The sequence below is a fragment of the Frigoribacterium sp. Leaf172 genome, assembly GCF_001424285.1.
In the GTDB taxonomy this organism is placed as follows: Bacteria; Actinomycetota; Actinomycetes; order Actinomycetales; family Microbacteriaceae; genus Frigoribacterium.
The window spans coordinates 336,124-786,026 of sequence record NZ_LMPB01000001.1 but is presented as its reverse complement, the minus strand read 5'-3'; the positions used below and the strand labels follow the sequence as shown (position 1 = coordinate 786,026).

Sequence of the window (449,903 nt, the reverse complement as noted above, 5' to 3'; positions counted from 1 at the left end):
CATCTGGACCATGCAGCACCCCTACGCGACCGTGCTCATCGGCATCACCGTCATGCTCGTCGTGTTCGTGCCCCTCTGCATCCGCAAGTTCCAGCGGATCAGCGCGAAGTGACCGAGGAGGCGCGGGTCGGCTACGGCCGTCGCCGCGCCTCCTCGCGGACCGCCTCGTCGAGCTCGCTCGTCGGCACGGTCAGCACGCTGCCGATCACGAGCCGCATGAGCTCGGCGACGTTCACCGCGTCGCGTTCGTACAGCCACTGCAGCTGCAGGCCGTCCTGGACGGCGAGCACGACGCGCGCCGCGGCGGCGGCGGAGTACCCCGGCCGCAGCCAGCCCCGGTCCGCCGCGACCGAGAGGTACGCCGTCGTCGAGCGGACGATCCGGTCGTAGTAGTCGCGGTAGTACTCGTGCGCCGGGTGCTCGCTCGAGACGGCCTCGGCCGACGCCGTGATGAAGAGCGAGATGACGACGGGCACGTCGACGTTGTACTCGGCCAGTTCGACGAGCTCGTCGACGCGCATGCCGCCCTCGTCGTCGAAGTGCCGCCGCAGGCGCTCGTCGCGGCGGCGCAGAACGGCCATGAGCAGTTCGTCCTTCGTCGGGAAGTAGTGCATCAGCGACTGATGCGACACCCCGCACTGCCGAGCGATCTCGCGGAGCGACGCCCCGTGGAAGCCCACCTGTCCGAAGACCGGCAGCGCGGCGTCGAGGATCGCCTCGCGCTTGGCGATGCCCTTGCGATAGCGGCCCGGCTCGCGCAGGCTCCCGGCGGCGGCGTCCACGGCCGGGGCGGGTGCGGGGGCGGAGTCATCCATCGGGGTCAGCCTAGGTCGTGGTCACCCCCCATGACGGCGATCGGGTGGTGACGCCCGGTGCGGCATAGAGTCGAGCGATGCCCTGGTCGCTGCTGCGGATCCCCGCCTTCCGGGCCCTGTGGCTCGGGCGCCTGGTGTCGTGGATCGGCAGCGGGTTCGCCCCGATCGCGATCGTGTTCGCCGCGATCGACCTCGGCGCCGACGCCGTCGATCTCGGTCTCGTCGTCGTGGCCCGGTCGCTGCCGAACATCCTGCTGCTGATCTTCGGCGGGGTGCTCGCCGACCGCCATCCGCGACGCCTCGTGGCCGTCGTGTCGTCGTTCGTCTCGGCGGGCTCGCTGATCGTCGCCGCAGTGCTCATGCTGACCGAGACCGAGACGCTCGTCACCCTCGCGGTGATCAGCGCGGTCAACGGCGCCGCCGCCGCGTTCTTCGGGCCCGCCACGAACGCGCTCGTCCGCGACACGGTGAGCGACCGCTCGATCGGCGACGCCACGGTGCTCGTGCGGGTCGGGGCGAACGTCGGCCTGATCGTCGGCCTCGCCGCCGGCGGGGCGGTCGTCGGCACGGTCGGTTCGGGTCTCGCCCTGGCTCTCGGCGGAGCGGTGTTCGCGGTGGCGGCCGTCGTGTTCGTGGGCCTCCCCGGCGACGCGGCCCGCGCCTCCGGGGGGACGTCGCTGCTGGCCGACCTCGGCAGCGGTCTCGGCTTCGTCGTGCGGACCCCCTGGCTGACGGCCGCGGCCGCGCTGGCGTTCGTCTTCCAGTTCGCCTTCGCGGGCGGCGTCCACGTGCTCGGGCCCCTGATCGCCGACCAGACGTTCGGTCGCCTGCTCTGGGGCTACGCCGGCGCCGTGCAGACCCTCGGGCTGATCGTCGGCGCCTTCTGGGCCGGATCGCTGCGCGGGCGGGTGCGGCTGTGGGTCGCCTGCCTCGGCGCCGGGGCCCTGGCGGCACCCCTGCTCCTGCTGTCGTTCGCGCTCGAGACCGACCCCGTCGTGTTCGATCCGCTGCACTGGTTCTTCTGGATCAGCGTCGGCCTCTTCGTCGCCAGCGTCGGTCTCGAGGTCTTCACGGTGCCGCTCGACGTCGCCGTGCAGCAGCTCGTGCCCGGGGCGTACCGGGGCCGCGTGTTCTCGGTCCTGGCCGTGGGCTCGCTCGCGGGAATCCCCCTCGGCGAGGTACTGATCGGACCGCTCACCGAGCTCGTCGGCACGCCCGTCGCCCTGGTCGCCCTGGCCGGGCTCGTGCTCGTCGTCGCGACCGGTGTCGCCCTCAGCCCGCGCGTGCGCCGGGTGGACGCCCCGGAGGCGCGGGTCGGCTGACCCCGCACCCCCGGGAGGCGCCGGTCAGCTGTACTCGCCGCGCTCGATGGCCTCGGCGTACTTGCGGACGTCCGGGCCGGGCTCGTAGTCGATGAAGCGGTCCTTGACGGCGTCGTTGATCGCCTTGTAGGCCTCTTCCCACGACTCGCCGGAGTGGGCGGCGGCCGCATCGCGCACGGCCTCCTGCAGCACGCGGTCGGAGTCGGTCAGGATCTTGTCGCGCGCCTCGTCGTTCCAGCGCACATCGGTCAGGTCGGCCATGGTGTCTCCTCGGTTCGTGGTGTGGTGGGGCGGTGCGTGCGCGGCCGGACGGCCGTCACTCGCTCGTGCTCAGGGCGGATTCCTTGTGAGCCGCCGTCGAGCCGCTCTTGTCGCTCTCGACGATGAAGTAGGGCTCGTCGTGCGAGGCCTTGAACTTCTGGCCGTCGTGCTCGAACTCCGAGACGCGCTTCTCCTTGACGGTGCCGTGGGTCTCGCCCTGCGGGGTGTTCCAGGTGACGTGGTCTCCCTTGCTGAACGTCATCGCGCCTCCTTCGTCTGCGCCGACCGCCATCGGCCGGTCGTCGATGCGATCGTGGCGTGGACGGTACGCCCGCGAGCCGCCGGGCGACTCAGCCCCGAGGGGTAGGGGCGAGGGAGCCTCGGGTGTACCCCTCGACGTACCCCGCGGTCGCGCCGAGGCCTCGGGTCGAGCAGGTCGCCCGGGTCAGCGTCCGCGGCGGGGGCGGCTGCGGCCGGTGCCGCGCTGCGGGCCGCGGCCCTGCGGCGGCGTGCGCTTCGGCTTCGCACCGCGGGGGTCGGGGGCCGACCCCTTCTTCGCCGGGGCGGTCTGCTCGGGTTCGTCGCGCCTCCTGGTCCGACTGCTGCGGGCGGTGCGGCCCCGGACGACGCCGACGAAGTCGTCGGTGTCGTCGTCGGTGCGGTCGACCAGCCAGACGAGCGCGACGACGGTCGGCTCGAGATCGGACACGAAGCGGTAGGTGAGCCCGCTGCGCGAGTGGAGCCGGGCGATCGACTGCGGCACGACGGCGACGCCCGAGCCGGTGGCCGCGACGTCGACGGCCTGGGCGTCGGTCAGGGTCGGGTCGAGGTCGTGACGCGTCTGACCCTCGAGATCGGCGGCGGTCAGCTCGTGCTCGATGCCGAGCGCCGCGAGCGGGTGGTCCTTCGAGACGACGACGACGGCGCGCTCGTCATAGAGGCGGATGACCGAATGGTCATCGTCGGTCGCGAGCGGCAGACGGGCGAGCAGCATGTCGACGGGGTCGTCGCCGGTCAGGGAGTCCAGGGCGCGGGCGGGGTCCGCCTCGACGACGGTCAGGGGCAGATCGGTGCGGCGCTCCTGCCAGAGGCGCGACCACTTCGACAGCGTGACGCCGGGGACGAACCCGATGCGGAAGGAGGCGCGGGTCGGCTCGGTCGTCATCGCCCCAGGGTACCGGGGCCGGGCGCCCGGTCGGCCCCGGTCGCGTCGGTGCGCGGCGGCCTACCGGTACCCTTGCGGTCATGACCCAGAAGACCCCGCAGACGCTCAAGCCCTTCACTGCCGCGAAGAAGCTCGGGGTGCACCTGCCGGCGACGCCCGAGTCGTTCCAGAACACGCCCGTCACGCGCGAGGAGTTCGCCGAGCTCACGGCCAACCCGCCCGAGTGGCTCGCCGAGCTGCGCCGCACGGGGCCGCACCCCCGACCGGTCGTGGCGCAGAAGCTCGGCGTCACCATCTCGGGCCTCGCCCGGGCCGGCGTCGACGACGCCCTCACCACCGACGAGATCCACGACCTGCTGAAGGAGATGCCCGCCTGGCTGGTCACCGAGCGCGCGAACCTGGCCGAGGTCCGCGACGAGGAGCAGCGCGTGAAGGACCGCGACGCCGGTCGCGCCCTGCTCCGCGCCGAGCGCGAGCGCGCCGAGGGCGGCGACCCGGCCTGATCTCGACGGGCCGCGGCTCCCGCGACCCGCGTACCTTCTGACGCATGTCATTCAACGACGATGCGCGCATCGACAGCAGCAAGGTCCGACGGCGCGGCCGGGGTCGCACCACCGGCATCGCGGCCGGCGGGACGGGCATCGTGGCGATCATCGTCGTCGCCCTGGTCAACCAGTTCACCGGGGTCGACCTCAGCGGACTGGTCGGCGGGTCGACGGGCGGCAGCCCCGAGCAGATCGCCGCCGCCCCGCTCGAGGGCTGCACCACCGGCGCCGACGCGAACGCGAGCATCGACTGTCGCATGGCGGGGGCCGCCGACTCGCTCGACACCTACTGGACAGCCGAGGCCCCGACCCTCGGCCTCGGCGACTACGCCACCCCCGACTTCTTCCTCTTCACGTCGTCGGTCGACACCGGTTGCGGCGGCGCGACGAGCGCCACCGGGCCGTTCTACTGCCCGCCCGACCGGGCGCTCTACGTCGACACCGACTTCTTCGACCAGCTGCGCGAGCAGTACGGGGCCAGCGCCGGACCGCTCGCTCAGATGTACGTCGTCGGCCACGAGTGGGGCCACCACATCCAGCAGCTGACCGGCGCCTTCGACCGCGCCGACCGCACGGCCACCGGGCCGGGCTCCGACACGATCCGGCTCGAGGTCCAGGCCGACTGCTACGCGGGCGCCTGGGTCGGGGCCGCGTCGACGGTCGAGGACGACGCGGGGACGACGTTCCTCGAGCCGGTGACCGATGCGCAGATCGCCGACGCGCTCGACGCCGCCGCCGCCGTCGGCGACGACCGGATCCAGGAGGCGTCGGGTGGCCGGGTCGACTCCGACAGCTGGACCCACGGCTCGGCCGAGCAGCGTCAGCGGTGGTTCGACACCGGGCGCGCCGGTGGTCCCGCCGCCTGCGACACCTTCTCGGTGCCGACCGACCGGCTGTAGACCGCGAGCACCTGACGGCCGCTCTGCGCGTGTCGGGCCCCGCCTCTGGACGTCCGCGCCGCCGCGGGCGCAGAATCAGGCAACGCCACGAGGAGGTCGCACATGAGTCGCACCGGAAGAGCCGTCGAGTTCGATCGCTACGGAGACGTCGACGAGCTGCACTTCGTCACCCAGGAGCTGCCCGTCCCCGATGACGACGAGGTCGTCGTCGAGGTCGTCTGCGCGGGCCTGAACCACATCGAGAACTTCATCCGGAAGGGCGACTTCACCGACCGCCTGCCGCTGGAGTTCCCCGCACGTCAGGGGTCGTGCTTCGCCGGCATCATCAAGAAGCGCGGCTCGGCCGTGCGCGACTTCGCGGTCGGCGCCGAGGTGATCGGGCACGCGATCGGAGGCGGAGCGCATGCGACGTACGTCACCGTCCCCGCCTCGGCGATCGTGAAGAAGCCGTCGAACGTGCCGTGGGAGGTCGCCGGCGGGCTCTATCTCGCCGGGGCGACCGCCTACGACGTCGTCCGGTCGCTGCACCTCGGGCCGGGCGACATCGTCGTCATCACCGCGGCGGCCGGCGGCGTCGGTCACATCGAGTGCCAGCTCGCCCTCGCGGCCGGCGCCAAGGTCATCGGCACGTGCAGCCCGCCGAACCACGACTACCTGCGCTCGATCGGCATCACGCCGATCACGTACGGCGACGGCCTGCAGGAACGCATCGAGAAGGCCGCCGGCCGGCCGGTCACGGCGTTCATCGACAACTTCGGCGGCGACAACCCGGCGCTGGCCACGGCGCTGGGGGTGTCGGAGGCGCGGTTCAGCTCGAGCGAGCAGCGTCTCGACATCGAGATGCGCTACATCCGGCCCGAGCGCGACGACGCCGAGCCCGCCATGGTGCTGGCCGCCGTCGCCAAGCTGATCGCCGAGAACAAGGTGCGCGTGCTGATCTCGGGCTTCTACCCGTTCGACTACATCGCGCAGGCGTTCGACGACCTGGCCGAGCACCACTCGCGCGGCAAGGTCGTCGTCGGCATGCAGCCGGTCGAGACCGGTGCGCGCTCGCACTGGTACCTGTCGGGCAAGGCGCGCAGCACCCACGAGGCGACCGCCTGATCCCTGCGTGTCGCGCACCGCGCCTCCTCGGATCCGCTCCGAGGAGGCGCGGCACCGTTCAGAGCGTCGGCGAGCGCAGCAGCGCGCCCGGCGAGCGCACGGTCGCCGCGGCGACGTCCATCGCCCGACCCAGCGCGTCGGCCCAGTCGACCGAGCCGGGGTCGCGGCGGTCGGCGAGCAGCGACGAGACGATCGAGGCGAAGGTCGCGTCGCCGGCCCCCATGGTGTCCACGACGTCGCCCTCAGCGGCCGAGATGCCGCGTCGCAGCTCGTCGCGACCGGACAGCAGCAGACCGGCACCGTCGGAGCCGCGTGTGGCCAGCACTCCCCCGGCCCCGGCGGCGAGCAGCGCGTCCTGCCACTCCTCAAGCGACCGGCCCGTGACGAGGGCGGCGTCGTCGTCGCCGATCTTGACCAGGAGGCACGCGGCGGCCACGCGGGCGAACCCGGCTCCGAACGCGGTCACCTGGGCGTCGCCGCCCGGCAGGAACCCCGGGCGCGGGTTGGGGTCGACGACGAGTCGTCGCGGCTCGTCGCCGACGACGGCGAGCAGCCGGTCGGTCAGGGCGGCGTCGTCGAAGGGGTACGAGCTGACGGCGACGAGCGGCGCGGCCGCGAGCACGTCGAGCTGCTCGGGCGAGAAGTCGAGCCCGCGGTCGACGGCCGCGTCGGTGAACACGTACGAGGGCTCGCCGTCGACCCGCAGCGAGACGGCGCGGCCGGTGCCGAGCGGGTTGACGGTCGCCACGAGCTCGACCCCGTGCTCGTCGAGGAAGTCGCGGATCGAGCGGCCGTCGGCGTCGTCGCCGACGCTCGCCAGCAGCGTGGTCGGCACGCCCAGGCGGCTGAGCCCGACGGCGACGTTGAGCCCGGCGCCCCCGACGTGATCGCTCGAGCCCTCGTCGGTGCGCAGCTCGTCGATCAGCGCGTCGCCGATGACGACGACCCGCCCGTCGGCTCCGCCGTCGCTCCGGCCGTCGATGCTGCCCTCGGTGGTGGTCATGCGCGCCTCTCGTCGACGGGAGCCGCCCGGTCGGACACGCGAGGCGACACGTCACCCTAGACCGCGCCCGGTCGGCGTCGCACCCCGCCGCTACGCTGACGACGTGACCCACTACGCACTGGCCGTCGACGTCGGCGGAACCAAGGTCGAGGCCGCGCTCGTCGCCGCCGACGGCACCCTCCTGACCGGCAGCCGCGACCGCCGCCCCACGGGCGCGACGGCGACGTCCGACGAGCTGGCCGAGTCGGTGCGGGCCGTCGTCGTCCACGCGCTGGGCGCCCTGCCCGAGGGCGATGCGCTCGTGGGCGCGGGCATCGGCAGCGCCGGCCCCGTCGACCTCGTCGCGGGCACCGTGTCGCCGATCAACCTCCCGGCCTGGCGCGGGTACCCCCTGCGCGAGCTGGTGACCTCCCTCGCGGCCTCGACGCTGCCCGACGCGGCGCCCGTCACCCTCCGGCTCGACGGCGTGAGCCTCGCCCTCGCCGAGCACTGGGTCGGCGCCACCCAGGGCGTCGACGACGCCCTCGCGATCACCGTCTCGACCGGCGTGGGCGGCGGGCTGATCGTCAATGGGCGCCTGCTGTCGGGCGGCACGGGCAACGCCGGTCACATCGGCCAGATCCAGATCGCCGACCGCCCCGCGGGCGAGAGCGCCTGGGCCGCCACGCTCGAGGTCATCGCCTCGGGGCCGAACGTCGTCGCGTGGGCCAGGGCCCAGGGCTGGCAGGGCGAGCGCGGCGAGGACCTCGCCGCGGGATACCGCGACGGCGACCCGATCGCCGTCGCCGCGGTCCGCCGCTCGGCCACCGCCGTCGGCGAGGCCATCTCGTCGGTCACGACCCTGCTCGACCTCGACGTCGCCGCGATCGGCGGCGGCTTCTCGCGGGTCAGCGACGACTACCTCGATCTGGTCCGGCAGGCCGTCGACGAGGCGCCGGTCAACGACTACGCCCGCCGGGTGCGCGTCGTCCGCTCGGGCCTCAGCGACGAGAGCCCGCTCGTGGGGGCGGCCGCCCTCGTCTGGCAGGCCGATCTGCTCGGCTGAGCCGCACCTCCTCGGTGCTCGAGCTGAGAACGGTTCCCGTCACGAGCGAGGCCCAGCCGGGCGCGCCTAGGCTCATGGAGTCCCCCACAGCGTCGTCGGAGATCAGCGCGCCCACAGACGCGCGAGTCACTCGCAACCCCCGGAGGTAACCCCATGACAACCACCGTCCCCGTCCTGCTGACGCCGTCCGCCGGCGCCCCCTTCGAGCACTCCACCGTCGAGCTGCGCGACGTCGGTCCGAACGACGTCCGGATCGACATCGCCTTCGCCGGCATCTGCCACAGCGACATCCACCAGGCCCGTGAAGAGTGGGGCAAGGCGATCTTCCCGATGGTGCCCGGCCACGAGATCGCTGGCATCGTCACCGAGGTCGGCAGCGAAGTCACCAAGCACGAGGTCGGCGATCGCGTCGGCATCGGCTGCTTCGTCGACAGCTGCCGCGAGTGCGAGAACTGCCTCGCCGGCGAGCAGCAGTTCTGCGTCAAGGGCAACGTCGCGACCTACAACGGCCGCCAGTACTCGGGCGAGCCCACCTACGGCGGCTACGCCAAGCAGATCGTCGCCGACGAGAACTACGTGCTCTCGATCCCCGAGGGCATCGCGCTCGACGAGGCGGCCCCGCTGCTCTGCGCCGGGATCACCACCTATTCGCCGCTGAAGCACTGGGGCGCCGGCCCCGGCAAGAAGGTCGCCGTCGTCGGCATGGGCGGCCTCGGTCACATGGCCGTCAAGATCGCGCACGCCATGGGCGCCGAGGTCACCGTCATCAGCCAGACGCTGTCGAAGCAGGAGGACGGCCTGAAGCTCGGCGCCGACCACTACTACGCCTCGAGCGACCCGTCGACGTTCTCGGACCTGAAGAACTCGTTCGACCTGATCATCAACACGATCTCGGCCGACATGGACATCGACGCCTACGCGCGCACCCTGCGCCTCAACGGCACCATGGTGTTCGTCGGCCTGCCCGAGAACCCGCAGTCGTTCCGGGCCGGCTCGCTCATCGGCGGCCGTCGCAGCCTCGCCGGCTCGAACATCGGCGGCATCCCCGAGACCCAGGAGATGCTCGACTTCTGCGCCGAGCACCGCATCGGGGCCGAGATCGAGACGATCGGCGCCGACGAGGTCGACGAGGCCTACGAGCGCGTCGTCGCCAGCAAGGTCCGCTACCGCTTCGTGATCGACACCGCGACGATCTAGCGCCGCCTCCTCGCGAGAAAGGGACGTTCTGCCGCCGGACCACGGCGCAGAACGTCCCTCTCCGTGCAAGACGCGCGCCGGACGCTAGCGAGCGGCGGCCGCCGGAGGGGTGTTGAAGCGGCGGAGCCAGCCGGCGAACTCGGCGAGCTCGTCGTCCGTCCATCCCTCGACGTGGCTGCGGAACACGGCGCGGTTCTCGTGCCGCACCTCGAGCATCCTCGCGTCGGCCCGCTCGGTGCTGCGGAGCATCGACACGCGCCCATCGCTCGCATCCGCCACGACGTCGACGAACCCGGCCTCGCGCAGCAGCGTCACCTGACGGCTGACGGCGCTCTTGTCCATCGCCATCGCCTTGACGATGTCGCCCGCGGTGCACGGCTGGTGCTTCATCACGTACCGCAGCACGTAGAACGCGGTCGGCGGCACGTCGGGGTCGAACCGCGAGGCCGCGGCCGCGATGGTTCGCTTGGCCTCGACCATCATCGAGCCGATCTCGTCGACCACTCCGGCCATCAGGCCCTCGCGACCCCCGTCGTCCGGGCCCGGGAGGCGCGGTGCGCCTGGCACCGCGCCCGTCCGCGTCGCGTCATCGGTCCGCTGCGACATCCTTCTCCTCGACCAGGGACGAGAACACCGGGCTCTCGGCCAGCTCGTCGTCCGTCACCGGGTGACCCGCCACCTCGGCGGCACCCGTCGCGATGATCGTATCGATCGTCCCGGTGCGGGCGGCCGTGTGGGAGTGGTGGCGACGCTCGCCCGGGAGCGCGCCGGCGTCGGCATCGGAGCCGGAGGCAGAGCCGGAGCCGACGGTCGGCGACACCGGGGCGTCGCCGTCGCGGTCGCTCGGACCGTCGTCGGTCGTCACCGGGGCGCTCGAGACCGCGGGGGCCAGGGCGGCGGTGGCCGCGGCCCCCTTGGTCGCCGGCGACGCGACGTTCCCGTCGACCGGCGCCGCGCCTCCTGCGCTGCGGTCGTCGCCGTCGGTGGTCGGCGCGGCTGCGGCGGCACGCTGGATGCCGCTCTTCGTGCCGAGCTCGACGTTCGGGAGCAGGCAGACGAACACGATGGTGATGATCGCGAGCGGCGCGGCGATGAGGAACACGTCGGCGACGCCCTGGCCGTAGGCCGACTCGATGATCGTGCGGATCGGGGCGGGGACGGTGCTGAGGTCGGGGATGCTCGTGGTCGACTCGCCGCTGCCCAGGGCGCTGGGGTCGACCCCGGCGTCGGTCAGACCGTCGGTGATGTAGCCCGAGACCTTGGTGCCGAGCACGGCGCCCATGACCGAGACGCCGATGGTGCCGCCGAGGCTGCGGAAGAACGCGACGCTCGACGAGGCCGCCCCGACGACGCTCACGTCGACCGAGTTCTGGACGACGAGCACGAGGTTCTGCATGACCATGCCGATGCCGAGTCCCATCATCGCCATGTAGACGGAGACGATGACGAAGTTCGTGTCGTACTCGATGGTCGACATGAGGAACAGACCGGCCGCGAGCAGCACCGAGCCGACGATCATGTAGGGCTTCCACTTGCCGTACTTCGAGATGAGCGCACCGGCGACCATCGACGAGATGAGGAGGCCGAGCACCATCGGCAGGGTCAGGATGCCCGCCATGGTGGGCGACTGGCCGCGGGCCAGCTGCATGTACTGACCGAGGAACACGCTGGTGCCGAACATCGCGACGCCGACGCTGAGCGAGGCGACGACGGCGAAGGTGAAGGTGCGGTTGCGGAAGAGCGTCAGGGGGATGATCGGCTCCTCGGTGCGGAACTCGACGACCACGGCGAGCACGAGCAGCACGGCGGCGCCGACGCCCATCAGCCAGCTGGTGAGCGAGTTCCACTCGAACTGCTTGCCGCCGAGGGACACCCAGACGAGCAGCAGCGAGACGCCGCCGGCGATCAGGCCGGCGCCCCAGTAGTCGACGACGACCTTGCGCTTCGGCTTGGCGGGCAGGTGCAGCGTGCGCTGGATGACGATCAGGGCGGCGATGCCGACGGGCACGCCGACGAAGAAGTTCCAACGCCAGCCGATGGTGTCGGTGAGCACGCCGCCGAGCAGCGGGCCGCCGATGGTGCCGACGCTCATCACGGCGCCGAGGTAGCCCATGTAGCGGCCTCGCTCGCGCGGGCTGATGATGTCGCTCATGACGACCTGGACGAGGGCGGTCAGACCGCCGGCGCCGAGGCCCTGGAAGACGCGGAACGTGATGAGCGTCGCGGTGTTCTGCGAGAACCCGGCCGCGACCGAGGCCAGCACGAACAGCACGAGGGCCACCTGCAGCAGCACCTTGCGGTTCGTGAGGTCGGAGAACTTGCCCCAGAGCGGCGTGCTGACCGTGGTCGCGAGCAGCGTGGCGGTGATGACCCACGTGTACGAGGTCTGGCTGCCGTTCAGGTCGCTGACGATGCGCGGCAGCGAGGTCGACACGACGGTCGACGACAGGATCGCCACGAGCATGCCCATCAGCAGCCCCGACAGGGCGGTGAGGACTTCGCGGTGGCTCATGCCGGGCGCTTCGCCCGGTTCGTGCGGTGCGGCGGGCCTGGTGCCCGCGGCGGTCGTGGTCTGCGACAAGGTTCGCTCCGGTGATTCGAGATGGTGGGGACCCGACGCCGATGGCTGGTCCTGTGGTTGCAGAATGTCAACCATACTCGGTGGTTGACGATTCGCAACCATTTATCTGCAGAATCTGCACAATTCTTCGGAGGTGGGGCGGGGCGCACGAAGGAGGCGCGGTGCGAGTCGAACTCGCACCGCGCCTCCTCGGATGCAGGGCCCCTAGCGGACCTCTTCGCGTCTCTTCTGCCGGAACATCTCCGCGGGCTCGTGCTCGCCGTTCCAGACCTGGGTGATGCCCCAGGCGACGGCCATCACCGGCACCGCGATGACCGCGCCGACGACGCCGCCGAGGATCGTGCCGGCGGTCAGGGCGACCAGGATGACGAGGCCGTGCAGCTGCAGCGTGCGGCCCATCAGCACCGGCTGGAGGAAGTTGCCCTCGAGCTGGTTGACGACGACGACGACCACGACGACCCAGATCGCGGCCGGCACGCCGTTGGCCACCAGCGCGACGAGCGCGGCGAGGATGCCCGCCGCCGTCGCTCCGACGAGCGGGATGAACGCGGTGAGGAACACGACGACCGCGAGGGGCAGCGCCAGGGGCACCCCGATGATCCACAGGCCGACGCCGATGCCGATCGCGTCGACGGCCGCTACCGTCGCCGTGCCGCGGACGTACCCGCCGAGCGTCGCGACGGTCTTGTCGCCGATGCGACGGGCACGGGCGTACTGCTCGCCGCGGAACGGACGGAGCATGAACTCCCAGATGGCGGGGCCGTCCTTGAGGAAGAAGAACAGCACGACGATCATCAGCACGAGACCGGTCAGGAAGCTGCCGATGGCCGAGGCCCCGGCGAGGGCGCCCGAGCCGAACTGGGCGCTGGTGACGAAGTCGGTCACGGCGTCGATGCCGCCCTGGATCTGATCGTCGGTGATCGAGAAGGGCAGGGTCGTGACCCAGTTCTGCAGCTGCTCGATGCCCTGTGTCGCCGACTCGGCGAGCGAAGCGGCCTGGTTCTCGACGGCCCAGACGATCAGCCACGCGATGAGGCCGAGGATGATGACGACGGCGAAGAGGCAGATGAGGGTCGCCAGCACGGACGGCACCCGGTGCTTCCGCAGGAACGACACCACTGGCAGCATCGCCGACGCGAAGATGAGGGCGAGCAGCACCGGCAGGGTTACCAGGCTGAGGCTGAGGAACACGTAGATGAGGGCGGCGGCCACGATGACCACGGCGATGATCTGCACGGCGCGCGTCGCGAGCGCGCCGAAGGCGTCCGCCCAGAGCGAGTGACGCACGGCGGCGTCCTGCCGGGCCACCTCGGTGGCTTGGCTGCGGAAGAGTCCCACGGTGTCGTCCTCGTTTCTGGTCGTGCGATGCTGTCAGGCTGACGAGCCGACAGAGCAAGCCAACCCCGTTCCGACCATAACGGTCCGCATCGCTCCCGCGCGCCCCTAGCGTGGGGGGATGCCGACCTCCGTGCTCGTCGTGTCCGACACCCATGTGCCGCAGAAGGCCAAGGCCGTGCCGTCCGCCGTCTGGGCCGCCGTCGATCGCGCCGACGTGATCGTGCACGCCGGAGACTGGACGGGCCTGCCACTGCTCGACGAGTTCGAGACCCGCGCGCGCCTCCTGATCGGGGTCCGCGGCAACAACGACGGCCCCGAGTTCGACGATCGGCTGCCCGAGGTCGTCCGGACCACCGTCGACGGCGTCCGCCTCGCGGTCGTCCACGAGACCGGAGCCAAGGAGGCGCGTGAGACCCGCATGGACCGCCTCTTCCCCGAGACCGACCTGCTGCTGTTCGGCCACAGTCACATCCCCTGGGACACCACCACGCCCGCCGGGCTGCGCCTGCTCAACCCCGGCTCGCCGACGGACCGCCGCCGCCAGCCGCACGCGACGTATCTGACGCTGACGCTCGACGCGGGCGCGATCCGCGACGTCGCGCTGCACGAGCTGCCGGTCAAGGGGGCGGGGATCCTGCCCCACCCCCGCATGTCGACCTGAGGCGCGGACCGGAGGGCGGTGCGGGCCCGGCGACCCCCGGGGCCGGGCCTGCCCACCCCCGGGCCCGGGCCGCTCAGCTCGCGGGGGTCTCCGTCGGCGCCGGGGTGGTCGACTCGGCCGGCTCGGCGGGGGCGTCCGACTCGGCCGGAGCGGGAGTCGGCGTCGCGGTGCTGCTGTCGGCGTAGCTGTTGCCGGCCGCGGTCACGACGAAGTTGCGGAACTCCTCGTTGGTGAAGGGCAGGCTCGGGTCGTAGCGCTGACCGTTCACGAGCACGAGGGGCGTTCCGGCGAGGGTCTCGACCGTGCTGTTCGGGATGGGGCCGTCGATCGCCCGCTGCGTGGCGGCGGTGACCCACGAGCCGAACTCCTCGTCGTCGATGCAGGTCGCGATGCGCGCGGGGTCGACCACGCCGTCGATGCCGCTCGCGATGTCCGACAGGGCCGCGTCGTCGAGGCCGCGGGTGCCCTCTTCGGGCTGCTGCTCGAACAGGGCGGTGTTGAAGTCGAAGAACGAGTTCGGCGAGTAGTTCGCGACGCAGGCCGCGGCGTTGGCGGCCCGGTTCGAGTACCGGGTGCCGACGGACTGGTTCGTGAGGATGGCCACCGGGTGGTACTCGACCGTCGCCGCACCCGAGTCGACCAGACCGGCGATGTACTCGTTGTTGGCGGCCTCGAACTGGCCGCAGATGGGGCAGAGGTAGTCGAGGTAGACGACGATGTCGACGGTGTCGCTCGCGGCCGTGGTGGCGGAGGGCACCGGCTCGTCGTCGGCCGCCAGAGCCGGCGTCGTGTCGGCCACGAAGTCCTGACCGATGCGGATGCCGTCGCTGGCCATGTTCGCGGGGCCGGGGCCGGCCGGACGGATGCTGTTCGTGATCACGACGACGACGATCACGACGACCGCCACGAGGGCGAGGGCGATGCCTCCCTGCAGCAGGACGCGACCGGTCCGCTGGCGGCGCTTCTGCTTCTTGCGGGCCGCCTGCGCCTTCTGGCGGGCGGCGGCGCGACGCTGGTTCTTCGTGAGGGTCTTGTCGTCCGAGGCGTTGTCAGTCATGGAACGGGTCTCTCCGATGCGCCACGGCTCGTCGCCGTCGCGTCGTAAGGGGTGTGGGGAGGGGCTGCGGCTGCAGCGCCCGAGGGTCACGGGCCGGTCGGGGGGGGTGTCCGAGCCGCCGTGATGAAGACGATACCGTCCCCGACCCGGACGAGGGATGAGACCGTCTCGGTTCGGTGCCATACTGTCGGGTGGTGGTCATCGCGGACCTCTTGGTCTGATCACCATCCATTCACGAAGGATCGTCCGGCACGTACCTGCCGGTGAAGGAGAAACATCATGGCGTCAGTCACGTTCAGCAAGGCCACCCGCCTCTACCCCGGCTCGACCCGCGCAGCGGTCGACGCCATCGACCTCGAGGTCGCGGACGGCGAGTTCCTCGTCCTGGTCGGCCCCTCGGGTTGCGGCAAGTCGACGACCCTCCGCATGCTCGCCGGTCTCGAAGAGGTCAACAGCGGCGACATCTTCATCGGCGACCGCAACGTCACCGACGTCCCGCCGAAGGACCGCGACATCGCGATGGTGTTCCAGAACTACGCGCTCTACCCGCACATGACCGTGGCCGAGAACATGGGCTTCGCGCTCAAGATCGCCGGCGTCGGCAAGGAGGAGCGCGCGACCCGCGTCCTCGAGGCCGCCAAGCTGCTCGACCTCGAGCCCTACCTGGCCCGCAAGCCCAAGGCCCTCTCGGGTGGTCAGCGTCAGCGCGTCGCCATGGGCCGCGCGATCGTGCGTCAGCCCCAGGTGTTCCTGATGGACGAGCCCCTCTCGAACCTCGACGCCAAGCTCCGCGTCCAGACCCGCACCCAGATCGCCTCGCTGCAGCGCCGTCTCGGCGTCACCACGGTCTACGTCACCCACGACCAGACCGAGGCCCTGACCATGGGCGACCGCATCGCGGTCCTGAAGGACGGCATCCTGCAGCAGGTCGGCACCCCCCGCGACCTGTACGAGAAGCCGCAGAACGTCTTCGTCGCCGGCTTCATCGGCTCGCCCGCCATGAACCTGCTGCCCGCCGACGTCGTCGACGGCGGCATCCAGTTCGGCACCGCCGTCACCTCGGTCGACCGCGACACCGTCGGCCAGGCGACCGGCAAGAGCGTCACCGTGGGCGTCCGCCCCGAAGACGTCGTCGTCAACACGACCGGCGAGGGCCTCGCCGTCACGGTCGACGTCGTCGAGGAGCTCGGCGCCGACGGCTACCTCTACGGTCACACCGAGGTCAACGGTCAGCGCGTCGACATCGTCGTGCGCGTCGACGGCCGCAACCACCCCAAGCTGGGCGACACGATCCACATCACCCCGCAGGCGCACCACGTGCACGTCTTCGACACCGAGAGCGGCGAGCGCCTCGGCGACAAGGCCGTCATCAGCGCGTAGCAGCACACCTCATCGGCCCGACGGGTCATCTGGGCGGACCGCCCCGGTGACCCGTCGGGCCGATCCCGTACCGCCCCGAGAGACACGAGACGATGCCCGACTCCCTCAACATCACCTCCGCCACGGTCGACCCGGCCCTGCTCGACCTGCCGTGGGACCTCCCCCTCGACGTGTGGCCCGACGACGCCATCGCGACGCTGCCGAAGGGCATCTCGCGGCACCTGGTGCGATTCGCCCACCTCAGCGGCTACGTCATCGCCATCAAGGAGACCTCGGGCGAGATGGCCCGCGGCGAGTACGAGATGCTCCGCACGCTGCAGCGGATGGACATCCCCTGCGTCGACCCCCTGGCGGTCATCACCAACCGCCACGACGAGGACGGCTCGCCGCTCGACCCCGTGCTCGTCACCCGGCACCTGAAGTTCTCGCTGCCCTACCGCGCGCTGTACTCGCAGACCCTCCGCCCCGACACCGCCAAGCGGCTCGTCGACGCGCTCGCGCTGCTGCTCGTGCGCCTGCACATCATCGGCTTCTACTGGGGCGACGTGTCGCTCTCGAACACGCTCTTCCGGCGCGACGCGGGCGCCTTCGCCGCGTACCTCGTCGACGCCGAGACGGGCAAGCTCTACCCGGGCGGCCTCTCGAACGGGCAGCGCGAGAACGACCTCGAGGTCGCCCGGGTCAACATCGCCGGCGAGCTGCTCGACCTCGAGGCGGGCGGGCGACTCGACGACAACCTCGACGCCGTCGACGTGAGCAACGGCATCGTCGCCAAGTACCGCAGCCTCTGGACGGAGCTCACCGGCAGCGAGACCTTCTCGAGCTCGGAGCGCTGGCGCATCAACGACCGCGTCGAGCGCCTCAACGACCTCGGCTTCGACATCGAGGAGCTCGCGATCAAGACCGCCGAGGGCGGCACCCAGGTGAAGATCCAGCCCAAGGTCGTCGACGCCGGCCACCACTCGCGTCGCCTGCTGCGCCTCACCGGTCTCGACGTCGAAGAGAACCAGGCGCGTCGTCTGCTCAACGACCTCGACGCCTACCGCCTGCGCAGCGGCGGCAACGACAACGATGAGGAGATGGTGGCTCACGAGTGGGCGGCCCGGGTGTTCGAGCCCGTCGTCCGGTCCATCCCCCGTGAGCTGCGCGGTCGCCTCGAGCCGGCCGAGGTCTTCCATCAGCTGCTCGAGCACCGCTGGTACCGCTCGCAGCAGGAGAACCGCGACGTGCCCATCGCCGAGGCTCTCACCTCGTACATCAACGACGTGCTGCGGCACCGCCGAGACGAGCAGATGGTCATCGAGCCGCCGACCGGGTCGATCTCGCTGCCCGAGGCCGACCTCCTCGAGGCCGACGAGGACGACTGGCGCACGAAGGTCTGACGTCCGGTCCGTGACCGGGGGGGGACGCAGGAGGCGCGGGTCGGCGGCATGCCGACCCGCGCCTCCTGCGTCGGGGTTACTTCTTGCGCTCGGCGCGCAGCTTCGAGATCTCGTAGAGCGTGACGGACGCGGCGATGCCCGCGTTCAGCGACTCGACGGCACCCGTGATCGGCACGGAGACGATCGCGTCGCAGGTCTCGGCGACGATGCGCGAGAGGCCCTTGCCCTCACTGCCGACCACGACGACGATCGGGCGATCGGCCAGCTCGAGACCCGGCAGCATGACGTCGCCGCCGCCGTCGAGACCGACGACGAACACGCCCTGCTCTTTGAACGACTTGAGGGTCTGCGTCAGGTTCGACGCCATCGCGACGGGGATGCGCGCCGCGGCACCGGCGGAGGTCTTCCAGGCCGAGGCCGTCAGACCCACCGAGCGACGCTGCGGGATGATGACGCCCTGCCCGCCGAACGCGGCGACCGAACGGATGATCGCGCCGAGGTTGCGGGGGTCCGTGATGCCGTCGAGCGCGACGAAGAGCGGCTTCTGCTGGCGCTTGACCGACAGCTCGAGGAGGTCCATGGGGTGCGCGTACTCGTACGGCGGGACCTTGAGCGCGACGCCCTGGTGCACCGAGTCGGCGCCGGTCAGACGGTCGAGCTCGGGGCGCATGACCTCGAGCACCGGGAGCCCGCGGCGCGTGGCGAGCTGCAGGATCTCCTTCGTGCGGTCGTCCATCTCGATGCGCGCCGCGATGTAGAGCGTCGACGCGGGGATGCGCGTGCGGAGGGCCTCGAGCACCGAGTTGCGCCCGGTGACCATCTCGTGGTCGTCCGCCGACTTCGGCCGGCGGCGCTGCGCGTCGGCCGCTCCGCCGCGACCGGCGATGGGCGAGCCGGCGCGGGGGCCGTTGCTGCTGCGGCCGCGGGCGCTCTCGAGGCGCTCGCGCGCGATCTTGGCCTTGCCCGCGGGGTGGTACGGGCGGTCCTCCGCCGCGGGCGTGGGCTTCTTGCCCTCGAGAGCCTGACGCCCCTGCCCGCCGCTGCCGACCTGCTTGCCCTTGCTGCCCTGTCGCACGGCACTGTTGCCGGGACGGCCCTTGCGTGCTCCGCTGGTGTTCTTCACTGTTCGAGGCTCCAATGCGACCCGCTGGGGGTGTCTTCGATGGTGATCCCGGCACCCGAGAGGGTGCTGCGGATCTGGTCGGCCCGTGCGAAGTCGCGATCGGCCCGGGCGTGCTGGCGTTCGGCCAAGAGTACGTCGATCACGGCGCCGAGCGCGCGGTGCGCCGCGCCCTCGTCGTCGTCGCGCCACTCGGGGGCGAGCGGATCGATGCCGAGGACGGCGACCATGGCGGCCACGTGCTGCCATTCGCGGGCCGCCGTGTCGAGGTCGTCGTCGTCGAGGGCGCTGTTGCCCGCGCGGACCGCGTCGTGCAGCACGGCGATCGCCTGGGGGACGTTCAGGTCGTCGTCCATCGCGGTCGCGAAGTCGTCGGGCACCACGCGGGACCCGACCGCGGCGAACCGCGTGCCGACGAGTCGGCGCTCGGCGCGCGACAGGAAGGTCTCGACGCGCTCGAGGGCCGCGTCGGCCTCGACGAGGGCGCCGTCGTGGTAGTCGATCGTCGACCGGTAGTGGGCCGCGCTGAGGAAGTACCGGACGACGACCGGACGCGCCTTCTCGAGGAACTCCGCCGCGAAGATCGAGTTGCCGAGCGACTTCGACATCTTCTGCCCGTCGACGTTGACGAGGCCGTTGTGCAGCCAATGCCGGGCGAAGCCGTCGCCGGCGGCGGTCGACTGCGCGAGCTCGTTCTCGTGGTGGGGGAACCTGAGGTCGAGACCGCCGCCGTGGATGTCGAAGTCCGTGCCGAGGTAGCGCCGCGACATCGCGGAGCACTCGATGTGCCAGCCGGGTCGCCCCTCGCCCCACGGCGACGACCAGGCGGCCGAGGCGGGCTCGTCGGTCTTGGCGCCCTTCCAGAGGGCGAAGTCGCGCGGGTCGCGCTTGCCGCGCGGGTCGGCGTCGGCGGCGGGGGCCATGTCGGCGGCGTCCTGACGGGTGAGGACCCCGTAGGTCGGCCAGCTCGCCGTGTCGAAGTACACGTCGCCCGAGTCGTCGGCGGCGGCGTAGGCGTGCCCGCGCTCGATCAGCGTCTCGACCAGCTGCTGCATCTCGGTGATGCTCGCGGTCGCCCGGGGCTCGTACGTCGGGGCGAGGATGCCGAGCGCCTGGTACCCCGCGGTGAACTCGAGCTCGTAGCGGTAGGCCCGAGCCCACCACTGCTCGTCCGTGCCGGCGGCCAGCGCCAGGATCTTGTCGTCGATGTCGGTGACGTTGCGGACGAGCGTGACGTCGAGACCGCGGTAGGTGAACCAGCGGCGCCACAGGTCGTAGACGAGCGCCGACCGCAGGTGGCCGATGTGCGGCGACGACTGCACCGTGGGGCCGCAGACGTAGAGCCCGACGCGGCCGGGTACGAGCGGTTCGAAGTCGACGAGCGCCTGGGCGCGGGAGTCGTAGAGGCGGATCGTCACGGGATCAGCCTATTCAGTGGTTCCGACGACGGCCACCAGAGCGGTGGCGATCGCCGTGACGCCCTCGCCGCGCCCGGTGAACCCGAGCCCGTCGGTGGTGGTGGCCGAGACGCTGACGGGTGCTCCGACGACCTCGATCAGCCGCGCCTCCATCTCGAGGCGCCGACGGGCGAGCCGCGGTCGGTTGCCGACGACCTGCACCGCCGCCGAGACGACGTCGAACCCGGCCCCGGTGAGCCGCTCGAGGGTCGCGGTGAGGAAGACCTCTCCGCTCGCCCCGGCGAAGCGGGGGTCGTCGGTGCCGAACATCGAGCCGATGTCCCCGAGGCCAGCGGCCGACAGCAGCGCGTCGACCAGGGCGTGCGCGACGGCGTCGCCGTCGCTGTGCCCCGCGAGACCCGGCTCGCCCTCGAACGAGAGCAGACCCAGATGGAGGGGCTGCTCCGCGTCGAAGGCGTGGACGTCGATGCCGAGACCGCTCCGCAGCCGGTGCGCGGCGTCGCCGGGACCGCCGCCCGCTCGGAGCGACGACGACGACGCGCCCTCGCCGCGAGCGATCGTCTCGGCGCGACGGAGATCCCACGGGGTGGTGATCTTGAAGGCGACCGGGTCGCCCTCGACGACGACGACCCGATGACCGCTCGCGGCGAAGAGCGCGGCGTCGTCGGTGTGCTCGGCGCGGGCCGCGGCGTAGGCGGCGTCGAGAGCGGCGCGGGGGAACCCCTGCGGCGTCTGCATGGCGACCAGCTCGGCGCGGTCGACGGTCTCGACGACCTCGCCCGCCGCTCCCACGCGCTTGATCGTGTCGCTCACGGGCAGACCCGGCACGACCCCGTGGCCGGTGCTCTCGACGGTCGAGGCGACGAGGTCGAACTGGGCGGTCGGAGTGAACGGCCGGGCGCAGTCGTGCACCAGCACGGTCGCCACCGACGGCGCCACCGCGGCGAGGCCTGCGGCGACGGAGCCCTGACGGGTCGATCCGCCGACGACGACGGAGGCGTAGCCCGAGGCCGCCCCGGCCACCGACTCGACGAGCGCGCGCGACTCGGCCACCAGCGTGGACGGCACGACGACGACGACCTGGACGGGGTCGGCCGACGCGAAGAGGGACTCGAGCGAGCGCTCGAGGATGCTCCGGCCCGCGACCTCGACGAAGGCCTTGGGCGCCCCCTGGGCCAGGCGGGTGCCGCTGCCCGCGGCGACGACCACGACGGCCCGGACGACGTCGGCGAGGAGATCGTCGGGCTGGGTGTCCGCCACAGCCCTCCGATGCGGGTCGACAGGGGTCTCATCGGCCTCGAGATGCATGGATCGGGCTCCGTTCTGCGGCTCACAAGATAGCATGGGGGCCGCTCGGTAAGGGCTCCCTTACCCACCGGCCCGCCCTCGAATGGATAGGCTGTAGAGACCCTTTGCTCTGACTGGATCCTGGAGGACACCCGTGCGAGACGGATCTGTGCTGAACCTTCGATCGGCGCTCGCCCGTCGCACCGTGGCGGCCACCGCCGTCGGCGTGGGCGTCGTCCTCGTCGCCGCCGGCTGCAACTTCATCAGCCCCCAGGCGACCCTCAAGCAGTACGACGCCAGCGACGGCACGAGCGTCAACGTCGGCGACATCGCCGTGCGGAACGCCATCGCCCTGACGGAGGACGGCACCGAGGCCAGCCTCAGCATGGTCATCCTGAACACGGGCGGCGACTCGGTCGACGTCTCGTTCCAGTACCCGACCGAGGCCGGTCAGCAGACCGAGACCGTCACGGTCGAGGGCGACTCCGAGGTGCGTCGCGGCACGACCGAGGGCGACGACCAGCTCCTGATGTCCGACCTCGACGTCACCATCGGCCAGCTCCTGCCCGTCTACGTCCAGTACGGCGACGAGACCGGCAAGACGCTGCAGGTCCCCGTCCTGAACGGCGACCTGCCCGAGTACTCGACCCTGCTCCCCTCCCCCGCCACCAGCGACGAGCCGGGCGCCGACTCGACCCCGCTGCCGCAGTCGACCACCCTGCCCGAGGGGAACGATCGTCAGACCAACGAGGGCACGACGCAGGAGGGCGCCACGCCGGAGCCCTCGCCCGCCTCGTAAGACCGTCAGCACGAGAGGCCCGGCCCGCATCTGCGGTGCCGGGCCTCTCGTCGTCTCGCCGCGCCGCGCCTCCTCGGCACCGCGACCGCCGAAGCACCGCGTGCGCCGAAGCACCGCGTGCCCGAAGCACCGCGTGCCCGACGGCAGGAGGCGCGGGTCAGGCCTCGATGCGGTAGCCCAGTCCGCGGACGGTCACGAGCGCCTTCGGCTCGGACGGCACGGCCTCGATCTTCGAGCGGATCCGCTTGATGTGCACGTCGAGCGTCTTCGTGTCGCCGAAGTAGTCGGCGCCCCACACCCGGTCGATCAGCTGGCCTCGCGTCAGCACGCGCCCGGCGTTGCGCATCAGCAGCTCGAGCAGCTCGAACTCCTTCAGCGGCATCGCGATGTCCTCGCCGCGCACCGTCACGACGTGGCGCTCGACGTCCATCCGGATGTCTCCCGCCTCGAGCATCGAGTCCGACAGATCGTCGGTGTCGACGCGTCGACGGAGCACCGCGCGGATACGCGCCAGCAGCTCGCGGGTCGAGTACGGCTTCGTCACGTAGTCGTCGGCGCCGAGCTCGAGCCCGACGACGATGTCGACCTCGCTGTCCTTCGCGGTCAGCATGACGATGGGCACCTGCGACCTGCTGCGGATCACGCGGCAGACCTCGGTGCCCGGGATGCCCGGGAGCATGAGGTCGAGCAGCACCAGGTCGGCGCCGTTCTTCTCGAAGGCGGCGACGGCGGCGGGGCCGTCCTCCGCCACCGTCGTGCGGTAGCCCTCGCGCTCGAGGATGAACGCGAGCGGCTCGCTCAGCGACTCCTCGTCTTCGACGATCAGGATGTGGGTCGTCATCGTGCCTCGATGTCTTGTCGTGTGGTGCTGCCGTGTCGGGTCGTGACCGGCAGGGGGCCGGAACGGGTGTCGGGGGCGGTGCGCGCCTCCGGCAGTCGGAGGGTGAAGGTGCTGCCCTTGCCGACCTGCGACCAGACGCGCACGTCTCCGCCGTGATTCTGGATCACGTGCTTGACGATCGCGAGCCCCAGGCCGGTGCCGCCGGTGCGCCGCGAACGGGCGGGGTCGACGCGGTAGAAGCGCTCGAAGACGCGGTCGAGCTCGTCGTCGGGGATGCCGTAGCCCTGGTCGGTGACGGCGACCTCGACGGTGCCCGAGTCGTCGACGGTGGCGCCGATTCCGACGCGCGACCCGTCGGGCGAGTAGTTGATCGCGTTCGCGATGAGGTTGTCGACCGCCGTGACGAGCATCTGCTCGTCGCCCAGCACCATCGCGTGTCGACCGCCGCGGGCGACGAGCGTGATGCCCCGCGCGTCGGCGACGACCCGGTTGCGGTCGACCGCCGAGTCGACCACGTGACGCACGTCGATGGGCTCGCTCGACTCGAGGGCGTCGGTGGCCTGCAGACGCGAGAGCTCGATGATGTCCTGGGTGAGCCGCCCGAGACGGCCGGCCTCGCGGGTGAGGCTCTTGGCGAAGTGGCGCACCTGATCGGGGTCGGACGACGCCGACTCGAGGGCCTCGGCGAGCAGCCCGACCGCGCCGATCGGCGTCTTCAGCTCGTGGCTGATGTTGGCCACGAAGTCGCGGCGCATGTCGTCGAGGCGGCGCCCCTCGCTGCGGTCCTCCGCCAGGACGAGCATGAAGCGTCCGCCGAGGGGGGCCACCCGCACGCCGAGCACGAACGTGGCGTCGCTGCCGGGGAGGCGCGCGAGGGTGAGCTCGTCGGCCTGCGGTTCGCCCTCGCGGCGGGCCGTCGCGACGAGGTCCTCGATCTCGTGGTGCACGAGATGCTGCTGCGCCGAGACCAGTCCGAGCTGCAGAGCCCGGGGCGAGGCCTTCAGCACGTTGCCGGACGGGTCGACCACGACGCCGGCGGATTCGAGCGCGTCGAGCACCGCGTCGATGCCGTCGGGCAGCGACACCTCGACCAGCCGGGCCACCTTCACCGATCGCGCGTGCGCCGCCACGACGACGATGACGATCGCGGCACCCGCCACGGCCCCGAAGGCCAGCGACACGGGCACCAACCAGGCGGAGTCCATGCCATCACGATAGTGACCCGGGAGGGGCATGATGAACGGGAGGGGCTGCGACGGCCTGTACTTTGGTCACTGTTCAGGTCACCGGCACCGGTCGTTAACCTTCACCCATGAGGCTGGACTGGACTGTGCGGGCGACTGTGCCCCCGCTGCCGGGCGTCCACGCCCCCGCGAAGCTACGAGAGGGTCGACAACGACATGCGCGAGGTATTCCAGCAGGAGCTGCAAGAGGTCCAGGAGCGCCTGGTCGAGATCTCCGGCCTCGTCGCCGTCTCGATCAGGAACGCGACGACGGCCTTCAACGAGTCGAACGTCTCGCTGGCCGAGCAGGTCATCGCCGATGACGACGCCATCGACGAGCGCGCCATCGCCCTCGACGAGCTGGCCATCGACATCCTGGCCCGCCAGAACCCGGTCGCCCGCGACCTGCGCATCGTGGTGAGCGCCCTGCGCATCAGCGCGTCGCTCGAGCGCATGGGCGACATGGCCGAGCACATCGCTCAGCTGGCCCGCTACCGGTTCCCCGAGAAGGTCGTGCCGAAGTCGCTTCGCCCGACCTTCAAGGAGCTGGGCGAGCTCGACGTCGCCATCGCCGAGAAGCTCACCCAGCTGCTGACGACGGAGGACGTCCGCCTGGCGGAGGAGATCCGCAACGACGACGACCGCATCGACGAGCTGCACCTCAGCGTCTTCGACAAGGTGCTCGGCGAGACCTGGAAGGGCGCGGCCGTCGACACCGTCGACTCGACCCTCGCCTCGCGCTACCACGAGCGCTTCGCCGACCACGCCGTCTCGATCGCCAAGAAGGTCCAGTACCTGGCGACCGGCGACTGGGTCGCGTCCGAGGTCTGAGACCGGGCGACTCCGAAGGAGGCGCGGTTCCCGTCCGACGGGCACCGCGCCTCCGTCGTCTCCTCCGCGGTCGGCACGAGCGGGTCGCGGGTCCGTGAAGTGCGAGAGGATGGCGGGATGGCTTCAGTCGCGATCCTCGTCAACGGTCTGCCCGGGTCGGGCAAGACCACCCTCTCGGCCACGCTCGCGGGAGTGCTCGGCTGCCCGCTCCTCGCCCACGACCCCGTCACGGAGGCGCTGGTCGACCTCGCCGGCCCGATGGTCGCCCCCGAGGCGGTCGGCCGCATCGCCCACGAGACCGTCTGGTCGATGGCGGCCGAGGTCGAGGCGGGCGTCGTGGTCGACTCGTTCTGGGATCGCCCTCACGATCTGGAGGGAGCCCGAGCGGGGGTCGCCCGGGCCGGGTCCCCGCGCACCGTCGAGGTCTGGTGCGACGTCGACCCCGAGGTCGCGCTGCAGCGGAGCGTCGACCGGATCGCCGGCGGGGGTCGTCACCCCGCGCACGGCACCGTCGAGTCGACCCGCGCGTCGTGGAGCGCGTGGGCCGGGGCGGCCGAGCCCCTGGGGCTCTGGCCCGTGATCCGCGTCGACACGAGCACCCCGGTCGACATCGACGCGCTGGTGCTCGAGATCAGCGCGCAGTTCGTCTAGGGCCCGCTGACACCCCGGAGAACCGCCGAGACCCCCGTGCGCGCACGGGGGTCTCGGCGGTTCTCCGGGGTGCGGCCGCTACTTCTTGCCCTGGTTCGCGACCGCGGCGGCCCCGGCGGCGGCGGCCTCGGGGTCGAGGTACCGGCCCGGGCCGGTGGGGGCGAAGTCGTCGTCGAGCTCGTAGACGAGCGGGATGCCCGTGGGGATGTTCAGCTCGGAGATCTCGTCGTCGCCGATGCCGTCGAGGTGCTTCACCAGCGCCCGCAGCGAGTTGCCGTGCGCCACGACCAGGGTGACGTCGCCGGCCGCGAGGCTCTCGGTGATGTCGCTGTGCCAGTACGGCAGCATCCGCTCGATGACCAGCGCGAGCGACTCGGTGCGCGGGGCGTCGACGCCGAGCTCGGCGTAGCGCTTGTCGTGCGCCTGCGAGAACTCGCTGTCGTCGTCGAGCGGGGGCGGCGGCACGTCGAACGAGCGGCGCCAGGTCTGGAACTGCTCGGGGCCGTACTGCTCGAGGGTCTGGGCCTTGTCTTTGCCCTGGAGCGCACCGTAGTGACGCTCGTTGAGACGCCACGAGCGCTTCACGTCGATCCAGAGGCGGTCGGCCTCTTCGAGCGCGATGTCGGCGGTCTGGATGGCGCGCGTCAGGCGCGACGTGTAGAGGATGTCGGGCAGCAGGTCGTTCTCGCGCAGCAGCTCGCCGGCGCGCTTGGCCTCGGCGCGGCCCTGCTCGGTGAGCCGCACGTCGACCCATCCCGTGAACAGGTTCTTCGCGTTCCATTCGCTGTTGCCGTGACGCAGGAGGATGAGGGTCGAAGTCATGCGACCAGCGTATCGCGACGGCTTCCTGGCAGACTCGCCTCATGCCCATCGGCTCGATCACCCGCGGCACGACCGGCGCCAACCGGCTGCGTCGCGTCGACCGCTGGATCGCGGCGCACCCCGCGTTCCTCCGGGCCGACGACCCGCTCGTCGTCGATCTCGGGTACGGGGCCAGCGCGACCACTCCCCTGGAGCTGCATCAGCGCCTCCTGAAGGTCCGGGGCGACGTCGAGGTCGTGGGGATCGAGATCGACCCCGAGCGCGTGCGGCTCGCGTCGCGGTCGGCACGGCCCGGCGTCAGCTTCCGTCGCGGCGGATTCGAGGTGCCCCTCGACGCGGGCCGGAGGCCGGCCGTGATCAGGGCGTTCAACGTGCTGCGGCAGTACGACGAGTCGGCGGTGGCCGACGCCTGGGGCCTCATGACCGCCCGGCTGCAACCCGGCGGCGTCCTCGTCGAGGGCACGTGCAACGAGGTCGGACGGGTCGCCAGCTGGGTCGACGTCACCCCCGAGGGCCCGCAGGCGTTCACGATCTCGCTGCGTCTGGCCGACCTCGACGTCCCGTCGATCGTGGCCGAACGGCTGCCGAAGGCGCTGATCCACCGCAACGTCGCCGGCGAGCGGGTGCACGACCTGCTCGTCGATCTCGACCGGCAGTGGGCCGTCGCCGCGCCGCTCTCGGTCTACGGCCCGGTGCAGCGATGGCTCGCGACGGTGCGGGGACTCCGCGACACGGGCTGGCCCGTGCGGCACGGACCCTCGCGCTGGCGGCTCGGCGAGCTCTCGCTCCCCTGGGAGTCGGTCGCACCCCTCCCGTGACCTGCCGTCCGGCGGGAGAGGCCGGGCCCGTGATCACGTGACCGCGGGGAGGCGGTCAGACGGGGGCGAGCAGGGCGCGGGCCTCGTCGTGCTCGAGGCCCGTCGCCATCAGCAGGTCGACGAGCAGCGGCCGCATCATCAGCACGATCATCGCCTCGGTCACGGGCGCCCCGGGCAGCACCGCACCCGGGTCGAGCCGGCGGGCCACCGCCGCGAGCGCCTCGCGGGCGACCGGCCGGCTCTCGACGTCGTGCAGAGACTCGCCGAGCACGGCCACCGCCCGGGCGGTGCTCTCGAGCAGATCGCCCACGGCCCTCCGGTCGACGCCGTCGCCGATGGACGTGTCGAGCCGACGGGCGATCACCCGGAGGTTGCGCACCGCCAGATCGACGTACCGCCGGACGGTCGCCTGCTGTCGGAGATGCGGCAGACGCGAGCGGAGGAAGGGCGAGAGGCGCGCGATCGACTGCGCCGATTCGAGGGTCGACGACCAGTCGTCGAGCAGCGGCTGCGTCGACCGGAGTCGTCGGAGGGCGTCGTCGGCCCGGCGGACGTCGTCGGTGCGGACGGCCGCGATCAGCGACGCGAAGGCGTGCTCGACCTCGGCGAAGAGCAGACGGGCGTCGGCTCGGGCGAGGCCGATCGGATCGCGCGGGATGATCGCCGTGACGAGCAGCGCGACGACCCCGCCGATCGCCCCGTCGATGCTGCGGACGAACGGCCCGCCCTCGGGGTCGGGCAGCAGCATGACGAGCATCGACTGGGTGGCGGCCGCCGCGGCGAAGGCGCTGCTCGACGAGAAGAACCGCCCGACGAACAGGGCGACGGCGAGCACGAGCGCGATCTGCCAGAGCCCCTTGCCGACGATCAGCAACAGCACCTCGCTGAGCGCGATGCCGATGAGCACCCCGACCGCGTTCTCGAGCACGCGTCGCGGTCGGGCGTCGCGGGCCAGACCGAGCGACGAGATGGTGATCGTCACGGCCAGCAGCGGGATCGCATGACCGAGCAGGTAGTGCGTGATCGCGTACGACAGCGATACGGCGACGACGATCTGCACGACCGCGGGGCCGGACGCGATCGTGCGCGCGGTCGCGAGGCGGGGATCGAAACCGCCGGAGGCGCGGGTCAGCATCGATCGCGCCCGCCCGGTCGACGAGGCGCCCGCCCCCTCGATCCCGCTCACCGCCGGGTCAGCGTCGGACGGCGCCGAGACGGGGCAGGCGGGGGACCCCCGCTGCGGCGCCGGCGGACGAGGGGACGATGACCTCTTGCGAGGCGGCGACCACGATGTCGTCGGCGACGACGGCGAGCGCCGCGGTCTCGGGGGTGGTGCGCTTCACGAGCGCGAGGGCCACGGGACCCAGCTCGTGGTGCAGCGCGACGCTGGTGACGTGCCCCACGACGGTCGGCGTCGCCGACGGGGCGACGGCCTCGGGGCCGGACGGGGACTCGGCCGGTCGTCCGAACGCGTCGGCGGACGCCGCCGCGAGCACGACGTCGGCACCGCGCGCGGGCAGCACGCCGTCGCTGCCGTCGAGGTGCAGCATCACGAGTCGGCGGGGCGGGTGCCCGATGTTGTGGACCTTGGCCACCGTCTCCTGGCCGCGGTAGCAGCCCTTCGACAGGTGGACGGCGCTGCGCATCCAGTCGAGCTCGTGCGGGATGCTGCGCTCGTCGACCTCGGTCGTCAGCCGGGGGCGCCAGGCCTCGATGCGCAGGGCCTCGAGGGCGAGCGTGCCCGCCAGCTCGGGGACGGTGTCAGACGACCCGGCCAGGGCCGCGAGATCGTCGCGGGCGACGAGGGTCTCGCGGTACGACCACTCGCGACCGGGGTGGCTCTCGGAATCCGCGTAGCTGTGCCCCCCGGCGACGACGTCGTGCCAGGGGTCGACCCAGACGATCGCCACGCCGTTCGACGTCAGCGGGGTGATGCCGTCGGCGTCGGCGATCTCGTGCATCGACCCGAGGGTGGCGACGTCGCCGGAGCGGTCGGCGACCTCGACGCGCAGCATGAACCGCATGCGGTCGAGCCACGCCCGCAGGGGCTCGGTCTCGTCGCCGTCCACGAGCAGCCATGCGGTCTCGCCGTCGTCGACCAGGCGCACCGCGTGCTCGAGTCGGCCGTTGGCGTCGAGCAGCAGCGTCTCGGCCGAGGCGCCGGGGGCCAGCCCGACGAGACTCTGGCTCGTCAGCGAGTTGAGCCAGCTCAGCCGGTCGGGGCCGGTCACCGTCAGCACGCCGCGGCTCGAGAGATCGACGACGGCGCCGCCCTGCGACAGGCGGCGCTGTTCGCGGATCAGCTCGCCGTAGTGCGCGGCGACGCCGGAGCCGTCGTCCACGAAGCCGTCGCGCGTCGCGAAGGGCGATCGCGACGCCGCGTCGACCGGGGAGGCGGTGGTCTCGCCGCCGGCGGAGGCGTCAGTCAACGCGCGACAGCCGTCCGGAGGCGTGCGTGCGCAGCTCCTGGCCGAGGGCCGCGATGTCCCATGCCCAGAGGAGGTCGTTCTCGACGAGCCCGTACATGCGGGTCGAGGCGGTGTGCTCCTTCGCGTTGCTGGAACGCAGCACCGCGTCGGTGGCCAGGTCGATGCGCGGGCCCTTGACCCGGCCGAGGTAGAGCTCGTTGACACCCGTCGGGTGGACGATCTGCACCTCGAGGCCGAACCCGTCGTCGGGGGTGCGGAGGATCTCGACGGCACGGGCCGACGTGTACGGCTGGACGCCGACGCCGGGCAGCATGCCGGGGCCGCGGTCGCCCACCTCGGCCGGCCGCTCGAGCCGCCAGTAGCCCGTCTCGCTCGCCAGGGGCGTGCGCTCGTCGTCGAGCAGCCACGTGAACGAGCTGTAGTTGAGGAACGGCAGACCGTCGTGGCTGAAGCTGATGCGCTGCCCGAACTCGTGGATGCGGCGCTCGGCGGGCTCGGCGCCGTCGGCGGGGAGGTCGGGGTCGCCGTCGCCGATCTTGTAGTCGACGACGCCGGTGCCCTCCCACACGCCGATGAGCCAGGACAGGGGGACGAGCTCCGACGGCAGGTCGGTGGGGATGTCGATCAAGGTCAGCGCTGACCCTTGAAGAGCTTCACCAGCACGACGACCGACACGAACCCGATGCCGAGGGACGCCAGGGCGAGGAGGCCGACGAAGAACAACTCGAGAGCGAGCAAGGAATCCATGCGGTCAGCCTACCCGCCGACCACCGACAGCGGCAGGGGCGATCGGGACCGGCCGGTGGACGCTCAGCTCGTGAGGACGACGACGAGCGTCGCCGCGGCGAGCACGATGAGGCTGCCGCAGAGCGCGAGCATCGTGCGCGACACGAGGCCGTCCTTCTGGCTCGCCGCGAGCTGCAGCACGAACGAGAGCACGATGGCGCCGCCCAGCGAGAGCGAGAGCCAGGTGAAGGCCTCGTCACGCGGCACGACGGCGACGATCAGGACGGCGGCGACGACCGCGGCCAGCCAGACGGGCACGATCGTGAGGGGCTTGAGCCGCGCCGTGTCGACCGGGGCGGGGGTCAGGGGATCTGCCACTTCGTCGTTCTCCGTTCGAGACCTCCCCTAGCATCGGGTGGTCGGGATGGGCCGGGCTCATGTTTTAGACTGCTCGACAGTACATTCACTGGAGGTCGTGTGGCGCAGCTCTTGGTACTGACCTCCGCGGGCGGGCCCGACGTCCTGCCCGCGCTCGCGCTCCTCAGCCACCGTACCCGCCAGATCCCCGCCGAACCCGCGCAACTGGTGAACGCCCCGTCGAGCGACCTCATCTTCGTCGACGCCCGGGCCGATCTCGCCAGCGCGAAGTCGCTCTGCAAGATCCTCCGCACGACCGGGGTCACGGTGCCGATCGTCCTCGTGCTGACCGAGGGCGGTCTGACGGCCGTCAACGCCGAGTGGGGCGTCGACGACGTCATCCTCGAAGGCGCCGGCCCGGCCGAGGTCGACGCCCGCATCCGCCTCGTGACGGGTCGTCTCGCCCAGTCGCAGACGGGCTCGAAGATCCACGCCTCGGGCGTCGTGATCGACGAGGCCAGCTATTCGGCCAAGGTCCACGGGCGTCCGCTCGACCTCACCTTCAAGGAGTTCGAGCTCCTCCGCTTCTTCGCGACCCACCCCTCCCGCGTCTTCACCCGCGAGCAGCTGCTCAGCGAGGTCTGGGGCTACGACTACTTCGGCGGCACCCGCACGGTCGACGTCCACGTGCGACGCCTCCGCGCCAAGCTCGGCGACCTCGAGTCGCTGATCGGCACCGTCCGGAACGTCGGCTACCGCTTCAACGTGTACGACGACGACACCCCCGCACCCGGCGCCTGACGTGACCGGCCCCGACGACACGACCCGCGCCTCCTCGGCGGATCCGACCGACTCGACCCCGGCAGCCGGCGTCGACGACGTGCTGTCGCTCGCGGCGGCGGCCTCGGCGACCGACGGCAGCCCGCCGTTCAACGACCAGGCGCTCGTCGAGCTGCGCTCGGGCGAGGCCCGCGTGCTCGGCGACCGCCGGGCGGCGGCGCTCGTGCGCGACGGCGAGGCCGAGCTCGCCGTGCACCCCGATCACCGGGGGCGGGGGCTCGGTGCGCGACTCGTGCAGACGGTGCTCGACGCGACGACCGGTCCGATCGCTTTCTGGGCCCACGGAGACCTGCCCGGGGCGCGTGCCCTCGCCGCCCGCTTCGGCGCGGTCGAGACGCGGCGCCTGCTGCAGCAGCGGGCCCCCGTCGGACCCCGCTCGCCGCGGCTGATCGACGGCGACCGCCTGGCCGCCTTCCGCCCGGGAGTCGACGACGCGGCCTGGCTCGACCTCAACTCGCGGGCCTTCGCCGACCACCCCGAGCAGGGCTCGATCGATCAGAGCGACCTCGACGCCCGCCAGGGCGACGACTGGTTCGACGCCGACGACTTCGTGCTGCTCTGGCGCGGCGACGAAGTGATCGCCTTCTGCTGGCTCAAGGTCGAGACCGGGCAGCCGGGTGAGTTCTACGCCGTCGGAGTCCACCCCGGGCACCAGGGCGAGGGCCTCGGGGGCGCGGTGGTCGACGCCGGTCTGACGCGCCTCGCCGAGCGGGGGGTCGACACGGCCGCTCTCTACGTCGAAGGCGACAACACATCGGCGCTCCGCCTGTACGCGGCACGCGGCTTCACCGACCACGCCGTCGACGTGCAGTGGACGCTCACGCGCTGAGCACCACCGCGGCGGGCCTCCTTCACGAGGCCCGGTCGACGCCCGTCCACCCGGGGACGCGCTCCCACCCGTCGGCCCCACGGCGGACGGCTCCCCCGCGTTCGAACGCCTCGAGCCATCCGGTCATCGGCCACTCCCCCCAGATCCCGGCGAACAGCCGGCCGTTCCGCAGCACGTCGTCGAGGTGCTGCCAGGGCGGCGACGACGTCGGGTGGTGCTGGTGGTACGCGTCGGCCCCGCCGACCCAGACGAGCGGTCGACCGGCGCGACGGAACGCGAACGCGAAGTCGGTGTCCTCCCCGCCGTAGCCGACGAAGCGCTCGTCGAAGCGAGGGCCCGCACGCCACGCGCGCGCCGTCAGTGCGAACGACAGCGACCAGAAGAGCGTGTACTCGCTCGGGTCGGCGCGGGCGAGCTCTCCGGCGGGAGGCGCGGGTCGAGCCGCGTGCGGAGCCGTCAGTCGGGCGAGCACGGCCGGATCGTCGACGTCGACCCCGGGGGCGAGGTAGGTGACCGGTCCGCAGAGGACGGCGTCGGGCTCGGCGCGCGCGGCCGCGACGTACCGGCCGAGGAGTCCCGGGGAGGGCACGCAGTCGGCGTCGAGGAAGACGACGAGGTCGCCGCCCAGCGCGACCGCGGCGTCGGCGCCGGCGTTCCGGGCTGCGGCGAGCCGGAACCCCTCGGCGGCGGGCGGGACGGACACGACGACGTCGACGCCGAGGTCGTCGGGGGCCGGGTCGTCGTCGAGCCAGACGACCACGGTCGAGACACGGCGCGCGGCGGGGGCGTCCTCGTCGGAAGCAGGCGCGCCCGCCCCGGGTGCGCCCGCCCCGGGTGCGCCCGCCCCGGGTGCGCCCGCCCCGGGTGCGCCCGCCCCGGGGGCACCCGCGTCGCGGACGATGGCCAGGAGCTGGTGCCTCAGGTGATCGAGCCGGGCGGCGGAGCACAGGGTGACGACGACGACGTGCTCGCCGACGCGGAGGGTCTCCCCGCCGACGCGAGGGGCCGCCCCGGCCACGCGCTCGACCACGTCGGCGGCGCGGCGTGCGGCACCGACGGTGCGCCAGCGCGACCAGTCGGGGTCGAGGTCGAGCGCGCGGGCGATGACGCCGGGCCATCGCGCGGGGGTCGGCCAGACGGGCTCGACGACGGCCAGACCGGCCCGGTCGAGGGCCGAGGCGGTCGCGTCCTGCTCGTCGAAGGGTCGGGCCTGCGGCACGACGATCGCCCGGGCGCCCGCGGCGGCGACGTCGGCGATCGCGTTCTGCCCGGCCCAGGTGACGACCACGTCCGCGTCGTGCAGGGCGACCCACGGGTCGTCGACCACGACGGCGGGCTCTCCGTCGACGCCGTCGATGCCGAGCGCCGTCCAGTGCGTCCCCGGGGTCGCGAGCCGCGCCTCCTCGACGTCGCGGGCTGTGACGTCGTGTCCGCCGCCGCCGGCCAGGACGAGCACCCGGGTGACGTCGGCCGGTCGAGCGGGCCCCGGGGCGGTGGGCGCCGGGCGTCCGTCGTGTCGGCTGATGCCGCCGGTGTGCACGACGACGTCGCGACGTGCGGCGAGGTGCGCGGGCTCCATCAGGTCGCGGGGCCAGGGCGCGACGATCGCCGACGCCACCCGCTCGACGAGGGCGTGCGGGTCGTCGTCGCGGTCGCCGGGCTGGCTGAACAGCACCACCGGGACGCCGAGGAGGCGCGCCAGGAGTCCGACCTCGACCGACACGTCGACGACCATCGCGTCGATCCGCTCACGGGCGGCCGTCTCGGCGATCAGGGCCAGGCGATCGCGATGACCGCGGTGACCGAGGGGCGCCCAGTGCAGGGCCCCCGACGCGGTCGGGTCGGCCTCGGCGGGGTCGAGCGGTGCGCCGTCGTCGAGCGTCTCGAGCCCCGCGTCGGGCGGCAGGGTCGCCCAGCGCGTGCCCGCGGGAAGTTCGGCCGGGGCCGGACGCGAGCTGAAGACGATCACGTCGGCGTCGACGGACGGGCGTACGGCGCGGAACCGCGCCACGTGCCCGCCCCCGTGGTGGTGCAGGTACCAGCCGACGACGGGTCGGGTCACGCCGCCGCCTCGGGCTCGACGAGCACCGGGGAGGCGAGGCCACCGGCGGCGAGGGGACCGCCGGCGAGCACCTCGCTCGTCGGACCGGGCAGCCCCAGGGCGTCCCGGTGGACGGCCGCCCGCAGGAACTCCTCGAGGCGGTCCACCCGGGCCTCGAGCGAGAACCTCGCCACGGTGCTGGCGCGGATGTCCTCGCGACCGCCGGGCATGCGGGACGCCTCGATGAGATCGCGCGCGGCGACCGCGAGCGCGGCCGGGTCGCCGGGCGTGACCGTCGTGATGCCGGTCGAGCCGCGGGCGATCTCGGTGACCCCGCCGACGTCGTGGGCCGCGACCGGCGTGCCGGTCATGAGCGCCTCGGGCACGACGAGACCGAACGGCTCGGCCCAGACGGGCGTGGTGAGCGAGCAGGCGCTCCGGCCGACGAGCTCGGCCAGCTCGCTCTGCCCGAGCGGGCCGACGTACGTCACGCGGTCGCCGAGGGCCGGGGCGACGGCGCGGTCGAAGTAGGCCTGGTCGCCGATGCGGCCGACGATGGTCAGGGGCAGGTCGAGGAGGCGCGCCGCCTCGATCGCGAGATGGGTGCCCTTCTCGGGGACGAGACGTCCGAACCAGACCAGACCCGCGCCTCCGGGGCCGAGGGGCCACAGCGACTGATCGACGCCGTTCGGCAGGACGACCGAGTCGATGCCGGCGGCCGCCCATTCGTCGGCCGTGTGGCTGCTGACCGAGAGGTACGAGCTGCGACCGCCCACCGAGGCGCGGTCGGCGGCGAGCAGCTCGGGCAGCACCGGCGTGTGCAGCGTCGAGACGACGGGCACGCCGAGCCCGCCCGCGCGCTCGAGCGGCAGACCGTGCAGGCAGTGGTTGACGACCACGTCGTAGTCGTCGGCGTGACGCCGGATGCGATCCAGTGCGGCGTCGAGGCGGGGCAGCGCCACGTCGAGGTAACCGGCCGGGTAGGTGTCGTCGGCCGCGAGCTCGTCGTCGGACCACGCCACCGGGGGCAGGACGTACTCGGCGGGGCCGCCGGTCATGAAGTCCGAGCCGCCGGGCGCGACGAGATCGACGCGATGACCCCGACGGCGGAGGGTCGCGACCTCGTTCCACAGGGCCGACTCGACGCCGCCGGCGTGGGGCTGGCGGATGGGGAACCGGAGGGGCGCGATGGTGGCGATGCGCAGAGGTCGGGGTGTCGTCACGCGGTGGTCCTCTCGGCGGGTCGGGCGGGTGATGCGGCGGACTCGATCGGGTGTCCCGACGGGGTCGGCCGGATGCGCGGATGCGCCAGGACGGCGCGGTAGACGGCCACATGGGAACCGACGACGCCGGCGTCGACACGGGCCCGATCGGCCAGTCGTGCGGTGATGATGTCACGTCGATGCGTCGTGCCGGGGCGCGCTCCCTCGCGGAGCACCCGCTCGAGGGCCTCGGCGAGCGCCGCGCCGTCGTCGTCGAAGCGCGCCGAGGTCACGGTGGGGTCGTCGTGCTGGTCGGCGTAATGCCCGGTGTCGGGTGCGACGACGGGCACCCCGAGGTCCCAGCAGAGCTCGAGCCAGCCGGAGTGCGTGCCGTGCCGGTAGGGCAGCACGCAGGCGTCGAGACGGGCGAGACCGGCGGCGAGCGCCGTGTCGTCGAGGCGGTCGTGCTCGACGAGCGACACCGCCTCGGACGTCGCGCAGAGTCGGCGGACGTCGTCCCGGGCGGCGTCGTCTCGGACCGAGCGGTGCAGCCGGACCTCGGCGGCGACCGCGAGTCCGCCCGACCGCAGTCTCTCGACGGCGGCGATGAGGGCGGCCGTGGCCCCGGGGCCGTCGACCCCCGGGCGGAGGTCCTTCAGGTGCAGGCCGATCAGGCGCTGGTCGCCGGCGAGTCCGATCGGGGCCGTCGCCGCGGTGGTCCGCGGGTCGAGGAGGCGCGGGTGCGGCACGACGGTCGCCTCGACGCCCCAGCGGCGTGCGATCTCGGCGGCTGCTCCGGCGGTCAGGGTCAGCACCGCGTCGACCCGGGGCAGCAGGGCGTCGAGCTGCGCCCGGTACGGGGCCTGCTCGTCGTCGGCGAGCTGCGGGTGGTCGAGGTCGTGCACCGTCTGGACGACGGCCCAGCCCGCGTCGTGCGCCGCGTCGACGGCGGCGACGAGGTGCTCGACGTCGAACGACTCCGTGCCGAAGTGGACGTGCAGCAGATCGGCCTCGTCGGCGTGGGCGCGGATCCAGGCGGCGTCGAGGGCGACCGGTGGCCACCAGACGCCGGGGCCGGCGCCGTCGGGGCGCGGGTCGTGGCTCAGGGTGATCGCGTCGTCGGCGGTCACCCGACGCACGTACGGGTGCGAGGCGGGGACGGCGACGACGCGCAAGGGGCGCGTCATGCTTCCTCCGCTTCTCGGTGCCCGCCGCGTCGACGACGAGTCGGGCCATGTGTGGAACGTACTCCCAGGGAGCCGCTTCGGCCCGGGGGCCCCGCGTGTAACGTCCGTCGCGTGCCCACCCCTCTCTGCATCGTCGTCGGACCCCCGTCGCACGGCGTCACCGCGTACGCGTCCGACGTCGCGGACGCCCTGATCCGCCTCGACCCCGACGCCCCGAGGCTCGACGTGGCCACGGCGGGTCTCGCCGAGGCCGCGGTCGTCGAGGGCCGCCCCGAGCGGGTGCACCTGCACGTGACCGACAAGCTCCTCGGGTCGTCGCTCGAGTGCGCCGCCGAGCGCATCGAGCGGATCGCCGCGGCGACCTCGCTCACGATCACCCTGCACGACCTCCCCCAGCCCTCGGATGGGGAGACCGCCGTGCACCGGCGTGCCGCCGCCTACCGGCGGATGGCCCGGGCGGCGCACGGCGTCGTCGTCAGCAGCGAGCACGAGCGGTCGCTGCTGGCCGAGCACGTCGACGACGCCCTCGACCGGGTGCTCGTCGTGCCGCTCGGCACGAGGCCCGGCGCGCCCTTCGCGGCGGACGGGGCGACGGGCGCGGTGCCCCGACCCGCGCCTCCCGCGTCCTCCGCCCCCGACGGGGTCGGGCTGCGCGTCGTGATCGCCGGGTACGTCTACCCGGGCAAGGGGCACGACGACGCGATCGCCGCCTGCGCCGAGCTCGTGCGCCGGGGTGACGTCGGGGCCGCGACGGTGGTCGCCCTCGGCGGTCCGTCGACCGGGCACGAGCGCGACGTCGAGGTCCTGTCCGACTCCGCCTCGGCGCTCGGCGTCCGCTTCGAGGTGACCGGCCGACTCGACGACGACGCGTACGCGGCCGCGTTCCACGCCCCCGTCGTGCCGCTCGTCGCCCACCGTCACTGGTCGGCCTCGCGGTCGCTGCTCGACTGGGCCGAGCAGGGCCGACGCGCCGTCGTCGCCGACACCCGCTACACCCGCGAGATGGACGCCCTCCGACCCGGCAGCATCGCCCTCTACGACCCCGAAGCGCCCGGCGCCCTGGCCGCCGCCCTGCTCGCCGCGCACCGCGACCCCTCGTCGACCGCGCTGCCGACCGGCACCTCGCTCGCCCCCGACCTCGACGACGTCGCCGCCGCCCACCTCGCCTGGTGGCGCGAGGTCGCCCCGTGACCCGGTCGATCGACCTCGGGCCCATGCCACGACGGGGGCGTGGGCGGGCCCTGCCGGGGAACCGCTGGGACCTCCTCGACGGCGAGACGCCGCCCACGCCTCCCTCGGTCACCGTCGTCGTGGCGCACTACCGGCAGCAGGCGCAGCTCGACCGCACCCTGCTCGCCCTCTCGCGGCAGGACCACCCCGCGTCGCGCCTCGAGATCGTGGTCGTCGACGACGGGTCGCCCGAGAAGCCGCGCGTGCCCGACGGCGTGCGCCTCGTCGTGCAGGAGGACCGCGGCTTCCGACTCGCGGCCGCCCGCAACCTCGGCGCCTCCGTCGCCGACGGCGAGGTGCTGTGCTTCCTCGACGCCGACACCGCACCCGAACCCGGCTACGTGCGCGAGCTGACGAGGCTGCCGGCCCTCGCCTCCGACGTGGTCGCGGCGGGCCGTCGCCGTCACGCGGCCCTCGACCGGGCAGCCGAGGAGGCGCGGGTCGAGGAGGTCGCGCCGGGTCTCGAACTCGACGAGCCCGGCTGGCTGCGACGCGCCCACGCCGAGTCCCGCGATCTGCTCGACGCCGACGACCGCTCGTACCGCTTCGTGATCGGCGCGGTGACCGCGTGCTCGGCCGACCTGTTCGCCGACACCGGGGGCTACGACGAGGGCTTCACGCGGTACGGCGGCGAGGACTGGGAGTGGGCCTACCGCGCCTGGCTCGCCGGCGGCGTGCTCGCCCACGTGCCGTCCGCCGTGGCCTGGCACGACGGACCGGAGTGGTCGGGGCGCGACCTCGAAGACCGCCAGCGCGCCAAGAACGCCGAGACGCTGCTGCTGGCCGACCTCGTGCCCGTGCCCGGCTCGCGCGGCCGGGGGCTGCGCGGACGGCACGTCGACGTCGCCGTGCACGGACCGACGACGGGCGGCGACGCCGCGCGCTTCGTCTGCGTCGACTCGATCGCGGCGGAGCTGCCCGAGGCGTCGGTGGTCGCGGAGATCGGAGCGGCGGGCGTCGGGCGGGCCGACGCCGGGCAGGCTGTGGACGGGCGGTCGCTCGATCGGGTGCGGGTCGACGTCGTCGTCGAGGGCGACCCTGTTCGGGTGCGCGACGGCGAGCTCCGCCGGGCGGTCGACGAGCTCGACGGCCGCGGCCCGGGCTCGATCACCTACGTCGACGGATCGGGGGTCGCGCTGCTGACGGTCGCCTCGCGACGTGGGGCGAACCGGCGTCGACGCTGGCAGGCCGAGGGGCTCGCCGAGACCGTCGTGCGGCACAGCCCGTCGATCGCCCGGATCGACGACGAGCCCGACGTCGAGGGGTACGTCGGCGGCTGGCGATAGCTGCCGACGTGCGGTCGACCCTCGGCCAGGGGTACAGAACGGGGTACATCTCGCCTCGGCAGGCGCTACTCCCCCCGGGGTACGGGATCTGGCACCCCGCTCTCAGCACCGAGGAGTGGATTGGGTCTCGCACGGAACCGCATCGCATCGGACCTCGACCGCAGCATCAGGAGATCATCATGAACCCCGTCAAATTCATCTCGGACCTCGGCGTCCAGAGCAAGCACGCCTACTGGGGCGGCTTCGCCTCCATCGTCATCGCCCTCGTCGCCTGGGCGGCCTCGCAGGGCAAGGACTCGTCGGACAAGGCTCAGTCCGACCGCTGGGGCATCTTCATCGGCCACTGGGCCCCCACCTTCTTCGCCCTCGGCCTCGCGCTGAAGCAGGAGGAGAAGTAGGCCGCACCCTCCTCGTCCCATCGGACGACACCGCCTCGGCGATGTCCTCCGGTGGGACGTCGTCGTCCAGGAGGCGCGGTGCCGGAACACGCCCTCCCCACCTGAGCGTCGCACCGCGTCATCCACCGTTCACCTGGGCGGCGGCGGAAGGGGCCCGGGCGGTGGCACGATAGGACGATGGACAGCGAACCCCGAGTCGACGGCGCCGGCGTCACCCCCGACTTCCTCGACGACTTCGACGAGATCGTCAGCTTCGAAGACGGCACCCTCCCCGCCGAGCGGTACCTCGATCGGGAGCTGAGCTGGCTCGCCTTCAACCAGCGGGTGCTCGAGCTCGCCGAAGACCCGGCCACGCCGCTGCTCGAACGGGCGAACTTCCTGGCGATCTTCGCCAGCAACCTCGACGAGTTCTTCATGGTGCGCGTGGCCGGCCTGAAGCGCCGCATCGCGACGGGCCTGGCCGTGCCGACGAACGTCGGCCGCGGCCCCACCGAGGTCCTCGCCGACATCAACAAGAAGGCGCACGAGCTGCAGGAGCGCCACGCGCGCGCGTTCCTCGACATCGTCAAGCCCGACCTCGACGAGGCCGGCATCCACGTCGAGAAGTGGTCCGACCTCGAAGAGGCCGACCGGGTCCGCATGCGCGAGATCTTCACCGAGCAGATCTTCCCCGTGCTCATGCCGCTGGCCGTCGACCCGGCCCACCCGTTCCCCTACATCTCGGGGCTCTCGCTCAACCTCTCGGTGCGAGTGCGCAACCCCAAGACCATGCGACAGGAGTTCGCCCGTCTCAAGGTGCCGCAGATGCTGCCGCGCTTCGTGCAGCTGCCCGACGACGAGTCGGGGCGCGTGCGGTTCATCCCCCTGGAGGACCTCATCGCGAACCACCTCCAAGACCTCTTCCCGGGCATGGAGGTCGTCGAGCACCACGTCTTCCGCGTCACCCGCAACGAGGACGTCGAGGTCGACGAGGACGAATCCGAGAACCTCATCCAGGCCCTCGAGCGGGAGCTGCTGCGTCGCCGCTTCGGTCCGCCGATCCGTCTCGAGATCACCGACGACATGGATCCGGTCACCCTCGAGCTGCTGATCCGCGAACTCGACGTGACCGATCAGGAGGTCTACAAGCTGCCGGCCCCGCTCGACCTGACCGGCCTGTTCGAGATCACCAAGATGTCGCGCCCCGACCTCAAGTACCCGAAGCACCTGCCGACGACGGCCGTTCAGCTGCAGCCGACCGAGCCGAACATGAAGCCCGACATGTTCGCGAGCATCGCCCGTCAGGACGTCCTCGTGCACCACCCGTACGAATCGTTCGCGACCAGCGTGCAGGCGTTCCTCGAGCAGGCGGCGGCCGACCCGAACGTGCTCGCCATCAAGCAGACCCTCTACCGCACGAGCGGCGACTCGCCGATCATCGAGGCTCTCATCGACGCCGCCGAGTCGGGCAAGCAGGTGCTCGCGCTGGTCGAGGTCAAGGCCCGGTTCGACGAGCAGAACAACATCACCTGGGCCCGCAAGCTCGAGAAGGCCGGCGTGCACGTCGTCTACGGCCTCGTCGGTCTGAAGACCCACTGCAAGCTCGCCCTGGTCATCCGCCAGGAGAAGGGCACGCTGAAGCACTACACGCACATCGGCACGGGCAACTACAACCCGAAGACCAGCCGCATCTACGAGGACATGGGGCTGTTCACCTCCGACGACCAGGTCGGAAAGGATCTGACGCGGCTGTTCAACGAGCTCTCCGGCTACGCCATCGAGAAGAAGTTCAAGCGTCTGCTCGTCGCCCCGCGCTATCTGCGCCGCGGTCTGCTCAAGCAGATCCAGAACGAGATCGAGAACGCTCAGGCCGGTCGCCCCTCGGGCATCAAGATCAAGATCAACTCCATCGTCGACGAGCAGATCATCGACGCCCTCTACAAGGCCAGCCAGGCCGGGGTGCCCGTCGACGTCTGGGTGCGCGGCATCTGCACGATCAAGCCGGGTCAGCCCGGTCTCAGCGAGACCATCCGGGTGCGCTCCATCCTCGGGCGCTACCTCGAGCACTCGAGGCTCTTCTGGTTCGCGAACGACGGCGACCCGCAGCTCTTCATCGGCAGCGCCGACATGATGCACCGCAACCTCGACCGCCGCATCGAGGCGCTCGTCCGACTCACCCAGCAGAACCACCTCGACGAGGTCGCCTCGCTCTTCGAGAGCGCCATGAGCGACGAGACCGCCTCCTGGTGGCTCGAGGCCGACGGCACGTGGACGCGTCACTCGCGCGACGAGACGGGCAAGCCCCTGATCGACCTGCAGAACGCCCTCATGAAGCAGATCAACCAGCGGAAGCGGAGCAGCCGGTGACCATCACGCCGACGACCGTCGTCGCCGCCGGCGCCGTCCTGTTCCGGTTCGTCGACGGCAAGGCGCGCGTCCTGCTCATCCACCGCGACCACCACGGCGACGTCTCGCTGCCCAAGGGCAAGGTCGACCCCGGCGAATCGACGCCGCAGGCGGCCGTCCGCGAGATCCGCGAGGAGACCGGCTACCGGGTCGCGCTCGGGGCGCCGCTCGGACACGTCGAGTACGTCATGCCCGGGGGCCGCGACAAGATCGTGCACTACTGGGCCGCCGAGGTCACCGACGAGGCCTTCGTCGCCGCCGGCGACTTCACCCCGAACAGCGAGGTCGGCGCGATCGAGTGGGTCGGCCTCGACAAGGCCCGGGCCAAGCTGACCTACGAACGCGACGCCGACGTGCTCGCCCGCTTCGCGGATCGGGTCGCCACGAAGCGCGCCCGCACCTTCGCACTCGTCGCGCTGCGGCACGCCAAGACCACCGCCCCCGGCGACTGGAGCGGCTCGGACGCCACACGACCCCTGCTGCCCGCCGGTCGCCGACAGGCCAAGTCGATCGCGCCCGGCATCGCCGCCTGGGCGCCGCAGCGCATCGTCAGCAGCACGGCGGCCCGCTGCCTCGCCACGCTCGAGCCGCTGTCGGCCCTGACCAGGGTCGGGGTGAAGCAGACGGACGCCATCAGCCAGGACAGCTTCGAGCGCGGGTCGGACGACGTCCAGGGCGTGGTCGCGAAACGACTCAAGAAGCGGACGACCGCGGTGCTCTGCAGCCACGGTCCCGTGCTGCCCGAGCTGATCCGCCAGATCGCCCTCGCGACCAAGGGTGGCGACCGGCTCGACCTGCGCCGAGCCTCCTCGTTGTCGACCGGCGAGTACACGGTGCTGCACGTCTCGACCGACGACGCGTCGCTCGTGGCCGTCGAGACGCACGGCCCGGTGGCCTGACCCGGTCGCGCGCCGGGGTGGGCGGGGCCGCCGACAGGGTGCGCGGCATCGGTGCTGCACGGCTCGCGGAGGTGCCGGGCGGGCGCCGCTTCGAGGCCCCCTACCCGAGGTGCTCGCGACGGGCTGTCGGCGGTGCCGATGTTGGCCCGTCGTTCACCTGCCGTTCACCGAGACGGGCGACCGTGGTCAACCAGCCGACGTAACGTCGCGCCGGGGCCGGAAAGCGGCCCCTTGCAGTCACCACCACCCCGCAAAGGACCTCACACTTGAATCTCAAGCGCACCGGCAGCCTCGTCGCCATCGCAGCGGTCGGCACCATGCTCCTCGCCTCCTGCGCCACCAACGAAGGCGGTTCCGCCGGTGGCTCCGAGGGCGGCTCGGACCTCTCCGGCACGATCTCGGGCATCGGCGCGTCGTCGCAGCAGGCTGCTCAGGAGGCCTGGGTCGCCGGCTACCAGACGGCCAACGAGGGCGTCACGGTCAACTACGACCCCCAGGGCTCCGGCGGCGGCCGCGAGAGCTTCATCTCGGGCGCGGCGGCGTTCGCCGGTTCCGACCGCCCCTTCACCACCGACGAGATCTCGTCGAGCACCTTCGCGGGCTGCACGCCCGACACCGGCATCGTCGAGCTCCCCGCGTACGTCTCGCCCATCGCCGTCGTCTTCAACCTCGACGGCATCACCGAGCTGAACCTGTCGCCCGCCACGATCGCCGGCATCTTCAACCTGTCGATCACCAGCTGGGACGCCGACGAGATCGCCGCCGACAACCCCGGCGTCGACCTGCCCAGCACGCCCATCACGGCCGTGCACCGCGCCGACGACTCGGGCACCACCGAGAACTTCACGGACTACCTGAACAAGACCGCACCCGACGTGTGGACGACCGAGGCCGACGGCGTCTGGCCCACCACCGACGGCGAGGGCGCCACCGGCACCTCGGGCGTGATCGACGCGGTCGGCAACGGCACCGGCACCATCGGCTACGCCGACGCCTCCCGCGCCGGCGACCTGGGCGTCGTCAAGGTCAAGGTCGGCGACGAGTTCGTCTCGTTCTCCCCCGAGGCCGCCGCCGCGATCGTCGACGAGTCGCCGGAGGAGGAGGGCCGCACCGAGGGCGACATCGCCATCGCGATCGACCGCACCACCGACGCCGCCGGCGTCTACCCGATCGTGCTCGTCAGCTACCTGATCGCCTGCGAGTCCTACGAGGACGCCGAGCAGGGCGAGCTCGTGAAGTCGTACCTCAGCTACGTCACCAGCGACGAGGGCCAGAAGGTCGCCGCCGACGCGGCCGGCTCGGCCCCGATCTCGAGCACGCTGTCGACGCAGGTCGCCGGCGCCATCGAGCTCATCAAGTAGCACCCGCTGCACACGACTGGCCCGGGGACGCACCGAGTGCGTTCCCGGGCCGTCGGCCTGAACCGCCCCGCTCGACTCGAACACCGATCACCCGGAGGATCCGTCCGATGACCGCCCCCGCTACGACCTCGGCGCCTCCCCACGCGCCACGACCCCGGCGTCGTCCCGCCGATCGGATCTTCTCGGGCAGCACGATCGTCGCCGGCGGGCTGATCCTCGCGATCCTCGCCGCCGTCGCGCTGTTCCTCGTCGTGCAGAGCATCCCGGCTCTGACCGCGGACCCCGAGGACATCTCGCTGTCCGGGTTCCCCGACTCGTTCTGGCAGTACGTCGGCCCTCTGGCCTTCGGAACGGTCTACGCCGCGGCCCTCGCCCTGCTCATGGCGCTGCCCGTCGCCATCGGCATCGCGCTCTTCATCTCGCACTACGCGCCCCGTCGCCTCGCCCAGGGCCTCGGCTACATCATCGACCTGCTCGCCGCCGTGCCGTCGGTCGTCTTCGGACTGTGGGGCAGCATCGTGCTCGCCCCCGCGATCCAGCCGTTCTACACCTGGCTGGTCGACACCTTCGGCTGGTTCCCGCTGTTCGCCGGGCCGGTGTCGGGCACGGGACGGACGCTGCTCACCGCCTCCATCGTCCTGGCCGTCATGATCCTGCCGATCATCACCGCGCTCAGCCGCGAGGTGTTCCTCCAGACCCCCGTGCTGCACGAAGAGGCGGCGCTGGCCCTCGGCGCGACGCGCTTCGAGATGATCCAGATCGCCGTGCTGCCCTTCGGCCGCCCGGGCATCATCTCGGCCGCCATGCTCGGACTCGGTCGCGCGCTCGGCGAGACGATGGCCGTGGCCCTCGTGCTGTCGCCCGCGCTGGTGATCAACCCGGCCATCCTGACCTCGACGAACTCGTCGACCATCGCGGCCAACATCGCTCTGCGGTTCCCCGAGGCGCACGACATCGGCATCAACACCCTCATCGCGACCGGCCTCGTGCTGTTCGTCATCACCCTGATCGTCAACTCGATCGCGCGCTTCGTCATCAACCGCCGCAAGGCCTTCTCGGGAGCGAACTGATGGCCACGACCACCACCCCCACCGCGAGCGGCGTGCGTCGCGAGAGCCAGGCCGTCAACACGCTGACGACCGGTCGCCTGCCCAAGTTCGCCCCGCTGGTCATCCTGCTCGGCAGCTGGGTCATCATGGGCGTCGTCTTCGCCCTGCTGCAGGCCGCCGGCGTCACCGAGGGCTTCAACTGGGTGCCCGCGATCATCCTCGGGACGGTCCTCTACGCCGCCCTCGTCTTCGTCGTCGCCCTGCAGGTCGAAGGCGTCCGCCGCGCGAAGGACCGCGTCGTCACGACCCTCGTCGGCGCCGCCTTCATCATCGCGCTCGTGCCGCTCGTGTCGCTGCTCATCACGGTCGTCACCGCGGGGTCGGGCCGCTTCGACGCCGACTTCTTCAGCCAGTCGATGCGCAACGTGGTCGGCGCGGGCGGCGGCGGTCTGCACGCCATCACGGGCACCGTGCTCATCACCGCGTTCGCCGCCGTCATCTCGGTGCCGATCGGCCTGCTGACGGCCATCTACCTCGTCGAGTACGGCACGGGCCGTCTGGCCCGCGCGATCACGTTCTTCGTCGACGTCATGACCGGCATCCCGTCGATCGTGGCCGGCCTGTTCGCCTACGCCCTGTTCGTCATCTTCTTCGGCGAGGGCGTCCGGATGGGCGCCGCCGGCTCGGTGGCCCTGGCCGTGCTGATGATCCCCGTGGTCGTGCGCAGCACGGAGGAGATGCTGAAGCTCGTCCCGAACGAGCTGCGCGAAGCGGCGTACGCGCTCGGCGTGCCGAAGTGGCTGACGATCCTCAAGGTCGTCCTGCCCACCTCGATCGCCGGGATCACGACCGGCGTCATGCTCGCCATCGCGCGCATCATCGGCGAGACCGCCCCGCTGCTCATCACCGCGGGCTTCACGGCGAGCATGAACTACAACCTCTTCGACGGACGCATGCAGTCGCTGCCCGTCTTCGCCTACAGCTCGTATGTGAGCCAGGGCACCGACGCGGCCGCGTACATCGACCGTGCGTGGGCCTCGGCGCTCACCCTCATCCTGATCGTCATGGCGCTGAACCTGCTCGCCCGACTGATCGCCCGACTCTTCGCCCCCAAGCTCGGCCGCTAGGCCAGGAACCACCCGGAGGAACCATGTCCAAGCGCATCGAGGTCCGCGACCTCAACGTCTTCTACAGCAAGTTCAAGGCCGTCGAAGACGTCAACATCACCATCGAGCCCCGCACGGTCACGGCGTTCATCGGCCCGTCCGGCTGCGGCAAGTCGACCTTCCTCCGCACGCTGAACCGCATGCACGAGGTCATCCCCGGCGCGTACGTCGACGGCGAGGTGCTGATCGACGGCAACGACCTCTACAGCCCCGGCGTCGACCCCGTGCTCGTCCGCCGCCAGGTCGGCATGGTGTTCCAGCGCCCGAACCCGTTCCCCACGATGAGCATCCGCGACAACGTGCTGGCCGGCGTGCGGCTCAACAACCGCCGCATGTCCAAGGGCGACCAGGAATCCCTCGTCGAGAAGTCGCTGCAGGGGGCCAACCTGTGGAACGAGGTCAAGGACCGCCTCGACAAGCCCGGCTCGGGTCTCTCGGGCGGCCAGCAGCAGCGTCTCTGCATCGCGCGCGCCATCGCGGTCTCGCCCGACGTCGTCCTGATGGACGAGCCCTGCTCGGCCCTCGACCCGATCTCGACCCTCGCCATCGAGGACCTCATCGAGGAGCTCAAGCAGGAGTACACGATCGTCATCGTGACCCACAACATGCAGCAGGCCAGCCGCGTCAGCGACAAGACGGCCTTCTTCAACATCGCCGGCACGGGCAAGCCCGGCAAGCTCATCGAGTACGACGACACCGCGACGATGTTCTCGAAGCCCAGCGTCCAGGCGACCGAGGACTACGTCTCGGGTCGCTTCGGTTGATCCGAGCCCGCTGAGCCGAGGAGGCGCCCCACCGGCAGGTGGGGCGCCTCCCGTCGTCTCGGTGGTCGCGTCACGCAGAACCGCCCCGTCGCTCGCGCGACGGGGCGGTTCTGGCAGTGCTGGGTGGTTCAGGTGGTGCGGCCGATCGATCGTCTCGTCGTCACGCGCTCGGCAGGGCGACGATCGGATCGGTCGTCGGCTGGTCGGATCCGCCGACCGGCTCGACGGTGATGCCGACGACGTCGCCGGGCGACATCTCGCCCTTCAGCACCTGGGTGACGGCGGAGTCGGTCGTCGTGTCGAACGTGCCGGCCGGGACCGCGCCGTCGTCGCCGATGTACCAGAGCTCGTAGGTGCGGTCACCCGGCAGCGACGTCAGACCGTCGGCCACGATCGCGCTGCGCTGCAGCTCGTTCGACCAGACGAGGGTGGCGGTGCCGCCGGTGCTGACGTCGGCGACGGCGCGCTGGAAGTCGGGAGCCGCGTAGATCTCGTCGAGAGCCGACGCGGTGGCCTCCTGGGACTGACCCGGACCGCTGACGGCCGAGATGACGGCGCCACCGCCGAAGAACAGGGCCGCTGCCGCGGCTGCGGCACCGAGGATGGCGGCGGGACGGGTGAACCACCGACGCTCGGCGGCGCCGGTCGGACGCAGCACCCGCGCCTCGGTCTCGCTCGGCTCCATCTCGGGGACGGGACGACGCTGGGGGGCGACCCGCTCGTGGTCGTCACCCGCGCCTCCTGCGGTCTCGGGGGCGACGATCTGCTGCGGGGGCAGCTGCGCCGTACGGGCGATCTTCTCGAGGAGCGAGCTCCGCAGCTCGGCCGAAGGTGTCACCGGCGGTGCCGCGTGAGCGAGCAACAGTGCTGTCTCGCGCAATTCGGCCACTTCTCTCTGCATGTCTGTTGACCCCTCGAGGAACTCCTCGAAGGTGTGACGCTCGTCGTCGGTCAGAGCGTCGAGCACGTAGGCGCCGGAGAGGTTCTCGGGCGCGTCGCCGACACCATCGGTGCCGGTCGGTTCGTCGCGGTTCGTCATGAGGCAACCCCCATCTCGTCGCGAAGTCGGATCATTCCGTCGCGGAGTCGTGTCTTGACGGTGCCGATCGGCACCCCCAGCATGGTCGCCACCTCGCTGTGGCTGTAGCCGCCGTAGTAGGCGAGCTGCACGGCTTGTCGTTGGAGCTCGGTCAGTCGCGCCAGCGCCCGTTCGACCCGCTCGTGCTCGATGCGGATCTCGACCGACTCGGTGACCGAGTCGAATTCGGGCGACATGTCGCGGACGCCGATGCGCAGGTCGCGATCGCGGCCGGCCTGGGAGGCGCGGACGCGGTCGACGGCCCGTCGGTGGGCCATGGTGAGCATCCAGCTCGCAGCGCTGCCGCGCGTCGTGTCGAACCGTGCGGCGGTCTGCCAGATCTCGAGGAACACCTCTTGGGCGACCTCCTCGGACTGCGAGTGGTCTTTCAGGAGGCGCTTGATCAGACCCAGCACCCGGGGCGCCGTCTGGTCGTACAGTTCGGCGAAGGCGACCTGGTCTCCGCCGGCGACCCTGTGCAGCAGCTCATCAGGCGTCGACGGCGTCGCAGCCTCGGGCATCTCGGTGTCTCGGGTCACGAGCTTCAGCATGTCAGGGTTCACCTCCGTATTCGTCTCATCGGGTGGATCGCAACGTGATCGCGATCCGGATCCGAGTCGTGCGGGCCTGGTCGGCCCACGGTCTGCGCACTCACGCCGGGCAGCGTGGGAGGTGACCGTCCCCCCGCGGAGCGGACCGTCTGGGATGGTAAGAACGCCGGAGGCCCCGCGGAGGGAGCGGACCACCGACCGGGACTTAGGGAGAACCCGACCGGCGGGGGAAGCTCGTTCCCTCACGTCTATGGTTCGGCACGAGCTCGCACGCGGATTGGGCGGATCTGTGATCGACACCCGGTGAGCCACGGCGGCGGACGCGTGAGCGCGTCGTCTCGGAGCACATCATCCGTGGCGGAGACGGCGAGCCCTGACGGGACGGGGACGGCGAGCCCTGACGCGGCGGAGACGGCGAGCCCCGTCGGTCCTGAGACGAGGGTGCCGGGCCGCAGAAACGCCTCTCGGCGCGAGGCCGCTCGAAGCGGCTAAATTTGGAGCCCGGGGTTACTGCGGCCCGACGAGGATCGATGTTACCCGCTGGATCGCGTGCTCGCCTCGGCGTTCGCCGGGTGCGAAATCGGCGACAGGATCCGTCTGACGGCTTGCGTCGGGCGGGCAGCGCGAGGCAGGGGTCAGTCGAGGCTCTCGGAGCGCCAGAGGTGCGCGCAGGCGACGAGATCGACACCGAGCTCGGAGAGGCGGAGGGCCCGGCGGGTCAGGTCGGAGGCGTGATCCGAGCCGATGGAGTCGTGGTCGTCGGCGAGGCTCGTCGCCCCGGCCGAGGCCAGTCGGCAGAACGCGGCGCCGCGCTCGAGCGCGGTCGCGAAGTCGCCCACGAAGACCCCCCGCAGGATGAGGTCGGCGAGCTCGAGGATCTCTTCGGGGCTGGCCGGCGCCGGCGCCCCCGCCACGACCGGGTCGATCGTCGACGACGTCTCGACCCCGCGCTCGAACAGGAACGTGATGTCCGCCGGGTTCTGCCGGATGACCGCGCGCACGAGGTAGATGCGCCACAGGGCGCCCGGCAGCGTGTGGGCGCCGGCATGGGCCCACAGCTCGGCGACCGCGTCGATGCCGTGCAGATCGGTGTAGGTGACGAGGCGATCGAGGATCTCGGGCGACGGGTCGTTCTTGACGCGCGCGACGAGGGCCGCGGCCGACTCGTGGGCGACGCGGTTGATCGTCGCCGGGTCGTCTCCGCCCTGGAAGGCCTCGAACTCGGCGCCGGAGAACTGGGTGGGGCGGTGAAAGTCTCTGGACATCGCGTCAACGATAGGCGCGACCCCTGACACCCGGTCGAGATGCCGCTCGCCGGGCCCGCGGACCCGGAGGGCGACCAGGCGGCGACGGGGTGTGCGATCCCGTATTGTTGACGCCGAGGGCCTCTAGCTCAGTTGGTAGAGCATCGGACTTTTAATCCGCGGGTCATGGGTTCGAGCCCCATGGGGCCCACCATCCCGCCGTCGGATCGACATCGGTCGCCGTGCGCGCGTCGCCTCGCACGGCTCGACAGACCGCACCCCCGGTCCCAGCGCGAGCGTCGAGACCAGGGGCACGATGCACCAGGCGTGCGGGGTCGCCATTCGGATCAGGAAAAGAGCGACCACCAGCGATGCCGGGCGACTGTCGTCCGGTAACCAGCCGGACGCCAACACGCTATCGCGATTTCCGATGCAGAGGAATCCTTACGGCCAGACTGCGCATAAAGGACAGAATCGACTCGACCGGGGTCAGCCCCGGGTCCGCCGAATGCCCCACCGGGCCGACCAGGTGTCGCCCTCGTCGAGCCAGACGAGCCCCTCGCCGGTCGCCAGCGCGTTGGCCGGGGCCGTCATGGGCTCGGCCGCGACCGCCAGACCGGTGACGCCGCCGCGCGGGAAGCTGCGGGGCGTGAACACCTGGACGTACGGGAACGCAGCGTCCTGCCAGAGCTCGGTCGTGCAGCCGTCGGGTGCCGTGAGACGGGTCCGCCGGATGCCCTCGGCGTCGGGCGCGACGTCGCGGTAGCCGGCGTCGATGTCGAGGTCGCCGACGAGCGGCCCGCCCGAGAGGTCGTACGACGTTCCGGCCACCGGCGTCGTGCCCGTCGGGATGCTCCGCTCGTCCACCTCGTAACGGGTCGCCGCCTCGAGGGTGACCCGCAGCGTCGCGACGTCGTGGTCGCCCACCCGGAGGAAGGGATGCGCGCCCACGGCGAAGGGGGCGCGCCCGCGACCGACGTTGATCACCGTGTGCGTGACGACCATGCCGTCGCTCACCAGCTCGTGCCGCACGGTCGTGTCGAGCTGGAACGGGTAGCCGTGCTGCGGATGGACGGTCGCTCCGAGGGTGACCGCATGACGCTCGACCTCGACCGGCCGGTAGGCGGTGTACCTCAGGAGGCCGTGGCTGGCGTTGCCCTTCGCGACCTCGGTGATGTCGAGTCGCTGCTCGACCCCGTCGAGCAGCCACCGGCCGCCGTCGACCCGGTTCGGCCAGGGGAACAGCACGATGCCGCACGCCGACGGCGGGGTCTCGTGCTCGGCGAACGTCTCGGTCAGCGCATGCCCGTCGACCGACAGCGCGCGGATGCCCGCCGCCACCTCGGTCACGATCGCCGAGACCTCGTGCCCGGCCTCGTCGAGCGCCAGACGGTACTGCGCACCCGTCGGCGGATGGGGCCGGCCCGTCGTACGGCTCTCGGTCGATGCGTCGCTCATGTCGCGCCTCCTGTGTCGCCAGCTTGCTCGGTGTCGTCGTCGTGCGCCCGGCCGGGATCGGCACGATGCGGGCCCGCCCGCTCGGGTTCGAGTCGGTCGTCGTCTCGGTCGGCCTCGATCACCGTCAGACCCGAGGCCCGGAGTCCCGCCACGTGCTCGGGCTCCGCCGCCGCGGTCACCAGCGCCTCGAACGTGCCGAGCGGGGCGATGACGCCCAGATGCGCCTCGCCCAGCTTCGCGCCGTCCGCCACGAGGTACGACCGCCGGGCGGTCTGCGTCATCAGGCGCTTGAGGTCGGTCTCGGGGAGGTTCACGTTGGTGGCGCCGTGCGCGGTGTCGACGCCGGTGCAGCCGATGAAGGCGACGTCGGCGGTGATGTTCGCGAAGACGCTCGTCGCCAGCGGATTGACGAGCGAGTGCTGCAGGGGCCGCAGCGTGCCGCCCGACACGATGACGGTGAAGCGCGGCACCGCCTGCTCGAGCGCGAGCGCGATCGTCAGCCCGTTCGTGACGACGACGACGTCGTGCAGCTCGTCGCGCTCGAGCAGCGCCAGGGCGATCTGGGTCGTCGTCGTGCCGACGTCGATGACGACGCAGTCGCCCGATCGCACCAGGGAGGCGGCGGTCACCCCGATCGCCCGCTTGGCCTCGATGCCCACCGAGCTCTCTTCTTCGAACGGGCGCTCGACGACCGGCCGGTCGAGCGACAGCGCACCCCCGTGCACCCTCGACAGCAGACCGTCGGACGCGAGACTCTCGAGATCCGTGCGGATCGTGACCTCCGACAGCCGGAACTCGCGGGCGAGCTCGGCGGTGCGCACGAACCCGCGACGGCCGACGAGATCGGCGATGCGGTCGCGACGTCGCTCGCCCGGAAGCTGCTCGTCGTTCGGGTTGGCGTTCACCCCGTCATTTTCGTATGCTTTCAGGTGCTTTCGCAAATGCAAATCCCGCTGTGCGAAGCACGATCGAGGAGGCTCCCCCATGGCGTCGATCGCCACCCGCACCACGGTGCTCGCCGACGGGCGCGAGCTCATCTACTTCGACGACGCCGACACCGCCCTCGGGCCGGACCGCCGGGCCGACGCGCGCGTGCTCGACCCCCGCCCCGACACCGCGACGATGCGTCAGGACGTCCTCACCGGCGACTGGGTGTCGATTGCGGCCTCCCGCCAGAACCGGGTGTTCCTGCCCCCGGCCGAGCTCGACCCGCTCGCGCCGGCGACGGCCGCCAACCCCTCCGAGATCCCCGACATGTACGACGTCGCGGTGTTCGAGAACCGGTCGCCCTCGTTCGGGCCCCTCCTCACCGACGACGAGGCCCCCGAGGGCGTCGACGACCTCGCCCGTCTCGGCATGGGCCGCACCCGGCGCAGCGTCGGCCGCTGCGAGGTCGTCTGCTTCAGCCCCGAGCACGAGGGCTCGTTCGCCGACCTCAGCGAGTCGCGTGCCCGCACGGTCGTCGAGGCGTGGGCCCACCGCACCGAGGCCCTCTCGGCGCTGCCCGGCATCGAGCAGGTGTTCCCCTTCGAGAACCGCGGTCAGGCCATCGGCGTCACCCTGCACCACCCCCACGGCCAGATCTACGCGTACCCCTACGTCACCCCCCGGACGCTGAGCCTGCTCCGCAGCATCGACTCGTACGGGCCCAGCCTCTTCGCCGATCTGCTCGACAGCGAGCGGAACGGCCCGCGGGTCGTGCTCGCCGGCGAGCACTTCACGGCGTTCGTGCCGTTCGCGGCGCGCTGGCCCATCGAGATCCACCTGCTGCCGCACCGTCACGTGCCCGACTTCGCCGGGCTGACCTCGGACGAGCGCGACGAGCTCGCGATCATGTACCGGCGCCTCCTGAGGGGTGTCGACGCCCTGTACGACGACCCCACCCCCTACATCTCGGCCTGGCACCAGGCGCCCGTGACCGTGGGCCGCGACACCGTGCGACTGAATCTGCAGATCACGTCGCCTCGTCGGGCCGAGTCCCGGCTCAAATTCCTGGCCGGCTCGGAGGCAGCGATGGGAGCCTGGATCGGCGACCTCGTCCCCGAGGGCCAGGCCGAACTGATCAGAGAGGCGATCGAACGAGCATGACCGACACCACCGCACCCCGCCGGTTCTCCGACGTGTTCGACACCGAGATCGTCGGCCGCTGGTCGGCTCCCGGCCGGGTGAACCTCATCGGCGAGCACACCGACTACAACGACGGCTTCGTGCTGCCGTTCGCCATCGACCGGCGCACGACCGTCACCGTGGGGCGGCGCGACGACCGCCTGCTGCGGGTCTCGTCGTCGTTCGAGGCCGGCGTCCACGAGATCTCGCTCGACGCGCTCGACCCGGCCGGCATGTCGGGCTGGTCGAGCTACGTCTTCGGCATCGCCTGGGCGCTCTCGATCGCCCCGACCCGCGCCGACTCCCCCGCCTTCTCCGCCGCCGGCGGCGACGCCACGGGCATCGACCTGTCGACGGCGACCGGGCTCGACCTCTTCGTCGAGTCCGAGGTGCCCGTCGGCGCCGGCCTCTCGTCGTCGGCCGCCCTCGAATGCTCGGTCGCGCTCGCCTTCGCCGAGCTCTGGTCGATCGACGTCAACCGCTCGACGCTGGCCGCCGTCGGGCAGCTCGCCGAGAACGAGGCCGTCGGCGCCCCCACCGGCATCATGGACCAGTCGGCGTCGCTGCTCGGTCGGCTCGACTCGGGCGTCTTCCTCGACTGCCGCAGCCTCGACGCCGACGTCGTCGAACTGGGCTTCGCCGCCGCCGGCCTCGAGGTGCTCGTCGTCGACACGAGGGTCGAGCACGCGCACGCGACCGGCGGCTACGTCGACCGCCGCGCCTCCTGCGAGCGAGGCGCCGCCGCCCTCGGGGTGACGTCGCTGCGTGACCTCGACGTCGACGACCTCGCCCGCGCCGGGGAGGTGCTCGACGACGAGACCTTCCGCCGCGTCCGCCATGTCGTGACCGAGAACCAGCGCGTGCTCGACACGGTCCGCACGCTCCGCACGGACGGCGCACGAGCGATCGGGCACCTGCTCGACGCCTCGCACGTCTCGATGCGCGACGACTTCGAGATCTCCGTGCCCGAGCTCGACCTCGCGGTCGCGACGGCCCAGGCGAACGGTGCGCTCGGCGCGCGGATGACGGGCGGCGGCTTCGGCGGCTCGGCGATCGCCCTCGTGCCGAGCGAGTCGCGGGCCGCGATCGAGCAGGCCGTGGTCGAGGCGTTCGCCCAGGCGGGACACGCTGCACCGACCGTCTTCACGGTGACCGCCGCCGAGGGTGCCCGCCGCGACGCGTAGCCCCGCGCGCTGGGCGCTGGGCGCTGGGCGCTGAGCCCTGGGCGCTGAGCGCCATAGCTCCAGGTTGTGGACACGACGCCCGGTTTAAGCGTGGCGGCGTAGCCAGGGGCGGGCCGGCGCCGGGGCGGGTCAGCGCTCGGCGGCCTCGACGACGTTCTTCAGCAGCATGGCCCGCGTCATCGGCCCGACCCCGCCCGGGACGGGCGACTGGAACCCGGCGACCGACGCGACGGCCGGGTCGACGTCGCCGCGCAGTCGGTACCGGCCGGTCTCCTCGTTCAGCACCCGGGTGATGCCCACGTCGATCACGGCGGCGCCCGGCGCGATCCAGTCGGGCTGGACGAGCCCGGCGACGCCCGCGGCCGCCACGACGATGTCGGCCCGGCGCACCTCGGCCGCGACGTCGACCGTGCGCGAGTGCGTCAGGGTCGCCGTCGCCTCGAGACGGGTCAGCAGCAGACCCAGGGGCCGCCCGACCGTCAGACCCTGACCGATGATCGTCACATGCCGCCCGGCGATCGGGATGTCGTAGGCGGTGAGCATCTCGACGATGCCGCGCGGCGTGCACGGCAACGGGGTGTCGATCGAGCCCTTGCCCCCGGGCACCGCGAGCACGAGCTCGCCGAGGTTGACGGGGTGCAGGCCGTCGGCGTCCTTCGCCGGGTCCATCAGCTCGAGCATCGCCGTGGGGTCGATCCCGGCGGGCAGCGGCAGCTGGATGATGAAGGCCGTCACCGCGGGGTCGCCGTTCATCGTCTCGATGGCGCCGCGGATGTCGGCCTCCGACGCCGTCTCGGGCAGGTCGATGCGGATGGACTCGATGCCGACCTCGGCGCAGTCGCGGTGCTTGCCGGCGACGTAGGACAGCGATCCGGCGTTCTGGCCGACGAGGATCGTCCCCAGCCCCGGCGCGATGCCGCGCGCCTTGAGCGCATCGACCCGCACCCGCAGATCGTCCTTGACGGCGGCGGCCAGAGCAGTGCCGTCGATGCGGATCGCCGTCGACTCGTCGCCCGGCACGAACCGCTCCCGCGGCGGCCCGGTCACGGCGCCCGCAGCCGCATCGCCCGCGGACGCATCGCCGATCGCCGGGTCGCCGGCAGCCCCCGAGGAGGCGCGGGTCGACCCGGTCACGCCCGCCGTCACGCGTAGAGGGGGAACGCGTCGGTCAGCGCCTTCACCCGCGCCGCGAGCGCGGCGATGTCGGGCTCGGGCATCAGGGCGAGGGCGATGATGTCGGCGACCTCGGTGAACTCGACGTCGTCGAAGCCGCGGGTCGCGAGGGCCGACGTGCCGATGCGGACACCGGAGGTGGTCATCGGCGGGCGAGGATCCCACGGCACCGAGTTGCGGTTGACGGTGATGCCCACCTCGTGGAGGAGGTTCTCGGCCTGCTTGCCGTCGACCTCGGAGGCTCGCAGGTCGACGAGCACGAGGTGCACGTCGGTGCCGCCGGTGAGCACGTCGACCCCCGCGGCCTGGGCGTCGGCCTGCATGAGACGGGCCGCGAGCAGCTGGGCTCCGCGGATGGTGCGCTCCTGGCGGTCCTTGAACTCGGGCTCGGCGGCGAGCTTGAAGGCCGTGGCCTTGGCGGCGATGACGTGCATCAGGGGGCCGCCCTGCTGCCCGGGGAACACGGCCGAGTTGAGCTTCTTGAACAACGGCTCGTGGTTCGACAGGATGACGCCGGACCGCGGGCCGGCGAGCGTCTTGTGCACGGTCGACGAGACGACGTGCGCGTGCGGCACGGGCGACGGGTGGAGGCCCGCGGCGACGAGACCGGCGAAGTGGGCCATGTCGACCCAGAGGTATGCGCCGACCTCGTCCGCGATCGCTCGGAAGGCGGCGAAGTCGAGCTGACGCGGGTAGGCGGACCAGCCGGCGATGATGACCTTCGGCTTGTGCTCGATGGCCTGACGGCGGACGACGTCCATGTCGATCAGGTAGGTCTCGGGGTCGACCTCGTAGGCGACGGCCTTGTACATCTTGCCCGAGAAGTTCAGCTTCATGCCGTGGGTCAGGTGACCGCCGTGCGAGAGCTCGAGACCGAGGATCGTGTCGCCGATGTCGGCCAGCGCGGCGAGCACGGCGGCGTTGGCCTGGGCTCCCGAGTGGGGCTGCACGTTGGCGAAGTCGGCACCGAACAGCGACTTGGCGCGCTCGATCGCGAGGTTCTCGGCGACGTCGACGTACTCGCAGCCGCCGTAGTAGCGGCGACCCGGGTAGCCCTCGGCGTACTTGTTGGTGAGGACGGAGCCCTGCGACTCGAGCACCGCGCGGGGCACGAAGTTCTCGGAGGCGATCATCTCGAGGTAGTCGCGCTGGCGACCGAGCTCCTGCTCGAGCACGGCGGCGATCTCGGGGTCGACGACCGAGAGCGGCTCGTTGAAGGTAGACGGGAGTTTCTGGTTGACGGTCATGGGGCTGCTCCTCGGCACACGGGACGGACGGGATCTGGTGTCGTGGCCCAGGCGTACGGCCACCAACCGTGTGTCAGTCGCTCCCCGATGGTCGACCATCTGAACGCCAGTCGCGACAGTCCCCAGCATAACGCGGCCGCCTGACACCGGGTAGGCCCGGGCGACCGTCGGCCTGCGGGACCGCCGCCGTGACACCCTGGTGGCGTGGACACGCATCTCGACGAACGCACCGGCACCGAGGCCGAGAGCGACCTGCGCCTTCTCGAGGCCCCCGACACCCCCTGGGTGACCCTCGTCTGGGACGACCCGGTGAATCTGATGTCGTACGTCACGTACGTCTTCTCGACCTACTTCGGCTACCCCGTCGCCCAGTGCGAGCGGCTCATGATGCAGGTGCACACGACCGGCAGGGCGACCGTGGCGACGGGCCCGCGCGAGACGATGGAGCGGCACGTCGAGGCCCTGCACGACTTCGGCCTCTGGGCGACCGTCTCGAAGGCCGGCGAATGATCCCGTTCCGGCGCGATCGCGACGGCGACGACGTGCTGCTCACCCTGCCCGAGCACGAGCGCGCGCTGCTGATGGACCTCACGCGGCAGGTCGTGCAGATGCTCGAGCACGGCGACGCCGCGGATCCGGCCATGGTGCGCCTCCTGCCGTCGGCCTACCCGGACGACGACGAGGCGGCCGCCGAGTTCAGACGGTTCACGGCCGACGACCTGACCGGACGCAAGATCGCCAACGCGCAGGTGGTGCTCGCGACCCTCGCGGCCCCCTCCGCCGACGCGACCGAGGGCGCCACGAGCGACGACGCCACCACACCGAGGAGGCGCGGGTCGAGATCTAAGGGACCTCGCGCCGATGAGCGCCGGCTCGACACCGCCGCCCAGCAGGCCTGGTTGCGGAGTCTCACCGATCTGCGCCTGACCCTCGGCACCCGTCTCGGGATCACCGACGAAGGGCTGCCGAGCGGAGCCGAGTCGCACCTCCAGGCGATGCACGCGGTCTTCGACTGGCTCGGCTACCTGCAGGAGTCTCTGCTGCAGACGCTCACGCGCCGCTGAGCGCGCGTCGTCCTACCGCTCTTTGGGGAAGACGACCCACAGCACGATGTACACGAGCACCTGCGGCCCGGGCAGCACGATCGACAGCACGAAGAGCAGTCGCACCAGGAACGCGCTGATGCCGAATCGGTTGGCGAGAGCGGCGCAGACGCCGGCGATGACCTTGCCGCGACGGGGACGAGTGAGGGTAGCCATGACCCGAGCATGGCAGCGACCCCCGACAGCCGTCCACCGTGGCGCGGGCCACGCGCGATGCGACCCGGCCGACCGAGCCGTCACCCCTCCGACGAGGGGCGTCGATCGGCGTCGGACCGCCGATGCGGTCAGTACGATGAGAGATGGGACGACCTGGCGCGGGGTCCGCTCGTCCCCGAGGGGGAGTCAGTGGCGCAGTCGAGGTCAGGGGAGGCTCTCGGGGCGTCCTACCGACTCGTCGAGCTGATCGGCACGGGGGCCGTCGGCGAGGTCTGGCGCGTCTCGGTCGGAGGCGACTCCGGCGAGACGGGGGTCGCGGCGGCCAAGCTCCTCAAGCCGGAGCACGCCGACGACGCCGGGCTGGTCGAGAGGTTCGTCCGCGAGCGCTCGGTGCTGCTGTCGCTGCGCCACCCGAGCATCGTGCGCGTGCAGGACCTCGTGGTCGAGGGCGACCGTCTCGCGATCGTGATGGACCTCGTGCCCGGCGGGTCGGTGCGCGATCTGCTCGCCGAGACCGGCCCCCTGCCCGCTCACGACGCCCTCACGCTCGTCGCCGAGGTCTTCGACGCGCTGGCCGCCGCCCACGCCCGCCAGGTCACGCACCGCGACGTGAAGCCCGACAACGTGCTGCTGGCCGAACCGTGGAGCCCGGGGCTGACCGGCGCCGTGCGGGTGAGCGACTTCGGCATCGCCTCCGTCGTCGACGAGAAGATGCGGCAGACCACCGGGCTGCTCGGCACCCCGCAGTACATGTCGCCCGAGCTGATCAGCCAGGGCCGCTCGGGGGCGGCGGGCGACGTCTACGCCACGGGCGTCATGCTCTACGAGCTGCTCGCGGGGCGCACGCCGTTCGCCGGTCCGGGAACCGACTTCACCGTGGCCTACCGGCACGTGACGTCGACTCCCCCGCGACTCGATGTGCCCGCCGACCTCTGGGCCGCTCTCGAGACGGTGCTGTCGAAGGACCCGGCGGCGCGTCCGTCGGCCGCCGACGCCGCGAGCGCGATGCGGCGACTCGCGGCGACCCACGCCGACCTGCCGGCCCTCCGACCCGCCGTCGCGCCCGAGGGCTTCGCCGACGTCGAGCGACCCGCGACGATCGTCCGAGGCGCGGCGGCCGGTGCCGTCTCGCCCGCCACCATCCCCGGAGGCGCGGGTCGGGCCGACGGCGCCGCCTCCGATCGCGACGGGACCGGCTCCGACCCGGCCACCGCCGCCGCGGCCGGACCGCGACCCGAGCTGGGCGAGGGCGGCTCGGCGACGATCGTGCGGCCGATGCCCCGCCGCACCGCGCCTCCCACCCGGCCCGTCGAGGACGAGAGGCCGCGGAGCCGCCGCCCCGAGTGGCTGACGAACAAGGCGCTGGCCTTCGCCGGCCTCGGCGTCGTCCTGATCGCGGCGCTCGTGGTCGGACTCGTCGTGCTGCTGCCCGGAGGCTCGACGGAGGACGAGGCGCCGACGTCGCCCGACGCCGCGACGGCGAGCCAGCGCGACCCGGCCCTGCCGACCGGGCTGTCGATCGTCCGCGACGCGAGCTACGACCCCGACGCGGGCACCGTCTCGCTGACCATCGCGTACGCCGCGCAGAGCGCCCCGCTGACCGGCGCGCTGCTCGAGGTGCTGCCCGCGCCCGGCGACGCCGACGGCTGCCCTCCCGTCACCTGGACCGGCGCGACCGGCAGCCGCAACCAGCCGTCCGTGACCGGCGTCACCGCCGACTGCGGCTGGACCCTCACCGGCGTCGAGGTGCCCGCGGGCGGTCAGATCGAGGTCGGCGCGACGATGCCGGCCTCGTTCGCCGACGCGACGGCGCTGGACGCCTGGCTCGACGAGGCGGCGGCCGCGACGACCGAGGCGACCACGGACGAGACCGTGACCGGGTCCGCGTATCCGGCGCAGCGCCTCCTCGGGGTGCAGGTCGTGACCCCGTCGCGCACCGTCAGCCAGACGCCGCTCGCCGTCACGCTCGTGCCGGTCTGGGCCGACGGACCGGACGAGCTCAACCCGCTCTACTCGAGCCCGAGCACGGGGTCGCCGTCGCAGATGCTCGTCGACGTCGCGGGCGGCGAGGCGGGCGTCCGCTTCGCCGACGGCTGCGGCGGGGCGCTGGCCGTGTCGTCGGACGGGCTCGTCGTCACGGCGCTGTCGGTCGCTCCGACGTGCGTGCTGCGGGCCACCGTCGGGAACTTCACGAACCTCGAGAGCTCGCCCTTCAGCATCACGACGCGCGACTGACGGGGTCGGCCACGGACGGTGGGCGGAAAGCGCCCTCCGCGGGGCCCGGAAGGGCGTCTTCTGACCACCGTGCACGACGCGCGGCGCAGCCCGGCAGCGCGGGCGCGGGCACGAGCGCGGGCTCGGCACCGGGGAGGCGCGGGTCAGGCCGTGCGGGCCGGCTCCGCGACGCTCGGGCTCATGGCCTGCACGAGCCGCACCGCGCCTCCGGCACCGGCGTAGCCGCGTCCCTGGGTCAGCGCGACCGGCGAGCGGCGCGGGAGGGTCACGCCGAGCAGCTCGCCGTCGTAGTCGACGTCGGGCTGGAGCAGCACGCCGCACCGGGACTTGCGGACGGTCTTCGTCCAGTGGCCGTAGAGGCTCCGCAGGTCGACCGAGCGCCCTGCGGCGATGACGCAGAGCCCGGGCCGGTTCGACGCGAGCAGGTTCGCGATCGACTGGTCGGTGTCGTCGAAGCGCTCGGCGTCGTCGATCAGCAGCACGACCGGCCCGCGTTCGAGGCGGAGGGCCGCGAGCAGCGCCGGCACCTCGTCGGCTCCGACGGCGACGCGGTCGAGCGGCGCGTGCGCGAGCGGCGAGCGGCGGTCGCCGATGCCCCAGACGACGGGCCGCGTCGAGCCCGAGACCCCGCGGATCGACTCGGCGATCGCCAGCAGCAGGGTCGACTTGCCCGACCGCGCCGGCCCGGCGACGAGCACGTGCTCGCCCTCGTAGACCTCGAGCACGGCGGGGCTGAGGTCGTCTTCGCCGATGCCGACGGGCAGACGCCACGGCTCGCCGTCGAAGGTGGGGGCGAGTCCGAGCTCGTCGACGCGGACGTCGTCGGGCAGCTGACCGATCGCGTTGGCCTTCGGGGCGACGCCGTGCCAGATCGACGCGACGTGCGCGACGGCGCCGACGAGCGACCCGGCGGGGGTCGCGACGTGCATCTGCAGCCGGTTCGTCACGTCGACGAGACGGCCGGGGACGGGCGCGGGGATGCTCTTGCCCTTCACCCCGAGCGAGGCGTAGTCGTACGGGTCGGCGAGGCGGAAGAGCCACTTCTGCGTCGTGACCTCGTCCATCGCCGACGGAACGGCCTTGGCGCGGGTGGTGGACACGGCGAACGAGAGCCCAAGCGCCGGTCCGTCGGCGTAGACGCGGTAGAGGAGGTCGAGCAGCTGCTGCCCCTCGTAGTCCTGCAGCTCGTCGCGGAGGGCCGCGAGGCCGTCCAGCAGCACGACGGCGCGACGGCGGCCGACGGGATCGGCGCGGCGGGCCTCGAGCTCGGTGCGCAGGTGCCGCAGGAACCTCGCCTGCTGCTCCTTCGCCCCGGCGCCCGGTCCGACGTAGGCCACGGTGTGCGGCAGATCCGCCAGGGGCGCGAGGTCGCGGGAGCCGAGGTCGAGCACGTACAGGTCGAGGTCCGCGGGGGCGGTGTCGCGGGCCAGCGTGAGGGCGAGCGTCGCCAGGGTCGTGCTCGTACCGCTGCCGGGGATCCCCATGACGAGCAGGTTGCCCTGCGCCATGTCCCAGCCGGCGGGGCTCTGCCGCTGCAGATCCGGCTCGTCGGCCAACGCCACCACGACGCGGTCGCCCTGCACTCCGCCGACCTCCGGCGCGGTCGCGGTCGCCGCATCGCCGTCGCCGGCCGAGCCCGCCGAGCCGTCGCCGACGCTCGCCGTCGGGAACCCGGCCAGCGCGACCGACTCGCCCAGCGCCTCCGGCCAGACCTGCCGAGGAGGCGCGAAGCCGGCCTCCGCATCGGCCGCGACGATCGCGTCGATCAGCTCATCGAGGTCGGTGCTGTCCTTCGCCGAGGCGCGCGGCGGGGCCGGACGGGGCGCCGGGACGCCGAACTGCCCGATGTCGCGCACGCTGACGGCCTCGGCGGCCGCCTCGAGGGCCCGCCCGGTGACGAGCGCGGTCTGCACGGGGGTGATGTCGTCCTGACCGAGCTTCACGTACGCGCGGCCCGTCTGGGCGCGCGAGATGCCGGCGGCCGCGGGCACGCCGATCACGTTGCTTGAGTCCTCGCGGCTCTGCACGCGCAGCGCCACCCGCAGGTTCGTGTTGGCTAGGATGTCGTCGTTCACGACGCCGGCGGGACGCTGCGTCGCGAGGATCATGTGGACCCCCAGGGTCCGCCCCACGGCGGCGACGCTGACGAGCGAGCTGAGCACGTCGGGGAAGTCCTTCGCGAGCATCGCGAACTCGTCGACGACCAGCAGGAGGCGCGGCATCGGCTCCGCGGGGGAGGTCGCGAGATAGGCCTCGAGGTTGTCGATGTCGTCGCCCGCCTCGGCGAAGACGCGCTGCCGACGCTGCATCTCGGCCTCGAGCGAGCGGAGGGCGCGGTCGGCGAGCTGCTCGTCGAGGTTGCTGATCGTGCCGATGGTGTGCGGCAGTCGCTCACAGGCCGCGAAGGCCGCGCCGCCCTTGAAGTCGATCAGGATGAAGTTCAGGCGGGTCGGGTCGTTGCGGGCGGCGAGGCCGGCGACGAGCGAGCGGAGGAACTCGCTCTTGCCCGACCCGGTGGTGCCGCCCACGAGGCCGTGCGGGCCGTCGGCGACGAGGTCGAGGGTGAGCACGCCCGACTCCGACGAGCCGATGGGGGTCGAGACGCCCGTGCGCGCCCGCCACATCGACTGGACGGACTCGGCGTCGAGGCGCGGCACGCCGAAGAGCTCGGGCAGACGCACGAGCGAGGGCAGCGACGCCCCGGGCACGATCAGCTCGGGGTCGTCGAAGTGGGCGAGGTGCCGCGCGCACTCCTCGGCGGTGGCGACGTCGACGCCGGCGAGCACGACGTCGTCGACCCGGGTGCGGTCCTCCGGGCGGTGCACGGTCGCGGCGGCGTCCTCGCCGACCACGACGACGGTGGTGCACGAGGCGGGGAGCTGCTCCTCCGACGTCGCGATGACGATGCCGCTGACGCGGACGCTCCGCTCGTTCGGACGCAGCGTCACGCCGGGCACCGAGCGTCCATGGCCGAGGATCGCGCGGGCGGGCGCGTCACGGCCCTCGGTCAGCACCTCGGAGTCGAGCACGACGAGCAGGGCCGGGGTGGGCATCTCGTCCACCGTCTCGCGGAGGCCGCGCAGCATCGACACGCTCGCCTCGCGACGGGCCGACATCCAGCGGTCGCCGGTGCTGCTGCCGACCTGACGGGTGTGCGGCAGCCACGACGCCCACTCCCAGTCCGCGTCGCGACCCGGGTCGCAGAACGTGCCGATGGTCAGGTCGGCGGGGCCGCAGTGGACCGCCGCCTGGGCGAGCAGGCTGCGCGCGAGCGCGAGGGCGCCGGCGCGGTCTCCGACGATCCCGACGACGCCGGCGTCGGTCAGGTCGACCACGACGGGCGCCGAGGCGAGCCGCCCGGCGGCCAGCGCCTCCTTGACCCGGTCGTCGCGACGCGTCGAGCCGCGGTCGTCGAGCTCGGGGCGCCAGGGCACGTCGCCGATGCCGGCGTGCAGCGCCAGGAAGTCGTCGGCGCCGACCCGTCGCTGCCAGAGCAGAGTGGTCGGCAGCTCCGGACGACGCAGCACCGTCGCGGGGTCGGGGACGAGATCGAAGCGGCGCCGCGCCTCCTCGGCCGCCGCCTCGGCGATCTCGGCGGAGAAGTCGTCGACGGCCTTGTCGAAGCGCTCCTCCTCTTCGCGGAGGTTCTTCGTGCGACGGTGCTTCTGCTCGAGCCACATGCCGATCGCGGTGACGGGGCTGAGCAGCGCGAAGAGCGCGAACCGGGCGTCGCCGAGCAGCGCCACCATCGCGCCGGCCAGCAGCAGGGGCGCGAGCACGGTGATGTAGCTGAACTTCGAGGCCGGCGGCACCTCCTTGCGCTCGGGCGGCTGCACGGGCTCGCCGTCGTCGGTGCGGCCCGGCCGGGGCGGACGGTTGAAGGGAGCCGTGGAGGCGGGGGTCAGGTTGTGCAGCGACCCGGGCGCCGGCACGGTGACCTCGGCCAGGGCGGGGCGGACGAGCAGCACCGCACCGCCGACGATGGCGGTCGTCGCCTCGGTGATCTCGACGCCCTCGGCGTCGACCCGCTCGCCGCCGATCAGGGTGCCGTTGGTCGACCCGGCGTCGCGGATGCGCACGCCGTCGCCGTCGAGCTCGATCGTGCAGTGCTCCCACGAGGCGCTGGCGGTCGGCAGCACGAGATCGGCCTGCGGGGCGCGACCGACGACGAGCGGGCGGCTGCGCGGCACCTCGACGACCTGACCCGCGGCGAGACCGCCGGCGAGGGTGACGCTCCAGCCGGACAGCTGGCGACGACGCGTGCCCGGGGTGCGCGCGATGCGCGACCCCTCGAGCAGCACGAGGTCGTCGAGGGGCGTGTCGAGGGGCACGGCGGCCTCGTCGACGAAGAGGTCGGTGTCGGTGGCCCGCGGGTCTCCCCCGGCCGCCGCGACGAGCTCGCCGAGCGTGGCCGAGCCCTGCCAGCGGTCGACGTCGATGCTCCGTCGGTCGCCGTCGAGATCGATCAGGACGCGCATGGGGGCTCCTCGGTCGGAGGTGGGGTGGGTCGCGGTGGTGCCGTGTTGCGGGTGGTGCGGTGGTGCTGTGCTGCGGTGGTGCTGCCGTGCGGGCGGGCGGGGTGCGGGTCAGCCGGCGGCGGGGGTCGTGGCCGGGCCGGCGAACCAGATCAGGCTCGTCGAGCCGTCGTCGGCCGTCGGGCGCAGACCGAGGTCCTGCGACGACGCGTTGAGCACCGTCACCTCGCCGCCGAGGGCCTGGGCCGACGAGAAGTCGAGCTCGGGGCCGGCGATGCCGTCGGAGGCCCCGAGGGCGAGGTCGCCGAGGGCGTCGCCTACGGCGCCGGGCTCGATCGACCCGGAGGCCTCGACGGCTCGGACGAGCGCGACGACGGCGTCGTGGCTGCGGGCGTCGGCGGCTCCGGCGACCGCCGTGAAGGGCTGATCGTCGGTCAGGTTCACCGCGTCGGGGTCCTGGGCGAGGACACGGACCCCGCCGAGGAACGCCGACACCGAGCGCCCGGCGGCGTCGCCCCGGAGGGCGGTCGCGTCGCCGGTCTCGGGGCCGACCGTGACGAGCGAGCCCGACAGGCTCGCGCCGTCCGCCGTCAGACCCGACGAGAACGCCGGGCTCGTGGCGTCGGCGGTCAGCACGACGGGGACGGCCAGGTCAGCCGTCTGCAGGCGTGCGACGACGTCGGCCAGGCGGGCGGCGGAACCGCTCACGAGGACGGCGTCGGACGGGTCGGCGACCGGGTCCTCCTCCTGGGAGGCGGTGGCCGAGACGTCGTCGCCGGTCTCGGTCGCGGGCGGGGTCGAGCCGGTCAGGCGGGCGACCTCGCGGGCGAGGCCGTCGTCACCGGCCGCCGAGGTGGCGGCGAGGGTGCGACCGATCTCGACGCCGACGGGCGCTCCGCCTCCGGCGTCGACCAGGAGCGTCCGGGTGGCGCCGGCGAGGGCCTCGGTGAGCGCCGCGCCGGTCGAGGCGGTGTCGGGGGCGGTCGACCAGACGGAGCCCTCGGCGCCGTCGGGCACCGGGGCGTACGGCAGGACGACGGGGAGACCGGCGTCGGCCGCGGCGCTCAGGGCGCCGACGATGTGCGGGCCGGAGCTCGCGACGACGATGCCGGCGACGCCCCGCTCGACGAGGGCGGCGACGGCGTCGGCCGCACCCGCCTCGGTGCCGCCGTCGTTCTCGGTGGCGAGGGCGATGTCGGCCCCGCCGAGCTCGAGACGGCGCTCGGCGACGAGCGCGCCCTGGGCCGCGCCGTTCCAGTCGGCGCCCTCGGCTCCGGGGCCGAGGGTGACGATGACGCCGACCGTGGTGCCCTCAGGCAGATCGCCGGCGGGCAGGGCGACGGGGAGCGTCGCGGCGACCGGAGCTCCGGCCGGCTCATCGTCGGGCTGCACGACGATCACGGTGACGACGATGGCCGCGGCGACGACGAGCGCGCCCGCCACGATCGCGATGGTGCGACCGCGCCGGGGGCGTCGGGGTCGGGTCGCGGTCGCGTCGCCGGACTCGTCCGAGGGGCCGACGGCGCCGGGCGTCGTGGCTCCGGTCGATTCGGCCGGGGTCGCCTCGCTGTGTCGCGGGGTCGCGTCGCTCATCGCGTGCCGCCGATCGTGAAGGCGTACAGGGTGGTCGACGTCGCGCCGGACGGCACGTCGAGGTGGAACGCCGGCAGCGCCGTCGCCGCCTCGAGCGAGGCCGTGAACTGCGCCTGGCGCAGCATGATTCCGGCGATGTCCTCGGCCCGCACGTTGGCGTAGCCGGAGGCGTTCTGCGTCGCCAGCGCGAGCTGGAAGTCGGCGGTGTCGGCCTTGGCGGCGCTGGTGGCCATGGCACCGAGGATCCCCGAGCCCTCGACCTCGCGGTCGCCGAGGTCGAGCATCACCTTGGCGAGATCGCCGGCGAGCAGCGTCGAGGCGCCCTCGACGTCGCGCGTCGAGTTCGCCGTGCTCTGCGAGATGCGCTCGAGGGTCGACGCCGTCTGCTCGTCGATCGCTGCGGCCAGACCCGAGGTCTGCTCGTCGAGGTCGGCGCGCTGCCCCTCGATGGTCTCCTTCGCGTCGCCGACGACGACGTCGGACGTCGTCGAGAGACCGACGATCGAGCGGTCGAACGCGTCGATCACGGTCTGGCGGGTCGCGGCGCCCTGCTCGGCGACGACCCGCACCTGCGAGCCGATGAGCCCCTGGATCTCGGTCGACGCGTCGATCGACGCGTCGGCGAAGGCCTCCTCGACCTGGTCGGCCAGGGCGTCCTGCTGATCCTTCAGCGACGAGAGGCGCTCGGTGACCGTGGCGTTCTGCCCCTGCGCGACGGCGACGCGCTCCTGCAGAGCCGCGACGGCCGAGTCGATCCCGCCGTCGCCGGCCTGGATCGTCCGCTCGAGCCGGTCGATGGCCTCGTCGAGGTTGTCCGTCGTCGTCTGGAAGGTCGCGATGGTGTCGCCGACGCCGCCGGGCAGTCGATCACGGTCGACGTCCGTGGCGCTGATGAGCGCCTCCCACTCGGAGGCCTGGTTCGCGAGTCGCTCGCTCATCGGGAACTCGTAGGGGAACGGCGGGCGCAGGGCCTGCGCGCCCGCGTCGATGCGACTCGCGGCGCCGACCGAGGCCGGGGCCGTCGTCGGGTCGGTCGTCGGGTCGGAGGTCGGGTCGGTCGTCGGCTCCGGGGTCGGTCCGGCCGTGGGCGCAGTCGTCGGCGCAGTGGTGGGCTGGCTCGTCGGCGGCACGGTCGGCTCGGGGGTCGGCGTCGCGGTGGGGGTCGGCGTCGGCTGCTCGCCGTCGCCGTCGCCACCGCCGTCATCGCCGCCGTCGTCGTCGGGCACGTCGCAGGGCACGTCGGTGAGGAACGACCTCAGCCGTTCGACCTCGTCGCGCGAGAGCCCGTCGGTGAACCGGGTCTCGATCTTCTGGCACAGCTCGAAGGCCAGACGGGCGTTCTGCCCCTGCATCGTCTCCGAGAAGAACGGGTTCACGGACGAGGGCTCGGGCACGTTGCCGATGCGGTCGCGGGCACGCTGGGCCTGATCGTGCAGGCCGTCGACCTGGTCGCGGAGGGTGGGCACGCCGACCGACACCGACTCGGCCGTCGAGCGGAGCGACTCGAGGGCCTGAGCGACCTCGTCGGACGAGGCGTCCTCGGCGAGGGCGTCGACCTGCTCGTCGAGCTGAGCCAGCTCGGCGGTCAGCGAGTCGTTGCTCTCGATGGCCTGCTGCGCCAGCTCGGGCTGCAGCTCGTCGGCGAGGGCGGCACCGTCGGTGACGAGTCCGATCAGGGCTGCCGTGACGGTGAGCGACGAGGCGAACAGGGCGCAGGTCAGCGACGGGGCCGTGGCGCAGCTCTCGGCGTCGGGGGCCGTCGGGCCGACGGTGCGCTGCAGCTCGGCGGCGACCTGGTCGCGGCAGCCGGCGGTCGACTGGGCGTACCCGTCGAGCTGGGCGGAGACCTGCAGCAGGCTGCCGTAGACGCTGGTGGTCTGGCCGGGCTCGGCGACGATCGCGGCGCAGCCCTCGCCGTCGATGGTGACGGTGGGCTTGCCCGCGTCGGTGTCGCCGAGCAGCGAGTCGACGCTCGCGACTGTCTGCTGGAGCTGGCTCAGCACGGTCGACTCGGTACCGGTGACCGTCGCGGTGAGGTCCGAGTCGAGCGAGGTGAGCTGGCTGTTCAGGCCGGTCATGGTCGCGGCGAGCGACGAGCTGCTGTCTTTCAGCTGCTCGGCCGTGCGGACGCCGAGGGTCTCGGAGGTGCTCTCGAGGTTGGTGCGCACCTCGGTGATCGTCTCGCCGGCGCGGCTCAGCACGGTGTTGACGTCGCCGACGAGGTCGATGGTGCGCTGCTGCAGCGCCAGCTCGGAGGTCGTCGACGAGTCGAAGGCCGAGCCGAGCACGCCGTCGACGGTGAGGTCGGTCGAGATGCCGGGCTGCGCCGCCAGCTCGATCGTGGGGGTCGCGAAGTCGGTCACGTCGGCGACGAGGTGCAGGGTCGTGCTGGCGCCGGAGCGCGGCGGGGCGAGGAGGGCGGCCCACTGCACGACGGCGTCCCCGTCCTTCGTGGTGCTCACGATGCCGTCGGTGCCGGCGCTCGAGTCGCCGCCGGTGGAGTCGGCGATGATCTGGCTGGGCGAGACGCCGGTCAGCACGGTCGACGCGGCGAGGCTGATCGGGGCGCCGACGAGCGCGGCGTCGGTGCGTGAGGTGCCCGCGACGTCGTAGCTGAGGTCTCGAGGGGCGACGGTGAGGTTCTCGACGGTGAGCTCGATCTCGACCCGGCCGTCGTAGCCGTCGAGGTCGGCCAGGTCGGTGCCCGTGCCGTCCGCGGTGCGGTACTGCGTGCTGATGCGCAGCGGCAGGTCGCCTGCGACGTCGGCGGGCACGTGCTCGGCGGTGGCCGACGAGGAGGTGCGGGTCGTGTCGTCGACCGAGATGGCCGTGCTCGAGACGGCCGTGATCGACCCGTCGGAGGCCAGCGTGGTGTCGACGGTCTGCAGGACCTTCGAGGGGTTCTCGACCACGGTCGGCTCGGACGTGCAGGCCGTCGCGAGCAGCGCGACGACCCCCGCCATGGCGACGACACCGAGAGCGCGCCCCCCTCGTCGTGATCGCAAAGCTGTGCCGTGTGTCGTTTCGCCCCGGGTCATGAAGACCGTTCCCCCTAGAAAGTGCCGTACCTCCTCAGCATGATAGGGGCACACCGGACGGCGGCGATGACCCCCAACAGGGTCCCCGACGACCGGACGACAGACGGATCGGTGCTCCCCGGGGCCCACGGCCCCCGAATGGGGACCGACAGATCGGTGGAGACGGGTGCATCCTGGTCGCGACGGGATAGTCTCGTCATGTTCGAGCCCCGGGGGCGTCTCGCACGGGGGCTACATCCAGATGAAGGGGACATCACTCATGTCACGCGTACTTTCCACCGAGCAGGCCAAGACGGCCATCCGCCAGGTCCAGTCGATCGTCAACGGCGGTTTCACCGACCAGATCTCGCAGCTCGACGCTCAGGGCCGCATCCTGTCCGACCCCAACGTCTGGGACGGCCCTCTGGCCGCGACCTTCCGCGGGTCGACCTGGCCCGAGACCAAGGCCGCCCTCGACAAGGCCAAGACCGAGCTCGAGCAGCTCCGCACGCAGCTCGACAAGATCTCGCAGGACATCTTCTCCGCCGGCGGCGGCGCGTAGCAGCACCCGAACGCCCCCGCCTCCTCGATCACGGGGCGGCGGGGGCGTTCGCGTCGGGCGACGGTCACTCGTCGCCCGGGGGGCCGTCGTGCGGCTGAACCGCGCGGGGCGACGACAGCAGCATCACAAGAACTCCTGAGGGGGAGGAAGTCTCATGGCAGATCCTGGTGGAAACGAGCCCGTACCGTTCGACGACGGCACGGCCGATGCGCTCATCACCGCGTTCAACGACGCGGCGTCCGACATCGAGGGGCAGAGCGGGTCTCGCTCGTCGCTCGTCACGACCGCGTCTCAGGAGTTCCGCGGGCTCTTCTCCGAGCTCTTCACCGCGAACGCGGCGACGGCGGCGGCGGGCGCCAGCGCCCTCGCCACGAGCTTCCGGGCGATCGCCGACTTCGCGGGCGAGCTGAAGGAGGCGGCCGAGCAGGAGAACGACCGCCGCCGCAAGGCACGCGAGTGGAAGCAGCGTCAGGACGACCGCAACTGGCTCGAAGAGCGGCGCGACGACCTCTTCGGTGGCGAGGAGATGCCCCGCGAGCAGCCCGAACCGGCACCCCGGCTCGAGCCGCAGGACGCCAACGTCGGAACGCGCGAGACGCCCGCCCCCGGTTCGGGCGGCGGCGGTGGCGGGACCTCGTCGGCGAGGCCCGACGACCTGCGCTCTTTCGCGACGGGCAGCGCCGCCCTCGACGGCGAGCTGACCGGCCGCCCCTCCACGCTCTCGGGCAAGCTCGCCGACTTCGCGTCCGACTGCCAGTGGGGCGTGATCCAGGCCGACGGCGTCGTCGCGAGCTTCACGACCTGGCTGAACGCCAACGCCACCGACGTCGCGTGGGCGAACACGGTCGCCGCCGCCTTCGAGGCCGCCGGCGGCTCCGGGGTCGTCTCGACCGTCGCCGACTCCGCGCTCGCCTCCGCGCTCCAGGCCGCCGGGGTCCAGGGTCAGCGCGACGACCTCGTCGTCCCTCCGGCGCAGGGCTGGGGGTCGCCGCCCACGACCGGCTTCACGATGGACCCGGTCAACACCACCACCGGCAACTTCCTCGAGACCGAGGTCGATCTCGCCTTCGCGGGTGCCGCCTCCTCGTTGCGGGTCTCGCGCACCTACAACTCGCTCGACGACCACGTCGGCCCGTTCGGCCCGGGCTGGGGCTCCGTGCTCGAGCTCGGTCTCGCCCTCGACGACGAGGGCGCCGCCTTCACGATGGACGACGGCCGCGTCGTCACGTTCCCCCGGCTCGGCAGCTCGTGGGATCGCGCCGTCGGCGAGAACTTCTGGCTCGCGGCCGAGGTCGCCTCGACCCTGCCCGGCCTCGGAGACACGGGCGCCGAGACCCTCCTCGTGGTGCGCGACAACACCGGCGGCTGGTGGGCCTTCTCGCCCGCGGGCGTCTGGCTGGCCAGCGGAGCAGGCGCGGGCACGGTCGTCCGCGTCACCCGCGCCCCCGACGGACTCCCGTCGCGCCTGACCCACGCGCGCGGCCGCACGATCGACATCGACTACGTCGACGGTCGGGTCGCGACCCTCGCCGCCTCCGACGGTCGCCGGGTCGAGTACTCGTACGACTCGGCCGGCCGCCTGACCGGCGCCGCGAACGAGGTGGGCACGCGACGGTACGACTGGAACGACGCGGGTCTCGTCGAGAGGGTGACCAGCGCCTCCGGCGTGGTCGAGGCCCTCAACACGTACGACGAGCAGGGGCGTGTGACGCTGCAGGTGTCGCCGCACGGCCGCACGGTGCGTTTCGCGTATCTGCCGGGTCGGGTGACGGTCGTCTCCGACGTCGACGGCAGCCGCTCGAACACCTACATCGCCGACTCCCGGGGGCGGCTCGTCGGCGTCGTCGACTCCGACGACCGGCGCCAGTCGATGAGCTACGACCCCAGCGGGAACCTCGTCTCGGTCACCGAGCGCGATAGCTCCATCACGGTCAACGGCTTCGACGAGCGCGGGCGCAAGATCCGCACCGTGACCCCGTCGGGCGCCGATCTGACCTACGGCTACGACGCCCGCGACCGCGTCACCACCGTCGTGACCGAGTCGGGCGCCGTCGTCGAGTACGAGTACGCCGACGACGCCGAGCGCAACCCGTCGGCGCTGGTCGACCCCGAGGGCGGCCGCACGCTGATGCGCTGGCGTGACGGACTGCTCGAGAGCGTCGTCGATCCGACCGGCGTCGTCGTCCGCTGCCACTACGACGAGTTCGGCGACCTGGTCGCCACGGAGAACGCGGTCGGCGACGTCGCGCGCATCGAGCGCGACCACGCCGGTCGGCCGTCGGCGGCGGTCAGCCCGTCGGGAGCTCGCACGACCTACACCTACGACGCCGCGGGGCTGCTGGTCTCGCGTCGCGACGCCGACGGCGCCGTCTGGCGCTTCGAGCACGGCGCGGGTGCCCGGGTGACGGCGATCGTCGATCCGCTGGGCGCCCGCACCGAGTTCGGCTACGGCCCGCACGGCGACCTCGAGACCACGACCGATCCGCTCGGTCGCGTCGTGTCGCGTCGCTTCGACGACCAGGGCGACGTCTCGGCCCTCGAGCTGCCCGACGGCTCGTCGTGGGCGTTCGCGCACGACGGTCTCTCGCGCCTCCGGACCATCACCGACCCCGCGGGTCACGACTGGACCCGCGAGTACGACGTCACCGGTGCGCTCACCGCGACCGTCGACCCGACGGGTGTCCGGCAGGAGGCGCGGGTCGACCGCGCAGACGGCACCGGCACCCTGCGTGATGCGTTCGGCACCACGACCCTCCGTTTCGACGAGTTCGGCCGCCCGGTGGCGACCGAGGCCGCCGACGGCTCGGCGGAGCTGACGACGTACGACCGCTGCGGCCGGCCGGTCGAGCTGGTCGACGGCGAGGGCGGTCTGACGCGCCTCGAGCGCGACGCCGGCGGGCGCGTGATCGCGGTCGTCAGCCCCTCGGGAGCCCGGACGACCTACGAGTACGACTCGTGTGGCCGCGCCTCGGCGAGCATCGACCCCCTCGGCGCCCGCACCACTCTGACCTACGACGCCGACTCGCGGGTCGTCGCGCGCACGCTGCCGACCGGCGACGTCGAGCGCGTCCGGTACGACGCCGTGGGGCGTGTGGTCGGCAGGTCGACCCCGGGTCACGGACAGGCGCGGTTCGACTACGACGCAGCCGGGCGCCTCATCGGCACCCAGGACACCCGCTACGGTCGCCGTCGCTTCCGCTACGACGCGGCCGGTCAGCTGATCGAGGCGATCAACGGTCTCGGCGGCGTGACCCGCTTCGAGTACGACGTGCGCGGACGCGTCGTCTCCATCACCGACCCGCTCGGCCGCGAGACACGGCGCGAGTACGACGCCGCCGACCGCATCGTCGCCGTCACGGACCCCCTGGGCCGGGCGACGACCGCCGCGTACGACGCTGCGGGCCGCCAGGTCTCGCAGCAGGACCCCACCGGCACGACCACCACGTGGACCCACGACGCTGCAGGGAACCCCTCGGGCATGAGCGTCGACGGACGACTGCAGTCGTCGTTCAGCCGGGACGCGTTCTCGCGGACGATCGTGGTGACCGATCACACGCGCTCCGACGGGGTCGACGTCGAGCACGAGCTGACCTTCGACCGGCGGGGGCTCCTCATCCGCCGTGCCCGCGGCAGCGAGGCGGTCTCGTGGGAGTACGACGCCGACGGCCGACGCACCGCGCGCATCGATCCCGATGGCAGCCGTCTCGACTATCGGCGTGACGCCGCGGGTCGCGTGGTCTCCGTCGTCCGCGACGGACAGGACGGCGCGCACGTCTCGTACGACGCCGCTGGTCGGGTCGTCGAGGCCACGACCGATGGCGACCTCCAGACCTGGGACTACGCGGAGGGGCATCTCTCCCGACACACGAGCACGAATTCCGAGGGCTCGTCGACGACTCGGATCATCCGCGACGACGACGCCCGCATCGTCGCCCTCGACACCGTCGACGGACGGGTCGACTACGCCTACGACGCCGCCTGCCAGCTCATCGGACTCGAGCGTGACGGCCGCACCTCCACCTGGTCGTACGACGCCGCCGGCCGACTGACGCATGAGCTCGTCGACGGTCGAGTGCGCACCTTCCGGTACGACGCAGCGGGTCAGCTGGTCTCCGAGGAGGCGCGGGTCGGGTCGTCGACGGACGCCCTCGACACGGTCGTGGTCGCCTCCGTCGAGTACGTGCACGACGGCCTCGGTCGTCGGATCCGTCGGATCGACACCGACGGCTCGTTCACCGAGTACGCCTGGAGCGACCTCGGCTGGCCCACGGCGATCACCGTCCGGGACCGCGACGGGGGCGTCGTCTCGCAGACGAGCCTCTGGGTCGATGTGCTCGGCGAGCTCGCCACGATCGACGATGTCGACACCTGGTGGGACACCGCCAGCGCTGTGCCGTCGCTCGTCTCGATCGGTGGTGCACCGGTCGTGACGATGCCCGGTGGCGCGACGACCGTCAGCGGTTCGCCACTGGAGCCGACCTGGCGGGGTGCGCGGGCGACGGATGTCACTGATCCGTGGGAGGCGCTTCGCACCTCTTCGGGGATCCCCGGTCTCGAGCTGCCCGCCGGCGTGGAGCTGTCCGCGTCGGGTGGGCTCGCGGTCGCCGGTCTCGACTGGCTCGGGGCGCGGGTCTACGACCCGTCGACCCGAGGCTTCCTGTCGACCGATCCGCTGGCGCCCGTGCTGGGTGCGGGGTGGGCCGGGAACCCGTACTCGTATGCGGGCAACGACCCGCTGCACGCGCTCGACCCGCTCGGGCTGCGCCCGGCGACGGACGCGGACCTCGACGCCTACGCGAAGGCGAACCAGGGTGCTCTGGCGGATGCGGGCGACTGGTGGGGCGAGAACTGGGAGTACGTCGCCGCCGGTGCTGCGATCGCCGTCGGTGTGGGCCTCATGTTCACCGGTGTCGGTGGACCCGTCGGCATGGCCTTGATCGGCGCGGCATCCGGTGCTCTCATCGGCGGTGGCGTCTCGGTCGTCTCGCAGAAGGCTCAGACAGGAGAAGTCGACTGGGGCAAGGTCGCCACGGACGCGGCCATAGGAGGTGTGCTCGGGGGCGCGGGAGGCGCGGCGGGTGCCTTCGGCAAGGCAGCGATGGCATCTGCTCCCGCGGCTCAGGCCGGACGAGCCGTGGCAGTCAACGTCGCGGCCAACGGCGGCGTCGGCGCGGTCGGCGGTGGCGCCACCTATCTGGCCAGCCACGGCGGGCGGATCGAGAACGGTTGGGACTTCGCGGGTGCGATCGTCGGTGGAGGCGTGTCTGGCTCAGTCGGCGGACTGGCAGGACCGGCAGGTGGCACGATCGCTCGCAATCTGGGCCATACGGCAACCAGTGGTGTGGCGACGGCGAGCACGGTCGTTCTCACCGGCGTGGGGTCGTCTGCGGGTACAGCGGTGCAGAGCATCGTGGCAGGCGAGGACGTGAACCCTCTCGAGGTCGCCGTGAATGGAGTCGTGGGATCTGGGCTCTCAGCCCTGCCACTCGACCGTGTGATTCCCGGCCAACACGGGGTCAATACGCTTGCGCAGATGCCCTACTTCAGCCCGAGGTCGTTGACTGGAGCGCTCAACCTCGGGGCGCACAACACGGCCGGTCTCTTCGGATCCGCTGTCGGCGGTACGGTCGTGGGAGGCGGGGTGGATGTGTTCCGCGACAGTGTCGGCTTGACCGTCGACTAGAGAACGGTGATGACGATGGCGGCATCAAGACAGTCGAAGCGACCGATCAACGCGGTGGCGGCCGTGTTGGCCGTCGTAGGCCTTGTGCTCGGAGTGTGGGTCAGCACAGCGGTCGCGGGCGCAGGCGTGCTCGCAACCGTCATCACGTTGGTCGCCGGCCTCGTTTACGGCCTGCTCCTCTTCGGCTTCCCGCCCCGGAACAGAGCGATCGGCCTCGGTCTACTCGTACTCGTTCCGGTGGTTCTGATCGTCATCGTCGCGAACCAGGACATCATCGGATCCGTCCAGTACGCCTGGATCTTCGGCTTCATAGCCGGGGGCATCGTAGGCGGGTACGCATGGCCCTGGTCGCGAGCCAGCGTCGCGAAGAAAGTCGTTCGAGGCAAGAACTCGCCCCTCGATCCCCGATAAACGTCAGCCTCCGAGGGTCGTATTCGACCGGGGTCTTCGACCTATGGAGATTCTGAGCCGTGAAAAATGAGTGATGATCTCGGTCAGCAACAATCACGAGGCCGACTGACTTTTGCCTGCGCCATGTGTCTCGCTGGTATCGTGCTGGTCTTCATGGTCGGGGGTTTCAGGACTTTTTCTGTCTTAGCCATTGTCGTCGGGGCGCTATTCGCAGGAGTCGTCTTCAGCTCGCTCATTTTTACACTGCTGAAGATGAAATGGGCTTATCCCGTCATGTTACTCGGCCTACTCAGCATCTTGAGTCTTATGAATTGGCTCCCTGGACCCTGGGCAACCGGTCAGATAGCTTGGCTTTTCGGAACCCTGGCTGGCACTGTTTTCGGCTCGCACCTGAGATATCTAATCATGGTCGATAGGCGTCGATCCTCGTAGTCAGTGGTTCGTTATCCTGACGTAGCGGCAACTCTGTCGGTAGGCACCTTCGCCGTCGACGGCCTGTTGAACGAGACATGGTCTAGCGCATCGATTCGATCACGACGAATAGTCGCACGAGATGGCCATCACAAAAACTAAGCAACGCGCTCACACCGTACAAAGACGCAATAAGAGGATTGCTGTTGCGATCTCGTCGATCCTCGAGAACTCTGATGATTCGCATCCACTAGAGAAGTCCTGCGAAGTCAATTGAGCTATACCTGAGACTTCACCGACGTGTCTCGTACGGGAATCACTGATGTTCTCGTTCGGGAACAAGAGGCGCGCCCCTGGGATAATCTTGTACTCATTGCAGCCAAGCAAGGACAGTAACGCGCCCGACAAAATTCCCAAGATGAAAACAGGAGATCATTCCGTGGACGACGACTGCGCCCGTGACGACGGAGCAGCCTTCGAGGCGACGAAGCCGCTCGGCGGCAGGACCGCCGTCGTCCTGCGGCGTCTCCTCGCCGCAGGAGTACTGGTCGATCTGGTCGTCGCTGGCTTCGTCCTCACTCAGGTACCCCTCGACACGACGATCTCCTATACGCGGGTCTCCAACGAGTGGCAGATCCCGATCTTCGCGCTGTTCGCCGCCCCCGCTCTGCTCCTGACACTGTGGTGGCAGACCAGGAAGGCTGAGGATCAGCCGCTGCCCTCCGAGGAACGCGTCTTCCTCATCGCGATCTTCGTGCCGTTCCTGGCCTTCTTCGTGGGTGCCCAGTTCTTCATGGCTCGGGACTACCTCATCTCCGGGGGCGCTCTCGTATCGTGACCGACGGCCGCCGCCTCTCGGCCGTCTCCTGATGCGGTCGCCGACAGACCGGTTCGTGCCAGGATGTCCACCGAGCAGCCGATCGTCGGCACAGGGGGACTCCATGAGCACAGACCGCACCGCCGCACCCACCGAGACGAAGCCCCGCCGGCTGTCGTCGACCAGTGCGGTCGCGATGCCGTCCTCGACACGTCGCATCCTCGCGCCGGCGGCCTTCGTGCTGGGTCTCGCCGCTCCCCTGCTCGCGGGGGCGAACACGGGTCTCGCGATCAGCCTCAGCCTCGTGGTGATGGTCGCCTCGCTCCTCCTCGGCGCTCTTCGCGACCGCGTTCGCGCCACGATCATGCCGATCACGCTGACGGCCGTCGCCAGCGTCTCGATGATCTCGTCGGGCGCCCCGAACATCTGGATCGTCCTCGCCTTCGCCAGCGCGGCTTTCTTCGGCCACACCTTCGGCACCGCCATCAGAGCCCGTAAGGAGGCGCGCGAGGATGTCATCCTGCCCACCGACCCCGCGAGCGTGCCCGGTCGCACCGTGCTGCTGTGGCGCATGGGGCGTGAGCAGTTCGAAGTGCTCGACCCCTCCGAGAAGCGTCTCCGCACCGTCATCAAGGGGCCGAAGGGCAACATCCCCACCAGCATCGAGCTGCGCCGCGGCACCGCGGGTCTCGACATCCTCCGACCGGGCGACGTCCCCATCGCGGTGCTCCACGCCGGGGACGTCGGCACCGGCCCCTGGTACGAGATCGTCGACCCGATCGTCGCCCCCGGGCCCGGTCAGCCGATCCCGGCCAACCCCTCCACCGCCGTGCTGCTCGATCGCACCACCGAGGCCGCCGTCCACTTCAGCCGCACCGGCGAACCGTCTCCCTCGGCCCCCTGGGCTCCGAGCACCCGCCGCTGAGAGCGACGTACCCGGCGGTCACGACGGCAGTGCCGCGACCCACGCCCTGAACGACGCCAGCTCGGCGTCGCGCAGCACGACGGTGGGCGGCGCTTCGACGGCTGCGGCCAGGAAGGCCAGCCCACCCGGCGCCTCGCCCTCCAGCATGTCTCCCACAGCCGTCCCGGACTTCTTCGGCCACGCCTGCGTCCACACCGCGTAGATCGTCGGCCCGTGGGTCGTCTCGAGAACGACCGTCTCGTCGTCCAGGAAGCGATGCACCTCGTCGAGCCTCACCGCGGCGCGCCCCTCGGGCACCGTGAACACCACCCCCGGCACGCTCGGCCGCCGCTTCGACGGCATCGCCAGCGCGGCCGCCTCGACCGTCGCCCCGCCCCCCGCCCACGGGGCCACCGGAATGCGCGGCCACGGCTCGACGAGCACCGCTCGCTCGTCGTCGTCACGCTTGCGGAACAGTCCGAACACGTCATCCCCCTGACTCGAGGCGCCGCCACCCGGCTCTCGCGTGCCCCGACGCTACCAAGCCGAGGAGGCGCGGCCCACGTCCCCGCGCCTCCTGCGTCCAGGTGACGCGAACGGGTACCCGACCGGCCGGGACCGCCCGGGAAGCGTCACGTCGACGGCCCCACCCGCGCACCCCGGCCGGTACGCGAGAATGGCCCGATGAGCGCTTCACTCGTGGCCAAGGGCCTGGCCGGCGGCCACGGCCACCGCACCCTGTTCGACGACCTCGACCTCACGGTCGCACCGGGAGACGTCGTGGGCGTGGTGGGCGTGAACGGGGCCGGCAAGTCGACTCTGCTGCGCCTCCTCGCCGGCGTCGACGAGCCGCAGGGCGGCACCATCACCCTCAACCCGGGCGACGCCTTCGTCGGCTGGCTCCCGCAGGAGCATGAGCGCCTCCCCGGCGAGACCGTCGCGCAGTACATCGGGCGCCGCACCGGCAGCACGCAGGCCACCGCCGAGATGGACGCCGCGGCGGCCGCCCTCGGCGACCCCGACCCCGCCCCGCGCGCCGACGGCCTCGACCCGTCCGACGTCTACTCGACCGCGCTCGACCGCTGGCTCGCGAGCGGCGCCGCCGACCTCGACGAGCGCCTCCCCGCCGTGCTCGCCGACCTCGGTCTCGAGACCGCGAGCGCGACGTCGTCCGCCGACCCCGGCACGGCCACCGTCGGCCCCGACACCCTGATGACGGCCCTCAGCGGAGGCCAGGCCGCCCGCGTCGGTCTCGCCGCCCTGCTGCTCAGCCGCTTCGACATCGCCCTGCTCGACGAGCCCACGAACGACCTCGACCTCGACGGCCTCGAACGACTCGAGCGCTTCGTGCAGGGCCAGCGCGGCGGGGTCGTGCTCGTCAGCCACGACCGCGAGTTCCTCGCCCGCTGCGTCACGAAGGTGCTCGAGCTCGATCTCGCCCAGGCGTCGAACCGGGTCTTCGGCGGCGGCTACGACTCGTACCTCGACGAACGCGAGACCGCCCGGCGTCACGCCCGCGAGGCCTACGACGAGTTCGCCGACAAGAAGGCCGACCTCGTCGGCCGGGCCCGGGTGCAGCGCGAGTGGTCGAGCCAGGGCGTCCGCAACGCGATGAAGAAGTCGCCCGACAACGACAAGATCCGCCGCAAGGCCGCCACCGAGTCGAGCGAGAAGCAGGGCCAGAAGGTCCGCCAGATGGAGAGCCGCATCGCCCGCCTCGAGGAGGTCGACGAACCCCGCAAGGAGTGGCAGCTCGAGTTCACGATCGGCGAGGCACCGCGGTCGAGCGCCGTCGTCTCGACCCTCAGCGGCGCCGTGTTCCGCCAGGGCGACCCCGAAACGGGCGAGTTCGTGCTCGGACCGGTCTCGCTGCAGGTCGACGGCGGCGACCGCATCGGCATCACCGGCCCGAACGGCGCCGGCAAGTCGACGCTGCTGCGCGGTCTCCTCGGGCGACAGGAGCCGACCGAAGGAGGCGCGAGTCGCGGAGCCAGCATCGCCGTCGGCGAGATCGACCAGGCGCGGGCACTGCTCGCGGGCACCGTCCCGCTGTCGGAGGCCTTCGAGGGGCTCGTCCCCGACTGGCCCCAGTCGGAGGTCCGCACCCTGCTCGCGAAGTTCGGCCTCAAGGCCGACCACGTCTCGCGCCCCGTCGACGAGCTCTCGCCCGGCGAGCGCACTCGCGCCGGCCTCGCCCTGCTGCAGGCCCGCGGAGTCAATGTGCTCGTGCTCGACGAGCCCACGAACCACCTCGACCTCGCCGCCATCGAGCAGCTCGAGCAGGCGCTCGAGTCGTACGACGGCACCCTGCTGCTCGTCACCCACGACCGCCGCATGCTCGAGAGCGTGCGACTCGACCGGCACTGGCGCGTCGAGAACGGGACGGTGACGGAGCTGTGACCCGCGCCTCCTCGGCCGCATCGCCGACGACTCCCCCGGCGTCGCGACGGGCAGCATCCCGTCCGGCGTCGCGACCGGGCCGCCGCCGCGGCGTGCGCGCTCTCGCGGTCGTCGCCGTGGCCGCCGCGACCGCGCTCGTCGCCGGGTGCAGCGGCGAGCCGACGCCCGCGCCGACCCCGTCGGCCGACCCGTGGGCCGCATGGGACGCCGCCCTCGCCGAGACCGACACCGCCTCGGCCCGCTGGCTGGCCCTCGGCGATTCGCTGACCGAGGGCCAGGGCGCGTCGTCCGTCGAGAACCGCTGGATCGATCTCACCCGCGACGCCCTGCAGCAGCGCTACGCGGTCGACGGCGTCACCGGCGGCGTGGGGTACCGCCCGGGCGTCTACGCCGTCTACGGGCCGGACTCGACCTGGGCCGCCTGGCAGACCGATCAGACCGCCGTCACGCCCGACTACACGACGCCGAGCCTCGGCTACCGCAGCGTCGACCTCGAACCGGGCTCGAGCGTCACGTACCAGGTGACCGGCAGCGATCTCGACCTCTGGTGGTCGCCGGGCGGCGGGCCGTTCCGGTACCTGGTCGACGGGGTCGAGGGCGCACCGGTCGACACGAGCGCCGCGGGCGCGAGCGACGCCGAGGGAGGCGCGGGTCCGGTCGCGGGGGCCGGCGTCACCACCGTGAGCGGTCTCGAGAGCGCCGTGCACACCGTCACGGTCTTCGTCGATCCCGACGCGCCCGCGGGCTTCGTGCTCGAGGGCATCACGGCGTTCGACGGCGACCGCGACCGCGGCGTCACCCTGTTCGACTCGGCCCACACCGGCGCGACGGTCGCCGACTTCACGGCCGACCTCGACGGTTTCCTGTCGAAGGTCGCGGCCGCGCAGCCCGACCTCGTCACCATCACCCTCGGCGCCAACGACGCGGCGGACATCGGACCGGCCGAGCTCGAGACCGGCTACCGGGGTCTCGTCGACGGGATCAAGGCACTGGACGACCCGCCGACCGTCGTGCTCGTCGACGAGTTCAGCTCGGACCTCGGCGGGCTCTTCGCCCGACAGGGGGCGAGCGCCGACTACCAGGCGGCCGTCGCGTCGGTCGCCGAGCAGACCGGCTCGGTGCTGCTGCCGCTCGGTGACGCCCTGCTCGCCGACGCCGCGGTCGACGGCGAGCTCTCGTCGCTGCTGTCCGCCGACGGCGTCCACCCGAACGACGACGGGGCGCGGGTCGTCGCCGACCGGATGATCGAGCTGCTCGGCCGCTGAGGCTCTGCGGCCCGTCGGGCCCCTACTTCAGCAGCAGCAGGGTGGCGTCGAGCGCCTCCGTCGGAGAGAGCGGCGCCGCGTCGCCGGCACCGGTCGCCGAGAGGGCGAACAGGCCGGACGGCGTGATGACGGTCGCGCCCGAGAGGGTGACGCCCTCCTGAGCGGCCTCGAGCTCGAAGGCCCGCCCGCCGAAATCGCCGATGCGGGCGTCGTCGACCTCGGTGACGCCCTCCTGCCCGGCGATCTGGTCGCTCTGGGAGGTGATGGTCGCCTCGTCGAGCTCCTGCTTCTGGGCGACGGCGACGATGGCCTGCGCGTTCGGGTCGATCTCGCCCGTGGCGTTGGCCGCGCTGTTGGCCCAGGAGCACTGCAGCTGGCCTTCGGTCTCGGTGCTCTCGTCCTGCAGGTCGAGGCCCTCGATGATCGAGCCGAGCGCCTCACCCGCGTCGGCGCAGGTCGTCACGGCGAGCTCGCCCGTGAGGTCGGCGCTCTCGGGCGCGGCCGAGCTCTCGCTCGCCGAGCTGCTCGGGTCGCTCGACTCGGAGCTCGAGTCGTCGGAGCCGGTGCAGCCCGCGAGGAGCAGCGTGAGCGCGACGGCGCCCGAGGTCAGGACCGTCATCGCGGTCTTCGTGGTCGTGGTGGTGGTGCGCATCGAGGTCCCCCTGCAACGGCCGCCGACTCGCTGCGCGACGGACCCCGCCAGCCTAACCGCGCCTCCTACCAGTGCGTCCGCTCGCGCTCCTGCTGCACGACGGCCTCCCGGTCGGCGAGACCGGCCAGCCCCGACAGCGCCTGGCGCATGCGCGGGTTGCCCATCAGCACCGGCCCCGTACGGTCGAGGAACGCCCAGTACCCCGCCGTCACCGGGCAGGCGTCGGGCCCGAGTCGCTTCTTCGGGTCGAACCGGCAGCCGCCGCAGTGGTCGGTCATGCGGTTGATGTAGGCGCCGCCCGACGCGTACGGCTTGGTCGCCACGATGCCGCCGTCGGCGTGCTGCGACATGCCGACGACGTTCGCGGGCATCACCCAGGGCGTCCCGTCGACGTACATGTCGATGAACCACTGGCTGAGCGCCGACGGCTCGACGCCGCGCTGCAGCGCCCAGTTGCCGAGGATCATCAGCCGCTGGATGTGGTGGCTCCACCCGTGCCGGTGCAGGCCGTCGAGCGTCTCCGACAGGCAGTTCGCCTCGACGACCGCGTCACCGGCGGAATCGGTGGGCGAGCCGGTCGACGGGTCGCGCCCCAGGGTCGCGAAGACCCCGGGCAGCGGCTCGGTCGCCCCGAGCGCGTTGTTCGACGTCGCGTAGTCCTCGCCGAGCCGCCAGTAGAGATGCCACATGTAGTCGCGCCACCCCATGACCTGCCGCACGAACCCCTCCACGCTGCGGATCGGGGCGTCGCCGGCGGTGTACGCCGCCGCGACGGTGTCGATCACGTCGCGCGGGTCGAGCAGCCCGAGGTTCATCGGGGCGCTGATCAGCGAGTGCGCCATCGTCCAGTCGCCGCCGAGCGTGGCGTCCTCGAAGGGGCCGAAGTCGGGCAGGCGCACCTCGACGAACTCGGCGAGCGCCGCCTCGGCCTCGGCGGCGGTGGCGGCGAACCGGCGCGGACCGTCGTCGCCGACCAGGGTGACCACGCCGTCGCGCTCCCAGCGGGCGATGTCGCGCCGCACCTCCTCGTCGATGTCGTCCTCCACGGGCCAGAGAGGCGGGGGGAGACCGAGCGAGGCGGCGCCCTTCGGGGGCTTCTCGCGGTTGTCGTGATCGTGGTTCCAGCGGCCGCCGGCGGGCTCCTGCCCCTCCATCAGCACGCCGGTCCGCTGCCGGACGACCCGGTAGAAGTCCTCCATCAGCAGCCGCTTGCCGGCACGCGAGTCCGCCCAGGCCGCGAAGTCTCCCTCGCTCGTGACGAAGCCGCGGCTCGGCAGGATCTCGGCGCCGACCCGTCGCACGAGCCGCCGGGCCCGATACGAGGTGGGGTCGATCACCTGCAGGTCGTCACGCCCATCGACGACCTCGGAGTAGTGCTCGACCTGGCGGAAGTCGACCCGGTCACCCAGGTCACGAGCCCGGTGGCGGATCGCCGACAGCAGCAGCTGCAGCTTCGCCCGGTGCAGGGTGCGCCCCCGCCACGACGACCTCGACTCGACGAGCAGCAGGGGGCCGCCGTCGTCGAAGTGCGGGCCGAGTTGGTCGAGGAAGATCCAGCGGGTGCGGTCCATGAGGCGTCGAACGGTACTCGCCGGGGTGTCGCGGCGCGCACGCCGTGGCCGCGTTCGGCGACGCCGGGGCCGCACCCAGGCCGAGGAGGCACGGGCCGGGTACCGTCGACCGCCCCTGACCTCTGGAGATCACCATGGCATCCCTGCTTCGCCGATTCGCCCCCCTGATCATCACGTTCGTCGTGCGCAAGATCATGAACAAGCGCGGCGGCGGCGGCGGCACGACCGGCGGCGGATACTCGCGTCGCTGAGCCGCGGCTCCTCGGGTCGCTGAGCCGCGCCCCCTCGGGTCCGCGAGCCGCGCCTCCTCGGGTCCGCGACCCACGCCTCCTCGGTCCCGCGACCCGCTCACCGCAGACGAGAACCCCCGCGTGAGCGACGAACCCCCGGATGACGGGGTTCGATGCTCACGCGGGGGTTCTGTCGTCTCCGCAGGAGGAGCGGATCAGCTCTCGAACGTCGCGTCGAGCGTGATCTCGACACCGGTGAGGGCCTTGGAGACCGGGCAGGTCGCCTTGGCCTCGTCGGCGGCCTTGAGGAACGCGGCCTCGTCGATGCCGGACACCTCGCCGTTGACGGTGAGGTGGATGCCGGTCAGCTGGAATCCGCCGGCAGGGTCGGCGCCGAGCGAGACGTCGGCCTTGACGTCGAGGGCCTCGACGGTGCCGCCGGCCTGACCGAGCACGGCGCTGAACTGCATGGCGTAGCAGGCCGAGTGAGCGGCGGCGAGCAGCTCCTCCGGGCTGGTCGAGCCGTTGGCGTCCTCAGCGGAGCGCTTCGGGAACGAGACGCCGTAGGTGCCGACCTTCGAGCTGGTCATCTCGACCTGGCCCTCGCCGGTCTCGAGGCTTCCGTTCCAGGCGGTGCGTGCGGTGCGAGTGGGCATGATGCTCCTTCGATCGTTATCGGGTGGGTGTTCGCGGAACTGGTGCTGGTCTGGGGTGGTGCCTGTGGTGCGGCCGTGCGGCCCGCGTCAGGCGACGGCGCGGACGCTGTCGGCCACGTCGCCGAGCTGCGCGGTCAGGGCGCCGAGATCGGCCGCCGACAGGCCGGTGGCCTCGCAGACCCTCTCGGGGATGCTCGCCGCCTGCGCCCGCAGCGCGTCGCCGGCCGGCGTGAGATCGACCTGCACGGCCCGCTCGTCGACAGCGTCACGTCGCCGGGTGACGAGACCCAGGGTCTCGAGACGGCGGAGCAGGGGCGAGAGCGTGCCCGAGTCGAGATGCAGCCGCTCGCCGAGACCCGAGACGCGGGTCTCGCCGTCCTCCCACAGCACGAGCAGCACGAGGTACTGCGGGTACGTGATGCCGAGCGGCTCGAGCAGCTCGCGGTAGCGCGAGGTCAGCGCACGCGACGCGCTGTAGAGCGCGAAGCAGATCTGCTCGTCGAGCAGGGGCGTGCGTGCGGTGTCGGACATGACTCGACCGTAACACGTCGCGTCCAACCTTGTTGGGCGCAACCGAATTCGGCCAGAGGAGCCGAGGAGGCGCGGGCACCCTCCGAGAGCCGCGCACCTCCGCGGGCACCGTCGCGTAGCCTGCACGGCATGAGCACCGACGACCCCACCGGCATGACCGACGACGAGAAGCGCCACGACCAGCTCACCCGGGCCCCGAAGTCGGACGAGGGCGACGCCGCCCCGCGCATCACCACCGAAGACCGGGGTGACGGCGTGACCCGCATCGACGTCGCCGACACCGCCGCCGTCCGCCCCGGCAAGGGCGAGCCCCGCCCCGCCGACTGACCCGCTCTCGCCGCTCCTCTCCTGCGCTGCGCCCGCCGCGCGGACCGCCCCGCCCGCCCCACGCCGTCACGGTCCGTCACCGGCAGCGGCCGGGCCCCTGGCCCATCGGGCGACCCTCGGCTACCATGGGTCTCGGTCGCACGTCACGCGCGGCCCCGGGCGCGCACGACAGCGCGCAGTCGGGATCACCATCCTCCCCGTGTCACACGGGTAGCAGGAACGGCGCCCGCCGACGACCGAGACCTCACCATGACGATCGCCTCCGCGCGTCCTTCGACGCCCACCGCACCTCCTGCCAGATTCCCCCTCGCCGGTCTGCTCGCGCTGGCCGTCGCCACGTTCCTCTCCATCTCGGGCGAGATGCTGCCCACCGGGCTGCTGCCCGAGATGAGCGGCGAGCTCGGCGTCAGCGAGTCGAGCATCGGCCTGCTCGTCAGCGTCTTCGCGTTCACCGTGGTGCTGACCAGCACGACGCTGACGCATCTGACCCGGCGCCTCCCCCGCCATCTGCTGATCGTCGGCCTGATCGTGGTGCTCGCGATCAGCGCGGCGCTCACCGCGATCGCGCCCACCTACGAGCTGGTCGTCGCATCGCGCATCCTCGGCGGCCTGGCCCACGGCACGTTCTGGGCGATCGGCGGCGCCTACGCCGCGCACCTCGTGCCCCGCGAGCAGGTCGGGCGCGCCCTGGCCGTCGCGATGAGCGGCGGCACCCTCGCCTTCGTGCTCGGGGTGCCCCTCGGCACGGCGCTCGGCCAGGCCCTCGGCTGGCGCCCCGCGTTCGGCATCCTCGCCGCGGCGATGGCCCTCGGAGCGGTGCTCGTCTGGCGCCTGCTGCCGCCGGTGCCCGCCGCCGGCCGGACCGCCGAGGAGGCGCGCGCGGCCGACCGCGACGGCACCCGCCCCGCAGACGCCGACACCGGCGGCACCCCCGGCACCGGAACCCGGACCGACGACTCGGCGAGCCACGTCGAGGCCGCGACCACGATGGTCCCCGCGACGGGATCCGTGCCGATCGTGCCGACCCGCGCCTCCTCGGGCGCTCCGCGGCGGGGTGCGCTGCCGAAGCCGTCCGTGCTGGGCGTCGTCTTCAGCTGCGTCATCACCGCGGTGTTCATGGTCGGGCACTACTCGTTCTTCACCTTCATCGCGCCGTACCTCGTGCGCTCGACCGGCATCGCCGAGTCGTCGCTCAGCGCCGCGCTCTTCGCGTTCGGCATCGCCGGAGGCGTCGGTCTCCTGATGGTCGGGTGGTTCCTCGGCAAGCGCCCGCGCATCAGCATCCCGGTCGGCATCGCCGTGGTCGCCGTCTCGGTGTTCGCCATGATGGCGTTCGAGGGCGAGCCGACGCCCGCGCTCATCGCGTTCGTCGTGTGGGGCGTGACGTTCGGGGCGCTGCCGCCGCTGTTCCAGACGCGCATGCTGCAGGTCGCCCCCGCGACGATGCGCGACCTCGCCAGCGCGTTCTACACGACGGGCTTCAACGCCGGCATCGGCGGCGGAGCCCTGATCGGCGCCCTCGTGCTCGACGGCTCGGGTCTCGACGCCCTGCCGGTGCTGTACATCGTGGTCGCGGTCGTCGTGCTCGGGCTCGTGCTCGTCACCGACCGCGTGCTCGCGGTGCGCTCGGCCCGCGCGTAGGCGGCCGCACCGCGCGGGGTCGGCCGCGCCGCGCCGGCTGCCCCGAATGAGGCCGGCCGCACCGCGCGGGGCATCGCCCCCGAAATGGGGCGCGCCCCGAGCCGTCGTCGAGTCGGCGCAGAGCGAATACTGGACGGAGCACGGCACCGCCGACGCGTCCTGATCCACCGCCGCACCTCACCGCCGGAGCGGCCCGCAGGGCGGTTCGGCGCAGAGCGACAGGAGGCCGGCATGCCCACCTCGAGCCCCGTCGCCGTTCCCTCGACCCCGTGCCCCTCGTGCGGCGAGGACGCCCGCCTCGCCGCCAACCCGTACTACGGCACCGGGCTCTCGGTGCATCCGCACGTCGTCACCTGCACGCACTGCGGTCGGCTGGGGTTCGCGCCGCGAGCGGACTCCGGCCCGGCGGACGACGCCGAGGCGACGCCCGCCGTCCGCGGGCCGTGGAGGCGGCTGACCGCCTGGCTGGGAGCCGCGTGACCGGCCGGCTCCGCGCCTCCTGAGCCTCCGCTGGACGCTCGCCGACAATGGCGGGACGGGGAGGGCGTTGGCTGGGTGCATGACAACGATCGGAATCATCGGAGCAGGCAACATCGGCAGCCAGGTCGCACGCGCGGTCATCGAGCAGGGCTACGACGTCGTGATCAGCAACTCGCGCGGACCCGAGACGCTCGCCGACCTCGTCGCTGACCTCGGCCCCAAGGCGCGCGCGGCGACGGCCGAGGAGGCGGGCGAGGCAGGCGAGATCGTCGTCGTCACCGTGCCGCTGAAGAACGTGGAGCAGGTGCCCGTCGAGCCGCTCGCCGGCAAGATCGTCATCGACACGAACAACTACTACTTCGAGCGCGACGGGAACATCGCCGCCCTCGACAACGGAGTGGACACCGTCTCGCAGATGCTGCAGCGCCACCTGCCGACCAGCAAGGTCGCCAAGGGCTTCAACCACATCATGGCGAAGGACATCACGACCGACGGCGAGCCCGCCGGCACCGAGGGCCGTCGCGCCCTCGCCACCTCGAGCGACTTCGAGGAGGCCGCCGAGGCCGTGCAGCACCTCTACGACGAGCTCGGCTTCGACACGGTCAACGTCGGGCCGCTGAGCGACAGCTGGCGGGTCGAGCGCGACCAGCCCGCCTACGTCGTGTCGCAGACCCGCTCCGAGCTCGTCGAGAACCTCGCGAAGGCCACCCGCGCCACCGCGACGACCGAGCCCGCGCCGCACCCCGAGGCGTAGCGACCGAGGCGCGGCCAGCAGTCGAGACGGCTCGCCGCGCCCCACGTCAGTTCACGAGATACGCGTTTCGGGACGAGATGCCGCTGGCCCCAGCGGCGTCTCGTCCCTTTTCGCGTGGCTCTGCAGGGAGCGACCCGCTCGACCCGGCCCTAGGCTGACGCCCATGCTCATCGTCTCGCTCGTCGCCGCCTCCCTGGCCGCTCTGCTGCACGTCTACATCTTCGTGATGGAGTCCGTGCTCTGGTCGACCCCGCGCGTCCGCGCGACGTTCGGCATCGACGACGACCGGCAGCTCGAGCACACGAAGCCGATGGCCTTCAACCAGGGTTTCTACAACCTCTTCCTCGCGATCGTGACGGCCGTCGGCGTAGTTCTCCTCGCGACCAGCCGAGGAGGCGCGGGTCAGGTCGACGACGTCTCCGCCGCCGGTCTCGCCCTCCTGGTCGCGGGCACCGGCTCGATGCTCGCCGCGGCGCTCGTCCTGGCGCTGTCCGACCGCACGAAGCGGCGCGCCGCGGCGACTCAGGGGCTGTTCCCGCTCGTGACGCTCGTCGCCTTGCTCGTCTGGTCTCTCGCGCGCTGACGCGTGCGCTCCGGCGCCCGAGCTGGTGTCCGCGTTCTGCGGGCGAGCCCACCCTCTGGGCGCACATCATGGACACTCGCGCCGCACTAGCCTGGGCGGGTGACCGACGTGACCACCGCCTCCTCCCCCACCACGCACTGGACCCTGACGCTGGTCTGCCATGACCGGCCGGGCATCGTCCATGCGATCAGCGGCGCCGTGGTGCAGGCCGGCGGCAACATCACCGAGTCGGCCCAGTTCTCGAGTCACGACACGGGGACGTTCTTCATGCGGCTGCAGGTCGAGGCGCCCGGTGAACGCGCCGCGTTCGAGGCGGCGCTGGCGCCCGTGATCGCCCACTACGGCATGCAGGCGAAGCTCGACGTGGTGGGGCGTCCGATCCGCACGCTCGTGCTGGCGAGCAAGGCGGCGCACTGCGTGAACGACCTGCTGTTCCGGCAGCGCGCGGGGCAGCTGCCCGTCGAGATCCCGCTGATCCTCGCCAACCACGACGACCTCTCGGGCCTGGCCGAGTTCTACGGCAAGCGCTTCGAGCACCACCCCGTGACCGACCCCGGGTCGAAGGCCACCTTCGAGGCCCGCGTGTTGCAGGTCGTCGACCGGTACGACATCGAGCTGGTCGTGCTGGCCCGGTACATGCAGATCCTGAGCCCCGAGCTCTGCGCGGCGCTCGAGGGCCGGGCGATCAACATCCACCATTCGTTCCTGCCCGGGTTCAAGGGGGCCAACCCCTACCGCCAGGCGCACGCCCGCGGCGTGAAGCTGATCGGGGCGACGGCCCACTTCGTGACCAGCGACCTCGACGAGGGGCCGATCATCGAGCAGAACGTCGTGCGGGTCGACCACACGCGCAGCGCCCCCGAGCTGATGGCGATCGGACAGGACGAGGAGAGCCGCACGCTCACCCAGGCCGTCCGCTGGTTCGCCGAGGACCGCGTGCTGCTCGACGGGGCGCGCACCATCGTCTTCCGCTGAGGCTCGTCGCCGGCGAGGGGCCGGAAGTGCCCGCTCGGGCGACGGTGGCGAGTCGTACGCTGGGCGGATGACTCCGACCGACACCGCGCATCCCGGGCCATCGAACCGGGGACCCGCCGCGACGACGCTCGGCGTGGTGCGCTTCGCCACCGGACTCTTCGCCCTCTTCACGCTCGCGCTCTGGGGCTACCTCGCGTGGTTGTTCCCGTGGCCGGCGATCGCGTTCATGATCGGGGCTCCGTTGTTCGCGATCGTCGTGTGGGCGCTGTTCCGCGCGCCGCAGGCGATCATCGCGACCGACGCGGTGGGCAAGGCCATCGTCGAGATCGCGGTGATGGGCGCGGCGACGGCGGCGTGGTTCCAGCTCGGATACCCGATCGTCGGGGTCGTGTTCGCCCTGGTCGCGGCCGTCGTCGGCGTGCTGACGTTCCGCCGCGAGGCGCGGGCGGACTGAGCAGCAGCGCCTAGAGCGTCCGCCCGGCGTTGGCGTCGAGCCACGCCTTGGGGTCGACCTGCGTCGAACCGCCCATCAGCACCTCGAAGTGCAGGTGCTCGCCCGTGGCGACGCCGGTGCGTCCGACGAGGCCGACCAGCTCGCCGACGCCGACCTGCTGGCCGACGACCAGCGGGCTCGAGCCCGAGCGCATGTGGGCGTACATCGTGCTGACGAGTCCGCCGTCGATGACGTGGTCGATCACGACGTACGTGCCGAACTGAGCGTGGACGCCCGCGATGCGGACCGTGCCGGCGGCGACGGCACCGATCGGGGTGCCGCCTCCCGGGGTCATGTCGAGCCCCATGTGCATGCTCGAGCACGCCGCGCAGGGAGCGCTGCGGGGGCCGAAGCCCGAGCTGAGCACGACGCTGCCCGGGAACGGCCAGCGGATGTCGCCCGTGCCGCTGTTGACGATCGTGCCGCCGCCCGAGGCGACGCCGGCGGCCGCTCCGAGGGCGCCGGTCGGCGACACGGCACCGCCGGTGGTCGACTCGACGGCCTCTTCGGCGACCTCCACCACGGGCGGCGGCGGGGGCGGCGGAGGCGGCGGGTCGGTGACGCCGTACGAGTCGCGCTCGGCGACGGCCAGCACGACGAGCGACGCGGCGAGCGTCTGCCCCGTCATGGGCGCGGACGTCGACACCGGGATGCCCGAGCCGCCCAGGTCGGACGCCGACGCGGGCGTGACGTTCGACGAGAAGAACAGGGTCGCGGCGAGCAGCGCGAAGGCGGGCACGGCGGCCTCGCGGGCGCGGCGGGCCATGAAGCTCGGACGGCGGGCGGGCAGGAGGCGCGGCTCCGGTGCCGAGACCGTCCGCGTCGAGCGGACGGGGACGCGCGAGACGGCGGGCTGCTGCAGAGCGGCGGGGTGCCGTGCGGCCGAGGGCGTCGCGACGGGCGAGGGGGCCTCGGGCGGGGCGGGCGTCGCGTCGGAAGGCGTCTCGACGGCGGGCGTCGCGGGAGCCTCGACGAGCGGGGCGGGCGCGGTCGTCTCGACCCGCGCCTCCTGGGCTGCGGCGGCGCGTTCACGCGCGAGCGCCTCGCGACGGGTCAGAGGCGGAGCATCGAGCCGGGGGTCGCTCACGAGACGGACGTCGTCAGATCGGCGCAGCGGGTCACGGGTCTCCTCGGGGTGGATCGTCTGATCATAGGCAACATGCCGACGGACGGCCAGGGGCTCGGCGCATGTCGTCGACGAATCGTCAGGATCGTCCGAGCGCCACGCCGCGCCTCCTCGGACCCGCGCCTCCTCGGCCTCAGCCGCGCAGCCCGGGGAAGTCCGAGTCCCGCCACTCGCCGGCGATCCGCTCGCCCGAGACGGCGGCGTCCTCCTCGCGCTGCCGCAGCTCGACGCGGCGGATCTTGCCCGAGATGGTCTTCGGCAGCTCGTCGACGAACTCGATGCGTCGCACGCGCTCGTAGGCCGGCAGGCCCGTGCGGGCGTGCGCCAGGACGTCGCGCGCGGTGTCGGCCGACGCCTCGACCCCGGCGGCGAGGGTGACGTACGCCTTGACCACGGCCAGCCGGACGTCGTCGGGTGCGGGCACCACAGCGGACTCGGCGACGGCGGGGTGCTCGATCAGCACGCTCTCGACCTCGAACGGCGACACCTTGTAGTCGGACGACTTGAAGATGTCGTCGGTGCGACCGACGAAGGTGATCATGCCGTCGGCGTCGCGCTCGGCGACGTCGCCGGTGTGGAACAGCCCGTCGCGCATCGACGACTCGGTGCGCGCCGAGTCGCCCAGGTAGCCGGTCATCAGGTTCACGGGTCGCGTGGTCAGGTCGAGGCAGACCTCGCCCTCGTCGCCGACGACTCCCGTGACGGGGTCGACGAGCACGACGTCGACGCCGGGCAGCGCGCGCCCCATCGAGCCCGCCTTGATCGTGCCGCCCGGGGCGTTGGCGATGATGGCCGTCGTCTCGGTCTGGCCGTAGCCGTCGCGGATGTCGAGACCCCAGCCCTGCTGGACGCGGCCGATCACCTCGGGGTTGAGGGGTTCGCCCGCGGACAGCGCCTCGCGCAGGGCGCGGGGCCGTTCGCCGAGCGACGACTGGATCAGCATGCGCCACACGGTGGGAGGCGCGCAGAACGACGTGACGGCGGCGCGCTCGAGCTGATCGCGCAGCTCGGCGGGACGGAACCGCCCGTAGTTGTAGACGAAGACGGTGGCCTCGGCGGTCCACGGGGCGAAGAAGCAGCTCCAGGCGTGCTTGCCCCAACCGGGCGACGAGATGGTCATGTGCACGTCGCCGGGGCGGACGCCGAGCCAGTACGTCGTACTGAGGTGCCCCACCGGATACGAGGCGTGCGAGTGCACGACCATCTTCGGCTTGCTGGTCGTGCCCGAGGTGAAGTAGACGAGGCAGGGGTCGTCGGTCGCGGTGACGACGTCGGGTCGCACCGAGGAGGCGCGGTGCGAGTCCGCGAAGTCCGTCCAGCCCTCCGGGGCGGAGCCGCCCGACGGAACGACGGCGATGCGGGTGACGCCCTCGACGCCGTCGATCCCCTCGAAGGCGGCCGCGTCGGAGGCATTCGCGACGACGTGGCGAACGAGCCCGCGCTCGATGCGGTCGGCGAGATCGGCGGTGCCGAGCACGGTCGACGTCGGCAGGATGACGGCGCCGATCTTCATGACGGCGAGCATCGCCTCCCACAGCTCGACCTGGTTGCCGAGCATCAGCATGACGTGGTCGCCGCGCGCGACGCCGAGACCGTGCAGCCACGACGCGACCTGGTCGCTGCGACGGCGCATGGCGTCGAACGTGATGCGCTGCTCGGAGCCGTCCTCCTCGACGAGCCAGAGGGCGATGCTCTCGTTGTCGCGCGCCATCACGTCGAACCAGTCGACGGCCCAGTTGAACCGATCGCCGACGTCGGGCCACCGGAACTCGGAGCCCGCACGGTCGAGGTCGCGCCCGAGGTCGAGCAGGTGGTCGCGCGCCGCACGGAATGCCGTCGTCGCGGATGACTCGGCGGGCGGTTCGGTCGCCGGAGCGGCATCGGGTGCGGTGGCGGGTGCGGGTGCGGGTGCGGGTGCGGGTGCGCCGGAGGGTGCGGTGCGGGGTGCGTCGGAGGCTTCGGGTGTCTGCGCGGGCATCACGCCATCATGCTCCTCGACGCATTCTGGCCGCGGCATGAGTCTCGAGACGCGAGCGGCGCCGTGCCGCCGACCGGCAGGGTCAGCACGAAGACGGCGCCTCCGGGGAGCCCGGTGTCCGGTCCGGGCTCGACGCAGACGAGATCGCCGCCGTGCGCCCGCGCGAGACCCCGCGCGATCGGGAGTCCGAGACCCGCGCCTCCGTCGCCCGACCGCCGAGCGACGTCGAGACGGACGAGTCGCTCGAACACCCGCTCGCGGTCCGCGCCCGGCACGCCGGGCCCGTCGTCGCGGACGGTCACCGTGACCGTCCCGGTTCCGCTCTCGTTCCCGGACCCGGACCCGGTCCCGGTCCCGGCCTCACGTCGGGCCTCGCTCTCGCCCGACCGGCCCTCCCCGCCTCCGACCCCCTCGATCTCGACGGTGACGCGGCCCGTGCCGCCGGTCGCACGGGCGGCGTTGTCGAGCAGGTTGCCGACGATCTGCGAGATCCGCCCCGCATCCACGGCGGCGAGCACCGGTGCCGACCCGGACCCAGGCCCGGACCCCGACCCGGACCCCGATCCCGATCCGGCAGCGCCCGAGACCGTCCCGACCCCCGCCTCCGCGCGCACCACCCGCAGGTCGAGACCCGGCCGCCGCACGCGGAGCCGCTCGGCGTCGGCGCGGACGATCGCCTCGACGTCGACGACCTCGAGGTCGAGCTCGACGCCGCGGTCGACGCGCGCCATGAGCAGCATGTCGTCGATCAGGCGCGAGGCGCGCTCCGCCTCGCGCACCACGTGCACCGCCAGCCGCTCGCGGTCGGCGTCCGACGGGGGCGAGCGCACCAGGGTGTCGGCGGCGGCGCGCATGCCCGCCACCGGGGTCCGCAGCTCGTGCGCGGCGTCCGACACGAACGCCCGCACGCGACTCTCCGCCTCGAGGGCCGTCCGCTCGGCCCCCTCCACCCCGTCGAGCATCTCGTCGAAGGCCAGCGCGACCCGTCCGATCTCGGTGTCGCGTCGCGCCGGGCGCAGCCGTCGGCCGCGGTCGCCCGAGGCGATCGACCGGGCCACCGCCGTCATGCGGTCGAGCGGCCGCAGCGTCGCCCGGACGACGAGCGCGAGACCGGCCGCGGCCACGAGCAGGAACGCCGCCGACGCGCCGAGCATCACCCAGCGCAGCTGGGTCAGGGTCTCGCCCACCGACCGGGAGTCCGTCGACAGGGTGATGGTCGATCCGTCGCTCAGCCGCGAGACGAGGGTGGTGACCTCGTCGTCCGACGAGACCTCGGACGACGAGACGGCGACCGCCGAGGAGGAGCGGGTCGTGTCGTCCGCGCCGGCCGCGTCGTCGACGGGAGCGGTCGACGCGTCGGACCCCGCGCCTCCTCGGTCCGGTCCCTGGCCGGGCCCGCCGAGCGGTCCGTCGGAGCCGAGGGCGGGCGGCCCGGCGCGGAGCTGCTCGGGGCTGGGGCCGGCGACGATCTCGCCGCCGTCGGCGTCCTCGATGACCACCGAGAGGCCCTGCGCGGACAGGCGCTCGGCGAGCTCGTCGCCGTCCACCGTGCCGACGAGCGACGCGGCGGCCGCGGCCCGGTCGGTCAGCCGGTCGACGACCTGCGCCCGGAGACGCTGGCCGAGGGTCAGCTCGACGGTCACGGCGAGCGCACCGAGCAGCACGGTCAGGAGCAGGAGCACCGCGACGACGGTGCGGACGCGCAGCGACCCGGTGCGGAGCCCCGGCGACCCGGTCTCGACGACGGGCGCCGCGCCTCCGGACGCTCGTCGGGGGTGAGGGGCCCTCACGCGCTCATCCGGTACCCGAGCCCGCGGACCGTGTGGATGAGTCGCGGCCCGGAGCCCTCCATCTTGCGACGCAGCGCGCTGAGGTGCACCTCGACCAGATTGGGGTCGTAGTCGTCGTAGCCCCACACCTGCGTGAGGATCTGCGTCTTCGAGACGGTGCGCCCGCGGCTCTCGGCGAGGAACCCCAGCAGACGGAACTCGGTCGCCGTGAGATCGAGCGGGCGGCCCCCGCGGGTGCTGCGCGCCGCATCGGGGTCGACCACGAGATCGCCGATCTCGATCACCGACGGGATCCGGCCCCGACGGCGCAGAACGGCCGTGACGCGGGCGATCAGCTCGGCGACGGCGAACGGCTTGACGATGTAGTCGTCGACACCCTCGGCGAAGCCCCGCAGGCGGTCGTCGACCTCGTCGCGGGCGGTGAGCATGACGACCGCGGCATCCGAGGAGGTGCGGATCACCGCCGCGAGCCGGATCCCGGGTGCGCCGGGCAGCATCCAGTCGAGCACGACGAGATCGGGCACGAACGACCCGAGCACGTCGGCGAGAGCACCGCCGTCGGCGAGACCCCGCGTGGTGAAGCCCTCGGCGTCGAGCGCGGCGAGGACGGCGGTGCGGATGGTCTCGTCGTCGTCGACGACGAGGATGCGGGCGGGGCTGAGCATCCGGCGACGCTAAGCGGCCCGCGTATGAACCGGCTATGGGCGGGCTGGCAGTCCGGTGGGGCATCCGACCGGTCGACGGAGCTTAAGTCGTGCTTCAGAAACGGCTCCGAGAGTGGTGTCAGCCGGCGGGATCCCGTCGGCGACACGAGCAGGAGACATCATGACGAACGACCGCACACCCGACGACGACCGCTTCGACGCCCGCTTCGATCGCCCCGCCGGTTCTGGTGCCGGCGGTTCCGGTTCCGCCGGTTCCGGTGCCGGCGGTTCCGGTGCCGGTTCCGCCGCCGGCGCCGGCGGTTCCGCCGACCGGACTCCGGCCGACGACCAGGCGACCCGCGAGCTGCCGATGACCGCCGCGGGGGCCGGCGACGCCCGAGCCGCAGCCGCTGACGCTCCCTCCTCCGCATCCGCCGCGACGACCGCCCGTCGCCGGCCGACCAGGAGACTGCTGATGGGCGTCGGCATCGCCGCCGCCGGACTCGCCCTCGTCGGCACGAGCACCGCCGTCGCGGTCTCGAACGCCGACCGCCCGGCGAGCGCCTCGACCTCCGACTCGGCGGAGGGCGGCACCGGCGGAGCGACGGGGTCCGACGGGTCGAGCGGGTCGGACGGGTCGGAGCCGACGACGGGCGAGACCGGACCGGCCGACGGCGTGATGCCGACCGCCCCGGCGGCGCCCGGCTCCGAGTCCGGCGCACCCGAGGCCCCCGACGCCGACGGCACCGCTCCGACGCCCGGCGACTGCGGCCCGGCGGCCGACGGCGGTCCCGGCGCCGGAGGCCCGCTCGCCGAGGGCGGCCCGGCGAAGGGCGGCCCGGTGAAGAGCGGCCCGGCAGAAGGCGGCGCGACGGAAGGCGGCCCGACAGAGGGCGGCCCGGCAGCGGACGGCCCGGCAGCGGACGGCCCGGCGAAGGGCGGCCCGGCGGAGGCGCCGGCACCCCCTCGCGCCGAGGGCCCGGCCGAGGGCGACGACGACGCGACCCGCCCGGCTCCGCCCACGGGTGAGCCGACCGCACCGACCGAGACGCCCTCCGCCGACTCCGAGACCGGTTCGGGCTCCTGACCCTGGTGAGGGCCCGTCGCTCACCAGGCGGCGAGTCCGTCGCGCGCAGCGTCGGTCGGCCGCTCAGCCCCGGGCGCGCGGCGCATCCTCCGCGTCCGGGTCGGTGACGGGAGGCGCAGGTCAGCCCTGCGAGCCCGTCACGACCGCGGTTCGCCGCGACCAGGTGTCGTCGCCGAGCTGGGCCATCATGAAGCGCGCGACGTCGGCACGGGCGACCTTCGTCGAGGCGCCGGCGGGCAGCCGCTCGGCGACGACGAGGTCGCCGGTCGCGGGGCCGTCGGTGAGACGGGTGGGGTAGACGAGGGTCCAGTCGAGGTCGCTCGCGCGGACCTCGGCGTCGGCCACCTCCTTGGCGGCGTAGACGCGGCCGAGGACGCTGTGGAAGAACATCTTCTGCATGGCCCCGGCGTCCCGCTGGCTGTCGCCGACGCCGAAGGCCGAGCACACGATCAGCCGGCCGACCCCGGCCTCGGCGAGCGCGGGCAGCAGCACCCGACCGACCTCGAGCTCGACCGGCATCCGGAAGTTGCGCGAGCCCACCGCGTTGAGCACCACGTCGCGTCCTGCGACGGCCTCGGCCATGTGCGAGGGCGTCGTGGCGTCGCCGACCACCACGTCGACCTCGTCGCTCGTCTCGAGAGCGGTGGCGTCGCGCACGAGCACCCTCACGTCGTGACCTGCGGCGACGGAGGCGCGGAGGAGGTGGGAGCCGACGCCCCCGGTGGCGCCGAGCAGCAGGACCTTCACGAGGGCTCCTAGGGTCTGGAGGGGCGGTTCCGGTCGTCGAGACCAGAAGGACGATCCAACTCCCCCCGCCTGCCAGCTCCCCCCGGCCCCGCCGCCAACGGACAGCGGCGGGGCCGGCGACTAGGCCCGGGACACGCGCAGCGTGACGATCTCGAAGGGTCGCAGCGTCAGCTGGATCGGGGTCCCGGCGCCCCACCGGCCGGACTCGGCCGTGCCCTCGCCGAGAGCGCGTTCGATGAGGTCGGTCCGCCAGGCGTCGCCCAGCCCGCTGGCGGCGTCGAGCGTCACGGTGGTCGTCGCGCGACCACCGCGGGCCTCGTAGAGCCGCACGATCAGGTCGCCCGAGCGGTCCTCGGCGAGCTTGACCGCCTCGACCAGCACGGCGGGCGACGACGACGTGACGATCGGCGCCACGTGCGCCCCGGCGACCCCGGGCACCCGGCGCACGGGCAGGTTCAGCCGGTAGCCGGCCGTCGCGGCGTCGAGGACGTCGGGGGCGACGCGCACCGACGAGCGGAGCACGTGCCGCCCCTGGTCGGCGTGGGGGTCGGGGAACGTCGGCGCCCGCAGGAGCGACTGCCGCACGAGGGTGGTCGTGCCGCCGTCGCCGCCCTCGTCGGCCGTGCGCGTGGTGCGGGTGATGTCGTGCCCGTACGTGGCGTCGTTCGCGATGGCGACGCCGAAGCCGGGCTCGGCCACGTGCACCCAGCGGTGGGCGACCGTCTCGAAGCGCGCGAAGTCCCACGAGGTGTTGACGTGCGTCGGCCGCTGCACGTGACCGAACTGCACCTCGCTGGCCGCCCGGTCGGCGTGCACGTCGAGCGGGAACGCGAGCTTCAGCAGCTTCTGGCGCTCGTGCCAGTCGATGTCGCTCTCGACGTGCAGCTCGGCCTCGCCGTCGTCGAGCCACCAGCGCTGCTTGATCGTCGAGTCGCCGAACCGTCGGGTGACGACGAGGGCTCCCCCGTCGGCGACGACGGACTCCGCCTCGACGAGATCGGTGCGGACGTTGCGGTAGGCGGCGTCGACGTCCCAGGCGTCCCACTGGTTCGGGGTGTCGCGGAACAGCTGGAGCAGACCGAGACGCGAGCCGGGAGCGACCAGATCGCGACCGCTGGCGGCGTCGACCAGCGAGGCGACCAGCCCGTCGCGATCGAACTCCGCCCGCACGCGGCCGTTGTCGAGCACCCAGCCGTCGCCCGAGGCGACCGGGGCGATCGTCCCGACCCCCGCCTCCTGGGCCGCGCCCTCGGTCGTGCCCGCGAGCGCGGCCACCCCCGCCGCGGTGACCGGCCCGGCGTTGAAGGTCACCGTCGTCGACCCGTCCGCCTCGGCGGAGGCCCCACCGGCACCGGCACCCGCGAGCGCCCGCTGAGCCGCGCCGATGATCGCCTCGAGCTCGGCGGCCACGCGGGCGTACTGGCGCTCGGCCTCGTGATGCACCCAGGCGATCGACGAGCCCGGCAGGATGTCGTGGAACTGCTGCAGCAGGACGACGTGCCAGATCTGCTCGAGCGCGTCGTAGGGGTAGTCGACGAGCCCGCGGGCGGCGGCGGTGGCGCTCCACAGCTCGGCCTCGCGCAGCAGGTGCTCGCTGCGGCGGTTGCCCTGCTTCGTGCGAGCCTGCGATGTGTAGGTGCCGCGGTGGAATTCGAGGTACATCTCGCCCGACCAGACGGCGGGGTCGGTCAGCTCCGCACGGGCCTCGGCGAAGAACGAGGCCGGGGTCCCGACGCGGACGCGGGGCGAACCCTCGAGGTCCCGGGCCCGGTGGGCCGCCGCCATCATCTCGCGGGTCGGGCCGCCGCCGCCGTCGCCCCAGCCGAAGGGGACGATCGAGACGTTGGAGAAGCCCTTCTCGGCGTACCCGCGCTCGGCGTGGGCGAGCTCGGCCGGCGAGAGGTCGGAGTTGTAGGTGTCGACCGGGGGGAAGTGCGTGAAGACGCGGCTGCCGTCGATCCCCTCCCAGAGGAACGTGTGGTGCGGCATGCGGTTGGTCTCGTTCCAGGACTCCTTCTGCGTGAAGAACGAGCTGGCGCCGGCCGCTCGGGCGATCTGAGGCATCGCCCCGGTGTAGCCGAACGAGTCGGGCAGCCACACCTCGTCGTTGTCGATGCCGAACTCGCGGAGGAAGAACCCCTTGCCCGCGACGAACTGCCGGGCGAGGGCCTCGCCGCCGGGCATGTTCGTGTCGGACTCGACCCACATGCCGCCGACGGGCACGAACCGCCCCTCGGCGACCTTCTCGCGCACCCGAGCGTAGAGCTCGGGGTAGCGCTCCTTCAGCCAGGCGTACTGCTGCGCGCTCGACGCGGCGAAGACGAAGTCCGGGTCGTCGTCCATCAGGGCGACGACGTTCGAGAAGGTGCGGGCGACCTTCCGCTGGGTCTCGCGGACGGGCCACAGCCAGGCCGAGTCGATGTGGGCGTGTCCGGTGGCGACGACCCGGTGCGCGCTGGCAGCGGCGGGCGAGGCCAGCACCGCGGCGAGCGCCTCGCGCCCGGCGCCGGCCGACCCGGCGACGTCGTCGTGGTCGACGACGTCGCACAGGCGGTCGAGCGCGCGGAGGATCTCGTGGCGGCGGGGCGAGCCGAGGTCGAGGGTCCGCATGAGCCCGAGCAGGGTCCACACGTCGCGATCGAGTTCGGCGACGACGTCGTCGCGTTCGGTCAGATCGACCCGCCGCAGGGCGTAGATCGGCTGGTCGCCCGCCGTCGCCGGGTCGCCGAGGGGGGTCACGCCGTGGAAGTCGTCGCCGCCGATGTCGGGGTTCGACGCCGCCTCGATGTACAGATCGATGGGGCTGCCCGCGGTGATGCCCGAGCCGACCGAGGCGAGCGGCACGTAGCCGTTGTACGGCTCGATGGCCTTGACGATGGTGCCGTCGGGCCGCCAGACCAGCCCCTCGGCCTGGAACCCCGGCTGACGGATGCTGAACCCGAGGTCGACGACCAGCTCGATCGAGGTCGACGGGTCGTCGCCGAACCCCTCGGGCACGGTGCCCGTGACGTGGAACCAGGTCGTGCCCCAGGGGCGGCTCCACGCCTGACCGGCGGCGAACGGCGAGAAGGTCTGCCCCACGGCGTCGGCGAACGGGACCGGCTCGCCCGGGGCCTCCCACGCGGTGAGGGTCAGCGGCACCGCGCGGCGGTAGACCGCCGGGACGATGCGGTCGCGGACGAATCGGTCGATGCGTGCCTCGACGAGGGCGGTGTTGTCGTGCATGGGGATCAGTCTCCTGACGGGCGCGCCGCGGCGCGCGATGGGGCGGTCGTCCTGTGGATCGAGAGGAAGCGGGGCGGGGTGGGGAGGAGGCGCGTCATCCCTTGACGGCGCCGGCCAGGGCGTTCGAGCCGCCGAGCGTCCGCGAGACGAGCACGTAGAGCGCGATCACGGGCACCGAGTAGACGAGCGAGAAGGCGGCGAGCTGGCCGTAGGCGACCGACCCGTACTGGCCGAAGAAGTTGAAGATGCTCACGGCGGCGGGCTGCTTGTCGGGGCTGAGGAGGAGCACGAACGGCACGAAGAAGTTCCCCCAGGCCTGGATGAACACGAAGATGAACACCACCGCGATGCCGGGCCGCATGAGCGGCACGACGATGCGGGTGAGGGTCGAGAACATCGACGCGCCGTCGGTCCAGGCGGCCTCCTCGAGCGAGATCGGCACGCTGTCCATGAAGTTCTTCGCCATCCAGATCGCCATCGGCAGGCTCGTCGCGGCCAGGAAGAACACCGTGCCGCCGACCGAGTCGATCAGGTTGAGCGAGACGAACAGGCTGTAGACGGGCACCATCATCGCCGTGATGGGCAGCCCGGTGCCGAACAGGATGCCGTAGAGGAACGGCTTGTTGATCCGCATGCGGTACCGCGAGAGCGGATAGGCGGCGAGGATCGCGACGACGACCGTCACGAGCGCGCAACCGCCCGAGACGATGAGGCTGTTCATCAGGGGGATGAACGAGATCTCCGGGGTCAGCACCGCGGTGAAGTTGTCGAGCGTGAACTCCGTCGGCACCTTCGCCGACAGGGTCGCCGACGGGTCGAACGAGGCCAGCAGCAGCCAGACGAGGGGGACGGCGAAGCAGATCGCGATGACGATCAGCACGACGTTCGAGACGGCCTTCATGCTGCGGCCGCTGGGTGAGGTCATGGCCATGGTCAGTCGACCTCCGGTTTCAGGGCCCTGATGTAGATGATCGAGAAGACGGCGCCGACGAGCAGCATGATGGTCGCGATGGCGGTGCCGAAGCCGAGCTGCGAGAACTGGAAGGCCTCCTGGTACGCGAGGATCGGCAGCGTCGTGCTGTTGGTGCCGGGGCCGCCGCCCGTCATCACGTAGATGAGGGTGAAGACCGACAGGGTCTGCAGCGTCGTCAGCATGAGGTTCGTCGAGATGCTGCGGCGGATGACCGGCAGCGTGATGAAGACGAGCCGCTGCCAGCCGGTGGCCCCGTCGACCTCGGCGGACTCCGTGATCTCGGGCGGCACCTCCTGGACGGCCGCCGAGTAGACGAGCATCGAGAACGCGGCGCCGCGCCAGACGTTGGCGAGGATCACCGACAGCATCGGCAGCTCGTACAGCCAGTTCGCCCCGGTCACGCCGAACCACGACAGCACCGTGTTCAGGGTGCCCGAGTCGTTGAAGAACGCGTACGCGGCGAAGGCGGCGACGATCTCGGGCAGCACCCACGCGGCGATCACGAACGTGCCGACGACCGAGCGGACGACCCGGTGGCCGTTCCGCATGAGCAGGGCCAGGCCGAGCCCGACGAGGTTCTGCCCGATGACGGCCGAGAAGAAGACGAAGGCGAGTGTCAGCAGCACCGACTTCGGGAAGTCGGGGTCGACGAAGAGGTCGGTGTAGTTCTGGAACCCGACGAACTGCGCGCCGCCGGCGGCGTAGCCGGTGAGCGACGCGTCGGTGAACGAGCCGTAGAGGCTCGAGATGACGGGCCCGAGCAGGAAGAGCGCGAGCAGCACCATCGCCGGCACGAGCGGCAGGGTGCGGGCGCCGGTGCGGAGGGCGCGCGCCTTGGCGGCTCCGGCCCGACGACCGGGCTTCTCGCCCTTCGGTCCCGGCCCGGGGGCCCCCGGCCGGTCGCCTCCGCGACCGACCGGGGTGGGGGCGATGGTCGCCATGCGGCTAGTCCGTCGCCTTCTGCGTCTCGTCCTCGCCGACGATCCCGACCAGCTGCTCGTCGAACGCGGCCGCCGCCTCCTCGGGGCTCTGCTGTCCCGTCATGACGGCCTCCATGGCCACGGTGATCTCGTTCGAGATGCGGCTGTAGTCGGTCGTCGCGGGGCGGAAGTGCGTCACGGGCACGATCGACGAGAAGAACTCGAAGGTCGGGTTGCTGCTGACGTACTCGGGGTCCTCGGCGACGTCGCTCCGCACGGCGATCTGGCTGGCGGCGATGTCGTAGCTCTGCGAGCCCTCCTTGTCGAGGGCGTCGGCGATGAACTCGAACGCCTTGTCGGGGTTCTTCGTGTTGGCGCCGACCGCGAGGGTCCAGCCGCCCGACATGCTCGTCGCGCCGGGCTCGTCGCCGTCCTGGGTGGGCATGGGCGCCTGACCCATCACATCGTTCCACTCGGGCCACGGGTTGGTGCCCGTCTCGAGCCACGTGCCGCTCAACCACGATCCGTCGAGGTCGATGGCGAGCTTGCCCTGGGGCAGCCATTCGCCGGCGACGATGGTGCCGATGTTGGTGTCCAGCGCCTCCTCGGGCTTCGGGCCGACGCCGCCCTGGTAGACGTCCTCGATGAAGCCGAGCGAGTCGACGAAGCCCTGCGAGTCGGTCAGCCACTTGCCCGACTCGTCGTCGTAGAGGGTGCCGGTCGGCGTGCCGTAGAGCAGCATCTCGAAGCCCTGCATCGTGGCGCCCTCGCCCTGCGGCTTGCCCGAGTAGACGTTGATCGGCACGACGTCCGGCAGCTTCTCCTTGACGGTGTCGGCGGCGTCGAGGACGTCCTGCCAGGTCTTCGGCTCCCACGGCACGGGCAGCCCGGCCTGGGCGAAGAGGTCCTTGTTGTACCAGAGGGCCCGCGTGTCGGTGCCCATGGGGATCCCGTAGGTCTTGCCGTCCTCACCGACGCCGGCCTGCTTGGCGTTGTCGTAGAACATGTCCCAGTCGTCCCACGACTCGGTGTACTCGTCGAGGGGCAGCAGGTAGCCGGCGGCCGCGTCGCTCTTGACCTTGAAGGTGTCCTCGTACATGACGTCGGGGGCGGTGGCGGCCGACCGGTTCATCAGGGCGAGCTTCGTGAAGTAGTCGTCGTTCTGCGCCGCGATCGGCACGAACTCGACCTTCATGCCGGGGTTGGCCTCTTCGAAGGTCTTCGCCGTCTCCTTCATGTGGGCGTCCATCTGGGTGAACGTCCCGAACTTCTGGTACGCGACCTTGATGGTGTCGGAGTCGCCGCTGCCGGCTCCCCCTCCTGCGCAGCCCGAGGCCATCAGCGCTGTGGCGACCGCTGCTGCGGCGACGGCCAGTGCGCGACGGCGCCCTCTGGCCGAGGTGAACGTGCGTGACATGGTGCTCCTTTGCTCCATCCGCGACGACGCCGGGCAACTCCGTCCGGCCGCGATGCAATTACTACATCGTATGGAGTAACTCGTGTCAAGAGCGGATCAGGTGACGATTCCGTCACGGGCCAGACCGAGGAGGCGCGGGTCGGCACCCGAAGGAGGCGCGCCTCCCGCAGTCGCCGACCCGCACCTCCCGCCCCTCCTCCGACCGGATCAGGCTTTGATCAGGCCGTGATCAGGAGGGCCGCGGGCCGCGGAGAGAACGTCTGGTCGAGCACGAGGCAGGCCGCGCCGACGGCCGCCACGTCGACGCCGATCGACGACTCGACGAGGTTCACGGGGTGCTTGGCGATGAGGGCCGGGTCGTCGCGCAGCGCCGCCGGCAGCACATCGAGCACGTGCCGCGACAACGGCGCCCAGAACGGTCCGCCGAACACGATCTCGTCGAGGTCGAGCAGGTTGACCACCGTGACGAGCGCCCGGGCGAGGTGCCGACCGGCGCCGTGCAGCACGCCGAGCGCCCCCGGGTCGCCGGCGTCGGCCTTCGCGACGAGCGCGCGGAACGCCTCGTCGATGCGTCGCATGTCGACCGCGTCGCCGCTCGTCGCGGCCTCGACCAGCGCCTCCTCCGAGACGTCGCCCCGCGTCAGCACGCCGGAGGCCTCGGCCTCGCGCACGAGCCCGTGCGGGGTGATGAGCTCGCCGACGCAGCCGATCCGACCGCAGGTGCAGCGGTGACCCTGGTGGTCGACCATCACGTGGCCGGTGTCGCCCGCGTTGGCGCTCGCACCCCGCAGCACGTCGCGTCCGAGCACGAGCCCGGTGCCGTAGCCGGTGCCGTAGTACACGAAGGCGAAGTCGCTCCGCCCGCCGCTCGCCCCGTCGCTCAGCCACAGCTCGGCGACGGCGCAGGCGGTGACGTCCTTCTCGAGGAGCACGGGCAGGCCCGTCGCCTCGCTGAGAGCGCGGCGCAGCGGAACGTGCCGCCAGAGCGGCATCATCGGCGGATCGAGCACGAGACCGGGGCCGATGTCGACGGGGCCGGGCGACGCGATGCCCACCCCGAGCAGCAGCTCGCGGTCGACCCCGCTGTCAACGATGAGGCGGTCGATGGCGCGCGCCATCAGGGCCACCACCTCGTCGGGCTCGGACGCCGACGGGGTCAGCTCACGGGAGTCCACCACGATGGCGCCCTCGAGGTCGAGCAGCACGAAGGTCAGCACCGCCGGGTCGATGTGGACGCCGACGGCGAACCGGCCCCGCGCCTCCAGCTGCAGCATCGTCCGGGGCTTGCCGGGGCCGCTGATCACGGTGCCGCTCTCGCGGATCAGCCCGGCGTCGATCAGGCGACGCGACACCCCGGTCACGGCCTGCGGGCTGAGCCCCGTGCGTGCCGCGATCTCGGTGCGGCTCAGCCCCGCCGACTCGCGGCGGACCGCGTCGAGCACCACGGATCGGTTGAAGCCGCCGATCGCCGGAAGGTTCGTCCCTCGGTTCATTCTCGTCATCATCCACGACCGCGGGGTTCTCCGCCCGCCGGGGCCCGTGCGCGTCGGCCTCTGCACAAGCCCCCCGGCGATGCTGGTGCCGTGAGCGCCACCGCCATTAGCCTGAGGGCATGTCGGATCTGCGCCTCGAAGAACTGTCCGCCGCCACCGTGGTCGCGGCCAACAACCTGACGCTCAAGCCGGGCCAAGAGCAGTACGTCGCCCCGGTGTCGCACTCGATCGCCGAGGCGTACGTCAACCCGACGACCGCCTGGCCGCGGGTCGTGGTCGACGCCGAGGGCACCGTCGTCGGCTTCATCATGGGCAACTTCGACGCCTCCGCCGACGACGAGGCGCTGCGCAGCTGCATCTGGCGCATCAACGTCGAGGCCGACGCGCAGGGGCGCGGCGTCGGCCGGTTCGCCGTCCACTCGCTGGCCGAGGAGGCGCGCAGCCGGGGCTTCGATCGACTGACGGTCATGTACGAGCCCGGCGCCGACGGGCCAGCCGACTTCTTCGCCCACATCGGCTTCGAGGTCGTCGGCGAGACGCCGTACGGCGAGCACTTCGCGGCGCTGACCCTGATGCCCGGGACGGGGTCGGGGTCGGGGACGGGGTCCGGGTCGGGGTCGGGGTCCGGGTCCGGGACGGGGTCGGGGTCGGGGTCGGCGGCGGACGGGTCGTCCGATCACGTCGCCTGAGGCTTCGGTCGAGCCGGGCGAGCCGGGCGAGCCGGCCGAACCGGGCGAGCCGGCCGGACCGGGCGAGCCGGCCGAGCCGGCGCGCGACGGGTCCGACTTCGTCTCCCGGGTCGTCGAGGTCGTCGAGTCGATCCCCGCGGGGCGCGTCATGACCTACGGCTCGGTCGCGGCGACCCTCGGTTCGCGCGCGTCGAGGGCCGTCGGCCAGGTGATGGCGTACGCGGGCTCCGAGCTGCCGTGGTGGCGGGTGATCCGCGCCTCGGGGCACGCCCCGCGGGATCACGAGAGCCGGGCGCTCGAGAACTACCGGGCGGAGGGCACACCGCTGCTGTGGTCTCGGGCCGGCACGTTCCGCGTGGATCTCGAGCGCGCCTCCTGGGAGCCCTGACCCGCACGATCACCCTGACGGATGAGACGGTCTCCCCCGCAGGCTGATCCGCCCGGCGTCTCGAGGCGCTTGGCTCGGAGCATGCCCTCCCTCACCCGCCTCGTCGCCGCGGCCGCCCTCGTCGCGACGCTCTCGACCGGTCTCGCCGCCTGCTCGCTCGCCGACCTCGGGTCGCCGCAGAGGAGCTTCGAGTTCGACAGCTACGGCGAGGCCCCGAAGTCGGGCACGCGGTCGTTCGTCCTGGCGGGCTGGGTGCCGTCGGACGCCACCTCGATCCGCGCGGTCGCCCTGCGAGACGACCCCCAGGAGGCGGTGCTCGCCTTCCGCACGGCCGCTCCCCTCGCCGAGGCGGCCGGTTGCGCGCCTGCCGACCCGCTCGAGTCGGCACCGCCCATCGCCCCCGACTGGTGGCCGTCCGACCTGCCGACGGCCGGGGTCGTCTGCGGTGACTGGTCGGCCGTGACGACCGACGACGGCGAGGTGTACGCGTGGCGGGACGCCGCGCCGACGCGGACCGCCGGCGCGGAGTGAGGCTCCGCGGTCAGCGAGGTGAGCGCGGTCAGCGCGTCCAGTCGTAGGGGGTCGTCGTCGAGACCCGGACGAGCCCCGACCGCTCGAGGATGGGCCGCGAATCGTCGGTCGAGTCGCTGTGGACGAGCGTCTTGCCCTGGGCGAGCGCCGAGCGGGCGCGAGCGGCGGTCAGTGCGCGGTAGATGCCTCGGTGCCGGTGCGCCTCGAGGGTGGCGCCGCCCCAGATCCCGACGAAGTCCGTGCCGGGCACCGGCTCGAGACGCCCGCCGCTCACCATCTCGCCGTCGACCTCGGCGACCCAGAGCTCCATGCCGTCGGCCCGTGCGAGCCGTGAGACGAGGGCGTCGGCCTGTCGCGCGTCGACGGACTCGCCGAATGCCTCGTCGACCATCGCGCTCATCGCACGGACGTCGGGCTCGGTCTCGACCCGTCGCAGGGTGACGCCCTCGGGGGTGTCACCCGCCTCCGCCAGGGCGGAGAGCGGGCCGATCATGATCGACTCGGGCTCGCCCGCTTCGAAGCCGTTCGCGACGAGGGCCTCGTGCAGCCCCGGCGCGTGGTCGTGTCCGCGCGTCTTCCACTCGACGCGATCGATCGAGGCGTCGGCCGAGAAGTGCTCGATCGCGCTCGCCACCAGGCCTCGCACGGCGTCGCCGTCGGCGCCGCCGAGGTCCCGGTACGTGACGAAGCCGCGACCGCCGGCGAAGGTCACGAGACGCAGGGGGCCCTCGAGCATGACCGCGACGGCGCTCGGGGTCTCGGCGTCGGTCCGGAGCTGCTCGTCGTAGGCCTGCAGGTACCGCTGTGCGTCAGTCATCGGGGACACGCTAACGGAGTGGAGGCCCGCCGCGTCAGACGAGCGAGTCTCGCCAGGCCGCGTGCAGCTGCGCGAAGCGCCCCGTTCCCGAGATGAGGTCGGCGGGGCTGCCGTCTTCGACGACCCGTCCGTACTCCATCACCAGCACCCGGTCGGCGATCGCGACGGTCGACAGCCGGTGCGCGATGATCAGCGCCGTGCGGTCGGCGAGCAGGGTCTGCAGCGCCTCCTGCACCATGCGCTCCGACGGGATGTCGAGCGACGCGGTGGCCTCGTCGAGGATGAGCACGCTCGGGTCCGCGATGAACGCCCGGGCGAACGACAGCAGCTGCCGCTGACCGGCCGAGACCCGTCCGCCGCGCTTGTTCACGTCAGTGTCGTACCCGTCGGGCAGCGCCATGATGAACTCGTGCGCGCCGACCGCCCGGGCGGCGCGTTCGATGTCGTCGCGGGTGGCATCCGGCTTGCCGAGCGCGATGTTGTCCGCGACGGACCCCGAGAACAGGTAGGCCTCCTGGGTGACCATGACGATCGCGCGTCGGAGGTCCTTCGGGTGCAGATCGCGGAGGTCGACCCCGTCGAGCGTGATGCGGCCGCGCGTCGGGTCGTAGAAGCGCGAGATGAGCTTCGCGAGCGTCGACTTGCCGGCGCCGGTCGAGCCGACCAGGGCGATGGTCTGACCGGCGGGCACCGTCAGATCGAACTCGGGCAGCACGACGGTGTCGGCGTTGTAGGCGAACTCGACGTCGTCGAACTCCACCCGGCCGGTGGCGTGCCAGAGGTCGACCGGATGCGCCGGGTCGGGCACGCTCGGCTGCTCTTCGAGCACGCCCGAGATCTTCTCGAGCGCGGCCGACGCCGACTGGTAGCCGTTGTAGAACATGGCCATCTCCTCGGCGGGGTCGAAGAACCGCTTGGCGTACAGGGCGACCGCGAGCAGCGCCCCGATCGCCAGGGTGCCGTCGATGACCCGGAACCCGCCGAACAGGACGACCGCGGCGAGCGTCGCGTTGCCGATCAGCACGAGCCCGGGGTCGAAGGTGCCGAACAGGGTGAATACCTTCGAGTTGGCCTGGCGGTAGTCCTCGACGTAGCCGCCGTACTCCTTCTCGTTGCGCCCCTCCTTGCGGAACGCCTGAACGGCGCGCATGCCGGTCATGGTCTCGACGAAGTGCACGATCACCCGCGCGCTCGTGACGCGCGTCGCGCGGAAGAGCTTCTGCGAGCGCACCTGGAACCATCGGGTCAGAGCGACCAACGGCACGAGCGCGACGGCCAGCACGAGACCGCTCCGGGGGTCGAGGGCGACGAGCGCGATCGCCGTGAACAGCATGTAGAGCAGCCCCGACACGAGCTGGTTGATGCCCGAGTCGAGCAGTTCGCGGATGGAGTCGAGGTCGCTCGTCTGCCTCGAGATGATCCGACCCGACGTGTACGTCTCGTGGAATTCGAGGCTCAGCCGCTGCGTGTGGAGGAACAGCCGCTTGCGGAGATCGATCAGGATCGCCTGGCTGATCCGCGCCGAGAGCACCGTGTACTGCGCCATGAGCACGGCGCCGATGACCCCGGTCACGAGGTACACCACGACGACGAGGATCGCCGGCGCCCAGTCCTGCCGGTCCATCAGGGCGGGCAGAGCCCGGTCGATGCCGAACGCGATGAGTGCGGGGCCGGCGACCTGGGCGCCGACGCTGATGACGACGATGACGCCCATGAGCGCGAGTCGCCAGCGCAGCGGGTGCACCAGTGAGCCGAGGAGGCGCAGCGAGCGCCCCCGGAGCCGCCTGCTCTCGTCGCGGGTGAAGTCGTCGCGCTCCTCGCCGCGGACGCCCTCGGTGCTCGAGCCGCGCCCGACGCGCTTCTCGGCGGGGGTCCTGCCGTCGAGCGCCTCGCGCCCGGCGTCGTCGCGGTCACGGTCGCGGTCGTCGCGGTCGCGGTCGTCCGTCCTCTGGTCGCTCATGCGAGCACCTCGTCTCGGGTGGTGGTGTCGTCGTCGAGCGACGAGATGACGTAGCGGTAGTGCTCGTTGGCGGCGAGCAGATCGGAGTGCGTGCCGACGGCGGTGACGACCCCGTTCTCGAGCAGGGCGACCCGGTCGGCGAGCGTGACGGTCGACGGGCGGTGCGCCACGATCAGCGACGTCGTCGAGACGAGCACGCGGCGGAGCCCCGCCTCTACCCGGGCCTCGGTGTCGACGTCGAGGGCCGAGAGGGGGTCGTCGAGCACCAGCACGGCCGGCCGGGCCGCGATGGCTCTGGCCAGGGCGAGGCGCTGACGCTGACCGCCCGAGAGGCTGAGCCCCTCTTCGCCCACGCGGGTGTCGACGCCGTGCGGCAGCCTCTCGACGAAGTCGGACTGCGAGATCTCGAGCGCCTCGCGCAGCACGCGGTCGGCCTCCTCGGGGTCGTCGGCGAGGTCGGGGCGACCCAGCAGCACGTTGTCGCGCACGGTGGCGCTGAAGAGCGTGGCGTCCTCGAAGGCCATGCCGACGTGTCGCCGCAGCTCCTCGCGGGTGAGATCGCGCACGTCGACGCCGTCGAGCAGCACCTGCCCGTCGGTGACGTCGTAGAGCCGCGGCACGAGGGCGAGCAGCGTCGTCTTCCCCGAGCCGGTCAGACCGACCAGGGCCATGGTCTCACCGGGTTCGAGCACGAGGTCGACGCCGTCGACGAGGTCGGCGAACTGGGCGGGCGAGTCCTGGTACCTGAAGTGCGCGTTCCGGAACTCGAGTCGCCCGCGGGGCTCGGCGATCGTGCGCGGCTCGGCGGGGTCGGTGACCGTGTTCGTGCTGTCCATCACCTCGAAGAAGCGATCGGCGGCCGTCCGGGTGTCGAAGGTCATCGACAGCAGGAACCCGATCGACTCGACGGGCCACCGGAGCACGGTCGCCGTCGCGAAGAACGCGAAGAGCTGGCCGACGGTGAGCTGCCCGTCGGCGGCGAGCCAGATGCCGCCCAGCAGACAGAGGGCGAACGCCACGTCGGGCACGAGCAGCAGCCACAGCCACAGCTTCGAGACGGCCCGCGCCTTCTCGATCTCGGTGCCGCGCAGATCCTCCGCCTGCTTCTCGAACTCGCGCAGCGAGTGCTTGCCGCGGCCGAAGGCCTTGAGCACGCGGATGCCGTGCACGCTCTCCTCCACGCTCGTCGCGAGGTCGCCGACCTGATCCTGGCTGCGACGAGCGACGAGCGAGTACCGCTTCTCGAAGGCGAGGCTGACCACGAAGACGGGGATCGACGCGACCACGAAGAGCAGCCCGAGCACCCAGCTGTAGAAGAAGAGCACGACGAAGCCGACCACGATGGTCAGCAGGTTGACGACGAGCAGAACCAGCCCGAACGCCAGCCACCGGCGGATGAGACTCAGATCGCTCACCGAGCGACTGAGCAGCTGGCCGCTCTGCCACCGGTCGTGGAACGCCACCGGGAGGTCTTGCAGCTTGGCGTAGAGCGCGTTGCGCATGGACGCCTCGACGTGCGTGCTCGGCGTGAGCACCAGGCGCCGCCGGGCCGCGATCATGAACGCCTCGACGACGCCGAGGCCGAGCACGACCGCGAACGCCGGCCAGACCTGCGAGCGGTCGCCGCTCGACAGGGGCCCGTCGACGAGCAGCTGGAGCACGACGGGGATGAGCAGCGCCACGACCGCGGCGAGCAGGGCCGCGACCATGCCGAGCACGATGCGCGGAACGGCCGGGCGGGCGTAGGGGTAGAGGCGCATGAGCGCACGCAGCGTCGACGGCTTGCGGTCGCCGCCGGGCGATGACGGGGTGGAGGTGGACTGTGCTGGCATGACTGATCCAAGTGTCGTGATCTGGCAGGGGGCCGCGCGGGCGCGGTCGCTCCCCTGGGGAGTGTCTCGTGGTGCCGGCGGCCTGTGGAGGCCGCGTCCGGCGGGCGTCGTCAGGCGCCCGGTCGGCTTCGTCGTGCGCTGCGGTGCGTCAGGCCGCCGCAGCCGGTTCGGAGTCGACGACCGTCAGGGCCGAGGAGGCGCGGGCTGAGAGGACACGGTCGTCGCGTCCGACCGTCGTGGTCGCTGTCGTCGTCATGATGTCCCCCAGGAGGTCGGCGTCGACGGCCGTCTCCGACCGACTGCAAGCAGCCTTACAGGATAGGTGCGCGAACACCCCCACCGCAAGACCGATCAGTTCGGATCGCGGTGGGGGTGTCGAGGTCGGACCCGCCTCGGAGCGGGGCGGGCTCAGTGGAAGAAGTGACGCTCACCCGTGAAGTACATGGTCACGCCGGCGGCCGCTGCGGCCGCGATGACCTCGTCGTCGCGGATCGAGCCGCCGGGCTGCACGACGGCCGCGACGCCGGCGTCGAGCAGCACCTGCAGGCCGTCCGCGAAGGGGAAGAAGGCGTCCGAGGCGGCGACCGATCCGGCCGCACGCTCGCCGGCGCGGTCCACCGCGAGGTGGCACGAGTCGACGCGGTTGACCTGGCCCATGCCGACGCCGACCGACGCGCCTCCCGAGGCGAGGAGGATCGCGTTCGACTTGACGGCCCGCGAGGCCTTCCAGGCGAATTCGAGGTCGGCGCGGGTGGCGGCGTCGGCCTCGTCGCCGGCGACGAGGGTCCAGCCCTGCGACGAGAACCCGGTGAAGACGTCGGCGTCCTGCACGAGCAGACCACCCGAGATCTGCTTGACCTCGCGGCCGTCGCGCGCGTAGTCGGCGGGGAGCGTCAGCAGGCGGATGTTCTTCTTGGCGCTGAGGATCTCGACGGCCTCGGGGTCGAAGCCCGGAGCGATCACCACCTCGGTGAAGATGTCGCGCACCGTCTCGGCCATCGCGCGCGTGACCGGCCGGTTGGCGGCGATGACCCCGCCGAAGGCCGAGACGGGGTCGCACTCGTGGGCGCGACGGTGCGCGTCGGCGATGGGGTCGATCGCGTCGGCGGAGGCGACGGCGATGCCGCAGGGGTTGGCGTGCTTGATGATCGCGACGGCGGGCTCGTCGAAGTCGTAGGCGGCGCGCAGGGCGGCGTCGGCGTCGACGTAGTTGTTGTACGACATCTCCTTGCCGTGCAGCTGCTGAGCCTGGGCGATGCCGTGCGCACCCGGGGTCGCGTAGATCGCGGCGGCCTGGTGCGAGTTCTCGCCGTAGCGGAGGGTGTGCTGCAGCTCGGCCGAGACGGTGACCGCGGGGGCGAAGTCGACCCGCGCCTCCTCGTCCGGCGCTGCCGACCCGGTGCCGACGTTGGCGGCGAAGTACGCCGCGACCGCCGTGTCGTACGACGCGGTGTGGGCGAACGCCTCACCGGCGAGGCGCTGGCGCTGGGCGAGGGTCGTGCCGCCGGTGCCGAGCGCGTCGACGACCTGGGCGTAGTTCGACGGCGACACGACGATCGCCACGTTGGCGTGGTTCTTCGCCGCGGCACGCACCATGGCCGGGCCGCCGATGTCGACGTTCTCGATGACCGTCGGCGCGTCGGCGCCCGAGGCGACCGTCGCGACGAACGGGTAGAGGTTGACGACGACGAGCTCGAAGGCCGCGATGTCGAGTTCGGCGAGCTGCGCCTCGTGCGACTCGAGCCGCAGATCGGCGAGGATCCCCGCGTGCACGGCTGGGTGCAGCGTCTTCACGCGCCCGTCGAGCGACTCGGGGAACCCGGTCACCGCGCTGACGTCGGTGACCTCGTGACCGGCGTCGCGGATGGTCGACGCCGTCGACCCGGTGGAGACGATCTCGACCCCGGCCGCGGCGAGCGCCCCCGCCAGGTCGAGCAGCCCCGTCTTGTCGCTGACGCTGATCAGCGCCCGGCGGACGGGCACGGTGTCGCGGTCGCGGTAGAGGGTGGGGTCGATGGCGTGGCCGCTCATGCGGTGGACTCCTGTTCGAGGTCGATCGTTCCGTTGGCGATGTCGAGCACGGTCTGCACGAGCAGTTCGCGCTCGACGAGCTTGATGCGGTCGTGCAGCGACGACTCGTCGTCGCCGGGCAGCACGGGGATGCGGCGCTGGGCCAGGATCGGGCCGCTGTCGACGCCGTTGTCGACGACGATGACGCTGGCGCCGGTCTGCTCGACGCCGGCGGCGATGGCGTCGCGGACGCCGTGGGCCCCGGGGAACTCCGGCAGATAGGCGGGGTGGGTGTTGATCAGCTGGGGGGCGAGGGCCTCGACCACGCGCGGCGGCACGAGACGCATGAAGCCGCTGAGCACGACCAGATCGGGCTCCCACTGCCGCACCTGCGCCAGCAGCTCGTCACCCCAGGCCCCGCGGTCGGCGAAGCTCGAGAACGGCACCGAGAACGTGGGGACGCCGAAGTGCTCGGCGTGCTCGAACCCGTCGGCGTCGCGGTCGGCTCCGACGGCGACGACCCGCGCGGGGTACTCGGCGTCGTGTGCGGCTTCGAGCAGTGCCCGGAGGTTCGATCCGCCACCGGAGATGAGCACCACGAGCTTCAGCACGCGGCAAGCCTAGCGTGGCGCCTCGGGTCGCTCGCGGTGCCGCCGGGCGCCGTCACGTCAGCGGGTGAGTCCGTCGAGACGGTCCGTCACGTCGGGGTCGTCGTCGGGGTCGTCAGCGGGGTCTTCATCGGGGTCTCGGCCGTCGCCGCGGCCGTCGTCGCCATCTCGGCCGACGGCGGGCGGCGACGATTCTCGACCCGTCGCGCCGCCGCCTGCCGCTGCGCCGCCGGCCGCTGCGCCGCCCTCGCCGTCTCCGATGGAGGCGGTGGCGGCGGCGTCGGCGTCGGCGTCGGCGGGGCCACCGGCCCGTTCGCCGAGGCGCGCGGCGTCACGGTCGTCGTCGCCCTCGTCACCCCGGGTCGCGGTGACGGCTCCGGCCGACGCCCACGCGCCTCCGGCGTCGTCGACCGGCGGGGTGCCGAACTCGCGCGGCAGGCGGCTCGCCGTGGTCGACGCCGAGCGATCCGACCCGGGGCGGGTCGTGCCGTCGGTGGACACCGAGGAGGCGCGGGTCGGCAGCCCCACGCCGCCCACGAACCGCGGCGGGGTGACGATCATGGCGAGGACGGCGGGCACGGCGACCTCGAGCGCGGCGATCGCGCCGACGACCCACGGGTCCGGTCCGACGTCGACGAGACGCCCCGGCCCGGCCGAGCCGGCCGACGCCCACGAGGCCAGGCCGATCGCGACACCGGCCGTGAGGCCGACCGCCACGCCGACGAGCACGCGGCGGAGGACGTCGTCGACGCCTGCCGCGGCCAGAGCCGCCTGCAGCCGTGGTCGCAGGAGGGTCGTGATGACGTACGCGGCGACGACGGGCACGAGCAGCCCGACGAAGGCGAAGGGCAGGTCGGCCGTGGGCAGAGCGCCGAGGAACGGCACGGCCGGCAGCGGACCGACCGACGTGCCCAGGGGCGAGACAGCGGAGCCGGTGCCCAGAGCGAAACCCGGCCCGATCAGCCACGATGCGGCCCAGACGATGACGTTGGGCAGCAGCGCGAGCTGCCCGATCGTGAGGGCGAGGCCGCCGAGCAGACCCCCGTGCGCGCCTTCGTAGAGGGTGATGATCTGCGAGAAGTGCGTCAGCAGCAGCAGCGCCACGATGAGCGCCGCGACGGAGAGCACGACGGCCGCGGTCGCGAGGCCGGCCCGCAGACCGCCTGCCGCGACGACCCGGGCCGCGAGAGGCGCGCGGACGACGAGTCGGGTGACAAAAAGGGCCACGGGGCCGGGGTCCTCACCTCGTCGCCGCCGGGTGATCTCGGCCATGACGAGCACGGGCACGGCGTAGACGAGGGGCGGCAGCACGAGCGCCTGCCAGAGGGAGGGCGCGGCGAGAGCGTGCTGGGCGGTGGCGGCGAGACCGAGCGAGATGAGCGCGAACGTCACGATGGTCACGAGGAGGCCGGTCACCCGGTGCCGGGTCTCGGCGATGGCCCGACCGGCGCGGAGACCGAGCAGCACCGTCAGCGCCGAGAAGCCGAGGGCGGCGATGGTGATGCCGATGGGGGCGTCGGCCCCGGCGACGCCGGTCGCCTCGGCTGCCGGCCCGCTGAGCTGCAGCGTGAGATCGACGCCGTGCCCGACGAGCCAGGTGTCGACGGAGGCGCGCCAGAAGATGACCCAGTCGAGCTGGAGCCCGTATTGGAACGCCCAGAGCAGACTCATGACCGCGACCGGGAGCCCGACGCCGATGCCGACGACGAGCAGGGCTTCGAGGGCCGCGAAGGCGGCGGTGGCAGGGCGGTTCATCGTGGACGACCCTACCCGGCCCCTCGGACGCTCTCGGCGTGCCCCGCCCGTCGCCCGGACGCCGAGACGGGCGTGTCCGCCGATCGCGGGTGATGACGACTCACCCGGTCTCGACGCACACGCCCGTTCAGGAGGCGCGGGTCGGCTCTACAGGGCCGCGTACACCTCGCGCAGCAGGGCCGCGGTCTCGCTCGGCGTCTTGCCGACCTTGACTCCGGCGGCCTCGAGGGCCTCCTTCTTGGCCTGGGCCGTGCCGGCCGAGCCCGAGACGATGGCGCCGGCGTGGCCCATGGTCTTGCCCTCGGGTGCGGTGAAGCCGGCCACGTAGCCGACGACGGGCTTCGTGACGTGCGCCTTGATGTACTCGGCGGCACGCTCTTCGGCGTCGCCGCCGATCTCGCCGATCATGACGATGGCCTTGGTGTCGGGGTCGGCCTCGAACGCCTCGAGGGCGTCGATGTGCGTCGTGCCGATGACCGGGTCGCCGCCGATGCCGATGGCGGTCGAGAAGCCCAGGTCGCGCAGCTCGAACATCATCTGGTAGGTCAGGGTGCCCGACTTCGACACGAGGCCGATGGGGCCCGAGCCCGAGATCGACGCCGGCGTGATGCCGACGAGCGACTCGCCGGGCGTGATGATTCCGGGGCAGTTCGGCCCGATGATGCGCGTGACGCCGCCCTTCGACTTGGCGAGCGCCCAGAACTCGGCGGCGTCCTGCACGGGGATGCCCTCGGTGATGACGACGACGAGGGGGACGGCGGCCTCGATGGCCTCGACCACGGCGTCCTTCGCGAAGGCCGGGGGCACGAAGACGATCGAGACGTCGGCGCCGGTCTCGGCGACGGCCTCGGAGACGGTGCCGAACACGGGCAGTTCGACGTCGCCGTGGGTCACGGTGGTGCCGGCCTTGCGGGCGTTGACGCCGCCGACCACCTGGGTGCCGGCCTTCAGCATGAGCGCCGTGTGCTTGGTGCCCTCGCCGCCGGTGATGCCCTGGACGATGACCTTGCTGTCTTTGTTGAGGAAGATCGACATTGTTCTGTTCAGTCCTTACTTCGAAGCCAGCTCGGCGGCCTTGTCGGCGGCCTCGTCCATGGTCGCCACGACGGTGACGAGGGGGTGCGCCGCCTCCGCGAGGATGCGTCGGCCCTCGTCGACGTTGTTGCCGTCGAGTCGGACGACGAGGGGCTTGGTGGCGGTGTCGCCGAGGATGCCGAGCGCGGCGACGATGCCGTTCGCGACGGCGTCGCAGGCCGTGATGCCGCCGAAGACGTTGACGAAGACGCTCTTGACCTGGGCGTCGCCGAGGATGACGTCGAGTCCGGCGGCCATGACCTCGGCGCTCGCTCCGCCGCCGATGTCGAGGAAGTTCGCGGGCTTGACGCCGCCGTGCGCCTCGCCGGCGTACGCGACGACGTCGAGCGTCGACATGACGAGGCCCGCGCCGTTGCCGATGATCCCGACCTCGCCGTCGAGCTTGACGTAGTTGAGGCCGGCGGCCTTGGCCTTCGCCTCGAGGGGGTCGGCAGCGTCGGCGTCTTCGAGCTCGGCGTGACCGGGGTGACGGAAGTCGGCGTTCTCGTCGATCGAGACCTTGCCGTCGAGGGCGACGATGTCGCCCTGCTCGGTCAGGACGAGCGGGTTGACCTCGACGAGCGTGGCGTCCTCGCCCTCGTACACGGCGTAGAGCTTGACGAGCACGGGGGCGACCTTCTCGATCAGCTCGTCGGGGAACCCGCCGGCCTTCGCGATCTCGGTGGCCTTGGCCAGGTCGATGCCCGAGCGGGGGTCGACCTCGATGCGAGCGAGGGCGTCGGGCTTCTCGACGGCGAGCTGCTCGATCTCCATGCCGCCTTCGACGCTGCAGAGCGAGAGGTACGAGCGGTTGGCTCGGTCGAGCAGCACCGAGAAGTAGAACTCCTGGGCGATCTGCGCGCCGCCGGCGATCATGACGCGCTTGACGACGTGGCCCTTGATGTCGAGCCCGAGGATGTCGCGAGCGGCGGCCTCGGCGTCGTCGGGGGTCTTCGCGACCTTGACGCCGCCGGCCTTGCCACGCCCGCCGACCTTGACCTGAGCCTTGACGACGGTCACGCCACCCAGCTTCTCGGACGCGGCACGCGCCTCCTCGGGGGTGTCGGCCGTGATGCCCGGCAGCACGGGCACGCCGTACTGCTCGAACAGGTCTCTGGCCTGGTACTCGAAAAGATCCACGCTGTTCTTCCAATCCGCATCGCTGCGCCATTGCTCCGGTCGGTCGTGCCGACGTGTCGGCCGTGGCCGCGAGGCCAGGGCGCCGAACTCTCTCGACGTCGTGACGACGGGCCGCGGTCAGCCTAGCGCGGAGCCCTGCGGGGTACGTCAGCGGCCCGGCGACCTGAAAGAGTCCGGCGGAGGCGCCCGCTGGGGAGGAGTAGACGGGAGGTCATCGAGAGACGAAGAGCACCCCTGAGAGGACACCTCATGAGCGACACCAGCAGCACCCCCGCCGCCTCCGGCGATGAGCCCTACGACCAGGCCGACGCGTTCGCCGAGTCCGAGCAGATCGCGACCAACGACGCCGTCGCGGGTGAGACGGTCTTCCCCGGCGTCGGCGAGCACAACGACGGCCCGACCGGAGGCGCACCCCGCGAGGGCGCGCCCGATGCGGCCGAGAACGACCTCGTCGGCGAGGAGATCGACCTCGACGAGACCGACTGACTGCGCCTCCCGAACCACCGGACGCCCCCGTCGCCAGTGTGTGACGGGGGCGTCCCTCGTTCCACAGCCGGCGAGCGCGCTCCCTCCCCCGAGCGGCGCGTCCCACCGTGGTCCACAGGCCGAGGAGGCGCGCTCACGCCGCTCCCGCCCCTCCCGTCATCGTCGTCCCATGACATCGACGAACGCCCTCTCCCGGGCCCCACGACGGCGATTCCTGCCGCTCCTGCTCCTGCTCATCTGCACGCTCGCGGCCAGCCTGCTGACCGCCCTGCCTGCCTCGGCGATCACGCCGACGGGCCTGGGCACGGGCCACCTCTGGAACGGCGACCGGGCCTCCTGGCTCGGCACGTACCGGCTCCCCGACGGCCGTCAGGCCTTCTGCCTCGAGGCGGGCAAGTCGTCGCCGATCGGCAACGAGTACGTGACCGAGACCGGGTCGGACGTCTTCGGCGTATCGACCGCCGATCATGCGCGACTGGCCTACATCGCGCGGACCTGGGCCGGGACGACCGACCCGAACACGGCCGCCGCGGGGCAGCTCGCGGTCTGGACGATCACGGGGCTGAACGGTCACGATCAGCGCTACTACGCGGGTCGCGCCAACGACCAGTGGCCCGTCGTGCTCGAGCGCGCGAACGAGATGCTCGCCGAGGCGACGGCGGCCGCCTCCCGCTCGGTCAGCGGCTCGGTCGCCCTCCAGCTGCGCGACGACGGCACGGGCACCGTGCGCGCTGATCTCTCCGTCGACCGGGTCGCCGGCGGACCGACCCGACTCGGGCCGACCCACCGGGGCACCGTCACCCTCGAGGGCGCCGTCTTCGCCGACGGGCGGGCGACGGCGACTCCGCGCAACGGCGAGGCGCTGACGTTCCGCGCGACGGCGACGACGCCCGTCCTGACCGTGAAGGCGAAGGCGGAGTTCACCGGTCTGCCCTACGGGCGCATCATCACCGTCGGCAGCAGCGCCATCGGGTCGCAGATGATCCTGTTCTCGGGGGGCACCTCGGTGGCGGCATCCGGCAGCGACTCCACCGAGGCGAGATCGCCGCTGCCCTTCCAGCCACGGGTCTCGACCGTCACGAGCGACGCGGTGGCCGAGCCCGGCACCGTCCTGACGGACCAGCTGACGCTGACGGTCGCACCCGGCGAGGGTGTGCTTCCCGAGTGGGGTCGCTACGCCGACGGCGGCCGCTGGGCGCCCGTGCCCGTCACCGTGCGGAGCACGCTGCTCGGCCCGTTCGAGCAGCCGGTGGTCGAGACCGCCGGATGGCCGGACGAGGCACCGGTCGTCTGCCGGGTCGAGGTCGTCGTCACCGAGGGCCCCGGCACCTACGACACGCCAGGATGCGAGCTGCCGGGCGGCGGCTACTACACCTGGGTCGAGACCATCGACCCCGCCGACACCCCGGTCGAGGCCGGGCGCGACCGCGTCCGTCCATGGCGCTCGGTCTTCGGCTCGGCCACGGAGACCACGCTCGTCCCCTGGTCGCCGTCGATCGCGACCGAGGTCGTCGGTCCGCAGCAGGTGCTCACCGGCACCTGCGTCAGCGACGCCCTCGACGTCTCCGGGATGAACGCGTCCGTGGACTCCCTCGACGTCGAGTCCCTCCTCGTCGGCCCCTTCCCAGCCGATCGGACGCTCTCGGAGGGCGACGATCTGGGTCCCTCGTCGGAACTCGACCCGGCCCTGATCGCGGGTCGCGTCACCACGACGATCGACGGAGACGGGAGGCACGAGACGCCGTGCGTGACGGTCGTCGACCCGGGCACCTACGTCTTCGTCCTCCGATCGGAGGGCTCGGCACCCGATGAGTCCGGCGTCAGCGTCATCCCGGCCTTCGAGGACTCGCTCGTGCACGAGTCCGAGATGGTCGCGGCCGTCATGCCCGAGGCACCCGAGGAGCCGACGGTCCCGGAAGAGGTGCAGCCGGAGCCCACCGCCGCCGCCACGGCCCTCGCCTTCACGGGCGGCCCCGACGGCCTCCGAGGAGCCGGTCTGGCCGTCGGCGTCATCGGCACGGGACTCCTCCTGGTCCTGCTGACCGGCCTCGTCGGCGCCGTCCACCGTCGGAGGATGTCGACGACCGATGCACAGGCCCCCGCTCTCGGTCACGAGACACCGTGACGCGGCGATCTCGGGCGACGGTCTGATCACGGGGCCGTGGGCCGGGCGGCTGCCCGTTCCACGGTCCCGCTCGATCCCGTCATCCGAACGGGACTCTGACCTGCAGCAGATCCCCCGACCCGAGATGGACGACGGCCGCCCCCGGCCGGAGCCGACCCGACAGCGAGCTCCGGGGCAGCACGGCACCGATCACGTCGCCGTCCACCGGCGTCTGCGGGCTGAGCACCGCACCGCATCTGTTGCGTCTGATGTCGACAAGCCACCCCGAGAAACCCGTCGCCAGCTCGGCCGACGCACCCGCCACGACCACCCCGTGACCACGATCGGAGCACGACATCACGAAGCTCGAGAGCCATGCAGCGGCCGGACCGTCGCGGAGGAGCTCCGCATCGTCCACGACGAGCACCCGCCGAGGAGGCGCGGTGTCGAACCACGGAGCCAGCTCGTCCTCCCCGGGGCGAGCGCCCGTCACGACAGCGAGCACCCCGTGACCGGGCGTGAGGCTGCGGAGGGGCGAGGGGCGGGGCGCCACGACGACGACCTCGACGCCGTCGTCGACCAGCGAGCGGACCACGCTCACGAGGGCCGTGCTGCGGCCGCTGCGACCCGGACCGCCGATCACGAACGTGCCGGAGCCGATGCTGAGGTCCGGGCCGACGGCCTCGAGGTCGTCTCCGCCGACTCCGATCAAGGCGAACATCGCATGCCCGTCGCGCTCCACCCCACCGTGACGGCGGCGGCGCACGGCGTCGTCGTACCCGAGAGGGCCCTCGAGCCGGTCGAGGCGGAAGGGTCGTCTCGTCGGCGGGACGCCGATCTCCCGAGCGGTCGCGACCGCACCGATCCGCACGAGGTCGGCCCCCTGCGCCCGACCCGACGCGTCGGATCCGATCAGCGCGATCTGCAGCTCGACCCCGCTGCCTGCCGCGACGCCCCGTCCCTCGGGCATGCGGTCGGGCATCCGTCTCTGATCGAGACCGGCGAGCGAGTAGTCGGACGGGTCGGCGAGACGCAGAACGATCCTGCGATCGACGAGGGTGGAGAACCGGCCGGCGGCGAGCTGACGGTCACCGGTGATGATCAGGTGGATCCCGGCGCTCGCCCCCTCCCGCAGCAGCAGCGTCACCTGGTCGGCGAGCCGCCCTCCGTCGACGTCTCCGAGACCGCTGGCGAACCCCTCCCACCGGTCGATCATCAGGATGATGTGGGGCAGCCCGCCATCGTCGCCGACCGCGCGACGCTGTTCGACGACTCCCGCATGCCCGCCGGCCGCCAGCACCTCCTGTCGACGCTGACACTCCCCCACGAGACGGGTCAGCAGGCGGGCCGCTCGTTCCACCTCCGTCCGCTGGACGATGACGCCCACGTGAGGCAGGCTCGTCAGGGGCAGCAGCGCCCCGCTGCCGCAGTCGAGGGCGTGGATGTGCACGTCGGCGACCGTCGAGGTCGCGGCGATCGCCGCGGCGAGCGCCCGCAGCACCTGCGATCGACCGGTTCGCGGAGCCCCGACGACGGCGAGATGGCCGTCCTGTGCGAGGTCGAACACAGCGGGGCGCCGTGCCTGGCTCGCCGGGTGGTCCTCCAGTCCGAAGGGGAACGCCGCGACGGCACCGAGGGCCGGCGGCGAGCAGGCGTGGGCGTGCCGGATCTCGTCGAGCGTGATCGTCTCGGGCAGCGCGTCGAGCCAGGGACGATGCGGCGCCGGTCGGCCGAGCCGATCGGCGGCGTCGATCGTCGCGGTGACCAGCTGCACGAGGTCGGTCTCGTCCGATCCGTCGACCCGTGCCTCCTTCGGTGGTGCCGGAAGAGGCCGACCGACCGACGCGTCGGGGACGACGGCTCCCCACAGCGGCCGCTCCGATGCGGTCGACGCGCCGGGGGCTCGTCCGCCGACCCGCCCGGCCTGGAACGGCAGGAGCGCACCGGCACCGAGACGGGCGAAGGCGCGCCCCGGGGTCGACTTCGAGATGCCCGCGGCGTCCCGAGCGTCGATGACATCGGTGCTCTCACCCTCGTCGGTGACCCGGAGGGCGATCCGCAGGTTGGTGTTGGCGCGGATGTCACCGGTCACGACGCCCGTCGGACGCTGAGTGGCGAGGATGAGATGGACGCCGAGCGAGCGCCCTCGTTGGGCGATGTCGACGAGTCCCGTGACGAAGTCCGGGAGTTCGCGGGCCAGGCTCGCGAACTCGTCGATGACGATGACGAGACGGGGCAGCACGACTCGCGAGAGCGCGCCGGGGCCGTCGAGGTAGTCCTCGATGTCCTTCGCGCCCGCGGCTGCGAGCAGACGCTCCCGCCGCACCAGCTCCGCACCGAGCGAATCGAGCGCCCGTTCGACGAGGTGAGGGTCGAGGTCGGTCACCATGCCGACCGTGTGGGGCAGGGCGGCGAGTTCGCGGAACGCCGCGCCTCCTTTGTAGTCGACGAGCACGAACGTCATCGAGTCGGGCGTGTTCGAGGCCGCGAGCGAGGCGACCATGCTCTGCAGCAGCTCGGATTTGCCCGACCCCGTCGTGCCCGCGACCAGTGCGTGCGGGCCGTCCGATCGGAGGTCGAACGAGAACGGGCCGTCGATCCCGTGTCCGATGACGACCTCGGTCGTGGGGGGGCGGGCCTCCCACCGCGCCTGCACCTTCGCCGCGGTCGGCGGGCTCAGATCCAGGACGTCGAGGAGGCGCGATCGTGCGGGCAGACCCGCCGCGTCGTCCTCGTCCCCCACGTCGATCAACGGCGCGAGGCCGCGGGCGACGGCGTCGGGCCATCCAGCGGGCAGGCGGTCGGGGCGGACGCGTTCCACGACGGGGGTGCGGTCGACGGCGAGGGTGTGACCGTCCGGTCCGCAGGTGACCACGGCCAGGCACTCCTCGGGCAGGGACCGTGCATCGACGTCGAGGCAGACGGAGCGGATGCCGACCGCCGGCCCGTCGCGGAGCAGGGGCACCAGCCCGGGGAGCGTCCGGAGCCGGCGTGCCCCGTCGATGACCACGACGACGTCCGGACCCGACGAGGCCGCCCGCCCCGACCCCTCCCGTGCGGCCCTCCGGCGGGCGTCGACGAGCTTTCCGAGTTCCGCGAGTCGGCGCGCCACGACCGCCGACTCGACCGCCAGCCGGACGCCCCCGCCGTCCGTCCGCGCGTGCGGCACCCATCGCAGCCACGACCAGCTCTCCCGCCCCTCGGGTCCGGTGAGCACGACCACCTCGACGTCGCGAGGGCTCTGCAGGACGGCGAGCTGCGCGACGAACCAGGTGCCGAGCGCCCGGGTGTCGTCGGAACGCCCGGCGAGCCCGATCACGCCGTGCTCGGCGAGGTCGACGCTCACGGGCACGTCGAGCGCCGGACGGGACACGATCCGCCGATGTTCGAGCTCGGCGGGGTCTTCGACGGTGACGCCGGAGGGCATGTCGGCGGTTCCGAGGCGGAGCGAGAGATGGTCGGCGTGGCTGCGTCGCCGCTCCCACAGGCGGGAGCGGCGACGGACGGCGATGTCGAGGACGGTCGCGGGGTCGGGGGCTGAGAGGCGCCGCTGACGCTCGATCTGCCGGACGGTCGCCGAAGCGTCGTCGGCGATGGCCGTCTTCGTCGCCTCGTGCTCGGCGAGTCGACGACGGTGCGAGGTCCGACCGTTGCGACGGTCGAAGAAGTGGTTGCCGATGAGGACGACCGGTGACATCAGCCCGAAGGCCAGGAATCCGAGGCTGCCGAAGAGGCGCGCCATGACGACGGCCATGACCAGGGGGGCGATTGCGGCGACGATGGGGAGCGGACGCCGTGTGGGCGGCTGCGGCTCGGGAGGGAATCGGAACACCGTCGGGGGTTCGTCGGGGAGCAGTCGAGGTGGCCGCGCGTAATCGACGAAGCCGCCGCCCTCGGTCGGGCTGGTCGCCGCTCGGGCGGCATCGGCCGCTGACACCGCGAGCAGGGTCTCTCCGATCTGGACGATGCTGGCGTCATCGATCTCGGTGCGTGCGGTGATGCGACGCCGGTCGACGTAGACGGTTGCGAGACCGTCGGCCACCTCGCTGAGCGGGCCGTCGCCGTCCGTCGGGGCGTGCGGACCGTGTTCCGCCAGGGCCGGGGAGATGCTGAAGCGACCGGTTCCGTCGAGTGTCACCGCGGCGGCGAGAGGAGGTGCCAGAGGGTCCACGAGGACCACCGTCGATCCTCTGCCGCGCCCGACGATGACGACTCCCGGGTCCACGACGAAGACCGTCCCCGCCCCCGGCCCGCCGACGATGCGGACCGTCGGGAGGTCGTCGGGTAGGCGGGGGACGCTCGGCGGCGCCCCGAAGCTGATGACGGAGCCCTCGGTGAGAGCTCCCTGCTCGACGGTGCGGCGTGGGTCGGTCGGCTCCCCGTCGACGTGGACGTGCTGTGGGCCGCTCGAGTCGACGCCGAGGTGGCCGGCGGCGTGCGCGACGATGGCGGCCAGGGTCGTGCCGGGTTCCACCTCCCACACGAAGTCCGTGGTCTGCCGCGACGGTTCGTGTCTGACGGTGGCGCTGATCCTCACTCGGCGGGCACCACGCTGATGTCGCGGACGAGATCGTCGCTGAACGGGATGAGTGCGCTCGTCTCCTCCGGGGGCCCGACGTGGAGGCTGACCCGGATGTCATAGGGCTCGGCCCGGAACGAGTAGACGATGGAGGCCTCGAGCTCGCCTTCGAATTCCGCGAACCGGACTCCTCGCCACCCGTCGCCGAGGTCGGCGGTCGAGAAGGGCTCGAGGAGAGGCGGCTCGATCTGGTCGAGATCGCTCTCGAGCACCAGCCTCCGCAACATCGTCTCGCGCTCCCCGTCGCAGAATGCGTATTGCACCCGGAGCAGCCCGGCGAGCTCGTCGACCGAGGGCGCGAACAGGTAGTGCGACTCGTTCTCGCGAGGGATCTGCGCCAGGTGCTCGAGGACTCGGCGGAGGTGCCTCAGCCCCGATCGGGTCACCGTGGAGGACCTCGCCCGGATGTCGTCGAATGTGGCGTCGATCCATGAGGGCGCGGCCGTGTGCTCCTGGAAGGGCCAGCTCGAGGGCAGGGCGACCCAGATCGAGGGATCGTGACCGATGAGGACGTCGTAGGCGTGGGCGTCGGTGCGGGAGTGGGTCATCTGCTGTCCTTGCAGGGTCGTGAGTCGTGGAGGACGGGTCATGCCGTGGCCCGGTCGGTGATGGTGCTGCCGTCTCGGTCGAGCCACCGGATGGTCTCGACGACCGCCCCGAGGAGGTCCGCGAGGGCGTCCGCGATGGTCCCGTCGGGATCGTCATCGGCGTCTCGCACGTCGCCGCCGACCGTGGCGACGACGACGAAGAGGTGCGAGGCCAGGCCGTGGATGCGGCTGAGCGTGGTCCGACGGCGGAGGACGGTCACCGGCGAGGGGAGTCCTGGAGGCGAGATGACCTCGCCGCTGTCCGTCCAGGTGACGGCCGGCTCGCCTGCGACAGCTGTGATCGATCCCCCGTGTCTCACGGCCCGATTCATGAGGGTGGTGTCCGGGTCGACGGCCGGCGGCACATCCGCCACTCCGCACGTGATCGTGGCCGAGATGCGCGTTCCCGGCCAGGTGCCCGCGAGGACGTAGCTGTCGAGCAGTCGGAGGCCATCCCCCGCCGCGGGCATGGCTCCGAGAAGGGGGCGTGCCTGTCTTCGGAAGACCGTCGCCGCGTCGTCCTCCAACCCCAGCTGTGCGACGGCCTCCGACAAGGCCGTCTCCGCCGACCACGAGCCACCCACGCGCACGAATCCCGCCGGCAGCACGAGCGAGTACGACCGCGCAGCGCCGCTCACCGAGCGATGGACGAACGTGCGGCTCATGCCTCGGCCGCTCGCTCGCGCCGCCGAGCGACCCGCTCTCTCACTCCACGAACCGCCGCCGCCGCGAACCCGACGACGGAGCACGCCCCCATGACCGCAGCGAAGTAGACGACGTAAGTGGGCCACCCCTCCGCGTAGTCGAAGGCGAGGGCGTAATCCGCGAGAAAGAACGCGCTCACGCCCCACATGAATGGCAACAACCAGGGATGAGCCCTGATTGGACCAGACTTCGGACCCGTGAACATGAAGACGAGAGTCAACACCACGGCTGTGGTCAAGATCAGGTAGATCCAGCCGGGAACAATAAACGGCGGCAGCTCAAAAGGCGAGAGCCCTTCGAAGCGAGCCGCATCAGCCCCCTGGCCTCGAGCCATTTGAGTCAAATCGAATACGCCATAAACGGCAAACGTTCCCTGGGATATGACCACAGTCAAAGGTGTCGAGAAGTACAAGAAAATCTGCGCGACAACCCATCGATCTAAGGAGTCTTCGGGATAGTGCCATTCGAGACTCCGGGTCACCAGGCACTCCCGACCGAGATCCTCGACGCAGGTCGGCCCTCATCGAGCAGCCGGTCGTGCACTCGACCTCCGACAGCCAGCGAGATATCGAAGGATTGAAAACCCTTCATCAGGGTCAATTTCCGCGTCACTTCGGCGAGGATGACCGGGTCGTCGACGACACCAGCCACTCGGGGCGGCCTGATGAAGCGGCGCACCTGGGCGGTGAACGGGTCTCCAAGAGACCGGACGAGACTGTTGTCCAGAATGCCCGGGCGCGATCGGCTCCACATGCGACTGACATAGGCTTTAGCAAGATTTGGGCTTGCACCCGATTCGATGAGTTGCGAGGTCCGTGACTGGCGGAGAATGCCGATAGAGCGGCTGAGCCCCTTTCCGGCCAAGGCTCCCGAGCCGATAAAAGCCATTGACAGCAAAGCCACTGCGACCTCGGCCCAGGTGCCCGTCCCTGCCGTGGCCCTCGCGGTCGACAGCAGGAGGACCAGCCCCGCGACGAGCATCGCGGCTATGTTCACGCCGGGGATGAGCATGGCCACACCCATCAAAACGATTCCCGCTAAAGACGCCACGTCGATGACGACTGAGATCCAGCCGTCGTTGTTCTCCATCCAGGTCTGGAAGCCCTCGTAGGCGGCGCCGACAGCACCTCCGATGTCGTCGAACACCGAGTCGCGCAGGACGTCTCCGCTCGCGCCGTCGATCCGGGAGATCGCGACCGTCGCCGCTGCCGCGACCTCGGCATGCGCGTCGTCGACCACGCGCCCGAGAGCGATCACGCGCCTCCTCGCGTCGTCGCTCCTCGTCCGATGGAGCCGCTCCTGATCCTGCAGCCACTGCTTCGAGAGCTCATCGGCCTCGAGGAGCGCCTCCCCGGAGAACTTCTCGGCCTGGCGATGGTTGACCTCGTGGTCGTCGACCGCCGCCCCGTATTCGCGAAGTGCTCGACGGGCGGCCTCCTGCGCCACGGACAGCACCCGCGCATACGCCGCCAGCGCATCGGCGGCCGCCTCGTAACGCTCTTCGGCTCGCCCCATCTGCGAGGCCAGCAGCGCGGCCTTGGCCATGAACGCGTCCACGGCGTCGCTCGAGGAGCCACCGTCGTCCAACGCCCGGAGCGACCGCGACGCCGAACGGATGGACTCGGCCGTCGAGCCGAACCGATCCGCCATGACCACGACCCGGTCCGCATCACCCGACACCGGCGCCACCGGCATCTCATAGATCCGCCCCGACATCAGCTCGTGCCCGCCAGCTGTCCCGCGAGGCGATTCTCGGCATCGGAGAAGCCGTCGGACAGGGCCAGCGCGGAACCACCGAGGTCGCCGAGCGACTCCGACAGACCGCGTCTCACGTCGTTCCACTCGGTCGAGAACGACCGCACACGGGCTGCCAACCCCTCGTGCCCGCAGGCGTCGGCCGCTTCTGCCGCTGAGCCGTCAGCCGCCTCGAGATCCCTCTTGATCGCGGACAGAGTCGAGAACAGAGCCTCGAGCGAACTGCCGCGGACCGTCAGCGTCGAACGCGCCATGCCGGTCTCCTTTCGTCGGTGTGGCCGCCCCCGTGCATCTCGGAGCGGCCACAGGTGGTGGAACGAGGTCAGCCGAGGCTGCTGGCGAGCTGCGCGTCGGTGCTCTCGAGCGCGTTCGCCGCGCTCTCGAGGAACCCGGCCAGGCCCTCGAGCGCCGCGATCGTCGTCGTGGCGGCGGTCGTGAACTCGGTGTAGGTCGAGTCGAAGGCCCGCGACGACTTGTCGGTGACGTAACCCGACGAGACGAGGTTCGCGATCTGCGACTTGAGCTGCCCGAGCTGATCTTCGATGGCGCGTTGGCCGTTGCGGAGCTGCGTGGACTGCGTGCGGAGGTCGTCGTAGGTGACGGTGACGTTTGCCATGGATGGTCTCTCTCGGTCAGGTCACCCCGGTTGGGCGACGGACCCCAATATGTCACATAGGGTAAGGCGACCGTTATGTTTTCCACAGAGGAGCCGCGCGTGACACGACGTCGAGGGACGAAGAGGAGGGACAAGCGCCCCACAGGGTCGGAGCAGGACCTCATCACCCCGGAGGCGGTGGTGCGGCTTCGCGAGGAGGGCCTCCTGTCGCGCGTGGTGCGTCTGCCCTACCCCCCGAGCGCTCCTGAGGATCGGTTCACGCCACCACCACCGCCTGCGCCTGCGCCTGCGCCTGCGCCTGCACCGTCGCCTCCCGCCGACCGCACAGCGCTGCCGGCGCACCTGCCGCCCTCGCCTCCCGCCGGCCAGGCCACCGCCCCACTGGCCCACCTGCCACCGGCCGATGACCTCGACACGACCCTCCTGCGCCCCCGGCACCTCGACCTCGAGCTGCCCGACGGCGAGCGGGTGCCGGTGCTGGGAAGACCCATCGTCATCGGGAGGCGCTCCGTCGGCACGGCCCGCGCCTCCTCGGCAGCACCGCCCCCGGGGCCGACGCCGGAGGACGGCCGACTGATCGCCCTCGACGATCCGACACGGTCGATGTCGCGGCAGCATCTGCGGGTGACGGCTCGTGCCGACGGCTCGGTCTGGGCCGAAGACCTGGGCTCCGGCAACGGGACGCTTCTCGAGCGGAGCGGTGAGAGCGTGTCAGCGCTGGCCCCGTCGGTGCCCGTGCGGATCGTCAGTCGCGACGTGCTCGTCCTGGGCGATCACCGCGTCCGCGTCGTCCGCCGACCACCGGGGGCATCGCCGCAGCCCGAGCCCGAGCGCCGGTTACGGTACGAGGCCTAGACACCCAGACGCTGAGACGGCCCAGCTTCCCAGCCGCCCGGCCGACCAGCCGCCGCGCCGCCCGGTCGACTAGATCTTCTCGATCGGCGCGACCTTGATGAGCAGCTTCTTACGGCCGGCCGAGTCGAACAGCACCTCGGCGATGCGGCGGGCGCCGACTCCCGTGACCGCCATGACGCGGCCCTCGCCGAAGTCGATGTGCGAGATGCGGTCGCCCGTCTCGAGCTCGAGGTCGCCGTTGTCTCGCACCGTGCCTGTGACGCGGTTCGCCCACTCGGTCTTGGGCTTGGTCTTCGAGGCCGCCGTGGCGCGATCGTAGCTGCCGCCGCCGTACCCGCCGGAGGCGCGGGGCGTGCCCCCGAAACCGCCCACGCCGCCCGTGCCCTCGCGTCGCGCATTGAGCGCCCGCGGCTGCGTGCCGCCGCGACCGTTCGCCATGCCGGGCGACTGCTTCCAGTCGATCAGCTCGGCCGGGATCTCTTGCAGATAGCGCGACGGCATCGCCACGTTGACCTCGCCGAACTGGGCACGGGTCATCGCGAGCGAGATGAACAGCTTCTGACGGGCCCGCGTGATGCCGACGTAGAACAGACGCCGCTCTTCGGCCGGCCCGCCCGGCTCGCTGGCCGACATGCGGTGCGGCAGCAGATCCTCTTCGACGCCGGTGAGGAACACCGCCTCGTACTCGAGGCCCTTCGCCGTATGCAGGGTCATCAGCGAGACCGTGCCGCTCGTGTCGTCGAGGTCGTCGGCCGCGGCGACCAGGGTCACCTCGGTGAGGAAGTCGAGCAGCGTGCCGTCGGGGTTGTTCTTCTGGAACTCCTTCGTGACCGCCACGAGCTCGTCGATGTTCTCGGCGCGAGCCTCGTCCTGCGGGTCGCGGGAGGCGCGCAGCACCTCGACCAGACCGCTGCCCTCGATCAGAGCGGTGAGGATCTCGTGCACCGGCGCCGTAGCGGCCGTCTTCTGCACCTCGTCGAGCAGAGTCGCCAGCCCGCGGATCGCCCCGGTCACCTTCGGGCCGAGCCCGAGCTGATCGGCGTTGCGCATCGCGTCGCGCAGAGGCGTCGGCGCCTCAGCGGCATTCGTGTCGGCCCAGCGCTGCAGGGCGGTCTCGGTGGCCGGGCCGATGCCGCGCTTCGGCACGTTCATGATGCGGCGCAGGGCCATCGGGTCGGCCGGGTTCGCGACCGAGATGAGGTACGCCATGGCGTCTTTGATCTCGGCCCGCTCGTAGAACTTCGTGCCGCCGAGCACGCGGTACGGGATGGCCGAGCGGATGAAGATCTCTTCGAGCGCACGCGTCTGCGAGTTGGTGCGATAGAAGACGGCGACGTCTTTGTACGCCGTGCCGGCCTCGTGCAGGGCCGTGATCTCGTCGGCGACGAACTGCGCCTCGTCATGACCGGTGTAACCCGTGAACCCGACGATCTTCTCGCCGGCGCCGACCGTGGTGAACAGGTTCTTGGCCTGGCGATCGAAGTTGTTCGAGATGACCGCGTTCGCCGCGTCGAGGATGTTCTGCGTCGAGCGGTAGTTCTGCTCGAGCAGCACGACCTTCGAATTCGGGAAGTCGCGCTCGAACTCGACGATGTTGCGGATGTCCGCCCCGCGGAACGCGTAGATCGACTGGTCGCTGTCACCGACGACGGTGAGTGACGCCCCCGGGATGCGCCCGCTGCCGTCGCGCATCGTCTGCACGAACTGACCGCCGCGCTCGAGCTCGTCGACGAGCTCGGGGTCGACCGGCCGCGTCAGCTCGCGGATCAGCGCGTACTGGGCGTGGTTCGTGTCTTGGTACTCGTCGACCAGGATGTGCCGGAACCGACGCTGGTACGTCGCCGCCACGTGCGGGAACGCCCGGAACAGGAACACCGTCTGAGCGATGAGGTCGTCGAAGTCGAACGCGTTCGCCCGCTGCAGCTCGCGCGTGTACTGACGGAAGATCTCGAGGAACATCACGTCTTGCGGGTCGCCGGCGTTGACCTGTCGCGCATAGGTCTCGACGTCGGTCAGCTCGTTCTTCAGCTTCGAGATCTTGCCCGAGGCCTGACTGACGGTGAAGCCGAGGGTGTCGGCGTCGAGCTGCTTGAGGATCCGCTTGAGCAGGGCCCGCGAGTCGGCCGAGTCGTAGATGGTGAACGACTTCGTGAACCCGAACTGCTCGGCCTCGCGACGCAGGATCCGCACGCACGCCGAGTGGAACGTCGAGATCCACATGCCCTCGCCGGCCTGCCCCACCAGATGCCCGACGCGCTCGCGCATCTCGGCCGCGGCCTTGTTCGTGAACGTGATCGCCAGGATCTGACTCGGCCAGGCCTCGCGCGTCGCGATGAGCCCGGCGATGCGGCGGGTGAGCACGCTCGTCTTGCCCGACCCGGCGCCGGCCACGATCAGCAGCGACTGGCCGCGGTACTCGACCGCCTCTTTCTGCTGGGGGTTGAGCCCGGCCGTCAACGGATCGCCGGACGCGCCGGTGGGGTCTGAGGGGTCGAGCACGATCGTCATGTCGGGGAGAGTCTAAACGGGGCCACCGACAGTGGGATCGAGGAGGCACGGGTCGCGCGGTCAGGCACCGCGCCTCCTCGGCTCCCCGGCTCCGATCGGCGCCTCAGAGCCCGTCGCGGACCGCGATCGCGAGCTCCGGCTGATCGGCGAAGACGCCGTCGAGACCGAGCGCCATGAGCGCGCGGAACTCGTCGACGTAGTGACCCTGCGCGCCCCGCCCTCCCGGTCCGCGGTGAACCCGCGAGAGGAACGCGTTCTCGGCCCGGAGCGTCCAGGCGAAGACCGCGAGACCCGCGGCATGGGCGCGATCGACGACGCGGGCGTCGGTCGACCCGGCGGCGTCGATCAGCGTCGACTTGTCGAGACTGACGCCGTGCAGCCCCTCGGCGGCGAACCGGGCGAGCGACGGCGCCTCGAGCTGCGACGCGTAGCTCGGAGCCGCCGACCCGAGACGCGCCACGAGGTCGGCCGCAGCTCCGCGCTTCTCGATCAGGTAGACGTAACGCGCCCCGATCCCCCGGGCGCGCACCCGATCGAGCACGGTCCGCTCGAAGCTCTCGATCGTCAGCCGCTCGTCGCCCGCCCAGCCGACGCTCCGCAGCTCGTCGGCCACGAGCTCGTCGAGCGGCAGGCCGATCGATTCGAAGTGGGTCGCGTGCTTGATCTCGGCGACGAGTCCGACGGGCCGGTCGGCGGCGTCGAGGAGGCGCGCCAGATCGGACAGACGGAGCATGCGCCCCGTCCCGTCGTGCTCGGCGCTGCGCGGGCGGACCTCGGGCAGCCGCTCGCGCACGGCCAGCGTCGAGAGCTCGGCCCAGGTGAAGTCCTCGGTGAACCAGCCGGTGACGTCGGCGCCCTCGATGCGCTTCGTCGTCCGCCGGTCGGCGAACTCGGCGTGATCGGCGACATCCGTCGTGCCCGAGATCTCGTTCTCGTGGCGCAGCACCAGGACGCCGTCGCGACTGGCGACGATGTCGGGCTCGATCGCGTCGGCGCCGAGCTCGATCGCGAGGCGGTACGCGGCCTCGGAGTGCTCGGGGCGGTGGCCGCTGGCTCCGCGGTGGGCGATGACCTGTGGGACGGGAGTCACGCCGCCACGGTAGCGCGCCTCCTCGGCTCGTCGACCGGTTCTCGGACGACCCGGCGTGAACAGTGCACGAACTGCATGTTCGCCTGGCGCGAATACGGCTCTCATCAGGCGAATCCCCAGCCATCCGAGACAGACCAACCGTTACGGTTGACCAACGGTCGACGAGTCTCGACGACCGACACGATCACCAAGACAAGGATCCTGATGGCATTCTCGAATCCCGGCTTCAGTCAGTCGCCGGCCTTCTCGGCGAACGGCGCTGCTGTGATCCGGCAGCAGCAGGCCGGCGCCGCTCAGAACCAGCGGCCCGCCGAATACAACGGCATGACCGCCGAGCAGCTGCAGAACCTCTACACCCAGCCCTCGGCCGGCCCGTCGCAGACCGACCGCATGACGTACGAAGACACCATCACGAAGACGATCATCGCCTTCGCGGTCGTGCTCGTCGGCGCCGCGATCGGCTGGTTCGTCCCCGCCCTCGCCTTCGTCGGCGCCATCGCGGGCTTCGTGCTCGCCCTGGTCAACATCTTCAAGAAGAAGCCCTCCGCCGGTCTCGTGCTCGCCTACTCGGCGGCCCAGGGTCTGTTCGTCGGCGGCATCTCGGCGATCTTCGAGAACCAGTGGGACGGCATCGTCACACAGGCCCTCCTCGGAACGGCCGCCGTCTTCGTCGTCACGCTGCTGCTCTTCAAGAGCGGCAAGGTGCGCGCCTCCAAGCGCGCCACCAAGATCTTCCTGATCGGCATGATCGGCTACGGCGTCTTCTCGCTGCTGAACCTCGGCCTCATGGCCTTCGGCGCGAACAGCAACCCGTGGGGTCTGCGCGGCGGCGAGATCTTCGGAATCCCGATCGGGTTCCTCCTGGGCATCCTCGTCGTCCTGATGGCCGCGTACTCGCTGGTCCTCGACTTCGACCAGATCAAGACCGGCGTCGAGCGCGGCGCTCCGAGCATCTACGCCTGGTCGGCGGCCTTCGGCATCGTCATGACCGTCGTCTGGCTCTACGTCGAGATCCTGCGCATGCTCGCGATCCTGCGAGGCAGCGACTAGGCGACACAGCTGCACCCGAGGCGGGGTCCGTTCCGAGAGGAGCGGGCCCCGCTTCCGTATGCGGAGCGAGTGCGTGAAGCGGGTGCGTGAAGCGAGTGCGCGGGCAGCCCGACCCTAGCGACGCTCTCTCGGCGCATCGAGTGGTCGGAGGATGCTCCTCCTGAGCCCGCGACGAGCACGTACGGACCACTCGAGCGGCTCGACATCCGCCTTCTCCGCCGAACGCGGCACAGCGCCCGCCGGACCGACGGAGGACGCCCCTCACGAGACCGTGAGGGGCGTCTTCGGACCGGCCGCGTCGACCGGTCAGACGGGAGCGACGACCGGCGTCACTCCCACTCGATCGTCCCCGGCGGCTTCGACGTGACATCGAGCACGACGCGGTTGACCCCGGCGACCTCGTTCGTGATGCGGTTCGAGATGCGGGCCAGCACGTCGTACGGCAGGCGCGTCCAGTCGGCCGTCATCGCGTCTTCGGACGAGACCGGGCGCAGCACGATCGGGTGACCGTAGGTGCGGCCGTCGCCCTGGACTCCGACCGAGCGGACGTCGGCCAGCAGCACGACGGGGCACTGCCAGATCTCGTCGTCGAGGCCGGCGGCCGTCAGCTCGGCGCGCGCGATGGCGTCGGCGGCGCGCAGCAGCTCGAGGCGCTCGTGCGTCACCTCGCCGACGATGCGGATGCCGAGACCGGGGCCGGGGAACGGCTGGCGACCGACGATGACCTCGGGCAGGCCGAGCTCGCGGCCGATGGCGCGGACCTCGTCTTTGAAGAGCGTGCGCAGCGGCTCGACGAGCTCGAACTGCAGGTCTTCGGGGAGCCCGCCCACGTTGTGGTGACTCTTGATGTTCGCCGTGCCCGTGCCTCCACCGCTCTCGACCACGTCGGGGTAGAGCGTGCCCTGCACGAGGAACTTCACGTCGGACTCGCCGTCGGCGGCGGCTTCGAGCACGAGCGCCTCGGCGGCGCCCTCGAAGCTGCGGATGAACTCGCGCCCGATGATCTTGCGCTTCTGCTCGGGGTCGGTGACACCGGCGAGCGCGTCGAGGAACTGCTGCTCGGCGTCGACCGTCACGAGGCGGACACCGGTCGAGGCGACGTAGTCCTCTTCGACCTGGCGACGCTCGTCGGCACGCAGGAGGCCGTGGTCGACGAAGACGCAGATCAGCTGATCACCGACGGCCTCGTGCACGATCGCCGCAGCGACGGCCGAGTCGACCCCGCCCGAGAGACCGCAGATGACGCGCGAGTCGCCGACCTGGGCGCGGATGCGCGCGACCTGCTCGGCGATGACGTTGCCGCTGTTCCAGTCGGCGGGGATGCCCGCGGCACGGTGCAGGAAGTTCTCGAGCACGGCCTGGCCGAACGACGAGTGCTTGACCTCGGGGTGCCACTGCACGCCGTACAGCTTGCGCGCGTCGCTCGAGAACGCCGCGACGGGGGTCGATGCGCTCGAGGCGAGCACGTCGAAGCCCTCGGGGGCCTTCGAGACGGAGTCGCCGTGGCTCATCCAGGTGGTCTGCTCGAGCGGCTGACCCGAGAGCAGCGTGCTCTCGCCCGGCACCAGCGTGACGTCGGTCGCGCCGTATTCGCGCTGCCCGGTCTGCGAGACCTCGCCGCCGAGCGCCTTGGCCATCGCCTGGAAGCCGTAGCAGATGCCCAGCACGGGCACGTCGAGATCGAGGATCGCAGGGTCGAGACCGGGCGCACCCTCTTCGTAGACGCTCGACGGTCCGCCGCTCAGCACGATGCCGACCGGGTTCTTCGCCGCGATCTCGGCTGCGGTGATCGTGTGCGGCACGATCTCGGAGTAGACGTTGGCCTCGCGCACGCGTCGGGCGATCAGCTGCGCGTACTGCGCCCCGAAGTCGACGACGAGCACGGGGCTCTGGGCGGTCTCGGTGGCTTCTGTCACGCGGATGCTCCCTGGGGCTTCGGGGTGGTCTGGTCGGGTCTGTTCGGCGCGTCGGCCACGAGTGCGGTGTGCTCGCGCAGCGCCAGCTTCGTCATGCGGCTCTCGACGAAGAACGACAGCAGGGGCACGACACCGCCGAGCGCGATGATGAGGAACCGCGAGAACGGCCACCGCATCAGGCTCCAGAGGCGGAAGTCGGCGAAGAGGTAGACGACGTACAGCCAGCCGTGCGCGATGAGGATCGCCGTCGACAGGTTGAACCCGGTGGTGATGGAGTCCTTCGGGACGAGGAACCCGCCCTCGCCGCCGAGCTGCATCTCGAGCTGCAGAGGCGTGTACTTGAACACCATCTCGAAGATGAGCAGCAGCAGCATCACGCCGGTGACGTACGCCGCGATGCGATAGAACTTCACCGCACCCGGGATCTTCGGGATGTCGCGTTGCCGGGGCTTGGGAGGCATGGCGTCGATTCTACTCGGGGGCGACCGGCCCGAGAGTCGCCGAGGAGGCGCGGGCCGGGTGGGTCAGGAGGTCGCGTCGGCCTCGAGGCGGGCCTCTTCGGCTTCGTCGATCTCGCGCTCGAAGGCGTCGCGCACGAGACGGAACCAGAGGAAGATCGCGAAGCCGGCGAAGACGACCCACTCGATGGCGTAGAAGATGTTCAGCCAGTTCAGCGACACGTCGGAGTCGGGGGCGGGCGAGTCGATGGCCTCGAGGGCGCCCCAGCTGTCGGCCGCCACCACGTAGCCGCCGTAGACGTCGCCGTCGAAGCCGCTCCACTCGTTGACGAGGGCGGCGAGCGACACGACCGTCTCGCGCCCGCCCTCGAAGTCGCCGTCGGAGGGCGCCTCGCTCGGCGAGTACCGGCCCGTCAGGGTCAGCTCGGTGCCGACGGGCACGTCGGAGACGGCCTCGGTCGCATCGGACTCGTCGGACGACCAGCCGAGGGCGACGGCGGCCGAGGCCCCGGTGGAGTCGTCGACGAAGCGTCCGATCAGCCAGTAGCCGAGCTCGCCGTCGTTGACGCGATCGGAGATCACGCGGAAGTCGTCGGGCGCGAACTCGCCCGTCACGCTGACCATCTGACCGCCGACCCTGTCGTAGAACGGGGTCTGCGGCTCGGTGACGTCGGACAGCACCTTGACCGTCTCGGTCTCCGGGTTGGCGACCTGACCGCTCTCGATGCTGCGCTCGAGCTGCCAGTGGCCGAGCCAGGCGAAGATGCCCGAGATGACCAGCGACAGGGCGAGCATCGCGATCCATCGACCCCGGCGGGCCACCTGCCACATGGTCTCGGGCAGCGGCGAGCCGTCGGGACCGGTCGTCAGGGGACGTTCGTCGGTGCGGCTCACGAACGGCATCGTACCGTCGCGTGCCGGTGACCCCGCTGGGTGCGCGAGCCGAGGAGGCGCGGGTCGATCAGTACTCCGGGTCGCGTGGTCGCGTGGCCCGCTGGTCGGACTGCTGCCCGGCCTGATCCGCCCAGAGGGCCGCCTCGGCGGCGTCCATCTCGTCGAGGTCGTCGAGGTCGTCGTCGCCTGCATCGGACGCGGCATCGGCGGCGCCCGCGTCGAGACGGCGGTCCGCCGCGGTCGAGACCGGCACCGCGCGACGGCGGCGGTCGTCCTCGTCGGCCGGTGACCCGTCGCCCGTCGCGTCGTCGTCCGCTCCGGCGAGCGCCGCCTCCATCAGGGCGATCTCGTCGGTGCCGCGAGCGGCCTTCTCGCGGCGGCGCCTCTCGATCGCCTCCTGCTCGGCGCGCTTGCGCGAACGCAGCAGGACTCCCCCGATGCGCTCCGAGTTCGATGCGAGCAGGGGGCCGATGACGGCCATGAGCAGCACGTAGAGACCGGCGAAGGGCTGCAGCCGCTCGTCGAGCCCAGCGCCCATGGACAACGTGGCGAGGATGAGCGCGAACTCGCCCCGGTTCTGCAGGATCGCCGCCGTGTTGATGCCCGCCTGAGGGCCGAGCTTGTTGAGCCACGCCACGAACTGCCCGGCGATGATGTTGAGCCCCACCGTGATGCCGATGGCGATCGCCACCGGGCCGAGGACGGTCGGGAACAGCGCCGGGTTCAGCCCGAGACCGAAGTTCAAGAAGAAGAACGCGCCGAACACGTCGCGCATGGGCAACGCGAACTGCTCGATGCGGTTGCGGTAGCGGGTCGCCCCGGCGATGAGGCCGATGAGGAACGCGCCGATGGCGTCGGTGACGCCCAGCACCTCGCCGAGACCGCCGAACAGGACGGCGAGACCGAAGAACAGCACCGTGAAGAGCTCGTCGTCCTTGGTGCGCATGAGCCGCGACACGACCCTGCCGCCCCACCGGGCGATCGAGAACATGACGACGAGGAACGCGAAGGCGATGACCAGCTTGAGGATCACCGGCCCCGGGTCGGTCTCGCCGCTCAGCACGACCGACACGATGGCCAGGTAGACGGCGATGAAGATGTCCTCGACGACGGTCACGCCCAGGATCATCGGCGTCTCGCGGTTGGCCAGCCGGTTGAGCTCGATCAGCAGCTTCGTCACGATCGCACTCGACGACGTCGCCGTCATACCGGCGATGATCAGGGCCTCGCGGGTGCCCCAGCCCAGCATGAAGCCGAAGACGAGCCCGACGCCCATGTTGACGAGGATGTAGCTGCCTCCGGACACGATCAGCCGCCCGGCGTTCGAGAAGAACTCGTCCTGGTCGAACTCGAGACCGAGGTTGAACAGCAGCAGGATCAACCCGAAGATGGCGATCAGCTCGATGCTGTCGGACTCGAAGCTGAGCGGGAACCAGCCGGTGTTCGTGCTCGCCAGCAGCCCCACCAGCATGTAGACGGGGATCGACGGCAGGCCGATGAGCTTGCCGGCCCGGCCCAGCACGTACGCGAGCAGCAGGAGGATGCCGAGGACGATCAGCTCTTCACCCAGGTGCACGGGCGTCAGCCCCCGGGGGGAGCGTCGACCGGCGAACGGTGCTTGAGCTCGCCGGTGCGGTAGAACGAGAAGGCCTTGGCGACCTTCTCAGGGGACCCGGCGACCACGAGCGTGTCACCGGGGAAGACCTTGAAGTCGCCCGAGGGGGCGGGGTTGGCGGCGTCGCCGCGGACGACGGCGACGACGGTCAGCCCGACCACGCCGCGCGCACCCAGGTCGCCGAGCGGCTGCCCGGCGATGTGGTCGTCGTAGTCGACCGTGAACCAGTCGATGCTGAGACCCGGGATCTGGTCGAGCGCCGACAGCGACTCCGTGATGCGGGTGCCGCCGAGCAGCTCGGCCAGCGTGTGCGCCTCGTCTTCGCTGAGGCGCAGCGAGACCTTCGTGACGTCGGCCCCGTCGGCCTCGTCGCTGAACGTGATCAGATCGCTGTGACCCGAGCGGTGCGTGATCACACCGCATTTGCCGCCGTCGTCGGTGATGAAGGTGTGCAGCACCCCGACGCCGGGGAGCTTGACTCGACGCACGTCAACCATGGTTCGTCTCCAGTGGATTCGGGGGCAGTCGTCTCAGCCTAGCGTCGGGCGCCGACGCCCGGACCGGGCTGCTCATGGTGGTCACAACCGCGCCCCGCGGCGCTTTGTTCCCGGCCCGTCGGCCGGTGGCGGGCGCCCGACGGGGCCGTGCCGGACGCCGCGGACGGCAGGAGGCGCGGTGCCGGTCGGACCGTCACCGCGCCTCCTGCACGCCCCCTCGAGCGGCTCAGCCGGCCGTGCCGCCCGGTCGCTCGGCGGACGTGTCGTCGCCTGGTGTGCCGGCCGGCTCGACGACGTCCTCGTCGGCCTTCGGGGCACCGCCCTGATCGGCGCCGGGGACGATCATGTCGTCCTCTTCGAAGCCGAAGGCGATGTCCGGAGCCTCGAGGCGCACCCGGTCGGCGGACTCGTCGTCGGGCTCGAGCTGACTGGCGCGCTCGGCCGCCACGCGCTTCAGGTAGTTCGCGACCTCGGCCTCGGCCTCGTCGTCGCTCCAGCCGAGCACGCCGGCCATGAGCCGGGCCGCGACGGGCGCCGCGGACTCGCCGCGGTCCCACGCCTCGATCGAGATGCGGGTGCGTCGCGCCAGGACGTCCTCGAGGTGCAGGGCGCTCTCGTGGCTGGCCGCGTAGACGACCTCGGCACGGATGTAGTCGTCCGCCCCGGGCAGCGGTTCGGCGAGCGACGGGTCGTCGCGGATCAGGTCGAGCAGCTCGTCGGTGAGCGTGCCGTAGCGGTTCAGCAGGTGCTCGATGCGCACCTTGTGCACGCCGAAGGCCTTCGCGATCCTGCCCCGCTTGTTCCACGCCGCGTGATACCCCTCGGCGCCGACCAGCGGGATCTCCATCGTCGTGCTCTCGGGGATGCGGCCGTCGAGCGCCGCCACCGCCTCGTCGATGGCGTCCTCCGCCATGACCCGGTACGTGGTCCACTTGCCGCCGGCCACCACGACGAGGCCGGGCACGGTGTGAGCGACGATGTGCTCACGGGACAGCTTCGACGTCTGGTCCGACTCGCCCGCCAGCAGGGGACGCAGACCCGCGTACACGCCCTCCACGTCGTCGCGGGTGAGGGGAACGGCCATGACGCGGTTCACGTGCTCGAGGATGTAGTCGATGTCGGCGGCCGTCGCCGCCGGGTGGGCCTTGTCGAGATCCCAGTCGGTGTCGGTCGTGCCGACCAGCCAGTGACGACCCCACGGGATCACGAACAGCACGCTCTTCTCGGTGCGGAAGATCATGCCCATGTCGGAGTGGATGCGATCGCGGGGCACCACCAGGTGCACGCCCTTCGACGCCCGCACCTTGAACTGGCCCCGCTCGCCGACCATGGCCTGCGTGTCGTCCGTCCAGACGCCGGTCGCGTTGACGACCTGCTTGGCGCGGATCTCGAAGTGCTCGCCCGTCTGGTAGTCGTGGGCCTTCACGCCGACCACGCGCTCGCCCACCTTCACGAAGCCCTCGACCCGGATGCGGCTCGCCGCGTGAGCGCCGTAGGCCGAGGCGGTGCGGACCAGCGACGAGACGTACCTCGCGTCGTCGACCTGGGCGTCGTAGTACGTCAGACCACCGACGACGGCGTCTTTCGACAGGCTCGGGATCGCCCGCATCACCTGCGTCTTGCTCAGGTGCCGGTGGTGGGGCACCCCGGGCGGGCGCCCGCCCGTCCAGCTGAAGATGTCGTAGAGCGCCATGCCCGCGCCGATGTAGAACCGCTCGTAGACCGGCTTGCTCAGCGGGTACAGGAACCGCACCGGCTTGACCAGGTGCGGCGCGAGCCGCTGCAGCAGCAGCCCGCGTTCGATGAGGGCCTCGCGCACGAGCCGGAAGTTGAGCTGCTCGAGGTAGCGGATCCCGCCGTGCACCAGCTTCGACGACCGGCTCGACGTGCCCGAGCCCCAGTCGCGGGCCTCGACGATGCCGACGCTGAGACCGCGGGTCACGGCATCGAGGGCCGAGCCGGCGCCGACGATGCCGCCGCCGATGACGAGGATGTCGAGCTCTCTGGTCTTCATCACCTCGACGGCGGCCGCCCGTTCGTCGGGGCCGAGCTTCGTCGAGAGCGAAACGGACGCGGACCTGGCCATGCGAGCCTCCATCGTTGGATCGGAACCGGGACGCTCGTCGCGTCCACGGGTCCATCCAACGCCCCCACGGCCGAGCCCGCCATGAGGCGGCGCTCAGCTGGGGACGACCGACCGGCTAGTGCGGCTGGTAGGGGGCGACGACGACCTCGCTGCGCTGGAACTCCTTGAGGTCGCTGTATCCGGTGGTGGCCATCGACCGCCGGAGGGCCCCGATGAGGTTGGCCTGGCCGTCGACCGTCTCGGCCGGGCCGTAGAGGATCTTCTCGAGGGTGCCTACCTGGCCCACGTCCACTCGACGCCCGCGGGGCAGCTCGGGGTGGTGCGCCTCGGCGCCCCAGTGGAACCCGCCGCCGGGGACATCGGTGGCTCGCGCCAGCGCTGCCCCGAGCATGACGGCGTCGGCGCCGCAGGCGACGGCCTTGACGATGTCGCCCGAGGTGCCGAGACCGCCGTCGGCGATGACGTGCACGTACCGCCCTCCCGACTCGTCGAGGTAGTCGCGACGCGCACCCGCGACGTCCGCGATCGCGGTCGCCATGGGCGCGTGGATGCCCAGGGAGGCGCGGGTCGTCGAGGCGGCGCCGCCCCCGAACCCGACGAGCACGCCCGCAGCCCCCGTGCGCATGAGGTGCAGCGCCGACGTGTACGTCGAAGCGCCGCCCACGATGACCGGCACGTCGAGCTCGTAGATGAACTTCTTGAGGTTCAGCGGCTCGGTCGTCTTCGACACGTGCTCGGCCGACACGGTCGTGCCGCGGATGACGAAGATGTCGACACCGGCGTCGACGACCGTCTGGTAGAGGTCCTGCGTGCGCTGCGGGCTCAGCGAGCCGGCGACGGCGACGCCCGCCGCACGGATCTCGGCCAGACGGGCCGTGACCAGCTCGGGCTTGATCGGCTCGGCGTAGATCTGCTGCATGCGCGCGATCGTCTCGGCCTCGGGGAGGTCGCGGATCTCGGCGAGCACCGCCTCCGGGTCGTCGTAACGGGTCCAGACGCCCTCGAGGTCGAGCACCCCGAGACCACCGAGCTGCCCGATGCGGATCGCCGTGGCCGGGCTGACCACCGAGTCCATGGGCGCCGCGATGATCGGCGACTCGAACGTGAACGCGTCGATCGACCAGCTCACGGAGACGTCGCGCGGGTCGCGCGTCCGCCGGCTCGGGACGATCGCGATGTCGTCGAACGCGTACGCGCGGCGGGCACGCTTGGATACGCCGATCTCTACCTCAGTCACCGGGCCACCCTACCGGAGGCGAGCACCCCGCCCCCGGCCGGGTCGGCCGCGACGCAGCCGAAGAGGGACGTGGTGTCGCCGGGCCCGGCGGCATCACGTCCCTCTTCGCGCAGAACATCCGGCCGCGCGCCGGCGACGGCTAGCGACGGTAGTTGGGCGCCTCGACGACCATCTGGAGGTCGTGCGGGTGGCTCTCCTTCAGGCCGGCCGCGGTGATGCGGACGAACCTGCCCTTCGCCTTGAGCTCGTCGACGGTGCGGCCGCCGACGTAGAACATCGACTGACGCAGGCCGCCGGTCAGCTGGTACACGACGTTGCCGAGCGCCCCGCGGTAGGGCACCTGTCCTTCGACGCCTTCGGGGATGAGCTTGTCATCGGAGGGGACGTCCGCCTGGAAGTAGCGGTCCTTCGAATACGACGTGTTCTTGCCGCGGGTCTGCATCGCACCGAGCGAGCCCATGCCGCGGTAGTTCTTGAACTGCTTGCCGCCGACGAACACCAGGTCGCCCGGGCTCTCGTCGCAGCCGGCCAGCAGCGAGCCGAGCATCACCGTGTCGGCCCCCGCGACCAGCGCCTTGGCGATGTCGCCCGAGTACTGCAGACCGCCGTCGGCGATGACCGGCACGCCGACCTCGCGCGCCGCCAGCGACGCCTCGTAGACGGCCGTGACCTGGGGCACGCCGACACCCGAGACGACGCGGGTGGTGCAGATCGAGCCGGGGCCGACGCCCACCTTGATCGCGTCGGCTCCGGCCTCGATGAGCGCCTCGGCACCCGAACGGGTCGCGACGTTGCCGCCGATCACGTCGATGGCGGCGAACGTCGGATCGGCCTTGATGCGGCGGATCATGTCGAGCTCGCCGGTGCTCTCGCCGTTGGCGGTGTCGACCACGAGCACGTCGACGCCCGCGTCGCGCAGGGCGCAGGCGCGCTCCCACGCGTCGCCGAAGAAGCCGATCGCGGCGCCGACGCGCAGACGACCCTCGTCGTCCTTCGTGGCGTCGGGGTACTTCTCGCTCTTGTCGAAGTCCTTGACCGTGATGAGACCGCGCAGCTTGCCGTCGGCGTCGACGAGGGGCAGCTTCTCGATCTTGTGCTCGGCGAAGATCGCGATCGCCGAGTCGGGGTCGACGCCCTCGGGGGCCGTGATGAGCGGGGCCGAGGTCATGACGTCGCGGACGAGCGTCGTCTGCATCTCGAACGTCGACACGAAGCGCATGTCGCGGTTGGTGATGATGCCGACGAGGGTGCCGTCGGACTCGACGACCGGCAGACCCGAGACGCGGAACTGACCGCACAGCGCGTCGACCTCCGCGACGGTCGCGTCGGGGCTCGTGGTGACCGGGTTGGTGATCATGCCCGACTCGCTGCGCTTGACCTTGTCGACGTGCGCCGCCTGGTCGGCGATCGAGAGGTTGCGGTGGATGATGCCGATGCCGCCCTGGCGCGCCATGGCGATGGCCATGCGCGACTCGGTGACGGTGTCCATCGCGGCCGAGAGCAGCGGCACGGCCACGCGGATGCGCTTGGTCAGCCGCGACGAGGTGTCGGCCTCGCTCGGGATCACGTCGGTGCGCCCGGGGAGGAGCATGACGTCGTCGTACGTGAGTCCGATGAATCCGAACGGATCCGGCTGGTCCATGAGTCCCCTTCGAAGGAGCGAGTGGTGGGCGGTGGAGCACCGGAGCGCCGTCGACCGCCGGTAGTCGATGTTAACCCGCCCCGCACCTCCTGCATTCCGGGTCCCGACGGCCGCAGACGGCCGAGGAGGCGCGAAAAGGTCACAGAACAGCGACGATTTTTCGACTCTTGCCTGTGTCGTGCGCGAAACATGGCCGACACACGGCGAAAGTAGCGTCACCAACGACGGTAGCCAGCGGCACCCGGGGCATCGCCCCGACTGGCACCTGTCCAGGAGGTTCCGTGAAACCCGACACGACCATCGCACCGCCGACACCGTTGCGGCCTGCCCTGTTCGTCACAGTCCTGACGCTGCTGCTCGCACTGGCCGGCGCCTTCCTGTCCGTGATGATCGCCCCCGAGCCCGCACGGGCCCAGGGCGGGGCGACCGCATCGTGTGCCGTCGACGCCGACACCGCCTGCATCCAGGGCAGCATCCGGACATCCGAGGGCGAGCCCGCCAGCGGCGTCGTCCTCACCGTGACGGGCCCCGGCGGCTTCGAGGGAACGGCGGAGGTCGACGGCACCGGCCGCTGGGCCCTCCCCGTCACCGAGGGCGGCCAGTACACCGTCGCCCTCGACACCGACTCGCTGCCCGACGGCGAGTTCCTGACGAACGCCGAGCAGGACGAGCGCATGGTCAACGCCACGCTCGGCGCCAACGCCGGCGTGATCTTCCAGCTCAGCGCGACCGAGGGCGCCACCACCGGCGACACCGCCGCGGCGTTCAACTGGGAGCGCGTCGGGCAGCAGCTCGCCTCGGGCATCCGCCTCGGTCTGCTGCTCGCACTGGCGGCCATCGGCCTGTCGCTCATCTACGGCACGACCGGTCTCAGCAGCTTCTCGCACGGCGAGCAGGTGACCCTCGGCGGTCTGCTGGCGTACGTCTTCGCCAACCAGCTCGGCATGAACATCTTCCTGGCCGCGATGCTCACCGTCGTGCTCTGCGCGGCGACCGGGTTCATCCAGGACTGGGCGATCTGGAAGCCCCTCCGACGGCGGGGGTTGAGTCTGACCCAGTTGATGATCGTCACCATCGGCCTCTCGATCGCGCTGCAGTACGCGTTCCAGTACTTCTTCGGCGCGGCGACCGTCCGCATCCAGACAGCGAACCCCTCGACGGTCACCCTGGCGGGCATCACCCTCACGGTGCAGTCGTACGTGGCCATGGGCGTCTCGATCGTCGTGCTGGTGCTGACCGGCCTGTTCCTGACGAAGACGCGCACCGGTCGCGCGACGCGCGCCGTCTCGGACAACCCGGCCCTCGCCGCCGCCTCGGGCATCGACGTCGACCGCATCATCCGCCTCGTGTGGACGGTCGCGGCGGGTCTCGCCGGCCTCTCGGGCGTCATGCTCGGCCTCGTGCTGAACGGCGTCAACTGGATGACGGGTCTGCAGATCCTGCTGCTCATGTTCGCCGCCGTGACACTCGGCGGGCTCGGGACGTCGTTCGGCGCCCTCGCGGGCTCGCTCATCATCGGCGTCATCGTCGAACTGACCAACCTGGTCCTGCCGGGTGACTTCAAGTACGCCACCGCGCTGCTGATCCTGATCGTGATCCTGCTGTTCCGGCCGCAGGGCATCTTCGGTCGCGCCGAGCGGATCGGTTAAGGGGACTACTCATGGACTACGTCATCTCTCTGCTCCGTGCCCTCACCGGCGAGGCGCTCGCGCCCACCACGGCGGCCTTCGCCCTCGCGGCCATCGGCCTCAACATCCACTTCGGCTTCACCGGGCTGATCAACATGGGCCAGGCGGCCTTCCTCCTGGTCGGCGCCTACGGATTCGCCATCTCGCTGACCAGCGGACTCCCCATCGGGGTCGCCGTCCTGATCGGTCTGCTCTGCGGTGTGATCTTCGCGCTGATCCTCGGCGTCCCGACGCTGAAGCTCCGCGGCGACTACCTGGCGATCGTGACGATCTGCGCGGCGGAGATCATCCGGATGGTCGGCAGATCGAGCATCCTGACCGACGTCACCGGCGGCTCCAACGGCATCACCGGCTCGTCGTACCGCGACGCCTTCACCGCGCTCTCGCCGCTGCCCGACGGTCAGACCACGATCCTGTGGTTCACCTACGACAACAACGGCGTCAGCGGCTGGTGGATCCGCATCGTCGCCTGGGGCCTCGTCGCGCTGCTCTGCGTCATCGTGTTCCTGCTCAGCCGCAGCCCCTGGGGTCGCGTGCTGAAGGGAATCCGCGAGGACGAGGACGCCGTGCGCAGCCTCGGCAAGAACGTCTTCTCGTACAAGATGCAGGCGCTCGTCTTCGGCGGTGTGATCGGCTCGCTCGCCGGGATCATCTACGTGCTGCCCTCGTCGGTCCAGCCCGACGCCCTCGGCCGCTCGACGACCTTCTTCATCTGGACGGCCCTGCTGCTCGGTGGTGCCGCGACGGTCTTCGGACCGGTGCTCGGAGCGGTGCTGTTCTTCTCCGTCCGGCTGCTGATCCGCACCCTGGCCGGCGACTTCATCCCCGCGAGCATCATGAGCAACCAACAGGCCGACCAGTTCTCGTACGTGCTCGTCGGCGTCGCCCTCATGTGCCTGATCATCTTCAGGCCACAGGGGATCCTCGGTAACAAGAAGGAGCTGTCGTTCAGTGTCTGAGACAACCACGACCGGTGGCCGGGCCCGCAAGGCCGGCTACGACTACGACCGCGACGCCCTGCGCAGCAAGCTGACCGGCGTCGACCGCACGCCCGGCTCCTCGAAGCCCGACCCCATCCTGACCGTCGACAACGTCGTGCGTCGCTTCGGCGGCATGACCGCCGTCGACGTCGGACACGTGGAGGTGCAGCGCGGCGCGATCACGGCGCTGATCGGCCCGAACGGGGCCGGCAAGACGACCTTCTTCAACCTGCTGACCGGCTTCGACAAGGCCTCCTCCGCCCCCACCGCGTTCAGCCGCGGCGAGGGGACCGCCAAGTGGGTCTTCGACGGCAAGCCGATGGGCAACGTCGGCGCCGCCAAGGTCGCCCGGGCGGGCATGGTGCGCACGTTCCAGCTGACGAAGGCGCTGTCGCGTCTGACCGTGATGCAGAACATGCTGCTCGGCGCACGCGACCAGCCCGGCGAGAACTTCTTCATCGGCATCATCCCGCCGCTCTGGAAGGCCCGCGAGCGCGAGATCACGGCCAAGGCCGAGGACCTCCTCAAGCGCTTCAAGCTCCACGAGAAGAAGGACGACTACGCCGGCAGCCTCTCCGGCGGCCAGCGGAAGCTGCTCGAGATGGCCCGCGCCCTCATGAGCGACCCCGAGATGATCATGCTCGACGAGCCCATGGCCGGCGTGAACCCGGCCCTGACGCAGTCGCTGCTCGGTCACATCCAGAGCCTGCGCGACGAGGGCACCACCGTGCTCTTCGTCGAGCACGACATGCACATGGTCCGCCACATCTCGGACTGGGTGATCGTCATGGCCGAGGGCAAGGTCGTGGCCGAAGGTCCCGCCGACACCGTCATGGACGACCAGGCCGTCATCGACGCCTACCTGGGCGCGCACCACGACACCGACCTGGGCGACGACTCGCTGCTCACCGACGCCGTGCTCGAGGAGCTCGAGCAGGAGGTGGCCGCCGAGGACGCGGCCCGCGCGGACGACACGACCGGCGCCTCCTCGGCCACCGGCGGCGGAGTCCCCGGACGCGACCTGCCCGGTTCGCCCGACCCCTCGACCCCGACCGCCACGAACGCGGCGGACGACCAGCAGACCGGAGACAAGAAGGCATGAGCGCCTCGACCACCCAGATGCACCCGGGAACCGAGAAGTTCGCGGGCATCGAACCGATCATGAACGCCAGCGACCTCGTGGCGGGCTACCTGCCCGGGGTCAACATCCTCAACGGCTGCGACCTCGTCTGCTACCCCGGCGAGCTCATCGGCATCATCGGCCCGAACGGCGCCGGCAAGTCGACGCTGCTGAAGGCCCTGTTCGGCCTCGTCAAGATCCACTCGGGCGGCGTCACGCTCGGCGGCGAGGACATCACGAACCTGAAGGCCAACAAGCTCGTCCAGGCCGGCGTCGGGTTCGTGCCGCAGACGAACAACGTGTTCCCGTCGCTCACCATCGAGGAGAACCTGCAGATGGGGATGTTCCTCCGCCCCAAGAAGTTCGCCGAGCGACTCGAGTACATCTACGATCTGTTCCCCGTGCTCGGCGACCGTCGCGGCCAGCGCGCCGGCTCCCTCTCGGGCGGCGAGCGCCAGTCGGTCGCCATGGCGCGCGCGCTGATGATGGACCCGAAGGTGCTGCTGCTCGACGAGCCGTCGGCCGGCCTGTCGCCCGTCCGCCAGGACGAGACGTTCATCCGCACCCGTCGCATCAACAAGGCTGGCGTCTCGGTCATCATGGTCGAGCAGAACGCCCGCCGCTGCCTGCAGATCTGCGACCGCGGCTACGTGCTCGACCAGGGCCGCAACGCCTACTCGGGCACCGGACGCGAGCTCGCGGACGACCCGAAGGTGATCGAGCTGTACCTCGGCACGCTCGCGAAGGACGTCGACGAGTCGCACTGACGCCGACGCGACACCCGCATCGCCCCGGAGGCCCCGCACGCTCGACGTGCGGGGCCTCCGTCGTGCCGTGGTGCTCGCGTCGTGCGGGGCTCGCGTAGTGCTGGCTCGCGCCGTGCGGGCTCGCGCCGTGCGGGGCTCGCGTAGTGCTGGCTCGCGCCGTGCCGGGCTCGCGTCGTGCGGGCGGCATCATCCCGCCCCGCGACCCGGGGTGGTCAGAAGATGTCCTTCCAGACGCCGCGAACGACACCGTCCGACCACTCGAGCAGACGCGGCGCATCCGATCCCGGACCCGGACCCGGACCCGCACCCTCCCGGGAGCCCCGGGTGGTCAGAAGATGCCCTTCCACACGCCGCGAAAGACACCTTCTGACCACTCGAGCATCCGGGGCAACGTCGAACCGGGCCGCGAAGGCATCTTCCGCCCCCTCGACCGCGCCGGACGGACGCGCTGGACGCGCTGACCGCACGCACCGCACGCGCCGCACGCGCCGCTTGCACCGCACGCACCACACGCACCGCACGCACGACGGAGGCCCCGGCGCACACGCGCCGGGGCCTCCGCTGGAGAAGGGACCGAGTTACTGGACCGAGCCCTCGACAGCCGTCTGGTAGACGATCTTGTTGTCGCCGTCGAACTTGTAGATGCCGATGAAGGCGCTCGACGGGTCGTTCTGGTCATCGAACGGTCCGATGCCCGAAGGGCCGGTGTAGTCGATGTCGTCGCCGGCCTCGATCGCCGTCTTGCAGTCGGCGAAGGTGGCGCACTCGGTGCCGCCGTCGGCGCCCGACACCGAGGCCATGTTGGCCTGGATGGTGCCGGAGTCGGTTCCGCCGCCCTTCACCGCGGCGAGCGCGGCGAGCATGGTGGCGTCGTAGGACTCCTGTGCGTACGAGTAGTCGGTGAGGGCCGAGCCCGCGCTCTCCTGGTAGAAGTCGTTGAAGCGCTTCTGCAGGTCGGTCGAGGGGAACGCACCGGGGATCGTGCCCTGAGCGCCCTCGAGGGTGCCCGGGTCGAAGTCCTCGCTGTAGTCGGCCGTGTTGCCGTCCGACATGTAGATGGAGGTCATGTCGGCGCCCTGGGCGACGAGCTCGGGGACGATCGACTTGGTCTCGTCGAACGCGAGGATGACGATCGCGTCGGGGTCGGTGGCCAGGGCCGCCGTCACCTCGGACGAGAAGGTCGTCTGACCGGGAGGGAACTCCTGGCCTTCGCCCGTGCCGCCGTAGACGACGGAGCCGCCCGAGGCCTCCACCGACTCCTGGACGGCGTCACGGAGACCGGTGCCGTAGGTGTCGTTGAAGACGAGGAACGCGACGTTGGCGCGACCGTCGTTGACGATCTGCGTGCCGAGGGCCGAGCCCTGGACGGAGTCCGGCGGCGCGGTGCGGAAGTAGTACGACGAGTAGCCGCTGAGCGCGGACGCCGTGTTGGCCGGCGAGATCTCGACGATGCACGCGGCGGTCAGCTGGTCGATGACGTTCAGCGTGACGCTGGACGACTCGGCGCCGATCGCGACCGGGACCTTCGCGTCGATGAGCTGCGTCGCTGCGGCGCTCGAGACGGTGAGGTCGTTGCTGTCACCGGAGTCGGTGCGGGGCTCGACGACGACGTCCTGGTCGAGCACGCCGCCGGCGGCGTTGATGTCCTCGACCGCGAGGCCGATGCCGGCCTCGGCGGGCGGTGCCAGGTAGGCGAGGGTTCCCGTGTTCGGCAGGATCGTGCCGATGCGGAGGGCGTCCTGTCCGGGGCTGCTGGGAGCCTCGCACGATGCTGCGGGGTCGGCCTTCTGCGACGCCGAGGCCGAGGGCGACGACGACGAGCCCTCCGACGGAGTCGACGACGTCGACGAACAGGCGGCCAGAAGGACGGAGGCGGCCCCTGCGAGCGCCAGAGCCTTCAGGCCTTTGGTGGATCGGATCATCCGTAGTCCCTTTCGTGAAGCGCGGAGAGCCGGACCGACACTAGGCAGACGGTCCTCGCGATTGAGTAGAAACTAGGGCTGGATTGTTTCTGGCGTGTGTTCTCGTCGTCACTGGACCGTTTCGTTAGCAATTCGTGACTTGCGCTCAATACCGCGGTTTCGGCGGTTCGCCCGCAGCGCGTCGACCGACAGGACGATCAACGCGACCCAGACGATGGCGAAGCCGATCCACCTCGTGACCGGCATCTCTTCGTGGAGCAGCACCACGCCGACCACGAGCTGCAGAACCGGCGCGAGGTACTGGGTCAGACCGATCGTGGCCAACGGGAGCCGACGTGCGGCCGACGCGAAGAACAGCAGCGGCACGGCGGTGACGACGCCCGAGCTGATCACGGTCAGCGTGTGGACGACCGAGACCGAGCCGAACACGACCCCGCCGCCGAGACCCGTGGCGGCCATGACGATCAGCGCCGCACCGGCCACCGGCGTCATGAGCATCGTCTCGAGGGTCAGCCCGCCGACGGCGTCGACCCGGCCGCCGACCTGCTTCTTGACGAGCCCGTACAGACCGAACGAGAACGCGAGCACGAGCGACACCCACGGGATGTCGCCGGTGCCCACCGCGATGACGAGCACGGCGACGCCGCTCAACGCGACGGCGGCCCACTGAGCGGGGCGGAGTCGCTCGCGCAGGACCACGACGGCCAGCAGGACCGTGACGATCGGGTTGATGAAGTACCCGAGGGCGGCCTCGACGACGTGGCCGGCGAGCGCCGCGGTGATGAAGACCGTCCAGTTGACGACGATGAAGACGCCGGCCAGACCCATCGTCGCGACGAGACGAGGCTGTCGCAGCAACCGGATGAACGACGGCAGGCCCCGGGTCACGGCCAGCAGCACCAGGCAGAAGACGAGCGAGAAGACGATGCGCCAGGCCACGATCTCGAAGGGCCCCGACGGCGACATCAGCAGGAAGAACACCGGCAGGACGCCCCAGAGCCCGTAGGCGCCGACGGCGAACGCCAGCCCCGAGCGCACGGCCGGGTCGGCTGCCGGACGGCCCGTGGGAGTCGGGTCGCCGCCGGGCGCCGGTTCGGCTGACGGAACGGAGGAGGCGGAGGAGGTGCGGGAACGACTGCTGGTCACGTCACGACTGTAAGCGGACCGGCCGACACCCCGACACGTCCACCTCTGCCACGGTGGAGTGCTCGTCTGCCGTTCTCGGGAGGCGCGGTGCGCGGAGGGGCCGAGCCGCGCCTCCTGGGGGTGAGACGACGAGAACCCCCGCCGAAGCGGGGGTTCTCGTGATGATGCTCTGTCGACCGACTAGCGGACGACGACGGCGAGGACGTCGCGAGCCGAGAGGACGAGGAAGTCCTCTCCGCCGTACTTGACCTCGGTTCCGCCGTACTTGCTGTAGATGACCTTGTCGCCGACGGCGACGTCGAGGGGCACACGGTTGCCGTTGTCGTCGATGCGACCCGGTCCGACCGCGACGACCTCGCCCTCCTGGGGCTTCTCCTTCGCGGTGTCGGGGATCACCAGGCCGGAGGCCGTGGTCTGCTCGGCTTCGACCTGCTGGATGACGATGCGATCTTCGAGCGGCTTGATGGAGACCGACACGGTTGACCTCTACTTTCTCGGAACTTCGAAAAACGTGGGTTGGCACTTGCCACGTGCGAGTGCCAGAAACAACTCTAGGGCGTCACTGGCACTCGGTCAATCCGAGTGCCAGTCGAACCGGACCGCTGCCCCGGGGCAGCGCGGATCCGCCCGAGCGGCGGGAGTCGCCCCCTCGCGGATGCACGAGACTGGACGACATGGATGCCTCGGAGCTGCTCGAAGTCCTCTCTCCCGAGGGGCTCCGGCTGCTCGACTCTCTGCCCGCGTGGAAGGCCTCCGACGACGTCGTCTCGTCGGTCGCCGCCCTGCGCAAGAAGGGCCACCCGCCCGAGCGGGTGTCCGCCGTGCTGACGCAAGCGCGCCTCCGAGCCCGGGCCGAGGGCAAGTTCGGCGAGTTCGCCAGCCGCATGCTCTTCACCGAGGCGGGCCTCGAGCAGGCCACGCGGCTCGGAGTCGCCGCCCGTCACGCCGACCGCTTCCGTTCCGCCGGGCTCCGCAGCGTCGCCGACCTCGGCTGCGGCATCGGCGGCGACGCCCTCGCCTTCGCCGCGCTCGAGCTCGACGTGCTCGCCGTCGACCGCGACGAGGTCACCGCCGCCGTCGCGTCGTACAACCTCTCGCCGTGGCCGGCGTCGAGGGTGCGCCAGGGGGACGCCGAGACGACCGATCTGAGCGACGTCGACGGGGTCTACCTCGATCCGGCTCGGCGGACCGGCGGGCACAGCGCGACGAAGCGGATCGCCGACCCCGCCGACTGGTCGCCGTCGCTCGACGTCGCGTTCGGCTTCGCCGAGCGGCTGCCCACCGGGGTCAAGCTCGGCCCCGGCATCGACCGCGACCTCCTCCCGACCGACGCCGAGTGCCAGTGGATCTCGGTCGATCGCGACGTGGTCGAGGCGGGCGTCTGGTTCGGGCCGCTCGCACGGACCGGAGTGGGCCGATCGGCGCTCGTGATCAGCGCCTCCGGGGCGGCGGAGCTGACCGCGCCCGCCGACTCGGACGACGTCGACGTCGACGACATCGGCGAGTGGATCCACGAACCCGACGGCGCCGTCATCCGCGCCCGGCTGATCGGGGACCTCGCACGGTCGATCGATGCACGCATGATCAGCCGCGACATCGCCTGGCTGAGCACCGACCACCGGGTCGAGACCCCGTTCGCGCAGCAGTTCCGGGTGCTCGAGACGTTCCCCCTCGACGAGCGGACCCTGAAGCGCGAGCTGCGGTCGCGGGGCATCGGCCGCCTCGAGATCAAGAAGCGCGGGGTCGACGTCGACCCCGCGACGTTCCGCAAGCGCCTGTCGCTGCAGGGGACGAACTCAGCGACGCTGGTGCTGACCCGCGTCGCGGGGCGCCACACGGCCCTGCTCTGCGAACGCGCCTGAGCCCGACACGCGGGTCGACCCGCGGGTCGACGCACGGGTGACGGAGCCGGGTCGGAACGGGCTCCGCGCCGTCCGCGACGCGGTGCACCCGGACCGACGACGACGGCCGCCGCACCCATGAGGTGCGGCGGCCGTCGGGTGTCGGGGCGATCAGGACCCGCTGTAGTACCCGCCGGTCGGCGGCATGTTGCCGATCCACTGGAAGAAGACGACCCACAGTCCGATGATCAGCAGAGAGATGCCGATCCCCGCGTAGCCCGTGATGAGACCGGTGAGCCAGAAGCCGCGGGCGTGACGCTCGCGCTTCTGACCGAGGTGACCGAGGACGACGCCGGCGATCGAGAAGACGATGCCCGTGCCGAACAGGATGAGCGACACCAGCACCCCGAGGATCGACGCCGACATCGACAGGATGCTCAGCAGACTCGTCGGCCGACCAGCGCCCTGCTGGTACGAGCCGTACTGGGCGCCGTAGGGCTGCGGGGCGCCGTACTGCGGCTGAGCGCCGTACGGCTGCTGCGGCCGGGGGGCTCCGGTGGGCTGCTGAGGCGCGCCGTAGGGCTGCTGTGGTCCGCCGTAGGGCTGCTGCCGACCTGCGGCGTGAGGGGCGCCGTACTGACCCTGCTGGCCGGGCCGCCCCTGCTGACCGTACGGGCCGGGCTGACCGTAGGCACCGGGCTGACCCTGCTCTCCATACGGGCCAGGCTGACCCTGCTGACCGTACCCACCAGGCTGACCCTGCTGGCCGGTGGGTCCGGGCTGACCGTACGCGCCGGGCTGACCCTGCTGACCGTACGCACCAGGCTGACCCTGCTGACCGTAGGGCGCCGAACCGGGAGGCCCCTGCGGCGCCGGTGCCGAGCCGCCCGGGGCGGGATGCTGCCCCGGCGCCACGAACGGGTCGCCGGTCGGCCGTGAGCCCGCAGGAGGCGCGGGCTGGGTGGCAGCGCCGGGGAACGCGGTCGGCGGCAGCGGCGGCGACCCCGCCGAGGCCTCGTCGCGAGCGGACCCGTCAGGCCCGGTCGACCTCGGAGCCGAGGACGGCGCGGACGCGGAGGCGTCGGCGGAGGCGTCGGCCGGCGGCCCCTGGCCGGCCGGGTCGGATGTCGTGTCGTCGGTGGCCATGAGGACCCTTTCGAGTGCAGAGCGGCGGTCGTGGTGCGGGCGCGGAGGCCCGGAGCACGACGGGGCCCGCGCCGGTGAGCGCGGACCCCGTCATGGTATCGACGTCGTCGATGAGGACACCCGGAGAGATCAGAACCCGTCGGTGCCGTAGCTCTGGTCGTACGCGAAGCCGCCCGCCGCGATGGCGGCGATGAAGAAGACGACGAGGGCGATGGCGCCGAGGAGGCCGAGGTAGCCGAGCACCAGGCCGATGATCGCCATGACCTTGCCCTGCTCGCCGGTGCGCTTGATCTGGCGCAGCGAGATGTGGCCCGTGACGATCGCGACGATGCTGAAGATGAACGAGCTGAGGATGCTCGAGACCAGCGACACGATGGCCAGCACGTTGGTCTTCGGGTTCTGCTGCCCGTAGCCGCCCTGACCCTGACCCTGGTTCTGGTACGGGTTCTGCTGGTACGGCTGCTGCGGGTAGGCGGCGGGGGCGCCCTGCGGGTTCTGCGGGCCCTGGCGGGCCGGGTCGTGGTCGGTCATGCCGAGGTCTCCTTCTGTCTGAGTGGCCCCGAGCCTACGCGGAACCGACCCGCGTCCGCCCCGAGCCCGCCCCACCCGTGGAGAATGCGCGCTCCCGTGGAGGACCGGTCCGTCCGTCGCCGCAGGGCGCCGCCCGGCGCTCAGGCCACGAAGACCGAGGTCACGGGCAGGGTCGAGTCCGCTCCGAAGTCGAGGGGCGACGGAGCATGCCCGCGGGCGACCAGCTGTGCGCCGAGCGCGGCGATCATGGCGCCGTTGTCGGTGCAGAGCGACAGGGGCGGCACGCGCAGCTCGACGCCGGCCGCGGCGCAGCGCTCGTGGGCGAGTTCGCGGACGCGCGCGTTGGCGACCACTCCCCCGCCGAGCAGCAGGCGCGGCACGCCGAGGTCGGCGCAGGCCGCGAGCGCCTTGGTGATCAGCACGTCGGCGACGGCCTCGCGGAACGACGCGGCGACGTCGGCGACCGGCACCGCGCCTCCTTCGTCGCGACGACGCTCGACCCAGCGCGCCACCGCGGTCTTCAGGCCCGAGAACGAGAAGTCGTAACGGTGCTTGACGAGGTCCTTCGGCAGGGTGAGCCCGCGGGGGAACCGGATCGCGGCGGGGTCGCCGTCGACGGCGACGCGGTCGATCTGGGGCCCGCCGGGGTAGGGCAGCCCCAGGAGGCGCGCCACCTTGTCGAAGGCCTCTCCGGCCGCATCGTCGATGGTCTCGCCGAGCAGCTCGACGTCGTCGACGAGGTCGCGGACGTGCAGCAGCGACGTGTGCCCGCCCGACACCAGCAGGGCGATGGTCGGCAGCTCGATCTCGCTGTCGTCGTCGCGGAGCACGTCGGCGCCGACGTGCCCGACCAGATGGTTGACGGCGTAGAGCGGGGTGCCGGTCGCGAGGGCGAGGGCCTTGGCCGCTCCGACGCCGACCATGAGGGCGCCGGCGAGCCCCGGCCCGCTCGTCACGGCGATCGCGTCGAGCTCGTCGAGGGTGACGCCGGCCTCGGCGAGCGCCGCCTCGAGGGCCGGCTGCATCGCGTCGAGGTGCGCCCGCGCGGCGACCTCGGGCACGACGCCGCCGTACCGCGCGTGCTCGTCCATCGACGACGAGATGACGTTGGCGAGCAGCGTCGTGCCGCGGACGATGCCGACGCCGGTCTCGTCGCAGCTCGTCTCGATGCCGAGCACGAGAGGCTCCGACGGGGCGGTGGAGGCCGAGGAGGCGCGGGTCGGGGTCACGAGGAGTGTCCTGTCTGCGAGGCGGCGTCCGACGTGCCGACCGCGCCGGTCGACGCGGGGGTGAGGGCGAGCCGCATCACGACGGCGTCGACCCCGTCGGGCATGTAGTAGCGCGGGCGCACGGCGATGGGCTCGAAGCCGAGGGACTCGTAGAGGTGCTGGGCGCCGGGGTTGTCGGCGCGGACCTCGAGGAACATCTCGCGGACCCGACGGCGGCGCGCCTCGTCGATCATCTCGGTCATGAGGGCGCGGCCGAGTCCACGGCGGCGAGCCCGGGGGGCCACCGCGATGGTCTGCACGTCGGCGTCCGGGGCGCCGGGCAGCACCAGCAGACCGCAGTAACCGGCCAGAGAGGTCTCGCCCGCCCCGTCGACCCCGTCGTCCTCGGCCACGAGGTACCAGCCGTCGGGCGATGCCAGCTCGTGCGCCATGCCCTCTCGGGACCACGCATCGGTCGTGAAGACGCTGGTCTCGAGTGCCATGACGCGGTCGAGGTCGCCGAGGGAGGCGCGGCGGAGGATCGCGCTCATCGCCCGACCGGCTTCGGACCGGCCGAGACCGTGACGTCGGGTTCGCGGAGGTAGAGGGGCGCCGGCCCGGCGAACTCCCGGCCGTGCTCGAAGAGCCGCTCGGCGAGCATCCCGAGCGCGGCGGCCGACACCGCGGTGTCGTCGGGGTCGGTGCGCGGCCAGGCGGCGGCCTCGCCGAGGACGCCGTCGAGCTCGGCCGGGCGGGCCAGCGTCGGGCCGTCGAGGGGCACCGGCAGCCCGTCGGCGTCGAGCCCGCGGTAGGCCGTCCACGCGACCTCGCGACGACGCGCGTCGGTCACCACGACGAGCGGCGCGTCGAGTCGCCCGCTCGGCGTGGCCACCGAGCCGCTGCCGCCCGCGCCCGTCGAGAGGCGCTCGAAGGCGACCGCGTCGTGGCTGGCGACCGCGAGGCACGGGCGCCCGATGCCGAAGGCGAAGGCGCGCGCGGCGACGATGCCGACGCGCAGCCCCGTGTACGGCCCCGGCCCCACGCCGGCGACGACGGCGCTGAGGTCGGTCGGCACGACGCCGGCCCCGGCGAGGGCCGACTCGATGAGGGTGCCGACCACCTCGGCATGACGCCGGGTGTCCGTCTCGGTCCGCTCGGCGAGCACGCCGCGGTCGCGGTCGACGACGGCGACGGTCGTCCCCGCGGAGGTGTCGATGGCCAGGATCACCTGTCAATCGTAGGCGACGCGTCCGACACGACCCGCGCCTCCTCGGCTCGCGCCCCGGCGTCTAGAGGTGGGCCCAGCGGGGCCCGTGCATGGTGATCGTCACGTGGCGCGGTTCGTCGACCGTGGCGTCGGGGTCGGCATCGGAGTCGGGGTCGCTCGCGGGGTCGGCGGCGGCCGCTCCCGCGCCGGTCGGTCGCTCGATCACGACGTCGAGCCACGACTCGGAGACGCCGTCGAGCAGCCCCGCTCCCCACTCGACCACGACGACCGATCCCTCGTAGTCGAGGTCGAGGTCGTCGAGCTCGGCCGCGCCCCCCAGCCGGTAGGCGTCGACGTGGACGAGGGGCGCGCCCGTCGCGCTCGGGTGGGTCCGCGCGAGCACGAAGGTCGGACTCGCGACCTGCCCGCGCACCTGCAGACCCTCGCCGATGCCGCGGGTGAGCGTCGTCTTGCCGGCACCCAGCGGACCGGTCAGGACGACGAGGTCGCCCGCCCGCAGCAGGCCGCCGAGACGGCGGCCCAGGGCCTCCATCGTCTCGGCGTCGGCCACCGGACCGTCGAAGAGCGGGAGGGCGTCGTCGGTCATGCCCGGCGGCCCAGGTACACGCGCGGCACGCGCGCGCCGATGCGGCACGAGACCTCCTCGGGGATCGTGCCCGTGGCCTCGGCCCATTCGCCGATGGTGAGCTCGCCGCCGTCGCCCGACCCGAAGAGCAGGACCTCGTCGCCGACCTCGATCGGGTCGTCGCCGACGTCGATCAGGAACTGGTCCATCGCCACGCGCCCGACGATCGGGTACCGGCGACCCCGCACCGTCACCTCCACCCCGTGCTGGGCCCGCCTGCTGACGCCGTCGGCGTAGCCGATCGGCACGAGCGCGAGCGTCGTGTCGCGCTCGGCCCGGTACGTGTAGTCGTACGAGACGCCCGTGCCGGCGGGGACCCGCTTCACGCGCACGACGCAGGCGCTCAGGGTCAGCACGGGCCGCAGACCCCGGTCGCTCGCGGTGACGCCCTCCGTCACGGGGATGCCGTAGCCGTTCGACCCCATGCGCACCATGTCGAAGCGCCTCTCGGGGTGCTCCATGCCCGCCGAGCTCGACGACATGTGCCGCTTCTCGAACGTCGCGCCGAGCGCCTCGGCGTCGGCGAGCGCCTTGCGGAACACGACCGACGCCGCGTGGTCGTCTGCCTCGCTGGTCTCGGAGACGTGCGAGAAGGCCCCGCGGAGGCGCACCACGCCCTCGTCGCGGAGGGCCACCGCCCGGGAGACGAACTCGGCCCAGTCGGCGGGGAGGCAGCCCTCGCGGTGCAGGCCGGTGTCGATGGTCAGATGCACCAGCGCCTCGGAGCCGGCCCGGCGGGCCGCGTCCGCGAAGGCCTCGAGCTGCTCGAGCGTCGACACGCCGAGGTCGACCCGGTGCTCGACGGCCCCCGCGTAGTCGTCGTCGGGTCCGAGCTGCCAGGCGAAGAAGGACGCCTCGAGCGCCACGCCGGCTCGTCGCAGTCGCAGCGCCGGGGCGAGCTCGACCGTGCCGAACCAGCGGACGCCGGCGGCGACGGCCTCGGGGACCATGACGTCGATGCCGTTCGAGTACGCATCGGCCTTGACGATGGCGAGCACCTCGACCGGCGCGAGACGCTCGACCAGCGACGAGAGGTTGGCGCGGTAGGCCGCGAGGTCGACGGTCGCCCGTCGCAGATAGCCGGCGCTCACAGGTACCTCCGGGTCAGGGCGCCCGACAGGCAGGCGACGGTCTCGTAGGTGATCCCCCCGGAGGCGGTGGCCCAGTCCTCGGCGCTCTGGTGCCCGGACGCGGGGTCGCCGAAGAGCACGACGTCGTCGCCCACCTCGACGGGATCGTCGCCCACGTCGATGACGAAGGCGTTCATCGCGATGCGCCCCCGGACCCGGTAGGTGCGACGGCCGATGGTCACGGAGGCCCGGTCGCTCGCGGCGCGGTCCACGCCGTCGGCGTAGCCGACCGGGACCACGGCGATCGTGGTGTCGCGCTCGGGGCGGAACAGGTAGCCGTACGAGACGCCCTCGCCGGCGGGCACCCGCTTGATGGTGGTGACGGGCGCGGAGAGCGTCAGCGCCGGGCGCAGCCCCCACTCGGCGGCCGTGCGCCCGCCGAAGGGGCTGATGCCGTAGGCGGCCAGGCCGAACCGGACGAGTCCGAAGCGGGTGCCCGAGTAGCTGAGACCGGCCGCCGAGGCGGCGAGGTGCGACAGCTCGGGGTCGATGCCGAGGTCGCCGAGCAGACCGCGTGCGCGGACGAACGCGGCGGCCTGCTTGCCGTCCTCTTCGGGTGAGGCGTTCGAGAGGTGGCTCATCAGCCCTTCGACGGGCAGGCGGTCGGCGAGCTCCGCCGCGCGGCCGAAGAGCGCGGGCCACTCGGCCTCGACGGCGCCGTTGCGGCTCAACCCCGTGTCGACGCAGAGGTGCACGGCACGCACCCCGGCCGCGGCCGCCGCCTCGAGCTGGGCCACGTCGGACACGGCGGGGGTGATGTCGTGGGCCGCCGCGGCCTCGAAGGACTCGCCCGGCGCGTGCAGCCAGGCGAGGATCGGAGCCGTGAGGCCCCCGCGACGGAGCGCGAGCGCCTCGTCGAGGTCGGCGACACCCAGCCAGTCGGCCCCGGCCTCGACGAACGCCTTCGCCGACTCGACCGCGCCGTGCCCGTAGGCGTCGGCCTTGACGACGACCATGACGGCGCGCGGGGCGACGGCGGCGCGCAGCACGCCCACGTTGTGGCGGAGGGCCGCGGTGTCGACGGTGATGATGGCGTCTTGCGTCACGCGGGGATCGTCTCCTCGGGTTCGTCTCGGATGGTCGCCGACGGAGGTCGGTCGGTGGTGCCGCCAGCGGGCCGGTCGGCCTGCTCGGCGATGACGTAGGCGACGGCCACCCCGCCGTCGTGGCTGAGAGAGAGGTGCAGGTGCGCGACGCCGCGGCTGTCGGCCAGGGCCGCCGCCCCGCCCCGGAGCGCCAACGACGGGGCGCCCTGGTCGTCGGACACGACGACGATGTCGTGCCACGAGACCCCCGTCGACCCGCCCAGGGCCTTGATCAGCGCCTCCTTGGCGGCGAACCGTGCGGCGAGCGACGAGGCCGACCGGGGCGAGCCGTCGCGCAGTCGCGTCTCGTCGTCGCCGAACAGACGCCCCCGCAGAGCCGGGGTCCGGGTGAGGGATCGCTCGAAGCGCGCGAGGTCGACCACGTCGACCCCGATGCCGGCGATCACGCTGTCGCTCGGTGTGTCATCGGTGCCCGGATCGCATCTACTCGACGGTCACGGACTTCGCGAGGTTGCGGGGCTGATCGACGTCGAGCCCCTTGGCCGCGGCGAGCTCCATCCCGAAGATGTGCAACGGCACGACGGCCAGGAGCGACTCGAACAGCGGGGCCGCGAGCGGGATGTGCAGCACCTCGTCGGCGAACGGCAGCACGGCCGCGTCGCCCTCCTCGGCGATCGCGATGACCCGGGCGCCTCGGGCGCGGATCTCCTGGATGTTCGAGACGACCTTGGGGTGCAGGCTGCGGGGGTCGCGAGGGCTCGGCACGATGACGAAGACGATCTGACCCGGCTCGATCAGCGCGATGGGACCGTGCTTGAGCTCGCCGGCGGCGAAGCCCTCGGCGTGGATGTACGCGAGCTCCTTCAGCTTGAGCGCGCCCTCGAGGGCGATCGGGTACCCGACGTGACGGCCGAGGAACAGCACCGAGCGCGTGTCGGCCATCCAGCCGGCGAGGGTCCGGATGCGGTCCGAGCTCTCGAGCACGCGGATGATCTTCTCGGGGATGGCCTGCAGGTCGGTGACCTGCTCGGCGATCTGCTCGGCGGTCAGGGTGCCGCGCAGCGTGGCGAGGTGCAGACCGAGGAGGAACAGCGCGGTGCCCTGCGCCACGAACGCCTTGGTCGACGCGACCGCGACCTCGGGGCCGGCGTGCGTGTAGATGACGGCGTCGGACTCGCGAGGGATGGTCGACCCCTGCGTGTTGCAGATCGACAGCACCTGCGCACCCTGCTCGCGGGCGTACTTGACGGCCATCAGGGTGTCCATCGTCTCGCCGGACTGGCTGATCGAGACGACCAGCGTGCGGGCGTCGAGCACGGGGTCGCGGTACCGGAACTCGTGGGCGAGCTCGACCTCGACCGGGATGCGCGCCCACTGCTCGATGGCGTACTTGCCGAGGATGCCGGCGTAGGCGGCCGTGCCGCAGGCGATCACGATGACGCGGTCGACGGTGAGCAGCTGCTCGCGCACGCCGTCGAGGTCGGTGAGGGTGACTGCGCCGTCGACGGCGCGGCCGAGCAGCGTGTTGGCGACGGCTTCGGGCTCCTCGCTGATCTCCTTCGCCATGAAGCTCGACCAGCCGCCCTTGTCGGCGGCCGACGCGTCCCAGTCGACCTCGAACTCGGTGGTCTCGACGGGGCGGCCCTCGAAGTCGACGACCTCGACCGAGTCGGGGCGGATCGACACGAGCTGGTCCTGCCCGATCGACATCGCGCGACGGGTGTGCGCGATGAAGGCGGCCACGTCGCTGCCCATGAAGTTCTCGCCGTCGCCGAGACCGACGACGAGCGGCGAGTTGCGACGGGCGCCGACCACGAGGCCGGGCTGGTCGGCGTGCACGACGAGCAGCGTGAAGGCGCCGTGCAGGGTGTTGACGACCGTGCGGAGGGCCTCGGCCAGGTCGCCGCCACCGGCACGATAGGCCCGCGCGACCAGGTGCGCAGCCACCTCGGAGTCGGTCTCGCTCTGGAACTCGACGCCCTCGGAGACGAGCTCGGCCTTCAGCTCGGAGAAGTTCTCGATGATGCCGTTGTGGATCAGCGCCAGCCGACCGTCGTCGGCGAGGTGGGGGTGGGCGTTCGAGTCGGTCGGGCCGCCGTGCGTCGCCCAGCGCGTGTGGCCGATCCCCGTCCGGCCGTCGACCAGCGGGGTGGCCTCGAGGTCGTCGATCAGCATCTTCAGCTTGCCGGCCTTCTTGCGGCTGTCGAGACGACCGTCGGCGTCGATCACGGCGACGCCCGCCGAGTCGTAGCCGCGGTATTCGAGGCGCTTGAGACCGCCCAGCAGCACCTCCACGCTCCGTTCGCCCAGACCGACTTCTCCGACGTAACCCACGATTCCGCACATGGGGACGATCCTACGGCTTCGGCCAGCGGGTAGCCTCGACCCCATGGCCGACGCGACCCCGACGACGCACGCGACCGCGCACGCCTCCCCGTTCGTCGAGATCGACCGTGCCGCGTGGGCCGATCTGGCCCCGGCCACGCGCCTCCCTCTCACCGAGACCGAGATCGTCCAGCTCCGCGGGCTCGGCGACCGGCTCGACATGAGCGAGGTCCAGGACGTCTACGTCCCGCTCAGCCGCCTGCTGAACCTGTACGCCGCCGGGGCGCGCAATCTGCACCGGGCGACCAGCGACTTCCTCGGCGAACGCGCGCAGCGGACGCCGTTCGTGATCGGCGTCGCCGGGTCCGTCGCGGTCGGCAAGTCCACCGTCGCACGCCTCCTGAGAGAGCTGCTGTCGCGGTGGGACGACACCCCGCGCGTCGAGCTCGTCACGACGGACGGCTTCCTCTACCCCAACGCCGAGCTCGAGCGCCGCGGGATCATGCACCGCAAGGGGTTCCCCGAGTCGTACGACCGGCGTCACCTGCTGCGCTTCGTCTCGCAGGTCAAGAGCGGCGCCGAGGAGGTGCGCGCACCCTTCTACTCGCACACGAGCTACGACATCATGCCGAGCGCCGAGGTCGTCGTCCGTCGACCCGACATCCTGATCGTCGAGGGCCTGAACGTCCTGCAGCCGCCCCTCGGCGGTCGCCTCGCGCTCAGCGACCTCTTCGACTTCACCGTCTACGTCGACGCCCGCACGGGCGACATCGAGAACTGGTTCGTCGAGAGGTTCCTCGCCCTGCAGAAGAGCGCGTTCACGCAGGAGCGCTCGTACTTCCACCGCTTCGCCGACATGGACGAGGGCGAGGCGCGGCGCTTCGCGTCGGGCATCTGGCGCGAGGTCAACGAGCCCAACCTGCTCGAGAACGTGCTGCCCACGAGGTCCCGCGCGACGCTGGTGCTCCGGAAGTCCGCCGATCACAAGGTCGACTCGGTCCTGCTGCGCAAGATCTGACCGGACCGCCCCGTCCGTCGCCCTGCCGCCAGGGGCCGAGGAGGCGCGGGTCGGGTCAGATCGGCAGCAGCGACCAGACGACGGCGAGCCCGACGAGCCCCGCCAGCATCAGCACCGCCGCGGCGTTCAGCCGCCGATGCTCGACCATGATCGCGATGTACTCGCGGAGGAACGCGCTCGGCACGTAGTAGGCGGCCGTCGGCGACCCGACGACCTGGGCGTCGCTCCCGATCGAGCGGGCCAGCAGGGCGGCGCGCAGCACGTGGTAATCGTTCGTCACGACGAGGGTGCTGCCGTCGCGGCCGGCGGCGCGCTGCACCTCGCGCGAGAGGAGCAGGTTCTCGCGAGTGCTCGTCGAGGCGGTCTCCGGCCGGACGTCGGCGGGGTCGGCTCCCTGCGCGAGGAGGTACTCGGCCATCGCGTCGCCCTCCGCGCGCGGCTCGTCGGAGCCCTGGCCGCCCGACGGCACCAGCAGCGGCCTCGCGACCGTGCCGGGCACGGAGCGGTAGACCGAGAGCGCCTTGTCGAGACGGCTGCGCAGCAGCGGCGGCACCTCGCCGCGGATTAGGCCGGAGCCGAGCACGACCACCGTCGCGGGAGTGCGCGTGTGCCGGTAGCGGCTGTAGACCAGCGAATAGAGCCCGAACGCGGCGAAGGTCGCGGCCGCGTACCCCGCGACGAAGACCAGGAGGACGCCCAGGGCGACGAGCACGACCCCGACCGGTCCCGGCAGCTCGACGACGTCGGGCCCGAAGACCAGCACGGCCGCGGCGACCGGCACGAGCAGGATGGCGACGCCCGCCAGCAGCGAGAGCAGGTTGCCGAGGCTGCGCCCCTCGGAACGCAGCATGGTGACTCCGTTGCCGAGCAGGAACAACGCGAGCACCACCACGAGCAGTCCGACGAAAACGACGCCGAGCAGGACGGCGCTCTGCTGTGCGGGCCCGGTCGCGGCGACCTCGAGGACACCGGCCACGAGCAGGCAGCCGAGGGCTGCGACGAGGAACACGCCGTTGCGGAGACGGCGAGCGTCACGGACGCGGCTGACGACGTAGAGCACGGCGAAGACCACGGCGGGCAGCAGGAGGAGCATGCACCCATGGTGCCCGACGCCGGCACGGGTGCGGGGACACGGGGCCTGAGGCAGGCGCGGGTCGGACCCGCTAGAGCGCGAGCCGCTCGCGGACGACGTCGGCCAGAGCGTGGGCGACGCGATCCGCGGTCGCCTGGTCGGCCGCCTCGACCATGACCCGGATGACGGGCTCGGTGCCCGACGGACGGAGGAGGACCCGCCCCGTGTCTCCGAGCTCGTCGCTGAAAGCGGCGACGGCCTCGGCGACGCCCTCGTCGTCGGCGAGACGATCGCGATCGACGCCCGTGACGTTGATGAGGATCTGCGGGAACACCGTCATGACCGAGGCGAGCTCGGCGAGGCTCTTGCCCGTCGCCGCCATGCGAGCCACCAGCGACAGGCCGGTGAGGATCCCGTCGCCCGTCGTCGCGTAGTCGCTGAAGACGATGTGACCGGACTGCTCGCCGCCGAGCGTGAAGCCGTGCTCGTTCATGTCCTCGAGGACGTACCGGTCGCCGACGCGGGTCTGGCGGACGGTGATGCCGTTCTCGGCCATGGCCCGGGTGAGACCGAGGTTGCTCATGACCGTGGCCACGAGGGTGTCGGAGGCGAGGGCGCCGCGCTCCTTCTGAGCGACGGCGAGGATGGCCATGATCTGGTCGCCGTCGACCACGGCGCCGGTGGCGTCGACGGCCAGGCAGCGGTCGGCGTCGCCGTCGTGCGCGATCCCGACGTCGGCGCCGTGCTCGAGGACGGCGCGGGCGAGGTTGTCGAGGTGCGTCGAACCGACGCCGTCGTTGATGTTCACGCCGTCGGGGTCGGCGCCGATCAGCGTGATCTTCGCACCGGCGTCGGTGAACACCTCGGGCGAGACGGCGGCCGCGGCGCCATGGGCGCAGTCGAGGACGACGTGGATGCCGTCGAGGCGGTTGGGCAGCGCACCGAGGAGGTGCAGCACGTAGCGGTCCTCGGCGTCGGCGAAACGCCGGATCCGACCGACGTCGGCGCCGATGGGCATCAGCTGGGGCTCGCTCATCGCGGCCTGGATGCGGTCCTCGACCTCGTCGGGCAGCTTCGTGCCGCCGAACGCGAAGAACTTGATGCCGTTGTCGGGCGCCGGGTTGTGCGAGGCGCTGATCATCACGCCGAAGTCGGCGCCGATGTCGTCGACGAGGAACGCCGCCGCGGGGGTCGGGATGACCCCGGCGTCGAGCACATCGACACCGGAGCTGGCCAGACCCGCGCTGACGGCGGCGGTCAGGAACTCCCCCGAGATGCGGGGGTCGCGTGCCACGACGGCGACGGGTCGCCGCCCTTCGGCGCGTCGGGCATCGGCGTGATGCCCCTTCGTGAGCACCACCGCGCTCGCCTGGGCGAGGCCCAGGGCGAGCGCGGCGGTCAGCTCACGGTTGGCGAGGCCCCGAACACCGTCGGTACCGAAGAGACGCGACATCGCGAGACCTGCCGTGGAGTGCGCGTTTAGCGCTTCGAGAACTGCGAGGCCTTGCGGGCCTTCTTGAGACCGGCCTTCTTGCGCTCGATGACGCGGGCGTCACGAGTCAGGAAGCCGGCCTTCTTGAGGGTCGCACGGTTGTTCTCGCGGTCGATCTCGTTGAGCGAACGGGCGATGGCGAGGCGCAGCGCGCCGGCCTGGCCGGAGGGGCCGCCGCCGGTCACCTTGACGGTGACGTCGTACGCGCCGAGCAGGTCGAGGACCTTGAACGGGTCGTTGATCAGCTGCTGGTGCAGCTTGTTCGGGAAGTACTCCTCGAGCGTGCGGCCGTTCACGACGAAGGTGCCGGTGCCGGGCACGAGGCGAGCGCGGGCGATGGCCTCCTTGCGGCGACCGACGGCCGAACCCGAGACGTTCAGGACGGCGCGGGGCGTCGCCTCGGCCTCGGTGGCCGTGCTCTCGGTGGTGAAGCTCTGGGGAGCCTGGTCGATGGAATCTGCGATCTGAGCCACTGTGTGGGAATCCTTAAGTCTGAAGGCGGACGCTACTGGGCGACCTGGTCGAGGGTGTAAACCGTGGGCTGCTGAGCAGCGTGGGGGTGCTCGGCACCCGCGTACACCTTCAGCTTCTTGATCTGGGCACGGCCCAGCGAGTTCTTCGGCAGCATGCCGCGGATGGCCTTCTCGACCGCACGCGTGGGGTGCTTCTCGACCATCTCGGAGTACGTGGTGGCCGTCAGGCCGCCCGGGTAGCCCGAGTGACGGTAGTAGAGCTTCTCGGCCAGCTTGGAGCCGGTGAGGGCCACCTTGTCGGCGTTGATGACGATGACGAAGTCGCCCATGTCCATGTGCGGAGCGAAGGTCGGCTTGTGCTTGCCGCGCAGCAGGGCTGCCACGTGGCTGGCGAGACGGCCGAGCACGACGTCGTTGGCGTCGATGATCAGCCAGTTCGGCTGAACGTCAGCCGGCTTGGGGGAGAAAGTGCGCGTCACAGTAGTGCTGCTTCCTTGTCGAGGTGAGAGGTTCGTGAATCCCGCTCCGGCGCCGTTCTCGAGGCAGATGCGACGAGAACGAATCAGGTGGAGGGCTCAACTTCGGGCGAAAGCGCGCAGTTGCGCAGACACCAAGGGGCAACGATACCCGACGGCCTCAGGGCCGTCAAACGTCACTCGTCGACCTGGGCGGCCGACCGCTTCACCTGCGTCAGCAGCGTCCGCGCCGCGACCTCGTCGTCGGGCGGATAGCCGACCTCGACCATCGTCAGCCCGTGGGCGGGGACGACGCGGAACTCGCCGTTGCGTGCGGCCTCGCGGCGGATGCCCACGGCCCGATGCTGGGGCAGCACGCCCTCGCCCACCGCGACGCACGCGCCGACGAGGTTCCGCACGAGGTTGTGACAGAAGGCGTCCGCCTGCACGGTCGCGATCAGCACGCCGTCGGCCTCGCGCCTCCATCGGAACTCCTGCAGCTCGCGGATGCTCGTCGCGTACTCGCGGTGGCGGCAGTAGGCGGCCCAGTCGTGCAGCCCGAGGAGACCTGCGGCGGTGGCGTTCATCAGATCGAGGTCGAGACGCTGGTCGTACCAGAGCGTATGACCCCGCCTCGCCGGGTCGCGTTCGGCACCCCGGTCGGCGATGCGGTACTCGTACCGTCGCCAGAGCGCCCCGAAACGGGCATGGAACCCGGGAGGCGCGACCCGCCCTCCCGAGACGACGATCTCGTCGGACGCGCCCGCGAGCCCGTTCAGGCGACGCGCCAGCACCGTCGGGGCATCGAGCGGCGACCGGTCGACCATGCCCCGGTGCGGCCGCTGGAGCTGCGCGATCTGCGCATCCGTCAGATCGAGGTGGACGACCTGACCCCGAGCGTGGACTCCGGCGTCGGTCCGCCCGGCCACGGTGACCGTCGGCACGTCGCCGAGTCGCCGGAACAGGGTGACGAGGGCCTGCTCGATCTCGCCCTGGACCGTGCGTCGACCGGGCTGCTCGCTCCAGCCCGAGAAGCCGGTGCCGTCGTACGCGACGTTCAGTCGGACCCGCGTCAGGGCCTGCTCGTCGGTCGTCGTCACCCTGCGATTCTACGAGAGACGACGACAGGGCCCCGCGTCGACGACGCGGGGCCCTGCTCAGCACCGGCCGGACTCACCCGGCCCGCCGGCTACCGCCAGCGCCAGCCGAAGAGCTGCTTGAACCAGTCGATGACCGCGGTGACGATCGCCGTGACGATCTGGCCGAGGGTGGGCGCGCCTCCCCCGTGACCGGGCTGCTCGGGCTCGCCCGGCTGCTCGGGCTCCTCGGGCGTGACGTCGCCGACCAGTTCGAGCCCCACGACGACCGGGTCGTGGTCGCTCGACCGGTACGGGCCGTCGGCGTAGAGCGGCGCCGCGTTGTAGTCGTAGCGGCTGTACTCGAGACCGACCGACTCGCCCGCGTTGATGTTCCAGATGTCGACCCCGGACACGGCCTCGACCGCGGCGGGGCTGGCGAGCACGTGGTCGAGCGATCCGCTCAGGCCGCCGAACACGTAGCTGTACTCGTCGGTCTCGGTCGACCCCAGGTCGGTGTAGCCGGCGTCGCGCAGCACCTCGATCGGGTCCTCCTGCGAGTAGGCGTTGAAGTCGCCGATCAGGAACGCCTTGTCGGTGCCGGCGTCCGCCTGCACCCGCGTCGAGAACGCGGCCAGCGCCTCCGCCTGGTTCACCCGCGAGGCGTTCGAGGCGCCCTGCCCGTCGCCCAGGTCGGCGTCGACGCCGGTGCCGCTGCCCTTCGACTTGAAGTGGTTCGCGATCACGACGAAGTCCGCGTCGTCGGGCGCGCCGACCGGAGCGAACGTCTGCGCGAGCGGCTGACGGGCATTGCTGAAGGCCGGGGCGTCGGTCAGGATGCGCGACCCTCCCACGGTCTCGGTCGTCGCCTTCTTGTAGATGAAGGCCAGGCGGATGACGTCCTCGTTCGCCGGGAGGGCGGCGGGCGAGGGGACGAACGCCCACTCGTCGGAGCCGAGGTCGGCGTTCAGAGCGTCGACCAGGGTCGACAGCGCCGCGTCGCGGTCCTGGCCGAAGCGGGCGGAGTTCTCGATCTCCTCGAGCGAGACCACGTCGGCGTCGAGCCCGTTGACGGCCGCGACGATCTTCGCCTGCTGGCGCTCGAAGCTCGCCTGGTTCGCGGCTCCGCGCGCGTCGCAGCCGCCCTGCACGGTGACCGGCTCGCCGAAGCGGTCGGTGTAGTACGTGCAGCCGGTCAGCTGATCACCCGTGGTCGGGAAGTAGTTCAGCACGTTGAACCCGGCGAGTCGGAGGTCGCCCCCGACGTCGCGGGGAGCGGCCTCGCGGATGTTCCCGAACGACACCGGCAGATCGGCCGTGGCCGTGTCGCCGGTCACCCGCTCGGTGGGCTGCAGCTTCCACGACGAGTTGCGGAAGTCCAGGATGAGCGGCTCGTCGAAGGTGACGGGCGCACCCACGGTGACCGGCGCCTCCGTCGAGAGGTACGGCACGGGGATCGACTGGTTCGAGGCCGTGAAGAAGTTGACGGACGATCCGTCGTCGAGGACGACCTTGCGGGCCGCGATCTCGGCAACCGCCGCCGTGTACTCCGCGCTTCCGGGGCGGGCCACCTCGGTGGGCTGCAGCAGCGGGCCGTCGCCGGCCGCCAGCACGACCTCGCCGTACTGGTTGGTCGTGTAGACGTCGCTGACGGTGAACTCGCCCTGCGGCGCGATCAGCATGCTCTCGAGGGCCTCGCGCTCGGCGTCGGTCTCGGGGAATCCGACCGTCGCGGGCAGCGGAGCCGTGACCGATCCGGCGTCGAGCACCGTCAGGTCGGCGGGCGTCGCGACGGTCACCTGTGTGAGACCGAAGTACTCGCCGGCCTGACCGGTCGTCTCGACGTAGTCGCCGATCGACACGGACGAGGCGGTCGCCGACGAGAAGACGAAGACCGCGTCCGAGGCGCCGTGCGTCGCTGAGTCCAGCGCGCCTCCCGTCCCCGGGGTCTGGATGACGTAGCCGTTCAGCCCGCCGGTCGGGTACGTCGCGGTGACGACGCCGCGCGTGGTCACGCGCTGCCCGTCGTACGGGCTCGTGGCCGTCGCACCCTGCAGCTCGGCGATGGTCACGTCGACCGACGGCGCGGGCTCGGTGGGCTCCTCGGGATCCGTGGGCACGTCACCGCCACCGGTCGAGTTGGTGGGCGTGACGACGTCGGACACCGAGAAGTCGTCGCCGTTGACGTCGGTGTCGACGTGGTCGGTGCGCGTCAGCGAGTTGGGGACGGCGTTCCCGCCCGAGGTCGCCGCGACCCGGGTCTCGTACGTGTTCGAGGTCCCGTAGCCCAGCAGGTCGACGACTCCGTCGACACCCACCGAGGAGGCGCCGATCGGCAGGGTCACGGCCGTCGCCCGATCCGAGAGCACGAGGGTGCCGGTCGAGCCGCTGGGGTTCAGCCCCAGCGTCGCGTCGGGGGTGGGCAGCGCCTCACCGACGGTGCCGTTGCTCGTGAGCTGCACGAGGAAGCTGCCACCGGCGGGCACCGTGCCGGCGAGGGCGCCGACGCCGGACACGGCCGTCGCGGTCGCCGCGCGGTACTGCAGGGACCAGCCGGCGAGCGAGATCGCGCTGCTCGTCGGGTTGTACAGCTCGACGAACTTGTGGGTGAACGGCGCGTTCGCGCTTCCGCCCTTGAGGTACGCCTCGTCGATGATGAGGCCGTCGGCGGCTGCGACCGCGGCGGGGGCCGAGGTGGCCGCGTCGGCGGCGGTCAGCGGCGCGAGGGGCGCCACGAGGAGGGCGAGCCCGGTCGCCACGGCGATGTGCTTCCGGGTCAGGGGGCGGGGGCGAACGGACATGCGATCCTTCGTCGGAGAGGCAGGGACGACACGACCTTATGTTTCTTGGCATCTCCACAGGTTTCCGGGACGTGACGCCCGAGTGAACACCCCCCGAGCGGGGTACACGGGTGGCCCCCAAGCTGAGGACCGGGGGTCTCCACCAGGACCGACCCCCGGGACCGACCCCCGGGACCGACCCCCGGGACGACGAAGAAGGACCCTGCAGCACGAGGGCTGCAGGGTCCTTCCGGAGGGACTCGACTACTTCGTGTCGTCCGACTTCGCGGTGTCGTCCGACTTCTCGGCGGCATCGGCCTCGACCTCGTCGGCGGCAGCCGTCTCGGTCTCGGCCTCGACGGGCGCCGACTCCTCGACGGTCTCGGTCTCCTCGACCGGGGCCTCCTCGGCGGGAGCAGCGGCGGCCGGGGCCGACTTGCTGCTCGACGACGACTTCACCTTGGGGGTGACGGGCTCGAGGACGAGCTCGATCGACACCATGGAGGCGTTGTCGCCCTTGCGGAAGCCGAGCTTCGTGATGCGCGTGTAGCCGCCCTCACGGTTCTCGACGAGCGGCGCGATCTCGGTGAAGAGCATGTGCGCGGCGTCCTTGTTGTTGCGCAGCGTCTGCATCGCACGACGACGCGACGCGAGGTCGCCCCGCTTCGCGAAGGTGACGAGGCGCTCGGCGACGGGACGCAGGCGCTTGGCCTTGGTCTCGGTCGTCTTGATGCTCTTGTGCTCGAAGAGCGAAGCGGCGAGGTTCGCGAGCATCAGACGCTCGTGAGCCGGGCCGCCTCCGAGGCGGGGACCCTTGGTGGGCTTGGGCATGATCTTTGTTTCCTAGCTGTCGAAGATGATCAGGGCGTCGGGAGACGAGACCTAGTTGGTCTCTTCCTCGTCGTAACCGCTGTAGAAGTGGGCTCCGTCGAACCCGGGGACCGTGTCTTTCAACGAGAGACCGAGCTCGACAAGCTTGTCCTTCACCTCGTCGACCGACTTCTGACCGAAGTTGCGGATGTTCATGAGCTGCGTCTCGGAGAGTGCGACCAGCTCGGACACCGTGTTGATGCCCTCGCGCTTCAGGCAGTTGTAGCTGCGGACCGACAGGTCGAGGTCCTCGATCGGGGTCTGCAGTTCGCTCGACAGGACGGCGTCGACCGGCGCGGGGCCGATCTCGATGCCCTCTGCGGCGGTGTTCAGCTCACGGGCGAGGCCGAAGAGCTCCGTCAGCGTGCGGCCGGCCGAGGCGATGGCGTCGCGCGGCGAGATCGCCGGCTTCGTCTCGACGTCGACGACCAGGCGGTCGAAGTCGGTGCGCTCACCGGCACGAGTCGCCTCGACGCGGTAGGTCACCTTGAGCACGGGCGAGTAGATCGAGTCGATCGGGATCTGGCCCGCTTCGCTGAACTCGCTGCGGTTCTGGACGGCCGAGACGTAGCCGCGGCCACGCTCGATGGTCAGTTCGAGCTCGAACTTGGCCTTGTCGTTCAGGGTCGCGATGACGAGCTCGGGGTTGTGGATCTCGACACCGGCCGGGGCCGAGATGTCGGCGGCCGTGACCTGACCGGCACCCTGCTTGCGCAGGTACGCCGTGATGGGCTCGTCGTGCTCGCTCGAGACGACGAGCTGCTTGATGTTGAGGATGACCTCGGTGACGTCTTCTTTCACACCGGGGACGGTCGTGAACTCGTGCAGCACACCGTCGATGCGGATGCTGGTGACAGCGGCTCCGGGGATCGACGACAGAAGAGTGCGGCGCAGCGAGTTGCCGAGGGTGTAGCCGAAACCGGGCTCGAGGGGTTCGATCACGAAGCGTGAACGGAACTCCGAGATGTTCTCCTCGGTGAGGGTGGGGCGCTGTGCAATGAGCACTGTGGATTCCTTTCGGCGAAGAGTCCGCTATATGACTCTTGGCGGTACGACAGGTGGCGGGCCGGTCGGGTCTGTTGAGTTGTGGGGCCCCGGCGGGTGACGCTGGAGGCGGTGTGAACGCGGTGTAGCCCGCCGCGCCCCCTCCATCCGATGACCGGATGAGGGGGACGCGACGGGCGGGAACTCAGTTAGACGCGACGACGCTTCGGCGGGCGGCAGCCGTTGTGCGCCTGCGGGGTGACGTCGTTGATCGAGCCCACCTCGAGGCCGGCGGCCTGAAGCGAACGGATCGCCGTCTCGCGACCGGAACCCGGACCCTTGACGAAGACGTCGACCTTCTTGACGCCGTGCTCCTGCGCCTGTCGAGCGGCCGACTCGGCAGCGAGCTGCGCGGCGAAGGGCGTCGACTTGCGCGAACCCTTGAAGCCGACCGCGCCGGACGAAGCCCAGCTCAGCACGGCACCCGAGGGGTCGGTGATCGAAACGATGGTGTTGTTGAACGTGCTCTTGATGTGGGCCTGACCCACGGCGACGTTCTTCTTCTCTTTGCGGCGGGGCTTACGCGCGGCCGACTTCGGTGCTGCCAATTTTTTCTCCTACAACCTAAGGGCGAGTACGGCGGGCGCCGGGGCCTAGCGAGCCTTCTTCTTGCCGGCGACGGTGCGCTTCGGGCCCTTGCGGGTACGAGCGTTCGTCTTGGTGCGCTGTCCGCGGACAGGCAGGCCGCGGCGGTGGCGGATGCCTTCGTAGCTGCCGATCTCGACCTTGCGGCGGATGTCGGCGGCGACCTCGCGACGGAGGTCACCCTCGACCTTGAAGTTGCCCTCGATGTGGTCGCGGAGAAGGACGAGCTGATCGTCCGTCAGGTCCTTGACGCGGATGTTGCCGTCGATCTCGGTGTCGGCGAGAGTCTGGAGCGCACGCGTGCGCCCGACTCCGTAGATGTAGGTCAGTGCGACTTCCACGCGCTTGTCGCGCGGGATGTCAACGCCTGCTAGACGTGCCATGGTGGCTTCTCCTCGGAGAGTGGTGGAGGTCTGTCACAGCACCGGTGCCCGGGCCTCCGCCCCGGGGTGTCCCCGCGACCGCCGGAGCGATCGTGGTTCTGGTGCTGCTTTGTCGGTGTTGCAGTGGACCGGCGGAGCCGATCCGGCATCTTCAGGCCGCGTCACGCGACCCGAGGGCTAGCCCTGGCGCTGCTTGTGGCGCGGGTTGCTCTTGCAGATGACCATGACGTTGCCCTTGCGGCGGATCACCTTGCAGTGCTCGCAGATGGGCTTGACGCTGGGGTTGACCTTCATTGCTGATTCCTTGATCTCGCTGGCTTCGTGCCTCACGGGTGCGTGAGGCCGTTCCTTTCCAGCACGCCCTACTTGTAGCGGTAGACGATCCGGCCGCGGGTCAAGTCGTAGGGCGAGAGTTCGACGATCACGCGGTCTTCGGGGAGGATGCGGATGTAGTGCTGACGCATCTTTCCGGAGATGTGGGCGAGAACTCGGTGGCCGTTCGTCAACTCAACGCGGAACATCGCGTTGGGAAGAGCCTCGATCACTGCGCCTTCGATTTCGATGACACCGTCTTTTTTGGCCATAGCCTCACTGTCGCTCAGGTTCGGGGGTGTTGGTCGTGCGGGGATGCGGTGAACCCGCGCACAGAACGAGCACGAGACACCAAAGGTCGAGCTTAGGTGATGCCGCTATAGTTCAGCAACCCGCGATGTCGATGCGACACGCCGGATCCGACGAGACACGCCGAAGAGGAGCCCGCATGCCCGGTCGCCCCACCCCGTCGCGGCTGCGCGGCGTCGCCCGTCACGGTCGGCTCCGTCGACGCGGATCTCTCCGCCCTCTTCTCGCCCTGGTCGCCGGCGGCCTCGCCGTCGTCCTCGTGAGCGGCGCGTCCGTGGCGGCCATCGCCGTGCGATCCGCGACGTCCGGGGTGTCGACGGTGGTGCTCGGCAACGAGGACACCGTGCGGGACGTCAAGATCTCCGAGATCCAGGGAGGCGCGAACATCCTGCTCGTCGGGACGGACGTCCGCGTGGCCGACAGCGCCATCGACGCCGGGACGACCGAGGGCGCCCGCAACGACGTGACGATCCTCGTCCACCTGTCGGAGGACCACCAGCAGCTGAGCGCCATCAGCTTCCCGCGCGACCTGATGGTCGACGTCCCCGAGTGCACCGGTCCGGATGGCACGTACTACCCCGCGGAGAGCCGCACGCAGTTCAACACCACCCTCGAACGCGGCGGCCTGTCGTGCACCGTGTCGACCGTGGAGTCCCTCACGGGGCTCGCCATCCCCTACGCCTCGGCCATCACCTTCGACGGAGTCATCGAGATGTCCAACGCCCTCGGCGGCGTCGACGTCTGCGTCGCGCAGCAGATCACCGACACCGACAGCGGTCTCGACCTGGCGGCCGGGACGCACTCTCTCCAGGGCGTCGATGCGCTGGCGTTCCTGCGCACGCGTCACGGTGTCGGCGATGGAAGCGACCTCGCGCGGATCAGCTCGCAGCAGGTGTTCCTGTCGGCCATGATGCGCCAGATCCTCTCCGTGGGCACGCTCTCGAACCCGGCGACCCTCTACAAGCTGGCGTCGGCGGCTCTCGGCAACATGGAGCTCTCGTCGACCCTCAACTCCCCCGACACGCTCGTCCAGCTCGCGTACGCGGCGCGCGGGCTCTCCCCCGCCGACATCGTCTTCGTGCAGTACCCCGTGGTCGACGACCCGTACGACTCCAACCGCGTCGTCCCGGCCGAGGCGGACGCCGCGACGCTCAACGCCGCCCTCGCCGCCGACACCAAATTTACGGTCGGAGACGAGGCCACCGGACGCGCCTCCGTCGTCGAAGGCTCCTCGGATGCCCCCGCGCCCAGCGAGACGACCGAACCGACCGAGGCGACCGGCACCTCCCCGGCTCCGACATCCGTCCCCGATCCGGCCTCGACGGAGGCACCGGTCTCGACGCTCCCGTCGTCCATCAGCGGTCAGACGGCGGCCGAGCAGACCTGCTCGGTCGGCAACGGCTGACTCCGGCGGCCCGAGGAGGCGCGAGAGGGTCCGGCGGGGACGTCGCGGCGACGTCGCGCCCGTCAGGCGATGGGCACCGGGCGGATGCCGAGGGGCGCGAGTCCTGAGGCTCCTCCGTCGGCTGCCGTGAGGACCCAGATGCCACCGTCGTGGACGGCCACCGAGTGCTCCCAGTGCGCGGCGTCGGAGCCGTCCGTCGTCGAGACCGTCCAGTCGTCGGCCTGCGTCACCGTGTCGATCGTTCCGAGGGTGATCATGGGCTCGATGGCCACCACGAGACCCGGCTTGACGACTGGGCTGCGACCGGACACGCGGTAGTTGAAGACCGGCGGATCCTCATGCATGGAACGGCCGATGCCGTGACCGGTGTAGTCCTCGATGATCCCGAACACGCCCTGGCTCTCGACGTGGTCCTCGATCGCGCCACCGACCTCATCGAGTCGACGGGCGGTCGCCAGAGCCGCGATGCCGTGCCAGAGGGCCTCTTCGGTCACCCGGTTCAGACGACGGCGCTCGGAGTCCACCTCGGTGGCATCGGCCTCGTCGAGGACGAACGTGCGGGCGCTGTCGCCGTTCCACCCGTCGACCTCGGCACCGCTGTCGATCGAGACGATGTCGCCGGCGCGGAGCACGCGCTCACCCGGGATCCCGTGGACGACCTCGTCGTTGACGGAGGCGCAGACCGTGTGACGGTATCCGGGGACGAGCATGAAGTTGGGCACGCCGCCACCGTCGCGGATGACCTTCTCGGCGATGGCGTCGAGCTCGAGAGTCGAGACCCCGGGTCGGATGGCCGCGGCCACGGCGTCGAGCGACTCCGCCGTCAGCAGACCCGGACGGATCATGGACCGCATCTCGTCCCGGCTCTTGTAGATCCCGGGTCGACGCAGACCCACGCGCGTCAGGAGGCCGTCGCGACGGGACGCAGGCCGCGGTCGTTCAGGGCCGCGTCGATGCGTGCGGCCACCTCGTCGACGCTGCCCAGTCCGTCGACGTCGACGAGCAGTCCGCGCTCACGGTACGTCTCGATGAGAGGAGCGGTCTCGCGCAGGTAGACATCCTGACGGTGGCGGATGGCGTCTTCGGTGTCGTCGGAGCGCCCCTGCTCGAGAGCCCGCTTGCGGAGCCGCTCGACGATCGCGTCGCGGTCGGCGACGAGCTGGACGACCGCGGTGAGCGCCTGACCCTGAGCGGCGAGACGGGCGTCGAGGAACTCGACCTGAGGGATCGTGCGGGGGTAGCCGTCGAGGAGGAACCCTTCGGCCGCGTCCGCCTGGCTAAGGCGGTCGGAGATGAGCTCGTTGGTGAGGCTGTCCGGGACGTAGTCTCCGGCGTCCAGGATCGCCTTGACCTTGAGTCCGAGCTCGGTCTCGTTCTTCACGTTCGCCCGGAAGATGTCGCCCGTCGAGATGGCGGGGATCTTGAAGGCTTGAGCGATCGCCGTGGCCTGAGTGCCCTTGCCCGCGCCGGGAGGACCGACGATCAGGAGGCGCGGGCTGACCGCGCCGTCGACACCGGCGGTCATCGGAGGAGCCCTTCGTAGTGACGCTGCTGGAGTTGCGAGTCGATCTGCTTGACCGTCTCGAGACCGACGCCGACGATGATCAGGATGCTCGCGCCTCCGAAGGGGAAGTTCTGGTTCGCACCCACGGTCGCCAGGGCGATCAGCGGGATGAGGGCGATGATGCCGAGGTACAGAGCACCGGGGAGCGTGACGCGGGTGAGCACGTAGTCGAGGTACTCGGCCGTGGGTCGACCGGCGCGGATGCCCGGGATGAACCCGCCGTACTTCTTCATGTTGTCGGCGACCTCTTCGGGGTTGAAGGTGATCGCGACGTAGAAGTACGTGAACCCGACGATGAGCGCGAAGTACACGAGCATGTAGAGCGGGTTGTCACCTGAGGTGAGGTTGGCCTGCACCCAGCTGACCCACGCGGGAGGCGCTGTGCCGTCGGCCGGTTGGTTGAACTGAGCGACGAGAGCCGGGAGGTACAGGAGCGACGAGGCGAAGATGACGGGCACGACGCCGGCCATGTTCACCTTGATGGGGATGTACGTGTTGTTGCCGCCGTACGTCCGCCTGCCGACCATCCGCTTGGCGTACTGCACGGGGATGCGTCGCTGGGACTGCTCGACGAAGACGACGGCGGCCATGATGACCAGGCCGACGGCGATGACCATGAGGAAGATCTCGAAGCTGCGGGCCTGAGCGATGCTCCAGAGGGCCGTGGGGAAACGCGCCGCGATGGAGGTGAAGATCAGCAGCGACATGCCGTTGCCGATGCCGCGCTCGGTGATGAGCTCGCCCATCCACATGATGAGGCCGGTTCCGGCCGTCATGGTGATGACCATGAGCATCACGGCGTACCAGGCGTCGTTCGTGATCAGCTGGCTGCACTCGGCAGCGCCGGATCCGCTGAACAGGGCGCCGGAGCGGGCCACGGTGATCAGGGTCGTCGACTGGAGGATGCCGAGGGCGATGGTGAGGTAGCGCGTGTACTGGGTGAGCTTCGCCTGACCCGACTGGCCCTCTTTGTACAGGGTGTCGAAGTGCGGGATGACCACGCGCAGCAGCTGCACGATGATCGACGATGTGATGTACGGCATGATGCCGAGCGCGAAGACGGAGAGCTGGAGCAGCGCCCCGCCGCTGAAGAGGTTGACGAGCTCGTAGAGACCCGAGGTGCCCGTGTTGCCGGCCAGGCAGAGCTGCACGTTCTGGTAGTCCACGAACGGTGCGGGGATGAACGAACCCAACCGGAAGAGCGCGATGATGCCGAGCGTGAACCCGATCTTGCGACGAAGGTCGGGGGTGCGCATGATTCGCGCGACAGCTCTGAACACGTGGTGCCTCCCGGTACGAGGATAGACGACTGATGGGGGTGGCCCTTGCGGACCACCCCCTCAGGTGATTACTTGGTGACGGACCCGCCGGCGGCGACGATCTTGTCCTCGGCGGAGCCGGAGACCTTGTCGACCGCGACGGTCAGCTTGACGCTGAGGTCGCCCTGTCCGAGGACCTTGACCTTCTCGTTCTTGCGGACGGCGCCCTTCGCGACGAGGTCGCTCACGGTGACGTCCCCACCCTGCGGGTAGAGCTCGCCGAGCTTCTCGAGGTTCACGACCTGGTACTCGACGCGGAACGGGTTCTTGAACCCGCGCAGCTTCGGAGTACGCATGTGCAGAGGCATCTGCCCACCTTCGAAGCCGACCTTGACCTGGTACCGGGCCTTCTGACCCTTGGTTCCACGTCCGGCGGTCTTACCCTTCGAACCCTCACCGCGTCCCACACGCGTCTTCGCCTTCTTGGCACCGGGAGCCGGGCGAAGGTGGTGCACCTTGAGCACCTGGGGACGGGCGACGTCGTCGGACGACTTCGCGGCGGGAGCGGCCTTGGTGGTCGAACCCGTCGAAGCAGCTGCCTTGTCGGCGGCCGGCTTCTTGGCGGCGGCCTTGGGAGCCGCCTTGGTGGTCGTCGCCTTCGTGGCGGCGGCCTTCTTCGGAGCGGCCTTCTCGGCCGTCTCCTTCTTCTCGTCAGCCATTAGTCAATCTCCTCGACCTTCACGAGGTGAGCGACCGTGTTGACGTAGCCGCGGTTCTGCTTGTTGTCTTCGCGCACGACCGACTGGCCGATGCGCTTGAGGCCCAAGCTCCGCAGCGTGTCACGCTGGTTCTGCTTCTCGCTGATTACGGACTTGATCTGGGTCACCTTGAGGTTGGCGGCCATCATGCACCTGCCTTCTCGGTTGCGGCGTCGCGCGCGGCCTGCTCTGCACGGACCATGAAGGCCGGCATGACGGCGTCGATGTCGAGCCCACGACGAGCAGCGACAGCGCGCGGCTCCTCGAGCTGCTTGAGCGCCTCGACGGTCGCGTGGACGATGTTGATCGTGTTCGACGAACCGAGCGACTTGCTCAGGACGTCGTGGACACCGGCGCACTCGAGCACGGCGCGGACGGGACCACCGGCGATGACACCGGTACCGGCGGAAGCCGGACGCAGCATGACGACGCCGGCAGCGGCCTCACCCTGCACGGGGTGCGGGATGGTGTTGCCGATGCGCGGGACGCGGAAGAAGTTCTTCTTGGCCTCTTCGACGCCCTTGCTGATGGCCGTGGGGACCTCGCGGGCCTTGCCGTAGCCGACGCCGACGAGTCCGTTGCCGTCTCCGACGACGACGAGCGCGGTGAAGCTGAAGCGACGACCGCCCTTGACGACCTTCGACACGCGGTTGATCGTGACGACGCGCTCCAGGAACTGGCTCTTGTCGTCGCGGTCGCCACGGCCACGGCCACCGGCGTTGCGGTCTCCGCGGCCCTGGCCGCCACGGCGGTCGGTGCGACCACCCTCGCGGTTGTTGGACTCGGATCCGGCAGCCGTCTCGACGGGACGCTCGACGACGGCCTCGGCCGGAGCCTTGGTCGCCTCGGGCTCAGCGGGGGGTGTGGTGTTCGTAGCGTCGCTCACAGGTTCAAACCAGCCTCTCGGGCGCCTTCGGCGATGGCCGCGACGCGTCCGGCGTACTTGTTGCCGCCGCGATCGAACACGACGGCCTCGATGCCCGCTGCCTTCGCGCGCTCGGCGACGAGCTCGCCGACCTTGCGGGACTTCGCGGTCTTGTCACCGTCGAACGAGCGCATGTCGGCCTCGAGGGTCGATGCGCTGGCGACGGTGAAGCCCTTGCTGTCGTCGACGACCTGCACGAAGACGTGCCGGGCCGAACGGGTGACGACGAGACGGGGGCGCTCTTCGGTGCCCACGACCTTCTTGCGCAGGCGGGTGTGACGGCGCTTGGTGGCGGCCGACTTGCTCTTTCCTCGTGTACCGAGACCCATGATTACTTACCTGACTTTCCGGCCTTGCGGCGGACGACCTCGCCGGCGTAGCGCACGCCCTTGCCCTTGTAGGGCTCGGGCTTGCGCAGCTTGCGGATGTTGGCGGCGACTTCGCCGACGGCCTGCTTGTCGATGCCGACGACCGTGAGCTTGTTGTTGCCTTCGACCGTGAAGCTGATGCCCGCGGGCGGCTCGACGGTGATGGGGTGCGAGTAACCGAGGGCGAACTCGACGTTCGAGCCCTTGGCCTGGACGCGGTAGCCGGTTCCGACGACCTCGAGGCCCTTCGTGTAGCCCTGCGTCACACCGATGATCTGGTTGGCGATGAGGGTACGGGTGAGGCCGTGCAGCGAACGCGACTCGCGCTCGTCGTCGGGGCGGGTCACGACGACCGTGCCCTCTTCGAGCTTGGCTTCGATGGGGCTCTTGACGATGAGCGACAGCTCACCCTTGGGGCCCTTGACGGTGACGGCCTGGCCGTCGATCTTCACGTCGACCCCGGACGGGATCGAGATGGGGAGTCTTCCGATTCGAGACATGACGAGTTACCACACGTAGGCGATGACTTCTCCGCCCACGCCCTTCTTCTGGGCCTCACGGTCGGTCAGCAGACCGGAGGAAGTCGACAGGATGGCTACACCGAGTCCACCGAGCACCTGAGGGATCTCGGTCGACTTCGCGTAGACCCGGAGACCGGGCTTCGACACGCGCTTGATGCCCTTGATGGAGCGCTCACGGGCGGGGCCGTACTTGAGGTCGATGGTGAGGGTCTGACCGACGCGAGCGTCTTCGACCTTCCACGCCTCGATGAAACCCTCGCGCTTGAGGATCTCGGCGATGTGGGACTTGAGCTTGCTGCTCGGAAGCGACACGGTCTCGTGGAAGGCCGAGTTCGCGTTGCGCAGTCTGGTCAGCAGGTCTGCGACCGGATCTGTCATCGTCATGCGATTGATCTCTTTCTCATCCGGTTTCGACATCCGGTACACCGGGTGCCGACCTGGACGATCGGGTGGTCGCAGAGCGAATCTCTGCGACCTCAGGGGAACGGTCGGCAACTCGACGTGCGAGTTGCCGACCGGACGATCTTACTTGGCCGAGTCGGCCGAACGGAACGGGAAGCCGAGCGCCTTGAGCAGCGCGCGTCCCTCGTCGTCGTTCTTGGCGGTGGTCACGACGGTGATGTCGAATCCACGCACACGGTCGATGCGGTCCTGGTCGATCTCGTGGAACATGCTCTGCTCCGTGAGACCGAACGTGTAGTTGCCGTTGCCGTCGAACTGGCGGTCGCTCAGACCACGGAAGTCGCGGATACGGGGAAGAGCGAGCGACAGGAGCCGGTCGAGGAACTCCCAGGCGCGGTCGCCGCGAAGCGTCACGTGGGCGCCGATGGGCTGACCCTCGCGGAGCTTGAACTGGGCGATCGACTTGCGGGCCTTCGTGACCTGCGGCTTCTGACCCGTGATGGCGGTGAGGTCCTTGATGGCACCGTCGATGATCTTGCTGTCGCGGGCCGCCTCGCCGACACCGGTGTTCACGACGATCTTGACCAGGCCGGGGACCTGGTGGACGTTCGTGAAACCGAAGTCGCTCTTCAGCTGCGGAAGGATCTCCGCACGGTACTTCGCCTTCAGGCGCGGGAGCGCCGTCGGGGTCGTGGTGGTGGTGTCAGTCATCAGAGGTTCTCTCCCGACGCCTTGGCGTAACGGACACGGACGGTCTTGGTGACGCCGTCCTTGGTGACCGTCTCTTCACGGAAGCCGACTCGCGTGGGCTTCTTGGTCTTGGGGTCGACGATGGCGACGTTCGACACGTGGATGGGAGCCTCGTGCGTCTCGATGCCACCGGTCTTGGTGCCGCGCTGCGTCTGGCCGACGCGCACGTGCTTCGTGACGAGGTTGACACCCTCGACGACGACGCGGTTGCGCTCGACGAGGACCTCGAGGACCTTGCCCTGCTTGCCTCGGTCGCCGCCACGCGTCTGCGTCGCGCCGGTGATGACCTGAACCAGATCACCCTTCTTGATGTTTGCCATGACTTAGATAACCTCCGGCGCCAGCGAGATGATCTTCATGAACTTCTTGTCGCGAAGTTCGCGACCGACCGGCCCGAAGATGCGGGTGCCACGAGGGTCCCCATCGGCCTTCAGGATCACTGCGGCGTTCTCGTCGAACTTGATGTAGGAGCCGTCCGGACGACGGACTTCCTTCTTGGTACGAACGATGACCGCCTTGACGACGTCACCCTTCTTCACGTTTCCGCCGGGGATGGCGTCCTTCACCGTCGCGACGATCACGTCACCGAGGCCGGCGTAACGACGGCCGGAGCCTCCGAGGACGCGGATGGTGAGGATCTCTTTCGCACCGGTGTTGTCGGCGATCTTGAGGCGGGATTCCTGCTGAATCACTTGTGTCTCCTTCTACGCAAGCAGGCCGCGAGGCCTACTTCGCCTTCTCGAGGATCTCGACCAGGCGCCAGCGCTTGGAGGCGCTGAGCGGACGGGTCTCGCTGATCACGACGAGGTCGCCGACACCGGCCGCGTTGGCCTCGTCGTGCGCCTTGACCTTGGACGTGCGGCGGATGACCTTGCCGTACAGGGGGTGCTTGACGCGGTCCTCGACCTCGACGGTGATGGTCTTGTCCATCTTGTCGCTGGTCACGTAGCCGCGACGGGTCTTCCGGTAGCCGCGGGTCTCGACGGCTGCCGAGTCGACCTCGGTCTTGTTCTCGGTAGCCATTACTTCTCCTCGGCAGTCTCGACGGTCTCGGCGGCGGGCGCCTCGTCGGCGGCGGCCTTCTTGGTCGACTTCTTGGTCGCCTTGGGGGCGGCCTCGACGGCGACGGGGGTGGCACGGATGCCGAGCTCGCGCTCACGCAGGACCGTGTAGATGCGAGCGATGTCGCGCTTCACGGCGCGCAGGCGGCCGTGGCTCTCGAGCTGGCCGGTCGCCGACTGGAAGCGCAGGTTGAACAGCTCTTCCTTGGCCTTCTTCAGTTCGTCGACCAGACGCTCGTCTTCGAAAGTGTCGAGCTCGGTCGGACGGAGCTCCTTGGATCCGATCGCCATTATGCGTCGCCCTCCTCGCGCTTGATGATGCGTGCCTTGAGGGGCAGCTTGTGGATCGCACGAGTGAGTGCCTCGCGCGCGATTTCGTCGCTGACGCCGCTGAGCTCGAAGAGCACGCGACCCGGCTTGACGTTGGCGACCCACCACTCGGGCGAACCCTTACCGGAACCCATGCGGGTCTCGGCGGGCTTCTTCGTGAGGGGACGGTCGGGGTAGATGTTGATCCAGACCTTGCCGCCGCGCTTGATGTGACGCGTCATGGCGATACGAGCGGACTCGATCTGACGGTTGGTCACGTAAGCGGGCGTGAGTGCCTGGATGCCGTACTCACCGAAGCTGACCTTGGTGCCACCAGTGGCCTGGCCACTGCGACCGGGGTGGTGCTGCTTGCGGTGCTTGACACGACGGGGGATAAGCATGGTTACGCCTCAGCTCCTGTGGTGGCGGGTGCCTTCTGCTCGCGGGGAGCGCGGTCGCCCCCGCCGCGACGGGCACCGTCACGGTCGTTACGGCGCTCGGGGCGAGACGACTTCTGGTTCGCCTGCTCGCGTGCGAGCTCCTTGTTGGTGATGTCGCCCTTGTAGATCCAGACCTTGACACCGATGCGACCGAAGGTGGTCTTGGCCTCGTAGAAGCCGTAGTCGATGTTGGCGCGGAGCGTGTGCAGGGGCACGCGGCCCTCGCGGTAGAACTCCGAGCGGCTCATCTCGGCGCCGCCGAGGCGACCCGACACCTGGATGCGGACACCCTTGGCGCCGGCGCGCTGGGCGCCCTGGAGGCCCTTGCGCATCGCACGACGGAACGCGACACGAGCAGCGAGCTGCTCGGCGATTCCCTGCGCGACGAGCTGAGCCTCGGCCTCGGGGTTCTTCACCTCGAGGATGTTGAGCTGGATCTGCTTGCTCGTGAGCTTCTCGAGGTCGCCGCGGATGCGCTCGGCCTCGGCGCCACGACGACCGATCACGATGCCCGGACGGGCGGTGTGGATGTCGACGCGGACGCGGTCACGGGTGCGCTCGATCTCGATCTTGGCCACGCCGGCGCGGTCGAGCGAGGTCTTGAGCAGGGTGCGGATCTTGACGTCCTCGGCGACGTAGTCGCTGTAACGCTGTCCCGGCTTGGTGCTGTCGGTGAACCACCGCGACACGTGGTCGGTGGTGATGCCCAGACGGAAGCCGTACGGGTTGACCTTCTGGCCCATTACTTGCTCGCCTTCTTCGTAGCGTCGGCAGCCTCGACCTCATCAGGCGTCGCGAGGACGATCGTGATGTGGCTGGTGCGCTTCAGGATCTGGAAGGCGCGCCCCTGGGCTCGCGGCTGGAACCGCTTGAGGGTTGCACCCTGATCGACGAATGCACGGCTCACGTAGAGGTCCTGCTCGTCGAGGTAGCTGTTGTCTTTGTCCGCCTTGACACGGGCGTTGGCCATGGCCGACGCGACGAGCTTGTAGACGGGCTCGCTCGCACCCTGGGGGGCGAACTTCAGGATGGCCAGGGCCTCGAGGGCCTGCTTGCCGCGGATCAGGTTGACGACGCGACGGGCCTTCATGGGGGTGACGCGGATGTGACGCACGCGTGCGATCGACTCCACCATTTCTCTCCTCCTTACGTCGCCGCGTTAGCGGCGACGACCCTTCTTGTCGTCCTTCACGTGACCACGGAAGGTGCGGGTGGGCGCGAACTCACCGAGCTTGTGGCCGATCATGCTCTCGGTCACGAACACGGGGATGTGCTTGCGTCCGTCGTGCACGGCGATGGTGTGTCCCAGCATGTTCGGGATGATCATCGATCGGCGCGACCAGGTCTTGATGACGTTCTTCGTGCTGGCCTCGTTCTGCGAGACGACCTTGCGGAGCAGGTGGTCGTCAACGAAGGGGCCCTTCTTAAGACTGCGTGGCATCTTCTACAACTCCTACTTACGCTTCTTGCCAGCGTTACGACGACGGACGATGAGCTTGTCGCTCTCCTTGTTGGGGTGGCGCGTGCGGCCCTCTTTCTGGCCCCACGGGCTGACCGGGTGGCGACCACCGGAGGTCTTGCCCTCACCACCACCGTGCGGGTGGTCGACGGGGTTCATGGCGACACCACGGACGGTCGGGCGGACGCCCTTCCAGCGCATGCGGCCGGCCTTGCCCCAGTTGATGTTCGACTGCTCGGCGTTGCCGACCTCGCCGATCGTGGCGCGGCAGCGGGCGTCGACGTTCCGGACCTCGCCCGACGGCAGACGGAGCTGCGCGTAGGGGCCGTCCTTGGCGACCAGACGGACCGAGGCACCGGCGGAGCGAGCCATCTTGGCGCCTCCACCGGGCTTCAGCTCGATGGCGTGGATGACCGTACCGACGGGGATGTTCTTCAGCGGCAGGTTGTTGCCGGGCTTGATGTCGGCACCGGCACCCGACTCGACGATGTCGCCCTGCGACAGCTTGTTCGGGGCGATGATGTAGCGCTTCGTGCCGTCCAGGAAGTGGAGCAGCGCGATGCGCGCGGTGCGGTTGGGGTCGTACTCGATGTGAGCGACCTTGGCGTTGATGCCGTCCTTGTCGTGACGACGGAAGTCGATCACGCGGTACTGGCGCTTGTGGCCACCACCGATGTGTCGCGTCGTGATGCGGCCGGCGTTGTTGCGCCCGCCCGACTTGGTCAGCGGACGGAGCAGCGACTTCTCGGGCGTCGAACGCGTGATCTCCGCGAAGTCGGCGACCGACGAACCGCGGCGACCCGGCGTCGTGGGCTTGTAGTTACGAATAGCCATGTTTTATCCCTCTGCTCCCTAGCCGACAGCCGTGAAGATGTCGATGGAACCGGACTTGAGCGTCACGATGGCGCGCTTGGTGTCTTTGCGCTTGCCGGTGCCGAAACGGGTGCGACGGGTCTTGCCCGTCCGGTTGAGCGTGTTGATGCTGTCGACCTTGACGTCGAAGATCTTCTCGATGGCGAGCTTGATCTCGGTCTTGTTCGACCGCGGGTCGACGATGAAGGTGTACTTGCCCTGATCGATCAGGGAGTAGCTCTTCTCGGAGACGACGGGCGAGATGATGACGTCGCGAGGGTCCTTGCCGTAGCCGCTCATGCGGAGGCCTCCTTCTTGGTCTTCGAGGCGACGAAGCCGTCGAAGGCGCTCTTCGTGAAGACGATGTCGTCGCTGACGAGCACGTCGTAGGCGTTGAGCTGGTCGTACGTGATCACGTGGACCGTGGTCACGTTGCGAACGCTCTTGCGGGTCAGCTCGTCGTCGCGGTCGACGACGATCAGGACGTGCTTGCTCGACGCGACGGACGCGAGGAGGTCGAGCGCGACCTTGGTCGAGATCGAATCGGCGACGAAGCTCTCGACGACGTGGACGCGGGCTCCGCGCGCACGGTCGGAGAGGGCTCCGAGCAGGGCTGCGGCGATCATCTTCTTGGGCGTGCGCTGCGCGTAGTCGCGCGGCTGCGGCCCGTGGACGATGCCACCGCCGGTCATCTGAGGGGCGCGGATCGAGCCCTGACGAGCGCGACCGGTTCCCTTCTGCTTGAACGGCTTGCGGCCGGCGCCGGAGACCTCGCCACGACGCTTGGTCTTGTGGGTTCCCTGACGGGCTGCGGCCTGCTGGGCCACGACGACCTGGTGGATCAGCGGGACGTTGGTGACGACGTCGAAGAGCTCGACGGGGAGCTCGACGGTGCCGGTCTTCGAGCCGGTGGCGTCGAGGACGTCGACCGAGGTGGCCGATGCTGTAGTGGTGGCCATGAGCTACTTCCCCTTCACGGCGGTACGGACGAAAACGATGCGGCCGCGAGCACCGGGGACGGCGCCCTTGACGAGCAGCAGACCCTTCTCGGCGTCGACGGCGTGCACCGTGAGGTTCAGGATGGTGACGCGGTCGCCACCCATGCGACCGGCCATGCGCATGCCCTTGAAGACACGGCTGGGGGTCGACGAGGCGCCGATCGAGCCGGGCTTGCGGTGGTTGCGGTGAGCACCGTGCGAGGCGCCGACGCCCTTGAAGTTGTGACGCTTCATGACACCGGCGAAGCCCTTGCCCTTGGAGGTTCCGACGACGTCGACCTTCTGGCCGGCCTCGAAGGTGTCGACCGTGAGCTCCTGACCGAGTGCGTACTCGGCGGCGTCGGCGGTGCGGACCTCGGTGAGGTGGCGGCGGGGCGTCACACCGGCTGCGTCGAAGTGTCCGACGGCGGGCTTGGTGGCCTTTCGGGGGTCGATCTGACCGGCGGCGATCTGGACGGCCGTGTAGCCGTCCTTCTCGAGCGAGCGGACCTGGGTCACGACGTTCGGCGCGATCTCCACGACGGTCACGGGGATGAGCTTGTTGTTCTCGTCCCAGACCTGGGTCATGCCGAGCTTCTTGCCGAGCAGGCCCTTGACGTTCTTGGTGGTGCTGATGGTCATGGTCGCCTCCCCTACAGCTTGATCTCGATGTTGACGTCGGCAGGCAGGTCGAGACGCATGAGCGAGTCGACGGCCTTCGGCGTCGGGTCGACGATGTCGATGAGGCGCTTGTGCGTGCGCTTCTCGAAGTGCTCGCGCGAGTCCTTGTACTTGTGGGGCGAACGGATCACGACGACCACGTTCTTCTCGGTCGGCAGCGGCACGGGGCCGACCACCGTAGCGCCCGCGCGGGTGACCGTGTCGACGATCTTGCGCGCGGAAGTGTCGATGACCTCGTGGTCGTACGACTTAAGTCGGATGCGGATCTTTTGTCCCGCCATGTGTGACTCTCTCTCATTCGGACGTCGCGCACCTCGGGGGCCGCCTGACGCTGTTTGCTGGGCAAACATCTGGCACTACGTGTCTCTCGCGTACCGCTGTTCTCGTGTCAAACATCTCGGAACCCGGGCGGAGGCCGCGGCGAAGACCCGGGGAGGGCAATCATCGCGGTCATCACCCCGCCTGTCGCACCCGGAGGGCGGACGTCGCGAGGGATTCCATTGTGAGATGTGTCCTGCTACCCGCGGCCCAGACGCATGGCGTCTGTGCACTGCCTGGCAGTGATCCGTAGCGGCGCCCGTGGCGCAACTCGGAATGTTGAACTAGACGATTTTGCCACACGCCTGCATTTGCTGCAACCCGGGCGTGTCGCGGATTTCCGCAGGTGCCGCGCGCGCCTCCTGGGCGGACGCGGCACCCGCGTGATCAGGCCTGTTCGACGGGCGAGGGCCGGAACCAGGGCGGGTAGACGGCGACCCGCGGAGCGTGTCCGCCGGCGTCGGCGACGAGGGCCTTGACCGAGTCGCGGACCTTGTCGTTCGGAACGCCGACGAGGGTCACGGCGTCGAAGGCGACCCGTGACGGGACCAGGACCTCGGGCTCGAGGAGGTCGGGGTCGGCGAGCGAGAAGCGTCGCACCATGCTCGAGGCCGCGTCGACGCCGACGGCGGCGCGGACGCCCTGCACGGCGGCGTCGCCCTCGGTCACCACGAAGTCGTCACCGAGCGCCGAGACCGGGACGACGAGCATCACGAAGTCGGTCGCCTTGGCTGAGCGCGCGGCGTCCGACCACTCGTAGCCCTCCGCACCGGTGCGGAGGGTGTCCCAGGCGCTCGCATGCGGCGACAGCGAGAACGGGACGTGATCCGCCACGGGAGCACCGGAGGCGGTGGCCACGGAGGCACGGAGCGCCCGCGTCGCCTCGGAGCTCACGTCGAGCGTCGGCGTGGCACCCGCCGTGATCTCACGCGACTCGAGGATCCCCGGGAGGTTCGAGACGTGGGTCCAGTGGTAGACCCGCTGCTGGGCGAACACCGGCACGGGCGTCAGAGCGGACTGCGCCGCCACGGCCGACGCGGCCATGTCCCGCGGGAGGGCCGGGGTGCTGCGGAGCGACTCGGGCTTCCGCGAAGCGGCGCGTCGCTTGGGCGCCAGGGTCACGACCTGACCGTCGGCGTCGACCTGGGGCTCGCGTCGGCGAGGTGCGCAGATGTCGCAGAGCTCCCTCTCGAAACCGTGGATGCACTCGTCCATCACTGCAGTATTTCCTCTCGGGCGTCGGACTCGATCCGACGCAACCCTCAACGGTACGTCATGGAGCCGAGCAGTGACTAATGCCGTGATGCCGGATCAGCGGTAGAGGAGGGCCCTGACCTCGGACTCGGCCGCGGTCGGACGCCTCGGGTCGATCGTCTCGCCGTGCTCGTAGGCGTCGACCAGTCGCGGGTCGACGTACGACGCGCGAGCGACCGTCGGGGTGTTGCCGAGCACCTCGGAAGCCGCCTGCATCGCCTGCGAGACGGCTCGGCGCCTCCTCGTCCGGGACTCCTGGGGCCCGCTCTTCGCGAGGCTGACGGCGGCGGCCACCGTGCCGTGGAGGGTCCTGAAGTCCTTGGCCGTGAAGTCGCCGCCGGTCTGCTCCTTGACGTACTCGTTGATCTCCGCCGCGTGCAACGGGCGCCAGGCGGCGCCGGCCTCGGGGCGCCAGGCCAGGAGCCGGGCCCGCGGGCCCCGGCGCTTGAGCCCCCGCACGACGGCGGCGAGATCAGGGTCCCGGATGGAGGACTCCCACGCCTGTCCGCTCTTCGCCGGGAACGACAGCGCCACGGTGTCGTCCGACACGGTGACATGGGCGCAGAGGAGCGTGGAGAGACCATGACTGCCGTGCTGCTCGGCGTAACGCTCGGACCCGACGCGGAGGGAGCCGGTGTCGAGCATGCGGAACCCCGCCGCCAGCGCCCTCGCCCGGACGGGTTCGGGCAGGTGGAGGTCACGCGTCACCCGGCCACGCGCCGCCGGAAGCGACTCCGCGAGGGACATGGCCCGGTCGAACTTGACCCGATCCTTCTGCTCGCGCCACGTCGGGTGGTAGACGTACTGACGGCGGCCCGCGGCATCGACGCCCGTCGCCTGCACGTGTCCGTTCGGATACGGCGCGATCCACACGTCGGTCCAGGCCGGCGGGATGCCGAGATGCCGGATGCGCGCCCGCAGATCGGGATCCGTGACGAGGAGGCCCGTCTCGTCACGGTAGGTGAAGCCCGTCCCCGATCGTCGGCGCGTGATCCCGGGACGGCTGGCATCTGTACGGCGGAGACGCGGCATGCGTCGAGTCAACACCGCACCGTCAGGGCCGGCATCGGCCCGGGGTACGCCATCGGGCGACCTCGGAGGACCGGGCCGCCCGACGAGGGCGTCGCTGGAGCGGTCGGGTCAGCGATCGCCGATCCGCTTGTCCGCCTGCTGGCGCGCCTGCTCGATCTTGTCGGTGTGCTTGCCGCCGGTCGCCTTGTCGGCGGCCTTCGCGACCGCGGCGAGGACGTCGTCGCTGACACCCTCGGCCTTCTCGCTCTTCAGGGCGTCCTGGACCTTGCCGTCCTTGAGGAACGCCTGGGCCTTCTTGCTGATGTCGTCGAAGCCAGCCATGAGATCTCTCCTGTCCGTGCCGGTCCGTCCGGCTCGCCTCCATGGTGGACCCGGATACGACGAAGAGGCCGGACCCCGGGGGGTCCGACCTCTCTGACGAGATCAGAAGTGCTGGAGGACCAGTACTTACTTGACGATCTTGGTGACGGTACCGGCACCCACCGTGCGTCCACCCTCACGGATGGCGAAGCGGAGGCCCTCTTCCATGGCGATGGGCTGGATCAGCTGAACGGTGATCTCAGTCGTGTCGCCGGGCATGACCATCTCGGTGCCCTCGGGCAGCGTGATGACACCCGTGACGTCGGTGGTGCGGAAGTAGAACTGCGGGCGGTAGTTCGCGTAGAACGGGTTGTGACGGCCGCCCTCATCCTTGGACAGGATGTAGACGTTCGCCTCGAACTCGGTGTGGGGCGTGATCGAGCCGGGCTTGACGACGACCTGGCCCCGCTCGACGTCCTCGCGCTTGGTGCCGCGGAGGAGGAGTCCGACGTTCTCACCGGCGCGTGCGTCTTCGAGCGTCTTGCGGAACATCTCGATGGCGGTGACGGTGGTCTTGGAGGACTTCTCCTTGATGCCGACGATCTCGACCTCGTCGTTCGGCTTCAGGATGCCGCGCTCGACACGACCGGTGATGACGGTTCCACGACCGGTGATCGTGAAGACGTCCTCGACGGGCATGAGGAAGGGCTGGTCCGTGGCACGGACGGGCTCGGGGACGTTCTCGTCGACCTGGTCCATCAGGTCGGCGACCGTGGCGGCCCACTTCTCGTCGCCCTCGAGGGCCTTGAGAGCGGAGACCTGCACGACGGGGGCGTTGTCGCCGTCGAAGTCCTGGCTGGAGAGGAGCTCGCGCACCTCGATCTCGACGAGCTCGAGGATCTCCTCGTCGTCGACCATGTCGGACTTGTTCAGGGCCACGACGATGTAGGGGACGCCGACCTGGCGAGCGAGCAGGACGTGCTCACGCGTCTGGGGCATCGGGCCGTCGGTGGCGGCGACCACGAGGATCGCGCCGTCCATCTGAGCCGCACCGGTGATCATGTTCTTGATGTAGTCGGCGTGGCCGGGAGCGTCGACGTGAGCGTAGTGACGCTTCTCGGTCTGGTACTCGACGTGCGAGATGTTGATCGTGATGCCGCGCTGCTTCTCTTCGGGCGCGTTGTCGATCTGGTCGAAGGCCGACGCCTCGTTGAGGGTCGGGTACTTGTCGTGCAGCACCTTGGTGATCGCCGCGGTGAGGGTGGTCTTGCCGTGGTCGACGTGACCGATGGTTCCGATGTTGACGTGCGGCTTGGTCCGCTCGAACTTGGCCTTAGCCACTGTGGGTCCTCCTCAGGACTCGGTTGCAGTGGAGCCGGGGGCCGGGTCGATGACCCGGCCTACCGGACACTGCGGATTGGTGTGTGTACATGTTACGCGGTCGAGGTTCGGCCGCGTGGTTCGGGACTATTCGCCCTTGTTCTTCTGGATGATCTCCTCGGCGACAGCCGAGGGGACCTCCTGATAGGACTCGAACGTCATCGAGTAGACGGCGCGGCCCGAGGTCTTCGACCGCAGGTCACCGACGTATCCGAACATCTCCGACAGCGGCACGCTGGCCCGAACGACCTTCACACCACTGGCGTCTTCCATCGACGAGATCTGCCCGCGTCGCGAGCTGAGGTCGCCGATGACGTCGCCCATGTATTCCTCGGGCGTACGGACCTCGACCGCCATGAGCGGCTCGAGGAGAACGGGCTGGGCCTTGCGAGCCGCCTCTTTGTAGGCGATCGACCCAGCGATCTTGAAGGCCATCTCGGACGAGTCGACGTCGTGCGCCGCACCGTCGAGCAGCAGCGCCCGGACGCCGACGGTCGGGTAGCCCGCGAGGACACCGACCTGCATGGCGTCCTGGATGCCGGCGTCGACCGACGGGATGTACTCGCGCGGAACGCGACCACCCGTGACCTTGTTGACGAACTCGTAGGTCGACTCCGCCGTGACCTCGAAGGGCTCGAGCGCGATCTGGACCTTGGCGAACTGACCCGACCCACCGGTCTGCTTCTTGTGGGTGTAGTCGTAGCGCTCGATGCCCTTCTTGAGCGTCTCGCGGTAGGCCACCTGGGGCTTGCCGACGTTGGCCTCGACGTTGAACTCGCGCTTCATGCGGTCGACGAGGATGTCGAGGTGCAGCTCGCCCATGCCCTTGATGACCGTCTGACCGGTCTCGGCGTTGAGCTCGACGCGGAACGTCGGGTCCTCTTCGGCGAGCTTCTGGATGGCCAGGGAGAGCTTCTCCTGGTCGGCCTTCGTCTTCGGCTCGATGGCGACCTCGATGACGGGCTCCGGGAAGGTCATCGACTCGAGGACGATCTGCTCGGAGGGGTCGCACAGGGTGTCGCCGGTCGTCGTGAACTTCAGACCGATGACCGCGTAGATGTGCCCGGCGGTGACGCTGTCGACCGGGTTCTCCTTGTTGGAGTGCATCTGGAAGATCTTGCCGATGCGCTCCTTCTTGTCTTTGGTCGAGTTGATGACCTGGGCGCCGGACTCGATGGATCCCGAGTAGACGCGCACGTAGGTCAGTCGACCGAAGAAGGGGTGCACCGCGACCTTGAATGCCAGAGCCGAGAAGGGCTCCGACGACTCGGGCTTGCGGATGATGATCTTCTCGGCGTCGCGGACGTCGTGACCCTCCATGGGAGGCACGTCGAGGGGCGAGGGGAGGTAGTCGATGACCGCGTCGAGCATCGGCTGCACACCGCGGTTCTTGAAGGCCGAACCGCAGAAGATCGGGTAGAGCTCGGAGTTGACCGTCATCTTGCGGACGGCCGCCTTGATCTCGGCGATCGTCAGCTCTTCGCCGCCGAAGTACTTCTCGAGCAGCACGTCGTCGGACTCGGCGACCGTCTCGAGGAGCTTGGCGCGGTACTCCGCGGCCTTCTCCTTGAGGTCTTCCGGGATCTCCTCGATCTCGTACTTCGCACCCAGCTCGACGTCACCCTTGGCGTCGCCGCGCCACGTGAGGGCACGCATCTCGACCAGGTCGACGACGCCCTCGAAGGAGCTCTCGGCTCCGATGGGGAGCTGCATGACCAGGGGCTTCGCACCGAGGCGGTTGATGATCGTGTCGACCGTGAAGTAGAAGTCGGCGCCCAGCTTGTCCATCTTGTTGACGAAGCAGATGCGGGGGACGTCGTACTTGTCGGCCTGACGCCAGACGGTCTCGGACTGGGGCTCGACGCCCTCCTTGCCGTCGAAGACGGCGACCGCGCCGTCGAGCACGCGGAGCGAACGCTCGACCTCGACCGTGAAGTCGACGTGGCCCGGGGTGTCGATGATGTTGATCTGGTTCTTGTTCCAGAAGCACGTCGTCGCAGCCGAGGTGATGGTGATGCCGCGCTCCTGCTCCTGCGCCATCCAGTCCATCGTGGCCGCACCGTCGTGGACCTCACCGATCTTGTGGGTGATGCCCGTGTAGTACAGGATGCGCTCGGTGGTCGTCGTCTTGCCAGCATCGATGTGAGCCATGATGCCGATGTTGCGGACCTTGTTCAGGTCGGTGAGCACGTCCTGTGCCACGGGTTCCTCCGAAGGGGTAGGTGGGGAAGTTGGGGGGACGAGGAGGTGCGGTGCGCGTCGTGCGCACACCGCGCCTCCTCGGCCGGTTACCAGCGGTAGTGCGCGAAGGCCTTGTTCGACTCGGCCATCTTGTGCGTGTCCTCGCGACGCTTGACAGCGGCGCCCAGACCGTTCGAGGCGTCGAGGATCTCGTTCATGAGACGCTCGGTCATGGTCTTCTCGCGACGAGCCTTGGCGTAGCTGGTGAGCCAGCGGAGAGCCAGGGTGTTGGCGCGGTGGGGCTTGACCTCGACGGGGACCTGGTAGGTCGAACCGCCGACGCGGCGCGAGCGGACCTCGAGAGTCGGGCGCACGTTGTCGAGCGCCTTCTTCAGCGTGGCGACCGCATCCTGGTCGTTCTTGGCGGAGACGCCGGCGAGAGCACCGTAGACGATGCGCTCGGCGAGCCCCTTCTTGCCGTCGAGGAGGATCTTGTTGACGAGCTGGCTGACGATCGGCGCACCGTAGACCGGGTCGGCGACGACAGGGCGCTTGGGCGCGGGTCCTTTACGAGGCATTACTTCTTGTCCTTCTTCGCACCGTAGAGGCTGCGAGCCTGCTTGCGGTTCTTCACGGCCTGGGTGTCGAGGGCGCCACGGACGATCTTGTAGCGCACACCGGGGAGGTCTTTGACACGACCGCCGCGCACGAGCACCATCGAGTGCTCCTGCAGGTTGTGGCCCTCGCCGGGGATGTAGGCGGTGACCTCGGTGCCGTTCGAGAGCTTCACACGAGCGACCTTGCGGAGCGCGGAGTTCGGCTTCTTGGGGGTGGTGGTGTACACACGGGTGCACACGCCACGCTGCTGGGGGTTGGACCGCAGGGCGGGGGCCTTGGTCTTGACGACCTTCGGCGTGCGTCCCTTGCGGACCAGCTGCTGAATAGTTGGCACTGGTTCTCCTCGTTCGATCTCGACCCGGTCTGACGACCACGTCGAGTCGCGTTGCTCTCGCATCGCTCTGCTCTGTCCGGCGGATCCGCCGGCATCCTCGTCTCGGTGGCCGAGACGGTCGGTACCCGACCCGGCGCTGACGCCGAGGGGGATTTTTCGGGCGCGCAGTTAAGCGCACACCCGCTAGAGCATAGCTTCGACCCGCGGGGTTAATCAAATGTCGGTGGGCCCATCGGGGACGCCGGAGGCGGACGCGCGGCGTCAGGTGCGCGGTTCGACCCGGGAGATCGCGATCGTCCCAGCCACCACGAGGCCCGCCCAGAGCGCCGAGCCGAGGACGAGGGGCGACAGGGCGTAGCGCCCGGCGAAGAGGGCCGTCGACACGAGCTCGTCTCGGACCAGGCCGTACCAGACCGAACCGACGAGGAGCATGCCGAGGTACACCAGCACGGTGGTCGCGAGGGCCGTCGGCAGCAGCGGGGCGTGCCCCGGGCGGAACTCGTCGTCCGGGTCGAGCGACGGGCGGGCGCCGGCCCGCCGGGCCGGATCGTCGGCGGGCTGAGCCGGGAAGGCCCCGCGCATGACGGGAGCACCGCCCTCCACCGCGTCGGCCACGGCGGCCGACCGCAGCAGCGCCAGCAGGACGATCAGCACGGCGGCGGCGAACATCGCGGGGCCGAGCAGCGTCCCCGCATCGGGCTCGGAGATGACGTCGCGGTCGAGGAGCACGCTCTCGAACGCGGCGGTGGTGATGATCAGCGCCGCGAACAGCACGGTGCCCATCACCGCGTAGACGGCGCGATTCATGTCGTCGAGGCTACGCCGGGCCGAGGAGGCGGTGGTACAGCACGTGGTCCTCCCACGCGCCCGCGATGCGCAGGTAGCTCGCCGCATAGCCGTACTCGACGAAGCCCGACCGGGTGAGCACGGCCCGAGAGGCTGCGTTGCGCGGCAGAGCGCCGGCCTCGAGGCGGTGCAGACGGAGGGTCTCGGTCGCGAAGTCGACGACGGCACCGACCGCTGCCGTCGCGAGACCCCGACCGACGTGCTCGTGGTCGAGCCAGTAGCCGACCGTCGCCCGCTGGGCGGGGCCTCGCACGATCTGGTTGAGCGAGATGCCGCCGACGACCTCGGCGCCCTCGACGAGGAGGAACGCCTGCCCCTCCCCCGCTGCCGAGGTCGCCAGCCTCTGGGTCAGCAGCGACCGCTGACCGTGCTCCGTGAAGAACGACGGCGGGCGCGCAGGGTCCCACGGGGCGAGGTGATCGCGATTGCGGTCGTAGGCGGCGGCGAGCGACGCGGCATCGGCGACCCGCGCCTCCCTCAGGACGACCGTGTCGGACAGCTGCCGTTCATAGCGCACGCCGCCGACCCTATCGCCGACCATGGGGCGACGCATCGGCTGGACGCGTTGACCGCGTCATGGGAACCTGATCGATGATTCACATCACGGTCGCAATGCAGAGGGAGTCGACGGCATGGGGCACATCATTCGCGAAGGGGCGGTGACGGCGTGCGGAAGGGTCGTGCTGGACGACCCCGCCTACGTCTCCGTCGAGGTGACCTGCGGCGACGACGAGTTCGGCGAGCCCCCTCGGGGCTCGACCGTGTACCGGGTGGGCATCACCGGGCGGGCGGCCGTCGTCGTCGCCGAGCTGTGGCGGCCCGAGGCCCCCGTGCTGCTGCTGTTCGCGGGTCGGTACGTCGTGCGCCACGAGCCGACCGACGGGCGGATCCACCACGAGGTCGAGGCCGACTACGTCGGGCTGCTCTTCGACGACCGTCGGCTGGAGCGGATCGGCGGCGGTCGCTCGCCGGAGTGAGGCGGGGACGACGGAGGGCCCCGGCCACGCACGAGGCGTGGGCCGGGGCCCTGTGTCGATTCGAGGAGGCGCGGTGCGGGACTGACCCTCACCGCACCTCCGCGGATCAGTTGTAGGTGCCGGGGGTGAAGTCGTCCGACGAGAACGAGTCGAAGTCGACGAAGCTGAGGTCAGCCTCGTTGAACGACGCATCGTCCGTGAACACGCGGTTGGGGTACCGCTCGGCCTTCGCCTCCTCCGTCGCCTCGACCGAGACGTCGCGGTAGCGCGACAGACCGGTACCGGCGGGGATCAGCTTTCCGATGATCACGTTCTCCTTCAGACCGACCAGCGGGTCGCTCTTGCCTTCCATCGCGGCCTGCGTGAGCACGCGGGTCGTCTCCTGGAAGGATGCGGCCGACAGCCACGACTCGGTCGCCAGCGAGGCCTTGGTGATGCCCATGACCTCTTGACGAGCGGACGCGGTCCGCTTGCCCTCGGTCAGCGCAGCACGGTTGATCTCGTTGTACTTCGACCGGTCGACGAGCTCTCCGGGGAGGAGGTCGGTGTCGGCGTGGTCGACGACGGTGACCTTGCGGAGCATCTGACGGACGATGACCTCGATGTGCTTGTCGTGGATCGGCACACCCTGCGAGCGGTAGACGTCCTGCACGCCGCCCACGAGGTGCTGCTGAACCGCACGGACGCCCTTGACTCGCAGGACCTCCTTGGGGTCGACGGCGCCCGCGATGATCTGCGCACCGAGCTCGACGTGCTGACCGTCCTCGACGAGGAGGGTCGAGCGCTTGAGCACGGGGTAGATGACCGGCTCGTCGCCGTTGTCGAGGTTGAGGATGACGCGGCGAGCCTTGTCGGTGTCCTCGATGGTGATGCGACCGGCACCGTCGGCGATCGGGGACGCACCCTTGGGGGTACGAGCCTCGAACAGCTCCGTCACGCGGGGCAGACCCTGCGTGATGTCGTCGGCCGAGGCCGAACCGCCGGTGTGGAAGGTGCGCATCGTCAGCTGCGTGCCGGGCTCGCCGATCGACTGGGCCGCGATGATGCCGACGGCCTCTCCGATGTCGACCAGGTTGCCGGTGGCCAGCGAACGGCCGTAGCACTGGGCGCAGACGCCGACGGCGGCCTCGCAGGTGAGGACGGAGCGGACCTTGATGGTCTCGACACCGGCCGCCACGAGCTCGTCGATCAGCACGTCTCCGACGTCGGCGCCGGCCTCGGCCAGCACCGTGCCCTTGGCGTCGACCGCGGCCGCGGCGAGAGACCGTGCGAAAACGGTGTTCTCGACGGTCGCGTCGCGCACCATGACGCCGTCGGCGTCGGGTGCGGCGATCGGCATCTCGAGGCCTCGCGAGGTGCCGCAGTCGTCTTCGCGGATGATGACGTCCTGCGACACGTCGACGAGTCGACGGGTCAGGTACCCCGAGTCGGCCGTACGGAGAGCCGTGTCGGCCAGACCCTTACGGGCACCGTGCGTCGCGATGAAGTACTCGGCGACCGACAGACCCTCACGGTACGACGAGATGATCGGGCGGGGGATGATGTCGCCCTTGGGGTTGTTCACCAGGCCTCGCATGCCGGCGATGTTGCGCACCTGCAGCCAGTTACCACGAGCACCCGACGTCACCATGCGGTTGATGGTGTTGTCGACCGGGAAGTTCGCCCGCATCTCGGCGGCGACCTCGTTCGTGGCCTCCGTCCAGATCTTGATCAGGTCGGCACGACGCTCGGCGTCCGAGATCAGACCCTTGTCGAACTCCGACTGGACCGCGGCGGCCTGCTTCTCGTAGCCCGCGACGATCTCCGGCTTGCGGGGCGGGGTCAGCACGTCGGACAGCGCGACGGTCACACCGGAGCGCGAGGCCCAGTAGAAGCCGGCGTCCTTGATGTTGTCCAGCGCCGCGGCGACCGCGACCTTGGGGTAGCGCTCGGCCAGGTCGTTGACGATGGTCGAGAGCATGCCCTTGTCGGCGACCTCCTGCACGAAGGGGTAGTCGTCGGGGAGGTTCTCGTTGAAGCGAGCGCGACCCAGGGTCGTCTCGAGCAGGATGTCCTGTCCGACCTCGTAGCCCTCGGGAGCCTCGCCCTCGGCGAAGTGCACGCCGTTCATCCGGATCTTGACCATGGCGTTGAGGTCGAGCGACCCCTGGTCCATGGCCATGATCGCCTCGGACACCGACGAGAACGAACGGCCCTCACCGGTGGCGCCGGGGGTGACCGTCGTCAGGTAGTGCAGACCGATGATCATGTCCTGTGCGGGCAGGGTCACCGGGCGGCCGTCGGACGGCTTCAGGATGTTGTTCGACGCGAGCATCAGGATGCGCGCCTCGGCCTGGGCCTCGACGGACAGCGGCAGGTGGACGGCCATCTGGTCGCCGTCGAAGTCGGCGTTGAACGCCGCGCAGACGAGCGGGTGCAGCTGGATGGCCTTGCCCTCGACGAGCTGGGGCTCGAACGCCTGGATGCCGAGACGGTGCAGCGTGGGCGCACGGTTCAGCAGCACGGGACGCTCGCGGATGATCTCCTCGAGGACGTCCCAGACCTGCGGACGCGAACGCTCGACCATGCGCTTCGCCGACTTGATGTTCTGAGCGTGGCTCAGATCGATCAGGCGCTTGATGACGAAGGGCTTGAAGAGCTCGAGGGCCATCTGCTTGGGCAGACCGCACTGGTGCAGCTTGAGCGTCGGGCCGACGATGATGACCGAACGACCCGAGTAGTCGACTCGCTTGCCGAGCAGGTTCTGGCGGAAGCGACCCTGCTTTCCCTTGAGCATGTCGCTCAGGGACTTCAGGGCGCGGTTGCCGGTACCGGTGACGGGGCGACCACGACGACCGTTGTCGAACAGCGCGTCGACGGCCTCCTGCAGCATCCGCTTCTCGTTGTTGACGATGATCTCGGGGGCTCCGAGATCGAGGAGACGACGGAGGCGGTTGTTGCGGTTGATGACGCGGCGGTACAGGTCGTTCAGGTCGGACGTCGCGAAACGGCCGCCGTCGAGCTGGACCATCGGGCGGAGCTCCGGCGGGATGACCGGCACGACGTCGAGCACCATCGCGGCGGGCGAGTTGCCCGTGGCGAGGAAGGAGCTGACGACGCGCAGGCGCTTGATGGCGCGGATCTTCTTCTGACCCTTGCCCTCGGAGATCTGCAGGTGGAGGTTCTCGGCCTCGGTGGTGAGGTCGAAGCCCTCGAGACGCTTCTTGATCGCCTCGGCGCCCATGTGGGCCTCGAAGTAGATGCCGAAGCGGTCCTGGAGCTCGTGGAAGACGGCGTCCTCAGGCTTGAGGTCGCCGACCTTCAGCGTGCGGAAGTCCTCCCACACGCGCTCGAGGCGGTTGATGTCCTCGTCGAAGGCCTTGCGGGTCTGCGACATCTCCTTCTCGGCGCCGTCCTTGGCACGACGCTTCTGGTCGCTCTTCGCGCCTTCCTCTTCGAGAGCCGCGAGGTCGTCCTCGAGCTTCTGGAGGCGGTCGGCGATACGCGTGTCGCGCTGCGACTCGAGCTGCTTGATCTCGAGGCGGAGCTCGTTCTCGAGGCCGGGCATGTCGGCGTGACGGCCCTCCTCGTCGATCGAGATGACCATGTAGGCGGCGAAGTAGATGACCTTCTCGAGGTCCTTCGGCGCCATGTCGAGCAGGTAGCCGAGACGCGAGGGCACGCCCTTGAAGTACCAGATGTGCGTGACGGGGGCGGCGAGCTCGATGTGGCCCATGCGCTCACGGCGCACCGACGACTTCGTGACCTCGACGCCGCAGCGCTCGCAGACGATGCCCTTGAACCGGACTCGCTTGTACTTGCCGCAGGCGCACTCCCAGTCGCGCGAGGGCCCGAAGATCTGCTCTCCGAAGAGGCCGTCCTTCTCGGGCTTCAGCGTGCGGTAGTTGATGGTCTCCGGCTTCTTGACCTCACCGTGCGACCAAGCGCGGATGTTGTCGGCCGTTGCGAGGCCGATCCGCAGCTCGTCGAAAGTTGTTGCTTCGATCAATGTTTATCCCTTTGTGAAAAAAGTGTCGACGTCGTCTGGGGAGGGCTTAGATCTCGTCGACGTTCGACGACTCGAAGCGGGAAGAGATGTTGATGCCCAGCTCTTCGGCGGCACGGAAGACCTCGTCGTCCGTGTCTCGCAGGCTGACCGTCTGGCCGTCGGCCGAGAGGACCTCGACGTTCAGGCAGAGCGACTGCATCTCTTTGATGAGGACCTTGAAGCTCTCGGGGATGCCGGGCTCCTGGATGTTCTCACCCTTGACGATCGCCTCGTAGACCTTGACGCGGCCGAGGATGTCGTCGGACTTGATGGTCAGGAGCTCCTGCAGCGCATACGCGGCGCCGTAGGCCTCGAGGGCCCAGACCTCCATCTCACCGAATCGCTGACCACCGAACTGCGCCTTACCACCCAGCGGCTGCTGCGTGATCATCGAGTACGGGCCCGTCGAACGCGCGTGGATCTTGTCGTCGACGAGGTGGTGCAGCTTCAGGATGTACATGTAGCCGACCGAGATCGGGTTCGGGAACGGCTCACCGGAACGACCGTCGAAGAGGCGGGCCTTGCCGGACGAACCGATGAGGCGCTCCCCGTCGCGGGTCGGGAGGGTCGAGTCGAGCAGACCCTCGATCTCGCGCTCGGCGGCACCGTCGAACACCGGGGTGGCGACCTTCGTGCCGGGAGCGGCGCTGAGCGCCTCGGGGGGCAGGTTCTTCGCCCACTCCTGGATGCCCTCGACGTTCCAGCCCTGCGCCGCGATCCACCCGAGGTGGATCTCGAGCACCTGGCCGAAGTTCATTCGACCGGGGACGCCCAGCGGGTTCAGGATGATGTCGACGGGGGTTCCGTCGGCGAGGAAGGGCATGTCCTCGACGGGGAGGATCGTCGAGATGACGCCCTTGTTGCCGTGGCGGCCGGCCAGCTTGTCGCCCGCGGTGATCTTGCGCTTCTGCGCGATGAACACCACGACGCGCTGGTTGACGCCCGAGCCGAGCTCGTCGTCGCCGTCCTGCGAGTCGAAGACCTTGACGCCGATGACGGTTCCCTGCTCGCCGTGAGGCACCTTCAGGGACGTGTCGCGGACCTCGCGGCTCTTCTCGTTGAAGATGGCGCGCAGCAGACGCTCTTCGGCGCTGAGCTCGGTCTCGCCCTTGGGCGTGACCTTGCCGACGAGGATGTCGCCGGGGCGGACCTCGGCGCCGATGCGGATGATGCCCCGCTCGTCGAGGTCGGCCAGCAGATCCGGGCTGACGTTGGGGAGGTCACGCGTGATCTCCTCCTTGCCGAGCTTCGTGTCGCGGGCGTCGACCTCGTACTCCTCGATGTGGATCGAGGAGAGCGTGTCGTCCTTGATGAGGTTCTGCGACAGGATCATCGCGTCCTCGTAGTTGTAGCCCTCCCACGGCATGAACGCGACGAGCAGGTTCTTGCCGAGCGCGAGCTCGCCGTTCTCGGTCGCGGGTCCGTCGGCGATGACCTCGCCGACCTCGATGCGCTGACCGGCGTCGACGATCACGCGGTGGTTGTAGCTGGCGCCCTGGTTCGAGCGGTCGAACTTGCGGAGGTAGTACTCCTGGGTCCCACCGGCGTCGAGCTGGACGGTGACGACGTCGGCCGAGACCTCGGCGACGACGCCGGCGGCGTCCGCGGTGACCACGTCACCGGCGTCGATGGCCGTGTAGCCCTCCATGCCGGTGCCGACCAGGGGGCTCTCGCTGCGGACCAGCGGGACGGCCTGACGCTGCATGTTCGCACCCATGAGGGCGCGGTTGGCGTCGTCGTGCTCGAGGAACGGGATGAGCGACGTGGCGACCGAGACCATCTGGCGCGGCGAGACGTCCATGTAGTCGACCTCCGCCTTGTCGACGAGCTCGACCTCTCCGCCCTTCTTGCGGACCAGGACCTTGTCGTCGACGAAGTCGAACTTGTCGTCGAGGGGCGCGTTGGCCTGCGCGACGACGTACTCGTCTTCTTCGGACGCGGTCAGGTAGTCGATCGTCGTGGAGACGTTGCCCTTGACGACGCGGCGGTACGGGGTCTCGATGAAGCCGAACGAGTTGATGCGGGCGAACGACGCCAGCGACCCGATCAGACCGATGTTCGGGCCTTCAGGGGTCTCGATCGGGCACATGCGGCCGTAGTGCGAGGGGTGGACGTCTCGGACCTCGACGCCGGCGCGCTCACGCGACAGACCACCCGGTCCGAGCGCCGACAGACGGCGCTTGTGGGTCAGACCCGAGAGCGGGTTGTTCTGGTCCATGAACTGCGACAGCTGCGAGGTTCCGAAGAACTCCTTGATCGCGGCGACGACGGGGCGCACGTTGATCAGGGTCTGCGGCGTGATCGCCTCGATGTCCTGCGTGGTCATGCGCTCGCGGACGACGCGCTCCATGCGCGACAGGCCGGTGCGGACCTGGTTCTGGATCAGCTCGCCGACCGCGCGGATGCGACGGTTGCCGAAGTGGTCGATGTCGTCGACGTCGAGACGCAGCTCGACGGACTCGCCCTCGCGGACGCCGTCCATCGTCTTCTGCTCGGCGTGCAGCGAGACCAGGTACTTGATCGTGGCGACGATGTCGTCGACGGTCAGGACCGAGTCGACCAGGGGCGCGTCGATGCCGAGCTTGCGGTTGATCTTGTAACGACCCACCTTCGCCAGGTCGTAGCGCTTCGGGTTGAAGTAGAAGTTGTCGAGGAGCGCACGCGCCGCCTCGGCGGCGACCTGCTCGCCGGGACGCAGCTTGCGGTAGATGTCTTTGAGCGCCTCCTCCTTGGTGAGGATGGCGTCCTTCTCGAGGGTCGCCTCGATGGAGGCGAAGCCCTTGAACTTCTCGGTGATCTCTTCGCTCGTCAGGCCGAGGGCCTTGAGGAAGACGGTGACGCTCTGCTTGCGCTTGCGGTCGATGCGGACGCCGACCTGGTCGCGCTTGTCGATCTCGAACTCGAGCCAGGCACCACGGCTCGGGATGACGCGGGCCGAGTAGATGTCCTTGTCGGACGTCTTGTCGGAGGCGCGCTCGAAGTACACGCCCGGGCTGCGGACGAGCTGCGACACGACGACACGCTCGGTGCCGTTGATGATGAAGGTTCCGCGCTCGGTCATGAGCGGGAAGTCGCCCATGAAGACCGTCTGCGTCTTGATCTCACCGGTGAGGTGGTTCATGAACTCGGCGTTGACGTACAGCGGCGCGGCGTAGGTCTTGCCTCGCTCTTTGCACTCGTCGATCGAGTACTTCGGCTCTTCGAGCTCGGGAGCGGTGAACGACAGCTGCATCGTCTCGCCGAGGTCCTCGATCGGGGAGATCTCCTCGAAGATCTCCTCCAGGCCGGAGTGGAGGGCGAGGTCGGTGCGACCCTGCTCGGTCGCCTCGGCGAGGCGGTCCTTCCAGACGTCGTTGCCGACGAGCCAGTCGAAGCTCTCGGTCTGCAGCGCCAGGAGGTCGGGGACCGTCAGCGTGTCGGTGATCTTGGCGAACGAGAGTCGCGATGCGCCTCGGCCGTTCTTGGGTGAGTTGGTGGATGCGGTGTTCGCAGCAGCCAAGGAAGTTACCTCCGTGGACCCCGTCGGGTCATCACTGTCGGACAGTATGGTGAGTGGTGAACGGCCCTCCCGGGGACGTCGGCCCCACGGCGGAAGGCCGGGGATCGAAGCCGAGAACGCCCCCGCCGCGATATTCGGGGGCCTGGTCTCGGGGGTGCGTCGCCGACCGGAATATGACGAGTCGACGCACGGGGAGCGCAAAGGTCAATACTAGGTCGACGAGGACACGCCTGGCAAGCCCTGTCGTTGACCTTCTGTGCGAGATTCGGTATAACCCGGGCGATGCCCAGGTATTCCCCGGGATCGGAGGCCTCGCGCGCCTCCTCGGCCGATGCGCGTCGTCGCCTCCGCCCCCGCGTCGGCGTGCCAGGGTTGACCCCATGGCCGCACAGCACGAGGACCCCCCTGTCGAGATCCCGCTCGGCGCGGGGCTCGCCCGCATCGACGAGGACCGGCACCGCCCCGGGGCGTTCACGCTCGTCGTCGACGGCACGCCGCAGTCGCACGTCGACCTCGACGACCCCACCCACCTGGCGTTCGAGTACGTGCACCGCATCGGACACGCCATCGACCTGCTGCCCGAGGGGCCCGTCACGGCACTGCACCTCGGCGCCGGCGCACTGACCCTCCCCCGCTACGTCGAGGCCACGAGACCCGGCTCACGTCAGCAGGTCATCGAGCTCGAGGCGGACCTCGTCGCGCTGGTGCGGGAGCGGCTGCCCTTCCCGCGGGGCGCCTCCATCCGGGTCCGCTACGGCGACGCCCGCGAGGTCATGGTGAAGCTGCCGGCCGGGCTGCGCGGCACCGTCGACCTGCTCGTGGTCGACGTGTTCGGCGGGTCGCAGATCCCCGCCCACGTCACGTCGCTCGAGTTCTACTCGGCGGCCGCGGAGTTCCTCTCGCCGACCGGCATGCTCATCGTCAACTCCGCCGACGGCGCCGGACTCGCCTTCGCCCGAGGTCAGGCCTCGACGTTGGCGACGGTCTTCGAGCACGTCGCGGCCGTCGCCGACCCCGCCACCCTGAAGGGCAGGAGGTTCGGCAACGTCGTCCTGATCGGGTCGCCGTCGCCGCTGCCCACCGACCGCATGCCGCGCCTGTACTCGTCGGACCCGCTGCCGGCCAAGGTCGTGCACGGCCGCGAGCTGCGCGACTTCATCGCCGGAGCGCCGGTCGTCACCGACGCCACCGCCGTGCCGTCGCCCGAGCCGTCGCGGAGCGTCTTCGGGGCGCGGTAGCGGCGAGTCGGCTCGGAGCCGCTCCACCGGAGACCTCGATCTCTCGAGGAGCTCCGTCAGCTTCTTCGGCTTCTTCCGACCGAAACGACCTCCGTTCGTCGCGATGGGAGGGCGCTCCGTCGTCGCCGGGCGTCTGCTCGCGCGGGTCAGCGGGGGGCGGGGCCGCCGAGGGCGGCGCGGAGGCGGGCCTCGGCGTCATCGGGCGCGGCGGCGGCCTCGGCGTTGGCCTCGGCGACGGCCTTGACGACCTCTTCGCGCTGGATCTTCACGCCGCGCGGGGCGTCGATGCCGATCCGCACGCCGTCGCCGCGCGAGTCGAGCACGGTGATGACGATGTCGTCACCGATGAGGATCCGCTCCCCGACCTTGCGTGTCAACACCAGCATCCGTCCACCTTACCCAGGCTGACGCGCACGACCGGTCTAGAGGGACTCCCGCCACCCGACCGGCACGCCCAGCAGGTGCACCGTGCCCGGCGTCGCGGTGTCGGCCTCGCCCACGACCGCCGCGGCGGCCACGGACGAGACGACCCGCACCTCCTCGACCCAGCGGGCCGTGTCGTCGTGCTTGCGCCCCACGTCGACGGCGACCCACACCTGGTCGGCGGCCATCGACCGCAGGGCGTCGCCGGCCGCGGCGTCCCAGGCGAGCGCGGTGACCACGGCCGTGCCGCCGTTGACCCCCTCGGCCCGCGCCAGGATCGCGCTGCGCCGATCGGCGACGTCGACCGACCGCAGCCCGAACGTCGCCGCCATCTGCGCCGCCACCCGGAACGCGTCGCCCGGGCGGCCCACGACGACGACGAGGTCGCCGGGACCGGTCAGGAGCGCGGGAGGCGCGGGCACGTCGTCGCCGGACCGCGCGACGGATGCGGGGGACGAGGCGACGGCGGCCGCGGCGAGGAACTCCGCGGCGTTCGTCAGGGGGCCCGGTCGCACCTCCTCGACCGCGGCGGCCGCCACGGCGGGGGCGGGAGCGATGCCGTTGAAGGTGAGGTCGTCCATGATCTCGGCGAAGGCGTCGCCCCGGGTCGCCGGCTGGGGCGTCGCGGGCGACGGAGCGGCAGCGGGCGCCGAGGCCGCGGACGCCGCGTCCGCCGCGGCGCGCGCGGCGCGACGGGGGCTGTCGGCAGCCGGGCGACCCCCGGCGAGGACCCGATCGAACGGATCCGCGGGAGCAGACGCCGCGGGAGGGGACGCCGCGGCCGGGGCCTCCGACGCGGGGGTGAACCCGTCGGCGGCGTCGGCGTCGGCCAGCAGCGCGGCGATGCCCGCCCGCGACGCCGACGCGGTGATGGTGACGCGCGCCGACGGCTGGTCGGTCGTCGGGTCGGGCACGTCGACCGTCGCCTCGTAGTGCTTGCGGGCGAAGAGCCCGCCCACTCCCCCGACGGTCACCCGCTGGGCCGCGACGATCCGCGCGCCCGGGCCGTGGGCCTCGCGCACGCGCCGCCGCAGCTCGTCGAGGGAGTCGCCCGTGACGACCACCCGTGTGGGCGCCATCTCAGGCCACGATCGCGTCGCTGGCGCGCACGACGCCCACGGTCTCGATGGTCGACCCGGCCGCCGTCGCCTCCTGGTACGACAGGACCGGCAGGCCGTTCTGCTGCGCCGAGACGAGTCGGTGGATCGCGGGGCGGAGCGCCGGCGCGCAGACGAGCACGGCGCTGAGCCCCTGCGACTCGACCGCCGCCACGGAGTCGCGCAGCGAACCGAGCACCTGCTCGACCCGGTGCCCGTCGAGCAGGATCTGCGTGCCCTGATCCGACGGCCGCAGCCCCTCGAGCATCGACTGCTCGAGACCCGGGTCGATCATGATGACGCGCAGCACGGCGCCGTCGAGGTGACGGGCCGACAGGGCGGGACCGAGGGAGGCGCGGGCCGCCTCGACGAGTCCCTCGGGGTCCGTCGACACCTTGGCGCGCAGGGTCAGCCCCTCGCAGATCCGACCGAGGTCGTTGATCGGCACCCGCTCGGCCAGCAGCCCCTGCAGCACGCGCTGCAGCTCGGCGAGCGACAGCATGCCGGGCACGAGGTCGTCGATCGCCGAGGGGTTGACCTGCTTGACGCCATCGGTCAGCACCCGGACGTCCTCGCGGCTGAGCAGCCGCGCGGCGTTGTCGGCGATGATCGACGAGAGGTGGGTGACGAGCACCGAGACCCGGTCGATCACGGTCGCGCCGGTCATCTCCGCGCTGTGCCGCATCTCGGCGGGCACCCACTTGCCCGCGAGGCCGAACACCGGCTCGACGGTCGCCGTGCCCGGCAGGCCGTCGAGGCCCTCGCCGAGGGCCAGGACCGAGCGAGCCGGGGCCTGGCCGCGACCGGCCTCGACCCCCGCGATGCGGATCGAGTACGTCGAGGGCGGCAGGTCGACGCTGTCCCGGGTGCGCACCGGCGGCACGACGATGCCGAGGTCGACGGCGATCTTGCGCCGCAGCGCCTTGACCCGTCCGAGCAGGTCGTCGGACGACCCGCCGACCATGTCGACGAGGTCGGGCGCGAGCAGGATCTCGAGCGCGTGCACCCGCATCTGCTCGAGCAGGTCGTCGGTGGTGTCGGTGGGGGCGACGACCTCGGCGCGCCGGCTCTCGAGAGCCGCGCGCGCCTCCTCGGCCTTCGCCTTCGCCGCGAGCCGCTGGGCGACGATCAGCAGCGTGACGCCCACCACGAGGAACGCGGCGATGGGCATGCCCGGGATGAACCCCATGCCGATCGCGGCGACCCCGGCGATCCCGATCGCGATGCGCGACTGGCCGAGCTGCGTCGCGGCCTGCGAGCCCATGTCGCTGTCGGCGCCCGATCGGGTGACGATCATGCCGGTCGAGACGGCCATGAGCAGCGCGGGGATCTGAGTGACCAGACCGTCGCCGATGGTCAGCAGCCCGTAGTGGTTCAGGGCCTCGCCGATCGCCATGCCGTTCTGCAGGGCGCCGATCGCGACGCCTCCGACCAGGTTGATGGCGATGATGATGATGCCGGCGATCGCGTCGCCCTTGACGAACTTCGACGCGCCGTCCATCGCGCCGTAGAAGTCGGCCTCGGCGCTGACGTCGGCGCGGCGCTGCTTCGCGACCTCGTCGGTGATCAGCCCGGCGTTCAGATCGGCGTCGATCGCCATCTGCTTGCCCGGCATCGCATCGAGCGTGAAGCGCGCCCCGACCTCGGCCACGCGCTCGGCGCCCTTCGTCACGACGACGAACTGGATGACCACGAGGATCAGGAAGATCACCGAGCCGATGATGATCGATCCGCTGACCGCCACGTGCCCGAAGGCCTCGATGACCTGACCGGCGAATCCCTCGCCGAGCACGAGACGGGTCGACGCGACGTTGAGCCCGAGGCGGAACAGCGTCGCCACGAGCAGCAGCGACGGGAACACCGAGAAGTCGAGCGGCTTCTTCACGAAGAGGGTCGTCAGCAGGATCACGAGCGCCAGCAGGATGTTGAGGATGATCAGCACGTCGAGCATCGGGGCCGGCACCGGCACCACGAGCAGCAGGACGATCCCGACGATGCCCACCGGGACGGCGAGCTTGGGGAGTGTCTTCTTCATCAGGCGGTTCCTCCGGAGGCGGACGGGCGGGGAGCGGGGCGGGCGGTGCGAAGGGCGGCGGGCCCCGGAGGCGCGGGTGCGGCGGACGAGTCGCGCGCGATCCGCAGACGCTGCGGCACCGCCTCGGCCGCGAGCGACCCGGGGGTGAGCACGGCGGCGACCTCGTCGGGCGTGGTCGGACGGGGGTTCGCGTGCGTGCCCGCGACCGCCGACGCGCCGCGCGCCCGGAGGGCCATGACGAAGGTCAGCACCCGGGCGACCGGGGTGTAGAGGTCGACGGGGATCTCGTCGCCGAGACCGCAGTTCGCGTGCAGGGCCCGGGTCAGCGGGACGTCCTCGACGAGGGGGACGCCGTCGGCCGCGGCCTTCTCGCGGATGCGGGCGGCGGTCGCGCCCGCGCCCTTCGCCACGACGCGCGGGGCGGAGCGACCCGGTTCGTACCGGATCGCGACGGCGTAGTCGGTCGGGTTGACCATCACCACGTCGGCGTCGGCGATGGAGGCCATCATGCGGTTGCGGCTCATGGCGAGCTGCCGCGAACGGCGCTGCGACTTGACCAGGGGATCGCCGTCGGTGCTCTTGTTCTCGTCGCGCACCTCCTTCTTGGTCATGCGGGTCTTCTTGCGGTTGCGGCGCATGACGACGAAGACGTCGGCCGCGGCGAGCACGAGACCGGCGACGACGGCGGCCTGGAGGAGGATCGCCGTGCCCGAGGTCGCCTCGTCGAGCAGCGCCGAGACGCTCAGCCCGCCGCCGCTCATCAGCACCGGCATGAGCCCCTGGATGGCCATCCACAGCACGAGCCCGACGACGGCGGTCTTGATCAGGGCCTTCGCGCCGTTCCACAGCGCCTGCCCGCCGAACGTCGTCTTCAGACCGTTGATCAGGTTGAACTGCTCGTAGTTGCCCGTCATCCGCTTGATGTGGACGCCGCCCTGCACGATCGCGGTGAGGAGCACCACGACGCCGACGACGGCGAGCATCGGGCCGATCGTCGCCGCCATCGAGCCGACGCCGTCGCCGAGCAGGGTCACGACGGTCTGCGCGTCGGGGTCCCGGATGGCCTGACCGATCGAGAGGAGCTGATCGGTGCCGGCCTCGGCGCCGCGCTCGATCGTCGTCGGGATCATGACGGCCGCGGCGCCGACGCCGAGCCAGGCGCTGAGGTCCTGCGAGCGCGAGAGCTGGCCCTTGGAGTGGACCTCCTTCATCCGCTTCTGCGTTGCGTCCTCGGACCGCTCGCCGGAGTCGTCGGCCATGCCTACCTCACCCCCGTGAGCAGATCGGCGGCGTCGCCGGACAGGTTCTGCACGACGCTCGGCAGCGCCAGGAAGACCCCGCCGGCCAGCATGACCGTCATGAGGATCTTCAGCGGGAAGCCCATCGCGTAGGCGTTCAGCGCGGGCGCGACCCTGCTGAGCAGGCCGAGCCCCACATCGGCCAGGAACAGCACGACGCAGAGTGGACCGGCGATCTGCAGGGTCGCGAGGAACATCTGCGTGACGCCGTCGGCCATGAGCCCCACCGGGTCGGTCAGGTCGATGCCGAGACCGAGCGGCACGGCGTCGAACGACCGGGTCAGGCCGCCGATGATCAGCTGGTACCCGCCCGTCGCGAACAGCAGCGCCAGAGCGGTCATCTGGAAGAGCCGCGTGAACTGCGCGCCGTTGATCATCGACTGCGGGTCGAACGCCTGCGCCAGGGTGAACCCGCCGAACAGGTCGATGAGGCTGCCCGCCGCCTGCACCGCCGAGAACACCAGGAAGACGAGGAACCCCAGCACGGCGCCGACCACGATCTCGAGCACGAGCGCGACGACGAACGGCCCGGTGGCGAGCGACTCGTAGCCGGGCGAGACCCGCGGCGCGACGGCGAGCGCGAGCCCCAGCGCCAGCATCGCCTTCACGCGACCGGGGAAGGCCCGGTACGAGAACGGCGGCGCGATGACGATGAAGGCGGTCATCCGCACGGCGGCGAGCAGCGTCGCTTCGAGGCCGCTGAGGTCGAGGTCGAGGTCCATGGGCGCGCTCAGCCGCCCGAGAGCAGCTGCGGGATGCGGTCGAACACCGCATGGGTGAACGTCACCATCTCGCTGATCATCCAGTGCCCGCAGACGAGGAGCGCGATGCCGACGGCGACGGCCTTCGGCACGAACGAGAGCGTGACCTCCTGGATCTGCGTGATCGACTGCAGCAGAGAGATCGCGAAGCCGACGACGAGCGAGGTGATGAGCACCGGCGCGGCGAGCTTCGCGGTGATGACGAGGGCCTGCATCGAGATGTCGAGGACGGCGTTCGAGTCCATCAGGCGGTCACCTGATAGCTCTCGATGAGACTCGTGATGATGAGCCCCCAGCCGTCGACCAGCACGAACAGCAGGATCTTGAACGGCAGCGAGATCATCACCGGCGGGAGCATCATCATGCCCATCGACATGAGGGCGGCGCTGACGACGAGGTCGATGACGAGGAACGGGATGAAGATGACGAAGCCGATGATGAACGCGGCGCGCAGCTCGCTGATCATGAACGACGGGATGAGCGTCAGCATGGGCACGTCGGCCTGGCTGTCGGGGTTCGGCTGGTCCGCCGAGCGCGTCATCAGCGCCAGGTCCTCCTGGCGGGTGTGGGCGAGCATGAACTCGCGGAGCGGCGCGCTGCCGGCGTCGACGGCGGCTGGGAAGTCGATCGTCCCGTCGAGGTAGGGCTGCACCGCGTCGACGTTGATGTGCTCGAGGATCGGAGCCATGATGAACAGGCTGAGGAACAGCGCGAGCCCGGCCAGCACCTGGTTCGGCGGGATCGACGGCAGCGCGAGCGCGTTGCGGGTCATCGCCAGCACCACGAAGATCTTCGTGAACGACGTCATCATCAGCAGCAGCGCCGGGGCGACGCTGAGCAGCGTGATGCCGAGCAGCGTGACGACCGCCGTGCTCGGGGCGCCGTCGGGGCCGTTGATGTCGATGTTCAGACCACCCGTGCCGCCGCCGTCGGGTTCGGTCTGATCGTCGTCGGTGAAGTCGGTCGGCGTCGTGCCGGTGGAGCCCTCGGTGCCCGGGGCGTCGGTGCCGGGATCGACCGGCGCCGTGGGAGCGGTGGGCTCGACGGGCGCGGCGAGGGCCGTCTGACCGATCAGCATGATGAGACCCGACGCGACGATCATCGCGAGCAGGGCGACGACGACGGTGCGCGCGAGGCGGGTGTCGGCGAAGCGCAGCGGGGCGGCGCCGACGGGCGCGGCGCCGAGGGCGTGGCGGGCGAGACGGCGCCGGTCGGCGAGCGGCGCGACCCGGGCGGTGGAGTGACGACCGGTCGTCGCACGACCGTGCAGCCCGTCACGGACCGTGGGGCCGACGAGACGGGCGATGGCGGTGACGAAGGAGGCGCGGGTCGTCCGGGCGGACGGGGCGCGGAGGGTCATCCGGCTCGCCCGCTGCGGAGGGCGGCCGCCGCCTGACGCCAGGTGCCGGGCGAGAGGATCGAGCCGTCGAGCGCCTCGGCGGTGCGACCGCGGCGACGGGCCGCGACGTCGCGGGGGGCGCGCTCGCGGACGACCGTGGCGCGGCGGGCCGCACCCCGCGGTCGGAGCATCGGCGCGTCGGCGGCCGATCCGCGGGCGGGCTCGGCGACCGGTGCGGCGATGGGGGCGGCGTGGGCGGAGAGGACGGCTGCGAAGGCGGGGGCCGAGGAGGCGGCGGACGACGGGAGGGGCGCGATCGGGGTGACCCGCGCCTCCTGAGCCGCCGGAGGCGCGTCGCTCGAACCGGCCACGAGCTCGAGGGCGACCGGTTCGACCGGCCGGTCGGAGGCCGCCAGCACGGTGACGGACGCGTCGGTGACGCCGAGCACGAGCCGCTCGCCCTCGACGTCGACCACGACGACGCTGGCCTTCGCGCCGATGCCCTGGCGCGCGACGACCGTCACCTGAGACGTCTGACGACCGGAGCGGCCGCCCGTGACGATGCGCTTCTGCAGGACGTAGAGCAGGGCGAGCACGACCCCGAGCGACAGGACGACACGGAGCCCGACGAAGACCGCGTCCACGATCAGAGGACGCCGTCGGCGACGTCGAGGATGGTCGTGATGCGGACCGCGTAGTCCTGGTCGACCACGACGACCTCGCCGTGGGCGATGAGCCGGCCGTTGAGCAGGACGTCGGCGGGCGCGCCGGCCGAGCGGTCGAGCTCGACGACCGCGCCGGGCTCGAGACCGAGGACGTCGCGCACCGACATGCGGGTGCGGCCGATCTCGACCGTGAGGGCCATCTCGACGTTGTTGATGCGACCGAGGTTGCCCGCGATCGACGAGAAGAGGGGAGCGGCGCGGTCGACCGGCGCCGAGCCTCCGACCGTTCCGTTCTCGCGGAGGCGGATCGCGAACCAGCCGGCGGGCGCTCCCGCGGCCGTGAGATCGAAGACCACGGTGTCGGGGTCGGCGAGGAGCGCCTCGGCCGGCTCGCGACGGCTTTCGCCGAGGACGCCGGCGCCGAGCACCGACGTCGCCGCCTCGAGCGCGGGGCGCAGCACGTCGGTGATCGAGACCAGGGGGTTGTCGGTGCCGGCGGCCGCGCCGAGACGGTCCATGTCGACGAGCACGAGCGCCGTGTCGGCCGACACCCCGCCGACGAAGGAGGTGACGACGACCGTGGAGGCGGCGGTCCGGTTCTCGGAGGCCAGCGCGGTGTCGAGGAGGACGGCCCGCAGCGGCGTTGGCGTCGGCAGCTTCGCGACCAGGGCCTCGGCCGCCGCGGTGTGCAGGGTGATGGTCGTGGCGGTCATGAGGTTCCTTCTTCGGTGCCGGTGAGGGAGGTGGAGACGACGATTCCGGCCAGACGCGAGCCGTTCGCGCCCACGGCCGCGCGGCCGACGGGCTGACCGTCGACGCGGATCTCGAGGGGGCGGGACTGCGGGTGCGGCAGGGGCAGCACGTCGCCGACGGCGAGACCCAGCACGACGCTCGGCAGCACCGCGGCCGGCGCGAACTGCAGCGAGACGCCCACCGGGACCGAGGCGAGCTGCGCGCCGAGCAGACGACGGGCCTCGGCCGCGCCGACCGCGGGGGTCGCATCGCCCAGCTGCGGCAGCAGCACCTCGGCGGGGAGCGCGACCGTGGCCGTCGACGGTCGGTCGGCCACCCGGATGGTGAAGATCGCGACGATCATCAGGTCGGACTTCTGCGCCGCCTGCGCGAACTGCGAGTTGTACTGGAAGCCGCCCACGCCGATCTGATCGACGAGCATGCCGCCGAACGAGTAGCGGAGATCGTCGAGGGCGTCTTCGATGAGACGACGCACGAGGGCCTGCTCGATGGGCGTGAAGGTGCGCTCGGGGGTGACCGGGGGCTTCGCCGCGCCCAGCATGTGACCGACCCAGGCCAACGCGGCCGACGCCGGGAACTGCACGACGGCCTTCGGCCCGACGCCCTCGAGAGGGCAGAGCACCATGGCCGTCGTCGCCGGCAGCGACGCCGCGTACTCGTCGTAGGTCAGCATCTGGACGCTCTCGCAGGTGACCTGCGACAGCACGCGGACCTTCGCGGTCAGCTGCGTGCCCCACTGACGGGCGAACGTCTCGAACGCCAGCTCGAGCGCCCGCGAGTGCTCGCGCGCCAGCGTCGTCGGGCGGCGGAAGTCGTAGACCTCGACCGTCTTCGGCGGGCGCGCCGACGAGCCGACGGTCGGAGCCGGTGCGGGAGCGTCGAGGAGGGTCACGGACGGACCTATCGACCCGCGCCTCCCGGGCGTTAGAGAACGGTGATCAGTGCCCCCCGGACTGGGCCCCCTCGTCGTCGTGGGCCTTCTCGGGCTCGTCGGCCGACTCGTCGGAGGGCGCCTCGGCCGGCGCCTCCGCGATCGGGGCGGTCTCGGCGGCGACGTCGTTCCGACCGGCGGTCACCGCGCCCCCCGCCCCCTCGGCCGCCTTCTGCAGCTCGGGCAGCAGGGCGCTGACGTCGTCGGACTGGTTCGAGAGGACGACGATGTCGACGCGGCGGTTCGCGGCGAGATCCGCTGCGGAGCCACCGGCGGCGAGCGGCCGCGACGACCCGAAGCCGACGGCCTGGATGTGCTCGACCGGCATGCCGCCGCGCTCGACCAGATCGCGCAGCACCTGCGTGGCACGCGCCGACGAGAGCTCCCAGTTCGTCGCGAACGGAGCCGTCGAGCTGCGCTGGTCGGCATGTCCCTCGACCGACACGTCGTGCTGCGCCGTGCGGAGCACCGGGGCGATCGCGTTCATCACCCGCGTCGCCTCGCCGCTGAGATCGGCGCTGTTCGTTCCGAAGAAGGTCTCGGAGCCGACCAGGCGCACGGTCAGACCGCGCGCGTCCGTCGCGAACTGCACGTCGGCGCTCAGCCCGGACCCCTCGAGGTTCGCCGCGATGGCCGCCTTGATCGCCGTCAGGTCGTCCAGCTCGCTCTTCGCCAGCGCCTCGGACGTCTCGGTCCCCTCGCCCGTCTCGGCCTCGCCCGACGCCGCCGCCTCGGCCATGTCGCTCTCGTCGCCCACCGAGTAGCCGTCGCCCTCGGGCGTCACCTGATCCACCGGCACGACGGTGCCCGACGCCGAGTCGATCGCCCCGACCTCGGTCTGACCGAAACCGGTCGCGAGGGAGTTGCGGAGCGCGACGTACTTGTCCTGATCGACCGTCGACATCGCGTAGAGCACGATGAACATGCACATGAGCACCGTGATCATGTCCATGTACGAGGCCATCCAGCGCTCGTCGGGGTGCTCGTCCTCGGCGTGCGCCTTCTTCTTCCGCCCGCCGCGCGAGCCGCTCATGCTGCGAGCTCCTGCTCGCTCTTCGCCTTCTTGCCGGACTCGAGCGAGTGCGACGGCACCATCGCCTTGAGGCGTTCGCCGAGGAGGCGCGGCTGGCTCCCGGCCTGCACCGCCAGCACCCCTTCGAGCAGCAGCGTCATGCGGGCCTCGTCGAGATCGGCGAGCTTCCGCAGACGCGCACCGATCGGCAGCCAGAGGAAGTTCGCGGTGAGCAGGCCCCACAGCGTCGCCACGAACGCGGCCGCGATCATGTGACCGAGCTCGTCGGGCTCGGCGAGGTTCTCGAGCACGTGCGTGAGGCTGACGACCGTGCCGACGATGCCGACGGTCGGCGCGTAGCCGCCGAGGCTCATGAAGAACTTCGACGCCGTGCGATCGGCCGCGAGACGCGACTCCATCTCGTCCTCGAGCAGGATGCGGAGCTCCTCGCCGTCGGTGCCGTCGGCGATGTTCTGCAGCGCGCCCTTCATGAACGGATCGTCGGTCTTCTCGGCCTCCGCCTCCAGCGACAGCAGCCCCTCGCTGCGCGCCTTCTCGGCGAGCGCCACGACGCCGTCGATCACGGACTGCGGCGGCACCACCTTGCCGGTGAAGGCGCGGGGGATCTTCGTGAAGCTGAGCAGGGCGTCCTTGATCGTCGTACCGGCGATGCCGACGCCGATCGTCGCCCCGAAGACGAGGATGATCGGCGCGGGCAGCAGCAGACCCATGAGGTTCACGCCCTCGAGCTGGATCATGCCGAAGAGCGCCCCGAAGGCGAGGACGATGCCGATTATGGTCGCGGGATCCACGGTCAGCGCCCTGCGTCGGCCGGGGTGGCGGCGGGGGCGGCCGGGGTCGGCTCGTCTGCGGAGGCCGGACGGAGGTCGCTGACCCGACCCGCGCCTCCTGAGCCTCGGACGAGCCCGCGCTGCGGACCGGTGCCGGTGCGCGTGCCGAGCGGCTGCGCGGAGGGCGACGTCGCATGCGGCTCGTCGTAGGCGATCGAGACGATGCGAGCCCGGTAGCGGGCGATCATCTCGATGACCTCGGACATCGGCTCGGTCACGATGTACTTCGCCCCGTCGACCATGATCAGCGTCGTGTCGGGCGTCTCGTGGATGCGCTCGATGAGGTCTGGATTGACAGCGAATCTGCTGTCGTTGAGTCGCGTGACGACGATCATCGGCCCGTCCTAGGTCTGTGTTCTCCGCCTCCATCCGTGGGGGCGGGGTGGCCTCCCGTCCTGGGTGGCTGGAGGGGACTATCGGCAGGGGGCGGGCGGGCGTTAGGTGCATGGCGCCGGGTGGCGTCGTCGAGTGGTCGGTTCTTGTCCTTCCGCACACCACGAAGGACAAGAACCGACCAGTCGATCCTGAGCGGCGGGGAGATGGGCGGCTCGGCGTGACGCGTCGACGGCTGAGGCGACACGAGCGTTCAACACCGGGCTGGCAGGATGCTGCGGTGACCGATACCCCCGCGAACGACGGCACGCGCGACGCCACCCCTGTCGCCCGGCCCTCCTCCCCCACGACCGCCTCCCCCGCGACGGGCCCGACGAGCCCGACCGGCTCGACGTACTCGACGCCCGACTCGACCGGGCTGGACGCCGCACTGTCGCGCGACACGGCGACGCCGCTGGTCGACGACCCGGCCCTGACCGAGAACATCGCGACCGTCGACGCCAACCGCCACACCCTCGTCGAGAACGTCATGGGCGTCGTGACCGGGGTGTTCCTGGCCTCGTTCGGCCTCTACCTGCTCAAGGAGAGCGGATCGGTCTCGGGCGGCACGGCGGGCATCGCCCTGCTGCTGAGCTACGCGACGCACATCTCGTTCGGCGTGCTGTTCTTCGCCGTCAACATCCCGTTCTTCGCCCTCGCCCTGTGGAAGAAGGGACTCGGCTTCACCCTCCGCACGACGCTGACCGTCGCCCTCGTCTCGGCGTTCTCGTACCTGCACCCGCTCGCGATCGACATCGACGGCCTCAACCCCGTCTACGGCACCCTCGGCGGCAACCTCATCGTCGGCGTCGGCCTGCTGATCCTGTTCCGCCACGGGGCGAGCCTCGGCGGCATCAACATCCTCGCCCTCGTGCTGCAGGAGAAGCTCGGCTGGCGGGCCGGCTACGTCCAGATGGCCGTCGACGTCGTCATCGTCGCGCTCTCGCTCACCGTCGCGTCGCCCTGGGTCGTGCTGCTCTCGGCCGCCGGCGCCGTCGTGCTGAACCTCGTGCTCGCGCTGAACCACAAGCAGGGGCGGTACCTGGGCCGCACCTGACGGACGGCGGGCGCGGCCGGACCGGACCGGACCGGCCCCGCCCGCGACCGGGCTCAGACGAGCCCCAGCGACCTCAGCACAGCGGTCAGCCACGTGACGACGACATCGCGCTGCAGCGCCGCGACGATGGCGATCACCAGCTGCAGCAGCGCCATCACGTTGGCCAGGGCGATCCGCCGCAGCGCCGTCGACGGCGGCACGAGCGCGATCGCTGCCAGGGTCACGAGCACGAACGTGTTGCCGGCCGAGTTCATCGGCACGGTGCCGATGACGAACCCGATCAGGACCGACGCCAGCAGCAGCGTCGCGATGACCCCGCCGGCCAGACGGCGGACGACCGCGGTCATCAGCCACGCGCTCGCCACCGGCGCGAGCAGCAGCAGCCCGAACGGCGTCGTGAACAGCGACGAGAAGATCGACCAGCGCGAGCCGTCGTAGTCGAGGGCGCTGCGGAACGCCCCGAGGGGATCGCCGCCGAAGCTCCACTGCACGAACACGAGGGCGGCGAGCGCCGACAGCGTGGGGAACACCAGCACCAGCGCATGCGCCCGACGCACGCCCACCTGATGCCGACCGTGCGTCAGGAAGGGCACGGTCAGCACGGCGGCCGTCGCATAGAGCAGCCCGTTGGGGTCGGTGAGCGTCGCGAGCATGAGCAGGATCCCCGCCCGGAAGCCGGACTGCGTGTTGCGGTACGTCACGAAACGCACCACGTCGGTCATCGCGAGACCGAAGAACGCGATCCCGAGGAACGCGGGCAGGTTCTCCGTCGCCAGGAAGAAGAACAGCGGGTTCGCGACGAGGGCCAGCGTCAGGGCCGTGACGGTCGACGCGTGGAAGCCCCGCTGCACCATCAGCTCGATCATGGCGTGCACCACGACGCCCGCGCAGAGGGCGCCCACGAGCGACAGGCCGAACGCGCCTCCGGGGACGACCGCGGCGAGCACGCCGCTGATCGGCGGGAACGTGTCGCCGAGCCAGGCCGCCCCCGACCCCGTCCAGTCGACGGTCGCGGCGCGCACGTCGAGCAGGGTGTTCGCCGAGATCGCGGCGGGCACCCCACCGACCTCGAGCAGGATCGCCACGACCACGAACGGGACGGCGAGCAGCAGCCGCAGGGCGGTCCGCCCGGCCAGCGTGCCGGGGAACGACTCGTGCGTCATGCCCGCCAGCACCGAGGCGTACCGGCGCTCCTCGACGAGGGCCCGCAGCGCCCGGGCGCGCGCGGTGCCCCGCGGTCGCCGGGACGGGGCCTCGGGAGGCTCAGGAGGCGCGGGTCGACGCATCCTCGTCGGTCGCCGGAGGAGCGGGATGGTCAGATCGACGCCGACCGAGGAGGCGCGGGTCGGGAGGACCGGGGCGACCGCCTCGTCGACGCGGGCGGGGACCGGAGCCGGCACCGCGCCTCCTGCCGGGATCGTCGCGACCTCCGCGGTCTCAGGACGTGTGAGCGGTGAGGCCATGCTCGGTCTTCTCCCAGTAGTGCGGACGGGTCAGCAGTTGAGCGAGCGCCTTGTAGGCGGCGACGGAGTGGAGGATCCAGTAGACGGGGTTGAGGAGCGCCCAGTGGATGAGGTGGAACGTGCCGCGCTTGTACGGCCCCATCATCGAGAGGTAGACCATGATCCCGTTGCCGATCACGAAGTTGAACAGGCAGATCCAGAGCACCCACGCCGGGAACAGAGCCGAGAGCCAGGCGGAGGGCAGCAGCAGGGCGACGATCGTGCCGAGGTACGACGGCAGCACGCCGAGGAACGTCGCCGGAGTCCCCCCGATCAGCAGGGCGAACGAGGCGAAGCGGACCACCCCGATCTGCCGGATCAGCTGCAGCGGTCGGCGCGCGTGCACCAGCGTCGTCTGCATGTAGCCCTTGATCCAGCGGCTGCGCTGGCGGACGAAGTTCGGGATCGAGGTGTTGGCCTCCTCCATGGTCGTCGAGTTGATGACGCCGACCCGGTAGCCGAGGGCGCTCGCGCGGATGCCGAGATCGGCGTCCTCGGTGACGTTGTAGGGATCCCAGCCGCCGAGCCCGATGAGCGCCTCGGTGCGGAAGTGGTTCGACGTGCCGCCGAGCGGGATGGGCAGATCGGCGTGGTCGAGCCCGGCGAGCATGTAGTCGAACCAGTAGCTGTACTCGAGGGTGAACATGCGGGTCAGCGCGTTCTCGGTCGCGTTGAAGTAGTTCAGGGCCGCCTGGACGCAGACGGTGCGCTCGCCGCCGCGCTCGAAGGCGATGACGGCCTTCTTGAGCTGATCGGGGTCGGGGGTGTCCTCGGCGTCGTAGATCACCAGGAAGTCGCCCGACGCCAGGTAGAGACCGACGTTGCAGGCCCGCGGCTTCGTCTGCGGGTGGCCCTTCGGCACCGTGACGACGTGGAAGTGCGCCGGAGGGTCGGCGGCGGCGATGGCGTCTCGCGTCGCGTCGTCCTCCTCCTCGATGAGGATGAGGACCTCGAGCTTCTCGAGCGGGTAGTCGAGCCCGCCCAGGTTGTCGATCAGCTGCGCGACGATGTTCGCCTCGCGGAACACGGGTACGAGGACCGTGTACCGGGGCAGGTCGGCGTCGTCGACCGCCGCGACCTCGGCGTCGCTGATCCGCTCGACGACGTCGAACCGGGCGCCCCGCATGGCGACGACGAACTTGAACCCGGTGCCCAGCAGGAACACGACGCTGACGACGGCGATCAGGGTGCTGGCGAGAGCGGCCGGCCACAGGACGCCGGTCACGAGCCCGACCAGCGCGAGGACGACGCCGCCCGCCTTCTGCCCGCGCGAGAACACCACCCGCGCCGAGAGCGCCGGGTTGGCCCGGTACAGGTCGTTCGCCGCGCTGTCGGCGACGATCTCGTCGAAGACGCGGATGGTGGCGTTCTTGATGCCCCAGGTCGACGCCACCCGGAACTCCACCGGGGCGCCGAGCTCGCGCTCGAGGTCGGCCTGCCAGTCGGGGCTGGGGCGTCTCGCCGAGGCGACGACGACGGTGCCGTCGCGGCGGCGGTGCACGGGCATCCAGTCCTCGGCGATGTAGCGCTGTCCCGACCCCGACCGGACGAGCTCGACGTCGAACCGGGCGGTCTCGGTGTCGACGATGTCGAGGCCCCACGAGCGGGCGACGAGACGCTGCAGGTCGCGGGCGTCGACCACGCCGAGCTGGACCAGCATCTCGTCGAGACCGCTGCCCGTGCGGGCGGCCGCGAGCAGCGCCTCCTCGATCTGCGGCTCGGTGGCGACGCCGGAGGCCAGGAGGAGGTCGGTGTAGTCGGCGTCGCCGGTCGTCAGACGGGTCGGGTCGAGGGTCATGGGGTTCACGGTGTCCCCGCAAAGGAGGACCGGGCACCCCCCTAACGAGTCGGATCGACTCGTTGTCACCCTGATTGGGGCCGACCGTGAACCCCGAAGGGGACGGCTTGTCCCCCGGACGAACCTCACATCCGTCCGACGAACGAGTCGTCCCCTCCGCGAACCCGCTGGCCGTCAGCGCTTCAGGTTCGTGAGCTCCTGCAGCACCTCGTCGGAGGTGGTGATGATGCGGGCGTTCGCCTGGAATCCGCGCTGGGCGACGATCAGGTTCGTGAACTCCTGCGACAGGTCGACGTTGCTCATCTCGAGCGTGCCGCTCGTCAGCGAGCCGACGCCGGGCGAGCCGGGGACGCCGACCTGCGGGTCGCCCGAGTTGGCGGTCGCGCGGTAGCCCGACGAGCCGGCCTTCTCGAGACCGCCCGCGTTGGCGAACGTGGCGAGCGCGATGCGGCCGACGGCGAGCGACTCCCCGTTGCTGAACTGGCCGACGAGGGTGCCGTCCTTCGAGAGCGAGAAGCCCTGCAGGGTGCCGGCCTCGCGGCCGTTCTGACCGGTGACGGCGACGGTGTTGAGCGTCGCGAAGCCGGTGATGCCGCCGAGGTCGACGCGGACACCGTCGACGGTGAGGGTGGCGTTGTCGTTGGGCTGCCGACCCTCCGTGCCGAAGGTGAGCGCCGTCGCGGGCGCGCCCGCCTGGTCGCCGCCGCGGACGGTCCAGCCCTGCGCCGTGCGGGTGAAGGTCAGCTCGAGCGTGCGCTCGTTGCCGGTGGCGTCGTAGACCTTGGTGTCGCGGACGACCGTGCCCCCGACCGCGGTGTCCGAGGGCAGGTTGCCGCTCAGCGTCGCCGCGGTGGTCGGCCGGGCGGGGGCCGCGCCGTCGAGGGGCAGCGTGATGTCGCCCATCGCGCCGCCGTCGTTGACGACCCCGTTCGTGGCCGAGTAGCCCTGGACGATCTTGCCGTCGGCCGAGGTGAGTCGCCCCTGCGCGTCGAAGTCGAACGCGCCGGCGCGGGTGAACACCGTGTCGTTGCCCAGGCGGGTCACGAAGAAGCCGTCGCCCGAGATCATGAGGTCGGTGGCCTTGCCCGTGGCCTGAGCGGAGCCCTGCGCGAAGTTGGTCGAGATGCCCGCGACCTGCACGCCGAGACCGACCTGCGCCGGGTTCGTCCCGCCGAGACCGGTCTGCGGGCCGCCGGCGCCCTGGGTCATCTGCGACAGGGTGTCCTGGAACTGCGTCGTCGACCCCTTGAAGCCGGCGGTGTTGACGTTGGCGATGTTGTTGCCCGTGACGTCGAGCATGGTCTGGTGCGAGCGGAGGCCGGAGATGCCGGAGTAGAGCGAGCGGAGCATGAGTGCTGCCTTTCGGAGGAAGAAGGAGGGGGACGAGAGCGTGAGGGGGATCAGGAGGAGGTCGACGCGGAGATGCCGGAGATGAGATCCAACGCGACCTCCTTCCCGGCGACGGTGACCGTGGGGACGGCGTCGGCGAACGAGACGCTGGTGGCCGTGCCGGTGACGGGCTTGCCGTCGGCACCGAGGTAGCTGACCTCGCGACCGACCATGCTCGACGCGGCGATCCGCATCTGCAGCGAGAAGCCCTCGGTCGCCGTGGTGGTCTGGTTGGTGATCTGCTCCATCATCGCCAGCTGGGTCGTCTGACCGATCATGGCGTTGGTGTCCATCGGCGACGACGGATCCTGGTTCTTCAGCTGCGAGACGAGCAGCTGCATGAACATCTCGCTGTCCATGTTCTGCTTCGGGGTGCGGATCGAGGAGTTCGCGAGCGCCGAGGCCACGCTCGCGGGGTCGACGCTTCCGCTGATCTGGTCGATGGAGGGCATGTCGGGGTCCGTTCAGGCCAGGACGTCGAGCGACGTCGTCGTGAGGGAGGCGCGGGTCGGGTCGGTCGCGAGCTGCGGACCGTCGGCACCGGGGTCGAGGGGGGCGCGGGATGAGCCGGGCGCGCCGGACGGGTCGTCGCCGCGATCGGCGCCGGTGCCGGTGCCGTTCTGGAGGGCGTTCTGCAGGGCGTTCTGGGCGGCGCTCTGACCGCGGGGGTCGGAGGGCTGGTTCTGGCTCGACAGGTCGATGCCGACCTGGAGACCCGCGCCTCCCATGTCCCGACGGAGGTCGGGGATGATCGCCCGGACGGCGTCACGCGCGGCGTCGGAGCCGGCGAACATCTCGACCTGCATGCCGGTCGCCGAGACGTGGGCGCGCACGGTCACGGGACCGAGCGCCTCGGGGGCGACCGTCACCGTCACCGTGTGGGTCCCGTGACCGGCCGACGCGAGCGAGAACAGGGGCCGGACGAGCTGCTGGCCGAGTGGAGCCGGCGCGGGGGCCGGGGACTGGCTGGTCGAGGCGGCCGGAGGCGCGGTGAGGGCGGACGGGCCGGTCGGCACCGCCGAGGGAGCGGGGAGGGCGCCGGGTGCTCCGGCGGCGGTCGGGGCTGCGGATCGATCGCCCGAGGTGCTCACGGCATCGTCGCCCGCAGCCGAGGAGGCGCGGGTCGACTGTGCAGCCGCGCCGACCATGATCGGCGTCTCGGTCGCAGGGGGCGCCGTGAGCGTCGGGGACGCCCCGCCCGGGTGCGCCGACGGGGCGGGGGGCGGGGTCGGGGTCAGCGGGGTCGGGGTCGCGGTGGCTTCGGCAGTGGCTCCGCGGGCGGGGTGTGCGCTCGGAACAGCTGTTGCGCCTGCATGCGCAGCACCCGGGACGGTTGCGGTTGCGGTGGCGGGAGCGACGGCGGCGACGGCGGGGGCGGGGACGGCGGGGGCGGGGGCCGAGGGCGCGGAGGCCTCGGCAGCGGCTCCGCGAGCGGAGTGTGCGCTCGGAAGAGCTGTTACGCCTGCATGCGCAGCAGCCGGGGTGGTGGCGGGAGCGACGGTGGCCGGGGTGGTGGCGGGAGCGACGGTAGCCGGGGTGATGGTGGCGGGAGGAGCGGGTGCGGGGGCGCTCTCGGCGGCTGCTGCGCCTGCATGCGGAGCGACGGGTGACCCGGCCGGTGCGCTGCCGGAAGGCGTCACGACTGCATGCGGAGCAAGCGGAGTCAGGGAGGACCCCGGAATCGGGCTGGCCTGACCGACTCCGGCGTCGGGCACGCGCGCCGACGGCGACGCCGCGGCTGTTGCGGACGTCGACTCTGTCGCGGGCGTTATCACTATCGCGGGCGCCGCGACTGTCGCAGACGCCACCGCTGTCGCGGACGCCGCTGCAGTCGCCACCGCCGCTGTCGCAGACGCGGGCCCCGGCTCGGACGCAGACGCAGACGCGAGCACTGGCGCCAGCGCGGACGCGGACGCGGACGCGGACACCGACACCGACACCGACGCCGACGCCGACGCCGACGCCGACGCGAGCATCGTCGCCGACGCGGACCCGGACTCCGACGGGAACGGCGCCGTCGTCGTCGCTGACGTCGACGCCTCTCCGGTGATGAGGTCGGTGCCCGGGACGGATCCGGGGGTGAGCGTCGCCGACTCGGATCCCCGGGTCGGGTCGTTCGACGAGGGAGCCTCGGCGGAGGCCGACCCGACGCGGACGGACGGCGACGGGGCCGCCGTCACCTGCGCGGGGACGGATGATCCGGGCCCGCTCGATCCGATCCCGATCGTGCCTGACACGGCCGGACCGGACGCAGCCGAGCTGGACGAGCCGGCACCGGCCGGGACCGCGCCGAGGAGGGCGAGGGCCCCGGAACCGTCGACGAGCGGCCCCGACGAACCGGCGAGCGACGAACCGCTCGGATCACCGAGCGAACCGGCCGTCCGGCGGTCGGGGACGACCGCATCCCTCGCGTCGACGTCGGACTCGGCGGAGTCGCGCGCACCGGAACGGCTCGCAGCAGAACCGGACGCAGCAGACCCCGACGCAGCATGACCGAGCCCAGCAGAACCGGACGCAGCAGGACCGGGCGTGGCAGGGGCGGGCGTGGCAGGGGCGGCCGACAGCATCGCCGCGCCGAAGGCTCCGTCGGCCCTCGCGCCTCCGGCCGAGGCACCCGACGCCCGTCCACGACCGGACGCCGCAGCATCGATCGACGGCGCCGCGAACGGCAGCGTGCGGAGGCCCGTCACGAGACCGCCCCCGCCCGCATCAGCTGCTGCAACGCCGCGGTCGTCATGTCGGTGCCCGCGAAGGCCGCCGACCCGACGCTCGCGACACCGGCGCTCGCCGCCGCGGTCGCCGGGACCACCCGGCGGATGGTCGACAGGTCAGCGTCGCTGTACCAGTTGTTCACGATCTGGACGTCCTTGCCGGGACGGGGCGCGTGCAGGACCTTGCCGTCCCCGACGTAGATCACGATGTGCCCCTCGCCCTTGGGCACGATGAGGTCCCCGGGGCGCGCGTCGGCGAGTGAGGCGACCTCGGCGCCCATCCGGGCCTGGTCGGGCACGACGCGCGGCATCGCCACCCCGAGATCCTTGAACACCGTCTGCACGAGACCGGAGCAGTCCATGCCGGTGCGGTCCTCTCCCCCGAACACGTACGGCACGCCGAGGTACTTCTCTGCCCCCGCCACCACGTCCGACCCGACGGCTCCGCTGCCGGACGCGATCGCACCCTTCACCGCATCGACCGACGTCGACGGGACCCCCGAGGCTGCACCGGCGAGACCGGCGCCGGAGGCGGCACCCGCGCCCGCGGCACCCGCCGTGCCCGCAGCACCCGCGGCACCCGGCAGCCCGAGCGCCGCAGCCGCCGCGGCGGCGGACCCCGCCGAGCCGAGCGTGTTGCCGGTCGCCGACAGGGCCGATGCGAACGCCGACGCGGACCCGCCCGACGCGGCCGACCCCGAGGCGCCCGACGCCGCGGACGCCGCCGCGGCACGACCGGTGACACCGGCCCGGATCTGCTCCATCTGCGATCGGATGTCGTCGATCCTCGACAGGACCTCGCTCACGGGACTCATGACGCGCCTCCTCGGCTCTGCGATGCGATCTCGTCGAGCACGGTCTGCTCGGCCCGCAGGTCGTCGGCCGCGGTCGTGGCGGCGTGCTGCTCTTCGAGCTTCTCGAGCGATAGGGCCGCCCGGCGGGCCTCGGTGTACGCGCGCTGCGCCTCGTCGGCCTCGACCCGGCGGCGCTCGGCCACGGCGTCGAGCTCGGTCAGCATGCCGCGGGTCGACGCCCGCGCCGCCGCGATCGCACTGAGCATCGCCGCGTCGGACACCTCGACCGGGCCGTCGTCCAGCGTGCGCCGGGCCGCCATCCGCCGATCGGACGCCTCGCGCAGCCGCTCGTTCGCGTCGGCCAGCGTCGCCGCCGCCTGCCCCTGCTGAGCGTGACGGAGACGGAGGAGCCCGAGGAGCGAGAACACGCGCGCCATCACACGCCCCCGAGCCGCTGGGTGAGACGGGCCAGGCGATCCCACGACTCGGCCGACGACGACTGCTCGTCCATGCCCTGCTGCAGGAACGCGTCGATGGCCGCCTGGTTGTCGACCGCCGCGTCGACCAGCGGGTTCGCCCCGCGCTGGTAGGCGCCGACGTCGAGGAGGTCCTGCGCCGCCCGGCGGGCGGCCATCACCCGGCGGAGCGTCGTCGCGGCGGTGCGCTGCGGCGGCGTCGTCACCTTCGAGGCCACGCGCGACACCGAGCCGAGCGCGTCGACCGACGGGAAGTGCCCGGTCACGGCCAGCTTGCGATCGAGCACGACGTGACCGTCGAGGATGCTCCGCGCCGCGTCGGCGATCGGCTCGTTGTGGTCGTCGCCGTCGACGAGGACCGTGTACATGCCCGTCACCGAGCCGACGCGGTCGGTCCCGGCGCGCTCGAGCAGCCCGGCCAGCACCGAGAACGTCGACGGCGGGTAGCCGCGGGTCGCCGGGGGCTCCCCCACCGACAGGCCGATCTCGCGCTGCGCCATGGCGACGCGGGTCAGCGAGTCCATCATCAGCATCACGTCGGCGCCCGCGTCGCGGAACGACTCCGCGATGCGCGTCGCGACGAACGCCGCCCGCAGACGCATCAGCGCCGGCTCGTCGCTTGTCGACACGACGACGATCGAGCGGGCGAGGCCCTCGGCGCCGAGGTCGTCCTCGAGGAACTCCCGCACCTCCCGGCCGCGCTCGCCGACGAGGGCGACCACGCTCACCTCGGCGTCGGAGCCGCGGGCGATCATCGACAGCAGCGACGACTTGCCGACGCCCGAGCCGGCGAACAGGCCGACGCGCTGGCCCTTGCCGACGGTCGTCAGGGTGTCGAGGACGCGGACGCCGAGCTGCAGCGGGGTGTCGATGCGGGCACGGTGCATCGCCGACGGGGTCTCGTGGTCGAGCGGCACCAGATCGGCCGGTCGACCGTCGGCGCCGACCAGCGGGCCCCGGCCGTCGATCGGACGCCCCAGACCGTCGAGCACCCGCCCGAACAGCCCCGCACCCGTCGGGACGAGCAGCGGCCGCCCCGTCGAGCGGGCCGGCGTGCCCGAGGTGATCCCGGCCAACCGCCCGAGCGGCATGCAGCGGACGCCGTCGGGCGTCGTCGCGACGACCTCGGCGAGGTTCGACCCGTCGGTCGCCTCGCCCACGCTGACCACGTCGCCGACGGCGGCGTCGAGCCCGATCACGGTGATGCCGAGACCGACGGCGGCGCTGACCCGACCGACCCGCTGGGGGCGGGCGGCGGAGCGGGCGGCCGCGAGACGGAGCGCGACGGAGCTCTCGGCGGAGGTCTCGTCGGAGCGACCGACCGGGCGCGCGGCGACGGCCCGGGGTGCGAGCGTGCCGATCACGACGCCGCTCCCGTCGAGGCGGGGCCCAGCAGGGCGCGGCGGGCGCGGTCGAGCGCGGTGCCCAGACGCGCATCGATCAGCCCGGCCGGCAGGTCGGCCTCGGCGTCGCCCCGCGCCAGCGACGCGTCGGGCGCGAACACCGCACCGGGAGCCGAGGAGGCGCGGGTCGACTCGTCGAGGAGCGCCAGGTCGAGCGGGTGCATCCGGATCGTCGTCACGACGCCTCCGGCCGCCCCGTCGAGGGCACGCGCGACGGCGGCCCGGGCGGTGCGTCCGACACGAGGGTCGGCGCCGGGCTCGGCGGGCGCGACGGCCGGGGCGTCGATCCCGCATGCAGCGCCGTCGGCGGCGGCGGGACCGGCGCCGGCGGCATCGGCGGCGCCATCGGCGCCGGCGGGACCGGCGGGCGCGGCCGGGCTCGACTCGGGCTCGGAGGCGCGCAGTTCGTAGCCGACCACGGCCTCGGCGAGTTCGAAGGCGGAGGCGACCAGCGCCTCCTCGGCGTCGGCGACCGTCCGCACCACGCAGGCGTCGAGAGCGCGTGCTGCGGCGCTCAGCGCGTCCGCGGCGGCCAGCGCATGGGCCTGGAGCCGCTGCACGAGATCGGAGTGCTCGGCCTCGAGCACGGCCCGGCGGGCGGTCAGCTCGAGCTCGGCGGCGCGGAGCCCCGCGGCGTACCCGGCGGCATGACCTCGGGCCTCGGCACGGACGTCGTCGGCCTCGCGAGCGGCCGCGCGGTCGGAACCGGGGCCGACGAGCGACGGGTACACGACGCGCGCGACGGAACCCGGCGCGGTGGCCGGGGCGTTCATCACGGATTCGAGCATCACGAGCCGTTCGGCGATTCGAGGACGACGGCCGATCCGTGGCCAGGGGGAAGCGAGCGATCCGTGCTCGACTGCGACTCTCGACCGGCGCCCCCGCCGCGTTAGCGCCCGCCCCGAAGGGGGGCCGCGCGGGCGCTCGCACCGCCGAACACCCCGGAAGCCGCGCTCCACCCCGAGAGATCGGGGTGGAGCGCGGCTTCCGGGGTGTCGCGCGAGTTCGGCGCGGCGCGCGGCGCGGGCGGCGCGGCGCGGTCAGTCGACCAGGGCGTCCTCGTCGGCGCGGTGCACGGTGATGGCGCCCTGCGCCTCGAGCTCGCGGATGGAGCGGACGACCTCGGCCCGCGCCTCCTCGACCTGCGACTTGCGCACGGGGCCCATCGACTGGATCTCGTCGTCGAGCAGCTCGGCGTTGCGCGCCGAGACGTTGCCGCGGATCACGTCGGTGACGGCCGCGGCGGCGCCCTTCATGGCCGTGGCGAGCACGGCCGCGTCGATGCCGCGCAGCACCTGCTGGATGTCACGCGCCTCGAGCTTGACGATGTCCTCGAAGGTGAGCATCCGCGAGCGCACCTCCTCGGCGAGCGCCGGGTCGCGGGCGTCGAGGCCGTCGAGCAGGGCGCGCTCGGTGGCGCTGTCGCTGCGGTTGATGATCTCGACGAGGGGCTGGATGCCGCCGACGACCTCGACCTGGTCGCGCGGCGACACGACGGCGCCGGCGCGGACCTTGAGGGTGGCCGCGACGATGGCGACCGCCTCGGGGGTCGCGGTGCCCATCGTGGCGATGGCCTGGGCGACGTCGGTGCGCACGTCGAGGTCGAGCCCCGCCAGCACGGCCGAGGCCTGCTGGGGCCGCACGTGGGCGAGCACGAGCGCGATGGTCTGCGGCAGCTCGCCGTCGAGCAGCGCGACGACCTGACCGGGCTCGGCTTCGTCGAGGAACTCGAACGACTTGCCCGCCATGTTCGACGCGAGGCGCTCCATGACGCCCGCCGCGCGCTCCGAGCCGAACGAGGCCTCGAGCAGTCCGACGGCGACGTCGTGCCCGCCGCGGCGCTGATAGCGGCCCGACACCGACAGCTCGTGGAACTCGGCGACCGCGGACTCGGCGACCGCCGGATCGACGCGACGGAGGCGGACGATCTCGGCGGTGATCTCGGCCGCCTCCTCCTCGCTGAACTGCTGCATGACGCTCGCGGCGCGGCTCTGCTCCATCTGCATGAGCACGACGGCGACCTTCTGCGGGCCGGTGAGGACGGCAGGAGGGGCGGTGGCCGAGCCGAAGGGCACGGCGACGTCGGTCACAGCCCGCTCCGCTGGTCCATCAGACCGCGCAGCAGCTCCGCGGTCTTGGCCGGGTCGCGCTCGGCCAGGGCGTCGACCTCGGCGCGGCGGCGTTCGGCCGAGACGGCCTCGGGCGACGGCTCGGGCGCCTCGACGACGGGCAGCATCTGCGTCGCGGAGTCGTCGCCGCCGAGCATCGACCGGCCGGAGGCGGCGTCGAGGTCGAGTCGCATGGTGGCGTCCCAGGTCTGGGCGGCGTTGGCGGCGGCGAGCTCGCCGAGATCGACGTCCTCACGGGCCTGGCGGCGGCTGCGTCGAGCGAAGACGATGAGCGCGATGACGGCGGCCAGGGCGATGACGCCGACGATGCTGGCCGTGCGGATCGTCGACCACATGGCCTCGGTCGCGGCGGCGGCGTCCGCGGCGGCCAGCGCCTCCTGAGCGGCGGTCGCCGCGGTCGTGTCGAAGTCGACCATCGCGACGTCGACGGTGTCGCCCCGGGCGCCGTCGATGCCGGCCGCGCTGTCGACCAGGTCGCGGATGCTCTGCATGTTGACGCCCTGCGCGGCCGTCGCGTTCAGAGCGACGGACACGGTCTGCCGGGCGACGGTGCCCGAGGGCACGCTCATCGTCTCGGTGACCTTGTCGACGGCGTTGTTCTTCGTCGCCGACTCGTTGACGTAGCCGTCGCCGGCCGCCCCGTCCGCGTCGGCGGCCTCGCCGTCGGCGCCGGTGGGCACGGCGATGTTGTCCGGTCCGAGCACGCCGGTCCGCCCGGTGCCGTCGCCGGCCCCGCCCGCACCGTACTGCTCGGTCGTGGTCGACTCGTTCAGGGCCAGCGGGCCGCTCTCGGGCTCGGTGAACCGCTCGGTGACGCGCGTTCCCGAGTTCGAGTCGAGCTGCGCCGCGACCACGACCGACGAGTTGCCGACGCCGACGACCTTGTCGAGCATGGTCTGGACGGCCGTCTGCACCTTGGACTCGTACTCGCCGGCCTCGCCCGCGCCTCCTCCGGTCGCCCCGGTGCCGACCTGCGACAGCACCGTGCCGGTCGAGTCGGTGACGGCGACGCCGGTGGGGGTCATGCCCTCGACGGAGGCGCTGGTCAGGTTGACGATGGCCTGCACCTGCTCGGTGGTCAGCGACACCCCCGCCTGCGTCTCGACGAACACCGAGGCCGTCGGGTCGCGCTGCTCGGCGACGAACACGGTCTGCTCGGGGATGGCGAGCTGCACGGTGGCGTTCTTCACGCCGTCCATCGCCTTGATCGTGTTGGCGAGCTCGCCCTCGATGGCGCGCTTGTAGGTGACGTCCTGCTGGAACTCCGACGAGGTGACGCCCATCGTGTCGAGCAGCGTGTAGCCGCCCGTGCCGGCGGTCGAGGGCAGGCCGGCGGCCGCGGCGGTGAGGCGCTCCTGGTAGACGTGCTCCTCGGGCACGAGGATCGTGTTGCCGCCCGCGGTCAGCTGGTATGGCACCCCGTCGGCCTGCAGCTGCTCGACGATGGCGCTGGCGTCGGCCGGATCGACGCCGCTGAACAGCGGCGTGTACGTCGGCTTCGTCAGCCAGCTGGCCAGGGCCACGACGCCGAGCACGAGGGCGGCGAGGAGGATGACCGCGATCGTCCGCTGGGCGATCGAGAAGCCCGCGAGGGTCGCGCGCATCCGGTCGAGCGAGTTCTTGACGGCGGTGGGCATCAGGCCTGCATCCTCATGATCTCGTTGAAGGCGTCGACGCCCTTGTTGCGGACGGCGCTGACGAGCTCGAGCGTGACCTGCGCGCGCGTCGCGGCGATGGTCGCGTCGTGGATGTCGGTGAGATCACCGGTCACGGCCTTGACGGCGAGGGTCTTCGCCTCGCCCTGCAGCTGCTGCAGTCCCTCGACGGCACCGGCCATCGACGCCCCGAAGGTCGCCCCGGAGGCGCTGGTCGCGCCTCCTCGGCCCGTCGCGTCGGGCGCACCGGGACCTCCGACCGCGCCCGCGTCCTGCAGAAGCGAGGCGGCGTCGGCGTAGCCGGACTGCTGGACGGCTCCGAGAGCCTGGATCGCCGAGAGGGGCATCAGCCACGTCCGATCTGGAGTGCGGCCTCGTAGGCCGTCTTGGCACGGTCGACGACAGCGGCGTTGGCCTGGTAGCCGCGCTGCGCCATGATCAGGTCGCCCATCTGGGCGCCGAGGTCGATGTCGGGCATGCGCACGTAGCCCTCGGCGTCGGCGAGCGGGTGGTCGGGCGAGTACGTGACCCGGCCCGCCTCGCTGCCGTAGCGGTCGGCGCGGACGAACACGCCCGAGGTGCCGTCGCCCTCCTGCACCTCGACGTAGCGCGCCTGGAACGCCGTGTCGTCCATCGACTTGACGGTGTTCGCGTTGGCGATGTTGTCCGAGACCGCGTCGAGCCACTTGCGGTGCACGGTCAGGCCGGTGCTCGCGATGCCGATCGCGTCGAAGGCGGTCACGAGTTCGTCCTGAAGGCGGCGCGGACGGCCGTCAGCTCGGAGTTCATCGCCTGCGTCGCGAACTGGTACCGCAGCACGGTGTCGACGTTCGAGAGCGTCTCGGTGTCGAGGTTCACGTTGCTGCCGTCGGTGCGGGTGGGCTCGAGGGAGCGCGCCGTGGTCGCCTGGATCGCCCCGCCGCCGTCCGCGACCGACCGGCCGAGCGCCTCCTCGAACTGCACGCGCTTGGCCTGGTAGCCGGGCGTGTTCACGTTGGCGATATTGTTCGCGATGGTCTTCTGGCGCAGCGAGAGACCGTCGAGGGCGCTCTGCAGCGCCGCTTGCGTCACGGATTCGAGTGGCATGCCTGTCCCGGTGAGGTGTCTGGGGTGCCCTGCGTCGGGCGGGGGCCGATCCATGGCCGGGTGTGCGAGCGATCCGTGCTCACGTCGCTCTATCGGCGGGGTCGGGGTCGGCGTAAGCCGCCCGGCGCGGGCCGCCCCGTAGTGGGGGCGCGGAGAGGATCGAGCCGAGGAGGCGCGGGTCGGGTCAGCCTCGGGAGTAGCGGTGCTCGGGGCGGCCGGTCGTACCGTAGCTGAGCTTCATCGTCACGAGACCGTCGGCCGCGAGCGCCGCGAGGTACCGCTGCGCGGTCGCCCGCGAGACCCCGACCCTCGTCGCCACGTCCGCGGCCGAGAGCTCGACCGGGGTGCCGGCGTCTCCCTCCTCGCCGGCGGCTCCCTCCGCACCGGCGGCGGCCGCCGCGTCGGCGTGGTCGAACTGCTCGAGCACCGCCTGCTCGGTGGCCGAGCGCGACGGCGACGCCGCCTTCGCCGCGTCGCCGGAATGGAGGATGCGCAGGGCCCGCTCGAGGGCCTCCTGGTCGACGGAGCCGCGGTCGTCGAGCACGTTGCGGTAGCGCTGATAGGCCCGCAGCCGGTCGGTCAGCACCCCCGAGGCGAACGGCTTGATGAGGTAGCCGACGACCCCGCGGCGCAGCGCCCGGCGCACGGTCTCGCCGTCGGACGCCGCGCTGAGCACGAACGCGTCGACATCGACCTCGCGCAGCAGGTCGAGACCGCTGCCGTCGGGCAGGTGCACGTCGAGCAGCAGCAGGTCGACGGGCGTCTCGGCGAGAGTCCGGCGCATCTCGGCGGCCGTGCCCACCGGTTCGAGCGCGCGGAACCCGGGCACCTCGTCGACCTGCCGGCGGTGCAGCTCGGCGACGTAGAAGTCGTCGTCGACGACGAGCACGGTCAGGTCGGGTGACGTCACGGCTCGATCCTCTCAGGCGGCGCGGGCGGGGCGGGCGGGGCGGACGGGGCGGACGGTGCCGGCGGCTGCACCGCGCCGACGAGTCGGGCGCAGAACACGGCGCCGTGGTCGTCGCCCCCGGGGGAGCCGAGCCAGACGTCGCCCCCGCGCCGCCGGGCGATCTCGCGCGACAGGGGCAGGCCGAAGCCGAGCCCGTGCACCCGCGAGGGATCGTCGTCGTCGGCGCGCAACCGCTCGAAGAGCGTGTCGACCTCGTCGACCCCCTGCCCCGAGTCCATCACCGAGAGGTGCAGGTCGGTGCCGTCGTCGAGCACCTCGACCTCGATCCACGCCGGGCTGACCCGACCGGCGACGGCGGCCCGCACGGCGTTGTCGACGAGGTTGCCGAGCACCGTCGTGACGTCACCGGGCTCGACCACCACGCCCGACACGAGCGTCTCGGGGCCGAGCTTCAGCAGCACGCCCCGTTCGGCGGCCTCGACCCCCTTCGCGCCGAGGAACGCCTGCAGGTAGGGCTCGGTCAGCCGATCCGCGTGGGCGACGGGGTAGCGCAGCGGACCGTGGTCGAGCACGTCGGCGAGGTAGCTGCGCGCCTGCTCGGTGCGCCCGAGCTCGAGCATCCCCGACACGGCGTGCAGGCGGTTGGCGAACTCGTGCCGCTGGGCCCGGAGCGCGGTGGTCATCGCGCCGACCGCGTCGAGCCGGCGGGTGAGGGCCTCGACGGCGGTGCGGTCGCGCATGACGGCGACGCGACCCAGGTCGACCCCGTCGCGCGAGACGCCGCGCACGTCGACGAGCAGCACGTGGGGCCCGACGACGAGGGTGGTGTCGTGCGGTCCGTCGGCGGTGCGACCGACCGCACCCGCGCCTCCCGGGCTCGCGGGCGGCGGTCCGGTCAGCAGGTCGACGAGCACGCCCGGCAGCCCCAGCCCGTCGACGGGGCGACCGACGATCGGGCCGGGGTCGAGGCCGAGGAGGCGCGGCGCCAGATCGTTGCAGACCGTCACCACCCCGTCGCGCGACACCGCGAGCACGCCCTCGGCGACGCCGCCGAGCACCGCCTGCTGGTTCTGCACGAGGGCCGAGAGCTCCTCCGGCTGGAGTCCGAGGGTCAGCCGGTCGAGGCGTCGGCGGATGAGCACCGAGGCCACGACCCCGACGGCGAGGGCCAGCAGGGCCATGCCGATCACGGGCAGGCTGTCGCGCGCGAGCGTCTCGTACACCCGGGCGGGCGCGTAGCCGACGCTGACCTCGCCCACCACGTCGGCGGCGTCGGCCACCCGCACCGCCTCGGAGTCGCCCGCGGACGGCGCCGCCGCAGCCGCGCCTCCTGAGCCGGCCCGCGGGTCGTCGGCCGTCGGCGTGACGATCGGCACCTTGGCGCGGGCGGACTCGCCGAGGGTGCCGCGCTCCCACGAGACGACCTCCTCGCCGCGGAGGGCGGCGTCGGGGCTCGTGCTGACCCGCTCGCCGATGCGCTCCGCGTCGGGGTGGGCCAGGCGGACGCCGCGGTCGTCGGTGATGACGACGAAGAGCGCCCCGGTCCGCAGCTGCGCCGCGACGGCCGTGCGCTGCAGGTCGCCGCCGGCCAGCGCCTCCCCGTCGAGCGGGGTTCCGTCGATGCTGAGGGCCGCGACCTCGGCCCGGACGTCGGTGTCGGACGCGACGCTCTGCGCCACGGCGAGCGCCGTCGACTCGGCCTCGCGGGCGAGGCGCTGCACCGCGATGGCGGCGAAGACCGCGCTGGTGAGCACGACGATCACGGTGACGACGGCGAGCTGCAGCAGCAGCACCTCGGTGGCGAACCGGCGCTTGCGCGGGCGCGGGCGTGAGCTGTCGTCGGTCACGTGGGCCAGGGTACCGGGCGCGGTCGGGCCGACCCGCGCCTCCTGCGGTCCGTGGGCCGTGCCCTCGGCCCTCGCGCACGGGCCGCGGCGGGTCACCGCGGGGGTGAGCAGAATGCGCAGAACGTGGCGAACGCGCGATAGTCGGCGAATGCGCAGAAGCGCGACAGGGCCGAGGAGGCGCGGCTAGCGTGCCCGGACACGCTCGGCTCCCCCACGGTGCCGCTCACGGACGAAGGAGTTCGGATGCTCGTCGTACTCGGTTACCTCATGGTGCTGACCTTCATGGCGCTGATCATGACCAAGCGGCTCTCGCCGATGCTGGCCCTGATCATGGTGCCCACGATCTTCGGACTGTTCGCCGGCGCCGGTCTCGGCATCGGCGACATGGTCATCGAGGCGATCGGCGATCTGGCCCCCACCGCAGCGCTGCTGATGTTCGCGATCATGTACTTCGGGCTGATGATCGACGTCGGGCTGTTCGATCCGCTGGTGCGGCTGATCCTGCGGGTGACCGGCAACGACCCGGCGAAGGTCGTGCTCGGCACGGCTCTGCTCGCGGGAGCGGTCTCGCTCGACGGCGACGGGTCGACCACGTTCATCGTGACGACGGCCGCGATGCTGCCCATCTACCTGAAGCTCGGCATGAGCCCCGTGGTGCTGACCTGCGTCGCCGGTCTCGCCAACGGCACCCTGAACATCGTCCCGTGGGGCGGCCCGACCGTCCGCGCGGCCGCGGCCCTCGGCGTGCAGCCGAGCGACATCTTCGTGCCGCTCGTGCCGTCGCTGATCGCGGGTCTCGTGCTCGTCTTCGTCTTCGCCTGGCTGATGGGTCTGCGCGAGCGCCGCCGGCTCGGGTCGCTCGAGATCGGCGGCTCGAAGCTCGAGGCGGCCGCGGCCGCCATGTCGCCCCTTTCGCAGGAGCTCGCGACCGCGTCGCGCGGCGGCGGCACGGGGATGCCCGGCGTGGGCGTCTCGATGTTCACCAGCCCCACGGTCGCCCTCGGCGTCCGCGGCGGACGAGCGGACGGCTCGCGCGCCGACGCCCCCGGCGAGCGTGCGGTCGACAACCCCGGCGGCTCCGGCGGCAACGAGAACGGGACCCCCGGCGGGGCGACGCTGGCCGACACGATGCTCGACCCCGACCGCCCCACGCTCCGCCCGCGGATGATCTGGTTCAACCTCGTGCTGACCGTCGCCGTGATGGTGCTGCTGGTCGCCGACCTGTTCCCGCTCGCCTACGTGTTCATGGTGGGCACGGCGATCGCGCTGCTCGTGAACTTCCCCCGCGTGAAGGAGCAGTCCGCCGAGATCGTCGCCCACGCCCCGAGCATCGTCGGAGTCGTGTCGATGGTCTTCGCCGCAGGCGTCCTGATCGGCGTGCTGAACGGCACGGGCATGGTCGACGCGATGGCGCAGTGGCTGGTCGACGTGATCCCGACCTCGATGGGGCCGTATCTCGCCGTCATCACCGGCGTGCTCAGCCTGCCGCTCACCTTCTTCATGAGCAACGACGCGTTCTACTTCGGCATCCTGCCGGTGCTGGCCCAGAGCGGGGCGGCGTTCGGCATCGACCCCGTCGAGATGGCGCGGGCCTCGGTCGTCGGGCAGCCCGTGCACCTGCAGAGCCCGCTCGTGCCGGCGATCCTGCTGCTCGTCAGCCTCGCGAACGTCAACCTCGGCGACCACCACAAGAAGGTGCTCTGGCGCGCGGCGGTGGTGTCGCTGGTGATGCTCGCCGTGGCGATCGTGATCGGCGTCATCCCCTGGGGCTGACCCGCGCCTCCTGACCCCGCGCGAGCCGCCACCCACGACGCCGAGCCCGCGCACGCCGCCACCGACTCCACACCCCGCCACCGGATCGCGTGGCGGCGTGTCGAGAACGTGGCGGCAGGGCCGCCGGCCTCCCCCACCACCCACGACACGCCGCGCAGCGACGCGTCAGCCCAGGGCGTCGAGGTACACGGGCCGACCGGGCTCGTGCGACGCCTCGACCCGGCGGACGGCGCCGAGCTGCTGCACGACCTCGGCCCGGTCGTCGACCAGCGAGCGGAGCACCGCACGCTGACGGGCCAGCACCGAGGAGGCGCGGGTCGTCAGCACGGACGGCACCGGTCCGAGCCCCGTGGGCGCCGTCCAGGCGGGGTCCGTCCCGCCGGCGTCGGCGCGCCCCGTGACACCGGGACGTCCGTCGCGTTCGAGGCGGGTGACACGGGCCTCGAGGTCGTCGAGCACGACGGACCAGGCCGCGACGCGCGACGCCGCGTCGTGCGACGCCGCATCGTGCGGCGCCGCATCGTGCGGCGCCGCGACGCGAGGCGCGGCGACGGACTCGGGCGCCGTCCCGGCACCGGGGGCGTCAGGCGACACCGAGCGCGCCTCCCGGCAGACCGCTCGTCGCGGTGGCGGCGGGTCGGGCGGCGGCCTCGGCGGCCTGCAGCGAGGAGCCGGCCTCGCGCCAGGCCTGCCGGAGCGGCTCGAGCAGGCCGACGACCTCGCGCGTGAGGGCGACGTCGCGGTGCACGTTGGCGTTGACGAGCGCCGTCGACGCGTAGCCGTAGAGGGCGAGCAGGCCCTCGCCGCCGTCCCAGACGTCGATGCGCAGCGACGACGACAGCTCGGCGACGATCGCCTGCGCGTGCTGCAGCTGCTCGGAGGCGACGAGCCACGATCCGCTCACCTGGGCGGCCTCGGCGCGTGAGAGGTCGAGCATGAGCCGGTCGTAGAGCATCGTGACGAGCTGCACGGGGGTGGCCGAGAGCACGGCCTCCGACGTGTACTGGGCGCGCTGGCGCCTCTCGGCGGCGGAGGGTCCCGCCGATGCGGCGGCGAAGGCCGCGAATCCTTGTGCGTTCATCATGAGCCGCTCGTCGAGGAGGTCAGGGAGGAGATCTGGCTGCTGAGCCAGGTGGACTGCGACTGGAGCGCCTGCAGCTTCACCTCGAGGTTGTTGTAGGTGGTCTGGAGGGTCGCGCGACGCGCGACGAGACGGAGGTCCCAGTCGGCGATGCGGACGCCGAGGTCCTTCACGACCGACTGCTGGCCGGTGATGACGGCGGTCAGGGTGCCGGTCGTCTTGTCCGAGGCGCCGGTGGCAGCCGCGGCGACGCGCTCGGCGATCCCGCTGAGCATCGACTGGGTCGCGGCGGGGTCGGCGGCGAGCGCCGCCTGGAACTTGTCTGCGTCGAAGGCGAACGAGCCGTCGCGTCCGATGCTGATGCCGATGGTCGCGGGTGAGCGGCCGTCGACGGGGATCGAGGCCGCCGACTGCAGGGCGATCTGGGCCGCTCGGACCGACGACTGCCCCGTGTAGGCACCGCCCTTGACGGTCGTGTTGCCCGTCGCGCTCGTGCTGCTCGTGGTGGCCTGCCCGCTCGTGATGGCGCCGAGCACGGCGTTGAGACTCGAGACGAGCCCCGACGCGACCTTGCCGGCCGTGGCGGTGTCGCGCGAGACGGAGATGGTGATCGGCTTGTCAGCGGCTGCCGAGACGGCGGTGACCGTGACCGAGACGCCGGGCAGCAGATCGGCGAAGGTGTTGGAGGCGCTGGTCACCACCTGCTCGGCGGGTGACCCCGCGTAGAGGGTGATAGACGCGTCGCGGGCCGACTTGACGACGGCGGCGCCCGGCTCGGCCAGCAGATCGGGCGCGGTGCCGGCGGTGACCTCAGCGGCCGTGCCGCGGTGCACGGCGAAGTCGCCGGTGGCGCCGGTCGTCTTCGACGTCAGCTGGAGGCGGTACTGCACGGCCCCCGCGGCGTCGGTGCCGGAGGCGACCTTGAGGGCGCTCACGCCGGCGCCCGACGCGTTGACGGCGGTGACGACGTCGTCGAGCGAGGAGGAGGCGGCGGTCACCTCGACCGTCTTCCCGGCGGCCGAGGTGAAGGTCAGGACGGCGGGCGAGTCGGGCCAGGCGGTGAGGGCCGCCGTGACGGCCGTCTTGGCCTGGGCGGTCGCTCCGACGACGAGGTCGAGCGAGCCGGCGGCGGCGGTCGCCGAGGCCGTGACGGTGGCCGCGGTCGAGCTGCTCGTGGCGGAGTACGCCTGCAGCGACGCGGGCTTCGCGGCGGTGGCCGCGGTCGTGGCGAGGGCCGAGATCTGGGCGTTCAGCGTCTGCATCGACGTGATGAAGCCGGTCGCGGCCGAGACCTTGTTTTTGAGCAGCGTCTGCGGCGTGCCCTCGATCGAGATCAGGTTGTTGATCAGGGTGGTGGTGTCGAGCCCGCTGGCGAGACCGTCGATGCCGATGTTGGCCATGGCGGGCTCCTGTCGCGTTCTCGGGTGGCGGGGCGGGTCGTGCGGGTGGATGACGAGCGACGGGCGACCGGCCCGCGGTGAGGGAGAGGGTCAGCTCTCGTCTCGGTGCGGGCCGGTCACTCGTCAGGCCCTGGTGTCTCGCGGCGTCTGCTGGGAGCTGACGCCGGGTCGACCTCCGACTAGCGGAGGAGCGACAGGACGCCCTGGGTGCTCTGGTTCGCCTGCGCGAGCATCGCGGTGCCGGCCTGGCTGAGGATGTTCGAGCGCGTGTACTTGACCATCTCCTCCGCCATGTCGGTGTCGCGGATGCGCGACTCGGCCGCCGTGAGGTTCTCCTTGGCGACGTTCGTCACGTTGATCGCGTGCTCGAACCGGTTCTGCACGGCACCGAGCTCCGAGCGGGCGGTCGAGACCGTCTGGATCTGCGCGTCGATCAGCTTGATCGATTCCTGAGCACCGGCCGCGGTGTCGAACTTGAGCCCACCGGTCGAGTTCGCACCCGCCGCCACCGCGGTGAAGAGATCGGTCGCCGCGTTCGCGGTCTCGGTCAGCTCGCCGCCGTCCTTGGCCGTGACGACGATCCCCACGCCTGCACCGTTGTCGTCCTTCTTCACGGCGACCGTGAAGTTGGCCGAGAAGGCCGCGTCCTTGCGAAGCGCGGTCGCGTACTCGTCGACGCTCGTGAACTTCGAGTCCGTTCCAGCATCGAGGAGCTCAGTGGCAACGGTCGTGGTGACGCCGTCCTTGACCGTGGTGAAGGACACGCCATCAGTCGCGGTCTCCATCTCGGCGAGGTCGATCGTGAACTCGGTGCCCGTTCCGGTGACTCCGCCGTCGAGGTTCGTGACGATGGCCGAGACGTCCGCCTTGTTCAGGTCGATCGAGATCTGGCTGGCCTTGGTGCCGTCGGCGCCGACCTGGAACTTGAGAGTCCCGTCGGCACTCGCGGAACCGTTGAGCAGGCTCGTGCCGTTGAAGTTCGTCGACGAGGAGATGCGTGTCAGCTCCTCCTTCAGCGCGTTGACCTCGGTGGTGATGGCCTTGCGCGAGTCGGCGTTGTTCGAGTCGTTGCCGGCCTGGACGGCCAGGTCGCGCATGCGCTGGAGGATCGAGTGGGTCTCGGTGAGCCCACCTTCAGCGGTCTGCACGACGGAGATGCCGTCCTGGGCGTTACGTGCGGCGACCGTCAGTCCGCCGACCTGCGAACGCAGGCCCTCGGAGATCGAGAGGCCGGCCGCGTCGTCAGCGGCACGGTTGATGCGGAGACCGGACGAGAGCTTCTCGAGGCTCTTCGAGAGGTCGTTCTGCGTGGCGTTCAGGTTGCGGTACGTGTTGTTGGCCGCGAGGTTGGTGTTGATCTGCATACCCATGGTGTTCTCCTCCGTGACTGGGTGGTGTTCGTCGGCCCATCCGTGGGCTGACACCGGCTACTGTCGACCGGCTCACGACGCGCGTTAGTGCGACGTCGAAAGTTTCCGAGGCGGTTCAGACCGCCGTGCTGAAGCCCTGCGGCTCGGGGTCGCGCAGCGCGCGCGCGATGCCCACGGCCGCGTTGGTCGCGACGCGCGACAGATAGGCGCTGCGTCGGGCGGGCGCCGTCTTCGAGACCGGCTCGAACGCGACGTCGGAGTCGTCGGCGTAGTGCGCGGCGAGCCCGTCGCGCAGCAGGCGGACGGCCTCGGTGCGCTGCTGCGAGACCGCGCTGTGGGTGATGCCGAGCTCGTCGGCGATCTCGGTGACGGTGCGGTCGCCGAAGTAGACGCCCTCGACGATGAGGCGCATGCGCTCGGGCAGCGCCTCGACGGCGGCCCGCAGGTAGCGGCTGCGCTCGTCGACGAGCAGGTCGTCGCCCGGCAGCGGCAGGTCGCTCGCGAGGTGGTCCGCGACGGTGTCGTCGAGCGTCGAGACGGTCCGGCCGGCGTCGCTCAACGCGGACTGCGCCGTCTGGCGGTCGACCCCGAGGGCCGAGGCGACCTCGTCGACCGACGGACGACGTCCCAGGGACGCGGTCAGCGCCTCCTGGACGGCGAGGGTCTCCTTGATGCGCTTGCGGGTGCCGCGGCTGGCCCAGTCGCCCGAGCGCATGTCGTCGGCGAACGCGCCGACGATGCGGGTTCGGGCGTAGGCGCCGAACGGGATGCCGAGGGTGGGGTCGAAGGCGTCGGCGGCCTGGACGAGGGCGACGGCGCCGACCCCGGCGAGGTCGTCGCGCGACAGGTGCGTCGCGCGGGCGCAGACCTCGGAGACGAGGTAGCCGACCAGCGGCAGGTTCTCGACCACGAGGGCGTTGCGTTCGGTGCGGTTCATCGCTTGCTCCCAGCAAGAGGCGTCCGGACGGACGGTGAATGGATCGCGGGCGCGACGAACAGCCCTCTGACCAGGGCGATGTCGAACCGGTGCGAACGGATCTGCGGGTAAGCGACGAGTGGTTGCGGTGCGTCGGCGACGCACGGTGCGTCGGGTCGTGAACGGGTGACTCGTCCCGAGGTCGGGTGGATTCGGGAGGAGCTCCGGGTGGGTCTGCGACCCTCCCGGCATCGCCAACGCTATCGGCGTTCACACAGCCTGAAGGGGGCCTGGGTGACCCCAGTCAGGGGGAACGGGTGTCGCATCTGTGGAGGACGCGGCCTGTACCCCTACCCCCGCAGTGGGGCGCACCGGCACCTTCCGACGGACGTCGTCGACCCGCTAGGGGCGTGTCCCGACGATCACCGCGGCCCGTCGCCTAACGCCGAGCCGGGTCGCGCCGATAGTCCTCCTCGTAGGGGACATCACCGCTCCCCCGCCGAGACCATCACCGATCGAGGAGACCCCATGGGCGCGAACGAACTGTCCGCGCTGCTCTGGCGTGAACGCGAGCTGCTCGAACTGCTCACGTTCAAGCTCGAGGAGGAGCAGCTGCTGCTCACCGCCGGCCGCACCCGGTGGATCGATCACGCCACGCGGGAGGTCGAGCAGGTGCTCGACCGGCTCCGGTCCGCCGGCCTCGACCGCAGCGTCGAGGTGTCGTCGGTCGCCCAGGAGTGGGGCACGGACGAGGAGGCGCCCCTCCGCGAGATCATCGCCGCGGCTCCCGCAGGCCCCTGGGGCGAGATCTTCACCGCCCACCTCGCGGCCATGACCGAGCTCACGGCCCGCATCGCGCAGCTGCGCGACGAGAACGAGCGGTTCCTCCGCGCGGCGGCCCGCGCCACGCAGGAGACGCTCGCGACGACGACCACTGACGCGGGCGCCGCCGCCGGCGCCATCTACGACGCCACGGGCTCCACCGCGGCGACGACCGCCGGTCGCCGGGTCGGCACCACCGGCCCCGCCTCGAGCGGGCATCTCTTCGACGGGAGACTCTGACCATGGGCAGCACCTTCGGTGGGCTGAACACCGCCTACTCCGGCCTCGCCGCCGCTCGTGCGGGCATCGACGTCACGGGGCAGAACATCGCCAACGTCAACACCGACGGCTACACCCGCCAGCGCGTCGCGACCTCGTCGATCGAGTCGCCCGCCCGTGCCGGGATCTTCAGCGCCGGCGTCGTGCCCGGCCAGGGCGTCTCGGTCGACGCCATCGCACGGCTCGGCAACCAGGTCGTCGACGGTCAGGTGCGGAGCGCGGCCTCGACCGCCGGGTACCAGTCGACCCGCGCCTCCGCGATCGCCACCCTCGAGGCGTCGCTCGGCGAGCCGTCGACGAACGGCATCGCGAGTCAGCTGAACGCGTTCTGGTCGGCCTGGGGCGACGTCGCGAACAACCCGGGCGACTCCGGCCCCGCTGCCGTGCTGATCGGCCAGGCCACCTCGCTGGCCGCCGCGCTCTCGGCCGGGCACCGTGCCGTCGACGAGCAGTGGACCGGACTCCGACTGCAGGCCGACGGTCTCGCATCCGAGCTGAACAGCGCGGCGACGCAGGTCGCCGACCTCAACGACCGCATCCGCACGAACACGCAGCTCGGCGTCGGCTCGAACGAGCTGATCGACGCCCGCTCGGTGCTCACCGAGCGCATCGCGGCGATCGCAGGCGGTACCGTCCGCGACGCGGGCGACGGCACCGTCGATGTGCTGATCGGCGGGAACGCCCTGGTCAGCGGCACCTCGGCCCGCACCGTCACCGTGGCCGGCGACTACGCCCTCGCTTCAGGGGGCGGCGTCTCGGTCGAATGGGCCGACCGCCCCGGGCAGCCCATCCCGCTCACCGGCGGCAGCCTCGCCGGCACCGTGTCGCTGCTGCAGCCCGCCGCGGGCGGCGCCGGCGGCACGCTCGCGGAGGCCGCGGCATCGTACGACGCCCTCGCGACGCAGCTGGCCACGCAGGTCAACGCCGTGCACCGCACCGGAGTCACGACGGGTGGCGACGCCGGGGGCGACTTCTTCTCGGTCACGCCCGGCCTGTCGGCCGCCCGCAGCCTCACCGTTCAGGTCGCCGGAGCAGCGGGGATCGCCACCGGCGACGGCGTGGGAGGCGCGCACGACAACACGATCGCCCTCGCCATCGCGCAGCTCGGCGTCGGCCCCGGCTCACCGGATCGCGCCTGGTCGACCATCGTCGCCGGCATCGGGGCGACCGCGAAGAGCGAATCGCAGCAGGCGACCCTCACCGACCTCGCCGCGAACTCGGCGAAGAACCGTCAGCTCTCGGGCGCCGGGGTCAGCCTCGACGAGGAGAACGTCAACCTCCTCTCGTACCAGCACGCCTATCAGGGAGCGGCCCGAGTCATGACAGCCATCGACGAGATGCTCGACACGCTCATCAACGGCATGGGCCGGGTCGGGAGGTAGCGGACCATGATCAGTCGCGTGACCGACCAGATGAACAGCCTCCGGGCCCAGCAGCACCTGATGTCGAGCAAGACCCGGGTCGCCGAGAGCCAGGACCGCGCCTCGAGCCTGCAGAAGATCGGCAAGCCGTCCGACGACCCGACCGCCGCCGCCGAGGCCATGCGGGTGAAGAGCCTCCAGGCGCAGGCCGCCCAGCACTCCCGCAACGTCGACGACGGCGACGGCTGGTTGTCGACCGCCGACTCCGCGCTGTCGGCCACCGACTCGCTGATGGCGAAGATCCGCCAGCTCACCCTGCAGGGCGCCAACACCGGCGCCGTCTCGCAGGAGGCGCGTGATGCGATCGCGATCGAGATCGCCGGTCTGAAGGACGACCTGCTGGGCACCGCCAACGCGAGCTACAACGGTCGCAGCGTCTTCGCGGGCACCTCCGACGCGGGAGTCGCCTGGACGGACGACTACGAGTACACGGGCGCCGCCGTCTCGTCCGTCACCCGTCGGGTCGGTCCCGAGACGAGCATCCGCGTCGACGCCGACGGGGCCACGGCCTTCGGCGTCGGCGACGACTCGGTCTTCCGGCTCGTCGACTCGATCGTCGCCGACCTGAGGAGCGGCGCCGACGTCGGCACCCGCCTCGCCGAGATCGACACGCGGGTCACCGCGCTGCGGGCCGTGCAGTCCGACGTCGGCGCCCGCCACGCCCAGCTTCTGAGAGCCGAGGACACCCTGATGGACACCACCGTGAGTCTCGAGACCCAGCGGTCCCAGCTGGAGGACCTCGATCTCGGCCAGGCCGTGCTCGACCTCAAGCTGCAGGAGAACAGCTACCAGGCGGCTCTGGCCGTCACCGCCAAGGTCATCCAGACCTCGCTGATGGACTTCCTCCGATGAGCGGCACGATGCAGTCGCAGGTCAGCTTCGTCGGCTCGCCGTTCGGTCTCGAACCGCGGCTCGAGTTCGTGCTCGACGAGCTCGACGGCGCCCCGGGGCTCTACGCGCTGCGGAGCGCGGACGCCGACGACGACGTCCGGCTCTTCGTCCTCGATGCGGCCGTGCACCTCCCGGACTACTCGCCCGTCGTGACCGACGAGCAGACGACGCTGCTCGGGCTGACCGACGCGGACGACGCGATGCTCCTCGTCGTGGCGACCCCCGCCTCCTCGGGGATGACCGTGAACCTGCTGGCGCCCATCGTCGTCAACCGCCTGACCGGGGCCGGCGCGCAGCTGATCCTCGAGGGGCAGGACTGGCCGCTCCGGGCCGAGCTCGACCCCCGCTGACGACTCTCGGGCGCCGGCCAGGCGACCGTTCGCCGACCGGGGCCTGCGACACGCCGAGGGGTGTCCTCCAGAGTGCCGACACCCGCGTCACGGTCCGACAACGATGACCCGATCCGGGTCTGACGTGCCGGCCCGATGCTGTCTCATGGGGTGATGCACGAGGCACGGACGACCACCCCCCGACGGCTCGCCGCCCGGGCGCGGGCCGTCGCGAGCGGCGTCGCGCTGAGCGCCGTGCTGCTGCTCGTCGGCTGCACCGCCGACGTGCCCACCGCCGGCCCCGCCCTGTCCGACGCGTCGTCGTCGAGCCGCGCCGACGTGCCGACCACGGCGGGCCCCTCGCCGGTGGCGCCCACGACCGGCACCGGCGGCGTCACCGTCGCCGACGACGCCGCGACCACCGACGTCGTCACCGGCCTCGAGGCCCCCTGGTCGGTCGTCCGCCTCGACAGCGGGTCGGCGCTCATCAGCCTCCGCGACAGCGGCCGCGTGGTCGAGCTCACGCCCTCGGGCGAGCTGCGCGACGTCGCCCGGATCGAGGGCGTCGTGCACGAGGGCGAGGGCGGGCTGCTCGGTCTCGCCGTGCTCGGCGGAGCGCCGTCGTACCTCTACGCCTACCTCACCACCGCCGACGACAACCGCATCGTGCGGGCCCCGATCACCGGCGCCGCCGGGTCGTACGGCCTGGGCGGCCTCGAAGAGGTGCTCACCGGGATCCCGAAGGCGTCGAACCACGACGGCGGCCGACTCGCGTTCGGACCCGACGGCATGCTCTACGCGACGACGGGCGACGCCTCCGACCCGACCGCCTCTCAAGACCCCGACTCGCTCGGCGGCAAGGTGCTGCGCCTGTCGCCGACCGGCGCCGTGCCGACAGACAACCCGATGCCCGGCTCGCCCGTGTACACCCTGGGTCACCGCAACCCGCAGGGCATCGCGTGGGACGCATTCGGGTCGCTCTGGGCCGCGGAGTTCGGGCAGGACACCTACGACGAGCTCAACTCGCTGTCGCCCGGCTCGAACTACGGCTGGCCCGAGGTCGAGGGGCGCGGCGACGACGGCGAGTTCCTGAACCCCGTGCTGCAGTGGTCGACCGACGAGGCCAGCCCGAGCGGTCTGACGGCGGTCGGCTCGACCCTGTTCCTGGCGGGGCTGGGCGGCGAGCGGCTCTTCGAGATCCAGGTGCCCGAGACCTCCGACGCCGTGGCCACCGAGCGCTTCACGGGCGACGAGTCGCTGGGGCGGATCCGCGACGTGCTGCCCGGGCCCGACGGCACCCTCTGGCTCGTCACGGGCAACACCGACGGCCGGGGGTCGCCCGGCGACGACGACGATCGCATCGTGTCGGTGCCGCTGACCCGCGCACCCTGACCCGCGCCTCCCGACCCGCGCCTCGCGTTCCGCGCCGCGCCCCTGCTCCGCGCCTCCCGACCCGCACCTCCCGCGGCACGATCCGTGCCGTCGAGGGGAGGCCCCCTGCGCGCCGTGCGGTCCCTTCGGGGGGCGGGCGGGTTACCCTGTGACACGATGAGCGAGCACGACCCCCACCTCGGAACCGCACCCGGCAGCGCCCGTCCCCACAGCGTGCCGCCGGGTCTCGCCGCGCCCACGGGCACGCGTCTCGGCGGGGCCGGCGGCTTCGAGCCGATCAGCCTGCGCACGGCGGTCGACGTCCCCTCGGCCGAAGCCCGTCTGGCCGCTCTCGGCCAGAGCCGCAGCACCTCGGCCCTCGGCGAGCGCGCCGATCTGCTGCGTCTGCTGGGTCGGCTCGACGAGGCCCTGGCCATCGCCGAAGAGGCCTTCCGGCTCGCGCACTTCACAGGCGACCGGGCCGACTCGACGGCCGCGCGCATCCGCCGCGCTCACATCTTCCGCGAGCAGGGCAAACTCGATCGCGCCCTGAACGATCTGCACACGAGCCGCATCACGGCCGCCACCGAAGAATGGCGCGAGCTCGAGGCCGCCGCCGCCGAGCTCGAGGGCTACACGCTGCTCGAGCTCGAGCGGCACGACGAGGCCCGCGAGAACCTGGCGCAGTCCCTGACCGCCTACGCGGCCACCGGGGCTCCGCGCGACCGCGTCACCGATCTGCAGAACGCGTTCGACGACGTCCTCCGGGCGTATCTCGCGCCCGACGACGCGCCGGCCGCACCCGCCGACATCAGCGCAGGAGGCGCGGCGCACGTCTCCGACGCCCCTCTCGACGCCCCCCGCCCCGGCGACACGAACCCCACCGCGGGCCTGCCCTCGACGGCGCTGTCCGACCCCGCGGCCGCCGACCCCGTCGCCGAGCCGGTGGCCGTCGACCCCGCCGCAGCGGCCCGGGCGGCCGCCACGCGGACGGACGACTCGCACGACCGCGCGACCCGTCGTGACGAACGGGCCGCCGAGCGAGCGGCGGCCGAGTCCGACCGTCCCGTCCGCGCCGACACCAGCCTCTGGGGCAAGATCTCGAGCCTCGCCGCGAACGCCGCCGGGCACCGAGAGGGCGACCGCTTCCGTGACTCCGCCCCTCGCGGCGGCCGCGGTGCGGACTCCGACCACGACGACGACACGACCCGCCCGGGCGCCACGGGCGTCACCGGGGTCGTCGAGGGTCTGCCCGACGACGACCGGCCGACGACCTGGCCGTTCCCGTCGCGGTGACCCGCGCCTCCCACCGCACCCGCACCTCCTGCCCTCCCCGCGAGTCCTGACGTCGCCGTGGCCGATCTCGAGCGCGTGAGGCGCTGGGCCGACGCCCTCATCGCCCTGCATCTCGACCCGACGGTGTGGACCTTCGGCTTCGACAACGCGAAGACCCGTGCCGGGCTGTGCGACTACACGAAGAAGCGGATCACCGTGTCGCGGCATCTGGCGGGGCGCTACGACGACGACGAGATCCATCAGGTGCTGCTGCACGAGGTCGCCCACGCCCTCGCGGGGTCGAAGGCGGGGCACGGACCCCGCTGGAGGTCCGTCGCCGGCGATCTCGGCTACGTCGGCGACCGCCTGCACGACGGCGCCATCGCGTCCGATCTCGCCCCCTGGGTCGGTGTCTGCTCGGAGGGTCACGAGCACTACCGCTACCGCGAGCCGAGACGGCCGCTGTCGTGCGGTCGCTGCTCGCGCCGCTACGACCCCGAGCACCTGATCACCTGGACGAAGCGCGTAACCGCTTAGACTGGTTCGGTGCAGACCGGACAGTGGCTCAGATCCGACACCGACACACGGTGGTTCTTCGACTCGGGGTCGCTCGGGCTCGACTTCGCCTATCTCGGCGGGTTCCGGGCCGGATCGCGCTTCGGCCCCGAGTCGGGTCTCGACCTGCCGGCCGACGGGTCGACCCCGTGGGACGGCCTGCTGCTGCCCGCCGATCTCGACGACTGGATCGGCGAGCGCTTCGAGGGCGTCGCCGGATCCGCGGGCGACCGCGAGCTGGCCGACGCGCGGGGCCTCCGCGATGCGATCGCGCGTCTGGCCGTGGCCTCCGCCGACGGCACGTCGACCGATCCTCAGGACGTCGACACGCTCAACCTCTTCGCCGCGCTGCCCGACGTGCCGCCCTCGCTCACGGGCGGACGTCGCCAGGCGGGCGCCGGTCGACTCCGCCTCGGGCAGGCCATGGCGTCGGTCGCGCGTGACGCCGTGGCGCTGTTCACGACGGTCGGGTTCGTCGGCGGCTCGGACTCGCGCCTGCGCCGCTGCTCGAACGAGGCGTGCGGACTCGTGTTCTTCGACGAGTCGCGGGCGGGCAGTCGCCGCTGGTGCTCGATGCAGCGCTGCGGCAACCGCGCGAAGGTGCGAGCGCACCGCCAGCGCACCGCCGCGCGCTGACCCCGGGCGCACGCCGGTGCCCCGTAGGCCGCGCATGCAGAACGGCAGGTCGTGGACACGACACCGGCTCCACCCCGGGCGTCGTGACCACGACCTGGCGTCGTGACCGCAGCGTGGCGGCGAGGCGGCCTGCGCGAGTCGACCCGCGCCTCCTCGGGTCAGTCGACGACCGAGACGTCCTTCCAGAAGGCGACGTAGCCCGAGTAGTCCGAGCCGACGCGCTCGAACGAGGCGGGGATCGGCTCGGGGTAGCTCCAGGCGCGATCCTGCAGGAGGGTGTCGCCCGACTTGACGCTGAAGTACTGCGTGTCGCCCTTCCACGGGCAGTGGTACTGGGTGGGGCTCTTCTCGAGCAGGCTCTCGTCGACGCTCGACGGCGGGAAGTACCAGTTGCCCTCGATCGAGACGAGCTCGTCTCTCGGGGCCTCGGCGACGACGGTTCCGTCGGTGAGCACTGCCTTCATGGTTCCTCCAGCGGTTCGGGCGACGGGGTGGTCGCGATGCGGCACAGGCTACGCCGCGCCCCCGACAGTGGGCACCGGCGCGGCTCAGGAGGCGCGGCGCGTCTCAGGAGGCGCGGACCGGTTCAGGAGGTGCCGGTCGGCTCAGGAGGCGCGGGCCGGGCTAGGAGGCACCGGCGCGGCTCAGGAGGTGCCGGTCGGCTCAGGAGGCGCGGGTGGCCGACACGAGGTCGGCCCGGCCGGTCGCGACGAGCTCTCCCGCCGAGGCCGACGCCGTGAGCAGGTGCGACGTCGCCCGCCGGAGCGACACCGCGGCGGCGCAGGCGACGGCCGCCTCGGGCGACGACGAGTCGATGCCGACCGCGGCGAGCGCGTCGACGACGGCTCCGGCGGTGAGCTGGTCCTCGACCGCGGGGCGGAAGCCGTCGGGCTCGACGGCGCCGGCGGCGATGATCGCGACGACGGCGCGGTCGCCCCGGTCGGCCTGCCGCTCGAGCACGCGGCGGGCGACGCCGTCGGCGTCGGCGGGGGTCGTCACGAGCAGCACCTCGACGGTCTCGGCGTGCACGGGCCCGTCGCCGCGCTCGGTGGCATCGGCGCCCTCGCTCCGGTCAGCCCCTTCGGACGCCTCGGCGACGGCGTCGAGCACGGCGGCGACCGTCTCGTCGGTCGAGAGCAGCCCGTGCCCGTCGAGGGCGTCGACGACCACGACGAGGTGGGCGCCGGGTGCGATGCGGCCGGCTCCGGCGATGCCGTGGTCGAGCCTGACCTGGTACTTCTGCTGGCCGTGCGTGTTCATCCCTCCACAGTAGGTCGGACGAGCGGGGCGGTGGCCGAGCATGACGCGCGATGACGGACCGCCGCGACCCGCGCCTCCTCGACCCCTCCACAGGCGGCCCCCTCCACAGGCCGCAGGAGTTGGATCGACGCATGCACGTGCAGCTCAAGATCCGCCTCGCCTGCCCCGTCGACATCGCGACGGACGCCCTGCGCGACCCGCGCGTGATGGTCGCCGTGACCACGCCCCTCGTGAAGTACCGCTCGGATGCGCCCGAGGGCTTCCCCGAGCGCTGGACCGAGGAGGCGCACCCGGTCTCGGCGAGCATCCTCGGGGTCCTGCCCCTCGGCAGCACGCACGTCGACCTCGACTGGCATGAGCGCGATGGCGCCTGGATCCAGCGCGACACCGGCACGGGCACGAGCGGCCAGTTCGCCCGGATGCGCATCAACCACCGCATGGCCGTCTCGCCCATCGGCACGGGCGAGACGCTGCTGCGCGACCGGATGGAGTTCCACGCCGGCGCCCTCGGCCTGCTGCTCTGGCCCGGGCTCTGGGCGACCTGGCAGTGGCGCGCGTTCCGGATGAAGGCGCTCGCGCCGACCTGGCGCGGGGCGCCGACGCACCCGAAGCACGCCTAGAGGGTGATCCGAGGCCATGGGCGGCCGCGTCGTGGACCTGAGAAGGAGGCGCGAGCACTGTCGGAGGCGCTGCGTACGGTGGGTGACGTGACCGACCCGACCCGCGCCTCCTCAGCTTCCGCCTCCGACCTCACGACGCCCGGCGAGGCCGTGGCCGGCGACGTGCTCGCCCCGGCGAGGCCGAGTGCGGCGCAGGGGGCGCTCGACATCGCGTCGTGGCGTCGGACGATCCACCGCCTCTACCGCGATGTGCGCGAGTCGGCCGATCTGGTCGAGGCGCACGACCTCTGGCGGCGCACCCGCGACGAGCTCTTCACCACCCACCCGTCGACGCCTCTGCTGCCCGAGGATCGCCCCGGGTTCACCGGGCTGCCGACGACTCCGTACGACCCGGCCTGGCGGTTCGAGGTCGTCGTCGAGCCGGTCGAGACGCGACGCATGGTCGTCGAGACGGGCACCGACGGCGATGTGCAGTTCGACCTCGTCGGGGTGGCGAGCGTGCCCGGCGTCGGGCGGCTCGACGTGTGGAAGCTGGTGCAGTACGGCGGGGGCCTGTTCGTGCCCGTGAAGGACGCCCTGGCAGGCAGGCCCGGTGGCACGTACGGCGGCGGCCGCTACCTGATCGACTCGGTCAAGGGCGCCGACCTCGGCGCGGGCACCGAGCCCGGCACGATCGTGCTCGACTTCAACTTCGCCTACAACCCGAGCTGCGCCTACGACCCCGCCTGGGCCTGCCCCCTCGCCCAGCCGGGCAACACGGTCGCCGTGGAGATCCCGGTGGGCGAGCGGTACGGGACGGTGCGCTGAGGCGTCGTTCGAACGGGGGCTTGATGCTTTCGAAGTCGCCTGGCTGACGCTGAGGGGTGAAGAACGTCATCCCCGGAGGGGCCCGCTAGCCCCCACTCGTAGAGGATCCGCGCCTCCTCGGCACCCCCGTCGCGCTTTCCGTGCACCTCCGCTAGGCTGGGGTCACTTGCGAGTCGGCCTGACCGGCTCCCTGCGTCGTAGCACGCCCCTCCCCGCCTCTCCCGTCCTGGCACACACCCAGGCAGCCAGCAGGCGCGCGAAGCTCACTCTGCGGCGAAACGATCGTGCACACCTGCACCGTCGCCACATCTCGAGCCCGGCTACGACAGCCGTTCTCCCGGCTCTGCCCCGCCCTCGCGCGAACACGTCAGCACGACGTCGTCGCCCGTCACGGTGGTCACGCAGCCTGGCCCGGCTCGACACCGATGCCCCGAAAGGTGCACCACATGTCAACCACCACACTCGACACCGAGAACACCACCCCCGACGGCTCGACCGTCGACGAGACGACCGACACCGTCACCTTCAGCTCGCTCGGCGTCCCCGCCCCGATCGTCAAGTCGCTCGCGGCAGAGGGCAAGACCACCGCCTTCCCGATCCAGGTCGACACCCTCCCCGACACGCTCGCCGGGCGCGACGTGCTCGGTCGCGGCAAGACCGGCTCGGGCAAGACCCTCGCGTTCTCCATCCCCATGGCGGCTCGTCTCGGCGGCAAGCTCGCCGGCGGCCAGCGTCGCGCCGGTCGCCCCCTCGGCCTGGTGCTCGCCCCCACCCGCGAGCTCGCCACGCAGATCGATGCCGTCCTGGCCCCGCTCGCCGCGGCCTACGGCATGCGCACCACCACCATCTTCGGCGGCGTCTCGCAGAACCGTCAGGTGCAGGCCCTCAAAGCCGGCGTCGACATCATCATCGCCTGCCCCGGTCGCCTCGAGGACCTCATGAAGCAGGGCTTCGTGAAGCTCGACGCCATCGAGATCACCGTGCTCGACGAGGCCGACCACATGGCCGACCTGGGCTTCCTGCCCGGCGTCACGCGCATCCTGAAGGCCACCCCGAACGACGGCCAGCGCCTCCTCTTCAGCGCCACCCTCGACAACGGGGTGGACAAGCTGGTCAAGCAGTTCCTCCACAACGAGGTGCTGCACTCGGTCGACGAGGCCAACTCGCCCGTCGCCAAGATGACCCACCACGTGTTCGAGACGCCCGACGTCGACAGCAAGAACGCCCTCGTGCAGACGCTCGCCGGCGGCAAGGGCCGCCGCATCCTCTTCATGCGCACCAAGCACCACGCCAAGAAGCTCGCCAAGAAGCTGACCGACGCCGGCATCCCCGCCGTCGACCTGCACGGCAACCTCTCGCAGCCTCAGCGCGACCGCAACCTCGCCGCCTTCCAGGACGGCTCGGCCCGCGTGCTCGTCGCCACCGACGTCGCCGCCCGTGGCGTGCACGTCGACGACATCGAGCTCGTCATCCACGTCGACCCGCCCACCGAGCACAAGGCGTACCTGCACCGCTCGGGCCGCACCGCCCGCGCCGGAGCCGAGGGCGACGTCGTCACCCTCGTCATCCCCAGCCAGAAGCGCGACGTCGCCCAGCTGATGAAGAAGGCCGACATCCGTCCGACCATCACCGCCGTCGTGCCGTCCTCGCCCGAGGTCGCCGCGCTGGTCGGCGAGGTCGCCGCCTACGTGAAGCCGGCCCCCCGCGCGGCCGTCCAGCAGCAGCAGGGCGGCGGCGGTCGCTCGCAGGGCGCCAACGCGCAGCGCAAGCGCGCCGCCCGTCAGGACTCGCAGGGCAACCCCATCGCCCGCCAGGACCGCTCGGGTCGTCCCGCGGCCTCGGCCGGCGGCTCGCGCGACGGACGCCAAGGAGGCGCGGGTCGCTCATCCGACGCCGGTCGCGGTCGCGACGGTGCCGCTCGCTCGGGTGGCTCGCGTGACGGCGGACGCCAGGGTGCCGGCCGCGACGGCGGTGCGCGCCGCGACGCCGCCCCCCGTGGTGGAGCCTCGACGTTCTACTCGACCGAGTCCGGTCGCGGCGCGGTGACGCCCGTCCGCGAGGGCGGCCGTGACGCCGGGCGCGACGCCGGCCGTGACGAGACGCGTGGCACCCGCCAGACCGGTCGCCGCGCCCAGAGCGACGGCGGTCAGAGCCGCACCAACGCCGTGCGCAACGACCAGGCCGACTTCGCCGCATCGCAGGGCGGCCCCCGCGAAGGCGGGCAGCGCTCCGGCGGACGCCGCGCCTCCTCGGAGGGCGGTCGCCCCGGCTCGCTCAAGGTCGGCGGCCTCGTCGGCGGCAAGGCCCGCACCGGCGGCGGCCAGCGCAGCGGTCGCTGACCCCCGCGCCTGACGGCGCGACCCGCCTGACACCCCGTTCTCAGCGCAACACCCTCATTCATCGGGGTGTCGCGCCGACAACGGGGTGTTGCGCGTTGCACCGCCGCGCAGCGCGCGCAGCGCGTCAGCGCACGCCGGCGCGGCGGAGCGCAGAGACGAGCGGGTCGCCCCGGAGGGCGTCGGCCCAGCTCCACCTCACGACGGTCTTCACGCCGGGCAGCGAGCGCAGGGCGTCCTCCCGGCGCTTCTCGTCGATGACGACCTGCTCGGGCGTGCGTCCCCGCCTCGGACCCGCATCGCGGTACTTCACCTCGCCGTCGAACTCGCCGATGACTCCGCATTCGGGCCACCAGAAGTCGACGATCCCCACGAGCGGTCCCTCGCGCGGGAACCGGACCTGCAGCTCGGGCCTCGAGAGCCCCGCGAGGTGGATGACAGCGCGACTCAGGGACTCGCCCGGCGAGTCGGCGCGAGCGTCGGCGAAGGCGATCGCGGCCGTGGCGCGTCGACTGCCCGGAACGCCGGGACGCAGCGCCGCCACCGCCTCGAGCTCCGACCGCGAGAAAGCGCCGGTGCGCAGACCGTGGTCGAGGATCACGGCCCCGCCCGCGAGATCGTGTCGCCTCACAGCGTCGACGGCGGCCTGACGAGACACCGCGACGCGCAGACCGTCGACGACATCGACCTCATCGACGACGAACGGCCCCGCGTGCTGATGCGCCCAAGGGCCGACCTTGTCGCGATCACGCCGGGGGTCGATGACGTGCACGCGCTCGGGCCAGTCCCCCAGCAGCGGGAAGCCGCGGAGCGCCAGCGCCGACTCGTGCGAGACGACGACCTCGTCGCCGAACCGCGGCACGACGGCATGCACCCGGATCACATGGCGTTCGACGGCCGTGAGCGCCTGCCAGACAGGAGCGGGCACGTAGGCGCCGGGTGCGACCCGCTGCAGGAGCCCTCGCCGGGCGTCGCGCTCGATCGCCGAGCTGCCGCCGCCCGCTCGGATGACGGAGGCACGGCGGATCAGCATTTCGAGCACGGGTCGAGCATGACGCATGTGATCTGCACGACGCCACCCGCGCCTCCTCGGCTGTGGATGATCGGCCCAACACCCCGAAAGCCGCGCTACACCCCGATCAATGCGGGTGTAGCGCGGCTTTCGAGGTGTCGCAGCGAACGAGCGGCGGCGCGCCGGCGCGGCGGCGGCTAGTGGAGCGCGCCGACGGAGGCCAGCGCGGCCCGCAGCAGGGCGCCGCGCCCGCCCTCCATCTCGGCGGCGACGTCGTCGCTCGCGGCCTGATGCGGGGTCAGCCACGTGAGCTCGAGGGCGTCCTGGCGGGGGTCGCAGGTGCCCGTGACCGGCACGACGTAGGCGAGCGACACGGCGTGCTGACGGGCGTCGGTGTAGACCGACGAGCCCGGCAGCGGGAAGTACTCGGCGACCTGGAACGGCACCGGCGACGGCGGCAGCTGCGGGAACGCCATCGGCCCGAGGTCCTTCTCGAGGTGGCGGAACAGAGCGGTGCGCAGGCTCTCGCCGTACATGACGCGACCGGAGACGAGCATGCGCGACATCGACCCCTCCGACGACGCCCGCAGCAGCACGCCGACCTCGGTCACGACGCCCATGCCGTCGACGCGCACCGGCACCGCCTCGACGTAGAGGATCGGCAGACGCTGACGTATCTGGAAGAGCTCCTCTTCGGAGAGCCAGCCGGGATTCGGGTCGGGGGTCTGCACGGAGCTCATGGGGCATGTCTACCAACCCCGTGTGACGGTCGGGTGACGAAAACGCTACAGGCGAACACGGCGACCACGGCCCTGGATAGGCTCGGCCCATGGTGCAGATCGATCCCTCCGTCATCCAGTGGTCCGTCGACGAGTCCGAGCGCGACGGTCGGCCGCTGCTCGTCCTGCTGCACGGGGTGGGCTCGCACGAGGGCGATCTGATCGGGCTGGCACCGTACCTCCCGCAGGCGTTCGCGATCGCCTCGCTGCGGGCGCCGCTCGCCCACGGCGACGGTTTCTCGTGGTATCCGCTGACCACTCCGGGCTCGCCGGACCCCGCACCGGTCGACGAGGCCGCGACGGCCGTGCTGACCTGGCTCGACTCGCTCGCCGAGTCGCACCCGAGCGTGAGCCTGCTCGGCTTCTCGCAGGGAGGCTCGCTGTCGCTGCAGCTGCTCCGGCGTGCGCCCGAGCGCTTCACGTTCACGGCCGTGCTGGCCGGCTTCGTCGTCGCCGACCCGGCCTCCGCCGACGCCGACGCGGCCCTCGCGCGCGTCCGACCCGCCGTCTTCTACGGTCGTGGCGACGCCGACCAGGTCATCCCGATCGATGCCGTCACGCGCACGACCGACTGGCTGACCGAGCACGCCGACGTCGACGTCGAGGTCTACGCCGACCTCGCGCACGGCGTCTCGCAGGACGAGCTCGACGACCTCAACGCCTTCATCTCGCGCGTGACGAACCCGGTCACCGCCGACACCACGCAGGCGCCCGACAGCTCCGACGTCGTCCTCTAGGGGTCGGGTCGTGGCCGTCATCGCCGTCACCGGCAGCGTCACGCACCGGTATCGCGCCGAGCGCGGTCTGCTGCGGCTGGCGGTCGAGCTCGAGGGCGACGACCGGTCGAGCGTCGTCGACGACGCCGTCGCCGTCCACAACCGCGTCACCGAGCAGGCGACGACCCTGCGTCGCCAGGGGGCGGCGACGTGGTGGACGGCCCGATCCGTATCGGTGGGTCCCGTGACGGAGCCGGTCGCGATCGACGGGACCCGCGCCTCCTCGGTGCGGTACCGGACGCGGTCGACGATCGAGGTGAGGTTCCAGGACTTCACCGCGCTGACCGACTGGGTCGGCGAGCTCGCGCACGTCGAGGGCGTCACGATCGAGGGCGTCGAGTGGTCGCTCGGGCACGCGCGCCGGGCCGAGGTCGAGCAGGACGCCCGACTCGCCGCCGTGGCGGACGCCGTCGCGCGAGCCTCGGACTACGCCGACGCCCTCGGGCTGGGCGCACCCGAGCTGCAGGCCGTCTACGAGCCGGGGCTGCGGCCGGGCGAAGGAGGCGCGGGTGGCGTCCCGTTCATGGCCTCACGGTCGATGATGGCCGGCTCGTCCGTCGACGCCTCGGGCTCGGTCGTGTTCGACCTGCAGCCCGACGACATCGAGGTCACGGCGACCATCAGCGCGGACTTCACGGCCTGAGGCGCTCGCCCGCCCCGTCTGCTCGGACCTGCTTGCTCCACACCCCTTCGTACTCGAACGGGACGAAGCCGACGGCCTCGTTCACGTCGAGCATGGGCCGGTTCTCCTCCGCGTTGAACGTGAAGACGCCGGGGTGGCCGGGGCGTTCGGCGGTGAGCAGATCGGTCGTGGCGATCTTGAGCAGCCAGCCGAGCCGGTGCCCGCGGTGCTCGCGCAGCACGAGGGTGTCCTGCTGGAAGGCGGGGCGCGACCGCTCGGCCGGTGCCTCCAGCTGACTGAATCCGGCGAGTCGACCCGTCGGCACGTGCTCGACGACGGCCGTGAAGCGCGTGCGCGGGCCGGCGAGCGCCTTGTCCTCGGCGTCACGGAACCGCTCGGCGGTCCAGATGTCCTCGGGCTCGTCGACCCCGCCCGACGGTGCGTCCGTGCTCATGCGGGTCTCGAGGTCGGCGAGGTCGGCCAGCCACTCGTCGGGCGATCGGCCGATCCAGGTGCGCAATCGGTAGTCGTCGCCCGCGGCGGCCCGGGCGCGGTCTCGGATGCCGGCCAGCGCCTCCTCGTCCACGGGCAGGGCGAGGCGGCTGCAGCGCATCACCTGCCCGAGCACCCAGTCGCGCCCGAGCAGCAGGCGCACCGCCGGGTCGTCGGCGCCGACCGAGCCGGCGCCGGTCGGGGGCAGGAGGCGCGGTCCGGCATCACCGAGGGAGCGCACGTACGCGATCGCCTGGGTGCGACCCTCGCGGCGCGCGACCTCCTCGACGTGGGCGAGCAGCGCCGACCCGATGCCCCGGCGTCGGTGCGAGGGCAGCACGGTCACGTCGACGTGGGCCGTCGTCGCGGAGTCGCCGTCGAGTCGGCTCTCGTACGAGCCCGTGGCGACGATGCGACCGGCGTCGCGGACGACGAACCACCGCATGTCCTTGTAGGCGTCGAGCCAGTTCGGCAGCTGCTCGTCGGGCAGCCAGGCCATCTCGTCCGAGCCGAGCGCATGCGCCCGCGTCGCGTTCTCGACGGCGACCGCCTCGACGAAGTCGGCGGCGTCGGGGCCGTCGAGGGTCGCGGGGACGGCGATCCGCTCGATGACGATCGGTGCTCGGTCGATGGGGGTCATGTCGTGCCTTTCAGCCGCAGGAGCGTGCGGTCTCACGCTCGCCGCCCCGCGGGCAGCCGACCAGACTAGCGGGTCCGGTGCGGCGTAGAACGGGATCATGAGCGATCCGACCGACTCCGACCTGCTCGACCGGCACGACCTCGAGCGCTTCGTCACAGCCCAGGAGGCGCACGGCACCTACGACCGGGCCCTCGCCGAGCTGCGCGACGGCCGCAAGACGAGCCACTGGATGTGGTTCGTGTTCCCGCAGGTCGCGGGGCTGGGCCGCAGTGCGACCGCCGAGCGGTACGCCATCGCGACGATCGGCGAGGCCCGGGCGTACCTGGCGCATCCGCTGCTCGGACCGCGCCTGCTCGACTGCGTCGACGCCGTGCTCGACCTGCCGACGGACGACCCCGAGGAGGTCTTCGGCGGCGTCGACGCGATGAAGGCGCGGTCGTCGCTGACGCTGTTCGCCCAGGCGGCGCCGGCCGAGCGACGGTTCTCGCAGGCGCTGGCGAAGTACTTCGGCGGCGAGCTCGACCGGGCGACGCTCGACCGGCTCTGAGGCGGGCGGCCGGGGAGGCGCGGCCCACTAGGGTCGGATCATGAGCGTTCTGATCGCGGGCTGCGGCGACCTGGGCACCGAGACGGGGCTGCGGTTCGCGACCGACGGGCACCGCGTCGTCGGGCTCCGGCGTCGCGCCGACCTGCTGCCGTCCCGCATCGAGGGCCGGTCGGTCGACCTGCGCCGCGAGGTGCCCGTCGTCGACGACGACACCGAGGTCGTCGTCGTGGCCCTCGCGGCCGGCTCGCGCACGCCGGGCGAGTACCGCGCCACCTACGTGGAGGGCCTGCGCAACGTGCTCGACGGGATCGCGGCGTCGGCTGCCGACCCGCGCCTCCTCGTCGTCTCGTCGACCGCCGTGTACGACGTGACCGACGGCAGCCTCGTCACGGAGGAGACCCCCGCGCACGGCGGCACCCCCACCGCCGACGTGCTGCTCGAGGCCGAGCAGCTGCTGCGCGAGCGCGCGCCCGAGGCCGTGCTGCTGCGCCTCGGCGGCGTCTACGGGCCGGGTCGCGAGCGACTGATCGAGCAGGTGCGCGACGGGAGCGCCACGCGATCCGAACGGCGCGACGGCTCGCCTCACACCAACCGCATCCACCGCGACGACGCCGCGGCCGCGATCGTGCACCTCACGACGGTGGTCTCGGAGCCCGAGGCCGTCTACCTCGGGGTCGACGACGAGCCGGTCCGGCTCGACGAGGTCCTGCTCTTCCTGGCCGCCGAGCTGGGCGTCACGGCGCCGGCGATGGCTCCCCCGACGGGTCGGCAGGCGGGCGGCGACAAGCGGCTGTCGAACGCCCGACTGCGGTCGACGGGGTTCGCGTTCGCCTACCCGACGTTCCGCGAGGGGTATCGCGCCGTGCTCGGCGGCGAGGGGACGCGGCACGCCTGAGGGTGAGTGTGTGCGGAGGCGTGACGCTGAGGGTGTCGCGCATAGGGCCGCGGGCGCGCGCGCGGGCGGCGGGCGGCGGGCGCGGGCGGCGGGCGGCGGGCGCGGAGGGCGTGACGCTGAGGGTGTCGCGCATAGGGCCGCGGGCGCGCGCGGGCGTCGGGCGCGGAGGCGTGACGCTGTGAGGGCGTCGTGCACAGGGCCGCGGGCGCGGAAGGCGCCGCGCACAGAGCCGCTGCGGTGATCCCTCCCCCGCCGCGCCTCCTCGGCGTCGCGCACGGCCGCGATGACGGTTCGCCGGGGGGCCAGGCGCGCCCGGGTACGGTGGACGCGTGCTCCCCGACCATGACGTCCCTGCCGCTCGGCGACGGCTCTTCCCCCTCCTGACGCTGCCGATGGGGGTCCGCCGTGTCGATCGCGCCGCCGCGAACCTGATCAACGGTCGCGAGCGGCACCCGCGGTCGGACCGGGCCTGGAAGCGCCTCTCGCACTCCGCCGACCACGGCACCCTCTGGCTGACGACCGCCGCTGTGCTGCTGCTCGTCGGCGATCGGAGGGCCGGGTCGCGCGGCACCCTCTCGCTCGGCATGGCGAGCCTCATCGCCAACGCCGTCGGCAAGAACCTGATCGGCGGTCCGCGCCCTCTGCTCGACGACGTGCCGATCGCTCGTCAGCTGCGTCGTCAGCCGCGAAGCGCCTCGTTCCCGTCGGGTCACACGGCCAGCGCCGTGGCGTTCGTCACCGGGGTGGCGCTCGAGTCGCCCCGGACCGGTCTCGTCCTCGCCCCGCTGGCGGCCGCCGTCTCGTACTCGCGACTGAAGGTCGGGGCGCACTGGCTCTCGGACGTCGTGGGCGGGGCGCTGCTCGGCGCCGGCGTCGCCGTCGCAGGGCGCCTCGTGCTGCCCGTGCCCGCGCATCCGGCCGGCCCGGCCGCTCTGGCCGGCGAACCGATCGAGCTGCCCGCGTCGTCGCGCGGCGAGGGCGTCCTCGTGGTCTCGAACGGGGCGTCGGGGGCTGCTCGTCGACGAGACCCCGTCGCGCTGCTGCGCAGACGGCTTCCGGAGGCGCGCTACCGGTCGCTCGGTGACACCGACCTCGGCGAGATGGTCGCCGCCGAACTGCGGCGGCGGAACCCCCCGCGGGTGCTCGCGGTCGTCGGCGGCGACGGCACGGTCGAGACCGCCGCGAGGGTCGCGCTCGAACACGATCTGCCGCTGCTCGTCGTGCCCGGCGGCACCTTCGATCACTTCTCCCGTGCGGTCGGCACCGACTCGGTCGACGCGGCGGTCGCCGCCCTGTGCGCCGGCTCGGGAGCCCGCGTGGACGTCGCCGCCGTCGACGTCGACGGCGAGCCGCACCACCTCGCGATCAACGCCACGGCCCTGGGCGTCTACGCCGACTACCTCGCCGAGCGCGACCGTCTCGAGGGGCGCCTGGGCAAGCGCGTGGCCGGGCTCGTGTCCGGGGTGCAGATCCTGCGACGGGGGCGCACGGTGACCATCGAGCGAGACGACGATGCGGCGAGCCGCGGTGACGCTGGTGCGTCGGATGCCGGTGCGACGGGCCGCGATGCGGTGCGCCGCGGTGGCGGTGATGCGGCCGGCGTCGGTGCGGTGGGCCGCGATGCGGTGCGCCGCGATGCCGTGGGCCGCGGTGCGGTGGGCCGCGATGGCGGTGATGCGGCCGGCGTCGGTGCGGTGGGCCGCGGTGGCGGTGATGCGGCCGGCGTCGGTGCGGTGGGCCGCGGTGGCGGTGACGTGGAGGGCCGCGGTGGCTCTGTGCGCCAGGGGGCTGGGCGTACGGCGTGGTCTGTGTTCGTCGGGGTCGGGCGCAACGACGACGATGTCGTCTCGCCGATGCGGCGCCGGGCCCTCGACGACGGCTCGCTCGAGGTGCGCACGCTGTCGTCCGGTTCGAGACTGGGCCGGATCGGGGCGCTGTCATCGCTCGCGTTCGGCCCGAGGAGCACGGCGACCCTGCGCCTCCTCGGTCTCCTGCCTGAGAAGGAGGCGTTCTCGACCGAGGTGACGTCGCGGTTCGCGGTCACCGTCGCGGGGGCGCCCCGACCCGCGATCGCGCACGACGGCGAGGGCGACACCTCGCTGCCCGAGACCGCCGAGCGCGACGGGTACCGCTACGAGGTGCGCCTGCTGCCCCGGGCGTTGCGCGTGTACCGCCCCCGCGGCTGATCCACGACCCACCACCCCGAAACCCGCATCACACCCCGCGATCTCGGGGTGTCACGCCGAATACGAGGTGTGACGTGCCTGCCAGCAGCACGCCTGGCAGCTGCGGCACAGCAGAGCGCCCGGCGCCGCCGCATGAGCCGGTGGCACCCGCACGTTGCGCGTGTACCGCCCCCGCGGCCGAATCGCGGCCAAACACCCCGAAACCCGCGTCACACCCCGCGATCTCGGGGTGTCACGCCGAATACGAGGTGTGGGACGGCTCGCCCCGGCGCGGCAGGGCTCCGCGGCTGCAGTGCGACCCGGCGCCGCCCGGGCGCTCAGCGGCGTACGGCCCAGCGGCGCTACCAGCGCGGGTGGACGGCCTCGCGGAAGTACTTCTCGTAGATGCGGACGACCTCGGAGTCGAGCCCCTCGTCGAGCACGACATCACCGGCCGCGGCGTTCGCGCGAGCCTGCTCGACGTTGCGGGCCCCCGGGATCACGGTGCTGACGCCGGGCTGGTCGACGACCCAGGCGAGCGCCGCCTGCGGAACCGTCACGCCGTCGGGGACCGCCTCGGCGAACTCCTGCGCGGCCGCGACGCCCTGCTCGAAGTCGACGCCGCTGAAGGTCTCGCCCTGGTCGAAGGCCTCGCCGTTGCGGTTGTAGCTGCGGTGGTCGTTCTCGGCGAACGTCGTCGCGGTCGTGTACTTGCCCGAGAGCAGACCGCTGGCGAGCGGGACCCGCGCGATGATGCCGACCCCGGCCTCCTGCGCGCGAGGCAGCACCTCGTCGAGGGGCTTCAGCCGGAACGCGTTGAGGATGATCTGCACCGTCGCGAGATTCGGACGCGCGATGGCGGTGAGGGCCTGAGCGGTCTCTTCGACGCTGACGCCGTACGCGGCGATCGCCCCGTTCGCCACGAGCTCGTCGAGGGCGTCGTAGGCCGCGTCGCTCTCGAAGACCGGGGTGGGCGGGCAGTGCAGCTGCACGAGGTCGAGGGTGTCGACGCCGAGGTTGCGCCGTGAGCGGTCGGTCCACTCGATGAAGTTCTGCCGCACGTAGTTGGCGGGCAGCTGGTCGAGGCGGCGACCCATCTTCGTCGCGACGGTGATGTCGGCGTCGGGGTTCGAGGCGCGGAACCGGCCGATGATCTGCTCGCTGCGGCCATCGCCGTAGACGTCGGCGGTGTCGAAGAAGGTGACGCCCGACTCGACGGAGGCGCCGAGCACGTCGAGCGCATCGCTCTCGGTGACGTCGCCCCAGTCGGCGCCGAGCTGCCAGGTGCCGAGGCCGATGACGGATGCTTGACGGCCGGTGCGGCCGAGTGTGCGACTGTGCATGCCGCCAGCGTAGGCGGTGCCGCCGACACCGGGCCGAGGAGGCGCGGCTCGACCTACCCAGACCGGGTCGCCGCCCGAGGAGGCGCGGCTCGCGTCAGCGACGCCGGGTCGCCGCCCGGGCCAGCGCGAACGCCACCGCGATCAGGGCGACGGCGATGATGACGAAGGCGGCGCCCGCCACGACGTGCGCCTGGAGGATGCGGACGAGACCGACGAGCAGGGCGAGCGCCGACACGAAGGCGAGCACCTTGCTGACGGCCAGCTGCCCTCGTCGGAGCGCCGCGCCTCCTCGGCGGGTCACGGGCGGGTCACCGGCCGTCAGCCGAGACGTCGGGCGGCCTCGACCGCTGCCCGTGTGGCTTCGGCGAACTCGCGCTCGGCCCGCTCGCGCGAGCCCTCGGGCATGGGCAGGCGATCGCTCAGCGTGAGGTTCGTGGCGATCACCTCGAGCGACATGCCGAGGGTCTTCCCGAGGATGATGTCGAGCACGGGGGTCGCGTGGTCCCACCCCTCGGTGTCGGTGCCGACGTCGTAGACGCCGCCGCGGCTCGTGACGATGACGGCGGGGCGACCGGCGAGGGGCTGCTGGTCGTCGCCGTCGAACGGCGCCGTCACGGCGGGCAGATGGATGTTGTCGATCCACGCCTTGAGCGTCGAGGGCACCGAGTAGTTGTAGAGCGGCGCGCCGATCAGCACGACGTCGGCGGCGATCAGCTCGGCGATGAGGGTCTGCTGCAGGGCCTCGTGCGCGGGGTCGGGCGCGTCGCCCGGCTGACGCAGGCGCGGCGGCCAGTGCAGCGCGCTGTCGCTGAGATGCGGCAGCTGGTCGACGTGCAGATCGCGGCGCGTGATCGTGTGGTCGTCGCCGAGATCGCGCCAGGCGTCGGCGAAGGCGCCGGTGATGGCCCGCGACCGACTGGTCGCGAGGTCGGCGGACGAGTCGATGTGCAGGAGTTCAGGCATGCGACCACCGTAGCCGGGGCCACCGACAGGGCCGGCCGAGGAGGTGCGCGAGGCGGAATGTCGGTGGTCCGGAGCAAGATGGCACCGATGACCGACGTGCTCGACCGCTTCTCCCCCGCCACCCGAGAGTGGTTCCGCGGGGCCTTCGCCGCGCCGACCCGCGCGCAGGAGGGCGCCTGGACGGCGATCAGCCAGGGCGATCACGCTCTCGTCATCGCGCCGACCGGCTCGGGCAAGACCCTGGCGTCGTTCCTCTGGTCCATCGACTCGCTGGCGTCGTCTCCGCCGCCCGACGAGAAGCTGCACCGCACGCGGGTGCTCTACATCTCGCCGCTCAAGGCCCTCGGCGTCGACGTCGAGCGGAACCTCCGATCGCCGCTGGTCGGCATCACGCAGACGGCTCGGCGACTCGGCACCGAGGCGCCCGACATCACCGTGGGCGTCCGCTCGGGCGACACGAGCTCGAGCGACCGGGGTCGGCTGGCCCGCACCCCCACCGACATCCTCATCACCACACCCGAGTCGCTCTACCTGATGCTGACCTCGCAGGCCCGCGAGACGCTCAAGGGCGTGCAGACGGTCATCATCGACGAGGTGCACGCCGTCGCGTCGACGAAGCGCGGCGCCCACCTGGCCATCTCGCTCGAACGGCTCGACGCGCTGCTCGACGAGCCGGCCCAGCGCATCGGGCTCAGCGCCACCGTGCGCCCGCCCGAAGAGGTCGCGCGGTTCCTGGCCGGCCCGGCGCCCGTGACCATCGTCAACCCGCGGGCCGACAAGAAGTTCGACCTCAAGGTCGTCGTCCCCGTCGACGACATGACCGAGCTCGGCACCGCCGCACCCCTCGAGGGATCCGCCGCCGGCGCCGCCCCGCAGGGGTCGATCTGGCCGCACGTCGAAGAGGGCATCGTCGATCTCATCTCGGCGCACCGGTCGACCATCGTGTTCTCCAACTCCCGCCGCCTGGCCGAGCGTCTGACCGCCCGCCTCAACGACATCTGGATCGAGAGGCAGGGCGGCGACCTCGAGACCGCCGCGCGGGCGACGGAGGACGCACGGGGTCAGCTCGTCGCGGTCGGCGGCGCCGCCGCGGAGCGCGGGGCCGACGGCGGTCATGCGGCCGGCGACGCGTCCGAGGCGGGTGCCGACGTCGCCGTCGACCCCTTCGCGCCCTCCCCGCCGGCCCGCAATCCATCGGTCGGCGGCGGCGCACCCGCCCAGCTGATGGGCGGCTCGGGGCAGACCTCGGGCGCCGACCCCCTGCTGGCCCGTGCCCACCACGGCTCGGTGTCGAAAGACCAGCGCGCTCTCATCGAAGACGACCTCAAGAGCGGTCGGCTGCGCTGCGTGGTGGCGACCAGCTCGCTCGAGCTCGGCATCGACATGGGCGCCGTCGATCTCGTCATCCAGGTCGAGTCGCCGCCCTCGGTCGCCAGCGGTCTGCAGCGCGTCGGCCGCGCCGGTCACCAGGTCGGCGAGACGTCGCGCGGCGTGCTGTTCCCGAAGCACCGGGCCGACCTCATCCACTCCGCCGTCGCCGCCGAGCGCATGGTGGCCGGTCTCATCGAAGAGCTGCGCGTGCCGACGAACCCGCTCGACGTGCTCGCCCAGCAGACCGTGGCCGCCGTGGCGCTCGACGAGCTCGACGCCGACGAGTGGTACGACACCGTCCGGCGCAGCGCCCCCTTCGCCACCCTGCCGCGGTCGGCCTACGACGCCACGCTCGACCTCCTGAGCGGCAAGTACCCCTCCGACGAGTTCGCCGAGCTCCGACCCCGCATCGTCTGGGATCGCGTGCACGGCACGCTCACCGGGCGACCCGGCGCCCAGCGTCTCGCCGTCACCAGCGGCGGCACCATCCCCGACCGGGGTCTCTTCGGCGTCTTCATGGTCGGCGAGAAGGCGGCGCGCGTCGGCGAGCTGGACGAAGAGATGGTCTACGAGTCGCGGGTCGGCGACGTCTTCGCGCTCGGCGCCACGAGCTGGCGCATCGAGGACATCACCCACGACCGCGTGCTCGTCTCGCCGGCCTACGGGCAGCCGGGGCGTGTCCCGTTCTGGAAGGGCGACGGCATCGGTCGCCCGGCCGAGCTCGGCAAGGCGATCGGCGGCTACATCCGCGAGCTGTCGAACTCGAACGAGGCCGACGCGACGGCGCGGGTCGCAGCCGGCGGGCTCGACGAACGGGCCGCCCGCAACCTCATCGCGTTCCTGACCGAGCAGAAGGCCGCCACGTCGTACGTGCCGACCGACACGACCCTGGTCGTCGAGCGGTTCCGTGACGAGCTCGGCGACTGGCGGCTCATCCTCCACTCCCCCTACGGCATGCAGGTCCACGCCCCCTGGGCTCTCGCGGTGTCGGCGCGCATCCGCGATCAGCTCGGCGTCGACGGCGGGGCCATGGCGGCCGACGATGGCATCGTCGTGCGGATCCCCGACACCGACGCCGAGCCTCCCGGGGCCGAGCTGTTCTCGTTCGAACTCGACGATCTCGACGACATCGTCACCGAGGAGGTCGGCGGCTCGGCGCTCTTCTCGTCGCGGTTCCGCGAGTGCGCCGCCCGCGCCCTGCTGCTGCCGCGGTACAACCCCGGCAAGCGCTCACCGCTGTGGCAGCAGCGTCAGCGGTCGTCGCAGCTGCTCGACGTCGCCCGCAAGTACCCCTCGTTCCCGATCGTGCTCGAGGCCGTCCGCGAGGTGCTGCAAGACGTCTACGACCTGCCCGCGCTGATGAGCCTGACCCGCGACCTCGCCAGTCGGACCGTCCGCATCGTCGAGACCGAGACCGAGGTGCCGTCGCCGTTCGCGCGGTCGCTGCTGTTCGGCTACGTGGCGGCCTTCATGTACGAAGGCGACTCGCCCCTCGCCGAGCGCCGCGCCGCCGCGCTTTCGCTCGACTCGACGCTCCTGCAGGAGCTCCTCGGTCGCGCCGAGCTGCGCGAGCTCCTCGACGCCGACGTCATCGATCAGCACGAGCTCGAGCTGCAGCGGCTCGCCCCCGACCGCCGTGCCCGCGACATCGAGGGCGTCGTCGACCTCCTGCGACTGCTCGGCCCGCTCACCACCGACGAGATCATCGACCGCAGCTGGCTCGCCGTCACCCTCGTGGCCGGTGACGTCGCCGCCCGCGACGACGCGCACCGCGCCCTCGAGACCGCGCTGACCGACCTCGCCTGGTCGAACCGCGTGCTGCGCTTCACCCACGGCGGCGTCGTGCGCTGGGCCGGCATCGAAGACGCCTCGCGCCTCCGGGACGCGCTCGGGGTCGCCCTGCCCATCGGCGTCCCCACCGCCTTCGTCGAGCCGGTCGACGACCCGCTCGGCGATCTCGTCGGCCGCTTCGCCCGCACGCACGGCCCGTTCACGTCGGCGATGGTCGCCGAGCGGCTCGGACTCGGCGCAGCCGTCGTCCTCGACGCCCTCCGCAAGCTCGCCACCCAGCGTCGCGTCGTCGAGGGCGAGTTCCGCCCCCGCCAGCAGGGCAGCGAGTGGTGCGACGCCGAGGTGCTGCGACGTCTGCGCGGCAAGTCGCTGGCGGCGCTCCGCCACGAGGTCGAACCCGTCGCGCCCGAGACGCTCGGGAGGTTCCTTCCCGCCTGGCAGCACGTCGCCACCGGGCTGAAGGGCTCCGGGCTGCGCGGACTCGACGGCGTGCTGCAGGTCGTCGACCAGCTCAGCGGCGTCTCGCTGCCGGCCTCCGCCTGGGAGTCGCTCATCCTCCCCGCCCGCATCACCGACTACAGCCCCGCCATGCTCGACGAGCTCACGGCCACGGGCGACATCATCTGGTCGGGCACCGGCACCCTGCCCGGCAACGACGGCTGGGTGAGCCTCCACCTCGCCGACGGGGCTCAGGTCACGCTGCCCGAACCCTCGGGCGCCGAGACCGACGACCTGCAGCGCGAGGTGCTCGCCGCACTCGCCGGCGGCGGCGCGTACTTCTTCCGGCAGCTCTCCGACGCCGTCGGGAGCACCGACGACGAATCGCTGGTCGCCGCCATCTGGCAGCTGGTCTGGGCCGGTCAGATCACCAACGACACCTTCGCGCCCCTGCGCACCCAGGTCGGCGGCGGCAAGACGCCGAGACCGCGCACCCCCACGCGGTCGCGGTCGTCGTACCGCAGCCGCGGCCGGGTCGCGATGCCCCGCCAGGCCGGCCCGCCCACGGTCGGGGGCCGCTGGTCGCTGCTGCCCCTCGCCGAACCCGACGGCACGATCCGCGCCGCGGCGACGGCCGAGATCCTGCTCGAGCGCCACGGGGTCGTCACGCGCGGGGCGGTCGTCAACGAGGGCGTCCGCGGGGGCTTCTCGACCGCGTACAAGGTGCTGAGCGGCTTCGAGGAGACCGGGCGCGCCCGCCGCGGCTACTTCATCGAAGGGCTCGGCGCCGCGCAGTTCGCGACCGGCCCCACCGTCGACCGGCTCCGCTCGTTCATCCGCGACGAGGGCGACCGACGCGACGACGACACCCTCGTCGCAGCCGGTCGTCAGCTCGAGATCCCGGTCGTCACCCTGGCCGCTACCGACCCCGCCAACCCCTACGGCGCCGCTCTGCCCTGGCCCGGGCAGACGCTCGACGGCGCCCCCGCCGACGAGGCCGCCCGCATCGCGGCGGCGGCGGCCGAGGCGGCCTCCGCTGCGGCGGCGACCACGGCGACGGGAGCCGGGGCCCGAGGCGACGCGGCGGGCGCTGCGACGACGACCCGCGCCTCCTCGGCTGGCGGCGACCGGCAGGGCTCCGACCCGACCGTCGGCGCGGCTCCGGGCACGAAGAAGAAGGCCGGTCACCGCCCCGGGCGGAAGGCCGGCTCGCTGGTCGTGCTCGTCGACGGCCGGTTGACCGTCTACGTCGAACGCGGCGGGAAGACCGTGCTGACCTTCGGCGATCCCGACGAGCGCGAACTCGCCCTGGCCGCCGAGTCGCTGGCCCGCACGGTCCGCACGCGGCTCGGCAAGCTCGCCATCGAGCGCGTCGACGGCGAGTTCGTCCTCGGCACGCCTCTCGGCGACGCCCTGCGCGACGCCGGCTTCGCCCCCACCCCCAGCGGCATCCGATTGAGGTCGTGACCGATGCCCGAAGGAGACACCGTCTACCGGGCCGCGACGAACCTCGACAAGGTGCTGCGCGGCCAGACGCTGACCGCGACCGATTTCCGCGTGCCCGCCTTCGCCACCGTCGACCTGACCGGCGAGGTCGTCGACGACGTCATCCCCCGGGGCAAGCACCTGCTGCACCACATCGGCGATCTGACCCTGCACACGCACCTCAAGATGGAGGGCTCCTGGCACGTCTACCGGCACGGCACGAAGTGGCGTCGCCCCGCGTACCAGGCACGGGTCGTTCTCGAGACCGCCGACTGGGTGGCGGTCGGCTTCGACCTCGGACTCGTCGAGCTCGTGGCGCGCGACGCGGACGACAGCGTGGTCTCGTACCTCGGCCCCGATCTGCTCGGCCCCGACTGGGACGCCGCGGCGGCCCTCGCCAATCTCGAGGCCGACCCCGCGCGCGAGGTCGGGCTCGCCCTGCTCGACCAGCGGGTGCTCGCCGGCGTCGGCAACGTCTATCGGAACGAGCTCTGCTTCCTGCGCGGCGTGCTGCCCACCCGTCCCGTCGGCGACGTCGAGAACCGGGCGAAGCTGATCGACCTCGCCCACCGCCTCATCCTCGCCAACCGAGACCGAGTCGACCGCACGACGACGGGCAACCTCCGCGGGGTCACCGACTGGGTGTACGGGCGGGCCGGCAAGCCGTGCCTGCGCTGCGGCACGAAGATCCTCCGGGGCACGCTCGGCGAGAGCGAGCTCGAGCTGCGTGACACGTACTGGTGCCCTCACTGCCAGAGCTGACCCGGCCCCGCGCCTGCCGAAGCCGACCCGGCCCGCGTCCAGGCGGAGCCGACCCGGCCCGCGTCCAGGCGGAGCTGTCCAGGCCCGCGTCCAGGCGGAGCTGACCCGGCCCGCATCCGGACGGGCCGACCCCGCGCACCGCTCTGTGACGCCGCGTGACGCGCCGCAGCCCCGTCCCCAGCTCGCCTGCCTACGATCATCCGCACCTGAACAGCGCGTACCCGACGTGCCGCTCACCGTCGAGAGGACGACCATGTCGAACACCGGATCCGCCACCACGCCCCGCATCGCCGATCAGGTGAACGAGTTCAACGAGGGCTTCACGGCGCAGATCGGCCCCGAGTTCTCGAAGGTCTTCGACGACGAGCAGAGCGCCCTCCGCGCCGCCGGGGTGCCCGCCGACGCCGTCCAGCCGGGCGACACCGTCGTCGAGGCGACGCTGCTGACCCCGCAAGGCGCCGAGGTCTCGCTGGCCGAGACGGTCGGGGCGGGCCCCGCCGTGCTCGTCTTCTACCGCGGATCCTGGTGCCCCTACTGCAACCTGACACTCAAGACCTACCAGGCCGAGCTGCTGCCGCGTCTGCGCGAGCGCGGGGTGGCGCTCGTCGCCATCAGTCCGCAGACGCCCGACGGCTCGGAGGCGTCCGTGACGAACGGCAGCCTCGAGTTCCCGGTGCTCTCCGACCCCGGCAACGTCCTGGCCCGCGCGCTCGGCATCCGCACCGAGCCGAGCGCCGAGGCCCGCGCCGTCCACACCGAGCTCGGCTTCGACGTCGCCGACAGCAACGCGGACGCGACGGGCGACATCCCGTTCCCCACCGTTCTCGTCGTCGACCACGACGGCACGGTCGTCTTCGCCGACGTCCACACGGACTACACGACCCGCACCGAGGTCGACGAGATCATCGCCGCCCTCGACCTGCTCGAGGCTCCCGAGTCCCCCGAGGCCTGACCGGCAGGAGGCGCGGGTCGACCGGACACCGCGCCTCCCCGATCCGCTCGCATCACGCGACGCGACAGCTCGCCGCAGAGCTGACGGCTCCGCGGAGCCTCGCCCTCCGCGGAGTCGCCCCGCGGCCACCAGGCGGGCCCGGCTGCGCGCGCTCGACTACGATCAGGGGTCTCATCGAGCGCCGACCCGTTAGGACCCCATGTCGTCCCAGGACATCTCCGAGCAGGTCGCCGACTTCCAGCGGACCTTCAACGCCGAGATCGGCCCCGACCTGGAGGCGGTCTTCGAGGCCGAGCAGGCGCATCTGCGATCGCTCGGCATCCCGGCCGACGCCGTCCGCGTGGGCGACCAGATCGTCGACGCCTCGCTGCTCACCCCCACCGGTCGTGACATCGCACTCATCGACGCGATCGGCGAGGCTCCCGCGGTCGTCGTCTTCTACCGCGGCGCCTGGTGCCCGTACTGCAACATCACGCTCAAGACCTACCAGGACGACCTCCTCCCGGCGTTGCGCGCCCGCGGCGTCGAGCTGGTCGCCATCAGCCCGCAGTCGCCGGCAGGCTCGGAGGAGTCCGTCGCGGCCGGCGACCTGGAGTTCACCGTGCTGTCCGACCCGGGCAACGTGCTGAGCCGGGCGCTGGGCATCGCCACCGAGCCGAGCTTCGAGGCCCGCGGCGCGCACCGCGAGCTCGGCTTCGACATGGCCGACAGCAACATCGGCGGCTCGGCCGAGATCCCGTTCCCGACCGTGCTCGTCATCGACGGCGACGGGCGCGTGGTCTTCGTCGACATCCACACCGACTACACGAGCCGCACCGAGGTCTCCCTCGTGCTCGAGACCCTCGACCTGCTCGAGCTCGGCGTCCTCTAGCGGCGCCCTACCTTTACGTCGGCGACACGTCGAGTTCAAGACAGACGAGAGACGGCGAAATCGTCGCCCAGTTCGAATTGCACCGCTTCGCGCAGGAGTTCCCCGGTATGGAGGAAGTCATGCTCGTTCGCGGCGGAGTCCCACCCGAGGAAGGGATCGGAGTGTTCGCTCCAGAAGGCGTACCGATCCGCGAGCGCCGCTGCGAGGGACGGGGAGAGCCCCAGCTCGGCGGCCGACGGATTGATGTCCTCCCCGCGGGCCTCCCAGAAGACCGACGACTCGCCGATCTCGGGGAACATACGGATCTCACGCATGCGCAGCTTCCCTCTTTCTCGCTTCGACGCTAGCTGCGCCCGCGTTCGGCGCCCTGCTCGACCGGAGCCGCGTCCTCGCCGCGGCCGACGCGCGAGTGCCGGCGTCCGTAGGCGAAGTACACGATCACGCCGAGCACGAGCCAGGCCGCGAACCGCGCCCAGGTCAGCGTCGTCAGGTTCAGCATCAGCCACACGCACAGCGCGGCCGACAGGATCGGCAGAACCGGCGACAGGGGCACGCGGAACGCCCGCGGCAGATCGGGGCGCTTGCGACGCAGCACGATGACGCCGATGCTCACGAGCACGAAGGCCGATAGGGTGCCGATGTTGATCATCTCCTCGAGCACGCCGACGTCGGTGAAGGCGGCGACGAACGCGACGACCGTGCCGGCGATGACCTGGATGCGCACCGGGGTCTTGCGGGTCGGGCTCGTCTTCGCGAGCCAGCGCGGCAGCAGACCGTCACGGCTCATCGAGAAGACGATGCGCGACAGGCCGAGCAGCAGCACCATGATGACCGTGGTCAGACCGGCCAGCGCACCGACCGAGATGACACCGGCGGCCCAGTCGGCGCCGACCAGACGGAACGCGGTCGCGAGCGACGGGTCCTCCTCGCCGGCGAGGTCGCGGTACGACACCATGCCGGTCAGCACGATCGAGACGAGCACGTAGAGCACGGTGACGACGGCCAGGCCCAGGAAGATCCCGCGCGGCAGGGTCTTCTGCGGGTTCTTGACCTCTTCGGCGCTCGTCGCGACGACGTCGAACCCGATGAACGCGAAGAACACCAGCGACGCCGCGGCCAGCAGACCGAAGACGCCGTACTGAGCGGGGGCGGCGCCGGTCATGAACGAGAACATCGACTGCGACCACGTGTCGCTGGCGCCGGCGCCCGTGGTGCTCGGCTGGGCGGCGGGCACGAACGGCGTGTAGTTCGCCGCGCGGACGAAGAAGAAGCCGACGACGATCACGAACAGCACGATCGCGACCTTGATGATGGTGAAGACGGCGCCGACGCGGGCGGTCAGCTGCGTGCCCGCGACGAGCAGCGCGGTGAACACGGCGACGATGAGGAACGCGGGCCAGCTGACCTCGATGCCGCCGAGCATGAAGGTCGCGGGGATGCCGATGCCGAAGGTCTCGAACGCCGACGCGAGATAGACGCCCCAGTACTTGGCGAGCACGGCCGAGGCGGTGAACATCTCGAGGATGAGGTCCCACCCGATGATCCAGGCGAGGAACTCGCCCATCGTCGCGTAGGTGAACGTGTACGCGCTGCCCGCGACCGGGATGGTCGAGGCGAACTCGGCGTAGCACATGATGGCGAGGCCGCAGGTGAGCGCGGCGAGGACGAACGACAGGGTGACGGCGGGCCCGGCGTAGTTCGCGGCGGCGTTCGCGCCGACCGAGAAGATGCCCGCGCCGACGGCGACGGCGACGCCCATGAGCGTGAGGTCCCAGGTGCCGAGCGTGCGCTTCAGGCCGTTCTCGGCGAGGTTCGAGTCGGCGATCGACGACTCGACCGACTTCGTGCGCCAGAGGCTTCGCGGGCCGCGGGTGGGCGTGGGGTTCGCCATGTCGTCTCCTGGTTCGCCGGTGTCGACCCCCGTCCGGGGACGACGCGTCAGCATACAAGCAGGTGCGACCCCGTGACGAGGCGATCGCAGCCGAGGAGGCGCGGGTCGCCGTCTCGGGACACCGGCCGAGGAGGCGCGGCGCCGGTTCTCCACACCCCTCGCCCCGCACGCCGCGAGCGCCCCGCCCGCCCTCGTACGATGACGGCATGGAGCACGAGACGGGTGGGCTGCGGGGCCGCTGGCACCGCGCCTCCCCGGGTCGTCGGCTCACGGGGCTCGCCGTCGCGCTGCTCGTCGCGACCGCGCTCGTCACCGTGCTCGGCGTCGCCTCGCAGCCGGTCTACCCCGAGTGGTCCGACGACGACGAGCTGCTCGACGACCTGCGCCTCGCCCCGACGAGCGAGCTGTGGAGCACCGACCTGGCGACGCTCGCCGAACCGGGTCTTCCCGCCGGGTGCCGGGGGTTCCGCGCCGCCGGTCGCATCGACGACGACGCCCTCGTCACGAGCACCGCGACGGCGTACGACGGGTGCGAGTCGCCGGTCGCCCTGCTCGCCCGCATCGCCCCGACCACGGGCGAGGTGCGCTGGGTGCTCGACCTCACGTCGCGACTCGACGAGGCCGGCTCGTACCTCAACGTCGTCGTCGACGACGACGGTTCGCGGGGCACCGTGATCGGGCAGACCTCGCTCGCGTCGCGGGTGCTGCGGGTCGACCTCGACACCGGCACCGTGCTCGGCGACGTCATCGGCCCGGCCGACGACCCGACCGCGCCCATCGAGCAGGCGGTGGGCATCTCGCGCGGCCGACTGCTCGTCGCGCTGCAGCCGCCGGAGCGCGTCACCGACGACGGTCAGGGCCTCGAGTACGACTCGGGCGAGGCGACCCCGTACCGCCTGATCGACCTCGACGACCCCGACCGGTCGATCTGGAGCGGCGAGCTCGGCGTCTACGGCAGCCCGTTCCTGCTCGGGTCGTTCCTCGTGGTCGAGGCGGAGTCGCAGGGCGATCCGACGGTCGTCGACACGGAGACGGGCGAGGCGCATCCGGTGCCGGGCGACATCGGTGTGCTCGAGAACGCCGGCGCGGTCGACGACCTGCTCGTCGTCACCGTCACCACCCGAGACGGAGACCGCGAGGCCGTGGCGCTCGACCGCTCGGGCGACCGCGTCTGGACGACCCCGCTCGCGCTCGACGGGCAGGTGACCGTGACCGACGACTGCGTCCTGGTGACCGACCCGCCGTCGACGTTCCGCTGCCTCGAGGCGAGCGACGGCGGCGAGCGCTGGCAGCGACGGGTGACGCTCGACGAGGGCTACTCGGCGCAGATCGACTCGTACCAGCAGCTGATCGGCGGCTCGGCGGTCGTCGTGCACCTCGACTCGCGCGAAGCGGGCTCGGCCGATCTCGAAGGCGAGGACCCGGCCACGATCCTGGGGCTCTCGCCGCTGACCGGGGCGACGACGTTCTCGGCCGAGGTGCCGTCCCAGGCGTTCCTCACGGGCCTGTCGCGGACCGTCGGGTTCGCCTCGTCGTACATCGGCCAGGACTTCTCGCAGACGATCATGACCGCGTTCGACCTGTCCGACGGGCGGACGCTCTGGCAGGAGCGCTCGCCCTCGCGGGGCACGCTCGACCTCTGGGCCGGCACGCTCGTGTCGGTCGACGCCGAGGGGGTCGCCCACGGTCTGCGGACGCGGGCCGAGGTGGTGCCGCCGACCGCGGACGACGCGACGCCGCCGCTCGGCTGAGCCGCGGCTCCCCCTGTGCCGGCGCGGGCGGGTGCGCCGGGCGCGGCGGGCCGGCCGCACGATGCCAGGTTGTGGACACGACGCCAGGAGAAAGGCTGGCGTCATGTCCATCTGTTGGCGTCGTGAGGTTCCGCGCGCGACGACGCCACGAACTCGACACCCCGCCACCGGATCGGGTGGCGGGGTGTCGAGACGGTGGCGGGATGGCCGCCGAGCATCCGCCGGCCGGCGGCGACTCGGGCCGGCGGGGGTTCGGCCGGCGCGGGTTCGGCCGGCGCGGGCAGAGGCCGGCGCGGGCAGAGGCCGGCGCGGGCAGAGGCCGGCGCGGGCAGAGGCGGGCGCGGCGTCAGCCGGCGCGAGCCGAGGCCGGGCGGGCGTCAGCCGGCGCGGACCAGCGCCGGGAACACGAAGACGGCGAAGACGAAGAACAGCGCCATCACCCCGAGCAGGATGAACGGCCCCTTGCCGAGCACGGTCTGACCCGCGGCCTCGCGCCGACGCAGCACGCGCCTCCGGTATACCGCCTGCATCACGATGAGCGCGACGGCGGCGACCGCGAGGATCGAGATGATGAGGACGTCGATGGGGATGGCCTTCCGGGGCAGGGGCGGGGCAGGTCAGGGGCGGGGCGATCGGGCGGGGCGATCGGGCGGGGATCAGCCTACCCGCGGCCGTCACCGCCTCTCCGCGCGGTCGCCACCGGTCCGCGTGCGCCACCGGAACAGCCCCGCACCACCGGCCGTACGCTGAACCCGGCACCGCACGACAGCACCGCACGGCGCCGCTCGACCGCACCGCACGGCGGCACCGCACGGCCGCAGCGCACGACAGCACAGCACAGCACAGCACCGCACGGCACAGCACGACAACACCGCACGACGAGGCACGACGACGAGGCACCGAGGAGGCGCGGGTGGGCGAGCAGCGCGACCGTCCCGTCGACGGGACCCTCCGCGCCCGCTGGCACCGCGCCTCCTTCGGGCGCCGCCTCGTCGTGTCGGCCACGGCGCTCGTCGTCGCGACCGTCGCCGTGGTCGGTCTCGGTCTCGCCGCGCAGCCCGGCTACCCGACGGGCGGGGCGTCCGGCGGCCCGGTCGACGGCCTCCTGGTCGACGAGCTGCGCAACCGCCCCACCCCGGGGTCGTGGCGTCTGACGACGGCCGCGCTCGGGCTCCCCGAGGTCGACGACGGCTGCCTCACCTACTCGGTGCTCGCCTCGGTGGGCGCCGACGTGCTCGTGTCGACCTCGTCGCAGCTGGCCTACACCGAGACCGGCTGCTACGACGAGCGCGGCCGGGCCGAGAGGCTCGTGCGTCTCGACCCGCTGGCGGGCACCGTCCGCTGGTCGGTCGACATCACCGGGATCAGCGGGGGCGGCGGCACGCTCAGCGCATTCGTCGACGAGGCCCGGGGCGATGCGATCGTCAGCACGACGGGTCTCTACGGCTACGGGCGGGGCGCGTCCGGCTTCGCCCGCGTCGATCTGGCGACCGGCGAGCTCGCCGACGTCACGACGTCCGACGACACCATGCCGATCGTCGACGCCGCCGATGACGGGCTCGTGCTGGTCTCCGTCTCACCCGCGCCCGTCTACGGTTTCGCGGACGACCCCCTGGCCGGCGCCGCGGCCGAGGCCCTCGCCGGCGGGCAGGACGGCCCGCGCACCCTCCTCTACAGCCGCGACGACCTCCGCACCCCGATCTGGTCGGACGAGCAGACGGGCGGCATCAGCTCGTCGGTACTGCTCGACGACGGGCTGCTCGTGGTGAGCGCCGGCACGGGCACCGTCATCGACGGCGAGACCGGCGACGAGCGCCCGTGGGCCGACGGCCTGTCGCCCTCGGCTCAGGCGTACGGGGTCGGCGACACGGTGTTCCTGGTCGACTTCGGGCGGGGCATGGAATCGCGCGCCGAGGTGTCCGCCTGGTCGTCCGACGGCACGGAGCGCTGGCGGCGCCCCTTCGACCAGGATCGCCTCCCGGTCGTCACCGGCGACTGCGTCACGTTCTCGGACCGCGGCGGCGTGCACTGCGCCGACCTCGAGACCGGCGTCGACCGCTGGGAGGTCGAGCGCTCGGGGGAGAGCCGCGGCATCCCGGTCGTCAGCGACCCGCGTCCCGGCCGGTGGGACGATGACGTGGTCGTCCAGACCTTCAGCGCCCGCTCGGGGCTCGGCGACCCGGCCGACGACCGCGCGCTGCTGCTGCTCGACGCCGAGACGGGAGCCGAGCGGGTCCGGGCGTACGTGCCGCCGGACTCGTCGGTGGTCGCGATGTCGCGCTCGGTCGCCTACGTCGCCGGCAGCGACACCTCGGACGCCATCGCCGGGCACCGTGTCTTCTCGACCGTGGTCGGCGTCGACCTCGCCGACGGACGCACGCTCTGGCGCCTCGACTCGGACGCCGACCTGCAGTTCTGGGGCGGTGCGCTCGTCGAGATCGCGCCCGACGGCTCGATCCGCCGCCTGATCGACGACGTGCGCGTCGCCGGCTGAGCGGCCGCCGCGGCGCGAGTCGCCGGAGCCGAGGAGGTGCGGCGCGCGTCAGCGGGCGCGGGCGGCGGCGCTCATCACGTAGGCCAGGGCGTACGTCCGCGAGTTGCCGTCGTCGATGGCGGACGCGGGCAGGTCGGCGAGCGCGGCCCGCGCCTCCTCGGCCTCGTCGGGGCCCGCGAGCGCCGAGTACATCAGCACGTAGTCCCCCAGCGGCGCGGCAGCACCCGGCGCATCAGCACCCCCGGCGGCGGCACCTCCGGCAGCATCACCCCCGGCAGCGTCACCGCCACCGGGCGCGGCCTCCCCCGGCGCCACGGGTCCGGGCCCCTGCGCCTCGGCGACGATCGCTCGGACCCGCTCCGCGGCTCCTGCCGCATCCGACGACAGGTACGAGACCGACGTCGGGTCGAGCGGGATCAGCTGGATGCCCGCGATAGCCGACGGCTCGGCCGAGAACCAGGTGGCGTAGTCGCGCTTGGCTCCCCAGTTCAGCGAGACGATCTCGTGGTCGTAGGCGGCGAGCGCGGGGTCGGACAGGTCGGGGGCGACGAAGTAGGCGAGGGCCGCGGCGGCCTCGCCGCTGAGCATCCAGGTCGCCTGGGCTCCGAGGGCGTCGTCGCCGCGGGCCGCGGCCCAGAGCGCGAGCCCCGACGAGGCGGAGACGGCCTCCGACGACGACTCCTGGTTGTTGCCGTCGGCGAAGGGCGAGTAGCCGCTGGCCCAGCTGTGCGACCAGTACGCGTCGAAGGCCCGGTGGTCGGGGAACGCCCCGCTGGCCGAGCCCGAGCCGATGTCGGCGGCGACGAGATCCATCACCGGCGCCCAGCGCGCGACGAGGTCGGGCCGGTCGCGGCCCAGCACGCCCGCCGCGGTGAGCAGGTACCCGTAGTGGAAGTGATGATCGTTGAACAGCTCGGAGCCGAAGGACGGCACGCGGCCGACCAGCCCCTTCACCGTCGGGTCGTAGACGAAGCACTGCTGGGCGCGGACGGTGCAGCCGTCGGGGTCGGTCCACAGGTCGAGCTGATCGACGACCAGGCGTTCGAGGGTCGCGGCCGATTCGTCGTCGCCCAGCTGGACGGCGAGCCGCCAGAGCATCGCGGCGCGGTAGAGGGCCTTGCCCCCGTAGTAGGTGTCGGTCGGGAACTCCCCCGTCAGCGCCGTGTCGACCCGCAGTCGCCGCCGCAGCTCGTCGCGATCGGACTCGTCGAGCGAGTCGAGGTCGAGCTCGGCCGACGCCTCGAGCGCCGGCGCCCCGAAGGTCAGCGACGAACCCGTGGTCAGCGGCACGGCGCCGTGGATCGTCTCGTAGGTCAGCCCGGTACTCGTGAGCCCGGCCGCCTCGAGGCCCGATCCGAGCTGATGCGGCGCCGGGACGACGAGCGTGTCGCCGCCGGCCGCGGTCTCGTAGCCGAGCGTGGTCGTCGAGACGGCCGAGGAGGCGCGGGTCGGGTCGCCGCCGCCGCCCGCCCCATCGGCAGGGGACGTCCCGAAGGCCGTCCGCACCCCGACCAGAGGCGAGGCGGCCGTGTCGAGCAGCATCGCGATCTGATCGGCCGTCGCCCCGTCGGGCAGGGCGACGAGATCGATGGACCCGTCGGCGTCGAGCTCGACGGATGCGCCGTCGATGCGGCCGCCCACGACGACGACCCCCCACGAGCTGCCGCCGGCCTCGAACGTGCCGCGGCTCCCGGCGCCCGCGCCGGCGCCCGAACCCGCGCCGGCGTCGGCGGCAGCGGCAGCGCCCTCCAGGCCCGACACCGCCGTCCCGAGCCGGTCCGTCTGAGCGACCGCGGCCGTGTACGACACCATCGGCGACCCCTGCGCGACGGTCGTCCGTCCGAGCACGGCCCCGCCGGAGAGGTGCTCGATGGTGACGGCGACCTCGTCGTACGACGCGACCCGCGCCTCCTCGGAGCCGACGTCGAGGGTCGCCCCCGTCACGGCGGGCGCGACGATCGACGTCGCCGAGACGGCCGGGCGAGGCAGACCGGCGGTCACGCCCGTGTCGGTCAGGGCGAACGAGATCGGGAACGGGAAAACCGGCTGGGGCGTCTCGCCGAAGACGAGACCCGCGAACCACGTGCTCGTCGGGGGCACGAGGCCGTCGGCCAGACGCATCCGAGGAGGCGCGGCGACCTCCTCCGACGGCACTCCCGCGATCAGGGGGGCGACCTGCGCCGCGGGGTAGACCTCGGCGTCGGCGTCGCGCTCGTCCGGGCGGACGTCGCCCGCGGTGCAGGCCGCGATCAGGAGGACCCCCGCCGCCACGGCCGCCGCCGAGGCGAGGGAGCGGCCGAGCCCGCGGGCGCCGCCCGCCCGGGCGATGCTCAGACCCCGATCTGACGCAGGAAGTCCTGCACCGTGTCGACCGGGCCGGCCAGGATCCCGTCGTCGCGCAGGTGCATCGTCGCCTCGACCGGCGTGCCGCTCGCGACGAGGCCGTTGTAGGCGCCCTCGGTCAGCTGCGAGCTGACGACGCGCACGGTCGCGGCGGCCGCGCCGTCCTTCGTCTCGACGCTGACGAGGTCGACGCTGCCCGGCACGACGACCTGGTTCGGCAGCATGAGGTCGACGTCGGCGCCGTCCTGGATCCGCTCGTAGTCGCGCGGGGTGAGCGTGAACTCGGCGGCGACGAACAGGGTGCCCGACCGCTCGATCGTGGCCACGGCGGTGCCCGAGCCGACGAACCCGCCCTCGCGGACGTCGAGCTGCGAGACCGTCCCGTCGACCGTCGACGTGAACGTCATCGTGCCGTCGCCCGAGATCGTGTACGCGTCGGTGTCGGGCACCATGACGTCGTCGTCGAGGTCCTTCTGCAGCTGGAGGCTCTGCAGCGCGAACAGCTCGTCGCCCTTCGCCACCACGTCGCCGACCTCGACCTCGGTGCTCGTGACCGTGCCGCTGTAGTCGGCGCCGACCGTGAAGTCCTGACTGGCGATCGCGGCGCTCGTGCTGACGACCTGCGCCTGGCGCTGCGTGAAGATCAGCGTGAAGACGCCGACGAGCAGGATGACGACGAGGATGCCGACGGTCATCCGGAGGCGGTTCGCCCATGTCATGAGAGCACCGCCCGACGCCCGGAGGCGCGCGCTGCGGACTCCTCCGACATCACCACGAGGATCTCCTCCTGCGTGCGGGGCGCGGGCCGGGCCACGGTGGTGCGGAGCGGGGGCGCGACCACGGGGGCGGAGGGGACGGGGTCGTTCGGCGACGGTCTCGCGGGCACGCCTCGGCGGGCGGCCCGCCTGATGACCCGCGCCTCCTTGAGGGCCGCGATCAGGAACGCCGTCAGGACGGCCGTGTTGATGAGGTTCCACACGGTGGCCAGGGTCAGCACCCGGTTGTCGTAGTCGCGCCAGATCGCGACGAGCGACGTCAGCGACAGGAACACCCAGAACAGCACCTGCGGGATCAGGAAGTCGAACGGACTCGACGCCGTCCGACCGCCCGTCGCGTGCCAGGCGGTGTCCTTGCCGCAGAGCACGTTCCAGAGCGCCTTGACGTAGATCGGGAACGACACCGACGCGAGCATCAGCACCTCCCAGCGGAACGAGCCGAGGGTGAAGAACGCCAACGCGATCTGCAGCAGGTAGAAGCCGCAGTAGAACAGCAGCCACTGCAGCACCGAGATGTGCAGGTTCATCGGGCGCAGATCGAAGAAGATCTCCATCGGCGGCACCATGATCAGCAGCAGCGGGGCGATGCCCGTGAGGTAGTGCGTGGCGGTCAGCGTGTACTGGAACCGCTGATCCATCGTCAGGTTCCGACGCGGGCTGAGCGGGTTGTGGCGCAGCAGGATCTCGAAGCCGCCGGTCGCCCAGCGCAGCTGCTGCTTGCTGTACGCCTCGATGGTCTCGGGGGCGTCGCCGATCGCGAGGGTCAGCGGGATGTAGATCGAGCGCCAGCCGGCCTCGTGCAGGTGGAGGCTCGTCCAGACGTCCTCCGACTTGGAGTCGGTGTCGATCCCGCCGACGCTGTCGACGGCAGTCCGGCGGAAGACCACGTTCGTGCCCACGCAGAACGCGGCGTTGAAGCGGTTGCGACCCGGCTGGATGAACCGGTAGAAGACCGCCTGCATGTAGCCGGCGCCGCGACTGACCAGGCTGACGAGGTTGCCGTACGACTGCGGGGTCTGCACGAAGGCGACCTTGTCGTCGACGAAGAACGGCACCGTCTCGTGCAGGAAGAGGGGCTTCGGCACGAAGTCGGCGTCGAAGATCGCGAAGTAGTCGCCCTTCGCTACGGTCAGCGCGTGATTGACGTTGCCGGCCTTCGCTCCGTTGCCGCTCAGCCGCCTCACGTACCGGGCGCCGAGGGTCGCCGCGAGTTCGCGGACCTCGTCGCTGCGGCCGTCGTCGAGGACCCAGGTGCGATGCGCACCCTGCATCGACAGGGCCGCCTGCACGGTGAGGGCGATCTTCGCGAGATCCTCGCCGTAGACCGTGATCAGCACGTCGACGACGACGGGTCGTCCGCCGATCGCCATCGGCCACAGGTGCGGCTGGTCGCGGACCCCGAGGCGGTCGATCGCCTGCTGGTCGTAGAGGCCGTCCTGCGTCGAGTGGAAGTCGAAGTCGCGCGGGTTCTGACCGCCCGAGAGGATCGTCCACATCGACAGCAGCGCCTGCAGCACGAGCACCGCCTCGGCGACGATCACCGCCGCGTACGGCAGCAGGTCGCCTCGATTCGCGGGGTTCAGCAGGAACTGCCCGTAGAGCAGGATCCCCATCGTGCAGGCCAGCACGAGCAGCACCATGAACGGCGAGTGCGCCCGGCCCTCGGTGCGCGAGACGACCGACGCGTGGTGGTCGGAGGTCAGCCGCTTCGCCGGGTGCGGCGGCTCGGCCCGGGCGGCGCGGTCGGGCTCTGTGCCGCGGCCGGCCCGGTCGGGCTCGGTGGGGTGCTCGGGCTCGACGGGGTGGTCGGGCCCGACAGGGTGGTCGGGCCCCAGGGGGTGGCGGGGCTCGACCCGACCGTCGCTCGCGGGTGCTAGGTGTCTCAGACCGCGGGGCGAGAGGGGGGCGCCGGGCGATCGAGGGGGCGGAGCGACGGTCGGGTCGTCGAGGCGGTCGCGCAGGGCGGCCGCGGCGGGTGGTGGTGTCTCACTGGTGGTGGCGCCGCTCACGCGGACGCGCATGGTTCGGGACATGCGTGTTCTTCTCCTGCATCGGGTTGCGGAGATTCGCGGTCGACACGGGTGAGGGCACACCACGAGACGACCTGTGAGGGCGTCGACACCGGCGGCGACGGGTCGGGGAGGGGATCGGGGTAAGCGGTCCCAGCCCCGTCCGGGAGGGGTGATCCCGGATCGGCGGTGGTCGTGAGAGCGTCTGCGTCGGGGTGGTGCGACGCCTCGTGACCGGATCGACGTGTGGGCCTTTCGGGGGACCTCACGGCGACTTGGTCAGAACAGTAGCGGCGGCCCCGACGGCGTCACTCCCCCCGTTCGGGGGTCACCGGGGGCGAACCGATTCGACCGGGCCGAGAAGCCCGGAAACATGCGGGTCGCGTCACCCGTCGCCCCTCTCGTGGTCACCCGCGGACCCGCCGATGTCACCCGTTCACGGGTCAGAGGAGAGAGGGGGTTGCGCCGACGCGGGAGCACGTGCAAGAGGGTGCCCCGAGGAGGCGCGGGTCGCCTCAAGCGCGCAGGTCGCCTCGGGCGCGCAGGTCGCCTCGGGCGCGCAGGTCGCCTCAGGCGCGCGGGTCGCCTCAGGCGCGCAGGTCGCCGACCCAGCCGGCCAGGAACTCCGCGCCGGCCTCGTCGTGGATGAGGTCGGTCGCGCTCGTGAGCACCGGATACGGCGTGACGGGCACCCCGTCGGCGGGGCGGACGTCGACGTGCGCGACGTCGTGGCCGTGCGCGTGCAGCCAGTCGGCCATGGCGTAGTCGCTGCGCGAGTCGCCGACGGTGCGCCAGCTCGTGGGCAGCGGACCGTCGAGGGCGAGCAGCTCGAGGGCCCGCTCGGCGCCGCGGTCCTTGCCGAGCAGCACCGATTCGATGTCGGTCGAGATGATCGTGGGGTCGATGCGCCACTGGACGGCGCCGGAGCCGTCGGGACGCACGTCGTCGAGACGGCGCACCCCGAACCCCCGGGCGACCAGCGCCTCCATCGCCCGGTGATCGAGGTCCGCCTGGCGGGCGAGGTAGTCGGCCGACGAGACCGAGGTCAGCTGCTCGATCGAGACCATGGCGCGCTTGGTGTGGTCGAAGAAGACCAGGTCGGCGAAATCGCTCGTGACCAGGGCGTCCATCTCGGCGGAGAAGTCGGCGGGCATCGCGAGCGACTCGTCGACGACGACCTCGCTCATGCCGCCGGGGCCGTGCTCGGGGCCGATCGAGAACCACGACGCGCCCTTCTCGCAGACGCCGTGCACGCGGGCGCCGCGCGGCAGGCCGGCGGCCATCAGCGGCACGACGACCTCGTCGCGGATGAACGCGTCGGAGCGGCCCGTGTTGAAGACCAGGGGGATACCCGCCGACGCCAGGGCGACGAGATCGCGCGTGATGGCCGGGATCGCGATGCTGCGCGTGACCGGGCTGGCGATGGGCCCGTCGACGTCGAGGAGCAGCCCGAGGGCCGGGGGCGTGGTGGCGGCTGAGTTCACTCCGTCATCTTCGCAGCCGGGACCTCCTCCTGTCGGCTGAAACGTCCCGAGGCTGTGGATGGGATGATGGACCACCTGAATCTAAGGAGACTCCTGTGGCGTCGCTCCCCCCGACCGTGGTCGAAGCACTCGAGACCTTCGCCGCGCCCGACCAGCGCGGCACCGTGCACGACCTGGCGCAGGTCGCCCCCGACGAGGCCGAGGCGCGGCTCGTGGCGGTGCTCGAGTCCGCCGACTGGGTCGACATGAACGCCAAGCACCCGGTCGGCCCCGATCGCAGCGACCCCGAGGGCATGCGCCGCCTGCTGCAGGCGATGGGCGCCGAGAGCCGCTGCGCCGTCGTGACCGCCCGGGGCTCCGAAGACGACCGCGACCTGGGAGGCGCGCTCGACCAGGTCCTGCAGCACCAGGACAACGGCGCGATCGTCGTGTGCCGCCCCGGTCCGCTGGCGTTCCTCGTGACCGCGACCGACGAGCACTGGCTGCTGAGCGACCGCGAGATGCCGGTGCTGACCGGCCAGATCCCCATCATCCGCGCGTGAGCGGACTCGAGGGCGGCTCCCCCGCCAGGATCGCGCTCGTCACCGGGTCGACCCGGGGCATCGGCCTCGTGATCGCGCGCGAGCTCGGTCGCGACCACCACGTGATCGTGCACGGACGCTCGCAGGAGGCGGTGGAGGCGGTGGCCGCGTCGCTCCCGTCGGCCACGGCCTGGGTCGCCGACCTCGGCTCCGGGTCGTTCGAGGCGCCGCGGCTCGACTCGCTCGACGTCGTCGTGCACGCCGCGGGCGTCATCGGCGGTGCCGAGGTCGAGCGCACCGCCCTCGACGACTGGCGCCGCGTCTTCGAGGTCAACGTCTTCGCCGTGGCCGAGGCGACCCGTCAGCTGCTGCCCGCGCTGCGCGCCGCCCGCGGAACGGTCGTCACGGTCAACAGCGGTTCGGGTCTCACGGCCGGCCCCGGCGGCAGCACGTACGCGGCGAGCAAGTTCGCCCTGCGGGCGCTGACCGACTCGCTGCGCGAGGAGGAGCGTCCGCACGGCGTGCGGGTCAGCTCGATCCACCCCGGGCGGGTCGACACCGACATGCAGCACGAGCTCGTCGAGAAGGAGGGCGGCGAGTACGACGCCGCGCTCTACCTGGAGCCGCGGTCGGTGGCCGACGCGGTCCGACTCGTCGTCGATCTGCCGCACGGGGCGACCGTCGAGTCGCTCTCGCTCCGCCCCACGCGCAAGCGCTGACGCGCGCTGCGCCCCGCGCCCCGCGCCCCGCGCTGACGCGCGCTTCCCGCCGAACACCCCGTTCCCCGCGCAATACCCCGATAGATGCGGGTGCAGCGCCGAAAACGCGGTGCAGCGCGGTCGGCCCGCGCCGGCGGCCGCGCGCGCCCCGCGCCCTTCCCGCCGAACACCCCCTTCCCCGCGCAGCACCCCGAGAGATGCGGGTGCAGCGCCGAAAACGGGGTGCAGCGCGGTCGGCCCGCACCGGCGGCCGCGCGCGCCCCGCGCGCTCCCCGCCGAACACCCCCTTCCCCGCGCAACACCCCGAGAGATGCGGGTGCAGCGCCGAAAACGGGGTGGAGCGCGGTCGGCCCGCACCGGCGGCCGCGCCCTCCCCGCCGAACACCCCGTTCCCCGCGCAACACCCCGACAGATGCGGGTGCGGCGCCGAAAACGGGGTGTCGGGCTGCACGAGGAGGCGCGCGAGGGCACCGGGCGCGCCTCCCGACTAGCGTGCAGGCATGACGAACGCGCCGACCGAGTCCGCGACCCTCCTGATGCTCGGCGCCAGCGGTGATCTCGCGGCGCGCCTCCTGATGCCCGGTCTCGGCGGGCTGCTGACGCACGAGTCCGAGCGGCGGGTGCAGCTGGTGGGCGCCGGCACCGAGGAGTTCGAGCCCGAGGCGTGGCGCGAGCACGTGACCGACGCGTTCGCGCGCGTCGACGCGTCGGGGCCGGCGGTCGACGCGCTGCTCGAGTCGACCGTCTACCGCACCGTCGACGTGACCGACGTCGAGCAGATGCGGGGGCTCCTCGAGGAGTGCACCGCGCCTCCCTCGATCTACTTCGCCCTGCCGCCCGCGATCACGGCGAAGTGCTGCGCCGCGCTGGCCGAGCTCGATCTGCCCGAGGGCACGGCGCTGGCGCTCGAGAAGCCGTTCGGCACCGATCTCGCGAGCGCCCGCAAGCTGAACGGCGAGGTGCTGGCGCTGGTGCCCGAGGACCAGGTGCACCGGGTCGACCACTTCCTCGGCCGGTCGACCGTGCTGAACCTGCTCGGGCTGCGGTTCGCGAACCGGCTGATCGAGCCGATGCTGAACAACACGCACGTCGAGAGCATCGAGATCGTCTACGACGAGGAGCTCGGGCTCGAGAACCGGGCGCGCTACTACGACCACGCAGGGGCCCTGGTCGACATGATCCAGAGTCACCTGCTGCAGGTGATGGCGGTGCTGACGATGAACGCCCCGGCGACGCTGACGGCCGCCGATCTGCGCGACGAGAAGGGGCTCGTGCTGCGTGCGACGCGGCTGTGGCAGAACGACCCCGTCGCCAACAGCCGCCGGGCGCGCTACGAGGCCGGCACGGTCGACGGCCGCGAGCTGCCGGCGTACGCCGACGAGGAGGGCGTCGACCCGGCGCTCGAGACCGAGACGCTGGCCGAGGTCGTGGTCGAGGTGGCGAACTGGCGGTGGGCCGGCGTGCCGATCCTGCTGCGCTCGGGCAAGGCGCTGGCCTCGAGGAGGCGCGAGATCGTGATCACGTTCCGCCCGCCCGCGCACGTGCCGGCGGAGTTCGAGGGAGGCGGCACGCCCGACCGCCTGCGCATCGCGATCTCGCCCGACGAGATGTCGCTCGAGCTGAACGTCAACGGGCCCGGCGACGCGTACGACCTCGGTCGGGCGGCGCTGCACGCGGAGTTCGGCAGCTCGGACCTGACGGCCTACGGCGAGGTGCTCAGCGGGATCCTCGACGACGACCCGACCCTCTCGGTGCGTGGTGACACGGCCGAGCAGTGCTGGCGCATCGTCGACCCCGTGGTCGCCGCATGGAACGACGGCGCGGTCGAGCTCGACACGTACCCGGCCGGGTCGGCGGGGCCCGAGTCGTGGCCGGCGGGGGCCCGGCAGGACGAGCCGGCCGTGCGCGCCGAGAAGACCGTCCCGGCGGCTCAGCGGCCCGAGTAGCGCGAGCGCTCCGCGCCGCCTGACCCCACAAAACCGCTGAGACCCTCGTGCGCGCACGGGGGTCTCAGCGGTTTCGCGGGGTATCAGCGCTCGCCACGGGTCGGGCGAGGACGTCGACGGGGCGCCAGCCTCGACGCCCCGGCGACGACGGGCTCTTGCCTCGGGCAGCCGCGGTCACGAGACTGGGCGGCATGACCACCCGCGGCCCGCTCGACCTCACCTTCACCGCGACCCTCGGCAGGGTTCGCGAGGGCGATCTCTGGACCTGCGTGCAGCTGCCCGACTCGGCGACGATCTTCGGAACCCGGGGCCTCGTCAAGGTCGCCGGGACCATCGACGGGGAGCCGTTCCGGAGCTCGTTCATGGCCCTGGGCGACGGCACCCACAAGCTGCCCGTCGCGGCGGCGATCCGTCGGCGGATCGGCAAGACGGACGGCGACGAGGTCACCGTGCACCTCGCCGAGCGACTCGGCTGATCGCCTGCGCCGCGACCTCGCGGGGTTGCGCTCTCAGAAGACGGAGATAGTCTCCTCTTATGCGGAGACGGTCTCCGCTGAAATCGGAGCAGCACGATGGCCGAAGTCATCACCCCGGCGGCACGGGGTTCGCGGGCCGACGCCCGGCGCAATCGCGAGCTCATCCTCGGGACCGCCGACGAGTACTTCGCCGAGCACGGCGTCGGCGGTTCGCTCGACGCCATCGCCAAGCGGGCCGGCGTGGGCCCCGGCACCCTGTACCGGCACTTCCCGACGCGCGACGCCCTGCTCGCGGCGCTCCTGTCCGATCGCGACGACGAGCTCGTCGCCCGGCGCGAGCGGCTCCGCGTCGAGTCCGCCGACACGGCCGCGGCGCTCGACGGCTGGCTGCGCGCCGTCGTCGACTGGGCCGCGGCCTTCGAGGGACTCCCCGAGCCCCTCCGGGCGGCCACGACGACGAGCGCGTCGCCCCTCGCGACGACCTGCGAGGGGTTCGTCACGACGACCGCGGAGTTCCTGACGGCGGCCCAGCGCGACGGCCTGGCCCGGAGCGACGTCCGCGCCCGCGACCTGTTCCTCGCGGCGCTGGCGACGAGCTGGGTCGGCGGGGCGGCCCTGGCCGACGACGCGACCACCACGGCCCTCTCGTCGCTGGTGCGGGCGGGATGGGCGACCTCCGCACCCCTCGCGAGCCGCGCCGACTGACCCCCGCGGCCTCGCCCGGCGAGCTCCGATCACCGAACGACACGAGAATCGAGAAGAAGACGACCATGAACGACATCGACACGACCACGGCCGACACGACCCCGGCAGACACGACCCCGAAGCGCCTCGGCGTCATCGGCAGCGGCGACATCGGGAGCGGCATCGCCCGGCTCGCGATCGCCGCCGGGTACGAGGTCGTCATCGCGAACTCGCGGGGGCCCGAGTCGCTCGCCGACCTCGTGGCGGAGCTCGGTCCGCGGGCGCGGGCCGGAGACGCCCGCGACGCCGTCGAGTTCGGGCCGACGCCCGTCCTCGCCGTGCCGCTCGGCGCCTACGAGTCGCTGCCGCGAGACGCCTTCGCGGGCCGCGCCGTGCTCTCGACGGGCAACTACTACCCGCACCGCGACGGGCGCATCGCGCGCCTCGACTCGCTCGAGGTGACCACGGCCGAGCTCGAGCAGGAGCTGCTGCCCGGCGCCGTGATCACCAAGGCGTTCAACAACATCCTGTTCCACCACATCCCCGCCCTGGCCGACTCGACCCCGCGCACCGCCCTGCCGGTCTTCGGCGACGACGAGCGGGCCACGGCCGCTGTCTCGGCGATCGTCGACGATCTCGGCTTCGAGCCCCTCGACGCGGGCACGCTCGCCGAGTCGTGGCGCACCGAGCCCGAGTCGGGCGCATACACGCCGATCTACGCCGCCGACCCCGAGGCCCTCGCAGCCGACCATCTGACCGCGGTCGCCGCGCCGGTCACCGTCGCGCGCCTCCGGCAGCTGCTGTCGGCGTCGCAGCGGGCCGACGTCGCCGCCCGCCGGTTCTGAGACGTCGGGGGACGACCGGCCGCCGGGCTCTTTAGCCCCGCGCGGGCAGTCCGGCGGCGAGCTCGTCGAAGAATCCCTGCCACCCGGCGACGAGACCCTGCTGCTGCTCGGCCGAGAAGCCGGGGGTCTCCTGCGTGAAGCGCATGGTCGTCCCGATCGGGGCGGGGCTCAGATCGACGGTGACGGTGGCCCGCTCGGGGGCGTCCGGCGCGTCGGTGATGGTGAGCACGAGGCGGACCGGGGCCTGGACCTCGACGAAGTCTCCGGCCCAGTCCATCGCGTTCCCGTCGGGCAGGATCATCGTGGCGGCCCAGCCGGCGCCCTCGACGGGCTCGTAGGCGAGGCGGTCGAGCGGCACGTCGACCGCGGGGCCCCCGAACCAGCGCGAGAAGCGCTCGGCGGTGGTCCACGCCTCGAACACGTCGGCAGGAGGCGCGGCGAAGTCGCGGACGATCTCGACGCCCTCCGAAGCGGGTGCGGTCATGAGGGGTCCCTCCGGTCCGGGGCGGTCGTCAGCGACCGCCCGCCTGATGCGACCCTAGACCCCGCAGGAGCCGATGTCGGTGGTCGATCGTACGGTGATGCCGACGCCCGCCGCGCCTCCCATGAGGTCACGGGCATCCGGGTGACGGCGTCGTGAAACGGCCGCCACGTCGGCGGGGCCGGGTCGGACCCGGCCCCGCCATCTCCTCCGGCGGTGCGCCCGTCAGCGCTGCGGGCGATCGCCCTGCTCGTCGGCCGAGGGCGCGGTCTCGTCGAGACGGCCGTCGACGGCCGGGTCGGGCGAGACGACGTCGACCCGCAGAGGCGGCTCGCCGGTGACCGCCGACGGCGACACGGCCGACGAGGCCCCGCCGCCCGCCGACGTCTCGGTCGACGCGCCTCTGACCCGGCGCTTCACGGCCTGCCACGAGCGGCTGAGCCCGCGGCCGCCCGACTGGGCCGGAGCGTCGACCTCGAGGCCGTAGTAGGCCCCGACGTGCTCGAGCAGCACGTCGCGCTCGGCCTTGTCGTACGCGCGTCGCTCGCGGGTGAACGCGATCACCGTCGACCAGCAGGTCAGCAGCAGCACGATGCTGAACGGCAGCGCCGTGGTGATCGCGGCCGTCTTGAGGGCGTCGAGTCCACCCGTCAGGAGGAGCGCGACGGCCAGCAGGGCGGCCACCAGCGCGAAGAACACCCGCAGCCAGTTCTTCGGCTCGATGTCGCCGCCCGAGGCGATCATCGCCATCACCAGCGACCCGGAGTCGGACGAGGTCACGAAGAAGACGCCGATCAGCAGGATGGCGCCGAAGGTGAGGACGGCGCCGGCGGGCAGCCCGCCGAGCAGGGCGAACAGCGAGCCCTCGACGTCGACGGAGCCGTCGGCGCCGATCAGGCCGCCCGAGCCGTCGGTCTGCTGGTGGATCGCCGCGCCGCCGAGGACGGCGAACCAGAGGAAGGTGAGGGCCGTCGGCACGAGCAGCACCCCGAAGACGAATTGGCGGACGGTGCGGCCGCGCGAGATGCGGGCGATGAAGATGCCGACGAACGGCGCCCACGACATCCACCAGCCCCAGTAGAAGGTCGTCCACGCGCCCTGCCACTCCTCGCCGGCGGCGCCCTGCTGGGCGGTGACGTTGAACGAGAGGCCGACGACGTTCTGCAGGTAGGCGCCGATGGACTGCACGAAGTCGCGCAGGAGGAACTGGGTCGGGCCGACGATGAGGATGAACAGCAGCAGGGCGGCCGCGAGGATCAGGTTGAAGTTCGACAGGATCTTCATGCCCTTGGTGACGCCCGTGATGAGCGAGACGAGGGTCACGGCCGTGATGACGGCGATGATCGCGATCTGGCTGACGATGCTGCTCTCGGCGATGCCCGCGGCCTCGAGGCCGGCGCCGATCTGGATGACGCCGAGACCGAGGGAGGTGGCGACGCCGAAGAGGGTCCCGACGAGCGCGATGACGTCGATGAGGTTGCCCCAGCCGCCGCGCACCCGGTCGCCGAGCAGGGGCTCGAGGGCCCAGCGGATCGAGACGGGACGCCCGCGTCGGTGGATGGCGTACGCGAGGGCGAGACCCAGCACGACGTAGATCGCCCAGGCGTGGAGCCCCCAGTGGAGGAAGGTCTGCGTGAGGGCCTGCTGCGCGAGCTGATCCTCGGTGCCCGTCACGCCGGGGCGTGGCGAGGCGAAGTGGCTGAGGGGCTCCGAGACGCCGTAGAAGACGAGGCCGATGCCCATGCCCGCCGCGAAGAGCAGGGCGAACCACGACCCGGTCGAGAACTCGGGCTCGTCCTTGTCCTTCCCGAGCTTGATGCTGCCGAAGCGGCTGAAGCCCACGAAGAGACTGAAGCCGACGAAGAACGCGGCGATCAGCACGTAGTACCAGCTGAAGTTGCGGACGATGCCGCTCTGCAGGCCGAGGAACAGCGCCTCGGCCGAGTCGGGCGCGATCAGGGTGAAGGCGACGAAGCCGAGCACGACGATCGCCGCAGGCCAGAAGACCCATCGCCGGAGCTGCGGTGTCGTCGTGACGGGTTCGGTCAGCGATACGGGGTGATCGCCGGGCCCGGTGGAGTGCGGAGTCGTCGTAGCCATTCCTCCATGGTCGCCGATCTCCGGCTCCGCCGCCTCCTCCGTTCGCCATCCGGGCCCGGAGCGGGTCAGCCCTTGAGCCCTCCCGAGATGAGGTCGAGCCGCCAGAAGCGCTGCAGGAACAGCACCAGCAGAGTCAGCGGGATGATCGACACGGCCGCCCCGGTGATGGCCAGCGAGTACAGCGCGGGGGCGCCCGATCCCTTCGACAGCAGCGTGTAGAGCCCCACGGTCAGCGGGTAGTCCGCCTGGTCGCTGAGCATGACGAACGGCAGGAGGAAGTTGTTCCAGATGCCGACGAACTGCAGCAGGAAGACCGTCACCATGCCGGGCACCATGATCGGCAGCACGATGTGGCGGAAGATGCGCCACTCGCCCGCGCCGTCGATGCGCGACGCCTCGAGGATCTCGTGCGGGACCGCCGACTGGGCGAACACGCGCGAGAGGTAGATGCCGAACGGGCTGATGATGATCGGCAGCAGGACCGAGATCGGCCCGCCCGCCAGCCCGATCTCGCTCAGCAGGATGTACTGCGGGATCGCCAGGGTGATGCCCGGGATGAGCACGCCGGCGAGGATCATGAAGAAGATGAGGTTCCGCCCGCGGAAGGTGTACTTCGCCAGGGCGTAGCCCGCCATCGTCGAGACGAGCGTCGAGAGCACGCCGCCGACGCCGGCGTAGAGCAGCGAGTTCGCGGCCCACAGCCCGTACTGCCCGCCCTCGTAGGCGAACAGGTCTCTCAGGTTGCCGGCCAGGCCGGTGCCCGGGGCGAACGAGAACGACGTGAACAGCTCAGCCGGCGACTTCGACGAGGCGATGAACACCCAGCCGACCGGCACGAGGCAGTAGAAGGCCCCGATGAGCAGCACGATCGTCGGCAGCACCTTGCCCTTGCTGCTCGGGCGGGGCGACCGGCCGCCGGGGCGGGGCGTCCCGCCGACGTCACCCGCGCCTCCTCGGCTCCCGGTCCGCGCCCCGCGGGGCGTCTGGACGGCGGTCACGAGGCCGCCTCCGCGCGGCGGCGGTTCGCGATCGCGAGCACGACGCCCGAGAGCAGCACGGTGCCCAGGGCGAGGATGGTCGACGAGGCGGCGGCCGCGGGCAGGTCGTCGGTCAGGAACGCGTCGCGGTAGATGGTCATCAGCGGGGCCCAGCTCTGTGTGATCTCGGTGGTCAGGGGACGGAGGGTGTTCGGCTCGCCGTAGAGCTGGAGCGTGCCGATCAGGGCGAAGACCCCGGTGAGCACGAGCGCGGGCACGACGAGCGGCACCTTGATGCGGAGCGCGACCTGCAGCTCGCTCGCCCCGTCGAGGCGGGCCGACTCGTAGATCTCGGCCGGGATGCCCCGCAGCGACGTGTAGATGATGATCATGTTGAAGCCGACGCCGCCCCAGATGGCGATGTTGGCGAGCGACCCGAAGAGACCGCCCGCCTCGAGGAACGGCACGGGCCCCCAGCCCAGGGCGGTCGTCACGTACGAGAAGGGGCTCGTGCTCGGCAGGTACATGAAGCCCCAGAGCAGCGCGGCGGTGATGCCCGGCACCGCGTACGGGATGAAGATCGCGGTGCGCGAGAACCGCCGGGCGCGGACCGCCGGCACGTCGAGCAGCAGCGCGAAGAGCAGGGCGAGCCCGAGCGTCAGGGGAACGGCGATGAGCCCGTACACGCCGAGGCGGCCGAAGCTCGCCAGCAGCTCGGCGTCCTGCAGCACGGCGACGTAGTTGTCGAACCCGACGAAGCGGTCGACGCGGACGCCGAGCACCGAGGCGCCCTCCTCGATCCGGTACGCCCTGAGGCTCGACCAGATCGTGTAGACGAGCGGGATGAGCATGAACGCGACGAACAGCACGACGGCCGGCGCCACGAACAGGTAGGGGGCCAGGGGGCTCCGTCGACGACGGGCCGGCCGTGGCGCCGGGCTCGCGGTCACGGGGTGCGTCATCTCGGGGCGCAGAGCGGTGTCAGTCATTCGCGGTCACCTGGTATCCCACCTGTTCCATGTCGGCGACGACCGCGGCCTGCGTCGCGACGAAGGCGTCGCGCCACGGGGTGCCGGCCGAGATCGCGGCGTTGAGCTCGTCGGTGAGCGTGGTCGTCGCCAGCGCGACGTTGGGGCCCCACGTGGTGGGGAGGACGTCCTCCGAGACGTCGGCGGCGACGTCGTAGAACTCGGTCTGCTGCGGCATCAGCGACGGCGGGGGGTTGCCCACGGCCAGCGCCTGACCCTCGATCGACGCCGGGTAGACGCCGCGGACGTCGAGCAGCGACTGGTTGCCCTCGGTGCTGGCGTTCATCCACTTGGCGAACGCCGCGGCCTCCTCGGGGTGCTCGCTGTTCTTCGTGACGATCAGCGCCGAGCCACCCTGGAACGGCACGGCGGCCTCGCCCGGGATCCACTCGGGCAGCGGGCTGATCTCCCACAGGCCCGACGTGTCGGGGGCCACGCCGCCCAGCACGCTCGGCGCCCAGATGCCGGCCGCCCAGCCGCCGATCGTGCCGTCGTTGACCCGCTTGTTGTACTCGGGCGACAGCACGGGGTCGGTGTCGATCGCCCCGTCGGCCGCGAGCCCCTCGAAGAAGTCGGCGACCTCGAGCATGCGCTCGTCGGCGATGCCGACCGTCCAGCCGCTCTCATCGACCGTCCACCAGTCGGCGCCGGCCTGGGCCGAGACCCCGGCCCAGAAGCCGAGCTCGCCGGCCGGGACCGCCGCGAGCACGGTGTCGGGGCGCTGCTCGTGCACGGCACGGGCGACGTCGCCGAACTCCTGCCAGGTCGTCGGCACGGCCTGCCCCGTCTCGGCCAGCAGGTCGGCGCGGTAGGTGAGCACCATGGGCCCGGCGTCCTGCGGCAGCGCGTAGACCTGGCCGCCGAACGTGGTCTGCGCCCAGGTGCCCTCGGTGAACGCGTCGTCGACGTCGGCCACGAGATCGGTGATGTCGCGGGGCACGTCCGCGATCACGAGCGACGGGATGGTCGTGTACTCGGCCAGCGCGACGTCGGGGGCGTTGCCCGCCCGGCTCGAGGTCAGGAGCTTCGCCGCGGAGTCCGTTCCGCCTCCGGCGTCGGTGTGCCGCACCTGCACGTCCGGGTTCGCGGCGTTCCAGAGGGCCACCTGCTCGGACTGGCCGACGCCCCACCCCCAGTACTCGAGCTGGACGACGTCGTCGCCCCCTCCCGCGGCCGAGCAGCCGCTGAGGGCGGCTCCCCCGAGCAGGAGGGTCGCCAGGGCGGCGACGCGGGTCGTTCTCTTCCGATGTCTCATGGCATCCCCTTCGATGCGTGTGCGATGCGTGCGGTGGCCGGCGGGCCGGGAGGCCGGCCGGGCCGATGGGTCAGGAGGCGCGGGCCGGCTGGTCAGGAGACCGGCCGGGCCGATGGGTCAGGAGGCGCGGGCCTGCTGGTCAGGAGGGGCTCGGCGCCTCGTGGAGGAACACGAACGCGCCGGGGGCGAGGTCGACCGGACCGTCGACGACCGGGCCGTCGGCTCCGTCGGCGCCGTCGGCTCCGCCCTCGAGGTCGATCGGCGTCCCGCGGAGCGTCACGGTGCGGGTCTCGGCGGTGTGGTTGATGGCGGCGACGACGACGCCCGAGCCCGCATGCCGTCGGACCACCTCCACCCCGCCTCCTGCTCCGGGCGCCTCGGCGCGGACGCCGGCGGCGGCGAGGGCCGAGGTGACGACCCTGGTGAAGGTCGCGTCGTCGAGCTCGGCCGAGACGTAGGTCGCGACGCCGTCGCCTCGCCGGTTCTCGGTGATCGCGGGCTCGCCGCTCAGCACCCCCTCGGCGTAGCGCGTGACGACGGAGGCGCCCCGCAGCTCGACGTGCTCGGTCCAGTCGTGCGCGCGGCCACCGCCCTCGATCGCGATGGCGACCCCCTTCGGCAGGGGGTGGGGCTCCTCGACGCGGATGCCGAGGGTCTCGGCGAACGCGCCCGAGTAGCCGCCGGGGCGCACGTGCAGGTCGGCGTCGACGGTGCCGCTGAAGCACCAGACGACGGCGTGGCCGCCGCGACGCACCCAGGCGTCGAGACCGGCGGCCTGCTCGTCGGTCGCCAGCAGCTGGCTCGGCACGAGCAGGAGGTCGTAGGCGTCGAGCGCGGCCGGGTCGTCGTCGAGGCGCACGAGATCGGCCGAGACGCCCGCGAACCACAGCTCGCGATGCGCGCGACGGACCGAGGCGAGCAGCGAGAAGTGGTCGGACGGCAGCGACGCCGACTCGAGCGCCCACCACGAGTCGGGCTCCCAGGCGATGGCGACGCGGGGCGTCACGACGCGGGCGTCGGACCCCTCGGGAGGCGCGACCACGTCGGTCAGTCGCCCCAGCACCCGACCGAGCTCGGTCATCTCGCGGAACGCCCGGCTGTCGGGGCCGCTGTGCGGGACCATCGACGAGTGGAACACCTCGGCGCCGGCCAGGGGGGCGCGCCACTGGAAGAACAGGGCCCCGTCGGAGCCGCGGGCCACGTGCTGCAGACTCGTGCGGATCACCTCGCCGGGCTCCTTGACGAGCATGCGGCCGGGGACCTGCGTGACGTTCGCGCCCTGCTCCATGAGCAACCACGGCCGACCGCGGGCGAACGAGCGGGCCTGGTCGGCCCCGAACGCCGCGTGGGCGGCGCCCTCGACCCCGGGCGAGTCGGAGTAGTGGTCGATCGAGACGAAGTCGACCTCGGCCCCGAAGTCCCAGTGGTCGAAGTGCAGCCAGGTCGGCAGCATGAAGTTCGTCGTGAGCGGCACGTCGGGGCTGAGGGCGCGGAGGATCTCGGCCTGCTCGCGGTAGCACTCGAGCAGCACCTCGGCCGAGAAGCGGCGGAAGTCGAGCATCTGCGTCGGGTTCGGGAGGTACTGGGTGGCCTGCGGCGCGAGGATCTCGTCCCACTCGGCGTAGCGCTGCGACCAGAACGCCGACCACCAGGCCTCGTTGAGGCGACCGAGGTCGCCGTAGCGGGCGCGCAGCCACTCGCGGAACCGGCGGTCGGTCGCCGGTCCGTAGCTGACGCTGCCGTACTCGTTGTGCACGTGCCAGGCGACGACGGCCTCGTGCCGGCCGTAGCGCTCGCCGAGGGCCGTGGCGACCCGCCGCGCCGCCTCGCGGTACGCGTCGGCGGAGGGGTCGTAGACGTCGCGGCTGCCGTGGACGAGCTGGACGCCGTCCGCGGTCCGGTTCAGCGCCTCCGGGTGCGCCTTCGTGAACCACGGCGGCGGCGAGGCCGTCGGCGTGGCCAGCACCACGCCGATGCCGTGGGCGTGCATCAGATCGATGACGCGGTCGAGCCAGCCGAAGTCGTACTCGCCCTCGCGGGGTTCGATCGACGACCACGAGAAGACGCCGAGGGTCACCGTGTTGACGCCGGCGATAGCCATCAGCCGGGCGTCGTCGTGCCAGACGTGCTCGGGCCACTGCTCGGGGTTGTAGTCGCCGCCGAAGAGGACGCGGTCGACGCCGCGGACCACGCTCATCGGAGCACGGGCTCTCGGCGGAGGGTGCGGCTGATCGGGGCTGATGTCGTCATTGACAGGGACTCTCGGTCGGGGTCGGTCGGGGTCGGGTCGATCGGGTCGAACCGTGTCGAAACGCTTCGACGATGAACGGAGATCGCGCCGGCGGACGAGCCCCGACGGGTTCACGGGGCAGGGAAGCGCTTCGACGACCTCTTCGGAAAGCGACGCTAACCGACGCCCGTCACCGACGCAAGGGATTTGTCGCGGGCATCCACATATCGCACCGCGAGCCTCCGGGTGAGACGGGCACCTCCCGGCGCACCATGATCTACGGTCGTCGCATGGATCGATCCTGGATCAGCTCCTGGGGGTGGGTCGCACTCGCTCTCATCAACGCAGGGCTCGCCGAGCAGAAGAACCGCACCCGTCTCGGATGGTTCCTCGGATCTCTGCTCATCGGCCCCGTGGCGACGGCTTACATCGTGTTCGCCGCACCCGCGCCTCCGGCCGACGACCTCGTCGCGACGCCTCGCAGGGCACCCGGCGACCCGGGATACGTCATCCTCGGCGTCGGCCTGACGATCGTCGCGCTGGCGACGCTGCCGGCGATCCGGGCCGCGGTCTCCGCCGAAGCGCCTCCCGGGGCTTGGTAAAGTCGACAATTCACGTCGTCGCGCTCGGCACGCGGTCGGCGGACGTCGCCGGCGATCACGGAGGACCACGTGCCGTCTGACGCACTGCAGCAGCGGGCCCGCGACCGCGCCGGCGAGCTCCCGGGCGCCGAGCTCGGGTTCCCGTTCGGGCCCGAGTGGGAGGTGTTCAAGGTCCGCGGCAAGGTCTTCCTGCTCATGACGGCGACGACGGGCGAGCCGATCGTCACCCTCAAGGCGGCGCCGGAGGACGGCGTGGCGCTGCGGCAGCAGCACGAGGGGATCACCGCCGGCTACCACATGAACAAGCGGCACTGGCTGACCCTGCGCCCCGACGCCGACCTGCCGGATCAGCTCGTCGATGACCTGGTCACCGAGTCGTACCTGCTGGTCGTGGCGGGTCTGCCCCGCGCGAGGCGACCGGTCGACCCGGCGACGTTCGGGCGCGACGGCCGCTGACCGAGAGCGGGGCCACCGCCCGGGGAAGCGCGACCACGGCCCAGGAGGCGCGACCACCGCCCAGGAGGCGCCCCCACCGACCCGGCCTCGGGTGCGACCCGATCGGCGGGCCGAGGTCAGCGGAAGTCGCCGACCTGCTTCTCGACCGGGACGGTCCCCTCGACCACGACGTCGCCGGTGTGCGCGGTGGTGACGGTCTCGATGAGGACGATCTCGACCTCCTCGTCGGCGACGGGGTTGTGCTGCACCCCTCGAGGGACGATGTGGAACTGCCCCGGCGTGAGCACCACCTCCTGATCGTCGGGGAGCTGGATGCGGAGCGTGCCGGAGACGACGAGGAACATCTCGTCCTCGGCGTCGTGGGCGTGCCACACCAGCTCGCCGAGCAGCTTCGCGACCTTGACGTACTGGTCGTTCACCCGCCCCACGACTCGAGGGGTCCAGTGCTTCTCGACGAGGCGCAGCTCGGCAGCGACGTCGATTCCGTGCAGAACGGTCATGACGACAGTCTCGGGCCTCGCGACCGGCGCCGTCTCCAGGCGAGCGCAGCCGCCGCGAGGATGCCGCCGATGACGGCGCCGAGGGTGTTCGTAATCCAGTCGCTCGTGTCGCAGGCGCGTCCGATCACGAGCACGACGGCCTGCACGACCTCGATGACGATCGAGAGCGCCGACGCACCGAGCACCGCCGCCACCGGTCGCCGCCAGAGCACGCCCGCGAGGAGAGCGATCGGCACGAACAGCAGGATGTTCGCCGTCGACTCCACCGCGGTCGGGGCGAGATAAGGCAGCCCCGCCGAGCAGGCGATCGTCGGGTAGGGGTCCCCATCGGGATACAGCGTCAGCGCCAGGACGGCGATCAGCACCACGACGAGGAGAGCTGCGGTGGGCCGCGGCCGGTCAGCGAGCCACACCCCGACGACCGGGCCGACGACTATGGCGGCGATCAGGACGGAGAACGCGAGCCACGGCGCCAGGGCGAGCAGGGTCGAGAGCACACCGCGAGACTACGGCGAGCGGAGAGCACGCTGCGGCCGTCACCGGGCGCAGGCCCGAGCGCCGTGGCCTCCGGGCGGTGACTCGCCCACGCCCACCGACCCGTGGCGGGCGTCGGGTCAGCCTCGGAGAGGTGACCCGGCGACCTCGAAGCGGTACCCGCCGAAGGTGCCGTCGAGGAGCGGCCGTGCCCGGGCGATCGCGTTCTGCACCTGGGGAAGAGCCAGGGAGGCGCGGTGCGCTTCGGCCGTCTCCCAGAGCTCGACGACGAAGACCGTGTCGGGATGATCGGCATCGACGCCGACCTCGTAGGCCAGGCAGCCGGCCGCGATGAGACTCTCGTTCCGTTCGGTGAGGAGGGCGACGAGTTCGTCACGCTTCCCGGGTGCGGTGCCGAGCGTGCCCACGTTCGCGAAGGTCATGCGGCGAGGCTATCGCCCGAGTCGCCCCCGCCGATCGTCTATCGGGCGGTCTTCTCACACACGCGTGACCATCTGAGCGAAGACGAGCAGGCCCGACCGCTCTCTCAAGGCCCGGCGCCCGACGGTGGCTCGGACGAACCGTTGACGCCATCGGACTCTCTCCTGGCCCTGCGGAGTCGTCTGGTGAGGAGCATCACGGACCCTCCAGCGATACAGACGATGCCTGCAGCCCCGAGCAGTCCGACGAGTGCCCACATCGGCAGCCCGTTCCGGGCCATCGTCTCACCGAGATCCGGCGTGTTCACGGCGATGAAGAAGCCGACTCCGATGAGCCCGACACCACCGAAGATGGTCGCGACTGCGTCTTCGGACCTGCTGATTCTCGACGCCTTCCCGTCGACGCCATCGCCTCCTCGACCCATACTGGCGACATGCCCCCATCCGAGACGCCCAGGGCCAGCGACCGTCGAGCCTTCGCGCTCACTCTCCTCATCCTGGGTCTCGGGCTCTTCGTCTGGGGTGTCGTTCTGGGTACGGACGGCATCACGTTCACCGGGATCGCCAGCCCCGGCGTGATCCTCGTCGTCGGTGCGCTCGCTTTCGCTGGCGGCTCCCACCTTCTAGGCCGCGAGAACCGCTGAGAGGGAGCTCAGGCAGCGACGAAGCCGGCGCACGCAGGTACTGATGCGTTCGCGGAGGGGCTCACCGACACCGGCCACGGACACTCGGGATGCTCAGACACACCGAGGGCCGGATGGATGGAGACTGAGCCATGCGAACTCGAGCGTCACTGCGGCGGAAGCGGCTGGCCGTCGGGCTGATGATCACGGCCGCGCTGCTTTTCGCCCTGCGCCTCGTGGCCGGTCTGGTCGCCCCAGGAGTCGCGTGGCCAGGTGGACTCCTCGGCATCGTGCCCGCTCTGCTCTTCACGATCGGCTTCCAGTTCTGGTACCGAGCCGACAGGGTCTTCGACCGTGGCTTCGAGCCAGATGACGACGGAGACACCCCCTATCAGCCTCGGTGACCCATCCAGACCTGGTCAGACGGGGCGGCGATCCGAGCCGACGCAGGGGTCCTCACCACGACCCTCCGACGGTGCCGTTCTCGCGTCACGGGGCGCTGACGGCGCGTCTCATGTCACCTCGATGAGCAGCGCCGTCGCGGTCGGCTATCGGACGATCTCGAATCGCTCGAGCACGACGACGCTCGAATCGTCAACCGTGAATCCGTCGCCCAATTCCTCCTGCATCTGTGCGGAGGACCAGAAGCGAAGATGGCCTGCCCGCCAGTCGTCGACTGACGCGTAGCCCTCTCCCTCGTCCAACGCATGCTGCAAAGGCACGTCGGAGAGCCGAACCAGCTCGACGGCGGTCGTCTCCAGCACGACGCGTCGCCGACCCGTCGAATCCACGAGGACCCCGCGAAAACCCACCTGAGGCACCGGTTCGCCCGCCACCTCGTACTCCCGCAGGAGCGAGCTCGTCGCCGTCTTGGCCCCCGCCTCGATCGCGGCGACGATCCTGTCTCGCAGAGGTCCGGGGAACGCGAACTCGATGATCGGCAGCTCAGCAGTCACGACTGCAAGCAAAGCAGACCCGCCCCCGATCGGGGTCCGATCCTCTAGAGAGACGCCTCGCCAGGCTCGCGCCGCCGACCCTGCCGGTAGCCGAACCACGCGGCCAGGACCAGCAGTCCGGCCACGATGACGGTCGCTCCGACGAGGCTCACGGTCGAGAACACGTGCACGCCCTGAACGCTGAACGTCGCACCGGACACCGGCGCGTAGGTGGAACCGCTGAAGGTGATGGGTTGCGCTGCCGCGATGACGAACATGACGACGCCCACGATCACGGCGACCGAGCCTGCACCGAGAACGAGGCGGGGAGTCAGGACGGAGCGACGGATCATGCCTGGACCATATCGCGCCAGGTCGCTCCGAGAGACCGAAGATCGTGTTCGGCGTCCGCCGCGATCGCTGGCCGCTGGCCACTCGTCCATCGGAGACGAGAATGCGCCGGCGCGCAACCACCGTTCCGTACGGAACACTGGGCGAATGCTCCAGCTCCCGCGACCAGTCGTAGCTGCTTCCACGACCCTTGCGCTCCTCCTGCTCGCCGGATGCGCTGGTGCGGAGACGCCGGACGCCGAGGACGACTGGAACGGCCGCATGACGCAGCTGCTGTCAGACCCGGCCGGTCTGGGAGGTGCGGGAGGCGAACTGACCCCGGGCGATGACTCGAGCCAGGAGGACGAGGTCGCTGAGGTCACGGTGGGACGGATCTCGGAAGGCGAATACGACGTCCTCGGTGTGTGTCGCAATGCCCGGACGGTCCATCTCGCCGTTCTGCGACTCGACGACGGCGGCCTCCCGGGCGAAGTCCTCTCTGAAGCGGACATCGCGTGCGGCGCCACGGGTCGGCTTCCCGTGTCGCTCGACGGCAGCGACCTGATGGTCAGAGCTTCCGGGCCTGGCGGCGCGGAGTGGGCGACGTCGATCGTCACCCCGAACTGGGAACCTCCGCTCACGACCTTCGGCTGAACGGACCACGCAGGAGCATCCGGCGCTTGAAGCGGGACTCGATGCCCTGAGGATGGCCTAGCGGACGGAACCGGGCCGTGAGAGCCTTCATGAAACACGTCAGCGCCACATCTGAAGGAGCATCGCCGATGATCAAGGCATTCCTGTCTCGTGCGGTGAAGCTGCTATCGACCGGCCTCGCGGCGGGGCTCACGAGCGTCGGCGTCCTCAGCGGTGACAAGGCTCACCCTGGCCCCCTCACGGACACGGAAAGGCGCGACCGCTACAGGCCGTAGATCGCTGGGGATCGTTCCGTCCGTGCGGCGCTGGGGGAGCCCTATCCGGCGTGCGGCTCCCTGTTCCGAAGCTCGTCGAGCATGCGAGTGAGCTTGTCGTAGCTCCGCCAGGAGCTGACCGTCGTCCCGATGAGCAGAGCGAGGAAGACGAGAGCCAGCGCGAACCAGACCGGACCCGTCGTACGCCGGCCTCGACGCCGGCTGTTCACCCGCGTACGGACACGAATGGCCTATCGGGACACCGGGACGATGGTGATCTCGGCGACGTCGACCATCGCATCGCCCGGCATGTCCGGGTAGTAGTTCTCACGCAGCTGCGCTGCGAAGAGTGCCATGTCCGTTCCCGGAGGCTCGTGCGCCTGCTCCGCAGTCAACTCGTCGAGCCGGTATCGCCAGACCGCGACGACCTGCCCGGTGAGTGGCAGGACAGTCGGATGGCCGTCGAACACGAACGTCGCTGCTCCGACCTGAAGCGACTCGCCCCACCGGACGGTCACCACCTTGTGGCCAGTGACGATCGCGTCGTAGTGCTTCCGATGGAAATGAACCAGATGCCGAGCTTCGTCGATCACCGGGTCAGCCTGTCGCAAGATCGTCCGCCCGTCGACCACCTGAGAGGCGGCACGTCAGCCCAGGTCTTGGCGGTCCACAGAAGCCTCATAGGCCTCGTAAGGGAGGGCTTTGAGGTAGAACGTGACCTTGAGCAGCATGGATCCGGTCACGGCGCTGAACGCGACACCGAGCCAGAAGATCCACATGCCCGTGACGATCGCAGCGAGAACGAGCAGACCCGTGGACAAGCCTGCGCCCATCGCGCCCGCGTACGTGATCTCGCGCGGGATGGAGCCCCACACCTTTCGATCTTCCAGAATCGTCAGACTCATTCGCTCTCCCCCGTTCGCAGCCCGGCAGGGCTTGGACGATCAGTCAACCGCGTCTCCTGATGGTCATGTGCTCGCCGCCCATCCTGCGATGCTCAGCCACTGCTAGGCGCGGAAGCCCAAACGATGTCTGCCGGCTCTAGCTGTCAGTCGCGTGGGGGCCGGAAACAAGCACTGCTTCTACCGAGACTGCACACCCACCACAACCATGAACACCAAGAAAACGACTACGCCCACCCACACGCACCACTTGAAGATCTGACGGCCACGTTCGGTGTTCGGCAGCCATTTTCCTTCGCTTGTCCACACGCACCAGACAGTACCGGCTTCAGTCCATAGGCTGCGGCCGGCTCGCGCCGAGCGGTTGGACGAGGTGACCGCTTCTCCATCGAGATCAAAATCGTAGGAATCAGCCGAGGATCGCCTGCATCTGCTGGTAGAAGGCCTTCGGATCCGCGCTCAGCGAGTCCTTCACCATGCGGCTCCAGTCGTCGACGACGACCTCGATCTCACCGGCAGCCACTCCGTCGAGCGCGGCGCGCGCCACGTCCCGCGGGTCGATCTTCGGGCCGTCGTAGCCGGCCATGATGTCGGTGTCGGCCGCGCCGAGGTGCACGCCCTGCACGAGGGTGCCCTGGCCGGCGAGCTCGAGCCGGAGCGCGTTCGTCATGTTCCACTCGGCCGCCTTGGCCGCCGCGTAGCCGCCCGAGCCGGGCGCCGCGAACCACGACAACGCCGACAGGATGTTGACGATCCCGCCGCCGCCGTTCGCGGCGAGGACCGGCGCGAAGGCCCGGATGACGCCGAGAGTGCCGAAGTAATGGGTGTCCATCTCGCGGCGGATCTCCGTCATGTCGCCCGTGAGGAGACCGGCTCCGGTCGAGATGCCGGCGTTGTTCACGACGAGCGTGACGTCCTGTGCGATCTCGGCGGCGGCGGTCACGGATGCGGGGTCGGTGAGGTCGAGTCGCACCACCTCGACCCCGGGGATGTCGATGGCCTCGGGTCGGCGGGCGGTCGCGTAGACCTTGCGGGCGCCGCGCGCGAGCAGTTCCTCGACGAAAGTGCGGCCGATGCCGCGGTTGGCGCCGGTGACGAGGGCGACCTGATCCTGGATGTCCATGCGTGCTCTTCCTTCTGCCGCCCGAATCGGATGCGGGGTACGGCACGGCCTACGCTAGGTGTTGACGTTGACGTAAAGGGCAAGTCCACCCGTCAGATCGGCGACGTCGACGTCGACGTGATCGACGGGCCGAACGGCCGGGAGGAAGACGCATGCTGCGCATCGGTGATGTGGCGACGAAGGCCGGCGTGAGCACGCGAGCGCTCCGCTACTACGAGGAGCAGGGGCTGCTGCCAGCGGAGCGCACCACGAGCGGCCAGCGCATCTATCCCGAGTCCGCGATCGAGCGCGTGCAGCTCATCCAGCGCCTGTACACGGCGGGGCTGCCGAGCCGCACGATCATGCAGCTGCTGCCGAGCGTCGACACCGGTGTCGCCGCCCCCGAGGCGATGGCCCTGCTCCACTCCGAGCGCGACCGCATCGCCGCGGGTATCGCCGAGCTCGAGCGGGCCCGCGAGGAGCTGTCCCGCGTCATCGACATCTGTCTGAATCCGACCCCCAAGCACTGCCCGGCGCTGCGCGAGAGCGGACCGGCGTACGAGGGCGCGCATGCGACGGCCGCCACGGCCTGAGCCGCAGGACGCTCCAACGGATCCGACGAACCACGGCCGCGACGGCTCTTCGATCACCCCGCCTACGAAGCGGCTGCCGCTGCCGTCGACCTCGTAGGGCCGTCCGTCTGCTCGATGGTGTGGGGCGGCGATCCGCGCCTCCGAGCAGGGGTTCGGTTCGCTGGCACCGTGTTTCTCGGTGAGGTATCGCCTATCGCACCTCCCTGCGTGGGATCGTGCGCAGCCGCGACCCGGTCACGCCTGGTCATCGCGGCGCACTCCGTCGACGATGCGGTCTGCGGCAGCGTGCAACTTCGCAGGTTCCACACCATCGAGCAGCTGCGTCGATAGCCCCAGCACGAATGAGTGAACCAGCACCGCCTCCACACCGGGGTCGAGGTCGGCACGGGTCACGCCTGCGGTGAGCCCTCGACGAAGGCATGCCTCGATGCGCGCTCGATCCTCGGCGCGCCGCTCGGCCACGACTGACCGCGCGGCGATGTCGTCGTCGCCGTCCGCGCCGAGGGTCGCGGAGAGCGTGACGAGGCAGCCGCCCGGGTGGGCGGCGTCCGACTGCATGTCGATCGTTCCGTGCAGCATCGAACTGAGAGCCTCGAGCGGATCTCTCCTCGGGTCGCCGACGAGCTCGCTCACTCGCCCAGGGCCAGCGGCGTAATGCTCCACCGCACGCTCGAACAAGCCCTCCTTCGAGCCGAAAGCACCGTAGAGACTCGCCGACGAGAGCCCGGTCGCCGCACGTAATCGCGCGATGGACGATGCCTCGTACCCGTGGCGCCAGAACACCAGCATCGCTGCGTCGAGCACATCCTGCTCGATGAAGGCTCTCGGTCGTCCCTGCTGTGACATCTTCACCCTTTCGGATCGGTCGATCCAGTTTGACACACGGGGGGACCCATCAGCAGTATTGGAGCGACCATTCCATAAACAGAGAAGAGTGATCGGTGCCCCACCCCCGAACCGAAACGACAGCCAGACGGCGACACCAGGACGAGCGCTCCCTCCCGGCACTGCCACTCGTCCTCATGGCACTCAGCGGGTTCATCATCATCATGACCGAGACGCTTCCAGCAGGCCTCCTGCCCCAGCTCGCCCACGCGTTCGACGTCAGCGACGGGACCGCCGGCCAGCTGATCACGGTGTACGCACTCGGCACCGTCGTCGCGGCCATCCCCACTATCGCGATGACCCAGGGGACATCGCGCAAGCCGTTGCTCGTCATCGGGCTACTGGGCTTCCTGGTCGCCAACACGCTCACCGCGATCGCGCCGACATTGGGGGTCGCCCTCGTCGTGCGCTTCATCGCCGGCGCATTCTCCGGCCTGATCTGGGGCATGCTCGCCGGCTACGCCCGCCGTATCGCCGCCCCCGAGCGCGCCGGGCAAGCCCTCGCGATCGCTATGGCCGGCACACCCATCGCACTCTCCATCGGCACCCCGCTCGGGGCCTGGCTCGGTGCGACGGTCGGCTGGCGATGGTCCTTCGCCGCGGTCTCTGCGATCACGGTGGTCGTCGTCCTGCTCGTGCTCTCGCACGTGCCGAACGCGCCAGGTCAGCGTTCGAGCTCGAGACTCCCCCTCGGCCGAGTACTCGTGATCCCCGGCATCGCCGTGATCCTCACTGTCGTATTCACCTGGATGCTCGCGCACAACCTGCTCTACTCCTACATCGCCCCTTACCTCGCCGGCACGAGCACCGGCATCCGCCCCGATGTCGCCCTTTTCGCCTTCGGCTTGGCGGCACTCGTCGGCATCTGGATCACCGGCGCACTCATCGATCGATCACTGCGGCACCTCGCTCTCATCAGCACGGCGATGTTCATCATCGCCGGAGCACTGCTGCTCGCCCTCCCCACCTCTGCGCCCGCCACGATCGCTGCGATCGCCTTGTGGGGTATCGCCTTCGGCGGCTCCGCAACACAACTGCAGACAGCGATGGGCAATGCCGCCGGCGAGAGCGTAGACGTCGCCAACGCCATGCTCACCACAGCCTTCAACCTCGCCATCTTCGGCGGAGGAGCGGCTGGCGCCATCCTCGTCGACGGCATCGGGCCTGCCGCAATTCCCATCGCGATGATCGCCCTCTCGGCAATCGCCTTGCTGACCGTCGCCCTCGGACGCAGGACAGCCTTCCCGCCGCGCTGAGCAGCCCCGCCGATCGGAATTTCTGACCAGAAGCGCCCGGTAGACGATCCTCGAACGCCCATGAGCTGGACGGTAGAAGAGACCACCGACATGAGCCTGACCGACGCCGGCACCCGTGATCGGTCACGCGCCGCGCGTGGGGCATGACGCTGGCCGCCCGCTCAGGGAGCAGGCGACCAGCGTCTCACTGCGGGTCAGGTGGCGTCGACTGGGGAGCAGCCCCACGCCCTAGACGGTGATGCGGGCGCGAAGGTACTGCGTGAATTCGTGGAAGCACCGGACGATGTCCAGTGAGTCTGGGCTCATGAGCCACTGCACCTCCAGACCCTCACTCATGGCAATTACCTGCCTGGCGATCACGGTGTAGTCGCAATCGCCGCGGAGCGAACCTTCTTCGACACCGGCCTGGAAGCTGGCAAGGAGCATGTCGTAGCCGATGTCGAAGTGGTCGCGGAAGTAGGTGCTCGCCGGGTGGTCCGCTCCGAGCGCCTCGGCAGTGAGCACGTGCGCAAGACGGACGAGGCCGTAGTTCCGGGCGTTGAGCTCCACGGTCTCGTCCCACGCGTCGAGGACACCGATGCCAATCAGCTTCTCATCGCTGTGGGATCTCCTGATGTCACGCTCGTCCCTCTCGTTGAGCACCGCCACGAGCAGGCCCGCCTTACTGGGGAAGTGATAGAGCACTCCCTGCTGCGTGAGGCCGACAGACCGCCCGACGTCCGCGAGGGACGTACCGCGATAGCCGCGGTCACTGAACGCCTCCTGCGCTGCGGTCAGAATGCGCTCACGTGCCGCGTCCCCCGCGGCGTTGCCGCCCCGACGACCCTTCTCAGGTGCTGGTGCTGTGGAACTCATGGCACCACGGTCGCACACATCGTGAGGAATGTGTTTCGGGCCGGTTACGAAAACCTACCAACCACTCAGAGATGTGTATGCTCGCCAAAACTTACTAGTCACTCAGAGTCTGTCCGGCGTTGCCGCTGACTCGCTGCCTGAATCGAGAAGCTCGTGACCTCTTCCCCGAACGGTGTTGTTGCGCCGGATAGTCGGCCCACCGCTGATCCGACACAGAAATCACCGATGTTCATTGCCTTGTACACGGTGGCCAACCTCGGGCTCTGGCTCGCGGTCTACGCACCGGCCTTGGTGACGTTGTCGATCCGGATGCGGGAGACTGCCGGCGAGAACGCCGTCAACGCCTACGGGCTGATCGTCGGTGTGGGCGCCCTGTTCGCGATGTTCGGTAACCCGCTCTTCGGTCGGTTGTCCGACCGCTCAAGGTCACGCTTCGGGCGACGCCGCCCGTTCTTCATTGGCGGGATGATTGTTGGCGTCGCCGCCCTCGCCGTCATCGGCTTCGCCACCTCGATCCCCGTGATCCTCGTTGCGTGGTGCGTGGCTCAGCTGGCGTACAACGCCGCCATCGCGACGCTGACTGCCGTTTTGGCAGATGAGATCCCGGCCGCGCAGCGGGGCAAGGTCGCAGGCCTTGCCGGGGTCTGCAACTACGGTTCGCTTGCCGTCGCTGCCTACGTCGCTGCCTGGTTCTCCTTCAACACCGCCCTGATGTTCATTGCACCCGCGGTCATCGGTCTGGTCCTGGTCCTCGTTTTCGCTCCCGTCCTCAAGGAGCGGCGGACCTCCGAAGCGCTTGCCCCGCTGAGCTTCAAGACGTTCATCACGACGTTCTGGGTGAGCCCGTTGAAGCACCCCGATTTCGCGTGGGCATGGTGGAGCCGGTTCTTCATCGTCCTGGCCTGGATGTGCCTACTGACCTACCAATCGTTCTTCCTCATCGATCGCCTTGGGTACACCAACGACAACGTCGCTACGGCCCTCGGCACAGCATCCCTCGTCCTGGTCGCCGGCATCGTCATCGGCTCAAGCGGCGGCGGATGGCTTTCCGACAAGCTCCAACGGCGCAAGATCTTCATTGTCGTCGCGACCTTCATCGCAGCTATCGGGTTTCCCGTCATCGCCTTCGCCGACAGCATCGGTGCGTTCTACCTCGGAGTCGTCGTCGTCGGCCTGGGGATCGGCATACACATGTCTGTTGACCTCGCCCTTATCGCAGACCTCCTGCCGGACGCGGATGAGGCCGGAAAAGACCTTGGCGTGTTCAACATCGCCAATGCTCTCCCCCAGTCCCTCGCTCCGGTCTTCGCCGCCATCCTCTTCGGCGTCCTCGGGTCCGAGAACTACACCGCTTTGTACATCTCGGCCGCCGTCTTCGCACTCCTGGGTGCTGTCGCGGTGCGCTTCATCAAAGGCTCACGATGACCGAACAGATCCCCTTCCCCTCTTTTTCCGTGCCTGAGGACTTTCTCTGGGGTGCAGCGACCGCAGCGCACCAAGTTGAAGGCAACAACGTCTCGAGCGACTGGTGGGCACTCGAACACTCGAACTCACCCGTGATCGCAGAACCCAGCGGCGACGCGGCAGATCACTTCAATCGCTGGCCCGAGGACCTCGACATCCTGGCCAGCCTGGGCTTGAACTCCTACCGTTTCAGCCTCGAATGGTCACGAATCGAACCTGAGCGAGGCGCTGTCTCAATGGCTGCGATCGATCACTACAAGCGAATGGTTGCCGGTTGCGTCGAGCGTGGCCTCACACCAGTGGTCACGTTGCAACACGTCACCCTGCCCGCGTGGTTCCGCCGAGCAGGAGGGTGGCAGGCAGACGGCGCCGCTGAGCTGTTTGCCTCCTATGCGGAGACGGTGCTGCCTGTGCTGAACGAGGGAGCGGAATGGGTTGCCACCATCAACGAGCCTGGACTGCAGCCGCTCATGAGCGCCCTTCATCGCGGCGATCAAGCCGCCCTGAACGCCTGGCACGGCGGGCCCATGCCGCTCGCCTCCGACACGGAGATCGAGAGTCTCATCACGGCTCACCGCGCCGCTCGCGATGTTGTTCGAGCCGGTACCGATGCACACGCCGGCTGGACCGTGGTTCTTCACGACGTCCAGCACGAAGAAGAGGGCCGCGCAGCCGCCGAGGAGTGGTTTGAGACGTTCGAGGCGCCGTATCTGCGCGCCGCCCGAGACGACGACTTCGTCGGTGTGCAGAACTACACCCGAAGTCGCTTCAACTCGGCAGGCGAGGTGCTTCCTGGCCCGGAGGACCGCATGACGGCCATCTGGGAGTACTACCCCGAAGCGCTCGGCAATGCAGTCCGGCTAGCCAAGAGCGTTGTCGGCGACGTCCCCATCGTCGTCACAGAGAACGGAGTTCCTACCGACGACGACACCGAGCGGGTCGAGTTCATCAACCGGGCGCTCCGATCCCTTGACGCGGCGATTGCTGACGGTGTCGACGTTCGGGGTTATCTGCACTGGTCAGCTATCGACAATTTCGAGTGGGCACTCGGCTACGGACCCCGGTTCGGCCTCATCGGCTTTGACCACACAACGTTTGCCCGAAGCATCAAGCCCAGCGCCCGCTGGTACGGCGAGCTCGCTCGCCGCCACTCACTGGCCCTCACCCCCTGAAAAGACACGGAGCACCTTGTGTACACGATGGTCATTCTCACCAAACGGGTAGCCGGCCTGAGCCGCGATGAATTCTTCGAGCACTACCGCACCATCCACCGACAGCTCGCACGTGAACTCCCCGGGTTGGTGTCGTACCAACAAGCTGAGCTCGCTCACGGAAAGCAAGCATGGACTGCCCCCGAGGCCTTCCCGCATCATGACGCTCTCTCGATCTACACCTTCGACTCTTACGACAGCGCTCGTGCAGCGTTTGATTCGGCGCAAGGCGTGACCGTCGACGCGGACACGGGCACGTTCATCGACTGGCCGAACGTCCTGTTCATTCCCGCAACGACCTTCCCCGGGACACACACCCCGACCACACGCTGACGGGCTGCCTTGCCCCGACAAGCGTTTTCACGACCCAAGACCGCACCACCCGTAAAGGACCCGAGATGAACAGCATCATCCCCTCCACGACTCTCCGCCTGATCTGGCCTCAGTGGCAGGGCGCAACGGCCGAAATGGTCGCTGAACTTGCCCCGGAGTTCCCCCTCGAAACGGCCCGGCGTGGATACGCAGTGGGAACAGAGGTCCTCCAGGCGGTCCTGCCTCAGCACGACGGCCCGACCGCTGTCGTCCCTGTCGATATGGGTAACGAGGGCCTGCAGGAGCGCGATGGTCTCGAGGCCAAAGAGGCCGTTGTTCGCCAGCTGTCGAAGGCTGTCGAGCTTGTGAGGGAACACGCACCGGAACGCATCCTCACCCTCGGCGGGGAGTGCTCAGTGAGCGTCGCCCCGTTCACGTCCTTGGCCGCGAAGTACGGTGACGATCTCGCCGTCCTCTGGGTCGACTCCCACCCCGACATCGGGACCGGCACCAGTGACTACCACGGCTACCACGCGATGGCGGTGTCAGCGATCACCGGTCATGGCGACCAGGACATCCTCGATGAACTCCCGGCCACGGTCCCCGCAGCCCGAGTAGCGCTCGTCGGCCTGCACGACTGGACTGATGACGACTTCCCCAATGTCGCGGATTGGGGGCTGTCTACTTTCACCCCGGACGATCTCCGCAGCGGCACCAATGCCTTAGTTGAGTGGCTCAAGTCCACGGGCGCCACGAAAGTGGCAATCCATCTCGACGTCGACACCATTGACAGCAACGAGGTCGTGCTCGGCCTCGGAGCAGTACCCGACGGCCTGACCAGCGTGCAAGCGCAACGCATCGTCGCCGATGTGCGAGCCGAGTTCGACGTCGTCGGCCTCACCATCGCGGAGTTCATCCCACGCCAGGTGATGCACTTGACCACCCTGGTGGCCGATTTCCCGCTCGTCAACGGGCGCCCCTGAAGCTTGTCACGAGGCGTTTTCGCGAGCGTCGCCCTGTCGCCCATCTGGTCTAGCGAAGACCAGAACGTCCGTAGCTCCCGACTTAACAGGTGTACCTACTCTGGAAGCGCAACAAACTGATTTTCTGCGCTCACGAAGGGTGGGGCGTCCTCACGTGGACGCCCCACCCTTCGCTTCCACCCACACGACCCCTCACCTCATCCTGCGTCCCATCGGAATCTCGGGAAACGATTCCCTCTTGGGCCGCTGTGTTACTGCTCATCGCCTGGCCCGTAGCGGCACGGGAGAGGGGATAGGCGCAGGCTGGGGACGACAAGGAACAAGAACGTCGACAGCAGCCACCCGGCGACCCAGTAGGCGGGACTCGAGAAGATCGCAACGTAGACCTCGGCTGTCAACGGGTCATTCAATCCTGTGAGTTCACCCGAGACTCCGGAACTCTCTTCCCAAAAATTAGTTAGCCGGCTCATGATTGCGTAGACGGTCAATCAGAGGAGCCCCACCATGACACAGACGACAGCCGCCGTGGCAGTTTTCGCAGCAACCGGAGCACAGGGAGGCGCGGTCACCGACGCTCTCCTCGAGCGCGGCGCGAGAGTGCGAGCGCTCCTACGCAACACGGCATCGGAAAAAGCCACTGCACTGGCTGCGCGCGGTGTCGAGCTCGTGCAGATCGACATCGACTCCCCCGCGACTCTGACCGCGGCCCTTCAGGGCGTGGACGCATTCTGGTTCATGACCACCCCTCCCGGCGGTATGCAGAACGTTGACCTGGAGGGCGAGACCGCACAAGGCATCGCCCTGGCTGACGCGGCCGCCGCCGCCCGTGTGGGCCAAGTCGTGTTCAACTCCGTCGGAGGCGCCGAGCGCGGATCCGGCGTGCCGCACTTCGATTCGAAGCACCTCGTCGAGCAGCACCTGGACTCACTCGGCCTGAACACGACGATCCTTCGGCCCGTGTTCTTCACCGATAACTTCTTCGGCTTCGCACCCACTGTGGAGGAGGGGACCTTGGTCCTGCGTCTGCCCTTCCCCGACGCAGTCCCCCTTCAGCTCATCGCCACCCGCGACATCGGCGTCATCGCTGCCGCCGCATTGCTCGACCAGACCGCGGTGCCCGCATCGCTCGAGATCGCAGGGGACGCCCTGACGGGCAGCGAGATCGCGGCCGCGTTCGCCGAGCACACAGGCATGCCCGCCCGGTACGAGGCACTGCCCCTGACGGTCATGGACGGCAATGACGACATGCAGGCCATGTTCCGCTGGTTCGCCGAGACGCCCGCTTACCAGGCCGACCTCGAGCAGGTCCGACGCATCGCCCCCGGAACGTGGACCTTCCGCCAGTGGCTCCACGCCGTCGACTACACCCCCGCCGCGTAACCGCATCCGACACATATCAAGACCAGGAGCACCGCATGAGAGCCGTCCAGTTCACAACCTACGGTCCCGCCGACGTCCTCGACATCGTCGATGTGGAGACCCCGAGCCCGTCCGCAGGTGAGATCCTGATTCAGGTCGCCGGGGCGGGAATCAACCAACTCGACGCGAAACTCCGTGCCGGCATGATGTCAGGCGGGGCACCGCTCACGGCCCCGAGCGGCACGGGATTCGACGCGGCCGGCACGGTCCTCGACGTCGGCACCGACGTCGATGACGTCGCGCCGGGCGACGTCGTCTTCGGCATCGGGCGGAACACGCTCGCCGAACAGGCTGTCCTGAACGCGTGGGCGAAGGTTCCCGGCGGCGTCGACCCCGTCGAGGCCAGCGGCTGGGGTGTCGCAGTCGAGACCGCTCACCGCCTCCTGTTCGAGCTGGGAATCCACGACGGGACGATCCTCCTCAGCGGCGCCTCCGGCGGCGTCGGATCGGCCCTCATCCAGCTGGCCGCAGCCCGGGGGCTCCGGGTCATCGGCACTGCCAGCGAACACAACCAGGCCTACCTGCGGGAGCTCGGGGCGGTAGCCGTGACCTACGGCTCGGGCCTCGTCGGCCGGGTCGAGACCGTGGCACCCGAGGGTGTCGACGGCGCACTCGACTTATCAGGCAAGGGAGTCATCGGCGAGCTCATCGCCCTGGTCGGCGACCCCACCAAGGTCATCTCGATCTCCGACTTCACCGCGCCGCAGCTCGGCGCACGCGTTTCCACGGGTGATGGCCGCACCACGGATCCCCGCGACGCTCTCGCCGAAGCCGCAGCCCTTCCCGCGTTCGGTCTGCACATCGATCGGCGCTTCGAACTCGCCGACGCGGCGATCGCTCACCGGACCTCCGAAGCCGGCCACACCCGCGGAAAGCTCATCGTCATCCCCTGACCAGTCGTCACCCCCACCGAAGGAAGAAGCACAATGTCGCACAGGAACTCATCCGTCGCAGCACCCATCAACAACCAGACGCTGTTCATCGGGTTCGCGGCCGAGGCCATGACGACCGAAGAACTCGCCCCGCTGAACATGACCGTCGAGCAGCTCTCCGAACAGATCGAACGCGGTTGGGCCGCCATCAAGGAACAAGGGGTCGAGGGTGCCCTCTGCGGCATCAGCAGAGATCCCGACGAGACAGAGGCCCATCTCCGAACTCGTTTCGCGGAGCAGCCCTACGGAGTGGCCCTCATCGGCGGCGGCGTTCGCATGCTGCCGGAGAACACCGTCCTGCTCGAACGCGTCGTGAACGTCCTCATCGACCTCCAACCCGGCATCCGCATCAGTTTCAACACCAGCCCCCAGAACGCCTACGACGCCATCCAGCGGTGGATCACTCGCTGATCATCGGGGTCTGCGCCAGGTGGGAGACTGGCGCGCAGCGTTCCGAGCAGCGAGAAGGACAGGTAGCCGCATGTCGTCGCCCCACGAGGAGATCGGCCTGACCCGACACACGGTCGGGCCGATCAGCTCGCTGATCCCCACAGTGGCCAAAGCGCACCGGAAACTCGCCGGGTCGCTCCTGGAAGAGCTCGGTCTCGCCGCGGGCCAGGAGTTCGTCCTCATGCTGCTGTGGAAAGAATCCCCGCGGACTCAGGCCGATCTGACCCGTCTGCTGCTCATCGAGCCGCCGACAATGGCCAAGATGCTCGCGCGACTCGAGCGCAGCGGCTTCATCGAGCGGGAACGGTCATCGACTGACCGTCGCGTTGTCCTCGTGTCACCGACAACAGCCGGACGGGAACTGGAAGACGCCGTGACAGCGGCCTGGGCGACCCTCGAGGAGCACACTTCGGCCGGACTGTCCTCCGATGAGCAGGCTCAGCTCCGTGACCTTCTGGCCCGCGTGGCCGTGACACTGACGGAGACGACAGCCGATCCGGCCTCATGAGCGACGCGGGCACCGACGTGCCACACCGAGCTTTCACCTCACACCGGTGGGGCCGTGGCAGAACGTGCGATCGTCCGCCTACACGCCCCATCGATCAGAACCGGGAGGACGCATGCAGGGAGAAGGTCTGCAACGAGCAGCACGTGACACGGCAGGAACACTGGCCGGTGTCAGTCGAGGCCACCCGTTCACCCCGCATCTCGAGGTGTGGAAAGTGGACAAGAAGGTGTTCCTCATCGTCACCGAGGATGACCCGGACTTTCAGATCATCACCGTGAAAGTCGATCCCCACCGAGGTGATGCGCTTCGCCGCGACCACGCCTCCATCGCACCTGGTCGGTATCTCGACAAACAGCATTGGATCTCCGTCGGCGCGGGAACCGGCGTGACGAAGACACTCATCGACGATCTCGTCCGCGGATCCTACGAACTCGCCGGCGGACGCTTGGAGGATGCAGCCGATGAGTGAGCAGCCTCCTTCCCTGTTCGAGGTCGACGACACCTCCCGGCCTCTCGCGGACCGCCTGCGACCTCCCGCGCTGGGCGATGTGGTCGGTCAGGAGCACCTCCTCGCCACTGACGCCCCCATCGGGCGGATGGTCAGCACCAGGCGGCTCATATCGATGATCCTGTGGGGACCGCCCGGGTGCGGCAAGACCACCATCGCGCGCCTCCTCGCCGAACAGACCAACCTCGCCTTCGAGCCTCTCTCGGCGACGTTCTCCGGTGTCGCCGACCTGCGGAAGGTCTTCCAGGCGGCACAGCGTCGTCGGGAGCTCGGTCAGGGGACGCTGTTGTTCGTCGACGAGATCCACCGCTTCAACCGGGCGCAGCAGGACTCCTTTCTGCCCTACGTCGAGGACGGCACGATCGTCCTCGTCGGCGCCACGACCGAGAACCCCAGCTTCGAGCTCAACGGTGCGCTCCTCTCGCGCTGTCAGGTGTTCGTCCTCGAACGTCTCGACGCGACAGCGCTCGACACCTTGATCGGCCGAGCCGAGACCGTACTGGGACGACCCCTGCCCCTCGACGCGGACGCCCGTCAGGCCCTGGTCGCGATGGCCGACGGCGACGGTCGCTATCTGCTGAACATGATCGAGCAGATCGAAGCACTTCCCGCGCCCGTTGACCCCGCAGCTCTCGCCGCGGCCGTTCAGAGACGTGCCCCCCTCTACGACAAGTCGCAGGAGGGGCACTACAACCTCATCTCCGCGCTCCACAAGTCCATGCGAGGCTCGGACCCGGACGCGGCCCTCTACTGGTTGGCCAGGATGCTCGACGGCGGAGAGGACCCGCTGTTCATCGCCCGGCGCATCACCCGGTTCGCCACCGAGGACATCGGCATGGCCGACCCCGGGGCCGTGCAGCAGGCCCTGTCCGCATGGGACGTCTACGAACGACTGGGCTCCCCCGAGGGGGAACTCGCCATCGCCCAAGCGGTGCTCTACCTCGCGACCGCACCCAAGTCGATCGGCGTCTACCGCGGCTTCACCCGAGCCCGCGCCGCAGCCCGACGTACGGGCTCGCTGATGCCGCCGGCGCACATCCTCAACGCCCCCACCCGACTGATGAAGGATCTCGGCTACGGCCACGGGTACCAATACGACCCCGACACCGAGACGGGCTTCTCAGGAGCCGACTACTTCCCCGACGACATGCCCCGAGAGACGTTCTACGAACCGACCACCGGAGGCTACGAGCGGGCCATCACCGAGCGCCTGCGCCACTGGGCTCAACTGCGCACCGAGAAGCCCGAAACCACCGACCGGACTGCCGCCTCGGACTAGCCACCCGACCAGCACCGGACACTGCAGGCGCGCTCGGCGTCATGACCGGGCGAGGGCCACCTCGAGCCCTCGAAGGGTGCTCGGGAACCGTTCCAGCATCTCTTCTAGTTCGCTGGCGGTCACGTTCGCGCCGAAGGTCTCGGCGTGTGGTTCGAGTTCGATGCTGTCGTGCAGCGAACCGGCCAGGACGGGGTCGAAGCCCCACGCGTCGACGAGAGCCGAGACCGTGGCGACGGCGTGAGGATCGTCTCCGGCGACCGCGATCGCTTTGCGGTCCGCAGCGCCCACGGGCCTGGGTCCTTCGTCGAGGTCGTGGTATCCCATGTGGTTGAAGGCCTTGACGATCACCGACTGAGGAAAGTGATGCTGTACGAGCTCGCTGGTCGAGGTGCGGGGGTCGCCGAGATCGTCACGGGTGCCGTCGACCTCCCACCAGTAGTTCATGGCGTCGATCACGACCTTTCCGTGCAGTGCGTCGGCAGGGACGGTGCCCAGCCGTCCAAGCGGCAGCGCGAGGATGACGACGTCTGCCGCGTCCACGGCGTCGGCTGCGCGAGCGGGCTCCGCGCCGGGAGAGACGACGGCGAGGATCAGGCGGATCCTCTCGGGGTCACCGGATCCCGCAACGAGAACCCGGTGCCCCGCCGCCATGGCCAGCCGGGCCAGGACGGTGCCGAGCTTGCCGGCGCCGAGGATCGCGATGGTCGGGGTCGTCACGCGGTCACGACCGAGGGGCGGGCTGGCATCTCGGCCAGGAGCTCTCGGACCCGGGGGATGACCGTGGTGCCGTAGAGCTCGACCGATCGGAGGCGGTCCTTGATCGACTGCGTGCCGGAGGTGTAGATCATGTCGAAACGGCCGACACCCATGGCGTGGATGGTCCGGGCCATCTTCTGGGCGACCGTCTCGGCCGAGCCGACGTACATCGACCCGGACGCCACCTCGCGGTCGAACTCGCTCCGCGTCACCGGCGGCCAGCCGCGCAGAGCGCCGATGCGATCGCGGACGACCTTGAAGTGCGGGTACCAGGCCTCCAGCGCCTCCTCGTCGGTGTCGGCGACGAACCCGGGCGAGTGCATGCCGATGGGGTGGGCCGTCGTGCCGAACTCCTCGGCGGCACGGCGGTAGAGGTCGAGGTATGGTGCGAATCGCTGCGGTTGGCCGCCGATGATGGCCAGCATGAGCGGGAAGCCGTACTTCGCCGTCCGTACGACCGACTGCGGCGACCCGCCGACGCCGACCCAGGTCGAGAGGCCGTGCTCGGTCTTCGGGAAGACGTCCGCGTCGGTCAGCGGCGCCCGGGTCGTCCCGGACCAGGTGACCGGCTCTTCGGTCAGCAGGCGCGAGAACAGTTCGATCTTCTCCTCGAAGAGGACCTCGTAGTCGGCCATGTCGTATCCGAAGAGGGGGAACGACTCGGTGAACGAGCCACGCCCGAGGATCACCTCGGCTCGGCCACCCGAGAGTGCATCGACGGTCGCGAATCGCTGGAAGACGCGCACGGGGTCGTCGGAGCTGAGCACGGTGACCCCGGAACCGAGGCGGATGCGACGGGTCGCCGTCGCGAGCCCGGCGAGCACGGTCTCGGGTGACGAGACCGAGTACTCGGGTCGGTGGTGCTCACCCACCGTGAACACGTCCACGCCGAGCTCGTCGGCCATGACGGCCTCATCGACGAGCTGCCGGATGGAGCGGGCGTGACTGACCGGCGCACCGGTCTCGTCGGAGGGGACGTCCCCGAAGGTGTCGAGGCCGAAGTCGACGTCGATCATGATTCCTCATCTCATTGACACGTCAACCGTGTGGTTGACGTGTCAATGATCTGCCGCTACGGTCAAGATGTCAACAAGGAGGCGCGATGAAAGACGAAGACGACGCACCAGCACGACGGAGATCGCCCAATGCGGCCGAACTGGCGATCTGGCGCGACTACGTCGAGACGTCCGAACAGGTCAAACGCACCCTGACGACCGCGTTCCACGACACGTCGGGGATCTCACCCGGCGACTACGCGGTCATGCTCGCCCTCAGCGAGGCGGCCGAGAAGACGCTCCGGTCGTCCGATGTCGCGGATGTCGTGGGGTGGGAGCGGAGCCGCCTGTCGCACCACCTGCGCCGCATGGAAGAACGCGGCCTCATCACCAGAGGGCTCGTGGGCGGCGACGCACGAGGAGCCGCCGTGACCCTGACCGACACCGGCGCCAGGATCTTCCGCAGCTCATCGGCGTCTCACCTGCGGCTGGTCCGCGAGATCTTCATCGACGCGTTCACTCCGACTCAGCTCGACGCGATGCGAACCCTGACCGAGACCCTGCACCAGCACCTCGACACCACCCAGCCAACCACCCCCAGCTGACCTACCCCAGCTGACACAGCCCAATGAAAGACACCATGGACATCGCACTCTGGATCATCATCGGCCTTCTCGCTCTCGCCTTCCTCGGCGCCGGGATCCTGAAGCTCCTCCGCCCCCGAACGGCCCTCATCGACGGAGGAATGCCCTGGGCGGCAGACTTCTCCCCGCTGGCGATCAAAACCGTCGCCGCCTTGGAAGCCATCGGGGCGATCGGACTCGTCCTGCCCCGTCTGACCGGAGTCGCGCCCCTTCTCAGCCCGATCGCCGCTCTCGGACTCGCTGCCCTCATGGCCGGTGCCGTCGTCGTTCACGCACGCCGAGACGAACCGGTCCTCCCGCCGCTGGTACTGGGCGTGCTCTCGATCGTCGCAGCCGTGCTCGGCTTCATCGTGCTGGTCTGACCCTCCCACTGAGTGGCGGCAGGACTAGGGGGTCGTGCCGGTGTCGACACGCACCGTGAGGGACACCTCGTAGCCGGCGGTCGCGTCACCGGTCATCGTCGCGAGCTGGAGAGCGCCACCGTCATCACCGAAGACCATGTCGGTGTCAAGGCCGACCTCGTTGAGGTTCCCCGAAGAACCGTCGTAGCCGGCCTTGGAGTAAACGGCCCGGCTGGCGTCTTCGAGCAGGGCGACCTGGGATGTGGCGATGACGTTCCCGGACTCGCTGATCGCGTCACGGTTCGGGTACACCTCGAAGTGGATGTGCGGCCAGCGACCGGTGTAGCAGCCGGGGAAGATCGACGTGAACCCCACCGTGCCGGTCGCGTCGGCGACCTGCACGCCTCGGAGGTACGTCTCGTCCTCGAGGCCCGCGGAGTACATCGAGTAACCGCCACTCGCGTCGCACTGCCAGACGTACACGGCGACGCCGGCGAACGGCGCGTCTCCGTTCGCCATGTCGAGAACCGTGAGGCGCAGGGTGATCGGCACCCCGGCAGCAGTGGCCCCTCCCCCGATGCTCGTCCGGATGTCGCTGCGGACGATGCCCGATCGCTCGAGAACGTCGGCCCCGTTCGAACCGTCTCCGGGGAACGGGCCGGCGGTCTCCTCCGGGATCTCACCTGCCACCCCTCCCGTCGTCGCCGCATCTCCAGGACTGACCACCGGGTCGGGGGCCGCGGCACTGCAGGCCGCCAGCACCACCGCGCCGGCACCGATGCCGATGAGGCTCAACACGGCCCGGCGCGAGAAGAGCGTCCCGACATCGAAAGCGACCCCCTGGTCGACGACCTCATCGCCGGCCCTCTCGAGCAGGCGCCCCTCGTAGGCAGGCCCATCGGGGGTGGCGTCGGGCTCGGGGATGCGGCTCATGCTGTCCTCTCGAAGAACGAGCGTCGGGGAGGATCACGATCCCGGTCCGCTGTGAACCAGTGCCCTGAGCCGGTGATGAATCAGCTGTGAACGACGTCAAGACGTATTCGGTTATTGCGCGTCTCGCAGCCGCAAGGATCGAATGGTGACGATGCGTGCGATCGGACCGATTCGCAACCACGCACACGAGTCGCCCCTCGGCGGAACCCAGCACTGGTCCCGTTGATCGTGCTACCCACGATCGTTTATCGAGACACCGGTTCGACGTCCCCGGGTTCGATCGGGGCGCGCTGGTTCGGGACGAGACGAGGGACGAGCCGGACGAAGATCACCATGCCGATGAGTTCGACGAGCGTCTGGGTGACGACGACGACCGGAGCAAGCGAAAGCGACGCCGGCAGGGCCAGCACGAGAGGCAGGACCACGAGCGAGTTCCTGGTCGCGCCGCTGAACACCAAGGCTCGAGTGGCTGGCACGTCGAGCCGGAAGATCCGGCCGGCACCGATGCCGAGCGCTGCCATGACGACGAGGAACCCGGCGTAGATCGGCACCAGCACCAGCAGCCGCCCCATGGAGTCCCCGACAGCTCCCGCCTGCGAGGCCACGACGGTGAACAGGGTCGCCATCATCAGCGGCACCATCAGACCCAGCATCGTCCGCTCGATCACGACACCGGATCGGTGCCGCCGGGCGAGGGCCTGCACGAGCGCGGCCGCCGTGAGCGGGATGACGATCAGGAGCAGGAACGCCCGGGCGAAGGGACCGACCTCGACCAAGGCGACGCCCTCGGGGCCGATGAACAGCAGCAGGTACAACGGCAGGAGCAGGATCTGCGCCAGCATCAGCAGCGGTGCCGCAGCGAGGAGCCGTTCTGACGCGCCGCCGGCAAGGCCGGCGAACACGATCACGTAGTCGATGCAGGGGGTCAGCAGCACGAGCAGCACCCCGAACAGCAGCGCCGGCTCGTCCGAGACGAACCGGGACAGCCCGTACGCGACGGGCGGGACGACGACGAAGTTCAGCACCCCGACCGCGGCGAGGAACCGTCCGTCGCGGAGGGACTTCCCCATCGCGGCGAACGGGACACCGAGGAACGTCGCGAACAGCAGCAGCGCGAGCACGGGCTCGATCGCTCCCTCGAGGTGGTGTGCCCCCGGCACGATGAGGCCGACCACGCCGGCAGCCAGGATCGCGACCAGGTAGAGCCCGATCTGCCGGTGTTCGAGCCAGGAGACGACCACGTTCACGGCAGGACCGGTGTGGAAGAGGAAGGCACGTCAGCCACCGTAGAGGTTCGAACCGGATAGCAATCTTTTCGAGGACACTATCGACGGTTCGCGTCAGGTCGTGTCGGTGGAGGCTGGCAGGACCAGCTCGAGCGTCGTACCCGCGGCAGACGTCGAAGCGACCCGGACGCTTCCTCCGTGGCGGAGGGCGATCTCCCTGACGAGGGCGAGACCGATACCGAAGCTCGGTCGGGTGCCGCCGCTGGCATGCCGCGCGGCTCCATCTGCCAGCTCCGACCGCGCGAACCGGTCGAAGACGTGCGTGGGCTCGATGCCTGTGATCCCTGGCCCCTCATCGGTGACCGCGAGCACGGCCGAGCCGTGCTCGTCCCGAGTCGACAGTGTGACGGTCGAGCCCGGGGGCGCGTGGCCGATCGCGTTGTCGAGCAGAGCCAGCACCGCCCGTCGGAGGCTCGCGTGCGGCACTCCGACCCTCGAGGCGGTGGTGGTGTCGTGCCGCAAGGTCACGTCGCGCTCGTCGGCGAGCACTGACATCGACCGCAGGACCTCCGCGACCACGCCGTCGATGCGCACAGCTTCGGGCACGACAGCCGGCCGAGCAGGGTCGCCTCCCGCTGCCTCGAGCAGGTCGCCGACGATGTCGACCAGGGCCCGCGAGTCGTCGCGGAGTCTCGCCAGGTCGGCGGTGACGTGCTCGTCGGCGGCCGCCGCGCCTCCGGCGATCTTGCGCTGCAGGGCCTGGAGGCGGGCGTCGAGCACCGCCAGGGGAGTCCGCAGCTCGTGACTCGCATCGGCGACGAACTGGCGCTGCAGCCGGAGGGCCTCACCCAGCGGCCGGACGGCACGGCGGGCGATGACAACCGTGACGAGCCCCGCGAAGACGACGCCCGCGACGCCGAGCACGACGAGGCCGGCGACGACGTCGGCGGCCGAGACGAAGACCTCGCCCTGACCTGCGGCGGCGACCTGCTCGAGGCGCTCCTGCGGGACGGTCTGGTGAAGCACCCACGCGATGGTGAGTGCGAGGGCCCCGACGACGACCAGGGCCGAGACGAGCACGATCTGTCGGCCGATCGACCGGGCAGCGGCCTGCAGCGCCGCGGCCTCGGGTGCGGTCTCGGCTTCAGGACGGGACTGCGCGCCGGTGCGCCCTCGTGCGCGCCCTAGCCGTCGCCGTCCACTCACAGCGCGCCCACCCGGTAGCCCCTCCCCCGCACCGTGAGCACGACGTCGCGGTCGATCTTGCGGCGCAGGTAGCTGACGTAGGTGTCGACGGTGCCGAGCTGCTCGCCGTGCGGGAACACCCGCGCGAGAAGCTCGGCCCGGTCGAAGGTGTGGTCCGGGCGCTGGGCCAGCTCGGCCAGGAGGGCGTTCTCCCGCTCGCTCAGCACGATCCGGCTCGACCAGGGCGTGACGACGATGCGGCTCTCAGGGAAGAAGCGCGCCTCCCCCACGTCGAGCCAGCGCTCCTCGGTGACGAACGACCGCGTCAGGGCGCGGAGCCGGGCGAACAGCTCGTCGAACTCGAACGGCTTGACGAGGTAGTCGTCGGCCCCGCCGTCGAGCCCCGCGACGCGGTCGGCGGTCGTGCCGAGCGCGGTCAGCATCAGCACGGGGGTCGTCACGTGTTCCCGACGGAGAGCCGCGACGAGCTCGGTTCCCTCGAGCCCGGGGAGGCGCCGGTCGACGACCAGGACCGCGTACGCCCCCGACCGGGCCGCGTCGAGGCCCCGGAGACCGTCGGTCACGAGGTCGACCTGCCAGGCCTCGCCGAGCACGTCGGCCACGATGGGCCCGAGCCCCGGGTCGTCCTCGACCAGCAGGAGGCGCGGGTGCGTGTCAGGACCGGTCACCCACCGCCTCCTCGTCCGTCCTCGCCCTCGGGTTCGTCGCCGTCGCGGTCTTCTCGGCCCGGCCGGTGTGCGAGCGCCGCAGGGCGGTGACCACGATCGGCAGCACCGACACGACGACGAGCCCGACGGCGAGCAGGTCGATGTGGTCTGCCACGAAGGGTAGGCCACCGAGGAGCGATCCGAGCACCGTCATGCCGACGGCCCAGAGGAACGCGCCGGTGAGGTTCCACACGATGAACCGGCGGTACGGGTAGCCGCTGGTGCCGGCGGCGAGGGGCACGAAGGTGCGGACCACGGGCACGAAGCGTCCCAGCACGAGGGCCTTGCCGCCGTGGCGCTCGAAGAACGCCTCGGCCTGCTCGAGATGCGCCGTCTTGAGCACGCGGGCGTCAGGGCGGAACCAGCGACGTCCGAACCGGTGCCCGAGGAAGAACCCGACCTGGTCGCCGGCCGCCGCCGCGACGAACGCGCATAGCGCGACGCTCAGGCCGAGGCTCTGGTGCAGCAGTCCGGCGGTCACCAACAGCGAGTCGCCCGGCAAGAAAGGGAACAGCAGGCCCGACTCGACGAAGATCATCAGCGAGAGGCCGCCGAGGACCCACGGGCCCATGCCGGCGAGGAGGGTCTGGGGGTCGAGGATGCTCACGAGCGGGTCCGTTCTGGGTCGGTGGTCGTGGAGGGGTTCGGCGCCGAGGGCTCGACGAGGTGGGGCTGCCGGGAGCACTGCTCGATCCGGTCGAGGAGGCGCAGCCACGGTGGCAGGGCCAGCGCCACCACCGAGCAGCCGAGCACGACCGAGGCGACCGTGTCGCTCGGCCAGTGCACGCCGATCCAGACGCGTGACCGCCCGACCGCGGCCACGGCGAGGGCGGAGGCCCCGACCACGACGGGCGCGCAGCGCCTCCCCCAGACGAGCAGCACGAGTGCCAGCGCGAGCCCGGTCGCGAGGGCCGTGTGCCCGCTGGGGAACGAGAACGAGTGCGGCTCGATGATGAGGGGGTCGACGAGCAACCCCGGGTCGGGCCGGTCGCGCTGCACGACGAGCTTGACCAGCTCGGCCGCGGCCCACGGCCCGACCGCGACGCCGAGGACGGTGAGGGCCGCAGCCGCGCGACGGCTCACGACCCACACCGCCACGACCAGCAGCAGCACGAGGGCCGCGCCGAGCTGCGGCCCGAGCAGCCGGTCGACGAGCAGCGCCGCCCCGTCGAGCACCGGTTCGTGCGCGCGGCTCGCGTGCTGCACGAGGTCGAGGTCGACCTCGCTCACGCCGCCGGCGCCCGAGGTGATCAGCAGCCCCGCGACGACGACGCCGACGATGCCGGTCGCGCCCCACGCCGCCCACGCCCGGTCGTGGACGGCCGCTCGGACGGCGGGGAACAGAGGAGGCGCGGTGCGGCCACGAGAGAGCGCCGACGAGGGCGGACGGTGCAGGACGGTCATGCGCCGAGGCTCCGCCCGGCCGTCCCAGAAAACGCCCAGATGCCCTGGCGGGCCGACCCGTGCCTCCTCGTCTCGGACTCTGGGCGGTTTCTGGGAGGCGACCCGCGACCGTCATCGCATGACGACACGCGCCGTTCCGACCGGAGCCACGGCCCCCGACCGCCGGGCCCTGCTCAACAAGGTCCCCGAGATCACCGTCGCCTTCTGGGTGATCAAGGTGCTCTGCACCACCGTCGGCGAGACCTTCGCCGACTTCCTCGCCGACGGGCTCGGCCTGGGGCTGACTGTGACGAGCATCGTGATGGCGGTCCTGCTCGTCGTGGCCCTCGTCGTGCAGTTCAGGACGCGCGCCTACGTGCCCGTCGTCTACTGGCTCGCTGTCGTGCTGATCAGCGTCGTCGGCACCCTCCTCACCGACACGCTGACCGACTCGCTCGGGGTCAGCCTGTGGGTGTCGACGGCGGTCTTCGCGGCGGCGCTGGCCGTCGTTTTCGTCGTCTGGCACCGCGTCGAGGGCACCCTCTCGATCCACGAGGTCACGACCCCGCGTCGCGAGTCCTTCTACTGGGCCGCCGTGCTGATGACCTTCGCGCTCGGCACCGCGGTCGGCGACCTCCTCGGCGAGCAGCTCGCGCTCGGCTACCTGCCGTCGGCGCTGCTGTTCGCGGCGGCCATCGCCGTCGTCGCCCTGGCGCACCGGTTCGCCGGCGTCGGGTCGGTGCTCGCCTTCTGGGCCGCGTACGTCCTCACCCGGCCCCTCGGCGCCTCCGTCGGGGACTTCCTGTCCCAGCCGGCAGCCGACGGCGGGCTCGGCCTCGGGTCGACCGTCACGAGCGTCGTGTTCCTCGCGGCGATCGCGGCCCTCGTCGTCGTCCTCACGGTGCGGCGGCCGGCGCGACCCGCGCTGCGCGTCTGACCCTCCGGCACCACCCACACGAGAAAGAAGAACCTGATGGACTGGCAGATAAACGGCCTCCCCCTGCACCCGCTCATCGTCCACCTCGTCACCGTCGCGTTCCCGACGGCGTCACTGCTGATCCTGATCGGCGCGTTCTGGCCCGCGCTCCGTCGACGGCTGGGCGTCATCACCCCGCTGATCGCGCTGGTCTCGCTAGTCGCGGTGCCGCTCGCGACGTCGTCGGGAGAATCGCTGGAGGAGCGGGTCGGCCACAGCGCCCTGCTCGAGACTCACACGCAGCTGGGCGACACCCTGCTGCCTTGGGCGATCGCGGTCTTCATCGTCGCCGTCGCGCAGTGGGCGTGGCAGCGCTGGGTGCTCACACCGGAAGTGCACCGCCCACGGCCGGCCCTCCGGCACGACGTGCGCCTGGTCGTCAGCGCCGTGCTCACAGTGCTGGTCGTCGGCACCAGCATCGGCGGGATCGTCACGACCGTCCGCATCGGCGACTCAGGCGCGAAGGCCGTCTGGTCAGATTCGTCGGCCACCTGAGCGCACCCGTCCGCTCGCACAACCCTGTGTTGACCAACAGCAAAGCGTCACGCGAGCCGGCCACGCCCGGATATCGATCGGCTATCGGACAGAAGCGAAGACGATGCGGTGAGCTGTCCTACACGGTCTGCATGTTCCACGGCACCCTGGGTGTCTAAGACGAATGGGCAGTTCAGCCTGGGAAGGTGTGAAGGCCGCGTGCTGCCCGCTCCGACCATGGGCGGGGACGAGCTCAGCCGATGAAACGAGAACCACAGCGATGAAGGACAAGAACCGCCCGCCCATCCACAGCTACCGCTTCCTGATCGTGGACTGGCTGCAGAAGAAGAGGTACCGCGAGGCGAGACTCGACGAGAGAGTGGAGTTCAGCGTCGCGTACACCGAGCAGGGCTCCGACCCGGGTCTCGACACGATCCTCGAGACCGCGATGTACGGCGGGTCCTGGCTGGGCGGCCCAGCCGCCGGCATCACCCAGGAGGACTGGCCTCGACGCCGCGACGGGCAACCCCTCGCCCACGTCGCCAACTTCCACCTGGGCGAGGCATCCGGAGTCATGGATTCGGCGATGCGCGCCGGCTGGCCCGACACCCGCGAAGACCTCCCGCACCACGGGATCCTCCAGATCTTCCACGACCTCGAGACCTACGGCACCGAGCCCGCGGACGGCGACACCGGCGGCTGGCTCGTCCGCTGGCTTCCCGAGCCCGACCTGACACTGCTCGCCAGCTCCCCCGACGATCTCGACCTCCCGACCGATGCAGCCCAGGAGGTGACGGCGATGGCGACGTTCTCGATCCCCACTTCCCTCGATCTCGACGTGACGACCGAGAAGGCATGTCAAGCTGCCGAGGAGGCGACGATCGCCTTCCAGAGGATGTGGAACTGGCAACGAACACAAGACCGCCACGCCGGACCCGCTCCCATCACGCACCTCTACGGCTACTCGCAGGCCGGGCACACCGTGGCCGGAGGAGACATCCTCCCCGGGTGCCTCCCGCTGGCTGCTCCCGGAGACTCGTATCGACTCGTCGCCGACATCGAGAGCGGGACGACCTTGGACGGCTGGTTCGGCGACGCGTCACCACTCGAGGTCTGGATGCGCCAGAGCGACCTCGATGCCCGATCCTTCGACCGCGCCTGGTGCATCATCCGCGCCGACTGAGACGACCTGACGCCCGGTGCAGGATCGTCTACCGGGCGCGGTTCAGCTCACTGGTGACTTTCGAGCGTGGGCCGCTCGCAGGGCATGTAGTCCCTCTTCTCGCCAGGCTCGGGCGGATGCCATGACTTTCGTAAAGGCGCTGGACCCGTGGATGTGCCCGAGTTGTAGGGAGAACGTTGCGGGAACTCGGTCGAGGGTGAGGCGTTCGGCGTAGCGTGCGCCGTCGTCGACGATGGGGTCGTATTCCGCCGACATTATGTGCGCCGGGGGCAGGTCGCTGAGGTTCTCGGCGAGCAGCGGTGATGCGTAGGGGTTGGTCGCGTCGGCCTCGGACGGAAGGTACAGGCGTCGGCACAGGTGCAGGGTCTGTTCGGTGAGTCCGTAGCCGGTGGCGTTTCGGCGGATGGAGGGGCTGCTGAAGGTGAAGTCGAGCGAGGGGACTTCCAGCAGTTGGAAGGCGATCGCGGGGCCGTTGTTGTCTCGGGCTTTCAGGCAGAGGGCGGCGGCGAGGTTGGCGCCGGCTGATCCTCCGCCGACGGTGATCAGGTCGGCGCGGGCACCGAGGTTCTCGATATTCTCGGCGACCCAGAGCAGCGCGGCGTAGCTGTCATTGAGAGCGGTGGGGAAGGGGTGTTCGGGGGCTTTGCGGTACTCGACGGCGACGACGATGCAGTCCGCTCCGGCGGCGCGTTCCTGGCAGAGGATGTCGATGACCATCGAGTGGATGGTGCCGCCGATCCAACCGCCGCCGTGGAAGTAGAGGTGGACGGGGTGGGGGCCGTCGCTGTCCGGGTGGAAGACGTTGAGAGTGATCTCCCCGTCCTGGACGGGGAGGGTCACGGTGCGCTTGCTTCGGACGGGTGGGGCGGGTTCGAGCAGCTGCTCGGCGAGTGCGGCGGCGCCTGCGTTCTCCTGCAAGCGGAATGCGGCGATGTCCTCGATCTCGGCGGGGACGGTCGGCATGGTCTCGAGCAGGGGAACGAGGAACGGGTCGAGCGGCATGAGTTCTTCTCCTTCGAAGAGTGGGGTTTCAGAGGCTGTCGCGCAAAGCGCGGCAGAGAGCCTCGGCGCGGTCGTCGGGGTAGCCGCCGGGGCGGATTGTCGCGTATCCGAGGGAAACACCGGATTCGGCATGCGCGAAGCCGAGCTGACCACCGGCTCCGTCGTGGCCGAAGCTGCCGGGGCCGGCCATGCCTCGGGGGGCGGAGTCGAGCATGAATCCCGTGCCCCAGCGAAGCCCCGAGTCGGGTCCGAAGAACGGCGCGCCGACCGATTGAGGGAGGCGGGCGTCGCGGGTGGTGGCGGGCTGAAGCAAGCGGATCCCGTCGACCTCGCCGATCGTCGCGGCGTAGAGGCGGGCGATGTCGTGGGCGGTGCCGACGATGTTCGCAGCGGGAATCTCGAAGCCGAGAAGGTCGGGGGTGTTCGCGGAGCCGAACAGGTTGAGGCCGTCGATGGCTCCGTTCATCCCCATCACGCGCGCCAGCATGTCGATGTTCGGGCTCTTCCACGGTGGTGCGGCGGTGTCGGGGAGTGGCTGCTCCTGCAGCGCGAAGTCCGGGTCGGTGTCGGGGTCGGTCCCGAAGGTGAGTCCGAGGCCGAGGGGGCCGGCGATGTGCTGGTGGAGCCAGTCCGCGGGGCGTAGTCCGGTGGTGCGACGGAGGACTTCACCGGCGAGCCAGCCGAAGGTGAGGGCGTGGTATGAGTGCGCGGTCCCAGGCTCCCAGAGCGGGTTCTGCCGGGCGAGGGCCTCGGTGACCGGATGCCACGCGCGCAGGTCCTCCACTGTGAGGGGCTCGTCGGGGGCGATGAGTCCGGCGCGGTGCGCGAGGAGCTGCCGGACGGTCAGTGCGCTCTTGCCGTGGTCGGCGAATTCCGGCCAGTAGGTGGCGACCGGTTCATCGAGGGTGAGATGGCCCGCTTCGACGGCCATGAGCAGGCAGATGGTGGTGACGCCTTTGCTGACGGAGAAGAGGATGCTGCGGGTGTTGGCCGTCCACGGTCCGTGGCGGAAGGTGCCGCCGTGGAGGTCGACGACGGGGACGCCGTGGAGATAGACGGTGCAGGCAGCCCCGGTGTCGCCGCGTTCGGTGAAGTTCTGAGTGAACGCGTCGGCGACGCGTTGGAATCCGGGTTCGACGTGTCCGTGGATGGTGGGGGCGGAAGTGCTCATGGGTGGCGTGGAGGCCTTCTGGGTGGGGGTGGTCATGATGCTGAGGACGAAGTGGCGGCGGTGATGTCGATGCTCTCGGTCTCGTGGTGGAACTCGTTGATGAGGCGTCCGCTGCGCACCCCGAACCAGCCGACGGCGATCCCGGCGGCGGCGAGGACGGAGAGGGCGATCAGGAAGCCGTTGATTGAGCTCGAGAGAAGGAACGGCACGGGGACCAGGAGCAGTGCTGGCACCAAGCGGGCGATGGCGAAGATGACGCCTTGGCCGGTGGAGCGGAGCATGGTCGGGAACGCCTCGTTCACCCACACGCGGAAGATGGGCTCTCCGCAAAAAACGGTGCCCATGCCGGAAACGAGCACCGTGGTGACGAGCGTGGCCAGGTTCATCCCGAGGATGACGGGAATGAGGTATGCCGCGACGTAGAGGATTCCGCCGAGGATGAAGAAGGTGAGGCGGAAACGGGTGTCGACCACTCGCATGAAGATGACCTGCACGATGATCGCGAGCGGTACGAGGAACAGCACGAACACGGAGAATTCGGACACGGGAGTGCCGGTGAAGTTCGCTCCGATGTAGGCCGCGTAGGAGCCAAAGAGCGTGATCGGGATGCTCACCAGCGTGAAAAACCCGACGAGGATGAGGAACGGGAAGCGCAGCGGGGGCGTGATGAGGTCCCGCAGCTTCGAGCGGTCAGCGCGCACGGTGTGCACGCCCTGTGACTGTTCCAGGCGAGCAGCTCGCCAGCTGGTGGATTCGGGGATCGTAATCCGCAGCGCGAGGACGATGACCGCGACGACGGCGATGAGACCGAAGATGGCCTGCGCGGCGAAGATCCCGGTCCCGCCGGTGAAGGTGGCGACGAGCACGACGGCGCCGATGCCGACCCCGGCGAGGAGGTTGGACATCACGAGGATCTTGCCGCGGTTCTGATCTGTCGCCGCTTCGGCGATGGTCGCGAGGGAGACGGGGATATCTGCCCCGATCGCTACACCGAGGACACCCAGACCCAGCAGCAGCAGCGGGAACGCGGTGGCCACGATCGGGACCGATGCGCCGAGGGCGATGAAGATCATCGTGACCACGAACACCCGACGCCGCCCGAAGCGGTCGCCAAGGCGACCGCCGATCAGAGCGCCGACCGCCACCCCGAAGGTGAGTGCGCTGGTGAGCACCCCGATCTGCCCGGGGGTGAGACCGATCGTCTGCTGGAGGATCACCAACGCGAAACCGACACCGTTCAGGGCCGCGCCATCGACGAAGGACGCCATGCCGGCCACTGTCCCCACCCACCAGGCGTTCACCGCGCGAGGGGGCGCCGGAATCGCTTCTGTCATGACCTTCTCCTTCGAAGACATCGAGGCCAGGCCTCGTCGTGGGTACCGGCGAATCCGGCTGCGGCTGACAGTAGATCAAAATTGTCCAGGATGGCAAGCATTCGAGGCGGCAATTATTCGGTTTGGCAAATGTTCGTGCGAGGATGAGGTGCAGGGCGCGGGTCTCGCGGATCGAAGGAGAGCAGATGGCGCCGGAGGCAACGGAACAGCCGGCCGTGTCGAAGCGGCGCGGACGATACGCGAACGGACTGCAGCGGCGAGACCTGTTCATCGACCGTGCGTTCGAGATATTCGCGACGCACGGCTTCCAGCGCCTGTCGTTGCGGAAGATCGCAGAGGAGCTCGGGGTCAGTCACGCCGCCCTCAGCTACCACTTCCCCTCTAAGGAGGACCTGCTGCAGGCCGTCTTCGACCGTCAGGCGGAGCGGGACCGGCCCCTACTGGAGCGGTCGCTCTCCGAGCGGGGCTTGCTGGCTGCACTCCCGGAGCTCGTGCGACAGAACGAGGATTTTCCGGGATTGATCCAGCTCGACGCCACCATGCAGGCGGAGGCAATTCGGAAGGACCACCCGGGGCACGACTTCACCCACCACCGGATCGATCTGTTCAATGCCGACGTTCGTCGGGAGCTTGAGCGTGAGCAGGAAAAGGGTCGTCTGCGCGCGGACCTGGACCTCGACCTCACCGCGCGTCAACTCACCGCCATGGCGCGCGGGCTCCAGATGCAGTGGCTCTATGACCCCACGGTCGACGTCGCCGCGCACCTCGATGGGTTCCTAGCGTTCCTGCGCGCCTGAGCGCATGAGCGCATGAGCGCATGAGCGCACGATGCCTCGAGGGCGTCGCGACCTTGCGATCAGTCCGAAGACCGGCTGCTTCTCCTGACCGCATCGATAGCGCCTGAGAGGGCATCGTGGATCAGTTTCAGGGTTTCATCGTCCTCGCGGTGTGCTCCGACGAGCAGCTCCACCCGCACGACGATCCCCGCAACGATGCCCAAGGTGATCTGCACCCCCGGGTGATCCGGCGGGACGTCGAGGTCTTCCGCAATCGCGTCGGCCGCGATGGCGAGGAGGGGAGGGGAATCCTCTGGTCCGGACCCCTGCAGCACCGGATTCCGCTCAAGCATGGCGGCTCTGAGCCGCCACTCCTGCTCCGGAACAAAAGCCGGCTCTTCGCGGAGCCACTGAACGACACGATCGACGATCGACTCGCCCTCGTCACGTGAGCGCAACGCGAGGATCAAGCGATCAGCCGCCGCGGACGAGGACGCCGTGGCGATGTGGAGCTTCGTCGGGAAGTACGCCGACACAGACCGGGTCGACACCTCCGCCTCCTCAGCGATCTGCGCCACTGTCGTCGCGTCGTAGCCCTGTTCGGCGAACAGCCGCATGCCGGCAAGGAGAACAGCACGGTACCGGCGCTCCTTCGAGCGCTCCCTCAGCGAAGTTGCAGCCATACGCCGACCTTACCTCTTCTGTACTTCTGCACTGAAGCGTATAGTTGCAGTCAACCGCAATTTTGGAGGACTCATGGTCGACCCGACCCTCGCCCGAATCGAACGCCCCCGCTGGACTCGTTGGGCGCTGCTCACCAGTGGCCTTTACGTGCTCCTCGTTGCCTGGGCCGAGCCGTTCTTCGTCCGTTACCCCCCCGCGGGAGCCTTGCTCCTCGTGGGCTTGCTGGCCGCAGGTGTGGCCTGGCGCCGCCCGGGGGGCAGCAAGGCGGCCTGGGTGACGATCCTCTCGGCGATCATCAGCGCCAGCGCGCAGATCGCGTGGCTGGTGACCGCCTGGTACCCCGCGTGGGCAGTGGCCCTGGGGGTTGCACTGGTGGTTGCCTTCTCGTGCTTCGCCGGTTTCTGGAAGCTGAGCAGGACGCGTCGCCGCGCCCTCGGGCAGGAGCGTGCCACTGCGTCTACTCGATCCCTTCTCACCATCCTGCGGAGCGTCGTGAGCACCCTTCTCGTCGTCATCGCCGCGGTCACCTCCGCTGTCGTGCTCCTGGTTGCCGCGGCACCCGCGGCGGTGGCCATCCCTATCCAAGCCGCCGCCGGTCAGACACCATCGTTCCAACCCCGAGGACCCGAGGGAGCTGTCAGCGTGACAGCGAACGGAGATGGGCTCACGAGCGACGTCCGATACGGCGATGAGTACCCCAGCAGCTTTCTCGACATCTACATCGCCGATGACGACGCATCGGTCAAGCGGCCCACTTACATCTACATCCACGGTGGCGGCTGGATCGGTGGGACTAAGTCCGACGGCGACCCGAACGCACCCGGTGGCGGTTTTGCCGTCACCACAGACCCCGTCCTCGACGGTGGGTTCAACTTCGTCAGCCTCGATTACGGCCTTGCCCCGACCGTCAAGTACCCCACACCGGTGAAACAAGTTTCGCAGGCAGTCTCCTTCCTTCAGCAAAATGCCGAGCAGTACGGCCTGAACATGTCCGACGTCGTCATCGGAGGTGGAAGCGCCGGCGGCCAGCTCGCCGGCCAGTTCGCGAACATCCAGACCAACCCGACCTATGCCGCGAGTATCGGAGTGGAACCTGTCATAGGTGACGCTCTACGAGCAGTCATGCTCGACAGTCCTGCGCTCGAGCTGGAGAAGACAGGCGAGACGCAGACGCCGCAACCGGTGAAGGACCTCATCTTCGGACTGTCTGCACGCAGCTACGTGGGCACCTCCGCGGCCCTGATTGAGGAAGCATCCGTCACCAACCACGTGACCGCAGACTTCCCCGCCACGTTCATCGCGGACGGGAACACCGGCACGTTCCCGGATCAGGCCGAGAACCTGCACGAACGCCTCGACCAGCTCGGAGTGACGAACGCCGTCGACGTTCCGCCGGCGAGCTCGGCGATTCTGGGCCACGGCTACATGGCGATGCCGGGCAAATGGACCGACACGTACAACGAGAAAAAGCTCGCGTTCTTGTCAGCACTCGGTCTTTGACCACTCACCTCACGCCGCCGTGCATCCGATGCTGGTGGGATGCCCCGGTCCGATACCGGGGCTTCCCACGAGGGGATCCCCTAATGGGCAGGCCACAGAAGTGGGTTGCCATCGCTCCTCGCCCGCAAAGGGGCAAGGAACAGCCGGCGCCGTTGCCGCCTCAGCAGACCATCGTCTGCGTGAAGCTAACGGGCGCATAGGCTCAACGCATGTCGGGGACCGATTCCATTCTTCTTGCCCTCGCTGCAGGCGCAGTAGCCGGTCTCCTTCTGGGCGTGGTCGGAATTGTGAAGACTGTCCGTCACCATGGATGGGGCAAGCAGACGTGGGCACCTCCCGCGAGGCCATGGCTTGGCGCGAGTGCTGTCGTGCTCATCGTGACCTTGGGCTGCGGCGTCCTTTGGGCTGCATCGAACTAGCTCAACGAGGTTGCTCTGCCGCCCACGGTGCAAGTACCGACTACGGCGCCCCGGTGACCGATCGGCTATCGGGACACAGGAGACGGCGCGAGGCCGATCTACGCTCTGAGCATGAGCGCACGAGGGATCGCTTTCTTCGACATCGACGGCACGTTGGTTCGGTCCATGTCGAGTAGCAGCTTCCTTGCCGAGCGGCTCGGCCACCAGCACGAGCTCGACGCTGCCGAGGAGCACTACGCCTCGGGCAAGGCGACCAACGAAGAAGTCAGCGTCATCGACGCCGCAGGATGGCGCGGTATTCAGGCTCGGACCGTCGCCGAGTGGCTCGTCGATCTTCCACTGATCGCTGGCGTCGACGCTGTGGTCGCCTGGTGCATCGAGCGCGATGTCGAGCCAGTGCTTGCATCCCTTGCGTGGCAGCCCGTGAGTGAGGCGATCGCGAAGCGCCACGGCTTCACCGTGAACGGCGGCCCGCGAGTGCACGTCGTCGGCACCGTCTATGACGGCACCGTGGCGGAACACTTTGACGAGTACGACAAACGTGACCGCGCCCTCGAGCTCGCAGCCAAACGTGGTGTCTCGACTGACCAGTGCTGCGCCATCGGAGACAGTCGCTCAGACATCCCCCTGTTCGACACGCTGCCGGCCTCACTAGCTCTGAACGCCGGCTTGGCGGCACGGGCTGCTGCGACCGCCGCCGCCGATACCGATGATCTACGCGACGTTCTTCCCTGGCTCGCAGCGTGGGAGCGCACCCTCCCCTGAGTGCGGTCGACCATCCCCTGTCGGAACATCGTGTTCAGGGCGGACGTGGCAGGGACATCGAGCCGCGAACTGGGCACTGTCGGGTAGATGTCGCCTGCTTGTCGGGGCCCTGACATGGACCCGTTCAAGCGCCCTTCATACTGTGGACAGCATGAGCGAGACACGAATACTTGAACTACGAACTCAACGAGGGTGGACTCAGGAGCGCCTTGCAGAGGTCAGCGGGGTGACCGTTCGCACTCTCCAACGACTCGAGGCGGGGAACGACGTCAGCCTCGACACGCTCTCCCGGCTGGGTAAGGCATCGGGTGTGCCGGTGCGAGACCTCTTCATGGAAGCCCCCGAGAGCGAGTACGGAAAAGCCGTGTCCGCACTGAGCGAGACCGAGGCGAGAAGCTTCTCGGATGCGGCGCGAATCGCCTGGCGCCATATAGCCCTCGCCGTGGCACTGTTCGTCACGTCACCCATCCCCGTGGTGCTGCTGATCGCCGGGGCAGACGCAGGCGTCATCCCGACGAGTGTGGAAGTCGCCATAGCTATCGGCCTAGGTGCTCTTTTCTTGGTCGCCGCAGCCGGGGCAGTCCACCTCGTTCGGGCGTCGAGCACGTTCTCGCCATTTCCGCTGATCCGCCAGAAGCGTCTGAGTTCCAGTTTCGGAGCCCAGCAGTGGGCAGAAAGCCTCGAAGAGACCAACGGACGTCAGCGAGGCACCTCTCTAGCCGTGGCCGTGGGACTCTGGCTGATATCGCCGCTCCCGGTCATCGTCGCAGCGCTCCTCGAACCGTCGCAGTGGCAAGGGCTCTGGATAGCAGGCGGCGTAACCTTCTTCCTCCTCGTCGTCGCCGCAGGGACGTTCGCCGTTCTGCAGGCGGCATGGTCCCGTTACGCCGCAGAGAAGCTGACCGCATCCGCGGCATAGCGCCCTGCCCTCTGGACGATCCCCAAACTGAACGGCTCGGGCGTGCTCGCTTCGGTTGCGTAGGCGGCCGTGAGGGTCGATAAGCCCGATTGGTACTCGGGCGCCATGCTGGTCATCACCGGGGAGGACGCGTCTACGAGGAGGCGGTGTGAGGGCAGTGGGATGCGAGCCGTCCGAGATCCCCGCCTTCGATTCCTGCCCTGGTCCGTACTCGTGGTGGCGTGGATCGGTTCGATCGTTGTCGAACAAGTGCTGTTCGGCGACTCGATTGGCTGCGAGCTCTCTCCAGGTACATCGGTCTTCGGAGACGCTGGATGGAGCTGGTTTCCCCTCGGGCGCACCTGCACTTGGCTGATCGACGGCGTCACTGTGATCGACCATCCGTCGCTGATGGAACTGCTCATCCCTGCGACGCTGCTCGTCTGGTTGGTCGCTCTTTTGCGAGCACCGGGTACCCCGCGAGTGTCCGCGTAAGCCATCGTCTACCGGGACATCTGCGGGGTGTAGCTAGCTAGCTGAGGCTGCCGACGGGATCAGTGCCCGACAGTGACCTTGATCACCGTGATCAGGGCACCAAGTGCAGCCAAGGTCAGGCCGGCGAGGACCGTACGTCGTGAACTCGGCACACCGCGGTACCGCGCGACGAGGGCTCCGATGAGGCCGAGACGGATCACGAGGTAGAGCCCCGCGATCCCCTGAGCCCAGACGCCTGGGATGCTCGACCAGGCGGTGAAGGCCAGCAGCAACACGGGAAGGATCGCGGCCGAGAGCACGGGCACGGAGTCTCGAAGCTCGGCCACGAGCTGACTGGTGGTGAGCCGGTGCGGGGAGCGAAGTCGACGCCCTATGCCGTCAGCGACGGCGTGAGCCAGGAACGTCGACGCCGCCACCCCCGCCACGACCAGGGCAGCGTGCCCGGAGGTCATCGCGTCTTGGCTGAGGGAGGCAAGGGCGGCCAGAACGACCATGTTCCCGTAGACGTAGGCGCTGATCCGGGCCGCAGCGTCCTCAGGGCTGAGAACAGCTCCGGTCCGGACGTCCCGCAGTGCCGGGGCTGTCGCGGCCCGCGGAATGGTCAGTAGTTCGGAAGTCATGTCCGGGCCGCCACGGGTCAGGACGACGAGTTGCTGCTGGTCGAGCCGGAGTCGTCGGTGGACGTGTCGTCGTCTGTGGCGGGAGGTGTCGCGCTGTCAGGAGCGGTGCCCATGTCGGGCGGTCCGCCGTTGCCGAAGTCCGGGCGCGTGCCGTTGCGATCGAAGCCGCCCTGCTCGGTGCTGCTGCTGTTGCCGGTGAAGACAGTCGTGCCGAGGGCGATGCCAGCACCTCCTCCGATGAGGAGGCCGACCACCAGTGCAGCCGCGCTGACGATGGCCAGGACTCGGCGGGAGAACGACCTGTTGGGTGCGACAGCCGGTGCGGGGGACGCCTCGGCAGCCGTCGCGGGGGCGGGCGCGGTCGAGGGGTCGACGGGCGGACCGGCCGGCGGGAACGGGCCGGCGTTCTGCGGCTGGTTGGGGTCGTGGTTCGTCATGGGTTCGCCTTCTCCTTCATGGACTGGGTGCGGTCGGGGGCTTGTTCGCCCCGGGCGGGAAGGCCACCGCTCGTGAGCTGGTGGCCTTCTCGTGGTGTGTGGCGGCTAGTTGCCGTCGGGGCCGCCGCCGGCGGGAGCGCCGCCGCCGCCGCCCATGCCGCCGGTGGCCGCCTGCTGCTCGACGCTGTTCGCGTAGTCGTCGGTCGGGTCGCGGTAGATCGTGTGGACGTGGCCCCAGCCGGAGGTGGAGACGCCGTCGACGTCGGCGCCGGCGGAGCCCTGCTGGGCCTGGAACCCGACGTAGACGTTCGGCCCGGAGATCGAGAAGTTGATGCCGTCGCCCTGGGTCATGTCGTAGGTCGTCTCACCGGACCACGCGACCACGGTGTCGTCGAGGGTCGCCTCGATCTCGGCACGGGTGGTCGCGGCGCTCTCCTCGTCAGCCATGCCCGACCAGTTCGCGATCAGGTCGAGCAGCAGCTCGCGCTGCTCCTCGGTGAGGTCGGCTCCGGTCAGACCAGCCCCGGTGCTGAAGTCGCAGGTGTCCCCGGGGGCGCACATCGTTACGTCTCCCGAGGTCAGGGTCTCCTGCTGCTCGGCCGTGAGGGAGTCGTAGAACGCGAACGCGTCGGTGTAGATCCCGTCGAAGGCCTGCACCTCGGTGCCGTCGTCGGTGGTCCAGTCCGCGGGCTGCACGCCGAGGTGGGTCGGGGCGAAGGTGATCGCGTCGGCGGTGCCGTCGAGGGTGGCGTTGATGCCGAGGTGGTGGCCGCCGAACTGGACCTCGTAGGCGCTGGTGTCGGTGGCGTCGCCGAAGAGGGCGATGTAGTACTGGCCGAGCGAGGACTCGGTGGTGCTGCTGTTCTCGACGAGGTACTGGTCGCTGGCGATGATGTTCGACACGGTCTCGTAGGCGTCGTCGCTGAGCAGCGCCTCCAGCACCTGGAGGGCGGCGACCTGCTGCTCCTCGGTCAAATCAGCGACGTTCAGCCCGGCCCTGTCGACGAAGGTGACGGGGAAGTTCGACCACGAGGTCGTCTTGGTCTCGTCGTCGTAGTCGTAGGTGACCGCTTCCTTCTGCTCGTCGGTGAGTGTGGCGAGGAACGCCTGGACGGCCTCGGTGGTGTTCGTGATCGTCTCGGCTGTCGTGCTCGAGTCCGATTCCGTGACCTCGGTCGCGGCCTCAGCGACCGTGAGGTCGCCGGTCGCGCTGCTCGAGGTGGTGGCGCCGGAGCCGGTCGTGGCGGAGGAGCTGGTGGTGCTGGCGGCGCAGCCGCTGAGCAGGAGGCCCCCGACCAGGAACACGGTCGTTCCGAGGAGGATCTGGCGGCGGCGCGGGCGCTTGTTCGTGTCCGTGGTCTTCGTCATGTGGGCAAAGCTAAGGACCTCGGCTTGGTCAATCCGATGAGAAATCTATGAGCTGGTTATGAGGGCCAGATCGGTTTCAGGTGTCGTAAGACCGTCCGATAGACGATCGTCTATCGGACACCTAAGCCGCACCGTGCTTGCAGAAGCGCTCGGCACATAAGAGTCCTGGGCACGTTGGGTAGCTCCCAGGTCGAGCCGCAGTTGATGGCCAGGCAAGACCACGGTTCTGTGCCCAGACAGCCAGGGCCGCGAATGCGCCACGGCTCTCCAGTGAACCCTGGCTATCGGCCCGACCGTACGAAGATGGCCACTAGTCCGACGACGAGACCACTGATACCGAGGCCCAGCCCGGCGAGGTAGAGAAAGATCAGTCCGAAGTCGACGCCGGTGCCATCTGGCGTCAACGGCACCAGCACACCTTCCAGCACCACCATGATGAAGCCGAGGGCGCAGAGGATAAAGGCAAGGGTCAAGGCCTTGGGTCGCTTAGTCACGGTGTACTTCCTACTGAGGCGCGGCTTTAGCGCGTCGATCCATCACGACGAACGTAGGGCACGGAGGAACCTGGGCTTGACCGCCTCGAGTACGATCCAGGTAACGAGATGTGCCGCACCATCATCCACGGACTCCCTCGCCTGGCGTCGCGGCACGCGCCAGCTCGCACCATGAGCCGATCGGCTATCGAGACGGCCAGGCAGCCGACCTCAGTCTGCCGAGACGTTTGACTGACCCATAACGCCGTTCATCGGTACAAGGAATGCGTGACTGCATTACTCGTCGCCGCCGACGTTGGCCTTCGTGCGGGTGCCGAGCCAGCAGACAGCCACGGTGACCACCAGAGCGGCTAGGTAGCGCACGACGTTGTGGACATCAGTCGTCATGGCGAGCGCAACGTTGACCCCGAGGCCAAGACAGACCGCCACGACGGTGACGACGCGTCGACGCGCTTTCGAGATCATCTGACGATCCTAGAGGTGGGCTAGGTCCCATCCCGAGGGCGGCCGCTTTGTGCATTCGGTTGAGGCGTGAGCGTATCCGATGAGCAACGGACGGCTGTAGCGTTTAGACCCCCTTCACCGGGCATTCTTGCGGGACAGGCATACGCGAATTCGCAGGCCAGGCCCCACTTGACCTCGGCCGATGAAGACGGGCTCGAGCAGGTGCCCCGATGAACGACCCTCTGGCGGGCAGCAGCGGTGTCATGCCAGGAGAAGTCGCGAAAGGGGCATCCCGGGCGAACGGAGGCGGCCCGCTTCGGGCTGGTCCTCGGTTCGGGTGAGGAGAACGGTCAGGAGACTCGTCGATGGACTCTGACGCTGCCCGAATCCTCAGTCTGGGCGTTCGGCGCCGCAGAGCTGGGGCCGACACGGAAGGGTGTGCCGTTGAGCCGGTGGTCCCCCAGGGCGCGCTGGCGGTGGATCGCCGGGTTGTGCGAGGCGACGGTCCGGGCGTTCCGCCAGTGCCGATCCAGTGAGCGGTTCGCATCGACGGCGGAGGCGCCGCCCACCTCGAAGAGAGAGGTCGCGGCCTCGAGCACGAGGGGCAGCACGACCTGCTGCGCCTCGAAGACCGCCGCCAGAGCGGCCTGGAAGTGGTCGTCGCCGGCCGAGTCCTCACCCTCGGCGGCCTCGAGACCCCTGACCGCCGAGAGCGTGATCGCCTCGACCGACGACGCGATGGCCGAGAGTCGACCGACGACGCTCTGGACGGAGGGGTCCTGGCTCGGTCGCGAGACGCCCGGCACGCCGAACGTGCGGGTGCGCGGGCGGACGAAGTCGATCGCGTCACGGAGGACGGCCCGGGCGGTGCCGGCCTGCGCCGCGAGCAGGACGAGCTGGTACAGCCCCTGGGTGAAGGCCAGCGGGCGGCGCTCCGCGTTCTCGCGCCACGGGAGCACCTGCCGCGGGTCGACCTCGACCTCGTCGAACACGGTCGTGCCACTGCCTGTGAGTCGCTGACCGAACCCGTTCCAGTCGTCGCTGCGCGAGACCCCCGGCGCATCGGCCGGCACGGCCAGGGCGACGGGCTCATCGCCCCGCATGGCCCCGACCCAGAGCCAGTCGGCGTAGATCGTCCCCGTGCTGTAGAACTTGCGTCCGTTCAACACGAGACGGCCGTCTCTCTCGTCGAGCCGGGTCTCGATGGTGGTCGCGCCGCCGCGTTCGGCCTGGGCATTGCCCACGAGGACGGCACCGGCACCGAGCCTCCTGAGCCATTCGGTGCGCAGCTCCCCGTCGGGCTGCGCCCGTTGCGTCTCGACGAACGCGACATGCCCGCGCAGCAGCTGCGGCAGGTTCGAGTCGGCCGCGCCGAGGCGGATGAGGAGGCGGAACTCCTGCTCGAGCGTGACGCCCCACCCCCCGAAGTCCGTCGGCACCCGCAGGGCGCCGAACCCGGCCGCCCGCAGGGCCGCGACCTCGTCGTAAGGGAGGCGGCGGTCGCGCTCGCGCTCGACGGCACCGGCGGCTATCGCCTCGATCACGGGGCCGAAGACCGATTCGAGGCGCTCGTCGAGGGCTCTGCTGTGTTCGCTCATGTGGTCTGTTGTGCCATGTCCGCTCCGTCTCGCGACAGCGGCCTGTCACATGACGAAACGTCACGAAACACGGGGAAAGCTGGCGACACATGTCGTGCATGACGGGCAGCGCCTCTGGCAGGGTTCACAGCCATCACCCGCCCCGACCTCAGGAGTCACCGTGTCCGATCACGACGCAGCACCGCACGACGCACCGCAGTCCACCACCGCAGGCAGCGCACCCTCCGGTCTCCGCGCCTCCCTCGACGACTCGCGCCGCCGACGGCGCCGCGGGCTCCTCGCCGGCCTCGGGGCGGTCGCCGCCGCGGCACTCGTCGGCGGCGGATTCTGGGCCGGCACGGCGGTCGGAGGCTCCGACGCCCAGGCCGCCGGCAGCGCATCCGGGTCGGGCGAACGCCTCTCGGTGACGATCGCCGGCAGCGGCGAGAGCGACCTGCAGGACACCGTGAAGACCGTCGCCGCCGAGGAGGGCCTCGACGTCACGTGGGTCAACTTCGACGACTGGACTCTGCCGAACTCGGCGCTCGTCACCGGTGAGGTCGACGCGAACGCGTTCCAGCACACGGCGTTCCTCAGCGCGTACAACGTCGCGAACGACACCGACCTGACTCCCGTGTTCTCTACCACCATCACGCAGTGGGGCGTCTTCTCGGCCACCCTCGACTCGCTCGACGACCTCGGGCGGGGCGACCGGATCGCCATCCCCGACGACGCCTCGAACGGCGCCCGGGCGCTGTTCATCCTGCAGGCGGCGGGGCTCATCGAGCTCGGACCCGACGTCGGCGTCTACCCGACCGTCGACGACGTGACCGGCAACGACCTCGACCTGGAGTTCGTGCCCATCGGCGCGACGACGATCCCCACGCAGTTCGACGACCCGAGCCTCGACGCCGTCGTCGTCGGCACCTCGTACTTCGACCCGACGCAGGAGATCGACGCCGACGACGCGCTCTACCTCGACGACTCGCTCAGCGATGAGTCCCGCCCCTACGTGAACGCCGTCGTGACGCGGGCCGACGACACCGACGACGAGGCCTGGGCCCTCCTCGACGAGGCGTACGCCGACCCGCGTGTGGCCGAGGCCCTGGAGAAGGAGTCGTTCGGCAACACGCAGCTGGTCGAGGTGCCGGCCGACGATCTGCGCAGCACCCTCGCCGAGCTCGAGACGGCCGCGCGCGAGATCACGTCGTGACGGCCGCCCCGGTCGTCTCGTTCGAGCACGTGTCGAAGTCGTACACCGTGCAGGGTCGTCGGTTCGACGCGCTCCGCGACGTGAGCCTCGAGGTGCGGCGCGGCGAGGTGTTCGGCATCGTCGGGTACTCGGGGGCGGGCAAGTCGACCCTGCTGCGGACGGTGAACGCCCTCGAGCGGCCGACGAGCGGCCGGGTCGTCGTCGACGGACGCGAGGTGTCATCGCTGAAGGGCAAGGAGCTCTACGCGGCCCGTCGACGGATCGGCATGGTCTTCCAGCAGTTCAACCTGCTCTCGTCACGTACCGTCTACGGCAACATCGCCTACCCCCTGCGTCTCTCGGGCCTCTCGCGCGACGAGACGGTCGACCGGGTCGACGAGCTGCTCGACTTCGTCGGGCTGACCGACAAGGCGCTCGAGTACCCCGCGAAGCTCTCAGGCGGTCAGAAACAGCGGGTCGGCATCGCCCGGGCGCTGGCCAACCGACCCGACGTGCTGATCTCGGACGAGGCGACGAGCGCCCTCGACCCCCAGACGACCGGCGAGGTGCTCGACCTGCTGCGGCGGGTCAACGACGAGTACGGACTGACGATCCTGCTGGTCACGCATGAGATGGATGTCATCCGCGAGCTCGCCGACAGCGTCGCGGTGATGCAGGGCGGCGAGGTGATAGAGAGCGGCTCCACGTACGACCTCTTCGCCGACCCGCAGCACCCGACCTCGAAGCGGTTCGTGTCGTCGGTGCTGCACCACCAGGCGACACCGGGGGCGCTCGACCGGATCAGGGAGGTGCACACCGGCCGCATCGTCCGCCTCCACGTCGAGGACCGCGAGACGAACGACCCGTTCCTGTCGCGCATCGCCCGCACCCACGGTGTCGACTTCAACGTCGTCTACGGCGGGGTCAGCGAGCTGCAGTCCCGGCTCTTCGGCGACCTCACCATCGAGCTGCTCGGCGACGACGACGCGATCGACGCGGCCGTCGTGGATCTGCGGCGCACGACGATCGTGTCGGAGGTGACCGCCGATGCGTGACCTCGACGCCGCGGTGCTGTGGCCCAAGATCGTGACAGCGCTGCTGCAGACCCTCCAGATGGTGACCGTGTCGTTCATCCTGGCGACGGTGCTCGGCATCGCGCTCGGGCTGGTGCTCTACTCGACCCGTCGAGGCAACCTGCTGCAGAACGCCGTGGTCTTCACCGCGCTGAACGCGGTCATCAACGTCATCCGGCCGATCCCCTTCATCATCCTGATCGTGGCGATCTCCCCACTGACCCGGGTCGTGATCGGCACGAGCATCGGCACGAACGCGGCGATCTTCGCCCTCACGATCGTGGCGACGTTCTCGATCGCCCGCATCGCCGAGACCAACCTCGTCGCGGTCGACCGGGGCTCGGTCGAGGCGGGCGCCGCGATGGGGGCCTCGCCCGTGCGCGTGCTCGCGACGATCGTCGTGCCGGAGGCGCTGGGACCGCTCGTCCTCGGACTCACCTACATCTTCGTCGCCCTCGTCGACGCGACCGCCGTGGCCGGCCTCGTGGGCGGAGGGGGGCTCGGCAACCTGGCGATCACGTACGGCTATCAGCGGTTCGACACGGTCGTCATGGTCACCGTCATCGTGCTGATCATCGTGCTCGTCCAGGTCGCCCAACTGCTCGGCAACCTCGTCGCGCGCAGGGTGCTGCATGAGGGTCCGGCCGGTTAGCAGCGGTCGACGGTCGACTGCGATCAGCGCCGGCCCGTCGGGAACGGTGCGGGTTGCTGATCCACCGCGACCGCCGAGGAGGACGCGCGCCGCTAGCCGACCGCGCGCCGCGACCTAGACCCCGGCGCGGGACTGCAGGAGCTTCTGCACGACGCCGTCGATGCGTCGCGCCCGCGTCGCGTCGGTCTTGGCCCCCTCGACCGAGACGATGTGGGCCTTGCGAGCACTCGGGGCCAGCGCCTTGAAGTCGGCGGTGACCCCGGCGCCCTCGAGCGCCTCGCCCAGGTCGGCCGGGACGGGCATCTCGCGAGACGACGTGTCGAGCTCGATGTCGACCTGCAGGGCGTCGCCGCCGCCGATGCCGGTCAGACGACGCTTCTCGGCGGAGAAGGGGATGAGCGCGCGTCCCCCCATGGCGCCGACGGTCGAGGTGAACGAGTAGTCGCCCAGAGTCACGCGCACGGCGGGACGCCGCCCGCCCGCCAGGGCCTCGAGCACCTCGGCGGGCACCTCGATGCCGGTGTTGTGACCGGCCTGGAACATCGTCGTCTCGAAGCGCATGGTCTGACAGTGCCACGCGCGTCTCGATCGCGCGAGCACGACGTGGACCCGCATCCGCGACCCCGTCCGTCGCACCGCTGGACGGGCGGCGACCCGACGGACACTCGGAGCATGGTTCGACATCGAACAAGAACCGCACCTGCCGCTGACAGACCGGGTAATTTCTCCAGCACGTCGGGGGCAGTTCACTCTCCGGCTTCGGGGTACGGGGATTCGGGTCCTCGTGCTTCCGGGTGGGGCCGCCGCGCAGGGGTGCGCGATGCCGGCCCCGCCCCTCCCTCGGCGTCGCCCGTCACGGGTCAGTCGTCGGGGTGCAGGCTCGCATCGGCGGCCACGCTCCGCCACGCGGTGAAGAGGACGGTGAGATCGCCGCGGGACGGAGCGCAGCACATCGGCCCGGCGGTCACCGCCGCATCGGCGTCGAGGGGTGCGACCCGCACCATCCGCCACGGCTCGTCGTCCACCCTCGCCCGGATGGTCAGCGCGTCGCCCGACCGGCTCGCGCGCATCGTGACGAGACGACCGTGCCAACCCGAGACGGGGGACAACGACCAGTCGGACACGCCGCGCGTGACGACGGCTCCGAGGCTGTCCTCGCCGTCGCTGCGCTCGACCCCCGCCTTGATCCAGGTCGCCTCGTCGACCTTGACGAAGAGGCCCGCCTGATCGAACTGCGCGGCGAAGTCGAGGCGGAACGACACCTCGACCGCGGTGTCCTGAGCGAAGGGAGCGAGAAGGGCGTGCTCGGTGTCGTGCACGAAGCCGTACGAGGTGGTGCGCCAGGCGTCGCTGCCCTCGGCGGCGGTGACGCGCATCCCGTCCGCTGCGACCTCCACTCGGGTGGGCGTCGTCGTCCAGGTGCCGGAGTTCCAGTCGAGGTCGGTCATGACGATCAGCGTACGCTCGTACACATGACTGTCGATCACTTCGCCGGAGACGACCGCACCAACCGCGAGCGGATGCTCGCCGGCGACCTCTACATCGCCGACGACCCCGAGAGCGCCCGGCTCGCGCGACGCGCGATGCGGCTCACCGACGCCTACCACCGCGCGGCGATCGACGACGAGGCCGCCGCCCGGCCCCTGCTCGACGAGCTGCTCGGGTGGCTCGGCGCGGACGCCTACGTCAAACCTCCGCTGTTCGTCGACTACGGCGAGAACATCCGCATCGGCGCCCGCACCTTCGTCAATCACGGACTCACCGCCCTCGACGTCGCCGCCATCACGATCGGCGACGACTGCCAGATCGGGCCGAACGTGCAGCTGCTCACCCCCACGCACCCCGTCGAGCCCCAGCCGCGGCGCGACAAGCTCGAGGCCGCCCGGCCGATCACCATCGGCGACAACGTCTGGCTGGGCGGCGGGGTGATCGTCTGCCCCGGCGTGACCATCGGCGACGACAGCGTCATCGGGGCGGGCTCGGTCGTCACCCGCGACATCCCCGCCGGAGTGGTGGCCGTCGGCAACCCCGCGAGGGTCATCCGAGACGTCGCGCCGGGATCCTGACGCCCGCCGCCTGCCGCCTGCCGCCCGACGTCTGGCGGCACGACGCTCACGCCGGTCCGCTCGACCGGTCGGCGACCACGGACTCCGGTCAGATGGTCGCGACCGATCCGGCGTCGACGCGGTAGTTGCTCCCGTTGACGAAACTCGCCCGATCCGAGACGAGGAACGCGATCACGCTGGCCACCTCATCCGCCTCGCCGCGCCTCCCGAGCTCCAGATACGGACGCTCCTCCTCGAGGAACGAGCTGACGGCCTCCTCGAACGACGTCCCGTTCTCGTCCGCCCGCTTGGTCATCATCGCGTCGGTCATCGGGGTCGCGATGAACGCCGGGCTGACGGTGTTCACCAACAGGCCCTCCGTGGCATAGGACCTCGACAGGCCCTTGGCGAACGAGAGGATGCCGGCCTTCGCGGCGCAGTACGGCAGCTCGTCGTCGTACGGCTGGACGGCGTCCTCGGACGCCGTCAGCACGAGGCGGCCCCATCCCCCGGCTCGGAGATCGGGGAGGAACTCGCGCACCAGCCGCACCGGCCCGAGGAGGTCGGTCTCGATGGTGCTGACCCAGCCCTCGTCATCGATCTCGTGGAACATACCCTGCGCTCCGGTAACACCGGCGCACTGGACGAGGATGTCGATCGTCCCCACCGCGTCCCGCACGGAGGCGTGCAGCCGTTCGAGCGAGGCCACGTCGCGGATGTCGGCGGGGAACGCGAACAGCGTCCCGTCAGCAGCCTCGAGCTCCGCTGCCGCGGCATCGAGCCTGCCTCCGTCGATGTCGGTGATGACCACCACGACGCCCTCGCGGAGCAGCTGCTGCGCGGTGTGCCATCCGATGCCCGAGTCCGCTCCGGTGACCAGAGCTCTGCGTCCGCCGATCCCGAGATCCATGTCAGCTCACCGCCTCGACGGCGTCTGCGACGAGGGCCCGTGCCTCATCGACGTGGTGCGGTCTGTCTGAATGCCGGGACATGCTCTCTCCGTTCACTGGCTGATGCCGTGGACGATAGCCGTCGCACCGCGTCTTCGTGACGGACCGGACTCAGGATCCGGCGACGACGTAGGCGGCGGCCGCGTCGAGCACGGGGGCGTGACGGTCGCTGACGACCGTGCAGGCGGCGAGGCCGAACGAGCGGCAGAGGGAGACCACGTCGAACTTGCTGCTGTCGGCGAGCACGACGGTCTCTCGGCTGTGGGCCTGGACGAGACGCTTCTTGTTGGCCTCGCGGATGTCGAACGTGGTCACACCGGCGTCGGCGTCGATGCCGGTCACGCCGATGAACGCCCGGTCGAAGTAGAGGTCCTCCAGCTGGCGGTCGGTCATCGTGCCCGCCACCGAGCCGATGTCGGGCAGATAGTCGCCGCCCAGCGCGGTCACCGTGACCTTGGGGCGCGGCACCATCCCGAGCACCTGCGTGTTCGACGTGATCACGTGCACCGCGATGTTCGGCAGAGCCACCATGAACTCGGTCAGCGAGGTGCCCGAGTCGACGTAGATCGTCTCGCCCTCGACCACCATCGCGGCCGCCGCCCTCGCGATCGCGACCTTCTCGTCGCGGTTGATCTTCGACTTCATCGCGGCGGGCAGCTCGGCCGCACGCTCCTCGGCCCGGATCGCGCCTCCTCGGAGGCTCACGACGTGACCGGACTGCTCGAGCTCGCGGATGTCCCGTCGGACCGTCGACGGTGACGCACCCGTCGCCGTGACGAGGTCGTCGATCAGGATCGAGTCACCCAGCGCGACGCGATCGAGGATCAGCTGATGTCTGGCGAACGATTTCATCGTCGAGGGCCTCCCGTGTCGGCATGCTGGACTGCGCGCCCATCCCCGCGACCGTCACCGAGGCGACCAACGCGGCCGTGCGGGCGGCCCGGAACGGATCGACCCCCTCGGCGATCGCCGCGGCGAAGGCCCCGATGAACGAATCGCCGGCGCCGGTCGTGTCGACCGCGTGAGCCGCGACCGCCGCCACGAACTCCGCCCGGTGATCGGTGGAGACGTAGCAGCCGCGACTTCCGAGGGTGAGCACGACGTTCGAGCAGAACGAGCCTAGCTCGCCCACCACGGCCCGCATCGCGGCGTCGTCCGTCACCTCGCCGAGGGGGTGCCCGAGGTACTCGGCCGCCTCGTCCTCGTTGACCACGAACCAGGTGCAGGCCCGCGTCATCGAGAGCGAGACCGGTCGCGCCGGCGCCGCGTTGTAGACGACGGGCACCCCGGCGGCCGCGGCGAGCGCCACGGCCCGCTCGTTCGCCGACGCCGGCACCTCGTTCTGCAGCACGACCACGGCGGACGACGCGACCAGGTCGGCGTTCTCGCCGACCCACTGCCCGGTGACCACGGCGTTGGCGCCCTCGACGATCGTCGCGTGCACCTCGCCCTCGCCGACGACGTGCACGATGCCGAGTCCGTTCGACGCCTCGGTCGGGCGCAGTCGGTGGTCGACGCCCTCGCTCTCGAGGTTCAGCCGGCAGAGCTCGCCGTACCGGTCGGCCCCCGCCGCCCCGACGAAGAGCACCTCGGCCCCGAGCCGCGCGGCCTGCACGGCCTGGTTCGCGCCCTTGCCGCCGAAGTCGCCGCGGAAGCCCGTCGAGACGAGCGTCTCGCCCCGGCGCGGCAGCCGCTCCTGACTGACGATCAGGTCGTAGTTGATGCTGCCGATCACCAGGATGGCGTGCGCCGTCATGCCGTTCTCCACTTCATCGTGCGGGGCGACCTGCCGTCGCCAGGGCCGAGACTAGGCGCTGATGACAAAAATTGTCAAAGCTGTGAGACGCAGAGCGCGGCCTACACAGCACAGAGGCCCGTAACCAAGTGAATCAGAATGACGCGGGTTGACAATGCTTGTCATGATCCGTACGGTCACCACCATGAAGTTCGCCACGCGCCTCAACTCGTTCATCGCCGGTGGAGACACCGCCGCAGCCCTCCGCCGCATCAGCGCGACCCAGGGCATCGACTACGTCGATCTCAACTACCCCGAGCACTTCGTCGGCATCGAGCCCGCCGACATGAAGCCCCTCCTCGACGAGCTCGGACTCACCCTCAACAGCGTGGCCATGCGGTTCCGCAAGGACTTCGTCCACGGCGAGTACAGCAACCGCGACGAGGCCGTCCGCCGTGAGGCCATCGAGCTGACGAAGGCCGGCATCGACGCCGCAGCCCTCGGCGGCAGCGACCTCGTCACCGTCTGGCTCGGCTTCGACGGCTTCGACTACACGTTCCAGAAGGACTACGCGAAGGACCTCGGCCGCATCGTCGAGGCGTTCCAGGAGCTCGCCGACTACCGCCCCGACGTGCGCATCAGCATCGAGTACAAGCCCTACGAGGAGCGCGTCCACTCCGTCATCCGCAGCGTCGGCCAGACCCTCCACGTGCTGCAGCTCATCGACCGCCCCAACGTCGGCGCCACCCTCGACTTCGCCCACATGCTCATGGCCGGCGATGCGCCCGGCTTCGGCGCCGCCCTCCTCCTCGCCGAGGGCAAGCTCTGGGGCGTCCACCTCAACGACGGCAACAACGACCACGACGACGGGCTCATGATCGGGTCGATCCACCCGTTCGAGACGATCGAGTTCCTCTACTACCTGCTTCGCCACGACTACGACGGCGTCATCTACTTCGACACGTTCCCGATCCGCGAGGACGCTCAGGAGGAGGCGGAGACCAACCGCGCCACCGTCGAGCTGCTCATCGCGAAGATCGAGGCCGTCGGCGTCGACCGCATCACGCAGGTCATCGAGCAGGCCGACGGCATCGCCTCGCAGCGTCTGCGCAACGAGCTGATGAGCATCGCGCCCGCAGGCCGCACCGCCTGACACGGGAGCCGCCCGGCTCCCCGGCCGGCGCCTCCGGAACCGCTCGTCGACCGGAGGCGCCGGCCGACCGCCCGAACACGAACACGAACACGAACACGAGCACCCCGAACCCCTCTCACACCTAGGTGGAAACGCAATGGCGCGATCTAGAACAGTCTTCTCACTCTCCCTCGTGGCGACCATCGCCCTCGTGGCTCTCGTCGGCGGCGTCGTCGGCGGCCGGGCGACGGTCTCCGAGGCGGCCTCGAACGGAGGTGGGGCAGGAGGCGCGGCGTCGGGAGTCAAGGTCGACGTCATCATCCGCGCCAGCGACTCCGCCTACTGGCAGACCCTGCTGGCGGGCTCCGAGGCCGCCGCGACCGACTACGGCATCGAGGTGAACACGTTCGGTCCGACCTCCGAGACCGACATCGCGGGCCAGGTGCAGCTCGTCGAGAACTCCGTCTCGCGCGGCGCCGACGCCATCCTCATCGCACCGAGCTCGAGCGAGGCGCTGAACACCTCCATCGACGCCGCCCGCGAGGCCGGGATCAAGGTCATCACGGCCGACACGAAGGTCACGGCCGAGATCGAGGGCCACATCGGCACGAACAACGTGCTCGCCGGCACGGCCGCTGGCGAGCGCATGTGCCAGCTGCTTACCGAGCAGGGCACGACCACGGGCAAGGTGCTCGTCGAGGCGCCCATCGCCGGCATCGAGGCCAACCAGGATCGCGACGCCGGCTTCCGCGCCGGGCTCGCCGTCGACTGCCCCGACATCGACTCCAGCCTGCAGAGCTACAACAACAACGACATCGCGACCGCCGCCTCGCAGGTGAACGACGCGATCTCCGCCAACCCGGATCTCGTGGGCGTCTTCGCCGACAACAACAGCTCGGGCGTCGGCGCGGCCACGGCCATCAAGGACAACGACGCGGCGGACGACATCGCCGTCGTCGCGTTCGACTCCGACCCGGCCGAGAACGCCGCCCTCGCCGACGGCAGCATCGACGCGCTGATCGTGCAGAACCCGTGGTTCCTCGGCTATCAGGGCGTCGTCGAGGCCGCGATGGCGACCCAGGGCCGCATCCCGCCGGCGAGCCTCGACCCCGGCGTCGCGGTGGCCGACCGCGACAACATGGAGACCCCCGAGATCAAGTCGCTGCTCGAGCCCCAGACCGCCGAGATCGACTGATGCCCATCCGCGAGCCCGAAGGCACCGCCGTGCTGCAGCTCACGGACGTCTCGAAGGCGTACGGCGCCGTGCAGGCCCTCAGCGGCGTCTCGCTCAAGCTCGTCCCCGGGCAGGTGCACTGCCTGGCGGGCGAGAACGGCGCCGGCAAGTCGACCCTGATCAAGATCCTCACCGGGGCCGTGCCTCGCGACTCGGGCGACTACGAGATCGACGGGGCCACGGTGACCACCGCCTCCCCGGCGGCCCTCCGCACCGCGGGCGTGCAGGCCGTGTACCAGGAGCTCAGCCTGCTGCCGCACCTGTCGGTCGGCGAGAACATGTTCATGGGTCGACTGCCCTCGCGCTCGGGGGTCATCCGGGCGCGCGACCTGCACGACCGCTGCCGGTTCGTGCTCGACTCCCTCGGGCTCGACGACGTCGACCCCGACGTGATCGTCGAGCGGCTGCCCGCGGCGACGAAGCAGCTGGTCGAGGTGGCGAAGGTCGTCACGGCCGACGCGGTCAAGGTGATCGTCTTCGACGAGCCGACGACCGCGCTGACCGAGGCCGAGTCGGACCGTCTGCTCGACCAGATCCGGAAGTTCCAGCGGGAGGGCGTCGCCATCCTCTACGTGACGCACCGGCTCGAGGAGATGTTCGCGATCGGCGACTGGGTCACCGTGCTGCGTGACGGCGAGCTCTCGCAGAGCGGCCCGATGAGCGACTACACCGAGGACACCCTGATCAACGCCATGGTCGGTCGCGAGGTGTCGTCCCTCTATCCCGAGGAGGCGCGCGAGGTCCTGCCGTCGCGCCTCAGCCTCCGGGCCCTGAAGCGGACGCCCGACAGCCCGCCCGTCGACCTCGAGGCCCGAGGCGGCGAGATCCTCGGCATCGGCGGGCTGCTCGGGTCGGGTCGCAGCGAGCTGCTGCTCAACGTGTTCGGGTCGGAGCCCGTCGCGTCGGGCGAGATCCTGATCGACGGGGTGGCCGTCCGCGCCGACGGACCCCGCACGATGATGGACTCCGGCATCGCGCTGCTGACGGAGGACCGCAAGGTGCTCGGACTGCTGCCCGAGCTGTCGATCCGCGAGAACGTGACGATCGCGAGTCTGCGGGTCGGGTCGCGGAAGGGCCTGCTCCCCGGCAGGGCGCAGGCCGCCGAGGCCGATGCGCTGCTCGACAGCCTGCGGATCCGCGCCGGCTCGTACGACCAGCCCGTGTCGACCCTCTCGGGCGGCAACCAGCAGAAGGTGCTGCTCGCCCGCTGGCTGCTGACGAAGCCCAAGGTCATCATGTTCGACGAGCCGACCAAGGGCATCGACGTCGGCGCCAAGGGCGAGCTCTACGACGTCATCAACGACCTGGCCCGACGCGGTCTCGCCGTGATCGTCGTCTCGTCGTACCTGCCCGAGCTGCTCGGCCTCGCCGACCGCGTCGTCGTCCTCCGCGAGGGCGCCGTGGCCGGCGAGCTTCCGGGCGGCGCCTCCGAGGAGGACGTGCTCCGCCTCGCCAGCGGCGGGGTCGACGACTCCGCCGACCATCTGCGCGGCATCCCGCCGCTCAGTCACGATCCGCACTCCGACCCTGTCGCCCGACAGAACATCGAGGAAGTACCCAATGCCTAAGCTGATGTGGCGCGAACCCATCGAGACGACGACCATCCGGGTGGTGCGGAACGGCGACGACGCCTCGGCCGCCGCCGCCGCCCGGGCCGCAGCGAAGCCGAAGGTCACCACGCTCGGCAGCATCGCCGGCCGCGAGAGCGGCGTGCTCGTCGTCCTGCTCGTCGTGTTCGGCGCGCTGACTCTGCTGAGCGACGACTTCCTGACCGGGAACAACCTCGCGAACCTGGCGCGTCAGGTGTCGATCTACGGCATCCTCGCGATCGGTCAGCTGATGGTGATCCTCACCGGGGGCATCGACCTCTCGGTCGGGTCGATCCTCGGGCTGGCCGGCGCCGCGACGGCCCAGCTGCTCGTGGCGGGCGTCCCGATCCCCCTCGCGCTCCTCCTCGGCGCCCTGGTCGGCGCCGTGCTCGGCATCATCACCGGGCTGCTCGTGACGAGGTTCAAGCTGCCGCCGTTCATCGCGACGCTCGGCATGCTCGGCATAGCCCGGGGCGTCGTGCTCGTCATCACCGACGCGAACACCATCCAGGGGCTGCCCGACGGGTTCCAGGAGATCGCGAACGGCTCGGTCGTCGGCATCCCGAACCTGCTGATCCTGTTCGTGGTCATCGCGGCGATCGCGGCGTTCGTGCTGAAGCGCACGGTGTTCGGCCGCTACGTCTACGCCGTCGGATCGAACCCGGAGGCGGCACGACTGGCGGGCGTGCCGGTGCGGCTGGTCACGATCACGGTCTACGGAATCGCCGGGCTGCTGTCGGCGGTCGGCGGGGTGCTGCTGACCTCGCGACTCGGGGCCGGGGTGCCGACCGCGGGCACCGGGTTCGAGCTGCAGGCCATCGCGGCGTGCGTGATCGGCGGGGCGAGCCTGTCGGGCGCCCGGGGCAGTGCGATCGGCGCGGCGTGCGGGGCTCTGCTGATCGGGGTGCTGAACAACGGCGGCAACCTGCTGGCCGTGAACTCGTTCTATCTGCAGATCGCGATCGGCCTGCTGATCCTCGTGGCCGTGGCGTTCGACCAGATCAACAACCGGGCCTCGGCTCGCGAGTAGGACGCGATCATGCTGAAGGGGATCGACCCCGCGCTGACGGCCGAGCTGCTGATGGTGCTCATGTCGATGGGCCACGGCGACGACCTGCTGCTCTGCGACGTGAACCACCCGGCGGCGTCGATCGCGGCCGACACGACCCACGGACGGGTGATCGATCTGGCCGGCTGCGATCTGCCGCGGGCCGGGGCGGCGATCCTGTCGCTGATGCCGCTCGACACGTTCGTGCCGGCCCCGGTGAAGCGGATGCAGGTGGTCGGCGACCCCGACCGGGTCGTGCCGGTGCAGGAGGCGTTCCAGGAGATGCTCGACGCGGCGGCCGGGCGACCGGTCGCCGTCGAGGCACTGGAGCGGTTCGACTTCTACGCGGCGGCGCGGCGCTCGTTCGCCGTCGTGCGGACGTCGGACTGGGGGCCGTACGGCTGCTTCATCCTCCGCAAGGGCGTGGTCGAGCAGCCTGTGTGACAGGTGCGGCGGGCCCCGTCATCCGGGGCGGGTCAGCGCTGACCCGCCGCCGATGACGGGGACCCGCCTCACACCCACGCTCAGCGCTGCGGCAGCGCGACGCCCGTCTCGCGCTCGAGCACCGCGAGCACGGCGTCCTGGAACCCCTCGTCGCCGACCGAGTCGTGCGGCCGCTGCTGCTCGTCGTGGAACCAGTACGCCCCGCTGACCTCGCCCAGCTCGCCGAGCGCCAGCAGTCGCTGGGTGCGGTGACCGAGCTCGAAGTCGTCGGGCGCCCCCGCGCCTCCCATCTTCGTCGCCACCCAGCCCGGGTCGACCGCGTTGCTCCGCAGGTCGGGCCGGAGGCGCGCGACAGCCGCCGAGAGCGCCGTCACGAACAGCTTGCTGTCGGAGTACGACCCCGTCTCGCGCGACCCCGCCCAGTCGACGCCGTCGAGCACCGAGGCGGTCCCGCTCTTGTGCATGCCGCTGCTGAGATACACGTGCCGTGTCGGCGCCGTGACGAGAGCGGTGAGCAGGTACGGGGCGACGACGTTGACGGGCATCATGGCGGCACCGCGGATGAGTCCCGCGTTGTGGATGACGGCGTCGAGCGGGGTGTCGAGCGCGTTCAGCTCGTCGGCGAGCGCCGTGACGGCGTCGCGGTCGGAGAGGTCGGCGACGACGAGTCGGGCTCCGCGGTCGACGAGGGGCTGCAGCACCTCTCCGCGCGAGCCGCTGCGAGCGTGGACGACGACGTGGTGCCCCTGGTCGAGCAGGGCTTCGGCGGCGCCGCGGCCGAGGCCGTCGGTCGAGCCGGTGACGAGGATGTGTGCCATCCCTGCATCCTGGACCCCGCGCCTCCCACCGTCCTGGATCCCCCTTCCGGCGCGGTCCGTCCTCCTCGCGGTGGACGCGGAGGCCCGCCGATCTGCCCGAGACTCGGCCCCATGCCCTCCGACACGTACGAGCCGCCCGCCGCCGACGACGGCAGGAGGAGCCGGTCGAGCAGTCGGGGGACGGTCGTCTCGGTCGTCGTCCTGGCTCTGCTCGTGCCCACCCTCGGCCTGGGCGGCCTGGCCTGGCTGCTGTCGCCGGGACCGGTGATCACCACGGTCGTCGACGCCTCGGGGCGCGAGACCGAGCTCGACTGGAGCGAGCACCCCGGCCGGGTGGACATCGGCGTCGACGAGGTGCTCGCGGGGCCGAGCCTCGAAGAGGGCCTGGCGGAGGGCGAGGCGATGGTCGTTGAGATGAAGACGGCGCTGACCGAGCGGTTCTCGGTGAGGTGGGTCGCGCCTCCGGGGGATCAGGCCGACATCGACGTGACGTTCCCGGTCGAGAACGGGTGGGGCGGGGAGTCGCTGCTGCAGGTGGTGAACCTGCCGACCGAGCAGACCTCGTCGGTGCCGCGGACGTGGGCCGAGAAGGAGGCGGCGGTCGCAATCATCGGCGAGGTCGCCGCCCGACACGGCTGGTCCGAGCCCGTGTTCGACGAGGAGCGCTACCCGCAATCGGACGCCGACCGGCTCGAGTACACCGGCGGCACGACGCTGCCCGAGCAGGTGATCGTTTCGGGCGGCATCGAGGGGCCGACCGGCCAGTGGCTCTCGTTCACGTTCCAGGATCTGTCGAAGGACGACGCCCAGGGCACCTTCGCCGAACGCCTCGCCGGCCCCGAGGACGAGGGGTGGGAGCCCGAGACCATCGCCCTGTCGTACGGGGCGAACGGGCTGCTGCCCGAATCGCGCCGCGCCGAGTTCGAGCGCCGCGCCGAGCCGTTCGCCGGGTACCCCGTGCCGGAGGGGCTCGAGCCCTGAGGCGGTGAGGGCGGCCCGTGCGGGGCCGGCGCGGGAGGCTCGCCGGGCCGGGCGATGATCGTCGTCGGCCGGTTGGCCTAGGTTGGTGAGAGGTCGTCAGCACTGCTGCGGGGGCCTCGACCGCGACCGCCCGGGGGGCACGCATCATGAGAATCCTGGCATCCGTCGCGTCCGTCCTCCTCCTGACGGGGCTGATCATCGCCGCGCCGCTCCTCCTTCTCGGGGTCGCGCCTCCTGAGGACGAGTGGACCCTGATGCTCGCCGTCTTCGGGGTGCTGCTCCTCGGCGGGGGGCCGCTCGTGCTCGGGTCGCTGCTCGCGACGTGGGACGTCCGGCGCGGCGCGGCCGGCCGGCGCCTCCTGCGGGGCTGGTACCTCGGCGTCGGGCTCGCCGAGGTCGTGGGGGCGGCGGGGGTCGTGGCGTACGGCGTGCTCAACGGCGCGCCGGTGTGGGTCTCCGTGCTGTTCGTCGCGGTGGGCGCGGCGCTGACCGCGGCGGCGGTCGTCGTCGGCCCCGCCCTGCTGCGGCGCGAGCAGGCCGATCGCGCGGGGGCGCCGCCGTGGGCCCCGGTCGCGCAGCGCGAGATCCGGCGGAAGGTCGTCATCATCGCGCTCGTGTTCGGGGCGGTCCTCATCGCCGCCTCCTTCGCCCTCGTCGCGTTCGTCGGCTTCGAGGACGCGCCGGAGAGCCTGCTGGTCGCGCTCGGGCTGGCGTTCACGGGGTCCGCCCTGACCTGCATGATCGTCTCGGCACCGTTCAACCGTGCTCTGCGCGAGAGCGCCGGCGGCGACACGACGCTGCTGAAGAAGGTCGGCAAGGCCGTGCTGGGGCGCCGCCGGGTCGACCTCGACCCCACCGAGCGCGACGCCGCGATGATCTACGCGCAGGTCTCGAGCATCACCCTGCCGTTCCAGGTGGCGTGGATCACGCTGCTGTACGCGGGGCTGATGATCCAGCAGATCACGCGACTGCTGGACGAGGTCGACGTCTTCAGCCTCGTGCTGCTCATCGTCCTCGCCGCGATCCTGCTGGTGGTCCTGCCTCTGATGCTGGTGCGCATCTCGCGGTCCCGGAGGTGGGTGCGCGCCGGCGAGGCTGTCGCAGCCGGGTCCGCTGGCGAGAGCGACGGGGCTGCACCGCGAGCGGAGCAGCAGCCCTAGCCCGGATCTCAGCCCGGTGCGGGTCCCGTGCCGGCTCCCGCCCCGGCTCCCACCCAGGGGGGCATGTCCCGCACCGCCAGCTATCACGCATCGATGCGTAATAGCTGCCTCCCGATGAGACCCCGCCCGGGGTCGGTCAGGCCGCGTCCGCAGCCCGGAAGGAGGCGGCACGACCGCTGGGCGGACACGGCGGGCTCCTCAGCGCCGAGGGATCCGGCTCAGCCGAACCAGCGGATCTCATCGAGCAGCCCGGCGCCGACGTCGACGAGCGTCAGCAGGGTCCAGACGGCCGCAGCCGCGGGCAGCACGGGCCACGCCCGTCTCTCGAACGCGACCGCGAGGCCGCTGAGGAGGACCGCCACGGTGCCGACGACGCCGATGCCGATCACGCCGAGGATGGTCGCGAAGGTCTCTTCGCCGTCATCGTTGTTCGGATCGCGGAGCCACCACCCGAGCCGACCTCCCGCGGTGTGCAGCCCGAGGACGAGGAACAGCCGGGGGATCGAGGCGGCGAACCACGCCGCGACGAAGACGACGACCACGCACAGCACGACGGCGAGCACCCGTCGAGCGCCACCGTCGGCACGGGGATGGCGCTCGACGGCTGATCGTCGCATCACGAACGCCCCCGCAACGTCTCAGCTCTGGGGCGTCGCGGCGGGCCGTTCGCCGTCCGTCACGGCGGCGCGATCGCCGTCCGTCGCAGCGATGCGGTCGCCGTCGGCTACGGCGGCGCGATCGCCGTCCGTCGCGCCAGCACGGTGGCCGTCCGCTCCGGCGGCGGGCCGGTCGGAGGGGCGGCGGAGCCCCTCGACGGACCACACGACGGCGCCGGCCAGCCCCGTGAAGCCGGCCAGGAACAGTCCGACGACCGCGAGCACGCCGCCCCACACCAGACTCGAGGCGTCGCGCTCGCACGACTCGAGCGTCTCATTGCCGAATTCGTCGAGCACCCCGCACAGGCCGGAGAGATTGCTCACGCCGACGCCGACGGCCACGAATCCGACGATGAGGCAGACGAGCGTCAGAGCCGCCAGGGCCAGCACCCACAGCCGGGCGCCCGAGGAGGTCTTCACGCGGACCCAGAGGTTGTTCACATCGCGAGGGTAACGCCCGGAGCGGCCTGCCGGACCTCCGCCCCACCTCCCGACGAGCGGCCGGCGCGACTACTCGGGGCGGCCGCGGCGAGCGCGGCGGGCACGATGCTCGTCTCGGAGGACGAGGCACAGGCCGACGAAGGCCGCGCCCAGCACCAGTGGGGCGATGACGGAGAAGATCATGGCGTCAGTGTGCTCGCTCCCGGCCGTGCTGACCAGGGGTCGGGCGGTCGGGGTGGGTGCCGGTGACTACAGTGCTGGTGTGCTCCCCGCTGCGACCCCGCGCCTCCGGTTCCGGCCGATGACGTCGGGGGATCTCGATGACATGGCGCGCCTCCTCGGGGATCCCCGGGTGATGGAGTTCTACCCGGCACCGAAGACGCGCGACGAGGCCGCTCGGTGGATCGCCTGGAACGAGGAGAACTACGCCGCGGACGGCTTCGGGCTGTGGATCATCGAGACCCGCGAGGGCGTCTTCGTCGGAGACTGCGGTCTGACCTGGCAGGACGTGAACGGCGAGCCGAAGCTCGAGGTCGGATACCACGTCCGCACGGAGCTGCAGGGGCGGGGGCTCGCGACCGAAGCCGCCGCCGCATGCCGCGACCTCGCCCGCGAGCACCAGATCGCCGACGAGCTCGTCGCCATCATCCACCCCGACAACACGTCGTCCGAGCGGGTCGCCCGCAAGATCGGCATGACCCGGCTCGACGACGACCGCGGCGGGGGCGGGGGCGGCATCGCCGTGCGGACCGTGCTCGGCTTGAGACTCGATCGCGCGTCGACGGGACCGCTCGCCGGCTCCGACTCGACGCCGTAGCGGGGCCGGCGCGGTCGGGCCGGGATCACTCCGGTCGGGTAGGAGGCGCGGGCAGGGCGATTGAGAGAATGTCACTGTGATCGATCGACTGACACTGCCCTCGACCCTCCGCACCGGCGGCACGCCTCTCGTCGTCCGCCGGGCTACCCCGGACGACCTCGAGGCGATCATGCGGCTGCTCTCGGACGACCCGGTCAGCGCCGGCCGCGGCGACACGGCCAGCGACGACGACCGTGACGCCTACGCCCGGGCTCTCGCCGACATCATCGCCGACCCGGGCAACGACATCGTCGTGGTCGCCGGCCCCGACGGCGCCGTCGTCGGCACGCTGCAGCTGACGGTGATCCCCGGCATGGCCCGCCGCGGGAGCTCCCGCCTGCTCGTCGAGGCCGTCCGCGTCTCGAGCAGCGTGCGGTCGTCGGGGATCGGCGGGACGCTCATGCGCTGGGTGACCGACGAGGCCGCCGTCGAGCTCGAGACGCCCCTCGTGCAGCTCACCTCCGACGCGGCACGGACCGACGCCCACCGCTTCTACACGCGCCTGGGCTTCGTCGACTCGCACGTCGGCTTCAAGTACTCGGTGCCGCTCCCCGCCCCCACCCCGCGCTGAGAGCCCATCACAGGGCTCGGTGCGCCTCGCGTTCTCCCCAGGTGCGCCTCCCTGCTTCCCGGCGCCGCGCCTCCTCGTGTCAGGCTCGGAGGATGGTTCAGATCCGAGCGTTCACCGAGGCCGACACCGAGGCCGTCGTCTCCCTCTGGCAGGAGGCGCGGCTCACCCGACCCTGGAACGACCCGTACCGGGACATCCGGCGCAAGACGACGACGCAACCCGAGCTGTTCCTCGTCGCGGACGACGACGGGTCGGTCGTCGGCACGGCGATGGTCGGCTACGACGGGCACCGGGGGTGGATCCACTACCTCGCCGTCGCCGCCTCGCAGCGCGGCACGGGGCTCGGCCGAGCGCTCGTCGGCGAGGCCGAGTCGATGCTCGCCGCCCTCGGCTGCGCGAAGGTGCAGCTGCAGGTGCGACCCGACAACACCGACGTCCTGGCGTTCTACGAGAGCCTCGGCTACGAGACGTACGAGGCCGTGAGCATGGGCAAGCGCCTCGAGAGCGATGAGGTCGGCGGGGTCTGAGGCGGCGGATGCGGGGTCTGGGCCGCGGGTGGGGCTTGCGGCTTCCGTAGCGTCATGTGGTCTGGTTGTCCGTGGGGTCGCAGAGGCTGCGTTCCCGGTTCCGCTCCCGTCTCTTCTCCGTCCCCGTCCCGCTCCGTCCGCCGAGGAAGGCCCCTTCATGCACCCGTCGTTCATCCCGCCGCGCCAGGTCCAGATCGGCGATGCCGCGACATTCGTCGGCACGACGCCGCGCGCCATCCGCCACTACGAACAGCTCGGGCTGCTGCCCGCACCCGAGAGGGGCGGCGACGGCCGACGCCGCTACGGGTACGACGACATGATCCGACTGCTGTGGATCCGCACGATGGCCGACGCGGGCATCTCGCTCGACGACATCCGCGGGGCCTTCGGCGGCGCGGGGTCCGAGGGGCCTCCCATCCATGCCGCTGCGGCTGCAGGAGGCGATGACGATGACGTCACCGACGTCCTGCAGCGCCTCGAGACCACGCTCGCAGCCCGCGAGGCGGAGCTCGCGCGACAGCGGGCGGCCGTCGAGCGGATGCGGACCCGGGGCAGTCGATTGGGGCTGCTCGACGACTTCGTCGCCCGTCGTCTCGAGCACCTGCCCGAGGGATCGCTGCGGCAGTCCGACCTCGACACGCTGCTCGTGTCGGAGCGGATGCTGAGCCCTCTCGGCGCCGCGATGCAGGCCGGGCGGTTCATCCTGCTGGCCTCGCGACCCGACCTCCGCGCGGAGTCCGACCGCGTCGACGCCGCCGAAGAGGCCCTCGACGACACCGTCGCGGTCGACGACCCGCGGGTGGCGCAGGTGGCGGCCGAGCGGCACGCCTTCGAGGAGCGACTGCTCGCCGCCATCGTCGAGTCCGGAGAGCCCGACGAGGACTTCGCGCTGATCGACCTCTGGGACGAGCTGCACCCGCCGGCCGACGACGGCGGTGCCGGTGGTTCCCCTGCCCGGGCCGACGGCGCTCGACGCGCGCCCCGCACCGCGATGGACGCCCTCGGCACGATGCCCTACGACTTCTCGCCCGCCCGTCTCCGCTGTCTCGAGCTGTCCGCCGAGCTCATGACGGAGTCGCCCCTCCCGCCCGGCCTGCGCTGACCGAGGCACCTGCCCGGCCGGTGCCGGCTCGACTTCCGAACATGTTCGGAATGAAGTAGCCCCATGAGCCAGACGACCGAGAGCCGCTCCCGCACCCGTCGATCGTCCGACCTCAGCAAGCACTCCGCAGAAGTGTTCGCCGAGGCCGAGGACCACCCCGTGACGGTGACCCGTCGTGACGGTGAGGACCTCGTCCTGATGTCGCTGCGCGAGGCGGTCGGGCGCACGACGCTCCTCGACCTCGCCGCTCAGCTGATCACGGCGACCGTCGACACGGAGGGCACTCTGAGCGAACGCATGTCACGGGCCTTCCCGTGGATGCTCGCCCTGTCGCCCGGCGACCGCGAGACCTGCGCGCGTGATCTCCTCGACGCGGCGCGCGCCTCCTTCTCCACCGATCAGTCGCATCTCGTGACCGTCGAGCTGGCGGCCTGGAAAGAGACCGCCACGGCCGTCGCCGCCGGGCTCGGCCGTGTGGATCTCGAGTGGCTCGACGATGAGGCCGACCAGATCGTCGATCGCCCCTAGCCGTGGCGACGACGAAGAGGGGCGAGCTCGTCCCCCGCCCGCCGAAGAAGATCGAGTACGAGCTCCGGTTCGCGACGTCCGAGGCAGCCCGGGGATGGCGAGACCTGACGTCGACGATCCGTAACGCCATGACCGACACGCGGGATTTCCTGACGAGCACGCCGCTCACGACGACGCCGACGAACTACCGACTCCGCGGCGAACTCGGGACCATCGACCGCGGCGGCGAGGCTTTCGAGCGCTGGCAGCACAAGCCGACCGCCCGCGGCACGGCACGCGTCTGGTACTTCGTGGAAGGGCGGACGGTCTTTCTCGAGCACGTCCACACGAACCACCGAACGAGACGAAGTGAGCGCGACGACGATGCCGACACCCGATGAGCCAGACAGATCGACGTCCTCCACCGATATCGGTGCGGCGGGCAATGTGGTCATCTGCGCCGGAATCATCATCGCCATACCGATCTACGCCCTGTCGACCGGCATGCAAGGCGCTGACCTGCTCATCGCGGGAGGCGCCCTCGTGATGGGCATCGCGTTGGAGATCGGGTTCATCCGCACTCTGATGGCCCGGAGGCGGCGGAGACAGGGCACCCCGCAGCCGTCGGAGAAGCCCCGGGACTGACTAGCGTGGGCGCATGAGCAGCGACGACCGCGACGGCTGGGAGGCGCGCGTGGCCGCCGCGTGGGCCGACGAGACCATCGACGATCAGCGGCGGATCGAGGTCGTGCAGGTGCTGGCCGACGAGGCGCCGCACCCCGCGCTGGGCGAGTTCGAGCTGGGCGGCGCCTACGACTCGGGCGGGCACGAGGTCGAGGCCGACCGGCACTACACGGCAGCGACGGCGGCCGGTCTCGACGCCGTCGACCCCGATCGCGCCGCCCGGATGGTCGTCCAGCACGCCTCCACCCTGCGGAACATCGGGCGCGTCGACGAGGCCATCGCGATGCTCCGCGACGCCCCCGAGCACCCGGCGACCGGTGCGGCCCCTCGCGTCTTCCTCGCCCTCGCGCTGCACAGCGCCGGTCGTGCCGACGAGGCCCTGCGCGTCGCCGTCGAGGCCCTCGAGCCGACCCTCCCCCGCTACCACCGCTCGGTCAAGGCCTACGCGGCGGCGCTCACCGAGACGTGACCGGCGGCCGGCGGCTGGCGGCTGGCGGCTGGCGGCTCAGCCGAGGCTGACGAACTCGGCGACGTCGTCGGTGGGGAGCTCGTCGACGACGGCGGTGACGCGCATGCTCGCGACCGTCACCGCGCCTCCTCGGCTCGAGAGGAACGCGGTGTCCGACGCGTCGCGCCCCGTCGCGATCCGCACGAGCGATTGCCGCGGAGCGAGCGCCGTCGCGTCGACCACGTGCCACTGCTCGTCGACCCACGCCTCGGCGACGGCGTGGAAGTCCATCGGCGACAGGCCGGGCGCGTACACCGACACGAGCCGGGCCGGCACGTCGAGCGCCCGCAGCAGCGCGACGACGAGATGCGCGTAGTCGCGGCACACTCCCCGCCGGTCGAGCAGCGTCTGCACGGCGCCGTCGGTGGGCGCGCTCGCCCCGGGCACGTAAGCGAGGTGCGCGCCGACCCACGAGCTCACGGCGGCCAGCAGGTCGCGCCCCTCGAGCCCGCCGAACTCGGCGCGTGCCGTCGGGAAGAGCGTGTCCGACTCGCAGTACCGGCTCGGACGCAGGTACCTCACGAGGTCGATCTCGTCGAGCGCGGCCGGCCCGATGCGGCCCTCGACGACGGCCCGGTAGTCGACGACGACCCGCCCCTCCTGCACGTCGCAGAGATGCAGCCGGGTGCCGTGCCGGTCGTCGAGCTCGCGGACCGTGATCGGCTCGCCGTTCTGAGTCACGACCAGGGTCTCGTCGGTGACGGCGTCGTACAGCCGCGACACGGCGATCGACAGGACGAACTCGGCCGGAGCGGCGACGTCGAACTCGAGCAGGGCGGCGGCGTGGCGTCTCATCCGCCGATCATGACAGCCGAGGAGGCGCGGTGCGTGTCGGGCGTGTTACCGGCGGCCGCATCCGTGGCCGGCGCCCGCGCCCGCGCCCGCCCCACTGGTCAGAAGATGCTCACTCCAGCCCGCCGAAGAGCATCTTCCGACCACTCGAGCTGGCGAGCGAGCGCGAGCGCTCCAACGACGAGACGCCCTCCCCGCGAGGGGGAGGGCGTCTCGAGTCGGACGGATCAGTACCAGTTGACCGCCTGGCTGTGCGACCAGGCGCCGCACGGGCTGCCGTAGGCGCGGTCGATGTAGTCGAGGCCCCAGGCGACCTGGGTGCTGGCGTTCGTCGCCCAGTCCGAGCCGGCCGACGCCATCTTGCTGCCGGGCAGCGCCTGCGGGATGCCGGTCGCGCCTCCGTTGGCGTTGTAGGCCTGGTAGTTCCAGCCGGACTCCTTCGTCCACAGGGAGACGAGGCACGAGAACTGGTCGGCGCCCCAGCCGTAGTCCGACGAGGCGAGTCGCTGCGCGGTGGCCTGGGCCCCGGCGACGGTGTTGCCCTCGGCGAGCGAGGCGGCCTCGGCGGCGGCTTCCGCAGCGGCCTTCGCCTCGGCGGCGGCCTCGGCCTCCGCAGCGGCCTTCGCGTCGGCGGCGGCCTTCTCTTCGGCGGCCTTCTTCTCGGCGGCGGCCTTGACCTTCTTGTCGACCTCGGCGGCGGCGGCCTGGACCGTCTGCGCCGTGCTGGCCGTGTGCGCCACCCGGTCGTCGACCGCGTCGGGGTCGAGCGACTCGTAGTCGTCGAGTGCGGCGACCGACGTCTCGAGCGCGCTGGTGTCGACCTTGCCCGAGGTCGCGGCGACGACCTGGTTCGCGATCGAGATCGTCGACTTGGCCTTCGCGTCGCTGAGCGACTCGGCGATCGCGGCCTCCTGCGCCTCGACGTCGGCTGCGTGGGAGGCGGTGGTCGTCCCGGTCGCGGGCCCGGAGGTCGTGTACACGGCGAAGCCGGTGCCGCCGACGAGGGCGACGGCGGCGATCGAGCCGATCGTCATCAGCTTGCGGCGCGCGGCCCGGCGGCGGGCGGTGGCCAGCGCTCGGCGGGTCGTGGGCGCAGGGGTGGTGCCTGGTGTCTCGGGGGGCATGGAGTCCTCGTGCTCGGCCGACCCGCGCCTCCTCGGTGCACGCAGGAGGTCACGACCCGGTTCGGACGACGGAGATGACACGTCGTCGATGCCGGGGATCGGCGGTGGGGGTCCGTCGAGGCGTCAGAGCCTCGAGTCGTCCGCCCACGCTCCCGTCAGACGGGCGTGCGCTCGGGCGAAGCGGCAAGTATGCAGAAGATTCCTGATCATCCGCACAGAATCATCCTGCAGAGGGATGCGGCGGTGGTTCAGTGCTCGCGCGCGAACCGCGGACCGTCGTAGCCGTCGCGCTGCACGGTGGCGACGAAGTCGTCGAGGGGACGCACCCAGAACGAGTAGTCGTCGTAGAGCTTGCGATAGAACACGAGGGCCTCGTCGGTCTCGCTGTGGCGGCCCGTGCCGACGACCTCGTAGAGGGCACCCTTGAAGTGGCGGTAGATGCCGGGCTCGGGGGCGGAGGTGGGCTCGGGGGTGATCGGCTCGCTCATCACGATCACACTACGACCACCCGAGACGGACTCGACTACGGCTCAGGTCCGCGCTAGCTTCGACCCCGGCAGACCGGGAGGTGCGGCCGCCGGCAGCAATGGCGCTGACGACGGCCGTTCCTCCCGGCCAGCCCCCGAGGGCCACCCGGGGGCCGACCGGCACTCGGGTCAGATGGCGGCGCGGATCTCCGCAGCGGCCGCGGCGACGTCGTCCGCACCGTAGATCGCGGCACCGGCGACGGCGACCTGCGCACCCGCGTCACGGACCGAGCCGACCGACGACGCCTTGACGCCGCCGGCGACCGAGAACGGCACACCCGAGGCCTTGCCGGCCTCGAGCAGCTTCTCGAAGGTGAAGCCCTCTTCGGCCTGCTCGTCGAGGCCGGCGTGCATCTCGACGAACTCGGCGCCGAGCGCGACGACCTCCTTCGCGCGGGCGGCCTTGTCGGTGACGCCGATCAGGTCGACGACGATGCCCTTGCCGTGGGCCTTGGCTGCCTTGACGGCGCCGGCGATGGTGCTGTCGCCGGCGACGCCGAGCACGGTCACGAGGTCGGCGCCGGCCTTGAAGGCCTCGCCCGCCTCGAGCTCGCCGGCGTCCATCGTCTTGAGGTCGGCGAACACGATCTTGTCGGGGTGCGCCTCTTTGATGGCGGTGATGGCGCGGAAGCCCTCGGCCTTGATCAGCGGCGTGCCCAGCTCGATGATGTCGACGCTGGGTGCGGCGGCGGCGGCGAGCTCGAGGGCGGCCTCGGTGGTCAGGGTGTCCATGGCGAACTGCAGCTTCATGTGGTGCTCCTTCTGTGATGCGGATGAGGGGAGGATCGAGGAGGCGCGGTGCGACTACTCGAGGTTGGCGTGCCGAGGCCAGAGGTCGTCGGCGTCGATGCCCGAGCGCTTCCACAGGGCGTGGAAGAGCGCGTCGCCGACCAGCACGACGACCTGCTCGAACAGGCCGCCGGCGTACTGCGCCGACGCGTCGCCCGAGCGGTCGAGCTTCTCGGCGGCCGGCACGATGACGACGGCCGTGGCGAGCTCGGCGAGGGGGGACGAGGAGGCGGTCGTCACCGCGGCGACGCGGGCGCCGGCCTCGGTCGCCGCCTCCGCCGCACGGACGATGCCGCCCGTCGTGCCCGAGCCGCTCGCCGTCAGCAGCACGTCGCCCTCGCGGATCGCAGGGGTCGTGACGTCGCCGACGACGTGCACGGCGAGGCCGAGGTGCATGAGGCGCATGGCCGTCATGCGCAGCGCCAGACCCGAGCGCCCGGCACCGTGCACGAAGACGCGCTCGGCGCCCGAGACCAGATCGGCCACGGCCTCGAGACCGTCGGGGCTCGTCTCGACCACGGCGCGGATCGCCTGATCGACCTCGGCCCGGACGAGCTCGAGCGCGTCGGCGGGGGTGGGGGTGCTGTCTGCGGAGGGCATGGGTACCACCCTGCTCGCCCGCACCTCCTCGTGCGCCGTGCATCCGACGAGGTGCGACTACCCGTTCGGGTGGGCCGCCGTGTGGAGGATAGGTTGGCCCCATGCTCGACACCACCGCGCCCCTCGCCGATCTGCCGTCGCCCGCCAGCCGATCGCTCGTCGTCGAGCACGCCCGAACCGTCGCCGAGCTCGTCGACCGGCAGGCCCTCACGCTCGAGTCCCTGCTCGCGACCCTGCGGTCGGCCCGCCTCGACGACCGCGCCGCCCGCACCATGGCCATCGACATCGCCGCCTCGGCCATGGTCGAGATCCGCACCGAGACGGACCACCAGCGGTCGCTGCTGCTCGAGCCGGTGGTCGGGGCCTTCGCGCGCCTCCGGAGCGATCTGCGGCCCCTCGTCCGCTTCGGCGACCTCGACGTCCAGTTCGTCGAACCGCCCGCGACGGGTCGGGCCCTGCCCGGAGAGGTCGCCCACGCGGCCCGGGCCATCGTCCGGAGCGCCGTGCTCGCCCTCGTCGACACCGGCGAGTCGCGCCGCGTGCGCATCCAGTGGGACTGCGACGGCCTCAACCTGCTGATGAGCATCCGCGACGACGGCGCCGGGGCCCTGACCGTGCACGACGACTCGCTGCGACCCATCGCCGAGCGGGTGACGGCCCTCGACGGCTCGCTCTCGGTCGCCTCGACGCCGGGCTGGGGATCCGACGTCGCCGTCACGCTGCCGCTCGACCCGCCCGCCGAGAGCGGGTCGCTCGACGACACCGTGGCGCTGAGCGTGCGCGAACGCGAGGTGCTGCGCTTCGTCGCGTCGGGCGCACGCAACCGGGCGATCGCCGAGTCGCTCGGGATCAGCGAGAACACGGTAAAGTTCCACGTCTCGAACCTGCTGCGGAAGGCCGGCGCCCGCACGCGCGCCGAGCTGACCGCGCTGACGCGGTAGCCGGGGCGAGCGCGTCGGCCCGCCCGCGCCGGCCGGCCGCGCCCGGCCGCGCCCGGCCAGGCCAGGCCAGCCCATCGCTACACCCGCTTTTCGGCGATACACCCCGATGAATGCGGGTGTCACGCCGAGAACGGGGTGTCACGCGGAGAACGGGGTGTCACCCCGGGGACGGGGTGTCGCGAAGGGGACGCGCCATCGCGTCAGCCCGGCCACGCCCGGCCAGCCCAGGCCGGCCCATCGCTACACCCGGTTTTCGGCGATACACCCCGATAAATGCGGGTGTCGCGCCGAGAACGGGGTGTCGCGAAGGGGACGCGCCGGCGCGCGGGACGCGCGGCCGGCAGCGGCGCGCGGCCGGCCGCGGCGCGCGGCGCGCGGCGCGCCGCGCTAGCGCTAGCGCTCGAGCTCGACGAGGCGGGCGCGGTGCGTGCTCCAGGAGTCGACCTCGACGTAGCCGTCGCCGAGCAGCTCGCGCAGACCCGACTTGGGCGAGGTGCTGCCGTCGGCCGCGACGTACTCGACGAACCAGACCCGCGGGGCGTCGTCGAAGCGACCGGCCGCGGCCGCCTCGGGCACCGTCAGCACGTCGTCGCGCCAGCCGTCGGCGTCGACGAACGGCGTCTTGAGCGTCACGTCGCGCAGCCCCTCGAACCCGTCGGGGTAGGTGTGCAGCGCGAGTCGCGGCTCGATCGACGGCTTCGGCGACTCGTCGAACACGAGAGCGTCGCCGGCCGAGGCGTGCTCGCCGACGAGGGCGCTGAGGTCCTGCCAGCCGGTCGCGTTCTTCGCGTACGGTCCGCGCTGGTCGAGCCAGACGGGGGCGGCGAGCCCCACGACGAGCGCGACTCCGAGCACCGCGACCGCCGTGCGTCGTGAGGCGAGCACGTCGATGCCGATCGCCACGAGGATCGCGACGGCCGGTGCGCTGAACGACAGGTAGCGACCCGAGAACGCGGGCACGGCGAGGTTCAGCACAAGCAGCGACACGGCGGGGACGAAGGCGAGGAGGAGCGCCGTCACCGTGAGCACTCCCCGGGGCGTCACCGAGAGGGCGGCCGTCCAGCCGTCACGGGCGCGGTGCAGCAGTCCGACGACGAGCGCCACGACGGCGACCCCGACGAGCGCCCACGCGACGACGGCGAAGCGGGCGTCGCCGAACCACAGCTCGACGAGCAGCGCGCGCGGACTCGTCGTGTCGCGACGCGCGAGGAACGACACCTGGCCCCGCTGGGCGACCGAGAAGACGACGATCGGCGAGACCGCGAGCAACGCGACCACCACCGTCGCCGCCCAGGCCCGCAGGACGTCGGCACCCTCGCGCAGGCGCCCGCCGGCCGCGCCGGCACCCGCCACGCCACCGGCAGAGACACGCGCGTCGCGTGCGAGCGCGGCCAGGAGCAGCGCGTGCACGCCCACGATCAGCCCGAAGTACACGAACACGCCGACGCCGGCTCCGGCGAGCACGCCGTAGGCGACCCAGTCCGCCCGGGAGGCGCGGTGCCGGCTGGTCACGATCCGCACCAGGGCCCAGGTGCTCCAGACGGCGAGGGCCGCGCCGATCGCGTACGACCGCGTCTCGGTGCCCATCGAGGTGACGCGGGGCAGCACGGCGGCGACGACTCCGGCGATGACGGCGAGGCGGCGGGTGCCGAGCCGGTCGACGAGCAGCACGACCCCGGCGACCATCGCGCCGACGGCGAGCGCCGACGGCAGTCGGGTCGAGAAGGGGGAGGCGCCGAACAGGTCGATCCAGAAGTGCAGCCCGAGGTAGTACAGCCCGTGGACGGCGTCGATGTGGCCGACCATGTGGAACAGGCTGGGCAGGGGGCGCTGCGCCGACATGACGCTCGCCGCCTCGTCGCCCCAGAACGACGGGATCCACGAGCCCGCGGCGGGGATGACGGCGGCGATCAGCCCGAGCACGACCGCGAGGCGGATCGGCGGGCGGGCGGCCGTCCGGGCTGCACCCCACTCCGCCGAACCGCGGTCCGCCGCACCGCGGTCCGCCGCACGGACCCCGCCGCTCCGAGGGCCGCCGAGCGGGACGGGGATCGAGGAGGTGCCAGCCGACGGCGAGGGGGTGGATGCGCTGGTCACGGGGTGCCTCTCCGACCCGGGGCCCGTCCGCGGATCGTGGCCGAGGCGACCGACGGGCACCCGCAGGCCGAGGGGCGGACCGCGGAGGCGGCGCCCGGCTCGTTCCGGACGGTCGGCCGCGCAGAGCAGCCGCCGTCAGGGTATCGACGGCGTCTGCACGGCGGCTGCGGCGTGGGGGACGCTCGCGTTCCGCGGCCAGCGGACGCGCCGAGCGCGGCGAGCAGGTGCGGGCGGGTGCGGGCTGGTGTGGGCGGATGCGGGCGCCGACGCTCCCCCGCCGGCGACCCTCGGCCCGCCGAGCGGGTCCCCCGCCGAGCGGGTCCACCGCCGCGGCCCGATCGCCGACACCCCGCCGCTAGGCTCGCGGGATGGTCACCGTCGTGCTCCCCTGGCGTCCGCAGCCCAGCCGCATCACGGCCTTCGAGGTCGTCCGCGACTGGTACGCGGCGGCGCTGCCCGAGGCCGTCATCCGGACGGTCGACTCGCCCGACCCGGTGTTCAACCTGGCCCAGTGCCGCAACCTCGGCGTCGCGGCCCTCGCCGACGACGAGATCGCCGTGATCGGCGATGCCGACACCCTCCCCCAGCGCGAGCCCCTGCTCGCCGCGATCGAGGCCGCGCGCGACAGCGGCAGCGTGCACCTCCCCTACACCGAGTACCACTGGCTCGGGCGCGACGGGACCGCGCAGGCGGCCGCCGGGACGCCCCTCGAGCAGTGCGACTTCGAGCTCGTGCGGGGCGCGTGCTCGGGGGTCTACGTGACCCGCGCCTCCTCGTGGCGCAGTCACGGCGGACAGGACGAGCGGTTCCGCGGCTGGGGCTTCGAGGACGCCGCGTGGTACCTCGCGCACAGCACGCTGCTCGGCGAGGCTCCGCGGCGGCACGAGGGCATGGTCTTCGCGCTTCATCACCAGGCCGAGTCGCGCAAGGGGCCGCAGTACGACGCGAACGCGGCCCTCATGGAGCGGTACCGCGAGGCCGCCGTCAGCCCCGAGGCGATGCGCGCGGTCGTCTTCGGCTGACACCCGACCCGACCCTAACCGCAACGACCCGAACCGAGGAGGCGTGGGCCGGCCGGGTCAGCGCCCGGCGGTCAGCGCCGTCGCGGCTCGCACCCTGCCCGGCACCTCGTTCAGCGCCGAGGCGAGCGCGGCCAGGCCCGCCGCCGCGTCGGGCGCGCTCTCGGCGAGGGCGAGCACATGCTGCAGCGCCTCGGCCAGCTCGCCCTCCGTCGCCGTGTTGGGAGCGAGGGCCAAGCCGAAGCCGGTCCGCTCGAGCGCCGCGGCCCCGGCGAACTGGTCGGTCGAGAACGGCAGCACGACGAGCGGCACACCGGCGGTCATCGCCTCGGTCACGCTGTTGTTGCCCCCGTGCGTCACGGCCGCGGACGCCGCCCCGAGCAGCCTGACCTGCGGCAGGAACTCCCGGACGAGCCAGTCGGACGGGATCTCGCCGAGGTCCTCCCGCGTGCCCGACCCCAGCGCGATCGCCGCTCGGACGCCGAGCGTGCGGAGCGCCGCGGCCACGCGGCCGAGCACGTCCGAGCGCACCGAGAGGAAGCTGCCGAAGCTCACGTACACGAACGGCTCGGCGGCTGCGGCGGGTTCCTGTCGGCCAGGGCGGGTCAGCGCTGACCCGCCCTCGATGACGGGAACCCGCCGAACCGCGGCGCCCTGAGCGAGCCAGGCCTCGACCTCGGGGTCCGCGGGCTCGGAGCGCACGGCCGAGCCGAGCCAGACGTGCGGCGGCAGGAGCTCCTCGCGGGCGGGGTCGGCCAGCTCGCCCGGGTAGTTGTAGAGCAGCAGCTCGCCGTGCTCGCCGAACGCGCTCGTCGACGGCGGCAGGTCGGGGGCCAGCTCGGCGAGCGCGGTGTTCCACTCGGCGGTGAACGACGCGTCGACCCGCTCGCACAGCTCGCGCAGCCCGGCGATCCCGGCGGCGTCACGTCGCGTGGCACCCCCGGCCCCGGTCTCCGCGGCCTCCCCGGCCTCCCCGGCCTCCCCGGCCTCCCCGCCGGCGGCGTCGTCGAACGCGGCAGGCCACTCCGGCGGGCAGCCGTACACCTCGTCGCCGACGGGCAGCGCGGTCGGGTGTCCGAGCACGACGTCGGCGTAGGGCACCCCTCCGGCGACGAGCGCGAGGCGGGCGCTGAAGGCCAGGTGGTCGACGATGATCCGGTCGGGGGCGACCTCGGCGACGACGGCCAGCACGGCGCGGGCCGTCTCGACCGGCTGCCACATGAGGTCGGTCAGTCGTTCGCGCGCCTGGTAGCCGAGCGTCTCGATCATGCCGAGGCGGGTCGCGTCGAAGAAGCCGCGGAGCGATGCGTCCTCGTCGGCGACCTGCTCCTCGGCGCGGATGACGCCGGGGTTCGAGCCGCGGCCGAGCTGCAGGTGGGCGCGCTCGAAGCCGAACGACTCGACGATGGAGGCGGTGGCCGGGCCGGTCGCCACGACCACCCGTTCGCCGCGCTCGCGCCACTCGGTGGCGAGGGTGGCGAGCGGCAGCAGGTGCGAGGCGTAGTCGGGGCTGATCACGAGCAGGGTCATCGCGAGCTCACGCTCCACTCGCGCTGCTCGAGCTCGTCGTCGTGCACGGTGCCGTAGACCCCCGTGAGAGCGCCGGCCATGGCCTGGATGGTGAACGACCGCTCGACGGTGTCGCGTGACCGGCCGGCCCGCGCCTCCGTCGTCTCGGAGCCCGCCGCCTCGAGCGCCTCGGCCATCGCGAGCCGGAGCGCCTCGACGTCCCATGTGCGGGTCAGGAACCCGGTGTCGCCCTGCCGCACGTACGTCGACGGCCCGCCGCCCTCGGGCGCGACGACGAGCAGCCCCGACCCCATCGCCTCGAGCAGCGCGATGCCGAACTCCTCCTTCAGGCTGCCGCAGACGTAGACGCCGCGCGGCGCCGACAGACCGGGCACGCCGAAGCGCGCCGCCGCGACCCACCGGGCGACGGTGTCGTTCGGACGGTGCCCGGGCAGCAGCAGGCCGGAGGCGCGGTGCCGGTCGGTCGGGACGATCCCGTCGATGAGGTCGAGCTGCTCCCGCTCGTCGGCGCTCGGGTGCCGCAGATCGCCGCCGATCAGCAGCAGATTCGCCCGGTCGCTCAGCGCACCGGCCCCGCCGGCCGCACCGGCCCCGCCGGCCGCACCGGTCCCCCCGGCCGCACCGGCCCCGTCGCCCGCACCCCCGCCGGCCCATGCCTCGACGATCGTCGCCATGCCCTTGACGCGGTGCAGGCGCCCGACGCTCACCAGCAGGGGCAGACCGCGCCGCGCCTCCGGGAGGGTCTCGAGCAGGTCGCGCAGCTCGGCGAGCGGCGGGGTCGGCGGCAGACCCGCCGCGTGCTCGGCCGCCTCGGTCACCGAGCGGTCGACCACGTCGAGGTCGATCCCCTCGGGCACGACGGTGTGCCGCTCGGGGTGGGCCGTGATGTCGATGCCGACGAGCTCGCGCATGTCGCGCCGCAGCTCGGGCCGGGGGAACAGCACCGTGTGCGACGCGTTGGCGGCCAGCTGCTGCACCAGTCGGGTGCGGAACCAGAAGTGCTCGCGCTCGTCGACGTCGCCGAACGTCTCGCGCGTGAGACCGCCCGCGAGGTCGAGCGACTGGATGACGGCGTGCGGGTCGGGGGCGACCGTGAACACCACGGGGATGTCGAGCTCGCGGGCCACGTCGGAGGCCGCGAGCGAGCCGACGTCGGCCATCCGCAGGTGGAGCAGATCGACCCCGCCGCTCGCCCGGAGGATGCGGCGGATGCCCCGACGGGCCGCGACGCGCAGCGGCCAGGCAGTCGCCGACGAGACCGGCTCGCTGAGCAGCGGAACGCGACCGTACGTGTGACCCGAGGTCGTGGCGGCGACGCGTTCGACGCTGTCGAGCGCCCCGGCGGCGGAACCCCGCGAGAGGGTGACCACCCGGCCGACGCGGGCCGTCCCGGCTGCCGCGCCCGCGCCTCCTCGGCCCGCATCGGCTGCGAGAGCACCGGCGTGGGCACCGGCGCCGATCGCGCGCCCGGCGAGCGCGTCGCCGAGTCGCACGAGCAGCGTCGCGATCCCGCCGTTGTCGCCGCTGCCCGCCTGGGTCAGGTCGGCGTCGATGTCGGCGTGCAGGAAGAGCTGAGCCACGGTGAGGTCGTCCGACGGGATCCGCAGACCCTCGTGCCGGGCCGACAGATCGACGACGGCCAGCCGGGCGACGTCGCCGAGGAACCCCTCGTGCCGGGCCAGCCCGTCGACCGCCGAGGCCACGGCGACGTCGCCCCGGCGCTGTCCGAGGGCCGAGACGGCGGCGACCCGCACGCGCTCGTCCTCGCCCGGGTCGAGCGCCACGGCGAGCAGGGGGCGGGTCGCGATCGCCGCGCGCACGAGGCCGAGCGTCTCGACCAGGCGGTAGCGCGCGCCGGGTTCGTGCACGCCGAGCAGCGCGCCCTCGAGGCCGACGGCGACGAGGGCGGGCGACGACGACGTCCACTGCTCGAGGGTGCGCTGCGCGACCATGCCGGTGAACCCGCCCGCCGCGACGAGGCCGATCAGCCGCCCGATCGTGTCGTAGCGAGGGAGGCGCTGGCTGAGAGCCGAGGCGGCGTGCTCGCGCAGGAACGTGCGTTCGCTCGACAGCAGCGCCGAGAGCACGACGTCGGCCTCGTCGTCGAAGACCTGGGCGAGGGCGTTCGCGGCGGCGACCGCGACCAGCTGATCGTCGCTCGAGAGGGCCGACCGCAGCACGCGGATCGTCCGGGGGCCGCCGGTGCGGGCCGCGTCGAGCGCGAGCTCGTCGGCGAGGCGCATGGAGTCGACGAGGCGCTCGGCCTCGTGGATCGCGTCGAGCGAGGTCTGGATCCCCATGGTGCCGCCTCTCGGGTGGGTCGCCGGGTCGGGCGCAGCGCCCGGTCCCCCGGGCCGCCCGGACTCCCCGGGCCGAGGGGAGCCTATCGCCGCCCGGGGTCGCGCAGGCGCGTGCGCCGCCCCACCCGTCCGAAGCCCCGCCCCGCGATCCGCTACCGTCGTCTGGGCGCGGATCCGCGACCCTCGAACCCCACCCCGGAGGCCCCGCGTGCGCATCGTCACCATCGGAGACGTCGGCGTCGTCGACGACATGATCCACATCGGCGACGAGGCCATGTTCGACGAGTTCGCGGCGCAGCTCCGGGCCCGCGGCGCGACCATCACGGGCGTCTCGTCGACCCCGGCCGAGACCTCCGCCCGCTACGGCGTCGAGGCCGTGCCCGCCCTGGACTTCTCGCCCGCGACGGCCGGTGACCGCGACGGACGGATCGAGCGCAGGAGGCGCGTGCTGGCCGCCGCCGACGGCGACCGTTCCGCACTCCCCGCCTCCGACGCCGCGTGGTCGGCCATCGAGGCGATCCGCGCCTCCGACGCCTTCGCCGTCGCCGGCGGCGGCAACATGGCGTCGCTCTGGCCGATGCACGTGTACGAGCGGGCGACCCTCGCCGAGCTCGCCCGCCGAGCGGGCAAGCCGTACGTCGTCACCGGTCAGACGATCGGACCGGTGCTCGACGGCGACGACCGCGCGCTCGTGGCCGAGCTGCTGTCGGGCGCCGAGCTGGTCGGGTTGCGCGAGCGCGCGTCGTTCGAGCTCGTGCGGACCCTCGGCGTGCCCGAGTCGCGGCTGACGGCGACGATCGACGACGCGAGCTTCGTCGGGCTCGGGCTCGGGCTCGGGCCGGGGCTCGGGGTCGGGCCGAGCACCGACGCGGCGACCGGCGCCGCAGCCGCCGCCGCACCGTACTGCGCCGTGAGCCTGTCCGCGCACGTGGGAGCCGCCGACCGCACCGCGTTCGCGGAGGCCGTGGCGCGCCTCCTCGACCGGGTCGTCGACGAGACGGGACTCGAGGTGGTGTTCCTGGCGCACTGGGCGTCGCTGCGGAGCGACGACGAGCGCGGCGACTCGCTGCTGCACCGCGCCGTGATCGACCGCATGACCCGGCCCGCCCGCGTCGAGCCCACCACCGACACCGCCGCGGCCGCCCGGTTCGCCCGCGAGGCGTCGCTGCACCTGACGAGCCGCTACCACCCGGCCGTGTTCGCCGTCGCGGCGGGCGTTCCGACGGTCGGCATCGCGGTCGACGACTACACGACGGTCAAGCTGACCGGCGCGCTCGCGAACTTCGGCCAGTCGAGCGTCGTCTCGGCCGAGCAGGTGCTGGCCGGCTCGGCGGACCGGATCGTGCTCGACGCCTGGGGCGCACGCGACGCGGTGCGCACCGCCTGGGAGGCGCGGGTCGGCCCGGCCCGGACCGCCTCCGCCGCGTGGTGGGACCGCCTCGCCGCCGCCCTCCGCGCCTAGCCCGCGCCGCGCAGAGCCCGCGCCGCTACACCCGCTTTTCGGCGCTACACCCCGGTAGATGCGGGTGTAGCGCCGAAAACGGGGTGTCACGCGTGCGAGCCGGCGGCGCGCCGGATCGCCGGCGAGGCGCGCGTCAGCCCCGGTCGAGGGTGATCGTGTCGCGAGCCCCCGCGGCCGCGTCGGACGCCAGCGCGCCGGTCCGGGCGAAGTCGGCCCAGATCTGCCGCACCCGGCGCCCTCGGCGGTCGACGTCCTCCCACGCACTCGAGCCGATCAGCCGCGTGTGCCCCCACGACTCGCGCCCGCCGAGCAGCAGCGGCACGTCGGTCACGTGGGCGGCGCCGAACTCGGCGCCCTCGGGGGCCCAGGTCATCCGGTACCGCACGGCACGACCGCCGGAGGCGCGGTGCCGGTCCACGAACGCCCGCGCGTCCCGGCCGTAGATCACGTGGGTCGTCCCGCCGACCAGCACCCTGCGCACCAGCCCGCCCACGAGGGGCAGCGCGGCGAGGCGACGGAGCGCCGGGATGAACATCAGGAAGAGCCCGGTCTCTTCGGTGGTCGTCCCGATCAGCACGTCGATCCGCGGAGCGACGCGGCGCCAGGCGGCGTCGCGGTCGGCCTCGGCGGGCAGGGGCGACCTGCCGTACTGCAACCCGAACGCCATGCCGCCGCGCAGTCCGAAGCGGCGTGCGGCCCTCTCGGCGACGGCCTGCTGGGCGAGCAGCTCGTCGATCGGGGCATCGCGGGCCGGCGTGCCGACGGCGGCGGCCATCGCGGCCGCCATCTTCGAGCGGCCCGACGTGATGCCGAGCGGCGCGCTCTGCACGATCGCCCGCTGGAAGAGCCCCTCGGCGCCGTCGGCGATCATCAGGTGGGCGATGGCGTCGCCGCCGGCGGACTGGCCGAAGAGGGTGACGCGGTCGGCCGCGCCGCCGAACGCCCCGATGTTCGCGTGCACCCAGCGGAGCGCCTCGAGCTGGTCGAGGAGGCCGAGGTTCGCGGGGATCCGATCGTCGTCGGCGAAGAATCCGAGCATGCCGAGGCGGTACGTGACGGCCACGACGATCACGCGCTGCTCGACGACGAGCGCCCGAGGGTCGTAGACGGAGAGGTCGCCGGCACCGGTCACGTACGACCCGCCGTGGATCCACACCATGACCGGCAGCCGCTCGTCGGGCCGGGCGTCGGCGGGCAGGGTGATCGAGACGAACTGGCAGCTCTCGTCGGCGATCAGGCCGTCGCCGGCGCCCTCGATGAGCGAGCTCAGGGTCTCGGACGGCAGCTGCGGCGACCCCGGCGAGGGCTCGAAGGCGAGCACGGGCTCGGTGGCCGGCGGCACGGGCCGGGGCGGCGCGAAGCGCTCGGACTCGGCGTAGCGGATGCCCGTCGCCCGCACGACGTCGCCGTCGACCCGGCCGATGATCACGCCGGCCGGTGTCTCGAACCGTCGCCGCGCCTCCTCGGGGATCGATGCGGCAGGAGGCGCGGTGCGAGAGGTCTGTTCGGTCACCCCGCCACGCTAGGCCAGCCCCCTGCGTCCGGCCCGCGTGCTCCGCTCAGGCTGCCGAGTGGTCGGAAGATGTCCTTCGCGGCCAGTGGAAGGACATCTTCCGACCACTGGACCGGCCTGCGGGCCCGGCGGGCGGACCGGCCAGCCGGCGGGCCCGGCTAGCGGGCGGGCTGGCGGGCCCGCCCGGCGACCCGCAAGCGGGCCCGCCCGGCGACCCGCAAGCGGATCCGCTACAGGCCGCGGGCGAGGCGGTGGTACGCGGCGTTCCAGGCGACCTCGTGACGGAAGTCGCGGATGCGGGTGTCCTCGTCGATGACGAGCAGCTCGGTCTCGACGATGCGGGCGAGGTCCTCGAAGGCCTCGAGGCCGACCGCCGTCGACATCACCGTGTGGTGCGCGGCGCCGGCGGTGAGCCAGGCCTCGGCCGACACGGGGAACGAGGGGCGGGGCTTCCACACCGCGCGGCCGACCGGCAGGTTCGGGAGGTCCTCGTCGGGCTCGACGACGTCGACGACGTTCACGGTCAGGCGGAACCGGTCGCGCACGTCGCTCATCGCGACGACGACGGCCGGGCCGGGGTCGGCCGAGAAGACCAGGCGCACGGGGTCGTCCTTGCCGCCGATGCCGAGCGCGTGCACCTCGAGCGACGCGCGCTGCGACGTCAGGGCGGGGCTGACCTCGAGCATGTGCGCCCCGAGGATCTTCTCCTCGCCGGGGACGAGGTGGTACGTGTAGTCCTCCATCAGGGAGGCGCCACCCGGCAGACCGGCGCCCATCACGTTGGCCGCGCGCACCAGCACCGAGGTCTTCCAGTCGCCCTCGGCGCCGAAGCCGTAGCCCTCGGCCATGAGGCGCTGCACGGCGAGACCGGGCAGCTGCTTGAGAGCGCCGAGGTCCTCGAAGTTCGTCGTGAAGGCGCTGAAGCCGCCCGCCTCGAGGAACGACCGCAGGCCGATCTCGATCGCCGCCCCGTCGCGCAGCGACTGGTGACGCTCGCCACCGGCGCGGAGCGCGGGGACGACGTCGTACTCGGCCTCGTAGACGGCGACCAGCGTGTCGATCTCGGACTCGGTCGCGGCGGCGACGGCCTCGGCCAGCTCGTTGACGCCCCAGGTGTTGACCTGCACGCCGAAGGCCAGCTCGGCCTCGGTCTTGTCGCCCTCGGTGACGCCGACGAAGCGCATGTTGTCGCCGAAGCGCGCCAGCTTGAGCGAGCGCATGGCCGAGGCGCCGGCCGCGGCGCGCATCCACGTGCCGACCTGCTTCTGCACGCGGGGGTCGCTCACGTGACCGACGACCGTCTTGCGCGGGACGCCGAGCCGGGTCTGCATGTAGCCGAACTCGCGGTCGCCGTGCGCGGCCTGGTTGAGGTTCATGAAGTCGAAGTCGATCTCGGCCCAGGGCAGCGCGACGTTCGCCTGCGTGTGCAGGTGCAGCAGGGGCTTGCGGAGCGCGTCGAGACCGCCGATCCACATCTTGGCGGGGCTGAACGTGTGCATCCAGGCGGTGACGCCGATCACCGAGTCGTCGAGGTTGGCCTCGAGCATCGTGCGGCGGATCGAGTCGGCGTCGGTCAGGACGGGCTTCCAGACGAGGCGGACGGGCACGTCGGAGGCGGCGGCCAGCTCGTCGGCGATCGCCTTCGACTGGTCGGCGACCTGCTTCAGGGTCTCCTCCCCGTAGAGACCCTGACTGCCGGTGAGGAACCAGACCTCCTTCGAGGCGAGGAACGCGGTGGGGTCGAGGGTGTCGTTCATGAGAGTTCTCCTGCCGGCGCTTGGCCGTAAACATTCTGATAGCGGTCGAACAGGGCGTCGATGCTCTGCTGAGGGATGGGGAGGGGTTCGCCGAGCTGGCGGGTGATGTGCACGGTGCGGGCGACGTCCTCCGTCATGACCGCGGCCTTGACCGCGTCGCGAGCGTCCTTGCCGATCGTGAAGACGCCGTGGTTCTGCATCAGCACGGCGCGGCTGCGGTGACCGGTGAGCGTCTCGACGATGCCCTCGCCGATGGACTCGTCGCCGATGATCGCGAAGGGCCCGACGGGGATCTCGCCGCCGAACTCGTCGGCCATCGCGGTGATGACGCAGGGGATCGCCTCGCCGCGGGCGGCCCACGCGGTCGCGTAGGTGGAGTGCGTGTGCACGACTCCCCCGACGTGCGGCATGTTGCGGTAGACGTGGGCGTGGGCGGCGGTGTCGCTCGACGGGCTGCGGTCGCTGCCCGGGGTGCCCTCGAGCACGGTGCCGTCGAGGCGGCAGACGATCTGGTTCTCGGGCGTCAGGTCGTCGTACGAGACGCCGCTCGGCTTGATGACGAAGAGGTCGGTGCCGGGCACGCGGCCCGACACGTTGCCGCCCGTCCAGACGACGAGGCCGTAGCGCACGAGCTCGGCGTGCAGCGTGGCGACGTCTTCGCGGGTGGCGTCGATGGCCGCCTGGGTCGCGCGGTCGATCCAGCCGCTCATGCGGAGACCTCGGCGTCCACGGCGGCCTGCTCGACCGAGTCTGAGTCCGAGTCGGAACCCGGAGTTGAGGAGGCGCGGGTCGCCTCCCGACGCATCGCCCGCAGGCGGTGCATCACGTCGTTGCCGCCGCGGCCGAACCAGTCGTGCAGCAGCAGGTACTCGGCGTAGAGGGCGTCGTAGGCGTCGGCGTTCGCGGGGTCGGGCGTGTAGGTGGCGCGCTCGACGCTGCCCATGGCCTCGGCCGCGGCGCGGATGTCGGCGTAGGCGCCCGCGGCGACGGCGGCGTGGATGGCCGACCCGAGGGCCGGGCCCTGCTCGCTCGTGATCGTCGAGATCGGCATGCGGAGCACGTCGCTGTAGGTCTGCATCAGGTGCTTGTTCTTCAGCAGACCGCCGGCGGCGATGAACTCCGTGACGGGCACGCCCGACTCGTCGAAGGCCTGCACGATGCGACGCGTGCCGAAGGCCGTGGCCTCGAGCAGCGCGCGGTAGCCGTCGGCGGGCGACGTGGCGAGCGTCTGACCGACGATGACCCCGCTCAGCTCGTGGTCGACGAGCACCGAGCGGTTGCCGCTGTGCCAGTCGAGGGCGACGAGCCCGTGGGCGCCGACCGGCTGCTCGTACGCGACGTCGGTGAGGTGCTGGTGCACGCTCTTTCCGGCGGCCGCGGCGTCGTCGACGGCCGACTGCGGCACCTGGTTCTTGACGTACCAGGCGAAGATGTCGCCGACGCCCGACTGACCGGCCTCGTAGCCGTAGAGGCCGTCGACGATGCCGCCGTCGACCACGCCGCACATGCCGGGCACCTCGGCGAGCTTGTCGCCGTTCATGACGTGGCAGGTGCTCGTGCCCATGATGGCGACCATCTGGCCGGGCTGGGTGGCCTTCGCGGCCGGGGCGGTGACGTGAGCGTCGACGTTGCCGACGGCCACGGCGATGCCCTCGGGGAGGCCCGTCCAGCCGGCGGCCTCGGCGGTCAGCGTGCCGGCGGAGTCGCCGAGCGCGCCGATCTCGTGCACCACCTTCGTCTCGGCGAAGTCCGCGAAGTCGGGGTTCAGCGCAGCGAGGAACTCGCGGCTGGGGTACTCGCCGTCCTGGTAGATGCCCTTGTAGCCCGCGGTGCAGGCGTTGCGGACGTAGCGCCCGCTCAGCTGCCAGACGATCCAGTCGGCGGCCTCGACCCAGTGCTCGGTCGCGGCGTAGACCTCGGGGTCCTCTTCGAGCAGCTGGAGGCCCTTGGCGAACTCCCACTCGCTCGAGATGAGTCCGCCGTAGCGGGGCAGCCACGACTCGCCGCGCTCGGCCGCGAGCTCGTTGATGCGGTCGGCCTGACCCTGCGCCGCGTGGTGACGCCAGAGCTTGACGAAGGCGTGGGGATGCGAGGCGAAGCGATCGAGCTCGTTGAGCGGGGTGCCGTCGGCCGTGGTCGGGACCATCGTGCACGCGGTGAAGTCGGTGCCGATGCCGACGACGGCCGCCGGGTCGACGCCCGACGCGGCCAGCGCCTCCGGCACGGCGTTCTTCAGCACGTCGACGTAGTCGGAGGGCACCTGGAGGGCCCAGTCGGCGGGGAGCCGCTCGCCCGTGCCCGGCAGCGTCGTGTCGACGACCGCGTGCGGGTACTCGAAGACGCCGGCGCCGAGCTCGGCGCCGTCGGAGACGCGCACGACGACGGCCCGGCCGCTGAGGGTGCCGTAGTCGACGCCGACGACGTAGGTCTCGGTCGAGGCGCCCGGGGCGGTGGGGCCGGAGCCGCCGGCGACGGGGCCGTCGCCGGTCTCGTCGGGGGTGGCCGGGGGAACGTGATCGACCATGATGACCTCTTCGTCGTCGGGGTGGGCGGGCGGACCCCGCACCGAAAGTGAGCGCTCACATTCTGCCATGTGAGCGCTCACCCTGCAACGCGGAGGAGGCGCGGGTCGCCGTCTCGGTCGACCCGCGCCTCCTCGGGATGTTCAGTTGTAGTCGTGCCCCGCGACCCCCGTCGCCCGGTAGACGACCGGGTCGGAGTCCGCCGTGTCGGCGTCGAGCTCGTACGTGATGTCCTCGCCGTCGGCCGCTCCCGGTCGCGTGAGCGACTTCACCGGGGCTCCCGCGATCGACTCGAGCTGCTCGGTCGACACCTCGGCGCCGCCCTCGTCGACGAACGACGCGGTGTACGTCGACTCGTCGCTCATGCCTGGACGTCTCCGCGCCAGGCGCCCGTCTCGGCGCCCTGCGACTCGATGAACTCCTTGAAGTTGCGGAGGTCCTTCTTGATGGCGTGGTTGTCGGCGCCGAGCGTGTTCCCGACCTTCTCGAGGAAGCCCTCGGGGGTCCAGTCGATCTGCACGGTGATGCGCGTCTCGGAGTCGCTCAGCTTGTGGAACGTGACGACGCCGGCGTGGTCGACCTCGCCGCCGGTGCTGTTCCAGGCGACGCGCTCGTCGGGGTGCTGCTCGGTGATCTCGGCCTCGAAGGTCTTCTCGACCGGCCCGACCTTGACCTTCCACACCGTGAGGGTGGGCGTGGTCTGGGTGATCGACTCGACCTCGTCGAGGAACTTCGGGAAGTCCTCGAACTGGGTCCACTGGTTGTAGGCGACGCTGACGGGCACGCTGACGTCGATGGTCTCGATTGCTTGCGACATGGTTCGTCCTTCGTTCTGCTGGTGGAACAGGTCTGACGTGGACGGTAGGTCCAGGCGCAGGGCCGTGTCCGGGCCGTCCAGCGGATTGGCAGGGCGACGGGGGACGCGCCGCCCCGCCGGCAGGGTCGAGGAGGCGCGGGTCAGGTGGTCGCGCGCCGCACCAGCTCGGTCGGCAGCGTCATCGCCGCGGGCTTCTGTCCGTCGATCAGCTGCAGCAGCAGCCGCACCATCTCGGAGCTGATGCGGTCGAAGGGCTGACGCATCGTGGTGAGCGGGGGCTCGGTCTCGGCCGCGATGCTCGAGTCGTCGAAGCCGCCCACGGCGACGTCCTCGGGCACCCGGCGGCCGGCGGCGGCGAGGGCGTCGAGCGCGCCGGCGGCCATCCGGTCGTTGGCCGCGAAGACGGCGTCGACGTCGGGTGATGCGGCCAGCAGATCGGCCATGGCGGCCTCCCCGCTCGCCCGCGAGTAGTCGCCGTGACGGATCAGGCTCTCGTCGAGCTCATCGCCGAGCTCCACGCGGTAGCCGTCGAGCCGGGTGATGCCGCCGGGGGTGTCGAGCGGGCCGGCGATCGTCGCGATGCGACGACGCCCCAGCGACCGGAGGTGCGCGACCATCTCGCGGGCGCCCTCCTCGTCGTCGGCGGCCACGTAGCCCATCCGCCTCTGGTACCCGAGCGGGATCCCGCACGCGATCGCGGGCACACCCGAGCCGACGATGTCGGCGAGCAGCCGCTGACCGCTGTGCGCCGAGACCAGCAGCACGCCGTCGACGTGACCGGCCTCGATGTACGCGACGGCCCGCTTCTGCTCGGCGGCCGACCCGGCCATGATCAGCACGAGCGACATGTCGCTGTCGGCGAGCGCCGCCGCGGTGCCCTTGAGCAGGGCCGAGAAGTTCGGATCCTCGAAGAGCTGCTGGTGGTCCTCGGTGAGGAGGAACGCCACAGAGCCGGTGCGGTTCGTCGCCAGGCTGCGCGCGTGCGGGTTGACCCGGTAGCCCGTCTTCTTGATGGCGGCGTCGACGGCGGCCTTCGCGTCGGGGCTGACCCACCGGCCGCCGTTCAGCACGCGCGAGACCGTCCCTCGCGAGACGCCCGCCTGGTCGGCGACGTCGTTGATCGTGGGCCGCTGGCGACCGGGCGTGCTCGTCACGCGCACAGCCTAGGGCTCCGATCGCGCCGAGCCGCGCCCGCCCGCCCGGGCCGACCCGCGCCTCCCACTATTTGACGGCGCCCGCGGCGAGGTCGACCCTCCAGTACCGCTGCAGCACCAGGAAGATCAGGATGAGCGGGATGACCGACAGCAGCGCCCCGGTGATGACGAGCGTGTACAGCGCCGGAGCCGACGCCCCCTGGTTCAGCAGGCCGTTCAGGCCGACGGTCAGAGGGAAGAGCGAGTCGTCGCCGAGCATGATGTAGGGCAGCATGAAGTTGTTCCAGATGGCGACGAACTGGAACAGGAAGATCGTCACGAGACCCGGTCCGAGCATCGGCACCGCGATGCGGTGGAAGATGTGCAGCTCGCCGGCGCCCTCGGTGCGCGCCGCCTCGATCACATCGGTCGGCACGGCCGCCGCGCCGTAGATGCGTGCCAGGTAGATGCCGTAGGGGCTGATGATCTGCGGCAGCAGCACACCCCAGAAGGTGTTGGTCAGACCGACGTTCGCCAGCAGGAAGTACTGCGGGATCGCCAGGATGACGCCGGGCACGAGCACGCCCATGAGCAGCACGTTGAAGACGACCTTCTTGCCCGGGAACTCGAACTTCGCGAGCACGTAGCCCGACAGCGCCGACACGTAGGTCGAGGCGAGGGCGCCGATGCCGGCGTAGAGCGCGGTGTTGAGCATCCACCGCCAGAAGAGGCCGTCGCGGTACTGGCTCAGCGCGACGAGGTTGTCGAGCAGGTGCGTGCTGGGCGCGAGGGTGAAGGTCGAGAACAGCTCGCCGCCGCTCTTCGTCGACGCCATCACGACCCAGAGCACGGGGAACAGGCAGTAGACGGCGCCGATCAGCACGATGGCCGTCGAGACGAGGCTGCGACGCTCGGTCAGCGAGCTGCCGCCGGGGCGACGGACGCTGCGGGGCCGGCCCGCGCCTCCGGGGCCGGTCGCCGAGGAGGCGCGGGTCGGGTCGACCGGGGAGCGTTCGCCGCGTCGGGTGGTGTCGTCGAGGTCCGCGATGGTCATGGTCAGTCCTCCTGGCCGAAGGCTCGCTTCTGCACGACCCGGAGGAAGAAGAAGGAGACGATGAAGGTGGCGAGGGCGATGACGACCGAGGTCGCCGCAGCCGAGTAGATGTCGTCGCGGGTGAACGCGTCGCGGTAGACGAGCATGAGCGGCGACCAGCTGGTCGACAGGCTGTTCGTCAGAGGCCGCAGGGTGGTCGGCTCGGCGAAGACCTGGAGCGTCGCGACCATCGAGAACAGGGCGGTCATGACGAGCGCGGGGGCGACCATCGGGATCTTGATGCGGAGGGCGATCTGCACCTCGCTGGCGCCGTCGAGGCGGGCGGCCTCGTAGATGTCGCTCGAGACGGCCTTCAGCGACGTGTAGATGACGATCATGTTGAAGCCGACGCCGCCCCAGAGGGCGATGTTCGCGATGGCGAACAGGATGGTGCCCGAGCCGAGCACGCCGGGGACCTCCCAGCCGAAGCGCTCGAACACGTAATAGAACGGGCTGACCGCCGGCAGGTACAGGAACCCCCAGAGCAGCGAGCTGATCACGGCGGGCACGGCGTAGGGCAGGAAGATCGCGATGCGGGAGAACGACGTGGCGCGGGTGCGCTTCGAGTCGAGCAGCAGGGCGAAGAGCAGGGCGAGACCGAGCATGCAGGGCACGAGCACGAGGCCGTAGAGCAGCACGCGGCCGACGCTCGAGCCGAACTCGGGGTCGGTGAGGGTGCCGATGTAGTTCTCGAGGCCGGCGAACCCGGTGCCGCGCGCAGCCGAGCCGAGGCCGAGGCCCGAGACCTGCTTCTTCTGGAAGCTGAGGAAGAGCGTGTAGATGATCGGCGCCGCCATGAAGAGCACGAAGAGGATGATCCCGGGCGCGAGCATGGCGTAGGGGGTGAGCACGCGGCTGCGGAAGCTGCCGGTGCCGTGCCGCCCGACGGGGGCGGTCGCCCGGCGGTCGGACGCGGCGCCGACCGGCGGGGTGATGGGGGTGAGCGTGTCGGCCATGACGGTTCCTCGCTGGTCGCGGACGGTGACGGTGTCGGAGGGGTGAGGGAGGAGGGGCGGCTCAGGATGCCGCCCCTCCTGGTCGTCTCGGCTACTCGACCGAGAAGCCGCTCTTCACGAGGTCGTCGGTCGTGATCTCCTGCATGGCGTCCACGGCGTCCTCGAAGGCCGACTGCGTGCGGGCGTCGGCGGCCTTGGCGAACTCGTCGTTGTACGCGCTGAACGCGACGTTGACGTTCGGGCCGTAGGTGAACGGCGCGACGGTCGACGACGCCTCGGCGGCGATGTCGTAGAAGTCGCTCTGCTGGCTGAAGAACTCCGGCGCCGTGTCCAGCGCGGGGGCGGCGGCGTCGGTCGCGGCCGGGTAGACGCCCGAGATGTCGGCGAGCGCGGCGACGGCCTCGGGGTCGGTGTTCAGCCAGGTGGCGAACTCGACGGCCGCCTCCTTCTCATCGGACTGCGTGGTGACGGCCGTGGTGGACCCGCCCCAGTTCCCGTCGGACGGGTTCGCGGCATCCCACTGGGGCAGCGGCGCGGCGGTCCACTTGCCGGCGGTGTCGGGTGCGTTGCCGCTCAGCACGCCGGGAGCCCAGACGGAGCTGATCCAGCCCACCTGCGAGCCGTCGTTCAGGCCGGCGTTCCACTCGGGGGTGTACATCGGCTTGTTGTCGATCGCGCCGCTCTCGACCAGGCCGCCCCAGTACGAGGCCACCTGCTCGGTCGGGTCCTCGGCGATGTCGACCCCCCAGCTCTGGTCGTCGATGGACCACCAGGAGGCGCCGGCCTGCTGCGAGAGACCGGCGAACCAGCCCGCGTCGTTGGCCGAGAAGGTCCCGAGGTACTTGCTCGGGTCGGCGGCGTGCAGGTCCTCGGCGACCTGGGCGTACTCGTCCCAGGTGGTGGGGACGTCGAGGCCGAACTGGTCGAGGATGTCGGTGCGGTAGTAGGCCATCATCGGGCCGCTGTCCTGCGGGATGGCGTAGACGCCCTGTCCGTCGAGGGTGACGGACGACCAGACGCCCTCGCTGAACTCGCCCTCGAGATCGCCGGCGCCCTGGTCGGTGAGGTCGGCCAGCGCGTCGGACGAGACGAGCGTGGGGATCTTCTGGTACTCGGCCTGGATGAGGTCGGGTGCGCCGCTGCCGGCCTTGATGGCGGTGAGCAGCTTCGTGATGGCGGGGTCCCCGCCGTCCTGCTTGTTGACCGTGACCTGGATGTCGGGGTTCTGGTCGTTCCAGATGTCGACCACCTTGTCGAGGTTGGGGGCCCAGGCCCAGTAGGTCAGCTCGACGGGACCGTCGGAGGAGCTGCCTCCCCCGGCGCCGGAGCAGCCGGTGAGGATGAGGGCCGCCGTGGCGACCGTGACGACGCCGATGCGGCGGAGTGAGCTGTGCATTCGTCCTCCTTGAGGAAAGCAAGAGCTGGTGGAGCGGACAGCGCGAGCCGGGAGAACCACCACGCTGTGCCTGTGAGCGGTAACAGTTACGCACACGGCTTTTCTGTTGTCAACACGGCTTTCGTAACGGTTTGGCAGGGCGATTGCATCTTCTGCACGCCTTTCGCGTGTGCTAGAACTGGGAGCGCACACAGTCAAAGGAGATCACCGCATGTCACTCGACCTCGACGCCCCGGCCGTCACGCCGACCCCCGAGAGCGAACCGCGTCGCACGACGAGCTGGCTGCCCGGCCGTGCCGACATCCGCTACGGCGGCGACTACAACCCCGAACAGTGGCCCCGCGAGGTCTGGCTCGAGGACATCGCGCTGATGAAGCAGGCCGGCATCAACCTGGTCAGCGTCGGCATCTTCTCGTGGGCCCTGCTCGAGCCGCGCGAGGGCGAGTACGACTTCACGTTCCTCGACGACATCCTCGGCCTGCTGCACGATGCGGGCATCGACGTCGACCTGGCGACCCCCACGACCGTGCCGCCGGCCTGGTTCTGGACGGCCTACCCCGACTCCCACCCGGTGACCCGCGAGGGCCTCACCCTCGGCCGCGGCTCGCGCGGCATGGTCAGCCCGAGCTCGCCCGACTACCGTCGCGCCGCGACCGCCATCACCGAGAAGCTCGCCGAGCGCTACGCGGCCCACCCCGCGGTCGTGCTCTGGCACGTGCACAACGAGTACGGCGCCCCCATCAGCGACGACTACGGCGTCCACTCCGTCCGGGCGTTCCGCGCCTGGCTGAAGACCCGCTACGGAACGCTCGAGGCCCTCAACGCCGCCTGGGGCACGCTCTTCTGGGGGCAGACCTACGGCGAGTGGACCGACATCGACGCGCCCCGCGTCTCGGCCACCGTCGTCAACCAGACTCAGCGGCTCGACTTCGCGCGGTTCACCTCCGACGCCCTGCTCGCCTGCTTCGTCGCCGAACGCGACGTGATCAAGAGGCATGCGCCGCACCTCCCGGTCACCACCAACTTCATGTCGACCAACTGCCCGTCGATCGATTACTGGAAGTGGGCCCGCGAGGTCGACGTCGTCGCGAACGACCACTACCTCGTCGCCGAGCGGCACGACAACCACGTGCTGCTCGCCCTGGACGCCGACCTGAACCGGTCGCTGGCCGGGGGCGACCCGTGGATGCTGATGGAGCACTCGACCGGGGCCGTGAACTGGCAGCCCCGCAACATCGCGAAGCGCCCGGGCGAGCTCGCCCGCAACAGCACGACGCACCTGGCCCGCGGCGCCGACGCCATCCTGTTCTTCCAGTTCCGCGCCTCGCGCTACGGGGCCGAGAAGTTCCACTCGGCGATGCTGCCCCACGCCGGCACCTCGTCGCGCATCTGGCGCGAGGTCGTCGAGTACGGCGCCGAGCTCGGTCGCCTCGCCGAGGTGCGCGGATCCCGGGTGGAGGCGCGGGTCGCCCTCCTCTGGGACGTCGAGTCGTTCTGGGCCCACGACCTCGAGTGGCGCCCGTCGGTCGAGCTCGACCACCGCGAGCGCATCGTCGCCTTCTACACGGCGCTCTGGAACCTGGGCGTCACCGTCGACTTCCGCCACCCGCACGACGACCTTTCGGGCTACGACCTCGTGCTCGCGCCGTCGCAGTACGTCGTCGACGCCGAGACCTCCGAGAACCTGATCTCGTACGTCCGAGCGGGCGGGCGCTTCGTCGCGTCGTACTTCTCGGGCGTCGTCGACGAGAACGACGCCGTGCCGGCGGGCGGCGCACCCGGCGGCCTGCGCGAGGTGCTGGGACTCTCGGTGCCCGAGTTCCTCCCCCTCTACGCCGACCAGGTCGTCACGCTCGACTCGGGCGCGACCGGCACCGGCTGGTCGGACGACATCGTGCTCGAGGGCGCCGAAGCCGTGGCCCGGTACACGACCGGCCCGGCCGCCGGTGGACCGGCCGTCACCCGCCACCACCTCGGCGACGGGACCGCCTGGTACGTCTCGACGCGCCTCGCCGGCGGCGACCTCGCGGCGTTCGTCCGAGACGTGCTCGACGAGGCCGGGGTCGTCGTGCCCGAGGGCCACGTCGAGGGGCTCGAGGTCGTCACGCGCCACGGCGACGACGCGGTCTTCACGTTCTTCGTGAACCACGCCGACGTCGACGCGCAGGTGGACGCCGGCGTGGGCGTGGGCGTCGAGCTGCTGCACGGCGAGACCGTCGAGGGCTCGCTGACCGTGCCGGCGGGGGGCGTGCGCGTCGTGAGGAGCCCTCGCGGCTGACCCGCGCCTCCTCGGTCCACCCGATGAACCGGGGAGGCGCGCGCGGGCGAGCGGGCGGGCCGCGGGTGACCTGTCGTCCGACCCCTTGTCGGCGGCACCGGCACCGACTACACAAGGGCCATGAAGCACATCACGTTCGCCTCCAAGTCGCTCTTCGTCGATGACGAGGCGGCGGACACGCTGCTCGAGTACGCCGCACTGCTCGCCCAGTCGGGCGACGCCGACACGGTCGAGCTGAACGCGATCAACGCGGATGGCAACCAGGTCGTCGCGACGCTCCTGCTCGACTCGGGGTCTCCTCTGATGGCGGAGACGACGACCAGCTCGCTCGAACCTCCCGAGAACGACGAGGCGGTCGCCTACATGCGGACCGAGATCGGGCGCGCGTTCTCGGCCCTGCTGCCCGACGAACGGCATGGAAGCCGGGACTAGGGCATCGTCCGGGCGAACCGTCCGGCCATTGTGCGAGTCTTGTTTTGAATTACTCAAAAGACGGTCTAGAGTCGGACGCATGACCTCGACGCACAACTCCACCTCCACCGCCCAGCTGCACCCCCTGGGTGGCCACTACGTCTCGCGGGTCGACACGGGCGCGGGCGTCGGCTCGTACACCGGCTCGAGCGCCCACGACGCCACGGTGATCGGCTCGTACGTCACGACCGGCGCCGCGCGCAACCTCGCCGTCGGTCGCTACACGCGCAGCGAGCGACGCGGCGTCTCGGCCTGGACCACCGCGGTCCGCACCCTCACGGGGTCGATCGTCACGCACCGCGCGGCTGCCTGAACCGGTCGCGCGCTCTCTGCCCGGAGAGGGACGTCTTGCCGCGGGGCCCCCGCGCAAGGCGTCCCTTTTCCGCTGGAAAGCGCCGAGCGGGCTGGGCGCGCCGAGCCGGTGCAGCATCGGCGCCGACCGGCGTCAGCGGTGCAGCGTCAGCGGTGCAGCGTCGCGGAGGGCTTCTCGCCGAAACGCTCGCCGTACGAGGCCGAGAACCGGCCGAGGTGGGCGAAGCCCCAGCGCGTCGCGATGGCGGCGACGGTGGTCTCGCGCGGCCCGAGGTTGAGCAGGTCGGCCCGCGCGCGGTCGAGGCGGATGCCCCGGAGGTAGTCGGTGGGCGTCACTCCCAGCTGGCGGCTGAACGCCACCTGCAGACCGCGGAGGCCGAGGCCCGCGTGCTCGGCGATCTCCGTCGGAGTGATGGGCAGGTGCGCGTTGGCGTGCATGAACTCGACGGCTGCCCGCAGGCGCGCGTTGCGCGGGGCGAGGAGCTGCTCGGGGAGCTGCGGCCCGCGGTGCTTGAACGTGTTGAGCAGCGTGACGGCGGCGAGCCGGTTGACCTCGGAGCGCAGCAGAGGCGTGGCCTCGCCGCCGAGGACGGTCTTGGCCACCGTCGTGATCGTGTTCTTCCAGTCGCGGAGGGCGTCGGCGTCGGGGACGGCCGTGTGGTCGAACTCGAGCGAGCCCGGGAGCGTGCCCTCCTCTTCGGCGGCCACGCGTTCCAGGAACCCGGCGTTGAAGTGGACGAGGTTCTGGCGGTAGTCCTCGAACTCGAACTCGAACTCCTTGCCCGTCGGGAACATCGCCGGCCGGCCGATCTGGAGGGGCAGCTCGTCGCCGTTCAGGTCGTAGACGCCGGAACCGCCGGTGATCCACGAGACGACGTACTCGTTCTCGGGCTGGATGGCGCCCTTGATCGACCCGAGGAACATCGACGACCGCAAGGTCATCTCGTCGTCGCCGGTGATCGTGTACCGGTACGCGAAGTCGGTCTCGGTGCGCTCCGTGTCGAAGCCCTTGCCGTTGTACCCGTCTTCGTACATGGCCCGGGCCTGATCCATGTCGCGACCCGCGATCTCCGACCTGATCGGCGGCTGGGTCTCACGGCTCATAGGCCGATAGTCCCATGAACGCACTCCCAACGCCGAGCCGACAGCCGCAAAGCGCATCGGTCGAGGAGGCGCGGGCCGAGAACCGCATCCGCCCTCGGTGCTCCGCGACCCGGCTCAGGCGTCTTCGGAGTCGCCCAGCACCTTGAGCAGCGCCGTCCGGAGAACCGATCGGAACGCCTTGGGAACGCGGATCCGGTAGGGGTGGCCGGCCTGCAGGGTCAGCACGACGACGGGCCCCTGGACGACCAGCGCCCAGCCGGAGACGGCCGAGAGCGGCACATCCTGCGAGCCCTCCGGCACCTCGGGGCCCTCGACGTGGACCCGGTCGGGGTAGACGAACACGGCGTGGTGGTCGCCCGAGAGCGTGGCGGAGCACTCGAAGACGAGGTCCGGGTCGAGCTCGCCGTAGAACTCGGCCCAGTCGTCATCGGCCGTGAGGTCGGGCGCGACCGGACGGCGGTCGCTGAACGCCGCGGGAAGACCGTCGGAACCGGAGAAGGAGTCGAGGAGGTCGCTCTGCTCGCTCCGTGATCGATGCGGAGAGGTCGGGTCGGGTCGCAGCTCGGTCACGACGCACCACCCTCCATCTCGGACGAATTCCTTTACGACGTCAGTCAATCAGCAGGGCCCACCTCCCCGCGAGCAGGTCACTGCCAGCCTCCGCCTCAGCGGGGGACGTCGCGAGCGTCGGATCGGCAGCGGGGTGGGGATCGCGGGGGCTCTCCGGTCGCCGAACGGATGTCGGCGCACAGTCCGCAAAACGAACTCCGCAGGAGCACGCGGCGATCAGCCCGCGATGAGAGCGAACGACTCGCTTCGCATGTAGCCCATCATCGAACCGACGTCGGCGGACGACGACAGGGAGACGTCGACGATCGAGGTGCCGGAACCCGGGTCGGTCGTGGCGGTCGGGGCCGGAGACGCGGGCACATCGATCGTCGCGCGATCGGACGGGGAGGTCTCGGTCGCGACCCCGAGCGGGCCGCGCCCCCAGAGCACCGTCGCGACGAGGAGGACCAGCCCGACGGTCGTCAGCATCATCGTGCCGTGGACCGCGCGGCGCGTGGCGTCGTGTCCGTCCTGATGCATGACTCCCCCTCTCGTCTCGTCGACGTTAGGGGGTGCAGATCACCGCCTCCTGGGTCGCACCCGTCAACACGCTGACAACGGGGGTCGCACCCCCGTGGCCACGCTCTCGACGAACCTCAGGGCGATCGCCGTGGCCGCGGCCTCGTAGCCGGGGTACTCGGGCAGCCCCTGCGCCAGGAGCGAGAGCAGCACCACCACGTCGGTCGTGCGGATCGTCGAGACCACCGACCCGTCGTTCCGACCGCGGGCGACGAGCACGTCGATCCGCCGACGGATCTCGTGGTCGAGACGCGCGACCTCGGGCGCCGGCAGACCCGGCGCCCCGAAGCCGGGCAGCATCAGCCCGTCACGGCCGTCGATCACCTCGGCGAACAGCGTCTCGAGACCGGAGATGCCGTCCGCCTCGAGAGCGATCACCTGGTCGAGCAGCGAGAGGGTGTCGCCGTACGCCCGGGTCACCACCCCCTGGGCGGCCGGGGGGTCGTCGGCGTCGGGTCCGTCGGGCACGAGTCGGGGCGGGAGACGAGTCACGATATGTAGCCTACGAAACACCGGCTCCCGGCGCGACCCCGGCTCAGATCGTGTCGGGTGCCTCCGAGAACCGCGCGCTGCACTCCCAGAGGCCCCGGGCGAGCTCGGCGTCGTCGGCGGACCGGTGCAGACGCCCCGGTGCGCGCAGCCGGTCGAAGTGATTGCCGCTCGGCGCCGGGACCCGAGGCGCGGCGGCGAGTCGCACCAGCGGCTCGGCGCCCTCGTCGGTCGTCACGGCCAGCCGCTTGCCCAGGGTCGCGACCGTGCCCGACCCGCCGAAGCCCGAGGCGACGAAGCCGGGGTGGAACGCGAAGGCCTCGACGCCGGTGCCGCGCAGGCGACGCGCCAGCTCGCGGGTGAAGAGCACGTTCTCGAGCTTGGAGGCGCCGTAGGCCCGCATGCCGCCCGCCCACGGACCCGTGGCGGTGCCGAGGTCGTCGAGACGGACGCCGCCGAGCCGGTTGCCGGCGCTCGAGGTCTGGATGATGCGGACGGCGCCCTCCGGCGCGCTCTCGGCCGTCTCGAGGAGGCGCGGCAGCAGCAGGGAGGTCAGGAGGAACCCCGCGAGGTGGTTGCTCTGGAAGGTCGTCTCGAAGCCGTCGCGGGTGCTCGTGCGTTCGGTGAAGAGGCCCCCGGCGTTGTTCGCCAGGACGTGGATGCGCGGGTGGTCCGCCAGCAGCGACGCCCCGAGATCGCGCACCTGGGCGAGGTCGGTGAAGTCGCAGACGTAGGCGCGTCCGCCCACCTCGGCGGCGACGGACGTCGTGCGGTCGGGGTTGCGGCCGACCACGGCGATCTTCGCGCCGAGCCGCGACAGCGCCCTCGCGGCGCTGCGGCCGATGCCGGAGCTCGCGCCGGTGATGACGATCGTGCGGTCGGACTGGTCTCGTGCCTCAGGCAGCGTCACGCTCATGCCTGCACCGTAGGCCCACCCTCCTCCGAGCGCGCCCGGTGAGCGGCACGACGGCGGCACGAGGACGACGGAGGCGCGGTGCCCGTCGGACACCGCGCCTCCGTGATCGATGCTCCGCTACAGCGTCGCGAGCGCCGCGTTCAGCGTCGCCGACGGCCGCATGACGGCCTCGGTCTTCGCCGCGTCGGGGCGGTAGTAGCCTCCGATGTCGACGGCCGTGCCCTGAGGGGCGATCAGCTCGCCGACGATGACCTCCTCGCTCTCGCCGAGCGATGCCGCGAGCTCGGCGAACGAGGCCGCCAGGTCGGCGTCGTCCGTCTGCGCCGCGAGCTCGTCGGCCCAGTACTTGGCGAGGTAGAAGTGGCTTCCGCGGTTGTCGATCGAACCGAGCTTGCGCCCCGGCGACCTGTTCTCGTCGAGGAACGTGCCGGTCGCACGGTCGAGCGTGTCGGCGAGGATCTGCGCCCGGGCGTTGCCGGTCGAGGTCGCCAGGTGCTCGAAGCTGACCGCGAGGGCGAGGAACTCGCCCAGGCTGTCCCACCGCAGGTAGTCCTGCTCGACGAGCTGCTGCACGTGCTTCGGGGCGGATCCGCCGGCGCCGGTCTCGAAGAGTCCGCCGCCGTTGATCAGCGGGACGACCGAGAGCATCTTCGCCGAGGTGCCGAGCTCCATGATGGGGAACAGGTCGGTGAGGTAGTCGCGGAGCACGTTGCCGGTCACCGAGATGGTGTCGTCGCCGCGGCGGATGCGCTCGAGCGAGAACGCCATCGCGTCGACGGGCGACAGGATCTCGATCTGCAGACCGTCGGTGTCGTGCTCGGCCAGGTACGTGCGCACCAGACCGATCAGGGTCGCGTCGTGCGAACGGGTCTCGTCGAGCCAGAACACGGCCGGCGTGCCGCTGGCACGGGCCCGCGTGACGGCGAGCTTGACCCAGTCGCGGATCGGGACGTCCTTCGTCTGGCAGGCGCGCCAGATGTCGCCGGGCTCGACGTCGTGCTCGATGAGCGTCGCACCCGACGAGTCGACGATGCGGACGACGCCCGCGGCCGTCAGCTCGAAGGTCTTGTCGTGCGAGCCGTACTCTTCGGCGGCCTGCGCCATGAGGCCGACGTTGGGCACGGAGCCCATCGTCGCCGGGTCGAACGCGCCGTTCGCGCGGCAGTCGTCGAGCACGGCCTGGTAGATGCCGGCGTAGCTCGAGTCGGGGATCACGGCGAGGGTGTCGTGCTCGTCGCCGTCGGGGCCCCACATGTGACCGGACGTGCGGATCATCGCGGGCATCGACGCGTCGACGATCACGTCGGAGGGCACGTGCAGGTTCGTGACGCCCTTGTCGGAGTCGACCATCGCGAGGTCGGGGCCGTCGGCGATGCCCTGGTCGAAGGCCGCCGTGATCTCGGCGCCGTTCGGCAGGGCGGACAGGCCCTGCAGGATGCCGTTCAGACCGTTGGCGGGGTCGAGCCCGGCGGCCTGCAGGTCGGCGCCGTACCGCTCGAAGACCCGGGGGAAGAACGCGCGGATGACGTGGCCGAAGAGCAGCGGGTCGCTGATCTTCATCATCGTCGCCTTGAGGTGCACCGAGAACAGGACGCCCTCGGACTCGGCGCGGGCGATCTGCGCCGCGAGGAACTCGTGCAGCGCGGCGACGTGCAGCACGGTGCCGTCGATGACCTCGCCCGCGAGCACGGGCACCGACTCGCGCAGCACGCTGGTGGTGCCGTCGGCGCCGACGAACTCGATGCGGAGGGTGTCGTCGGCGGGCATCACGACGGTCTTCTCGTTCGACCGGAAGTCGTCGACGCCCATGGTCGCGACGTTCGTCTTCGAGTCGGCGGACCAGGCGCCCATGCGGTGCGGGTGCTTGCGGGCGTAGTTCTTGACCGACAGCGGCGCGCGGCGGTCGCTGTTGCCCTCGCGCAGCACCGGGTTGACCGCGCTGCCCTTCACCCTGTCGTACCGGGCCTTGACGTCGCGCTCGGCGTCGTCTCGCGGGGAGTCGGGGTAGGCGGGCAGGTCGTAGCCCTGCGACCGCAGCTCGGCGATGGCGGCCTTCAGCTGCGGCATCGACGCCGAGATGTTGGGCAGCTTGATGATGTTGGCCTCGGGCGTCTGCGCGAGGGCGCCGAGCTCGGCCAGGGCGTCGCCGATGCGCTGCTCGTCGGTGAGGCGCTCGGGGAACTGGCTGATGATGCGTCCGGCGAGCGAGATGTCGCGGGTCTCGACGTCGACCCCCGCGGTCTTCGCGTACGCCTGGATGATGGGAAGGAACGAGTAGGTCGCCAGCAGCGGCGCCTCGTCGGTGAGCGTGTAGATGATCTTGGCCATGGCGGCGGGTACTCCCTCGTGTCGCTCGTGCGTGTGTTCCTGCTCAGGCTAGCGGGAGGAGATGTCTCGATGTCGAGAGAACTCGGCGCGCGGGGGACACGAGGCCGCCGATCAGCGGGGGATGACCGAGAAGAGGAACCTCTTCCGCACCATGAACCAGACCAGCAGGATGACCACCGTGTGGATCACGGTGCCGGCGAGGACGTTCGACCGGTCGAGGCCCGGGATCGAGGCCACCGCGAGGGCGAAGAAGACCTGCCAGATGAAGACGTACAGACTCGCCTGCCCGAGCGGGATCCACAGCCATCCCAGGGCGGCCGCGATGGGCTTCCAGAACACGGTGAGGATCGCGTAGACGCACACCACCACGAGGGCGACGTCGACGAGGCGGCCCCACTGCATGTCGACGCGCTGGTACCCCGTCAGGTACAGCGAGTCGTAGATCGACGACGGGATCGGTCCGAGATCGAAGCCGTAGGTGCTGCCCGCCCAGAGGAGGGCGAGGAACCCGGCGTAGCCCACGACGCCGACGCCGACGAGCACCTTGCCGACCGTCGACGTCAGCGCCGAGACGATCTGACGCCGGTAGTTGCCGATCACGAGACCGTGGGTGAACAGCACCTGCCAGGCGAAGAGCGGGAACACCGGCTCGAACTGCGACGGCAGCAGTGAGAAGTCGGGGAAGAGCACGCCGACCGCGTAGACGGCCCAGCTGGCGACGAGCACGACCCACCAGAGGCCGCGCTTGACGAGCCACATGAGACCCGGGATCGTCAGGCTGAGCACGACGAAGAGCCCCATGATGTTGAACGGCCAGGGGCCCATCTCGAGCAGCAGCAGCTGACGCACCGCGTACCAGGGCGGCGGGTAGTCGAGCAGGCGGTCGGCGTTCGGGTAGAGGTCGTAGACGCGCCCCATGGCGCCCGCGCCGGTGTCGCCGGTTCCGCGGTCGGTGAAGGTCGTGATCTCGTCGGTGTTCACCAGCGGCACGAAGCTCAACGCGAAGACGATCAGGATGACCGCGAGTGTGACGACGTACTGCTTGCGCGCCCGCACGAACGCGCCGATCGCGGCCGTCTTCTCGCCGAACCTCCTGACCCCGAGCGGGTAGACCATGCCGAGCACGAGCCCGCTGAGGAACACGAACATCTCGGCGCCGGTGATGGCGCCCACCGCCTTGAGGGTGACGAACGAGTAGGGCCCGGCGACCTCGATGTGCGTGATGACCACGGCGAGGATGATGAAGCCGCGGAACAGGTCGATGCGCAGGTCGCGCCCCGGCTTGCCGTCGTCGGGGTAGCGCCAGCTCGGCAGCAGGCGACCGGCGACACCGCTCAGCAGGAACGCCAGGGCGAGGGCGACGGCGCAGCCGACGATCCAGCCCATCTCGTCGCCGCCGCCGTCGCGGACCTGCACGGTGGCCGCGTCGCCCTCGGCGTTCGTGACGGGTTCGGTCACCGGCCCGAAGACGACGTCGGAGGCGGTCAGATCGGCACGGAGAGCGGCGGCCATGTCGTCGTCGGCGGTCGCACGCCAGTCGACCTCGCGGCCGTCCGCCTCGGCCTCGTCTCGCACCGTCTCGAGCCAGGTCACCCCGGCGATGAGCGGCCGGTCGGGCAGCGCGGCGAGCACCTGACGCCACCAGCCCCGCTTGACGTCGACCTCGGGGTCGCCGTCGATGCTCTGGTCGTACAGGGCGCCCGTGTCGAGCAGCAGCGGGTGGTCCGTCCCGGCGGCGAACCGGTCGTAGAACGTCGACTGCTGCGGCTGCGTGTAGCCCCAGGTCTCGTCGAAGCGGGCCTCGACCTCGCCGGCGGTCGGCGCCTGGTTCATCTCGAGGGGCACGTCGGTCCCGGCCGACGTCGAGGCGTCGCCCTTGCCGAAGAAGAACATGGTGAGCCCGACCCAGTCGACGGCGTCGTCGCCCGGGTAGTACGGGCCGTACGGGTCGTCGGCCGCGGTGACGGCCCCGTCGCCGTCGGTGTCGAGCAGGGCCTCGTCGCGGGCGCCGGTGGCGGGCAGCCGGCCGTTCGCCTCGGCGAAGGGGTAGCCGGCCCCGTACGACGGAGCCCACACCATCGTCGCATCGGACGTGCCGGCGTGCACGGTGTCGGCGATCTCGCCGAAGGCCCGCACGAACTCGGTCGGCTGCTGCCCCCAGCGCTGCCAGTTGCCGTTCATCTCGGGGGCGAACCGCACGAGCTGGGCGAGCCCGTACTGGTCGTGGAACTCGGTCATCAGCTCGTCGGCGCGGGCGGCCTGATCGGCGTCGAGGTCGGCGAGCGGTCTCGACGGCTCGAGGCTGACCACCAGGGCCGCCCCCTGGGCGGCCGCGGCCCGGGCCGATCGACGCCACTCGTCGACGGCGCCGTCGTCGAGCGGGTAGTCGACGTTGACGCCGTACATCGAGGGCGTCTCGCCGAGGCGACCCGCGTAGCCGTCGGGCCCGTCGGAGCCCCAGTCGAGATCGGGGCCGAACCAGGCCCCGTCCGCAGGAGGCGCGGTGGCGGCCGTCGCCGCCGCCGCGCCTCCCAGGGCCAGCGGCACCGCGGCCGCCACCGCCGCGAGGGCGGCGACGACGCGCAGCGCCCGGCGTCTCACCGACGGCACACGAGCGTCCAGATGTTGCGGCCTCCCTCGTGCGTGTAGTCGAGCGATTCGAGGCTGAGGAGGGCGAGGGCGAGCCCCCGGCCGTCCTCGTCTTCGAGGTCGGCCATCGACACGTTGCTGAGGTCGATCTCGGCGGGCAGCCCGTTGTCGTTGAAGACGGCCGTCAGACGCTCGTCTTCAGCCCGGAGCTCGAGCTGGAACCGACGCCCGTCGACCCCTTCGAGGCCGTCGGCGCGGATCGAGTGCTCGATGACGTTCGCGGCGATCTCGACGATCGCCGTCTCGAACGGGAACCGCACCTCCATCGAGTCGATGCCGAGCGCGGACCACCAGGCCTCGAAGGTGTTCTGGACGAGGTCGATGCTCTCGGGCACGGCAGCGACGTCGATGACGCTGACGCCGTCGCTCTCAGTCATGGAGCGCTTCTTCGACCGAAGCGCGGGGCTGGAGGATGCGGTCGAGGTTCGTGAGCTTCAGCACCATCGAGACCTGCTCGGTCGGGGCCACGAGTCGGAGGTCTCCACCTGCCTGTCGCGCGGACTTCAGGCACGACACGAGCGCGCCGAGCCCCGACGAGTCGACGAACGTCGTCTGCGAGAGGTCGACGATGATCAGGCGGTCGCCGGCCTCGATGCGCGTCGACACCTCTGTTCGGAGCTGCGGGGTGGACACGACGGTGAGACGCCCCTGCGGGGAGATCACGACCCCGCCCTCGACGGTCTCGACTCCAACGGTCATCATGGGGATTCCTTGTCTCGGGGCGCCTCTGGCCCCGTGTAGAGAACGGCTCGGATGACGATACTGAAGATCACCAGGTCGAAGACGACCCAGAGGATGTTCACCAACGGCGCGATGCCGTCCGCCTGTCCGGTCGCGTAGCGGATGCCGACGAGCACCAGGGCCGCCGCGAGGCAGCCCATGGCGATCAGCTGCGGCTTCACGAGGTCCCAGCGCGGCCCGTTCGAGGCCTGCTTGGTCTTGGGGGTCACCGAGAAGCCGAGTGCACGGCCGCGGTAGACGTTCTGGAACGCGGTCGTCACCGAGGCGATCCAGACGGGGAACAGCGCGAGCGAGTACTGCTGCCCGCGCCAGGTCGGGCGGCCCGCGGCGACGACCCAGAACAGCACCTGGTTGAGCACCAGGAACGGGATCAGCCGCGCGAAGAAGTCGACGCTGTACGCCGTCACCGGGACGACGCCGAACGAGAGGCACAGCACGGGCGCCGCGATGTAGACGAGGGCGGCGAAGCCCGAGAGGTAGCTCCACATCGTCGAGAAGTACATGAGGCGCTGACCCCACGAGAGGCCCTTCTGCACGAGCGGGTTCTCGCGGAAGAACACCTGCATCGTGCCCTGGGCCCAGCGGAGGCGCTGCGTCATCATCGTGTTGAGGTCTTCGGGGGCGAGGCCGATCGCGAGGATCTCGTCGTGGTAGACCGACTTCCAGCCGAGACCGTGGAGGCGCATGGCCGTCGCCATGTCCTCCGTCACCGAGATCGTGGCCAGCGGCATGATCGCCTGGGCCTCGTCGCCGCGGTCGACGTCGAGCGCGTTCACGAGCATCGAGATCGACTCGATGGCCTGCAGCGGCGACGACGAGCGCTGGCTGAGCAGGTCGAGGGCGGCCTGGTCGAGGGCGTCGAAGGTGCCGGGGCCGACCGACATGGCGGCGAGCTCGGCGATGTCGTCCTGCATGGCGGCCACGTCGGCGTCCGCGAAGCGGTACGCGATCGTGTCGATGCCCCGCTGGAACCGGTAGGTCACGTCGCCCAGCGAGTCGCCGCGGGCGACCTCGACCCGCGCCCGCTCGACGATGGTCTCGGCCTCGTCGAGCACCTCGAGCACGCGGGGCTGGTCGACCGCCTCCTCGCGGGCGCGGGCGATGAGACGCGTCGACGTCTTGATGGCGCGGCGGACGGCCGCCTCGACCTCGGCGACGTAGCGCGACACGCCCAGCTGCATGAGGGCCTCGCGACGCAGCACGGCGTTCGAGCCGCAGAAGAACGCGCTGTTCCAGCCGTCCTTCGACTGCTGGATCGGCCCGTAGAACAGGGGCGCCTGGCTGCCGAGCGGGTCGGACTCGGGCACGTTCTCGAACCACTGCGGCGTCTGCACGAGGGCCGTCTTCTCGTCGCGGAAGTAGCCGAGGGTGCGATGGAGGATGCTCGGCTCGGGCACCTGGTCGGCGTCGAGGATGAGCAGGAACTCGCCCTCGGTCGCGAGCAGCGCGTTGTTCAGGTTGCCCGCCTTCGCGTGGCGGGGCCGGTCGACCCAGTCGGACGACCTCGTGATGACGCCGATGCCCGCGGACTCGGCCGCCTCGCGGATCTCGGCGCGACCGCCGTCGTCGAGGATCCACGTCGTGTGCGGGTACTCGATGGCCTTCGCGGCGAGCGCCGTGCGCATGACGAGCTCGACGGGCTCGTTGTAGGTGGTGACGAAGACGTCGACGGTGACGACCGTGTCGGGCGACTCGGGCGACGGCGCGGTCGGCGGTTCGCCGCGTTCGCGCAGTCGCCAGGCGCCCATGCCGAACAGCAGCGAGTCGATCACGCTGTACGTCTCGGCGACGATCAGCGGCACGGCGATCCACCACGACGACCAGTTCACCGACACGGCCCAGCGCCAGATGATGTAGTTCAGCCCCGCCAGCGATGCGAGCAGCACGACTATGCGGATCGGGACGATGCGCCGGGGCGGCGTCGTCCGCCCGAGGAGGCGCTGGTCGCGTCGGGTGAGGAGGTCCGTCATGGACGACGGTCCAGTACGAGGAGGGTGACGTCGTCTCGGGCGATGCGGTCGTCGGCGAGCATGCTGATCGCATCGACGAGGTCGGGCCCGTCCGTCCGTTCGCCGTCGCCGGAGCGGGCGACGATGCGGCCGATCTCGCGCACCCAGTCGAGGTCGTCGTCGAGGATGTCGAGGACGCCGTCGCTCATGACGACGAGCCGGTCGCCGGTCAGCAGCGGAGTGGTGTGCGTCTCGTGCGGCTGCGCCTCGAGGCCGAGGGGCAGATCGGCGCCCATGAGCTGCTCGATCGTGCCGTCGGCGCGGATGATGAGCGAGAGCCCCGAGCCCGCGTCGACGTACGACAGCTCGTCGGTGTCGAGGTCGAGCACGGCGTGGAAGTAGGTGACGAACGACCCGGTGCGCTGCAGGTCGCCGAGGACGGCGCGCTCGATGCGGTCGACGGCGGTGCCGAGGCGACGCCCGTCGGTGACCGTCGGCACGGCGGCGCGGCACGCCGCACGGACGGCCGCCCCCAGGATCGCGGCCCCGACGCCCTTGCCCATGACGTCGCCCACGGCCACGTGCACCTGTCGGCCGACGACGCCGTAGTCGAAGTAGTCGCCGCCGACGCTGAGCGAGGGCAGGCACACGCCCTCGACGTGCACGTCGTCGATCTCGAGGGGCTCGTCGGGGAGCAGGGCCTGCTGCGTCGCCCGCGACGAGGCGGCCTCGGCGTCGGCGAGCAGCTCGCTCTGCGCCCACGCGGCGAGGTCGACGAACTCGGACATCTCGAGCGGGTTCAGCTGCCGCGGCTCGGGGGCCATGACGCAGAACGACCCGACGACGTTGCCCGAGCCGTCGAGCAGCGGGTGGCCGAGGTAGAAGCCGAGGCCGTTGGCGCGGAACATCGCGATGTCGTCGAAGCGCGGGTCGATGCGGGCGTCGTCGGTCGTGATGATCTCGCCCGAGTCGATGACGAGGCGGCAGGGGGTGTCGGCGCGGCCGACGACCGGCACGTCGAAGCCGTCTCGCCCCAGGAAGAGCGCGCGGTCGGAGTCGATGACCGTGACCGACGACATCGGCACCCCGAAGATCGCCCGGGCCATGCGCGTGATGCGGTCGAGGCGGGGGTTCCGATCGGTGTCGATGACGCCGAGGCTCTCGACCGCCCGCTGGCGTCTGACCTCGCGCGTCGACTCCTGCATCGTCGCACCCCCTCTCTGTGGACACTCTAAACAGATGGAGCGGTCTCCGGGGAGCCTCCGCCCGCCTCCGGTGACCCCACTTCTGGTGCGGTCCGAGGGGGAGGGAGGACGGACGCCCCGTCGCGTCAGCGCGCGGCGAGAGCGGCGGCGACCGAGGCGGCGGACTCGGCGTCGTCGATGGTGACGGCGACGGCGCTCCCGTCGCGGCGTCGGACGACGATGCCGGGGCGGCGGCCGGTGACGTAGGCCGTTCCGCGCTTCGAGACGCGCAGTCCCCAGCCGCCCCAGGAGAGCGGGTCGAGGGTCTCGGTCTCGACGCCGGCGACGTCGGCCAGGCGCACCCGCAGCAGGCGGATGCCGAGCAGGGCCGACACGAGGCGCACGCCGCGCCGGTCGACGGTCAGCCGCACCCGGCCCAGGGCGAGGACGGCGGCGCCGGCGAGGAACAGCACGGCGGCGTGGACGACGACCGAGGAGGCGCCGGTCGCGAACAGGACGACGCCCACGACGATCGCCAGGGCCATCAGGACGGACCCCATCACGACGAAGACGGGGCTGCCGGTGGTTCCCGACCACGCCAGCCGCTCCCCCGGTCGCAGATCCGCCGGGCGGACGCTCGCCCGGTCGTCGAGCTCCTCGTCGGGCAGGGCCCGGACGCCGCTCCCGGTCGCCAGCCAGCCGACGACGACGCCCCAGGCGAGGCCCGGGAGCGTGAGCGCGGGTGTCCAGCCGGCCACCGCCTCCTCGGGGGTCGGCGCCGCCGCGGTGGCGAGGGCGGTGGCGACCCAGGTGCAGGCGGCCAGGCCGGCGAAGGAGGCCGCGCCTCCGGCGATCAGGCGTGACGGGCGCCCGCGCCGGGTCAGGGCGGCCACGATCGACACCGCGGTCAGGGCGGCGACGATCGTCGCGACGACGGCGAACGACGACCAGGTGCCCGAGAACCCGTCGGCGGGGCCGTCGCCCGACCAGTGCCGCGCGATGGTGTCGCCCAGCCGCGGACCGACCACGAGGGCGACGACCACGAGGAGGGCCGCGGGCGCGAGGGCCGCGACGACGGCCGAGGAGGTGCGGAGCAGGGCCGTCCCGTCGACCCCGGCGGGCGCATGGTCGGCGGGCGCGTGGTCGGCGGGCGCGTGGTCGGCGGGCACGGGCGCGGTGCCGGTCTCGGGCTCGTCGGGCGTGCTCGGGTCGGGTCGGTCGGTGGTCATGTCATCCCCCTGATGATCGTGGCGAGGTCGGCGGGTGCGATGCCGAGGCGGGCGGCGTCGCGGACGAGCGCGGCGGCGGCGTCGTAGAGGGCCGTGGTCGGGGCGTCGGCGCCGGCGATGACGACCGCCCCACGACCGCGGCGGAGCTCGATCAGGCCGGACGTGCGGAGCGAGTCGTACGCGCGCAGGACGGTGTGCATGTTGATCGCGAGAGCGGCCGCGAGGTCGCGAGCCGAGGGCAGTCGCTCGCCGATCTCGATGCCGCCGTCGGCGATGCCCCGGCGGATCTGCGTCACGACCTGGTCGGCGAGCGGCATCTCGGACGCCGGATCGAGCCTGATCAACATGTTCTATCTCTACTAGAACAAGTCCCGAGATCGCAAGGGCTGGGGTGCGCTTTCCGGATAGTCGAAAAGCGAGCTTGGGCGGGAGACTCCCAGGAGGTGCACAGTCGACTTACCGCTAAGCCTCGAGTTGAGGCTCATGAGCTCGTCGCCACCTCGGTGGTGACGGGATCAGGCGGTGTCAACTTGTCACCAACCGCTCGAAAGGTCTCTCATGAGCTTCCTCGCCTTCCTCCTCCTCGGTCTCATCGCCGGCGCCATCGCCAAGCTGATCCTCCCCGGCCGTCAGGGCGGCGGCTGGATCGCCACCCTCGTGCTCGGCGTCATCGGCGCCCTGCTCGGCGGTTGGATCGGCGGCGCGCTGTTCGGCGTCGACTTCAACGGCTTCTTCTCGATCGAGTCGTGGCTGATCGCCATCGTCGGCGCCGTCGTGGTGCTGTTCGTCTACGGCCTCATCACGGGTCGCAGCAAGCGCTGACCTCAGGGTCGGAGAGAAGGGGCGGGCGCAGTGCGCCCGCCCCTTCTTCGTGCCCGGGGTCAGCCGACGTTCACGTGATCGACGAGTCGGTGGTCGGAGACGACGACTCGTCGATCGCAGGACGCGGCTACGCGAGGACTGTGGGTGGCGATGATGAAGCTGATACCACTGTCCTGCAAGGATGCGAACAGGCCCAGGATGTCGTCCTCCGTGTCCTCGTCGAGTGCGCCGGTGGGCTCGTCGGCGAGGATCAGAGTCGGACGCTTCACTATCGCCCGTGCGATGGCGACGCGTTGGGCCTCCCCACCGGACAGTTTGGTGACCGACTTCTTGCCCATCCCCTGCAGTCCGACCGCTTCCAGGGCTTCCACGGTGCGCTCTTGCGGCTGCGCGAGTCCGCGGGCGCCGAAGAGCACGTTGCGCTCGACGGTGAAGTCATCGAGGAGGTCGTAGGACTGCGCGATCAGGCCGATGTGAGCACGTCGATGGTCGGCGAGCGGATCGAGGCGTCTCGGCAGGGCTGTGCCCTGGAAGACGTACGACCCCTCGTAGTGAGCGTCCAAGCCTGCGATGATGCGCAGCAGTGTCGTCTTTCCGCTCCCGCTTCGTCCGAGAAGGGCGATGGAGCGCTCGTGAGAACCCATCGCGAAGTCGAGGCCTTTGAAAATGCGGCGCACGGAACCATCAGGCTCGCGCACTGTCTTCTTGAGGGACTGCACGGTGAGGAGCTCGGTCATGGTTCGTTCCTTGGTCTGTTTCGGAGGGTGTGCTGCAGCTGCGTCCGGCGGTGAAGCAGGTCGAGAGCGCCGAGCAAGGTGACGAGCCCGAGACAGAACGTCTGTACGGACGATTCCTGGTTCGGAAGAGAGTGCGTGATGGCCAGGAAGACGAGGGCGAGTCCCGCGTATTCGACCGCGACGATGGCGAGCACCGCTCGTCCGAGGTCGCTGCGACTCTGACCGAGCTCCCATGCAATCCGAATGCGCCGCTCCCGACGTCGGGCGGCACTGCCGGTCAGGATGGCACTCATCACGAGTGCTGCGGCGGCGATCAACATCTCGACCGTCAGCACCACGGCGAAGTTGTCGTGCACCAGCGCCCGGACCGATGAGAACTGCGTCAGGTAGCTCGGCACATTCAGCAGCACGTAGTGCTCGAACCCCGAAGTCGCCGCTGCATCTTCCAACGCCTTGAACACCGTGTCGTCGGAAAGCCCTCGATCGACGGCGATGTTGGCATTCAGCATTGCGAAGGCGAGGATGCCTGAGAAGTCGCGATCCGAATCCGGCGAGGCGGTGATGCTCGTGGGGTAGGGGACGATCAAGTAGTCGTCGAGGAAGTGGTTGATGTCGCCCTGGTAGAACATCGAGGCGTTCGGTGGGAGAAAGCCTGCGACCTGCATCCGAGTCGGCTTGAAGTAGTAGTCGACGGCCAGCTGGTCTCCTACGGCGTAGACGCCCTCGTACTCGGCCCCCAGGAGCACGGGGATGGTCTTGCTCTCGTAGTCCACAGCGTCCCAGTCGAGATCCGTGCCGCCCTGCCCAGCGAGGTTGTAGAACTCGAAAGTCTCGCGGCTCAGCTGCATGGACTTCACGTCGACGACCTGCTTGTTCGTGAACGGATCCTCGTAAGGCCCCTGCGCGGCGCCGGGAACTCCATAATCATCTTCGAAGGTCTCCCCGCCGGCGAAGTCCTCGACCGGCATGGGCTGGTCGAAGGCCGAGAGCAGCTGAACGCCCTCGGGGGCGTTCTGCGTCAGGGCGTCGTAGAACGTGGTGACCTTCTGGATGTTCTCCGTGGATTCCCGGTACTGCGAGAACATCGTCGGGTCCGTCAAGCCATCGATGAGGCCGTACATGTCGACCTCCGCTGAATCGCCGAAGCTCTGAATGGCTGCATCCTGCGTCGACAAGGAGAAGGTCAGCACGTTGTAGAGACTCGTCAGGAGGAACGCGAGCACGAGGATCTTGGCCACGAGCCGCCCGTAGGTGCCGCGGAGCAGTGCGCGCGTGTTCATCGACTCCTCCTCACCAGTGACGCCACGAGCGCCCCCCACGACACGACCAAGCTCACTGCAAGCGGAAGTCCTGCGGCGGCGGCGAGTTCCGGCAGCGAGCGCAGCGCTCCCGCCGAGAGCAGTGCGCCGATCGAAACGGCGACGAACACCGCTCCCGCGAACCAGGCGAGGGGAAGGACACTCAGCATCACGACTCGCGGGCGCCGGAGACCGAGTCGATACCGCAGGGCGGCGACAGGCCGTCGGAAGCCTGCGATGAGCAGGCCGGCAGCGATCGCGCCGAGGAGCGTGAGCCCCCACCCGCAGATGATGACGATCGGTGAGACGAAGTCGATGTTGGTGCGCCGGTCCGCACCCCCGCCGACCGGCGCCACCATCTCCGATGTCACCCCGGCGACCTCCTGCACGCCACCCTCCACGTCGACGAACACGGGCTCGTCGTCGCTGATGAGATCCGGAGCCTGGAGGAGAACATCCTGCGCGAGTCCGCCGTCCGCACGGACACCGAGCCGCCCGATCACAGCGAAAGCCTGCCCTGCATAGTCGACGTACTGTCGGCCATCATCCGAACGGGTGACCACCCCGTCGCCGACCAGAGCGACGAGCTCGTCGTCGGCACGCAACTGCCTGCCTTCATGGATCGGCAGCGCCTCGGGGTGACCGAATGTGCGAACCGCTCGGAGGTCGCCGCTGCCATCCAGATCCTGAAACACACGCCCGCTGAGACTCGTTTCGTCGAGCAACGTCGGATCGAGGGCGGTGGAGTCGAGCATCACCGCCGTGCTGCTGAGCAGATTGCCACCCTCGAGCGACAACGCGCTGCGGACGTTCGCGTACACGCTGATCCCGGCACCCAGCGAGCTGAACAATGCCAGCAGCACTGCGCTGAGGATGAGTTTTCGGTAGGTCATCGATGTGTTCCCTTGGGCTCGAGACGACCAGGCCGGGAGGGCACGCGCCCTCCCGTCCCGTCTTACTTGTTGCCGTAGTAGGAGCGCGCAGAACCCTTTCCGATGGTCGTGTTGGCCTTGAACCACGGGGAGGTCGCTTGGGTCCCACTAGTTCCCCACTTGCGACCGGATGATGTGAGCACCCTGTTGCCATGCTGCATCTGAGCAGTCGTGTAGTGGCGCACGCCGACCCACGTCGTCCAACCCTTGGCGCGCTTGTGAGTGGTGCCGTTGATGCTCTTCTGCTCGGACGCACCGCTGTGGTTCGGTGCGGCCGCGACAGCGAACCCACCATCAGTCTGCGCAGTCGAGGAGTGCGCGAAGGCACCTGTGTTCTCGTCCCAACCACCCAAGTCAGCCGCGGTCGCCGCACCGGCCGGGAGAGCGAGAGCCCCGACGGCGATCGTCGCCATTGCAAGTGAAATCTTTATCTTCTTCACGATCTCCCCAGTCTTTCTTTCGGAAGGAATCGGGGCTCGTGGTAGATGACTTCCGTGAAGTCACGTCCCACTGCCGATCGACACCTCGGCGAATCATTCCGCCTGAAATCATTACTATCAGTATGCTTTGCTTTCGGGCAAGCGGATCGCTCGATCGCAGGACTTGGAATTCCCCGTGACGCAGTGGGTAGATCTTGATTCCCCGCCCTTCACCGGGGATCGATGGTGAACGCCGGGCACACTCGCCTCATCGGCGACTGCGGCTCCAGACGGATCGCCGCCTCGACGATGCGTCGCCGAGGGTGCACGATCGGCTCATGACCCGCTTCGCGATCGACGCGCCCACCTGCCTCGAACTGCTGCGCCGCCGACCGGCGCTGCCGGCGGACCACCGGCTGGTGGCTCCCGCGGCGCTGAAGTCCGACGTGCTGGCGCTGCTGTTCGCCGAGGTGCGGTCCGGGGCGCTGCCCGAAGCCGTGGGGCGGCGGGAGCTGGACCGGTTCGCGGAGCTCTCGGTGCGCCTCCTCGGTGACCGTGTCTCGCGCTCTCGGGCCTGGGCGATCGCGCGCGACCTCGGCTGGGACGACCCTCGGCCGGCCGAGTACCTCGCCGTCGCGGTGCTGCAGGCGGATGCGCTGGTCACGGCCGATCCGCATCTGGTGGAGGGGGCGCGCGGGCGGGTGCCGGTGGTGCCGCTCGCCGAGCTGCTGGCCCTGGCCGACTGAACGCCGGGCGGACCGGTGCCGGATCACCAGGGGCCGAGGTCGCCGCCGTTCATGCCGTAGACGACGATGCCGGCGATGGCCGCGAGCGCGAGGAGACCGACGACGAGGGGCGCCCAGTCGAGGAGCCTGTCCGTGCGCGAGCGCTCGTCGCCGCGGCGGGCGGTCGCCGGGGCGAGGAGCCGCGAGGAGGCGGAGGCCGACCGGTGCGATCGCGTCGCCGCCCCGGGGTCGGCGGCGTCTCGTGCGCGCTCGGGGGTGCCGCTCGTCCGGGGAGCGGCGGCCTGGACGCCGGGGCCGGAGCGGGTGCCGGATCGGGTGGTGCTGGTCTCGGTGCCGGTGTTGGTCTCGGCGTCGACCTCGGCGAGGCGGCGGCGGAGCTCCTCCCGGAACCGGCGGTCGGCGGGTGAGCCGATGGTCTCGTCGGGGTCGGTCATGGTGCTCCTGTCGGGTCGGCCGGGCGCGTGCCCCGTCGGGTCGCATGCTACCGGGGCTGGTGGGGCCGGATCGCGGAGCCGCGGAGGCGGTGCCGCGCAGGGCCAGGGGTGCGACGGTCGCGGCGCGCGGGTCGCGGCGGGGTCGGAGGGAGATCGGCGGCTGCTCGAGCCGGGCGCCCACACGGCTCGTCGTTCCGGGCTCGACGTCAGCGTCGCCGAGCGACGAGCCCAGGGCGGATTGACCGGTCTCGGCGGAAGACTGCTGTGCAGCGGACCTGGCCCCGCGCGACACCCGGGCGACGTCCTCGCACCACCGCCCCGCCCCATCACCTCGCCACCGACGGAGAGACCATGCCTCGTTCATCACTGTTCGCCCCCGACGCGCCTGCGGCCATCGGCCCCTACGCCCACGCCGCCGAGCCCTCGGGCACCCGACTGCTGTTCCTCTCGGGGCAGACGCCCATCGACCCGGCGACGGCTCGACTGGTGACCGGGGACGTCGCGATGCAGACACGACAGGTGTTCGCGAACCTCGAGACCGTGCTGGCGGCCGCCGGCGGAACGCTCGCCGACGTCGTCAAGTTCAGCGTCTATCTGACGACGATGGACGACTTCGCCGAGATGAACGAGGTCTACGCGTCGCTCGTGCAGGAGCCGTACCCGGCGCGCACCACGGTGGCCGTCGCAGGCCTGCCCCTGGGGGCGCGCATCGAGATCGAGGCCATCGCCTCGCTGTCGTGAGCCGGATTCGCCGCCAGCGCAGGGCCGTGTCGAAGGAGGCGCACCGCTTTCGGCCACCGCCTTCGACGGAATGAGAAAACCCCCGCGCGAGCGGGGGTTCTCTGTGGCGGGTTGTTTGCACAACCCCTGAATCGCCGCGGAGTCGGGCCTTGGACACCCGACTGAAGCTGAATTTCCCCCGAGCGTCGCTGCGATTTCCCCTGCGGGCTCCCTCAACCTCGTAAGCGCACTGGACTTGCCGTGGCCGCGCCTGCGATCGGGCAAGCCTCCCCACGGCGCCAGATGGTTGACGAGTTGACCTGGGCGGTGGCGGGCCGCCCCGCGGCCCAGTGGGGGATCCTCGAGCATGAGCACCCCATGCGCGGACGCAGGGGGCGCACCGAGGTCACCGCGCCGTGCGGCCTCTCGGACGCTTTCGCGTTCGAGAGTCGGGCCGTTCCCTTAACCTCGTCCCATGAGCAGCTCGACGATTCGGTCTCAACTCGAGCGGAAGCGCGCACAAAAGGCCGATGCCGAGAAGAAGGCGTCGGCAGCGCGAACGAAGGAGAACGCCAAGCGCGCCGATGCAACGAAGGCTCGGGCTGCGGCATCCAAGACGAGCAACGACTCGACGCGAAAGTCACGATCGCGGGACGCGGACAGGTACGAGCAGGACGCCAATGCCGCTGGCAAGGACGCCGCCGCTTGGCAGACCAAGGCGAGCAAGTACCTGGTTGAGGAAGTGGCTTTACAAAAGCAGCTGTCAACCGCCGAGAGGTCGGAACAGAAGGCGTCGGAGCGGAAGCGTGAGCAGACCGACACAGCCCTAGAACGGCAACGAGCTCAGCAAGTGACGGCAGCCAGAGCTGAGACGGGCCGTCTGCGCGACGAGACGGCGATGCGCTTCGACGTGCACGAGAGAGCGATAGCCGAACTTCGACAGCCGAAGAAAGAGCGCCTCCGTATCCTCGTCCTCACCTCGTCAGGCCGAGATGACCTCCGTGTCGGACGCGAGCAAAAGCAAATCCAGGATGCAGTTCGGTTCGCGTCTGGTCGCGATCAGGTTCGGCTAGACGTCCGGCCGGCTGCGACGGGTGAGGACCTCTTGAACGGTCTCACGCAGGGCACCCCTCACGTCGTCCACTTCTCCGGCCACGGCAACGAGGACGTCATCGTCTTCGAAGAGGATGTCGACGCCCACAATGACGGCCGCGCGATGTCCGGCCGGCTACTTGGCCGTGCTCTACAAGCTGTCGACGAAACTCCCCTTCTCGTCGTCCTGAATGCGTGCAAGACCGCGGAACAGGCTCGTCGCCTCACAGAAGGCATTGCGGCCTTTGCTATCGGTCATTCCGATTCGATCGGAGATTCTGATGCGATCAACTACGCGGCGCGCTTCTATGCGTCCATCGCGGACGGACAGTCCATCGGCGCTTCGCACGATCTCGCCAAAACAGCTCTCGAGATGATGGGGCTGCCTGATCATGATCTCCCGCAGCTGTATGCCGCTGTGGGCTACAACCCCTACGAAGCTCGCCTTGTGCTGTCCGAACTACCTTCGGATTCTTGAGTCCGACAAAGCCAGAAGGAATGGTGAGGTTCAACGCGGACGGGCGGCGCTAAGACGACGCATAGCTCGCTTCCGCTCTTCAGCCTGGTATTCCAGGATCCACGTGCTGGGCGAAACAACCTGGATCAGGCCTGGGAGTGAAGCGTTGAGGAAGCCGGTGTCACGAGTGATGCACACGCGGTCGACGTAGCCATCATCAGGATCGTCGGCATCCCGGGCGGTTGCGTACACCGTCCCATCTTCATGATCGAGCGGCGGGTCCCCGTAGGCGCTCACGATCTCACCCACCGTGTCACCCTCCGAGCGAATGACGACTTCCCAAACGAGGTCCTCGAGCAAGGTCTGGGCATCGGCGTCTAGCCATCCAAGACCTGGGTTCCCGACGCCCGATGTGGGATGGGCAGCCTTAGATGCGACCATGAGGTTGATGTGGTCGCTCGTCCAGACACTCAGGCTGCGCCCGTCTGCGTGCTGGCCGCCCGCGCAGGCGAGGATGGTCAACACGCTGTCAAGTCCCGGATCCCTACGGTGCGGAACTCCATCGGCTCGCGCCCGGACCCCTGCTGCTTCGAGCCGCTCCCAGGTGAACGGCGCGCCGACGACTCGGGCGGCGTCGAGGTAGACGTTCACGTCCAGGATGACTACAAGGCGTGAAGCCCTAGCTGGCGATCCCGTCCCTGCGTCAGTTGGCACGCCTAACGGGCCGCGAAAGGCGGAATCGTGACTTTGCTGCCTCGTAGGCGGGACCAGATGTCGTAGCAAATTGAGCAGTGCCGAGCGACGGATGCTCAATCGCGGCATGTTCGGAGGCCCGCAACCGCCCAGCCTTGCGAAGCTCCGCTACCCGCCGGTACGCGGCCCAGTCGCTTCCGATCTCCGGCTGAGGCAGTTCAATGTTCAGCGAACCCTCGCGGTAATGCTTGTCCCACACTCGGCCCGGCTCATGGGTCAGTGCCCAGAGCGCGCCCCCAGTCATATCTCCAAAAAGCGACCACACGTCTTCGACGTCATCGATGACTTCCTCACGCAACTCCTCAACGCTGATGGCTGAGGTGTCGATGTGAGCTATTGGCTGATCGTGGTACTCCTTGTACAAGCCGTAGAGAGGCTTGACCACGGGGCCGTTTTTCCAGGCCTGAACCGGCTCTCGGAACGTCGGCGCATGTCGCTCTGACAGCCCCTTGCTCTGAACAAGGAAGACGAGCTTTTGCAGTTGCAGGTTGGTGAGACTTCGACCATCGTGGTTCGCGGCGACGAGCAGACGTGACGCAATCGATGCAGCAGCAACGGTTCGCTCCACGGTCAACCCCCCATTCGTCATGATTCCCATCAACGAGATCAACTCACACTACGCGATGTTGATTCCCTCCAGCTGTAAGCCATGCGGCATCTTGAGTGCATGCGCCAGCCAAGAGACGAGGGAAAACGCAGCAGAACTCAGGCCGTTACAAGGAGCTTGCCGAGGGAATCGAGGGCCCCAGGGACGAGCGCGTAGTACGCCCAGATCCCGCGCTTGTCGCGAGTGAGGATGCCGGCGTCGACGAGCACCTTCAGGTGGTGCGACACAGTCGGCTGGCTGAGCCCGAGAGGTTCGGTGAGGTCACACACGCACGCCTCGGCCCCGTCGTGCGCGGCAACCATCGAGATGAGCCGGAGCCGGGCCGGGTCCGCGATGGCTTTGAGGCTGCGGGCCAGCTTCTCGGCGTTCTCCGCGTCCATCGCCTCGCGGGCCAGCGGTGCGCAGCACGCGGTCACGTCCGTGAGGGGCAGGAGTTCGGCAACGGGCATGTGAACACTCTTCCACACAGATTGACAGTCGTCGATGGGTTGGGGCAGGCTCAACACATCGACACTCATCGATCTACGGAGCTGCATGACGACCACCACCACCGCGCCTGCCCGGCTCGGGACCGCTGACCGCTTCCTCCCCGTGTGGATTCTCGCCGCCATGGGCGTGGGGCTGCTGCTGGCGGTGTTCGTGCCGGCTTTCGGTGAGCTGCTGCACTCGTTCCAGGTGGGGCAGGTGAGCGTCCCGATCGCGGTCGGGCTGCTGGTGATGATGTACCCGGTGCTGGCGAAGGTCCGCTACTCCGACACCCGCGCCATAGCCGGCGACCGACGCCTCCTGGTGTCGTCGTTGGTGATGAACTGGGTCGTCGGCCCTGCTCTGATGTTCGCCCTGGCATGGGTGTTCCTGCCGGATCTGCCGGAGTACCGCACGGGGCTGATCATCGTGGGCCTCGCCCGGTGCATCGCCATGGTGCTGATCTGGAACGACCTCGCCTGCGGCGACCGAGAAGCTGCCGCGTTCCTCGTCGCCCTGAACTCGGTGTTCCAGGTCGTCGCGTTCGCCGGCCTCGGCTGGTTCTACCTCCAGATCCTCCCCGCCTGGCTCGGGCTCCCGGTCACGAGCGCGTCGTTCAGCATCTGGTCGATCACCCTCAGCGTCCTGGTTTTCCTCGGCATCCCCCTCCTCGCCGGCTACCTGTCCCGCCGCATCGGGGAAGCGACCAAGGGACGCACCTGGTACGAGACACGCTTCCTGCCGAAGATCGGCCCCTTCGCCCTCTACGGGCTGCTGTTCACGATCGTGATGCTCTTCGCCCTCCAGGGACAGCAGGTCGTCGACCGACCCCTCGACGTCGTCCGCATCGCCGTCCCGCTGCTGGTGTACTTCGCCGTCACGTTCCTCGTCGCGTTCTTCACCGGACGGGCCATCGGCCTGGCCTACGAGCGGACGGCGACGCTGGCGTTCACAGCCGCGGGGAACAACTTCGAGCTGGCGATCGCGGTCGCGGTCGGCACGTTCGGGGCCACCTCCGGCCAAGCCCTCGCCGGCATCGTCGGCCCCCTGATCGAGGTCCCGGCGCTCGTGGCGCTGGTGTACCTGTCCCTGTGGCTCCGGCCACGCCTGTTCCCCTCCCCCACCCCGGCAGCGCGCATCGCTGAACGGGTCTAACCCCTCACCCGAAGGAACCCGTCATGAGCACCAAGCCCACCGTCCTGTTCGTCTGCGTCCACAACGCCGGCCGCTCCCAGATGGCCGCCGGCTACATGCAGGCCCTGGCCGGCGACCGCGTCGACGTCCTCTCCGCCGGCAGCGAGCCCAAGGACCAGATCAACCCGATCGCGATCCAGGCCATGGCCGAGGAAGGCATCGATATCGCCGGGAACCAGCCCAAGGTCCTCACCACCGAGGCCGTCCGGGACAGCGACGTCGTGATCACGATGGGCTGCGGCGACGCGTGCCCGATCTTCCCCGGCAAGCGCTACGAGGACTGGGAGCTGACCGACCCCGCTGGCCGCGGCATCGAGGACGTCCGCCCCATCCGCGACGACATCAAGGGCCGCATCCAGGCCCTCCTGGCCGAGATCGCACCCGCGACCGCCTAACCCCCTGAGCTGTGAGGAAACGACGATGACGGACCTGACCACGAGGCGCGGCCTGCCGGGCCTTGCCTTCCCCGAGGACGCACTCAAGCGTGCCGCGGGCGACCTCGCCACCCGGTTCGAGGGCATCTTCGGACCGGAGACGATCGAGCGGTACGTGCTCGAGTCCTACACGGCTCTCCTTCGCACAGCGCAAGTCCGGGCGCACCTGACCACCAATGCGACCCGGTTCGCGATCGACCGGCTGACTGCTCTCGGGCAGGCCACCGGGGCGATCGAGCGGACGGTGCCGGAGGTGCTGTTCGTCTGCGAGCAGAACGCCGGCCGGTCCCAGATGGCAGCCGTGTTCACCAACGTCCTCTCCGGCGGTGCCGTCCACGTCCGCTCCGCCGGGTCTATGCCCGCCCGAGACCTCCACCCCGTCGTCGCGGAAGCGATGCGAGAGCTGGGCCTCGACCTTGACGAGGCGTTCCCGAAGCCGCTGACAGACGACGTCGTGCAGGCAGCCGACGTCGTGATCACGATGGGCTGCGGCGACGCGTGCCCGATCTACCCCAGCAAGACCTACCGCGACTGGCACCTCACCGACCCCGCCGGGCTCCCCCTCGAGCAGGTGCGCCTCATCCGCGACGACGTTCGCAAGCTCGTCGAATCGCTCCTGGCCGAACTCGGCATCGAATCGAAGGGTCTCCCCGCATGAGCCTCACCCTCTCTGTCCCGCCCCGCACCGACGCACCGACCCTCGCCGGGCTCCCCGTCGCCGTCATCGGCGCCGGCCCTGTTGGCCTCGCTGCTGCCGCGCAGCTCCTCGAACGCGGCGTCGACGTCGTGATCTACGAAGCCGGCCCGAGTGCCGCGACGGCGGTCCGCGCGTGGGGTCACACGCGCCTGTTCACCCCGTGGGAGCACCTCGTCGACCCGGCCGCCGCACGCCTCCTCGACACCACCGACTGGGAGGCCCCGGCAGCGAAGAAGCTCCCCTACGGTGCCGACTTCGTCCGCGACTACCTCGAACCCCTCGCCGCGACCCCTGAGCTGTCCGGCCGCATCCGGTACGGGCACCGGGTCGCCGCAGTGTCCCGGCAGGGCATGGACCGCACCCGCTCCACCGGGCGGGCCGAGACGCCGTTTCTGCTGCGCCTCGACCACGACGGCGAGGTGCGCGACGAACTCGCCCGCGCCGTCATCGACACCTCAGGCACCTACACGACCCCCAACACCCTCACCTCCTCCGGGGTCGGCCTTTCCCACGGCGACGACGTCGCCGGCAGCATCAGCCACGCCCTGCCCGACGTCCTCGGCCGCGACCGGGAACGGTTCGCTGGCCGGCACACGGTCGTCGTCGGCGCTGGCCACTCGGCGGCGAACACCCTCCTCAAGCTCGCCACCCTCGCCAAGGACGCCCCCGGGACGACGATCACGTGGGCGATCCGCAGCAGCACCCCCGCCCGGGTCTACGGGTCAGCAGCCGACCAGCTCGAAGGCCGTGGTGACCTCGGCAGCGCCGTCCGCGACCTCGTCCGTGCCGGCGCGATCGCCCTGGTCGACCGGTTCGAGGTCGACGACGTCACCAAGACCGCTGACGGCGTGCAGCTCGTCGGGCGTCGCCGCGGTGAGCCCCTGACGGTCGCCGCGGACGTGGTGGTGAACGCGACCGGGTTCCGCCCTGACCTCGACATGCTCCGTGAGATCCGGGTATCCCTGGACGAGATCGTCGAAGCACCTCGGCAGCTCGCACCGCTGATCGACCCAAACCTGCATTCCTGCGGCACGGTCTACCCGCACGGGGTCGCAGAGCTCGGGCACCCGGAGCCGAACTTCTACATCGCCGGCATGAAGTCGTACGGCCGTGCCCCGACGTTCCTGCTGCTCACCGGCTACGAGCAGGTGCGTTCCATCGCGGACGAACTCGCTGGCAATCACGAAGCCGCCCGCCTCGTGCAGCTCGAACTCCCCGAGACGGGTGTCTGCTCGACGAACCTCCCGGACGCCTCCGGGTGCGCCGTCGACGGGCCGGCAGCAGGTGGGTGCTGCTCGTGAGCGTCACCGTCCGGGCCATGGCCCCGGACGACTGGCCCGCCATCGAGCAGATCTACCAGGAGGGTATCGACACCGGTAACGCCACCTTCGAGACCCGCACCCCGACCTGGGACGCGTTCGATGCAGGCAAGCTCGCCGCGCACCGGTTCGTCGCGGTCGACGACACCGCGGGCGCCGTGCTCGGCTGGGTGGCGGCGTCTGCGACGTCGGCCAGGCCAGCGTATGCAGGTGTCGTCGAGCACTCCGTCTACGTCACCGCCGCGGCGCGAGGACGTGGCATTGGATGGGAGTTGCTGAGTGCGTTCCTCGACTCGGTGGATGCTTCGGACATCTGGACCGTTCAGTCGTCGATCTTCCCCGAGAACGGGGCGAGCCTGGCCCTCCACGACAGGGCGGGGTTCCGCCGGATCGGGACGCGGGAACGGATCGCGCGCTCCGAAGCAGGCCCTTATGCCGGCGTGTGGCGCGACACCGTTCTGATCGAACGACGCTCACCCACCGACCCTTCCTAGGCGCTGGTGCGGAAGACGCACTCGGTCGAGCACCGCTCAGACCGGTCAGGGCATTCGGCCAGGTCGTGCTCGGCGCGCGAGAGACGCGATCGGAGCTGGTCGAGGCGGGCCTGCTTCTCCTCGATCTGACGCACCTGCTCGGCCAGGAGCGGCCGTAAGGCTTCGCGGACATCGGTGCAGGACGTCGACTCCATGGTGCTGAGGTGCACGCCGATCTGATCAAGAGGCAGCCCGAGTTCCTTGCTGGCCTCGATCAGGTCGAGCCGACTGAGAACGTCCGGGCTGTAATCCCGGTACCCGTTCAAGGTCCTGGCAGCAGTCAAGAGCCCGATGGACTCGTAGTAGCGGAGCGCCGTGGCGGGGACGCCGCTGCGCTTGCTGACCTCGGAGATTCGCACACCGCGACCATAGAGCCGCCGGTGCCACTTGACCTTCAAGCGGCTCGAACCTCTACGGTCACTGACGTGCCTTCCTCCTCCACACCAGTCCAGCCGTGAACGCGGTCGTCTCCTGGCTCGAACACCGGCAGATAGGCCTCTACCTGGCGGCGATCCTGGCTGCCGGCGTCGTCGGCCTCACCGTGCCGGGAGCAAACCACCTAGAGGCAGCGATCGAGCCCGTGCTCGCGCTCCTGCTGTTCGCGACGTTCCTCGGGGTCCCGTTCGCCGCGATCGGGAAGTCCCTCCGCGACGGACGGTTCCTCGCCGCGGTCGGGGTGCTGAACTTCGCCGTCGTCCCGGTCGTCGCGTACGGGCTGTCCCGGTTTGTTGCGGACGAGCCGGCGCTGCTGTTCGGGGTGCTGCTGGTGCTGCTGACCCCGTGCATCGACTACGTGATCGTGTTCGCCGGCCTTGCTGGCGGCGCGTCGGAACGGCTCCTCGCCGCTGCACCGCTGCTGATGCTGGCGCAGATCCTCCTCCTGCCGCTGTACCTGCTGGTGTTCATCGGCCCCGAGGGCGTCGCCGTGGTCGAGGTCGGCCCCTTCGCCCGGGCCTTCCTTCTCCTGATCGCTGTCCCGCTCACCGCGGCCGCGCTCGTGCAGGCACTCGCCCGGCGACACCGATCCGGTGTCGTGATCGAGCGGACGATGCTGGGCGTGATGGTGCCGCTGATGATGGCGACCCTGTTCACCGTCGTGGCCTCCCAAGCGGGAGCTGTTGGGGACTCCTTGGGGCAGTTGCTCGTGCTGGTGCCGATCTACGCCGGGTTCCTCGTCGTCATGGCGGCGATCGGAATCGGCATTGCTCGCACCTTCCGACTCGACGTGCCAGCAACCCGGGCCCTGGTGTTCAGCGGCGCGACCAGGAACTCGCTCGTGGTCTTGCCGCTCGCGCTGGCCCTGCCGGCGTCACTGTCGCTTGCCCCGGTCGTTGTCGTGACCCAGACGCTCGTCGAACTCATGGGCATGGTGATCTTCGTCCGACTCATCCCCCGCCTCGTGAGCAGTCAAACCACAAAGGCCCATCCCGTCACGAAAACTGGCAAGTAGTCCGAGATAGGCCACCGGCCCTCGCCAGCGTTTAGCGTCGAGAGATGCAAATCACCTTGCAGTACTTCGACGGGTGCCCGAACTGGGAAACCACAGCCGAGCGTCTGGCCGTCATTAAGGCAGATCGGAATGACTTCACCGTGATCGAGCAGCGCGTTGAAACGCAGGCCGACGCAGAAGCGTTGGACTTCCGAGGCTCGCCAACACTGCTCATCGACGGCACCCCGCTCTTCCCGGCCCCGGACGCGCCTCCTGGTTTGGCCTGCCGCGTCTACCTCACTCCCGATGGTCTTGCAGGTTCTCCGTCGCTGGCTCAGCTTCAGGAAGCCATCTCGTCGTTTCAGAGCACGGACCATTAGCGCGTCCACCAGTTCGCAGGTGTCCGATAGACGATCCCCTATCGGGCGCTCCAAGCACGCGCTTCTACAGGGCTGAACGTCGGCGCATGCTCGTGGTTGCATCAGGTTCGCGACCGCTTCGTGCAGCCGCATCAGTCGGCGGCCGCCGACTCCCTTTTCCGTTTCGACGAACGAGTGAGCAGGAGAAAGCATCATGAGCAACACCGTCATCCATGACTTGGTTTCCGAGATGCTGAGTCAGCTTCCGTCCGGTGGAGGCATCGTGGCTGTGGATGGCGATGCTGGCGAGCATCTCTCGGACATGGGCAGTCAGTTAGCTCGGGAGATCAGCGCGAGAGGCCTCACGTCGTCGGTCCGATCATTCACGGGCGCAGACTTCGAGTCTTCACCCGCCGGCACGGACGTGCTGTTGGTCGTCGGCGAAGGCGCGTTGCAGCCTGGCGTCCGGACGCGGTGGAACTGGACTCTGTGGGTCGAAGCCTCCGGGGTGCGTGATCCGGCGAGCAACGACCGCAGTGCGGTGGCGTTCGAGAGCTACCGGTCGCGTGACGAGCCCAAGGGCGCCGCCTCGGCCATCGTCGACGTCAGTGACCCCGAGGCCTATCGCCGTGACTGGAACGACGCCTGTTCGATCTGAGCCACTCCCCCACGCACCCTCGTCGTCCGCGGTCAGGGCAGGGGACGGGGAGGCGCGAGGAGCGTTCCGCGTATGACGCTGCCGTGGAAGGTGCGCACGGCGACCGTGACCCAGGCCCCGACGAGCCCGATGTAGAACACGACCGCCAGTACCTGCAGCGCGACGAGTCCCGTGTGCAGGGCCAGACCGTTCAGGCCTGTCACGCAGGTGCCGACGGGGAAGGTGAACGACCACCAGGTGAGTGAGAACGGGAGCCCCTGGCGGATGGTGCGGAGGGTGATGGCCGATGCCAGTGCCGCCCACATCAAGGCGAATCCCAGAGTGGGCACACCGTAGACGAGCCCGAAGACGAACAGGGCGTGCGAGGTTCCCTGGTCGACGGCGAGGTGGGCGTTGCCACCGAGCAGGTTGGCCGCGGTGATCGACTGCCCCAGGGGGCCGAGGACGATCCAGAGGGTCGGGACCATGCCGGCCGGGCCGATCTTGTGCTGGGCCAGGCGTGACCAGATCAGCGTGATGATCACGATCGACGCCAGCAACGACAACCCGAACATCGCGTAGCACCCCCAGAGCATGTTCTGCCTGGCCTGCCCCGCGGGCAGGAAGGGCAGCAGCAGCGCACCGGTCGAGGCAGACACCATCGGGGGAACCACGGGCATGAGCCAGCCGCCGAACGCACTGTCGGGGGCCGTGTCGTGCCGGGTGAACGTCAGGTACGGGACCGCGATCGCGCTGACGAGGCCGAGCACCGTACCGATGGTCCACAACACCCAGTCGATGCCGACCGCCAGGGGCGTACCGAGGACGTCTCTGCCCAAGAGCAGGGTGCCCGCGCCGACGGTCAGCAGCGCCATGGGCGGTGCCCCGTAGAAGTGCGCCATCACCGGATTGAGTCGATGCCCCCGCGCGGTGGCTCGGTAACGCACCCAGTGCATGACGGTCGCCGTGCTGAGAGCGACCAACAACACGCTGGCCAGTGCCCAGACGATGGTCGCGGCAGGGCGCAGCCCCGGGAACTGCAACGGCAGGGTCGCCGCGGCGTTGGCGACGATGCCGGTCCCCATGATCGACGCGAACCAGTTCGGGGTCAGGTTCGACACGATCTGCCCGCGGTGCTCGAGCTGGCGGAACAGACCGTGCGTGCGGGGAGGGGCGACAGTCGGTGTGATCGCGGCAGGCATGCCTCGATCTTCGTACGTGCGTCCGGCTGCCGATACGGGCGGATGCTTGTGGTGTCACAATCGATCCTTGTGACCGGACTCCCTGTTGATCTCGAGACGCTCCGACTGCTGGAGGCGATCTCGAGATCGGGCAGTCTGGGCCGGGCCGCGACATCGGTGGGCATCAGCCAGCAGGCGGCGTCGTCTCGCATCACGGGCGCCGAGCGGCGGCTGGGTCGTACGTTGCTCGTCCGCTCTCGGGCGGGCTCGGCGCTGACCGAGCACGGACTCCTGGTGTGCGAGTGGGGCCGACCTGTGCTCGAGGCGGCGACCACCTTCGAACGATCGCTGCACACCCTGATGACCGGCGCCTCCGACGCTCTCCTCGTCGCGGCGAGTCAGACGGTGTCAGAGGCGCTGATGCCACGCTGGATGACAGCGGCAGCGGATCGTGTCCGGGTACGCCTGGAATCGGGCAACAGCGACTGGGTCGTCGACGAGGTCCGTTCGGGGCGCGCGCACCTCGGGTTCACGGAGACCCCTGATGAGGCCGACGGGCTCGCCACGACCGTCCTGGGTGTCGACGAACTGCTCGTCGTCGTCTCGCCGAGGCACGCATGGGCATCGAAGTCCGAACCCGTGACGGCAGCGGATCTCGCATCCACACCGCTCGTGTCTCGGGAGTCGGGCTCGGGCACCCGCCGGACCCTCGAGCTCGCCCTGGGGATCGACCCTGCCCTGATGGCAGAACCCGCTGCGCAGTTGTCGTCGACGGGCGCCATCCGGGCGGCCATCGCCGGCGGTGTGGGTCCGGGAGTCATCAGCTCGTTGCTGGTCGAGGACGACCTCCGTGCCGGGCGCCTCGTCACCGTCCCGGCAGCCGTCGACCTGAGGCGCCCGTTCCGCGCCGTGTGGTCGGCCGGTCTGAGCGCCGGGGCGCAGGATCTCCTGGCCGTGATCGCCGCGTCGCAGCACAGCCCCGACTCCTCGCCGAGATGATCAGAGAAGCGAAGCGTGCCGTAGGGCCGTGACGGCCCGCAGGTGCTTCTCGCCGGCGCGGGTGGCGTTCGCCGGCGACAGATGGGGTGCCGCGAGCACGGGCACGACCCTCGCACGCGGTTCCAGGGTGAAGTACCTCATCACGCCCGTCAGGGCCGGAGTGCCGAAGGTCACGATCGCCCGCAGCTGCGGCAGAGAAACGAGCAGCTGAGCCAGGGCAGGGCGTGCCTCGTCGAGATCGGTGACGGTCGGCGCCCGACCAAGGGCCCACGGGACGATGTTCCATCGCAGGTAGACGTTCCTGCCCAGACCCGACTCGATCCGTGCTCGCCTGAACGCAGACGCCGTCGGCCCCGGGTTGTCCTCACTGCTGATCGCGTCCTCGCCCTGCCTGATCGTGGCAGGACCGGGTGATTCCATCAGCACGAGGACCTTCGCCGCTGCTCCTCCACCTGATGGGTCGAAGCCCGGCACGAAGCGCGCACGGTCTGGTCCGGAGCTCCGCCACTCCGACACGAGCTGATCGAGGCCCCTCGGCTGCTGCATCCCTAGACGCTACGACGTCGAGGACCATTTCCGCCCACGCTCACCGACGACGCGGAACGACCAAGACGGCGTCCGCTCCGAGTGCACTCGCCCCACAGCACGTGATCCAGTGGGCGATCCTCTATCGGGCACCGTCCACGAGTGCGTTCAAGCGATCAACCAGTTGCGCCATTCGGGGCGGTCCGAGTCGAAGGACGAGCGACTCCGAGAACCAGCGCATCCACACCGCCTCGACATCAAGGATCGTGACGGCATCGGCCCTGAGGAGAATGCGAACCAGGTCGACCGCCTCCATCTCGCACTCATCTGACGGAGCACCGTCCGGCTGACCAGGCTCGAGACCATACGGATCGACATCGCTGAGAACAGCCAAGACACCAGCGAGGGTCTTCCCGTAGGTCGCTGTCCCCGCTCTCATGCCCCTCATGATGCCTGGGGCTGCCTCAACCGGTGACCGATTGCTAGGCGGACGTTTTCAGCACGGGTCACATCCTCACCAGCAGGACTGCGGGAGCGACGTCGACCACGAGGCCGGCGACCGGTATCGCTGCCACCCCAGGTGGCGACCAAAATTCCGCTGCTTGTGGCTCCCCGAGCCATCCCGGGACTGCATTACCAAGACCGAGATTCTGGTGACCGTCTTGGGGCACGCTGGCCTGCGACGAGGACGGCTACTTGATTACCGCGAGGAGGTCTTCCATCGTGTCGATCTGGTCAGTCTGAGAGGAGACGATCGCTGTCGCCAGCTGGACCGCGTCAGGGTTCTGCCCACCCTCGATCTCGGTCTGCGCCATCTCGACAGCCCCCTCGTGGTGTGTCGTCATCTGTTCCAGGAACAGCCGCGCCGCGTCGGTTCCGTCAGCATTCTCGAGGGCGTCCATGTCGGAGTCGCTCATCATGCCGTCCATGGAGTGATCCATGGACGCCTCAGTGTCCTGCCCCCAAGCCTTGAGCCATGTCGTGAGCTGATCAATCTCCGGGGCCTGCTCGGCCTTGATCGTCTCGGCAAGGGTGATCACGTCCCCGTCGATACCGTCTTTCGCGAGGAGCATGTCGCTCATCTCGACGGCCTGGGTGTGGTGCGGGAGCATCATCTGGGCGAACATGACGTCTTGATCGTTGAAGGCAGCAGCCTGGGACGACGACGCGGACGACGTGTCGCCTGCGGACGACGACGCCTCGGCGCACCCCGCGAGGGCGAGGGCAGCAATGGTCGCAGTTGCGCTGATGAAGATGGTGGCGGTGCGGTTCATGGTCGTTCTTCCAGGATCAGAATCGAAAAAAAGATACCCCCCGGAGGTATCGTGCCGCGTACGGCTGATGAGAGCCTCTGAGCCGGCACCGGTGGTATCGGTGTAACGGTGAACGCGTCGAGGTTGCCGAGCGCGGCGCGCAGATGCGCCTCGGCCTGGTCGGCGGTCTGGGACGCCGTCAGGAGGTCTTCGGCGTCGACCTCGATGGTTGCGGAGCCGGTGAGACGGTGCCCGATCCACCGGAGATAAAGATCGTGGACGCCCCGCACGCCCAGGGCGTGTTCCAGGGCGTGTTCGGCTCGCTTGTGGAGGTCGGGGTCGATGCCGTCCATCAGCCGTCGGCCGATGGATTTCACCGTCCCCCAGGGCAGGACCATGATCGAGGCTGCGATGAGCAGGCCGATGATGGGGTCCGCGAGCGGGAACCCGGCGAGGACCCCGATGGCGCCCAGCACGACAGACAGGGACGTGAAGCCGTCCAGGCGGGCGTGGACCCCGTCAGCGACAAGGGCTGCCGATCCGATCCGTCGCCCGACGCGGATGCGGTAGATCGCGACGAGTTCGTTGTCTGCAAAGCCGATGAGCCCAGCGGCGACCAGCAGCCAGGGATTCGCGATCGGCCTGGGGTCGATGAGGCGGTTGATCGATTCCCAGCCCGCGGCGGCTGCCGACGAGTGCAAGGCGCCTGGACCGGCCGGGGGCCGCCGGCATCCGTCTCGACGATCGCCCCGCGTCGAGAGGCGCACCCCGAGGAGTTGCATAGCACGCATGGACACCCTTCCCCTCTGGCTGTTAGCCGCCATCTTCGTCGCCGGCGCCGCCGTCATCTGGGTCGCCGGCATCCAGCTGTCGAAAACGACCGACGTCCTCGACTCCCGACTCCACCTCGGTAGCGCGCTCGGCGGACTCATCGTCCTCGCGGTGGCGACCAACCTGCCCGAGATCGCCATCACGGTCAGCGCCGCCCTCTCGGGCTCGCTCGAGGTGGCCGCGGGCAACATCCTCGGCGGCATCGCCCTTCAGACGGTCGTCCTCGTCGTCCTGGACGCCCTCGGGAAACGCGGCAAGGGTGTCCACCCCCTCACCTATCGCGCGGCCTCCCTAGGGCTGCTGCTCGAGGCACTGGTCGTGGTGGCGGTCCTCGCCGTCGTCATCGCCGGAACCCAGCTGCCGTCCTCGCTCACAGTGGCGCGCCTGACGCCGGACGTCGTCCTCATCGCCGTCATCTGGCTCGTGGGCCTGTTCCTCGTCCGGCGTGCCGGCAAGGGCCTGCCGTGGCACGAGGCCGGAGCGGCACCTGACACGTCGACGCCGCGACCGCGCGGACACCGGACGCGCTCGAACCCGTCGCCGACGACCATGAGCACGAAGAAGGCCGCGGTCGTCTTCGGCCTGTCGGCCCTCGCCACGCTCGTCGCCGGCGTCGTGCTCGAACGCGCGGGCGACGCGGCCGCGTCGCAGATCGGCTTGTCGGGTGTGCTGTTCGGCGCGACAGTCCTGGCCCTGGCGACGAGCCTGCCCGAGATCTCGACCGGGTTGCAGGCCGTCAAGCAGGGCGACGACAACCTGGCCATGAGCGATATCTTCGGCGGCAACGCCTTCCTGCCCGTGCTCTTCCTCGTCGCCACGGTCATCTCCGGGCAGGCGATCCTGCCCCAGTCGAACACCAGCGACGTCTACCTGACCGCCCTCGCCGCGCTCCTCACGCTCGTCTACGCCGTCGGCCTGCTCTTTCGGCCGCGACGACGCATCGCGGGCATGGGCGTGGACTCGTTCGTCGTGCTCGTGCTCTACGCGGTCGGCATCGGTGGCCTCGTCGCCATCACGCTCGGCTGACAGGACCAGCCCGGCGACACTGGCGACCGTCAAGCCCAATGAGCCGTGGAAGTTGACCAAGGCGCCCATGCTGCTGTAGCCGCGGGCGTCCTTGTACTCGACCTGGCCGACGTCTGAGATCGCCGTAATCCGGTCCCGGGGGATGTTTCGAGACCAGATCACGTCGTGAACATGGATAGTCACGTCGTCCAGCAGGGCGTGACGCCGCAGCTGCGAACAGTGGCCCAGAGTGATGATGTGTGACAGCGGTGCCCTCGGTGCAGGGTTGCCACTCGCGTCTGCCACCCGTTTCGCCGGGAGTGAGGACGGCTGCCTGCGACCGCCAATCTTTTTCGGCCACGGATGAACTTCTGGATGAGCTGCATCGTGTTCGTAGTAAGCGGGCTACCTGGGCCGGCGTACCAGCAGGAGGAATCATGCACAAGCGAATGACCATCACCCTCACGACGGCCGTTTTGGCGGCGGCCGCTCTCTCCGGGTGCACCACATCTGCCGAATCATCCACGACGACCGACTCCACCGAGCCGGCCCCCGCCGAGACCACCGCGGCAGCGGCAGTCCTCGGCACCGCAACGTCTCCCCTGGGCGAGATCATCACCGACGACGCCGGGTACACGATCTACACGTTCAAGATGGACAAGCAGGACTCGGGCACCAGCAACTGCTACGACGAATGCGCCACGACCTGGCCGGCAGTTGAAGCCTCCGACACGTCCTCCCCAGAAGGCATCACGGGCAAGATCGGTTCCCTCACCCGCACGGACGGGACAACCCAGCTGACCGTCGACGGCTGGCCGGTGTACCGGTTCGCGAAGGACACCGAACCTGGACAGGTCAACGGACAGGGCGTGAAGGATGCCTGGTACGTCCTCCAGCCGGACGGCACGATCAACATGGAAGCAGCCACTGAGGGCGCAGCAACCCCAGCCTCCTGATCGCACGCCTGCCTGCCGGACAGAACTCTCCGGGTTGCAGGCCCTCGCAGCTCCACAACCCCACCCGAGCAAAGGAGCCACAAGGCAGTGCTCATCGACATCAAGGCAGAGACAGTGGGTGCGAATACGTCGACTGCTTCCGCTCAGACGGTGAACCCATGTCCTGGCCTGGTCGATGGCATGAGGTTCGATCACTGGTGCGCATCGGCGTTCCTCGGTGCGCTCGATACAGGCACGACAAGAGGCGGTCCTGGATCAGGCACTAGCCGGACTTCACTGGCGCGAGGCGGTGAAGGTCATGGCCCGAGCCAGTGACGAGCTTTTGTCGACATTGTTCGAGTGCCACGGCGGGGCGCTTCGCCGTTACACACACAGCCTCACTCGGAACGCGGCGCTGACCGAGGACATCGTTCAAGAGACGATGCTGAGAGCATGGCAGCGTCCTAAGGTGCTGGAGCTCGACAAGGATGCGGCTCAAGCGTGGCTGTTCACGGTCGCTCGGCGCCTCGTCATCGACGACGCACGATCTGCCCGGAGTCGACGAGAAGTGGCAGCCCTTGGCGAGGTAGAAGGCACTGCTCTCGATCGCACTGATGCCGTCCTGGACAGCATCATCGTTGCGGACGCGCTGGCGTCGCTCTCCGACCACCACCGTCAGATCGTCATCGATGCGTACTTCGCTGGTCAGAGCATTCCTGAAATTTCGAGACGGCTTGGCATCCCAGAAGGAACCGCGAAATCGCGGCTCCACTATGGGTTACGCGGGCTGAGGCTAGCCCTCCAAGAAAGGGGCGTCACACGATGACTGAGCATCCCGATCTTCAAGCTAACGAGGACCGTTACCAAGACTGGGACGCGTCCTACGTCCTCGGAGCGCTCCCCACCGATGAACGTCGCGAATACGAGCAGCACCTCAGTACCTGCGCCAACTGCCGTGAAGCGGTGACGGAACTTGCGGGTCTCCCAGGCATCCTGAGCCGAATCTCGCCGGAAGAGGCCCTTGCCATCCATTCACCTCTGGGTATGGATGAAACTCAGGCGCCATCAGAAACGTTGTCGCTGATGGCCCACCGCTTCCGCAAGAGTCAACGCCGCCGCCGAGGAGTCATGGCTCTCGCAGTTGCCGCTGCTGTTGCTGCCGCCGTCTTCGGGGGGCTCGCCGTGGGCGCAAGAAACGACGTCGGCCCAGCGACGGCCCAAATGACGTTCCAGCCCATGGACCCCGGAACTGACTCCACCACCCTTACTGCCGGTCTGCAGATCGAGGAGAAATCTTGGGGCACGAGGCTCGATTGGAACTGCGACTACGGCGCGGATGCGCCAGACAACTCCCGATACGAGCTCGTGGTCACACAAACGGACAACACCACGCTTACCGTCGCGACGTGGGACGCAGCTGGCTCGCGTGCCGCAGATCTGTCTGCGTCGACGGCTATTCCCAGCCTGAAGATCACGAGTGTAGAAATCCGCTTGCAGGGATCCACGGTCGCGTTGGCTCGGCTAGACACCTGAGCACCTCCCGAACAAGCCGCCCGTTAGACGATCGTCAACCGGACGATCGCCAACCTCGACCATTTCCTCAGAGCTGCACTGATCCGACTGTCGCAGATAGGTGGTCCGAAACAGATTCCGGTGACGGGCCCCTATGTGACACTGCCGAAATGACCTCGTCGCCCCTCCTCGAATGCGCCTGTTCGCCGATCGTCGCTCCCTACCTCACAGCCCCGCATGACGCCCAGGCAGGTCTTGGAGGGTCGGCCCAGCCGATGCAGAAAAGCGAGGGCGGGCCAGGAAGAAACCTGGCCACCCGGTCGGCTCCTGGGCACCTATCGCCAGTCAAGCCGTTGACGGTCACCCCGTTAGCATCGGTGCCCGCCTCCCTCGGAGCTGATGCATGATCGAGCGCCCCTCTCCCGAACACCGTGCCCGAGTACGCGCCACCAGCCTCGATCGAGAGCACCTGGTCGCGATGGGCGAGGTCGCGTACTGGTCTGCTCGATTGGAGCGCACGCTGGCGTTCACAGTCATGGCCCTCGTCAGCGACGATGACCGCGAGACAAACGAAATAGGAATTGTGGTGACTCGGGGAGCCTCCTTCAGCGGCCTGCTCGAGTTGGGCGCAAAGCTCGTGAAGCTGCACCGCTTCGAGGGGCAGGTCCGCGACATGTTCACGCGATTGTCCGCCGACTCGAGGGTTGCGATGGAGAGCCGGAACCACCTGCCGCACGGGGCGTGGACCACACCGGGTAAAGGACCAGCTTCGGCGAGCCGGGTCAGGGCCAAAGGGACGGTGGACCGCCCATTGACCGTGGCACAGGTGGAAGACGTCGCCTATGACCTGGCAGTGCTCGCAGAACAGCTATTCATGCTGTTTCTCGTCATCGAAGGCGCAGTCGACTACGAGGAGTGATCACCTTGGGCCGATGCTCTGCGAAGGGTTCTGGGCTCACCGCGCCACCCCCCGAGTGGCAATCAATCGGGATGCCTCGGACCGATCGGCACGAGGTTCGAAGCGGCCCTCAGTGAGCCTTCTGCGACAGTTCCAGCGACGATTGCAAGCCCGATCTGCGCGTACGCGGCCATCAGCGTGCCGACACGGTGCCGAGCATCTCGCTCGAGGCGCTCACCCTCCGCCGCAAAGCTCCGATCCGTGACGAAGCACTGCAACTGGTCGTACACGTGGTCCCACCGGACAGCGACCCGAGCGCGGCGCGATCCGTCAACCGCCTCGAAGTGGAGAGACCCGAAGGGCCTCCCGTCCCTCATTCCCAGATCGACTCCAACAAGTCGCCAGCCTGGAGCCTCGCGCGAGACATCCGCCCCCCACACGACCACGCGCGGCGGGCTCGCGCCTAATCCGACAATCGCGTGTTGCCCTCCAGCCTGCTCGCCCTCGGCCACCCCGCCACCTTCTAACTTTTCGTGATCCTGGACCCTTCGCATGGATGGTGGTAATAGTAATGACCATGAATGCAAGCAAACAAGCGAAGCCGACCTCGGGGCAGCGCAAGGCCTTCGGCATCATCACCATTCAAGGGCTAGTCCTGGACCTGAGCGACTCGCTCCTAGCCCGGCCAAGCAGCAGCGTCACATGGAGAGCTCATCCTGCCGGCCCACTCTCGGGCCTCACAGCAGCCACAGATGAGCACGAGGCGTCGATCAGCTGGGCACCGACGTCGGACGTGCTCCGCGAGACGAGTACCGAAGATGCCCCCGACGAGCTCTTGGCCCATGTGCGACAGACCTATCTGACCTATCTCGAGCTGTGCCTCAGGCTCGGCGAGTTCCAACTCGAGGCAACTCCGGTCACTGACGCCGCAGAGAACATCACCGGAACGTCACTTCGAGCCCGGCTGGTAGAGCGAGGAGCAGTCTGGCTCGACGAACTTCCCACTGCCGACCAGCAACGGTTCGCACCAATCCCCAGGGCCGACGAGGTGACCATGGTGGACGTTCCCGACAGAGCCTCGCCGCAGACAGCCCCCGGGGGCGGGCAAAGGCCTGATGAATCGACATGACCGAGACCGCCACGTTGGAACGATCAGCTGTGGCGCGGCCAGAGGGATACGCCGAGCCCCCGCTCGAGCTTCGCGATCGTTTCGAGGTCCGGCCACACCTGGCCCGCAAGGACGCTCAGCAGGGTCGTATGGGTGACACCTGAAGCTTCGGCTACCGACCGGATGCTGCGACTGCCGACGGCCTGACGAAGGTTCTGCGCGAATCTGCGAGCCACTTCCCCGATCGGGTCGTTCGAGCGAACGTCTGGCCACGGGGACGGGGCCAACGCGGCTGGTTTCGCGCGCGCAGTTCTACCCATGCCGCAAGGCTAGGCGCGCCAGCTCGCACGCACGGCCGCCCCGTCGAACGTATCACAAATTGGTCATTGTAATGACCACCTTCGAGCTTGGAGATGAGCGCTGGTGAGCGATGAAGCTGACGAACGCCGCGAACGGCAGCTCGACGCGGTGAGGCGCATGGCCGAGAGGGAGCCTGAGGTGCCGGCTGCGGCTCATTACCAGTACACGCCGAAGATGCCTGCTGATCAGTGGGCCGCCATCCGCCCCTACGTGCAGCGCGTCGTCCGAGACACAGCCCACAGAACGCCGTACTCCGAGAAGGAGCTCTACCCGGCCGTTTCCCGTCTCGCTTTATTCGCCTGGGCGACAGCGAGCGTTCCCCTCGAAGATGACAACGTCTTCGACCCGCGGTTCATCAACCGCTTCGTGCAACATCACCTCGGGCAGTACAGCAGGGCCGGCAAGAACACCCTGCGCGCTCGGTTGAGACGCACGTCGGAGGCGCTCCTGGGCGACGAAGCTGCGGGTACATTCCGGGCCCTGGGCAAGGCTGAGGCGTCACGTCCGTACACCCCGAGCGAGGTGGCTTCGTTGTTGTCGTGGGCCGGTAGCCAGCACGACGAGGAACGGACGACCAGCGCCGGCGCACTCCTCGCGCTCGGACTCGGGGCAGGACTGACGGGGCGGGAGATCATCGATCTAGAACTCGTGGACATCACCTCAGATAGTCGGGGCGTCATGGTGCGCGTGTCGGGTGACGATGCGAGAGACGTCCCGGTTCTTGCCCAGTGGGCCCCCCTCCTGCAGTGCCGAACGGCGTCCAAGGCAGCCTCCCGGTGGGCATTCCGGAGCGGTCAGCGAGGCGGGAACATCAATCTCGTCACTGACTTCGTCAGTCGGAATCCGCGCCCCACGGTCGAGCTGCAGTCCCGACGCATGCGAGCGACCTGGATCGTGGAACACCTCCGGCGGGGGACGCCCCTCGACCTATTGCTGGAGGTCGCCGGCTTGCAGTCAGCCGAAGCGCTCGACCGGCTCTTGCCCTACGTCGCCAGAGCGGACGACGACCCCCGGCGGGACTCACTTCGGTGATAGCTACCACCCCGGCGCGAGCCGAGGCTGCGGCCATGACGTCCGTATAGGGACAGGACGATCACTTCCCGCGTCGGCCAGGTTCCCTCAGACGCCCAAATGGCGACGGGCATTTGCCACGTCTTCCAGACGCATCACGACCTCACCCCTGAGCAGACGCCCCAGCCGCTCAGGACTCTGCCCAGAGGCAGCCGCGTACGTCCCGACCGAGCGGAACCGTCTCGCTATCTCGACTCGGATGCTGCACGCCAGCCGATGCTGAATGCGTGCAGCACCCCACTGGTCGAGCTGGCCTGACGAGAACGACACCGCCGAGACCCACTGAGCTTCGGGGTCGCGACCGAAGCGGCCTGGCTCACGTAGGTAGGAGCGCGGCTCGAAACGTGGATCAGGCACCTCCGCAGTCTAGATGTGCGCTGAAAGCGCACCAGACCGCGTGATGGCCTTGTCTTGTCGCATGTCCATCTCTCGTGACCACCCCTGACGAGACACAACCTCCGACCTCCCCCTCTTCCCAACTCGAGCGTGCCGTAGCACACTTTGGTCAATCTAATGACCACGCCACGCTGGAGCTTCAGGAGGCGATCTTGCGCTACCACCCGCGCCGTATCGCCCCGACCAAGTGGTTGCCTGTGCGGGACTTCACGCTCGCGTGCATCCTCGACGCCAAACCCCACGACATGCTCTACACGAGGATCCTCCTGACCTTCGCGAGTCGGTACGTCGTGTGGGCGTTCCACGACGCCGGTGCGGAGCTGCGCCGCGATGACCTCTTCTACCCGTCCATGATCTACCGCTTCGCCCGCACCTACCCCAGTGCCAAGACGCAGCAGCTTGCCGAGACCAGACTCCTGAACCTCGCTGAAGCGCTCGGTTACGAACCGTCTCCTCACCGCCTCAACAAGCAGAGCCGGGAGATACGACCCTTCTCGCACGCCGAGCTTCCCGCTTTCGAGAGCTGGGCCGCGTCGAGGTCCACCGACCGAGCCCGCCGGGATTCTTACGGGCTTCTCGCGCTTGCCGGTGGTGCAGGCCTCGGCGCAACCGAGATCGCCGCGGTCCGTGGCCGCGACTTGACGCGCACTCCGGCTGGCTGGGTCGTCCGTGTGACCGGAAAGGCGCCGCGAAGCATCCCCATCCGTGTCGGGTGGGATTCGTACGCAGACATCGCCTTCGAGGGACTCGGCGACGATGACTACGCGGTCATCCCCCACCGCAAGGAGTCCTCCCGGGAGATCGCGCTCATGCACTACGGCGCCCGATACGACGGTCCTGCTATTCGCCGCCTCCGCATCACCTGGATCGTGGACCAGATCAACGTTTTGCCCCTGGCGAGCATCGTCTACGCGGCTGGCTTCAAGAACGTCTCGTCCCTCCTTCGCTACGCGCCCTTGGCCAAGGTCATGCCCGAGGTTGAGCTTCACGCGCTTCTCCGCTCAACGGGAGCGACTCAGTGACCGGCAAGCCCTCGTTCCACGACGAGGAGTTCTTCAATGGCATCTACACAGCCGACCGGATCGTCAGCGGGTCGACCAAGACCACCAGGTTCCGCGGCGCCGACGCCCGTGAGTGGATGACCTTCCTCCGTTCATCGGGCGTCATCGAGCTCCTCGCGACCTGGCGCGCGGAGGACCGCGAGAAGAAAGCCCCGGGCGGTGTCAAACCGAAGATCGACGACCTGGCCATCCTGACCGTGGTGATGATGCTCCTATCGGAGCAGTCCATGATCTTCGTGCGCGAGATGGGCCGCGTCTTCGAACACCGTCTCGACGATGAAGCCCGTCGCGAGCTCGGCATCGCTCACCTGTACGACAACGACAAGCCCAACGACTGGTACTTCCTGGCATGGCGGGCGATGCACCGCATCATCGACCTCTGGGATGCCTGGCCGGCGCCCCGCCGCCTGCTCACCCGCGACGAGCGGAGCAGCCTTGACGCGCTCCGGGACAAGAACATCGAACGCCGGGCACACGAGCGCAGCATGACCTTCACGAACACGCTGCTGGAAGCCACGGCCCAGAACCTGCCTCGAGCCGTGCGACGTCAGCGTCTCGCGCTCTCCGTCGACCAGACAGTGCTGCGTGCACCGAGCCAGAAGAACCGTTGGCCGCGGGAGAACGGCGTCGAGCAGCCCATGTTCATCGCGGGCACGGACAAGGAACAGCCGAAGTACGCGATGGAGCTTGAAGCTGACCTCTACCCGATCGACAAGGGAGAGAAGGAACGCGTCTTCAGCAAGCACACCAAGGAGAACGGCAAGGCGAGCGTCAAGCAGGCACGGAGCCGGTGGCTGCTCGCCTACACGGCTAACCTCATCATCGACGTCAACGAGGACCCGACAGGTGACCCCACCGAAGCACCGCAGCTGATCCGCGGGGCGAGCCTGACGACGCCCAACAAGGGCATCGGCTTCCACACCGTCGAGCTCGTGAAGAACATCCAGGAACGCGGCTACGACATCGCGCGCCTGTCGTCCGACCTTGGGTACTCCGCGGGTCTCACGATGGAGGACTTCCACCGTCCGATGAGAGAGCTCGGCGTCGGCCTCGTCTTCGACTACAACCGCGCGAACCAGACCGGTGTGCGGGGCCAGGTCGGCGGAGCCAAGCTCGTCGAAGGCGGTCAGTTCTGCCCCGGTACACCGAAGCGGCTCCTCGATGCAACGGTGCGGCGCAACAACAAGGAGATCGACAACGTCGAGTGGTCCCAGCAGATCGACGAGCGTGACGCATACCGACTTCACAAGAAGGAGGGTCCCGACGCCAACGGCAACGTGAAGATGCGCTGCCCAGCCCTCGGCCCGAGTGCGACGGTCGAGTGCCCGCTCCGCAAGCTCGACAAGCGTGCATCGCCTGACAAGGAACGCCGGCAGGTGCTGCGCGCCAACGTCCCCAAGCAGACAGATAAGGTCTGCTGCCAGACCTCGATCACGGTGCGCCCGGAGGACGGCGAGAAGATGAACCAGATGCTGCCTTATGGCAGCAAGGAGTGGTCCAAGACCTACCGCCGCGACCGCAACAGCATCGAGAGCTTCAACGCCTTCATCAAGACCGGTCCCGAGCGCATCGCCGACTCCAGTGCACGGCGCCTGCGCGGTCTCGCCGCTCAGCAGTTCCTTCTCGCCATGCTCGCGACGGCCGCCAACATCCGCAAGATCGTCACCTTCCTCGCCGCCAAGCACCGAGCGCCGAAGGACCGCGACCGCCGCGTCGCGAAGGGCCTGACGCCGGTGCCTGCACGGCGCACCCGCCGTCGTGATGCCGAGGGCATGAGCAACTACCGCGCCGACTACGTCCGACCCGAACTGTCCCCGTTCCCGACGAGTGGACCCACCGTCGATCCGCCTCCGCGAACGTAGGCCCAGGCCCGTTCCAAGGCACCACACCCGAGCCTTCCGCTATCCCCCACCGCTCACGAGTCAATCCGGCGCGCCCAGAAGGGCGCGTCGCTTCGTCGTTTAAGCCGCCCGCACGCCTGGTGGCCGAGAGGGAGAGGCCAAGAGGTCCCGAACCCCTCGCCGGGAAGCGCTTCTTGGCCCAGAAACGGAAGAAAGCCCCCGAGCTACTCGGGGGCTTTCTTCTCGGGCTGAGTTCCGCAAACGAATTTCGGATGATGCGCAAACAACCCTGTGGCGGTACCGGTGGGATTTGAACCCACGGTGGAGTCAACCCCCACACATGTTTTCGAGACATGATCCTTCGGCCGCTCGGACACGGTACCGAGAGCGAGTGTAATACACGACGGGGGCTGTGTCGAAATCGGGATCCGCACCTCCTCGGCTCCGGTGGGGGCACGGAGGCATCGCGATCGTGATGTCAGTGGTCGGGCGTAGGTTCACCAGCATGACGCAGCGCACCTCCTTGGCCTTCTTCTCGGGCGTGGGCACGACCCTCGCCGCCGCAGGTGGCGTCTTCGCCCTGTACCGCCACTTCGCCGGTCAGCAGCGGGCCGCCGCCCACGATCTGACCGAGAAGCTGCCGGTGCACAGCGCCTGGTGGCGCTCGCGCTACGACAAGAAGGGGGCGCTGCTCTACGTCGCCCTCGGTGACTCGGCCGCCCAGGGCATCGGCGCCTCGAGCCCGGCCCGCGGCTACGTGGGGCGCCTGTCGGCCGGCATCCGTCGCACCACCCACTCGTCACTGCGCATGGTCAATCTCAGCGTCAGCGGGTCGACCACCTGGCTCTGCCGCAAAGACCAGCTGCCGAAGTTCGCCGACTACGAACCCGACATCGTCACCGTTGCCATCGGCGCCAACGACATCATCGACTACAAGGCCGAGTCGTTCGAGAAGAACATCCGGGCCATCTACAGCGCCCTGCCGAGCCACGCCATCGTCGCCGACCTGCCCGCGATGTGGCTGCCCGACCGCGAGAAGAAGGTCGCCGAGGCCAACCAGATCATCCGCCGCATCGCCGGCGAACTCGGGCTCACGGTCGCACCCCTCTACGAGACCACCCGCCGACAGGGGCTCCTCCGCACGTTCCGCAACTCGGCTGGCGACCTGTTCCACCCCAACGACCTCGGCTATCGCGTCTGGGCCTCCGCCTTCGAACCCGCCCTCGCCGACCGGCTCATCGAGCTCGCCTCCGACCGCGCCTGACCGGCCCTCCCGCGGCTCTCCACACCCCCACCGAGGAGGCGCGGTGACTGTCGGCGGCCACACCTAGGCTGTCCGCATGGCACGCCCCGCATCCCCACCCTTCCGCTGCACCGAATGCGGGTGGACCTCCCTCAAGTGGGTCGGCCGCTGCGGTGAATGCCAGCGCTGGGGCACCGTCGTCGACGTCACCTCCACCCTCGTCAGCGCCCGCGGCACCGCACCCGTCAAGGTCGGCGCCGACCGCGCCGCACGGCCCATCACCGAGGTCGAAGCCACCAGCGTCGCCTCGTGGCCCAGCGGCATCGACGAGTTCGACCGCGTGCTCGGCGGCGGCATCGTGCCCGGCGCCGCCATCCTGCTCAGCGGCGAACCCGGCGTCGGCAAGTCGACCCTCCTGCTCGAAGTCGCCTCCCGCGCCGCCGCCACCGGTGCCCGCGTGCTCTACGTCACCGCCGAAGAGAGCGCCTCGCAGGTCCGGCTCCGCGCCGAACGCACCAACGCCCTCCACCCAAACCTCTACCTCGCCGCCGAGGTCGACCTCGCCGTGATCCTCGGCCAGATCGAACAGGTCGACCCGCAGCTCGTCATCGTCGACTCCGTCCAGACGGTCTCGTCGTCCACCCTCGACGGCATCGCCGGCGGCACCTCGCAGGTGCGCGAAGTCGCCTCGACCCTCATCCGCGTCAGCAAAGACCGCAACCTGCCCGTGCTGCTGGTGGGGCACGTGACGAAAGACGGCACGATCGCCGGCCCGCGCCTCCTCGAGCACCTCGTCGACGTCGTCTGCCAGTTCGAAGGCGACCGGCAGACCTCGCTCCGCTTCATCCGCGCCCACAAGAACCGCTTCGGCCCCACCGACGAGGTCGGCTGCTTCGAGATGACCGGCGACGGCATCGCCGAGGTCGCCGACCCTAGCGGCCTCTTCATGTCACGCACCGGCGCCCCCGTCAGCGGCACCTGCATCACCGTCGCCATGGAGGGCCGCCGCGCCCTGCCCGTCGAGGTCCAGGCGCTCATCGTCGCCAGCTCGGCACCGCAGCCCCGCCGCGTCGTCAACGGCGTCGACTCGTCGCGCGTCGCCATGCTGCTCGCCGTGCTCGAACGCCGCGCCGGCATCCGCCTCGGCGACGCCGACGTCTACGTCTCGACCGTCGGCGGCATCAAGCTCACCGAACCCGGCGCCGACCTCGCCATCGCGCTCGCCCTCGCCAGCGCCAGCCGCGACGTGTCGTTCCCCCACACCATGGCCGCCATCGGCGAGATCAGCCTCGCCGGCGAGATCCGACCCGCCTCCTCCGCCACCCAGCGCACCGCCGAAGCCCGCCGCCTCGGGTTCACGCACCTCGTCGACTCCGACGCCACGCACCTCCGCGAGGCCCTCCGCCGTGCCTTCAGCATCGGCAGCAGCCCCCGCGAACGCGAACTCGACGCCGCCTTCTGACCCGTCGGCCCGACGCACGGCGACGCCCGCGAAAGGGAGACGGTTCGAGCCCGGGCCCGAGCCCCGAACGGCCGCGAGCCGCCGAACGCGATGGCGCGAGCAGCCGCAGCGCCCGACAGCCGCAGCCGCCGACAGCCGCTACCGCTACCGCGACCGCGACCGCTACCGCAGCGCTTTCAGCAGGTCCTCCGGCGTCGCGGCCATCGTGTGCGGCCCCGCGATGTCGAAGAACACCTGCTCGAGCACGTCGAGATGCACCTCGAGGAAGGCCCGCAGCGCGGCGGCGTCGTACAGCATCACCTGACGGTTCGTGTCGTTCGGCACCATCGCGGCGTACGCCTCGTCCGACGAGAACAGCAGCAGGATCCGCTTCTCCGTGTTCTCGCGCCCGAACACCCGCACCTGCTCCGTCGCGCCGAACGCGACGCCGTCGGCCCCCTCGGCGACCAGCTTCGGCACCACCACCACGTCATGGCGCAGGGCGAAGGCCACCCCGGCGACGTCCTGCTCGGCCAGGGCCTGCTCGAGTTGCTCGGAACGGTAGGAGGATTCGCTCATGGCTCAGTTCAGGATCATCGGGGCGGCGTCGGCGGACGTGATGTCGCCGACGAAGACGGACAGGCGGTAGGTGGCACCCGCGGCCGGCACGGCGTCACGCGATTCGCTGTCGCAGGTGTCGGGCGACGAACGCGTGCGATCCCAGGCGATCGCCGGGGTCTCGAGGGTCTGACCGGCGGTGAGGGTGACGTCCTGGTCGGTGCCGTTCACCTGGCAGTCCTTCGACGACCAGTACTGCTCCTCGCCGCTCGACACGACCAGGCGCTGCTGGTTCGACCCGAGGTCGATGACGCAGTCCGAGTCGCCGGTGTTCGTGATCGACATGGCCATCTGCGGCAGCTCGGTGGGCGCGTACGACTCCTTGTCGAGGATCGCCGCGAGGGCGATGTCACCGGGGTCGCAGGCCGTCCCGTCGGCGGTCGACGCACCGGAGGTGGGCTCGGCGGTCGCGTCGGCGGCGGGTGCGGTCTCGGCGGCCGCCGGCTCCGTCGCCATGTCGGCGGGGGCCTCGTCGGCCGGCGGAGCACTCGACGTCGGCGCCGTGCCCGGCTCGCCGCTGCTCGACCCGGGTCGCACGACGATCAGCACGATGATGACGATCACGGCGATCAGCCCGAGGGCCACCACGGCTCGTCGGCGCCAGTACACCGAAGGCGGTTGCGGCCCCGTCGGATTCGTGAACGTCGACATGCGCCCAAGCTAACCGCAGGTCAGCCCGCGATCCCGGCACGCGGACGGCGTGTGGGCTGAGAATCGGCCCAGCAGTCGCGGCCTCAGGCCGAGAGCGGCGGCAGCGCCTTGAGCATGCGCGAGTTCCCCAGCGTGTTCGGCTTCACACGCGCCAGGTCGAGGAACTCCGCCACGCCCTCATCAGTCGATCGCACGAGCTCGCCGTACACGTCGGGCGGCACGAGCCCCTCGTCGCCGACGTTGAGGTACCCGTGCTTCTCGAAGAAGTCGACCTCGAACGTGAGGCAGAAGAGGCGGCCGATCTCGAGGCGGCGCGCGGCGCCTTCGAGGGCCTCGAGGAGGCGGTGGCCGACACCGCGACGGATCCAGGCGGCATCGAGAGCGAGGGTCCGCACCTCGGCGAGGTCGTCCCACATGACGTGCAGCGCGCCGCAGCCGATGGGGGTGCCGTCGGGGCCGACGGCGATCTGGAACTCCTGCACGTCGCCGTAGAGCGTGACGAGGTCCTTGCCGAGCAGGATCCGCTTCTGCACGAAGGGCTCGCAGAGCCGCTGGATGTGCGGCACGTCGCTGACGACGGCATCGCGGACGGTGATGCCGAACTGGTCCGCTGTGGTCATCGGGCCAGCCTACTCAGGCCGACCCGCGCCTCCTCGGCTCGGACGGCCCCGAGGAGGCGCGGGTCGGCTCCCTGAGGAGGCGCGGGTCGGCTCCCGAGGAGGCGCGGGTCGGCTCCCCCGGGAACGCCGGAGGGCGGCCCGGCCGGAGCCGGACCGCCCTCGCGGTGAATCAGGTGACGCGTCGATCAGCTCTCGATCTCGGGGGCGTCGCCCACCAGGACCTCGTCGCGACCGGGCTGGCGCGACGTCTCGAAGGTGAACTCGCCGTCGACGAAGTCGATCGCGACGTGGTCGCCTGCGGTGAGATCACCCGTGAGGATGCGCTCGGACAGGCGGTCCTCCACCTCGTGCTGGATCGCACGACGCAGCGGACGAGCACCCAGCGACGGGTCGAAGCCGATCTTGATGAGCTGCTCCTTCGCGGGCAGCGTCAGCGCGGTCGTCATGTCGCGGTCGAGCAGACGCTCCGAGAGGCGCTTCACGAACAGGTCGACGATCTGCAGCAGCTCGGGCTTGCTCAGCTGCGGGAAGACGATGGTGTCGTCCACGCGGTTGAGGAACTCGGGCTTGAAGTGCTTCTTGAGCTCCTCGTTGACCTTGGCGCGCATCCGGTCGTAGCCGGTCGCCGTGTCGCTGTCGCTCTGGAAGCCGACCGGTCCGCCCGCGATGCCCTTCGACCCGAGGTTGGTCGTCATGATGATGACCGTGTTCTTGAAGTCGACGACGCGACCCTGACCGTCGGTCAGACGACCCTCTTCGAGCACCTGCAGCAGCGAGTTGAAGATGTCGGGGTGGGCCTTCTCGATCTCGTCGAACAGCACCACGGAGAACGGCTTGCGGCGGACCTTCTCGGTCAGCTGGCCGCCCTCTTCGAAGCCGACGAACCCGGGAGGGGCGCCGAACAGACGAGAGACGGTGTGCTTCTCGCCGTACTCCGACATGTCGAGCGAGATGAGCGCGCCCTCGTCGTCGAACAGGAACTCGGCGAGCGCCTTGGCCAGCTCGGTCTTGCCGACGCCGGTCGGACCGGCGAAGATGAACGACCCGGAGGGGCGGTTCGGGTCCTTCAGACCGGCGCGCGTGCGGCGGATGGTCTTCGAGAGGGCCGCGATGGCCTCCTCCTGACCGATGACGCGCTGGTGGAGCGCCTTCTCCATGAAGACGAGACGCGAGGTCTCCTCTTCGGTGAGCTTGAAGACGGGGATGCCGGTCGCCTGGGCGAGCACCTCGGCGATGATGCCCTCGTCGACGGTCCCGCCGGCTCCGGCCTCGCCCGAACGCCACTGCTTCTCGAGACGGAGACGCTCGCCGAGCAGCTTCTTCTCCTCGTCGCGAAGGGAGGCGGCCTTCTCGAAGTCCTGGTCTTCGATCGCACCCTCCTTCTGACCGCGGACGCCGGCGATGCGCTCGTCGAACTCGCGCAGCTCGGGCGGGGCGGACAGGATCGACAGGCGCAGGCGGGCGCCGGCCTCGTCGATCAGGTCGATCGCCTTGTCGGGCAGGAACCGGTCGCTGACGTAGCGGTCGGCGAGGTTCGCCGCCGACACGATGGCGCCGTCGGTGATCGAGACCTTGTGGAACGCCTCGTACTTGTCGCGCAGCCCCTTGAGGATGTTGATCGTGTGGGGCAGCGACGGCTCGTGCACCTGGACCGACTGGAAGCGGCGCTCGAGAGCGGCGTCCTTCTCGAAGTGCTTGCGGTACTCGTCGAGCGTGGTCGCGCCGATCGTCTGCAGCTCGCCACGGGCGAGCAGCGGCTTGAGGATCGACGCGGCGTCGATGGCTCCCTCGGCGGCACCGGCGCCCACGAGCGTGTGGATCTCGTCGATGAAGACGATGATGTCGCCGCGGGTGCGGATCTCCTTGGTGACCTTCTTCAGGCGCTCCTCGAAGTCGCCGCGGTAGCGGCTGCCGGCGATGAGCGAGCCGAGGTCGAGCGAGTAGAGCTGCTTGTCCTTCAGGGTCTCGGGGACCTCGCCCTTGACGATCGCCTGGGCCAGGCCCTCGACGACGGCCGTCTTGCCGACGCCGGGCTCGCCGATCAGGACGGGGTTGTTCTTCGAGCGGCGGGAGAGGATCTGCATGACCCGCTCCATCTCCTTCTCGCGTCCGATGACCGGGTCGAGCTTGTTGTCGCGCGCGGCCTGCGTCAGGTTGCGACCGAACTGGTCGAGCACCTGGCTGCCGCCCTGCGCGCCCTGGGTCGCCTCTCCGCCCACGGCCACCGCCTCCTTGCCCTGGTAGCCGGACAGGAGCTGGATGACCTGCTGGCGGACCCGGTTGAGGTCTGCGCCGAGCTTCACGAGCACCTGAGCGGCGACTCCCTCGCCCTCGCGGATGAGGCCGAGCAGGATGTGCTCGGTGCCGATGTAGTTGTGGCCGAGCTGCAGCGCCTCGCGCAGGCTCAGCTCGAGGACCTTCTTCGCCCGGGGCGTGAAGGGGATGTGGCCGGTCGGCTGCTGCTGGCCCTGGCCGATGATGTCCTGGACCTGCTCGCGCACGGCGTCGAGCGAGATGCCCAGAGACTCGAGGGCCTTGGCGGCGACGCCTTCGCCCTCGTGGATGAGACCGAGCAGGATGTGCTCGGTACCGATGTAGTTGTGGTTGAGCATCTTCGCCTCTTCTTGGGCGAGGACGACGACGCGACGGGCTCGGTCGGTGAATCTCTCGAACATCTTCTTTGCTCCCTTGGTGACGGGGTGGAGTTGTCGCCACCGATACGCAGTCGGTGCCCGCAGGGGGTGGCACCGGTTTACACAGAGAGTAACCACGGGACACCGCTTAATCAGCCCCTGTTCGCTGGGGGCATAGAGCGTCCTCGCGGCGGGCCGCGGGAGGCCTCCGGGGTCGGGCTGACAGGGCCGGCGACTAGCCTCGGCCCCATGGGCACCTTCACCGTCGGCCTCGTCCCGCACCCCACCAAGTCGGTCATCGACAGCGTCGCGATCCTCCGTGACTGGACGGCGCGATCCGACGCCCACCTGCTCGCGATGACCGCCGACGCGGCCCGGGTCGGCGACGGCGTCGAGCTCGTCGACGAGAGCGTCTTCCGCGAGCGCGTATCGGTGGTGGTGGCCCTCGGCGGCGACGGGACGATGCTCGGCGCGATGCGTCTCGTGGCCGAGCGGCCGGTGCCCGTGCTCGGTGTGAACTACGGCAACGTGGGGTTCCTGGTCGAGGTCGAGCCGCGCGACCTGCCCGAGGCCCTCGATCGGATCGGCGAGAAGCAGTTCTCGCTGGAGGCGCACCATGCCCTCGAAGTGACCCACACGTCGTCCGGTTCCGAGAGCACCTACCTGGCGTTCAACGACGTCTCGGTGGCACGGCGCCCCGGCGAGGGCGTCGTCACCGCCGACCTCGTGCTCGACGACACCCCTTACGGCTTCTACAAGGCCGATGCGATCGTCGCCTCGACGCCGGCTGGCTCGACCGCCTACAACTACGCGGCCGGAGGGCCGATCCTGTCGCCGGCCGTCGCCGCCGTCGTCGTCACGCCGGTCGCGCCCATGTCGGGCATCGACCGCTCGGTGGTGCTGGGCCCGCGCGAGCTGCTGCGGTTCGAGATCGGCGACGGCACGCACTCGGCCGCGCTCGAGATCGACGGGCGCGTCATGGCCGACGTGAGCGCCGGGTGCGTCATCCGCCTGCGGTTGCGCCGCGACGCGGGTCAGGTCATCCGACTCGACGCCGACCGCCACGGCCGCAAGGGGCGGCTGAAGCTGAGCCTGCTCGACCTGCCGCTGCGCGAGGACCAGCTGCTCGAGCTGGTGCCGAGCGATGTGCGGGCGCGATTCCGCGAGCGCGCGGAGCGCGGCGCCCGCCCCTCCGACGTCGACTCCGCCCGCTGACGCCGCGAGCGAGTCACCCTCTCGCCGCGGCGGCGACGGTGGTCAGAAGTCGCCCTTCGTTCGGCGCTGAAGGGCACCTTCTGACCATGGTCACCAGCTCGGCTGCATCGGTGGTCAGAAGTCGCCCTTCATTCAGCACTGAAGGGCACCTTCTGACCAACCTGACCCGGACCGGACTCGGCGGGGTCGAACGTGACCCTCTGCCAGGCACGGAAGAGCATCTTCTACCCACCCGCTCAGTGACATCTGAGGCTGTCGCCTCTAAGGAGAAGGCGCTCGACGCGGGCGATGAGTTCCGCGGCCCGCCGCCCGTCGAGGTCGTCGCCCGTGCAGCGGACCGTCCGCCAGCCCGCGTCGGCGAAGCGCTCTCGCCTCAGGATGTCGTTCCGGAATCTCCGACGATCGAGCCGGTGCT

Annotated in this window: 439 protein-coding genes, 2 tRNA genes, 1 pseudogene and 1 riboswitch (2 of these 443 only partly in view); of the genes and pseudogenes, 168 read left to right on the top strand and 274 right to left on the bottom strand. The window is 70.8% G+C overall.

Going from position 1 to position 449,903, the window contains the following annotated elements:
- Positions 1 to 112 carry the 3' portion of an ABC transporter permease gene (locus ASF89_RS03815; protein ID WP_055800328.1) on the top strand. It extends 734 nt beyond the left edge of the window, so the window shows 112 of its 846 coding nt (coding positions 735–846); its start codon lies beyond the left edge, outside the window; its stop codon occupies positions 110 to 112.
- A gap of 19 nt (positions 113 to 131) precedes the next feature.
- Here the strand turns inward: ASF89_RS03815 and ASF89_RS03810 are convergent, their stop codons facing one another.
- Entirely contained in the window at positions 132 to 815 is a 684-nt protein-coding gene (locus tag ASF89_RS03810; protein WP_055800325.1) for a TetR/AcrR family transcriptional regulator, read from the bottom strand.
- 77 nt (positions 816 to 892) lie between these two features.
- Here ASF89_RS03810 and ASF89_RS03805 point away from each other — a divergent pair, with 77 nt between their 5' ends.
- Complete coding sequence (locus tag ASF89_RS03805; RefSeq protein WP_055812161.1) at positions 893 to 2,137, top strand: MFS transporter; 1,245 nt, start codon at positions 893 to 895, stop codon at positions 2,135 to 2,137.
- Between the two features lie 24 nt (positions 2,138 to 2,161).
- Here ASF89_RS03805 and ASF89_RS03800 read toward each other — a convergent pair whose 3' ends face one another.
- From ASF89_RS03800 to ASF89_RS03790, 3 genes are all read right to left on the bottom strand, one after another.
- Positions 2,162 to 2,398, bottom strand: a complete 237-nt coding sequence (locus ASF89_RS03800) for a hypothetical protein (RefSeq protein ID WP_055800319.1) — start codon at positions 2,396 to 2,398, stop codon at positions 2,162 to 2,164.
- A gap of 55 nt (positions 2,399 to 2,453) precedes the next feature.
- A complete protein-coding gene (locus ASF89_RS03795; RefSeq protein WP_055800835.1) occupies positions 2,454 to 2,660 on the bottom strand; it encodes a DUF2945 domain-containing protein in 207 nt (68 codons plus the stop codon).
- 183 nt (positions 2,661 to 2,843) lie between these two features.
- The gene (locus ASF89_RS03790) at positions 2,844 to 3,563 is read right to left on the bottom strand and encodes a LysR family transcriptional regulator substrate-binding protein (protein ID WP_055812158.1); all 720 of its coding nucleotides are present in this window, start codon (positions 3,561 to 3,563) and stop codon (positions 2,844 to 2,846) included.
- 80 nt (positions 3,564 to 3,643) lie between these two features.
- On the opposite strand from ASF89_RS03790, the gene ASF89_RS03785 reads away from it, so the two are divergent.
- The 3 genes from ASF89_RS03785 (at position 3,644) to ASF89_RS03775 (ending at position 6,111) form a co-directional block, all read left to right on the top strand.
- Complete coding sequence (locus tag ASF89_RS03785; RefSeq protein ID WP_055800313.1) at positions 3,644 to 4,066, top strand: DUF5997 family protein; 423 nt, start codon at positions 3,644 to 3,646, stop codon at positions 4,064 to 4,066.
- Between the two features lie 44 nt (positions 4,067 to 4,110).
- A complete protein-coding gene (locus tag ASF89_RS03780) occupies positions 4,111 to 5,007 on the top strand; it encodes a neutral zinc metallopeptidase (protein WP_055800309.1) in 897 nt (298 codons plus the stop codon).
- A gap of 102 nt (positions 5,008 to 5,109) precedes the next feature.
- Positions 5,110 to 6,111, top strand: coding sequence for an NADP-dependent oxidoreductase (locus ASF89_RS03775; RefSeq protein ID WP_055800306.1), 1,002 nt, complete (start codon positions 5,110 to 5,112; stop codon positions 6,109 to 6,111).
- 58 nt (positions 6,112 to 6,169) lie between these two features.
- Here ASF89_RS03775 and ASF89_RS03770 read toward each other — a convergent pair whose 3' ends face one another.
- On the bottom strand, positions 6,170 to 7,114 hold the full coding sequence (locus ASF89_RS03770) for a carbohydrate kinase family protein (protein ID WP_055812154.1): 945 nt from the start codon (positions 7,112 to 7,114) through the stop codon (positions 6,170 to 6,172).
- Positions 7,115 to 7,217: 103 nt separating this feature from the next.
- On the opposite strand from ASF89_RS03770, the gene ASF89_RS03765 reads away from it, so the two are divergent.
- Together ASF89_RS03765 and ASF89_RS03760 are read left to right on the top strand one after the other, a co-directional pair.
- Positions 7,218 to 8,159, top strand: a complete 942-nt coding sequence (locus ASF89_RS03765) for an ROK family protein (RefSeq protein WP_055812151.1) — start codon at positions 7,218 to 7,220, stop codon at positions 8,157 to 8,159.
- 153 nt (positions 8,160 to 8,312) lie between these two features.
- The gene (locus ASF89_RS03760) at positions 8,313 to 9,356 is read left to right on the top strand and encodes an NAD(P)-dependent alcohol dehydrogenase (protein ID WP_055800297.1); all 1,044 of its coding nucleotides are present in this window, start codon (positions 8,313 to 8,315) and stop codon (positions 9,354 to 9,356) included.
- Positions 9,357 to 9,440: 84 nt separating this feature from the next.
- On the opposite strand, the gene ASF89_RS03755 is transcribed toward ASF89_RS03760, so the two are convergent.
- From ASF89_RS03755 to ASF89_RS03745, 3 genes are all read right to left on the bottom strand, one after another.
- A complete protein-coding gene (locus ASF89_RS03755; RefSeq protein WP_055812147.1) occupies positions 9,441 to 9,962 on the bottom strand; it encodes a MarR family winged helix-turn-helix transcriptional regulator in 522 nt (173 codons plus the stop codon).
- Positions 9,943 to 11,868, bottom strand: a complete 1,926-nt coding sequence (locus ASF89_RS03750; protein WP_055812144.1) for an MDR family MFS transporter — start codon at positions 11,866 to 11,868, stop codon at positions 9,943 to 9,945. Before ASF89_RS03750 ends, ASF89_RS03755 begins: the two co-directional genes overlap by 20 nt.
- Before the next feature lie 273 nt (positions 11,869 to 12,141).
- Complete coding sequence (locus ASF89_RS03745) at positions 12,142 to 13,275, bottom strand: AI-2E family transporter (RefSeq protein ID WP_055800288.1); 1,134 nt, start codon at positions 13,273 to 13,275, stop codon at positions 12,142 to 12,144.
- Positions 13,276 to 13,393: 118 nt separating this feature from the next.
- Between ASF89_RS03745 and ASF89_RS03740 the strand changes: the two genes are divergently transcribed.
- Positions 13,394 to 13,936, top strand: a complete 543-nt coding sequence (locus ASF89_RS03740; protein WP_055812141.1) for a metallophosphoesterase — start codon at positions 13,394 to 13,396, stop codon at positions 13,934 to 13,936.
- Positions 13,937 to 14,009: 73 nt separating this feature from the next.
- Here the strand turns inward: ASF89_RS03740 and ASF89_RS03735 are convergent, their stop codons facing one another.
- Complete coding sequence (locus ASF89_RS03735; protein WP_082489752.1) at positions 14,010 to 14,993, bottom strand: thioredoxin domain-containing protein; 984 nt, start codon at positions 14,991 to 14,993, stop codon at positions 14,010 to 14,012.
- A 279-nt stretch (positions 14,994 to 15,272) separates the two neighbouring features.
- On the opposite strand from ASF89_RS03735, the gene ASF89_RS03730 reads away from it, so the two are divergent.
- Both ASF89_RS03730 and ASF89_RS03725 read left to right on the top strand, forming a co-directional pair.
- The gene (locus ASF89_RS03730; RefSeq protein WP_055800280.1) at positions 15,273 to 16,373 is read left to right on the top strand and encodes an ABC transporter ATP-binding protein; all 1,101 of its coding nucleotides are present in this window, start codon (positions 15,273 to 15,275) and stop codon (positions 16,371 to 16,373) included.
- Between the two features lie 92 nt (positions 16,374 to 16,465).
- Positions 16,466 to 17,755, top strand: a complete 1,290-nt coding sequence (locus ASF89_RS03725) for a DUF4032 domain-containing protein (RefSeq protein ID WP_055800277.1) — start codon at positions 16,466 to 16,468, stop codon at positions 17,753 to 17,755.
- A 76-nt stretch (positions 17,756 to 17,831) separates the two neighbouring features.
- On the opposite strand, the gene rlmB is transcribed toward ASF89_RS03725, so the two are convergent.
- Genes rlmB through ispD form a run of 3 tightly spaced genes read right to left on the bottom strand, consistent with a single transcriptional unit; the run spans position 17,832 to position 21,553 of the window.
- Positions 17,832 to 18,878, bottom strand: coding sequence for a 23S rRNA (guanosine(2251)-2'-O)-methyltransferase RlmB (gene rlmB / locus ASF89_RS03720; protein WP_055800273.1), 1,047 nt, complete (start codon positions 18,876 to 18,878; stop codon positions 17,832 to 17,834).
- Positions 18,875 to 20,293, bottom strand: a complete 1,419-nt coding sequence (cysS, locus tag ASF89_RS03715) for a cysteine--tRNA ligase (RefSeq protein ID WP_055800270.1) — start codon at positions 20,291 to 20,293, stop codon at positions 18,875 to 18,877. The genes rlmB and cysS overlap by 4 nt, the downstream gene beginning before the upstream one ends.
- A 9-nt stretch (positions 20,294 to 20,302) precedes the next feature.
- A complete protein-coding gene (gene ispD, locus ASF89_RS03710) occupies positions 20,303 to 21,553 on the bottom strand; it encodes a 2-C-methyl-D-erythritol 4-phosphate cytidylyltransferase (protein ID WP_055812138.1) in 1,251 nt (416 codons plus the stop codon).
- A gap of 181 nt (positions 21,554 to 21,734) precedes the next feature.
- On the opposite strand from ispD, the gene ASF89_RS03705 reads away from it, so the two are divergent.
- Complete coding sequence (locus ASF89_RS03705) at positions 21,735 to 22,379, top strand: hypothetical protein (protein ID WP_156463307.1); 645 nt, start codon at positions 21,735 to 21,737, stop codon at positions 22,377 to 22,379.
- Positions 22,380 to 22,536: 157 nt separating this feature from the next.
- On the opposite strand, the gene ASF89_RS03700 is transcribed toward ASF89_RS03705, so the two are convergent.
- On the bottom strand, positions 22,537 to 23,220 hold the full coding sequence (locus ASF89_RS03700; protein ID WP_055800259.1) for a response regulator transcription factor: 684 nt from the start codon (positions 23,218 to 23,220) through the stop codon (positions 22,537 to 22,539).
- On the bottom strand, positions 23,217 to 24,425 hold the full coding sequence (locus ASF89_RS03695) for a cell wall metabolism sensor histidine kinase WalK (RefSeq protein ID WP_082489750.1): 1,209 nt from the start codon (positions 24,423 to 24,425) through the stop codon (positions 23,217 to 23,219). The genes ASF89_RS03700 and ASF89_RS03695 overlap by 4 nt, the downstream gene beginning before the upstream one ends.
- 195 nt (positions 24,426 to 24,620) lie before the next feature.
- Between ASF89_RS03695 and phoU the strand changes: the two genes are divergently transcribed.
- Complete coding sequence (gene phoU, locus ASF89_RS03690) at positions 24,621 to 25,274, top strand: phosphate signaling complex protein PhoU (protein WP_055800254.1); 654 nt, start codon at positions 24,621 to 24,623, stop codon at positions 25,272 to 25,274.
- 117 nt (positions 25,275 to 25,391) lie between these two features.
- The gene (locus ASF89_RS03685; protein ID WP_055800249.1) at positions 25,392 to 25,925 is read left to right on the top strand and encodes an AAA family ATPase; all 534 of its coding nucleotides are present in this window, start codon (positions 25,392 to 25,394) and stop codon (positions 25,923 to 25,925) included.
- A gap of 78 nt (positions 25,926 to 26,003) precedes the next feature.
- Here the strand turns inward: ASF89_RS03685 and ASF89_RS03680 are convergent, their stop codons facing one another.
- On the bottom strand, positions 26,004 to 26,747 hold the full coding sequence (locus ASF89_RS03680; RefSeq protein ID WP_055800246.1) for a phosphoglyceromutase: 744 nt from the start codon (positions 26,745 to 26,747) through the stop codon (positions 26,004 to 26,006).
- A gap of 41 nt (positions 26,748 to 26,788) precedes the next feature.
- On the opposite strand from ASF89_RS03680, the gene ASF89_RS03675 reads away from it, so the two are divergent.
- A complete protein-coding gene (locus ASF89_RS03675; RefSeq protein WP_055800243.1) occupies positions 26,789 to 27,565 on the top strand; it encodes a class I SAM-dependent methyltransferase in 777 nt (258 codons plus the stop codon).
- 55 nt (positions 27,566 to 27,620) lie between these two features.
- Here the strand turns inward: ASF89_RS03675 and ASF89_RS03670 are convergent, their stop codons facing one another.
- The 4 genes from ASF89_RS03670 to ASF89_RS03655 form a co-directional block, all read right to left on the bottom strand.
- Complete coding sequence (locus ASF89_RS03670; RefSeq protein WP_156357420.1) at positions 27,621 to 28,751, bottom strand: aromatic acid exporter family protein; 1,131 nt, start codon at positions 28,749 to 28,751, stop codon at positions 27,621 to 27,623.
- Between the two features lie 7 nt (positions 28,752 to 28,758).
- Positions 28,759 to 29,994 carry a folate-binding protein YgfZ gene (locus ASF89_RS03665; protein ID WP_055812134.1) on the bottom strand — a complete coding sequence of 412 codons (1,236 nt, stop codon included), beginning with the start codon at positions 29,992 to 29,994 and terminating at the stop codon, positions 28,759 to 28,761.
- Entirely contained in the window at positions 29,987 to 30,622 is a 636-nt protein-coding gene (locus tag ASF89_RS03660; RefSeq protein ID WP_055800235.1) for an FABP family protein, read from the bottom strand. The genes ASF89_RS03665 and ASF89_RS03660 overlap by 8 nt, the downstream gene beginning before the upstream one ends.
- 182 nt (positions 30,623 to 30,804) lie before the next feature.
- Positions 30,805 to 31,098: a hypothetical protein gene (locus ASF89_RS03655; RefSeq protein ID WP_082475332.1), complete on the bottom strand. Its 294-nt coding sequence runs from the start codon at positions 31,096 to 31,098 to the stop codon at positions 30,805 to 30,807.
- 99 nt (positions 31,099 to 31,197) lie between these two features.
- On the opposite strand from ASF89_RS03655, the gene ASF89_RS03650 reads away from it, so the two are divergent.
- Complete coding sequence (locus ASF89_RS03650; protein ID WP_055800233.1) at positions 31,198 to 31,878, top strand: winged helix-turn-helix domain-containing protein; 681 nt, start codon at positions 31,198 to 31,200, stop codon at positions 31,876 to 31,878.
- Position 31,879: 1 nt separating this feature from the next.
- Positions 31,880 to 32,746 carry a mycothiol synthase gene (gene mshD / locus ASF89_RS03645; RefSeq protein ID WP_055812131.1) on the top strand — a complete coding sequence of 289 codons (867 nt, stop codon included), beginning with the start codon at positions 31,880 to 31,882 and terminating at the stop codon, positions 32,744 to 32,746.
- 22 nt (positions 32,747 to 32,768) lie between these two features.
- On the opposite strand, the gene ASF89_RS16040 is transcribed toward mshD, so the two are convergent.
- From ASF89_RS16040 to ASF89_RS03625, 3 genes are read right to left on the bottom strand one after another with little or no spacing between them, the layout of a single operon-like run.
- Entirely contained in the window at positions 32,769 to 34,808 is a 2,040-nt protein-coding gene (locus ASF89_RS16040) for a glycosyltransferase (RefSeq protein WP_235483967.1), read from the bottom strand.
- Positions 34,805 to 36,010 carry a glycosyltransferase gene (locus ASF89_RS03630; protein ID WP_082489749.1) on the bottom strand — a complete coding sequence of 402 codons (1,206 nt, stop codon included), beginning with the start codon at positions 36,008 to 36,010 and terminating at the stop codon, positions 34,805 to 34,807. Before ASF89_RS03630 ends, ASF89_RS16040 begins: the two co-directional genes overlap by 4 nt.
- On the bottom strand, positions 36,007 to 37,176 hold the full coding sequence (locus ASF89_RS03625; RefSeq protein ID WP_156463306.1) for a glycosyltransferase: 1,170 nt from the start codon (positions 37,174 to 37,176) through the stop codon (positions 36,007 to 36,009). The genes ASF89_RS03630 and ASF89_RS03625 overlap by 4 nt, the downstream gene beginning before the upstream one ends.
- A gap of 111 nt (positions 37,177 to 37,287) precedes the next feature.
- Between ASF89_RS03625 and ASF89_RS03620 the strand changes: the two genes are divergently transcribed.
- The 9 genes from ASF89_RS03620 to pstB all read left to right on the top strand — a co-directional run bounded on the left by ASF89_RS03620 (position 37,288) and on the right by pstB (position 47,714).
- Positions 37,288 to 38,367, top strand: a complete 1,080-nt coding sequence (locus ASF89_RS03620) for a hypothetical protein (RefSeq protein ID WP_055812128.1) — start codon at positions 37,288 to 37,290, stop codon at positions 38,365 to 38,367.
- Positions 38,364 to 39,692 (top strand): glycosyltransferase, encoded by a 1,329-nt coding sequence (locus tag ASF89_RS03615; protein WP_200937087.1) that lies wholly within the window; start codon positions 38,364 to 38,366, stop codon positions 39,690 to 39,692. Before ASF89_RS03620 ends, ASF89_RS03615 begins: the two co-directional genes overlap by 4 nt.
- 179 nt (positions 39,693 to 39,871) lie before the next feature.
- Positions 39,872 to 40,090 (top strand): hypothetical protein, encoded by a 219-nt coding sequence (locus ASF89_RS03610; protein WP_200913480.1) that lies wholly within the window; start codon positions 39,872 to 39,874, stop codon positions 40,088 to 40,090.
- 177 nt (positions 40,091 to 40,267) lie between these two features.
- The gene (locus tag ASF89_RS03605) at positions 40,268 to 42,436 is read left to right on the top strand and encodes an RNA degradosome polyphosphate kinase (protein WP_055800221.1); all 2,169 of its coding nucleotides are present in this window, start codon (positions 40,268 to 40,270) and stop codon (positions 42,434 to 42,436) included.
- A complete protein-coding gene (locus tag ASF89_RS03600; protein WP_055800218.1) occupies positions 42,433 to 43,374 on the top strand; it encodes an NUDIX hydrolase in 942 nt (313 codons plus the stop codon). Before ASF89_RS03605 ends, ASF89_RS03600 begins: the two co-directional genes overlap by 4 nt.
- A gap of 266 nt (positions 43,375 to 43,640) precedes the next feature.
- Positions 43,641 to 44,735: a phosphate ABC transporter substrate-binding protein PstS gene (locus ASF89_RS03595; protein WP_055800215.1), complete on the top strand. Its 1,095-nt coding sequence runs from the start codon at positions 43,641 to 43,643 to the stop codon at positions 44,733 to 44,735.
- A gap of 107 nt (positions 44,736 to 44,842) precedes the next feature.
- On the top strand, positions 44,843 to 45,805 hold the full coding sequence (gene pstC / locus ASF89_RS03590) for a phosphate ABC transporter permease subunit PstC (RefSeq protein WP_055800210.1): 963 nt from the start codon (positions 44,843 to 44,845) through the stop codon (positions 45,803 to 45,805).
- Positions 45,805 to 46,911 (top strand): phosphate ABC transporter permease PstA, encoded by a 1,107-nt coding sequence (gene pstA, locus ASF89_RS03585; RefSeq protein ID WP_055800206.1) that lies wholly within the window; start codon positions 45,805 to 45,807, stop codon positions 46,909 to 46,911. The genes pstC and pstA overlap by 1 nt, the downstream gene beginning before the upstream one ends.
- 23 nt (positions 46,912 to 46,934) lie before the next feature.
- Positions 46,935 to 47,714 (top strand): phosphate ABC transporter ATP-binding protein PstB, encoded by a 780-nt coding sequence (pstB, locus tag ASF89_RS03580; protein ID WP_055800203.1) that lies wholly within the window; start codon positions 46,935 to 46,937, stop codon positions 47,712 to 47,714.
- Positions 47,715 to 47,874: 160 nt separating this feature from the next.
- Here the strand turns inward: pstB and ASF89_RS03575 are convergent, their stop codons facing one another.
- From ASF89_RS03575 to ASF89_RS03565, 3 genes are all read right to left on the bottom strand, one after another.
- Complete coding sequence (locus ASF89_RS03575; RefSeq protein WP_082489748.1) at positions 47,875 to 48,753, bottom strand: anti-sigma factor domain-containing protein; 879 nt, start codon at positions 48,751 to 48,753, stop codon at positions 47,875 to 47,877.
- Positions 48,750 to 49,343: a sigma-70 family RNA polymerase sigma factor gene (locus ASF89_RS03570; protein WP_082475330.1), complete on the bottom strand. Its 594-nt coding sequence runs from the start codon at positions 49,341 to 49,343 to the stop codon at positions 48,750 to 48,752. The genes ASF89_RS03575 and ASF89_RS03570 overlap by 4 nt, the downstream gene beginning before the upstream one ends.
- Positions 49,344 to 49,978: 635 nt before the next feature.
- A complete protein-coding gene (locus tag ASF89_RS03565; RefSeq protein WP_055800202.1) occupies positions 49,979 to 50,608 on the bottom strand; it encodes a hypothetical protein in 630 nt (209 codons plus the stop codon).
- Between the two features lie 117 nt (positions 50,609 to 50,725).
- Here ASF89_RS03565 and ASF89_RS03560 point away from each other — a divergent pair.
- A tRNA-Lys gene (locus tag ASF89_RS03560) sits at positions 50,726 to 50,801 on the top strand.
- A 275-nt stretch (positions 50,802 to 51,076) separates the two neighbouring features.
- Here the strand turns inward: ASF89_RS03560 and ASF89_RS03555 are convergent.
- Positions 51,077 to 52,045, bottom strand: a complete 969-nt coding sequence (locus tag ASF89_RS03555; protein WP_082489747.1) for an aldose 1-epimerase family protein — start codon at positions 52,043 to 52,045, stop codon at positions 51,077 to 51,079.
- Positions 52,042 to 52,950 carry a DeoR/GlpR family DNA-binding transcription regulator gene (locus ASF89_RS03550; protein WP_235483966.1) on the bottom strand — a complete coding sequence of 303 codons (909 nt, stop codon included), beginning with the start codon at positions 52,948 to 52,950 and terminating at the stop codon, positions 52,042 to 52,044. Before ASF89_RS03550 ends, ASF89_RS03555 begins: the two co-directional genes overlap by 4 nt.
- Positions 52,951 to 53,029: 79 nt before the next feature.
- On the opposite strand from ASF89_RS03550, the gene galT reads away from it, so the two are divergent.
- Both galT and galK read left to right on the top strand, forming a co-directional pair.
- On the top strand, positions 53,030 to 54,133 hold the full coding sequence (gene galT / locus ASF89_RS03545; RefSeq protein ID WP_055812125.1) for a galactose-1-phosphate uridylyltransferase: 1,104 nt from the start codon (positions 53,030 to 53,032) through the stop codon (positions 54,131 to 54,133).
- Complete coding sequence (galK, locus tag ASF89_RS03540) at positions 54,130 to 55,335, top strand: galactokinase (protein WP_055812122.1); 1,206 nt, start codon at positions 54,130 to 54,132, stop codon at positions 55,333 to 55,335. The genes galT and galK overlap by 4 nt, the downstream gene beginning before the upstream one ends.
- Positions 55,336 to 55,464: 129 nt before the next feature.
- Here the strand turns inward: galK and ASF89_RS03535 are convergent, their stop codons facing one another.
- On the bottom strand, positions 55,465 to 56,355 hold the full coding sequence (locus ASF89_RS03535) for a bifunctional methylenetetrahydrofolate dehydrogenase/methenyltetrahydrofolate cyclohydrolase (RefSeq protein ID WP_055800809.1): 891 nt from the start codon (positions 56,353 to 56,355) through the stop codon (positions 55,465 to 55,467).
- A gap of 122 nt (positions 56,356 to 56,477) precedes the next feature.
- Positions 56,478 to 57,755, bottom strand: a complete 1,278-nt coding sequence (glyA, locus tag ASF89_RS03530; protein WP_055812119.1) for a serine hydroxymethyltransferase — start codon at positions 57,753 to 57,755, stop codon at positions 56,478 to 56,480.
- A 38-nt stretch (positions 57,756 to 57,793) separates the two neighbouring features.
- Positions 57,794 to 57,879, bottom strand: a riboswitch (ZMP/ZTP riboswitch).
- An 80-nt stretch (positions 57,880 to 57,959) separates the two neighbouring features.
- On the opposite strand from glyA, the gene clpS reads away from it, so the two are divergent.
- The gene (clpS, locus tag ASF89_RS03525) at positions 57,960 to 58,265 is read left to right on the top strand and encodes an ATP-dependent Clp protease adapter ClpS (RefSeq protein WP_055800189.1); all 306 of its coding nucleotides are present in this window, start codon (positions 57,960 to 57,962) and stop codon (positions 58,263 to 58,265) included.
- Positions 58,262 to 58,819 carry a DUF2017 family protein gene (locus ASF89_RS03520; protein ID WP_055800186.1) on the top strand — a complete coding sequence of 186 codons (558 nt, stop codon included), beginning with the start codon at positions 58,262 to 58,264 and terminating at the stop codon, positions 58,817 to 58,819. Before clpS ends, ASF89_RS03520 begins: the two co-directional genes overlap by 4 nt.
- Positions 58,820 to 58,831: 12 nt before the next feature.
- Here ASF89_RS03520 and ASF89_RS03515 read toward each other — a convergent pair whose 3' ends face one another.
- Positions 58,832 to 59,014, bottom strand: a complete 183-nt coding sequence (locus ASF89_RS03515; protein ID WP_055800183.1) for a PspC domain-containing protein — start codon at positions 59,012 to 59,014, stop codon at positions 58,832 to 58,834.
- 189 nt (positions 59,015 to 59,203) lie between these two features.
- On the opposite strand from ASF89_RS03515, the gene ASF89_RS03510 reads away from it, so the two are divergent.
- Entirely contained in the window at positions 59,204 to 61,249 is a 2,046-nt protein-coding gene (locus ASF89_RS03510) for a serine/threonine-protein kinase (protein ID WP_055812116.1), read from the top strand.
- 143 nt (positions 61,250 to 61,392) lie between these two features.
- On the opposite strand, the gene ASF89_RS03505 is transcribed toward ASF89_RS03510, so the two are convergent.
- Both ASF89_RS03505 and ASF89_RS03500 read right to left on the bottom strand, forming a co-directional pair.
- Positions 61,393 to 65,727, bottom strand: coding sequence for an FtsK/SpoIIIE domain-containing protein (locus ASF89_RS03505; protein WP_055812113.1), 4,335 nt, complete (start codon positions 65,725 to 65,727; stop codon positions 61,393 to 61,395).
- Positions 65,728 to 65,835: 108 nt separating this feature from the next.
- Entirely contained in the window at positions 65,836 to 67,317 is a 1,482-nt protein-coding gene (locus tag ASF89_RS03500; RefSeq protein WP_055812110.1) for a hypothetical protein, read from the bottom strand.
- Positions 67,318 to 68,304: 987 nt separating this feature from the next.
- Between ASF89_RS03500 and ASF89_RS16275 the strand changes: the two genes are divergently transcribed.
- The 6 genes from ASF89_RS16275 (at position 68,305) to ASF89_RS03470 (ending at position 79,143) form a co-directional block, all read left to right on the top strand.
- Positions 68,305 to 68,745 carry a glycine zipper domain-containing protein gene (locus tag ASF89_RS16275; protein WP_369814534.1) on the top strand — a complete coding sequence of 147 codons (441 nt, stop codon included), beginning with the start codon at positions 68,305 to 68,307 and terminating at the stop codon, positions 68,743 to 68,745.
- 1,869 nt (positions 68,746 to 70,614) lie between these two features.
- Positions 70,615 to 70,896: a hypothetical protein gene (locus ASF89_RS03490; protein ID WP_055800168.1), complete on the top strand. Its 282-nt coding sequence runs from the start codon at positions 70,615 to 70,617 to the stop codon at positions 70,894 to 70,896.
- Between the two features lie 154 nt (positions 70,897 to 71,050).
- Positions 71,051 to 76,579 (top strand): DUF6531 domain-containing protein, encoded by a 5,529-nt coding sequence (locus ASF89_RS03485; protein WP_055812104.1) that lies wholly within the window; start codon positions 71,051 to 71,053, stop codon positions 76,577 to 76,579.
- 9 nt (positions 76,580 to 76,588) lie between these two features.
- Positions 76,589 to 76,990: a hypothetical protein gene (locus tag ASF89_RS03480; RefSeq protein ID WP_156357415.1), complete on the top strand. Its 402-nt coding sequence runs from the start codon at positions 76,589 to 76,591 to the stop codon at positions 76,988 to 76,990.
- An 850-nt stretch (positions 76,991 to 77,840) separates the two neighbouring features.
- Positions 77,841 to 78,239 (top strand): hypothetical protein, encoded by a 399-nt coding sequence (locus ASF89_RS03475; RefSeq protein ID WP_055812098.1) that lies wholly within the window; start codon positions 77,841 to 77,843, stop codon positions 78,237 to 78,239.
- A 103-nt stretch (positions 78,240 to 78,342) separates the two neighbouring features.
- Positions 78,343 to 79,143: a hypothetical protein gene (locus tag ASF89_RS03470; protein WP_055812095.1), complete on the top strand. Its 801-nt coding sequence runs from the start codon at positions 78,343 to 78,345 to the stop codon at positions 79,141 to 79,143.
- 18 nt (positions 79,144 to 79,161) lie between these two features.
- Here ASF89_RS03470 and ASF89_RS03465 read toward each other — a convergent pair whose 3' ends face one another.
- Positions 79,162 to 79,608: a hypothetical protein gene (locus ASF89_RS03465; RefSeq protein WP_055812092.1), complete on the bottom strand. Its 447-nt coding sequence runs from the start codon at positions 79,606 to 79,608 to the stop codon at positions 79,162 to 79,164.
- Between the two features lie 198 nt (positions 79,609 to 79,806).
- Here ASF89_RS03465 and ASF89_RS03460 point away from each other — a divergent pair, with 198 nt between their 5' ends.
- Entirely contained in the window at positions 79,807 to 81,522 is a 1,716-nt protein-coding gene (locus ASF89_RS03460) for an ABC-F family ATP-binding cassette domain-containing protein (RefSeq protein ID WP_055812088.1), read from the top strand.
- Positions 81,519 to 82,787 carry an SGNH/GDSL hydrolase family protein gene (locus ASF89_RS03455; protein WP_162240681.1) on the top strand — a complete coding sequence of 423 codons (1,269 nt, stop codon included), beginning with the start codon at positions 81,519 to 81,521 and terminating at the stop codon, positions 82,785 to 82,787. Before ASF89_RS03460 ends, ASF89_RS03455 begins: the two co-directional genes overlap by 4 nt.
- A 22-nt stretch (positions 82,788 to 82,809) precedes the next feature.
- Here ASF89_RS03455 and ASF89_RS03450 read toward each other — a convergent pair whose 3' ends face one another.
- From ASF89_RS03450 to ASF89_RS03435, 4 genes are all read right to left on the bottom strand, one after another.
- Positions 82,810 to 83,439, bottom strand: coding sequence for a hypothetical protein (locus tag ASF89_RS03450; RefSeq protein ID WP_055812082.1), 630 nt, complete (start codon positions 83,437 to 83,439; stop codon positions 82,810 to 82,812).
- A gap of 65 nt (positions 83,440 to 83,504) precedes the next feature.
- Positions 83,505 to 85,010 (bottom strand): cryptochrome/photolyase family protein, encoded by a 1,506-nt coding sequence (locus ASF89_RS03445; RefSeq protein ID WP_055812078.1) that lies wholly within the window; start codon positions 85,008 to 85,010, stop codon positions 83,505 to 83,507.
- A gap of 445 nt (positions 85,011 to 85,455) precedes the next feature.
- On the bottom strand, positions 85,456 to 85,896 hold the full coding sequence (locus ASF89_RS03440; RefSeq protein WP_055800139.1) for an OsmC family peroxiredoxin: 441 nt from the start codon (positions 85,894 to 85,896) through the stop codon (positions 85,456 to 85,458).
- A gap of 87 nt (positions 85,897 to 85,983) precedes the next feature.
- Positions 85,984 to 86,427: a MarR family winged helix-turn-helix transcriptional regulator gene (locus ASF89_RS03435; RefSeq protein WP_055800137.1), complete on the bottom strand. Its 444-nt coding sequence runs from the start codon at positions 86,425 to 86,427 to the stop codon at positions 85,984 to 85,986.
- A 129-nt stretch (positions 86,428 to 86,556) separates the two neighbouring features.
- On the opposite strand from ASF89_RS03435, the gene ASF89_RS03430 reads away from it, so the two are divergent.
- The 7 genes from ASF89_RS03430 (at position 86,557) to ASF89_RS03400 (ending at position 91,641) form a co-directional block, all read left to right on the top strand.
- The gene (locus ASF89_RS03430; protein WP_055800134.1) at positions 86,557 to 86,754 is read left to right on the top strand and encodes a hypothetical protein; all 198 of its coding nucleotides are present in this window, start codon (positions 86,557 to 86,559) and stop codon (positions 86,752 to 86,754) included.
- A gap of 249 nt (positions 86,755 to 87,003) precedes the next feature.
- Positions 87,004 to 88,395 carry an MFS transporter gene (locus ASF89_RS03425; RefSeq protein WP_055812075.1) on the top strand — a complete coding sequence of 464 codons (1,392 nt, stop codon included), beginning with the start codon at positions 87,004 to 87,006 and terminating at the stop codon, positions 88,393 to 88,395.
- A gap of 231 nt (positions 88,396 to 88,626) precedes the next feature.
- Positions 88,627 to 88,875 (top strand): hypothetical protein, encoded by a 249-nt coding sequence (locus ASF89_RS03420; protein WP_055800130.1) that lies wholly within the window; start codon positions 88,627 to 88,629, stop codon positions 88,873 to 88,875.
- A gap of 79 nt (positions 88,876 to 88,954) precedes the next feature.
- Positions 88,955 to 89,629, top strand: coding sequence for an NADPH-dependent F420 reductase (locus ASF89_RS03415; protein ID WP_055812072.1), 675 nt, complete (start codon positions 88,955 to 88,957; stop codon positions 89,627 to 89,629).
- Positions 89,630 to 89,792: 163 nt separating this feature from the next.
- Complete coding sequence (locus tag ASF89_RS03410; protein WP_055812068.1) at positions 89,793 to 90,212, top strand: DUF1304 domain-containing protein; 420 nt, start codon at positions 89,793 to 89,795, stop codon at positions 90,210 to 90,212.
- Positions 90,213 to 90,311: 99 nt separating this feature from the next.
- Positions 90,312 to 91,187 (top strand): formyltetrahydrofolate deformylase, encoded by an 876-nt coding sequence (gene purU / locus ASF89_RS03405; RefSeq protein ID WP_055812065.1) that lies wholly within the window; start codon positions 90,312 to 90,314, stop codon positions 91,185 to 91,187.
- A 67-nt stretch (positions 91,188 to 91,254) separates the two neighbouring features.
- Entirely contained in the window at positions 91,255 to 91,641 is a 387-nt protein-coding gene (locus ASF89_RS03400) for a YrdB family protein (protein ID WP_055800118.1), read from the top strand.
- 10 nt (positions 91,642 to 91,651) lie between these two features.
- On the opposite strand, the gene ASF89_RS03395 is transcribed toward ASF89_RS03400, so the two are convergent.
- The 4 genes from ASF89_RS03395 to ASF89_RS03380 form a co-directional block, all read right to left on the bottom strand.
- On the bottom strand, positions 91,652 to 92,767 hold the full coding sequence (locus ASF89_RS03395; RefSeq protein ID WP_055812061.1) for a M23 family metallopeptidase: 1,116 nt from the start codon (positions 92,765 to 92,767) through the stop codon (positions 91,652 to 91,654).
- 172 nt (positions 92,768 to 92,939) lie between these two features.
- Entirely contained in the window at positions 92,940 to 94,784 is a 1,845-nt protein-coding gene (locus ASF89_RS03390; protein ID WP_082489743.1) for an AMP-binding protein, read from the bottom strand.
- On the bottom strand, positions 94,784 to 96,574 hold the full coding sequence (locus tag ASF89_RS15925; RefSeq protein ID WP_082489742.1) for a HAMP domain-containing sensor histidine kinase: 1,791 nt from the start codon (positions 96,572 to 96,574) through the stop codon (positions 94,784 to 94,786). The genes ASF89_RS03390 and ASF89_RS15925 overlap by 1 nt, the downstream gene beginning before the upstream one ends.
- Positions 96,571 to 97,239, bottom strand: coding sequence for a response regulator transcription factor (locus ASF89_RS03380; RefSeq protein ID WP_055812058.1), 669 nt, complete (start codon positions 97,237 to 97,239; stop codon positions 96,571 to 96,573). Before ASF89_RS03380 ends, ASF89_RS15925 begins: the two co-directional genes overlap by 4 nt.
- 160 nt (positions 97,240 to 97,399) lie before the next feature.
- Between ASF89_RS03380 and ASF89_RS03375 the strand changes: the two genes are divergently transcribed.
- The gene (locus ASF89_RS03375; protein WP_055812055.1) at positions 97,400 to 98,305 is read left to right on the top strand and encodes a hypothetical protein; all 906 of its coding nucleotides are present in this window, start codon (positions 97,400 to 97,402) and stop codon (positions 98,303 to 98,305) included.
- A 120-nt stretch (positions 98,306 to 98,425) separates the two neighbouring features.
- On the opposite strand, the gene ASF89_RS03370 is transcribed toward ASF89_RS03375, so the two are convergent.
- From ASF89_RS03370 to ASF89_RS03345, 6 genes are all read right to left on the bottom strand, one after another.
- Complete coding sequence (locus tag ASF89_RS03370; RefSeq protein ID WP_055812052.1) at positions 98,426 to 99,052, bottom strand: NAD(P)-dependent oxidoreductase; 627 nt, start codon at positions 99,050 to 99,052, stop codon at positions 98,426 to 98,428.
- A 120-nt stretch (positions 99,053 to 99,172) separates the two neighbouring features.
- Positions 99,173 to 102,277, bottom strand: a complete 3,105-nt coding sequence (locus ASF89_RS03365; RefSeq protein WP_055812048.1) for a glycoside hydrolase family 38 C-terminal domain-containing protein — start codon at positions 102,275 to 102,277, stop codon at positions 99,173 to 99,175.
- A 94-nt stretch (positions 102,278 to 102,371) separates the two neighbouring features.
- Positions 102,372 to 103,208 (bottom strand): carbohydrate ABC transporter permease, encoded by an 837-nt coding sequence (locus ASF89_RS03360; protein WP_055800098.1) that lies wholly within the window; start codon positions 103,206 to 103,208, stop codon positions 102,372 to 102,374.
- Positions 103,209 to 103,210: 2 nt separating this feature from the next.
- A complete protein-coding gene (locus ASF89_RS03355) occupies positions 103,211 to 104,191 on the bottom strand; it encodes a carbohydrate ABC transporter permease (protein WP_055800094.1) in 981 nt (326 codons plus the stop codon).
- Positions 104,192 to 104,195: 4 nt separating this feature from the next.
- Entirely contained in the window at positions 104,196 to 105,587 is a 1,392-nt protein-coding gene (locus ASF89_RS03350; RefSeq protein ID WP_082475320.1) for an extracellular solute-binding protein, read from the bottom strand.
- A gap of 218 nt (positions 105,588 to 105,805) precedes the next feature.
- The gene (locus ASF89_RS03345) at positions 105,806 to 107,080 is read right to left on the bottom strand and encodes an ROK family transcriptional regulator (protein WP_055800089.1); all 1,275 of its coding nucleotides are present in this window, start codon (positions 107,078 to 107,080) and stop codon (positions 105,806 to 105,808) included.
- A 119-nt stretch (positions 107,081 to 107,199) separates the two neighbouring features.
- Here ASF89_RS03345 and ASF89_RS03340 point away from each other — a divergent pair.
- The 3 genes and pseudogenes from ASF89_RS03340 to ASF89_RS03330 all read left to right on the top strand — a co-directional run.
- Positions 107,200 to 107,652: pseudogene (locus ASF89_RS03340) on the top strand (N-acetyltransferase family protein); the annotation flags it as partial.
- Between the two features lie 103 nt (positions 107,653 to 107,755).
- Positions 107,756 to 108,157 carry an MGMT family protein gene (locus tag ASF89_RS16165; protein ID WP_082489739.1) on the top strand — a complete coding sequence of 134 codons (402 nt, stop codon included), beginning with the start codon at positions 107,756 to 107,758 and terminating at the stop codon, positions 108,155 to 108,157.
- 81 nt (positions 108,158 to 108,238) lie between these two features.
- Positions 108,239 to 108,688 (top strand): hypothetical protein, encoded by a 450-nt coding sequence (locus ASF89_RS03330; protein ID WP_055800082.1) that lies wholly within the window; start codon positions 108,239 to 108,241, stop codon positions 108,686 to 108,688.
- Between the two features lie 28 nt (positions 108,689 to 108,716).
- On the opposite strand, the gene ASF89_RS03325 is transcribed toward ASF89_RS03330, so the two are convergent.
- From ASF89_RS03325 to sucC, 8 genes are all read right to left on the bottom strand, one after another.
- A complete protein-coding gene (locus tag ASF89_RS03325) occupies positions 108,717 to 109,505 on the bottom strand; it encodes a GNAT family N-acetyltransferase (protein WP_055813041.1) in 789 nt (262 codons plus the stop codon).
- A gap of 34 nt (positions 109,506 to 109,539) precedes the next feature.
- Positions 109,540 to 111,465, bottom strand: coding sequence for an ABC transporter ATP-binding protein (locus ASF89_RS03320; RefSeq protein ID WP_082475317.1), 1,926 nt, complete (start codon positions 111,463 to 111,465; stop codon positions 109,540 to 109,542).
- Entirely contained in the window at positions 111,462 to 113,297 is a 1,836-nt protein-coding gene (locus ASF89_RS03315; protein WP_055812045.1) for an ABC transporter ATP-binding protein, read from the bottom strand. The genes ASF89_RS03320 and ASF89_RS03315 overlap by 4 nt, the downstream gene beginning before the upstream one ends.
- 408 nt (positions 113,298 to 113,705) lie before the next feature.
- Entirely contained in the window at positions 113,706 to 115,328 is a 1,623-nt protein-coding gene (gene purH, locus ASF89_RS03310) for a bifunctional phosphoribosylaminoimidazolecarboxamide formyltransferase/IMP cyclohydrolase (RefSeq protein WP_055812042.1), read from the bottom strand.
- Positions 115,325 to 115,918 carry a phosphoribosylglycinamide formyltransferase gene (purN, locus tag ASF89_RS03305; protein ID WP_055812039.1) on the bottom strand — a complete coding sequence of 198 codons (594 nt, stop codon included), beginning with the start codon at positions 115,916 to 115,918 and terminating at the stop codon, positions 115,325 to 115,327. Before purN ends, purH begins: the two co-directional genes overlap by 4 nt.
- Positions 115,919 to 115,975: 57 nt before the next feature.
- Positions 115,976 to 117,670 (bottom strand): DUF6350 family protein, encoded by a 1,695-nt coding sequence (locus ASF89_RS03300; RefSeq protein ID WP_055812036.1) that lies wholly within the window; start codon positions 117,668 to 117,670, stop codon positions 115,976 to 115,978.
- A gap of 147 nt (positions 117,671 to 117,817) precedes the next feature.
- Positions 117,818 to 118,705, bottom strand: coding sequence for a succinate--CoA ligase subunit alpha (sucD, locus tag ASF89_RS03295; RefSeq protein ID WP_055800058.1), 888 nt, complete (start codon positions 118,703 to 118,705; stop codon positions 117,818 to 117,820).
- Between the two features lie 15 nt (positions 118,706 to 118,720).
- Positions 118,721 to 119,884, bottom strand: coding sequence for an ADP-forming succinate--CoA ligase subunit beta (gene sucC / locus ASF89_RS03290; RefSeq protein WP_055800055.1), 1,164 nt, complete (start codon positions 119,882 to 119,884; stop codon positions 118,721 to 118,723).
- A 249-nt stretch (positions 119,885 to 120,133) separates the two neighbouring features.
- On the opposite strand from sucC, the gene ASF89_RS03285 reads away from it, so the two are divergent.
- Together ASF89_RS03285 and ASF89_RS03280 are read left to right on the top strand one after the other, a co-directional pair.
- Entirely contained in the window at positions 120,134 to 120,370 is a 237-nt protein-coding gene (locus tag ASF89_RS03285; protein ID WP_055812033.1) for a hypothetical protein, read from the top strand.
- Between the two features lie 169 nt (positions 120,371 to 120,539).
- On the top strand, positions 120,540 to 122,495 hold the full coding sequence (locus ASF89_RS03280) for a thioester domain-containing protein (RefSeq protein WP_055812030.1): 1,956 nt from the start codon (positions 120,540 to 120,542) through the stop codon (positions 122,493 to 122,495).
- A gap of 79 nt (positions 122,496 to 122,574) precedes the next feature.
- On the opposite strand, the gene ASF89_RS03275 is transcribed toward ASF89_RS03280, so the two are convergent.
- The 7 genes from ASF89_RS03275 to ASF89_RS03245 all read right to left on the bottom strand — a co-directional run bounded on the left by ASF89_RS03275 (position 122,575) and on the right by ASF89_RS03245 (position 130,716).
- The gene (locus ASF89_RS03275) at positions 122,575 to 126,948 is read right to left on the bottom strand and encodes an FtsK/SpoIIIE domain-containing protein (RefSeq protein ID WP_162240680.1); all 4,374 of its coding nucleotides are present in this window, start codon (positions 126,946 to 126,948) and stop codon (positions 122,575 to 122,577) included.
- 59 nt (positions 126,949 to 127,007) lie between these two features.
- Complete coding sequence (locus tag ASF89_RS03270; protein WP_055812023.1) at positions 127,008 to 127,601, bottom strand: hypothetical protein; 594 nt, start codon at positions 127,599 to 127,601, stop codon at positions 127,008 to 127,010.
- Positions 127,602 to 127,639: 38 nt separating this feature from the next.
- Positions 127,640 to 128,305 carry a hypothetical protein gene (locus ASF89_RS03265; RefSeq protein WP_055812021.1) on the bottom strand — a complete coding sequence of 222 codons (666 nt, stop codon included), beginning with the start codon at positions 128,303 to 128,305 and terminating at the stop codon, positions 127,640 to 127,642.
- A complete protein-coding gene (locus ASF89_RS03260; protein WP_055812016.1) occupies positions 128,302 to 128,826 on the bottom strand; it encodes a hypothetical protein in 525 nt (174 codons plus the stop codon). Before ASF89_RS03260 ends, ASF89_RS03265 begins: the two co-directional genes overlap by 4 nt.
- On the bottom strand, positions 128,823 to 130,061 hold the full coding sequence (locus ASF89_RS03255) for a putative T7SS-secreted protein (RefSeq protein ID WP_055812014.1): 1,239 nt from the start codon (positions 130,059 to 130,061) through the stop codon (positions 128,823 to 128,825). Before ASF89_RS03255 ends, ASF89_RS03260 begins: the two co-directional genes overlap by 4 nt.
- Positions 130,061 to 130,354 (bottom strand): hypothetical protein, encoded by a 294-nt coding sequence (locus ASF89_RS03250; protein WP_055812012.1) that lies wholly within the window; start codon positions 130,352 to 130,354, stop codon positions 130,061 to 130,063. Before ASF89_RS03250 ends, ASF89_RS03255 begins: the two co-directional genes overlap by 1 nt.
- A gap of 68 nt (positions 130,355 to 130,422) precedes the next feature.
- The gene (locus ASF89_RS03245; protein WP_055812009.1) at positions 130,423 to 130,716 is read right to left on the bottom strand and encodes a WXG100 family type VII secretion target; all 294 of its coding nucleotides are present in this window, start codon (positions 130,714 to 130,716) and stop codon (positions 130,423 to 130,425) included.
- 99 nt (positions 130,717 to 130,815) lie between these two features.
- On the opposite strand from ASF89_RS03245, the gene ASF89_RS15295 reads away from it, so the two are divergent.
- Positions 130,816 to 131,571, top strand: coding sequence for an FHA domain-containing protein (locus tag ASF89_RS15295; RefSeq protein ID WP_156463304.1), 756 nt, complete (start codon positions 130,816 to 130,818; stop codon positions 131,569 to 131,571).
- Between the two features lie 69 nt (positions 131,572 to 131,640).
- Here the strand turns inward: ASF89_RS15295 and ASF89_RS03235 are convergent, their stop codons facing one another.
- Positions 131,641 to 134,079 carry an ATP-dependent helicase gene (locus ASF89_RS03235; RefSeq protein ID WP_055812003.1) on the bottom strand — a complete coding sequence of 813 codons (2,439 nt, stop codon included), beginning with the start codon at positions 134,077 to 134,079 and terminating at the stop codon, positions 131,641 to 131,643.
- A 103-nt stretch (positions 134,080 to 134,182) separates the two neighbouring features.
- Complete coding sequence (locus tag ASF89_RS03230; protein ID WP_055812000.1) at positions 134,183 to 135,169, bottom strand: glycerophosphodiester phosphodiesterase family protein; 987 nt, start codon at positions 135,167 to 135,169, stop codon at positions 134,183 to 134,185.
- Positions 135,170 to 135,373: 204 nt separating this feature from the next.
- Here ASF89_RS03230 and ASF89_RS03225 point away from each other — a divergent pair, with 204 nt between their 5' ends.
- A complete protein-coding gene (locus ASF89_RS03225; RefSeq protein WP_055811996.1) occupies positions 135,374 to 136,219 on the top strand; it encodes a Bax inhibitor-1/YccA family protein in 846 nt (281 codons plus the stop codon).
- Positions 136,220 to 136,548: 329 nt separating this feature from the next.
- Here ASF89_RS03225 and guaA read toward each other — a convergent pair whose 3' ends face one another.
- The 8 genes from guaA to guaB all read right to left on the bottom strand — a co-directional run bounded on the left by guaA (position 136,549) and on the right by guaB (position 146,564).
- Positions 136,549 to 138,135: a glutamine-hydrolyzing GMP synthase gene (guaA, locus tag ASF89_RS03220; RefSeq protein ID WP_055800029.1), complete on the bottom strand. Its 1,587-nt coding sequence runs from the start codon at positions 138,133 to 138,135 to the stop codon at positions 136,549 to 136,551.
- Positions 138,132 to 138,596, bottom strand: a complete 465-nt coding sequence (locus tag ASF89_RS03215) for a DUF3817 domain-containing protein (protein WP_055811993.1) — start codon at positions 138,594 to 138,596, stop codon at positions 138,132 to 138,134. Before ASF89_RS03215 ends, guaA begins: the two co-directional genes overlap by 4 nt.
- Positions 138,597 to 138,659: 63 nt before the next feature.
- Entirely contained in the window at positions 138,660 to 139,487 is an 828-nt protein-coding gene (locus ASF89_RS03210; protein ID WP_162236422.1) for an SURF1 family protein, read from the bottom strand.
- A gap of 67 nt (positions 139,488 to 139,554) precedes the next feature.
- Positions 139,555 to 141,063: a cation:proton antiporter gene (locus tag ASF89_RS03205; protein WP_055811990.1), complete on the bottom strand. Its 1,509-nt coding sequence runs from the start codon at positions 141,061 to 141,063 to the stop codon at positions 139,555 to 139,557.
- A gap of 5 nt (positions 141,064 to 141,068) precedes the next feature.
- Positions 141,069 to 141,599: a cation:proton antiporter regulatory subunit gene (locus tag ASF89_RS03200; RefSeq protein ID WP_055800022.1), complete on the bottom strand. Its 531-nt coding sequence runs from the start codon at positions 141,597 to 141,599 to the stop codon at positions 141,069 to 141,071.
- A gap of 226 nt (positions 141,600 to 141,825) precedes the next feature.
- Positions 141,826 to 143,685, bottom strand: a complete 1,860-nt coding sequence (locus tag ASF89_RS03195; RefSeq protein ID WP_082489736.1) for a glycerol-3-phosphate dehydrogenase/oxidase — start codon at positions 143,683 to 143,685, stop codon at positions 141,826 to 141,828.
- Between the two features lie 115 nt (positions 143,686 to 143,800).
- A complete protein-coding gene (locus ASF89_RS03190) occupies positions 143,801 to 144,922 on the bottom strand; it encodes a GuaB3 family IMP dehydrogenase-related protein (RefSeq protein WP_055811988.1) in 1,122 nt (373 codons plus the stop codon).
- Positions 144,923 to 145,061: 139 nt separating this feature from the next.
- Positions 145,062 to 146,564 (bottom strand): IMP dehydrogenase, encoded by a 1,503-nt coding sequence (guaB, locus tag ASF89_RS03185; RefSeq protein WP_055800015.1) that lies wholly within the window; start codon positions 146,562 to 146,564, stop codon positions 145,062 to 145,064.
- A 281-nt stretch (positions 146,565 to 146,845) separates the two neighbouring features.
- Between guaB and ASF89_RS03180 the strand changes: the two genes are divergently transcribed.
- The 4 genes from ASF89_RS03180 to ASF89_RS03165 are packed head-to-tail and all read left to right on the top strand — an operon-like array spanning position 146,846 to position 151,119.
- On the top strand, positions 146,846 to 148,213 hold the full coding sequence (locus ASF89_RS03180; RefSeq protein WP_235476588.1) for a branched-chain amino acid ABC transporter permease: 1,368 nt from the start codon (positions 146,846 to 146,848) through the stop codon (positions 148,211 to 148,213).
- A gap of 11 nt (positions 148,214 to 148,224) precedes the next feature.
- The gene (locus ASF89_RS03175; protein ID WP_055800011.1) at positions 148,225 to 149,211 is read left to right on the top strand and encodes a branched-chain amino acid ABC transporter permease; all 987 of its coding nucleotides are present in this window, start codon (positions 148,225 to 148,227) and stop codon (positions 149,209 to 149,211) included.
- 58 nt (positions 149,212 to 149,269) lie between these two features.
- Positions 149,270 to 150,334, top strand: a complete 1,065-nt coding sequence (locus ASF89_RS03170; RefSeq protein WP_156357433.1) for an ABC transporter ATP-binding protein — start codon at positions 149,270 to 149,272, stop codon at positions 150,332 to 150,334.
- A gap of 17 nt (positions 150,335 to 150,351) precedes the next feature.
- Positions 150,352 to 151,119, top strand: coding sequence for an ABC transporter ATP-binding protein (locus ASF89_RS03165; RefSeq protein WP_055800798.1), 768 nt, complete (start codon positions 150,352 to 150,354; stop codon positions 151,117 to 151,119).
- 578 nt (positions 151,120 to 151,697) lie between these two features.
- On the opposite strand, the gene ASF89_RS03160 is transcribed toward ASF89_RS03165, so the two are convergent.
- The 3 genes from ASF89_RS03160 to groES form a co-directional block, all read right to left on the bottom strand.
- Positions 151,698 to 153,041, bottom strand: a complete 1,344-nt coding sequence (locus ASF89_RS03160) for an ABC transporter substrate-binding protein (protein WP_055800008.1) — start codon at positions 153,039 to 153,041, stop codon at positions 151,698 to 151,700.
- Between the two features lie 108 nt (positions 153,042 to 153,149).
- Positions 153,150 to 154,079: an EamA family transporter RarD gene (gene rarD / locus ASF89_RS03155; protein ID WP_055800004.1), complete on the bottom strand. Its 930-nt coding sequence runs from the start codon at positions 154,077 to 154,079 to the stop codon at positions 153,150 to 153,152.
- A gap of 288 nt (positions 154,080 to 154,367) precedes the next feature.
- Positions 154,368 to 154,664, bottom strand: a complete 297-nt coding sequence (gene groES, locus ASF89_RS03150; protein ID WP_055800001.1) for a co-chaperone GroES — start codon at positions 154,662 to 154,664, stop codon at positions 154,368 to 154,370.
- Positions 154,665 to 154,861: 197 nt separating this feature from the next.
- Between groES and ASF89_RS03145 the strand changes: the two genes are divergently transcribed.
- Positions 154,862 to 156,049 (top strand): class I SAM-dependent methyltransferase, encoded by a 1,188-nt coding sequence (locus ASF89_RS03145; protein WP_055811985.1) that lies wholly within the window; start codon positions 154,862 to 154,864, stop codon positions 156,047 to 156,049.
- A 150-nt stretch (positions 156,050 to 156,199) separates the two neighbouring features.
- Here the strand turns inward: ASF89_RS03145 and ASF89_RS03140 are convergent, their stop codons facing one another.
- The 10 genes from ASF89_RS03140 to glmS all read right to left on the bottom strand — a co-directional run bounded on the left by ASF89_RS03140 (position 156,200) and on the right by glmS (position 165,288).
- Complete coding sequence (locus ASF89_RS03140; RefSeq protein ID WP_055811982.1) at positions 156,200 to 157,174, bottom strand: DUF4190 domain-containing protein; 975 nt, start codon at positions 157,172 to 157,174, stop codon at positions 156,200 to 156,202.
- 129 nt (positions 157,175 to 157,303) lie between these two features.
- The gene (locus ASF89_RS03135) at positions 157,304 to 157,705 is read right to left on the bottom strand and encodes a DUF4190 domain-containing protein (RefSeq protein ID WP_055799990.1); all 402 of its coding nucleotides are present in this window, start codon (positions 157,703 to 157,705) and stop codon (positions 157,304 to 157,306) included.
- Positions 157,706 to 157,845: 140 nt separating this feature from the next.
- Positions 157,846 to 158,934, bottom strand: a complete 1,089-nt coding sequence (gene tsaD / locus ASF89_RS03130; protein WP_055799989.1) for a tRNA (adenosine(37)-N6)-threonylcarbamoyltransferase complex transferase subunit TsaD — start codon at positions 158,932 to 158,934, stop codon at positions 157,846 to 157,848.
- Positions 158,931 to 159,464, bottom strand: coding sequence for a ribosomal protein S18-alanine N-acetyltransferase (gene rimI / locus ASF89_RS03125; protein ID WP_055811978.1), 534 nt, complete (start codon positions 159,462 to 159,464; stop codon positions 158,931 to 158,933). The genes tsaD and rimI overlap by 4 nt, the downstream gene beginning before the upstream one ends.
- A complete protein-coding gene (gene tsaB, locus ASF89_RS03120) occupies positions 159,461 to 160,141 on the bottom strand; it encodes a tRNA (adenosine(37)-N6)-threonylcarbamoyltransferase complex dimerization subunit type 1 TsaB (protein WP_055799983.1) in 681 nt (226 codons plus the stop codon). The genes rimI and tsaB overlap by 4 nt, the downstream gene beginning before the upstream one ends.
- 61 nt (positions 160,142 to 160,202) lie before the next feature.
- Complete coding sequence (gene tsaE, locus ASF89_RS03115) at positions 160,203 to 160,727, bottom strand: tRNA (adenosine(37)-N6)-threonylcarbamoyltransferase complex ATPase subunit type 1 TsaE (RefSeq protein ID WP_055811975.1); 525 nt, start codon at positions 160,725 to 160,727, stop codon at positions 160,203 to 160,205.
- Positions 160,724 to 161,857, bottom strand: coding sequence for an alanine racemase (gene alr, locus ASF89_RS03110; protein WP_055799978.1), 1,134 nt, complete (start codon positions 161,855 to 161,857; stop codon positions 160,724 to 160,726). The genes tsaE and alr (ASF89_RS03110) overlap by 4 nt, the downstream gene beginning before the upstream one ends.
- Complete coding sequence (gene alr / locus ASF89_RS03105) at positions 161,854 to 162,942, bottom strand: alanine racemase (RefSeq protein WP_055811971.1); 1,089 nt, start codon at positions 162,940 to 162,942, stop codon at positions 161,854 to 161,856. Before alr (ASF89_RS03105) ends, alr (ASF89_RS03110) begins: the two co-directional genes overlap by 4 nt.
- Positions 162,939 to 163,388 carry a holo-ACP synthase gene (locus tag ASF89_RS03100; RefSeq protein ID WP_082475309.1) on the bottom strand — a complete coding sequence of 150 codons (450 nt, stop codon included), beginning with the start codon at positions 163,386 to 163,388 and terminating at the stop codon, positions 162,939 to 162,941. The genes alr (ASF89_RS03105) and ASF89_RS03100 overlap by 4 nt, the downstream gene beginning before the upstream one ends.
- A 37-nt stretch (positions 163,389 to 163,425) precedes the next feature.
- A complete protein-coding gene (gene glmS / locus ASF89_RS03095) occupies positions 163,426 to 165,288 on the bottom strand; it encodes a glutamine--fructose-6-phosphate transaminase (isomerizing) (protein WP_055811968.1) in 1,863 nt (620 codons plus the stop codon).
- Between the two features lie 43 nt (positions 165,289 to 165,331).
- Here glmS and coaA point away from each other — a divergent pair, with 43 nt between their 5' ends.
- Positions 165,332 to 166,285 (top strand): type I pantothenate kinase, encoded by a 954-nt coding sequence (gene coaA, locus ASF89_RS03090; protein WP_055811965.1) that lies wholly within the window; start codon positions 165,332 to 165,334, stop codon positions 166,283 to 166,285.
- A 55-nt stretch (positions 166,286 to 166,340) separates the two neighbouring features.
- On the opposite strand, the gene ASF89_RS03085 is transcribed toward coaA, so the two are convergent.
- The 12 genes from ASF89_RS03085 to infA all read right to left on the bottom strand — a co-directional run bounded on the left by ASF89_RS03085 (position 166,341) and on the right by infA (position 177,099).
- Entirely contained in the window at positions 166,341 to 167,378 is a 1,038-nt protein-coding gene (locus tag ASF89_RS03085; protein WP_055811962.1) for a YdcF family protein, read from the bottom strand.
- A gap of 70 nt (positions 167,379 to 167,448) precedes the next feature.
- Positions 167,449 to 168,810, bottom strand: a complete 1,362-nt coding sequence (glmM, locus tag ASF89_RS03080; RefSeq protein ID WP_055799961.1) for a phosphoglucosamine mutase — start codon at positions 168,808 to 168,810, stop codon at positions 167,449 to 167,451.
- Positions 168,811 to 168,836: 26 nt separating this feature from the next.
- A complete protein-coding gene (gene rpsI, locus ASF89_RS03075) occupies positions 168,837 to 169,322 on the bottom strand; it encodes a 30S ribosomal protein S9 (protein WP_055799957.1) in 486 nt (161 codons plus the stop codon).
- Positions 169,323 to 169,354: 32 nt separating this feature from the next.
- Positions 169,355 to 169,801 (bottom strand): 50S ribosomal protein L13, encoded by a 447-nt coding sequence (rplM, locus tag ASF89_RS03070; protein WP_055799954.1) that lies wholly within the window; start codon positions 169,799 to 169,801, stop codon positions 169,355 to 169,357.
- A 173-nt stretch (positions 169,802 to 169,974) separates the two neighbouring features.
- Positions 169,975 to 170,877 carry a tRNA pseudouridine(38-40) synthase TruA gene (locus tag ASF89_RS03065; protein ID WP_200913477.1) on the bottom strand — a complete coding sequence of 301 codons (903 nt, stop codon included), beginning with the start codon at positions 170,875 to 170,877 and terminating at the stop codon, positions 169,975 to 169,977.
- Between the two features lie 89 nt (positions 170,878 to 170,966).
- A complete protein-coding gene (locus tag ASF89_RS03060; RefSeq protein ID WP_055811959.1) occupies positions 170,967 to 173,654 on the bottom strand; it encodes an ExeM/NucH family extracellular endonuclease in 2,688 nt (895 codons plus the stop codon).
- Between the two features lie 243 nt (positions 173,655 to 173,897).
- Positions 173,898 to 174,464, bottom strand: a complete 567-nt coding sequence (gene rplQ, locus ASF89_RS03055) for a 50S ribosomal protein L17 (RefSeq protein WP_055799951.1) — start codon at positions 174,462 to 174,464, stop codon at positions 173,898 to 173,900.
- Positions 174,465 to 174,515: 51 nt separating this feature from the next.
- On the bottom strand, positions 174,516 to 175,508 hold the full coding sequence (locus tag ASF89_RS03050; RefSeq protein ID WP_055799947.1) for a DNA-directed RNA polymerase subunit alpha: 993 nt from the start codon (positions 175,506 to 175,508) through the stop codon (positions 174,516 to 174,518).
- A gap of 188 nt (positions 175,509 to 175,696) precedes the next feature.
- Entirely contained in the window at positions 175,697 to 176,095 is a 399-nt protein-coding gene (rpsK, locus tag ASF89_RS03045; RefSeq protein WP_055799944.1) for a 30S ribosomal protein S11, read from the bottom strand.
- 45 nt (positions 176,096 to 176,140) lie between these two features.
- Positions 176,141 to 176,515, bottom strand: coding sequence for a 30S ribosomal protein S13 (gene rpsM / locus ASF89_RS03040; protein ID WP_055799939.1), 375 nt, complete (start codon positions 176,513 to 176,515; stop codon positions 176,141 to 176,143).
- Between the two features lie 177 nt (positions 176,516 to 176,692).
- Positions 176,693 to 176,809, bottom strand: a complete 117-nt coding sequence (gene rpmJ / locus ASF89_RS03035) for a 50S ribosomal protein L36 (protein WP_043593327.1) — start codon at positions 176,807 to 176,809, stop codon at positions 176,693 to 176,695.
- A gap of 68 nt (positions 176,810 to 176,877) precedes the next feature.
- Positions 176,878 to 177,099, bottom strand: a complete 222-nt coding sequence (gene infA, locus ASF89_RS03030) for a translation initiation factor IF-1 (protein ID WP_043593329.1) — start codon at positions 177,097 to 177,099, stop codon at positions 176,878 to 176,880.
- A 176-nt stretch (positions 177,100 to 177,275) separates the two neighbouring features.
- Between infA and ASF89_RS03025 the strand changes: the two genes are divergently transcribed.
- The gene (locus ASF89_RS03025) at positions 177,276 to 178,541 is read left to right on the top strand and encodes an LCP family protein (protein ID WP_055811956.1); all 1,266 of its coding nucleotides are present in this window, start codon (positions 177,276 to 177,278) and stop codon (positions 178,539 to 178,541) included.
- A 62-nt stretch (positions 178,542 to 178,603) separates the two neighbouring features.
- Here ASF89_RS03025 and map read toward each other — a convergent pair whose 3' ends face one another.
- The 32 genes from map to ASF89_RS02865 all read right to left on the bottom strand — a co-directional run bounded on the left by map (position 178,604) and on the right by ASF89_RS02865 (position 199,671).
- Positions 178,604 to 179,446, bottom strand: a complete 843-nt coding sequence (map, locus tag ASF89_RS03020) for a type I methionyl aminopeptidase (protein ID WP_255354971.1) — start codon at positions 179,444 to 179,446, stop codon at positions 178,604 to 178,606.
- Entirely contained in the window at positions 179,443 to 180,066 is a 624-nt protein-coding gene (locus ASF89_RS03015; protein ID WP_055811953.1) for an adenylate kinase, read from the bottom strand. The genes map and ASF89_RS03015 overlap by 4 nt, the downstream gene beginning before the upstream one ends.
- On the bottom strand, positions 180,063 to 181,385 hold the full coding sequence (gene secY, locus ASF89_RS03010) for a preprotein translocase subunit SecY (protein ID WP_055799928.1): 1,323 nt from the start codon (positions 181,383 to 181,385) through the stop codon (positions 180,063 to 180,065). The genes ASF89_RS03015 and secY overlap by 4 nt, the downstream gene beginning before the upstream one ends.
- 68 nt (positions 181,386 to 181,453) lie before the next feature.
- Positions 181,454 to 182,083, bottom strand: a complete 630-nt coding sequence (rplO, locus tag ASF89_RS03005; protein WP_082475306.1) for a 50S ribosomal protein L15 — start codon at positions 182,081 to 182,083, stop codon at positions 181,454 to 181,456.
- The gene (gene rpmD / locus ASF89_RS03000) at positions 182,083 to 182,268 is read right to left on the bottom strand and encodes a 50S ribosomal protein L30 (protein WP_055799925.1); all 186 of its coding nucleotides are present in this window, start codon (positions 182,266 to 182,268) and stop codon (positions 182,083 to 182,085) included. Before rpmD ends, rplO begins: the two co-directional genes overlap by 1 nt.
- Complete coding sequence (gene rpsE / locus ASF89_RS02995; protein ID WP_055799922.1) at positions 182,268 to 183,008, bottom strand: 30S ribosomal protein S5; 741 nt, start codon at positions 183,006 to 183,008, stop codon at positions 182,268 to 182,270. The genes rpmD and rpsE overlap by 1 nt, the downstream gene beginning before the upstream one ends.
- On the bottom strand, positions 183,005 to 183,376 hold the full coding sequence (gene rplR, locus ASF89_RS02990; RefSeq protein WP_055799919.1) for a 50S ribosomal protein L18: 372 nt from the start codon (positions 183,374 to 183,376) through the stop codon (positions 183,005 to 183,007). Before rplR ends, rpsE begins: the two co-directional genes overlap by 4 nt.
- A 2-nt stretch (positions 183,377 to 183,378) precedes the next feature.
- Positions 183,379 to 183,915, bottom strand: a complete 537-nt coding sequence (gene rplF / locus ASF89_RS02985; RefSeq protein WP_055799916.1) for a 50S ribosomal protein L6 — start codon at positions 183,913 to 183,915, stop codon at positions 183,379 to 183,381.
- 6 nt (positions 183,916 to 183,921) lie between these two features.
- A complete protein-coding gene (gene rpsH / locus ASF89_RS02980) occupies positions 183,922 to 184,320 on the bottom strand; it encodes a 30S ribosomal protein S8 (RefSeq protein ID WP_055799913.1) in 399 nt (132 codons plus the stop codon).
- Between the two features lie 141 nt (positions 184,321 to 184,461).
- A complete protein-coding gene (gene rplE / locus ASF89_RS02975) occupies positions 184,462 to 185,049 on the bottom strand; it encodes a 50S ribosomal protein L5 (protein WP_055799910.1) in 588 nt (195 codons plus the stop codon).
- The gene (rplX, locus tag ASF89_RS02970; RefSeq protein WP_055799906.1) at positions 185,049 to 185,408 is read right to left on the bottom strand and encodes a 50S ribosomal protein L24; all 360 of its coding nucleotides are present in this window, start codon (positions 185,406 to 185,408) and stop codon (positions 185,049 to 185,051) included. The genes rplE and rplX overlap by 1 nt, the downstream gene beginning before the upstream one ends.
- A gap of 3 nt (positions 185,409 to 185,411) precedes the next feature.
- Entirely contained in the window at positions 185,412 to 185,780 is a 369-nt protein-coding gene (rplN, locus tag ASF89_RS02965) for a 50S ribosomal protein L14 (protein WP_043593350.1), read from the bottom strand.
- 34 nt (positions 185,781 to 185,814) lie between these two features.
- Positions 185,815 to 186,111: a 30S ribosomal protein S17 gene (gene rpsQ, locus ASF89_RS02960; protein WP_055799902.1), complete on the bottom strand. Its 297-nt coding sequence runs from the start codon at positions 186,109 to 186,111 to the stop codon at positions 185,815 to 185,817.
- Entirely contained in the window at positions 186,111 to 186,440 is a 330-nt protein-coding gene (gene rpmC / locus ASF89_RS02955; RefSeq protein WP_055799900.1) for a 50S ribosomal protein L29, read from the bottom strand. The genes rpsQ and rpmC overlap by 1 nt, the downstream gene beginning before the upstream one ends.
- Positions 186,440 to 186,859 carry a 50S ribosomal protein L16 gene (gene rplP, locus ASF89_RS02950; RefSeq protein WP_055799897.1) on the bottom strand — a complete coding sequence of 140 codons (420 nt, stop codon included), beginning with the start codon at positions 186,857 to 186,859 and terminating at the stop codon, positions 186,440 to 186,442. The genes rpmC and rplP overlap by 1 nt, the downstream gene beginning before the upstream one ends.
- Before the next feature lie 2 nt (positions 186,860 to 186,861).
- Complete coding sequence (rpsC, locus tag ASF89_RS02945; RefSeq protein ID WP_043593357.1) at positions 186,862 to 187,641, bottom strand: 30S ribosomal protein S3; 780 nt, start codon at positions 187,639 to 187,641, stop codon at positions 186,862 to 186,864.
- Entirely contained in the window at positions 187,641 to 188,033 is a 393-nt protein-coding gene (gene rplV / locus ASF89_RS02940) for a 50S ribosomal protein L22 (protein ID WP_055799894.1), read from the bottom strand. Before rplV ends, rpsC begins: the two co-directional genes overlap by 1 nt.
- Positions 188,034 to 188,057: 24 nt before the next feature.
- Positions 188,058 to 188,339 (bottom strand): 30S ribosomal protein S19, encoded by a 282-nt coding sequence (rpsS, locus tag ASF89_RS02935; RefSeq protein WP_055799891.1) that lies wholly within the window; start codon positions 188,337 to 188,339, stop codon positions 188,058 to 188,060.
- Between the two features lie 12 nt (positions 188,340 to 188,351).
- On the bottom strand, positions 188,352 to 189,191 hold the full coding sequence (gene rplB / locus ASF89_RS02930) for a 50S ribosomal protein L2 (RefSeq protein WP_055799887.1): 840 nt from the start codon (positions 189,189 to 189,191) through the stop codon (positions 188,352 to 188,354).
- A gap of 18 nt (positions 189,192 to 189,209) precedes the next feature.
- Complete coding sequence (gene rplW / locus ASF89_RS02925) at positions 189,210 to 189,509, bottom strand: 50S ribosomal protein L23 (protein ID WP_055799883.1); 300 nt, start codon at positions 189,507 to 189,509, stop codon at positions 189,210 to 189,212.
- Positions 189,506 to 190,168, bottom strand: a complete 663-nt coding sequence (rplD, locus tag ASF89_RS02920; protein WP_055799880.1) for a 50S ribosomal protein L4 — start codon at positions 190,166 to 190,168, stop codon at positions 189,506 to 189,508. The genes rplW and rplD overlap by 4 nt, the downstream gene beginning before the upstream one ends.
- A 3-nt stretch (positions 190,169 to 190,171) precedes the next feature.
- Positions 190,172 to 190,822 (bottom strand): 50S ribosomal protein L3, encoded by a 651-nt coding sequence (rplC, locus tag ASF89_RS02915; protein ID WP_167627285.1) that lies wholly within the window; start codon positions 190,820 to 190,822, stop codon positions 190,172 to 190,174.
- A gap of 17 nt (positions 190,823 to 190,839) precedes the next feature.
- Positions 190,840 to 191,148, bottom strand: a complete 309-nt coding sequence (gene rpsJ / locus ASF89_RS02910) for a 30S ribosomal protein S10 (protein WP_043593369.1) — start codon at positions 191,146 to 191,148, stop codon at positions 190,840 to 190,842.
- 424 nt (positions 191,149 to 191,572) lie between these two features.
- On the bottom strand, positions 191,573 to 192,400 hold the full coding sequence (locus ASF89_RS02905; RefSeq protein ID WP_055799874.1) for a DarT ssDNA thymidine ADP-ribosyltransferase family protein: 828 nt from the start codon (positions 192,398 to 192,400) through the stop codon (positions 191,573 to 191,575).
- A gap of 96 nt (positions 192,401 to 192,496) precedes the next feature.
- Positions 192,497 to 193,471: a DNA topoisomerase IB gene (locus ASF89_RS02900; RefSeq protein ID WP_055811948.1), complete on the bottom strand. Its 975-nt coding sequence runs from the start codon at positions 193,469 to 193,471 to the stop codon at positions 192,497 to 192,499.
- Between the two features lie 108 nt (positions 193,472 to 193,579).
- A complete protein-coding gene (locus ASF89_RS02895) occupies positions 193,580 to 193,792 on the bottom strand; it encodes an Rv0909 family putative TA system antitoxin (protein WP_055811945.1) in 213 nt (70 codons plus the stop codon).
- A gap of 126 nt (positions 193,793 to 193,918) precedes the next feature.
- Positions 193,919 to 195,112: an elongation factor Tu gene (gene tuf / locus ASF89_RS02890; RefSeq protein WP_055811942.1), complete on the bottom strand. Its 1,194-nt coding sequence runs from the start codon at positions 195,110 to 195,112 to the stop codon at positions 193,919 to 193,921.
- A gap of 126 nt (positions 195,113 to 195,238) precedes the next feature.
- Positions 195,239 to 197,353: an elongation factor G gene (gene fusA, locus ASF89_RS02885; protein WP_055799864.1), complete on the bottom strand. Its 2,115-nt coding sequence runs from the start codon at positions 197,351 to 197,353 to the stop codon at positions 195,239 to 195,241.
- An 86-nt stretch (positions 197,354 to 197,439) separates the two neighbouring features.
- Entirely contained in the window at positions 197,440 to 197,910 is a 471-nt protein-coding gene (gene rpsG / locus ASF89_RS02880; RefSeq protein ID WP_055799861.1) for a 30S ribosomal protein S7, read from the bottom strand.
- A complete protein-coding gene (rpsL, locus tag ASF89_RS02875) occupies positions 197,910 to 198,284 on the bottom strand; it encodes a 30S ribosomal protein S12 (RefSeq protein ID WP_043593380.1) in 375 nt (124 codons plus the stop codon). The genes rpsG and rpsL overlap by 1 nt, the downstream gene beginning before the upstream one ends.
- Before the next feature lie 261 nt (positions 198,285 to 198,545).
- Complete coding sequence (locus ASF89_RS02870) at positions 198,546 to 199,091, bottom strand: DUF6121 family protein (RefSeq protein WP_055799855.1); 546 nt, start codon at positions 199,089 to 199,091, stop codon at positions 198,546 to 198,548.
- 10 nt (positions 199,092 to 199,101) lie between these two features.
- Positions 199,102 to 199,671 carry a GNAT family N-acetyltransferase gene (locus tag ASF89_RS02865; RefSeq protein WP_055811939.1) on the bottom strand — a complete coding sequence of 190 codons (570 nt, stop codon included), beginning with the start codon at positions 199,669 to 199,671 and terminating at the stop codon, positions 199,102 to 199,104.
- 139 nt (positions 199,672 to 199,810) lie between these two features.
- Between ASF89_RS02865 and ASF89_RS02860 the strand changes: the two genes are divergently transcribed.
- Positions 199,811 to 200,107, top strand: a complete 297-nt coding sequence (locus ASF89_RS02860) for a hypothetical protein (RefSeq protein WP_156463303.1) — start codon at positions 199,811 to 199,813, stop codon at positions 200,105 to 200,107.
- Between the two features lie 106 nt (positions 200,108 to 200,213).
- Here the strand turns inward: ASF89_RS02860 and ASF89_RS02855 are convergent, their stop codons facing one another.
- Both ASF89_RS02855 and rpoB read right to left on the bottom strand, forming a co-directional pair.
- Positions 200,214 to 204,095 (bottom strand): DNA-directed RNA polymerase subunit beta', encoded by a 3,882-nt coding sequence (locus tag ASF89_RS02855; RefSeq protein WP_055799846.1) that lies wholly within the window; start codon positions 204,093 to 204,095, stop codon positions 200,214 to 200,216.
- A gap of 46 nt (positions 204,096 to 204,141) precedes the next feature.
- Positions 204,142 to 207,633: a DNA-directed RNA polymerase subunit beta gene (gene rpoB / locus ASF89_RS02850; RefSeq protein ID WP_055799843.1), complete on the bottom strand. Its 3,492-nt coding sequence runs from the start codon at positions 207,631 to 207,633 to the stop codon at positions 204,142 to 204,144.
- A 380-nt stretch (positions 207,634 to 208,013) separates the two neighbouring features.
- Here rpoB and ASF89_RS02845 point away from each other — a divergent pair, with 380 nt between their 5' ends.
- Positions 208,014 to 208,871 carry a spermidine synthase gene (locus ASF89_RS02845; protein WP_055799840.1) on the top strand — a complete coding sequence of 286 codons (858 nt, stop codon included), beginning with the start codon at positions 208,014 to 208,016 and terminating at the stop codon, positions 208,869 to 208,871.
- 146 nt (positions 208,872 to 209,017) lie between these two features.
- Here ASF89_RS02845 and csrA read toward each other — a convergent pair whose 3' ends face one another.
- The 13 genes from csrA to ASF89_RS15285 all read right to left on the bottom strand — a co-directional run bounded on the left by csrA (position 209,018) and on the right by ASF89_RS15285 (position 220,371).
- Complete coding sequence (gene csrA, locus ASF89_RS02840; RefSeq protein ID WP_055799837.1) at positions 209,018 to 209,257, bottom strand: carbon storage regulator CsrA; 240 nt, start codon at positions 209,255 to 209,257, stop codon at positions 209,018 to 209,020.
- A 36-nt stretch (positions 209,258 to 209,293) separates the two neighbouring features.
- Positions 209,294 to 210,373, bottom strand: coding sequence for a hypothetical protein (locus ASF89_RS02835; protein ID WP_055811933.1), 1,080 nt, complete (start codon positions 210,371 to 210,373; stop codon positions 209,294 to 209,296).
- Between the two features lies 1 nt (position 210,374).
- Positions 210,375 to 212,426, bottom strand: a complete 2,052-nt coding sequence (locus ASF89_RS02830) for a flagellar biosynthesis protein FlhA (protein ID WP_055811930.1) — start codon at positions 212,424 to 212,426, stop codon at positions 210,375 to 210,377.
- Positions 212,426 to 213,685 (bottom strand): flagellar biosynthesis protein FlhB, encoded by a 1,260-nt coding sequence (locus ASF89_RS02825; protein ID WP_082489734.1) that lies wholly within the window; start codon positions 213,683 to 213,685, stop codon positions 212,426 to 212,428. The genes ASF89_RS02830 and ASF89_RS02825 overlap by 1 nt, the downstream gene beginning before the upstream one ends.
- A 2-nt stretch (positions 213,686 to 213,687) precedes the next feature.
- Positions 213,688 to 214,446 carry a flagellar biosynthetic protein FliR gene (locus ASF89_RS02820; protein ID WP_055799826.1) on the bottom strand — a complete coding sequence of 253 codons (759 nt, stop codon included), beginning with the start codon at positions 214,444 to 214,446 and terminating at the stop codon, positions 213,688 to 213,690.
- Between the two features lie 8 nt (positions 214,447 to 214,454).
- Positions 214,455 to 214,730: a flagellar biosynthesis protein FliQ gene (gene fliQ, locus ASF89_RS02815; protein WP_055799821.1), complete on the bottom strand. Its 276-nt coding sequence runs from the start codon at positions 214,728 to 214,730 to the stop codon at positions 214,455 to 214,457.
- On the bottom strand, positions 214,730 to 215,587 hold the full coding sequence (gene fliP / locus ASF89_RS02810; RefSeq protein ID WP_235484006.1) for a flagellar type III secretion system pore protein FliP: 858 nt from the start codon (positions 215,585 to 215,587) through the stop codon (positions 214,730 to 214,732). The genes fliQ and fliP overlap by 1 nt, the downstream gene beginning before the upstream one ends.
- Before the next feature lie 254 nt (positions 215,588 to 215,841).
- The gene (locus ASF89_RS02805) at positions 215,842 to 216,468 is read right to left on the bottom strand and encodes a flagellar biosynthetic protein FliO (RefSeq protein WP_055811927.1); all 627 of its coding nucleotides are present in this window, start codon (positions 216,466 to 216,468) and stop codon (positions 215,842 to 215,844) included.
- Between the two features lie 2 nt (positions 216,469 to 216,470).
- The gene (gene fliN, locus ASF89_RS02800) at positions 216,471 to 217,202 is read right to left on the bottom strand and encodes a flagellar motor switch protein FliN (RefSeq protein ID WP_055799815.1); all 732 of its coding nucleotides are present in this window, start codon (positions 217,200 to 217,202) and stop codon (positions 216,471 to 216,473) included.
- On the bottom strand, positions 217,199 to 218,134 hold the full coding sequence (locus ASF89_RS02795) for a flagellar motor switch protein FliM (RefSeq protein ID WP_055811923.1): 936 nt from the start codon (positions 218,132 to 218,134) through the stop codon (positions 217,199 to 217,201). Before ASF89_RS02795 ends, fliN begins: the two co-directional genes overlap by 4 nt.
- Before the next feature lie 46 nt (positions 218,135 to 218,180).
- Entirely contained in the window at positions 218,181 to 219,206 is a 1,026-nt protein-coding gene (locus ASF89_RS02790) for a flagellar motor protein MotB (RefSeq protein ID WP_082489732.1), read from the bottom strand.
- Entirely contained in the window at positions 219,203 to 219,997 is a 795-nt protein-coding gene (locus tag ASF89_RS02785; RefSeq protein WP_055799808.1) for a motility protein A, read from the bottom strand. The genes ASF89_RS02790 and ASF89_RS02785 overlap by 4 nt, the downstream gene beginning before the upstream one ends.
- Positions 219,998 to 219,999: 2 nt before the next feature.
- The gene (locus tag ASF89_RS15285) at positions 220,000 to 220,371 is read right to left on the bottom strand and encodes a flagellar FlbD family protein (RefSeq protein ID WP_082489731.1); all 372 of its coding nucleotides are present in this window, start codon (positions 220,369 to 220,371) and stop codon (positions 220,000 to 220,002) included.
- 416 nt (positions 220,372 to 220,787) lie between these two features.
- Between ASF89_RS15285 and ASF89_RS02775 the strand changes: the two genes are divergently transcribed.
- On the top strand, positions 220,788 to 221,465 hold the full coding sequence (locus tag ASF89_RS02775; protein ID WP_369814533.1) for a YitT family protein: 678 nt from the start codon (positions 220,788 to 220,790) through the stop codon (positions 221,463 to 221,465).
- A 53-nt stretch (positions 221,466 to 221,518) separates the two neighbouring features.
- On the opposite strand, the gene ASF89_RS02770 is transcribed toward ASF89_RS02775, so the two are convergent.
- The 16 genes from ASF89_RS02770 to ASF89_RS02690 all read right to left on the bottom strand — a co-directional run bounded on the left by ASF89_RS02770 (position 221,519) and on the right by ASF89_RS02690 (position 239,165).
- The gene (locus tag ASF89_RS02770) at positions 221,519 to 222,928 is read right to left on the bottom strand and encodes a hypothetical protein (RefSeq protein ID WP_156463302.1); all 1,410 of its coding nucleotides are present in this window, start codon (positions 222,926 to 222,928) and stop codon (positions 221,519 to 221,521) included.
- A complete protein-coding gene (locus tag ASF89_RS02765) occupies positions 222,903 to 224,765 on the bottom strand; it encodes a glycosyltransferase (protein ID WP_082489730.1) in 1,863 nt (620 codons plus the stop codon). The genes ASF89_RS02770 and ASF89_RS02765 overlap by 26 nt, the downstream gene beginning before the upstream one ends.
- Positions 224,766 to 224,939: 174 nt before the next feature.
- Positions 224,940 to 226,115 carry a flagellar hook protein FlgE gene (locus ASF89_RS02760; RefSeq protein ID WP_055811917.1) on the bottom strand — a complete coding sequence of 392 codons (1,176 nt, stop codon included), beginning with the start codon at positions 226,113 to 226,115 and terminating at the stop codon, positions 224,940 to 224,942.
- A gap of 50 nt (positions 226,116 to 226,165) precedes the next feature.
- The gene (locus ASF89_RS02755) at positions 226,166 to 226,606 is read right to left on the bottom strand and encodes a flagellar hook assembly protein FlgD (RefSeq protein ID WP_055799798.1); all 441 of its coding nucleotides are present in this window, start codon (positions 226,604 to 226,606) and stop codon (positions 226,166 to 226,168) included.
- A 12-nt stretch (positions 226,607 to 226,618) separates the two neighbouring features.
- A complete protein-coding gene (locus tag ASF89_RS02750; RefSeq protein WP_055811914.1) occupies positions 226,619 to 227,302 on the bottom strand; it encodes a flagellar hook-length control protein FliK in 684 nt (227 codons plus the stop codon).
- A gap of 1,538 nt (positions 227,303 to 228,840) precedes the next feature.
- Entirely contained in the window at positions 228,841 to 229,680 is an 840-nt protein-coding gene (locus ASF89_RS02740) for a C40 family peptidase (protein WP_055799786.1), read from the bottom strand.
- Positions 229,677 to 230,096 (bottom strand): flagellar FliJ family protein, encoded by a 420-nt coding sequence (locus tag ASF89_RS02735; protein ID WP_055811908.1) that lies wholly within the window; start codon positions 230,094 to 230,096, stop codon positions 229,677 to 229,679. Before ASF89_RS02735 ends, ASF89_RS02740 begins: the two co-directional genes overlap by 4 nt.
- Positions 230,096 to 231,496, bottom strand: coding sequence for a FliI/YscN family ATPase (locus ASF89_RS02730; RefSeq protein ID WP_082489824.1), 1,401 nt, complete (start codon positions 231,494 to 231,496; stop codon positions 230,096 to 230,098). The genes ASF89_RS02735 and ASF89_RS02730 overlap by 1 nt, the downstream gene beginning before the upstream one ends.
- Positions 231,496 to 232,314 carry a hypothetical protein gene (locus tag ASF89_RS02725; protein ID WP_156463301.1) on the bottom strand — a complete coding sequence of 273 codons (819 nt, stop codon included), beginning with the start codon at positions 232,312 to 232,314 and terminating at the stop codon, positions 231,496 to 231,498. The genes ASF89_RS02730 and ASF89_RS02725 overlap by 1 nt, the downstream gene beginning before the upstream one ends.
- Positions 232,315 to 232,578: 264 nt before the next feature.
- Entirely contained in the window at positions 232,579 to 233,628 is a 1,050-nt protein-coding gene (gene fliG, locus ASF89_RS02720) for a flagellar motor switch protein FliG (RefSeq protein WP_255354966.1), read from the bottom strand.
- Positions 233,625 to 235,304 (bottom strand): flagellar basal-body MS-ring/collar protein FliF, encoded by a 1,680-nt coding sequence (gene fliF, locus ASF89_RS02715; protein WP_055811900.1) that lies wholly within the window; start codon positions 235,302 to 235,304, stop codon positions 233,625 to 233,627. The genes fliG and fliF overlap by 4 nt, the downstream gene beginning before the upstream one ends.
- Positions 235,304 to 235,669, bottom strand: a complete 366-nt coding sequence (fliE, locus tag ASF89_RS02710) for a flagellar hook-basal body complex protein FliE (RefSeq protein ID WP_082489729.1) — start codon at positions 235,667 to 235,669, stop codon at positions 235,304 to 235,306. Before fliE ends, fliF begins: the two co-directional genes overlap by 1 nt.
- Positions 235,669 to 236,064, bottom strand: coding sequence for a flagellar basal body rod protein FlgC (locus tag ASF89_RS02705; protein WP_055799773.1), 396 nt, complete (start codon positions 236,062 to 236,064; stop codon positions 235,669 to 235,671). Before ASF89_RS02705 ends, fliE begins: the two co-directional genes overlap by 1 nt.
- The gene (locus ASF89_RS02700; RefSeq protein ID WP_055799770.1) at positions 236,061 to 236,408 is read right to left on the bottom strand and encodes a flagellar basal body protein; all 348 of its coding nucleotides are present in this window, start codon (positions 236,406 to 236,408) and stop codon (positions 236,061 to 236,063) included. The genes ASF89_RS02705 and ASF89_RS02700 overlap by 4 nt, the downstream gene beginning before the upstream one ends.
- Before the next feature lie 184 nt (positions 236,409 to 236,592).
- Positions 236,593 to 237,318 (bottom strand): response regulator, encoded by a 726-nt coding sequence (locus ASF89_RS02695; protein ID WP_055811898.1) that lies wholly within the window; start codon positions 237,316 to 237,318, stop codon positions 236,593 to 236,595.
- The gene (locus ASF89_RS02690) at positions 237,315 to 239,165 is read right to left on the bottom strand and encodes a sensor histidine kinase (protein ID WP_055811896.1); all 1,851 of its coding nucleotides are present in this window, start codon (positions 239,163 to 239,165) and stop codon (positions 237,315 to 237,317) included. Before ASF89_RS02690 ends, ASF89_RS02695 begins: the two co-directional genes overlap by 4 nt.
- A 243-nt stretch (positions 239,166 to 239,408) precedes the next feature.
- On the opposite strand from ASF89_RS02690, the gene ASF89_RS02685 reads away from it, so the two are divergent.
- Positions 239,409 to 240,938 carry a CitMHS family transporter gene (locus ASF89_RS02685; protein WP_055811893.1) on the top strand — a complete coding sequence of 510 codons (1,530 nt, stop codon included), beginning with the start codon at positions 239,409 to 239,411 and terminating at the stop codon, positions 240,936 to 240,938.
- A 165-nt stretch (positions 240,939 to 241,103) separates the two neighbouring features.
- On the opposite strand, the gene ASF89_RS02680 is transcribed toward ASF89_RS02685, so the two are convergent.
- From ASF89_RS02680 to ASF89_RS02660, 5 genes are all read right to left on the bottom strand, one after another.
- Positions 241,104 to 241,532, bottom strand: coding sequence for a hypothetical protein (locus ASF89_RS02680; RefSeq protein ID WP_055811890.1), 429 nt, complete (start codon positions 241,530 to 241,532; stop codon positions 241,104 to 241,106).
- Complete coding sequence (gene fliS / locus ASF89_RS02675) at positions 241,522 to 242,022, bottom strand: flagellar export chaperone FliS (protein ID WP_235476577.1); 501 nt, start codon at positions 242,020 to 242,022, stop codon at positions 241,522 to 241,524. The genes ASF89_RS02680 and fliS overlap by 11 nt, the downstream gene beginning before the upstream one ends.
- Positions 242,019 to 243,419 carry a flagellar filament capping protein FliD gene (gene fliD / locus ASF89_RS16160; RefSeq protein WP_055811887.1) on the bottom strand — a complete coding sequence of 467 codons (1,401 nt, stop codon included), beginning with the start codon at positions 243,417 to 243,419 and terminating at the stop codon, positions 242,019 to 242,021. The genes fliS and fliD overlap by 4 nt, the downstream gene beginning before the upstream one ends.
- Before the next feature lie 179 nt (positions 243,420 to 243,598).
- Positions 243,599 to 244,789, bottom strand: a complete 1,191-nt coding sequence (locus ASF89_RS02665) for a flagellin (protein WP_055811884.1) — start codon at positions 244,787 to 244,789, stop codon at positions 243,599 to 243,601.
- A gap of 115 nt (positions 244,790 to 244,904) precedes the next feature.
- On the bottom strand, positions 244,905 to 245,726 hold the full coding sequence (locus ASF89_RS02660) for a sigma-70 family RNA polymerase sigma factor (RefSeq protein ID WP_055811881.1): 822 nt from the start codon (positions 245,724 to 245,726) through the stop codon (positions 244,905 to 244,907).
- A 507-nt stretch (positions 245,727 to 246,233) separates the two neighbouring features.
- On the opposite strand from ASF89_RS02660, the gene ASF89_RS02655 reads away from it, so the two are divergent.
- The 8 genes from ASF89_RS02655 (at position 246,234) to ASF89_RS02620 (ending at position 253,284) form a co-directional block, all read left to right on the top strand.
- Positions 246,234 to 246,767, top strand: coding sequence for a flagellar protein FlgN (locus ASF89_RS02655; RefSeq protein ID WP_082475296.1), 534 nt, complete (start codon positions 246,234 to 246,236; stop codon positions 246,765 to 246,767).
- Positions 246,768 to 246,769: 2 nt separating this feature from the next.
- A complete protein-coding gene (gene flgK, locus ASF89_RS02650) occupies positions 246,770 to 248,188 on the top strand; it encodes a flagellar hook-associated protein FlgK (RefSeq protein ID WP_055799744.1) in 1,419 nt (472 codons plus the stop codon).
- A gap of 18 nt (positions 248,189 to 248,206) precedes the next feature.
- Positions 248,207 to 249,079 (top strand): flagellin, encoded by an 873-nt coding sequence (locus ASF89_RS02645; protein WP_235476575.1) that lies wholly within the window; start codon positions 248,207 to 248,209, stop codon positions 249,077 to 249,079.
- Positions 249,076 to 249,468: a flagellar assembly protein FliW gene (locus ASF89_RS02640; protein ID WP_235483962.1), complete on the top strand. Its 393-nt coding sequence runs from the start codon at positions 249,076 to 249,078 to the stop codon at positions 249,466 to 249,468. Before ASF89_RS02645 ends, ASF89_RS02640 begins: the two co-directional genes overlap by 4 nt.
- 153 nt (positions 249,469 to 249,621) lie before the next feature.
- A complete protein-coding gene (locus tag ASF89_RS02635) occupies positions 249,622 to 250,839 on the top strand; it encodes a sorbosone dehydrogenase family protein (protein WP_082489728.1) in 1,218 nt (405 codons plus the stop codon).
- A 156-nt stretch (positions 250,840 to 250,995) separates the two neighbouring features.
- Positions 250,996 to 252,114 (top strand): hypothetical protein, encoded by a 1,119-nt coding sequence (locus tag ASF89_RS02630; protein WP_055811878.1) that lies wholly within the window; start codon positions 250,996 to 250,998, stop codon positions 252,112 to 252,114.
- Between the two features lie 57 nt (positions 252,115 to 252,171).
- Positions 252,172 to 252,630 (top strand): SprT-like domain-containing protein, encoded by a 459-nt coding sequence (locus tag ASF89_RS02625; protein WP_055811875.1) that lies wholly within the window; start codon positions 252,172 to 252,174, stop codon positions 252,628 to 252,630.
- A 9-nt stretch (positions 252,631 to 252,639) separates the two neighbouring features.
- A complete protein-coding gene (locus tag ASF89_RS02620; RefSeq protein ID WP_055811872.1) occupies positions 252,640 to 253,284 on the top strand; it encodes a CGNR zinc finger domain-containing protein in 645 nt (214 codons plus the stop codon).
- A gap of 158 nt (positions 253,285 to 253,442) precedes the next feature.
- Here the strand turns inward: ASF89_RS02620 and ASF89_RS02615 are convergent, their stop codons facing one another.
- Positions 253,443 to 253,748: a DUF427 domain-containing protein gene (locus tag ASF89_RS02615; RefSeq protein WP_055811869.1), complete on the bottom strand. Its 306-nt coding sequence runs from the start codon at positions 253,746 to 253,748 to the stop codon at positions 253,443 to 253,445.
- Between the two features lie 199 nt (positions 253,749 to 253,947).
- Complete coding sequence (locus tag ASF89_RS02610) at positions 253,948 to 254,544, bottom strand: hypothetical protein (protein ID WP_082489727.1); 597 nt, start codon at positions 254,542 to 254,544, stop codon at positions 253,948 to 253,950.
- A gap of 131 nt (positions 254,545 to 254,675) precedes the next feature.
- Between ASF89_RS02610 and ASF89_RS02605 the strand changes: the two genes are divergently transcribed.
- From ASF89_RS02605 to ASF89_RS02595, 3 genes are all read left to right on the top strand, one after another.
- Entirely contained in the window at positions 254,676 to 255,164 is a 489-nt protein-coding gene (locus ASF89_RS02605; RefSeq protein ID WP_055799721.1) for a hypothetical protein, read from the top strand.
- 150 nt (positions 255,165 to 255,314) lie between these two features.
- On the top strand, positions 255,315 to 255,971 hold the full coding sequence (locus ASF89_RS02600) for a DUF1684 domain-containing protein (RefSeq protein WP_369814532.1): 657 nt from the start codon (positions 255,315 to 255,317) through the stop codon (positions 255,969 to 255,971).
- 446 nt (positions 255,972 to 256,417) lie between these two features.
- Positions 256,418 to 258,310, top strand: coding sequence for a DEAD/DEAH box helicase (locus tag ASF89_RS02595; protein ID WP_082489726.1), 1,893 nt, complete (start codon positions 256,418 to 256,420; stop codon positions 258,308 to 258,310).
- Between the two features lie 124 nt (positions 258,311 to 258,434).
- On the opposite strand, the gene ASF89_RS02590 is transcribed toward ASF89_RS02595, so the two are convergent.
- Positions 258,435 to 259,349, bottom strand: coding sequence for a hypothetical protein (locus ASF89_RS02590; protein WP_156463300.1), 915 nt, complete (start codon positions 259,347 to 259,349; stop codon positions 258,435 to 258,437).
- A gap of 167 nt (positions 259,350 to 259,516) precedes the next feature.
- Positions 259,517 to 260,059: an NUDIX hydrolase family protein gene (locus tag ASF89_RS02585; protein ID WP_055799717.1), complete on the bottom strand. Its 543-nt coding sequence runs from the start codon at positions 260,057 to 260,059 to the stop codon at positions 259,517 to 259,519.
- A gap of 89 nt (positions 260,060 to 260,148) precedes the next feature.
- Here ASF89_RS02585 and ASF89_RS02580 point away from each other — a divergent pair, with 89 nt between their 5' ends.
- Both ASF89_RS02580 and ASF89_RS02575 read left to right on the top strand, forming a co-directional pair.
- On the top strand, positions 260,149 to 260,835 hold the full coding sequence (locus ASF89_RS02580) for an alpha/beta hydrolase (RefSeq protein ID WP_082489725.1): 687 nt from the start codon (positions 260,149 to 260,151) through the stop codon (positions 260,833 to 260,835).
- A 10-nt stretch (positions 260,836 to 260,845) separates the two neighbouring features.
- Positions 260,846 to 261,517, top strand: coding sequence for an SIMPL domain-containing protein (locus ASF89_RS02575; protein WP_055811860.1), 672 nt, complete (start codon positions 260,846 to 260,848; stop codon positions 261,515 to 261,517).
- Here ASF89_RS02575 and ASF89_RS02570 read toward each other — a convergent pair.
- Complete coding sequence (locus ASF89_RS02570; RefSeq protein WP_055811857.1) at positions 261,507 to 262,628, bottom strand: GNAT family N-acetyltransferase; 1,122 nt, start codon at positions 262,626 to 262,628, stop codon at positions 261,507 to 261,509. The two genes, ASF89_RS02575 and ASF89_RS02570, sit on opposite strands and share 11 nt — an antisense overlap.
- A 97-nt stretch (positions 262,629 to 262,725) precedes the next feature.
- Between ASF89_RS02570 and ASF89_RS02565 the strand changes: the two genes are divergently transcribed.
- The 3 genes from ASF89_RS02565 (at position 262,726) to ASF89_RS02555 (ending at position 266,256) form a co-directional block, all read left to right on the top strand.
- Complete coding sequence (locus ASF89_RS02565; RefSeq protein WP_055811854.1) at positions 262,726 to 263,175, top strand: DUF1810 domain-containing protein; 450 nt, start codon at positions 262,726 to 262,728, stop codon at positions 263,173 to 263,175.
- A 40-nt stretch (positions 263,176 to 263,215) separates the two neighbouring features.
- A complete protein-coding gene (locus ASF89_RS02560; RefSeq protein WP_055811851.1) occupies positions 263,216 to 264,070 on the top strand; it encodes an NAD-dependent epimerase/dehydratase family protein in 855 nt (284 codons plus the stop codon).
- Positions 264,071 to 264,399: 329 nt separating this feature from the next.
- Positions 264,400 to 266,256, top strand: a complete 1,857-nt coding sequence (locus tag ASF89_RS02555) for a bifunctional phosphatase PAP2/diacylglycerol kinase family protein (RefSeq protein ID WP_055811848.1) — start codon at positions 264,400 to 264,402, stop codon at positions 266,254 to 266,256.
- A gap of 341 nt (positions 266,257 to 266,597) precedes the next feature.
- On the opposite strand, the gene ASF89_RS02550 is transcribed toward ASF89_RS02555, so the two are convergent.
- The 3 genes from ASF89_RS02550 to ASF89_RS02540 form a co-directional block, all read right to left on the bottom strand.
- Positions 266,598 to 267,578, bottom strand: coding sequence for an aldo/keto reductase (locus ASF89_RS02550; RefSeq protein WP_055811845.1), 981 nt, complete (start codon positions 267,576 to 267,578; stop codon positions 266,598 to 266,600).
- 94 nt (positions 267,579 to 267,672) lie between these two features.
- Positions 267,673 to 267,879, bottom strand: coding sequence for a hypothetical protein (locus ASF89_RS02545; protein WP_055799697.1), 207 nt, complete (start codon positions 267,877 to 267,879; stop codon positions 267,673 to 267,675).
- Positions 267,880 to 267,896: 17 nt separating this feature from the next.
- Positions 267,897 to 268,541, bottom strand: a complete 645-nt coding sequence (locus ASF89_RS02540; RefSeq protein WP_055799694.1) for an FMN-dependent NADH-azoreductase — start codon at positions 268,539 to 268,541, stop codon at positions 267,897 to 267,899.
- A gap of 87 nt (positions 268,542 to 268,628) precedes the next feature.
- On the opposite strand from ASF89_RS02540, the gene ASF89_RS02535 reads away from it, so the two are divergent.
- The 4 genes from ASF89_RS02535 (at position 268,629) to ASF89_RS02520 (ending at position 276,211) form a co-directional block, all read left to right on the top strand.
- Positions 268,629 to 273,608: a DEAD/DEAH box helicase gene (locus tag ASF89_RS02535; RefSeq protein ID WP_055813022.1), complete on the top strand. Its 4,980-nt coding sequence runs from the start codon at positions 268,629 to 268,631 to the stop codon at positions 273,606 to 273,608.
- 3 nt (positions 273,609 to 273,611) lie between these two features.
- On the top strand, positions 273,612 to 274,388 hold the full coding sequence (locus ASF89_RS02530) for a DNA-formamidopyrimidine glycosylase family protein (protein WP_055811842.1): 777 nt from the start codon (positions 273,612 to 273,614) through the stop codon (positions 274,386 to 274,388).
- Positions 274,389 to 274,641: 253 nt separating this feature from the next.
- The gene (locus ASF89_RS02525) at positions 274,642 to 275,340 is read left to right on the top strand and encodes a peroxiredoxin-like family protein (protein ID WP_055813018.1); all 699 of its coding nucleotides are present in this window, start codon (positions 274,642 to 274,644) and stop codon (positions 275,338 to 275,340) included.
- A gap of 199 nt (positions 275,341 to 275,539) precedes the next feature.
- Positions 275,540 to 276,211: a peroxiredoxin-like family protein gene (locus tag ASF89_RS02520; protein WP_055811839.1), complete on the top strand. Its 672-nt coding sequence runs from the start codon at positions 275,540 to 275,542 to the stop codon at positions 276,209 to 276,211.
- Between the two features lie 35 nt (positions 276,212 to 276,246).
- On the opposite strand, the gene ASF89_RS02515 is transcribed toward ASF89_RS02520, so the two are convergent.
- Both ASF89_RS02515 and ASF89_RS02510 read right to left on the bottom strand, forming a co-directional pair.
- Positions 276,247 to 276,525 carry a hypothetical protein gene (locus ASF89_RS02515; RefSeq protein ID WP_055811836.1) on the bottom strand — a complete coding sequence of 93 codons (279 nt, stop codon included), beginning with the start codon at positions 276,523 to 276,525 and terminating at the stop codon, positions 276,247 to 276,249.
- A 29-nt stretch (positions 276,526 to 276,554) separates the two neighbouring features.
- Positions 276,555 to 278,102: an APC family permease gene (locus ASF89_RS02510; protein WP_055799682.1), complete on the bottom strand. Its 1,548-nt coding sequence runs from the start codon at positions 278,100 to 278,102 to the stop codon at positions 276,555 to 276,557.
- 206 nt (positions 278,103 to 278,308) lie between these two features.
- Here ASF89_RS02510 and ASF89_RS02505 point away from each other — a divergent pair, with 206 nt between their 5' ends.
- A complete protein-coding gene (locus tag ASF89_RS02505; protein WP_055811833.1) occupies positions 278,309 to 279,853 on the top strand; it encodes a PQQ-binding-like beta-propeller repeat protein in 1,545 nt (514 codons plus the stop codon).
- 377 nt (positions 279,854 to 280,230) lie between these two features.
- Here ASF89_RS02505 and ASF89_RS16155 read toward each other — a convergent pair whose 3' ends face one another.
- Positions 280,231 to 280,359: a hypothetical protein gene (locus tag ASF89_RS16155; protein WP_255354964.1), complete on the bottom strand. Its 129-nt coding sequence runs from the start codon at positions 280,357 to 280,359 to the stop codon at positions 280,231 to 280,233.
- Between the two features lie 407 nt (positions 280,360 to 280,766).
- On the opposite strand from ASF89_RS16155, the gene ASF89_RS02500 reads away from it, so the two are divergent.
- Entirely contained in the window at positions 280,767 to 282,347 is a 1,581-nt protein-coding gene (locus ASF89_RS02500) for a PQQ-binding-like beta-propeller repeat protein (protein ID WP_055799675.1), read from the top strand.
- Between the two features lie 48 nt (positions 282,348 to 282,395).
- On the opposite strand, the gene ASF89_RS02495 is transcribed toward ASF89_RS02500, so the two are convergent.
- From ASF89_RS02495 to ASF89_RS02480, 4 genes are all read right to left on the bottom strand, one after another.
- Positions 282,396 to 284,618: a glycosyl hydrolase gene (locus tag ASF89_RS02495; RefSeq protein ID WP_055811830.1), complete on the bottom strand. Its 2,223-nt coding sequence runs from the start codon at positions 284,616 to 284,618 to the stop codon at positions 282,396 to 282,398.
- Between the two features lie 59 nt (positions 284,619 to 284,677).
- Complete coding sequence (locus ASF89_RS02490; RefSeq protein ID WP_055811827.1) at positions 284,678 to 285,385, bottom strand: HlyD family efflux transporter periplasmic adaptor subunit; 708 nt, start codon at positions 285,383 to 285,385, stop codon at positions 284,678 to 284,680.
- A 20-nt stretch (positions 285,386 to 285,405) separates the two neighbouring features.
- A complete protein-coding gene (locus tag ASF89_RS02485) occupies positions 285,406 to 287,499 on the bottom strand; it encodes a glycosyltransferase family 2 protein (protein ID WP_055811824.1) in 2,094 nt (697 codons plus the stop codon).
- Positions 287,500 to 288,062: 563 nt separating this feature from the next.
- The gene (locus tag ASF89_RS02480; RefSeq protein ID WP_055811821.1) at positions 288,063 to 288,959 is read right to left on the bottom strand and encodes a hypothetical protein; all 897 of its coding nucleotides are present in this window, start codon (positions 288,957 to 288,959) and stop codon (positions 288,063 to 288,065) included.
- A gap of 95 nt (positions 288,960 to 289,054) precedes the next feature.
- Here ASF89_RS02480 and ASF89_RS02475 point away from each other — a divergent pair, with 95 nt between their 5' ends.
- The 6 genes from ASF89_RS02475 (at position 289,055) to ASF89_RS02450 (ending at position 294,150) form a co-directional block, all read left to right on the top strand.
- Entirely contained in the window at positions 289,055 to 289,501 is a 447-nt protein-coding gene (locus tag ASF89_RS02475; protein ID WP_055799660.1) for a hypothetical protein, read from the top strand.
- Positions 289,498 to 290,199, top strand: coding sequence for an SDR family oxidoreductase (locus tag ASF89_RS02470; protein WP_055811817.1), 702 nt, complete (start codon positions 289,498 to 289,500; stop codon positions 290,197 to 290,199). The genes ASF89_RS02475 and ASF89_RS02470 overlap by 4 nt, the downstream gene beginning before the upstream one ends.
- Positions 290,200 to 290,699: 500 nt before the next feature.
- Positions 290,700 to 292,145 (top strand): glucose-6-phosphate dehydrogenase, encoded by a 1,446-nt coding sequence (locus ASF89_RS02465; RefSeq protein WP_082489721.1) that lies wholly within the window; start codon positions 290,700 to 290,702, stop codon positions 292,143 to 292,145.
- 191 nt (positions 292,146 to 292,336) lie between these two features.
- A complete protein-coding gene (locus ASF89_RS02460) occupies positions 292,337 to 292,621 on the top strand; it encodes a DUF1905 domain-containing protein (protein ID WP_055799652.1) in 285 nt (94 codons plus the stop codon).
- Positions 292,622 to 292,717: 96 nt separating this feature from the next.
- Complete coding sequence (locus ASF89_RS02455) at positions 292,718 to 293,326, top strand: TetR/AcrR family transcriptional regulator (RefSeq protein WP_055811814.1); 609 nt, start codon at positions 292,718 to 292,720, stop codon at positions 293,324 to 293,326.
- Positions 293,327 to 293,391: 65 nt separating this feature from the next.
- Complete coding sequence (locus ASF89_RS02450; protein WP_055813016.1) at positions 293,392 to 294,150, top strand: NADPH-dependent F420 reductase; 759 nt, start codon at positions 293,392 to 293,394, stop codon at positions 294,148 to 294,150.
- Positions 294,151 to 294,181: 31 nt separating this feature from the next.
- Here the strand turns inward: ASF89_RS02450 and ASF89_RS02445 are convergent, their stop codons facing one another.
- From ASF89_RS02445 to ASF89_RS02420, 6 genes are all read right to left on the bottom strand, one after another.
- Entirely contained in the window at positions 294,182 to 294,634 is a 453-nt protein-coding gene (locus ASF89_RS02445; RefSeq protein WP_055811811.1) for an SRPBCC domain-containing protein, read from the bottom strand.
- Positions 294,635 to 294,856: 222 nt separating this feature from the next.
- The gene (locus ASF89_RS02440; protein ID WP_082489720.1) at positions 294,857 to 296,731 is read right to left on the bottom strand and encodes a BCCT family transporter; all 1,875 of its coding nucleotides are present in this window, start codon (positions 296,729 to 296,731) and stop codon (positions 294,857 to 294,859) included.
- 65 nt (positions 296,732 to 296,796) lie between these two features.
- Positions 296,797 to 297,612 (bottom strand): carbohydrate ABC transporter permease, encoded by an 816-nt coding sequence (locus tag ASF89_RS02435; protein ID WP_055813010.1) that lies wholly within the window; start codon positions 297,610 to 297,612, stop codon positions 296,797 to 296,799.
- Between the two features lie 113 nt (positions 297,613 to 297,725).
- Entirely contained in the window at positions 297,726 to 298,697 is a 972-nt protein-coding gene (locus ASF89_RS02430; protein WP_235483960.1) for a carbohydrate ABC transporter permease, read from the bottom strand.
- Complete coding sequence (locus tag ASF89_RS02425; RefSeq protein WP_055811808.1) at positions 298,690 to 299,991, bottom strand: ABC transporter substrate-binding protein; 1,302 nt, start codon at positions 299,989 to 299,991, stop codon at positions 298,690 to 298,692. Before ASF89_RS02425 ends, ASF89_RS02430 begins: the two co-directional genes overlap by 8 nt.
- 139 nt (positions 299,992 to 300,130) lie before the next feature.
- Positions 300,131 to 302,188 carry a beta-galactosidase gene (locus ASF89_RS02420; protein ID WP_055811805.1) on the bottom strand — a complete coding sequence of 686 codons (2,058 nt, stop codon included), beginning with the start codon at positions 302,186 to 302,188 and terminating at the stop codon, positions 300,131 to 300,133.
- Positions 302,189 to 302,511: 323 nt separating this feature from the next.
- Between ASF89_RS02420 and ASF89_RS02415 the strand changes: the two genes are divergently transcribed.
- Both ASF89_RS02415 and ASF89_RS02410 read left to right on the top strand, forming a co-directional pair.
- Positions 302,512 to 302,823: a hypothetical protein gene (locus tag ASF89_RS02415; RefSeq protein ID WP_055811801.1), complete on the top strand. Its 312-nt coding sequence runs from the start codon at positions 302,512 to 302,514 to the stop codon at positions 302,821 to 302,823.
- A 69-nt stretch (positions 302,824 to 302,892) separates the two neighbouring features.
- Positions 302,893 to 303,279 (top strand): MmcQ/YjbR family DNA-binding protein, encoded by a 387-nt coding sequence (locus tag ASF89_RS02410; protein WP_200913476.1) that lies wholly within the window; start codon positions 302,893 to 302,895, stop codon positions 303,277 to 303,279.
- Between the two features lie 116 nt (positions 303,280 to 303,395).
- On the opposite strand, the gene ASF89_RS02405 is transcribed toward ASF89_RS02410, so the two are convergent.
- The 4 genes from ASF89_RS02405 to ASF89_RS15590 form a co-directional block, all read right to left on the bottom strand.
- Positions 303,396 to 303,779 carry a cupin domain-containing protein gene (locus ASF89_RS02405; protein ID WP_055799632.1) on the bottom strand — a complete coding sequence of 128 codons (384 nt, stop codon included), beginning with the start codon at positions 303,777 to 303,779 and terminating at the stop codon, positions 303,396 to 303,398.
- Positions 303,776 to 304,276, bottom strand: coding sequence for a VanZ family protein (locus ASF89_RS02400; RefSeq protein ID WP_055811797.1), 501 nt, complete (start codon positions 304,274 to 304,276; stop codon positions 303,776 to 303,778). Before ASF89_RS02400 ends, ASF89_RS02405 begins: the two co-directional genes overlap by 4 nt.
- A gap of 117 nt (positions 304,277 to 304,393) precedes the next feature.
- Positions 304,394 to 304,696 carry a putative quinol monooxygenase gene (locus ASF89_RS02395; protein ID WP_055811794.1) on the bottom strand — a complete coding sequence of 101 codons (303 nt, stop codon included), beginning with the start codon at positions 304,694 to 304,696 and terminating at the stop codon, positions 304,394 to 304,396.
- A 104-nt stretch (positions 304,697 to 304,800) separates the two neighbouring features.
- On the bottom strand, positions 304,801 to 305,313 hold the full coding sequence (locus ASF89_RS15590; RefSeq protein ID WP_156463299.1) for a hypothetical protein: 513 nt from the start codon (positions 305,311 to 305,313) through the stop codon (positions 304,801 to 304,803).
- A 155-nt stretch (positions 305,314 to 305,468) separates the two neighbouring features.
- On the opposite strand from ASF89_RS15590, the gene ASF89_RS02385 reads away from it, so the two are divergent.
- Positions 305,469 to 305,720, top strand: coding sequence for a hypothetical protein (locus ASF89_RS02385; protein WP_055811787.1), 252 nt, complete (start codon positions 305,469 to 305,471; stop codon positions 305,718 to 305,720).
- Positions 305,721 to 305,864: 144 nt separating this feature from the next.
- Here the strand turns inward: ASF89_RS02385 and ASF89_RS02380 are convergent, their stop codons facing one another.
- Both ASF89_RS02380 and ASF89_RS02375 read right to left on the bottom strand, forming a co-directional pair.
- Positions 305,865 to 306,272, bottom strand: a complete 408-nt coding sequence (locus ASF89_RS02380; RefSeq protein WP_200937086.1) for an ASCH domain-containing protein — start codon at positions 306,270 to 306,272, stop codon at positions 305,865 to 305,867.
- Positions 306,273 to 306,316: 44 nt separating this feature from the next.
- Positions 306,317 to 306,604 carry a hypothetical protein gene (locus ASF89_RS02375; RefSeq protein WP_055811784.1) on the bottom strand — a complete coding sequence of 96 codons (288 nt, stop codon included), beginning with the start codon at positions 306,602 to 306,604 and terminating at the stop codon, positions 306,317 to 306,319.
- Between the two features lie 145 nt (positions 306,605 to 306,749).
- On the opposite strand from ASF89_RS02375, the gene ASF89_RS02370 reads away from it, so the two are divergent.
- Positions 306,750 to 307,235: a hypothetical protein gene (locus ASF89_RS02370; RefSeq protein ID WP_055811779.1), complete on the top strand. Its 486-nt coding sequence runs from the start codon at positions 306,750 to 306,752 to the stop codon at positions 307,233 to 307,235.
- A gap of 505 nt (positions 307,236 to 307,740) precedes the next feature.
- On the opposite strand, the gene ASF89_RS02365 is transcribed toward ASF89_RS02370, so the two are convergent.
- From ASF89_RS02365 to ASF89_RS02355, 3 genes are all read right to left on the bottom strand, one after another.
- The gene (locus tag ASF89_RS02365) at positions 307,741 to 308,082 is read right to left on the bottom strand and encodes a hypothetical protein (protein WP_055813001.1); all 342 of its coding nucleotides are present in this window, start codon (positions 308,080 to 308,082) and stop codon (positions 307,741 to 307,743) included.
- A gap of 54 nt (positions 308,083 to 308,136) precedes the next feature.
- Complete coding sequence (locus ASF89_RS02360) at positions 308,137 to 308,394, bottom strand: hypothetical protein (RefSeq protein ID WP_055799620.1); 258 nt, start codon at positions 308,392 to 308,394, stop codon at positions 308,137 to 308,139.
- A 406-nt stretch (positions 308,395 to 308,800) separates the two neighbouring features.
- Entirely contained in the window at positions 308,801 to 309,514 is a 714-nt protein-coding gene (locus tag ASF89_RS02355; RefSeq protein ID WP_055799598.1) for an SDR family oxidoreductase, read from the bottom strand.
- Between the two features lie 152 nt (positions 309,515 to 309,666).
- On the opposite strand from ASF89_RS02355, the gene ASF89_RS02350 reads away from it, so the two are divergent.
- Entirely contained in the window at positions 309,667 to 310,086 is a 420-nt protein-coding gene (locus tag ASF89_RS02350; RefSeq protein WP_055811776.1) for a MerR family transcriptional regulator, read from the top strand.
- 234 nt (positions 310,087 to 310,320) lie between these two features.
- On the opposite strand, the gene ASF89_RS02345 is transcribed toward ASF89_RS02350, so the two are convergent.
- Positions 310,321 to 310,932 (bottom strand): TetR/AcrR family transcriptional regulator, encoded by a 612-nt coding sequence (locus ASF89_RS02345; protein ID WP_055812998.1) that lies wholly within the window; start codon positions 310,930 to 310,932, stop codon positions 310,321 to 310,323.
- 176 nt (positions 310,933 to 311,108) lie between these two features.
- Between ASF89_RS02345 and ASF89_RS02340 the strand changes: the two genes are divergently transcribed.
- Positions 311,109 to 312,227 carry an MFS transporter gene (locus tag ASF89_RS02340; RefSeq protein WP_055811773.1) on the top strand — a complete coding sequence of 373 codons (1,119 nt, stop codon included), beginning with the start codon at positions 311,109 to 311,111 and terminating at the stop codon, positions 312,225 to 312,227.
- Between the two features lie 228 nt (positions 312,228 to 312,455).
- Here ASF89_RS02340 and ASF89_RS02335 read toward each other — a convergent pair whose 3' ends face one another.
- Positions 312,456 to 313,082, bottom strand: coding sequence for a TetR/AcrR family transcriptional regulator (locus tag ASF89_RS02335; RefSeq protein ID WP_082489718.1), 627 nt, complete (start codon positions 313,080 to 313,082; stop codon positions 312,456 to 312,458).
- A 225-nt stretch (positions 313,083 to 313,307) separates the two neighbouring features.
- On the opposite strand from ASF89_RS02335, the gene ASF89_RS02330 reads away from it, so the two are divergent.
- The 10 genes from ASF89_RS02330 to ASF89_RS02285 all read left to right on the top strand — a co-directional run bounded on the left by ASF89_RS02330 (position 313,308) and on the right by ASF89_RS02285 (position 322,148).
- Entirely contained in the window at positions 313,308 to 314,507 is a 1,200-nt protein-coding gene (locus ASF89_RS02330) for an MFS transporter (protein WP_055811768.1), read from the top strand.
- Positions 314,504 to 315,718, top strand: a complete 1,215-nt coding sequence (locus ASF89_RS02325; RefSeq protein WP_055811766.1) for a family 1 glycosylhydrolase — start codon at positions 314,504 to 314,506, stop codon at positions 315,716 to 315,718. Before ASF89_RS02330 ends, ASF89_RS02325 begins: the two co-directional genes overlap by 4 nt.
- Positions 315,719 to 315,745: 27 nt before the next feature.
- Complete coding sequence (locus tag ASF89_RS02320; protein WP_162240679.1) at positions 315,746 to 316,090, top strand: EthD family reductase; 345 nt, start codon at positions 315,746 to 315,748, stop codon at positions 316,088 to 316,090.
- Positions 316,091 to 316,155: 65 nt separating this feature from the next.
- Positions 316,156 to 317,052, top strand: a complete 897-nt coding sequence (locus ASF89_RS02315) for an arginase family protein (protein WP_055811760.1) — start codon at positions 316,156 to 316,158, stop codon at positions 317,050 to 317,052.
- Positions 317,053 to 317,556: 504 nt separating this feature from the next.
- Entirely contained in the window at positions 317,557 to 318,432 is an 876-nt protein-coding gene (locus tag ASF89_RS02310; protein WP_055811757.1) for an NmrA/HSCARG family protein, read from the top strand.
- 35 nt (positions 318,433 to 318,467) lie between these two features.
- Positions 318,468 to 319,364, top strand: coding sequence for an NADP-dependent oxidoreductase (locus tag ASF89_RS02305; protein ID WP_055811753.1), 897 nt, complete (start codon positions 318,468 to 318,470; stop codon positions 319,362 to 319,364).
- 33 nt (positions 319,365 to 319,397) lie between these two features.
- Positions 319,398 to 319,814, top strand: coding sequence for a hypothetical protein (locus ASF89_RS02300; RefSeq protein ID WP_055811747.1), 417 nt, complete (start codon positions 319,398 to 319,400; stop codon positions 319,812 to 319,814).
- Positions 319,815 to 319,884: 70 nt separating this feature from the next.
- Complete coding sequence (locus ASF89_RS02295) at positions 319,885 to 320,361, top strand: MarR family winged helix-turn-helix transcriptional regulator (protein WP_055811739.1); 477 nt, start codon at positions 319,885 to 319,887, stop codon at positions 320,359 to 320,361.
- Positions 320,362 to 320,473: 112 nt separating this feature from the next.
- Positions 320,474 to 320,830, top strand: a complete 357-nt coding sequence (locus ASF89_RS02290) for an MmcQ/YjbR family DNA-binding protein (RefSeq protein ID WP_055811737.1) — start codon at positions 320,474 to 320,476, stop codon at positions 320,828 to 320,830.
- The gene (locus ASF89_RS02285) at positions 320,823 to 322,148 is read left to right on the top strand and encodes a replication-associated recombination protein A (protein WP_235483956.1); all 1,326 of its coding nucleotides are present in this window, start codon (positions 320,823 to 320,825) and stop codon (positions 322,146 to 322,148) included. Before ASF89_RS02290 ends, ASF89_RS02285 begins: the two co-directional genes overlap by 8 nt.
- A gap of 39 nt (positions 322,149 to 322,187) precedes the next feature.
- On the opposite strand, the gene ASF89_RS02280 is transcribed toward ASF89_RS02285, so the two are convergent.
- Together ASF89_RS02280 and ASF89_RS02275 are read right to left on the bottom strand one after the other, a co-directional pair.
- Positions 322,188 to 322,865 carry an NADPH-dependent F420 reductase gene (locus ASF89_RS02280; protein WP_055811732.1) on the bottom strand — a complete coding sequence of 226 codons (678 nt, stop codon included), beginning with the start codon at positions 322,863 to 322,865 and terminating at the stop codon, positions 322,188 to 322,190.
- Positions 322,862 to 323,920 (bottom strand): LLM class flavin-dependent oxidoreductase, encoded by a 1,059-nt coding sequence (locus tag ASF89_RS02275; RefSeq protein ID WP_055811729.1) that lies wholly within the window; start codon positions 323,918 to 323,920, stop codon positions 322,862 to 322,864. The genes ASF89_RS02280 and ASF89_RS02275 overlap by 4 nt, the downstream gene beginning before the upstream one ends.
- Positions 323,921 to 324,006: 86 nt before the next feature.
- Here ASF89_RS02275 and ASF89_RS02270 point away from each other — a divergent pair, with 86 nt between their 5' ends.
- Together ASF89_RS02270 and ASF89_RS02265 are read left to right on the top strand one after the other, a co-directional pair.
- On the top strand, positions 324,007 to 324,504 hold the full coding sequence (locus ASF89_RS02270; protein WP_055811727.1) for a MarR family winged helix-turn-helix transcriptional regulator: 498 nt from the start codon (positions 324,007 to 324,009) through the stop codon (positions 324,502 to 324,504).
- Between the two features lie 35 nt (positions 324,505 to 324,539).
- Positions 324,540 to 324,905 (top strand): DoxX family protein, encoded by a 366-nt coding sequence (locus ASF89_RS02265; protein ID WP_055811724.1) that lies wholly within the window; start codon positions 324,540 to 324,542, stop codon positions 324,903 to 324,905.
- Positions 324,906 to 324,929: 24 nt separating this feature from the next.
- Here ASF89_RS02265 and ASF89_RS02260 read toward each other — a convergent pair whose 3' ends face one another.
- The 6 genes from ASF89_RS02260 to ASF89_RS02235 all read right to left on the bottom strand — a co-directional run bounded on the left by ASF89_RS02260 (position 324,930) and on the right by ASF89_RS02235 (position 330,360).
- Positions 324,930 to 325,817, bottom strand: coding sequence for an intradiol ring-cleavage dioxygenase (locus tag ASF89_RS02260; RefSeq protein ID WP_055811721.1), 888 nt, complete (start codon positions 325,815 to 325,817; stop codon positions 324,930 to 324,932).
- A gap of 245 nt (positions 325,818 to 326,062) precedes the next feature.
- Positions 326,063 to 327,064, bottom strand: coding sequence for an arsenic resistance protein (locus tag ASF89_RS02255; RefSeq protein WP_055811717.1), 1,002 nt, complete (start codon positions 327,062 to 327,064; stop codon positions 326,063 to 326,065).
- Positions 327,065 to 327,157: 93 nt separating this feature from the next.
- On the bottom strand, positions 327,158 to 328,069 hold the full coding sequence (locus ASF89_RS02250; protein WP_162240678.1) for a cell wall metabolism sensor histidine kinase WalK: 912 nt from the start codon (positions 328,067 to 328,069) through the stop codon (positions 327,158 to 327,160).
- 176 nt (positions 328,070 to 328,245) lie between these two features.
- The gene (locus ASF89_RS02245) at positions 328,246 to 328,917 is read right to left on the bottom strand and encodes a response regulator transcription factor (protein ID WP_055811711.1); all 672 of its coding nucleotides are present in this window, start codon (positions 328,915 to 328,917) and stop codon (positions 328,246 to 328,248) included.
- A complete protein-coding gene (locus ASF89_RS02240; protein ID WP_055811708.1) occupies positions 328,904 to 329,563 on the bottom strand; it encodes a DedA family protein in 660 nt (219 codons plus the stop codon). The genes ASF89_RS02245 and ASF89_RS02240 overlap by 14 nt, the downstream gene beginning before the upstream one ends.
- On the bottom strand, positions 329,560 to 330,360 hold the full coding sequence (locus tag ASF89_RS02235) for a phosphatase PAP2 family protein (RefSeq protein WP_055811705.1): 801 nt from the start codon (positions 330,358 to 330,360) through the stop codon (positions 329,560 to 329,562). The genes ASF89_RS02240 and ASF89_RS02235 overlap by 4 nt, the downstream gene beginning before the upstream one ends.
- A 118-nt stretch (positions 330,361 to 330,478) precedes the next feature.
- Between ASF89_RS02235 and ASF89_RS02230 the strand changes: the two genes are divergently transcribed.
- From ASF89_RS02230 to ASF89_RS02220, 3 genes are all read left to right on the top strand, one after another.
- Positions 330,479 to 331,276, top strand: coding sequence for a hypothetical protein (locus tag ASF89_RS02230; protein WP_055811702.1), 798 nt, complete (start codon positions 330,479 to 330,481; stop codon positions 331,274 to 331,276).
- A 36-nt stretch (positions 331,277 to 331,312) separates the two neighbouring features.
- Complete coding sequence (locus ASF89_RS02225; RefSeq protein WP_055811699.1) at positions 331,313 to 331,810, top strand: DUF2231 domain-containing protein; 498 nt, start codon at positions 331,313 to 331,315, stop codon at positions 331,808 to 331,810.
- A 259-nt stretch (positions 331,811 to 332,069) separates the two neighbouring features.
- Positions 332,070 to 332,972, top strand: coding sequence for a DUF1963 domain-containing protein (locus ASF89_RS02220; protein WP_055811696.1), 903 nt, complete (start codon positions 332,070 to 332,072; stop codon positions 332,970 to 332,972).
- A gap of 42 nt (positions 332,973 to 333,014) precedes the next feature.
- Here the strand turns inward: ASF89_RS02220 and ASF89_RS02215 are convergent, their stop codons facing one another.
- The 3 genes from ASF89_RS02215 to ASF89_RS02205 all read right to left on the bottom strand — a co-directional run bounded on the left by ASF89_RS02215 (position 333,015) and on the right by ASF89_RS02205 (position 336,479).
- On the bottom strand, positions 333,015 to 333,935 hold the full coding sequence (locus ASF89_RS02215) for an alpha/beta hydrolase (RefSeq protein WP_235483954.1): 921 nt from the start codon (positions 333,933 to 333,935) through the stop codon (positions 333,015 to 333,017).
- A gap of 67 nt (positions 333,936 to 334,002) precedes the next feature.
- A complete protein-coding gene (locus tag ASF89_RS02210; RefSeq protein ID WP_055811690.1) occupies positions 334,003 to 335,145 on the bottom strand; it encodes a serine hydrolase in 1,143 nt (380 codons plus the stop codon).
- 32 nt (positions 335,146 to 335,177) lie between these two features.
- The gene (locus ASF89_RS02205) at positions 335,178 to 336,479 is read right to left on the bottom strand and encodes an MFS transporter (protein ID WP_162240677.1); all 1,302 of its coding nucleotides are present in this window, start codon (positions 336,477 to 336,479) and stop codon (positions 335,178 to 335,180) included.
- Positions 336,480 to 336,664: 185 nt separating this feature from the next.
- On the opposite strand from ASF89_RS02205, the gene ASF89_RS02200 reads away from it, so the two are divergent.
- A complete protein-coding gene (locus ASF89_RS02200; protein WP_055811684.1) occupies positions 336,665 to 337,276 on the top strand; it encodes a TetR/AcrR family transcriptional regulator in 612 nt (203 codons plus the stop codon).
- A gap of 59 nt (positions 337,277 to 337,335) precedes the next feature.
- Here the strand turns inward: ASF89_RS02200 and ASF89_RS15920 are convergent, their stop codons facing one another.
- Positions 337,336 to 337,938 (bottom strand): TetR/AcrR family transcriptional regulator, encoded by a 603-nt coding sequence (locus tag ASF89_RS15920; RefSeq protein ID WP_082489819.1) that lies wholly within the window; start codon positions 337,936 to 337,938, stop codon positions 337,336 to 337,338.
- A 73-nt stretch (positions 337,939 to 338,011) separates the two neighbouring features.
- Here ASF89_RS15920 and ASF89_RS02190 point away from each other — a divergent pair, with 73 nt between their 5' ends.
- The 3 genes from ASF89_RS02190 (at position 338,012) to ASF89_RS02180 (ending at position 341,542) form a co-directional block, all read left to right on the top strand.
- A complete protein-coding gene (locus ASF89_RS02190) occupies positions 338,012 to 339,439 on the top strand; it encodes an alpha/beta hydrolase (protein ID WP_055811676.1) in 1,428 nt (475 codons plus the stop codon).
- A 530-nt stretch (positions 339,440 to 339,969) separates the two neighbouring features.
- Positions 339,970 to 340,623: an HAD family phosphatase gene (locus tag ASF89_RS02185; RefSeq protein WP_055811673.1), complete on the top strand. Its 654-nt coding sequence runs from the start codon at positions 339,970 to 339,972 to the stop codon at positions 340,621 to 340,623.
- A gap of 151 nt (positions 340,624 to 340,774) precedes the next feature.
- Positions 340,775 to 341,542, top strand: coding sequence for a helix-turn-helix domain-containing protein (locus ASF89_RS02180; protein ID WP_082489818.1), 768 nt, complete (start codon positions 340,775 to 340,777; stop codon positions 341,540 to 341,542).
- Between the two features lie 533 nt (positions 341,543 to 342,075).
- Here the strand turns inward: ASF89_RS02180 and ASF89_RS02170 are convergent.
- The 6 genes from ASF89_RS02170 to ASF89_RS02145 all read right to left on the bottom strand — a co-directional run bounded on the left by ASF89_RS02170 (position 342,076) and on the right by ASF89_RS02145 (position 346,977).
- Positions 342,076 to 342,468 carry a hypothetical protein gene (locus ASF89_RS02170; protein WP_235483953.1) on the bottom strand — a complete coding sequence of 131 codons (393 nt, stop codon included), beginning with the start codon at positions 342,466 to 342,468 and terminating at the stop codon, positions 342,076 to 342,078.
- A gap of 185 nt (positions 342,469 to 342,653) precedes the next feature.
- Positions 342,654 to 343,073 carry a hypothetical protein gene (locus tag ASF89_RS02165; protein WP_055811663.1) on the bottom strand — a complete coding sequence of 140 codons (420 nt, stop codon included), beginning with the start codon at positions 343,071 to 343,073 and terminating at the stop codon, positions 342,654 to 342,656.
- Positions 343,074 to 343,178: 105 nt separating this feature from the next.
- On the bottom strand, positions 343,179 to 344,441 hold the full coding sequence (locus ASF89_RS02160) for a DUF3500 domain-containing protein (protein ID WP_055811661.1): 1,263 nt from the start codon (positions 344,439 to 344,441) through the stop codon (positions 343,179 to 343,181).
- Between the two features lie 281 nt (positions 344,442 to 344,722).
- A complete protein-coding gene (locus ASF89_RS02155) occupies positions 344,723 to 344,935 on the bottom strand; it encodes a hypothetical protein (RefSeq protein WP_055811657.1) in 213 nt (70 codons plus the stop codon).
- A gap of 276 nt (positions 344,936 to 345,211) precedes the next feature.
- Positions 345,212 to 345,400, bottom strand: coding sequence for a hypothetical protein (locus ASF89_RS02150; RefSeq protein WP_055811654.1), 189 nt, complete (start codon positions 345,398 to 345,400; stop codon positions 345,212 to 345,214).
- 329 nt (positions 345,401 to 345,729) lie between these two features.
- A complete protein-coding gene (locus ASF89_RS02145; RefSeq protein WP_082489711.1) occupies positions 345,730 to 346,977 on the bottom strand; it encodes an acyl-CoA dehydrogenase family protein in 1,248 nt (415 codons plus the stop codon).
- Between the two features lie 160 nt (positions 346,978 to 347,137).
- Between ASF89_RS02145 and ASF89_RS02140 the strand changes: the two genes are divergently transcribed.
- The 3 genes from ASF89_RS02140 to ASF89_RS02130 are packed head-to-tail and all read left to right on the top strand — an operon-like array spanning position 347,138 to position 349,873.
- Positions 347,138 to 348,169, top strand: coding sequence for a MetQ/NlpA family ABC transporter substrate-binding protein (locus ASF89_RS02140; RefSeq protein ID WP_235483952.1), 1,032 nt, complete (start codon positions 347,138 to 347,140; stop codon positions 348,167 to 348,169).
- Positions 348,166 to 349,203: a methionine ABC transporter ATP-binding protein gene (locus tag ASF89_RS02135; protein ID WP_055811651.1), complete on the top strand. Its 1,038-nt coding sequence runs from the start codon at positions 348,166 to 348,168 to the stop codon at positions 349,201 to 349,203. Before ASF89_RS02140 ends, ASF89_RS02135 begins: the two co-directional genes overlap by 4 nt.
- Positions 349,196 to 349,873: a methionine ABC transporter permease gene (locus ASF89_RS02130; protein WP_055799544.1), complete on the top strand. Its 678-nt coding sequence runs from the start codon at positions 349,196 to 349,198 to the stop codon at positions 349,871 to 349,873. The genes ASF89_RS02135 and ASF89_RS02130 overlap by 8 nt, the downstream gene beginning before the upstream one ends.
- 114 nt (positions 349,874 to 349,987) lie before the next feature.
- Here the strand turns inward: ASF89_RS02130 and ASF89_RS02125 are convergent, their stop codons facing one another.
- Positions 349,988 to 350,434, bottom strand: coding sequence for a YdeI/OmpD-associated family protein (locus tag ASF89_RS02125; RefSeq protein WP_055811647.1), 447 nt, complete (start codon positions 350,432 to 350,434; stop codon positions 349,988 to 349,990).
- Between the two features lie 299 nt (positions 350,435 to 350,733).
- A complete protein-coding gene (locus tag ASF89_RS02120) occupies positions 350,734 to 351,321 on the bottom strand; it encodes a DUF1349 domain-containing protein (protein ID WP_055800721.1) in 588 nt (195 codons plus the stop codon).
- 24 nt (positions 351,322 to 351,345) lie between these two features.
- On the opposite strand from ASF89_RS02120, the gene ASF89_RS02115 reads away from it, so the two are divergent.
- The gene (locus tag ASF89_RS02115; protein WP_055811644.1) at positions 351,346 to 351,939 is read left to right on the top strand and encodes a sugar O-acetyltransferase; all 594 of its coding nucleotides are present in this window, start codon (positions 351,346 to 351,348) and stop codon (positions 351,937 to 351,939) included.
- An 88-nt stretch (positions 351,940 to 352,027) separates the two neighbouring features.
- Here the strand turns inward: ASF89_RS02115 and ASF89_RS02110 are convergent, their stop codons facing one another.
- From ASF89_RS02110 to ASF89_RS02100, 3 genes are all read right to left on the bottom strand, one after another.
- On the bottom strand, positions 352,028 to 352,828 hold the full coding sequence (locus ASF89_RS02110) for an SDR family NAD(P)-dependent oxidoreductase (protein ID WP_055799536.1): 801 nt from the start codon (positions 352,826 to 352,828) through the stop codon (positions 352,028 to 352,030).
- A 151-nt stretch (positions 352,829 to 352,979) separates the two neighbouring features.
- Positions 352,980 to 353,720 carry a DeoR/GlpR family DNA-binding transcription regulator gene (locus tag ASF89_RS02105; protein WP_055799533.1) on the bottom strand — a complete coding sequence of 247 codons (741 nt, stop codon included), beginning with the start codon at positions 353,718 to 353,720 and terminating at the stop codon, positions 352,980 to 352,982.
- Positions 353,668 to 354,624 (bottom strand): ribokinase, encoded by a 957-nt coding sequence (locus ASF89_RS02100; RefSeq protein WP_156463298.1) that lies wholly within the window; start codon positions 354,622 to 354,624, stop codon positions 353,668 to 353,670. Before ASF89_RS02100 ends, ASF89_RS02105 begins: the two co-directional genes overlap by 53 nt.
- Before the next feature lie 163 nt (positions 354,625 to 354,787).
- Here ASF89_RS02100 and ASF89_RS02095 point away from each other — a divergent pair, with 163 nt between their 5' ends.
- The 5 genes from ASF89_RS02095 to ASF89_RS02075 all read left to right on the top strand — a co-directional run bounded on the left by ASF89_RS02095 (position 354,788) and on the right by ASF89_RS02075 (position 360,050).
- Positions 354,788 to 355,756, top strand: coding sequence for a sugar phosphate isomerase/epimerase (locus ASF89_RS02095; protein ID WP_200913473.1), 969 nt, complete (start codon positions 354,788 to 354,790; stop codon positions 355,754 to 355,756).
- Positions 355,757 to 355,928: 172 nt separating this feature from the next.
- Positions 355,929 to 356,930, top strand: coding sequence for an ABC transporter substrate-binding protein (locus tag ASF89_RS02090; protein ID WP_200913472.1), 1,002 nt, complete (start codon positions 355,929 to 355,931; stop codon positions 356,928 to 356,930).
- Entirely contained in the window at positions 356,930 to 358,537 is a 1,608-nt protein-coding gene (locus ASF89_RS02085) for a sugar ABC transporter ATP-binding protein (RefSeq protein WP_200913471.1), read from the top strand. Before ASF89_RS02090 ends, ASF89_RS02085 begins: the two co-directional genes overlap by 1 nt.
- The gene (locus tag ASF89_RS02080; protein ID WP_055811638.1) at positions 358,530 to 359,588 is read left to right on the top strand and encodes an ABC transporter permease; all 1,059 of its coding nucleotides are present in this window, start codon (positions 358,530 to 358,532) and stop codon (positions 359,586 to 359,588) included. The genes ASF89_RS02085 and ASF89_RS02080 overlap by 8 nt, the downstream gene beginning before the upstream one ends.
- A gap of 9 nt (positions 359,589 to 359,597) precedes the next feature.
- The gene (locus ASF89_RS02075; protein ID WP_055799517.1) at positions 359,598 to 360,050 is read left to right on the top strand and encodes an RbsD/FucU family protein; all 453 of its coding nucleotides are present in this window, start codon (positions 359,598 to 359,600) and stop codon (positions 360,048 to 360,050) included.
- An 80-nt stretch (positions 360,051 to 360,130) separates the two neighbouring features.
- Here the strand turns inward: ASF89_RS02075 and ASF89_RS02070 are convergent, their stop codons facing one another.
- Positions 360,131 to 360,868: an SDR family NAD(P)-dependent oxidoreductase gene (locus ASF89_RS02070; protein WP_055811636.1), complete on the bottom strand. Its 738-nt coding sequence runs from the start codon at positions 360,866 to 360,868 to the stop codon at positions 360,131 to 360,133.
- A gap of 111 nt (positions 360,869 to 360,979) precedes the next feature.
- Between ASF89_RS02070 and ASF89_RS02065 the strand changes: the two genes are divergently transcribed.
- Positions 360,980 to 361,849 (top strand): hypothetical protein, encoded by an 870-nt coding sequence (locus ASF89_RS02065; RefSeq protein WP_055811631.1) that lies wholly within the window; start codon positions 360,980 to 360,982, stop codon positions 361,847 to 361,849.
- Between the two features lie 146 nt (positions 361,850 to 361,995).
- Complete coding sequence (locus ASF89_RS02060; RefSeq protein WP_055811621.1) at positions 361,996 to 363,009, top strand: hypothetical protein; 1,014 nt, start codon at positions 361,996 to 361,998, stop codon at positions 363,007 to 363,009.
- Positions 363,010 to 363,227: 218 nt separating this feature from the next.
- Here ASF89_RS02060 and ASF89_RS02055 read toward each other — a convergent pair whose 3' ends face one another.
- Positions 363,228 to 363,629 carry a hypothetical protein gene (locus tag ASF89_RS02055; RefSeq protein WP_156463297.1) on the bottom strand — a complete coding sequence of 134 codons (402 nt, stop codon included), beginning with the start codon at positions 363,627 to 363,629 and terminating at the stop codon, positions 363,228 to 363,230.
- 18 nt (positions 363,630 to 363,647) lie between these two features.
- Positions 363,648 to 364,106, bottom strand: coding sequence for a hypothetical protein (locus tag ASF89_RS02050; protein WP_055811615.1), 459 nt, complete (start codon positions 364,104 to 364,106; stop codon positions 363,648 to 363,650).
- 262 nt (positions 364,107 to 364,368) lie between these two features.
- On the opposite strand from ASF89_RS02050, the gene ASF89_RS02045 reads away from it, so the two are divergent.
- The 8 genes from ASF89_RS02045 to ASF89_RS02010 all read left to right on the top strand — a co-directional run bounded on the left by ASF89_RS02045 (position 364,369) and on the right by ASF89_RS02010 (position 368,822).
- Positions 364,369 to 364,923 carry a GNAT family N-acetyltransferase gene (locus tag ASF89_RS02045; RefSeq protein ID WP_055811612.1) on the top strand — a complete coding sequence of 185 codons (555 nt, stop codon included), beginning with the start codon at positions 364,369 to 364,371 and terminating at the stop codon, positions 364,921 to 364,923.
- A gap of 76 nt (positions 364,924 to 364,999) precedes the next feature.
- On the top strand, positions 365,000 to 365,533 hold the full coding sequence (locus ASF89_RS02040; RefSeq protein ID WP_055811609.1) for a GNAT family N-acetyltransferase: 534 nt from the start codon (positions 365,000 to 365,002) through the stop codon (positions 365,531 to 365,533).
- Between the two features lie 92 nt (positions 365,534 to 365,625).
- Positions 365,626 to 366,060, top strand: coding sequence for a GNAT family acetyltransferase (locus ASF89_RS02035; protein ID WP_055799495.1), 435 nt, complete (start codon positions 365,626 to 365,628; stop codon positions 366,058 to 366,060).
- 157 nt (positions 366,061 to 366,217) lie between these two features.
- A complete protein-coding gene (locus ASF89_RS02030) occupies positions 366,218 to 367,162 on the top strand; it encodes a MerR family transcriptional regulator (protein ID WP_055811606.1) in 945 nt (314 codons plus the stop codon).
- Positions 367,163 to 367,225: 63 nt separating this feature from the next.
- Complete coding sequence (locus tag ASF89_RS02025; protein ID WP_055811604.1) at positions 367,226 to 367,690, top strand: prevent-host-death protein; 465 nt, start codon at positions 367,226 to 367,228, stop codon at positions 367,688 to 367,690.
- Positions 367,691 to 367,818: 128 nt separating this feature from the next.
- Positions 367,819 to 368,070 (top strand): hypothetical protein, encoded by a 252-nt coding sequence (locus ASF89_RS02020; protein ID WP_235483951.1) that lies wholly within the window; start codon positions 367,819 to 367,821, stop codon positions 368,068 to 368,070.
- Positions 368,039 to 368,314, top strand: a complete 276-nt coding sequence (locus ASF89_RS02015; RefSeq protein WP_156463295.1) for a hypothetical protein — start codon at positions 368,039 to 368,041, stop codon at positions 368,312 to 368,314. Before ASF89_RS02020 ends, ASF89_RS02015 begins: the two co-directional genes overlap by 32 nt.
- Positions 368,315 to 368,327: 13 nt before the next feature.
- Positions 368,328 to 368,822 carry a tetratricopeptide repeat protein gene (locus tag ASF89_RS02010; RefSeq protein ID WP_055811593.1) on the top strand — a complete coding sequence of 165 codons (495 nt, stop codon included), beginning with the start codon at positions 368,328 to 368,330 and terminating at the stop codon, positions 368,820 to 368,822.
- Positions 368,823 to 368,858: 36 nt separating this feature from the next.
- Here the strand turns inward: ASF89_RS02010 and ASF89_RS02005 are convergent, their stop codons facing one another.
- From ASF89_RS02005 to hxlB, 5 genes are all read right to left on the bottom strand, one after another.
- Positions 368,859 to 369,656 carry a transglutaminase family protein gene (locus ASF89_RS02005; protein WP_055811590.1) on the bottom strand — a complete coding sequence of 266 codons (798 nt, stop codon included), beginning with the start codon at positions 369,654 to 369,656 and terminating at the stop codon, positions 368,859 to 368,861.
- Positions 369,657 to 369,880: 224 nt separating this feature from the next.
- Positions 369,881 to 370,777 carry a hypothetical protein gene (locus ASF89_RS02000; protein ID WP_055811587.1) on the bottom strand — a complete coding sequence of 299 codons (897 nt, stop codon included), beginning with the start codon at positions 370,775 to 370,777 and terminating at the stop codon, positions 369,881 to 369,883.
- 248 nt (positions 370,778 to 371,025) lie between these two features.
- Complete coding sequence (locus ASF89_RS01995; RefSeq protein WP_055812992.1) at positions 371,026 to 371,265, bottom strand: DUF1653 domain-containing protein; 240 nt, start codon at positions 371,263 to 371,265, stop codon at positions 371,026 to 371,028.
- Between the two features lie 168 nt (positions 371,266 to 371,433).
- Entirely contained in the window at positions 371,434 to 372,054 is a 621-nt protein-coding gene (gene hxlA / locus ASF89_RS01990; protein WP_055811584.1) for a 3-hexulose-6-phosphate synthase, read from the bottom strand.
- Positions 372,055 to 372,108: 54 nt separating this feature from the next.
- The gene (gene hxlB, locus ASF89_RS01985) at positions 372,109 to 372,693 is read right to left on the bottom strand and encodes a 6-phospho-3-hexuloisomerase (protein WP_055799467.1); all 585 of its coding nucleotides are present in this window, start codon (positions 372,691 to 372,693) and stop codon (positions 372,109 to 372,111) included.
- Positions 372,694 to 372,794: 101 nt separating this feature from the next.
- Here hxlB and ASF89_RS01980 point away from each other — a divergent pair, with 101 nt between their 5' ends.
- Positions 372,795 to 373,634, top strand: coding sequence for a LuxR C-terminal-related transcriptional regulator (locus ASF89_RS01980; protein ID WP_055811581.1), 840 nt, complete (start codon positions 372,795 to 372,797; stop codon positions 373,632 to 373,634).
- A 393-nt stretch (positions 373,635 to 374,027) separates the two neighbouring features.
- On the opposite strand, the gene ASF89_RS01975 is transcribed toward ASF89_RS01980, so the two are convergent.
- Complete coding sequence (locus tag ASF89_RS01975; RefSeq protein ID WP_055811578.1) at positions 374,028 to 375,731, bottom strand: glycosyltransferase family 39 protein; 1,704 nt, start codon at positions 375,729 to 375,731, stop codon at positions 374,028 to 374,030.
- Between the two features lie 368 nt (positions 375,732 to 376,099).
- Between ASF89_RS01975 and ASF89_RS01970 the strand changes: the two genes are divergently transcribed.
- Complete coding sequence (locus ASF89_RS01970; protein WP_055811574.1) at positions 376,100 to 376,753, top strand: galactosyltransferase-related protein; 654 nt, start codon at positions 376,100 to 376,102, stop codon at positions 376,751 to 376,753.
- A gap of 57 nt (positions 376,754 to 376,810) precedes the next feature.
- Here the strand turns inward: ASF89_RS01970 and ASF89_RS01965 are convergent, their stop codons facing one another.
- Together ASF89_RS01965 and ASF89_RS01960 are read right to left on the bottom strand one after the other, a co-directional pair.
- Positions 376,811 to 378,280, bottom strand: a complete 1,470-nt coding sequence (locus ASF89_RS01965) for a glycosyltransferase (protein ID WP_055812989.1) — start codon at positions 378,278 to 378,280, stop codon at positions 376,811 to 376,813.
- Positions 378,277 to 380,580, bottom strand: coding sequence for a glycosyltransferase (locus tag ASF89_RS01960; protein ID WP_055811570.1), 2,304 nt, complete (start codon positions 380,578 to 380,580; stop codon positions 378,277 to 378,279). Before ASF89_RS01960 ends, ASF89_RS01965 begins: the two co-directional genes overlap by 4 nt.
- 208 nt (positions 380,581 to 380,788) lie before the next feature.
- Here ASF89_RS01960 and ASF89_RS01955 point away from each other — a divergent pair, with 208 nt between their 5' ends.
- Positions 380,789 to 382,042 carry a polysaccharide pyruvyl transferase family protein gene (locus ASF89_RS01955; protein WP_055811567.1) on the top strand — a complete coding sequence of 418 codons (1,254 nt, stop codon included), beginning with the start codon at positions 380,789 to 380,791 and terminating at the stop codon, positions 382,040 to 382,042.
- A gap of 133 nt (positions 382,043 to 382,175) precedes the next feature.
- Here ASF89_RS01955 and ASF89_RS01950 read toward each other — a convergent pair whose 3' ends face one another.
- The 10 genes from ASF89_RS01950 to ASF89_RS01905 all read right to left on the bottom strand — a co-directional run bounded on the left by ASF89_RS01950 (position 382,176) and on the right by ASF89_RS01905 (position 393,229).
- Positions 382,176 to 383,555: a carboxylesterase family protein gene (locus ASF89_RS01950; protein WP_082489709.1), complete on the bottom strand. Its 1,380-nt coding sequence runs from the start codon at positions 383,553 to 383,555 to the stop codon at positions 382,176 to 382,178.
- A 230-nt stretch (positions 383,556 to 383,785) separates the two neighbouring features.
- On the bottom strand, positions 383,786 to 385,312 hold the full coding sequence (gene araA / locus ASF89_RS01945; RefSeq protein ID WP_055811564.1) for an L-arabinose isomerase: 1,527 nt from the start codon (positions 385,310 to 385,312) through the stop codon (positions 383,786 to 383,788).
- Positions 385,309 to 386,022: an L-ribulose-5-phosphate 4-epimerase gene (locus ASF89_RS01940; protein WP_055811559.1), complete on the bottom strand. Its 714-nt coding sequence runs from the start codon at positions 386,020 to 386,022 to the stop codon at positions 385,309 to 385,311. The genes araA and ASF89_RS01940 overlap by 4 nt, the downstream gene beginning before the upstream one ends.
- On the bottom strand, positions 386,019 to 387,905 hold the full coding sequence (araB, locus tag ASF89_RS01935; RefSeq protein WP_235483950.1) for a ribulokinase: 1,887 nt from the start codon (positions 387,903 to 387,905) through the stop codon (positions 386,019 to 386,021). Before araB ends, ASF89_RS01940 begins: the two co-directional genes overlap by 4 nt.
- A 72-nt stretch (positions 387,906 to 387,977) precedes the next feature.
- Positions 387,978 to 388,199 carry a hypothetical protein gene (locus tag ASF89_RS01930; RefSeq protein ID WP_055799442.1) on the bottom strand — a complete coding sequence of 74 codons (222 nt, stop codon included), beginning with the start codon at positions 388,197 to 388,199 and terminating at the stop codon, positions 387,978 to 387,980.
- Positions 388,196 to 388,651: an SRPBCC family protein gene (locus tag ASF89_RS01925; RefSeq protein WP_055799439.1), complete on the bottom strand. Its 456-nt coding sequence runs from the start codon at positions 388,649 to 388,651 to the stop codon at positions 388,196 to 388,198. The genes ASF89_RS01930 and ASF89_RS01925 overlap by 4 nt, the downstream gene beginning before the upstream one ends.
- A 140-nt stretch (positions 388,652 to 388,791) precedes the next feature.
- Entirely contained in the window at positions 388,792 to 389,805 is a 1,014-nt protein-coding gene (locus tag ASF89_RS01920) for a LacI family DNA-binding transcriptional regulator (RefSeq protein ID WP_082489817.1), read from the bottom strand.
- A 67-nt stretch (positions 389,806 to 389,872) separates the two neighbouring features.
- Positions 389,873 to 390,838 (bottom strand): carbohydrate ABC transporter permease, encoded by a 966-nt coding sequence (locus ASF89_RS01915; RefSeq protein WP_082475281.1) that lies wholly within the window; start codon positions 390,836 to 390,838, stop codon positions 389,873 to 389,875.
- Positions 390,839 to 390,840: 2 nt separating this feature from the next.
- A complete protein-coding gene (locus ASF89_RS01910) occupies positions 390,841 to 391,833 on the bottom strand; it encodes a carbohydrate ABC transporter permease (RefSeq protein ID WP_055811553.1) in 993 nt (330 codons plus the stop codon).
- A gap of 91 nt (positions 391,834 to 391,924) precedes the next feature.
- Complete coding sequence (locus tag ASF89_RS01905) at positions 391,925 to 393,229, bottom strand: ABC transporter substrate-binding protein (RefSeq protein WP_055811548.1); 1,305 nt, start codon at positions 393,227 to 393,229, stop codon at positions 391,925 to 391,927.
- Between the two features lie 211 nt (positions 393,230 to 393,440).
- Here ASF89_RS01905 and ASF89_RS01900 point away from each other — a divergent pair, with 211 nt between their 5' ends.
- The 3 genes from ASF89_RS01900 to ASF89_RS01890 all read left to right on the top strand — a co-directional run bounded on the left by ASF89_RS01900 (position 393,441) and on the right by ASF89_RS01890 (position 396,291).
- Positions 393,441 to 395,507 (top strand): beta-galactosidase, encoded by a 2,067-nt coding sequence (locus tag ASF89_RS01900; protein WP_082489708.1) that lies wholly within the window; start codon positions 393,441 to 393,443, stop codon positions 395,505 to 395,507.
- Between the two features lie 120 nt (positions 395,508 to 395,627).
- Positions 395,628 to 395,939, top strand: a complete 312-nt coding sequence (locus ASF89_RS01895) for a hypothetical protein (RefSeq protein WP_055811545.1) — start codon at positions 395,628 to 395,630, stop codon at positions 395,937 to 395,939.
- Positions 395,940 to 396,018: 79 nt separating this feature from the next.
- Complete coding sequence (locus ASF89_RS01890) at positions 396,019 to 396,291, top strand: hypothetical protein (RefSeq protein ID WP_055811542.1); 273 nt, start codon at positions 396,019 to 396,021, stop codon at positions 396,289 to 396,291.
- 146 nt (positions 396,292 to 396,437) lie between these two features.
- Here ASF89_RS01890 and ASF89_RS01885 read toward each other — a convergent pair whose 3' ends face one another.
- The 13 genes from ASF89_RS01885 to ASF89_RS01825 form a co-directional block, all read right to left on the bottom strand.
- A complete protein-coding gene (locus tag ASF89_RS01885) occupies positions 396,438 to 397,394 on the bottom strand; it encodes a helix-turn-helix transcriptional regulator (protein ID WP_055811539.1) in 957 nt (318 codons plus the stop codon).
- A 114-nt stretch (positions 397,395 to 397,508) separates the two neighbouring features.
- Complete coding sequence (locus tag ASF89_RS01880; protein WP_055811536.1) at positions 397,509 to 397,964, bottom strand: hypothetical protein; 456 nt, start codon at positions 397,962 to 397,964, stop codon at positions 397,509 to 397,511.
- Between the two features lie 216 nt (positions 397,965 to 398,180).
- Positions 398,181 to 398,483 carry a hypothetical protein gene (locus ASF89_RS01875; protein ID WP_055811533.1) on the bottom strand — a complete coding sequence of 101 codons (303 nt, stop codon included), beginning with the start codon at positions 398,481 to 398,483 and terminating at the stop codon, positions 398,181 to 398,183.
- A gap of 63 nt (positions 398,484 to 398,546) precedes the next feature.
- Complete coding sequence (locus ASF89_RS01870) at positions 398,547 to 399,014, bottom strand: hypothetical protein (protein ID WP_156463292.1); 468 nt, start codon at positions 399,012 to 399,014, stop codon at positions 398,547 to 398,549.
- Between the two features lie 43 nt (positions 399,015 to 399,057).
- Positions 399,058 to 399,927 carry an SDR family NAD(P)-dependent oxidoreductase gene (locus ASF89_RS01865; protein WP_055812979.1) on the bottom strand — a complete coding sequence of 290 codons (870 nt, stop codon included), beginning with the start codon at positions 399,925 to 399,927 and terminating at the stop codon, positions 399,058 to 399,060.
- A gap of 117 nt (positions 399,928 to 400,044) precedes the next feature.
- Positions 400,045 to 402,255 carry an NADP-dependent isocitrate dehydrogenase gene (locus ASF89_RS01860; RefSeq protein ID WP_055811529.1) on the bottom strand — a complete coding sequence of 737 codons (2,211 nt, stop codon included), beginning with the start codon at positions 402,253 to 402,255 and terminating at the stop codon, positions 400,045 to 400,047.
- Positions 402,256 to 402,366: 111 nt separating this feature from the next.
- The gene (gene opgC, locus ASF89_RS01855; RefSeq protein WP_055800695.1) at positions 402,367 to 404,856 is read right to left on the bottom strand and encodes an OpgC domain-containing protein; all 2,490 of its coding nucleotides are present in this window, start codon (positions 404,854 to 404,856) and stop codon (positions 402,367 to 402,369) included.
- Positions 404,853 to 405,281: an ATP-binding protein gene (locus ASF89_RS01850; RefSeq protein ID WP_055799388.1), complete on the bottom strand. Its 429-nt coding sequence runs from the start codon at positions 405,279 to 405,281 to the stop codon at positions 404,853 to 404,855. Before ASF89_RS01850 ends, opgC begins: the two co-directional genes overlap by 4 nt.
- Positions 405,274 to 405,606: an STAS domain-containing protein gene (locus ASF89_RS01845; RefSeq protein ID WP_055799385.1), complete on the bottom strand. Its 333-nt coding sequence runs from the start codon at positions 405,604 to 405,606 to the stop codon at positions 405,274 to 405,276. Before ASF89_RS01845 ends, ASF89_RS01850 begins: the two co-directional genes overlap by 8 nt.
- The gene (locus tag ASF89_RS01840) at positions 405,603 to 407,615 is read right to left on the bottom strand and encodes a glycosyltransferase (RefSeq protein WP_055799382.1); all 2,013 of its coding nucleotides are present in this window, start codon (positions 407,613 to 407,615) and stop codon (positions 405,603 to 405,605) included. The genes ASF89_RS01845 and ASF89_RS01840 overlap by 4 nt, the downstream gene beginning before the upstream one ends.
- Positions 407,612 to 408,799 (bottom strand): PP2C family protein-serine/threonine phosphatase, encoded by a 1,188-nt coding sequence (locus ASF89_RS01835; protein WP_055811527.1) that lies wholly within the window; start codon positions 408,797 to 408,799, stop codon positions 407,612 to 407,614. The genes ASF89_RS01840 and ASF89_RS01835 overlap by 4 nt, the downstream gene beginning before the upstream one ends.
- Before the next feature lie 125 nt (positions 408,800 to 408,924).
- Positions 408,925 to 410,007, bottom strand: a complete 1,083-nt coding sequence (locus tag ASF89_RS01830; protein ID WP_055811523.1) for a hypothetical protein — start codon at positions 410,005 to 410,007, stop codon at positions 408,925 to 408,927.
- Positions 410,004 to 410,354 (bottom strand): GntR family transcriptional regulator, encoded by a 351-nt coding sequence (locus ASF89_RS01825; RefSeq protein ID WP_055799374.1) that lies wholly within the window; start codon positions 410,352 to 410,354, stop codon positions 410,004 to 410,006. Before ASF89_RS01825 ends, ASF89_RS01830 begins: the two co-directional genes overlap by 4 nt.
- Before the next feature lie 211 nt (positions 410,355 to 410,565).
- Between ASF89_RS01825 and ASF89_RS01820 the strand changes: the two genes are divergently transcribed.
- Complete coding sequence (locus ASF89_RS01820) at positions 410,566 to 410,829, top strand: GlsB/YeaQ/YmgE family stress response membrane protein (RefSeq protein WP_055799371.1); 264 nt, start codon at positions 410,566 to 410,568, stop codon at positions 410,827 to 410,829.
- Positions 410,830 to 410,888: 59 nt separating this feature from the next.
- Here the strand turns inward: ASF89_RS01820 and ASF89_RS01815 are convergent, their stop codons facing one another.
- The 4 genes from ASF89_RS01815 to ASF89_RS15275 all read right to left on the bottom strand — a co-directional run bounded on the left by ASF89_RS01815 (position 410,889) and on the right by ASF89_RS15275 (position 414,236).
- On the bottom strand, positions 410,889 to 411,566 hold the full coding sequence (locus tag ASF89_RS01815) for an ABC transporter ATP-binding protein (protein ID WP_055811520.1): 678 nt from the start codon (positions 411,564 to 411,566) through the stop codon (positions 410,889 to 410,891).
- On the bottom strand, positions 411,563 to 412,846 hold the full coding sequence (locus ASF89_RS15825; RefSeq protein ID WP_055811518.1) for a hypothetical protein: 1,284 nt from the start codon (positions 412,844 to 412,846) through the stop codon (positions 411,563 to 411,565). Before ASF89_RS15825 ends, ASF89_RS01815 begins: the two co-directional genes overlap by 4 nt.
- Positions 412,843 to 413,757 (bottom strand): hypothetical protein, encoded by a 915-nt coding sequence (locus ASF89_RS01805; protein ID WP_055811515.1) that lies wholly within the window; start codon positions 413,755 to 413,757, stop codon positions 412,843 to 412,845. Before ASF89_RS01805 ends, ASF89_RS15825 begins: the two co-directional genes overlap by 4 nt.
- Before the next feature lie 62 nt (positions 413,758 to 413,819).
- Complete coding sequence (locus ASF89_RS15275; protein ID WP_200937085.1) at positions 413,820 to 414,236, bottom strand: hypothetical protein; 417 nt, start codon at positions 414,234 to 414,236, stop codon at positions 413,820 to 413,822.
- Between the two features lie 317 nt (positions 414,237 to 414,553).
- Between ASF89_RS15275 and ASF89_RS01800 the strand changes: the two genes are divergently transcribed.
- Positions 414,554 to 414,961 (top strand): hypothetical protein, encoded by a 408-nt coding sequence (locus ASF89_RS01800; RefSeq protein WP_055812977.1) that lies wholly within the window; start codon positions 414,554 to 414,556, stop codon positions 414,959 to 414,961.
- Positions 414,962 to 414,984: 23 nt separating this feature from the next.
- Here the strand turns inward: ASF89_RS01800 and ASF89_RS01795 are convergent, their stop codons facing one another.
- Entirely contained in the window at positions 414,985 to 415,395 is a 411-nt protein-coding gene (locus ASF89_RS01795; protein ID WP_055811512.1) for a hypothetical protein, read from the bottom strand.
- A gap of 351 nt (positions 415,396 to 415,746) precedes the next feature.
- Here ASF89_RS01795 and ASF89_RS01790 point away from each other — a divergent pair, with 351 nt between their 5' ends.
- Positions 415,747 to 416,136 carry a Rid family detoxifying hydrolase gene (locus ASF89_RS01790; RefSeq protein WP_055811509.1) on the top strand — a complete coding sequence of 130 codons (390 nt, stop codon included), beginning with the start codon at positions 415,747 to 415,749 and terminating at the stop codon, positions 416,134 to 416,136.
- 454 nt (positions 416,137 to 416,590) lie between these two features.
- Positions 416,591 to 417,685, top strand: a complete 1,095-nt coding sequence (locus tag ASF89_RS01785; protein WP_055811506.1) for a CHAT domain-containing protein — start codon at positions 416,591 to 416,593, stop codon at positions 417,683 to 417,685.
- Between the two features lie 30 nt (positions 417,686 to 417,715).
- Here the strand turns inward: ASF89_RS01785 and ASF89_RS01780 are convergent, their stop codons facing one another.
- From ASF89_RS01780 to ASF89_RS01775, 3 genes are all read right to left on the bottom strand, one after another.
- A complete protein-coding gene (locus ASF89_RS01780; protein WP_152970200.1) occupies positions 417,716 to 418,315 on the bottom strand; it encodes a hypothetical protein in 600 nt (199 codons plus the stop codon).
- A gap of 52 nt (positions 418,316 to 418,367) precedes the next feature.
- On the bottom strand, positions 418,368 to 419,015 hold the full coding sequence (locus tag ASF89_RS15270) for a Panacea domain-containing protein (RefSeq protein ID WP_082059913.1): 648 nt from the start codon (positions 419,013 to 419,015) through the stop codon (positions 418,368 to 418,370).
- A 107-nt stretch (positions 419,016 to 419,122) separates the two neighbouring features.
- A complete protein-coding gene (locus tag ASF89_RS01775; RefSeq protein ID WP_043594596.1) occupies positions 419,123 to 419,473 on the bottom strand; it encodes a metalloregulator ArsR/SmtB family transcription factor in 351 nt (116 codons plus the stop codon).
- A gap of 85 nt (positions 419,474 to 419,558) precedes the next feature.
- Here ASF89_RS01775 and arsB point away from each other — a divergent pair, with 85 nt between their 5' ends.
- The 5 genes from arsB to ASF89_RS01750 are packed head-to-tail and all read left to right on the top strand — an operon-like array spanning position 419,559 to position 423,627.
- Positions 419,559 to 420,644: an ACR3 family arsenite efflux transporter gene (gene arsB / locus ASF89_RS01770; protein WP_055811503.1), complete on the top strand. Its 1,086-nt coding sequence runs from the start codon at positions 419,559 to 419,561 to the stop codon at positions 420,642 to 420,644.
- Positions 420,645 to 420,667: 23 nt separating this feature from the next.
- On the top strand, positions 420,668 to 421,078 hold the full coding sequence (locus ASF89_RS01765; RefSeq protein ID WP_055811500.1) for an arsenate reductase ArsC: 411 nt from the start codon (positions 420,668 to 420,670) through the stop codon (positions 421,076 to 421,078).
- 25 nt (positions 421,079 to 421,103) lie between these two features.
- Positions 421,104 to 421,775 carry an arsenate reductase ArsC gene (locus ASF89_RS01760; protein ID WP_043594591.1) on the top strand — a complete coding sequence of 224 codons (672 nt, stop codon included), beginning with the start codon at positions 421,104 to 421,106 and terminating at the stop codon, positions 421,773 to 421,775.
- Entirely contained in the window at positions 421,772 to 423,115 is a 1,344-nt protein-coding gene (locus ASF89_RS01755) for an NAD(P)-binding domain-containing protein (protein ID WP_043594589.1), read from the top strand. Before ASF89_RS01760 ends, ASF89_RS01755 begins: the two co-directional genes overlap by 4 nt.
- Before the next feature lie 17 nt (positions 423,116 to 423,132).
- Positions 423,133 to 423,627 carry a GNAT family N-acetyltransferase gene (locus ASF89_RS01750; protein ID WP_043594688.1) on the top strand — a complete coding sequence of 165 codons (495 nt, stop codon included), beginning with the start codon at positions 423,133 to 423,135 and terminating at the stop codon, positions 423,625 to 423,627.
- On the opposite strand, the gene ASF89_RS01745 is transcribed toward ASF89_RS01750, so the two are convergent.
- A complete protein-coding gene (locus ASF89_RS01745; protein ID WP_197073513.1) occupies positions 423,624 to 424,064 on the bottom strand; it encodes a MerR family DNA-binding transcriptional regulator in 441 nt (146 codons plus the stop codon). The two genes, ASF89_RS01750 and ASF89_RS01745, sit on opposite strands and share 4 nt — an antisense overlap.
- Before the next feature lie 56 nt (positions 424,065 to 424,120).
- Between ASF89_RS01745 and ASF89_RS01740 the strand changes: the two genes are divergently transcribed.
- The 3 genes from ASF89_RS01740 to ASF89_RS01730 all read left to right on the top strand — a co-directional run bounded on the left by ASF89_RS01740 (position 424,121) and on the right by ASF89_RS01730 (position 426,112).
- Positions 424,121 to 425,116: an arsenic resistance protein gene (locus ASF89_RS01740; protein WP_043594585.1), complete on the top strand. Its 996-nt coding sequence runs from the start codon at positions 424,121 to 424,123 to the stop codon at positions 425,114 to 425,116.
- 44 nt (positions 425,117 to 425,160) lie between these two features.
- Complete coding sequence (locus ASF89_RS01735) at positions 425,161 to 425,475, top strand: hypothetical protein (RefSeq protein ID WP_043594583.1); 315 nt, start codon at positions 425,161 to 425,163, stop codon at positions 425,473 to 425,475.
- A 193-nt stretch (positions 425,476 to 425,668) separates the two neighbouring features.
- Positions 425,669 to 426,112, top strand: coding sequence for a hypothetical protein (locus ASF89_RS01730; RefSeq protein ID WP_054145818.1), 444 nt, complete (start codon positions 425,669 to 425,671; stop codon positions 426,110 to 426,112).
- A gap of 32 nt (positions 426,113 to 426,144) precedes the next feature.
- Here the strand turns inward: ASF89_RS01730 and ASF89_RS01725 are convergent, their stop codons facing one another.
- On the bottom strand, positions 426,145 to 427,293 hold the full coding sequence (locus ASF89_RS01725) for a TDT family transporter (RefSeq protein ID WP_055811495.1): 1,149 nt from the start codon (positions 427,291 to 427,293) through the stop codon (positions 426,145 to 426,147).
- 69 nt (positions 427,294 to 427,362) lie between these two features.
- Here ASF89_RS01725 and ASF89_RS01720 point away from each other — a divergent pair, with 69 nt between their 5' ends.
- Positions 427,363 to 428,271: a LysR family transcriptional regulator gene (locus ASF89_RS01720; protein WP_162240676.1), complete on the top strand. Its 909-nt coding sequence runs from the start codon at positions 427,363 to 427,365 to the stop codon at positions 428,269 to 428,271.
- On the opposite strand, the gene ASF89_RS01715 is transcribed toward ASF89_RS01720, so the two are convergent.
- The 3 genes from ASF89_RS01715 to ASF89_RS01705 all read right to left on the bottom strand — a co-directional run bounded on the left by ASF89_RS01715 (position 428,272) and on the right by ASF89_RS01705 (position 430,831).
- Entirely contained in the window at positions 428,272 to 428,817 is a 546-nt protein-coding gene (locus tag ASF89_RS01715) for a uracil-DNA glycosylase family protein (protein WP_055811489.1), read from the bottom strand.
- A gap of 671 nt (positions 428,818 to 429,488) precedes the next feature.
- Complete coding sequence (locus ASF89_RS01710; protein ID WP_055801328.1) at positions 429,489 to 430,070, bottom strand: DUF305 domain-containing protein; 582 nt, start codon at positions 430,068 to 430,070, stop codon at positions 429,489 to 429,491.
- Entirely contained in the window at positions 430,067 to 430,831 is a 765-nt protein-coding gene (locus tag ASF89_RS01705) for a cation diffusion facilitator family transporter (RefSeq protein WP_369814011.1), read from the bottom strand. The genes ASF89_RS01710 and ASF89_RS01705 overlap by 4 nt, the downstream gene beginning before the upstream one ends.
- A gap of 7 nt (positions 430,832 to 430,838) precedes the next feature.
- Between ASF89_RS01705 and ASF89_RS01700 the strand changes: the two genes are divergently transcribed.
- The 6 genes from ASF89_RS01700 (at position 430,839) to ASF89_RS15580 (ending at position 436,359) form a co-directional block, all read left to right on the top strand.
- Positions 430,839 to 431,906 (top strand): sodium:calcium antiporter, encoded by a 1,068-nt coding sequence (locus ASF89_RS01700; protein WP_055801336.1) that lies wholly within the window; start codon positions 430,839 to 430,841, stop codon positions 431,904 to 431,906.
- Between the two features lie 428 nt (positions 431,907 to 432,334).
- Positions 432,335 to 432,841 (top strand): hypothetical protein, encoded by a 507-nt coding sequence (locus ASF89_RS01695; protein ID WP_056228979.1) that lies wholly within the window; start codon positions 432,335 to 432,337, stop codon positions 432,839 to 432,841.
- A gap of 298 nt (positions 432,842 to 433,139) precedes the next feature.
- Positions 433,140 to 433,646: a sigma-70 family RNA polymerase sigma factor gene (locus ASF89_RS01690; RefSeq protein ID WP_055801561.1), complete on the top strand. Its 507-nt coding sequence runs from the start codon at positions 433,140 to 433,142 to the stop codon at positions 433,644 to 433,646.
- Positions 433,643 to 434,353, top strand: coding sequence for a zf-HC2 domain-containing protein (locus ASF89_RS15265; protein WP_082452595.1), 711 nt, complete (start codon positions 433,643 to 433,645; stop codon positions 434,351 to 434,353). The genes ASF89_RS01690 and ASF89_RS15265 overlap by 4 nt, the downstream gene beginning before the upstream one ends.
- 382 nt (positions 434,354 to 434,735) lie before the next feature.
- Positions 434,736 to 435,251, top strand: a complete 516-nt coding sequence (locus tag ASF89_RS01680; protein ID WP_156463291.1) for a hypothetical protein — start codon at positions 434,736 to 434,738, stop codon at positions 435,249 to 435,251.
- 535 nt (positions 435,252 to 435,786) lie between these two features.
- Entirely contained in the window at positions 435,787 to 436,359 is a 573-nt protein-coding gene (locus ASF89_RS15580) for a hypothetical protein (protein ID WP_133739128.1), read from the top strand.
- A gap of 23 nt (positions 436,360 to 436,382) precedes the next feature.
- On the opposite strand, the gene ASF89_RS16270 is transcribed toward ASF89_RS15580, so the two are convergent.
- A complete protein-coding gene (locus ASF89_RS16270; protein WP_082486596.1) occupies positions 436,383 to 436,658 on the bottom strand; it encodes a helix-turn-helix transcriptional regulator in 276 nt (91 codons plus the stop codon).
- Between the two features lie 103 nt (positions 436,659 to 436,761).
- Between ASF89_RS16270 and ASF89_RS01660 the strand changes: the two genes are divergently transcribed.
- The 3 genes from ASF89_RS01660 (at position 436,762) to ASF89_RS01650 (ending at position 441,088) form a co-directional block, all read left to right on the top strand.
- Positions 436,762 to 437,730 (top strand): hypothetical protein, encoded by a 969-nt coding sequence (locus ASF89_RS01660; protein ID WP_055811461.1) that lies wholly within the window; start codon positions 436,762 to 436,764, stop codon positions 437,728 to 437,730.
- Between the two features lie 470 nt (positions 437,731 to 438,200).
- Positions 438,201 to 439,187: a hypothetical protein gene (locus tag ASF89_RS01655; protein ID WP_133739127.1), complete on the top strand. Its 987-nt coding sequence runs from the start codon at positions 438,201 to 438,203 to the stop codon at positions 439,185 to 439,187.
- Positions 439,184 to 441,088, top strand: coding sequence for a hypothetical protein (locus ASF89_RS01650; RefSeq protein WP_055811457.1), 1,905 nt, complete (start codon positions 439,184 to 439,186; stop codon positions 441,086 to 441,088). Before ASF89_RS01655 ends, ASF89_RS01650 begins: the two co-directional genes overlap by 4 nt.
- 271 nt (positions 441,089 to 441,359) lie before the next feature.
- Here the strand turns inward: ASF89_RS01650 and ASF89_RS01645 are convergent.
- Positions 441,360 to 441,450: transfer RNA gene (locus tag ASF89_RS01645), tRNA-Ser, on the bottom strand.
- Positions 441,451 to 441,572: 122 nt separating this feature from the next.
- Between ASF89_RS01645 and ASF89_RS01640 the strand changes: the two genes are divergently transcribed.
- Entirely contained in the window at positions 441,573 to 442,331 is a 759-nt protein-coding gene (locus tag ASF89_RS01640) for an SGNH/GDSL hydrolase family protein (protein WP_082489705.1), read from the top strand.
- A gap of 76 nt (positions 442,332 to 442,407) precedes the next feature.
- A complete protein-coding gene (gene radA / locus ASF89_RS01635; RefSeq protein WP_055811455.1) occupies positions 442,408 to 443,772 on the top strand; it encodes a DNA repair protein RadA in 1,365 nt (454 codons plus the stop codon).
- 162 nt (positions 443,773 to 443,934) lie between these two features.
- On the opposite strand, the gene ASF89_RS01630 is transcribed toward radA, so the two are convergent.
- From ASF89_RS01630 to ASF89_RS01615, 4 genes are all read right to left on the bottom strand, one after another.
- Complete coding sequence (locus tag ASF89_RS01630) at positions 443,935 to 444,330, bottom strand: SseB family protein (RefSeq protein ID WP_055799327.1); 396 nt, start codon at positions 444,328 to 444,330, stop codon at positions 443,935 to 443,937.
- Positions 444,331 to 444,333: 3 nt separating this feature from the next.
- The gene (locus tag ASF89_RS01625; protein ID WP_055811452.1) at positions 444,334 to 445,020 is read right to left on the bottom strand and encodes a hypothetical protein; all 687 of its coding nucleotides are present in this window, start codon (positions 445,018 to 445,020) and stop codon (positions 444,334 to 444,336) included.
- A gap of 83 nt (positions 445,021 to 445,103) precedes the next feature.
- Entirely contained in the window at positions 445,104 to 445,640 is a 537-nt protein-coding gene (locus ASF89_RS01620) for an amino-acid N-acetyltransferase (RefSeq protein WP_055799321.1), read from the bottom strand.
- A 185-nt stretch (positions 445,641 to 445,825) separates the two neighbouring features.
- Entirely contained in the window at positions 445,826 to 448,315 is a 2,490-nt protein-coding gene (locus tag ASF89_RS01615; RefSeq protein WP_055799316.1) for an ATP-dependent Clp protease ATP-binding subunit, read from the bottom strand.
- A gap of 207 nt (positions 448,316 to 448,522) precedes the next feature.
- Between ASF89_RS01615 and ASF89_RS01610 the strand changes: the two genes are divergently transcribed.
- Complete coding sequence (locus ASF89_RS01610; RefSeq protein ID WP_055811447.1) at positions 448,523 to 449,488, top strand: NAD(+)/NADH kinase; 966 nt, start codon at positions 448,523 to 448,525, stop codon at positions 449,486 to 449,488.
- A gap of 236 nt (positions 449,489 to 449,724) precedes the next feature.
- Here the strand turns inward: ASF89_RS01610 and ASF89_RS01605 are convergent, their stop codons facing one another.
- Positions 449,725 to 449,903, bottom strand: the 3' end of a protein-coding gene (locus ASF89_RS01605; RefSeq protein WP_055811445.1) for a hypothetical protein. The gene runs 655 nt beyond the window's last position; only the last 179 of its 834 coding nucleotides appear in the window; the start codon falls outside the window, past its right edge — the gene reads right to left on this strand; it ends in the stop codon at positions 449,725 to 449,727.

Excerpts from the sequence above, each read along its gene's own strand:
- rplW (WP_055799883.1), bottom strand. The coding sequence starts at position 189,509 with ATGAGCGGCTACGGCAAGGACCCTCGCGACGTCATCATCTCGCCCGTC.
- ASF89_RS03555 (WP_082489747.1), bottom strand. The coding sequence starts at position 52,045 with ATGAGCGACGCATCGACCGAGAGCCGTACGACGGGCCGGCCCCATCCG.
- ASF89_RS01845 (WP_055799385.1), bottom strand. The coding sequence starts at position 405,606 with ATGATGACCGTTGGAGTCGAGACCGTCGAGGGCGGGGTCGTGATCTCC.
- ASF89_RS02900 (WP_055811948.1), bottom strand. The coding sequence starts at position 193,471 with ATGCCGCGTCTCCGCCGTACAGATGCCAGCCGTCCCGGGATCACGCGC.
- ASF89_RS01710 (WP_055801328.1), bottom strand. The coding sequence starts at position 430,070 with ATGAACCGCACCGCCACCATCTTCATCAGCGCAACTGCGACCATTGCT.
- ASF89_RS02165 (WP_055811663.1), bottom strand. The coding sequence starts at position 343,073 with ATGACGAACCACGACCCCAACCAGCCGCAGAACGCCGGCCCGTTCCCG.
- rpsQ (WP_055799902.1), bottom strand. The coding sequence starts at position 186,111 with ATGGCTACCGAGAACAAGACCGAGGTCGACTCGGCAGCCGTCGAGACC.
- rplE (WP_055799910.1), bottom strand. The coding sequence starts at position 185,049 with ATGACTGACACCACCACCACGACCCCGACGGCGCTCCCGCGCCTGAAG.
- rimI (WP_055811978.1), bottom strand. The coding sequence starts at position 159,464 with ATGAGCGCGATCCTCCGCCGCGCCTCCCTCGGCGACCTCGACCGCGTC.
- ASF89_RS01680 (WP_156463291.1), top strand. The coding sequence starts at position 434,736 with ATGATCGAGCGCCCCTCTCCCGAACACCGTGCCCGAGTACGCGCCACC.
- ASF89_RS02430 (WP_235483960.1), bottom strand. The coding sequence starts at position 298,697 with ATGACTGACACCGCTCTGCGCCCCGAGATGACGCACCCCGTGACCGCG.
- ASF89_RS02735 (WP_055811908.1), bottom strand. The coding sequence starts at position 230,096 with ATGGCGCGCGTGTTCTCGCTCCTCGGGCTCCTCCGTCTCCGTCACGCT.
- ASF89_RS02065 (WP_055811631.1), top strand. The coding sequence starts at position 360,980 with ATGCCCTCCGACACGTACGAGCCGCCCGCCGCCGACGACGGCAGGAGG.
- ASF89_RS02395 (WP_055811794.1), bottom strand. The coding sequence starts at position 304,696 with ATGACCTTCGCGAACGTGGGCACGCTCGGCACCGCACCCGGGAAGCGT.
- ASF89_RS03725 (WP_055800277.1), top strand. The coding sequence starts at position 16,466 with ATGCCCGACTCCCTCAACATCACCTCCGCCACGGTCGACCCGGCCCTG.
- ASF89_RS03470 (WP_055812095.1), top strand. The coding sequence starts at position 78,343 with ATGAGCACAGACCGCACCGCCGCACCCACCGAGACGAAGCCCCGCCGG.
- ASF89_RS01705 (WP_369814011.1), bottom strand. The coding sequence starts at position 430,831 with ATGCAACTCCTCGGGGTGCGCCTCTCGACGCGGGGCGATCGTCGAGAC.
- ASF89_RS03265 (WP_055812021.1), bottom strand. The coding sequence starts at position 128,305 with ATGAGCCGCACGTTCGTCCATCGCTCGGTGAGCGGCGCTGCGCGGTCG.
- ASF89_RS02355 (WP_055799598.1), bottom strand. The coding sequence starts at position 309,514 with ATGGACATCCAGGATCAGGTCGCCCTCGTCACCGGCGCCAACCGCGGC.
- ASF89_RS02210 (WP_055811690.1), bottom strand. The coding sequence starts at position 335,145 with ATGAGCACTTCCGCCCCCACCATCCACGGACACGTCGAACCCGGATTC.
- ASF89_RS03485 (WP_055812104.1), top strand. The coding sequence starts at position 71,051 with ATGGCAGATCCTGGTGGAAACGAGCCCGTACCGTTCGACGACGGCACG.
- ASF89_RS02275 (WP_055811729.1), bottom strand. The coding sequence starts at position 323,920 with ATGATCGACGTCGACTTCGGCCTCGACACCTTCGGGGACGTCCCCTCC.
- ASF89_RS03235 (WP_055812003.1), bottom strand. The coding sequence starts at position 134,079 with ATGACGATCGTGCTCGACCCCTCAGACCCCACCGGCGCGTCCGGCGAT.
- hxlB (WP_055799467.1), bottom strand. The coding sequence starts at position 372,693 with ATGCCCTCCGCAGACAGCACCCCCACCCCCGCCGACGCGCTCGAGCTC.
- ASF89_RS02035 (WP_055799495.1), top strand. The coding sequence starts at position 365,626 with ATGGTTCAGATCCGAGCGTTCACCGAGGCCGACACCGAGGCCGTCGTC.
- ASF89_RS02370 (WP_055811779.1), top strand. The coding sequence starts at position 306,750 with ATGCTCCAGCTCCCGCGACCAGTCGTAGCTGCTTCCACGACCCTTGCG.
- ASF89_RS15920 (WP_082489819.1), bottom strand. The coding sequence starts at position 337,938 with ATGGCTGCAACTTCGCTGAGGGAGCGCTCGAAGGAGCGCCGGTACCGT.
- fliN (WP_055799815.1), bottom strand. The coding sequence starts at position 217,202 with ATGACCGCCACGACCATCACCCTGCACACCGCGGCGGCCGAGGCCCTG.
- ASF89_RS03365 (WP_055812048.1), bottom strand. The coding sequence starts at position 102,277 with ATGCACGACAACACCGCCCTCGTCGAGGCACGCATCGACCGATTCGTC.
- ASF89_RS01615 (WP_055799316.1), bottom strand. The coding sequence starts at position 448,315 with ATGTTCGAGAGATTCACCGACCGAGCCCGTCGCGTCGTCGTCCTCGCC.
- ASF89_RS02530 (WP_055811842.1), top strand. The coding sequence starts at position 273,612 with ATGCCCGAAGGAGACACCGTCTACCGGGCCGCGACGAACCTCGACAAG.
- ASF89_RS02215 (WP_235483954.1), bottom strand. The coding sequence starts at position 333,935 with ATGCCGACCGTCCCCGCCGAGATCGAGGACATCGCCGCATTCCGCTTG.
- ASF89_RS01755 (WP_043594589.1), top strand. The coding sequence starts at position 421,772 with ATGAGCCTCACCCTCTCTGTCCCGCCCCGCACCGACGCACCGACCCTC.
- ASF89_RS02610 (WP_082489727.1), bottom strand. The coding sequence starts at position 254,544 with ATGAACACGCACGGCCAGCAGAAGTACCAGGTCAGGCTCGACCACGGC.
- ASF89_RS02325 (WP_055811766.1), top strand. The coding sequence starts at position 314,504 with ATGACCGAACAGATCCCCTTCCCCTCTTTTTCCGTGCCTGAGGACTTT.
- ASF89_RS02100 (WP_156463298.1), bottom strand. The coding sequence starts at position 354,624 with ATGACGGCGCACGCCATCCTGGTGATCGGCAGCATCAACTACGACCTG.
- ASF89_RS03605 (WP_055800221.1), top strand. The coding sequence starts at position 40,268 with ATGGACAGCGAACCCCGAGTCGACGGCGCCGGCGTCACCCCCGACTTC.
- ASF89_RS03805 (WP_055812161.1), top strand. The coding sequence starts at position 893 with ATGCCCTGGTCGCTGCTGCGGATCCCCGCCTTCCGGGCCCTGTGGCTC.
- ASF89_RS02230 (WP_055811702.1), top strand. The coding sequence starts at position 330,479 with ATGACGACACGCGCCGTTCCGACCGGAGCCACGGCCCCCGACCGCCGG.
- ASF89_RS02740 (WP_055799786.1), bottom strand. The coding sequence starts at position 229,680 with ATGAGTCCCGTGAGCGAGGTCCTGTCGAGGATCGACGACATCCGATCG.
- ASF89_RS03285 (WP_055812033.1), top strand. The coding sequence starts at position 120,134 with ATGAGCGACACCAGCAGCACCCCCGCCGCCTCCGGCGATGAGCCCTAC.
- ASF89_RS03255 (WP_055812014.1), bottom strand. The coding sequence starts at position 130,061 with ATGTCGGGGCGGATCTATGAGATGCCGGTGGCGCCGGTGTCGGGTGAT.
- ASF89_RS01965 (WP_055812989.1), bottom strand. The coding sequence starts at position 378,280 with ATGACCCTGCTCGTGATCAGCCCCGACTACGCCTCGCACCTGCTGCCG.
- ASF89_RS03570 (WP_082475330.1), bottom strand. The coding sequence starts at position 49,343 with ATGCTGAAGCTCGTGACCCGAGACACCGAGATGCCCGAGGCTGCGACG.
- ASF89_RS02000 (WP_055811587.1), bottom strand. The coding sequence starts at position 370,777 with ATGCCCCCCGAGACACCAGGCACCACCCCTGCGCCCACGACCCGCCGA.
- fliS (WP_235476577.1), bottom strand. The coding sequence starts at position 242,022 with ATGATGAACGCACAAGGATTCGCGGCCTTCGCCGCCGCATCGGCGGGA.
- ASF89_RS03700 (WP_055800259.1), bottom strand. The coding sequence starts at position 23,220 with ATGACGACCCACATCCTGATCGTCGAAGACGAGGAGTCGCTGAGCGAG.
- ASF89_RS03810 (WP_055800325.1), bottom strand. The coding sequence starts at position 815 with ATGGATGACTCCGCCCCCGCACCCGCCCCGGCCGTGGACGCCGCCGCC.
- ASF89_RS01695 (WP_056228979.1), top strand. The coding sequence starts at position 432,335 with ATGACCATCACCCTCACGACGGCCGTTTTGGCGGCGGCCGCTCTCTCC.
- ASF89_RS03685 (WP_055800249.1), top strand. The coding sequence starts at position 25,392 with ATGGCTTCAGTCGCGATCCTCGTCAACGGTCTGCCCGGGTCGGGCAAG.
- ASF89_RS01850 (WP_055799388.1), bottom strand. The coding sequence starts at position 405,281 with ATGACTGAGAGCGACGGCGTCAGCGTCATCGACGTCGCTGCCGTGCCC.
- ASF89_RS02180 (WP_082489818.1), top strand. The coding sequence starts at position 340,775 with ATGAGCGAGACACGAATACTTGAACTACGAACTCAACGAGGGTGGACT.
- rpsS (WP_055799891.1), bottom strand. The coding sequence starts at position 188,339 with ATGCCACGCAGTCTTAAGAAGGGCCCCTTCGTTGACGACCACCTGCTC.
- pstA (WP_055800206.1), top strand. The coding sequence starts at position 45,805 with ATGGCCACGACCACCACCCCCACCGCGAGCGGCGTGCGTCGCGAGAGC.
- ASF89_RS03695 (WP_082489750.1), bottom strand. The coding sequence starts at position 24,425 with ATGGACTCCGCCTGGTTGGTGCCCGTGTCGCTGGCCTTCGGGGCCGTG.
- ASF89_RS02830 (WP_055811930.1), bottom strand. The coding sequence starts at position 212,426 with ATGAAGAAGACACTCCCCAAGCTCGCCGTCCCGGTGGGCATCGTCGGG.
- flgK (WP_055799744.1), top strand. The coding sequence starts at position 246,770 with ATGGGCAGCACCTTCGGTGGGCTGAACACCGCCTACTCCGGCCTCGCC.
- ASF89_RS01995 (WP_055812992.1), bottom strand. The coding sequence starts at position 371,265 with ATGAGCGAGCCGATCACCCCCGAGCCCACCTCCGCCCCCGAGCCCGGC.
- ASF89_RS01785 (WP_055811506.1), top strand. The coding sequence starts at position 416,591 with ATGAGCAGCTCGACGATTCGGTCTCAACTCGAGCGGAAGCGCGCACAA.
- ASF89_RS03140 (WP_055811982.1), bottom strand. The coding sequence starts at position 157,174 with ATGGCCACCGACGACACGACATCCGACCCGGCCGGCCAGGGGCCGCCG.
- ASF89_RS03760 (WP_055800297.1), top strand. The coding sequence starts at position 8,313 with ATGACAACCACCGTCCCCGTCCTGCTGACGCCGTCCGCCGGCGCCCCC.
- ASF89_RS02345 (WP_055812998.1), bottom strand. The coding sequence starts at position 310,932 with ATGTCACAGCAGGGACGACCGAGAGCCTTCATCGAGCAGGATGTGCTC.
- rplX (WP_055799906.1), bottom strand. The coding sequence starts at position 185,408 with ATGGCAAACATCAAGAAGGGTGATCTGGTTCAGGTCATCACCGGCGCG.
- rplD (WP_055799880.1), bottom strand. The coding sequence starts at position 190,168 with ATGGCCACCACTACAGCATCGGCCACCTCGGTCGACGTCCTCGACGCC.
- fliD (WP_055811887.1), bottom strand. The coding sequence starts at position 243,419 with ATGGCCAACATCGGCATCGACGGTCTCGCCAGCGGGCTCGACACCACC.
- ASF89_RS01750 (WP_043594688.1), top strand. The coding sequence starts at position 423,133 with ATGGCCCCGGACGACTGGCCCGCCATCGAGCAGATCTACCAGGAGGGT.
- ASF89_RS02265 (WP_055811724.1), top strand. The coding sequence starts at position 324,540 with ATGGACATCGCACTCTGGATCATCATCGGCCTTCTCGCTCTCGCCTTC.
- ASF89_RS02405 (WP_055799632.1), bottom strand. The coding sequence starts at position 303,779 with ATGACCGTTCTGCACGGAATCGACGTCGCTGCCGAGCTGCGCCTCGTC.
- ASF89_RS02080 (WP_055811638.1), top strand. The coding sequence starts at position 358,530 with ATGCCTAAGCTGATGTGGCGCGAACCCATCGAGACGACGACCATCCGG.
- ASF89_RS16275 (WP_369814534.1), top strand. The coding sequence starts at position 68,305 with ATGCGACTCGCGGCGCCGACCGAGGCCGGGGCCGTCGTCGGGTCGGTC.
- ASF89_RS02760 (WP_055811917.1), bottom strand. The coding sequence starts at position 226,115 with ATGCTCCGCTCGCTCTACTCCGGCATCTCCGGCCTCCGCTCGCACCAG.
- ASF89_RS02220 (WP_055811696.1), top strand. The coding sequence starts at position 332,070 with ATGAAGGACAAGAACCGCCCGCCCATCCACAGCTACCGCTTCCTGATC.
- ASF89_RS15580 (WP_133739128.1), top strand. The coding sequence starts at position 435,787 with ATGGTGGTAATAGTAATGACCATGAATGCAAGCAAACAAGCGAAGCCG.
- ASF89_RS01805 (WP_055811515.1), bottom strand. The coding sequence starts at position 413,757 with ATGACCTACCGAAAACTCATCCTCAGCGCAGTGCTGCTGGCATTGTTC.
- rpsH (WP_055799913.1), bottom strand. The coding sequence starts at position 184,320 with ATGACGATGACAGATCCGGTCGCAGACCTGCTGACCAGACTGCGCAAC.
- ASF89_RS01835 (WP_055811527.1), bottom strand. The coding sequence starts at position 408,799 with ATGCAGGAGTCGACGCGCGAGGTCAGACGCCAGCGGGCGGTCGAGAGC.
- infA (WP_043593329.1), bottom strand. The coding sequence starts at position 177,099 with ATGGCCAAAAAAGACGGTGTCATCGAAATCGAAGGCGCAGTGATCGAG.
- coaA (WP_055811965.1), top strand. The coding sequence starts at position 165,332 with ATGGCCGACGCGACCCCGACGACGCACGCGACCGCGCACGCCTCCCCG.
- ASF89_RS03085 (WP_055811962.1), bottom strand. The coding sequence starts at position 167,378 with ATGCTCCTCCTGCTGCCCGCCGTGGTCTTCGCCGTGCTCTACGTCGTC.
- ASF89_RS02550 (WP_055811845.1), bottom strand. The coding sequence starts at position 267,578 with ATGCACAGTCGCACACTCGGCCGCACCGGCCGTCAAGCATCCGTCATC.
- ASF89_RS02115 (WP_055811644.1), top strand. The coding sequence starts at position 351,346 with ATGACTGTCGATCACTTCGCCGGAGACGACCGCACCAACCGCGAGCGG.
- ASF89_RS03165 (WP_055800798.1), top strand. The coding sequence starts at position 150,352 with ATGCACCCGGGAACCGAGAAGTTCGCGGGCATCGAACCGATCATGAAC.
- arsB (WP_055811503.1), top strand. The coding sequence starts at position 419,559 with ATGACGACCACCACCACCGCGCCTGCCCGGCTCGGGACCGCTGACCGC.
- ASF89_RS02125 (WP_055811647.1), bottom strand. The coding sequence starts at position 350,434 with ATGCGCTTCGAGACGACGATGTTCCAGGCCGGTCACAACACCGGCATC.
- ASF89_RS02570 (WP_055811857.1), bottom strand. The coding sequence starts at position 262,628 with ATGACCCCCATCGACCGAGCACCGATCGTCATCGAGCGGATCGCCGTC.
- ASF89_RS01610 (WP_055811447.1), top strand. The coding sequence starts at position 448,523 with ATGGGCACCTTCACCGTCGGCCTCGTCCCGCACCCCACCAAGTCGGTC.
- rplV (WP_055799894.1), bottom strand. The coding sequence starts at position 188,033 with ATGGTGGAGTCGATCGCACGCGTGCGTCACATCCGCGTCACCCCCATG.
- ASF89_RS03245 (WP_055812009.1), bottom strand. The coding sequence starts at position 130,716 with ATGGCAAACGTCACCGTCACCTACGACGACCTCCGCACGCAGTCCACG.
- ASF89_RS01800 (WP_055812977.1), top strand. The coding sequence starts at position 414,554 with ATGACCCGCTTCGCGATCGACGCGCCCACCTGCCTCGAACTGCTGCGC.
- ASF89_RS01875 (WP_055811533.1), bottom strand. The coding sequence starts at position 398,483 with ATGCATCAGGACGGACACGACGCCACGCGCCGCGCGGTCCACGGCACG.
- glmS (WP_055811968.1), bottom strand. The coding sequence starts at position 165,288 with ATGTGCGGAATCGTGGGTTACGTCGGAGAAGTCGGTCTGGGCGAACGG.
- ASF89_RS01865 (WP_055812979.1), bottom strand. The coding sequence starts at position 399,927 with ATGAGCGTGACGCTGCCTGAGGCACGAGACCAGTCCGACCGCACGATC.
- ASF89_RS02685 (WP_055811893.1), top strand. The coding sequence starts at position 239,409 with ATGCTCGTCGTACTCGGTTACCTCATGGTGCTGACCTTCATGGCGCTG.
- ASF89_RS01775 (WP_043594596.1), bottom strand. The coding sequence starts at position 419,473 with ATGCCCGTTGCCGAACTCCTGCCCCTCACGGACGTGACCGCGTGCTGC.
- ASF89_RS02595 (WP_082489726.1), top strand. The coding sequence starts at position 256,418 with ATGTCAACCACCACACTCGACACCGAGAACACCACCCCCGACGGCTCG.
- ASF89_RS02460 (WP_055799652.1), top strand. The coding sequence starts at position 292,337 with ATGACCACCCGCGGCCCGCTCGACCTCACCTTCACCGCGACCCTCGGC.
- ASF89_RS01630 (WP_055799327.1), bottom strand. The coding sequence starts at position 444,330 with ATGAGCGAATCCTCCTACCGTTCCGAGCAACTCGAGCAGGCCCTGGCC.
- ASF89_RS02700 (WP_055799770.1), bottom strand. The coding sequence starts at position 236,408 with ATGCCACTCGAATCCGTGACGCAAGCGGCGCTGCAGAGCGCCCTCGAC.
- rplO (WP_082475306.1), bottom strand. The coding sequence starts at position 182,083 with ATGGCTGACGAGAAGAAGGAGACGGCCGAGAAGGCCGCTCCGAAGAAG.
- ASF89_RS03675 (WP_055800243.1), top strand. The coding sequence starts at position 26,789 with ATGCCCATCGGCTCGATCACCCGCGGCACGACCGGCGCCAACCGGCTG.
- ASF89_RS03490 (WP_055800168.1), top strand. The coding sequence starts at position 70,615 with ATGTCACGCGTACTTTCCACCGAGCAGGCCAAGACGGCCATCCGCCAG.
- ASF89_RS03770 (WP_055812154.1), bottom strand. The coding sequence starts at position 7,114 with ATGACCACCACCGAGGGCAGCATCGACGGCCGGAGCGACGGCGGAGCC.
- ASF89_RS02060 (WP_055811621.1), top strand. The coding sequence starts at position 361,996 with ATGAGAATCCTGGCATCCGTCGCGTCCGTCCTCCTCCTGACGGGGCTG.
- fliE (WP_082489729.1), bottom strand. The coding sequence starts at position 235,669 with ATGCCCCTCTCGGCGATCCAGGCTCTCGGAGCCGTCCAGCAGTCCGGC.
- ASF89_RS03435 (WP_055800137.1), bottom strand. The coding sequence starts at position 86,427 with ATGTCCGACACCGCACGCACGCCCCTGCTCGACGAGCAGATCTGCTTC.
- ASF89_RS03330 (WP_055800082.1), top strand. The coding sequence starts at position 108,239 with ATGCCCTCCCTCACCCGCCTCGTCGCCGCGGCCGCCCTCGTCGCGACG.
- ASF89_RS02185 (WP_055811673.1), top strand. The coding sequence starts at position 339,970 with ATGAGCGCACGAGGGATCGCTTTCTTCGACATCGACGGCACGTTGGTT.
- ASF89_RS02095 (WP_200913473.1), top strand. The coding sequence starts at position 354,788 with ATGATCCGTACGGTCACCACCATGAAGTTCGCCACGCGCCTCAACTCG.
- rplQ (WP_055799951.1), bottom strand. The coding sequence starts at position 174,464 with ATGCCCAAGCCCACCAAGGGTCCCCGCCTCGGAGGCGGCCCGGCTCAC.
- ASF89_RS02820 (WP_055799826.1), bottom strand. The coding sequence starts at position 214,446 with ATGGACCTCGACCTCGACCTCAGCGGCCTCGAAGCGACGCTGCTCGCC.
- ASF89_RS03450 (WP_055812082.1), bottom strand. The coding sequence starts at position 83,439 with ATGCGCACCACCACCACGACCACGAAGACCGCGATGACGGTCCTGACC.
- ASF89_RS02205 (WP_162240677.1), bottom strand. The coding sequence starts at position 336,479 with ATGACAGAAGCGATTCCGGCGCCCCCTCGCGCGGTGAACGCCTGGTGG.
- glmM (WP_055799961.1), bottom strand. The coding sequence starts at position 168,810 with ATGTCGCGTCTCTTCGGTACCGACGGTGTTCGGGGCCTCGCCAACCGT.
- ASF89_RS01925 (WP_055799439.1), bottom strand. The coding sequence starts at position 388,651 with ATGTCGCAAGCAATCGAGACCATCGACGTCAGCGTGCCCGTCAGCGTC.
- ASF89_RS03430 (WP_055800134.1), top strand. The coding sequence starts at position 86,557 with ATGAGCACCGACGACCCCACCGGCATGACCGACGACGAGAAGCGCCAC.
- ASF89_RS03355 (WP_055800094.1), bottom strand. The coding sequence starts at position 104,191 with ATGGCGACCATCGCCCCCACCCCGGTCGGTCGCGGAGGCGACCGGCCG.
- ASF89_RS02605 (WP_055799721.1), top strand. The coding sequence starts at position 254,676 with ATGCACGTGCAGCTCAAGATCCGCCTCGCCTGCCCCGTCGACATCGCG.
- ASF89_RS03325 (WP_055813041.1), bottom strand. The coding sequence starts at position 109,505 with ATGACTGACGCACAGCGGTACCTGCAGGCCTACGACGAGCAGCTCCGG.
- ASF89_RS03755 (WP_055812147.1), bottom strand. The coding sequence starts at position 9,962 with ATGTCGCAGCGGACCGATGACGCGACGCGGACGGGCGCGGTGCCAGGC.
- ASF89_RS03750 (WP_055812144.1), bottom strand. The coding sequence starts at position 11,868 with ATGAGCCACCGCGAAGTCCTCACCGCCCTGTCGGGGCTGCTGATGGGC.
- ASF89_RS02630 (WP_055811878.1), top strand. The coding sequence starts at position 250,996 with ATGAGCGAGCACGACCCCCACCTCGGAACCGCACCCGGCAGCGCCCGT.
- ASF89_RS03800 (WP_055800319.1), bottom strand. The coding sequence starts at position 2,398 with ATGGCCGACCTGACCGATGTGCGCTGGAACGACGAGGCGCGCGACAAG.
- galK (WP_055812122.1), top strand. The coding sequence starts at position 54,130 with ATGACCGACACCACCGCACCCCGCCGGTTCTCCGACGTGTTCGACACC.
- purH (WP_055812042.1), bottom strand. The coding sequence starts at position 115,328 with ATGAGCGGCCACGCCATCGACCCCACCCTCTACCGCGACCGCGACACC.
- pstC (WP_055800210.1), top strand. The coding sequence starts at position 44,843 with ATGACCGCCCCCGCTACGACCTCGGCGCCTCCCCACGCGCCACGACCC.
- ASF89_RS03410 (WP_055812068.1), top strand. The coding sequence starts at position 89,793 with ATGCTCATCGTCTCGCTCGTCGCCGCCTCCCTGGCCGCTCTGCTGCAC.
- ASF89_RS02515 (WP_055811836.1), bottom strand. The coding sequence starts at position 276,525 with ATGCGTGAGATCCGTATGTTCCCCGAGATCGGCGAGTCGTCGGTCTTC.
- rplB (WP_055799887.1), bottom strand. The coding sequence starts at position 189,191 with ATGGCTATTCGTAACTACAAGCCCACGACGCCGGGTCGCCGCGGTTCG.
- ASF89_RS02105 (WP_055799533.1), bottom strand. The coding sequence starts at position 353,720 with ATGAAATCGTTCGCCAGACATCAGCTGATCCTCGATCGCGTCGCGCTG.
- araA (WP_055811564.1), bottom strand. The coding sequence starts at position 385,312 with ATGAACGACACCCTCGACCCCACCGCGTTCCTCGCCTCGAAGGAGGTC.
- ASF89_RS01900 (WP_082489708.1), top strand. The coding sequence starts at position 393,441 with ATGTCACTCGACCTCGACGCCCCGGCCGTCACGCCGACCCCCGAGAGC.
- ASF89_RS02020 (WP_235483951.1), top strand. The coding sequence starts at position 367,819 with ATGACCGACACGCGGGATTTCCTGACGAGCACGCCGCTCACGACGACG.
- ASF89_RS03145 (WP_055811985.1), top strand. The coding sequence starts at position 154,862 with ATGGATGCCTCGGAGCTGCTCGAAGTCCTCTCTCCCGAGGGGCTCCGG.
- ASF89_RS01830 (WP_055811523.1), bottom strand. The coding sequence starts at position 410,007 with ATGACCACCGACCGACCCGACCCGAGCACGCCCGACGAGCCCGAGACC.
- ASF89_RS03610 (WP_200913480.1), top strand. The coding sequence starts at position 39,872 with ATGAACCCCGTCAAATTCATCTCGGACCTCGGCGTCCAGAGCAAGCAC.
- ASF89_RS01625 (WP_055811452.1), bottom strand. The coding sequence starts at position 445,020 with ATGTCGACGTTCACGAATCCGACGGGGCCGCAACCGCCTTCGGTGTAC.
- ASF89_RS02340 (WP_055811773.1), top strand. The coding sequence starts at position 311,109 with ATGGCACTCAGCGGGTTCATCATCATCATGACCGAGACGCTTCCAGCA.
- ASF89_RS03565 (WP_055800202.1), bottom strand. The coding sequence starts at position 50,608 with ATGTCCAGAGACTTTCACCGCCCCACCCAGTTCTCCGGCGCCGAGTTC.
- ASF89_RS03225 (WP_055811996.1), top strand. The coding sequence starts at position 135,374 with ATGGCATTCTCGAATCCCGGCTTCAGTCAGTCGCCGGCCTTCTCGGCG.
- ASF89_RS02025 (WP_055811604.1), top strand. The coding sequence starts at position 367,226 with ATGAGCCAGACGACCGAGAGCCGCTCCCGCACCCGTCGATCGTCCGAC.
- ASF89_RS03445 (WP_055812078.1), bottom strand. The coding sequence starts at position 85,010 with ATGGACCGCACCCGCTGGATCTTCCTCGACCAACTCGGCCCGCACTTC.
- ASF89_RS02330 (WP_055811768.1), top strand. The coding sequence starts at position 313,308 with ATGTTCATTGCCTTGTACACGGTGGCCAACCTCGGGCTCTGGCTCGCG.
- ASF89_RS03375 (WP_055812055.1), top strand. The coding sequence starts at position 97,400 with ATGACGAACGACCGCACACCCGACGACGACCGCTTCGACGCCCGCTTC.
- ASF89_RS02270 (WP_055811727.1), top strand. The coding sequence starts at position 324,007 with ATGAAAGACGAAGACGACGCACCAGCACGACGGAGATCGCCCAATGCG.
- ASF89_RS01690 (WP_055801561.1), top strand. The coding sequence starts at position 433,140 with ATGGCCCGAGCCAGTGACGAGCTTTTGTCGACATTGTTCGAGTGCCAC.
- ASF89_RS02640 (WP_235483962.1), top strand. The coding sequence starts at position 249,076 with ATGAGCGGCACGATGCAGTCGCAGGTCAGCTTCGTCGGCTCGCCGTTC.
- ASF89_RS01790 (WP_055811509.1), top strand. The coding sequence starts at position 415,747 with ATGCCTCGTTCATCACTGTTCGCCCCCGACGCGCCTGCGGCCATCGGC.
- ASF89_RS02440 (WP_082489720.1), bottom strand. The coding sequence starts at position 296,731 with ATGGCTACGACGACTCCGCACTCCACCGGGCCCGGCGATCACCCCGTA.
- ASF89_RS02320 (WP_162240679.1), top strand. The coding sequence starts at position 315,746 with ATGGTCATTCTCACCAAACGGGTAGCCGGCCTGAGCCGCGATGAATTC.
- ASF89_RS15825 (WP_055811518.1), bottom strand. The coding sequence starts at position 412,846 with ATGAACACGCGCGCACTGCTCCGCGGCACCTACGGGCGGCTCGTGGCC.
- ASF89_RS03280 (WP_055812030.1), top strand. The coding sequence starts at position 120,540 with ATGACATCGACGAACGCCCTCTCCCGGGCCCCACGACGGCGATTCCTG.
- ASF89_RS01910 (WP_055811553.1), bottom strand. The coding sequence starts at position 391,833 with ATGGCCGACACGCTCACCCCCATCACCCCGCCGGTCGGCGCCGCGTCC.
- ASF89_RS03505 (WP_055812113.1), bottom strand. The coding sequence starts at position 65,727 with ATGCGCGTCCTGATCGATCTCGACGGCGACCGACGGAGCATCGACGTC.
- ASF89_RS02465 (WP_082489721.1), top strand. The coding sequence starts at position 290,700 with ATGACGAACGCGCCGACCGAGTCCGCGACCCTCCTGATGCTCGGCGCC.
- ASF89_RS03315 (WP_055812045.1), bottom strand. The coding sequence starts at position 113,297 with ATGCCAGCACAGTCCACCTCCACCCCGTCATCGCCCGGCGGCGACCGC.
- ASF89_RS03250 (WP_055812012.1), bottom strand. The coding sequence starts at position 130,354 with ATGGCGCGTTCGACGCTGACGGTCCGCGGCAGTTCGCTCGAGGCTCTG.
- ASF89_RS01930 (WP_055799442.1), bottom strand. The coding sequence starts at position 388,199 with ATGAGCGACGAGTCGACGTACACCGCGTCGTTCGTCGACGAGGGCGGC.
- fliQ (WP_055799821.1), bottom strand. The coding sequence starts at position 214,730 with ATGGACTCGAACGCCGTCCTCGACATCTCGATGCAGGCCCTCGTCATC.
- ASF89_RS02895 (WP_055811945.1), bottom strand. The coding sequence starts at position 193,792 with ATGGCTGGCTTCGACGACATCAGCAAGAAGGCCCAGGCGTTCCTCAAG.
- ASF89_RS02520 (WP_055811839.1), top strand. The coding sequence starts at position 275,540 with ATGTCGTCCCAGGACATCTCCGAGCAGGTCGCCGACTTCCAGCGGACC.
- ASF89_RS02845 (WP_055799840.1), top strand. The coding sequence starts at position 208,014 with ATGGCCGCACAGCACGAGGACCCCCCTGTCGAGATCCCGCTCGGCGCG.
- ASF89_RS03680 (WP_055800246.1), bottom strand. The coding sequence starts at position 26,747 with ATGACTTCGACCCTCATCCTCCTGCGTCACGGCAACAGCGAATGGAAC.
- ASF89_RS03060 (WP_055811959.1), bottom strand. The coding sequence starts at position 173,654 with ATGTCCGTTCGCCCCCGCCCCCTGACCCGGAAGCACATCGCCGTGGCG.
- ASF89_RS03730 (WP_055800280.1), top strand. The coding sequence starts at position 15,273 with ATGGCGTCAGTCACGTTCAGCAAGGCCACCCGCCTCTACCCCGGCTCG.
- ASF89_RS01885 (WP_055811539.1), bottom strand. The coding sequence starts at position 397,394 with ATGAGCCGTGAGACCCAGCCGCCGATCAGGTCGGAGATCGCGGGTCGC.
- ASF89_RS02075 (WP_055799517.1), top strand. The coding sequence starts at position 359,598 with ATGCTGAAGGGGATCGACCCCGCGCTGACGGCCGAGCTGCTGATGGTG.
- ASF89_RS01765 (WP_055811500.1), top strand. The coding sequence starts at position 420,668 with ATGAGCACCAAGCCCACCGTCCTGTTCGTCTGCGTCCACAACGCCGGC.
- ASF89_RS02300 (WP_055811747.1), top strand. The coding sequence starts at position 319,398 with ATGTCGCACAGGAACTCATCCGTCGCAGCACCCATCAACAACCAGACG.
- ASF89_RS03350 (WP_082475320.1), bottom strand. The coding sequence starts at position 105,587 with ATGTCACGCACGTTCACCTCGGCCAGAGGGCGCCGTCGCGCACTGGCC.
- ASF89_RS03740 (WP_055812141.1), top strand. The coding sequence starts at position 13,394 with ATGCCGACCTCCGTGCTCGTCGTGTCCGACACCCATGTGCCGCAGAAG.
- ASF89_RS03625 (WP_156463306.1), bottom strand. The coding sequence starts at position 37,176 with ATGACGCGCCCCTTGCGCGTCGTCGCCGTCCCCGCCTCGCACCCGTAC.
- ASF89_RS02120 (WP_055800721.1), bottom strand. The coding sequence starts at position 351,321 with ATGACCGACCTCGACTGGAACTCCGGCACCTGGACGACGACGCCCACC.
- ASF89_RS03785 (WP_055800313.1), top strand. The coding sequence starts at position 3,644 with ATGACCCAGAAGACCCCGCAGACGCTCAAGCCCTTCACTGCCGCGAAG.
- ASF89_RS01915 (WP_082475281.1), bottom strand. The coding sequence starts at position 390,838 with ATGACCATCGCGGACCTCGACGACACCACCCGACGCGGCGAACGCTCC.
- ASF89_RS02150 (WP_055811654.1), bottom strand. The coding sequence starts at position 345,400 with ATGATCTCGAAAGCGCGTCGACGCGTCGTCACCGTCGTGGCGGTCTGT.
- ASF89_RS02870 (WP_055799855.1), bottom strand. The coding sequence starts at position 199,091 with ATGAATCGCGCCGTCTACGCGGTGATGGGCACCGTGCTGTTCGCGGCG.
- ASF89_RS03420 (WP_055800130.1), top strand. The coding sequence starts at position 88,627 with ATGCCCACCTCGAGCCCCGTCGCCGTTCCCTCGACCCCGTGCCCCTCG.
- ASF89_RS01725 (WP_055811495.1), bottom strand. The coding sequence starts at position 427,293 with ATGCCTGCCGCGATCACACCGACTGTCGCCCCTCCCCGCACGCACGGT.
- tsaE (WP_055811975.1), bottom strand. The coding sequence starts at position 160,727 with ATGACCGACGACGCCCTCCCGCTCTTCGACGGTCCGGTGGCCGACGCC.
- ASF89_RS02375 (WP_055811784.1), bottom strand. The coding sequence starts at position 306,604 with ATGATCCGTCGCTCCGTCCTGACTCCCCGCCTCGTTCTCGGTGCAGGC.
- ASF89_RS01730 (WP_054145818.1), top strand. The coding sequence starts at position 425,669 with ATGAGCAACACCGTCATCCATGACTTGGTTTCCGAGATGCTGAGTCAG.
- ASF89_RS01700 (WP_055801336.1), top strand. The coding sequence starts at position 430,839 with ATGGACACCCTTCCCCTCTGGCTGTTAGCCGCCATCTTCGTCGCCGGC.
- ASF89_RS02385 (WP_055811787.1), top strand. The coding sequence starts at position 305,469 with ATGCGAACTCGAGCGTCACTGCGGCGGAAGCGGCTGGCCGTCGGGCTG.
- guaB (WP_055800015.1), bottom strand. The coding sequence starts at position 146,564 with ATGGACCAGCCGGATCCGTTCGGATTCATCGGACTCACGTACGACGAC.
- ASF89_RS03795 (WP_055800835.1), bottom strand. The coding sequence starts at position 2,660 with ATGACGTTCAGCAAGGGAGACCACGTCACCTGGAACACCCCGCAGGGC.
- ASF89_RS02310 (WP_055811757.1), top strand. The coding sequence starts at position 317,557 with ATGACACAGACGACAGCCGCCGTGGCAGTTTTCGCAGCAACCGGAGCA.
- ASF89_RS02200 (WP_055811684.1), top strand. The coding sequence starts at position 336,665 with ATGGCGCCGGAGGCAACGGAACAGCCGGCCGTGTCGAAGCGGCGCGGA.
- ASF89_RS02315 (WP_055811760.1), top strand. The coding sequence starts at position 316,156 with ATGAACAGCATCATCCCCTCCACGACTCTCCGCCTGATCTGGCCTCAG.
- rpmJ (WP_043593327.1), bottom strand. The coding sequence starts at position 176,809 with ATGAAGGTCAACCCCAGCGTCAAGCCCATCTGCGAGCACTGCAAGGTG.
- araB (WP_235483950.1), bottom strand. The coding sequence starts at position 387,905 with ATGGCAGAATGTGAGCGCTCACTTTCGGTGCGGGGTCCGCCCGCCCAC.
- ASF89_RS02145 (WP_082489711.1), bottom strand. The coding sequence starts at position 346,977 with ATGAGCGAACACAGCAGAGCCCTCGACGAGCGCCTCGAATCGGTCTTC.
- ASF89_RS03345 (WP_055800089.1), bottom strand. The coding sequence starts at position 107,080 with ATGAACCGAGGGACGAACCTTCCGGCGATCGGCGGCTTCAACCGATCC.
- ASF89_RS02225 (WP_055811699.1), top strand. The coding sequence starts at position 331,313 with ATGGACTGGCAGATAAACGGCCTCCCCCTGCACCCGCTCATCGTCCAC.
- ASF89_RS02190 (WP_055811676.1), top strand. The coding sequence starts at position 338,012 with ATGGTCGACCCGACCCTCGCCCGAATCGAACGCCCCCGCTGGACTCGT.
- ASF89_RS02770 (WP_156463302.1), bottom strand. The coding sequence starts at position 222,928 with ATGGCCTCACCGCTCACACGTCCTGAGACCGCGGAGGTCGCGACGATC.
- ASF89_RS16270 (WP_082486596.1), bottom strand. The coding sequence starts at position 436,658 with ATGGGTAGAACTGCGCGCGCGAAACCAGCCGCGTTGGCCCCGTCCCCG.
- ASF89_RS01840 (WP_055799382.1), bottom strand. The coding sequence starts at position 407,615 with ATGACGGACCTCCTCACCCGACGCGACCAGCGCCTCCTCGGGCGGACG.
- ASF89_RS02535 (WP_055813022.1), top strand. The coding sequence starts at position 268,629 with ATGACCGACGTGCTCGACCGCTTCTCCCCCGCCACCCGAGAGTGGTTC.
- ASF89_RS03520 (WP_055800186.1), top strand. The coding sequence starts at position 58,262 with ATGATCCCGTTCCGGCGCGATCGCGACGGCGACGACGTGCTGCTCACC.
- ASF89_RS02490 (WP_055811827.1), bottom strand. The coding sequence starts at position 285,385 with ATGACCGTCGGCATCCTCGTCGTCATCCTGCTCGTCGGCGTCTTCACG.
- ASF89_RS01940 (WP_055811559.1), bottom strand. The coding sequence starts at position 386,022 with ATGAGCGGCTGGATCGACCGCGCGACCCAGGCGGCCATCGACGCCACC.
- hxlA (WP_055811584.1), bottom strand. The coding sequence starts at position 372,054 with ATGAAGCTGCAGTTCGCCATGGACACCCTGACCACCGAGGCCGCCCTC.
- ASF89_RS02170 (WP_235483953.1), bottom strand. The coding sequence starts at position 342,468 with ATGACCTCCGGGCACGCTGCCCTGGTCGTGGCGGGGGTGGCGGCGTCG.
- ASF89_RS02420 (WP_055811805.1), bottom strand. The coding sequence starts at position 302,188 with ATGAGCGTGGTCCGCGGCGTCGACCGCGTCCTCTTCGGCGGCGACTAC.
- fliF (WP_055811900.1), bottom strand. The coding sequence starts at position 235,304 with ATGCCCACCGCCGTCAAGAACTCGCTCGACCGGATGCGCGCGACCCTC.
- ASF89_RS03735 (WP_082489752.1), bottom strand. The coding sequence starts at position 14,993 with ATGACTGACAACGCCTCGGACGACAAGACCCTCACGAAGAACCAGCGT.
- ASF89_RS03480 (WP_156357415.1), top strand. The coding sequence starts at position 76,589 with ATGACGATGGCGGCATCAAGACAGTCGAAGCGACCGATCAACGCGGTG.
- ASF89_RS02260 (WP_055811721.1), bottom strand. The coding sequence starts at position 325,817 with ATGAGCCGCATCCCCGAGCCCGACGCCACCCCCGATGGGCCTGCCTAC.
- rplF (WP_055799916.1), bottom strand. The coding sequence starts at position 183,915 with ATGTCTCGAATCGGAAGACTCCCCATCTCGATCCCGTCCGGGGTCGAC.
- csrA (WP_055799837.1), bottom strand. The coding sequence starts at position 209,257 with ATGCTGGTGTTGACACGCAAGGTCGGGGAGCGGATCCTCATCGGTGAC.
- ASF89_RS02425 (WP_055811808.1), bottom strand. The coding sequence starts at position 299,991 with ATGAGACATCGGAAGAGAACGACCCGCGTCGCCGCCCTGGCGACCCTC.
- ASF89_RS02130 (WP_055799544.1), top strand. The coding sequence starts at position 349,196 with ATGCGTGACCTCGACGCCGCGGTGCTGTGGCCCAAGATCGTGACAGCG.
- ASF89_RS01960 (WP_055811570.1), bottom strand. The coding sequence starts at position 380,580 with ATGGGGATCCAGACCTCGCTCGACGCGATCCACGAGGCCGAGCGCCTC.
- ASF89_RS02765 (WP_082489730.1), bottom strand. The coding sequence starts at position 224,765 with ATGACCCTCGACCCGACCCGTCTGACGACCGGCGACGCCGACTACACC.
- rpmC (WP_055799900.1), bottom strand. The coding sequence starts at position 186,440 with ATGGCGATCGGATCCAAGGAGCTCCGTCCGACCGAGCTCGACACTTTC.
- ASF89_RS01795 (WP_055811512.1), bottom strand. The coding sequence starts at position 415,395 with ATGACCGACCCCGACGAGACCATCGGCTCACCCGCCGACCGCCGGTTC.
- ASF89_RS03380 (WP_055812058.1), bottom strand. The coding sequence starts at position 97,239 with ATGCTCAGCCCCGCCCGCATCCTCGTCGTCGACGACGACGAGACCATC.
- ASF89_RS03175 (WP_055800011.1), top strand. The coding sequence starts at position 148,225 with ATGGACTACGTCATCTCTCTGCTCCGTGCCCTCACCGGCGAGGCGCTC.
- ASF89_RS03425 (WP_055812075.1), top strand. The coding sequence starts at position 87,004 with ATGACGATCGCCTCCGCGCGTCCTTCGACGCCCACCGCACCTCCTGCC.
- ASF89_RS02540 (WP_055799694.1), bottom strand. The coding sequence starts at position 268,541 with ATGCCTGAACTCCTGCACATCGACTCGTCCGCCGACCTCGCGACCAGT.
- ASF89_RS03320 (WP_082475317.1), bottom strand. The coding sequence starts at position 111,465 with ATGAGCGACCAGAGGACGGACGACCGCGACCGCGACGACCGCGACCGT.
- ASF89_RS02750 (WP_055811914.1), bottom strand. The coding sequence starts at position 227,302 with ATGGTCGGCGCGGCTGCACAGTCGACCCGCGCCTCCTCGGCTGCGGGC.
- ASF89_RS01735 (WP_043594583.1), top strand. The coding sequence starts at position 425,161 with ATGCAAATCACCTTGCAGTACTTCGACGGGTGCCCGAACTGGGAAACC.
- ASF89_RS02665 (WP_055811884.1), bottom strand. The coding sequence starts at position 244,789 with ATGGGTATGCAGATCAACACCAACCTCGCGGCCAACAACACGTACCGC.
- ASF89_RS02655 (WP_082475296.1), top strand. The coding sequence starts at position 246,234 with ATGGGCGCGAACGAACTGTCCGCGCTGCTCTGGCGTGAACGCGAGCTG.
- ASF89_RS02285 (WP_235483956.1), top strand. The coding sequence starts at position 320,823 with ATGAGTGAGCAGCCTCCTTCCCTGTTCGAGGTCGACGACACCTCCCGG.
- ASF89_RS03270 (WP_055812023.1), bottom strand. The coding sequence starts at position 127,601 with ATGACCCACTCCCGCACCGACGCCCACGCCTACGACGTCCTCATCGGT.
- ASF89_RS01715 (WP_055811489.1), bottom strand. The coding sequence starts at position 428,817 with ATGCAGCAGCCGAGGGGCCTCGATCAGCTCGTGTCGGAGTGGCGGAGC.
- ASF89_RS03440 (WP_055800139.1), bottom strand. The coding sequence starts at position 85,896 with ATGCCCACTCGCACCGCACGCACCGCCTGGAACGGAAGCCTCGAGACC.
- ASF89_RS01820 (WP_055799371.1), top strand. The coding sequence starts at position 410,566 with ATGAGCTTCCTCGCCTTCCTCCTCCTCGGTCTCATCGCCGGCGCCATC.
- ASF89_RS02415 (WP_055811801.1), top strand. The coding sequence starts at position 302,512 with ATGGATCGATCCTGGATCAGCTCCTGGGGGTGGGTCGCACTCGCTCTC.
- ASF89_RS02085 (WP_200913471.1), top strand. The coding sequence starts at position 356,930 with ATGCCCATCCGCGAGCCCGAAGGCACCGCCGTGCTGCAGCTCACGGAC.
- ASF89_RS03415 (WP_055812072.1), top strand. The coding sequence starts at position 88,955 with ATGACAACGATCGGAATCATCGGAGCAGGCAACATCGGCAGCCAGGTC.
- ASF89_RS02565 (WP_055811854.1), top strand. The coding sequence starts at position 262,726 with ATGAGCGATCCGACCGACTCCGACCTGCTCGACCGGCACGACCTCGAG.
- ASF89_RS03360 (WP_055800098.1), bottom strand. The coding sequence starts at position 103,208 with ATGGCCATGACCTCACCCAGCGGCCGCAGCATGAAGGCCGTCTCGAAC.
- ASF89_RS02560 (WP_055811851.1), top strand. The coding sequence starts at position 263,216 with ATGAGCGTTCTGATCGCGGGCTGCGGCGACCTGGGCACCGAGACGGGG.
- ASF89_RS01620 (WP_055799321.1), bottom strand. The coding sequence starts at position 445,640 with ATGACCACAGCGGACCAGTTCGGCATCACCGTCCGCGATGCCGTCGTC.
- ASF89_RS03215 (WP_055811993.1), bottom strand. The coding sequence starts at position 138,596 with ATGCCTCCCAAGCCCCGGCAACGCGACATCCCGAAGATCCCGGGTGCG.
- ASF89_RS02505 (WP_055811833.1), top strand. The coding sequence starts at position 278,309 with ATGGAGCACGAGACGGGTGGGCTGCGGGGCCGCTGGCACCGCGCCTCC.
- ASF89_RS01980 (WP_055811581.1), top strand. The coding sequence starts at position 372,795 with ATGCTCGACACCACCGCGCCCCTCGCCGATCTGCCGTCGCCCGCCAGC.
- ASF89_RS01895 (WP_055811545.1), top strand. The coding sequence starts at position 395,628 with ATGAAGCACATCACGTTCGCCTCCAAGTCGCTCTTCGTCGATGACGAG.
- ASF89_RS15265 (WP_082452595.1), top strand. The coding sequence starts at position 433,643 with ATGACTGAGCATCCCGATCTTCAAGCTAACGAGGACCGTTACCAAGAC.
- ASF89_RS02580 (WP_082489725.1), top strand. The coding sequence starts at position 260,149 with ATGGTGCAGATCGATCCCTCCGTCATCCAGTGGTCCGTCGACGAGTCC.
- ASF89_RS02350 (WP_055811776.1), top strand. The coding sequence starts at position 309,667 with ATGCTGCGCATCGGTGATGTGGCGACGAAGGCCGGCGTGAGCACGCGA.
- glyA (WP_055812119.1), bottom strand. The coding sequence starts at position 57,755 with ATGACCGTCAACCAGAAACTCCCGTCTACCTTCAACGAGCCGCTCTCG.
- rplR (WP_055799919.1), bottom strand. The coding sequence starts at position 183,376 with ATGGGTCTCGGTACACGAGGAAAGAGCAAGTCGGCCGCCACCAAGCGC.
- ASF89_RS03575 (WP_082489748.1), bottom strand. The coding sequence starts at position 48,753 with ATGACGAACCGCGACGAACCGACCGGCACCGATGGTGTCGGCGACGCG.
- ASF89_RS01970 (WP_055811574.1), top strand. The coding sequence starts at position 376,100 with ATGGTCACCGTCGTGCTCCCCTGGCGTCCGCAGCCCAGCCGCATCACG.
- ASF89_RS03300 (WP_055812036.1), bottom strand. The coding sequence starts at position 117,670 with ATGAACCGCCCTGCCACCGCCGCCTTCGCGGCCCTCGAAGCCCTGCTC.
- ASF89_RS02450 (WP_055813016.1), top strand. The coding sequence starts at position 293,392 with ATGAACGACATCGACACGACCACGGCCGACACGACCCCGGCAGACACG.
- ASF89_RS03515 (WP_055800183.1), bottom strand. The coding sequence starts at position 59,014 with ATGGCTACCCTCACTCGTCCCCGTCGCGGCAAGGTCATCGCCGGCGTC.
- ASF89_RS02335 (WP_082489718.1), bottom strand. The coding sequence starts at position 313,082 with ATGAGTTCCACAGCACCAGCACCTGAGAAGGGTCGTCGGGGCGGCAAC.
- ASF89_RS01760 (WP_043594591.1), top strand. The coding sequence starts at position 421,104 with ATGACGGACCTGACCACGAGGCGCGGCCTGCCGGGCCTTGCCTTCCCC.
- ASF89_RS02295 (WP_055811739.1), top strand. The coding sequence starts at position 319,885 with ATGTCGTCGCCCCACGAGGAGATCGGCCTGACCCGACACACGGTCGGG.
- ASF89_RS02585 (WP_055799717.1), bottom strand. The coding sequence starts at position 260,059 with ATGAGCTCCGTGCAGACCCCCGACCCGAATCCCGGCTGGCTCTCCGAA.
- ASF89_RS02070 (WP_055811636.1), bottom strand. The coding sequence starts at position 360,868 with ATGGCACACATCCTCGTCACCGGCTCGACCGACGGCCTCGGCCGCGGC.
- rplP (WP_055799897.1), bottom strand. The coding sequence starts at position 186,859 with ATGCTTATCCCCCGTCGTGTCAAGCACCGCAAGCAGCACCACCCCGGT.
- ASF89_RS02290 (WP_055811737.1), top strand. The coding sequence starts at position 320,474 with ATGCAGGGAGAAGGTCTGCAACGAGCAGCACGTGACACGGCAGGAACA.
- phoU (WP_055800254.1), top strand. The coding sequence starts at position 24,621 with ATGCGCGAGGTATTCCAGCAGGAGCTGCAAGAGGTCCAGGAGCGCCTG.
- ASF89_RS03775 (WP_055800306.1), top strand. The coding sequence starts at position 5,110 with ATGAGTCGCACCGGAAGAGCCGTCGAGTTCGATCGCTACGGAGACGTC.
- ASF89_RS02455 (WP_055811814.1), top strand. The coding sequence starts at position 292,718 with ATGGCCGAAGTCATCACCCCGGCGGCACGGGGTTCGCGGGCCGACGCC.
- ASF89_RS02635 (WP_082489728.1), top strand. The coding sequence starts at position 249,622 with ATGCACGAGGCACGGACGACCACCCCCCGACGGCTCGCCGCCCGGGCG.
- ASF89_RS02525 (WP_055813018.1), top strand. The coding sequence starts at position 274,642 with ATGTCGAACACCGGATCCGCCACCACGCCCCGCATCGCCGATCAGGTG.
- ASF89_RS15285 (WP_082489731.1), bottom strand. The coding sequence starts at position 220,371 with ATGATCGTCGTCACGCGACTCAACGACAGCAGATTCGCTGTCAATCCA.
- rpsJ (WP_043593369.1), bottom strand. The coding sequence starts at position 191,148 with ATGGCGGGACAAAAGATCCGCATCCGACTTAAGTCGTACGACCACGAG.
- ASF89_RS03390 (WP_082489743.1), bottom strand. The coding sequence starts at position 94,784 with ATGCCCGCGCAGACACCCGAAGCCTCCGACGCACCCCGCACCGCACCC.
- ASF89_RS02305 (WP_055811753.1), top strand. The coding sequence starts at position 318,468 with ATGAGAGCCGTCCAGTTCACAACCTACGGTCCCGCCGACGTCCTCGAC.
- ASF89_RS01905 (WP_055811548.1), bottom strand. The coding sequence starts at position 393,229 with ATGCACAGCTCACTCCGCCGCATCGGCGTCGTCACGGTCGCCACGGCG.
- ASF89_RS15270 (WP_082059913.1), bottom strand. The coding sequence starts at position 419,015 with ATGGGAATCATGACGAATGGGGGGTTGACCGTGGAGCGAACCGTTGCT.
- ASF89_RS03780 (WP_055800309.1), top strand. The coding sequence starts at position 4,111 with ATGTCATTCAACGACGATGCGCGCATCGACAGCAGCAAGGTCCGACGG.
- ASF89_RS03160 (WP_055800008.1), bottom strand. The coding sequence starts at position 153,041 with ATGATCCGATCCACCAAAGGCCTGAAGGCTCTGGCGCTCGCAGGGGCC.
- ASF89_RS03025 (WP_055811956.1), top strand. The coding sequence starts at position 177,276 with ATGCCCGGTCGCCCCACCCCGTCGCGGCTGCGCGGCGTCGCCCGTCAC.
- galT (WP_055812125.1), top strand. The coding sequence starts at position 53,030 with ATGGCGTCGATCGCCACCCGCACCACGGTGCTCGCCGACGGGCGCGAG.
- ASF89_RS02005 (WP_055811590.1), bottom strand. The coding sequence starts at position 369,656 with ATGAGACGCCACGCCGCCGCCCTGCTCGAGTTCGACGTCGCCGCTCCG.
- ASF89_RS02010 (WP_055811593.1), top strand. The coding sequence starts at position 368,328 with ATGAGCAGCGACGACCGCGACGGCTGGGAGGCGCGCGTGGCCGCCGCG.
- ASF89_RS03460 (WP_055812088.1), top strand. The coding sequence starts at position 79,807 with ATGAGCGCTTCACTCGTGGCCAAGGGCCTGGCCGGCGGCCACGGCCAC.
- ASF89_RS03200 (WP_055800022.1), bottom strand. The coding sequence starts at position 141,599 with ATGGTTGACGTGCGTCGAGTCAAGCTCCCCGGCGTCGGGGTGCTGCAC.
- ASF89_RS03500 (WP_055812110.1), bottom strand. The coding sequence starts at position 67,317 with ATGAGCGACGCGACCCCGCGACACAGCGAGGCGACCCCGGCCGAATCG.
- ASF89_RS02755 (WP_055799798.1), bottom strand. The coding sequence starts at position 226,606 with ATGCCCTCCATCGACCAGATCAGCGGAAGCGTCGACCCCGCGAGCGTG.
- ASF89_RS02485 (WP_055811824.1), bottom strand. The coding sequence starts at position 287,499 with ATGTCCCGAACCATGCGCGTCCGCGTGAGCGGCGCCACCACCAGTGAG.
- radA (WP_055811455.1), top strand. The coding sequence starts at position 442,408 with ATGGCACGCCCCGCATCCCCACCCTTCCGCTGCACCGAATGCGGGTGG.
- ASF89_RS03790 (WP_055812158.1), bottom strand. The coding sequence starts at position 3,563 with ATGACGACCGAGCCGACCCGCGCCTCCTTCCGCATCGGGTTCGTCCCC.
- ASF89_RS02360 (WP_055799620.1), bottom strand. The coding sequence starts at position 308,394 with ATGAGTCTGACGATTCTGGAAGATCGAAAGGTGTGGGGCTCCATCCCG.
- ASF89_RS02660 (WP_055811881.1), bottom strand. The coding sequence starts at position 245,726 with ATGAACCGCACCGAACGCAACGCCCTCGTGGTCGAGAACCTGCCGCTG.
- ASF89_RS02865 (WP_055811939.1), bottom strand. The coding sequence starts at position 199,671 with ATGGTCGGCGATAGGGTCGGCGGCGTGCGCTATGAACGGCAGCTGTCC.
- ASF89_RS02030 (WP_055811606.1), top strand. The coding sequence starts at position 366,218 with ATGCACCCGTCGTTCATCCCGCCGCGCCAGGTCCAGATCGGCGATGCC.
- ASF89_RS01815 (WP_055811520.1), bottom strand. The coding sequence starts at position 411,566 with ATGACCGAGCTCCTCACCGTGCAGTCCCTCAAGAAGACAGTGCGCGAG.
- ASF89_RS02445 (WP_055811811.1), bottom strand. The coding sequence starts at position 294,634 with ATGACCGCACCCGCTTCGGAGGGCGTCGAGATCGTCCGCGACTTCGCC.
- pstB (WP_055800203.1), top strand. The coding sequence starts at position 46,935 with ATGTCCAAGCGCATCGAGGTCCGCGACCTCAACGTCTTCTACAGCAAG.
- ASF89_RS02835 (WP_055811933.1), bottom strand. The coding sequence starts at position 210,373 with ATGGCGCCCACACGGGTGGTCGTCACGGGCGACTCCCTCGACGAGCTG.
- ASF89_RS01860 (WP_055811529.1), bottom strand. The coding sequence starts at position 402,255 with ATGGCCAAGATCATCTACACGCTCACCGACGAGGCGCCGCTGCTGGCG.
- rpsG (WP_055799861.1), bottom strand. The coding sequence starts at position 197,910 with ATGCCTCGTAAAGGACCCGCGCCCAAGCGCCCTGTCGTCGCCGACCCG.
- rpmD (WP_055799925.1), bottom strand. The coding sequence starts at position 182,268 with ATGGCCGCCAACCTCAAGGTGACCCAGATCAAGTCCGTAATCAGCGAG.
- ASF89_RS01640 (WP_082489705.1), top strand. The coding sequence starts at position 441,573 with ATGACGCAGCGCACCTCCTTGGCCTTCTTCTCGGGCGTGGGCACGACC.
- ASF89_RS02905 (WP_055799874.1), bottom strand. The coding sequence starts at position 192,400 with ATGGACGAGTGCATCCACGGTTTCGAGAGGGAGCTCTGCGACATCTGC.
- ASF89_RS02825 (WP_082489734.1), bottom strand. The coding sequence starts at position 213,685 with ATGGCCGACGACTCCGGCGAGCGGTCCGAGGACGCAACGCAGAAGCGG.
- ASF89_RS03015 (WP_055811953.1), bottom strand. The coding sequence starts at position 180,066 with ATGACCGCCGGTGTCGACGGCGCGGTCAGCCCGCGCCTCCTGATCGTC.
- ASF89_RS03400 (WP_055800118.1), top strand. The coding sequence starts at position 91,255 with ATGACTCCGACCGACACCGCGCATCCCGGGCCATCGAACCGGGGACCC.
- ASF89_RS02615 (WP_055811869.1), bottom strand. The coding sequence starts at position 253,748 with ATGAAGGCAGTGCTCACCGACGGAACCGTCGTCGCCGAGGCCCCGAGA.
- sucD (WP_055800058.1), bottom strand. The coding sequence starts at position 118,705 with ATGTCGATCTTCCTCAACAAAGACAGCAAGGTCATCGTCCAGGGCATC.
- ASF89_RS03135 (WP_055799990.1), bottom strand. The coding sequence starts at position 157,705 with ATGACCGACCACGACCCGGCCCGCCAGGGCCCGCAGAACCCGCAGGGC.
- ASF89_RS02235 (WP_055811705.1), bottom strand. The coding sequence starts at position 330,360 with ATGACCGTCCTGCACCGTCCGCCCTCGTCGGCGCTCTCTCGTGGCCGC.
- fliP (WP_235484006.1), bottom strand. The coding sequence starts at position 215,587 with ATGATCGTCGCGTCGGGTCTCATCATGCTGATCGGTCAGACGGCCCTC.
- rpsM (WP_055799939.1), bottom strand. The coding sequence starts at position 176,515 with ATGGCACGTCTAGCAGGCGTTGACATCCCGCGCGACAAGCGCGTGGAA.
- ASF89_RS01825 (WP_055799374.1), bottom strand. The coding sequence starts at position 410,354 with ATGTTGATCAGGCTCGATCCGGCGTCCGAGATGCCGCTCGCCGACCAG.
- ASF89_RS01890 (WP_055811542.1), top strand. The coding sequence starts at position 396,019 with ATGACCTCGACGCACAACTCCACCTCCACCGCCCAGCTGCACCCCCTG.
- ASF89_RS03195 (WP_082489736.1), bottom strand. The coding sequence starts at position 143,685 with ATGGCCAGGTCCGCGTCCGTTTCGCTCTCGACGAAGCTCGGCCCCGAC.
- ASF89_RS02160 (WP_055811661.1), bottom strand. The coding sequence starts at position 344,441 with ATGACGAAGACCACGGACACGAACAAGCGCCCGCGCCGCCGCCAGATC.
- ASF89_RS02510 (WP_055799682.1), bottom strand. The coding sequence starts at position 278,102 with ATGGCGAACCCCACGCCCACCCGCGGCCCGCGAAGCCTCTGGCGCACG.
- rpsC (WP_043593357.1), bottom strand. The coding sequence starts at position 187,641 with ATGGGCCAGAAGGTCAACCCGTACGGCTTCCGTCTGGGCATCACCACC.
- ASF89_RS02110 (WP_055799536.1), bottom strand. The coding sequence starts at position 352,828 with ATGGATCTCGGGATCGGCGGACGCAGAGCTCTGGTCACCGGAGCGGAC.
- ASF89_RS02790 (WP_082489732.1), bottom strand. The coding sequence starts at position 219,206 with ATGAGCGGCTCGCGCGGCGGGCGGAAGAAGAAGGCGCACGCCGAGGAC.